This is a genomic window from Micromonospora sp. HUAS YX12, from assembly GCF_040215685.1.
Lineage (GTDB): Bacteria > Actinomycetota > Actinomycetes > Mycobacteriales > Micromonosporaceae > Micromonospora > Micromonospora tulbaghiae.
The window spans coordinates 3,722,906-4,184,278 of the sequence record NZ_CP157974.1 but is presented as its reverse complement, the minus strand read 5'-3'; the positions used below and the strand labels follow the sequence as shown (position 1 = coordinate 4,184,278).

General features: G+C 71.2%; 405 protein-coding genes, 2 tRNA genes and 11 pseudogenes (2 of these 418 only partly in view). 170 read left to right on the top strand and 248 right to left on the bottom strand.

Annotation, left to right across the window (positions count from 1 at the left end; translation table 11 throughout):
- The 4 genes from ABIH81_RS20130 to ABIH81_RS20115 form a co-directional block, all read right to left on the bottom strand.
- Positions 1 to 1,437 carry the 5' portion of an NF041680 family putative transposase gene (locus ABIH81_RS20130; protein ID WP_349876447.1) on the bottom strand. 27 nt of this gene lie to the left of the window's left edge, so the window shows 1,437 of its 1,464 coding nt (coding positions 1-1,437); it begins with the start codon at positions 1,435 to 1,437; its stop codon lies off the left edge, out of view.
- Positions 1,438 to 1,666: 229 nt separating this feature from the next.
- Positions 1,667 to 2,407 (bottom strand): cobalt-precorrin-6A reductase, encoded by a 741-nt coding sequence (locus ABIH81_RS20125; RefSeq protein ID WP_349876446.1) that lies wholly within the window; start codon positions 2,405 to 2,407, stop codon positions 1,667 to 1,669.
- Positions 2,408 to 2,662: 255 nt separating this feature from the next.
- The gene (locus ABIH81_RS20120) at positions 2,663 to 2,995 is read right to left on the bottom strand and encodes a glyoxalase superfamily protein (RefSeq protein ID WP_349876445.1); all 333 of its coding nucleotides are present in this window, start codon (positions 2,993 to 2,995) and stop codon (positions 2,663 to 2,665) included.
- 77 nt (positions 2,996 to 3,072) lie between these two features.
- Entirely contained in the window at positions 3,073 to 3,816 is a 744-nt protein-coding gene (locus ABIH81_RS20115) for a GntR family transcriptional regulator (protein ID WP_349876444.1), read from the bottom strand.
- Positions 3,817 to 4,090: 274 nt separating this feature from the next.
- Between ABIH81_RS20115 and ABIH81_RS20110 the strand changes: the two genes are divergently transcribed.
- From ABIH81_RS20110 to ABIH81_RS20080, 7 genes are read left to right on the top strand one after another with little or no spacing between them, the layout of a single operon-like run.
- Positions 4,091 to 5,191, top strand: coding sequence for an ABC transporter substrate-binding protein (locus ABIH81_RS20110; RefSeq protein WP_349876443.1), 1,101 nt, complete (start codon positions 4,091 to 4,093; stop codon positions 5,189 to 5,191).
- A 48-nt stretch (positions 5,192 to 5,239) separates the two neighbouring features.
- Positions 5,240 to 6,793 carry a sugar ABC transporter ATP-binding protein gene (locus tag ABIH81_RS20105; RefSeq protein ID WP_349876442.1) on the top strand — a complete coding sequence of 518 codons (1,554 nt, stop codon included), beginning with the start codon at positions 5,240 to 5,242 and terminating at the stop codon, positions 6,791 to 6,793.
- Positions 6,790 to 7,746: an ABC transporter permease gene (locus ABIH81_RS20100; RefSeq protein ID WP_349876441.1), complete on the top strand. Its 957-nt coding sequence runs from the start codon at positions 6,790 to 6,792 to the stop codon at positions 7,744 to 7,746. The genes ABIH81_RS20105 and ABIH81_RS20100 overlap by 4 nt, the downstream gene beginning before the upstream one ends.
- Positions 7,743 to 8,759, top strand: a complete 1,017-nt coding sequence (locus ABIH81_RS20095) for an ABC transporter permease (protein ID WP_349876440.1) — start codon at positions 7,743 to 7,745, stop codon at positions 8,757 to 8,759. The genes ABIH81_RS20100 and ABIH81_RS20095 overlap by 4 nt, the downstream gene beginning before the upstream one ends.
- A complete protein-coding gene (lsrF, locus tag ABIH81_RS20090) occupies positions 8,752 to 9,639 on the top strand; it encodes a 3-hydroxy-5-phosphonooxypentane-2,4-dione thiolase (protein WP_349876439.1) in 888 nt (295 codons plus the stop codon). Before ABIH81_RS20095 ends, lsrF begins: the two co-directional genes overlap by 8 nt.
- Positions 9,640 to 9,698: 59 nt before the next feature.
- Positions 9,699 to 11,348, top strand: a complete 1,650-nt coding sequence (locus ABIH81_RS20085) for a glycerol-3-phosphate dehydrogenase/oxidase (RefSeq protein ID WP_349876438.1) — start codon at positions 9,699 to 9,701, stop codon at positions 11,346 to 11,348.
- Positions 11,348 to 12,868: an FGGY family carbohydrate kinase gene (locus ABIH81_RS20080; protein WP_349876437.1), complete on the top strand. Its 1,521-nt coding sequence runs from the start codon at positions 11,348 to 11,350 to the stop codon at positions 12,866 to 12,868. The genes ABIH81_RS20085 and ABIH81_RS20080 overlap by 1 nt, the downstream gene beginning before the upstream one ends.
- A 77-nt stretch (positions 12,869 to 12,945) precedes the next feature.
- Here ABIH81_RS20080 and ABIH81_RS20075 read toward each other — a convergent pair whose 3' ends face one another.
- Complete coding sequence (locus ABIH81_RS20075) at positions 12,946 to 13,959, bottom strand: SDR family oxidoreductase (RefSeq protein WP_349876436.1); 1,014 nt, start codon at positions 13,957 to 13,959, stop codon at positions 12,946 to 12,948.
- A gap of 212 nt (positions 13,960 to 14,171) precedes the next feature.
- Between ABIH81_RS20075 and ABIH81_RS20070 the strand changes: the two genes are divergently transcribed.
- Positions 14,172 to 14,852 carry a hypothetical protein gene (locus ABIH81_RS20070; protein WP_349876435.1) on the top strand — a complete coding sequence of 227 codons (681 nt, stop codon included), beginning with the start codon at positions 14,172 to 14,174 and terminating at the stop codon, positions 14,850 to 14,852.
- 139 nt (positions 14,853 to 14,991) lie between these two features.
- Here the strand turns inward: ABIH81_RS20070 and ABIH81_RS20065 are convergent, their stop codons facing one another.
- Complete coding sequence (locus ABIH81_RS20065; protein WP_349876434.1) at positions 14,992 to 15,837, bottom strand: L,D-transpeptidase family protein; 846 nt, start codon at positions 15,835 to 15,837, stop codon at positions 14,992 to 14,994.
- Positions 15,838 to 15,952: 115 nt separating this feature from the next.
- On the opposite strand from ABIH81_RS20065, the gene ABIH81_RS20060 reads away from it, so the two are divergent.
- Both ABIH81_RS20060 and ABIH81_RS20055 read left to right on the top strand, forming a co-directional pair.
- Positions 15,953 to 17,161 carry a DUF2254 domain-containing protein gene (locus ABIH81_RS20060; RefSeq protein WP_349876433.1) on the top strand — a complete coding sequence of 403 codons (1,209 nt, stop codon included), beginning with the start codon at positions 15,953 to 15,955 and terminating at the stop codon, positions 17,159 to 17,161.
- Positions 17,162 to 17,226: 65 nt separating this feature from the next.
- A complete protein-coding gene (locus ABIH81_RS20055) occupies positions 17,227 to 17,616 on the top strand; it encodes a hypothetical protein (protein ID WP_349876432.1) in 390 nt (129 codons plus the stop codon).
- A 3-nt stretch (positions 17,617 to 17,619) separates the two neighbouring features.
- Here the strand turns inward: ABIH81_RS20055 and ABIH81_RS20050 are convergent, their stop codons facing one another.
- Complete coding sequence (locus ABIH81_RS20050; protein WP_349876431.1) at positions 17,620 to 18,018, bottom strand: hypothetical protein; 399 nt, start codon at positions 18,016 to 18,018, stop codon at positions 17,620 to 17,622.
- A gap of 29 nt (positions 18,019 to 18,047) precedes the next feature.
- Complete coding sequence (locus tag ABIH81_RS20045) at positions 18,048 to 18,419, bottom strand: DUF1330 domain-containing protein (protein WP_349876430.1); 372 nt, start codon at positions 18,417 to 18,419, stop codon at positions 18,048 to 18,050.
- Between the two features lie 609 nt (positions 18,420 to 19,028).
- Between ABIH81_RS20045 and ABIH81_RS20040 the strand changes: the two genes are divergently transcribed.
- Entirely contained in the window at positions 19,029 to 20,213 is a 1,185-nt protein-coding gene (locus ABIH81_RS20040) for an FUSC family protein (RefSeq protein ID WP_349876429.1), read from the top strand.
- 229 nt (positions 20,214 to 20,442) lie between these two features.
- Here the strand turns inward: ABIH81_RS20040 and ABIH81_RS20035 are convergent, their stop codons facing one another.
- Positions 20,443 to 22,077, bottom strand: a complete 1,635-nt coding sequence (locus tag ABIH81_RS20035) for an MFS transporter (RefSeq protein ID WP_349876428.1) — start codon at positions 22,075 to 22,077, stop codon at positions 20,443 to 20,445.
- Positions 22,071 to 22,766 carry an SDR family oxidoreductase gene (locus ABIH81_RS20030; protein ID WP_349876427.1) on the bottom strand — a complete coding sequence of 232 codons (696 nt, stop codon included), beginning with the start codon at positions 22,764 to 22,766 and terminating at the stop codon, positions 22,071 to 22,073. The genes ABIH81_RS20035 and ABIH81_RS20030 overlap by 7 nt, the downstream gene beginning before the upstream one ends.
- Positions 22,767 to 22,856: 90 nt before the next feature.
- Between ABIH81_RS20030 and ABIH81_RS20025 the strand changes: the two genes are divergently transcribed.
- Positions 22,857 to 23,051 carry a hypothetical protein gene (locus ABIH81_RS20025; protein WP_349876426.1) on the top strand — a complete coding sequence of 65 codons (195 nt, stop codon included), beginning with the start codon at positions 22,857 to 22,859 and terminating at the stop codon, positions 23,049 to 23,051.
- Positions 23,052 to 23,131: 80 nt separating this feature from the next.
- Complete coding sequence (locus ABIH81_RS20020; protein ID WP_349876425.1) at positions 23,132 to 23,965, top strand: DUF4352 domain-containing protein; 834 nt, start codon at positions 23,132 to 23,134, stop codon at positions 23,963 to 23,965.
- Between the two features lie 105 nt (positions 23,966 to 24,070).
- On the opposite strand, the gene urtE is transcribed toward ABIH81_RS20020, so the two are convergent.
- The 8 genes and pseudogenes from urtE to ABIH81_RS19980 all read right to left on the bottom strand — a co-directional run bounded on the left by urtE (position 24,071) and on the right by ABIH81_RS19980 (position 30,761).
- Entirely contained in the window at positions 24,071 to 24,766 is a 696-nt protein-coding gene (gene urtE / locus ABIH81_RS20015; RefSeq protein WP_281577389.1) for an urea ABC transporter ATP-binding subunit UrtE, read from the bottom strand.
- Positions 24,763 to 25,596, bottom strand: coding sequence for an urea ABC transporter ATP-binding protein UrtD (gene urtD, locus ABIH81_RS20010; protein WP_349876424.1), 834 nt, complete (start codon positions 25,594 to 25,596; stop codon positions 24,763 to 24,765). The genes urtE and urtD overlap by 4 nt, the downstream gene beginning before the upstream one ends.
- On the bottom strand, positions 25,593 to 26,780 hold the full coding sequence (gene urtC / locus ABIH81_RS20005; protein WP_349876423.1) for an urea ABC transporter permease subunit UrtC: 1,188 nt from the start codon (positions 26,778 to 26,780) through the stop codon (positions 25,593 to 25,595). Before urtC ends, urtD begins: the two co-directional genes overlap by 4 nt.
- On the bottom strand, positions 26,777 to 27,640 hold the full coding sequence (gene urtB, locus ABIH81_RS20000; protein ID WP_349876422.1) for an urea ABC transporter permease subunit UrtB: 864 nt from the start codon (positions 27,638 to 27,640) through the stop codon (positions 26,777 to 26,779). The genes urtC and urtB overlap by 4 nt, the downstream gene beginning before the upstream one ends.
- Before the next feature lie 5 nt (positions 27,641 to 27,645).
- Positions 27,646 to 28,338: an urease accessory UreF family protein gene (locus ABIH81_RS19995; protein ID WP_349876421.1), complete on the bottom strand. Its 693-nt coding sequence runs from the start codon at positions 28,336 to 28,338 to the stop codon at positions 27,646 to 27,648.
- Positions 28,338 to 30,040, bottom strand: a pseudogene (locus ABIH81_RS19990) (urease subunit alpha). Before ABIH81_RS19990 ends, ABIH81_RS19995 begins: the two are co-directional and overlap by 1 nt.
- The gene (locus ABIH81_RS19985; protein ID WP_349876420.1) at positions 30,037 to 30,462 is read right to left on the bottom strand and encodes an urease subunit beta; all 426 of its coding nucleotides are present in this window, start codon (positions 30,460 to 30,462) and stop codon (positions 30,037 to 30,039) included. Before ABIH81_RS19985 ends, ABIH81_RS19990 begins: the two are co-directional and overlap by 4 nt.
- Positions 30,459 to 30,761 (bottom strand): urease subunit gamma, encoded by a 303-nt coding sequence (locus ABIH81_RS19980; protein WP_349876419.1) that lies wholly within the window; start codon positions 30,759 to 30,761, stop codon positions 30,459 to 30,461. The genes ABIH81_RS19985 and ABIH81_RS19980 overlap by 4 nt, the downstream gene beginning before the upstream one ends.
- A gap of 607 nt (positions 30,762 to 31,368) precedes the next feature.
- On the opposite strand from ABIH81_RS19980, the gene ABIH81_RS19975 reads away from it, so the two are divergent.
- Positions 31,369 to 33,186: a hypothetical protein gene (locus ABIH81_RS19975; RefSeq protein WP_349876418.1), complete on the top strand. Its 1,818-nt coding sequence runs from the start codon at positions 31,369 to 31,371 to the stop codon at positions 33,184 to 33,186.
- 59 nt (positions 33,187 to 33,245) lie between these two features.
- Here the strand turns inward: ABIH81_RS19975 and ABIH81_RS19970 are convergent, their stop codons facing one another.
- Genes ABIH81_RS19970 through ABIH81_RS19955 form a run of 4 tightly spaced genes read right to left on the bottom strand, consistent with a single transcriptional unit; the run spans position 33,246 to position 36,776 of the window.
- Complete coding sequence (locus ABIH81_RS19970; protein WP_349876417.1) at positions 33,246 to 33,980, bottom strand: amidohydrolase family protein; 735 nt, start codon at positions 33,978 to 33,980, stop codon at positions 33,246 to 33,248.
- Entirely contained in the window at positions 33,977 to 34,714 is a 738-nt protein-coding gene (locus ABIH81_RS19965; protein ID WP_349876416.1) for a hypothetical protein, read from the bottom strand. The genes ABIH81_RS19970 and ABIH81_RS19965 overlap by 4 nt, the downstream gene beginning before the upstream one ends.
- Positions 34,711 to 35,607 (bottom strand): dihydrodipicolinate synthase family protein, encoded by an 897-nt coding sequence (locus ABIH81_RS19960; RefSeq protein ID WP_349876415.1) that lies wholly within the window; start codon positions 35,605 to 35,607, stop codon positions 34,711 to 34,713. The genes ABIH81_RS19965 and ABIH81_RS19960 overlap by 4 nt, the downstream gene beginning before the upstream one ends.
- Positions 35,604 to 36,776, bottom strand: a complete 1,173-nt coding sequence (locus ABIH81_RS19955; protein WP_349876414.1) for a DegT/DnrJ/EryC1/StrS family aminotransferase — start codon at positions 36,774 to 36,776, stop codon at positions 35,604 to 35,606. Before ABIH81_RS19955 ends, ABIH81_RS19960 begins: the two co-directional genes overlap by 4 nt.
- 82 nt (positions 36,777 to 36,858) lie before the next feature.
- Here ABIH81_RS19955 and ABIH81_RS19950 point away from each other — a divergent pair, with 82 nt between their 5' ends.
- The gene (locus tag ABIH81_RS19950; protein ID WP_349876413.1) at positions 36,859 to 38,079 is read left to right on the top strand and encodes a hypothetical protein; all 1,221 of its coding nucleotides are present in this window, start codon (positions 36,859 to 36,861) and stop codon (positions 38,077 to 38,079) included.
- A 47-nt stretch (positions 38,080 to 38,126) separates the two neighbouring features.
- Here ABIH81_RS19950 and ABIH81_RS19945 read toward each other — a convergent pair whose 3' ends face one another.
- The 8 genes from ABIH81_RS19945 to ABIH81_RS19910 form a co-directional block, all read right to left on the bottom strand.
- A complete protein-coding gene (locus ABIH81_RS19945; RefSeq protein WP_349876412.1) occupies positions 38,127 to 39,182 on the bottom strand; it encodes a dihydrodipicolinate synthase family protein in 1,056 nt (351 codons plus the stop codon).
- 8 nt (positions 39,183 to 39,190) lie between these two features.
- On the bottom strand, positions 39,191 to 40,207 hold the full coding sequence (locus ABIH81_RS19940) for an NAD-dependent epimerase/dehydratase family protein (RefSeq protein WP_349876411.1): 1,017 nt from the start codon (positions 40,205 to 40,207) through the stop codon (positions 39,191 to 39,193).
- A gap of 92 nt (positions 40,208 to 40,299) precedes the next feature.
- Positions 40,300 to 41,190, bottom strand: a complete 891-nt coding sequence (locus tag ABIH81_RS19935; protein WP_349876410.1) for a Gfo/Idh/MocA family oxidoreductase — start codon at positions 41,188 to 41,190, stop codon at positions 40,300 to 40,302.
- 43 nt (positions 41,191 to 41,233) lie between these two features.
- Positions 41,234 to 42,241 (bottom strand): hydroxyacid dehydrogenase, encoded by a 1,008-nt coding sequence (locus tag ABIH81_RS19930; protein WP_349876409.1) that lies wholly within the window; start codon positions 42,239 to 42,241, stop codon positions 41,234 to 41,236.
- Positions 42,238 to 43,137 (bottom strand): carbohydrate ABC transporter permease, encoded by a 900-nt coding sequence (locus tag ABIH81_RS19925; RefSeq protein WP_349876408.1) that lies wholly within the window; start codon positions 43,135 to 43,137, stop codon positions 42,238 to 42,240. Before ABIH81_RS19925 ends, ABIH81_RS19930 begins: the two co-directional genes overlap by 4 nt.
- Positions 43,134 to 44,033, bottom strand: a complete 900-nt coding sequence (locus tag ABIH81_RS19920) for a sugar ABC transporter permease (protein WP_349876407.1) — start codon at positions 44,031 to 44,033, stop codon at positions 43,134 to 43,136. The genes ABIH81_RS19925 and ABIH81_RS19920 overlap by 4 nt, the downstream gene beginning before the upstream one ends.
- 61 nt (positions 44,034 to 44,094) lie before the next feature.
- Positions 44,095 to 45,336 carry a sugar ABC transporter substrate-binding protein gene (locus tag ABIH81_RS19915; protein ID WP_349876406.1) on the bottom strand — a complete coding sequence of 414 codons (1,242 nt, stop codon included), beginning with the start codon at positions 45,334 to 45,336 and terminating at the stop codon, positions 44,095 to 44,097.
- A 216-nt stretch (positions 45,337 to 45,552) separates the two neighbouring features.
- Positions 45,553 to 47,406: a hypothetical protein gene (locus tag ABIH81_RS19910; RefSeq protein WP_349876405.1), complete on the bottom strand. Its 1,854-nt coding sequence runs from the start codon at positions 47,404 to 47,406 to the stop codon at positions 45,553 to 45,555.
- Between the two features lie 282 nt (positions 47,407 to 47,688).
- Here ABIH81_RS19910 and ABIH81_RS19905 point away from each other — a divergent pair, with 282 nt between their 5' ends.
- A complete protein-coding gene (locus tag ABIH81_RS19905) occupies positions 47,689 to 50,094 on the top strand; it encodes a PEP/pyruvate-binding domain-containing protein (RefSeq protein ID WP_349876404.1) in 2,406 nt (801 codons plus the stop codon).
- Between the two features lie 15 nt (positions 50,095 to 50,109).
- On the opposite strand, the gene ABIH81_RS19900 is transcribed toward ABIH81_RS19905, so the two are convergent.
- The 3 genes from ABIH81_RS19900 to ABIH81_RS19890 all read right to left on the bottom strand — a co-directional run bounded on the left by ABIH81_RS19900 (position 50,110) and on the right by ABIH81_RS19890 (position 54,310).
- On the bottom strand, positions 50,110 to 51,834 hold the full coding sequence (locus ABIH81_RS19900; RefSeq protein WP_349876403.1) for a glycerol-3-phosphate dehydrogenase/oxidase: 1,725 nt from the start codon (positions 51,832 to 51,834) through the stop codon (positions 50,110 to 50,112).
- 77 nt (positions 51,835 to 51,911) lie between these two features.
- Entirely contained in the window at positions 51,912 to 53,429 is a 1,518-nt protein-coding gene (glpK, locus tag ABIH81_RS19895; RefSeq protein WP_349876402.1) for a glycerol kinase GlpK, read from the bottom strand.
- Between the two features lie 47 nt (positions 53,430 to 53,476).
- Positions 53,477 to 54,310: an MIP/aquaporin family protein gene (locus tag ABIH81_RS19890; protein WP_349876401.1), complete on the bottom strand. Its 834-nt coding sequence runs from the start codon at positions 54,308 to 54,310 to the stop codon at positions 53,477 to 53,479.
- 189 nt (positions 54,311 to 54,499) lie between these two features.
- On the opposite strand from ABIH81_RS19890, the gene ABIH81_RS19885 reads away from it, so the two are divergent.
- The 5 genes and pseudogenes from ABIH81_RS19885 to ABIH81_RS19865 all read left to right on the top strand — a co-directional run bounded on the left by ABIH81_RS19885 (position 54,500) and on the right by ABIH81_RS19865 (position 60,307).
- Positions 54,500 to 55,267 carry an IclR family transcriptional regulator gene (locus ABIH81_RS19885; protein WP_349876400.1) on the top strand — a complete coding sequence of 256 codons (768 nt, stop codon included), beginning with the start codon at positions 54,500 to 54,502 and terminating at the stop codon, positions 55,265 to 55,267.
- Positions 55,268 to 55,310: 43 nt separating this feature from the next.
- The gene (glpK, locus tag ABIH81_RS19880; RefSeq protein WP_349876399.1) at positions 55,311 to 56,834 is read left to right on the top strand and encodes a glycerol kinase GlpK; all 1,524 of its coding nucleotides are present in this window, start codon (positions 55,311 to 55,313) and stop codon (positions 56,832 to 56,834) included.
- A 150-nt stretch (positions 56,835 to 56,984) separates the two neighbouring features.
- The gene (locus ABIH81_RS19875) at positions 56,985 to 57,857 is read left to right on the top strand and encodes an oxygenase MpaB family protein (RefSeq protein ID WP_349876398.1); all 873 of its coding nucleotides are present in this window, start codon (positions 56,985 to 56,987) and stop codon (positions 57,855 to 57,857) included.
- Between the two features lie 33 nt (positions 57,858 to 57,890).
- A pseudogene (locus tag ABIH81_RS19870) lies at positions 57,891 to 58,025 on the top strand (transposase); the annotation flags it as partial.
- Positions 58,026 to 59,104: 1,079 nt separating this feature from the next.
- A complete protein-coding gene (locus ABIH81_RS19865) occupies positions 59,105 to 60,307 on the top strand; it encodes a hypothetical protein (protein ID WP_349876397.1) in 1,203 nt (400 codons plus the stop codon).
- Between the two features lie 242 nt (positions 60,308 to 60,549).
- On the opposite strand, the gene ABIH81_RS19860 is transcribed toward ABIH81_RS19865, so the two are convergent.
- Positions 60,550 to 61,349, bottom strand: a protein-coding gene (locus ABIH81_RS19860; protein WP_349881094.1) for an IS5 family transposase whose coding sequence is annotated in 2 segments (ribosomal slippage) — positions 60,550 to 61,013 and positions 61,013 to 61,349 — 801 coding nt in all. Because the reading frame shifts where the segments join, the coding sequence is not laid out codon by codon here.
- A 314-nt stretch (positions 61,350 to 61,663) separates the two neighbouring features.
- Between ABIH81_RS19860 and istA the strand changes: the two genes are divergently transcribed.
- The 9 genes from istA to ABIH81_RS19815 all read left to right on the top strand — a co-directional run bounded on the left by istA (position 61,664) and on the right by ABIH81_RS19815 (position 73,035).
- The gene (gene istA, locus ABIH81_RS19855) at positions 61,664 to 63,145 is read left to right on the top strand and encodes an IS21 family transposase (protein WP_349876396.1); all 1,482 of its coding nucleotides are present in this window, start codon (positions 61,664 to 61,666) and stop codon (positions 63,143 to 63,145) included.
- Positions 63,142 to 63,441, top strand: a complete 300-nt coding sequence (locus ABIH81_RS19850) for a hypothetical protein (RefSeq protein ID WP_349876395.1) — start codon at positions 63,142 to 63,144, stop codon at positions 63,439 to 63,441. Before istA ends, ABIH81_RS19850 begins: the two co-directional genes overlap by 4 nt.
- Positions 63,438 to 64,226: an IS21-like element helper ATPase IstB gene (istB, locus tag ABIH81_RS19845; protein ID WP_349876394.1), complete on the top strand. Its 789-nt coding sequence runs from the start codon at positions 63,438 to 63,440 to the stop codon at positions 64,224 to 64,226. The genes ABIH81_RS19850 and istB overlap by 4 nt, the downstream gene beginning before the upstream one ends.
- A gap of 533 nt (positions 64,227 to 64,759) precedes the next feature.
- Complete coding sequence (locus ABIH81_RS19840) at positions 64,760 to 65,848, top strand: LacI family DNA-binding transcriptional regulator (RefSeq protein ID WP_349876393.1); 1,089 nt, start codon at positions 64,760 to 64,762, stop codon at positions 65,846 to 65,848.
- Between the two features lie 690 nt (positions 65,849 to 66,538).
- Positions 66,539 to 67,888 (top strand): DegT/DnrJ/EryC1/StrS family aminotransferase, encoded by a 1,350-nt coding sequence (locus tag ABIH81_RS19835; protein ID WP_349876392.1) that lies wholly within the window; start codon positions 66,539 to 66,541, stop codon positions 67,886 to 67,888.
- Positions 67,889 to 67,960: 72 nt separating this feature from the next.
- Entirely contained in the window at positions 67,961 to 69,046 is a 1,086-nt protein-coding gene (locus ABIH81_RS19830; RefSeq protein WP_349876391.1) for a Gfo/Idh/MocA family oxidoreductase, read from the top strand.
- Complete coding sequence (locus ABIH81_RS19825) at positions 69,043 to 70,383, top strand: DegT/DnrJ/EryC1/StrS family aminotransferase (protein ID WP_349876390.1); 1,341 nt, start codon at positions 69,043 to 69,045, stop codon at positions 70,381 to 70,383. The genes ABIH81_RS19830 and ABIH81_RS19825 overlap by 4 nt, the downstream gene beginning before the upstream one ends.
- A gap of 5 nt (positions 70,384 to 70,388) precedes the next feature.
- Entirely contained in the window at positions 70,389 to 71,534 is a 1,146-nt protein-coding gene (locus ABIH81_RS19820) for an MFS transporter (protein ID WP_349881162.1), read from the top strand.
- A gap of 103 nt (positions 71,535 to 71,637) precedes the next feature.
- Entirely contained in the window at positions 71,638 to 73,035 is a 1,398-nt protein-coding gene (locus tag ABIH81_RS19815; protein ID WP_047894859.1) for an IS1380 family transposase, read from the top strand.
- A 341-nt stretch (positions 73,036 to 73,376) separates the two neighbouring features.
- On the opposite strand, the gene ABIH81_RS19810 is transcribed toward ABIH81_RS19815, so the two are convergent.
- Complete coding sequence (locus ABIH81_RS19810; RefSeq protein WP_349876389.1) at positions 73,377 to 73,961, bottom strand: hypothetical protein; 585 nt, start codon at positions 73,959 to 73,961, stop codon at positions 73,377 to 73,379.
- Between the two features lie 256 nt (positions 73,962 to 74,217).
- On the bottom strand, positions 74,218 to 75,273 hold the full coding sequence (locus ABIH81_RS19805; protein ID WP_349876388.1) for a lytic polysaccharide monooxygenase: 1,056 nt from the start codon (positions 75,271 to 75,273) through the stop codon (positions 74,218 to 74,220).
- A 1,491-nt stretch (positions 75,274 to 76,764) separates the two neighbouring features.
- On the opposite strand from ABIH81_RS19805, the gene ABIH81_RS19800 reads away from it, so the two are divergent.
- From ABIH81_RS19800 to ABIH81_RS19780, 5 genes and pseudogenes are all read left to right on the top strand, one after another.
- Positions 76,765 to 77,649, top strand: a complete 885-nt coding sequence (locus ABIH81_RS19800) for an ABC transporter substrate-binding protein (protein ID WP_349876387.1) — start codon at positions 76,765 to 76,767, stop codon at positions 77,647 to 77,649.
- A 20-nt stretch (positions 77,650 to 77,669) separates the two neighbouring features.
- Positions 77,670 to 78,614 carry an amino acid ABC transporter permease gene (locus ABIH81_RS19795; RefSeq protein ID WP_349876386.1) on the top strand — a complete coding sequence of 315 codons (945 nt, stop codon included), beginning with the start codon at positions 77,670 to 77,672 and terminating at the stop codon, positions 78,612 to 78,614.
- Positions 78,611 to 79,375: an amino acid ABC transporter ATP-binding protein gene (locus ABIH81_RS19790; protein WP_349876385.1), complete on the top strand. Its 765-nt coding sequence runs from the start codon at positions 78,611 to 78,613 to the stop codon at positions 79,373 to 79,375. Before ABIH81_RS19795 ends, ABIH81_RS19790 begins: the two co-directional genes overlap by 4 nt.
- Positions 79,375 to 80,997, top strand: a complete 1,623-nt coding sequence (locus tag ABIH81_RS19785) for a D-aminoacylase (RefSeq protein ID WP_349876384.1) — start codon at positions 79,375 to 79,377, stop codon at positions 80,995 to 80,997. The genes ABIH81_RS19790 and ABIH81_RS19785 overlap by 1 nt, the downstream gene beginning before the upstream one ends.
- A gap of 38 nt (positions 80,998 to 81,035) precedes the next feature.
- A pseudogene (locus ABIH81_RS19780) lies at positions 81,036 to 81,626 on the top strand (serine hydrolase); the annotation flags it as partial.
- A 47-nt stretch (positions 81,627 to 81,673) separates the two neighbouring features.
- Here the strand turns inward: ABIH81_RS19780 and ABIH81_RS19775 are convergent.
- Positions 81,674 to 82,693 (bottom strand): LysR family transcriptional regulator, encoded by a 1,020-nt coding sequence (locus ABIH81_RS19775; protein ID WP_349876383.1) that lies wholly within the window; start codon positions 82,691 to 82,693, stop codon positions 81,674 to 81,676.
- An 829-nt stretch (positions 82,694 to 83,522) separates the two neighbouring features.
- Between ABIH81_RS19775 and ABIH81_RS19770 the strand changes: the two genes are divergently transcribed.
- Both ABIH81_RS19770 and ABIH81_RS19765 read left to right on the top strand, forming a co-directional pair.
- On the top strand, positions 83,523 to 84,074 hold the full coding sequence (locus tag ABIH81_RS19770; RefSeq protein ID WP_349876382.1) for a CopD family protein: 552 nt from the start codon (positions 83,523 to 83,525) through the stop codon (positions 84,072 to 84,074).
- Positions 84,074 to 84,604, top strand: a complete 531-nt coding sequence (locus tag ABIH81_RS19765) for a cytochrome c oxidase assembly protein (protein WP_349876381.1) — start codon at positions 84,074 to 84,076, stop codon at positions 84,602 to 84,604. The genes ABIH81_RS19770 and ABIH81_RS19765 overlap by 1 nt, the downstream gene beginning before the upstream one ends.
- 417 nt (positions 84,605 to 85,021) lie before the next feature.
- Here ABIH81_RS19765 and ABIH81_RS19760 read toward each other — a convergent pair whose 3' ends face one another.
- The 3 genes from ABIH81_RS19760 to ABIH81_RS19750 form a co-directional block, all read right to left on the bottom strand.
- Positions 85,022 to 85,903 carry a glycine betaine ABC transporter substrate-binding protein gene (locus ABIH81_RS19760; RefSeq protein ID WP_349876380.1) on the bottom strand — a complete coding sequence of 294 codons (882 nt, stop codon included), beginning with the start codon at positions 85,901 to 85,903 and terminating at the stop codon, positions 85,022 to 85,024.
- Between the two features lie 79 nt (positions 85,904 to 85,982).
- A complete protein-coding gene (locus tag ABIH81_RS19755) occupies positions 85,983 to 86,876 on the bottom strand; it encodes an ABC transporter permease subunit (protein WP_349876379.1) in 894 nt (297 codons plus the stop codon).
- On the bottom strand, positions 86,873 to 88,180 hold the full coding sequence (locus tag ABIH81_RS19750; RefSeq protein ID WP_349876378.1) for a glycine betaine/L-proline ABC transporter ATP-binding protein: 1,308 nt from the start codon (positions 88,178 to 88,180) through the stop codon (positions 86,873 to 86,875). Before ABIH81_RS19750 ends, ABIH81_RS19755 begins: the two co-directional genes overlap by 4 nt.
- Positions 88,181 to 88,587: 407 nt before the next feature.
- Here ABIH81_RS19750 and ABIH81_RS19745 point away from each other — a divergent pair, with 407 nt between their 5' ends.
- The gene (locus tag ABIH81_RS19745) at positions 88,588 to 88,911 is read left to right on the top strand and encodes a helix-turn-helix domain-containing protein (protein ID WP_349876377.1); all 324 of its coding nucleotides are present in this window, start codon (positions 88,588 to 88,590) and stop codon (positions 88,909 to 88,911) included.
- A gap of 137 nt (positions 88,912 to 89,048) precedes the next feature.
- Positions 89,049 to 89,420 carry a hypothetical protein gene (locus ABIH81_RS19740; protein WP_349881161.1) on the top strand — a complete coding sequence of 124 codons (372 nt, stop codon included), beginning with the start codon at positions 89,049 to 89,051 and terminating at the stop codon, positions 89,418 to 89,420.
- Here the strand turns inward: ABIH81_RS19740 and ABIH81_RS19735 are convergent.
- The 10 genes from ABIH81_RS19735 to ABIH81_RS19690 form a co-directional block, all read right to left on the bottom strand.
- The gene (locus tag ABIH81_RS19735) at positions 89,338 to 89,736 is read right to left on the bottom strand and encodes a hypothetical protein (protein WP_349876376.1); all 399 of its coding nucleotides are present in this window, start codon (positions 89,734 to 89,736) and stop codon (positions 89,338 to 89,340) included. The genes ABIH81_RS19740 and ABIH81_RS19735 overlap by 83 nt on opposite strands.
- 158 nt (positions 89,737 to 89,894) lie before the next feature.
- Positions 89,895 to 90,683, bottom strand: a complete 789-nt coding sequence (locus ABIH81_RS19730; protein WP_349876375.1) for an IclR family transcriptional regulator — start codon at positions 90,681 to 90,683, stop codon at positions 89,895 to 89,897.
- Positions 90,680 to 91,060, bottom strand: coding sequence for a 4-carboxymuconolactone decarboxylase (gene pcaC / locus ABIH81_RS19725; protein ID WP_349876374.1), 381 nt, complete (start codon positions 91,058 to 91,060; stop codon positions 90,680 to 90,682). Before pcaC ends, ABIH81_RS19730 begins: the two co-directional genes overlap by 4 nt.
- 3 nt (positions 91,061 to 91,063) lie before the next feature.
- The gene (gene pcaD, locus ABIH81_RS19720) at positions 91,064 to 91,831 is read right to left on the bottom strand and encodes a 3-oxoadipate enol-lactonase (protein ID WP_349876373.1); all 768 of its coding nucleotides are present in this window, start codon (positions 91,829 to 91,831) and stop codon (positions 91,064 to 91,066) included.
- Positions 91,828 to 93,171 (bottom strand): 3-carboxy-cis,cis-muconate cycloisomerase, encoded by a 1,344-nt coding sequence (gene pcaB / locus ABIH81_RS19715; RefSeq protein WP_349876372.1) that lies wholly within the window; start codon positions 93,169 to 93,171, stop codon positions 91,828 to 91,830. Before pcaB ends, pcaD begins: the two co-directional genes overlap by 4 nt.
- On the bottom strand, positions 93,146 to 93,718 hold the full coding sequence (pcaG, locus tag ABIH81_RS19710) for a protocatechuate 3,4-dioxygenase subunit alpha (protein WP_349876371.1): 573 nt from the start codon (positions 93,716 to 93,718) through the stop codon (positions 93,146 to 93,148). The genes pcaB and pcaG overlap by 26 nt, the downstream gene beginning before the upstream one ends.
- On the bottom strand, positions 93,711 to 94,463 hold the full coding sequence (gene pcaH, locus ABIH81_RS19705) for a protocatechuate 3,4-dioxygenase subunit beta (RefSeq protein WP_349876370.1): 753 nt from the start codon (positions 94,461 to 94,463) through the stop codon (positions 93,711 to 93,713). The genes pcaG and pcaH overlap by 8 nt, the downstream gene beginning before the upstream one ends.
- An 11-nt stretch (positions 94,464 to 94,474) precedes the next feature.
- Positions 94,475 to 95,656, bottom strand: a complete 1,182-nt coding sequence (locus ABIH81_RS19700) for a thiolase family protein (protein ID WP_349876369.1) — start codon at positions 95,654 to 95,656, stop codon at positions 94,475 to 94,477.
- Positions 95,653 to 96,396, bottom strand: a complete 744-nt coding sequence (locus tag ABIH81_RS19695) for a CoA-transferase (protein WP_349881160.1) — start codon at positions 96,394 to 96,396, stop codon at positions 95,653 to 95,655. The genes ABIH81_RS19700 and ABIH81_RS19695 overlap by 4 nt, the downstream gene beginning before the upstream one ends.
- Before the next feature lie 23 nt (positions 96,397 to 96,419).
- Positions 96,420 to 97,238 carry a CoA transferase subunit A gene (locus ABIH81_RS19690; protein ID WP_349876368.1) on the bottom strand — a complete coding sequence of 273 codons (819 nt, stop codon included), beginning with the start codon at positions 97,236 to 97,238 and terminating at the stop codon, positions 96,420 to 96,422.
- Between the two features lie 296 nt (positions 97,239 to 97,534).
- Between ABIH81_RS19690 and ABIH81_RS19685 the strand changes: the two genes are divergently transcribed.
- From ABIH81_RS19685 to pobA, 9 genes are all read left to right on the top strand, one after another.
- Positions 97,535 to 98,500, top strand: a complete 966-nt coding sequence (locus tag ABIH81_RS19685; RefSeq protein ID WP_349876367.1) for an ABC transporter substrate-binding protein — start codon at positions 97,535 to 97,537, stop codon at positions 98,498 to 98,500.
- Positions 98,497 to 99,333 carry an ABC transporter permease gene (locus ABIH81_RS19680; RefSeq protein WP_349876366.1) on the top strand — a complete coding sequence of 279 codons (837 nt, stop codon included), beginning with the start codon at positions 98,497 to 98,499 and terminating at the stop codon, positions 99,331 to 99,333. The genes ABIH81_RS19685 and ABIH81_RS19680 overlap by 4 nt, the downstream gene beginning before the upstream one ends.
- Positions 99,330 to 100,124 (top strand): ABC transporter permease, encoded by a 795-nt coding sequence (locus ABIH81_RS19675; RefSeq protein WP_349876365.1) that lies wholly within the window; start codon positions 99,330 to 99,332, stop codon positions 100,122 to 100,124. The genes ABIH81_RS19680 and ABIH81_RS19675 overlap by 4 nt, the downstream gene beginning before the upstream one ends.
- Positions 100,121 to 100,960, top strand: coding sequence for an ABC transporter ATP-binding protein (locus ABIH81_RS19670; protein WP_349876364.1), 840 nt, complete (start codon positions 100,121 to 100,123; stop codon positions 100,958 to 100,960). Before ABIH81_RS19675 ends, ABIH81_RS19670 begins: the two co-directional genes overlap by 4 nt.
- Positions 100,957 to 102,555, top strand: coding sequence for a thiamine pyrophosphate-dependent enzyme (locus ABIH81_RS19665; RefSeq protein ID WP_349876363.1), 1,599 nt, complete (start codon positions 100,957 to 100,959; stop codon positions 102,553 to 102,555). The genes ABIH81_RS19670 and ABIH81_RS19665 overlap by 4 nt, the downstream gene beginning before the upstream one ends.
- Before the next feature lie 26 nt (positions 102,556 to 102,581).
- On the top strand, positions 102,582 to 104,042 hold the full coding sequence (locus tag ABIH81_RS19660) for a benzaldehyde dehydrogenase (protein ID WP_349876362.1): 1,461 nt from the start codon (positions 102,582 to 102,584) through the stop codon (positions 104,040 to 104,042).
- A gap of 23 nt (positions 104,043 to 104,065) precedes the next feature.
- The gene (locus tag ABIH81_RS19655; RefSeq protein ID WP_349876361.1) at positions 104,066 to 104,896 is read left to right on the top strand and encodes an IclR family transcriptional regulator; all 831 of its coding nucleotides are present in this window, start codon (positions 104,066 to 104,068) and stop codon (positions 104,894 to 104,896) included.
- Positions 104,893 to 106,080 (top strand): MFS transporter, encoded by a 1,188-nt coding sequence (locus ABIH81_RS19650; protein WP_349876360.1) that lies wholly within the window; start codon positions 104,893 to 104,895, stop codon positions 106,078 to 106,080. Before ABIH81_RS19655 ends, ABIH81_RS19650 begins: the two co-directional genes overlap by 4 nt.
- A 173-nt stretch (positions 106,081 to 106,253) precedes the next feature.
- Complete coding sequence (pobA, locus tag ABIH81_RS19645; RefSeq protein ID WP_349876359.1) at positions 106,254 to 107,426, top strand: 4-hydroxybenzoate 3-monooxygenase; 1,173 nt, start codon at positions 106,254 to 106,256, stop codon at positions 107,424 to 107,426.
- A 526-nt stretch (positions 107,427 to 107,952) separates the two neighbouring features.
- Here pobA and ABIH81_RS19640 read toward each other — a convergent pair.
- The 5 genes from ABIH81_RS19640 to ABIH81_RS19620 all read right to left on the bottom strand — a co-directional run bounded on the left by ABIH81_RS19640 (position 107,953) and on the right by ABIH81_RS19620 (position 118,917).
- Positions 107,953 to 109,776, bottom strand: coding sequence for a hypothetical protein (locus ABIH81_RS19640; RefSeq protein ID WP_349876358.1), 1,824 nt, complete (start codon positions 109,774 to 109,776; stop codon positions 107,953 to 107,955).
- 117 nt (positions 109,777 to 109,893) lie between these two features.
- Positions 109,894 to 114,822 (bottom strand): DEAD/DEAH box helicase, encoded by a 4,929-nt coding sequence (locus tag ABIH81_RS19635; RefSeq protein ID WP_349876357.1) that lies wholly within the window; start codon positions 114,820 to 114,822, stop codon positions 109,894 to 109,896.
- Positions 114,819 to 118,124, bottom strand: coding sequence for a hypothetical protein (locus ABIH81_RS19630; protein ID WP_349876356.1), 3,306 nt, complete (start codon positions 118,122 to 118,124; stop codon positions 114,819 to 114,821). The genes ABIH81_RS19635 and ABIH81_RS19630 overlap by 4 nt, the downstream gene beginning before the upstream one ends.
- Positions 118,125 to 118,318: 194 nt before the next feature.
- Entirely contained in the window at positions 118,319 to 118,705 is a 387-nt protein-coding gene (locus tag ABIH81_RS19625; protein WP_349876355.1) for a hypothetical protein, read from the bottom strand.
- A complete protein-coding gene (locus ABIH81_RS19620) occupies positions 118,702 to 118,917 on the bottom strand; it encodes a hypothetical protein (RefSeq protein WP_349876354.1) in 216 nt (71 codons plus the stop codon). The genes ABIH81_RS19625 and ABIH81_RS19620 overlap by 4 nt, the downstream gene beginning before the upstream one ends.
- On the opposite strand from ABIH81_RS19620, the gene ABIH81_RS19615 reads away from it, so the two are divergent.
- On the top strand, positions 118,892 to 119,185 hold the full coding sequence (locus ABIH81_RS19615; RefSeq protein WP_349876353.1) for a hypothetical protein: 294 nt from the start codon (positions 118,892 to 118,894) through the stop codon (positions 119,183 to 119,185). The genes ABIH81_RS19620 and ABIH81_RS19615 overlap by 26 nt on opposite strands.
- A 35-nt stretch (positions 119,186 to 119,220) precedes the next feature.
- Here ABIH81_RS19615 and ABIH81_RS19610 read toward each other — a convergent pair whose 3' ends face one another.
- The 4 genes from ABIH81_RS19610 to ABIH81_RS19595 are packed head-to-tail and all read right to left on the bottom strand — an operon-like array spanning position 119,221 to position 122,508.
- Positions 119,221 to 120,360 carry a tetratricopeptide repeat protein gene (locus ABIH81_RS19610; protein ID WP_349876352.1) on the bottom strand — a complete coding sequence of 380 codons (1,140 nt, stop codon included), beginning with the start codon at positions 120,358 to 120,360 and terminating at the stop codon, positions 119,221 to 119,223.
- A 32-nt stretch (positions 120,361 to 120,392) separates the two neighbouring features.
- A complete protein-coding gene (locus tag ABIH81_RS19605; protein ID WP_349876351.1) occupies positions 120,393 to 121,628 on the bottom strand; it encodes an NB-ARC domain-containing protein in 1,236 nt (411 codons plus the stop codon).
- A gap of 3 nt (positions 121,629 to 121,631) precedes the next feature.
- The gene (locus ABIH81_RS19600) at positions 121,632 to 122,243 is read right to left on the bottom strand and encodes a DUF6879 family protein (RefSeq protein WP_349876350.1); all 612 of its coding nucleotides are present in this window, start codon (positions 122,241 to 122,243) and stop codon (positions 121,632 to 121,634) included.
- On the bottom strand, positions 122,236 to 122,508 hold the full coding sequence (locus ABIH81_RS19595; RefSeq protein WP_349876349.1) for a hypothetical protein: 273 nt from the start codon (positions 122,506 to 122,508) through the stop codon (positions 122,236 to 122,238). Before ABIH81_RS19595 ends, ABIH81_RS19600 begins: the two co-directional genes overlap by 8 nt.
- Positions 122,509 to 122,622: 114 nt before the next feature.
- Here ABIH81_RS19595 and ABIH81_RS19590 point away from each other — a divergent pair, with 114 nt between their 5' ends.
- The 6 genes from ABIH81_RS19590 (at position 122,623) to ABIH81_RS19565 (ending at position 133,744) form a co-directional block, all read left to right on the top strand.
- Positions 122,623 to 123,015: a hypothetical protein gene (locus tag ABIH81_RS19590; protein ID WP_349876348.1), complete on the top strand. Its 393-nt coding sequence runs from the start codon at positions 122,623 to 122,625 to the stop codon at positions 123,013 to 123,015.
- Between the two features lie 1,277 nt (positions 123,016 to 124,292).
- Complete coding sequence (locus ABIH81_RS19585) at positions 124,293 to 127,145, top strand: LysM peptidoglycan-binding domain-containing protein (protein WP_349876347.1); 2,853 nt, start codon at positions 124,293 to 124,295, stop codon at positions 127,143 to 127,145.
- A gap of 65 nt (positions 127,146 to 127,210) precedes the next feature.
- Positions 127,211 to 127,909 carry a prepilin peptidase gene (locus tag ABIH81_RS19580; RefSeq protein ID WP_349876346.1) on the top strand — a complete coding sequence of 233 codons (699 nt, stop codon included), beginning with the start codon at positions 127,211 to 127,213 and terminating at the stop codon, positions 127,907 to 127,909.
- A complete protein-coding gene (locus tag ABIH81_RS19575; protein WP_349876345.1) occupies positions 127,906 to 129,687 on the top strand; it encodes a hypothetical protein in 1,782 nt (593 codons plus the stop codon). Before ABIH81_RS19580 ends, ABIH81_RS19575 begins: the two co-directional genes overlap by 4 nt.
- 413 nt (positions 129,688 to 130,100) lie before the next feature.
- Positions 130,101 to 132,017, top strand: coding sequence for a GTPase (locus ABIH81_RS19570; RefSeq protein WP_349876344.1), 1,917 nt, complete (start codon positions 130,101 to 130,103; stop codon positions 132,015 to 132,017).
- Positions 132,014 to 133,744, top strand: coding sequence for a GTPase (locus ABIH81_RS19565; protein WP_349876343.1), 1,731 nt, complete (start codon positions 132,014 to 132,016; stop codon positions 133,742 to 133,744). The genes ABIH81_RS19570 and ABIH81_RS19565 overlap by 4 nt, the downstream gene beginning before the upstream one ends.
- 19 nt (positions 133,745 to 133,763) lie before the next feature.
- On the opposite strand, the gene ABIH81_RS19560 is transcribed toward ABIH81_RS19565, so the two are convergent.
- The 23 genes from ABIH81_RS19560 to ABIH81_RS19450 all read right to left on the bottom strand — a co-directional run bounded on the left by ABIH81_RS19560 (position 133,764) and on the right by ABIH81_RS19450 (position 158,081).
- Complete coding sequence (locus ABIH81_RS19560; protein WP_349876342.1) at positions 133,764 to 134,864, bottom strand: M23 family metallopeptidase; 1,101 nt, start codon at positions 134,862 to 134,864, stop codon at positions 133,764 to 133,766.
- Entirely contained in the window at positions 134,861 to 136,303 is a 1,443-nt protein-coding gene (locus ABIH81_RS19555; RefSeq protein WP_349876341.1) for a hypothetical protein, read from the bottom strand. The genes ABIH81_RS19560 and ABIH81_RS19555 overlap by 4 nt, the downstream gene beginning before the upstream one ends.
- A 400-nt stretch (positions 136,304 to 136,703) precedes the next feature.
- Positions 136,704 to 138,053: a hypothetical protein gene (locus tag ABIH81_RS19550; protein WP_349876340.1), complete on the bottom strand. Its 1,350-nt coding sequence runs from the start codon at positions 138,051 to 138,053 to the stop codon at positions 136,704 to 136,706.
- Positions 138,054 to 138,187: 134 nt separating this feature from the next.
- Positions 138,188 to 138,709, bottom strand: a complete 522-nt coding sequence (locus ABIH81_RS19545; protein ID WP_349876339.1) for a hypothetical protein — start codon at positions 138,707 to 138,709, stop codon at positions 138,188 to 138,190.
- On the bottom strand, positions 138,693 to 139,628 hold the full coding sequence (locus ABIH81_RS19540; protein WP_349876338.1) for a DNA-processing protein DprA: 936 nt from the start codon (positions 139,626 to 139,628) through the stop codon (positions 138,693 to 138,695). The genes ABIH81_RS19545 and ABIH81_RS19540 overlap by 17 nt, the downstream gene beginning before the upstream one ends.
- Positions 139,628 to 140,758: an ArdC family protein gene (locus tag ABIH81_RS19535; RefSeq protein WP_349876337.1), complete on the bottom strand. Its 1,131-nt coding sequence runs from the start codon at positions 140,756 to 140,758 to the stop codon at positions 139,628 to 139,630. Before ABIH81_RS19535 ends, ABIH81_RS19540 begins: the two co-directional genes overlap by 1 nt.
- Before the next feature lie 277 nt (positions 140,759 to 141,035).
- A complete protein-coding gene (locus ABIH81_RS19530; RefSeq protein WP_349876336.1) occupies positions 141,036 to 141,713 on the bottom strand; it encodes a GGDEF domain-containing protein in 678 nt (225 codons plus the stop codon).
- A 148-nt stretch (positions 141,714 to 141,861) separates the two neighbouring features.
- Entirely contained in the window at positions 141,862 to 142,869 is a 1,008-nt protein-coding gene (locus ABIH81_RS19525) for a DUF4192 domain-containing protein (protein ID WP_349876335.1), read from the bottom strand.
- A gap of 47 nt (positions 142,870 to 142,916) precedes the next feature.
- A complete protein-coding gene (locus tag ABIH81_RS19520; protein WP_349876334.1) occupies positions 142,917 to 143,270 on the bottom strand; it encodes a hypothetical protein in 354 nt (117 codons plus the stop codon).
- 150 nt (positions 143,271 to 143,420) lie between these two features.
- Positions 143,421 to 144,170: a hypothetical protein gene (locus ABIH81_RS19515; protein WP_349876333.1), complete on the bottom strand. Its 750-nt coding sequence runs from the start codon at positions 144,168 to 144,170 to the stop codon at positions 143,421 to 143,423.
- A 74-nt stretch (positions 144,171 to 144,244) separates the two neighbouring features.
- Positions 144,245 to 144,898, bottom strand: coding sequence for a hypothetical protein (locus ABIH81_RS19510; protein WP_349876332.1), 654 nt, complete (start codon positions 144,896 to 144,898; stop codon positions 144,245 to 144,247).
- A 156-nt stretch (positions 144,899 to 145,054) separates the two neighbouring features.
- Positions 145,055 to 145,483, bottom strand: coding sequence for a hypothetical protein (locus ABIH81_RS19505; protein ID WP_349876331.1), 429 nt, complete (start codon positions 145,481 to 145,483; stop codon positions 145,055 to 145,057).
- A 135-nt stretch (positions 145,484 to 145,618) separates the two neighbouring features.
- Complete coding sequence (locus ABIH81_RS19500; RefSeq protein WP_349876330.1) at positions 145,619 to 146,041, bottom strand: hypothetical protein; 423 nt, start codon at positions 146,039 to 146,041, stop codon at positions 145,619 to 145,621.
- 116 nt (positions 146,042 to 146,157) lie between these two features.
- Positions 146,158 to 146,916, bottom strand: coding sequence for a GGDEF domain-containing protein (locus ABIH81_RS19495; RefSeq protein ID WP_349876329.1), 759 nt, complete (start codon positions 146,914 to 146,916; stop codon positions 146,158 to 146,160).
- Positions 146,917 to 147,032: 116 nt separating this feature from the next.
- Complete coding sequence (locus tag ABIH81_RS19490; RefSeq protein ID WP_349876327.1) at positions 147,033 to 147,695, bottom strand: hypothetical protein; 663 nt, start codon at positions 147,693 to 147,695, stop codon at positions 147,033 to 147,035.
- Between the two features lie 783 nt (positions 147,696 to 148,478).
- On the bottom strand, positions 148,479 to 149,456 hold the full coding sequence (locus tag ABIH81_RS19485) for a replication-relaxation family protein (RefSeq protein ID WP_349876326.1): 978 nt from the start codon (positions 149,454 to 149,456) through the stop codon (positions 148,479 to 148,481).
- A 323-nt stretch (positions 149,457 to 149,779) separates the two neighbouring features.
- A complete protein-coding gene (locus tag ABIH81_RS19480) occupies positions 149,780 to 152,320 on the bottom strand; it encodes a type IV secretion system DNA-binding domain-containing protein (RefSeq protein WP_349876324.1) in 2,541 nt (846 codons plus the stop codon).
- 118 nt (positions 152,321 to 152,438) lie between these two features.
- Positions 152,439 to 154,226, bottom strand: coding sequence for a DUF87 domain-containing protein (locus tag ABIH81_RS19475; RefSeq protein WP_349876322.1), 1,788 nt, complete (start codon positions 154,224 to 154,226; stop codon positions 152,439 to 152,441).
- 1 nt (position 154,227) lies between these two features.
- Positions 154,228 to 155,166, bottom strand: a complete 939-nt coding sequence (locus tag ABIH81_RS19470; RefSeq protein ID WP_349876320.1) for a PrgI family protein — start codon at positions 155,164 to 155,166, stop codon at positions 154,228 to 154,230.
- On the bottom strand, positions 155,153 to 155,374 hold the full coding sequence (locus ABIH81_RS19465) for a hypothetical protein (protein ID WP_349876318.1): 222 nt from the start codon (positions 155,372 to 155,374) through the stop codon (positions 155,153 to 155,155). Before ABIH81_RS19465 ends, ABIH81_RS19470 begins: the two co-directional genes overlap by 14 nt.
- A 241-nt stretch (positions 155,375 to 155,615) precedes the next feature.
- Entirely contained in the window at positions 155,616 to 156,632 is a 1,017-nt protein-coding gene (locus tag ABIH81_RS19460) for a hypothetical protein (protein WP_349876316.1), read from the bottom strand.
- Position 156,633: 1 nt separating this feature from the next.
- Complete coding sequence (locus ABIH81_RS19455; protein WP_349876315.1) at positions 156,634 to 156,972, bottom strand: pilin; 339 nt, start codon at positions 156,970 to 156,972, stop codon at positions 156,634 to 156,636.
- Positions 156,973 to 157,097: 125 nt separating this feature from the next.
- Complete coding sequence (locus ABIH81_RS19450) at positions 157,098 to 158,081, bottom strand: hypothetical protein (protein ID WP_349876314.1); 984 nt, start codon at positions 158,079 to 158,081, stop codon at positions 157,098 to 157,100.
- A 953-nt stretch (positions 158,082 to 159,034) separates the two neighbouring features.
- Between ABIH81_RS19450 and ABIH81_RS19445 the strand changes: the two genes are divergently transcribed.
- Positions 159,035 to 159,769 (top strand): hypothetical protein, encoded by a 735-nt coding sequence (locus ABIH81_RS19445; protein ID WP_349876313.1) that lies wholly within the window; start codon positions 159,035 to 159,037, stop codon positions 159,767 to 159,769.
- 439 nt (positions 159,770 to 160,208) lie between these two features.
- On the opposite strand, the gene ABIH81_RS19440 is transcribed toward ABIH81_RS19445, so the two are convergent.
- Positions 160,209 to 162,155, bottom strand: a complete 1,947-nt coding sequence (locus tag ABIH81_RS19440) for a hypothetical protein (protein ID WP_349876311.1) — start codon at positions 162,153 to 162,155, stop codon at positions 160,209 to 160,211.
- Between the two features lie 46 nt (positions 162,156 to 162,201).
- Positions 162,202 to 164,037 carry an Hsp70 family protein gene (locus ABIH81_RS19435; RefSeq protein WP_349876309.1) on the bottom strand — a complete coding sequence of 612 codons (1,836 nt, stop codon included), beginning with the start codon at positions 164,035 to 164,037 and terminating at the stop codon, positions 162,202 to 162,204.
- Positions 164,038 to 164,239: 202 nt separating this feature from the next.
- On the opposite strand from ABIH81_RS19435, the gene ABIH81_RS19430 reads away from it, so the two are divergent.
- Positions 164,240 to 165,190, top strand: a complete 951-nt coding sequence (locus ABIH81_RS19430; protein ID WP_349876308.1) for a DUF6745 domain-containing protein — start codon at positions 164,240 to 164,242, stop codon at positions 165,188 to 165,190.
- A 193-nt stretch (positions 165,191 to 165,383) separates the two neighbouring features.
- On the opposite strand, the gene ABIH81_RS19425 is transcribed toward ABIH81_RS19430, so the two are convergent.
- Positions 165,384 to 166,058, bottom strand: coding sequence for an HNH endonuclease family protein (locus ABIH81_RS19425; protein WP_349876307.1), 675 nt, complete (start codon positions 166,056 to 166,058; stop codon positions 165,384 to 165,386).
- Between the two features lie 273 nt (positions 166,059 to 166,331).
- On the opposite strand from ABIH81_RS19425, the gene ABIH81_RS19420 reads away from it, so the two are divergent.
- From ABIH81_RS19420 to ABIH81_RS19410, 3 genes are all read left to right on the top strand, one after another.
- Positions 166,332 to 167,327, top strand: a complete 996-nt coding sequence (locus ABIH81_RS19420; RefSeq protein ID WP_349876306.1) for an endonuclease/exonuclease/phosphatase family protein — start codon at positions 166,332 to 166,334, stop codon at positions 167,325 to 167,327.
- Positions 167,328 to 167,582: 255 nt separating this feature from the next.
- The gene (locus tag ABIH81_RS19415; RefSeq protein ID WP_349881159.1) at positions 167,583 to 168,938 is read left to right on the top strand and encodes a helix-turn-helix transcriptional regulator; all 1,356 of its coding nucleotides are present in this window, start codon (positions 167,583 to 167,585) and stop codon (positions 168,936 to 168,938) included.
- Positions 168,935 to 169,600 carry a 2'-5' RNA ligase family protein gene (locus ABIH81_RS19410; protein ID WP_013477343.1) on the top strand — a complete coding sequence of 222 codons (666 nt, stop codon included), beginning with the start codon at positions 168,935 to 168,937 and terminating at the stop codon, positions 169,598 to 169,600. Before ABIH81_RS19415 ends, ABIH81_RS19410 begins: the two co-directional genes overlap by 4 nt.
- Positions 169,601 to 169,679: 79 nt before the next feature.
- On the opposite strand, the gene ABIH81_RS19405 is transcribed toward ABIH81_RS19410, so the two are convergent.
- Together ABIH81_RS19405 and ABIH81_RS19400 are read right to left on the bottom strand one after the other, a co-directional pair.
- A complete protein-coding gene (locus ABIH81_RS19405; protein WP_349876305.1) occupies positions 169,680 to 170,621 on the bottom strand; it encodes a phosphotransferase in 942 nt (313 codons plus the stop codon).
- 17 nt (positions 170,622 to 170,638) lie between these two features.
- Positions 170,639 to 171,226 (bottom strand): HD domain-containing protein, encoded by a 588-nt coding sequence (locus ABIH81_RS19400; protein WP_349876304.1) that lies wholly within the window; start codon positions 171,224 to 171,226, stop codon positions 170,639 to 170,641.
- 36 nt (positions 171,227 to 171,262) lie between these two features.
- On the opposite strand from ABIH81_RS19400, the gene ABIH81_RS19395 reads away from it, so the two are divergent.
- Positions 171,263 to 171,709 carry a hypothetical protein gene (locus ABIH81_RS19395; protein ID WP_036347152.1) on the top strand — a complete coding sequence of 149 codons (447 nt, stop codon included), beginning with the start codon at positions 171,263 to 171,265 and terminating at the stop codon, positions 171,707 to 171,709.
- On the opposite strand, the gene ABIH81_RS19390 is transcribed toward ABIH81_RS19395, so the two are convergent.
- Positions 171,699 to 172,310: a hypothetical protein gene (locus ABIH81_RS19390; protein ID WP_013477347.1), complete on the bottom strand. Its 612-nt coding sequence runs from the start codon at positions 172,308 to 172,310 to the stop codon at positions 171,699 to 171,701. The two genes, ABIH81_RS19395 and ABIH81_RS19390, sit on opposite strands and share 11 nt — an antisense overlap.
- Before the next feature lie 463 nt (positions 172,311 to 172,773).
- Between ABIH81_RS19390 and ABIH81_RS19385 the strand changes: the two genes are divergently transcribed.
- From ABIH81_RS19385 to fxlM, 7 genes are all read left to right on the top strand, one after another.
- Positions 172,774 to 174,180: an APC family permease gene (locus tag ABIH81_RS19385; RefSeq protein WP_349876303.1), complete on the top strand. Its 1,407-nt coding sequence runs from the start codon at positions 172,774 to 172,776 to the stop codon at positions 174,178 to 174,180.
- 5 nt (positions 174,181 to 174,185) lie between these two features.
- On the top strand, positions 174,186 to 175,202 hold the full coding sequence (locus ABIH81_RS19380) for an acetamidase/formamidase family protein (protein WP_349881158.1): 1,017 nt from the start codon (positions 174,186 to 174,188) through the stop codon (positions 175,200 to 175,202).
- Positions 175,199 to 175,873, top strand: coding sequence for a GPP34 family phosphoprotein (locus ABIH81_RS19375; protein WP_349876302.1), 675 nt, complete (start codon positions 175,199 to 175,201; stop codon positions 175,871 to 175,873). The genes ABIH81_RS19380 and ABIH81_RS19375 overlap by 4 nt, the downstream gene beginning before the upstream one ends.
- A 930-nt stretch (positions 175,874 to 176,803) precedes the next feature.
- Complete coding sequence (locus ABIH81_RS19370) at positions 176,804 to 177,136, top strand: hypothetical protein (RefSeq protein WP_349881157.1); 333 nt, start codon at positions 176,804 to 176,806, stop codon at positions 177,134 to 177,136.
- Positions 177,137 to 177,287: 151 nt separating this feature from the next.
- A complete protein-coding gene (locus ABIH81_RS19365) occupies positions 177,288 to 177,776 on the top strand; it encodes a hypothetical protein (RefSeq protein WP_349876301.1) in 489 nt (162 codons plus the stop codon).
- Positions 177,777 to 177,788: 12 nt separating this feature from the next.
- Positions 177,789 to 178,688 (top strand): aminoglycoside phosphotransferase, encoded by a 900-nt coding sequence (locus ABIH81_RS19360; protein WP_349876300.1) that lies wholly within the window; start codon positions 177,789 to 177,791, stop codon positions 178,686 to 178,688.
- Positions 178,672 to 179,943, top strand: a complete 1,272-nt coding sequence (gene fxlM, locus ABIH81_RS19355) for a methyltransferase, FxLD system (protein WP_349881156.1) — start codon at positions 178,672 to 178,674, stop codon at positions 179,941 to 179,943. Before ABIH81_RS19360 ends, fxlM begins: the two co-directional genes overlap by 17 nt.
- A 129-nt stretch (positions 179,944 to 180,072) precedes the next feature.
- Here the strand turns inward: fxlM and ABIH81_RS19350 are convergent, their stop codons facing one another.
- Positions 180,073 to 180,354, bottom strand: a complete 282-nt coding sequence (locus ABIH81_RS19350; RefSeq protein ID WP_349876299.1) for a hypothetical protein — start codon at positions 180,352 to 180,354, stop codon at positions 180,073 to 180,075.
- Positions 180,355 to 180,772: 418 nt separating this feature from the next.
- On the opposite strand from ABIH81_RS19350, the gene ABIH81_RS19345 reads away from it, so the two are divergent.
- From ABIH81_RS19345 to ABIH81_RS19335, 3 genes are read left to right on the top strand one after another with little or no spacing between them, the layout of a single operon-like run.
- Positions 180,773 to 181,237, top strand: coding sequence for a hypothetical protein (locus ABIH81_RS19345; RefSeq protein ID WP_349876297.1), 465 nt, complete (start codon positions 180,773 to 180,775; stop codon positions 181,235 to 181,237).
- Positions 181,234 to 181,362, top strand: a complete 129-nt coding sequence (locus ABIH81_RS19340; protein ID WP_349876296.1) for a hypothetical protein — start codon at positions 181,234 to 181,236, stop codon at positions 181,360 to 181,362. Before ABIH81_RS19345 ends, ABIH81_RS19340 begins: the two co-directional genes overlap by 4 nt.
- 58 nt (positions 181,363 to 181,420) lie before the next feature.
- Complete coding sequence (locus tag ABIH81_RS19335; protein ID WP_349876294.1) at positions 181,421 to 181,750, top strand: hypothetical protein; 330 nt, start codon at positions 181,421 to 181,423, stop codon at positions 181,748 to 181,750.
- Between the two features lie 110 nt (positions 181,751 to 181,860).
- Here the strand turns inward: ABIH81_RS19335 and ABIH81_RS19330 are convergent, their stop codons facing one another.
- Complete coding sequence (locus ABIH81_RS19330; protein ID WP_349876293.1) at positions 181,861 to 182,490, bottom strand: hypothetical protein; 630 nt, start codon at positions 182,488 to 182,490, stop codon at positions 181,861 to 181,863.
- Between the two features lie 64 nt (positions 182,491 to 182,554).
- Between ABIH81_RS19330 and ABIH81_RS19325 the strand changes: the two genes are divergently transcribed.
- A complete protein-coding gene (locus ABIH81_RS19325; protein WP_349876292.1) occupies positions 182,555 to 182,812 on the top strand; it encodes a transcriptional regulator in 258 nt (85 codons plus the stop codon).
- Between the two features lie 488 nt (positions 182,813 to 183,300).
- On the opposite strand, the gene ABIH81_RS19320 is transcribed toward ABIH81_RS19325, so the two are convergent.
- From ABIH81_RS19320 to ABIH81_RS19275, 10 genes are all read right to left on the bottom strand, one after another.
- Positions 183,301 to 184,713: an RNA-binding domain-containing protein gene (locus ABIH81_RS19320; protein ID WP_349876291.1), complete on the bottom strand. Its 1,413-nt coding sequence runs from the start codon at positions 184,711 to 184,713 to the stop codon at positions 183,301 to 183,303.
- Positions 184,714 to 184,820: 107 nt separating this feature from the next.
- Positions 184,821 to 185,213, bottom strand: coding sequence for a hypothetical protein (locus tag ABIH81_RS19315; protein ID WP_349876289.1), 393 nt, complete (start codon positions 185,211 to 185,213; stop codon positions 184,821 to 184,823).
- A 6-nt stretch (positions 185,214 to 185,219) separates the two neighbouring features.
- On the bottom strand, positions 185,220 to 185,936 hold the full coding sequence (locus tag ABIH81_RS19310; protein ID WP_349876288.1) for a DUF4062 domain-containing protein: 717 nt from the start codon (positions 185,934 to 185,936) through the stop codon (positions 185,220 to 185,222).
- Between the two features lie 324 nt (positions 185,937 to 186,260).
- On the bottom strand, positions 186,261 to 187,700 hold the full coding sequence (locus ABIH81_RS19305; RefSeq protein WP_349876286.1) for a hypothetical protein: 1,440 nt from the start codon (positions 187,698 to 187,700) through the stop codon (positions 186,261 to 186,263).
- A 416-nt stretch (positions 187,701 to 188,116) separates the two neighbouring features.
- Positions 188,117 to 189,310: a Wadjet anti-phage system protein JetD domain-containing protein gene (locus tag ABIH81_RS19300; protein WP_349876285.1), complete on the bottom strand. Its 1,194-nt coding sequence runs from the start codon at positions 189,308 to 189,310 to the stop codon at positions 188,117 to 188,119.
- Complete coding sequence (locus ABIH81_RS19295) at positions 189,297 to 192,686, bottom strand: SbcC/MukB-like Walker B domain-containing protein (RefSeq protein WP_349876284.1); 3,390 nt, start codon at positions 192,684 to 192,686, stop codon at positions 189,297 to 189,299. Before ABIH81_RS19295 ends, ABIH81_RS19300 begins: the two co-directional genes overlap by 14 nt.
- Positions 192,683 to 193,408: a DUF4194 domain-containing protein gene (locus ABIH81_RS19290; RefSeq protein ID WP_349876283.1), complete on the bottom strand. Its 726-nt coding sequence runs from the start codon at positions 193,406 to 193,408 to the stop codon at positions 192,683 to 192,685. The genes ABIH81_RS19295 and ABIH81_RS19290 overlap by 4 nt, the downstream gene beginning before the upstream one ends.
- Positions 193,401 to 194,915, bottom strand: coding sequence for a DUF3375 domain-containing protein (locus tag ABIH81_RS19285; RefSeq protein WP_349876281.1), 1,515 nt, complete (start codon positions 194,913 to 194,915; stop codon positions 193,401 to 193,403). The genes ABIH81_RS19290 and ABIH81_RS19285 overlap by 8 nt, the downstream gene beginning before the upstream one ends.
- 448 nt (positions 194,916 to 195,363) lie before the next feature.
- Positions 195,364 to 198,378, bottom strand: a complete 3,015-nt coding sequence (locus ABIH81_RS19280; protein ID WP_349876279.1) for an SMC family ATPase — start codon at positions 198,376 to 198,378, stop codon at positions 195,364 to 195,366.
- 5 nt (positions 198,379 to 198,383) lie between these two features.
- Positions 198,384 to 199,634 carry an exonuclease SbcCD subunit D gene (locus ABIH81_RS19275; RefSeq protein ID WP_349876277.1) on the bottom strand — a complete coding sequence of 417 codons (1,251 nt, stop codon included), beginning with the start codon at positions 199,632 to 199,634 and terminating at the stop codon, positions 198,384 to 198,386.
- Between the two features lie 129 nt (positions 199,635 to 199,763).
- On the opposite strand from ABIH81_RS19275, the gene ABIH81_RS19270 reads away from it, so the two are divergent.
- From ABIH81_RS19270 to ABIH81_RS19255, 4 genes are read left to right on the top strand one after another with little or no spacing between them, the layout of a single operon-like run.
- Positions 199,764 to 200,591 (top strand): hypothetical protein, encoded by an 828-nt coding sequence (locus ABIH81_RS19270; RefSeq protein ID WP_349876276.1) that lies wholly within the window; start codon positions 199,764 to 199,766, stop codon positions 200,589 to 200,591.
- Entirely contained in the window at positions 200,588 to 201,760 is a 1,173-nt protein-coding gene (locus ABIH81_RS19265; protein WP_349876275.1) for a hypothetical protein, read from the top strand. The genes ABIH81_RS19270 and ABIH81_RS19265 overlap by 4 nt, the downstream gene beginning before the upstream one ends.
- A complete protein-coding gene (locus tag ABIH81_RS19260; protein WP_349876274.1) occupies positions 201,757 to 203,169 on the top strand; it encodes a hypothetical protein in 1,413 nt (470 codons plus the stop codon). Before ABIH81_RS19265 ends, ABIH81_RS19260 begins: the two co-directional genes overlap by 4 nt.
- On the top strand, positions 203,166 to 204,485 hold the full coding sequence (locus ABIH81_RS19255) for an AAA family ATPase (RefSeq protein ID WP_349876273.1): 1,320 nt from the start codon (positions 203,166 to 203,168) through the stop codon (positions 204,483 to 204,485). Before ABIH81_RS19260 ends, ABIH81_RS19255 begins: the two co-directional genes overlap by 4 nt.
- A gap of 109 nt (positions 204,486 to 204,594) precedes the next feature.
- Here the strand turns inward: ABIH81_RS19255 and ABIH81_RS19250 are convergent.
- A pseudogene (locus ABIH81_RS19250) lies at positions 204,595 to 204,894 on the bottom strand (transposase); the annotation flags it as partial.
- A gap of 1,011 nt (positions 204,895 to 205,905) precedes the next feature.
- Positions 205,906 to 206,685, bottom strand: a complete 780-nt coding sequence (locus tag ABIH81_RS19245) for a TauD/TfdA family dioxygenase (RefSeq protein WP_349876271.1) — start codon at positions 206,683 to 206,685, stop codon at positions 205,906 to 205,908.
- Positions 206,686 to 206,845: 160 nt separating this feature from the next.
- Between ABIH81_RS19245 and ABIH81_RS19240 the strand changes: the two are divergent.
- The 4 genes and pseudogenes from ABIH81_RS19240 to ABIH81_RS19225 all read left to right on the top strand — a co-directional run.
- Positions 206,846 to 207,247 (top strand): annotated as a pseudogene (locus tag ABIH81_RS19240) (NUDIX domain-containing protein); the annotation flags it as partial.
- Positions 207,248 to 207,536: 289 nt separating this feature from the next.
- Entirely contained in the window at positions 207,537 to 208,025 is a 489-nt protein-coding gene (locus ABIH81_RS19235; RefSeq protein ID WP_349876270.1) for a hypothetical protein, read from the top strand.
- Complete coding sequence (locus ABIH81_RS19230) at positions 208,026 to 208,550, top strand: hypothetical protein (RefSeq protein WP_349876269.1); 525 nt, start codon at positions 208,026 to 208,028, stop codon at positions 208,548 to 208,550.
- Positions 208,551 to 209,041: 491 nt separating this feature from the next.
- The gene (locus ABIH81_RS19225; protein WP_349876268.1) at positions 209,042 to 209,986 is read left to right on the top strand and encodes a hypothetical protein; all 945 of its coding nucleotides are present in this window, start codon (positions 209,042 to 209,044) and stop codon (positions 209,984 to 209,986) included.
- Between the two features lie 208 nt (positions 209,987 to 210,194).
- Here the strand turns inward: ABIH81_RS19225 and ABIH81_RS19220 are convergent, their stop codons facing one another.
- The 9 genes from ABIH81_RS19220 to ABIH81_RS19180 all read right to left on the bottom strand — a co-directional run bounded on the left by ABIH81_RS19220 (position 210,195) and on the right by ABIH81_RS19180 (position 219,445).
- Positions 210,195 to 210,590, bottom strand: a complete 396-nt coding sequence (locus ABIH81_RS19220; protein WP_349876267.1) for a hypothetical protein — start codon at positions 210,588 to 210,590, stop codon at positions 210,195 to 210,197.
- The gene (locus ABIH81_RS19215; RefSeq protein WP_349876266.1) at positions 210,587 to 212,446 is read right to left on the bottom strand and encodes a hypothetical protein; all 1,860 of its coding nucleotides are present in this window, start codon (positions 212,444 to 212,446) and stop codon (positions 210,587 to 210,589) included. Before ABIH81_RS19215 ends, ABIH81_RS19220 begins: the two co-directional genes overlap by 4 nt.
- 546 nt (positions 212,447 to 212,992) lie before the next feature.
- Positions 212,993 to 213,229, bottom strand: a complete 237-nt coding sequence (locus ABIH81_RS19210) for a hypothetical protein (protein WP_349876265.1) — start codon at positions 213,227 to 213,229, stop codon at positions 212,993 to 212,995.
- Positions 213,230 to 213,922: 693 nt separating this feature from the next.
- Complete coding sequence (locus ABIH81_RS19205; protein ID WP_318334667.1) at positions 213,923 to 214,114, bottom strand: hypothetical protein; 192 nt, start codon at positions 214,112 to 214,114, stop codon at positions 213,923 to 213,925.
- A gap of 57 nt (positions 214,115 to 214,171) precedes the next feature.
- Complete coding sequence (locus tag ABIH81_RS19200; RefSeq protein WP_128138805.1) at positions 214,172 to 214,930, bottom strand: YwiC-like family protein; 759 nt, start codon at positions 214,928 to 214,930, stop codon at positions 214,172 to 214,174.
- A 5-nt stretch (positions 214,931 to 214,935) separates the two neighbouring features.
- Positions 214,936 to 216,288, bottom strand: a complete 1,353-nt coding sequence (locus tag ABIH81_RS19195) for a multicopper oxidase domain-containing protein (protein ID WP_349876264.1) — start codon at positions 216,286 to 216,288, stop codon at positions 214,936 to 214,938.
- Positions 216,289 to 216,291: 3 nt separating this feature from the next.
- A complete protein-coding gene (locus tag ABIH81_RS19190) occupies positions 216,292 to 217,614 on the bottom strand; it encodes a hypothetical protein (protein ID WP_318334669.1) in 1,323 nt (440 codons plus the stop codon).
- The gene (locus tag ABIH81_RS19185; protein WP_349876263.1) at positions 217,614 to 218,741 is read right to left on the bottom strand and encodes a hypothetical protein; all 1,128 of its coding nucleotides are present in this window, start codon (positions 218,739 to 218,741) and stop codon (positions 217,614 to 217,616) included. The genes ABIH81_RS19190 and ABIH81_RS19185 overlap by 1 nt, the downstream gene beginning before the upstream one ends.
- Positions 218,738 to 219,445, bottom strand: coding sequence for a helix-turn-helix domain-containing protein (locus ABIH81_RS19180; RefSeq protein ID WP_013287107.1), 708 nt, complete (start codon positions 219,443 to 219,445; stop codon positions 218,738 to 218,740). The genes ABIH81_RS19185 and ABIH81_RS19180 overlap by 4 nt, the downstream gene beginning before the upstream one ends.
- 49 nt (positions 219,446 to 219,494) lie before the next feature.
- Between ABIH81_RS19180 and ABIH81_RS19175 the strand changes: the two genes are divergently transcribed.
- Both ABIH81_RS19175 and ABIH81_RS19170 read left to right on the top strand, forming a co-directional pair.
- Positions 219,495 to 220,301 carry a DUF2249 domain-containing protein gene (locus ABIH81_RS19175; RefSeq protein ID WP_013287108.1) on the top strand — a complete coding sequence of 269 codons (807 nt, stop codon included), beginning with the start codon at positions 219,495 to 219,497 and terminating at the stop codon, positions 220,299 to 220,301.
- A 129-nt stretch (positions 220,302 to 220,430) separates the two neighbouring features.
- Entirely contained in the window at positions 220,431 to 220,871 is a 441-nt protein-coding gene (locus tag ABIH81_RS19170) for a hemerythrin domain-containing protein (protein ID WP_013287109.1), read from the top strand.
- Positions 220,872 to 220,920: 49 nt separating this feature from the next.
- Here ABIH81_RS19170 and ABIH81_RS19165 read toward each other — a convergent pair.
- Positions 220,921 to 221,130: pseudogene (locus ABIH81_RS19165) on the bottom strand (hypothetical protein); the annotation flags it as partial.
- A 221-nt stretch (positions 221,131 to 221,351) separates the two neighbouring features.
- Here ABIH81_RS19165 and ABIH81_RS19160 point away from each other — a divergent pair.
- The 7 genes and pseudogenes from ABIH81_RS19160 to ABIH81_RS19130 form a co-directional block, all read left to right on the top strand.
- Positions 221,352 to 225,017 (top strand): nitrate reductase subunit alpha, encoded by a 3,666-nt coding sequence (locus ABIH81_RS19160; protein WP_349876262.1) that lies wholly within the window; start codon positions 221,352 to 221,354, stop codon positions 225,015 to 225,017.
- Positions 225,017 to 226,714 (top strand): nitrate reductase subunit beta, encoded by a 1,698-nt coding sequence (gene narH / locus ABIH81_RS19155; protein ID WP_064447298.1) that lies wholly within the window; start codon positions 225,017 to 225,019, stop codon positions 226,712 to 226,714. The genes ABIH81_RS19160 and narH overlap by 1 nt, the downstream gene beginning before the upstream one ends.
- Positions 226,711 to 227,331, top strand: coding sequence for a nitrate reductase molybdenum cofactor assembly chaperone (gene narJ, locus ABIH81_RS19150; RefSeq protein ID WP_064447297.1), 621 nt, complete (start codon positions 226,711 to 226,713; stop codon positions 227,329 to 227,331). Before narH ends, narJ begins: the two co-directional genes overlap by 4 nt.
- The gene (gene narI, locus ABIH81_RS19145; RefSeq protein WP_135240896.1) at positions 227,328 to 228,089 is read left to right on the top strand and encodes a respiratory nitrate reductase subunit gamma; all 762 of its coding nucleotides are present in this window, start codon (positions 227,328 to 227,330) and stop codon (positions 228,087 to 228,089) included. Before narJ ends, narI begins: the two co-directional genes overlap by 4 nt.
- Positions 228,090 to 228,175: 86 nt before the next feature.
- Complete coding sequence (locus ABIH81_RS19140) at positions 228,176 to 229,369, top strand: molybdopterin molybdotransferase MoeA (RefSeq protein ID WP_349876260.1); 1,194 nt, start codon at positions 228,176 to 228,178, stop codon at positions 229,367 to 229,369.
- 226 nt (positions 229,370 to 229,595) lie between these two features.
- Positions 229,596 to 230,738, top strand: a complete 1,143-nt coding sequence (locus ABIH81_RS19135) for an MFS transporter (RefSeq protein WP_349881155.1) — start codon at positions 229,596 to 229,598, stop codon at positions 230,736 to 230,738.
- 322 nt (positions 230,739 to 231,060) lie between these two features.
- Positions 231,061 to 231,114 (top strand): annotated as a pseudogene (locus ABIH81_RS19130) (hypothetical protein); the annotation flags it as partial.
- Between the two features lie 728 nt (positions 231,115 to 231,842).
- On the opposite strand, the gene ABIH81_RS19125 reads toward ABIH81_RS19130, so the two are convergent.
- Positions 231,843 to 235,136: a DEAD/DEAH box helicase gene (locus tag ABIH81_RS19125; protein ID WP_349876259.1), complete on the bottom strand. Its 3,294-nt coding sequence runs from the start codon at positions 235,134 to 235,136 to the stop codon at positions 231,843 to 231,845.
- Between the two features lie 372 nt (positions 235,137 to 235,508).
- On the opposite strand from ABIH81_RS19125, the gene ABIH81_RS19120 reads away from it, so the two are divergent.
- From ABIH81_RS19120 to ABIH81_RS19080, 9 genes and pseudogenes are all read left to right on the top strand, one after another.
- Positions 235,509 to 235,862, top strand: coding sequence for a hypothetical protein (locus tag ABIH81_RS19120; RefSeq protein ID WP_349876257.1), 354 nt, complete (start codon positions 235,509 to 235,511; stop codon positions 235,860 to 235,862).
- 2 nt (positions 235,863 to 235,864) lie between these two features.
- Positions 235,865 to 236,518, top strand: a complete 654-nt coding sequence (locus tag ABIH81_RS19115; protein WP_349876256.1) for a nucleotidyl transferase AbiEii/AbiGii toxin family protein — start codon at positions 235,865 to 235,867, stop codon at positions 236,516 to 236,518.
- Between the two features lie 32 nt (positions 236,519 to 236,550).
- On the top strand, positions 236,551 to 237,804 hold the full coding sequence (locus ABIH81_RS19110) for a DUF6880 family protein (RefSeq protein WP_349876254.1): 1,254 nt from the start codon (positions 236,551 to 236,553) through the stop codon (positions 237,802 to 237,804).
- Positions 237,805 to 237,815: 11 nt separating this feature from the next.
- Positions 237,816 to 237,980, top strand: a complete 165-nt coding sequence (locus ABIH81_RS19105) for a hypothetical protein (protein ID WP_349876253.1) — start codon at positions 237,816 to 237,818, stop codon at positions 237,978 to 237,980.
- A pseudogene (locus tag ABIH81_RS19100) lies at positions 237,981 to 238,040 on the top strand (hypothetical protein); the annotation flags it as partial.
- Positions 238,041 to 238,163: 123 nt separating this feature from the next.
- Positions 238,164 to 238,709, top strand: a complete 546-nt coding sequence (locus ABIH81_RS19095) for a hypothetical protein (protein WP_349876252.1) — start codon at positions 238,164 to 238,166, stop codon at positions 238,707 to 238,709.
- Positions 238,710 to 239,139: 430 nt separating this feature from the next.
- Entirely contained in the window at positions 239,140 to 240,528 is a 1,389-nt protein-coding gene (locus ABIH81_RS19090) for a recombinase family protein (RefSeq protein ID WP_349876251.1), read from the top strand.
- 231 nt (positions 240,529 to 240,759) lie between these two features.
- Positions 240,760 to 241,526 (top strand): annotated as a pseudogene (locus ABIH81_RS19085) (IS5 family transposase).
- A gap of 193 nt (positions 241,527 to 241,719) precedes the next feature.
- Positions 241,720 to 242,493: a hypothetical protein gene (locus ABIH81_RS19080; RefSeq protein WP_349876250.1), complete on the top strand. Its 774-nt coding sequence runs from the start codon at positions 241,720 to 241,722 to the stop codon at positions 242,491 to 242,493.
- Positions 242,494 to 242,607: 114 nt separating this feature from the next.
- On the opposite strand, the gene ABIH81_RS19075 is transcribed toward ABIH81_RS19080, so the two are convergent.
- Complete coding sequence (locus ABIH81_RS19075) at positions 242,608 to 243,210, bottom strand: hypothetical protein (RefSeq protein ID WP_349876249.1); 603 nt, start codon at positions 243,208 to 243,210, stop codon at positions 242,608 to 242,610.
- A gap of 307 nt (positions 243,211 to 243,517) precedes the next feature.
- On the opposite strand from ABIH81_RS19075, the gene ABIH81_RS19070 reads away from it, so the two are divergent.
- Both ABIH81_RS19070 and ABIH81_RS19065 read left to right on the top strand, forming a co-directional pair.
- Entirely contained in the window at positions 243,518 to 244,765 is a 1,248-nt protein-coding gene (locus ABIH81_RS19070) for an IS701 family transposase (protein WP_349881154.1), read from the top strand.
- Between the two features lie 112 nt (positions 244,766 to 244,877).
- Positions 244,878 to 245,677, top strand: a protein-coding gene (locus tag ABIH81_RS19065) for an IS5 family transposase (protein ID WP_349881153.1) whose coding sequence is annotated in 2 segments (ribosomal slippage) — positions 244,878 to 245,214 and positions 245,214 to 245,677 — 801 coding nt in all. Because the reading frame shifts where the segments join, the coding sequence is not laid out codon by codon here.
- A gap of 174 nt (positions 245,678 to 245,851) precedes the next feature.
- On the opposite strand, the gene ABIH81_RS19060 is transcribed toward ABIH81_RS19065, so the two are convergent.
- Complete coding sequence (locus tag ABIH81_RS19060; RefSeq protein ID WP_349876248.1) at positions 245,852 to 246,907, bottom strand: site-specific integrase; 1,056 nt, start codon at positions 246,905 to 246,907, stop codon at positions 245,852 to 245,854.
- A gap of 544 nt (positions 246,908 to 247,451) precedes the next feature.
- Positions 247,452 to 248,039 (bottom strand): transposase, encoded by a 588-nt coding sequence (locus ABIH81_RS19055; protein ID WP_349876247.1) that lies wholly within the window; start codon positions 248,037 to 248,039, stop codon positions 247,452 to 247,454.
- A 116-nt stretch (positions 248,040 to 248,155) separates the two neighbouring features.
- Here ABIH81_RS19055 and ABIH81_RS19050 point away from each other — a divergent pair, with 116 nt between their 5' ends.
- Positions 248,156 to 248,938 carry a transposase family protein gene (locus ABIH81_RS19050; protein ID WP_349876246.1) on the top strand — a complete coding sequence of 261 codons (783 nt, stop codon included), beginning with the start codon at positions 248,156 to 248,158 and terminating at the stop codon, positions 248,936 to 248,938.
- Positions 248,939 to 248,969: 31 nt separating this feature from the next.
- Positions 248,970 to 250,535: a recombinase family protein gene (locus tag ABIH81_RS19045; RefSeq protein WP_349876244.1), complete on the top strand. Its 1,566-nt coding sequence runs from the start codon at positions 248,970 to 248,972 to the stop codon at positions 250,533 to 250,535.
- Positions 250,536 to 250,717: 182 nt separating this feature from the next.
- Here ABIH81_RS19045 and ABIH81_RS19040 read toward each other — a convergent pair whose 3' ends face one another.
- The 24 genes from ABIH81_RS19040 to ABIH81_RS18925 form a co-directional block, all read right to left on the bottom strand.
- The gene (locus ABIH81_RS19040; RefSeq protein ID WP_349876243.1) at positions 250,718 to 251,209 is read right to left on the bottom strand and encodes a hypothetical protein; all 492 of its coding nucleotides are present in this window, start codon (positions 251,207 to 251,209) and stop codon (positions 250,718 to 250,720) included.
- 16 nt (positions 251,210 to 251,225) lie between these two features.
- Positions 251,226 to 251,648: a hypothetical protein gene (locus tag ABIH81_RS19035; RefSeq protein ID WP_349876242.1), complete on the bottom strand. Its 423-nt coding sequence runs from the start codon at positions 251,646 to 251,648 to the stop codon at positions 251,226 to 251,228.
- A complete protein-coding gene (locus tag ABIH81_RS19030; RefSeq protein WP_349876241.1) occupies positions 251,638 to 251,904 on the bottom strand; it encodes a hypothetical protein in 267 nt (88 codons plus the stop codon). The genes ABIH81_RS19035 and ABIH81_RS19030 overlap by 11 nt, the downstream gene beginning before the upstream one ends.
- On the bottom strand, positions 251,901 to 252,044 hold the full coding sequence (locus ABIH81_RS19025) for a DUF6011 domain-containing protein (protein WP_230650381.1): 144 nt from the start codon (positions 252,042 to 252,044) through the stop codon (positions 251,901 to 251,903). Before ABIH81_RS19025 ends, ABIH81_RS19030 begins: the two co-directional genes overlap by 4 nt.
- A gap of 3 nt (positions 252,045 to 252,047) precedes the next feature.
- Entirely contained in the window at positions 252,048 to 252,317 is a 270-nt protein-coding gene (locus tag ABIH81_RS19020; RefSeq protein WP_349876240.1) for a hypothetical protein, read from the bottom strand.
- A complete protein-coding gene (locus ABIH81_RS19015; protein WP_349876239.1) occupies positions 252,317 to 252,796 on the bottom strand; it encodes a hypothetical protein in 480 nt (159 codons plus the stop codon). The genes ABIH81_RS19020 and ABIH81_RS19015 overlap by 1 nt, the downstream gene beginning before the upstream one ends.
- Positions 252,797 to 253,211: 415 nt before the next feature.
- A complete protein-coding gene (locus ABIH81_RS19010; protein ID WP_349876238.1) occupies positions 253,212 to 253,394 on the bottom strand; it encodes a hypothetical protein in 183 nt (60 codons plus the stop codon).
- 96 nt (positions 253,395 to 253,490) lie between these two features.
- Positions 253,491 to 254,594, bottom strand: a complete 1,104-nt coding sequence (locus tag ABIH81_RS19005) for a ParB/RepB/Spo0J family partition protein (RefSeq protein WP_349876237.1) — start codon at positions 254,592 to 254,594, stop codon at positions 253,491 to 253,493.
- 101 nt (positions 254,595 to 254,695) lie between these two features.
- Positions 254,696 to 254,962: a hypothetical protein gene (locus ABIH81_RS19000; RefSeq protein WP_349876236.1), complete on the bottom strand. Its 267-nt coding sequence runs from the start codon at positions 254,960 to 254,962 to the stop codon at positions 254,696 to 254,698.
- 238 nt (positions 254,963 to 255,200) lie between these two features.
- Positions 255,201 to 256,166 carry a recombinase family protein gene (locus ABIH81_RS18995; RefSeq protein ID WP_349876235.1) on the bottom strand — a complete coding sequence of 322 codons (966 nt, stop codon included), beginning with the start codon at positions 256,164 to 256,166 and terminating at the stop codon, positions 255,201 to 255,203.
- Between the two features lie 334 nt (positions 256,167 to 256,500).
- Entirely contained in the window at positions 256,501 to 256,908 is a 408-nt protein-coding gene (locus ABIH81_RS18990; RefSeq protein WP_349876234.1) for a hypothetical protein, read from the bottom strand.
- A gap of 14 nt (positions 256,909 to 256,922) precedes the next feature.
- Positions 256,923 to 257,891 carry a DUF2637 domain-containing protein gene (locus ABIH81_RS18985; RefSeq protein WP_349876232.1) on the bottom strand — a complete coding sequence of 323 codons (969 nt, stop codon included), beginning with the start codon at positions 257,889 to 257,891 and terminating at the stop codon, positions 256,923 to 256,925.
- Positions 257,892 to 257,906: 15 nt separating this feature from the next.
- Entirely contained in the window at positions 257,907 to 258,041 is a 135-nt protein-coding gene (locus ABIH81_RS18980) for a hypothetical protein (protein ID WP_349876230.1), read from the bottom strand.
- The gene (locus tag ABIH81_RS18975; protein ID WP_349876228.1) at positions 258,038 to 258,328 is read right to left on the bottom strand and encodes a hypothetical protein; all 291 of its coding nucleotides are present in this window, start codon (positions 258,326 to 258,328) and stop codon (positions 258,038 to 258,040) included. Before ABIH81_RS18975 ends, ABIH81_RS18980 begins: the two co-directional genes overlap by 4 nt.
- A gap of 75 nt (positions 258,329 to 258,403) precedes the next feature.
- Complete coding sequence (locus ABIH81_RS18970; protein WP_349876226.1) at positions 258,404 to 258,643, bottom strand: hypothetical protein; 240 nt, start codon at positions 258,641 to 258,643, stop codon at positions 258,404 to 258,406.
- Between the two features lie 106 nt (positions 258,644 to 258,749).
- Positions 258,750 to 259,064 (bottom strand): hypothetical protein, encoded by a 315-nt coding sequence (locus ABIH81_RS18965; RefSeq protein WP_349876225.1) that lies wholly within the window; start codon positions 259,062 to 259,064, stop codon positions 258,750 to 258,752.
- Positions 259,065 to 259,131: 67 nt separating this feature from the next.
- Positions 259,132 to 259,665, bottom strand: a complete 534-nt coding sequence (locus ABIH81_RS18960) for a hypothetical protein (RefSeq protein ID WP_349876224.1) — start codon at positions 259,663 to 259,665, stop codon at positions 259,132 to 259,134.
- On the bottom strand, positions 259,662 to 260,669 hold the full coding sequence (locus ABIH81_RS18955) for an AAA family ATPase (RefSeq protein WP_349876222.1): 1,008 nt from the start codon (positions 260,667 to 260,669) through the stop codon (positions 259,662 to 259,664). Before ABIH81_RS18955 ends, ABIH81_RS18960 begins: the two co-directional genes overlap by 4 nt.
- A 1,142-nt stretch (positions 260,670 to 261,811) precedes the next feature.
- On the bottom strand, positions 261,812 to 262,114 hold the full coding sequence (locus ABIH81_RS18950) for a hypothetical protein (RefSeq protein ID WP_187691940.1): 303 nt from the start codon (positions 262,112 to 262,114) through the stop codon (positions 261,812 to 261,814).
- 62 nt (positions 262,115 to 262,176) lie between these two features.
- The gene (locus tag ABIH81_RS18945) at positions 262,177 to 263,106 is read right to left on the bottom strand and encodes a hypothetical protein (RefSeq protein WP_349876220.1); all 930 of its coding nucleotides are present in this window, start codon (positions 263,104 to 263,106) and stop codon (positions 262,177 to 262,179) included.
- 201 nt (positions 263,107 to 263,307) lie between these two features.
- Positions 263,308 to 264,231 (bottom strand): hypothetical protein, encoded by a 924-nt coding sequence (locus ABIH81_RS18940; protein ID WP_349876219.1) that lies wholly within the window; start codon positions 264,229 to 264,231, stop codon positions 263,308 to 263,310.
- Positions 264,228 to 265,310 carry a hypothetical protein gene (locus ABIH81_RS18935; protein ID WP_349876218.1) on the bottom strand — a complete coding sequence of 361 codons (1,083 nt, stop codon included), beginning with the start codon at positions 265,308 to 265,310 and terminating at the stop codon, positions 264,228 to 264,230. Before ABIH81_RS18935 ends, ABIH81_RS18940 begins: the two co-directional genes overlap by 4 nt.
- A complete protein-coding gene (locus tag ABIH81_RS18930) occupies positions 265,288 to 269,070 on the bottom strand; it encodes a hypothetical protein (RefSeq protein ID WP_349876217.1) in 3,783 nt (1,260 codons plus the stop codon). Before ABIH81_RS18930 ends, ABIH81_RS18935 begins: the two co-directional genes overlap by 23 nt.
- The gene (locus ABIH81_RS18925) at positions 269,071 to 271,806 is read right to left on the bottom strand and encodes a hypothetical protein (protein WP_349876216.1); all 2,736 of its coding nucleotides are present in this window, start codon (positions 271,804 to 271,806) and stop codon (positions 269,071 to 269,073) included.
- 289 nt (positions 271,807 to 272,095) lie between these two features.
- Between ABIH81_RS18925 and ABIH81_RS18920 the strand changes: the two genes are divergently transcribed.
- The 10 genes from ABIH81_RS18920 (at position 272,096) to ABIH81_RS18875 (ending at position 279,560) form a co-directional block, all read left to right on the top strand.
- Positions 272,096 to 272,968 carry a helix-turn-helix transcriptional regulator gene (locus ABIH81_RS18920; protein WP_349876215.1) on the top strand — a complete coding sequence of 291 codons (873 nt, stop codon included), beginning with the start codon at positions 272,096 to 272,098 and terminating at the stop codon, positions 272,966 to 272,968.
- A gap of 15 nt (positions 272,969 to 272,983) precedes the next feature.
- The gene (locus ABIH81_RS18915) at positions 272,984 to 273,190 is read left to right on the top strand and encodes a DUF397 domain-containing protein (RefSeq protein ID WP_349876214.1); all 207 of its coding nucleotides are present in this window, start codon (positions 272,984 to 272,986) and stop codon (positions 273,188 to 273,190) included.
- 212 nt (positions 273,191 to 273,402) lie between these two features.
- Positions 273,403 to 273,738, top strand: a complete 336-nt coding sequence (locus ABIH81_RS18910) for a hypothetical protein (protein ID WP_349876213.1) — start codon at positions 273,403 to 273,405, stop codon at positions 273,736 to 273,738.
- Positions 273,739 to 273,931: 193 nt separating this feature from the next.
- A complete protein-coding gene (locus tag ABIH81_RS18905; protein WP_349876212.1) occupies positions 273,932 to 274,309 on the top strand; it encodes a zinc ribbon domain-containing protein in 378 nt (125 codons plus the stop codon).
- A gap of 53 nt (positions 274,310 to 274,362) precedes the next feature.
- Positions 274,363 to 274,587, top strand: a complete 225-nt coding sequence (locus ABIH81_RS18900; RefSeq protein WP_349876211.1) for a DUF397 domain-containing protein — start codon at positions 274,363 to 274,365, stop codon at positions 274,585 to 274,587.
- Between the two features lie 173 nt (positions 274,588 to 274,760).
- Entirely contained in the window at positions 274,761 to 275,615 is an 855-nt protein-coding gene (locus ABIH81_RS18895; protein WP_349876210.1) for a peptidoglycan-binding domain-containing protein, read from the top strand.
- 95 nt (positions 275,616 to 275,710) lie between these two features.
- On the top strand, positions 275,711 to 275,977 hold the full coding sequence (locus tag ABIH81_RS18890) for a hypothetical protein (protein WP_349876209.1): 267 nt from the start codon (positions 275,711 to 275,713) through the stop codon (positions 275,975 to 275,977).
- Positions 275,961 to 276,530 carry a hypothetical protein gene (locus ABIH81_RS18885; RefSeq protein WP_349876208.1) on the top strand — a complete coding sequence of 190 codons (570 nt, stop codon included), beginning with the start codon at positions 275,961 to 275,963 and terminating at the stop codon, positions 276,528 to 276,530. The genes ABIH81_RS18890 and ABIH81_RS18885 overlap by 17 nt, the downstream gene beginning before the upstream one ends.
- Positions 276,531 to 276,550: 20 nt before the next feature.
- Positions 276,551 to 276,877, top strand: coding sequence for a hypothetical protein (locus tag ABIH81_RS18880; RefSeq protein WP_349876207.1), 327 nt, complete (start codon positions 276,551 to 276,553; stop codon positions 276,875 to 276,877).
- 271 nt (positions 276,878 to 277,148) lie between these two features.
- Positions 277,149 to 279,560 (top strand): DEAD/DEAH box helicase, encoded by a 2,412-nt coding sequence (locus ABIH81_RS18875; protein WP_349876206.1) that lies wholly within the window; start codon positions 277,149 to 277,151, stop codon positions 279,558 to 279,560.
- 38 nt (positions 279,561 to 279,598) lie between these two features.
- Here the strand turns inward: ABIH81_RS18875 and ABIH81_RS18870 are convergent, their stop codons facing one another.
- The 32 genes from ABIH81_RS18870 to ABIH81_RS18715 form a co-directional block, all read right to left on the bottom strand.
- Positions 279,599 to 279,814 carry a hypothetical protein gene (locus tag ABIH81_RS18870; RefSeq protein WP_349876205.1) on the bottom strand — a complete coding sequence of 72 codons (216 nt, stop codon included), beginning with the start codon at positions 279,812 to 279,814 and terminating at the stop codon, positions 279,599 to 279,601.
- Between the two features lie 44 nt (positions 279,815 to 279,858).
- A complete protein-coding gene (locus ABIH81_RS18865) occupies positions 279,859 to 280,209 on the bottom strand; it encodes a hypothetical protein (protein WP_349876204.1) in 351 nt (116 codons plus the stop codon).
- Positions 280,210 to 280,221: 12 nt separating this feature from the next.
- Positions 280,222 to 280,653: a hypothetical protein gene (locus ABIH81_RS18860; RefSeq protein ID WP_349876203.1), complete on the bottom strand. Its 432-nt coding sequence runs from the start codon at positions 280,651 to 280,653 to the stop codon at positions 280,222 to 280,224.
- Positions 280,653 to 280,907 (bottom strand): hypothetical protein, encoded by a 255-nt coding sequence (locus tag ABIH81_RS18855; protein WP_349876202.1) that lies wholly within the window; start codon positions 280,905 to 280,907, stop codon positions 280,653 to 280,655. Before ABIH81_RS18855 ends, ABIH81_RS18860 begins: the two co-directional genes overlap by 1 nt.
- Positions 280,908 to 280,912: 5 nt before the next feature.
- Positions 280,913 to 281,458, bottom strand: a complete 546-nt coding sequence (locus tag ABIH81_RS18850; protein ID WP_349876201.1) for a hypothetical protein — start codon at positions 281,456 to 281,458, stop codon at positions 280,913 to 280,915.
- Positions 281,455 to 282,237 (bottom strand): hypothetical protein, encoded by a 783-nt coding sequence (locus ABIH81_RS18845; protein WP_349876200.1) that lies wholly within the window; start codon positions 282,235 to 282,237, stop codon positions 281,455 to 281,457. The genes ABIH81_RS18850 and ABIH81_RS18845 overlap by 4 nt, the downstream gene beginning before the upstream one ends.
- 8 nt (positions 282,238 to 282,245) lie before the next feature.
- A complete protein-coding gene (locus ABIH81_RS18840) occupies positions 282,246 to 283,190 on the bottom strand; it encodes a PKD domain-containing protein (RefSeq protein ID WP_349876199.1) in 945 nt (314 codons plus the stop codon).
- Between the two features lie 137 nt (positions 283,191 to 283,327).
- Entirely contained in the window at positions 283,328 to 283,615 is a 288-nt protein-coding gene (locus ABIH81_RS18835) for a hypothetical protein (RefSeq protein WP_349876198.1), read from the bottom strand.
- On the bottom strand, positions 283,615 to 284,004 hold the full coding sequence (locus ABIH81_RS18830; protein WP_349876197.1) for a hypothetical protein: 390 nt from the start codon (positions 284,002 to 284,004) through the stop codon (positions 283,615 to 283,617). The genes ABIH81_RS18835 and ABIH81_RS18830 overlap by 1 nt, the downstream gene beginning before the upstream one ends.
- Positions 284,001 to 284,507: a hypothetical protein gene (locus ABIH81_RS18825; protein ID WP_349876196.1), complete on the bottom strand. Its 507-nt coding sequence runs from the start codon at positions 284,505 to 284,507 to the stop codon at positions 284,001 to 284,003. Before ABIH81_RS18825 ends, ABIH81_RS18830 begins: the two co-directional genes overlap by 4 nt.
- The gene (locus ABIH81_RS18820) at positions 284,504 to 285,052 is read right to left on the bottom strand and encodes a hypothetical protein (protein WP_349876195.1); all 549 of its coding nucleotides are present in this window, start codon (positions 285,050 to 285,052) and stop codon (positions 284,504 to 284,506) included. Before ABIH81_RS18820 ends, ABIH81_RS18825 begins: the two co-directional genes overlap by 4 nt.
- A 142-nt stretch (positions 285,053 to 285,194) precedes the next feature.
- Entirely contained in the window at positions 285,195 to 285,386 is a 192-nt protein-coding gene (locus ABIH81_RS18815) for a hypothetical protein (RefSeq protein WP_349876194.1), read from the bottom strand.
- Between the two features lie 29 nt (positions 285,387 to 285,415).
- On the bottom strand, positions 285,416 to 285,592 hold the full coding sequence (locus tag ABIH81_RS18810) for a hypothetical protein (RefSeq protein ID WP_349876193.1): 177 nt from the start codon (positions 285,590 to 285,592) through the stop codon (positions 285,416 to 285,418).
- Positions 285,593 to 285,710: 118 nt separating this feature from the next.
- Positions 285,711 to 286,718, bottom strand: coding sequence for an N-6 DNA methylase (locus ABIH81_RS18805; protein WP_349876192.1), 1,008 nt, complete (start codon positions 286,716 to 286,718; stop codon positions 285,711 to 285,713).
- 93 nt (positions 286,719 to 286,811) lie between these two features.
- Positions 286,812 to 287,093 carry a hypothetical protein gene (locus ABIH81_RS18800; protein ID WP_349876191.1) on the bottom strand — a complete coding sequence of 94 codons (282 nt, stop codon included), beginning with the start codon at positions 287,091 to 287,093 and terminating at the stop codon, positions 286,812 to 286,814.
- 24 nt (positions 287,094 to 287,117) lie between these two features.
- Positions 287,118 to 287,429, bottom strand: coding sequence for a hypothetical protein (locus tag ABIH81_RS18795; RefSeq protein WP_349876190.1), 312 nt, complete (start codon positions 287,427 to 287,429; stop codon positions 287,118 to 287,120).
- 165 nt (positions 287,430 to 287,594) lie between these two features.
- Positions 287,595 to 288,182 carry a hypothetical protein gene (locus ABIH81_RS18790; protein WP_349876189.1) on the bottom strand — a complete coding sequence of 196 codons (588 nt, stop codon included), beginning with the start codon at positions 288,180 to 288,182 and terminating at the stop codon, positions 287,595 to 287,597.
- Between the two features lie 179 nt (positions 288,183 to 288,361).
- A complete protein-coding gene (locus ABIH81_RS18785) occupies positions 288,362 to 288,697 on the bottom strand; it encodes a hypothetical protein (RefSeq protein ID WP_349876188.1) in 336 nt (111 codons plus the stop codon).
- A gap of 9 nt (positions 288,698 to 288,706) precedes the next feature.
- On the bottom strand, positions 288,707 to 289,534 hold the full coding sequence (locus ABIH81_RS18780) for a hypothetical protein (RefSeq protein WP_349876187.1): 828 nt from the start codon (positions 289,532 to 289,534) through the stop codon (positions 288,707 to 288,709).
- 64 nt (positions 289,535 to 289,598) lie between these two features.
- Positions 289,599 to 291,302 (bottom strand): major capsid protein, encoded by a 1,704-nt coding sequence (locus ABIH81_RS18775; RefSeq protein WP_349876186.1) that lies wholly within the window; start codon positions 291,300 to 291,302, stop codon positions 289,599 to 289,601.
- Between the two features lie 845 nt (positions 291,303 to 292,147).
- Positions 292,148 to 294,361 carry a phage minor head protein gene (locus tag ABIH81_RS18770; protein WP_349876185.1) on the bottom strand — a complete coding sequence of 738 codons (2,214 nt, stop codon included), beginning with the start codon at positions 294,359 to 294,361 and terminating at the stop codon, positions 292,148 to 292,150.
- 3 nt (positions 294,362 to 294,364) lie between these two features.
- Entirely contained in the window at positions 294,365 to 294,592 is a 228-nt protein-coding gene (locus ABIH81_RS18765) for a hypothetical protein (RefSeq protein WP_349876184.1), read from the bottom strand.
- Entirely contained in the window at positions 294,585 to 294,815 is a 231-nt protein-coding gene (locus tag ABIH81_RS18760) for a hypothetical protein (RefSeq protein ID WP_349876183.1), read from the bottom strand. The genes ABIH81_RS18765 and ABIH81_RS18760 overlap by 8 nt, the downstream gene beginning before the upstream one ends.
- Positions 294,812 to 296,692, bottom strand: a complete 1,881-nt coding sequence (locus ABIH81_RS18755) for a hypothetical protein (protein ID WP_349876182.1) — start codon at positions 296,690 to 296,692, stop codon at positions 294,812 to 294,814. The genes ABIH81_RS18760 and ABIH81_RS18755 overlap by 4 nt, the downstream gene beginning before the upstream one ends.
- A gap of 3 nt (positions 296,693 to 296,695) precedes the next feature.
- Complete coding sequence (locus tag ABIH81_RS18750) at positions 296,696 to 297,007, bottom strand: hypothetical protein (RefSeq protein ID WP_349876181.1); 312 nt, start codon at positions 297,005 to 297,007, stop codon at positions 296,696 to 296,698.
- 87 nt (positions 297,008 to 297,094) lie between these two features.
- Entirely contained in the window at positions 297,095 to 298,141 is a 1,047-nt protein-coding gene (locus ABIH81_RS18745) for a DUF4238 domain-containing protein (protein ID WP_349876180.1), read from the bottom strand.
- Positions 298,134 to 299,177, bottom strand: a complete 1,044-nt coding sequence (locus tag ABIH81_RS18740; protein ID WP_349876179.1) for a hypothetical protein — start codon at positions 299,175 to 299,177, stop codon at positions 298,134 to 298,136. Before ABIH81_RS18740 ends, ABIH81_RS18745 begins: the two co-directional genes overlap by 8 nt.
- Before the next feature lie 606 nt (positions 299,178 to 299,783).
- Entirely contained in the window at positions 299,784 to 300,434 is a 651-nt protein-coding gene (locus ABIH81_RS18735; RefSeq protein ID WP_349876178.1) for a hypothetical protein, read from the bottom strand.
- A 122-nt stretch (positions 300,435 to 300,556) separates the two neighbouring features.
- Positions 300,557 to 300,826 carry a hypothetical protein gene (locus ABIH81_RS18730; RefSeq protein WP_349876177.1) on the bottom strand — a complete coding sequence of 90 codons (270 nt, stop codon included), beginning with the start codon at positions 300,824 to 300,826 and terminating at the stop codon, positions 300,557 to 300,559.
- Between the two features lie 43 nt (positions 300,827 to 300,869).
- Complete coding sequence (locus ABIH81_RS18725; RefSeq protein WP_349876176.1) at positions 300,870 to 304,256, bottom strand: Swt1 family HEPN domain-containing protein; 3,387 nt, start codon at positions 304,254 to 304,256, stop codon at positions 300,870 to 300,872.
- A 15-nt stretch (positions 304,257 to 304,271) separates the two neighbouring features.
- Positions 304,272 to 307,052, bottom strand: a complete 2,781-nt coding sequence (locus ABIH81_RS18720) for a DUF1156 domain-containing protein (RefSeq protein WP_349876175.1) — start codon at positions 307,050 to 307,052, stop codon at positions 304,272 to 304,274.
- An 84-nt stretch (positions 307,053 to 307,136) separates the two neighbouring features.
- Positions 307,137 to 310,673 carry a helicase-related protein gene (locus tag ABIH81_RS18715; RefSeq protein WP_349876174.1) on the bottom strand — a complete coding sequence of 1,179 codons (3,537 nt, stop codon included), beginning with the start codon at positions 310,671 to 310,673 and terminating at the stop codon, positions 307,137 to 307,139.
- A gap of 217 nt (positions 310,674 to 310,890) precedes the next feature.
- Here ABIH81_RS18715 and ABIH81_RS18710 point away from each other — a divergent pair, with 217 nt between their 5' ends.
- Positions 310,891 to 311,241, top strand: coding sequence for a hypothetical protein (locus ABIH81_RS18710; protein ID WP_349876173.1), 351 nt, complete (start codon positions 310,891 to 310,893; stop codon positions 311,239 to 311,241).
- Positions 311,242 to 311,419: 178 nt separating this feature from the next.
- Here the strand turns inward: ABIH81_RS18710 and ABIH81_RS18705 are convergent, their stop codons facing one another.
- Together ABIH81_RS18705 and ABIH81_RS18700 are read right to left on the bottom strand one after the other, a co-directional pair.
- Complete coding sequence (locus tag ABIH81_RS18705) at positions 311,420 to 312,262, bottom strand: ATP-dependent DNA ligase (protein WP_349876172.1); 843 nt, start codon at positions 312,260 to 312,262, stop codon at positions 311,420 to 311,422.
- Positions 312,263 to 312,750: 488 nt separating this feature from the next.
- Complete coding sequence (locus tag ABIH81_RS18700) at positions 312,751 to 313,230, bottom strand: MarR family transcriptional regulator (protein ID WP_349876171.1); 480 nt, start codon at positions 313,228 to 313,230, stop codon at positions 312,751 to 312,753.
- A gap of 113 nt (positions 313,231 to 313,343) precedes the next feature.
- Between ABIH81_RS18700 and ABIH81_RS18695 the strand changes: the two genes are divergently transcribed.
- Together ABIH81_RS18695 and ABIH81_RS18690 are read left to right on the top strand one after the other, a co-directional pair.
- Positions 313,344 to 314,423 carry an epoxide hydrolase family protein gene (locus tag ABIH81_RS18695; RefSeq protein WP_349876170.1) on the top strand — a complete coding sequence of 360 codons (1,080 nt, stop codon included), beginning with the start codon at positions 313,344 to 313,346 and terminating at the stop codon, positions 314,421 to 314,423.
- Between the two features lie 38 nt (positions 314,424 to 314,461).
- The gene (locus ABIH81_RS18690) at positions 314,462 to 314,896 is read left to right on the top strand and encodes a nuclear transport factor 2 family protein (RefSeq protein WP_349876169.1); all 435 of its coding nucleotides are present in this window, start codon (positions 314,462 to 314,464) and stop codon (positions 314,894 to 314,896) included.
- Between the two features lie 205 nt (positions 314,897 to 315,101).
- On the opposite strand, the gene ABIH81_RS18685 is transcribed toward ABIH81_RS18690, so the two are convergent.
- From ABIH81_RS18685 to ABIH81_RS18675, 3 genes are read right to left on the bottom strand one after another with little or no spacing between them, the layout of a single operon-like run.
- Positions 315,102 to 317,507: a hypothetical protein gene (locus ABIH81_RS18685; protein WP_349876168.1), complete on the bottom strand. Its 2,406-nt coding sequence runs from the start codon at positions 317,505 to 317,507 to the stop codon at positions 315,102 to 315,104.
- Positions 317,504 to 317,839, bottom strand: coding sequence for a helix-turn-helix transcriptional regulator (locus tag ABIH81_RS18680; RefSeq protein ID WP_349876167.1), 336 nt, complete (start codon positions 317,837 to 317,839; stop codon positions 317,504 to 317,506). Before ABIH81_RS18680 ends, ABIH81_RS18685 begins: the two co-directional genes overlap by 4 nt.
- Positions 317,836 to 318,954 (bottom strand): tyrosine-type recombinase/integrase, encoded by a 1,119-nt coding sequence (locus tag ABIH81_RS18675; protein WP_349876166.1) that lies wholly within the window; start codon positions 318,952 to 318,954, stop codon positions 317,836 to 317,838. Before ABIH81_RS18675 ends, ABIH81_RS18680 begins: the two co-directional genes overlap by 4 nt.
- A gap of 627 nt (positions 318,955 to 319,581) precedes the next feature.
- On the opposite strand from ABIH81_RS18675, the gene ABIH81_RS18670 reads away from it, so the two are divergent.
- From ABIH81_RS18670 to ABIH81_RS18650, 5 genes and pseudogenes are all read left to right on the top strand, one after another.
- Positions 319,582 to 319,950: a hypothetical protein gene (locus ABIH81_RS18670; protein WP_349876165.1), complete on the top strand. Its 369-nt coding sequence runs from the start codon at positions 319,582 to 319,584 to the stop codon at positions 319,948 to 319,950.
- Positions 319,951 to 320,082: 132 nt separating this feature from the next.
- Positions 320,083 to 320,454 (top strand): annotated as a pseudogene (locus ABIH81_RS18665) (IS5 family transposase); the annotation flags it as partial.
- A gap of 529 nt (positions 320,455 to 320,983) precedes the next feature.
- Positions 320,984 to 322,192 (top strand): low temperature requirement protein A, encoded by a 1,209-nt coding sequence (locus ABIH81_RS18660; RefSeq protein ID WP_349876164.1) that lies wholly within the window; start codon positions 320,984 to 320,986, stop codon positions 322,190 to 322,192.
- A gap of 818 nt (positions 322,193 to 323,010) precedes the next feature.
- Entirely contained in the window at positions 323,011 to 323,847 is an 837-nt protein-coding gene (locus ABIH81_RS18655; protein WP_349876163.1) for a DUF5994 family protein, read from the top strand.
- A 403-nt stretch (positions 323,848 to 324,250) separates the two neighbouring features.
- Complete coding sequence (locus tag ABIH81_RS18650; RefSeq protein ID WP_349876162.1) at positions 324,251 to 324,439, top strand: hypothetical protein; 189 nt, start codon at positions 324,251 to 324,253, stop codon at positions 324,437 to 324,439.
- Here the strand turns inward: ABIH81_RS18650 and ABIH81_RS18645 are convergent.
- Both ABIH81_RS18645 and ABIH81_RS18640 read right to left on the bottom strand, forming a co-directional pair.
- Positions 324,436 to 324,759 carry an STAS domain-containing protein gene (locus ABIH81_RS18645; protein WP_349876161.1) on the bottom strand — a complete coding sequence of 108 codons (324 nt, stop codon included), beginning with the start codon at positions 324,757 to 324,759 and terminating at the stop codon, positions 324,436 to 324,438. The two genes, ABIH81_RS18650 and ABIH81_RS18645, sit on opposite strands and share 4 nt — an antisense overlap.
- 8 nt (positions 324,760 to 324,767) lie before the next feature.
- Positions 324,768 to 325,220, bottom strand: coding sequence for an ATP-binding protein (locus ABIH81_RS18640; RefSeq protein ID WP_349876160.1), 453 nt, complete (start codon positions 325,218 to 325,220; stop codon positions 324,768 to 324,770).
- Between the two features lie 849 nt (positions 325,221 to 326,069).
- Between ABIH81_RS18640 and ABIH81_RS18635 the strand changes: the two genes are divergently transcribed.
- Positions 326,070 to 326,564 (top strand): hypothetical protein, encoded by a 495-nt coding sequence (locus ABIH81_RS18635; protein ID WP_349876159.1) that lies wholly within the window; start codon positions 326,070 to 326,072, stop codon positions 326,562 to 326,564.
- A gap of 68 nt (positions 326,565 to 326,632) precedes the next feature.
- Here the strand turns inward: ABIH81_RS18635 and ABIH81_RS18630 are convergent, their stop codons facing one another.
- Positions 326,633 to 327,832 (bottom strand): low temperature requirement protein A, encoded by a 1,200-nt coding sequence (locus tag ABIH81_RS18630; protein ID WP_349876158.1) that lies wholly within the window; start codon positions 327,830 to 327,832, stop codon positions 326,633 to 326,635.
- Between the two features lie 703 nt (positions 327,833 to 328,535).
- Between ABIH81_RS18630 and ABIH81_RS18625 the strand changes: the two genes are divergently transcribed.
- Positions 328,536 to 328,901 carry a hypothetical protein gene (locus ABIH81_RS18625; protein ID WP_349876157.1) on the top strand — a complete coding sequence of 122 codons (366 nt, stop codon included), beginning with the start codon at positions 328,536 to 328,538 and terminating at the stop codon, positions 328,899 to 328,901.
- A 50-nt stretch (positions 328,902 to 328,951) separates the two neighbouring features.
- Here the strand turns inward: ABIH81_RS18625 and ABIH81_RS18620 are convergent, their stop codons facing one another.
- Genes ABIH81_RS18620 through ABIH81_RS18610 form a run of 3 tightly spaced genes read right to left on the bottom strand, consistent with a single transcriptional unit; the run spans position 328,952 to position 331,662 of the window.
- Positions 328,952 to 329,245, bottom strand: a complete 294-nt coding sequence (locus ABIH81_RS18620; protein ID WP_349876156.1) for a hypothetical protein — start codon at positions 329,243 to 329,245, stop codon at positions 328,952 to 328,954.
- A 12-nt stretch (positions 329,246 to 329,257) separates the two neighbouring features.
- Positions 329,258 to 330,001, bottom strand: a complete 744-nt coding sequence (locus ABIH81_RS18615) for a recombinase family protein (RefSeq protein WP_349876155.1) — start codon at positions 329,999 to 330,001, stop codon at positions 329,258 to 329,260.
- Positions 329,998 to 331,662, bottom strand: coding sequence for a ParB N-terminal domain-containing protein (locus tag ABIH81_RS18610; RefSeq protein ID WP_349876154.1), 1,665 nt, complete (start codon positions 331,660 to 331,662; stop codon positions 329,998 to 330,000). The genes ABIH81_RS18615 and ABIH81_RS18610 overlap by 4 nt, the downstream gene beginning before the upstream one ends.
- Positions 331,663 to 331,810: 148 nt before the next feature.
- On the opposite strand from ABIH81_RS18610, the gene ABIH81_RS18605 reads away from it, so the two are divergent.
- Complete coding sequence (locus tag ABIH81_RS18605) at positions 331,811 to 333,163, top strand: ATP-binding protein (protein WP_349876153.1); 1,353 nt, start codon at positions 331,811 to 331,813, stop codon at positions 333,161 to 333,163.
- Between the two features lie 8 nt (positions 333,164 to 333,171).
- Here ABIH81_RS18605 and ABIH81_RS18600 read toward each other — a convergent pair whose 3' ends face one another.
- The 9 genes from ABIH81_RS18600 to ABIH81_RS18560 form a co-directional block, all read right to left on the bottom strand.
- The gene (locus tag ABIH81_RS18600; RefSeq protein ID WP_349876152.1) at positions 333,172 to 334,569 is read right to left on the bottom strand and encodes a terminase family protein; all 1,398 of its coding nucleotides are present in this window, start codon (positions 334,567 to 334,569) and stop codon (positions 333,172 to 333,174) included.
- Between the two features lie 3 nt (positions 334,570 to 334,572).
- Positions 334,573 to 334,956 (bottom strand): hypothetical protein, encoded by a 384-nt coding sequence (locus ABIH81_RS18595; protein WP_349876151.1) that lies wholly within the window; start codon positions 334,954 to 334,956, stop codon positions 334,573 to 334,575.
- Entirely contained in the window at positions 334,953 to 335,108 is a 156-nt protein-coding gene (locus tag ABIH81_RS18590) for a hypothetical protein (RefSeq protein ID WP_349876150.1), read from the bottom strand. Before ABIH81_RS18590 ends, ABIH81_RS18595 begins: the two co-directional genes overlap by 4 nt.
- Positions 335,086 to 335,700 carry a hypothetical protein gene (locus ABIH81_RS18585; protein ID WP_349876149.1) on the bottom strand — a complete coding sequence of 205 codons (615 nt, stop codon included), beginning with the start codon at positions 335,698 to 335,700 and terminating at the stop codon, positions 335,086 to 335,088. The genes ABIH81_RS18590 and ABIH81_RS18585 overlap by 23 nt, the downstream gene beginning before the upstream one ends.
- 62 nt (positions 335,701 to 335,762) lie before the next feature.
- The gene (locus ABIH81_RS18580; protein ID WP_349876148.1) at positions 335,763 to 336,053 is read right to left on the bottom strand and encodes a hypothetical protein; all 291 of its coding nucleotides are present in this window, start codon (positions 336,051 to 336,053) and stop codon (positions 335,763 to 335,765) included.
- A gap of 200 nt (positions 336,054 to 336,253) precedes the next feature.
- On the bottom strand, positions 336,254 to 337,174 hold the full coding sequence (locus tag ABIH81_RS18575) for a ParB N-terminal domain-containing protein (protein ID WP_349876147.1): 921 nt from the start codon (positions 337,172 to 337,174) through the stop codon (positions 336,254 to 336,256).
- Positions 337,171 to 337,626, bottom strand: a complete 456-nt coding sequence (locus tag ABIH81_RS18570) for a hypothetical protein (RefSeq protein ID WP_349876146.1) — start codon at positions 337,624 to 337,626, stop codon at positions 337,171 to 337,173. Before ABIH81_RS18570 ends, ABIH81_RS18575 begins: the two co-directional genes overlap by 4 nt.
- Positions 337,623 to 338,975: a hypothetical protein gene (locus tag ABIH81_RS18565; protein ID WP_349876145.1), complete on the bottom strand. Its 1,353-nt coding sequence runs from the start codon at positions 338,973 to 338,975 to the stop codon at positions 337,623 to 337,625. Before ABIH81_RS18565 ends, ABIH81_RS18570 begins: the two co-directional genes overlap by 4 nt.
- Before the next feature lie 25 nt (positions 338,976 to 339,000).
- Positions 339,001 to 339,073, bottom strand: a tRNA-Gly gene (locus tag ABIH81_RS18560).
- Between the two features lie 174 nt (positions 339,074 to 339,247).
- Between ABIH81_RS18560 and ABIH81_RS18555 the strand changes: the two genes are divergently transcribed.
- Positions 339,248 to 339,430 carry a helix-turn-helix domain-containing protein gene (locus ABIH81_RS18555; protein ID WP_349876144.1) on the top strand — a complete coding sequence of 61 codons (183 nt, stop codon included), beginning with the start codon at positions 339,248 to 339,250 and terminating at the stop codon, positions 339,428 to 339,430.
- 199 nt (positions 339,431 to 339,629) lie between these two features.
- On the top strand, positions 339,630 to 343,247 hold the full coding sequence (locus ABIH81_RS18550) for a hypothetical protein (protein ID WP_349876143.1): 3,618 nt from the start codon (positions 339,630 to 339,632) through the stop codon (positions 343,245 to 343,247).
- Between the two features lie 13 nt (positions 343,248 to 343,260).
- On the opposite strand, the gene ABIH81_RS18545 is transcribed toward ABIH81_RS18550, so the two are convergent.
- The 3 genes from ABIH81_RS18545 to ABIH81_RS18535 form a co-directional block, all read right to left on the bottom strand.
- Positions 343,261 to 343,659 (bottom strand): tyrosine-type recombinase/integrase, encoded by a 399-nt coding sequence (locus tag ABIH81_RS18545; RefSeq protein WP_349876142.1) that lies wholly within the window; start codon positions 343,657 to 343,659, stop codon positions 343,261 to 343,263.
- Positions 343,638 to 344,495: a site-specific integrase gene (locus tag ABIH81_RS18540; protein ID WP_349876141.1), complete on the bottom strand. Its 858-nt coding sequence runs from the start codon at positions 344,493 to 344,495 to the stop codon at positions 343,638 to 343,640. The genes ABIH81_RS18545 and ABIH81_RS18540 overlap by 22 nt, the downstream gene beginning before the upstream one ends.
- 256 nt (positions 344,496 to 344,751) lie before the next feature.
- A tRNA-Leu gene (locus ABIH81_RS18535) sits at positions 344,752 to 344,838 on the bottom strand.
- Between the two features lie 158 nt (positions 344,839 to 344,996).
- Here ABIH81_RS18535 and ABIH81_RS18530 point away from each other — a divergent pair.
- The 6 genes and pseudogenes from ABIH81_RS18530 to ABIH81_RS18505 all read left to right on the top strand — a co-directional run.
- Positions 344,997 to 345,212: pseudogene (locus ABIH81_RS18530) on the top strand (hypothetical protein); the annotation flags it as partial.
- A gap of 2,622 nt (positions 345,213 to 347,834) precedes the next feature.
- Positions 347,835 to 348,650 carry a hypothetical protein gene (locus ABIH81_RS18525; RefSeq protein ID WP_349881152.1) on the top strand — a complete coding sequence of 272 codons (816 nt, stop codon included), beginning with the start codon at positions 347,835 to 347,837 and terminating at the stop codon, positions 348,648 to 348,650.
- 207 nt (positions 348,651 to 348,857) lie between these two features.
- Positions 348,858 to 351,422 (top strand): fibronectin type III domain-containing protein, encoded by a 2,565-nt coding sequence (locus tag ABIH81_RS18520; protein ID WP_349881151.1) that lies wholly within the window; start codon positions 348,858 to 348,860, stop codon positions 351,420 to 351,422.
- A 25-nt stretch (positions 351,423 to 351,447) separates the two neighbouring features.
- On the top strand, positions 351,448 to 352,443 hold the full coding sequence (locus ABIH81_RS18515) for a MoxR family ATPase (RefSeq protein WP_013287288.1): 996 nt from the start codon (positions 351,448 to 351,450) through the stop codon (positions 352,441 to 352,443).
- A gap of 2 nt (positions 352,444 to 352,445) precedes the next feature.
- The gene (locus tag ABIH81_RS18510; protein WP_349876140.1) at positions 352,446 to 353,600 is read left to right on the top strand and encodes a DUF58 domain-containing protein; all 1,155 of its coding nucleotides are present in this window, start codon (positions 352,446 to 352,448) and stop codon (positions 353,598 to 353,600) included.
- Positions 353,594 to 355,915 (top strand): DUF3488 and transglutaminase-like domain-containing protein, encoded by a 2,322-nt coding sequence (locus tag ABIH81_RS18505; protein WP_349876139.1) that lies wholly within the window; start codon positions 353,594 to 353,596, stop codon positions 355,913 to 355,915. The genes ABIH81_RS18510 and ABIH81_RS18505 overlap by 7 nt, the downstream gene beginning before the upstream one ends.
- Positions 355,916 to 355,999: 84 nt before the next feature.
- Here the strand turns inward: ABIH81_RS18505 and ABIH81_RS18500 are convergent, their stop codons facing one another.
- Positions 356,000 to 356,800 (bottom strand): SDR family oxidoreductase, encoded by an 801-nt coding sequence (locus ABIH81_RS18500; protein ID WP_349876138.1) that lies wholly within the window; start codon positions 356,798 to 356,800, stop codon positions 356,000 to 356,002.
- 1 nt (position 356,801) lies between these two features.
- Positions 356,802 to 357,776 (bottom strand): LLM class F420-dependent oxidoreductase, encoded by a 975-nt coding sequence (locus ABIH81_RS18495; RefSeq protein ID WP_349881150.1) that lies wholly within the window; start codon positions 357,774 to 357,776, stop codon positions 356,802 to 356,804.
- Positions 357,777 to 357,920: 144 nt separating this feature from the next.
- Here ABIH81_RS18495 and ABIH81_RS18490 point away from each other — a divergent pair, with 144 nt between their 5' ends.
- Positions 357,921 to 359,132, top strand: a complete 1,212-nt coding sequence (locus ABIH81_RS18490; RefSeq protein ID WP_349876137.1) for a low temperature requirement protein A — start codon at positions 357,921 to 357,923, stop codon at positions 359,130 to 359,132.
- Positions 359,133 to 359,178: 46 nt separating this feature from the next.
- Positions 359,179 to 360,018, top strand: coding sequence for a DUF1028 domain-containing protein (locus ABIH81_RS18485; protein ID WP_349876136.1), 840 nt, complete (start codon positions 359,179 to 359,181; stop codon positions 360,016 to 360,018).
- A gap of 7 nt (positions 360,019 to 360,025) precedes the next feature.
- Here the strand turns inward: ABIH81_RS18485 and ABIH81_RS18480 are convergent, their stop codons facing one another.
- Positions 360,026 to 360,715, bottom strand: coding sequence for a maleylpyruvate isomerase N-terminal domain-containing protein (locus ABIH81_RS18480; protein WP_349876135.1), 690 nt, complete (start codon positions 360,713 to 360,715; stop codon positions 360,026 to 360,028).
- A complete protein-coding gene (locus ABIH81_RS18475; RefSeq protein WP_349876134.1) occupies positions 360,703 to 361,584 on the bottom strand; it encodes a phosphatase PAP2 family protein in 882 nt (293 codons plus the stop codon). The genes ABIH81_RS18480 and ABIH81_RS18475 overlap by 13 nt, the downstream gene beginning before the upstream one ends.
- 102 nt (positions 361,585 to 361,686) lie before the next feature.
- On the opposite strand from ABIH81_RS18475, the gene ABIH81_RS18470 reads away from it, so the two are divergent.
- On the top strand, positions 361,687 to 362,367 hold the full coding sequence (locus tag ABIH81_RS18470) for a DUF3159 domain-containing protein (protein ID WP_349881149.1): 681 nt from the start codon (positions 361,687 to 361,689) through the stop codon (positions 362,365 to 362,367).
- A 288-nt stretch (positions 362,368 to 362,655) separates the two neighbouring features.
- On the opposite strand, the gene ABIH81_RS18465 is transcribed toward ABIH81_RS18470, so the two are convergent.
- Positions 362,656 to 365,553 carry a glycoside hydrolase family 48 protein gene (locus ABIH81_RS18465; protein WP_349881148.1) on the bottom strand — a complete coding sequence of 966 codons (2,898 nt, stop codon included), beginning with the start codon at positions 365,551 to 365,553 and terminating at the stop codon, positions 362,656 to 362,658.
- 855 nt (positions 365,554 to 366,408) lie between these two features.
- Between ABIH81_RS18465 and ABIH81_RS18460 the strand changes: the two genes are divergently transcribed.
- Positions 366,409 to 367,902, top strand: a complete 1,494-nt coding sequence (locus ABIH81_RS18460) for a GH1 family beta-glucosidase (protein ID WP_349876133.1) — start codon at positions 366,409 to 366,411, stop codon at positions 367,900 to 367,902.
- Between the two features lie 53 nt (positions 367,903 to 367,955).
- Here ABIH81_RS18460 and ABIH81_RS18455 read toward each other — a convergent pair whose 3' ends face one another.
- The 3 genes from ABIH81_RS18455 to ABIH81_RS18445 all read right to left on the bottom strand — a co-directional run bounded on the left by ABIH81_RS18455 (position 367,956) and on the right by ABIH81_RS18445 (position 372,431).
- Positions 367,956 to 368,369: a roadblock/LC7 domain-containing protein gene (locus tag ABIH81_RS18455; RefSeq protein WP_349881147.1), complete on the bottom strand. Its 414-nt coding sequence runs from the start codon at positions 368,367 to 368,369 to the stop codon at positions 367,956 to 367,958.
- Between the two features lie 5 nt (positions 368,370 to 368,374).
- Positions 368,375 to 370,939, bottom strand: coding sequence for a nitrate- and nitrite sensing domain-containing protein (locus tag ABIH81_RS18450; RefSeq protein WP_349876132.1), 2,565 nt, complete (start codon positions 370,937 to 370,939; stop codon positions 368,375 to 368,377).
- Positions 370,940 to 371,060: 121 nt separating this feature from the next.
- Entirely contained in the window at positions 371,061 to 372,431 is a 1,371-nt protein-coding gene (locus ABIH81_RS18445; RefSeq protein WP_349876131.1) for an FGGY family carbohydrate kinase, read from the bottom strand.
- Between the two features lie 259 nt (positions 372,432 to 372,690).
- Between ABIH81_RS18445 and ABIH81_RS18440 the strand changes: the two genes are divergently transcribed.
- Positions 372,691 to 374,610, top strand: coding sequence for a chorismate-binding protein (locus tag ABIH81_RS18440; RefSeq protein WP_349876130.1), 1,920 nt, complete (start codon positions 372,691 to 372,693; stop codon positions 374,608 to 374,610).
- 66 nt (positions 374,611 to 374,676) lie between these two features.
- Here ABIH81_RS18440 and wrbA read toward each other — a convergent pair whose 3' ends face one another.
- Positions 374,677 to 375,294, bottom strand: coding sequence for an NAD(P)H:quinone oxidoreductase (gene wrbA / locus ABIH81_RS18435; RefSeq protein ID WP_349876129.1), 618 nt, complete (start codon positions 375,292 to 375,294; stop codon positions 374,677 to 374,679).
- Between the two features lie 85 nt (positions 375,295 to 375,379).
- Here wrbA and ABIH81_RS18430 point away from each other — a divergent pair, with 85 nt between their 5' ends.
- Together ABIH81_RS18430 and ABIH81_RS18425 are read left to right on the top strand one after the other, a co-directional pair.
- Positions 375,380 to 375,871, top strand: a complete 492-nt coding sequence (locus tag ABIH81_RS18430; protein ID WP_349876128.1) for a GNAT family N-acetyltransferase — start codon at positions 375,380 to 375,382, stop codon at positions 375,869 to 375,871.
- 224 nt (positions 375,872 to 376,095) lie between these two features.
- The gene (locus ABIH81_RS18425; protein ID WP_349876127.1) at positions 376,096 to 377,199 is read left to right on the top strand and encodes a winged helix DNA-binding domain-containing protein; all 1,104 of its coding nucleotides are present in this window, start codon (positions 376,096 to 376,098) and stop codon (positions 377,197 to 377,199) included.
- A gap of 79 nt (positions 377,200 to 377,278) precedes the next feature.
- Here ABIH81_RS18425 and ugpC read toward each other — a convergent pair whose 3' ends face one another.
- Genes ugpC through ABIH81_RS18405 form a run of 4 tightly spaced genes read right to left on the bottom strand, consistent with a single transcriptional unit; the run spans position 377,279 to position 381,610 of the window.
- On the bottom strand, positions 377,279 to 378,487 hold the full coding sequence (gene ugpC, locus ABIH81_RS18420) for a sn-glycerol-3-phosphate ABC transporter ATP-binding protein UgpC (RefSeq protein WP_128137879.1): 1,209 nt from the start codon (positions 378,485 to 378,487) through the stop codon (positions 377,279 to 377,281).
- Between the two features lie 9 nt (positions 378,488 to 378,496).
- The gene (locus tag ABIH81_RS18415) at positions 378,497 to 379,333 is read right to left on the bottom strand and encodes a carbohydrate ABC transporter permease (protein WP_026268483.1); all 837 of its coding nucleotides are present in this window, start codon (positions 379,331 to 379,333) and stop codon (positions 378,497 to 378,499) included.
- Position 379,334: 1 nt separating this feature from the next.
- Entirely contained in the window at positions 379,335 to 380,330 is a 996-nt protein-coding gene (locus tag ABIH81_RS18410) for a sugar ABC transporter permease (RefSeq protein WP_349876126.1), read from the bottom strand.
- A complete protein-coding gene (locus ABIH81_RS18405; RefSeq protein WP_349876125.1) occupies positions 380,327 to 381,610 on the bottom strand; it encodes an ABC transporter substrate-binding protein in 1,284 nt (427 codons plus the stop codon). Before ABIH81_RS18405 ends, ABIH81_RS18410 begins: the two co-directional genes overlap by 4 nt.
- Positions 381,611 to 382,004: 394 nt before the next feature.
- On the opposite strand from ABIH81_RS18405, the gene ABIH81_RS18400 reads away from it, so the two are divergent.
- From ABIH81_RS18400 to ABIH81_RS18390, 3 genes are all read left to right on the top strand, one after another.
- Positions 382,005 to 382,436 carry a hypothetical protein gene (locus tag ABIH81_RS18400; protein ID WP_091427520.1) on the top strand — a complete coding sequence of 144 codons (432 nt, stop codon included), beginning with the start codon at positions 382,005 to 382,007 and terminating at the stop codon, positions 382,434 to 382,436.
- Positions 382,437 to 382,483: 47 nt separating this feature from the next.
- On the top strand, positions 382,484 to 382,759 hold the full coding sequence (locus tag ABIH81_RS18395; RefSeq protein WP_013287312.1) for a hypothetical protein: 276 nt from the start codon (positions 382,484 to 382,486) through the stop codon (positions 382,757 to 382,759).
- 70 nt (positions 382,760 to 382,829) lie between these two features.
- Positions 382,830 to 383,111 carry a hypothetical protein gene (locus ABIH81_RS18390; RefSeq protein WP_349876124.1) on the top strand — a complete coding sequence of 94 codons (282 nt, stop codon included), beginning with the start codon at positions 382,830 to 382,832 and terminating at the stop codon, positions 383,109 to 383,111.
- Positions 383,112 to 383,123: 12 nt separating this feature from the next.
- Here ABIH81_RS18390 and ABIH81_RS18385 read toward each other — a convergent pair whose 3' ends face one another.
- The 3 genes from ABIH81_RS18385 to ABIH81_RS18375 form a co-directional block, all read right to left on the bottom strand.
- Positions 383,124 to 383,825 carry a hypothetical protein gene (locus tag ABIH81_RS18385; protein ID WP_349876123.1) on the bottom strand — a complete coding sequence of 234 codons (702 nt, stop codon included), beginning with the start codon at positions 383,823 to 383,825 and terminating at the stop codon, positions 383,124 to 383,126.
- 389 nt (positions 383,826 to 384,214) lie between these two features.
- On the bottom strand, positions 384,215 to 385,000 hold the full coding sequence (locus ABIH81_RS18380; protein ID WP_349876122.1) for a DUF4184 family protein: 786 nt from the start codon (positions 384,998 to 385,000) through the stop codon (positions 384,215 to 384,217).
- Between the two features lie 22 nt (positions 385,001 to 385,022).
- The gene (locus tag ABIH81_RS18375; RefSeq protein ID WP_349876121.1) at positions 385,023 to 385,721 is read right to left on the bottom strand and encodes an HAD family hydrolase; all 699 of its coding nucleotides are present in this window, start codon (positions 385,719 to 385,721) and stop codon (positions 385,023 to 385,025) included.
- A 137-nt stretch (positions 385,722 to 385,858) separates the two neighbouring features.
- Between ABIH81_RS18375 and ABIH81_RS18370 the strand changes: the two genes are divergently transcribed.
- Entirely contained in the window at positions 385,859 to 387,178 is a 1,320-nt protein-coding gene (locus ABIH81_RS18370) for a hypothetical protein (RefSeq protein WP_349876120.1), read from the top strand.
- Between the two features lie 42 nt (positions 387,179 to 387,220).
- Here the strand turns inward: ABIH81_RS18370 and ABIH81_RS18365 are convergent, their stop codons facing one another.
- A complete protein-coding gene (locus ABIH81_RS18365; protein ID WP_349876119.1) occupies positions 387,221 to 389,941 on the bottom strand; it encodes a glucosidase in 2,721 nt (906 codons plus the stop codon).
- A 42-nt stretch (positions 389,942 to 389,983) separates the two neighbouring features.
- On the opposite strand from ABIH81_RS18365, the gene ABIH81_RS18360 reads away from it, so the two are divergent.
- The 4 genes from ABIH81_RS18360 to ABIH81_RS18345 all read left to right on the top strand — a co-directional run bounded on the left by ABIH81_RS18360 (position 389,984) and on the right by ABIH81_RS18345 (position 396,876).
- A complete protein-coding gene (locus tag ABIH81_RS18360) occupies positions 389,984 to 391,927 on the top strand; it encodes an amylo-alpha-1,6-glucosidase (RefSeq protein WP_349876118.1) in 1,944 nt (647 codons plus the stop codon).
- Between the two features lie 128 nt (positions 391,928 to 392,055).
- Positions 392,056 to 393,381 (top strand): glycosyltransferase family 4 protein, encoded by a 1,326-nt coding sequence (locus tag ABIH81_RS18355; RefSeq protein WP_349876117.1) that lies wholly within the window; start codon positions 392,056 to 392,058, stop codon positions 393,379 to 393,381.
- A gap of 80 nt (positions 393,382 to 393,461) precedes the next feature.
- Positions 393,462 to 395,948 carry a protein kinase gene (locus ABIH81_RS18350; protein WP_349876116.1) on the top strand — a complete coding sequence of 829 codons (2,487 nt, stop codon included), beginning with the start codon at positions 393,462 to 393,464 and terminating at the stop codon, positions 395,946 to 395,948.
- Between the two features lie 118 nt (positions 395,949 to 396,066).
- A complete protein-coding gene (locus ABIH81_RS18345; protein ID WP_349876115.1) occupies positions 396,067 to 396,876 on the top strand; it encodes a metal-dependent hydrolase in 810 nt (269 codons plus the stop codon).
- 1 nt (position 396,877) lies between these two features.
- On the opposite strand, the gene ABIH81_RS18340 is transcribed toward ABIH81_RS18345, so the two are convergent.
- Positions 396,878 to 397,363, bottom strand: a complete 486-nt coding sequence (locus ABIH81_RS18340) for a hypothetical protein (protein WP_349876114.1) — start codon at positions 397,361 to 397,363, stop codon at positions 396,878 to 396,880.
- Positions 397,364 to 397,797: 434 nt separating this feature from the next.
- Here ABIH81_RS18340 and ABIH81_RS18335 point away from each other — a divergent pair, with 434 nt between their 5' ends.
- The 7 genes from ABIH81_RS18335 to ABIH81_RS18305 are packed head-to-tail and all read left to right on the top strand — an operon-like array spanning position 397,798 to position 405,158.
- A complete protein-coding gene (locus ABIH81_RS18335; RefSeq protein WP_349876113.1) occupies positions 397,798 to 398,799 on the top strand; it encodes a LacI family DNA-binding transcriptional regulator in 1,002 nt (333 codons plus the stop codon).
- Positions 398,800 to 398,839: 40 nt separating this feature from the next.
- Complete coding sequence (locus tag ABIH81_RS18330) at positions 398,840 to 400,435, top strand: FAD-dependent oxidoreductase (protein WP_349876112.1); 1,596 nt, start codon at positions 398,840 to 398,842, stop codon at positions 400,433 to 400,435.
- A 21-nt stretch (positions 400,436 to 400,456) separates the two neighbouring features.
- Complete coding sequence (locus ABIH81_RS18325; RefSeq protein WP_349876111.1) at positions 400,457 to 401,740, top strand: sugar ABC transporter substrate-binding protein; 1,284 nt, start codon at positions 400,457 to 400,459, stop codon at positions 401,738 to 401,740.
- 11 nt (positions 401,741 to 401,751) lie between these two features.
- Positions 401,752 to 402,699 carry a sugar ABC transporter permease gene (locus tag ABIH81_RS18320; RefSeq protein WP_128138132.1) on the top strand — a complete coding sequence of 316 codons (948 nt, stop codon included), beginning with the start codon at positions 401,752 to 401,754 and terminating at the stop codon, positions 402,697 to 402,699.
- Positions 402,689 to 403,531 (top strand): carbohydrate ABC transporter permease, encoded by an 843-nt coding sequence (locus ABIH81_RS18315; RefSeq protein WP_013287328.1) that lies wholly within the window; start codon positions 402,689 to 402,691, stop codon positions 403,529 to 403,531. The genes ABIH81_RS18320 and ABIH81_RS18315 overlap by 11 nt, the downstream gene beginning before the upstream one ends.
- Positions 403,528 to 404,448, top strand: a complete 921-nt coding sequence (locus tag ABIH81_RS18310) for an ROK family protein (RefSeq protein WP_349876110.1) — start codon at positions 403,528 to 403,530, stop codon at positions 404,446 to 404,448. Before ABIH81_RS18315 ends, ABIH81_RS18310 begins: the two co-directional genes overlap by 4 nt.
- Positions 404,445 to 405,158: a putative N-acetylmannosamine-6-phosphate 2-epimerase gene (locus tag ABIH81_RS18305; RefSeq protein WP_349876109.1), complete on the top strand. Its 714-nt coding sequence runs from the start codon at positions 404,445 to 404,447 to the stop codon at positions 405,156 to 405,158. The genes ABIH81_RS18310 and ABIH81_RS18305 overlap by 4 nt, the downstream gene beginning before the upstream one ends.
- A 149-nt stretch (positions 405,159 to 405,307) precedes the next feature.
- On the opposite strand, the gene ABIH81_RS18300 is transcribed toward ABIH81_RS18305, so the two are convergent.
- The 8 genes from ABIH81_RS18300 to ABIH81_RS18265 form a co-directional block, all read right to left on the bottom strand.
- Positions 405,308 to 406,024: a VOC family protein gene (locus ABIH81_RS18300; protein ID WP_349876108.1), complete on the bottom strand. Its 717-nt coding sequence runs from the start codon at positions 406,022 to 406,024 to the stop codon at positions 405,308 to 405,310.
- Between the two features lie 90 nt (positions 406,025 to 406,114).
- Positions 406,115 to 406,708 carry a nucleotidyltransferase family protein gene (locus ABIH81_RS18295; RefSeq protein WP_349876107.1) on the bottom strand — a complete coding sequence of 198 codons (594 nt, stop codon included), beginning with the start codon at positions 406,706 to 406,708 and terminating at the stop codon, positions 406,115 to 406,117.
- A gap of 140 nt (positions 406,709 to 406,848) precedes the next feature.
- On the bottom strand, positions 406,849 to 408,522 hold the full coding sequence (locus ABIH81_RS18290) for a bifunctional 3'-5' exonuclease/DNA polymerase (RefSeq protein ID WP_349876106.1): 1,674 nt from the start codon (positions 408,520 to 408,522) through the stop codon (positions 406,849 to 406,851).
- Positions 408,523 to 408,655: 133 nt separating this feature from the next.
- The gene (locus ABIH81_RS18285) at positions 408,656 to 409,606 is read right to left on the bottom strand and encodes a carbohydrate ABC transporter permease (protein WP_349876105.1); all 951 of its coding nucleotides are present in this window, start codon (positions 409,604 to 409,606) and stop codon (positions 408,656 to 408,658) included.
- Between the two features lie 13 nt (positions 409,607 to 409,619).
- A complete protein-coding gene (locus ABIH81_RS18280) occupies positions 409,620 to 410,561 on the bottom strand; it encodes a sugar ABC transporter permease (RefSeq protein WP_349876104.1) in 942 nt (313 codons plus the stop codon).
- A 22-nt stretch (positions 410,562 to 410,583) separates the two neighbouring features.
- A complete protein-coding gene (ngcE, locus tag ABIH81_RS18275) occupies positions 410,584 to 411,996 on the bottom strand; it encodes an N-acetylglucosamine/diacetylchitobiose ABC transporter substrate-binding protein (protein ID WP_349876103.1) in 1,413 nt (470 codons plus the stop codon).
- Positions 411,997 to 412,019: 23 nt separating this feature from the next.
- Entirely contained in the window at positions 412,020 to 412,769 is a 750-nt protein-coding gene (locus ABIH81_RS18270) for an SIS domain-containing protein (protein WP_120569015.1), read from the bottom strand.
- Positions 412,766 to 413,713, bottom strand: coding sequence for a MurR/RpiR family transcriptional regulator (locus ABIH81_RS18265; RefSeq protein ID WP_349876102.1), 948 nt, complete (start codon positions 413,711 to 413,713; stop codon positions 412,766 to 412,768). Before ABIH81_RS18265 ends, ABIH81_RS18270 begins: the two co-directional genes overlap by 4 nt.
- Positions 413,714 to 413,870: 157 nt before the next feature.
- Here ABIH81_RS18265 and ABIH81_RS18260 point away from each other — a divergent pair, with 157 nt between their 5' ends.
- Complete coding sequence (locus ABIH81_RS18260; protein ID WP_349876101.1) at positions 413,871 to 414,860, top strand: BadF/BadG/BcrA/BcrD ATPase family protein; 990 nt, start codon at positions 413,871 to 413,873, stop codon at positions 414,858 to 414,860.
- Positions 414,861 to 414,979: 119 nt separating this feature from the next.
- On the opposite strand, the gene ABIH81_RS18255 is transcribed toward ABIH81_RS18260, so the two are convergent.
- The 3 genes from ABIH81_RS18255 to ngcE (ABIH81_RS18245) form a co-directional block, all read right to left on the bottom strand.
- Positions 414,980 to 415,753, bottom strand: coding sequence for a carbohydrate ABC transporter permease (locus ABIH81_RS18255; RefSeq protein WP_221488571.1), 774 nt, complete (start codon positions 415,751 to 415,753; stop codon positions 414,980 to 414,982).
- A 128-nt stretch (positions 415,754 to 415,881) separates the two neighbouring features.
- Positions 415,882 to 416,790 carry a sugar ABC transporter permease gene (locus tag ABIH81_RS18250; RefSeq protein WP_013287344.1) on the bottom strand — a complete coding sequence of 303 codons (909 nt, stop codon included), beginning with the start codon at positions 416,788 to 416,790 and terminating at the stop codon, positions 415,882 to 415,884.
- Positions 416,790 to 418,205: an N-acetylglucosamine/diacetylchitobiose ABC transporter substrate-binding protein gene (gene ngcE / locus ABIH81_RS18245; RefSeq protein WP_349876100.1), complete on the bottom strand. Its 1,416-nt coding sequence runs from the start codon at positions 418,203 to 418,205 to the stop codon at positions 416,790 to 416,792. Before ngcE (ABIH81_RS18245) ends, ABIH81_RS18250 begins: the two co-directional genes overlap by 1 nt.
- 163 nt (positions 418,206 to 418,368) lie before the next feature.
- On the opposite strand from ngcE (ABIH81_RS18245), the gene ABIH81_RS18240 reads away from it, so the two are divergent.
- A complete protein-coding gene (locus ABIH81_RS18240) occupies positions 418,369 to 419,736 on the top strand; it encodes an acyltransferase (protein WP_349876099.1) in 1,368 nt (455 codons plus the stop codon).
- A 3-nt stretch (positions 419,737 to 419,739) separates the two neighbouring features.
- On the opposite strand, the gene ABIH81_RS18235 is transcribed toward ABIH81_RS18240, so the two are convergent.
- Positions 419,740 to 421,035 (bottom strand): aminotransferase class III-fold pyridoxal phosphate-dependent enzyme, encoded by a 1,296-nt coding sequence (locus tag ABIH81_RS18235; protein WP_349876098.1) that lies wholly within the window; start codon positions 421,033 to 421,035, stop codon positions 419,740 to 419,742.
- Between the two features lie 129 nt (positions 421,036 to 421,164).
- Entirely contained in the window at positions 421,165 to 421,851 is a 687-nt protein-coding gene (locus ABIH81_RS18230; RefSeq protein ID WP_349876097.1) for a Tat pathway signal sequence domain protein, read from the bottom strand.
- A gap of 352 nt (positions 421,852 to 422,203) precedes the next feature.
- Here ABIH81_RS18230 and ABIH81_RS18225 point away from each other — a divergent pair, with 352 nt between their 5' ends.
- The 3 genes from ABIH81_RS18225 to ABIH81_RS18215 all read left to right on the top strand — a co-directional run bounded on the left by ABIH81_RS18225 (position 422,204) and on the right by ABIH81_RS18215 (position 424,331).
- On the top strand, positions 422,204 to 422,956 hold the full coding sequence (locus tag ABIH81_RS18225) for a TetR/AcrR family transcriptional regulator (RefSeq protein WP_349876096.1): 753 nt from the start codon (positions 422,204 to 422,206) through the stop codon (positions 422,954 to 422,956).
- Between the two features lie 183 nt (positions 422,957 to 423,139).
- The gene (locus tag ABIH81_RS18220) at positions 423,140 to 423,769 is read left to right on the top strand and encodes a DUF6230 family protein (RefSeq protein ID WP_349876095.1); all 630 of its coding nucleotides are present in this window, start codon (positions 423,140 to 423,142) and stop codon (positions 423,767 to 423,769) included.
- Between the two features lies 1 nt (position 423,770).
- Entirely contained in the window at positions 423,771 to 424,331 is a 561-nt protein-coding gene (locus ABIH81_RS18215) for a DUF6114 domain-containing protein (protein ID WP_349876094.1), read from the top strand.
- A 4-nt stretch (positions 424,332 to 424,335) separates the two neighbouring features.
- On the opposite strand, the gene murD is transcribed toward ABIH81_RS18215, so the two are convergent.
- Positions 424,336 to 425,682, bottom strand: coding sequence for a UDP-N-acetylmuramoyl-L-alanine--D-glutamate ligase (murD, locus tag ABIH81_RS18210; RefSeq protein WP_349876093.1), 1,347 nt, complete (start codon positions 425,680 to 425,682; stop codon positions 424,336 to 424,338).
- Between the two features lie 87 nt (positions 425,683 to 425,769).
- Here murD and ABIH81_RS18205 point away from each other — a divergent pair, with 87 nt between their 5' ends.
- Positions 425,770 to 427,119 (top strand): hypothetical protein, encoded by a 1,350-nt coding sequence (locus ABIH81_RS18205; RefSeq protein WP_349876092.1) that lies wholly within the window; start codon positions 425,770 to 425,772, stop codon positions 427,117 to 427,119.
- A 139-nt stretch (positions 427,120 to 427,258) separates the two neighbouring features.
- Here ABIH81_RS18205 and ABIH81_RS18200 read toward each other — a convergent pair whose 3' ends face one another.
- The 3 genes from ABIH81_RS18200 to ABIH81_RS18190 all read right to left on the bottom strand — a co-directional run bounded on the left by ABIH81_RS18200 (position 427,259) and on the right by ABIH81_RS18190 (position 431,532).
- Positions 427,259 to 429,067 carry a PucR family transcriptional regulator ligand-binding domain-containing protein gene (locus tag ABIH81_RS18200; RefSeq protein WP_349881146.1) on the bottom strand — a complete coding sequence of 603 codons (1,809 nt, stop codon included), beginning with the start codon at positions 429,065 to 429,067 and terminating at the stop codon, positions 427,259 to 427,261.
- 146 nt (positions 429,068 to 429,213) lie between these two features.
- Positions 429,214 to 430,665, bottom strand: coding sequence for an argininosuccinate synthase (gene argG / locus ABIH81_RS18195; RefSeq protein WP_349876091.1), 1,452 nt, complete (start codon positions 430,663 to 430,665; stop codon positions 429,214 to 429,216).
- A 57-nt stretch (positions 430,666 to 430,722) separates the two neighbouring features.
- Positions 430,723 to 431,532 (bottom strand): RNA methyltransferase, encoded by an 810-nt coding sequence (locus ABIH81_RS18190; protein WP_349876090.1) that lies wholly within the window; start codon positions 431,530 to 431,532, stop codon positions 430,723 to 430,725.
- 105 nt (positions 431,533 to 431,637) lie between these two features.
- Between ABIH81_RS18190 and ABIH81_RS18185 the strand changes: the two genes are divergently transcribed.
- Entirely contained in the window at positions 431,638 to 433,470 is a 1,833-nt protein-coding gene (locus ABIH81_RS18185) for a thiamine pyrophosphate-requiring protein (protein ID WP_349876089.1), read from the top strand.
- A gap of 4 nt (positions 433,471 to 433,474) precedes the next feature.
- Here the strand turns inward: ABIH81_RS18185 and ABIH81_RS18180 are convergent, their stop codons facing one another.
- Complete coding sequence (locus ABIH81_RS18180; RefSeq protein WP_349876088.1) at positions 433,475 to 434,035, bottom strand: dihydrofolate reductase family protein; 561 nt, start codon at positions 434,033 to 434,035, stop codon at positions 433,475 to 433,477.
- A 130-nt stretch (positions 434,036 to 434,165) separates the two neighbouring features.
- On the opposite strand from ABIH81_RS18180, the gene ABIH81_RS18175 reads away from it, so the two are divergent.
- A complete protein-coding gene (locus ABIH81_RS18175; protein ID WP_349876087.1) occupies positions 434,166 to 434,807 on the top strand; it encodes an AAA family ATPase in 642 nt (213 codons plus the stop codon).
- 14 nt (positions 434,808 to 434,821) lie between these two features.
- Here the strand turns inward: ABIH81_RS18175 and ABIH81_RS18170 are convergent, their stop codons facing one another.
- The 4 genes from ABIH81_RS18170 to ABIH81_RS18155 all read right to left on the bottom strand — a co-directional run bounded on the left by ABIH81_RS18170 (position 434,822) and on the right by ABIH81_RS18155 (position 439,643).
- Entirely contained in the window at positions 434,822 to 437,023 is a 2,202-nt protein-coding gene (locus ABIH81_RS18170; protein ID WP_349876086.1) for a transglycosylase domain-containing protein, read from the bottom strand.
- Positions 437,024 to 437,124: 101 nt separating this feature from the next.
- Entirely contained in the window at positions 437,125 to 437,928 is an 804-nt protein-coding gene (locus tag ABIH81_RS18165) for a hypothetical protein (protein WP_349876085.1), read from the bottom strand.
- 129 nt (positions 437,929 to 438,057) lie between these two features.
- Positions 438,058 to 439,164, bottom strand: coding sequence for an SPFH domain-containing protein (locus tag ABIH81_RS18160; protein ID WP_349876084.1), 1,107 nt, complete (start codon positions 439,162 to 439,164; stop codon positions 438,058 to 438,060).
- A gap of 5 nt (positions 439,165 to 439,169) precedes the next feature.
- The gene (locus ABIH81_RS18155) at positions 439,170 to 439,643 is read right to left on the bottom strand and encodes an NfeD family protein (RefSeq protein WP_128137354.1); all 474 of its coding nucleotides are present in this window, start codon (positions 439,641 to 439,643) and stop codon (positions 439,170 to 439,172) included.
- Between the two features lie 98 nt (positions 439,644 to 439,741).
- Here ABIH81_RS18155 and ABIH81_RS18150 point away from each other — a divergent pair, with 98 nt between their 5' ends.
- Positions 439,742 to 441,052, top strand: coding sequence for a serine hydrolase domain-containing protein (locus ABIH81_RS18150; protein ID WP_349876083.1), 1,311 nt, complete (start codon positions 439,742 to 439,744; stop codon positions 441,050 to 441,052).
- Between the two features lie 361 nt (positions 441,053 to 441,413).
- Here the strand turns inward: ABIH81_RS18150 and ABIH81_RS18145 are convergent, their stop codons facing one another.
- Entirely contained in the window at positions 441,414 to 442,226 is an 813-nt protein-coding gene (locus tag ABIH81_RS18145; RefSeq protein WP_349876082.1) for a DUF3097 domain-containing protein, read from the bottom strand.
- Positions 442,227 to 442,387: 161 nt separating this feature from the next.
- Here ABIH81_RS18145 and ABIH81_RS18140 point away from each other — a divergent pair, with 161 nt between their 5' ends.
- Positions 442,388 to 443,182 (top strand): hypothetical protein, encoded by a 795-nt coding sequence (locus ABIH81_RS18140; protein ID WP_349876081.1) that lies wholly within the window; start codon positions 442,388 to 442,390, stop codon positions 443,180 to 443,182.
- A 30-nt stretch (positions 443,183 to 443,212) separates the two neighbouring features.
- On the opposite strand, the gene ABIH81_RS18135 is transcribed toward ABIH81_RS18140, so the two are convergent.
- The 7 genes from ABIH81_RS18135 to ABIH81_RS18105 form a co-directional block, all read right to left on the bottom strand.
- Positions 443,213 to 443,992 carry an HAD-IIA family hydrolase gene (locus ABIH81_RS18135; protein WP_349876080.1) on the bottom strand — a complete coding sequence of 260 codons (780 nt, stop codon included), beginning with the start codon at positions 443,990 to 443,992 and terminating at the stop codon, positions 443,213 to 443,215.
- Between the two features lie 33 nt (positions 443,993 to 444,025).
- Positions 444,026 to 445,057, bottom strand: coding sequence for a ferrochelatase (locus ABIH81_RS18130; protein ID WP_349876079.1), 1,032 nt, complete (start codon positions 445,055 to 445,057; stop codon positions 444,026 to 444,028).
- 134 nt (positions 445,058 to 445,191) lie between these two features.
- Positions 445,192 to 445,959, bottom strand: a complete 768-nt coding sequence (gene fabI / locus ABIH81_RS18125; RefSeq protein WP_128138316.1) for an enoyl-ACP reductase FabI — start codon at positions 445,957 to 445,959, stop codon at positions 445,192 to 445,194.
- A 23-nt stretch (positions 445,960 to 445,982) separates the two neighbouring features.
- A complete protein-coding gene (locus ABIH81_RS18120; protein WP_349876078.1) occupies positions 445,983 to 446,687 on the bottom strand; it encodes a beta-ketoacyl-ACP reductase in 705 nt (234 codons plus the stop codon).
- Between the two features lie 567 nt (positions 446,688 to 447,254).
- Positions 447,255 to 448,205, bottom strand: coding sequence for a VWA domain-containing protein (locus ABIH81_RS18115; protein ID WP_349876077.1), 951 nt, complete (start codon positions 448,203 to 448,205; stop codon positions 447,255 to 447,257).
- Positions 448,202 to 449,149: a DUF58 domain-containing protein gene (locus ABIH81_RS18110; protein WP_269705125.1), complete on the bottom strand. Its 948-nt coding sequence runs from the start codon at positions 449,147 to 449,149 to the stop codon at positions 448,202 to 448,204. The genes ABIH81_RS18115 and ABIH81_RS18110 overlap by 4 nt, the downstream gene beginning before the upstream one ends.
- On the bottom strand, positions 449,128 to 450,234 hold the full coding sequence (locus tag ABIH81_RS18105; protein ID WP_013287375.1) for a MoxR family ATPase: 1,107 nt from the start codon (positions 450,232 to 450,234) through the stop codon (positions 449,128 to 449,130). Before ABIH81_RS18105 ends, ABIH81_RS18110 begins: the two co-directional genes overlap by 22 nt.
- 254 nt (positions 450,235 to 450,488) lie before the next feature.
- On the opposite strand from ABIH81_RS18105, the gene ABIH81_RS18100 reads away from it, so the two are divergent.
- From ABIH81_RS18100 to ABIH81_RS18090, 3 genes are all read left to right on the top strand, one after another.
- Positions 450,489 to 450,698 carry a hypothetical protein gene (locus ABIH81_RS18100; protein ID WP_018788370.1) on the top strand — a complete coding sequence of 70 codons (210 nt, stop codon included), beginning with the start codon at positions 450,489 to 450,491 and terminating at the stop codon, positions 450,696 to 450,698.
- Between the two features lie 73 nt (positions 450,699 to 450,771).
- The gene (locus ABIH81_RS18095) at positions 450,772 to 451,299 is read left to right on the top strand and encodes a PH domain-containing protein (RefSeq protein WP_349876076.1); all 528 of its coding nucleotides are present in this window, start codon (positions 450,772 to 450,774) and stop codon (positions 451,297 to 451,299) included.
- A 434-nt stretch (positions 451,300 to 451,733) separates the two neighbouring features.
- Positions 451,734 to 453,026: a PH domain-containing protein gene (locus ABIH81_RS18090; RefSeq protein ID WP_349881145.1), complete on the top strand. Its 1,293-nt coding sequence runs from the start codon at positions 451,734 to 451,736 to the stop codon at positions 453,024 to 453,026.
- Between the two features lie 118 nt (positions 453,027 to 453,144).
- On the opposite strand, the gene ABIH81_RS18085 is transcribed toward ABIH81_RS18090, so the two are convergent.
- The gene (locus tag ABIH81_RS18085; RefSeq protein WP_349876075.1) at positions 453,145 to 454,200 is read right to left on the bottom strand and encodes a phosphatase PAP2 family protein; all 1,056 of its coding nucleotides are present in this window, start codon (positions 454,198 to 454,200) and stop codon (positions 453,145 to 453,147) included.
- 115 nt (positions 454,201 to 454,315) lie between these two features.
- Here ABIH81_RS18085 and ABIH81_RS18080 point away from each other — a divergent pair, with 115 nt between their 5' ends.
- On the top strand, positions 454,316 to 454,720 hold the full coding sequence (locus ABIH81_RS18080; RefSeq protein ID WP_349876074.1) for a hotdog domain-containing protein: 405 nt from the start codon (positions 454,316 to 454,318) through the stop codon (positions 454,718 to 454,720).
- Positions 454,717 to 455,544 (top strand): MBL fold metallo-hydrolase, encoded by an 828-nt coding sequence (locus ABIH81_RS18075; RefSeq protein WP_349876073.1) that lies wholly within the window; start codon positions 454,717 to 454,719, stop codon positions 455,542 to 455,544. The genes ABIH81_RS18080 and ABIH81_RS18075 overlap by 4 nt, the downstream gene beginning before the upstream one ends.
- A gap of 13 nt (positions 455,545 to 455,557) precedes the next feature.
- Here ABIH81_RS18075 and ABIH81_RS18070 read toward each other — a convergent pair whose 3' ends face one another.
- Together ABIH81_RS18070 and ABIH81_RS18065 are read right to left on the bottom strand one after the other, a co-directional pair.
- Positions 455,558 to 456,460, bottom strand: a complete 903-nt coding sequence (locus tag ABIH81_RS18070) for an aminoglycoside phosphotransferase family protein (RefSeq protein ID WP_349876072.1) — start codon at positions 456,458 to 456,460, stop codon at positions 455,558 to 455,560.
- Positions 456,461 to 456,467: 7 nt separating this feature from the next.
- Positions 456,468 to 456,962, bottom strand: coding sequence for a MarR family transcriptional regulator (locus ABIH81_RS18065; RefSeq protein WP_349876071.1), 495 nt, complete (start codon positions 456,960 to 456,962; stop codon positions 456,468 to 456,470).
- An 82-nt stretch (positions 456,963 to 457,044) separates the two neighbouring features.
- Here ABIH81_RS18065 and ABIH81_RS18060 point away from each other — a divergent pair, with 82 nt between their 5' ends.
- A complete protein-coding gene (locus ABIH81_RS18060; protein ID WP_349876070.1) occupies positions 457,045 to 458,268 on the top strand; it encodes a multidrug effflux MFS transporter in 1,224 nt (407 codons plus the stop codon).
- Between the two features lie 11 nt (positions 458,269 to 458,279).
- Here ABIH81_RS18060 and ABIH81_RS18055 read toward each other — a convergent pair whose 3' ends face one another.
- Positions 458,280 to 459,209 carry a carbohydrate kinase gene (locus ABIH81_RS18055; RefSeq protein WP_349876069.1) on the bottom strand — a complete coding sequence of 310 codons (930 nt, stop codon included), beginning with the start codon at positions 459,207 to 459,209 and terminating at the stop codon, positions 458,280 to 458,282.
- Between the two features lie 328 nt (positions 459,210 to 459,537).
- On the opposite strand from ABIH81_RS18055, the gene ABIH81_RS18050 reads away from it, so the two are divergent.
- Positions 459,538 to 460,671 carry a lytic polysaccharide monooxygenase gene (locus ABIH81_RS18050; RefSeq protein WP_349881144.1) on the top strand — a complete coding sequence of 378 codons (1,134 nt, stop codon included), beginning with the start codon at positions 459,538 to 459,540 and terminating at the stop codon, positions 460,669 to 460,671.
- A gap of 59 nt (positions 460,672 to 460,730) precedes the next feature.
- Here ABIH81_RS18050 and asnB read toward each other — a convergent pair whose 3' ends face one another.
- A protein-coding gene (gene asnB, locus ABIH81_RS18045) for an asparagine synthase (glutamine-hydrolyzing) (protein WP_349876068.1) crosses the window boundary here: on the bottom strand, positions 460,731 to 461,373 show its 3' end. Its footprint extends 1,319 nt past the window's final position; 643 of the gene's 1,962 nt are visible here — the last part of the coding sequence; its start codon lies off the right edge, out of view; its stop codon occupies positions 460,731 to 460,733.

Here is a 461,373-nt window from a genome sequence, read left to right as displayed (position 1 = left end):
GACGGACTTCGTCTTCGTTGCGGTCGGTGTCTTGGCGTTCGTGGTGGTCGCGGTGTGGACGTCGTAGCGCGGGGTGGGGTGGTTGTTGCGGCGGCCGGGTGGCCGTCCTGGTCCTGGCCGGGCGGGTTTGGGTGCACCGGCCGGGCAGGTGGCCTTCGCGCGCAGGTGCCGAAACCCGCGGCGGACGCGGGCGGGTGACAGACGCTGTGGTGGTGCGGGTTTCTCCCAGGGGCGGCGCAGGTCGGTGGCGAGGGCGCGGGCCAGCCGGAGTTGGGTGTAGGCGGCGAGGATCATCCAGGTCCATCGGTCGGCGGCCTGCGGCGTGCGGATCTTCGGGCAGGTCCAGCCGAGGGTCTGTTTGAACAGGCGGAACGTGTGTTCGATGTCGAAGCGGCGCAGGAACGTCTGCCAGAGCCGGTCGACATCAGCGGTGGTGGCGTCGACGCCGGACCACCACAACCAGACCGGCTTCGGGGTCGCGCCGCTGGGCAGGTGCTCGACTTCCAAACGGATGACGGTTCCCTCGATGACCGGCAGCATCTTCGCCGAGTCGATCCAGGCGGATCGGTGGGTCAACCGTGGGTGCAACCGGTCCCAGGCTCGAGCCCACGCCGTGCCGTAAAGACGGGTGTCGGCAACGGTGGCAGCATTCGGTTCACCCCAGGTGGAGGGATCACCGAAGACGAACTCGTCGCCGTGCCTGCGCGGTCGGCCGATCGTCCCGGGTTGCCGGGCTGGCACTGCCCGGCGTAGTACCCGGTCGGAGCGCATCCGAGCGAGGACTTGCACGGGCAGGTCACGCAGGAGGAACGCAAGGCGGGGCGCGTCGTAGCCGGCGTCGGCCACGACCAGGATCTCCAGGTCCCCGGCCTGCCACTGCCCGGCCGCGATCAGACGCCCCACGATGTCTCGCAACTGCCCAGCGGTGACCGTGGCCGCGTCATCACCAGGCGCCAGCCGCACCGCGTCCAACGGCGCGGTCCACGAACTTCGGCCCGATTCCAGGGCCACGACCATCGAATACGGCCAGCCCGGGATCATGATGGTCTGATCCTTGCCGCGTCCGTAGGTGTGGCACAGGATCCGCTGCGGTGAGGTGTGCGCGTCCGGCCGCAGCCAGCAGGTGATGTCGACCGCCAGGACGAGACGGCCGTCGGCTGCCCGCGGCAACGGCACCCCGGCGAGGGCGGTGCGCAGCCGATCGACGTCCAGCCGCCCGCAGGCGAGGGCGTCATATAACGCCCCATGCCCCCGGCGGTGCTCACCCACCAGCGACAACTCCACCAACGACCGGACCGGCCCGTCGGCGCACAACACCGCGTCCGTCAGGTCGAACAACGCGTCAGCCCGAGCAGTCAAGCAGTCGTAGAACTCTCGCCGGAACCTGCCCAGGTCCCCGACGGCATCAGCCGAACCGCGGTCATGCACACTGATCACCAGAACAGCCCTTGGTCATTGATGCTCTTCCCTAGACAAGAAGATCATCGACCAAGGGCTGTTTCCGTGATCAGTCAGGGTCCCCACAGGCCCCTCGGAGGTTAAAGATCAAGCTAGGGCGCGCAAGAATTCGTCGACAGCAGTGGCAGTCCGGCCCGGCTCCATGAATGGCCGGGCCGGACGTCGCAGAGCCAGGGCGGTGAAACCCGTACCGCCGGCACGGCCCAGCTCAGCGTGCCGGCTGCGCACGAACCCAGGCGTGAGCCTCTTCCACCTCGGCGACGACACCGACCCCCGCGGGGGCCCCGACCCGCCGCACGACAACGACGGGCAGCCCGCGCTCGGCCGCGACGTCCAGTTTGGCCTCCGTGTGGGCACCGCCTGAGTCCTTCGTCACCAGGACGTCCACGCCGGCCATCACGCCACGCTCGTGCTCGACCGGGTACGGCCCGCGGCTCTGCAGGAGCGTCCAACGGGTAGGCAGCATGATCTCGGGCCGGTCGACGACGCGTACCAGGCACCGGTGTTCATGCAGCGGACCGACGAAGCGGTGCAGCGACTGACGGCCGACTGTCAAGAACGGCCGCTCGCCCAGTTGCGCGGTCACGCGCGCGGCCTCATCGTGGTCGTCGGCCCAGTGCCACCTCGCCGCGTCCGGCCGCGTCGACCATCCGGGGCGCTCCAGACGCAGCAGCGGCACCCCCGCCCGGCGGCATGCCACCGCAGCGTTGGCGCTGATCCGCTCGGCGAACGGGTGCGTGGCATCGACCACCACGTCCACCGCCTCGACGTCCAGGTAGCCGACGATCCCGTCCACCCCGCCGAACCCGCCCACACGCACCTCACCGGCGGGGAGCCGCGGACGAGCGACCCGCCCGGCAAGCGACGTCACCACCTCGTCGCAGTCCGACACCAGTCTCTGCGCCAGCGAACGCGCCTCCCGCGTCCCGCCGAGCACCAGCACCCTCACCCGTTGCTCCCATCACCGGAACCGCCCGAGCTCGTCCTCGGCGAGAGCAGACGGCGCCTCGACGTCCAGATGCTGCCGAACCGGCTGGTGGCGGTCACAGACCGACAGCTTAGCCAAGCCGCCGTGCCCGCAGGACTGCTCGTGGCGGCGGCGAGCGGCGGGAGGCGGGAGCAGCCACGGCACCGCGGAAACCTCGTCCGGGGCGTGCTCGCTCAGCCACCAGCACAGCTTCCCTGCCGCGCCGGCCGGCGAGGGTCATTGCAGGGGCGTGCCGATCCGAAGCCGGTTGCCGTCAGGGTCGTGCAGCTCGATCTCACGCGCCCACGGAGCATCCTTCGCCTGCACATCGAACTCGGAGGCGATGGCCTCGACGTCACGGACGCGGAGGTAGACCAGCGTGTCGGGGCGGGCATCTCCCTTGTGCTCCGACAAGAACAACCGCACCGCGCCCCGGGCGACCTCGACGAACGCGGGAAGTCCCGATTCGAAGCGGTGTTCCCACTGCTTGGTGAAGCCCAGACGCTCGTACCAGGCAACCGCCGCCGCAGCGTCCTCGACGCGAAGAATGGGAATGACTTCCTCGTTCATGGCGCCATCGTCGCAGACCACACGATTCTTCCTCCGGCGCGTTCGCGGTCGTAGCAGGCGCGCCGGCGCCGCCGTCGCTACCGGATGCCGACGAAGAACCGGGTCTGGTCACTGCGGTGCAGCGCGTGGTACGCCTCGAAGCGGACGCCGTCGGGCAGCCAGGCGACCGACTCGATGGCGAGCAGGGGCGTCGAGGTGGTGACTTCGAGCAGCTCGGCGTCCTCGGGGTCGGGGAAGACTGCCTCGATCCAGCGGTCGGCCGCGGCGGCCTCCAGCCCGTACCGGCGGCGCAGCACGTCGTAGAGGGACTGGTTCTCCAGCACGGCCCGCTCCAGGCCGGGCACCAACCGGGCCGGTAGCGCGGTGTCGACGAGCAGCCACGGCTGGCCGTCGACGCGGCGGAGCCGGCGCATCCGGACCACGGGCTCGCCGGGCCGGATCTGGAGCAGTTCGGCCTCGTCCTGGTCGGCCTCGGCGAGTTCCTGCCGGATCGTCTGGGTGGTGACCCGGCGCCCCGACTCGCGCAGGTCGTCGGCGGATCCGGAGACCGAGCCGACGAACCGCAGCTCGGTCTTGCGCGGGGCGACGAACGCGCCGCGACCCTTCACCTTGTAGATCATCCGCTGCTGGACGAGCTCGCGCAGGGCTTCCCGGACGACGGTGCGGGACACGCCGTAGCGGACGCTGAGCTCCGCCTCCGAGGGCAGCGGCTGATCCGGCCCGATCTCGCCGGACTCGATCTGACCCCGCAGGGTCCGCATCAGCTGCATCCACAGCGGTTCGGCCCCGTCCCGGCTCAACCGCGGGTACGTCATCGTCATGGGTTCCTCTCCCCGTCGACCGGACACAGCATGCCACGATCCAAACGTCCTGTCATGACAGGCTGCGTAGTGATCCGCAACGCCGAGGCGCAGGTCGTTACCGCAATGTAACCACGATCACTGTGATGTGAAACACGTTCTTAACGCAGGCCTAGCGCACCTGTCACTACAGGTCTGTAATGACTGGCACGCGACGCCGCTCCGGTGGCCGTCCGCGACCAGCGCAATCGCATCCCGCTGCGGCGGGTCCGCTCCTCGTCTGGAGGCCCCACCCATGACCACCACACCCCCACTCCGGCGCCGTAGGGCCGTCGTCGCCGCCTCGCTCGCCGCTGCCATCGCCGCCACGGCCGCCGGCTGCGGCTCCGCCTCCGACGGCTCCGCCGCCGGCGATGGCGACAAGCCGTTCATCGCGCTGAGCAACGGCTTCATCGGCAACGGCTGGCGGCAGACGATGATCGCCAAGTTCGAGGAGGCCGCGACCCAGGCCCAGAAGGACGGGTTGATCGGGAAGTACAAGGTCGTCAACGCGCCCGGTGAGAACTCGGCGACCGAGCAGGTGGCCCAGATCAAGAGCCTGCTGGTGCAGAAGCCCGACGCCCTGCTCATCGACCCGGCCTCGCCGACCGCGCTCAAGCCGGTGATCCAGCAGGCGTGCAACCAGGGCATCAAGGTCGTGGTCTTCGACTCGGCGATCGACGCGCCCTGCGCCCACGTGCTGCTCAACAGCTTCAAGGACTGGGCGACGGCCGCGGCCGAGCCGCTGATCGACGGCATCGGCGGCACGGGCACCGTCATCGTCAGCCGTGGCGTCGTGGGCTCCCAGCCGGAGGCCGAGATGTACCAGACGACCAAGGACATCCTCGCCAAGCATCCCGGCGTCGAGGTCGCCGCGACGGTCAACGGCATGTGCGACGGGGCCAAGGCGCAGAAGGCAGTCCTCGGCGTGCTGTCCAGCGTGCCCAAGGTGGACGGCGTCATCGGTTGTGGCGACGGCTACGGCGTCGCGCAGGCGTTCTCCACCGCCGGCAAGCCGGTCCCGGCGGTGACCTTCGAGACCAACGGCCGCGCCCTGAACTACTGGAAGGACAACAAGATCGACAACGGCTCGGTGGCGGTCATGTCCGACCCCGGCCAGTCGGTCGCGGCGCTCTGGGAGGCCATCGACCTGCTCGACGGCAAGGACATCCCGAAGGAGCTGACCTTCCCGATCATGCTCGTCGAGCAGAAGGACCGCGACGCGTGGGCCGCCGCCCTCAAGCCGGACGAGTACGCCGCCTGGCCGTGGACGCAGGAGCTGTTCCGCAAGCAGGTCGAGGCGGCGAAGAACGGGTCCGAGCCGGTGACCCCGCCGATCCCGTCGGCCGCCAACTGACCTGAGCGAGTCGGCCGCCGGCCGACCGGACGACCAGGAGGAGCGATCATGCACGTCGACAACCTGCCGACGGGGTCGGTCTCGGCCCCGCCGCAGGGCGGCCCGCAACCGGCCGGGCGCCAGCCGGTGGTCACCGCCCGGCGGGTGGCGAAGACGTACGGACGCACCCGGGCCCTCGCCGGCGTGGACCTCGACGTCCGCGCCGGCGAGGTGCTCGGCCTCGTCGGGCACAACGGCGCCGGCAAGAGCACCCTGATGCGGGTCCTCGCCGGGCTGGAGGCCTGCGACGAGGGTGCGGTCGCTGTCGGCGGCCGGGAGGTGCCGCCCGGCGACGTCGGCCCGGGGGCGACCGCCTTCCGCACCGTACGCATGGCGTACCAGGAGACGTCCCTCTGCCCGCACCTGACCGTGGCGGAGAACATCTGGCTCTCCTCCCGCCACGACCTGCCCCGCGCCGGCTGGCGGCGGGCGGCCGCCGCCGCGGTCCGCCGACGGCTCGACGAGATGTTCCCGGGGCACGCGGTGTCCCCGCGGGATCGGGTGGAGGATCTCTCCCTCGCCCGCCGACAGATGGTGGAGATCGCCCGGGCCAGCCTGGTCGACCGTCTCGACCTGCTGATCCTCGACGAGCCCACCGAGTCCCTCGGTCCAGACGCCGCCCGGTCCCTCTACGACCACGTCCGGCGGCTCGCCGCCGAGGGCTCCGCGGTGCTGCTCATCTCGCACCGGATCCGGGAGGTCCTGTCGGTGGCCGACCGGATCGCGGTGATGCGCGACGGAGCCGTCGTCGCCGAACGAACCGCCACGGGCCTCAGTGAGGACGAGGTCCTCACACTGATGGGCGCCGAGGTGGCCGCGCCGACCGAGCCGGTCGCCCCGGCCACCGGCTCGCGGCCGCAGCGGCGGGTCGTCGCCGAGCTGCGCGGCGCCGGTGGTCACGGCCTGCACGACGTGTCGATCCGGGTCGGCGCCGGCGAGGTCGTCGGTCTCGCCGGTCTGGCCGGCCAGGGCCAGCAGGAGGTCCTGGAGCGGCTGTGGCGGCCGGTACGGCGGGACACCACCGTCGAGGGCGCCCGCGCGTACGTCCCGGGCGACCGGCAGCGTTCCGGCGTCCTGCCGTTGTGGTCGGTGGCGGAGAACCTGGTGGTCACCGCCATGCGCGGTCTGTCCCGTTACGGCGTACGCCGCCGGGCCGAGGAGCGCGCCGCCGTCGCGCACTGGGTGGAGCGCCTGGCCGTGCGCGGCGGTGCCGATGCGGCCATGACCGAACTCAGCGGCGGCAACCAGCAGAAGGTGATCGTCGCCCGGGCGTTCGCCTCGACCGCGGACCTCGTCCTGCTCGACGACCCCTTCCGGGGCGTCGACGTGCACACCAAGACCGGCCTGTACGCGCTCATCCGCGAGGAGGCGGCCCGTGGTCGCAGCGTTGTCTGGTACTCGAGCGAGAACGCGGAGATGGCGCACTGCGACCGCGTCTACGTGCTGCGCGCCGGGCGGGTGGTCGCCGAACTGACCGGCGCGGAGATCACCGAGGAGCGGATCATCGCCGTCTCCTTCGCCGAGTCCGGATCCGATCCCGAATCCGAGGGGGCCCCGCGATGACCAATCTGCTCACCACCGCCGCCCCGCCGGCGCTGCTGCGCCGCACGGCGCCCGCCGCGGTGAGCGCGGTCGCACTGGTCGCCATGCTCGCCGTCTGCGCGTCCCTGCAACCGGGGGTGCTGACCGTGCCGGGGCTGACGCTGGTCCTGTCGGCCACGGTACCGCTGGTGATCGCCGCCCAGGCCCAGATGATGCTGATGTCGGTCGGCGACATCGACCTCGGCATCGGCAACTTCGTCGGGCTGGTCACCGTCGTCACGGCCACCCTGCTGGTGGACTCCCCCGGCACCGGCGCGCTCGTCCTGCTGGGCCTGGTCGCCGCGTACGCGGTGCTCGGCGCGCTGATCCACCTGCGCCGGGTGCCCTCGCTGATCGCCACCCTCGGCGCGTCGTTCGTGTGGCTGGGCCTGGGGCTGTTCATCCTGCCCACACCGGGTGGCAGCACCCCGCAGTGGCTGGCCACCTTCGGGTCGTGGCAACCGGCCGGCTTCCCCGCCCCGGTGCTGCCGATCCTGCTCGTCGCCGCGCTGGTCTGGCTGCTCTCGTCGCGCAGCAGCGTGGGCGTGCGTGTGCGCGCCCTGGGCAGCAACCCGGTGGCGCTGCAACGGGCCGGGCTGCGGCCGTTGACCGCACGGGTCGTCGCGTACGCCGCAGCCGGCGCACTCGGCGTCCTGGCCGGCCTGGTGCTGGCCTCGCAGACCGGCGGCGGCGACATCTCGTCGGCCGCCAGCTACACCCTGATCACGGTCGCCGCGGTGATCCTCGGCGGCGGGTCCTTCGCCGGCGGCACCGCCGTGCCCTGGGGGGTCGCCATCGGTGGCGTGACCCTCGGCCTGGTCTCCGTCGTCCTCAGCCTGCTCGACGTGCCGTCGAACATGCAGTCGGCCGTGCAGGGCGGCATCGTGCTGGCCGTGCTCGCCGGCCGCGTCGTGGTCGGAAAGGTGCTCCGATGACCCCCCGTACCCTGACCCGCCCCTGGATCTGGGGTTTCCTCGCCGCCGCACTGGTCTGGACGCTGATCCTGGCCATCTCCGACTCCGGCGGCGGGCAGACCGTCTCCCTGGCCCTCTCGCTCGCGCCCTACCTGGTCATCGTGGGCCTCGGCCAGATGCTCGTGATCACCGCCGGGCCGGGGAACATCGACGTCTCGGTGGCGTCGATCATCTCCCTCGCCGGCTTCGTCTCGGTGCAGGTCGCCACCGCCACCGGCTCGGTCGCGGTCGGGCTCCTGGCCGGCGTCGGCAGCGGCGTCGCGATCGCGGTGATCAGCGTGGTGGCCATCCTCGGGCTCTCCGTACCGCCGATCATCGCCACCCTCGCGGCCGGACTGATCGCGTCCTCCCTGACGCTGTCGCTCGCCGACGGCTTCACCGCCGTACCCGACGAGGGGCTGCGCGCGCTGCTCAACCTGCGCCCGGCGGGGGTGCCGGTGCTGGCGGTCGCCGTCGCCGCGCTGACCGCGGTGGTGGCGGCGGTGCTCAGCCGCACCGTCTACGGACGGTCCCTGCTCGCCCTCGGCCAGAACCGGCCGGCGGCCGAGCGGGCCGGTGTCCCCGTCGCCCGGGTGGTCACCACGACCTACCTGGCCAGCGGCGCCCTGGCCGGCCTGACCGGCGCGCTGCTGGCCGCCTACATCGCCCCGTCACCGGACCTCGGCACCCGCTACCTGCTCGACTCGGTGGCCGTCGTGGTCATCGGCGGAACGTTGATCTCCGGCGGCCGGGCGGTGCCGGTGGGCATCTGGGGCAGCGCGCTCTTCTTCATCCTGCTCGACGGCCTGGTCAACCTCGTGGGCTGGAGCACCGCCGCACAGAACCTGCTCAAGGGCGCGCTGGTGCTCTTCGTGCTCTTCCTGGCCGGCGGGGGGACGCCCCGCGCCTCCACCCGCCGCATCCGCATCCCTCGGCGGTGGCAACCCGCCGCCGCAACCTCCACTGCAACGACGACAGGAGACAACAATGCCTGACACCGACGGCCTGCTCGAGGCCCGTGACTTCGGCGGCGACGAGCGCGGCGCTACCGGGTTCCACGTCAAGGGCGCCCACGCCCAGGACTGGGGACTGCAGAACCGGCTCGCCCGGATCTTCCGCCCGGAGGACGGTCGTACGGTCATGCTGGCCTTCGACCACGGCTACTTCCTCGGCCCGATGGCCGGCCTGGAGCGGATCGACCGCAACATCGCACCCCTGGTTCCGGACGCCGACGCGATCATGATGACCCGCGGCGCGCTGCGCACCAGCATCCCCTCGCACAGCAGCGCCGGGGTGGTGCTGCGGGCCAGCGGCGGGCCGAGCGTGCTCAAGGACCTCTCCGACGAGCACCTCGCCCTGGACATCGAGGACGCCGTACGCCTCAACGCGGCGGCCCTGGCCATCCAGGTGTTCGTCGGTGGCGAGCACGAGTCCCGTTCGGTGGCGAACCTCGCCCGGCTGGTGGACGTCGGGCAGCGGCACGGCATCGCCGTCCTGGGCGTCACCGCCGTGGGCAAGGACATGGTCCGCGACGCCCGCTACTTCCGGCTGGCCACCCGGATCAGCGCGGAGATGGGCGCGCACGTCGTCAAGACGTACTACGTCGAGGAGGGCTTCGAGACGGTGACCGCCAGCTGCCCGGTGCCGATCATCGTTGCCGGCGGCAAGAAACTGCCCGAGCTGGACGCGCTGACCATGGCGTACCGGTCGATGCAGGAAGGCGCCGCCGGCGTCGACATGGGCCGCAACATCTTCCAGAGCGAGCACCCGGCCGCGATGCTGGCCGCGATCCGCGCCGTCGTGCACCACGACGCCAAGCCGGAGGAGGCCTACGAGGTCTTCCGCGAGCGGGCGGCCGGCTCCGCCGCAGCCTGACCCATCCGTCGGGGGTGCGGGTCCGTCCGCGCCCGCACCCCTTCTCCTCGGGAGCCCACATGTCACACCCAGAGACCGATGTCGTCGACCTCGTCGTCATCGGTGCCGGCATCAACGGCCTCGCCACCGCCCGCGATGCCGCCAGTCGAGGGCTGAGCGTCGTCGTGCTCGACCAGGGCGACGTCGGGGCCGGTACCACCGCCACCTCGAGCCGCCTGATTCACGGTGGCCTCAAGTACCTCGAACGGTACGACTTCCGGCTGGTGCACGAGTCGATCCGCGAACGCCACCTGCTGTTCCGTACCGCCCCGCACCTGGTGCAGGACTACCCCATGCTCATCCCCTCCTACGCCGGCGACAGCCGGCCGGGCCCGCTGATCCGGCTCGGCCTGGCCGCCTTCGACGTGCTGGCCGCCAGCCGTGGGCGCGGACGCAGCCGCGGCATGTCCGCCCGGGCCATCGCCCGTCGCTGGCCCGGCCTCTCCCGCACCGGGCTGCGCGGCGGGGTGCTCTTCCACGATGCGCAGGTGCCGTGGGCGGAGCGGCTCTGCGTGGAACTCATGCTCGACGCCGAGCGCCTCGGCGCACGGATCCTCACCTACACCACGGTGACCGGCCTGCTGGTGCAGGAGCAGCGGGTGCACGGCGTACGCACCCGCGACGACCGGACCGGTCAGGTGGCAGAGTTCCGGGGCCGGTTGACGGTCAACGCGGCCGGCCCGTGGATCGACCGGATCCTCGACGGGCAGGTGGACAGCGGGCGGCTCAACGGCGGCACCAAGGGCAGCCACGTCATCGTCGATCCGTTCCCGGGCGCCCCGGACACCTGCATCTTCTTCGAGGCCGCGGCCGACCAGCGCCCGATCTTCGTCTTCCCCTGGGCGGGCCGGTACGTGCTGGGCAGCACCGACCTGACGTACGAGGGCGACCTGGACGAGGTGGTGACCAGCGACGCGGAGATCGAGTACCTGCTCGCCGAGACCAACCGGCTCTTCCCCAGCGCCGACCTCACCCCCGCCGACGTGCTCTACACCGTCGCGGGGGTGCGCCCCCTGCCGTACACGGCGGGGGTGTCGGACAACGCGAAGATCAGCCGGGGGCACACGGTGCACGATCACGGCCCCGCGTACCAGGGTCTGCTCACCGTCATCGGCGGGAAGCTCACCACCCACCGGGCGCTCGCCGAGGACGTCACCGACGCGGCGATGCGGCTGCTGGGCCGCCCCCGCGGCCGGTGCGTCACCCGGACCCGCCCGTTCCCCGGCGCGGACACCCCCGACTGGCCGGCGTTCCGCGCGCAGTTCCTGCGGTCGGCCGCGCCGCTGACGCCGGCCCAGGCCAACCGGTTGCTCGACATCTACGGCGTACGGGCCCGCGCGGTCCTCGACCTGATCCGGGCCGAGCCCGACCTCGCCACGACCGTCGACGAGGACTCCGGCGCCGTCGCCGCCGAACTGGTCCTGGCCTTCCAGTCGGAAGGGGCGGTCACCTTGGCGGACGCGCTGCTGCGCCGTACCCTGATCGGTCTGGGCCCCGACATGGCCGTTTCAACCGCCCTGACCTGCGCAAACGCTGTCGCTTCCCACCTGGGTTGGAACGCCGGACGGGTCCGGGACGAGGTGGCCGGCTACCACGCCGCGCTCCGTCGCTTCCGGCCCCGCGCGCTCGACCGTCCGGTGGTCGCCCCGACCAACGACAGGAGATCGTGATGACCGCTCCGCAGACCTGCTACCTCGGGGTGGACGTCGGTCTGACCGCCACCAAGGCCGCCGCCTTCGACGCCGAGGGGCGCGAGCTGGCCGTCGTGCACGCCCGCACCCCCCGCACCAGCGTCAACGCCCACCGCCACGACGTCGACATGACCGGCCTCGCCGACATCGTGCTGGGGTTGCTCGCCGAGATCACCGGCAAGCTCGCGGCCGACGGCTGGGCCCCGGCCGGCGTCGGGGTGGCCGCCCACGGCAACGGTCTCTACCCGGTGGACGCGGCCCTGCGACCGGTCGGACCGGCCATCGCCTCGTCGGACTCCCGGGCCCAGCACATCGTCGCGGCCATACCACCGCAGGACGCGCGCCGGCTGGCAAGGGAGACCGGCTCGATCCCGTGGGCCGCCCAGCCGGCCGTCCTGCTGCGCTGGCTGCGCGACGCCGAGCCGGCCGCCTACGCCGCCACCCGCTGGGCCCTGTCGTGCAAGGACTGGGTCACCGCCCAGCTCACCGGGATCGCGAGCGCCGACTACAGCGACGCCAGCGCGTTCGGCCTGGTCGCCCTGGACACCCGCGAGTACACGCCGACGGCGCTGGAGCTGGTCGGGCTGCCCGCCGACGACCTGGAGCGGTTCCCGCCGCTGCGGCGCTCCGACGAGGTGGTCGCCGGGCTGAGCGCCGCAGCCGCCGCCCGCACCGGCCTGCCCGAGGGCCTGCCGGTCATCGCCGGCTGCATGGACTGCGTCGCGGCCACCCTCGGCGCGGGCGGCCGGGGCCTCGGCGAGGGAACGATCATCGTGGGCACCTGGGCGATCAACGGCGTCGTCGTGCCGGCGCGCACCCCCGCCCCGGAGGTGACACTCAGCGCGTTCATGCCGGACCCGGACACCATGCTGGCGATGGAGGTCGCTCCGACCTCGGCGGCGAACCTGGAGTGGCTGGCCTGCGCCGGCGTCGCCCACCGGCAGAACGGCGGCGTTCCCGCAGCCGAACTGCTGGCCGAGGCCGCCGAGGTGCCACCCGGTGCCGAAGGGCTGATCTTCCTGCCCTTCGTCAACGGCTCCCCCGAGCACCCGTCGGCCTCCGGTACGTTCCTCGGCCTCGCCAGCAACCATCGGCGCGGCCACCTCACCCGGGCCGTGATCGAAGGCGTCGCCCAGTACCACCGGGTGCAACTCGACCGGGTGCTGGCCAGCGGTGCGGACATCGGGGACCGCCCCTGGCGGCTGGCCGGCGGCGGCGCCCGCTCCACCGTCTGGGCGCAGATCTTCGCCGACGTGCTCGGCCGGCCGGTACGCCGGCAGCTCACCAGCGAACTGGGCGCCCGGGGCGTCGCCTCCCTGCTGCCCGGCGCGGTCGGCCACGACGTACCGGAGTGGAGTGTCAACGACGAGGACGACCTGTGCGTGCAGCCCGGTCCCGACCGGGCGGCGTACCTGCGCCACGCGGAGACCTTCGACCGGTGCCTCGCCGGCATGGCCGGCGTCTGGTCGGAGGTGCAGCGCAACCGCGCGTCGGCGTAGACGGGTCGGTCCACTCGGTGCCGGCGGTGCCGGGGCGATTCGCCCCGGCACCGCCGTCACGAGGGCGCTCCGGCCGATCAGCTTCGGCGCCAGGCGAGGACGCCGGCCGCCGTCCCGAGCACGCCGGCGGCCACCTCCATCCGGTGTCGGGAGAGCCATGCCTGTGGGCTGCGGCGGTGCGCCTGGGAGGAGAAGTCGCCCCGCGCGCCGTAGTCGTGCCCGCCGGAACCGTCGAGGGGATGCCAGAGGTTGTTCGGCCGGTCGTGGTCGGCGGGGCGGCCGGTCTGCTGGGACTCATAGCCGGTACGGGCCAGGTAGCGGTCCAGCAGCCCCGGTGCGACGCGGTTGCCGAGGATGGTCAGGACGGTGGAGGTGCCGACCCAGTATTCGCGCCGACGGGGCCGCTCCGCGGCGGCGACGATCGCGCGGGCGGCCACCTCGGGTTCGTAGATGGGCGGTACCGGCTCGGCGTGCCGGGGCAGCCGGGACAGCAGCCAGTCGAACTGCGGGGTGTTCACCGCCGGCAGGTGCACCATGGTCACCTTGACGTTGCTGTGCTCGTGCAGCAGCTCACAGCGCAGCGACTCGGTGAATCCGACGATGGCGTGCTTCGCCCCGCAGTAGGCCGCCTGCAGGGGAATGCCCCGGTAGGCCAGCGCGGAGCCGACCTGGACGATGGTGCCCCGGTCGCGCGGGGTCATGTGGGACAGCGCGACGCGGGTGCCGTGCACGTAGCCGAGGTAGGTGACCTCCGTAGCACGGCGGAACTCCTCCGGGCGGGTCTGCTGGAACGGCGCGAAGACGGAGTTGAACGCGTCGTTTATCCACAGATCGATGGGGCCCAGCTCCGTCTCGATTCGCCGGCCGGCGTCGACGACCTTGTCGTGGTCGGCCATGTCGACCTCGATCGGCAGGGCCCGGCTTCCGGCGGCGCGTACCTCCTCGGCGGCGGCGTCGAGCCCGGCACGGCCGCGGGCCAGCAGCGCGATGGCGATGCCGCGCCGGGCAAGGAGCCGTACGGTGGCGCGGCCGACGCCCGCGCTGGCCCCGGTCACCACCGCCACCTGGATGTCCTGCCGCCGCCTGCCCATGCCGCCTCCCGTCGTCGTCTCCTGCTGCCCGCACTACCCGTCGCCGGTCGACCCAGTCACGCCGGGGCTTGCACCGCACCCGCTCATGTCGCACCGACCTCTTGTCTTCTCGTACTGCGAGCGCCCTCGTGCCGGTTCGCCGGATTTCACCGGTCGGTGGTCGTGCCGCGAGAGGCGGTTCCCGGGACCGGGCGCGGGTAGGCTGCGGCAGGGTGAGCGACGATCCCGGCCGGCGAGACCGTGAGGACGACGCCCGGCTCAACGGCCTCGCCCGCCGGCTCGACAAGCCGATGGGCGTCCTGGGTCTGCTCTTCCTGCTGCTCGTCCTGGCCCAGGCGATCGTCCACGACGAACCGCTCAGCACCGTGCTCACCGTCACCAGCTGGATCCTGTGGGCCGTCTTCGTCGCCGAGTTCACGCTCCGCGCCTGGATCGCCCGCCGCTGCGCCGGCGAGTTCTGGAAACACAACTGGTGGCAACTGATCTTTCTGGCAGTGCCGTTCCTGCGGTTTCTGCGCGCGGCGAGCGCACTGCGGGCCGCCCGGGGCGGGGGCGTCGTCGCCGCCGCGATCCGCGGATCCCGCTCCGCCGGCCGGCTGCTCACCGACCGGCTGGCCTGGCTCGCCGTGGTGACCCTCGCCGTGATCCTCGCAGCCGGGCAACTGCTCGTGGTCACCGGCTCCTATCGCAGCCTCCCCCGGGCCCTGCACGACGCCGCCTTCACCACCGTCACCGGTGAGCCGCTGCGCGTGGACGACACGTTCGCCCAGATTCTGGAGCTGGTGCTCGCCACGTACTCGGTGGCGGTGTTCGGCACGCTGGCCGGCGCCCTCGGCGCCTTCTTCCTCAGCCGCGAACGCGCCGAGGACGAACGCCGCCAACCGGACGAGTGAGTGCCGTCGTCAGACGCCGACATGGGAAAGGCGAGCGGCCGCGGACGGCCAAGCACGACGCCAGGCGGGCCATGCAACGAGCGCCTCGCCCGTACGACTCCGCGCGGGCGCGTATGACGGATACGGCGGCGGTGAGCGTTCAGTACACCCAGACCCGGGTCTTCTTCGGCAGCACGTCCTGCGTCCACAGCCAGTCCATCGCCGGCAGCGTCACCCGCACACACCCGTGCGACGCCGGATACGGCGGGACGCTGGTGTATCCGTGAATCGCGATCCCCTGCTCCTGGAAGTACTTCGGCCGGTACAGCCGGCCGAGCGGGCCGTCGCGCCAGCCGTCGACCTGCCAGTCGATGGTCCACCTGCCGCGCGGGGTGTCCGCCAGGTAGGTCTCCCCCTGGTAGGTGTAGTGCTCGAACGTGCCGGTCGAGGTGTTGAAGATCCGGCTCACCTCGCCGTCGTCGACGATCATCAGCAGTTGCCGGTTCAGATCCACCTCGGCGAGGTGGCCGTCGGTGCTGCGGGCGTCCGGGCGCCTCCCGTCGTCGAGCGCGGCCCGGGTCTTCGCGCCGACGATCCCGTCCGGGCGCAGGCCGGCGGCCTTCTGGAGCGCGTAGACCGCCTGCTCGGTGAGCAGGCCGAAGGTGCCGTCGGACTCGCCGACCCAGTATCCGAGCCGGTCGAGCCGCTCCTGCAGTGCCCGGACCGTGTCGCCGGTGTCGCCGCGACGCAGGGCGTCCGGCGCGTCGCCGGCGGGTGTGCCCGACGGCGACGGGCTCGACGAGGGCGAGGGGGATGCCGTGGCCGGTGCGGGCGTGGTCGTCTCGCCCGCCGTCGGGGCCGTCGGCGTTCCGGGCGGCGGTGCCGACGTCACCGCACGGCTCTGGCCGGACGAGTTCGGCTCCGGTTCCTGCCCGTCGCCGCAGCCGGCCGCGAGCATCAGCAGGGCGGCGCAGGTGACGGATACCGTGATGTGTCGGCTTTTCATGATCAGCGTGCCGGGATCCCGGCCCACCCCCTTCGTGCGTCCGGTCGGGTTCCCTTTCCAGGTAAACAGACCCTTCGGCAGGTATGCAAAAGGCAGCACCGGGGACTACGGCGGGATGAGCCGCGCTCCGCGTACCCTTCGGTCCCGCCTGGCGGCGGTGTGGTCAGGGTTCTGGCTGGTGCCGGCGGCGTTCGCCGCCGGGGCCGTGCTGCTGGCCCTCGGACTGTCGGTGGCCGAGCTGCGGCTGGGCCTGCCGACCGGCGGGTTCCTGCCCAGCAGCGTGGCCGGCGCCCGGTCGCTGCTGTCGTCGATCATCACCGCGATGATCTCGTTCACCGCGCTGGTCTTCTCGATCACCGTGGTGGCCGTGCAACTCGCCAGCAGCCAGTACTCGCCCCGGGTGCTGCGGACCTTCCTGCAGGACCGGGTCACCCAGGCCGCGCTGGGCACCTTCCTGGCGACCGCGCTGTTCGCCATGGTGGTGCTGGCGGCGCTGCCGGCCGACGCCGAGGCCCGGCTGCCGGAACTCTCGCTCGCCGTGACGATGACGCTCGTGCTGGCCAGCAGCGGGCTGTTCGTCTACTACCTGCACCACGTCACCACGGTCATGCGGGTCTCGCACATCATCGCGGCGGTCGGCGGCCAGTGCCGCCGGGTGATCGAGGAGCAGTATCCGGTCGGCCCGGCCGCCCGGCCCGTCACGCCGCTGCCACCGCCGGTGCAGGTGATCACCACGGTGCAGCCCGGCATGGTCGAGCACGTCGACCTCAGCCGGCTCGCCGCACTCGCCCGCGAGCACGACTGCGCCCTGTCGGTCCTGCCCGCGCCGGGCGACTTCGTGGTGGCCGGGCAACCGCTGATCGCGGTCCATCCGCTGCCCGGCGGCCCCTTCCCGGCGTCCGTACCGGAGGCGCGGGCGTGCGTCGCGGTGAGCCTCGGCGTCGAACGGACCCTCGGCCAGGACGTCGGGTTCGGGTTCCGGCAGCTGACCGACATCGCCGAGCGGGCCCTGTCACCTGGGATCAACGACACCACCACCGCGGTCCGCAGCGTCCAGGAGATGCACGACCTGCTGCGCCGCCTGGCCGGCCGGCCCGGTCACCGCCTGCTCGTCGACGATCCCGACGGCACCCCACGCGTACGGGCGCGGGCGCAGGACTTCGACGGCTTCCTCGCGGTCGCGGTCGACGACGTCCGGCGGGCGGGCCGCGACCAGCCGCGGGTCACCCGCCTCCTGGACGACGTGCTCGCCGACCTGCGTTCCGTGGCGTTGCCGGAACATCTGCCCGACATCGCCCGCAGGACCGTAGACCGGGAGGCATGAGCCGCCGGTGCCGGGGAAGGCGGCGGTACGAGTCCGCGCCGCACGGCGTACCCGGAGGGAGTGCCATGACCGCGTCCAGCGAGCCCGCCCGCGGGGCCGGCGCATCGACCCGCGCCGGCCGAGCCGGTACGGCGGCCAAGACCAGCACGGCGGCCGCTTTCGCGCTCGTGTTCGGCGTGGCCGCCCTGTTCAGCGTGCTCACCGCCATCCTCGCCTGGATCGGCGTGGTGCTCGCCGTCGTCGGCATCGTCCTGGGTATCGCGGGGCTCAAGATGGCCACCCGACCGGGGGTGACCGGCCGAGGGGTGGCCATCGGTGGTCTGGTGCTCAGTGTGATCGCCCTGCTGCTCGGACTGGCGCTCGGCGCGGGCATCACGACGTTCCTCAACAACGAGGGTGCGGTGGACCGGCTCCAGCAGCAGGTCGACGACCTGCGTGACCGACTCGACAGCTAGCCCTCAGTCCCACACGGTCACGTCCTCGGCGGCGAGCGCAGGACCGCCCTCGAAGTCGCGGTACGCGCCCGAGGGCCCGAGCTGGTAGCGGTCGGACAGGTCGCGGTACGAGAAGTCGATGACGGTGCCGACCACGGTCACCAGTTGCGGCGGTTCCGCGGTGGCCTTGCCGGTGGACAGCACCAGCAGCGTCCCGTCGGTGAAGTCGACGTCGCGCACCACGAACGCGGTGCCGGTGATGACGCGGTCGACCGTGGCGGTCACGGTCAGGCGCGCGCCCACCTCGGCGCGGGCGACCGTGCCCAGCCGGACGGTGGAGGTCGGCTCCGGCGTCGGCTGTGGGTCCGCCGGCCGGCCGGCGCAGCCGGTGACGAGCAGCGCCACTGCCGACAGGGCCGCCAACTGCCTCCGCCGTCGCGGCTGGGCCGGGCTCATCCCACGGTCCAGGGGAGCGTGGGATGCAGCACGGCCTCCGTCAGTGCCAGCGTCCGCCACCGGGTCACCTCCTGGTACTCCGGGTCGGCGACCATCCGGCTGAACGCCGACCGGCTCGGATAGCGCACCAGCAGTACCGCGTCCCACGCCTGCCCCTCCTCTGCCACCAGCGCCGGTCCACCGTCACCGGCGTAGAGCACCTCGCCGCCGTAGCGGGGCAGGAACGTCTGCCGCAGGGCGGCGCCGTACCGCTCGTAGGACTCCCGCCCGCCCTCGGCGAAGCGCAGCAGGTTGAGCATGACCACCGGACCGTCGGGGTCGGCGGCGAGGAACGCCTTCACATCCCGACCGATGGGATCGACTGCCATGACCTGTTTCTCCCGTCGTCCCCGCCTGGCGGCGTCACACCACGTGCACCCGGACGTTGACATCGTGCACCCCGGGCACGGCCCAGACGAGAGCGCGCCAACCGGGTGTCGTTCGTGACCGGACCGTCGTGGAACAGCGACGGCAGCCCTCCCGGGAAGAACCACGGGTAGGTCATGACGCGCCTCCTCACGTCTCGATCGGCGTTCTTCAAGCCCTACCCCGAGTGTTCGACCGGCACTACGACAGATCCATGACGATTCGCACCCGCCTTGGTGACAGGTGCAGGTTCGGGCGCCGGTCCCGCACCGGCAAACCGGAAAAAGGGAGGTGCGAGATGCGGACCCTGGCGGGCCGCTACCGCCTGGTGCGACAGGTCGGCCGGGGCGGCTCGGCCGTCGTCCAGCGTCCGTCTGCCGGGAACCCGCAGGATCACCACAAGCATCGGGTGGAGCAGCACCGCGATGCCGAGCAGACGTCGGAGAGCCTCGGTCTTCTTCCAGTCCTTCTCGGGATCTACCCGCCCGGCCGGCTCGTACCGCAATGCCGGCGACCTGCTCCGGGGCACTCGGACGCACGATTCAGCGACGGCCTGACGGGTAGTCGCATTCGTGACTCAACCGCCGCCGCAGCGGGGCAGCTCGGCGCCGCTGGTCGTGCTGGCTCGCCGGGCCCGGAACCTGGTCACCGGAACCCGTAGTCGGGCCAGCCGGGCGGGGCGGTTGCGGCTACGCCAATTGGAGATCATCGCGTTGATCGCGGCGCAGGCCGGTCTGGCGGCGGCGCTGTCCTGGTGGCTGGCGTTCAACCTGTTGGGCAACCCGAATCCGGTCTTCGCACCGACGGCCGCGGTCGGCACGATCGCCGCGTCGATCGGCCAGCGCACGCGCCGTACGGCCGAGCTGCTGTTCGGGGTGGGCCTGGGCATCGCCATCGGCGACGGGCTGGTCCTGCTCATCGGCACCGGCCCGTGGCAGACGGGTGTCATCGTCGCCCTGGCCATCGGGGTGGCCCTGGGACTCACCGCCCGGGGCGGCACCGTGGTCAGCCAGGTGGGTGGTACGGCGGTCCTGATCGCCACGCTCTCCTCCAGCCAGCAGAACCTGGAACTGCCCAGGATCGTCGACGCGGCGACCGGGAGCCTGGTGGGTCTGCTGGTGGTGGCAGTGCTGCTGCCGCTGCACCCCATGCGCGTCATGCGCCGGGCGGCATCACCGGTCTTCGACGCGCTCGCGGCGTACCTCCGGGAGACCGAGGCGGCGATACGGAGGAGGGAGCCGGACCGCGCGGTGCGGGCGATGGACGGCCTGCGTGCCATGGGACCGGACGTGGAGCGGCTCCGCGAGGCGCTCAGCGGCGCGGAGGAGGTGGTCACGGTCGCGCCGGTGAGGTGGCACTGGCGGCAGCACTACGAACGGTACGCCCACGGCGTCGAGCACCTGACCCGCGCCATCGCCGACAGCCAGGATCTCGCCCGACGATCGGCGACGATGGTGGAGTACGGGGAGAAGTTCCCGGACCACCTCCCCGACGCCGTGGGGGCGCTCGCGGACGCCGTACGGCAGTTGCAGCGGGAGGTACGGGCCGACAAGGCTCACGACGGAACCCGACGGCACGCGCTGCGGGCGGCCGACCAGGCGGGCCGGGCCGTCCGTGCCGGATTGCAGAACTTCGCCGCCTCCGTCGCCACACAGGTGCGGGTGATCGCCAGTGACCTGATGCGGGCCACCGGCTGTTCGGTGGACGAGGCGAATCAACAGACACGGCAGGTAGCGCGACGGGGCGAGCGGGAATGACGGGTCCACCCGTCGTGCGGACCGGAGTGGGCGGTGGACCGGGCGAAGCGGGCGGCCAGCGCTCGTCGACGCCCTCAAGACCCCACGTCACACCGAAGCGCCCTCGGCGGGTGTTCAGCCGGGGGCACCGCGAGCCTGCACCGCGTGTGTCAAGGTCATGAGCAGCAGACCGCCAACCAGATTGCCGGCACCGGCGAGCTGCAGTGGCCGAGGGCTGGAACGGCCCCGGTCAGGTCGCCTGCCGGTCGACGCCGGTCGTCCACTCGGCCGTGGCCGGCAGCAGGTGCCGCACCTCCGGTGCGCCGTCGCTCAGGTCCCGCGCCCGATACTCGGCCTGCTCGTCCGCCTCGGTCAGCCGGCCGCCGTGCTGGCGCAGATGCTCGTCCCACGACGGCACCAGGTAGACCTCGGTGTACTGGTCGGGCGTCTCACCCGCCCGGAACAGGCCCCACCGCATCGCCCCGGTGCGCTGCCGCGACCCCCGGACGTGCTCCATCGCCTCGAAGAACTCGGCCTCCCGTTCAGGCCGGATCCGGTAGGTGACGGTCACCAGCACCGGCCCGACCCGGGGGTCCGGCTGCAGCGCCAGGGCGAGCGGCGGCCGGTAGGCGGCCGGATCCCGGCTGGCCCCGCGCAGGTCGGGCAGCGGCCAGATCTGCGAGGTCACGGCCCCGACCAGCATCAGGGCGGCCGCCACACCGAACGCGACGACCAGGCCGCTGACGTCGGCGACCAGACCCCAGAGGAGCGCGCCCGCGGCCTGCCCGCCGCCCTGGACCACCTGGTAGACGGCCAGGCCGCGGGCGCGTACCCAGCCCGGCAGGAAGAGCTGGATCTCCGCGTTGACGTTGGCGAGCACGGTCACCCACGCCAACCCGGCCGGCAGCAGCGCGATCAGCACCACCGGCACCACCTGGACCGAGGCCACCACGATCAGGGCGCCGCCGTACAGGGCGCCGGCCACCAGCAGGAACCGGTTGGCGGTCACCCGGGTGCGGATCCACGGCAGCAGCAGCCCGCCCAGGATGGCGCCCACCCCGAGCGCGGCCAGCAGCAGGCCGTACCCGCTGGAGTCCAGGCCGAGCCGGCGGCTCGCCACCAGCGGCAGCAGCGCCCACAGCGCGCTGGCCGGGATGACGAAGACCAGCGCGCGGCGCAGCAGCCGGCGTACGGTCGGCGAGTGCCGCACGTACCGGCCGCCGGCGCGCAGCGCCGCGGTGAACCGCTCGGGCACCTCCACCGCCCGGGCGTCGCCGGGTCGCCACCGTATCAGCGCCATCGCGAAGACCAGGTACGCGAGCGCATTGAGGCCGAACACCGGCGCCACGCCCACCTTCGCGATGAGCACACCGGCGGTGGCCGGGCCGACGGCCCGGGCCACGTTGACGCTGATCGAGCCGAGCGCGGAGGCCGCCCGCAGCTGTTCGCGCGGCACCAGCTCGGGGATCAGCGCCGCCCAGGCCGGGAGGGTCAGCGCCTGGCCCACGCCGAAGGCGAAGGTGAGCGTGAGCAGCAGGGCCGGCGGCATCCGGCCGGCCGCGGTGAGCAGCGTCAGCGCCGCCGCCACCGCGACCAGGAACAGCTGTACGGAGATGAGCAGGTGCCGGCGGTCGAAGGTGTCCGCGAGCGCGCCGGCCGGCAGAGCCAGCAGCAGCATCGGCAGCAGGCTGGCGGTCTGCACCAGGGCGACCAGGGTGGACGCGTTGGCCTGGTGCACCAGCAGCCACTGGGCGCCGACGGTCTGCATCCAGGTGCCGATGTTCGCGGCGAGCAGGGCCAGCCACAGGCTGCGGTAGACGGCGGTGCGCAGCGGCGCCCATGCCGAGACCGACGGCTCGGCCGTAGCGTCGGTGGCGGTTACCACCGCCCGTCCGCGCGCAGCACGAGCTCGCCGGAGACGTACAGGTCGTCGGGGGCGAGCCGGAGCAGGCGCACGATCTCGGCGGCGACCTTTTCGGGCAGAGCGTAGATCTCGTCGAGGAACGGGTCGCCGGCCCGCTCCTGCAACCGGGTCGGCATCGGCCCCGGATGCACCTGCATCACCTTGACCCGGTTGCTGTGCTGCGCTTCAGCCAGCGACTCCACGAGGCTGCTGCCGAAGCTCTTGGTCGCCCGGTAGACGGGGATACCGGGGCGGGCCTGGGTCACCGCGATCGCGCCGACGTACACCACATTGCCGAAGCCCTGCCGGTGCAGGTGGTCCAACGCCACCTTGAGCACGTACGTGGTGCCGAGCGCGTTGACCTCGATCGCCCGGCGGATGCGTTCCGGGGACAGTTCGGCCAGATCTCCACCGACCCACACCGAGGCGCAGTCGGCGACCCCGCCGATCGTGCCGTACCGGTCGGCCACCTCGGCGAAGGCGTCGCGCACCTGCTCGTAGGAGGAGATGTCGCAGGGGATCCCGCCGCAGCGCAGGTCGTTCGCCGTCGCATCGACCTCGTCGGCCGCGTCGCCGAGCACGACCACCTGGTGCTCGTCGGCGAGCAGCCGGGCGACCTCGAAACCGAGGCCGCTGGTCCCCCCGACCACGATGAAAGTCTTGGCACCCATGCCCTCCCCCAACGCCGGGGCGCACGAGCGGTCTGCCGGTGCGCCGACGGTGGCTTCCCGCTGGCGTTGTTTCCACACCGGGTGTGGTACGTGCGTCCGCGGCTGAACCTGTCGGTGTACGACGTGCCCATGCTGCTCGGCGACGAGGCCGACCCGTTCTGGGACGTTACGGGCCGGGGCGTGGACGAGTGGGTGGCTCAACGGCTGACGGCTGCGTCACGAAGATCGGTGTTTTTCCAGCTGACCGGGCGTGTGGGTCGGGCCGGCCGGAGGACCGTTGCCTGAAGCAAAATGCGTCAGGGTGGAAAGTGTTGCGCTCAACTAACGGGGGCAGCGCGAATCAAGACCTGGGAGAACACCACTCAATGACCACCCCCTACGGCCCTGCGCAGAACCAGCCGCCGACCGGCCAGCAGCCGATGCCGCCCACCGCTCAGTTCCCGCAGGTGCCCGCCGGCCAGGTTCCGCCGCCGGCACCCGGGCAGTTCCCGCAGCAGCCCGGCCAGTTCCCGCCGCCCGGCGCCCCGGCCCCCGCCGCCCGCAAGCGGCCCTGGCTGATCCCCACCCTCATCGGCGTCGGCGCGTTCGTGGTGCTGTGCTGCGGCGGCTCGATGGTGATCGGCCTGGTCAGCGGCGACGACAAGAAGACCGGTGTGTCCGCCAGCAGCGGCATCCCCGCTGCCAGCCCCAGCATTTCCGCCCCCGCGGCCGCCGCCCCGAGCACGTCGGCTCCCGCGCCGGCCAAGCCGGAGCCGGCGAAGACGACCGCGGCACCGGCCCCGGCCAAGCCGAAGACCTTCGGCGTCGGCGACAAGGTGCGCGGCGGTGACTTCGAGTTCACCGTCAACGGCGTGAAGTGTGGAATCTCCCAGGTAGGCAGCCAGTTCCTGAACACCAAGGCGCAGGGCACCTTCTGCAAGGTCAACGTGACCGTCAAGAACGTCACGAAGAGCGCGCACACCTTCCACGCCGACGGCACCCTCTCCGCCCAGGACGCCACCGGCCGGGAGTACGAGGCCGACGGCGAGGCCGGGATCTACGGCAACAGCGACGGGCAGGGTTTCCTCGACGAGATCAACCCGGGCAACTCGGTGAAGGCGAACGTCTACTTCGACGTGCCGAAGGGCACGAAGCTGAAGACGATCACCTTCGACGCCGGCCTGTTCACCTTCGCCGAGGACGCCGTCGTCACCCTCTGACCGGCCGCCGGCAGAGAGGCGTGACCTAGCGAAGACAGCCGGCAGCCCCGGAGATCCTCCGGGGCTGCCGGCTGACAGCCAGAGCCGGGAGCGACCCGGCCCGGGTCAGACCGCGAGGGCCGCGCGCACCTCCCGCTCCGCCGTGACTCCCCCGTCGCCGTGCGAGGTGACCCGGCCGGATTCGAGGACGTGGTAGCGGTTCGCCACCCGCAGCGCGAACCCGAGGTGCTGCTCGACGAGCAGCACGCTGAAGCCGGACTGCCGGGTCAACTCGACGATCCGCTCCTGGATCTCGGCGACCACCGACGGCTGGATGCCCTCGGTCGGCTCGTCGAGCATGAGCAGGCGCGGCCGGGTGATCAACGCGCGGGCGATGGCGAGTTGCTGACGCTGACCACCGGAGAGCAGCCCGGCCCGCCGCCGCAGCAGCGGACGCAACGCCGGGAACAGGTCCAGCACCTCCGCCGTCGCCACCGCGCCGTCGCGCCGGCCGTCGGCGACGAGGCGCAGGTTCTCCGCCGCCGTCAGGTGCGGGAAGCACTGCTGGCCCTGCGGGACGTACGCCATGCCGCGCGCCACCCGCTCGTGCGGCGCGAGACGGGTGACGTCCTCGCCGTCCAGCTCGACGGTGCCGGCGGCCGGGCGCAGCAGGCCCGCCGCGACCCGCAGCAGGGTGCTCTTACCGGCGCCGTTGTGCCCGAGCACCGCGGCCACCCCGTCGGGCGGGACGGCGAGGTCCACGCCGTGCAGCACCCGGGAACGCCCGTATCCGGCGTGCACCCCGCGCAGGGTCAGCATCATGCCTCCAGACCGCTGGGGACCGGCCCGGCGTCGACCGGGTGGCCGAGGTAGACCTCCTGCACGCGCGGGTCCGCCTGGACCTGCGCCACCGTGCCCTCGCTGAGCACCTTCCCCGCGTGCAGCACGGTGACGCTGCGCGCGAAGCGACGCAGGAAGTCCATGTCGTGCTCGATCACCACCACCGTGCGATCCCGGCTCACCGTCTCCAGCAGGGCGCCCGTGGCGTCGCGCTCCTCGTGGCTCATCCCGGCGACCGGCTCGTCGAGCAGCAGCAGCCGCGCGTTCTGCACCAGCAGCATGCCGATCTCCAACCACTGCTTCTGGCCGTGCGCGAGCGTGCCGGCGAGCTGGTCGGCCCGGCCGGTCAGCCCGATGGTCTCCAGCGCGGCGGCCACCTCGTCGGGGATCCCCCGACGACGCCGGGCCAGGGTGGCCCAGCTCCGGCGGGCGCCCGCGGCGATGTCGAGGTTCTGCACGACCGACAGCTCCTCGAAGATCGTCGACGTCTGGAACGTCCGGCCGATGCCGAGCCGGCTGATCCGGTGCACCGGGCGACCCAGCAGCTCCTGGTCGCCGAAGCACACCGAGCCGGTGGCCCGCACCAGACCGGTGATCGCGTCGACCAGGGTGGTCTTGCCGGCACCGTTCGGCCCGATCAGGAACCGGATGTCACCGGCGGGCACCTCCAGCGAGACGCCGTCGACGGCGGTGAAACCGTCGAAGCTGACCCGCACGTCACGGACGGACAGCCCGTCCAGCCGGTCGTCGCTCATGCCGTGCCGGCTGGGCATGCCCTCACGGCCCTCGCTGCGCTCGGTGCGTTCGCTCATGCCGTGGGCACCTCCGCCCGCTCGGCGCGTCGTCGGCCCAGCGCCGGCCAGCCACGCCGGCTCGGCTCCGGGCCGGCGTCGCGGCGGCGGGCCAGCGCCCACAGCGACGCCAGGCCGCCGGGAAGGAACGCCACCACCACCACGAAGAGCAGACCCTGCAGGTACGTCCAGGTGCCCGGGAAACGTTCGGAGAGGGCGGTACGCGCCCAGGCGACCGCCACCGCGCCGAGCACCGGCCCGAGCAGCGTGGCCCGGCCGCCCACCGCCACACCGATGACGAACTCGATCGACGGGACGATGCCGATGAGGGCGGGCGAGATGATGCCCACCGCCGGCACGAACAGCGCGCCGGCGAGGCCCGCCATACCCGCCGCCACCACGTAGGCGACGAGCTTGACCGACGCCGGGTCGTAGCCGAGGAAACGGACCCGCTCCTCGCTGTCGCGCACCGCCACGAGCAGTTCCCCGTAGCGGCTGTGGATGAGCTGGCGGGCCAGCGCGAGCAGCGCGAGCAGGACGCCGGCGATGATGAAGTAGACCATCCGCTGGTTGACCGGGTCGTCCAGGTCGTAACCGAAGAAGCCCTGGATGTCGGTGAGCCCGTTGGTGCCGCCCGTGGTCCCCTGCTGGCCGATCAACAGGATCACCATGGCGGCGGCGAGAGCCTGGCTGAGGATGGCGAAGTACGCGCCCCGCACACGGCGGCGGAACACCAGTGAGCCGAGCCCGAAGGCGACGGCCATCGGCAGCAGCACCGTGGCCGGCAGCGCGAACCACGGGCTGGCGAACGGCCGCCACCAGACGGGCAGTTCGTCGAGCTGCCCGTACAGCTGCATGAAGTCGGGCATCCCGCCGGGACCCGCGTCGGCGAGCTTGAGGTGCATGGCCATCGCGTAGCCGCCCAGGCCGAAGAAGACGCCCTGGCCGAGGGTGAGCATGCCACCGCGCCCCCAGGCGATGCCGATGCCGACGGCCACCATGGCGACGCAGAGGTACTTGGCGAGCAGGGCCAGCCGGAAGTCCGACAGCGCCAGCGGCGCGACGGCGAACAGCAGCGCCGCGCCGAACGCGAACCCCGCCGCCGCGCGCAGCCGGGACCGGCCACCGGACCGGCTTCCAGGCGCGGTGCCGGCCGGGGCCGGTGCGCTGGAGGTGCTCGGCGGTACGGGTGTCACGGCGGTCATGCGAGGCTCCTGGTCCGCAGGGTGAACAGGCCCTGTGGCCGCCACTGGAGGAACGCGACGATCGCCACGAAGACGACCACCTTGGCGACGCTGAGGGTGGTGAGGTACTCCCCGGTGGCCTGGAGGACCCCGAGGGCGAAGGCGACGATCACGCTGCCCTTGAGCTGACCGATCCCGCCGACCACGACGACCAGGAAGGCGTCGATGATCAGGTTGGTGCCCATGGTCGGGCCGATCGGGCCGAGAAGGGTGAGCGCCACCCCGGCGAGCCCGGCCAGGCCCGAGCCGAGAAAGAAGGTCGTCCGGTCGACCCGGGCGGTGGGGATGCCGGACACCGCGGCGAGGTCGCGGTTCTGCACGACCGCGCGGATCCGGCGCCCCAACGGGGTGAGCCGCAGCGCCAGGGTGAGGGCGGCGACGGCGGCCAGGGCCAGGGCCAGGATGAACAGCCGGTTGTTGGCGACCGTCAGCCCGCCGGGCACCGCCACGTTGCCGGTGAGCAGGTCCGGCGCGCGGGTCTGCACGTTCGGACTGCCGAAGATGTCCCGGGCGAGCTGTTGCAGCATCAGGGACACACCCCAGGTGACCAGCAGGGTGTCCAGGGGACGGGCGTAGAGCCGGCGGATCAGCAGGATCTCCAGCAGCACCCCCATCGTGCCGGCGACCACGAACGCCACCGGCAGCGCGACCAGCAGCGACAGGCCGGCGCCGGTGATGCTCTGTTGCAGCACGTACGTGGTGTAGGCACCGGCCATGATGAACTCGCCGTGCGCCATGTTGATGACGTTCATCTGGCCGAAGGTCAGCGCCAGCCCGAGCGCGATGATTCCGGCCGGCAGTGGGCGCAGCGATCGGCACAACGGTGTCAGGACGCAAAGAGACGCACCTCCCAGGTGGCATGAGCTTCGGCATGGATGTCGGCAAGGGGGGCGGCTGCCGCGGGCAGCCGCTCGGGTGGGTCGTCGGCGGCCCGGGCCGCCTCGGCGGCGGTGCCGTCGCACAGGCCGGCGAGACCGACCAGCAGGGCCTGGACCTGGTACGGGTCGAGGCCGAGCAGGCGTACGCCCGCACTGGCCGCACCGGTCACCGTCCCGTGGGCGGCGACCGTGGCGGTCTCGGCGCGGCTCAGGCCGGCGGCGGCGCAGAGCAGCCCGAGCACCAACGGCTGGTGCGCTCCGCCGGGTGTGGAGGGCAGGTCGTCGAAGGACGCCTCCGGCCAGACGGCCCGGCCCGCGCGCAGCAGAGCCCGTCCCTGGCGACGGGACACCGTGCGCAGCGCCGGTGCCGCCGTCCGGGCGTCCAGCTCCGCATCGAGCAACGCCAGCGTGGACCCGCGTACGGCGGAACCGGCCGAGGTCACCGCCCGGTGCGCCGCCGCCGCGAACGCGGCACCGACCAGCCCGGCGGTGGCCAGCCGGCCGGCCAGGAACGCCTCCAACGAGGCCAGGCCGGTGACCCGGCCGGCGGCGACGGCGGCCTCCAGGCCGCCGGAGTGGGCGTGCGCGCCGGCCGGGAAGCGACCGTCGGCCAGCAGCAGGAGCAGGCTCGACGTCGCCATCAGAACAGGAAGTACCGCTGGGCCATCGGCAGGCGTGGCACCGGGTCCGGCTCCACCACCTGACCGTCGATCCGCACGGTGAAGGTGTCCGGGTCCACCTCGATGCGGGGCATCGCGTCGTTCTCCGGCAGGTCGGCCTTGCCCCGCGAGCGCACGTCCGCGACGGGCACCACCCGTCGCCGCACGTCGAGGCGCAGCCCGGCGTCGAGGGCGGCCGGCGCGACGAACGCCAGGCTGGTGGCCGGCGCCGCGGCGCCGTACGCCCCGAACATCGGGCGCGGCAGCATCGGCTGCGGCGTCGGGATGGACGCGTTGGCGTCACCCATCTGGGCGTACGCGATCATGCCGCCCTTGAGCACCAGGTGCGGTCGTACGCCGAAGAACGCCGGATCCCACAGCACCAGGTCGGCCAGCTTGCCCGGCTCGACCGAGCCGATCTCCCGGTCCAGCCCGTTCGCCATCGCCGCGCAGATGGTGTACTTCGCCACGTACCGGCGGGCCCGGTGGTTGTCGGCCGCGCCGTCGCCGAGCAGCGCGCCGACCCGCTCCTTCATGACGTGCGCGCTCTGCCAGGTCCGCAGGATCACCTCGCCCACCCGGCCCATCGCCTGCGCGTCGGAGCCGATGATGGAGATCGCGCCGAGGTCGTGCAGCAGATCCTCGGCGGCCATGGTGGACGGCCGGATGCGGCTCTCGGCGAAGGCCAGGTCCTCCGGCACGGACGGGTTGAGATGGTGGCAGACCATCAGCATGTCCAGGTGCTCGGCGAGGGTGTTGGCGGTGTACGGCCGGGTCGGGTTGGTCGACGACGGCAGCACGTTGGGCTCGCCGGCCACCGTGATGATGTCCGGCGCGTGCCCGCCTCCCGCGCCCTCGGTGTGGTACGAGTGGATGGCCCGGCCGGCGATCGCCCGCAGCGTGTCGGCCACGAAACCGGCCTCGTTGAGGGTGTCGGTGTGGATGGACACCTGTACCCCGGAGGCGTCCGCCACCCGCAGGCAGGCGTCGATCGCCGCCGGTGTGGTGCCCCAGTCCTCGTGCAGCTTGAAACCGCCCGCGCCGGCGCGCAACTGCTCCCACAGCGCCTCTTGCGAGACGGTGTTGCCCTTGCCGAGCAGCAGCACGTTGACCGGCAGCGTGTCCAGCGCCTCGTGCATGCGGGCCAGGTGCCAGGCGTTCGGGGTGACCGTCGTGGCCCGGGTGCCCTCGGCGGGGCCGGTGCCGCCGCCGACGAGTGTGGTGATGCCGCCGGCCAGCGCCTCGGTGACGATCTGCGGGCAGATGAAGTGCACGTGGGTGTCGACGGCGCCGGCCGTGAGGATCCGGCCGTTGCCGGCGATGACCTCGGTGGCCGGGCCGATGACCAGCTCGGGGTGGACGCCGGGCATGGTGTCCGGGTTGCCGGCCCGGCCGAGGGCGACGATCCGCCCGTCGCGCAGACCCACGTCGGCCTTGACCACGCCCCAGTGGTCGAGCACCACCGCGCCGGTGATGACGGTGTCGAGGGCGCCCTCGGCGCGGGTCGCCCGCGACTGGCCCATCGACTCGCGGATCACCTTCCCGCCGCCGAAGACCGCCTCGTCGCCGCCCACGCAGTGGTCGGTCTCCACCTCGATCGCAGGCTCGTGTCGGCCAGCCGGATGCGGTCGCCGGTGGTCGGCCCGTACAGGTCGATGTAGCGGTCCCGCCGCATGGCGCTCACCGAGCCGGCCCGTCGGTCGTCGGCGCCCCGCTCGCCGGCGCGTCTGTTTCCGGCGCGTCTGTTTCCGGCGCGTCTGTTGCAGGCGCGTCTGTTGCAGGCGCGGCCGGTGACGCTTCGTCCAGCGGCCCGGCGCACTCGCCGCGGAGACCGGGCACGACGCGTGCGCCGCCGAGCGGGACCAGCTCGACGTTGCGGCTCACGCCCGGCTCGAACCGGACCGAGGTACCCGCCGGAACGGCGAGACGCTGACCCCAGGCGACGGCCCGGTCGAACATCAGGGCCGGGTTGGCCTCGGCGAAGTGGTAGTGCGAGCCGACCTGCACCGGACGGTCGGCGGTGTTGACCACGACCACTGTGGTCACCGGCCGGCCCACGTTGATCTCGACCGGGCCGGCCGCCGGCAGGATCTCCCCGGGGATCACGGGATCGGGTGGTGCACCGTCACGAGCTTGGTACCGTCCGGGAACGTCGCCTCCACCTGCACCTCCCTCAGCAGTTCGGGGATGCCGTCCTGGACGTCCTCGCGGCTGAGCACCGTCCGGCCGGCGGACATGAGGTCGACCACCGACCGTCCGTCGCGGGCCCCTTCGAGCAGGAAGGCGACGATGATCGCGACGGCTTCGGGATAGTTGAGTCGCAGGCCGCGCTCGCGGCGGCGGCGAGCGACGTCGGCCGCGACGTGGACGAGCAGGCGGTCCTGCTCGTGCGGGCTGAGGAACACGGGATTCTCCGGTGGGGATCGGCGTGGCCCGCTCGCCGTCGGCTCCGCGCGGAGCCGCGCCGGGCAGCACCACCCGGAGAACGAGCTGGATTCACACGACCGCCGCGACGACCGCCGGCGGCGTGGCCCGGGACTCCACCATCCCGGCCCGCGCGACGGGCACCCGACGGTGTCGGTCGGATGCGGACCGCACCGCCCACCGCTTCAGCAGACCGTAGAGGATCGTCACCGGCGGGGGCAACAGTGTGCCCGGGATGAGGGATCGAGCCGTGCCGGCGTCGGGGGCCGGGGTCGCCGACGACGCCAGGCCGCCCCGCGGTCCGCGGCGGCGCGGGTACGAGCGCGTCGATGGGATCACGACCGAGGGCCGGCCCGCTACGCGCTCACCGACCCTTGACGCATAGAACCCCGATTATTAAGGTCCTGACCGTAATGACGTAGACGAACGGAGACCCCCATGCCCTTCAGCCGTCGCACACTGCTCGTAGGTAGCGCAGCCGCCGGAGCATCGCTGGCAGTCGGGCATGGCGGGCTCTCGTCCCCCGCGTCCGCGGCCGAAAAGCCCCTGACGCCGACCAGTTTCGGCCCCGCCTCTTTGACCGCCGCCGTGCGCGGGGCCGCCGTCATCGGCGACAGCGTCTTCATCACCTCACGGTTCAACACACCGGAGGGCCGGATGCGGCTCGGCGAGTTCGACGTGCACACCGGCGAGCAGCGGACGATCGCGGACCTGGCGATCCCGAGCAATGGCGGGCAGAAGCTCGCCGCCGACGGCCGGTACGTCTACATCGGCCCCGCCGGCAGCGCGGACGTGTACCGGTACGACCCGCAGACCGGCGACGTCGTCGCGTGGTCCCGGGCCGGTGCCGCCACCACCTGGTACTACGACATGGTGGTGCACGGCGAGCACCTGTACATCGGCACGTACCCGGACTGCACGGTCAAGCGGATCCGGTTGGCCGACGCCACCGTCGAGACGTACGGTCGCATCTCGACCTCGCAGTACGCGGCGGCCGTCGCGGTCGACGACGAGTACGTCTACGGCGGCTCGGCCGCCCCCGGCACCCTGCTGATGTGGCCGAAGGCCGGCGGCGCGCCGACCAACCTGACGCCCTACCTCAGCGCCTCACCGGTGGGGATCCTCGACCTGGTCGTCAGCGACGGGATGCTCTACGTCGCCTGCGGGCGGCAACTGATCTCCTTCCGCCGGGACGGCTCGGAGCGGGTCTCCCGGGACATTCCCGCCGAGGACCGCTACATCGACCAGGTGACCGTCGGCAGCGACGGCAAGGTGTACGCGTTGTGCCGGCTGACCACCAACCTGTACGAAGTCACCACCGACGGCCTGACGAAGGTGGGCCGGCCCTTGGCCGACGTGGAGAACCAGCTGCTCGCCCCGCTGCCCGGCGGGGCGCTGCTCGGGGTGAGCGGGCTCGGCCACGTGTGGAAGGCGACGCCCGGCGGCACCGCCAGCGTGTGGCAGACCGCCGACCGGGGCTTCGGGTACCCGGAGACCATCCAGTCGATGATGCGGCACAGCCGGAACCGGATCTGGGTGGGCGGGCACTACGCGATGACCGTGCACCAGCCGAAGGCCGGCAGGAGCGACCGCTTCGACATCAACGGCGAGGTCAAGGCGATGGCCGAGGGCCGGCGTGGAGTGGTGTACGCCGGCCTCTACCCGAGCACCCAGATCGTCGCGATCGATCCGAACAGCTATGAGATCACGCCGCTCGGACTGCTCGGCAACGAGCAGCTGCGCACCAAGCGGATCCACCACGACCGGCACCGCAACCAGCTCATCGTGGCGTCCAGCCCGCAGACCACCAAACACACCGGCGCGCTGACCTTCATCGACCTGAGCGACAACACCTTCGACTCGCACCGGGAGTTCCTGCCCGAGCAGAGCGTGATGGACGTGGTGGTGCGGGGCACCACCGCCTACCTCGCCGGTGACACCTACGGTGAGGGCACCAGCGGCCCGATCCGCAAGGTGGCGCAGGTGGCGGCGGTGGACATCGTCACCCGCAAGCTGCTGTGGCGCGAGGAGATCAAGCCGGACTGGCTGTCGTACGAGAGCCTGTTCGTCGTCGGCAACCTCCTCTACGCGATGGGCCGCCGTCCGCGCGGGGCCTGGTTCGCCTACGACCTGCACACCCGGCAGATCGTGATGGAGGGCGACCTCGGCGGGTACGGCCAGTTCAACGGGGTCGACGGCCGGGTCTTCTCCTGGGTCCACTGGACCAACGACATCTCCGAGCTGCCGACCGTCCCCGGTGGCGAGGTGACCACCCTGTACGACAACGTGCCGCGGGGCTGGTACAACAACCCGTCGTTCCACTTCACCCCGGACGGCAAGGCCACCTGGGGGATGCTCGGCAACGACCTGGCGCTGTTCCCGCTGCCGAAGAAGAACCGGAAGTAACCGGCGGGCGTGGGGCCGTCCTCCCGGGCCGGGAGGACGGCCCAACGCCGTGTCCGCGGTCAGCCGGTGACGTCGAGGCGGAACAGCTCGGCGGCGTTGCGCCAGGCGACCCGGTCGGCCAGCGCCGGCGGCAGGTCGGCGGCGAGCACCGCACCGTACGCGGCGGCCGGGTCGATCAGGGTGGCGTCGGTGCCGAACAGCAGCCGTCCGGGGTCGACCGCCGCCGCGACGGCGGCGAAGCGGCCCGCCTCGGTGTGCGAGAAGCACGGTTCGAGCCAGAGCCGGTCCACCGCGTTCGCCGCCTCGACCGCGTGCCGCCAGCCGTTGGCGCCCATGTGCCCGGCGATGGCCCGCAGGCCGGGGATGTCCACACAGGCCTGGGCCAGCTCCAGCGGGGTGGCGTCCCAGGTGTGCACCAGGGCGGGCAGGTCGTGGGCGGCGACCAGTTCCAGGGCGGCCCGGGTCTGCGGCGAGCAGACCGGGGAGGCGGTGTAGTCGGTGTGGATCTTCACCCCGACGAAGCGGCCGGTGGGCAGCAGCTCCCGCAGGTCGCGTTCGGCGTCGTCGAGCCGGCGCGGGTTGACCGTCAGGTAGCCGCGCAGCCGGTCGCTGTGCTCGAGCGTCCGGGCCATGGCCCGGTTTCCGGCGGTCACGTCGTAGATCACCGCCTCGGTGGCCGAGGCGATCGCGAGGTCGATGCCGTACCGGTCCATCACGGCGAGGTTGGTGGCCAGCGCGCCGACCTCCATGCTGAAGAACCAGGGCCCCCAGTGGGCGTGCACGTCGATGATCATTCGGTCGGCTCCAGGATGCGGCGGGCGTTGCCGCCGGCCACGGCGGCCACGTCGGCCGGCGTGAGGCCGCCCCGGGCCAGCCGGAGCCGGGGTACGACGGCCTCGTAGAACGGCGTACGGGAGCCGTAGAGCAGCCGGCCGACACCCACGTGCTCCGCGACGGTCTCTATCGCGTCCGGCGAGTTGAGCAGCCGGGTGGAGGTGTGGAAGCCCGGTTCGTCGCGGGCGGCGACGACGAAGTCGCCCAGGTGATAGAAGTGCGTGTCGAGAAAGACCACGGTCGCCCCGCGAAGTGGGCGCCAGAACCGGCGGACGTCGCCGCCGGTGAGGATGACCAGGCCGGCCGCGGCGGCCCGGCGGGCCACGTGCCGGACGGCCGGGAAGTCCGCCTCCACCCGCTGGTCGTCGGGGAAGAGCCGGATCGCGCGGAAGCCCCGCTCGGCCAGCCGGTCCACCTCCCGCTCGGCCCCGAGCGGGTCACGCAGGTCGACCCCGCCGACCGGGAGCACGCGCGGGCCGGCGAGGGCGGCACACTCGTCGTTGCCGGTGGGCACGTCGAACAGGGCCGCCCGCAGGTCGGCCACCGCCGCCCGGCTGATCCCGTTCGTGGTGAGCGCCTCGACCACCTGGCGCGGGTCACCGGCCGGCCCCGGGCGGTCGGCGTACCGGCCGACCAGCACGTCGACGTCGAACGTGACGGCCGGCAGGTCGCCGGCGGTGAACGGAGAGGTCACCGCGACCCCGCCACCGCGAGTACCCGCGCCCGGTCGTCCGCGGGCAGGGCCGGGCCGTGCCTGTCGTCGGCGTACGACTGCGGGATCCGGCCCTCGGCGGCGGCGATCCAGAGCATCCGGCGGACGTACCCCTCGATCGGTTCGGTGAAGGTCACCTCGGCGAGACGGTCCAGGCGCGCCGAGGCGGTGACGAAGTCGGCGTACCGCCGCTCGGCGAAGGCCCGGAGCACGGCGGCGGTGACCGGAACCGCGGCGGCGGCGAGGCCGACGAGCGCGGCCTGCGCGCCCCACATCAGCGACGGCCCGAACATCCGGTCCTCGCCGGTGACGGCGAGCCGGTCGGCGGCGTGGGCGGCGGCGAGCGCGGCCTGGCAGGCCATCGCGTCGTGCAACCGCGCCACCTTGACCCCGGCCACGCCGGGATGGTCCAGCAGGTCCACGAGCCGCTGCGGTGGATAGGGCCGGACGTAGAGGTCGAAGGCGAGCATCGGCAGGCCCGCGGCCCGCCAGATCGCGTCGTGGTGGGCCGGCGCGTCACCGTCGACCGGGAAGACCAGCACCCCGGCGGCGCCGAGGGCGGCGGCGGCCGTCGCCTGGTCGGCGACCTCGTCGGTCCGTTCCCCTGGCCGGCCACCCACCCCGACGATCACCGGTACGCCGGTGGCGACGGCCCGCCGGACCACCCGGTCCCGCGTGGTGTCGTCGAGGAACGGGCCGCGACCGGTGTGGGCGAGCACCGCCAGGGCGTCGGCGCCGTCGGCGACCAGGCCCCGCAGGTAGCGGTCGAGGATCGCCTCGTCCGTCGCGCCGTCGCCGTCGACCGGGGTGGCGGTGGCCGCGACGAGGGCCCACCGCAGCCGGTCCCGCAGCGCTGCGGCGGCCGGGGCGATCACGCCGTCACCGCGGCCCGGACGGCGCGGGCGATCTCGTCGACGTGGTCGTCGGTGTAGCGCTCGTTCCAGTCGATCACCAGCAGGGTCTCGTCGACGAGCCGCTCCGCCACGGGGCAGGTGCCCGGCCCGTAGGTGGGTTCCCGGTCGGCGGGCGGGACGGTGAGCGGGAAGCGGGAGGTGCCGTAGACCGGGGCGTCGGTGAGCGCGGGTGCGTGGTGCAGCGGCTGGTCGAGGTAGCCGGCGCGGGCCGGGATCCCGGCCGCGGCGAGCGTCGCGGCGACCTGACGGTTGGTCAGGGGTGGGTCCAGCACCACCGGGAAGAGCCACCAGGCGTGCGCGTCGACGTCGGCGGGCAGGCGTACGCCGGGCAGGCCGGCCAGGGCGGCGTGCAGCCGGGCGGCGGTGCGGCGGCGGTCGGCGAGCACGCCGGGCAGCTTGGCGAGCTGGGCGCGGGCGACCGCGCCGGCCAGTTCGGTCATCCGGTAGTTCAGGCCGAGGCCGACGTGCCGGCGGGCCTCGTCGCGCGGCCAGCCCTTGTCGGCGAAGAGCCGCATCCGCCGGGCCAGCGCCGGGTCGTCGGTGACCGCCAGGCCGCCGTCGCCGCAGGTGATGTGCTTCCACTGCTGGAGACTGAAGCAGCCGATGGCGCCGGCCGTGCCGACCAGCCGGCCGTCGGGGTACCGCGCGAGCCAGGCCTGGGCACAGTCCTCGATCAGCGGCACACCGGCGGCGTCGGCCACCGCGCGGAGGTCGACGGCGGCGCCGAACAGGTGCACCGCGAGGATCGCGCGGGTGCGCGGCCCGATCGCGGCGGCGACGGCCGCCGGGTCGAGGTTCCCGGTGTACGGGTCGACGTCGGCGAAGACCGGCACCGCGTTCTGCGCCAGGATCGGTGCGACGGTGCCGAAGTCACTGATCGGGGACGTGATGATCTCGTCTCCCGGGTCGGGTGCGGCGGCGACGACGGCGCAGTGCAGGGCTGCCGTCCCCGAACTGGTGGCCACGGCGTGCGAGACTCCATGCCGGTCGGCCATCTCGCGTTCCAGGGCCCGGACCTCGGTGCCCCACACGGAGCTGAGCATCCCCGAGTGGAGCACCCGGGCGACGGCGTCCAGTTCCTCGGTGCCGAGGGTCCGGCCACCGGCATCGGCCATGCTCGGAAACGACACGTACCCTCCCGGCTTCCAGAAATACCGGGCCTGACCGTAATCTTGAGCTACGGAACATGCAACCCTTCGACCGGAGGCAGCCGTGACCATCGAGATAGGGGTCGTCGGGCCGCACGACCTCGTCGACGACGTGGCGGCCACCTGCGAGGAGCAGCCCGGCGTCACCGCTCGGCGGCTGCACTACGACCACGAGTCCCAGACCCCGGCGCTGGTGGAGGCGCACAGCGCGCAGGTCGAGGCGTGGCTCTTCACCGGCGTGGTGCCGTACACCCTGGCCCGGGAGGCGAACGTGCTGACCCGGCCGGCGACCTTCGTCGACTACACCGGAGCGACACTGCTCCAGGCCACCGTGCGACTGCTGCGCGACGGGCACGACGTCACCCGGATCTCCGTCGACACGATCACCGGTGCCGACGTCGCGGCGACGTTCACCGAGGCCGGCCTGCCGGTCGACCGGGTCCGCACCCTGCCGTACCGGGGCAGCCTCAGCTCCGACGACGTGGTGGCCTTCCACCGGCGGCAGCACAGCTCCGGCGCCCAGGTGGCGGTCACCTGCATCAGGTCGGTCTACGAGGTGCTGCGGCACGAGATGCCGACGTTCCGGCTCGTCCCGTCGATCCACTCGGTGCGCACCGCGCTGCGCCAGGTGCTGCTGTCGGCCAACAGCCAGGCCCAGGAGGACGCACAGATCGCCCTCGGCCTGGCCAACCTCCCCGGCGGCGACGACGGCCTGCTCAAGGAGGTCGCGACGCTCGGCGGGACGCTGGCCCGGTTCGCTCCCGACACGTACCTGATCGTCACCACCCGCGGTCCGCTGCACGACGCGACCGGCGGCTTCACCGCGCTGCCGATGCTGCGTCGCCTGGCCGACCGGCACGGTACCGTCCAGATCGGCTTCGGGCTGGGGCGCAGCGCCGCGGAGGCGGAGAACCTGGCGCGCCGGGCGTTGAGCCGGGCCCGTCGGGTCGGGTCGACGACCGCGGTGCTGTCGCTGCGCGGCGAGACCGACATCGTGCTGGAGTCGACCATACCGACCCCGCCGCCGGCGGAGGCGAACCTGGCGGTGATCGCCCAGCGGGTCGGCCTGTCGGTGCCCACCCTGCTGCGCCTGCGCGAGGTCCGCGCCGCGGCCGGCGACGAGCCGCTGACCAGCCGCGAGGTCGCCGCGCAGCTCCACATCCAGCAGCGCACCGCCCGCCGCATGCTGCACCGCCTGGAACTGGCCGGCCTGGCCGAGCGCCTGGGCAACCTCGCCTCCGGCAGCAGCGGCCGTCCGTTGACCCTCTACCGCCTGACGGTGTGACCCCGCCCGGTCCGTGCCCCCGTGGCACGGACCGGCCCCGTCGGAGGTCAGGCCAACCAGGTGTCGAGGTGCTCGGCGACGAACGCGTCGTCACGCAGGTGCGGGTAGGCGGCGTACACCCGGTCCAGTTCGGCGAGCTGGCCCGGCGACAGTTCCTCGGCCGGGTCCAGGCACCAGCGGCCGGCGAGCAGTCCCTGGCGGCGCAGCACCTCGTGGATCCCGGGGATGCAGCCGTGGTAGCCGTTCGCGGCGTCGAAGATGGCGGCGTTGGCGTCGGTCAGGTGACCGTCGAGGGTGAGCAGCCGGCGCAGCGCGATGTCGTCACCGCCGCGCGCGCCGCGGGCGTCCTTCAGCAGGCCCACGGCGGTACGCGCCCACACCGCCCACTGGCCGAGCAGTCCGCCGACGAACTCGACCTCGACCGGCCGGCCGTCCACGGTGATCCGGTGCGGCGCCACCAGGTCGGCGAGGATGTGGTCGTCGTTGCCGGTGTAGAGGGCGAGGTCTCCGGTGCGGCCGGCGGCGCAGACGCCGTGCAGCACGTCGAGGGTGCGGTAGCGGTCGAACGGCGCGACCTTGATCCCGACCACGGAGTCGAGGCCGGCGAGCCGGGCCCAGAAGTCGCGGGACAGGTGCCGTCCGCCGACGGCCGGCTGGAGGTAGAAGCCGATCACCGGCAGCACCTCGCCCACCGCCCGGGCCCGCTCGATCAGGGCGTCCTCGTCCAGCGGCGCGTACGGCGACAGCAGCACCAGGTGGTAGCCGAGCGACGCGGCGAGTTCCGCCTCGCGGACCGCCTGCGCGGTGTCGCCGCAGACGCCGGCGACCAGGATGGCCTCCGAGCCGGCGGCGGTCTCGGCGGCCAGTTCGAGCACCGGGGCGAGCAGCCCGACCGCCGGGTCGTGGATGGCGAACTGGGTGGTGTGCACGCCGACGGCGATGCCACCGGCACCGGAGGCGAGGTAGTAGCGGGTCAGGGCCCGCTGCCGGCGCTCGTCGAGCCGCCGGTCGGCGTCGAGGGCGAGCGGGTGGGCGGGGATGACGCAGCCCCGCTTGAATCGGGCCAGGGCCGTGGTCTGTCGGGTGTCCGGTGCGGTCAACACGGTATCTCCTAGAAGTTGCCGTCGCGGCGCTGGAATCCGGTCGGCTTGCCGAGCAGGGGAAGCCCGTCGCCGACCCAGTCCGCCGTCAGCTCGATCAGCTCGGCGACCGGCACGTCCGGGTAGCCGAACAGCCGGTGGCAGAGCTGCGCGTTGGACAGCAGCGCGGTCGGCGCCTCGGTGCCGGTGAAACGCGCCTCCCGTCCCAGCCGGTCGGCGAGCGCGGTGGCGACCTGACGGACCGAGACCAGCTCCGGACCCGTCAGGTTCAACACGAACGGCGGTGTCCGTGCGTGGTGCAGGGCGCGCAGGGTCACCTCGTTGGCGTAGCCCTGCCAGACGATGTTGGCGTGCCCCATCGTCAGGTCGACGGGCTGGTCGGCCAGCACTGAGGAGGCGATGTCGACGAGGACGCCGTAGCGCATCTCGACGGCGTAGTTGAGCCGGATCAGCGCCAGCGGGGTGTCGTGGCGCTCCGAGAAGTGGGTGAGCACGCGTTCCCGGCCCAGGCAGGACATCGCGTACTCGCCGACCGGCTGCACCGGGGTCGCCTCGACGCAGCCGCCGGAGGTGACCGGCACCAGCGGGTAGACGTTGCCGGTGCTCAGCGCGACGATCCGCGAGCCGGCGAAGCGCTGCGCCACCCGGCCGGGGAGGTAGGCGTTCGTCGCCCAGGTGGCGTGTTCCCGGCCGCTGGTGCCGAACTTGGCACCGACCAGGAAGACCACATTCGGCGCGTCGGGCAGGGCGGCCAGGGCGGCGTCGTCGGTGATGTCGGCCTCGACCACCACCGCGCCCTCGTCCCGCAGCGCGTCGGCGAGGCCGGCCTCGGAGAAGCGGGACACCGCGATCACCCGCGCGCCGGTGCCCGCCTCGGCGACGCCGCGCAGCGCCAGCCGGACCAGGCTCGGCCCCAGCTTGCCGCCCGCACCGAGGATCAGCAGGTCACCGTCGAGCTTGCGCAGGTCGTCCACCAGGACGCCGCGCGGCCGGGACAGGCGCTCCTCCAGGTCCCCCACGGTACGCATACCACCACACCCCTTCCGGATTAACGGTCATGACCGTAACTTCCGTCCCAGGGGGCGTCAAGGTGTCGAGGCGACCGGATCGGCCGCGGCGGTCAGGTCCGGGCGCGGGCCGAGGCGAGGATCTCCAGCACCGCCCGGGTCTGCTCCCACGGCACCGGGGCCGGCGCGCCGGCCACCATGTCCAGGAAGGCGTCCACAGTGGCCCGGTAGCCCAGTTCGTCGGCCCCGCCGCGCAGCACCACCCGCCGTTCCCCGGCGGTGGTGTACACGGTCACCTCGTACGACTCGCCCTGGCTGACCCCGAGCACCTCGACCGTGCCGGGCACGCCGTCGTCCCACTGCACGGTCAGCAGGCCGGTGTCCTCGGAGCGCAGGCCGTGGTGCCGGCGTACGGTCGCGGCTGCCCCGACCAGCCGGACCGCCGGCCCGAGCAGCGCGACGAGCAGCTCGACTCCGTGCAGGCCCATCATGACCAGGGTGCCGCCGCCCACCCCGGGATCGTCCTGCCAGGGGTTGTAGCCGGTGGCCCAGAGACCGACGTCGTGCCGGACGGTGGCCCGTACGGCGAGCACCTCCTCGCGCGGCACGTCGAACGCGGCGAACGCCGGGGCGAACCGCAGCACGGAGGAGGTGAGCACCAGCTCCGGAGCCCGGGTCACCACCGACTCCAGCCGATCGAGCTGCTCGCGGGTGGCCGCGGCCGGCTTGTTGACGAAGCAGGGCAGCTTCCGGTCGAGGATCCGCGCCAGCGCCTCCGGCACCCCGGAGGTGGGCACGGTGAGCACCACCCCGTCCGGGGCGGTGGCCAGCAGCGCGGCCAGGTCCGGCACCACGACGGCGTCGGGCTGTTCGGCCCGGAACCGCGCCAGCCGCTGCGGATCCGGCTCCCACACCACCAGCTCGGCGGCCGCCGCGTCGGCACGCAGAGTCCGGGCGTCGGTGTACGGGTGACTGGTGGCGAGTCCGGCGATGGCGATGCGCATGACCGCAGAGGCTACTTCTCCCCCGGGCCCCTCGCGACGCAGGTCAGCCGGTGGTGCCGAGCAGTTCCACGGTCACCTCGTGGCGCAGTGGCTCGCCGCGCAGGAACCGGTCGATCTCGGCGCACACGCTCGCGGCGGCCCGCCGCCGCGACTGCACGGTCCCGGCTGACTCGTGCGGTGTCAACAGGACGTTCGGCAGCGCGCGGAACGGGTGGCCGGTGGGCAACGGCTCGGCGTCGAAGACGTCCAGCGCGGCGTCCAGCCGTCCGCCGCGTAGCGCCGCCAGCAGCGCCGCCTCGTCCACCAGCGCCGCCCGTGCGGTATTGACCAGGAGGGCGCCGTCGGGCATCAGGGCCAACTCCCGGGCGGAGATCATCCCGGTCGTCTCCGGCAGCACCGGGGCGTGCAGCGATACCACCAGTGACCGGGTGAGCAGGTCGTCCAGGCCGACCCGCTCGACGCCGAGGGCGGCGGCGTCGCCGGCGTCCAGGTACGGGTCGGCGACCAGCACCCGCGCGCCGAGCGCCCGGACCAGCGCCAGGTACGCCCGGCCGGTGCGGGACGCGCCGACCACCCCGACCGTGGCGCCGCGCAACTCGCGCCGGGGCGGGGCCGCCTTGGCCGCCGCCCAGTCGGCCCCGGTACGCAACGCGTGGTCGAAGCGGTGCAGCCGGTGCAGCAGGGAGAGGGTCAGGGCGAGTGCCTGCTCCCCCACCGCGTACGCCATGGCGTCGCCGGCCTGGGTGACGCGTACGCCCCGGGCGAAGCTCGCCGGGGTGACGAACGGTTTCACGCTGGCCCCGGTGTGCGCGAGCAGCCGCAGCCGGGGCGCGGCGGCCAGCACCCGGGCGGTCAGCGGCGCGGTGCCCCAGCCGGTGACCACCACGTCGGCGTCGGCGAGCAGCCGAGCCAGGACGTCCTCGTCGCCGACGTCGTCCCCGGCGGGCAGCCGCACCTCGCCCAGCCGGCGCAGCGCCGCCCACGCGTCGGCGTCGAAGAAGAGGGACCGGACCTGCGGGGTCACCGCCACCGCGACGATCGGCCCGCTCATCCCTTGATGCCCGTGGTGGAGACGCCCTCCTGGAAGTAGCGCTGGCCGATCAGGTACGCCGCGAAGATCGGCACGAACGCCACCACCGAACCGGCCAGCAGCATGTTCAGCGCCACGTTCTCCTGTTGCAGAGAGGCGATGCCGGTGGTGAGGGTCCGCATGTCGAGGCTCTGGCCGACGATGAGCGGCCAGAGGAAGTCGTTCCAGTGCCAGAGGAAGACGAAGACGCCGAGGGTGGCGAGGATCGGCTTGATCAGCGGCAGCACGATCGACACGTACACCCGCCATTCGGAGCAGCCGTCCAGCCGGGCCGCCTCGAACAGCGAGTCGGGCAGCGAGGCGATGAACTGCCGCATCAGGAAGACGGCCTGCGCGTTGGCCAGGGTGGGCACGATCATGCCCCAGTAGGTGTCCACCCCGCCCAGCTCGGAGATGATGATGAAGGTCGGGATCATCGTGACGTGGTAGGGCACCATCAGCATCGCCAGGAACGACCAGAACATGGCTTCCTTGCCGGGGAAACGCTTCTTGGCGAACGCGTACCCGGCCATCGAGGCGAACAGCAGCACCCCGACGACGGACACGACCGAGTAGACGATCGTGTTCCACATCCACCGCAGCACGCTCTTCGCGCCGACGACCTGGTCGTACGCCTCGGTGGAGAACGGCCAGGGCAGCAGGCTGTCCGGGAAGGTCACCGGTCCGGTCGGCTTGAACGACAGCACGACCATCGCGTAGAAGGGGAACAGCGTGATCGCGGCGCCGACCAGCAGCAGCGCGGTGCGGGTGACGAGCCACCCCCGGCCGGCCTCACCGACCCGGTAGGGCCGCCGCCGGTTCCTCGGCGCGGTCGCCGGCTCGGTGACCGGGGCGACGGGCACCATGGTGTCGGTCATTGTTCCCTCCCGAGGGTGAGCCGCTGGACGAGCGCCACGACGATGGTCATCACGAACAGCGCCACTCCGATGGCGCTGGCGTAGCCCAGGTCGAAGTACTTGAACCCCTGGTCGTACAGCAGGTACACCAGGCTGTAGCTGGCCCGCACCGGGCCACCGCCGGTCATCACGTAGATCATGTCGAAGACCTGGACCGCGACCGTGGTCTCGATGACGGCCACGAAGAACAGCGCGGGCCGCAGTTGCGGCAGCGTGACGAAGCGGAAGCGCTGCCACGCCGAGGCGCCGTCGGTGAGCGCCGCCTCCTCCAACTCGGCGGGGATCTCCTGCAGGCGGGCGAGCAGGATGAGCATCCCGTAGCCGAACCGGGACCAGACGGCGACCAGGACGAGCGCGGGAATGACGAGCACGCTGTCGGCCAGCCACGACTGCTGCGGCAGACCCAGCGCGCCCATCGCCCGCGACCACGGTCCCCCCTCGGCGAAGACCCAGCTGAACACCACACCGGCGAGCACCAGGCTGGTCACGACGGGCAGGAAGAAGACCGACCGGAACAGCTTCGCGCCGCGAAAGGCCCGGCGGGTCAGCAGGGCCATGCCGAGCGACGCCAGCATCGACAGCGGTACGGACAGCACGGTGAAGACGACCGTCACCCGCAACGCCGACCAGAACGTGGGGTCGTCGAGGAGGCGGCGGAAGTTCTCCACGCCGACGAAGCCGGTGTCGCCGCCGATCGTGTAGTCGGTGAAGCCGAGGACCACTCCGGCGATCGCCGGCCCGAAGCGGAACAGGGCGAACAGCACCAGGAACGGCAGGACGAACAGCAGCGCCGTCCCCGCCTCCCGGGCGGACGGACCGCGGACGCGCCGTCGGCGGATCGTCGGTAGGGCAACCATCTGACAACCTTTCCGGCGGCTCGCGGTGGGCGGGGGCCGTCCACCGCGAGCCGCGTGTGAGCTAGCCGAGCAGGGGGTCGGCGGCCTTGGCCGCGTCGTCGAGGGCCTGCTCGACCGACTTCTTGCCGAGCAGGGCGGCCTGGATCTCCGGGGCGAGCACGCCCTGGACCTCACGGGCCTTCTCGTTCAGCGGGCCGACGGTGCTGTTGGCGACCTGCTTCTCCTGCTCGCCGAGGACCGGGTCGTCGGCGTAGAGCGCGCCGACGGACTTCTTGGCCGAGAAGAAGCTCGCGGCGACGTCGTACTTCTTGGCGTTCCCGGCGTCCGAGGCGAAGGCGATCCACTTGCCGGCCGCCTCCTTGTTGTCGGAGTTCTTCAGCATCGACAGCGAGCCGACGGTGCCGTAGCCGATCTGCTTGGTCTCGGTGAGGTGCGGCAGCGCCTGCATGTTCTCCTTGCCCCAGAACTTCTCGATCTCCGCCGGCAGCACGTGCCAGACGCAGCCCACCTTGTTCTGCGCGATGCGGGTCTGCTCGATGGGCGGCAGCGAGGTGAGCAGGCTCTTGTCGACGTAGCCGCCGTCGACGAGCTGCTTGACGAAGGTCAGCGCCTTGCGGCCCTCGGGGCCGTTGAAGGCGACCGATTTGCCGTCGGGGCTGAACACGTCGCCGCCCGCCTGCCAGAGCAGGGGGTAGAAGGTCTGGTTGAGGGTGTGCTTGACGTCGCCGCCGTACGCGGCGACGTCATACCCCTTGGCCTTGAAGGCCGGTGCCATGGCGAGCAGGTCGCTCCAGGTCTTCGGGTAGCTGGTCTGGCCCACCGCGGCGAAGACCTTCTTGTTGCACAGCGGGGTGACGGCGCTGGTCAGCACCGGAGCGCCCATCATCTTGCCGTCGATGGTGACGGATTCGACCACGTTGGGCAGGTAGTCGGCCTTGGCGGCGTCGTCGAGGTACTTGTCGACCGGCTCGATGTTGCGGGCGTACTTGGGCAGCTGGTCGGGGATGAGGTAGACGACGTCCGGTCCCTTGTTGCCGGCGATGGCCGTGGCCAGCGCCTGGTCCCGGTTGGCCCATGGGAAGATCTCGGTCTTGATCTCGATGTCCGGGTTGGCCGCCTGGAACGCCTTGGCGGTCTCGTCCCAGTACGCACGGTGCTTCGCCTCGTCGAAGATCACCGGGTAGATCCACATCGTGACGGTCTTCTTGCCGGAGTCACCGGAGCCGGAACCACCACAGCCCGTGGCCGCGAGCGCGGCGACGAGCGCCACCGCCACAGCCGACAGGCTCTTGCGAACACGCATCTCGCATCCTTCCGGGGGAGGTCAGGTGGGCAGTACAGTAACTTACGGTCCGGGCCGATACTAGAGCCGAACTGGACCGAGGTCACATCGTCACTGTTCGTACGCCCGGACCGAAAAATCAATCCATGCCCGTAATAGTCAAGGAATCCGATGAGGCCGGGGGCGACACCGCACCCCGGCCGGCACCGGTGCCCGGCCGCCGGCCGAGCGGGGCCCTCAGGCCAGGTCGACCCGGATCAGGTTGGTCGCACGGGTGGTGAAGAGAGTGCGTACCCCGTCGGTGACCACCTCCGGAGCGCCGAACCAGGACTGGCCCAGGCCGTCGGCCAGGACGGTGAGCGACGGCTCGTGACGACCGGCGCGCACCGTCCACAACCGCGCGCCGTCGGTCCCGAAGACCCGCTCGTCGATGACGGCGAGCTTGCCACCGACGGCGCCGACGTCGACCCGCCACAGGACCGTCCGGGTACGCGGGTCCAGAGCGAACAGCTCACCCTCGCCGGTCACCCCGACGAGCACCCTGCCGACCAGCTTCAGGTCGACGATCACCCCGTCGGCCGTGGGCTCGACGAGCCAGCTCAGCCGCTGGGTGCGGTAGTCGAAGTACCCGAGCTTGGCGCGCGTCGTCGTCGGGATGGTGCCGTAGCCGTTGATGATGCTGCCGCCGAGGAACACGCCGTGCGGGTCCGGGCAGAGCGACTGGACGGTCTGGTCCGGCAGGATGCCCCGCCAACTGCGCGAGCGCGGCCCGTCGAAGACGGTGAACGCGCCCTCCCACCGGCCGTAGTCCGGCTCGGTGGCCATCAGCACCAGGTTGCGACGCCGGTCGACGACCAGGGACGTCGGGCGGGTCTGTTCCTGGGCGGGGTCGACCCGGGCGACCTCGGTCGCGGTTCGGCCGCCGACCGGCAGAGTGAGGTGGCGGGCCAGGGTGTACACGCCCATGTGCGTCACCCCCTGCCAGGTGTCCATGTCCTTGGCCTCACCGCCGAAGGGCACCCGGTAGGTGTCGAAGGCCGGCGTGGGCTCGGTGGAGACGACCTGGACGCCGAGGGTGCCTCCGACGACGATCCGGTCACCGGCGTGGCAGAGCGACATCGGCCGTTCCGGGGTGGGCGCCAGCTCCGGGGAGCTCATGTCGAGCGCTTCGGTGGTGCGGGTCGTCAGGTCGTAGACGATGCCTCCGGCCCCCTGCACGGCCCAGAGCCGGCCGTCGTCGAGGAAGCCGATCCGCACGTTGGAGGCCTCGGCGACCGGTACGCCGACCAGGGTGGGCGTGGTGTCGCCGAGGGTGAAGCGGTACAGCGATCCGCTGGGACGGGTGGTGTAGAAGATCTCGTCGCCGCGGCTGGTGATGCCGACGACGAACGAGTCGCCGGGCGTGGAGAGGATCTGGTGGCTGCTGTGGTCGCGGGTGTCCACGACCAGGATCTCGGCGGTGGGCGAGATCCCGACCACGAGGTGGTCGCCGGCCAGGTGGCAGACCGCGCCGAAGGTCCGGCCGCGCAGGGCCGCCGGGAGGATGTCGGTGCGCGTACCGGTGCCGCGGTCGTAGGCGACGAGGCCGGCGCGGGAGCCGATGCCGCAGTAGACCGTCGTCTCCGTCGCGACCAGGTCGCGGACGTAGGTGTCGTCGGGGTCCATCCGGCCGTGGTCGGTGGCGTGCCCGGTGGCCGGGTCGTACTCCCAGATCCGGGCCGAGGGGTACGTGCCGACGAAGACCTTGCCGTCCGGCGACGCCTTGACGCTCCAGCCGACCTCCTGGTCGAGGTCGAGCACCTGCGTGACCGCGAGGGTGACGGTGTCCACCTTGAACAGCAGACCCGGGGTGTACGAGCTGACGAACAGGTCGGTGCCGACCGCGTCGATGCCCCACAGGCCGGGCACCCCCGGGATCAGCGCGGTCTTGGTGATCCGGCGTTCGGTCAGGTCGTACGCGGCGACCCGGGTGGGCATGATCTGCCGGGTCGCGAACCAGATCTCGTTGCCGACGCGGAGACCGTTGCCGAAGTTCAGCACCCGGGAGGCAGGTCCGAGGTCGGTGATCACCACGTCGGACGGCTCGGGCACACCGGAGCCCGGGGCGGCGTGGGCAGCTCGTGGAAATACGGCTCCTGCCGTTACCGCACCGATACCGGCGAGCACCGCTCGTCGCGATACAACTCCCGACATGATTTGCCCCTTCCGCAGAGACGGTTGCAGGGCCGCACCATTTACGGTCAGGCCCGATACTGGGCTCGACCCTAAAGTTGGGCATCAACCCCCGTCAACGGGCCGCGCCCGGCCCTTTACATTGCGGTCGTATTGCGAAAGGTATACATTGCAGTCGTATTGAAAACGGAGGTGGTCGGCATGGACGTGCTCGAGCTGACAGCGATCGACCCGGCACAGCGGGATCTGGTGGGCGGCAAGGCCGCCGGCCTCGCCGCGCTGATCCGGCTGGGCGAACGGGTGCCGGACGGCTTCTGCATCACGACCGCGGCGCACCACCGCGGCGAGGTGCCGCGCGAAGAGGTGCTCGCGGCATACGACCGGCTCGGCGGCGGGCCGGTCGCGGTGCGCTCCAGCGCCACCGCCGAAGACCTGCCGGACGCGAGCTTCGCCGGCCAGCAGGACACGTACCTGTCGGTGACGGGCGTCGAGGAGTTGCTCAAGGCGATCCACGCCTGCTGGGACTCGCTGCACAGCCACCGCGCGATCGCCTATCGCGAGGCCGTCGGAGTCGCGCACGAGAGCGCACGCATGGCCGTCGTCGTGCAGCGGATGGTCGACGCCGAGGTCGCCGGCGTGCTCTTCACCGCCAACCCGCTCACCGGCTCGCGAGGTGAGGCCGTGGTCGACGCCGCACCCGGACCGGGCACGGCCGTCGTCGACGGGACGACGGCCGCCGACCACTACGTGCTGAACGGCACGGAACCGGCGGAACACGGCTGCCTCACCCCGGTCCGGCTGAAGGAGCTTCGCGAGGTCGGCAGGCGGCTCCAGCACCGGCTCGGCGCCGAGCAGGACATCGAGTGGGCCTACGACCGCGACGGCACATTGTGGTTGCTGCAGTCGCGGCCGATCACCACGCTGTTCCCGGCGCCTCCCCGGAGCACGAAACCGGGCCCACGCCTGTACGTCGAGTTCGGCCACGTCCAGGGCATGCTCCAGCCGACGACGCCGATGGGCATGTCGACCCTGAAGTCGATGCTCGCCGGCATGCTCGCGTCGTTCGGCCTCACGATCGAGATCGTCGACATCGGCGGGCGGCTGTACGGCGATCTGACTGACGCGTTGCGCGACCCGTCGACCCGGCAGCGACTCGTGAAACTGATGGCTGTCGACTTCGGGCCACGCGCGCAGGCGGTGGTTTCGCACCTGCTCGACGACCCGCGGTTCGCCCCCAAGAAGGGTGACCGTCGCCGGCCCAGCGCGGCCGCTCTGACCACGGCACCGAAGGCGGCGGCCGGGATCCTCCGCGCGCTGGCCCGCCCGGCGGCAGCCCGGGCACGCGTGTCCGGCGAGATCGAACGCCTCCGGACGCACCCGGTAGCCGACCCGTCCTCGGCTGCCGAGCTGCTGGACCTCGTCGAGGAAGCCACGCACGCGAGGACGCGGCTCGACCGGATCATCTGGCCTGTCGTCAGCGGACTCCTCGTGTCCGCGGCGCTGCCGCCGCTGCTCAAGGGGATCGCAAGCGACGACGAGATCCACACGGTGCTCGGCGGCATGCCGTACAACGTCACCATCGAGATGGATCTCGCGCTCTGGCAGGTGGCCCAGCGCGCTACCCCGTACCGCGAGATCCTGCTGCACACGCCGCCGGACGACCTCGCCGCGGCCCACCTGGCAGGCGAACTGCCCGACATCGGCCTGAGCACGTTCCTCGACAGGTACGGCCACAGGTCAGCCGCTGAGGTCGACGTCGGCGTACCGCGCTGGTCCGAGAACCCGGCACCGGTGTTCACGATTCTCGCCAACTACCTGCGGGTCACCGATCCCGAGCAGGCCCCGGATCGGCGGTTCCAGCACGCCGCGGCCAGGGCCGAGGCGATGCTCGCTGAGCTCACCCGGCGGGCACGCCGCAAGCAGGCGGTGCGTGGCCGAGTGACCGGCTTCTTCCTGCGCCGGTCGCGGGAGCTGACCGGACTGCGTGAGGCGGGCAAGTTCGCAGGACTGTACGCGCTGCGCGACCGACGCCGGCGCCTCCTTCTCATCGGTGCCGAGCTGCAGGCGAGCGGTCTCCTCGAGCGTGCGGACGACGTCATGTTCCTCACCCTGCCCGAGCTGCGCGCGGCAGTGCAGCGCGACGACCTGCGCGAGGTGATCGCCGGACGGCGGTCGGCGTACACGCGGGAGCTGCGGCGCCGGACCGTCCCGGTCGCCCTGCTCTCCGACGGCACCGACGTGGAGGCGCTCCTGCCGGCCCGCGCGTCGGACGGTCACACGCTCACCGGCACGGGCGCGGCATCAGGACGCGCCACCGGGCGCGCCCGCGTGGTCCGCAGCCTGGCGAGCGCGTCGATCGAGCCGGGCGAGATCCTCGTCGCGCCGACGACCGATCCGGGGTGGACGCCGCTGTTCCTCACCGCGGGTGGACTCGTCACCGAGACCGGCGCGGTGATGGCGCACGGGCCGACCGTGGCACGGGAGTACGGCATCCCCGCCGTGATCTGCGTCCCGGGCGCCACCGAGCGCATCCGGACCGGGCAGCTGATCACGGTCGACGGTGCCACGGGGACGGTGACGATCGACCGACCTGTCACCACCGACTGACGCGCCGGAGCCCGCTCAGGCCGCCACGGTAGCCGCCGGCACCACGTCGGGCGCGTCCAGCCGGAAGGCGTCGGCCGCCGCGTCGTCGGGCTGATCGTGCGCGGCCCGCTCGGCCCGGACCCGCGCGGCGTAGTGCGCGACCTCCCGGTCGACCCGTTCGTCGCCCCAGCCGAGGACCGGCGCCATCAGCGTCGCCGCCGGCCGGGCGGCCATCAGGCCCCGGTCGAAGCTCTCGATCGAGATGTGGGTGCGCCGGGTCAGCACGTCCTCCAGGTGCAGCGCCCCCTCGGCGGACGCCGCGTAGACGACCTCCACCCGCAGGTAGTCCTCCGCGCCGTCGAGCGGCTCACCGAGCGTGGGATCCTCCCGCAGCAGCGCCAGCACCTCGTCGACGGCGGCGCCGTAGCGCCGCAGCAGGTGCTCCACGCGCTCGGTGTGCAGTCCGGACTGCTGCGCCAGCCGGCGGCGCTGGTTCCACCGGGCGACGTAGCCCTCCGCCCCCAGCAGGGGCACCCGGTCGGTGCACGAGGCGGCCACCGCGCCGCCGAGGCCGCGCACCGCCTCGTCGACCGCGTCTCGCGCCATCACCCGGTACGTCGTGTACTTGCCGCCGGCCACCACCACGAGGCCGGGCGCCGGACTGACCACGCTGTGCTCCCGCGACAGCTTGGCGGTCGCGTCGGACTCTCCGGACAGCAGCGGGCGCAGGCCGGCGTACACGCCCTCGACGTCGTCGCGGGTCAGCGGGGTGGCCAGCACCGCGTTGACGCGCTCCAGCAGGTAGTCGATGTCCCGGCTGGTCGCCGAAGGATGCGTCTTGTCCAGCTCCCAGTCGGTGTCGGTGGTGCCGACCAGCCAGTGCCGGCCCCACGGGATCACGAACAGCACGCTGGACTCGGTGCGCAGGATCAGGCCGGTGCTGGACCGGATCCGGTCGCGCGGCACCACGAGGTGGATGCCCTTGGAGGCGCGCACCTGGAACTGGCCCCGCTCGCCGACGAGGGCCTGGGTGTCGTCGGTCCACACCCCGGTGGCGTTGATGACCTGCCGGGCACGCACCTCGAACACCCGGTCGGTCTCCAGGTCGTGCACCCGCGCGCCGGTGACCCGGGCGCCCTCGCGCAGGAAACCCACGACGCGGGCCCGCGACAGCGGGTGCGCCCCGTGCCCGGCGGCGGTGCGGACGAGGAAGGTCACCAGCCGGGCGTCGTCGACCTGGGCGTCGTAGTACTGCAGAGCGCCGACCAGCGCCGCGGGCCGCAGCGACGGGCAGGCGCGCAGCGCCCCGCGGCGGCTCAGGTGCCGGTGGGCCGGCAGTCCGCGCCCGTGGCTACCGGACAGGCTCATCGTGTCGTAGAGCAGCACGCCGGCGCCGGCGTACAACCGTTCCCAGCCACGGTGGCGCAGCGGGTAGAGGAACGGCACCGGGCGGACCAGGTGCGGGGCGAGCCGCTGCAGGAGCAGGCCCCGCTCGCGCAGTGCCTCGCGGACCAGCCCGAAGTCGAGCATCTCCAGGTAACGCAGGCCACCGTGGATGAGCTTGCTGGACCGGCTCGACGTACCGCTGGCCCAGTCGCCGGCCTCGACGAGCCCGACCGACAGACCCCGGGTGACGGCGTCGAGAGCGCAGCCGGCGCCGGTGACGCCGCCTCCGATCACCAGGACGTCCAGTTCCTGGCCGCTGCCGAGGGCGGCCAGGGACCGCTCGCGGGCGGCCGGTGACAGTGTCGCGGAAAGCATCCGTCTTCTCTCTCCTGAGGAGGGTGGGGGCGGCCGGCGACGGGCGCCGGCCGCCCGGATCCTTGAGGGGTGGGGCGTCAGTCGACGTCGACCCAGTCGAGCGTGCGCCGGACCGCCTTCTTCCACCGGCCGTAGCCGTTCTCGCGCTGCTCCGGTGACCAGCCCGGCTGCCAGCGCCGGCTCTCGTTCCAGTTCTCGCGCAGCTCGTCGGTGTTCTTCCAGAAACCGACGGCGAGGCCGGCGGCGTACGCCGCGCCGAGGGCGGTGGTCTCGGCGACCACCGGCCGGCTGACCGGCACGCCGAGGATGTCCGCCTGCATCTGCATGCACAGGTCGTTGACGGTGACGCCGCCGTCGACCTTGAGGCACTCCAGGTGCACCCCGGAGTCCTGCTCCATGGCGTCGGCCACGTCCCGGCTCTGATAGCAGATGGACTCGAGAGTGGCCCGGGCGATGTGGGCGTCGGTGTTGAACCGGGAGAGGCCGACGATCGCGCCACGGGCGTCCGAGCGCCAGTACGGTGCGAACAGGCCGGAGAACGCGGGCACGAAGTACACCCCGCCGTTGTCCTCCACCTGGCGGGCCAGGATCTCGCTCTGCGCGGCGGTGTTGATGATCTTGAGCTGGTCGCGCAGCCACTGCACGGCCGAGCCGGTGACCGCGATCGAGCCTTCGAGCGCGTACACCGGGGCGTCGTTGCCGAACTGATAGCACACCGTGGTGAGCAGCCCGGCCTTCGACCGCACGATCTCCGTGCCGGTGTTGAGGAGCATGAAGTTGCCCGTGCCGTAGGTGTTCTTCGCCTCACCCGGGGCGAAACAGACCTGCCCGACGGTGGCGGCCTGCTGGTCGCCCAGGTCGCCGGTGATCGCGACCCGGCCGGCGAACGGGCCGTGCTGCCGGGTGCTGCCGTACGAGCGGGGGTCGGACGACGGCCGGATCTCCGGCAGCATGGCGTGCGGGATGCCGAAGAAGGACAGCAGCTCGTCGTCCCAGTCCAGCGTCTCCAGGTTCATCAGCATGGTGCGACTGGCGTTGGTCGGGTCGGTGACGTGCACCCCGCCCTCGACGCCGCCGGTGAGGTTCCACAGCAGCCAGGTGTCGGTGTTGCCGAAGACGGCCTCGCCGCGCTCGGCGGCCTCCCGGACCCCGTCGACGTTCTCGAGGATCCACTGGATCTTCCCGCCGGAGAAGTACGTCGCCGGAGGCAGGCCGGCCTTGCGCCGGATGACGTCGCCGTTGCCGTCGCGTTCCAGGGCCGAGGCGATCCGGTCGGTACGGGTGTCCTGCCAGACGATGGCGTTGTAGTAGGGCCGGCCGGTCCGGCGGTTCCACACGACAGTGGTCTCGCGCTGGTTGGTGATGCCGAGCGCGGCCAGGTCGGAGGCGGTCAGGCCGTGGGCGTTCATCGCGGTCTGGACGACCGTCTGGGTCCGCTCCCAGATCTCGAGTGGGTTGTGCTCCACCCAGCCGGCCTGCGGCAGGATCTGCTGGTGTTCGAGCTGGTGGCGGCCGACCTCGTTGCCGCCGTGGTCGAAGATCATGAAGCGGGTGCTGGTGGTGCCCTGGTCTACCGCGCCGACGAAGTCAGCCATGCGGGTGTCTCCTTCTGTGTCCGTCGAAAGGATTCGGGTCGGCGTTGTCAGATGCGGGCGAGCTCGTCCTCGGCCGGGGTCTTCTCGGTGGCCAGGGTGCCCGGCTCCAGCTCGTCCTCGCTGGGCAGGAAGCGGCCGATGATCAGCTCGTAGAGGCCGGCGCCGATGACGCCACCGACGAGCGGCCCGACGATGGGCACCCAGAAGTACGGGTATCCGCTGGTGTCCTGGAAGGCCGTTTCGTAACCGGTCAGGAACGAGGCGAGGCGGGGGCCGAAGTCGCGGGCGGGGTTGATGGCGTAGCCGGCGTTGGCGGCGAAGGCCATGCCGATCGCCACCACGATCAGGCCGACGATCAGGGGGGCGAGGTTGCCGGCGGGCAGCGAGTTGCGCGCGTCGGTGACCGCCAGGACGAGGAACAGCAGGATGGCCGTACCGATGATCTGGTCGCGCAGCCCGCCCCACTCGGACACACCGGCGCCCGGCATGGTGGAGAAGACGCCCTGGCTCTTGCTGGTCAGGCCCGGGTCGAACCGGGACAGCGCCTCGCTGTAGTTCCAGCGGATGATCAGGGCCGCGACGAACGCGCCGGCGGTCTGGGCCAGCGTGTACGGCAGCACCTTGCGCCAGGAGAAGCCCTTGAAGACCGCCAGGGCGACGGTGACCGCGGGGTTGAGGTGCGCGCCGCTGATGCGGCCCGCCACGTACACGCCGAGCGTGACGCCGAGGCCCCAGGCCCAGGCGATGCTGTCGAACTCTCCGGTTCCCGCCGCGGCTACCTGGGCGACCACGCCCACGCCGAACAGGATGAGGATCGCGGTGCCGGCGAACTCGGCGGCCAACTCGCCGACGAGCCCGGGCGCTTTCGACCGTTGCGCCATCTTGCCTCCAGAAGCGGTGGGGGTGGCAGCCCTCCCGTCGGAGAAATAGAGGGCCGGTCGGTGACGCGGCGGTGCAGTGACGTCACCGTGCGTTGAACCGTAGGAACCCCTCGGGGCCGGGTCAACGAACCCCGGTCGACAATGCCGAACACTGTTGCGGCCGGCGAAACGCGTTTAGCATTCGGCCCCATGCCGGGTCAGGTGCAGTCCATCGCGCGGGCCGCGGCGATCCTCCGCCTGCTGGCCAGCAGCTCCGGCCGCCTCGGCATCGGGGAGATCGCCCGCTCCCTCGACCTGGCCAAAGGCACCGCGCACGGCATCGTCCGCACGCTGCAGGACGTCGGCTTCGTGGAGCAGGACAAGACCTCCGGCAAGTACCAGCTCGGGGCGGCCCTGCTGCACCTGGGCACCAGCTACCTCGACGTCAACGAACTGCGCTCACGCTCCATCAACTGGGCGGACCCGCTGGCCGCGCGCAGCGGCGAGGCCGTCCGCATCGGCACCCTGCTGGACGGCAAGGTGCTGGTGGTCCACCACGTCTTCCGGCCCGACGACACCCTGCAGACCCTCGACGTCGGATCCCTGCTGCCCCCGCACGCCACCGCGCTCGGCAAGGTCCTGCTCGCCTACGACGTCGGCGCCGCCAACGCGGTCGTGCAGGGCGAATCCGAGCCGTACACCCGCCGCACCCTGGTCACCGCCCGGACCCTCAGCCGGGCGCTGACCGAGATCCGGGACAACGGCTGGGGCGCCGAGATCGAGGAGATGACCCTCGGCGAGGCCGGAATCGCCGCGCCCATCCGCGGCTACGGCGGCCTCGTCGTGGGCGCGATCGGGCTCTCCGGCCCGGTCGACCGGGTCTGCGACGCGCAGCGCCGCCCCCGTCCGACGCTCGTCGCGTACGTCCGCGACGCCGCACGCGCGGTGTCCCGGGATCTCGGCGCGGCGCGCTGGTGATCCGTCCACCCTGCCCCGCCATTTGCGCGAGAGAGGACGAGGAATGACTGACAGCTACGTCGTCTCCATCGACCAGGGCACCACCTCGACCCGCTGCATCGTGTTCGACCGCCGCGGCAACCTCGTCTCCGTGGCGCAGCGGGAGCACCAGCAGCACTTCCCCCGGCCCGGCTGGGTGGAACACGACGCGCTGGAGATCTGGCGCAACGTCGGCAAGGTGGTGCCCCGGGCCCTCGCCCAGGCCGGCATCGTCGCGGGCCAGGTCGCCGCGATCGGCATCGCCAACCAGCGGGAGAGCACCGTGGTGTGGGACCGGCGAACCGGCGTCCCGGTGGCGCCGGCGATCATCTGGCAGGACACTCGCACCGACACACTGGTGGAGACGCTGGCCCGGGCGCCCGGCGCCGAGGACCTCCGGCAACACTGTGGACTGCCGCTGGCCACGTACTTCTCCGGCCCCAAGCTGCGCTGGCTGCTCGACCACACGCCCGGGCTGTCCGAGCGGGCCGAGCGCGGCGAGGTGCTCTTCGGGACGATGGAGAGCTGGCTGATCTGGAACCTCACCGGCGGCCCGGACGGCGGTCTGCACCTGACCGACGTCACCAACGCCAGCCGGACCATGCTGATGGACCTGCGCGCGCTCGGCTGGCACCCGGACTCGCTGGCCTTCTTCGGCATCCCGGCCGCCATGCTGCCCGAGATCCGCTCCTCGTCGGAGGTGTACGGCACCGCGACCGCCGTCCTGCCCGGCGTGCGGATCGCAGCGGCGCTCGGCGACCAGCAGGCCGCCCTGTTCGGCCAGACCTGCTTCGCGCCGGGCGACGCCAAGTGCACCTACGGCACGGGCAGCTTTCTGCTGCTCAACACCGGCACGGAGCCGGTGCACTCCAGCCACGGGCTGCTCACCACCGTCGGCTACCAGATCGGCGGCCAGCCGGCCGTCTACGCCCTCGAAGGCTCCATCGCGATCACCGGGTCCCTGGTGCAGTGGTTCCGCGACCGGCTGGAGCTGATCAGTTCGGCGCCGGAGATCGAGACCCTCGCCCGCACGGTGGACGACAACGGCGGCTGCTACATCGTGCCGGCCTTCTCCGGGCTGTTCGCGCCCCACTGGCGCAGCGAGGCGCGGGGCGTGATCGTCGGGCTCACCTCGTACATCACCAAGGGGCACCTGGCCCGCGCGGTGCTGGAAGCCACCGGCTGGCAGACCCGCGAGGTGGTCGACGCGATGAACGCCGACTCCGGCCTGGAGTTGACGGCGCTGCGAGTCGACGGCGGGATGACCGCCAACAACCTGCTGATGCAGTTCGTCACCGACGTGCTGGCGGTGCCGGTGGTGCGGCCGATGGTCGCCGAGACGGTCTCCCTCGGCGCCGCGTACGCCGCCGGGCTGGCGGTCGGCTACTGGCCCGACCTGGAGGGACTGCGCAGCAACTGGCACCTCGCCGCTCGGTGGGTGCCGCAGATGGACGAAGCCTTCCGGGCCGAGGAGCGTGACAACTGGCAGCGCGCGGTCGAGCGCACCTTCGACTGGATCAAGCCTGGGACCCGCACCGGCAACGGATGACCTGCACCGTACCTCCGGAGGTCACGCCGGTGAGATCGCCTGGCCGACGCTCGTGTCCATTACCTACGCCCGGTCGTCCATGGTAGCCAGGACGCTGGCTGCCTCTCGGCACCTGCCCGCCTCGCAGTCCACGCTTGGAGACACCCGCCGATGAAAGCTCGATACGCCAACCTCATTCGTATCCGCGCCCTCGACCCCGAGCATGACTACCTGGCCATCTACCAGACGATGCTGCGGTACGAGTTCCCGTGGGACATGAAGCTCGGGCTCAACCTCGCCTTCAACCGGTCCTTCTCGATCCCGTCGATCTCGGCCGTGCACGTGGCCACCGGCGAGCTGACCGAGCGTACGCGCAAGCGCATCGACGACACCGGGCTCCTCATGTACGAGATGGTGCTCAACGGCTTCGACCAGCCGCGGGGGCGGGAGGCGCTGCGACGGGTCAACCAGATCCACCGCCCGTACGACATCGGCAACGACGACTACCTCTACGTCCTCGGTTGCCTGGTGGTGATCCCGACTCGCTGGCTGCAGCGGTACGGCTGGCGCCACCCGTGCTGCCACGAACGGCAGGCCACCTACCTCTTCTACCGCGAACTCGGCCGGCGGATGGGCATCACCGGCATCCCCGACTCCTACGAAGCGTTCGAGACCTGGTTCGACGCCCACGACTCGGCACACCTCAAGCCCAACGACGACGCGGCCGCCATCGAGCGAGCCACCCGCATGCTGATGCTCACCCGCATCCCCAAGCCCCTCGCCCCGCTGGGCAACGCACTGGTCAGCGCCATGTACGACGCGCCACTCCGACGGGCGACGCGGGTCGACGCCCCGGCGTGGCCGGTCCGGGCCGGCCTGCACCTGGCATTGAAGACGCGCGCGCGGTTCCAGCGTTGGTTCGGAGCGCCCGGGACCACGCCGTTGTTCGCCGACGGGATCAAAGCCGAGAGCTATCCCGACGGGTACGAGATCAGCCAGCTCGGTCCGCACAAAGCCAACGTGCCTGGTCATCCCCACGCATAAGGGAGCGGCCGTCGCTGCCGTCGGAGCGGGCCGCAGTTCGTGCCGTTTCTCGACTACGACCACGAGGTTCGCAAGGTTCTCTGCACCACCGACATCATCGAGTCCGTGAACGCCCGGTTCCGGCAGGCCGCCCGCCGGCGGGGGCACTTCCCGACCGAGCAGCGAGCTGGTGCGACACACCGGGTAGGCGTCGAAGTTCAGGTCTTCCGCGCCGTACGCCGGTTGCCGAACGACTCCATGGTGGTCGCCTTCTTGGCCGGCGCCCTGGTGGCGGACGTGGTGCGGGCCCGGGTCGGCGCGGCCTTCTTCGCCGGTGCCTTCTTCGCCGCGGTCCTCGCTGACGGCGCCTTCTTTGGTGGTGCGTTCTTGGCGGCGACCGCCTTCGCCGTCGGCCTGCGGCTCGGCGAGGCCGTAGTGGCGGAAACGTCCTTCTTCCGGGCGACGCGGGGCGTGGTCGGCGTGGGCTTCTCGCCGGGCGTCTTGGCTGCGCTCGCGCCGGTGGCCCGCTTCGTGGCAGCGGCGACCTTCTTGGCCGCCACCTTCCGGCTCGGCGGCATCTTCGTCGCCCCGGTGGCCTTGGCGGACCCGGGTGGTCTGCGTGCCGGGACCGTTGTCCTGCGTGGGCTCATCCTCGCTCCTCCTCGGGTCTCGCCGGCATCGCCAGCGCTGCCGGACGACAGACATGGCGGGTCGCCTGGGCCCGATTGGCGAGGTGTTCCCGCGCATCCGGCCGCCAAACGCGGGACGGAAGGGCCGCGTCCAGCAGCCCGGACGGGTCAGTGCGGTCGGAACGCGCTGAATTCGCGGCGCACATGCCTGAAACAGAGTTTTGGCACCGTACAGACCGCGTGGAATCGGCTCTGCATAGGGAATCACCCGATTCGGTAACCGCCCCAGCCACCTAGCGTCGAGCCATGACCACCCATGCGCCCCGGACGGAGCGCGGCGCCGGCCGCGGCGGCACGCCTAGCCGCACCCTGGTCCGCCGCGGACTCGGCGGCACCGCAGCACTGGTGTGCCTTGTCGCGGTGACGTCCGGGTGCGGCATGAGCGGCTCCGCAGGCTCGGACCCAACCGGCCGGCAGTACGGGTACGCGCCGAAGCCGGACCGGTCGGTGGCATATCAGCCGGACGTCGTGCTCGTCTCCGGGGGCGGCAGCGCCATCCGTTCGGTGAGCCGGGACGGTTTCACGTACGTGATCGACGGTGACGCCAAGGGCGCCGACGACCTCGCGCCCGGGAAGATCATGTTCGCCACGAGCGAGGCACTCGGCCGGGTGGTGAGAGTGGAGCCGACGGGCGGCGACGTGGCCGTCACCCTGGCCCCCGTCGAGTTGACCGACGTGGTGCGCGACGGTCACTTCACGATCGACCAGACGCTCGATCTCGAGTCGCAGGCCTTCAGCCAACTGCCCGACCTGCTGGGGGAGGTCGTCGACGGGGCCGAGGCCACGCCGGTCCTGCCGGATGCCCGGAAGGCCACCGGGATGGGCACGAATGCCATCGGGGCAGGCGACTTCCGGTTCGCCGTACCCCCGATCCCCCTTCGGCCGGCGCGCGGGCCGGGCCCGGAGGCGGCCAAGAGCGCCCAGCGCAAGATCGGGGACTGGGACGTGACGGCGTACAAGGACAGCGCGAAGCTGGGGCTGACCGCCGAGCACTCGACTGCCGCGCAGGCGGGCCCGGGAGGCCTCAAGGTCGACTTCGACATCCAGCTGCGGGTCCGGAACCTGCGCGTCCACGGCGACATCAGGGTGACGAACGGCATCATCCCGAACCCGTCGTTCCGCATCGACGGGGTCGAGGGACTCGCCGTGACGATCGCCGCCGGCGCCCAGGGCGGGCTCAGCGACAACAAGAAGGCGAAGATCGAGTTCCCGATCGAGGTCAAGCAGCCGATCATCATCGGGGGCTTTCCCGCGACGCTCAAACAGACGTTCAAGTTCCTCGTCGAAACGGCATTCACGGCGAAGAACGGCAACCTGTCGGCGACCGGCCAATGGGGGCTCGCCGGACCGATCGGGTACGCCGGCTCGTCCGTGCTGACGCCCACCTTCTCCGTACAGAAGAGCATCATGCAGTCCCTGCGCGGCGTGTCCATCGGTGTCGAGGCGATCGTCCTGGCGGTGGAGTTCCGATTCGGCTTGATGATCGGCCTGCCGGTGGCGGGCGCCGGGCCGTTCGTCGGGATCGTGGCCTCGGTCGGTCTGACCAACGGTTCGGCGGCCGGCCGGGTGGGACTGCCGCTGGCCGGTCCAGCCGTCAAGTGCCGGGGATCCACGCTCGTGGCGACCGTCCGCGCTGGTGAAGGCATCAACATGTCCGAGCCTTTGGCGAAGGCGATCAAGGAGGTGCTGAAGGTCGACATCCCGAAGGAGGCGGACTTCCTGAAGAAGGACATCGTCAACCGCACCGTCGTCGAGCCGGACGTGCCCCTGTGCCGCGGCTGATCTCGTCACCGCCCTCACCCAACACCAGGGCTGGGGCACCGACCTCGCCGTCGTCCTGCACCGCTGGCACCGCCGCCATCTACCCACCGCCGTCGACGCCGTCCACCAGGGTCCAGTACTCGGCGCCCGGCTCGGCCTCGCCGCGCCCTCACCGCTCACTGACTAACCCGTACCAAACGAGCAACGTGCCGCCGCCGGCTCGCCGTCGTCAGCTCCTGCTCGCCGCCGTGCCCTAAGAGCTCCTAACTCTGGGTGCGTTGGAGTTGGCGCCAGCAGATGAGGGCGCAGGCGAGGCTGAGGAATGCCTGGTGGATGTCGTCGCGGATTTCCCAGCGGATGCGTAGGCGGCGGAACCAGTGCAGCCAGGCGATGGTGCGTTCGACGACCCAGCGTCGGGTGCCGAGGCCGGAGCCATGCGGTGTGCCGCGTCGGGCGATGACGGGGGTGACGCCGCGGGCGCGGATCTGGTGGCGGTGGCTGTCGTAGTCGTAGCCCCGATCGGCATACAGCCGGTCGGGGCGCCGCCTGGGTGGGCCGGGCTTGCCGCCGATCGGCGGGATGGCGTCGAGCAGGGCGGTGGTCTGGGTGGAGTCGTGGCGGTTGCCGCCGGTCAGTGTGACGGCGAGGGGAATGCCGCCGGCGTCGGTGATGACGTGGTGTTTCGAGCCCGGTTTGCGGCGGTCGACCGGGCTCGGACCAGTTTTGGGCCGCCCTTGAGCGCCCGGATGTGCGAGCCGTCGATCACCGCCCTGGACATGTCCAACTGGCCCGCGCCCCGCAGGCGGGCCAGCAGTGTCTCGTGCAGCCGCTGCCACACCCCGGCCTCGTTCCAGTCCCGCAACCTGCGCCAGCAGGTCATCCCCGACCCGAACCCCAACTCCTGAGGCAGGTACTCCCACGGGATCGCGGTGTAGAGCACGAACAAGATCCCGCACAGCACCTTGCGGTCATCCAGCGGCTTACGCCCCGGATACCGACTCCGCCTGGGTGGGCGGGGTGGCAGCAACGGTGCGATCTCGGCCCACAACTCATCCGAGACGATCCACGGCGGCTGCTCACCCCTCCTCACGTTCAGACGAAACGACCCTCACGTCCGTCGGTTACGCCCAACATCATTTCGTTAGGACCTCTAACTGACTGACCGCTACCGCGAGACAACTTGCTAGCGGACACTGAAAAATCCTTGTCGACGGACAGTTGAGTCCCTGCTCGCGGACAGCAGAAATCCTGTTGGGCGGTCAGGTGATCTCCGTCTCGGCCACGTGAAAGTGGATCTCTCCGGCGGTTTCGATGCGGGTTGCTGACCTTGCACATCGAGCCGCCGGAGAGACCGTGACCAAGTCTGCCAGGGAGATCATGGAAATCTTGGAGTCGTACGACCTGACCCGCTGTCCGCATTCGGCGGCGCAGTTGGCGGGGTGTGATCCGAAGACGGTGCGCCGGTACGTGGCGCTGCGCGACGCGGGTGGCGGGGATCCGCTGCGGGTGCGGACGGCGCCGCGGCCGAAGCTGATCGATGCGTTCCTGCCGAAGGTGGAAGAGCTCGTCGACGCATCGAAAGCGAAGATCCGCGCGGACAAGGTGCACGAGCGCCTGGTGTCGATGGGGTTCACCGGCACGGAACGCACGACCCGGCGGGCGGTGCGTGAGGCGAAGATCGCGTGGCGGGCCGGGCGGCGGCGCACGTACCGGCCGTGGGTGCCCGAGCCGGGGCTGTGGCTGCAGTTCGACTGGGGTGACGGGCCCCGCATCGACGGACGTAAGACGTATCTGTTCTGTGCGTGGCTGGCCTGGTCACGGTTCCGGGTGGTGATCCCGGTCTACGACCAGACGATGGGCACCTTGATCGCCTGCCTGGACGCGACGCTGCGCCGGCTGGGTGGGGTGCCGGCGTATCTGCTGGGCGACAACGCCAAGACGGTCACCGTCGAGCACGTCGCCGGCGTCGCGGTCAGGCATCCGACGGTCGTCGCGGCGGGCCGGCATTACGGGGCGACGGTGCACTCGTGTGAGCCGTTCGACCCGGAGTCCAAGGGCGGTGTCGAGGCCACCGTCAGGGTCGCCAAGGCCGATCTGGTGCCCACCGAGACGAACCTGCGCGGGCAGTACGCCACCTTCGCCGAGCTGATGACGGCGTGTGAGCAGTGGTGCGAACACATCAACGCCCGCACGCACCGGGAGACCGGCGCCGCCCCGGTTGACCGGCTCGCGGTCGAACGCGGTCACCTGCATGTCCTGCCCGCGGACCCGCACACCGCCGCGCTCGGGGAAGAACGCCTGGTCAACGACGATCAGACGGTCCGGGTCGGGTCGGTGCGGTACTCGACCCCATCCGGGCACGTCGGCACCCGGGTGTGGTGCCGGACCGTCGGTGAGGAACTGGCCATCGTCGCGATGACCCCGGCGGGCACCGTCGAGATCGCCCGGCACCTGCTGTCCACCCCCGGCAACCCGCGCATCCTCGACGAGCACTACCCGCACCACCCGGGCGGGAACCACCCACGCCCGCCGAGGCCGCGGGCCCGCAGCAAGGCCGAGGCCGATTTCCTGGCCATCGGTGACGGCGCCCACGCGTGGCTGGTCGAGGCCGCCGCGACCGGCACCAGCCGGGTCCGGGCGAAGATGGCCCGCGCGGTCGAGTTCGCCACCATCCTCGACGCGGCTCGCGTCGACCAGGCCCTCGGCCTGGCCGCAGCCGCCGGCCGGTTCGACGACGCGGATCTCGGCGCGATCCTGGACCACCTGGCCACCCGCGGTGAGCCCGGTGACCTGGTCCGCGTCGACGAAACCTACTCGGTGCAGCCCGGCACCGCCTCCTGGGAAAGGTTCGGCCGATGACCTGCACACCCCCGGCCACCCCGGCACCGACCAGCCTGGCCGACCAGACGGTTTCAAAAATGAAACCGGACCTCAAGGGCGTCGTCCTTGACCCCGACGAGGCTGCCGACCTGGCCCGCCTGCTCGACCTGATCGAGGACTGGCTGCGTCACGCCGACCACGACACGCAGGCCGACCTGGCCGGCTTCCTCGACGGCAGCGGCCACGGCCACCTCGCCGCGGCCGGCCTGGCCAGCCTCGTCGAACACAACGCCCTGACCCTGCACCGCCCGCTCAGAAAGGCCACCACCCGATGACCCGCCCCACCCCGACATCCCGGCCGGCACCGCCCCTGCCCGACGACCTGGACAAACTCCTACGCCGGATGCGGCTGCCCTACCTGCGCGCGGCCGCACCCGATGTCATCGCCACCGCCAAGGCCCAACGCTGGGACCCCGCCGAAGTCCTGCGGGTGCTGATCAACGAAGAAGTCATCGGCCGCGACGCCGCGACCCGCCGACTACGCCGCAAGACCGCGAACTTCCCCACCGGCAAGACCCTGGCCACCTGGCGACCCGACGAGTCATCAATCTCGGCGGCCACCCAGCAGGCCCTGGCCGCCCTGGAATGGATCGGCAGGGCCGAGAACCTCGCCGTCGTCGGGCCGTCGGGCACCGGCAAATCCCACTTCGTCGAAGCCCTCGCCCACGCCGCGATCGAAGCCGACCTACGCGTGGCCTGGTTCACCCTCGAAACCCTCACCAGCACGATCAGCCGGGCCAAAGCCGACGGCTCGACCGCCCGCACCATCACCCGGATCTGCCGCAGCGACCTGATCGTCATCGACGACATCGGCATGCTGCCCGCCGGGCAAGACGCCGCCGAAGCCTTCTACCGCATCATCGACGCCGCCTACGAACGCCGATCCATCGCCGTGACCAGCAACATCCACCCGTCCGGCTTCGACACCTTCATGCCCAAGACCCTGGCCACCGCGACGGTCGACCGACTACTGCACCACGCCCACCTGATCACCACCCAGGGCGACTCCCACCGCCTGCAGCAAGCCCTCGCCGGCAAGGGGGTGAAAACCTTGACCTAACCCACCCGGAGATCACCTGACCACCAGCACGGAATTCTGCTGTCCGCCCACGAGGAACTTCAAAGGCCATCGGACAGGACTTCGTCCTGACCCTTGACACAACTGCCCTCTCACGGGCATCCCGTCGCTCAACCGCCACGGCCGGGAGGTGGGACGCCGCCGGGGAGAGGGGCGGCACATGGCGCGGGCTCGACATGGTCTGCCACCCGTCGCAGCAACGAAGCCACCGTGCCGCGCAGGCTAGCTAGGGACGATGTCGAGCGCGGTTCGTCCGGCACGACAGGAGCCCAGGGGCGGGCACTCAGCACCTGCCGCTTGGTCTCCTCGATTGCGCGGATGCCGAATGGGTCCATCGAGCCTCCTTCGGATGGTGATCCGGTCTGTAGCGCCCTGGTTTTCACCGCCGACCGTTGGGGACCAGCCCGAGGACTTGTGCCTGCGAACGGTTGGGTCTGAAGGACGGCGTCTGACCACGAGGTACCCACGTTCTGAACTAGTTAAGTCTGAACTGGTTCAGAGGATACCATCATCAGGTGGTTGATGAGGAACGAAAGCGAGTCGGCGGTGGACGCCCTGGTCGCGGTCTCACGCTGGCCGATGTGGCTAACGCGCTGCAGGTATCGAAGGCGACGGTGTCCAACGCGTACAACCGGCCCGATCAGCTCAGCGCGCAGCTGCGGGAGCGCATCCTCGCTGAGGCTGACCGGCTCGGCTACCGCGGCCCCGATCCGATCGCGGCCACCTTCAGCCGGCGACGAGTCGGCGCCATCGGGCTGGTCTTCGACGATCCGCTCACGTTCGCGCTCACTGACCCGGCCGAGGCGCTCTTCACCACCGGCATCGGCGAAGTCTGCGAACGGATCGGTGTCGGCGTGGTCCTCATCCCGCGCGGCACCGGCACCGAGCTGGTGGAACGGGCGCTGGTCGACGGTTTCGTCTGTCACTGCGACGTGGATGGGGACGTCCGCGTCGACACGGTGATGGGTCGCGGCCTGCCCGCGGTCGTGGTCGACGGCCCGCTGCGGCCCGGAATCAGCCACGTCGGTATCGACGATCGGAAGGGCGCGGCGACCGCTGCGCGCCACCTGGTAGGCCTCGGCCACTGGCGCATCGCCGTGCTGGCGTCGCCGTTGCGGCCTGATGGCCGTGCAGGCCGGGCTGACCTCGCTCGCCAGCAGGCCGCCCAGCATCACGTCATGCGTGAACGCCTGGCGGGATACCGCGAGGGGTTGGCAACAGGCGGTGTTGCCTGGGCCGACGTGCCCGTCGTCGAGTGCGCACCCTACGGCCGGGAATCCGCCTACCGCGCCGCCGCCGACCTGCTCGGCGGCGCCGAACGACCGACAGCCCTGCTCGCGGCGAGCGACGAACTCGCATTAGGCGCGTTGCGGGCTGCCGCCGTCTGCGGCATCAGCGTGCCCGAACAACTCTCCATCGTCGGGTTCGACGACGCACCGCCTGCAGCGTGGTCGGATCCGGGGCTCACCACCGTGCACCAGCCGCACCGCGACAAGGGCCGCGCGGCCGTCGAACAGCTGATCGGACCGACGTCACAGACCACGACCACGTTCCCCACCACGTTGGTCGTACGCGGATCGACGGCACCTCGTGCGGGTTCTTGACCTGATCCGACGGATGTCCGCTGAGGCGGGAGGCGGGCCTGGCTGGCAGAGACCACGGGGAGTCAGTTGCGCCGCCCGCCAGGTGCGGCTGGTGGTGGGTTCGCGCGCACGGCTGTCCGTAGTTCTCCGTACGCGAATAGCAGCATAATTGCCCTAACACAAGATATTTCGCCGTACATGAGGAAGTATTACGGTGTCAAGTGATCCAGGTCACAGTCAGGCGAGAAAAGGCCGCCTGAACAGCGCGATCCCAACTTCTTTTCCGCTGAGTGATTCATAGCCGTCGAGGCTTCATTTGCTGGCCGGTTGCCGCACCGTGATGTCGTTGTTACGGTGGGTTTCAACAAAGAACACGGGGAGATGCGCATGGTCATTCAATCGAGCCGCGCCGGGTAATCGCCTTCCGCGAGATCTGTCGCGCAGCTGGTTGCTCGCGGCACTTCGCGACTTCATGCACCCTGCCGCTTGGCAAACATTAGTCGCACACCGCGGCTCTCAGTCACATCGGTCGTAGCGCAGTCTTTGCGCCTTATCCGGCGCGCGGCATCGTGAAGAAAATGCCTTCTGGTAGATGCTTCGACCGATTCACACTGCCATTCCGCCTATTATTTCGATGGTTTTACCGGCCGCATTGGGAGGCTATGCGGTTGCTGCAACGCGCCACGAGCACGCACGCTTCGGGGAGAGTTGATGGAAGAGTCTGGTGCTATTCCGCCCACGCTCGGGGGAATTCCAATTATAGGCACGAAGTCGGGATCACGGACACCGGTCATTACCGACATGGATCGTGCGCGAGTCGACCTTCATCTGCGGTTGGCCGATTTTCAGCCGTCGTCCGGTGCGCTCAGTGCACCCTGCGCGGCCCCGCAGACAAACTGGCACGGAAATGCGCTCGGTGCTGAGCAAGCCGCGCTTTCGCATGAATTTACCCACGTCCACGGTAGGGGTAAAGGTGGCTTCTACAGCATGCCGGTCAGCAACGGCACAAGAGCCATCTCGTTGACGTTGACCGCCATCGCCGCACACGCGGAGAGACTCGGGCTACGCCGACCCCGTCCGGGCGACAACATCATCGTCCCCGCGCTGACCTGGGCTGCAACCGCCACCGCACCGCTCGATCAGGGATTCGTGCCGCGCCTGGCCGACGTGGACGAAAGGACCCTGTGTTTGGACCCTGCGTCGGTCCGCAATCTCGTCGACGGTCGCACATTCGCGATTATCGCCGTCCATCTTTACAACCGGATGGCCGATCTGGACGCGCTGGCCGCTATCGCCGAAGAGCATCAGATCGCCCTTATCGAGGATTGCGCGCACGCGCACGGAGCCGCTTACCACGGTAGACCGGCCGGCACCACAGGGCATGCCGGTACGTTCAGCCTGCAAGCGAGCAAAACGCTGACCTGCGGCGAGGGTGGATTGTTGACCACACGTGATCGACTGCTCGCCGAGCAAATCGCCTCGCTAGCGAACTGCGGCAGACCCTGCGGCGAGGCGATCCGCATCCCCTCTGGTAACGACCGACTCCCCGGCTTGTCCGCCGCTTTCGCTCGCGCTCAGCTCGCCGCTTTCGAGACCCAGCAGGCGGCACGCACCGCACAATGGGCCCGGCTGAACGAAGTGGCGGTCGACCTGCCCGGGGTGCAGCCGTTTCCGACCCAGTCGAACACGGTTTCACCCACGTACAAATGGGCAGCTCGTTATCCGCCCGAGGAATGGGGTGGCATGGCGTTGGACGAGATCGCCGCCGCCCTCTCAGCCGAGTTGGACGTCCAGATAGCGCGAGTGTACGAGCCACTGACCGATTCATCTCTCTACCAGCCCATGAACCACCCCTTGGCAGCAAACACCCACTGTGCCAACGAACTCGACCCGGCCAAGTACGCCTGCCCGACGGCGTCCGAACTGCACAACACCGTCCTCGTCATTGAGCACGCGGCCGCCCTGCGGCCTGACTTCGCCAACGCCTACACCGCCGCCGTCACAAAAGTGCGCAAGCGCGGAAAAGGCAACGCTAGCCCGATCCGTTTGAATAACCGGTGAGCTGTCACCTCTTAAGAGGGAGTGCCAAGAGGCGTGAAGAATCTTAAGGCTGGAATTATCGGGTGTGGTCAAATGGGCCGCAACCACGCGGCCGCGTACCAGGCCCTGGCGGGTGTCGATCTCGTCGCGGCTCATGACTACGACGATCGCAACGCCGACCGGTTCTGTGAGGACTTTGACATCAGGCGGACCACGCTCCCCGAACTTCTGGAATTGGTCGATATCGTCAGCATCTGCACTTGGCCGTCCTCGCACTCCCCGCTCACCCTGCAGGCACTGGGCGCCGACACGCACGTGCTTTGCGAAAAGCCGCCGGCTGTGAACGCCGAAGAGGCCAACAAGATGCGCGAAATGGCCGAAGAGCAAGGTTTGGTTCTCACCTACGGCCTGCTTTACCGTCATGCCTTTCGAAACATTGTGGATCTCGTGAACGACGTCGGAAAGCCGTACAAGATTACGGCGAAGTGGCTACGACGCTTCGGCTTTCCGAAGTGGAGTCCGACCGGTTACCGAGAGAGTTCGGGCGGCGCCCTGACTGACCTCGGCGTACACATGATCGACCTCGCCTGGTACTTGGTGGGCTGCCCCGAGCCTGAACTCGTCCACGCGGCCGCGTGGAACCATCGAGCACAGGAGCTCTACCGCGAGGTAGGGCTCGCTGATTGCAGCACCGACACGTCGTATCCGCAGCACCCGAACGACAGTGCATTCGTGCTCTTGCAATTGAACAACGGGTGCACTGCCACGGTGGAGGTGGCGTACTCGACGGACATGACCGAAGACGAGCACGTATCGGTCGAGATTCAGGGATCACACGGGACGCTCGTCCTCCCCGTGCCGACGACGCAAACGGCCCTCTCGCCGGGGCTGTTACCGGCATTCCACCGATCGGACGGAAGAGCGTCGAGCTCCGCCGTCATCCAACGCGGACCGAGACTGGTTCGCGAGGCGGTCTACGACCAGCTTGCCAACTTCCGTGACGTCGTATTGGGAGTTCAATCTCCCGTTATCACCGCGGCCCAAGCCGTCACCGTGCAGCGGGTCCTCGATCTCGCCGCCTGGTCGGCACGGACCGGCGACCCGGTGTCCTTGAAAGGACACGACGAAGCAAGCGACCGTTCCCACCTGAAGACCCCGACGACAGGAGTCAGCGCATGAGTGAAACGCCCGCCGTGCTGGGAGGCAATCCCATCGTCAACCCCGACAGCGAACCCGGTTGGCCCCTGTCCGGCGCGATCGAAACCGCCGCCCTCACCGAGGTCACGGAGAGCGGACAGTGGGTAGGGTTCGGGCATATCCCGGCCAAGTGGCGCGCGATCCTGGAGCAGGTGGTCGCCGACACCACCGGCTATCGGTACGGAATCGGGCAGCCCAACGGCACCCTGGCCATCGCAAGCGGCGTCCGATCCCAGCTCCGCGCTCGTGGCCGTGACTGGGCCCAAGGCCGCGACCAGGTGCTCGTCGCCGACCTGACCCATGCCTCCGCCCACCACGGGGTCCGGCTGGGCGTCGCCTCCGAACTCGGGCGCGCACCCGAACTAGTCCCGATCGACGCTCGCAGCGACGCCACCATGGACAGCGACGTGGTCGCCGACTACCTGAGCCGGCACGCCGACCGCGTACTGGCGGTGGTACCCGCCACTATGTACGGGAACTTTGGTGCCATCGAGCAAATCGTGGAACTTGGTGAGCGACACGGTGTGCTCGTCCACCATGACAACGCGCTCGGCGGTGCCGCCCGCTACGACGGCCGGCGCGCCTTGACAGCCTCGATCTCCGCGCACGGCGAGGGCAAGGCGACGCCTTCCTGCGAGGGTGGACTGGTCGTATCGTCCGATCCGCACGTAGCCGCGCTCGTCCGAGCGGACACCGACTGCGGCAACGGGCCCGGACGGTTCGACCCGATCCCCTACGCGGACTTCGGTCCGATCCCCGCCGGCAACCAGCGAATGGGGGAGCAGCCGGCCGTACTGATGCTGGTTCAGTGGCTCCGGGCCATGCACAGCCGATTGCAAGTCCGGGAAAGCCGGCGGCTCGTCACCAACCTGGTACAAGACCCGGGTCTGTTCTCCACGCCGGTGTTGCGGGTGCCACCCACCGACGCCGAGTACCCCCCGTTCTTCAGCCTGCACATGGAATGCACCGACGCGCTGGAGAGCGAACTTGGCCTGACACCGGACGACCTCCGGGTCGCGCTGACGGCGGAGGGCATCTGGGCCGAAGCCGGCTTCGTACCGACCCACCGGGACCCGGCATGGCAAGACATCGTCGCCGGCACCGGCCTCACCTACTCGGGTTCAACGCGGGTGTACGAGCGCGCCATCTTCATCCACAACAAGTTCATGCGCCACCCGGACTTCGCGACCTGGATGGCCGAGATCCTCGAGCGGGTCAAGGACCACGCTGGCGAACTCGCCGGAATCAGCAAGCGCATACCCGGTGCCGGAGAAAAGCGGCACAAGAATCCGATCGTCAGGAGGCACCACCACCGGTGAAGATCATGACACGGCGTCCCGCACTGTTACCGATGGTCGCTCTGTCCGGGCTCTATTTCGTCAACACGTTCCTCTCGGCCGCACTCGCCCCGCGGTACGCGGAGATCGTGTCCTCGCTCGGACTCTCCCCCGACGGCCTCGGCCTCGTCCTTCTGGGTCAGGCGATCGGTCTCACCGCCGTCATCCTCACCCTGGCGCCCCGACTCGCCGACCGATATGGTGCGCGTGCAGTCGCCCGCTTGGGAGCTTTGTCGTTCTGCATCCTGACGCCCCTGATCGGTCTCGCGGGTTCGTGGACCATGCTCTTCGCCGCCTTCCTGGCGACCGGGGCGGTCAATTCGTTTCTGGACCTGGGGATGGCCCGGTCGGCGACCGACGTCGAGAAGAAGACCGGACGCACGCTGATCACATTCCTCGACATCCCGGCCGCGTTGGGCTCGCTGCTCGGAGCCGGCGCGGGCGCGGCGACAGCCGGACGAACCGGGATCGCCCAATACGCCATCGCAGTCGGAGTAGCCGGGTGTTTCATCGTCATCGCAGTGTGGCGGTTCCTGCCCGCCTCGGAGCCGCGCCCCGCCGAGCTGCCAGAGCGGAGCCAGAAAATCCCGGTCGTCGCCTTGTGCCTGCTGGCGGCAGCCGGCCTGGGAATGCAGCTGGCGGTGCTGGACTGGGCCAGCCTGTTATACCGGGAACTGGGGGCGGCACCGACGCTGTACGGAATCGGCAACTTCGCATTTGTCGCGGGAGCGACCGCCATTCTGATCATCTGTGGTCCACTGGCCGACCGATTCGGTCCGACCGTTGTCCTCCGAGTCACGGCCACTGTAGGCATTCTCGGAATGGCCGCCGCGACCCTGTCGAGCTCGATAGTGGTCGTGACGGCTGGGCTTGCCCTCGCCGGGGCCGGCCTACAGCCCGCCCACCCTCTCGCGCTGAGCGCGGCGGGGCTTGGCTCGGTCAAGAACCAGGCACGGGTGATCGGTGCCAGCTATATCGGGATGGCCCTGATGCGGCCGGCTGTGGGCGGGTTGGCCGCTGTCACCGGCATCCAGGTGGCGCTGGGACTGGTGACCATTCTCCTGGGCGTCGTCGTGCTGGTACTGGCGCCGAATGCGCGGAAAAAGCCGTCATTAGCCTCAGCCCTTCATTAAGGGCGGGTCCATATAGTGGATCTTGAAAGGAAGATGCCTTCCGGCCTGGGAAGATAGGACTTGCTGAGGGTCTCATCTATCCCGGACGGAAGGCACCTGTCAGGTGAAGGCTACCGGAACACGCCCGAAGATCATCGTCAGCGGCGACGGACGTGGCGTGGTCGGCCACGCTGGTGCTCGTCTGTTGACTGACGTCGCTGACGCGGCGGGGTTGACCGGGGCGTTCAGCGAAGCCCTGTCGGGGTTACGGCAGCGGCGGGGCGGTCACGATCCGGGGCGGGTCGCGGTGGATCTGGCGGTGACGATCGCCGATGGCGGTGAGGCGATCGGTGACCTGGCGGTGCTGCGGGACCAGAGCGGTCTGTTCGGCGCGGTGGCCTCGGATGCCACCGCGTGGCGGGTGTTGTCCGGGTTGGACAGCGAAGCGTTGGTGTCGCTGCGGATGGCTCGCGCACGGGCACGGGAGGTCGCCTGGGCGCAGATGGGCGAGACCCGCGACGGCATACCGGCCGCGACCGCCGCTGGCCAGCCGGTCCCCGGTCTCGTCCTGGACCTGGACGCCTCGATCGTGATCTGCCACTCGGAGAAGGAATCGGCCACCCGTACCTGGAAGAAGACCTTCGGCTATCACCCGCTGTTCTGCTTCCTGGACAACACCCGTGAGGCGCTGTCGGGGCTGCTGCGCGAGGGTCGGGCCGGGTCGAACACCACCGCCGACCACATCACCGTCCTGAACTCGGCGTTGGAACAGATCCCGGACGCCCACCGCTACGGCACCGAGATCCTCATCCGCTGCGACTCGGCCGGCTGCACCCAAGGATTCCTGGCCCACATTCGCAGCCTGCGCGAGCACGGCATCAACACCTTCTTCTCCGTGGGTGTGGCCATCACCGAACCGATCCGCGACGCGATCCGAGCCGCTACCGGCTGGATCCCCGCCATCGACGCCGACGGCGAGCCGCGTGACGGGGCGCAAGTCTGCGAGATCACGGGTCTGGTACCCGACGACGGCTACCCCGAAGGCACCCGGTTCATCGTGCGCCGCGAACGCCCCCACCCCGGCGCGCAACTGTCGCTGTTCGACACCATCGAAGGGTTCCGCCACCAGGTCACGGCCACCGACACCCCGCCAGGCCGCGGCAGCATCCAGTTCCTGGAGGCCCGACACCGCGCCCACGCCCGCGTGGAAGACCGCATCCGCACCGGCAAGGACACCGGCTTCGGCCGCTTCCCCTCACGGGTCTTCGCGATCAACGCCGCCTGGCTGGAACTCGCCCTCACCGGTATCGACCTGCTCGCCTGGACCCAGCATCTGCTACTCGACGGCGACCTCGCCACAGCCGAACCCAAGAAGCTGCGGTACCGACTGCTGCACGTCCCGGCGCGGATCACCCGCTCGGCACGACGCACGAAGCTACGCGTCGCCGAAGGCTGGCCCTGGGCCGAGCAACTGGTCACCGCGTTCACCCGCCTCGCGGCACTGCCACAGCCGGTCACCTGAACACCACGATCCCGATCCCGACGGACAGCTTCTGGAGGAACCCGACCCCGCGTCGGGCTACCACCACGCCCTGACGTCGATCGACCGACTGATCAAGATCAACAACCCGCCACGCGGCCTTGATCAACAGTTAGTGAAAGACCGAGGTTAGGCCGCGGCCCGGTCGATCACTGCAGGCGCCGAGCCATCCGGCCCTCATCCATACCCTTGGCTCGCCGCCCCCAGGGCACACGGCGCCCCGCACTACGCGCGGTCTCGGCCCGTTGAATGCTGATCGGGCGTGCTCAGCCGGGATGGACGGTGCGGATGGCAGGGCAGCGGGTGTCGGCCGCTCGGCGTGGTCAGAGGCCGGCGGCGGCGTCGTATCGGCGCCGCAGGTCGGCCATCTCCGATGCGGGCAGCGCTTCCCTGAGTGCCAGCTCCTCGTACTTGTCGGGGAACATCTCCCGTAGTCGATCGACGAACCTGACGTCGGCGGTCGCCTCGACCACCTCGATGCCGGGAGGTTGGGTGGTCATGTCCATGATCACCGGGCCGACGAGTTTGACCGCTCCGTCCCAATGGCGCTTCTGTTCGGCGACGCCGCAGAGGTGGAAGCCGTAGATCGTCTGGACGTCGGCCAGTGTGGTGGCCCCGGTGGGCTCGTGGCCGTAGACATGGACTCCGCAGATGACCGCCGGTGCGGCCTGCTCTCCGGCTGGTACCTGTGCGGCGGTGTGCCCGGCGTGATGGTGATGTGCCGGGTCCGCCTGCTCGAGGGTCACACGCATCTTGGTCAGGATCTGCCGGTGGAGATCCGCCGGGTCCGTCCTCGGGGTGGTCAAGGTGACCACGGCGGCCACCCCGATCGACGCGGCCAGCAGGCACACCTCGATCCACACGAAGGCGCTTCGGTACCAGCCGCTGACGCCTACCCGGGAAATCATGATCGTTCTTCACCTCGTCGCGGTTCCTGATGGTGGCGGAGGGCAGCGGACGGACCTCTGCCCGGAGGTCGGGTCCGTCGTGAAGGTGGCCGCGCGGTGAACGCTGTGGAGCGGCGGCTGCGGCCGACGCACTGCCGGCACCGCAATGCCCGGTGCTGGCCGCTCTCAGCGGGGTTGCCACCGCACTGTCACCCCCGGCGCGGGGCCTTACCGACGTTGGGGTGGCGCGTGCCGCGCCACCCCAACGCAGATGCTGTTACCGAGCGGTGCAGGTGAGGTTTGGTGTGGAGTTGGTGCCGTTCCAGGAGGCGTTGAAGCCGAAGCTGGTGGTGGCGTTGGCGCTCAGGGATCCGTTGTAACTGGCGTTCGACGCGGTGACCGACGAACCGCTCGAGGTGACTGTCGCGTTCCAGGAGTTGGTGATGCTCTGGCCGTTGGGCCAGGTCCATGCCACCGTCCATCCGGAGATGGCGGCGTTGCCGGCCCGGACGGTGACCTCGGCGCCGAATCCACCGGACCACTCGCTGGTCTTGCGGAAGGTGGCGGTGCAGGCACCGTTTCCGGCCGGCGGCGGCGTGGTGGGCGGCGGGGTCGTCGGCGGCGGCGTGGTGGTGGGCGGCGGGGTCGTCGGCGGCGGGTTGCCGCCGCCACCGAAGATCACGTCACTGCAGAGGTAGTACGGCTGGTCGAGGTGGGACGCCTGCCAGATGGTGTAGACGACGTGCCGCCCGGTGCGGTTGCCCGCGTTCACCTGCGCCTCGTAGAGCCCGGTGGTCGGGTAGCTGCCGGTGCGGAGTACCAGGTCGAGGCTGTTCCAGGTGAGGGGCTGGGTGGTCGGGTCGAAGCCCTGCTTGGTGATGTAGATCAACATGTAGTCGGCGCCGTGCCGAGCGCCGTCGGTCAGTGTCAGGGTGAAGTTGTTCGGCATCGGCTTCGCGGTCCACGCGCCGACCGCGTCGAGCGAGGCGTACAGGCCGCCCTGGGTGCGACCGCCGCTGCACAGCTGTCCGTCCGGCACGGCGGCCTGGTGGTTGCCGCCGACGTTCTCGCGGTACAGGCCGTTCCAGTTCCACATGGTGTTCGGGTTGGCCTGCCACGCTTGCCAGCACATCGGGTCGGTCTGGGCCATCGTGGGGTTGAGGTGGTCGGAACCCCAGCGCTCCCAACATCCGTAGTTGCGTGACGGCGGGTTGGTGACCGATCCGTGCGCCGAGGCCGGACCGGCCTGGTTGACGACGACCATCGTGAACGAGGCGAGGAGAACTGCGACCGCGCCCAGTCCCAGACGGCGTGCTGTCCGTGAAATTTTCATCGATGCTCCAGTGGATGCGCCGGCGCCCAGTGGCCCTCGCTGGGTGCCCACCCCGGAGAAGGTGACGCCGATCGATTCAAGCCGTCCGAAAGGTGGACGGCACTGCTGCCCAGCAGCGCTTGGCGACTCCCAGCCACGATGTTAGTAAAGACGGCTGTCAATGTAAATCGATACCGATGTACCGGCACGCTCACCCACGGGCACGGCGGGCATGGCGATCCCGACCGCGATGACCACCGCGAGGCCAGACCGCGCGTCGTGGTCGCCGAGGCGAGGTGAGTACGAGTGCGGACGGCCGGCGGCGGCCGGGGCGACAGGACGCGGGGATCTCTACCAGCTCCGCCATGGCAGATCAGCGCCGCACGCCGATGCAGGATCGTTCCGGCGACTGGAGTCGGCGGGCCCAGGACGACAAGCCGGCAGTGGCAGGCGGTGAGCAGCCGGCGCCGACCTCATCGATCTTCCCTGGTTGGGTCGCGCGCCAGCCAGTCGCCTAGGAACAGTGCGACCCACCCGGGGCTCCACGCCAGCAGACCGGGCCGGATGTACCGTGGCCGTAATCGACGCGGATGTCCACCCAGAATGCTCGCCGGCCAACTGCTCCGCGAGGTCGCGCTCCACCCCGGCCAGGAACTGCTGATGATGCGACTGTGGGATTCAGGGCCGCTGCGTCGGACCGACCTCGCCGACGAGTTCGACACCGACTCGGCCAAGCATGACCCGCACCGTGCAGCGCCTCGAACGGGCCGGCTACGTACGCCGCGTCCCCGACCCGACGACCGCCGCGCCACCCGGGTCGAGTCCACCCCGGCCAGCCTCGTCCTCCGCGTCGACGTCCCGCGTGGGACGTGGGCACGTTCTGGCCGCGCGCCACGCATCCACTCGCGCCCCGTGCTACGCCGAGCGGGCGGTCCTGGATCTGGCAAGGCGCATCGAGTACCACGGCTGCGCCTGTGGCGGTCGGGTCGGCTCGCGGCGCGCACTGAGCAGTACCGCGTGCGTCGCAACATCAACCACGTGGTCGGCGAGGCGGTTCTATCGGAGAGCCCGCCCGAGCGGCATCTGTTTCGGGACGTCATCGAGGGGGCGGGCCTACACCAAGTGCTGCGGAGTGGTGAGCGCCGCTTGCTCTGCACATACCACGAGGCCTGCACCCGCCCGTTTGAAAGATGGCTCGCCGGCCCGTCCAGCCGTCAGGGTCTGGGGCTGGGCCGCGCGTGTCGGCCGCTGAAGGCGCCACGGGTGCGGAGCCGCGGCTTGGTCGGCCGGCCCACGGTGAGGTACCCGTCCCTGTCGAGGGTGCGCAGCGGCTGGTGTCTCGGCGGCGGGCATCGGTCCGCGGCGTGTCTGGTGGGTGGAAGCTGCCTTCACTGAGCGTGCCCCACGCTGAGCATCGAACTAACCGATGCTTACCATGCAGAGCGTTCAGGCTGTTCATGCTTGCTGATCCCGGATAGGGTCCCGCCAGTCGCCCAGCCCAGGAGGTTTACCGTGCTCAGGAAGCGTGCGCTCCACGTCGTCATCGGTCTGGTCACCCTGTCGATCGCGGCAACCGGTTGTGGCCGGTCGACGAGCGGGCAGACACCGCAGCCCGGCGCGGCCTCCGTCGCCGCCGACGCCAAGGCGGCCGACCTGGTGCCCGCCGCCCTCAAGGAGAAGGGCGTCCTGCGGGTGGCCACCGCCGAGGGCTACCCGCCGATGGAGATGTACAAGGAGGGCACACAGGATCTGATCGGCGTCGACCCGGAGCTTGCCGCTGCGATCGCCGGGCGGCTCGGCCTGAAGCTGGAGATGACCAACGCCAGCTTCCCTGGTCTCATTCCCGGTCTGCAGGCCGACCGCTGGGACCTGGCGATGTCCTCGATGAGCGACACCGAGGAGCGACGCAAGGCCGTCGACTTCGTCGACTACTTCCAGGCCGGTGGCGCGATCATGGTGGCCAAGGGCAATCCCGCCGGCGTCAAGGACCTGGCCGACCTTTGCGGCCGGGCTGTCGTGCTCGCCAAGGGCAGCTCCAACCTCGCCATCGGCGAGGGGCAGAACGCCAAGTGCGCGAAGAAGATGACGATCTCGCAGAGCGAGGACGCCCCGACCGGCCTGCTGCAGATCGACGCCGGGCGGGCCGTTGCCACCATCGTCGACTACCCGGTGGCCAAGATGCTCGCCAAGGAGAGCGGCAAGTACGAGGTGCTGGAGGCGCAGTACGATGCCGGCCCGTGGGGCATCGCGATCGACAAGAAGGACAGCCAGTTGCGCGACGCGGTGCAGCGGGCACTCCAGGAGCTCATCGACAGCGGTGAGTACACCAAGATCCTGGAGAAGTGGGGTGTGACGGGCAGCGCCATCCAGGCGGCCACCGTCAACAACCAGAAGTGAGCGCGTCGGTGGACCCTACGGTGAAGGAGCAGGAAACCGCCGCTGCGGGCCCAGCGCCGGACGAGCCCGACACACCGCCGAACCGGATCAGCCACCCCCTACGGCCGGGGCGGTGGCTGGCCGCCGGCCTGACCACCCTGGTCCTGGTCTGGCTGGGCTGGACCATCGCCGTCAACCCCAACCTGCACTGGGACATCGTCGTTGCCTACCAGTTCGACCGAGTCATCCTGGAAGGGCTCTGGGTCACCATTCAGCTCACCGTCGCGTCGATGCTGATCGGCGTGGTGCTCGGCGTGGTCGTGGCACTGATGCAGGTCTCCAACAGCCGGATCCTGCGCACCGGCGCGATGGCCTACGTCTGGTTCTTCCGCGGTACCCCACTGCTGGTGCAGCTGATCTTCTGGTTCAACATCGCGCTGATCTTCCCGGAGATCGGCCTCGGCGTGCCGTTCGGCGGCCCGAAGCTGGTGACCTGGGAGACAAACACCCTTGTCACCGGCTTCGTCGCGGCGCTGCTCGGGCTCAGCATCAACGAGGGCGCCTACATGAGCGAGATCGTCCGGGCCGGACTGCGGGCCGTCGATCCCGGCCAGCAGGAGGCCGCGGCGGCGCTGGGCATGTCCCGTCCGAAGATCATGACGAGGGTGGTGCTGCCCCAGGCGATGCGGATCATCGTCCCGCCCACCGGCAACCAGTTCATCTCGATGCTCAAGACCACCTCGCTGGTCTCGGTGATCGCCGGCGCCGACCTGCTCACCGTCGCCCAGCGGCTCTATCTGACCAACTTCGAGGTGATCGCCCTGCTCATCGTCGCGTCCATCTGGTACCTGGTCCTCACCACCGTCGCCAGCATCGGCCAGTACTACCTGGAACGCCGGTTCAGCCGCGGCTTCGGCACCACCGTCCCGGGCACGCTGCGCGGACGGATCGGCCGCAACCTTCGGCTCACCGGGAGCGCACGATGACCGCCCCGATGGTGCAGTGCCGGCAGTTGCGCAAGAGCTTCGGCCGCATCGAGGTGCTGCGCGGCATCGACCTGGTCATCGAGCGCGGCCAGGTGGTCTGCGTGGTCGGCCCCTCCGGCTCCGGCAAGTCCACCCTGCTGCGCTGCCTCAACCATCTCGAGGAGCCCCAGGCGGGTCGGGTCTACGTCGACGGCGAACTGATCGGATACGAGGAGCGCAGCGGGCGGCTGCGACCGTTGCCGGACGCCCGGCTGCGCCGGCAGCGCGAGTCGATCGGCATGGTGTTCCAGCGGTTCCACCTCTTCCCGCATCGCACCGCGCTGGAGAACGTGATGGAGGGCCTGGTCGCCGTGAAGGGCGTCAGGACGGCCGACGCCCGCAGGCACGCCGGTGGCCTGCTCGACCGGGTCGGGCTCGCCGACCGGGCACACCACTACCCGGCGCAACTCTCCGGCGGGCAACAGCAGCGGGTGGCCATCGCGCGGTCCCTGGCGATGTCGCCGAAGCTGATGCTCTTCGACGAGCCGACCTCGGCGCTCGACCCCGAACTGGTCGGCGAGGTGCTGGAGGTGATGAAAGATCTCGCGGCCAGCGGCATGACGATGGTCGTCGTGACCCACGAGATGGGGTTCGCCCGCGAGGTCGGCGACCACCTCGTCTTCATGGACGACGGCCTCATCATCGAACAGGGCCCGCCGCGGGAGATCCTTGCCGCGCCACGGCACGACCGGACCCGCGCGTTCCTGTCCAAGGTCCTCTGATGGCCCAGCTGGACCTGCTGATCACCGGCGGGAACGTCATCGACGGCGCCGGCTCGCCCGCCCGTACCGTCGACGTGGGGGTGCGCGACGGCCGGTTGCTGCTGCTGCCACCCGGCAGCAGCAGCCCAGCCGCCGAGGTGGTGGACGCCGGCGGCCTGGTCGTCACCCCGGGCTTCATCGACGTGCACACCCACTCCGACCTGCTCGCCGGCGACGACGAGCAGCGGGAGATCCTGCGGCTCGCGCCGCTGCGGCAGGGCGTCACCACCGAGATCTGCGGCAACTGCGGGATCAGTCCCTTTCCGGTGCCGACCTTGCGCGCAGAGACGGTGCGAGACCTGGTCGCCGCGACGTTCGGCCCGCCCGCCGCGACGTACCCATCCTTCGCGGAGTTCGCCGCCGCGCAGGGCGTGGGCCGGCGCAACCACCTCGCCGCCCTGGTGGGCCACGGCACGCTCCGCGCCGCCGTCGTCGGCTTCGCGCAGCGGCGCGCCAGACCCGACGAGGTCCAGCGGATGTGCGACCTGCTCGACGAGGCGCTCGCCGCCGGCGCGGCCGGGCTGTCCACCGGCCTGATCTACTCGCCGGGGGTGAATGCGAGCACCGACGAGGTCATCGCGCTCGCCCGGGTGGCCGCGGCGCACGGAAAGCCCTACGTGACGCACCTGCGCGACGAGATGTCGCAGGTGGAGTCGGCGCTGGAGGAGGCGATCGACATCGCCACCTCGGCCGGCGCCGCGCTGCAGGTCTCGCACCACAAGACGGCCGGCCGGCGCTCCTGGGGCGCCACGGTCCGCACCCTGGCCCGACTCGAACGGGCGCGGGCCGATGGACTGGACGTCCTCTGCGACGTCTACCCGTACACCGCCGGCAGCACGGCGCTACACGCCATGCTCCCGCCCTGGGTCATCGCCGACGGCGTGCCTGCGATGCTCGCCGCCCTCGCCGAGGCGAACGTCCGCGACCGCATCCGCGCCGACCTGTCCGCCGGCCTGCCGGGCTGGGAGAACACCGTCGGCAACGGCGGCTGGGACCTGATCCGGGTCGCGTCCGCCCCCACCAGCCCCGATGTCGAGGGGCACAGCATCGCCGACCTCGCCGCCACCCGCGGGGTCGACCCCATCGACTACGTCTGCGACCTGCTCGCCGCGGAGACAGGCAACGTAACCATCCTCAGCCACTCGATGCGGGAGGACGACGTCCGCCGGGTGCTTGCCAGCCCGCTGGCGATGATCTGCTCCGACGGCGTGCCCAAGCCGGGCCGGCCGCACCCCCGATGGGCGGGCAGCTTCGCCCGGGTGCTCGGTCACTACGTCCGCGACGTGGGCCTGCTGAGCCTGACCGAGGCCGTGCACAAGATGACCGGGATGCCCGCCCGGCGCTTCGGCCTGCACGATCGGGGCCTGATCGCCGACGGGTGCGCGGCAGACCTGGTGATCCTCGACCCCGCAGAAGCCGCCGACGGCGCGACCTACGACGACCCGCTGGCTCCGCCACGCGGGATCCGCTGCGTGGTGGTCGACGGCCATGTCGTCGTCGACGGCGACCGGGTCACCGACGCCCGACCAGGGCGGGTGCTGGCCGTACCAGACGGTGGGCGCCCCCCGCGGGGGCAGCCGTGACCAGCGGCGGCCCGGCTGCCCACGTGCGGATCGGGGCGATGGTGCGGCGACTCGACGACGGGCGCACTCTCTCGCTCGACCCGGACCTGGTCCTACCGCTGGCCAGCGTCGGCAAGGTGCTGCTGCTCGGCGAGGTCGCCCGCCGCATCGCCGCCGGGACCCTCGCTCCTGACCAGCCGGTCGACCTGCTCGACGACGACCGGGCACTCGGCGGAACCGGTCTGCTCAACCTGCTCTCGCCGCGCCGGTGGACCGTCGCCGACCTCACCGCCGCAGTGGCCGGGGTCAGCGACAACGCCGCCACGAACGCGCTGCTCCGGTTGGTGACACTGGAGGCCGTTCAGCAACTGGCCCGCACGAGCGGCCTGCGCGCCACCACCGTGCATGACCGGATCCGGCGCACACGCGGCCCGGACGTACCGCCGACCTTCGCGACCGGCACCCCGCACGACCTCTGCACCTTCCTCACCGACGTGGCGACCGGAACCTGGCAGAGCCGGCGGGCGTCGGAGCTGCTGCGCGGGTGGCTCGACCGCAACACCGATCGCACGCTCGTCGCCGACACCATCCGGCATGACCCGTGGTCGACCGGCGGAGTCCGGGTGGCGAACAAGACCGGCACCGACACCGGTGTACGCGCCGACGTCGGCATCGTCGTCGGCCCGCACACCGTCGTCTACGCCGTGGTCGCGGCGTTCGGTCCCGGGGCGGAGCGGGCCGCGGTGGCGGAGCTTCGGCGATGGGGCAAGGCGGTCGACCGGCTCACCGGCGCGGGCGACCACCGTTCGGCCAACTCCTGACTGAGCCTCGCCGCGGCGTCGGTCAGCCGGTCGACGAAGCTGCCGACGACCGGATTCGGGTTGCCGGGACGCAGGGCCACCCCGATCTCACGGTGCAGGTTGGCGTGAGTGAGTGGCCGGACCGCCACTCCGCCGGGGTTCCGCAGGCCCAACGACGGCACCAAGGCGACGCCGACGCCGGCCCGGACCAGGCCCAGCACCACCTCGTAGTGGTCGCTGCGGCAGCGGACCCGGGGCTGGAACCCCTCCGCGCGCGCCGCCAGTTCCAGCACCGACACCTCCCCTTGCACGCCGAGCGTGGTGATCCACGGCTCGTCGGCCAGGTCGGTGAGCCGCAGCCGCCGCCGCCCTGCGAGCGGGTGGTGTGCCGGCAGCACCACCAGTTGCGGGTCCGCCATCAGCGGGGACACCGTCGCGAAGGGCGCCTCCCGGATGGGGCTCAACGGATGGTTGAACACCACCACGAGGTCCAGTTCACCCTGGTTGAGGCGGGGGAGCAGCTCGGGTGGCTGCCCCAGGATCAGGGCCAACTCGACCTGGGGATGCTCGGTGGTGAAACTCGACAGGGCGCGCGGCAGCAACTCCGCGCCGGCGGTGGCGAAGAAGCCGATCCGCAGCAGACCCCGCCGGCCTTCCCCATGGGCGGAGAGCTCGTCGCGGGCGGCCGCCATCAGATCCGCGATCTGCTGGGCGTAGTCGGCCAGGCGCTGGCCCGCCACCGTGAGCCGCAGGCTGCGTGGCCCCCGGTCCACCAGTGCCACGCCGGCTTCCTGCTCCAGGGTCGCGAGCTGGTGGGAGACCGCGGACGGGCTGAGCCGGAGCTGCTCGGCCGCGGCGACGATGGTCCCGTGCCGGGCGATCTCCAGCACGACCTGCAGGCGCGCCGTGTTGAACATACGTGGACCGCCTTCCCCTGCTCCCAGGGGCGCGAGCGGCCCCACCGCCGCCGGACCACCCCGTCGCAGCTCCCGGGGCGAGGCACTGAGATCGGAGGCGGCCGGGTCATGGTCCCCGGCGGCCTGTTGAGAATACGCACGATCACCGGAGCCGAGGGGCTGGCCCGGCGCCAGCGGGCTGTTCCGCGAATCGATCAGCCAATGGATCGGCGCGGCGTTCAGCGCAGCCGGAAGTCGTCGTCAGAGCCCGGCTGGACCTGGTACTGGCCTGCGGGCTCGACAGCCCTCTTCAGCTGCTGTCAGAGCGGACAACCGAGACCGCTGTATCGGCGCCTGACGTCACACTCCGAACTTGCGGCGGGAGGTGACCGGCCACGTTTGCCCAGCGCAACCGGTCACCACGTCAGTGGCAGGGCCCTCTGCGCAGACGTCGATGATCTTTCCGGTGAGCAAGAGCGTTGCCTTCTGCTCCTGCACTCCGGGCTGGGCGCACCGCAGCAGCCATGACCGGAGGCCCATCCACTGCCGAAGTTCGACCACTTCGGGGCCGCGGAAGAGGTCACTGAGCAGGAAGACCTGCCCACAGCTTTGCCGTTGGGATTCGGGTCTCAGCCAGCGGAATCCGCACGGACGACTACGCGACAAGCTCGATGCCCATCGTCGATGCGCCACGACCGCCCAGACTCGGGCCAGCGAGCCCGGCAGGACAGCAGGCGCCAACAAAGGCGGGAGCAGCGACGCCTGACCACTTCGGCTTTCTCCGGGGGAGGTCACGTCGAACGGCCCGACCGCAGCGCCGCAGTTCAGGACCTTCAAGCCTGCGCAGCTGGTGCAGGCCGGCCTCGCCGCGGTAGCGGCGATCCTGGCCCGCGCCGGCGTGTCGCGGACCAGTGCCGCCACGGCCGCCGCGCTCGCCACCGTGGCGGTGGTGCCGCCGGCGTTCACCGGGCACGCCGCCGGTGCGGGCAACCACCAGATCGCGGTCAGCAGTCTCACCCTGCACGTCGTGGGCGCCGCGCTGTGGGTGGGCGGGTTGGCCGCGCTGTTGATGATCCGTCGCGCCACGGTGCTCGCCGACGTTGCCGGCCGGTACAGCCGCCTCGCCCTGGGCTGCTTCGCCGCCGTCATGGCCAGCGGCACGGCCAACGCCGCCGTGCGGCTCGGCTCGCCGGCACCACTGTGGCAGTCCCGCTACGGCTGGCTCATCCTCGGCAAACTCGCCGCGCTGCTGATCCTCGGCGTGTTCGGCGCGGCACACCGGCGGCGCACCCTCCCCCAGCTCCGCGCCGGCCGGCACGGGGCGTTCACCCGGCTGGCCGCCGGGCAACTGGTGGCATCGGCATCGACCCCGGCCGGCCCCGGCTCCCCCACCCCCTCCTGATGCTCATCCACCTGGCCGCCATGATGGCCCACGGCTTCTTCGGCCTGGCCCTCATGCAGACCACCACCGTCATCGCCCCCGACTGGTACACCAGCGTCCACCCCAGCTGGGCGTCCTCCCTCCTAAACGACCAGAAGCTCGGCGCCGGCATCGCCTGGGCCTTCGGCGAAATCCCCGCCGCCGTCGTCATGATCCTCCTCGTCCGCCAATGGATCGACGCCGACCAGCGGGAACAACGCCGCATCGACCGGGCCGCCGACCGCGCCGAGGCCACCGGCGAGGACGACGACCTCGCCCGCTACAACGCCTTCCTCGCGTCATCGGCCCGGCACGACGGACGAGGCCGGTCACCGTCGCGGTTACCCACGCGGGCCAGCCCGATCGGTGGGCATCAGCGGCCGGTAATCGCTGGCGGTGAGTGCGCCGTGGTCAACGATTCGTTCGCACGCGGAACCTCCAACGCCCGGCCGTGCCAGCGGAGGGAGACAGCGTGCACGTCGGCGCGGCTGGTCAGCGTACAGACGATCTGACCGAAGGCCATGATCTCGTCGCTGCGTCCGTTCTCGTCGGTCGCTCCAGCGACCTCCACCTCGGCGACGCCGCCGTGAGCGACAGCGCCACCACCAGCCACATCGCGCGGGCGGCCGGGTGCACCGCGAACAACGCGAGCAAGCCCCAGCCGGCCGCGGCCGCGATCAAGGCGGGTACGACGACCGCGCCGAGTCCGACCCGTAGCGTCCGAAGCCATCAGGCTGGTGAGCTCCCGTGACCTCGCACGAAGACTGGTGTGGTGGGCCGACGCAGACTGGCAAATGGCCGCTGTCGTGCTCACCCTGGTCGTGACCGCGGCCGTGGCCAGTCGGCTCTGGAGTCTGTGGCTGGTGGCGGCATGCGGGATGTCAGCGGGGCCCCGCCGGATGCCGGCGGGGCCCCGTTCACCGGGTCACTCAGGCGAGCGCCTTCAGGTAGTCGGGGTTGGCCTTGAGCCACTCCTCGACGGCCTTCTCCTCGTCACCCTTGTGGGTGTTGAACATCAGGTCCTCCAGGGACCCGAGTTGCTGGCCGTCCATCTTGAACTTCTTCAGCATCTCGGTGGCCTCAGGGAAGTCCTTGCCGAAGCCCTTGCGGGCGAAGGTGTTGATCTGCTCGGCCTGGCCGAGGGTGCCCTTCGGGTCGGCGAGGTCCTTCAGCTCGTACTTGGCGTAGGCCCAGTGCGGGTGCCAGAGGGTGACCACGATCGGCTTCTTGTCGGCGATCGCGCCGTCGAGCGCGGCGAGCATGGCCGGGGTGGACGAAGTCTTCAGCTTCATGGCGCCGTCCAGGCCGTAGCTGGGGAGCACCTTCTCCTGGGTGACCTTGGTGAGACCGGCGCCCGGCTCGATGCCGATCATCTGCCCACCGAAGGTGTCGGCCTTCGCGGCCAGGTCGTCGAGTGAGTCGACGCCCTCGACGTACTTCGGCACTGCGATGCTCAGGCTGGCGTCGTCGTGCCAGACGCCGAGCTTTTCGAGCTTGTCGCCGTACTTCTCCAGGTAGGAGGCGTGGGTCTGGGGCAGCCAGCCGTCCAGGAACAGGTCGATGTCGCCGTTGGCCAGGCCACCGTAGACGAGGCCGGCTTCCAGGTTCTTGAGCTGGACCTGGTAGCCCTTCTCCTCCAGGATGTGCTGCCACAGGTGGGATGCTGCGATCGCCTCGTCCCATGCCATGTAGCCGATGGTGATCTTCTTGCCGTTGCCGGAGCCGTCCGAGTCGCCGGTGCAGGCCGCACCGGTCAACGCCAGGGCGGCGGTCACGGCGAGCGCGAGGACGCGCTTCATGGTCGTGAACACAGGGTTGTCCTTCCGGTTGTGGAACAGGCCGGCGGACCCGCCTACGCGGGAACTGGGGTGCCGGCGCGGAGGGCGACAGTCAGGCGGCTTCCCGCGCGAGGCGCTGTGCCCGCGCGGAGGGGAACCGGTCGCCCACGGAATCGGTGAGCCGGTCGAGCACCACGGCGAGGACCACGACGGCGATCCCGCCCTCGAAGCCGCTGCCTACCTCGACCTGGGAGAGCGCGAACATGATGACGTCGCCGAGGCCGCCGGCGCCGACCATGCCGGCGATCACCACCATGGACAGGGCCAGCATGATCACCTGGTTCACCCCGGTCATGATGGTTGGTAGGGCCAGCGGCAGCTTGGTGCGCAGCAGCACCATCCACGGCGGTGCGCCGAACGCCTCGGCGGCCTGCACGATCTCCTTGTCGACCTGGCGCAGGCCCAGTTCGGTGAGGCGTACGCCGGGCGGCATGCTGAACACCAGCGTGGCCAGCACGCCCGGCACCGTGCCGATGCCGAAGAAGAAGATCGCCGGGATGAGGTAGACGAACGCCGGCATGGTCTGCATGAGGTCCAGCACCGGCCGGGCGACCGCGGAGGCGCGCTTGTTCTCCGCGACGAAGACGCCCAGCGGGATCGCCAGCAGCAGGGCGAGCGTGCTGGCCACGAGCACCTGCGCGAGGGTACTCATGGTCTCCTCCCAGTACGGCATCCCGGCCACTAGACCGAGGCCCACGGCGGCGCCGAGAGCGAATTTCCAGCCGCGTAGCCACCAGCCGAGCGCGGCGAGGACCGCCACGACCGCCACCGCCGGTACGCCGGTGAGCAGGTCGTTGAGCGGGCGCACGAGGGCGTCGACCACGGTGGCGATCGCGTCGAAGGCCGGGTCGAGGGTGGCGGTGGCCCAGTCGACGGCGGACTCGGTCCACGTGCCGAGCGGCACCCGGGGCAGCCAGGAGTCGAGCGGAGACTGCAGCAGGCTCATACCGGTTCTCCCTTCTTGCTGCTGATCAGGTCGAGATCGGTCTGCGTTGCCGCGTCGGCTGGCCCGCTGTTCATGGCGTCGTCCACCCCGGGCTCGGCGTCGTCCGTCGGTGTGCCGTCGGGGGCCGTGCTGGCCAGGGCGGCGAGCAGCGTGATCCGCGGGATGACGCCGGACAGCCGGCCCGTTGCGTCCAGTACGGCTACCGGATGGACGCTCTCCGCGCACTCGGCGAAGAGATCGGCCACGGCGGTGTCCTCGGTGACCGTCCGGACCTGTTCGGTCGAGACGTACCCTTCCAGGCTTCGTCGGCCCTCGCGGAATGCCCGCAGGACCTCGTCCTCGGTGACCGTGCCGAGGAACTGTTTCCTCGGACCGGTCACGTAGACCACGGAGGTCTGGTTCTCCCGGAGCGCGCGGGCGGCCACCCGGGGGCCGACATTGACGTCGAGCACGGTTTGCGCCTTCTCCATGACCGACGAGGCGGTGAGGATGCGGGTGCGGTCGACGTCCGCGACGAACTGCGCGACGTAGTCGTTGGCGGGGTCGGTGAGGATCTCCTCGGCGGTGCCGATCTGCACGATCCGGCCGTCCCGCATCACCGCGATCCGGTCGCCGAGGCGCATCGCCTCGTTCAGGTCGTGGGTGATGAAGATGATGGTCTTGCCCAGCTCGGCCTGGAGTTCCAGGAGCTGGTCCTGGATCTCCCGGCGGATGAGCGGATCGAGAGCCGAGAACGCCTCGTCCATGAGCAGGATGTCCGTACCGGCCGCGAGCGCGCGGGCCAGCCCGACCCGTTGCCGCATGCCGCCGGACAGGTGGTGGGGGAGTTTGTCCGCCCATTCCGTCAGGTCCACCATCCGCAGTGCGTCCATGGCGCGCTCATGCCGTTCGGCCTTGGGGCGGCCGGCGACCTCCAGCGCGTACCCGGCGTTCTCCAGCACCGTCCGGTGCGGCATCAGCGCGAAGTGCTGGAAGACCATGCTGATCTTTTCGCGGCGCAGCTTGCGCAGCGCGGCGGGCTTGAGCGTGGTCACTTCGACCCCGTCGACCCGCACGCTGCCCTTCGTGGGTTGGAGCAGGCCGTTGAGCATCCGGATGAGGGTGGACTTGCCGGAGCCGGACAGGCCCATCACGACGAAGATCTCGCCGGGGCGCACCTCGAAGTTCGCGTCGATCACGGCGGCCGTGGCCGGCAGCCCGTCGAGGGCCTCCGCGCGGGGCGCGCCGTCCGCGAGACGCCTCATCGCCTCGTCGGCTCGGTTACCGAATATTTTGTAGAGCGACTTCACTGCGAGTGCAGACACGATCCCCTCTCCGATGAAAACCTCTGGCGGATCGCGCCATCGGTGGCCATCTTCGCGTCCCGTCGGTCAGTATCAACATCGGTCACAACAGTCGGGCCATGAGGGCCGGGCCGGAAACCTACCGACTTCACTTCCGTGGGTCCAGCCCGGACCGCGGGGAATGTGGAACTACCCACAAAAACTCGCGGTCTCTGCATGTCGAATTCGGTCGACCGTACGCAGCGACGACATGTTGTTTGAGCTACCAGCCCGGGAGGTTGCCTCCCACCTGCACCTTTTGTCGTCCTCCTCGCCGCCCCAGATGGGCAGGCGGTCGATTCCCGTAGCTCGTAGCTGAATTTGTCGGGAGTGATAGAGAACTGTCATGCGTTCGTCATATTCCACCGCAGCTTCGCCGTTTCCCGCGAGTGTGTTCGCCGCTGACACCAATCGAGCGGTGTACGGGTTTCGGGCTGGCCGGCGTTCGTCAGACCGAGCGACGAGTGGCAGTCGGCTGCGACGGTCTGGTGGGCGAGGTGAGGCAGCGAGAAGGCGCGAAAGCAGCCGGCAACGTCCAGCGGCAGGCGACACTGGCAGTGCGGCCGAGGCCCGCCACCAGCTGGCCATGGTCCGGCTGCGCGCCGTCGAGCACGGCCGCGCCGGGCGAGCTCGCCGACGTGGCGCTGCGGCTGTTCGCCGAACGGGGCGTCGACCAGACCACCGTCGACGAGATTGCCAAGCGGCTGGGCTGACCAAGCGGAGCTTCTTTCGCTACTTCCCGGCCAAGGAGGACGCGGTCTTCGGCGGTGTCGAGGTCACCGGCGAGCAGGTCGTCGACGACATCCGCGCCCGTCCGGGCGACGAGGACCCGTGGCGCTCGCTGCACCAGGTGCTGCGCCGGTGGCAGCAGCAGATTCACGCGTCCGAGCAGGCGCTGGCGAGCCTCCGTCTGATCGAGTCGACAACGTCACTGCGCGCACGCCTGCACGAAAAGCGCGCGCACTGGCGGCAGCAGGTCAGCGACGCGCTGCGCGACCGACCCGACGCGGGACTCGACGCGTTCACCGCGGACCTGCTGACGAACGCGGCCACCGCTGCCCTGGACACCGTCTCGCATGAGTGGCTGCGTTCCGGCGGCACCGCCGACCGAGCAGCGTTGCTGGACCGCGCCTTCACCCTCATACGACTGGCCGGGCCCCGCACCGGAACGCCACGACGTCCATCGAGGTCATGGCCACGAGCAGGAGCAGGAGCAGGTTGACGGTCAGGCCCAGCCCCGCCCAGCGGACCACCGCCCGGTGCAGGAGGAACCGCCAGGGGCGCCGCCAGGCGGCCGGGGTGCACATCCAGCCGGCGAGATTGACCAGGGCGAACGGCAGCAGGAGCAGCCACAGGACCCGGCTCGCGCTGCGTGAGGTCAGCCCGCCCCAGGAGTACGCCTCGACGTGCCGGCCCTTCATGTCCGCCGTCCGGTAGAAACCCGCGACCCGGTTGCCGGAGACGAGCTGGGGCGCCACGTCGGCGAGCAGGTTTTCCGGCGTGGTGCCGCCGACCCCGTGCAGTCGGAGCTCGGTCACGCCAGCGAGGTCGACGTCCGGTGGCACCAGGCTGGACGGCCGTTCCACCGGCCGCGGGTCTGGACCGGCATCTCGACGGACCTCACCGGGCATCACTGTGGGTAGGACATCACGGTACGCGCAGGTGCGGGACCGGGGCGCCGGATCGGGCGGATCGCTTACGGGCGGTTCTGGCCGCCGCGCAGGTCCTCCTCGATCCGCTTGGCAGTCTCCAGCAGCGGCGGCAGCAGCTCCCTGCGGATCACCTCCGACGAGCCGCGGCTGGCGTGGGCGGACACGTTCACCGCCGCGATGACCGAGCCGTTCTCGCCGTGGATCGGGGCGGCGAGCGAACGCAGCCCCTCCTCCAGCTCCTGGTCGACGATCGCGTACCCCTGGGCGGCGATCTTCGTCAGCACCGCCCGCAGCTTGGCCGGGTCGGTGGTGGTGCGCCGGGTCAGCGGCTTCAGGTCGGCCTTGGCGAGGTAGTCGTCCAGCCACTCGGCCGGCTGCCCGGCGAGCAGCACCCGCCCCATCGAGGTGGCGTACGCGGGGAAGCGGGTGCCGACGCTGATCCCGACGGTCATGATGCGCTTGGTCGGCACCCGCGCGACGTACACCACCTCGTCACCGTCCAGCACCGACATCGAGCAGGACTCGTGGACCTGTGCGACGAGTGCCTCCATGTGCGGCATGGCGACCTCGGGCAGGCTCAGGCTCGACAGGTACGCGTAGCCGAGTTCGAGGATGCGCGGTCGCAACGAGAAGAGCCGCCCGTCGGTACGCATGTAGCCCAACTCGACCAGGGTGAGCAGGAAGCGGCGCGCGGCCGCGCGAGTCAGCCCGGTCGCCCGGGCCACCTCGCTGAGGGTTAGCTGGGGATGCTCGGCGTCGAAGGCCCGGATGACCGCGAGCCCACGTTCCAGGGACTGGACGAATTCGGGGCTCCGCGCCGCCTCCTCGGTCATCCGGCCTCCTGCCGCAGGGTCTGTTGCGCCACCTTGAACGCCCGGTTCGCCGCTGGAACGCCAGCGTAGACGCCGACGTGGAGCAGAACCTCACCGACCTCCTCCGGGGTCAACCCGTTACGCAGCGCGGCGCGCACGTGCATGGCCAGCTCCTCGTCGTGGTGCAGGGTGGCGAGGATCGCGAGGGTGATGCAGCTGCGGGTCCGCCGGTCGAGGCCGGGTCGGGTCCAGATCTCGCCCCAGGCGTACCGGGTGATGAAGTCCTGGAAGTCGGCGGTGAACTCGTCGATGCCGGCGACCGCCCGGTCGACGTGAGCGTCGCCCAGCACCTGCCGGCGTACGGTCATCCCGGCGTCGTGCCGCTCGCGGTCGTCCATCGTTCACCCCTCGTCGAAGTGGTCCAGGAGCAGTGTGCCCACCTGCTCCGGTTGCTCCACGTTGGCCAGGTGCGCGGCCTGGTCGAGGACGGCCAGCCGGGCCCCGGTGATCCGCTCGACGATCCGCGTCGAGTGTGCGACCGGGGTGGCCGGGTCGTCGGCGCCCGCGATGACCAACGTCGGTGCGCTGATCTGCGCCAGGTCGGCGCTCAGGTCCATCGTGGCCACCGCCTCGCAGCACGAGGCGTAACCGGCGGCGGGGGTGGCGGTCAGCATGGTGCGGTGCTCGGCGACCACCGCCGGCCGGGACTCGGCGAATGCCGGGGTGAACCAGCGGGCCACCACGGCGTCGGCGATCGCCTCCAGGCCATGGGCGCGTACCGTCGCCGCCCGCTGTCGCCAGCCCTCGGGCGGGCCCAGCGAGGCCGAGGTGCAGAGCAGCGCCAGCCGGTCCACCCGCTCGGGGGCGTGCGCGGCGAGCCACATACCGACCATGCCGCCGAGGGAGAGCCCGGCGTAGTGTGCGCGCCGCACGTCGAGGTCGTCGAGCAGCGCCAGCACCTCCCGGCCGAGCAGGTCGATCGTGTACGCCCCGGGCGGCACCGCCGAGCGGCCGTGGCCGAGATGGTCGTACCGGATCACCCGGAAACGGGTGGCGAGGGCCGAGAGCTGCGCCTCCCACATGATGCCGGTGGTGCCGAGGGAGCTGCCGAGCATCAGCACCGGCGCTCCGGTCGGACCGTCGAGGGTGGCGTGCAGACGGGACGTCACGACCACTCCCCCGTCCGGTACGCGGCCAGCGCCCGGTCGACGAACAGCCCCGCCGATCCGAGCCAGCCGTGCGGGTCGAGGGCCTCGCCGAGCTCCGGCTCGCTCAGGTGCGCCCGCACGTCGGGGTCGGCGAGCAGCGCGTCGCGCAGCGGCGGCCGCCGGGTGGCCCGGGCGACGACGTCGTGCGCGCCGCTGCGGCCGAGCGCGCGGGCCAGCCGCGCCGCGACCGCCTCGGCCAGCACCAGACCGCCGGTGGCGTCCAGGTTCGCCCGCATCCGGTCCGGGCGGACCTCCAGCCCGTCCAGCATCCGGGCCGTCCGGGCGGCGGCACCGCCGGCCACGTGCAGCAGGTCGAGCAGCGGCTCCCACTCGGCGTGCCAGGCGCCGGCGGCCCGTTCATGCTCCTGACCGGCGGCGGCGAAGATCGTGCCGACGAGACCGGGCGCGCGCCGGGCGGCGGCGGTGACCAGCACCGAGTCGACCGGGTTGCGCTTGTGCGGCATCGCCGAGGAGCCGCCCCGGTCGGCGCCGCCCTCGGCGACCTCGCCGACCTCGGTCTGGGCGAGCAGCCCCACGTCGAGGGCGACCTTGCCGGTGGCAGCGAGCAGCCCGCCGAGCGCGGCGGCCAGGTCGAGCACGGGCTGGCGGCGGGTGTGCCAGGGCAGCGGGCTGGCGGCCAGGCTCAGCCGCTCGGCGTACCGCTCCGCCACCGCCGGTCCGGCCGGTCCGAGCGCGGCGAGCGTGCCGACCGCGCCGCCGAGCTGCGCGGGCAGCGCCGCCCGGACCTGCCGCAGCCGGCTGCCCGCCTCGACCAGCCCGACCAGCCAACCCGCGGCCTTGAGCCCGAACGTGGTGGGTGCCGCCTGCTGCCCGAGTGTGCGGCCGACCATGACGGTGTCGCGGTACGTGGCGGCGAGCCGCGCCGCCGCCGCGGCGGCCGCGTCGAGGTGGCCCAGCAGCGGCCCGACCGCGCGCACCGTCACCAGGACGAGCGCGGTGTCGAGGATGTCCTGGCTGGTCGCCCCGAGATGCACCCAGGCCCGGGCCTCCTCGGGCACCGCCGCGGTCAGCGAGCGGACCAGCGGGACGACCGGGTTGCCCGCGTTCTCGGCCTCGCGGCCCAGCTCGGCCGCGTCGTACCGGTCGGCGTGGCACTGCGCGGCGATCGCCTCCGCCGCCGGCCGAGGTGTCACGCCGCAGTCGGCGGCGGCGCCGGCGAGCGCGGCTTCGGCGTCGAGCATCGCCTGCAGCAGGGCCCGGTCGGTGAGTTGGGCGTCGACGCCGGGATCGCCGGAGAGGCCACCGAGCAGTCCGTCAGACGGCGAAGAAGACGGTCTCATGATCGCCCTGGAGGTGGATGTCGAAACGCAGCCCGTCCGGGGCCTCGCTCGCGAGCAGCGTGTGCCGGCGGTCGGGATCGACGCTGCGCAGCACGGGATCAGCGTCGTTGGCAGCCGCCTCGTCGGGGAAGTAGAGCCGGGTGACCACGCGGTGCAGCATCCCCCGGGCGAAGACCGACAGGTCGAGGTGCGGGGCCTCGGTGCCGCCGTCCGGGGCGGGCAGCGGGCCGGGCTTGACGGTCAGGATCTCGTACCATCCGTCCGGGTCGGTGGCGCTGCGCCCGAAGCCTCGGAAGCCGGGCACGGACGGCTTCCGCGCGCCGCGCGGGTCGTCCGGGTGGTCGAACCGGCCGTCCGGGTCGGCCTGCCAGGTCTCGACCATCCCGTCCACGACGGGGTCACCGGTCCCGTCGAAGATCTGCCCGCGCACCCGGATCGCGCCCGGCGTGCCCTCGGGCACGACGTACGGGCCGTCGGGCCAGAGCAGACCGATGTGCAGGTACGGCCCGACCGTCTGCGACGGGGTGACGCCCAGGTGCTCACTCATCGTCGTCCTCGTCCTCGAAGGGGGTGCCCTCCCGGCCGCGCAGCACGATGTCGAACTGGTAGGCCAGCGCCCACTCCGGCTGGGTCGCCGCGTGGTCGTAGCGGGCGATCATCCGTTCCCGAGCCTTCGGGTCGCGGACCGCGTTGAAGATCGGATCCTGGAAGAAGAGCGGATCGCCGGGGAAGTACATCTGCGTCACCAGCCGCTGGGTGAAGGCGCGGCCGAAGAGCGAGAAGTGGATGTGCGCCGGCCGCCAGGCGTTGTCGTGGTTGCGCCACGGGTAGGCGCCCGGCTGGATGGTGACGAAGCGGTAGCGCCCGCGGTCGTCGGTCAGCATCCGACCGACGCCGGTGAAGTGGGGGTCCAGCGGCGCCGGCCAGTTGTCGCTCACATGCCGGTACCGGCCGGCGGCGTTGGCCTGCCAGATCTCCACCAGCGTGTGCGGCACGGGGCGGCCGTCACCGTCGAGCACCCGGCCGTGCACGATGATCCGCTGCCCGAGCGGCTCCTCGTCGTGCTGCCGGGTCAGGTCGTGGTCCAGTGGGCCGAGCCGCCCCTCCCCGAGCAGCGGCCCGGTGACCTCGGTGAGTCGGTGCGGCAGGTAGGTCAGCGGCTGCCGCGGCGAGCGCAGCACCGTCGACTTGTAGCCGGGACTGAGCAGGGGCGGGTGGGCGTCGACGTCGTCGCGCCGGTACCGCGGCAGCACCAGACCGCGCTCGGCGCGCCCGGCGATGTCCTGTGTCATCGTCCTCTCCCTCAGGCTTCCAGCACGACGGCCAGTCCCTGGCCGACCCCGATACAGATTGCCGCGAGTCCCCGCCCGCCGCCCCGGCGGTGCAGCTGCCAGGCGAGCGAGCCGAGGATCCGGGACCCGGACGACCCGAGCGGATGCCCGAGGGCGATCGCACCGCCCTGCGGGTTGACGATCTCCGGGTCGAGTTCCGGCCACTCGGTGAGGCAGGCCAGCGACTGCGCGGCGAACGCCTCGTTGAGTTCGACCACGTCGAGGTCGCCCCAGCCTATGCCGGCCCGGCGCAGTGCCTTTTCTGCGGCGGCCACCGGCCCGATGCCGAAGAGCTGCGGCTCGATCGCGGTGACCGCCCGGGAGACGATCCGCGCCAGCGGCGCCCTCCCGATCGTGGCGGCTCCGGCCCGGTCGGCGAGGAGCAGCGCGCTCGCGCCGTCGTTGAGCGGCGACGAGTTGCCGGCGGTGACGGTGCCGTCGGGGCGGAAGACCGGCTTGAGCCGGGCCAGCGCCTCGGGCGTGGTGGACGGCCGGATGCTCTCGTCCCGCTCGACCTCGGTGCCCGGCACGACGCTGACCTCGTCGGCGTACGCACCGGAGTCCCAGGCCCGGGCGGCGAGCCGGTGACTGCGCAGCGCGAAGGCGTCCTGCTCCTCCCGGCTGATCTGGTAGCGGTCGGCGAGGATCTCCGCGCCCTCGCCCAGCGCCACCGTCCACTCCTGCGGCATCCGCGGGTTGGCCATCCGCCAGCCGAGGGTGGTCGAGTGCAGCGTCTCGTGCCCCCGCGGGTAGCCCTGCTCGGGCTTGGGCAGCACCCAGGGCGCACGGCTCATCGACTCCACCCCGCCGGCGACGCAGATCGAGGCGTCGCCGAGCGCGATCGCGCGGGACGCGCCGATCACCGCCTCCAGGCCGGAGCCGCAGAGCCGGTTGACCGTCGCGCCGGGCACCGACGGGGGCAGGCCGGCCAGCAGGACGGCCATCCGGGCCACGTCCCGGTTGTCCTCCCCGGCGCCGTTGGCGTCGCCGAGCAGCACGTCGTCGATCCGGGCCGGGTCGAGGTCGGGACTGCGCCGCACGACCTCCCCCACCACGTGGGCGGCGAGATCGTCGGGGCGGACGCCGGCCAGGCCGCCGCCGTAGCGGCCGATCGGGGTACGCACGGCGTCGAGGATGTAGACCTCGTTGCTCATCGCGCCGCTCCCTTCTTGGTCGCCTCCAGGGCGCGCAGCACGGTCAGCTCGTGCGCGGTCGGCGGCTCGCCGGTCGTGAGGTGCTGCGCGACGGCGAGGTCCCAGCCGGTGGCGGCCCGCGCCTGTTCGACGGTGACCCCGGGGTGCAGGCGGGTCAGGGTCAGCTCGCAGGTCGCGGGGTCGGCCTCCAGCACGCCGAGGTCGGTGATCACCACCCGAGGGCCGCCGCCGCGCAGCCCGAGCCGCTCCCGGTCGCCCGGCCCGCTGCCGTAGCCGACCGAGGTGACGAAGTCGACCCGTTCGATGAACGTCCGTAGGCTCTGTCGTACGGCCACCACGACCTCGCCGCAGGAGGCGGCGATCTCCGGGGCGCCACCGGCACCGGGGAGCCGCACCGTCGGGTCGGCGTAGTCGCCGCCGATCACCGTGGTGTTGATGTTGCCGTACCGGTCGAGCTGGGCGGCGCCGAGGAAGCCGACGTCGATCCGGCCGGGCTGTAGCCAGTAGTTGAACACCTCGGGCACGGAGACCACCGCGTCGGCGGTGTCGGCGAGGATGCCGTCCCCGATCGACAGCGGGAGCCGGTCGGGTTTCGCCCCGAGGCAGCCCGATTCGTAGATGAGCACCAGGTTCGGAGCGTGCGTGGCGCGGGCGAGGTTCGCCGCGGTGCTGGGCAGGCCGATGCCGACGAAGCAGGTGCTGCCGTCCCGCAGCTGCCGGGCGGCGGCGACGGTCATCATCTCGTCGGCGGTGAATTGAACGGTCACGCCGGCACCCCAGCCTTCAGCACGTGCTGCTCCATCCAGGCACGGAAGGTGTCCCGGTCCCGGCTGATCGCGTCCCAGGCGACGTAGAAGTCGTTGTCGCGGACCGAGTAGCCCTGGGCGTACGAAGGGTGCGAGCCGCCGGGCACCTCGGCCACCGCGGTCACCGCCCAGGCGGGCAGGACGACCTGGCTCGGTACGGGTTCGAGGTGGTCGACGACCTCCTCGACGGTGACCAGCGATCGGCGCGCGGCGAGCACGGCCTCCTTCTGCACCCCGGTGATGCCCCACATCTGCACGTTGCCGGCCCGGTCGGCCCGCTGGGCGTGCACGACGGCGACGTCGGGGCGCAGCGCCGGGACGGCGGCGAGCACCTGTCCGGTGAACGGGCAGGTGACGGACCGGATGTTGGCGGTGTGCCGCGGCAGGTCGGTGCCGGCGTATCCGCGCAGCAGGGCGAACGGCAGGCCGGAGGCTCCGGCGACGTACCGGTTGGCCATCCCGGCGTGGCTGTGTTCCTCGAGTTCGAGCGGCACTGGCCAGGAGTTCTGCACCGCGTCGCGGAAGCGGTGCAGCGATCCCACTCCGGGGTTGCCGCCCCAGGAGAAGACAAGGCGACGCGCGCAACCCATGCCGATGAGCTGGTCGTAGATGAGGTCCGGCGTCATCCGGACCAGGGTCAGGTCCTGCCGTCCCTGACGGATGATCTCGTGACCGGCGGCGAACGGGATGAGGTGGGTGAAACCCTCAAGGGCCACCACGTCCCCGTCGCGGACCAGGTCCGCCACACCCTCGGCCAGCGAGACGAGCTTCGCCATGAGCCTCCCCGTCTCCTGCGAATTCCGTGGCCCGTCCGCTGTTCGCTATGCGGACTGCCGTCCTCATGTCGAACGTAATGCCCTCCACTGCGATCCGTCAACGAGCCGCGGTGAGCCGGGTCCGACGTTGCCCGCTCGTTGCAGAAATGTTGCAGCGACCCGTTGACGTGAGCAGAGTCACCGTGAAAACGTTCTAGATGAGAACAGCCGTTCGGCTTGCGAACAGATCCCCCGGCTCCTCCGAACCGGGGCCCACCTTCCCCGGTCCCCAGGACCGCCGGACGCGGGAGTACCTCATGCGTCGTCTCATCGTCAGCGCCATAACCACCGCCGCCCTGCTCACCGCCACCGCCGCCTGCGGTTCCGACGACGGTGGGGCCGCCGGCGGCAAGGCCGGAGGGCCCACGAAGGTCAAGGTCGGGGCCATCCCGATCATCGACGTGGCCCCGCTCTACCTCGGCAGGGAGAAGGGCTTCTTCGCCGAGCAGAACATCGAGGTCGAGGTGGTCAACACGACCGGCGGCGCGGCCGCCGTGCCCGGCGTGGTGAGCGGGGAGTTCGACTTCGCCTTCGGCAACGTCGTGTCGCTCATCGTCGCCCACTCGCAGAACCTCCCGCTGAAGGCGATAGCCGAGGGCAACTCCTCCACTGGCCAGCAGGGCAAGGACTTCGGCGGGGTCGTGGTGCCGAAGGACAGCCCGATCAAGACCGCGGCCGACCTCGCCGGCAAGACCGTCGCGGTCAACAACCTCAAGAACATCGGCGACACCACCGTCCGCGCGTCGATCCGCAAGGCCGGCGGTGACCCGTCCAACGTCAAGTTCGTCGAGCTGCCCTTCCCCGACATGCCGGCCGCCGTCACCAGCAAGCGGGTCGACGCCGCCTGGATCGTCGAGCCGTTCTTCACGGTGACTCAGGACCAGGGCGCCCGGGTGATCGCGTCCAACTTCGTGGACGCGGCGCCGAACCTGACCATCGCCGCGTACTTCACCACCGAGAAGACGATTCAGCAGAAGGCGGACCTCACCAAGCGCTTCACCGCCGCCATCGAGAAGTCCCTGAAGTACGCGCAGGAACACCCGGACGAGGCGCGCAAGGTGCTGTTGACCTACACCAAGATCAGCCCGGAGGCCGCGGAGAAGATCACCCTGCCGGCCTGGCCGACGGAGATCAACCGGGAGTCGGTCCAGACGCTGGCCGACATGATGCTCTCCGACGGCCTGATCAAGGAGAAGGTCGACGTGTCGGAGCTGCTCCCGTGACGTCCACGACCACGATCGCCGCGCCAGCCCGGAAGTCCCGGGCCGGCGCGGCCGCTCGGCTGTCGGGGAGCAATGTCCTGCTGGGCGTCGTCGGCTTCGCCACCTTCCTCGCGCTCCTCGAGGTGGTGCCGCGCGTCGGTCTGGTCTCGCCGAACTACCTGCCGCCGATCAGCCGGACCGGCGTGGCCCTGACAGAACTGGTCGGCGAGCCCGGCTTCTGGACCGCCCTCGGCGACACCGTCCGCGGCTGGTTCATCGGCCTCGCCATCGCGGTGGCGCTCGGAATCATCGTCGGGTTCGTGATCGGCACGGTCCCGGTGCTGCGCGAGTTCACCGCCTCGACCATCGAATTCCTCCGGCCCATCCCGTCGGTGGCGCTCATTCCGCTGGCCGTCCTGGTCTTCGGCACCGATCTGCGGTCCGTACTGCTGCTGGTCGTCTACGCCTCGTTCTGGCAGGTCCTGGTCCAGGTGCTCTACGGCGTGCAGGACGTCGACCCGGTCGCCCAGGAGACGGCCCGTACCTTCGGACTCAACCGCTGGGCCCGCGTCCGGCACGTCACCTGGCCGACCGCTCTGCCGTACGTCCTCACCGGGATCCGCCTCGCCGCGGCCGTGGCGCTGATCCTCGCGATCACCGCGGAGCTCATCATCGGCGCACCCGGTCTGGGCAACGAGATCGGCGTGGCGCAGTCCGGCGGCGCCGTCGCCCGGATGTACGCGTTGGTCATCGTGACCGGGCTGCTCGGCGTGGCAGTCAACGTCCTGGCCCGGCGGCTGGAGCGGTGGCTGCTGTCCTGGCATCCGTCGCTGCGGCGGGAGGTGGCGGCATGAGGCTTGCCGGTCGTATCACCCGCACGGCGGTGGCGGCGATCGCGCTGCCGGTCGCGCTGCTCGCCCTCTGGTGGATCCTCACCGCCGACAGCGAAAGCTACTACCTGCCACCGCTGTCGGACATTCTCGCCGCGGTCGACGACGTGTGGCTGCACTCCAACCGACTGAGCGTGGACGTGCTGCCCAGCCTGCTGCGCCTGTCCGGCGGCTTCCTCCTGGCCGTGGCGCTCGGCGTCTCGCTCGGCGTCGCCATCGGGTCGTTCCGCCGGGTACGGGCGTTCTGCGAGCCGGTACTGGAGTTCCTCCGGGCGATCCCGCCACCGGTGCTGGTGCCGGTGCTGATGCTCTTCGCCGGCATCGGCGACACCATGAAGGTGCTGGTGATCGTCTCCGGATGCCTCTGGCCGATCCTGCTCAACACCGTCGAAGGCGTCCGCGCCATCGACGAGGTGCTGGTGGAGACCTCGCGCTGCTACGGCGTACGCGGCCCGGCCCGGCTCTGGCACCTGATCATCCGGTCGGCGAGCCCGCAGATCGTCGCGGGCATGCGGCAGGGCCTGTCGATCGGGATCATCCTCATGGTCATCAGCGAGATGTTCGCCGCCAGCAACGGGCTGGGGTTCAGCATCATCCAGTTCCAGCGGACGTTCGCGGTGACCGAGATGTGGACCGGCATCCTGCTGCTCGGTCTGCTCGGGTTCCTGCTCGCCATGCTGACGCGGCTGTTCGAGCGGCGAGTCCTCAACTGGTATTACGGCCTGCGCCAGGCGCAGCGAGGTGGGAGTCGATGAGTGTCATGAGCCAGACCCAGACCGAGGCCGGCACCCGGACCGAGGTGCTGCTCGACGTCCGAAGCATGCGCAAGGTGTACGAGGGGCACGGCCGGTCCGTGGAGGCGGTCCGCGACCTGACCTTCGCCGTCGCCAAGGGCGACCTCGTCTGCGTGGTCGGCCCGTCCGGCGCCGGCAAGACCACACTGCTCAAGTGCATCGCGGGCCTGCTGCCGCCGACCTCCGGGGAGGTGGTGCTGGAAGGCGCGGCGGTCAACGGTCCGCCGCCGGGCATGGCCGTCGTCTTCCAGGAGTACGGCCGCAGCCTCTTCCCCTGGATGACCGTGCGGAAGAACGTGGAACTGCCGCTCAAGCAGAAGAAGCTGCCGAAGGCACGCCGCGAGGAGCTGGTCCACCAGGCGCTGGACGCGGTCGGGCTCGGCGACGTGCACGGGGCGTACCCGTGGCAGCTCTCCGGGGGCATGCAGCAGCGGGTCGCCATCGCCCGGGCCATCGCGTACGAGCCGCACATCCTGCTGATGGACGAGCCGTTCGCCGCCGTCGACGCGCAGACCCGGGCGGACCTGGAGGACCTGGTCCGGTCGCTGTGGCGCCGGCTCGGGGTGACCACCCTGTTCGTCACGCACGACATCGACGAGGCGGTCTACCTGGGCCAGCGCGTGCTGGTGCTGTCCTCGTCGCCGACGGTGGTGCTCGACGACGTCACCATCGACCTGCCCGACGAGCGGGACCAGCTCACCACCCGCTCGTCGGCCCGGTTCGCCGAGCTGCGTGGGCACGTCTTCGAGCAGATCCAGCGGGCGAAGACGCACAGTGGCGCGTCGGTGGCCGAATGACGACCGTCCGCGAGGACACCCTCGACGTCCTCCGGCAGTGCGGCATGCACCGCATCTTCGCCAACCCGGGTTCCACCGAGGTGGCCTTCCTCGCCGACCTGCCGGACGACCTCGAGTTCGTCCTCGCCCTGCACGAGGGGTCGGTCGTGGGGATGGCCACCGGGCACGCGATCGCCACCGGGCGGCCGGCGTTCGTCAACCTGCACACCACGGCCGGGCTCGGCAACGCCGTGGGGGCACTCGCCACCGCCCGGGTCAACCGGGCGCCCCTGGTCGTGGTGGTCGGCCAGCAGGACCGCCGCCACCTGGCGCTCGAACCGTTCCTCGCCGGGCAGCTGGAGGGGCTCGCTGGGCCGTACCCGGTCTGGGTGAACCAGCCGGTGCTGCCACAGGACGTGCCGGCGGCGGTGCGGCGGGCGTGGCACGAGGCCGCCCAGCACCGCGGCCCGGCCATCGTCGTGGTGCCGATGGACGACTGGTCCGCGCAGGTCGACCCGGCGCTCGGGCTGGCCGCGCCGACGACCGTCCGGCGCGCCGGCTCGGCGCCCGGACCGGCCGCCGACGAGGTGGCCCAGCTGCTCGACGGCGCGGAGAACCCGGTGGTGGTGGTCGGCGCCGGAGCCGACGACCGCCGCACATGGGACGCGCTGGTGTCGCTGGTGGAGCGGCTCGGCGCGGCGGTCTGGCAGGAGGCGTTCGGCGCGCGCGCCGGCTTCCCGCAGGACCACCCGCAGTTCGCCGGGCACCTGCCGGCCGGCCGGTCCCGCCTGCGGTCCGTGCTCGCCGGACACGATGTCGCGCTCGTCGTCGGCACCGGCGCATTCCGGCAGTATCCGTACGAGCCGGGTCCGCTCGTGCCGGACGGGCTCACCGTCGCGGTGGTCTCCGACGACCCGGACGAGCTGCACCACAGCCGGGCGGATCTCGCCGTGCTCGCCGACCCCGCCGCGGTCTGTGCCGCGCTGGCGGAACGGGTCGCACCCCGTCGGGTCGCGCAACCGGCGCGCCGCGCCGAGACCGTCCAGCCCCCGGCCCCGGGTGAGCCGCTACGGGCGGTGCATCTCTTCACCGCACTGGCCGAGCGACTGCCTCGTGACGTCGTGCTGGTCGAGGAGACCCCGTCGACCCGGCCCGACCTGCACCGGCTGCTGCCGGCGAAGGAGCCGCGCGGCTTCGTCAGCGCCGCGATGGGGGGTCTCGGGTTCGGGCTGCCGGCCGCGGCCGGCCTCCGGATGGGCGACCCGAGCCGCCCGGTGGTCGCCGTGCTCGGCGACGGTTCCTCGCTCTATGGCATCCAGGGGCTCTGGAGCGCCGCCCGGTACGGAAGCGGCGTGCTCTTCGTGGTCCTCTCCAATGGCCGCTACGCGATCATGGACCGGCTGGCCGACAAAGTCGGCGGCAAGGCCCCCTGGCCGGCGTTCGAGGATCTCGACGTGCACGGGCTGGCTACCGCGCTCGGCTGCCCCGCCCGGCGGGTGACCAGCTACCCGGAGCTCCTCGCCGTTCTCGACGAGGTCGTACCGACGCTCGCCGACCGGACCGAGCCGCTGCTGCTCGACGTACCGGTCGTCACCGAACCGCATTTCGAACCCTGACCCCGCACCGCCCCCAGGAGGACGACATGACTCTTCTCGACGCCACCACGTGGCACGGCACGGTCTACAGCGACGGCTGGGTGGAGGCCGCGGGCGGCACGGCTCCCGTCCTGTCCCCCGCCACGCGGGAGGAGCTCGTGCAGATCGGCGTGGCGAACGCCGCCGACGTGGCGCGGGCCTGCGCCCGGGCCGCCGAGGCGCAGCGCGCCTGGGCCGCGACCAGCTACCTCGAACGCGCCGCCGTGCTGCGCCGCGCCGGGCAGCTGTGGGAGCAGCACGCCGCCGAGGTCGGCGACTGGCTGGTCCGGGAGGCCGGCTCGATCCCGCCGAAGGCGGGCGTGGAGACGGACACCGCCGCGCAGGAGTGCTACGAGGCCGCCGCGCTCGCCTCCCACCCGCTGGGCGAGATCATCCCCAGCGCGCAGCCGCGACTCAGCCTCGCCCGCCGGCTGCCGGTCGGCGTGGTCGGCGTCATCGCGCCGTTCAACTTCCCGCTGATCCTGGCGATCCGCTCGGTGGCGCCGGCCCTGGCCCTGGGCAACGCCGTGGTGCTCAAGCCCGACCCCCGCACGGCGGTCTCGGGCGGCCTGACCATCGCCCGCATCTTCGAGGAGGCCGGGCTGCCCGACGGGCTGCTGCACGTCCTGCCCGGCGGTGTGGAGGCCGGCGAGGCGCTGGTCGCCGACCGGAACGTCCGCGTCATCAGCTTCACCGGCTCGACCGCGGCCGGCCGGAAGGTCGGCGAGGCCGCCGCCCGGCACCTCAAGCGGGCCCACCTGGAGCTGGGCGGCAACTCGGCCCTGATCGTCCTCGACGACGCCGACCTCGATCTGGCCGCGTCCGCCGGCGCCTGGGGCTCGTTCCTGCATCAGGGGCAGATCTGCATGACCACCGGGCGCCACCTGGTGCACGAGAGCCTCGCCGAGCGGTACGTCGAGAAGCTCGCCGAGAAGGCGGACCACCTGCCGGTCGGCGACCCGGCCAAGGAGCAGGTGGCGCTCGGACCGATCATCGACGAGCGCCAGCGCGACAAGATCCACTCGCTGGTCGCGCAGAGCGTGGCGGCGGGGGCCCGGCTGGCCGCCGGCGGCACGTACGAGGGCCTCTTCTACCGCCCGACCGTGCTCGCCGACGTCACCCCCGCCACCCCGGCGTACGCGAACGAGGTCTTCGGCCCGGTCGCCCCGGTGATCGCCTTCCGCGATCTGGACGAGGCCGCCGCGCTTGCCCGGGACACCGAGTACGGGCTTTCGCTCGGCATCCTCAGCCGGGACGTGATGAAGGCGATGGAGCTGGCCGACCGCATTCCCAGCGGCAAGGTGCACATCAACGACCAGACGGTCGGCGACGAGGCGGTCGCGCCGTTCGGCGGCGTCGGGGCGTCCGGCACCGGCTCCCGCTTCGGCGGCGCCGCGGCGAACATCGAGGCGTTCACCGAGACGCAGTGGCTGACCATGCAGGGTGCCATCACCCGGTATCCGTTCTGACGCCGACGAGGAGGCAGACGACCGTGGCTGGCGGCATCCGCGACCCGCGCACCTCGGTGACCTCGCGGGTGCTCGCCATCCTGGGTGCCTTCGACGTCGACCATCCGACGCTGACGCTGAGCGACATCGCCCGCCGGGCGAACCTCCCGGTGGCCACGGCCCACCGGTTGGTCGGCGAGCTCGTCACCTGGGGCGCCCTGTCCCGCGGACCCGACGGCGCCTACGCCGTCGGGGTACGGCTCTGGGAGGTGGGTCTGCTGTCGCCGCTGCACACCCGGCTGCGCGAAGTGGCGCTGCCGTACCTACAGGACCTGCACTCCGCGGTGCGGGAGAACGTGCACCTGGCGGTCCGCGACGGCGACGAGGCGCTCTACGTGGAGAAGGTCACCGGGCACCGCTCGGTACCGATCATCTCCCGGGTCGGCGGGCGGCTGCCGTTGCACGCCACCGGCGTGGGCAAGGCGCTGCTCGCCTTCGCCTCGCCCACATCCGTCGCCGCCTTCCTGGGCCGGCCGCTGCCCCGTTGCACCGCGTACACCATCACCGAACCGGGTCGGCTCTCCCGCGAGCTGGCGACCGTGCGCCGGCAGGGCTGGGCCGCGACGAGCGAGGAGATGACCCTCGGGTCGTGCTCGGTGGCCGTACCCGTCCTCGACGCCGACGGCGGCGCGGTGGCGTCGATCGGGATCGTCGCGCACAGCCTCGGCGCCCAGCTGGAGCGACTGGTGCCCGTGCTGCGCGGCGCCGCCGACCAGGTGGCCGCCCGGCTCGCGGCGAGCGCCGACGACCCCTACCCCACCCTGCGGCACACCGTCGCGCCGCGCCGGCGCCCGCTGGGCAGCCTGAGCGCATGATGGAGGTCCGGGTACGGGATCCCGCCGGCGCGCGCCCTCGGTGCGCGGGGCGGCTCGCCCTGCTCGGCGTGGTCCTGCTGGCGCTCAACCTCCGCGCGGCGATCGCCGGGCTCGCCCCGCTCCTGCCCGACGTCCGGCTCGACCTCGGGCTGGGCAGCGGCACGGCGGGACTGCTCACCACCCTGCCGGTGCTCTGCTTCGGCCTGCTGTCGCCGCTGGCGGCGCTGCTCGGGCGGCGGATCGGGATCGAGCAGGCATTGCTGCTGGCGATGCTCGGCATCGTCGCGGGCAGCCTGCTGCGCACGGTGGCCGGCGTCGGCTGGGTGATCGCCGGCACCGTCGTCATCGGCGCCGGCATCACCGTCGGCAACGTGCTGGTGCCGAGCTTCGTCAAGCAGGACTTCCCGGACCGGCAGGGACGGGTGACCGCCCTGACCACCGCGGCGCTCACCGGCGGCGCCGCCGTCGCCGCCGCCGTCACCGCGCCGCTGGCGCACGCCGGACTCGGGTGGCGCGGCGCCCTGCTGGTGGTGGGCGGCCTCGCCGCCGTGGCCGCGGTCGCCTGGCTCCCGCAGCTCCGGCGCCGGCACGTCGCCCCGGTGGTCCGACTGGGTGGCACCACCGTGCTGCGCTCGCCGGTCACCTGGCAGCTCGCCGTGTTCATGGGCATGCAGTCGTTGACCTACTACGCGGTCCTTGCCTGGTTGCCGACGCTGCTGGGGGACGAGGGTGTCCCGGCCGCAGACGCAGGCTGGTCGCTGGCGCTGTTCAACCTGCTCGGCATCGCGACCGCGATGGCGGCGCCTGCCCTGGCCGCCCGCCGCCGCGACCAGCGCGGCCTCGCGCTGGTCACCTGCCTGGCCTGGGCGGTCGGCCTGCTCGGCCTGCTCCTGTTGCCGGCGCTGCACCTGCTCTGGGCCGCCCTGACCGGCCTGGCCCAGGGCGCCGGGATCGGACTGGCGCTCGCGCTGCTCGTGCTCCGGGCCCGTACGCCGGAGTCGGCCCGGGATCTCTCCGGCGCCGTGCAGTCGGTCGGCTACCTGCTCGGCTCGACCGGACCGGTGGTGCTGGGCATGCTGCACGACGCCTCCGCCGGCTGGACGGTCCCGCTCGTCGCGCTCTGCGTCGCGATCGCGGTGATGGCCGTGGCCGCGCTCGGCGCCGGACGGGACCGCCAGGTCTGACTGTGCGGGTCCGCGCCGGCCACCGCGCCCCGCGGACGCCGACAGCCGGGGCCGGCTCGAGGGAGCCTTCCGCTGGGTGGAAAGCGGGAGCGGCGCCGCCCCGCCGGATCAGGCAGGCTACCGGACGAGAGACGGCGCCGGTCCGACGGCGGCAGGCGAGCGAGGAGGCACGGATGCGCACCCAGGTCGGCATCATCGGCGCGGGACCGGCGGGACTCATGCTGTCGCACCTGCTGCACCTGCACGGCATCGAGTCCGTGGTGCTCGAGTGCCGCAGCCGGGAATACGTCGAACACCGGGTGCGTGCGGGAGTCCTCGAACAGGGCTCGGTCGACCTGCTGCGGCGCACCGGGCTCGGCGACCGGCTGGACCGGGAGGGGATGCGGCACGAGGGCATCGAGCTGCGCTTCGACGGCGAGTCGCATCGCGTCCCGATGACCGAGCTGACCGGGCGGGCGATCACCGTCTACGGGCAGCAGGAGGTGGTCAAGGACCTGGTCGCGGCCCGGCTCGCCGCCGGTGGCGAGATCCTCTTCGAGGTCGGCGACGTACGCCCCGAGGACCTCGACACCGACTCTCCGGTCATCCGGTTCCGGCGGGACGGCAAGGAGGAGGAGCTGCGCTGCGACTTCGTGGCCGGCTGCGACGGCTTCCACGGGGTGAGCCGGGGCGCGGTGCCCGACGGCGTGTTGACCACGTACGAGCGGACGTACCCGTTCGCCTGGCTGGGCATCCTCGCCGCCGCGCCGCCGGCGGTGGACGAGCTGATCTACGCCAACCACGAGCGCGGCTTCGCCCTGTACAGCCTGCGGTCGCCGGAGATCTCCCGGCTCTATCTCCAGGTCGCGCCCGACGAGGACATCGACGCCTGGCCGGACGAGCGGATCTGGGCGGAGCTGCGGGCCCGGCTGGAGACGGTGCCTGGCTGGTCGCTCAACGAGGGGCCGATCCTGGAGAAGGGGATCACCCCGATGCGCAGCTTCGTGGTCGAGCCGATGCAGTGGGAACGGCTGTACCTCGCCGGGGATGCCGTTCACATCGTCCCGCCGACCGGCGCGAAGGGCATGAACCTGGCGCTCGCCGACGTGGCGCTGCTCGGCGACGCGTTCGCCGCCTGGTACGGCGAGGGGCGCACCGACCTGCTGGAGAACTACTCCCGTACCGCTCTGCGCCGGGTCTGGCGGGCCCAGCACTTCTCCTGGTGGATGACCTCGATGCTGCACCGGCTCGACGGCGAGGACGCGTACGAGGCGAAGCTGCAGAGCTCGACGCTGCGCTACGTGGCGACGTCCCGCGCGTACGCGACCAGCCTGGCAGAGAACTACGTCGGCCTGCCCGAGGTGTGAGGGACAGCGCAGGCCGGCGGCGACGGTGTCGACGAGCAGCGCGGCGACGCCCGGGCCATGGTCGCCCGGGCCCCCGCCACGCCTCAGACCGATGCGGCGCGGGCACGTCTAGTTTCTTGGCCTGAAATCGCAGCCCGAGCCAGTGCGTGGTGTCGCTTCCTATCCACCATTCAATGTCGGCGCCGTTGTAGGGCTCCTCAGTCTTGTCGAACTTGTAGACCTCGATCGGAGCACCCAGGCAGTGTCTCGAAGTCAGGTGCGGCGTGTCGGTGATCGATAGATGGCGAGGTCTCCGGTAGAGGGTTCATCGACCAAGAAGAACCTTCCCTATCCGCTCAGCCGCGACCAGGCAAGGTTCGACCGAGTCAAAGCCGACCTGGTGAGGTACCGGCCAGCCGCGGCAGGAGGACCTGCTACTCCTCCTGCAACGGCACGCAACGGCGAGGCCGGCGTGCCCAACATCCTGGATCTGCGCCCCAGACCGGAAGCTAACCAGCCGTGAGGACGTGGGCACACCACTCGATCGTCAGGGACGGTAGTCGTCGTGAAGGGCGACGCGGGAGAACTCGTAGCCATCCTGAGTACGCCAATAGTGCAGCCGGCGAGCGGCGGCGGATTCCCGCTGTAACGCCACCCGCCAGCAGATCGCGCCGTCGGAACGGCGGACGTAAGGGCTACCGGCGTCGCCGGTGCGTAGAGGATGCGCGTCGCGCCCGGGAAGGTGCTGCGCCTGGCCCGTGAGCACCTCGACCACGACGGCGACGATCTTTGCCCGGTTGATGCCCTCAAGTTGTTCCACGGAGTCGAGGAAGCCAGTGGCCAGGGTGTACTTGGCGAGGGGCTTGTCGGCTTTCTCGGCGGCGGGAATGCGCTGCGCCCATTCGCAGGTGACCTCGTAGCGGAACTGTTCCTCTGGATCGAGGAACAGCGGCCCCTGTACGCTCGCTGCCTGGTCATCGCGGCCCTGTGCGCTCCTGAGCTGCTTACCCAGGCGCTGTCGAGCCAGGTCGGCGCCGCGGTAGCGGGTCTGGAGCTGTTCTATGGTGCGGGTCGCCTGTACGAGCTCGGCCTCCAATTCGGCAGCCCGAGCTCGTAGACCCGCCAGTTCGCCGGCGAGGGCCTTGCGGGTGGCCCGCTCGGCCGCGAGTTCGTTGCTCAGTTGTAGGACTTGCGCCTGCTGTGCCGCAGGGAGCGCATCGGCACGTCGGGCCATCACGGTCGGTTGCGACGGGGAGAGGCGTTGGGCCAGATCAAACGGCGATGGCTGTCGAGGCATGACGCTGGGCGCGTCCGGTAACGGCGGCGCCATCTTCGGGGGGATTGACGCCGGCAGCGGAGGCGGCGCTACAGCCTGGGGCTGCGGGTCGGGCTCGGGAAGGCGCAGCCACGGAGGCCCGCCCGGCAGCAGGCTCGGCGCTGGCTTCGGCACCTCCTCGTCGTCGACGTCGTCCAACCGCAACCGCAGCGGCTCGGCCGCTATGAGGCGGCAGGTGACGACTTCCCCGACGCTGAACAGGCCAACCAGTGTGTCCTTCTGGTTGCTGGTGACCGCCTCCCGACCGATCTCGACCAACAGGCCGGGCAGTAGCCGCACGGTGACGGCCTCCTCAGCGACGGCCGCAACCTCGGCCAGAACGACATCACCGGCCTGATACGCCCCTTGGACGCCGCCCTTGGCGCTGGCGGCGTCGACGAAACGCAGCGCGGCTCGCAGATCTAGCCGGCGCGAGTCTGGGTCGTAGCGCCCCGATACCGGCTGCCCCCTGACCAATACTTGATCCAGCGCAACGCCCGGCAGGGTCAGTTCCTCCCACACCGTCGCCACGGACATGTCGTCGAACATGACCAGCGCCCGCGACCCGATGATGCCCTGCACTCTCCCGGAGCGCTGCTGTGTTCCTGGACGAGTGCGCGGTTCGACCAGTCCGGCTGCCATGGCTGCTTGCAGCGCGTCGCTGATCAACTGATCGGTGATGCGTTTGCGGTCGTGCGGCGAATAGGCGAACCGCAACCTGCTGCGGCCGGGGTCAGAGACCCAGGCATGATCGACGGGGTACACCCGGCCTGCGCCGCCGTACACCTGGGTCATGGTCGGCATCACCCGCGAGAACGCCCATGAGGTGTCATCCGTGGGCATCAGCACGACCTCGGCAAGGTCACCGACGGCCTGCTTGACCTCGTCCGGATCACCGAACGGCTCGTCGTGCTCCCCCGCAATGGTCAGCACCACGACCGGCCATCGCCGCCCAGGCATCAACAATCGGTGCGCGAGATCGCTGGCCTCAGCCTCGGAGGCGATGCGCCGCACCTCCGATGGTGGCGCGACGGCGCCACCGCCCGACTGTCCCATCAGGGGGACCTCCTCCCGGTCGGATTCGCTTCGGGTGAGCCGACGTCCAGGGTCGCCGCGCACCAGGATCGGCTGCGTTAGGCGGACATTGGTGAGCGAGACGCCGTCGCTCCCGTGTCACAACACCGCAACGCCGATCACAGCGAGACAGTCCGCCTCGCCATCCAGTGGCGCTCCAGCGATCTGCTGCAACCCTGCGCCGACGATGCCGTGCGCGTCGCGACGCAGCCAGAGCCGTCCGACTGCGGCCTTGCCATCGCGGCTGGCAAGGACGACCCGGCCCTCGTAGAGGTCGAGTTGGCCGGAGGCAACCGGTTCGAAGACCTCCCCGGGCGCCTCCGACACCAGGAACCGGCGGGTCGCCGTCAGGGCGGGATGCACGTCGGACAGGGAGATCCGCAAGGCCCCGGCCGGCCCGTGGTCGGTCTTGCCGAGTAGGCGGCCGAGGACGTCCGCCGCGACGCCGCGGCGAAGCTGTTCGTGGTAGCGCTCGTTGCGAAACACTCGCAGGCACCGGTAGCAGCTGGTTTCGGGACCGCACTCGCAGTTGCGGACCCGTCCCAGGGCCCGATCCAGTACGTCAGGCAGTCGCTCCGCGATGCGCTGGACATGGCCGGCGCCGCCGGGCACGGTGTCGTACAGCATGATGACGCTGCGTCCGGACTCCGTCTGGTACATCGTGGCGTCGATGTCGTCGCGGCTGATCTCGAGCGCGAGGACGGCACCCTCCACCAGCGCGTACGCGACTGACCGCCAGGCGCCGTCGTCGAGGCCGTCCGTGGCGGCGCCTTCGATGCTCAACTCGAGGACGTCTGTCTGGTACTTGTGGGCGAGGGACAGATTCTCCATCCGGCCTCGGCAGTCTCGCCCGCTGAGGGGGCTCTGGTGGCTGGCCACTCCGTCGATGGTGGGACGCCCGTAGCCGCAGGTGGCACAGATGAGGAAGCCACGGCCACCTCCTCCGTCGCTGATGGCGATGAGCTCACCTCTGGCACCGGCCCGGATGGTGACCGTGCCGCCGGTGAGGTTCACCTTGTCCTCGTAGAGCTCGGCACCGGGTGAGACGACGTAGGTGGTGCCGTGCCAGGCACGGCGTGGGGCGCTGGTGGGTCGCCTGGCGCTGTCGCGGGCGGCGACGAACCCGAACCCCGGAACGGCGTACTGGCGCGGAGCACCGACCGGTGCGGCACCGCAGGCGGGACAGGCTTGGTCGAGGCGGTCGATGGACTCGCGGTAGTGGCCGCATCCGTCGCAGGTGGCGTAGTAGCGGCGTTCCAGGTCCCGACCTGGAAGCCGGTAGACGCCGGCGGACTTCCAGGTGAGCCCGCCGGCGATGACCTCGGCGCCGGGCGCGTACTCGTAGATCGCTGAGGTGAGGTCGCGGGACAGTTCCAGTTGCTTGGCCTGGTGGGCATCGGCGAATGCCAGCCGTAGTTCCACGGTGTCGACGGGGAAGCCGTACTTGGGCAGGACGTTGCGGTTGGCCAGTAGTCCGAGAAGTTCTCGGGCGGTGATGGTCTTCATGACGCGGCTGTAGCGTGCAGCCTTGTCGTCCTGGCGGGCGACGAAGGCCTCCTGCCGCTTCTCCTCGTAGGTGTCGACGTCCTGTTGTAATTCGGCTCGGACGGATTCCAGAAGGTCGAGGAGGTGCTCGACCCAGGCGGCGGGGTCGACGCCGATGCTGTCCTGCACGTCTTTGGGGAGGACCTGGCGCAGCGATTCCGTGATGCCCGCGGGCACCGGCGTGAGGAAGTCGCGGACCAGCGTGACGGGCACAATCCCACTGTCATCGGCCAAGAGGAACTCGCCTGCCTTCCGCCACACCGTGCCGTGGGTGCGGAACTGGTGACGGAAGAAGGCAGCCAGGGCGACGGAGTGGGCGTGGCGGCGGTCGATCCGCACGTTGTTGAGGGGTACGTAGGGCGCGCGGACCTCGCCGGCGATCATGCGGTGGGGTTCGGCGAAGCGGGAGAGGTCGTGTGACCGCCGTTGGGCGTAGGTGACGACGAGTGCGGCGGCGTCGGTGCGGCGGCCGGCGCGGCCGGCGCGCTGGACGTAGTTGGCGGTGGTGGGTGGCATGTTGCGGAGCATGACGGCCTGGAGTTCGCCGACGTCGACGCCGAGTTCGAAGGTGGTGGAGCAGGACAGGGCGTTGATCTCGCCACGGACGAACTGCTGTTGGATCTCGGCGGCTCGTTCGCTGGTCCACTGCGCGGTGTGTTCGAGAACGCGCAGGGGTACCGGGTTCATGTCCCGGTACACGTTGCGGTAGTGGTCGGTGTCCGTGTCGGCGGTGGGCTGCGTCCAGTGTTCGAGGGTGCCGCCGCAGGCCATGGTCGGGCAGGTGCCCCGGACGTTGAACGGGGTGAGTTTGCGGCAGGTGGAGCACTGCCAGATCGCGGTGTCACCGGTGACCACGGTGCAGGTCATCAGGGCGGGGTCGAGTTGGTGGACCTGACCGATGCCGCGTTCCGTGCTGGCGATCAGCCACTCCGACTGTGGTCCCCTGGTCAGGAGGTGCCATACCCCTTCGAGGATCGTGAGGGGCTCTGCCGGGTGTCCGAGCCGGTCGAGCAGTCGGCGCAGATAGTCGAGTCTGCGGTTGACGCCTTTGGTGGGCAGCCAGCTGAGGACCTTGCGGCGGGCATCGGCGCCGGTGCCTCGTACGTAGATCGGTCCCAGCCTCGGTTGGAATGCCTCGTCGCGGGGGTCGACGCCGTCGAGGGCGGCGACGGCGCCCTGGAGGCGGATCGAGCGGACGAGTTCACCGATGAGCGCCGCGCCTTCGTCGGCGGTGAGGCCGAGGTCGGTCAGGGGCCGGGGTGGGATCCAGGCAGGGTCGCGAGACATGTCCCAGGTGAGGAGCCCACGGCCTTCCAGGGAGTTGCGCTCGTCGACGCCGACGATTTCGACCTGTGCCCAGAGGGCGACCTGGCGTTCGCGTGCCTGTCGTGATTGGCGGCGTTCGAACATGCCGTACCGGTCGGCGGCCCGGCTGGTGTGGTAGACGACGTCCTCCAGCCGGATCTCGTCGCCGGTCCCGGCGGCGGCGTGGGCACCTTCGTGGAGTAGCCGTCGGCGCTGCACCCGCTGGTAGGAGTCTTCGAGGTAGGGGGCGAAGTAGGCTGCGGACTGTCGGCTGTCGCTGAACAGCAGGAGCTTGCGCCCACCTCCTCGCAGGCCCTGCTGGATGGGGTCGGGCGCTACGGGCAGCTTCTGGTAGAGGGAGGTGGCGAGGACCGAGGCGGAGGCTTCGTTTCCGCTCGAGAAAAGGCGGATGAGACCGTCGCCACGCCCGCCGCACGACAGGCACGCGGTGAGTTCATCGGTGCGTTGCCGAAGGAATCGGACCTGGCGCATGGGCGCATCGAGGCATCGGGGACAGGTGGTTGCCGGGCCGGGCTGGAAGACGCCGCATCGGCTGCACATGCCGCCCAGTTCGCCGGCCGAGCGGGCGGTGCTCGAGAGGATCTCTTCGTCCTCGTCGGTGGCGACGGTGTCGACCAGTGCCATCCAGACCTGCTGTTCGTCCCGGGATCGCCGGGAGCGGAAGACGGCGTGGGTTCCGATTCGTTCCAGCGTGCCGGAGAGGTAGACGGTGCCGCAGCGGCGGCAGGTGCCGAATTCGAATGCGGCGTCGCCGCAGTGTTCGCATCGCTCGTGTCGGGTGAGGCTGACGTGGGGGCCGTGGGGTCCGAGGCAGGTGAAAGCGCCTTCGGTGGCCCGGGCGAAGAGGTGGTAGCGGGCGGACAGCACAGGGGCGCCGTCGGTGTCGTGGATGCTGTTGGCCAGGGCGACCAGCGCGGCGCAGGCGGACTGGTCGCCGGTGGTGAACAGGGCTTGTGCCGCCTGCGGCAGGGGCACCGGCCCGTGGGCGAGGAGCGCCTTGAGCCGGCGGACCCGTTGCTCGCGGGCCAAGGCGTCCGCCGGGTCGTCGGTGAGGTATCCATGCTGCCGGGCGCAAGCCAGGACGGCCTCGGCTTGGCCATCGGCATGCAGGAGTTCGGAGTACGCGGCGGCAGGCAGCGGCCCCCATTCCGGTCCGGGTGGGAGTTCCACCCGGTCGGCGGTGACGACGTCCTGCCTGGTCTCGTCGGCTGGGTCGTACTCGAACGGCACCGGGAACAGGGAGGCGGCGAAGCCGGCGACCGCTTTCATGTCGCCGCCGACAGTCGCGCTGGTGGCGATGCACTGCAACGGTCGGCCCGTGCTCACCCGGTCGACCAGGCGGCGCAGCAGCATGGCCAGTTCCGCGCCGCGGGCGCCGTCGTAGACGTGCGCTTCGTCGACGACGATGAACTGCCAATGGCCGGCGTGCTCTCCTTCGAACAGGTCCATGTCGAGGGGGCGTAGCAGCAGGTATTCGAGCATGGCGTAATTGGTCAGCAGAAGGTGTGGCGGCCGCTGTTGCATCTCCTCGCGGCTGAGCAGTTCGTTGGGCAGCGGGCGTTCGCCCGGGTTCTGTCGTTCGAAGATCTCGACGGCTTCCCGGCGCGTCTGCCGGGTCTCCCCCGTGTACCGGCCGAAGGTGACGTCCGGTGCCTCAGCCAGGAGACCGCGTAGCCGCTTCATCTGGTCGTTGGCAAGCGCGTTCATCGGGTAGAGCAGCAGTGCCCTGACACCAGGATTGAGGGTTCCTGCCGAGCGTTCGGCCATGATGCGGTTGAGGATGGGCAGGAGGAAACTTTCGGTCTTGCCGGAGCCGGTACCGGTGGCGACGACGAGATTTCGGCCGGTGGCGGCTTTGCGGATCGCCCGCTCCTGGTGCCGGTACAGCGGTCGGTCGAGGTTGAAGCCGTTGCCGAGGGTGGCGATGCCAGGGTCGAGGATGCCGGTGTCGATGAGCTCGCGTGGGGTGGATGAGGTGACGTAGGGCGGCGTCGCCTCAAGCAGGGGGCCCTTGGTGATTTCCTGGTTGATCGCGTCGCCGATCGCGTTTTCCAGGGCGGTCGCCAGCCGAGGGTCCTTCGGTTCCACCAGGGTGCGCAGGTAGCGCCGGTAGGTGGCGACGACGGCGTCACTGGTGGCGATGGGGTCAAGGATCATCGGGCGTCTCCGGATCCGATCAGGGTGAACTCGGCGAGCAGAAGGTCGACGGTGACGAGGCGAGGTGCGCTTCGAGCGAGGGTGGCGTGATGGGGCAGAGTGCGCGGCAGCAGCCGCTCGCAGCCGGTGTGTCCACGGGCAGCCAGTCGTGCGATGAACGCCAACGCGAGCGACAGGGCTGGGAGGGCCCGCCAGCCCGTCGTGGGTCTGCGCGCTTGAACTGCGTCCGATACGCGTTGTCCGCCGACGGCGTGGATCTGCTGACGCGAGACGAGGAGTAGGTCCTTAGCGGCGCTGGAAACTCTGCCGAGGCCCGGCTGGACCCGAACCTCGAACAGATGCCGGGCTGCCGTCAACCGCTCGTCGGCATCGAGTAGACCGCCCGGCACGATGCGCATCGCTTTCCATAAGCGGTCACGTACCTCGATCGGAAGCTCGGCCAGTCGTAGTGCGGACTCGTCGAAACGGCCAACGGTCCGGTATGGGTCGGTACCACCATCGAGCAGGTGCAGCGCCACCTCGCCACAGACGGCCGAGACTTGCTCGCGTAGCGCTTCATTCCCGTCCTGCTCACCGAGTCGGTGGGCCGTGGCGAGCATGCCGGCCAGAGGGCTGATCCCCCAAAGCCTGTCCTCGTCACGCTCCCCGACGTACGCGTCGGGGGGCGCGGCGATCAGGCCGGAGTGAACGAGCGGAGCGACCAGCCGGTCGGCCGAGGTCCTGGTCCTCGCCGTCGCGGCCAGGGCCTGCGAGGGATAGCGCCGGAGGATGGCGGAGAGCCCACGGACATCACAGGTCACCCTGCCGCGAAGGCCGTCCGCCCGGTGATACAGGTCGATCAGCAGTGGCGCGATGTCCGGGCGGTCGGGCAGATCGCCAGATCCCGCCAGGTAGCCCGACACGGCGTCGTCGGCGGTGTCCTCTCCGCTGGGTTTCCACTCGCGGTCGGCGATGTCGAAGGCATTGTCGGCGGCGGGCCAGTCGGGCCACTCTGCCGGCACCCACGGGTCCTCGATGCGCAGCAGCGCCACCAGAGGCCCGGCGGTGGTGACCTCCTCAGGAAGCGGATCACTGACCAGGTCCTGGTTGAAGGCCACCACGTGCGGAGGTCGCCACGGCGCGTATACCTGGTAGAAACCGGCGACCAGGCCCTCTGCATGCACGCCGTCGACGAGGACCAGCCTGTCTCTGTCAAGGTGGACGGAGCTGGCGAGGCGCCTCGGGGTGCAGCGGGCCACCGGAAAGTCCTGGCCGTCGACGCGGACATCGAGCTGCGCGATGCCGTGGACGCCGACGGTGTCGGCGATGGCGGCGAGAGGAAACCGTGCCAGGGGCTGCCCATACGTAAAGCCAGAGACGACGGTTTGCAGCTCACGACCGGCGGCCTTGACGACGAGTTGGGCGTCCACCACCTCGGGAAGCCGGACCAACAGCTCACCCTCGCCGACCGTCTCGCTGTCCAGGCGCAGCGGCTGCAAGGACCAGGCACCGCGGCCGTTGCCGCCGAGCCGCTGCACCGCCATGTGCGCTGGTGTCACGCGCACGGTGGCTGATCCGGCAGTACTGTCGATCTGCACCTCAGCGGCGGTGTCCTTCGGACCCAGCTGCACCATCGTCGGTGTGACGGTCAGGCCGTGCAGGCTGGCACTGGCCCGCACGGTCGCCGGTTCCAGACCGTCGGCGCGGATCTCCCGCCAAGAGGGGTTGGAGCGGGCGTTCAGGCCCTCGACCAGTTCGAGGGTGCGGGACAGGCCACGGCCGAGGGGCCCGCGGACGATCACCTCGTACGTGCCGACGAGGGGTCGGGGCAGCCGATGCCAAGGGTCGACGGTGGTGTCGCGGACAACGGTGACGACCTCGGTGATCAGTTGATCGGACCCGGGTCTGCGGATGCGGATGGACCACTCGGTCGTGACGCCCGGCTCGGTGGGCAGGGTCAGCTTCGGCGCGGCCGTGACGACCGGGGCGCCGGTGAGGCTGCACACGCCAGGTAGTGGCGGGTCGAGGTGCAGCTGAGCCCGTCGGGCGCCCTTGACTCGTCGGGGCGTGCCGTCGCCGAGACGCAGCTCGGCCACGTGGCGAAGGTCGACACGGCGCAGTGTCCAGCCGAGCCAGCCGTAGGGGGCGGGGACGTCGCCGAGGTCGTGCAGGTCCCCGGTGATGTGAAGCTCGAGCGATTCGCCGGCGCCACTCTCGTGGGGGTAGAGCAGCCAGGCTGGTTCCGGCGGCAGGCTGGCAGTGGCCGGTACGCGTCGACCGTCGTCGGTGAACACCAGCAGCGGATCCCGCGGGTCGACCACCTCGATCTCGTGTTCCTGATCGTAAGCGGCAAGTTCGACGGTGAGTTGTCGCGCGGGACGTGCGATGGGCAGTGCCGTCGCAGGTGCGGTCTCCCGTACGCCCGGCCACATCGACCGGCTGACCACGGTCTGCGCCTCACCGTCGATGCGCACCTGCCATACCACGTGGCCGTCCGCCGCGTCGGGTATCGAGGGCAGCCACAGCAGGAGTCCTCGTCCGAAGGGTTCAAGTTCCAGGTGGGGGCGCGCTTGCGTGATCCGGGTTCCCGACTGGACCCGGTCGGTCGCACCGGTCCAGTCGAGCTGGCCCGACTCGGCAAGGTGCTGCGCCTTGGCGATCAGATGTGGAGGGAGTCCGAGGCCGTCGGCGTGGAACACCGGCTGACGGAGTCGCTCCAGCAGGTCGATGCAGCGGTCGATGAGGTCCTCGGCGTAGTCGCCGCCGTACTGGATGAACCGCTGCACGGGCTTGTCGAGCTCGGACAGGCGGGATTCGCGGCCGGGGGTCAGTGCCCAGGCCAGGAAGTGCTCGGCGGACATGCCCGGATCGCGGGCCAGCCGTTGCAGCAGGAGGTTCAGCAGGTCGCCGATGCAGTAGGCGGGGACGCCGGCGTGCATGAGGATCTCGCCGACGTTGACCTGTGGCAGCCCCGGGAATCGGGCCAGCTTGAAGCGGTCGAGGTTGGCGCGGAACAGCTCGCCCCACAGGCTCTGGTCGATTCGGCCGGGCGCGAGATCGTGCACGGCGCTCCAGTAGTTGCCGTGTTCGTAGCCGACGGCGCCGATGCCGGCGAGGCCGGTAACGAGGCATGCAGGGTACCGATAGGCGAGCAGCCGGCGGCGGTCGTAGGGGTGGGCGTCTCCGCAGACCCTGCCGAGTACGCGGATGACCTCCTTGACGTCCTCTTCCCCGGCGCCGATCTCAGAGACGAGCGAGACGGCGGACAGCGCTGGCGCCCAGGCGCGTTCCCGGTCGCGGAGGAACTCAGATGCTTGTGACACGTTCTTCCCCTCTAGACGGCCGCAGCCGTAGAGCGACTATGCAAGTGAGCGGTGGTCGACACAAGACGAGCAGCAGGTCACCGGCCATGCCCTGTCCGATCGGCCCACCAGTGCCACCAAGATCGTTCGTGGCGTCACCCCGGTCGGGGGAACGACAAGTTGTTTTCGCTGTGCAACGGATTGCCTGCGGCGGCTCACCCGGAGTCGGTGATGGTGTTCGCGACCGTCACGGCACCAAGCCGCGGTAGGAGGCGGGTGACGTCCCGATGCCAGCCCTGAAGTTCCGCCACGGTGGGCGCCAGCTCGTACACGTGGTGGTGCATCGCGCGGGAGAGGCCGTGCCATGCCGTCCTCGCCAGGAGTGCCGTCGAGGCATCGGTGAAGGCCGGCAGGGCCAGCAGTTGATGCCGCATCGGGCACCGGGTGACGCTGGGTGCGATCCGATCCCAGTAGATGCGCAATCCCTGTTCGAGTGCGAGGCGGGTGAGGCAGGCGCAGCCGCGCTGCCAGCAGCGGCGCATACTGCGGCTGGGACTATTCAGCAGGGTGAAGGCTTCGTCGAGAAGCTGCTCGGGGGTCATGGGCGGCTCAGCCTCCTCACCAGGTTCCGTGCTTCCTCGATCAGGACCGGGAGGTCGCTGGTGGCACCGCCGTGCGAGCCGTTGTTCGCCGCCTTGACCACACGAGCGGCGGTGGGACTGAGCTTGCGCAACTCGGCAGGCAGGTCACCGACGCGCTTGCGGTCGCCCAGCAGAGCGAGGGCCAGCGTGGGGCGCAGTCCCTCGGTCACCATCCACCGTTGCGCCACCGACGTCGACGTCTGGCACCGGCTCCCCGCCGAGCACCGGGCCGCTCACCTGGTCGACATCACCCGTGCCCACCTCGACCTCGGCGATGCCCGCGCCGCTGGCCGCGCCCTGGTCACCGCCGACGGCATCGCCCCCGCCGAGGTGCGCATCCGACCCGCCGCCCGTGCCGCGCTGACCGCCGTCCTGCGCGCCAGCCCCAGCCCGGCCGACGTGGCCCGCCTGGCCACCACCGTCGGGCTGATCCGGCAGTAGCCACACCGCAGGCCGAACGCCTCCGCGAGGTTCAGTCAGCCAGCGCTCTCCCCCAACACTGACTCGACGCGCCGTCGCAGTCGCTCCGCGCGCGGGTCCGGAAAGCTGCTCAGCAGCGCGCCCGCCTCGCTCCACCAGCGGTGTGCCTCCTCGGCGCGCCCGACGTCGATCAGCGCCGTTGCCAGGTGGTCCATGGTCAGGGCGAGCTGCCAGTCGTCCCCGAGCTGCCGGTGGACCGCCGCCGCCCGCAGGTGGAAGGCGATCGCCTGATCGGGCTGCCCCAGATCCCGGTACGCCTCGCCGGCCCCGTCCCACGCCATCGCCTCCCGGCTGCGGTCACCCAGCCGGCGCTGGATCGTGGCCGCCCGGTGCGTCGCCTCCAACGCCTCGGCGGGTCGGCCTACGGCGCGCTGCAGGCGCGCGTACTCGACCAGCCAGTGCGCCAACCACACCGGGCTCCCCCGTTCGGCGATGGCCAACGCCCGCTCGATCGCCGTCTGGGCGTCGTCGGTGCGCCCGAGTTCGCGCAGCGTCATGCTGAGGAAGAACAGCGAGTTGCCCTCCTGCCCCCGGTCGTCGATGCCCCGCTGTACCGCGAGCGCCTGATCCAGCAGCGTCACGGCGTCGGCGAGGTCACCCAGTTCGTACCGGGTTTCCGCAAGGTTGCTCAGCAGCAGTGCCCGCCAGCGTTGGTCGTCGCGCCGGGTGAAGATGTCGAGGCTCTCGCCGAAGTGCGCGAGGGCGTCGGTGAGGCGGCGGTGGCGCAGCGCCAGCAGCCCCAGCGCGTTGATGGACACCGCCGTGCCGTGCTCGTCGCCGATGTCCCGCCGGATCGCCAGCGCGGCGTGGTGATACTCCGCCGCCTCCGTGAGCTGGCGGGCCTGGAAGTGGGCCTTGCCGAGGCTCTCCAGCGCCTCCGCCTCAGCGCGCCGGTCGTTCAGTGAACGTGCTGCGCCCAGGCCGATCCGCGCCGTGGCGAACCACGCGTCGAAGGCGTTGCGGTGCATGAAGACGCTGCCCAGCAGAACGGCCAGGTGCCAGGCGAGCCGCGGCAGCGCTGCCTCGGCAGCGGTTCGGGTGGCGGCGACGAGGTTGTCCTGCTCGGCGGTGAACCAGGCGTCCGCCTCTTCCGCGGTGGCGAAGCTCAGCGGCGTGATCTCGGTCGGTGGCGCCAACGGCACTGTCCGGCTGAACGGGAGTGTGCGGGTCAGCGCGGCGTCCGCCGCGTGCAGGTACCAGGTGAGTACGCGACGCAGCGCCGCCTGGCGATCCTCGCCGCTCTCCAGGTGCTTGACCTGGTCGACCGCGTACGCGCGTAACAGGTCGTGCAGTTGGTAGCGGCCGGCGCGCTCTGTTCCAGCAGGTGCGCACCGACGAGAGCGTCGAGCGGCTGCCGGATCTGTGACACCGGCGAGCCGGCGAGCGCGGCGGCAGCCGGGGTGCCGAGGTCCGGGCCGGGATGCAGGCCGAGCAGCCGGAACAGCCGGGCCGCCGGTGTGTTCAGGGCCCGGTAGGACCAGGCGAAGACGGATCGTACGGCGTCGGCCTCCTCGCCGTCCTCCGCGGTGAGGGCGTCCCACAGGGCCGACTCGTCGCGCAGGTCATGAATCAACTCGGAGAGCGGCATGAACGGTCGGCTCGCCGCCCTTTCGGCGGCGATGCGCAGCGCCAGCGGCAGCCTGGCACACAACCGCGCCAGTTCGGCGAGCTCGACCGCGTCATCGCCCGTGCGGTACTCAGCGGTCACGTCCTGCAGCAGCGTCACCGCGTCCTCTTCGGCCAGCATGCGCAGGGTCAGCCGCCGGCCGCCGTCGCGACTGACAAGACCCGACAGCATGCTTCGGCTGGTGACGATCACCAGGCAGCTACTGGTGCCCGGCAGCAGCGGACGCACCTGCCGGACCGTGGCGGCGTTGTCCAGGACCACCAGGACGCGCCGGTCGGCCAGCCGGGAGCGGTATAACGTCTCGCGGTCCTCGAGATCGGCGGGAATCGCGGACGCGGGGACGCCCAGCGCCCGCAGGAAGCGGTCGAGCACCTGCTCCGGTCGGCTGGGCTGGCCCGGGTCGTACCCGCGGAGGTTGGCGTAGAGCTCGCCGTCCGGGAAGCGGTGCCGCACGGCGTGCGCCCAGCGCAGCGCGAGAGCGGTCTTGCCGACGCCGGCGGTGCCGGTGAGGACGACGAGGCTGGCGGCGACGGCGTCATCGCCAAGTAGTCGGTCCAGCGCGCGCAGCTCCTTGACCCGGTTGACGAAGCCGCGTACGTCACCGGGGAGCTGACGGGGAGGCGGGTCGGCGGGGTGGGGGTTGCCGGAATGGAAGTGCACCGCGCCGTACACGTCGCGGGCCTGTACCAGGTCGGCGGGGCCGGACAGCTCTGACCGGTTGACGTGCTCTGGTCGTTGTTGCTCTGGCCGTTGTTGTTCCGCCCCGCCGTCAGCCATCGCTCAGCCCGGGCGGGGAGGCTCCAGTGGCGCCACCGCTCGGGCGAAGAACTCGTCCAACGGCTCACCGCCGTCGTAGAGCGACTCGATGAATTCCTGGCACCGCGTCACCACGTCCGGGTTCCGCCAGCGCCGAGCCGCCTCGAGTACGCCATCTGCGTCGTAGACCGCCTCGTACATGACGTCCGTGCCGAGGGTGTAGATCTCCGGCAGCGGACCATCCGCCTCCGCGGCGACGACCTGGTCCGGCGTCACCACCCGGGTCAGGCCGCCGTACTCGTGGCGTAGCCGCAGCACGTGCAGCTCCCACTGCAGGTAGGGCGTCAGTGGCTCCCGCACCACCCGCACCCGGCGGGTGGCAAACCCGCTGTCGGCGATGCGCCGATAGTAGTCCGCGAACTCGGGACGTCGCGCGTCGAGAATCCGCAGCGACTCGTCCCATCGGCCGGTGGCGAACGCCTGCCAGCCCGCATCCTGCGGCTCCTTGAACGTCTGTTGCCGTTCCAGTTTCCAGAATCCCGGCGGGCCGGTCTTCCAGAACCGTTGTTCGAAGTCGGCCCAGTACTCGTCGAGGGCCAGCAGCTCGCCGGGGTCTCCGCCCAGGAGTTCACGCATCAGGGATGTCCACCTTCGCCGCGATCATGGTCGATCGGGGAATGACGATAAGCCGCTCACCGGGGTCGACGGACACTCCTTCGGGGAGCCGGTCCTGGTAGGTCTCGGTGAGGTCCTGCCCGATCACCGCGACGTCGCCGTTGCTCAGCTCCCAGATGTCGGGACAGCTGCCGTCACCCGAGGTGTTGCCCAATTCGTGCGACGACTTGCCCCAACGACGGTTGAGCTCGGCGGACGGGTCCGCTTCCCACCGGTGTGCACTCATGCGGACCTCCCTGAGTCCGTCATGCTCCGAGTGCGGATAGTAACATCGAGCGATCTGGATTACAGTCACCCGTGCCGGGCTCCGGCACGGGTGATCAGCCAGGGGGTGAGGGTTGTGGACGACCCGCTGGTGCTCGCGGCGACGACGCTGGTCGCCTGGGCGACCACCGAACTCGCACAGGGAGCCCGGTCAGCCGTGTCCGGCCTGACCGAGTTTCTCCGGCACCGATTCCGTCACGAGCAGGCAGCCCAGCAGACCGTGGAGGTCGCGCTACGTCACCCGACGACGGACACAGTTCAGCGTCTGGCCGAACTCCTCGAACAGGAGACGCTTCGTGATCCCCTGTTCGATGCCGAGTTCCGTGCACGCTTCGCGAAGGTCCAGGCGATCGTCGCGGCCAACCAAGGCGATGTGACCAATACCGTCTCCGGCGACGTCAGCGGGTCGGTGGTGCAGGCGCGTGACGTCCACGGCGGCATCTCCTTCGGCGGATGCACCGGCCCCTGAACCAGCCGTCGCCTCGCGAACCGGGCAAGTCGCGATGCCCGCGCCGCCGGCCGCCCCGCTCACTGCCAACGGCATCGCCCCCGCCGAGGTGCACATCCGACCCGCCGCCCCTACCGCGTGTCTGCCGTCCTGCACGCCGGCCCACCCCGGCCGACGTGGCCCGCCTGGCCGCCATCATGGGACTAACCCCGTGCCTGGCCGGATGACCCGCCCGAGTCGATCTTCTGGTGACTGTGCAGGACTATCCCGGTCAGTAGGCTCCAGTGGTGGGTCCGGCTCGACGCCCGGACCGGCGACGTCGTGAACTGCCCGTAGGTGCGCCGCGAGCCGCGCCGGGGCGCCGATCGCAGCCAGCAGGGCCAACACCTGGACTGGTAACGGTCGCAGCGGGAGGTCGTCGTCGTGGTCGTGCAGGGCGTGGGCGAGCGCGTCGGCGGTCACGCCGGGCAAGGGTAGTTACGATCCCGGCTGCCGCCCACAGTGCAGTTCGCCCCGCTTCCGGTGATGCAGGCCGTTCTGCCTGTCGCACAGCGATGGGCGATCGCGACGATCTCAGGGCGCGGGTCAGGTGCCAGAGGGATGCCTGGCGGTTCCGGTGTGCGGGTCGGCGGCCAGCACGGCGCAGCACAGGGCACCTTGCTCAATAACGTCGTCAAGGGCGACATGCGTGTGCGGGGCGTGATCGATCCAGGCGCGGGGCAGCCAACTGCTGCCGGTTGACTGCGGGTTGGTGCACGCACGTAGGCCCCATTGTCCGCCGTCATTCCGTCGCTTGTCTCATCCTTCCTGCGCCGGATCTACCCGGCCCACCCAAGTCCGACATGGAACTGTGCGCACCGCACGGCCTTCGACGCATCCCCGCGTCGCGGTCGGGGCTGTCGCCGACGTTGAGTCACACCCGCCGGTACCGTCGCCGTCCGGCGACGCCCCCTGCTGTCCGGGTTGAGGATGTGGAGGCGCGGCTGGCCATTCCTGGTCGTGGGCGGCTGTAGCCAGATGTCGCGGGTGTGACCTGCTTGCGCTGGCTTCGCCCCGGGGACGGGGCCTGCGGGTGTCAACGGACCCATCGTTCACTGGCCGCGGACAAGCTGGTTGATCCTGCGCCGCGCGAACTCGTGCTGCCGTCTGGCGGGTGACCTGCGGTTGTGAGGTTCTGTCAGGTCGTGTGAGGTGCTGTCAGCCCCGCGCATCACCCCTCGCGGCAGCACCCGCCCGTACCGTCGACTCGCCGCCACCGAATCACCGAGGGGTACGTGCGATGCGACAGGGGGCACGCGATGGGATCTCGTACAGCGTCGGTCGCCGCCGCGCTCGCTAACGCGGCTGTCCTCGCCGCCGTGCCGGCCGCGCTGGTCTATCAGGCCGGCCCGCCGCACCCGGACCTGCCGTCCGCCAGCACCGTGCAGGCGATCATCCGGCAACCGCTGACCAGCGGCTTCATCCTCGCCCTGGCACACGCCGGCGTCTGGTCGATCTGGGCGCTGCTCGCAGCGACTACTGCCGTTCGCGGCTACCGCCGGCTCGCTGGTGCGCTGCGGTGGCTACCGACACTGCACCTACCCGGCCCGCTGCAGCACCTCACCGCAGTCATGCTCGGTGCCACCGCCGTCAGTGCCGCCACCGGCGGTATGCCCGCGCACGCCGCCACGAGCCCGGCCGCGGCCAGCGACGACACCACCCACCCGGCCACAGGTTCCGCCGGTCACGCCAGAAACCTCGCGGTTCAGGCCACCACCTCGTCCCCTGAGGCTCCCGCCACCTACACCGTTGCCCGTGGAGACACCCTGTCAGCGATCGCCCAGCGCTGTCTCGGCGACAACGACCGCTGGCCGGAGATCTGGAAACTGAACAAGGGCCGACACTGGGCCCATGTCTCCGGTCGTACGGCGTTCACCGACCCGGATCGGATCTTCCCCGGGTGGGTGCTGACCCTGCCCCCGAACGCGGAACCGCCGGCCACCACACCGCCCAGCAAGCCACCGACACCGCAGACGCCGCGCCCGCCGACCATCTCCCCCACCGCCGCACCGTCCACGGCCGCGCCGACCACGCCGCCAGCGTCAGGACCGGCAACGACGCCCACCGGTGGGCCTGCGGCCACGACGAGCTCACCGGCCCTCGGCGACGACGGCGTCTTCATCCCGCCGGAAACGACCGCCGCTGCATCACGGTCGAGCGCCTCGGCCCACCCGGCGCTGCCGACGACTTCACCCAGCCCAGCCACCGCCCGCGCCCCCGACACCGCGGCGCCGGATACCGCCGACGACACGTCATCCCACTCGCCTGGATGGGTCGAGGTCGCCGGGGGCGCGATGGGAGCCGGCCTGGCCGCCGCGCTGGTGTACGCCGTGACGACGGTGTGGAAACGACGCCGCCACCGGTACCGACCCACCCCCATCACCAGCCCGGTCCTACGCGATGCGGACCTGACGCCACCGCTGGCGGCGCTGACCCGGCTACGGCAAGGGGTGCGCCGCGCCGCGCCGCACCTGCTAGACCGCAGCCCAGACCGCGAGCCGACCGTCGGCGAGTACATCGCGGCGGACGTCAAGCCGCCCTTGCCACCCATCGGCCCCAACGGCGCCGACCTGGCCGGCGTCGGCGCGCTCCCGGTCACCGCCGGGCTCGGCCTGGACGGCCCCGCCGCCCTGAACGCCGCCCGCGCCCTACTCGTGGCCACCCTCACCACCGGAAGCGCCGACGACCCGGACACGCGAGGCCGCGTCATCATCCCGGCGTCGACGCTGGCCACCCTGCTCGGCGTCTCAGCGGTCGACCTCAACCCGATGCACCGACTCACCATCGCCCCGACCTTCGCCGCGGCGCTGGCCCTGCTCGAAGAGGAAATCATCCGCCGCAGCAGAATCCTCGCCGACCAGGAGGCCGCCACAGTCTTCGCCCTACGCGAGGAATGGACGTTCGGCGAACCGCTGCCGCAGCTGCTGCTCATCGCCGACGTCCCCGACGACAGCTGGCACCCCCGGTTGGCCACCGCGATCCGGCTCGGCAAGAACGTCGACGTCGGTACCGCCCTGATCGGCGTCTGGCCCGAAGGCAGCACCCTCACCGTCGCCGCCGACGGCACCACCGAGGGCGGCGACGGTGAACGCGTCGCCGTGCTCGACACCGCCGCGACCACCGACATCCTGACCATGCTCGCCGAAGTGCACGGCGACGCCGAACCCCCCACTACCGCGCCCGTACCCGCACCCGCGTGGACTGAACCGGCCACGCTCACTCGGCAATGCGGCGATGACCCGTCCGCAGAGCCCGAAAACCTCGCCTCCGCGGCCCACAGCGCCGACGCGCGGCCCGAACCCGACGCCGCGGCCGCGGATGCGGCCGAAGCCGCTACCGACAAGCGGGTACGCGCCCGGGTTCTCGGCGAGCCAGCGATCCTCGGCACCGACGGCAAGCCGGTACGTGGCCTGCGCGCGAAAAGCCTGGAACTGTTCGTGTACCTGGTCGTCCACCGCGCCGGCGCCAGCCTCAACGACATCATGGAGGCGATCTGGCCGGACGTGACCGTCTCCCGCGCCGCGGACCGCCTCTCCACCTGCGTGGCCAACCTCCGCACGACCATCCGCTCCGTGGCCCACACCGGCACCGGATCCAGCAACGACGCCCCAAAGATCGAACCGGTGATCAACACCGGCGGTCACTATCACCTCGACCCGAACCTGCTGCACGTCGACTGGTGGACCGTCCAAGACGCCTACGCCCAGGTCGCCACCGCGGCCGACGACACCGCCCGCCTCGCCCACCTGCGCACCGCGATCGCCGCCACCCGCGGCGGCCTGGCCGACGGCTGCGGCTACGAATGGATCGACACCGACCGCGAGCATGCCCGACGCCGCCTCGTGAAGATCTACGCCCAAGCCGCCAGTCTGCACGCCGAAAGCGACCCGGCCGCCGCGCTCGCCCTCTACGACACTGCCCGCGCGCTCGACCCGCTCTCCGACGAACTGGCCCGCCGGGCGATGCGCACCGCCGCACGGCTCGGCGACGCCGCCGGCGTCCGGGAACGGCTCACCGCGCTGCGCTGCGAACTCGACGACGCCGGCATCGACATCGACCCGGACACCGAGGGGCTCGCCACCCGCCTCCTCCGCGATCTGGCACACCGATGAACGACCCACACGGAACGCACCCGCTGCCCGACCCGCAAGCCGGCGCCCCACCTCAGACAGCGGGCATGAACACCGCGTGGACCATTGCCGCCGCGGCAGCCGCCGTCGGACTGGCCGGCACCGTCCGGACACGGATCCTGGCCCTCGGCGTCCCCGCCGGCCACCCACCAAGACTGGCCTGCCCCGGCTGCGAGAGCTCAGTCATCCCGTCAGGAAGAATGGACGCGCTCGGCTGGTCGTTGCTGACCGGGCGGTGTCGCACCTGCCACGCGCGGAGCGTCCCGCCGCGCGGGACCGTCGAGGTCGTCCTCGCCGTCGCGGCCGGTGTGCTCGTGCACACCAGCGCCGCGCCGGTCGGGGCGCCGGTCCTGGTTTGCCTCGCCGCCGCGGGCGTCACACTCGCGTTCGTCGAGGCTGCCGTTCGGTGTCCCGCCGGCCGGTTCACCGCGGCTGCGGCACGGGCCACCTCGGTGCAGCACGGCCCGCAGGCGGCGGTGACCGCAACCCCGGAGGCGGCCGGGGTCGACCTCGCGGGGGGAGATATCACCTGCGCCGACCTTTCCGTTGTGACTGACCTGAGCCGACGCGGCGGCTCCGTGTCGGTCACCGTCGGCTGCAGCGTCTGCATCGCCAGCCTGGCTTGCATGAGCGGTATCCAGGGCAGCTTCACCGCTCGGGCGACGTGCACCGCGCCGATCGGCACCTTCCGCCACATCCCGCTGGGAGCTGCCGGCGACCGCCGCCCTTCAGGAGTACCGGCATGATCGTCTCGCTGGAACCGGAGCTGCTGCTACGGCTGACCCGGCCCGACGACCCGCGGGCCAGCGCCGAGGCGGAGCAGCTGGACGACAACCTCGCCGCGGCGGTACGGCGCACCGCGCTCATGCGCCGGCTCTTCTACGCCGCGGTCGTGGTCGTCGCGCTCTACGGGACCGCCACCGGCGCGGTGGCCGCCTTCGACCTGCCGTGGTGGATCGCGATCGGCGGCATCTTCGCGCTGGAGCTCGGCGGCGTGACGTTCCTGTCCAACGCCGACGTCCGCCGCCGCCTCGGCGAACACGCCACCGCGTCCCGACTGCTCGGCGGGATCATCGCCGCCGCGGCGGCCACGTTCAACATCGTGACCCACGGCGACCGGCTGCTCGGCGGGTTCTACGCCCTGATGAGCGTGCTCGGCTTCGTCAGCTGGTGGCTCGACGTGGAGAACAAGCGCCGCGACCGGCTACGCGCCCGTGGGCTGCTGCCCGCACCGACACCGAAGTACGAGCTGTGGAGCCACTGGATCCGCCACCCCATGATCACCGCCCAAGCCCGCGGCCTCGCCAAAGCACACCCGCAGCTCGGCCTGTACGGCTCGCTGGAGGCCGCGCTCATCGTCCGCCGCCGCGAACAACGCGACGCCGCCCTCGCCGACGCCCTGCGCACCCGCATCCGGGCCGCGGCCGGCAAGAAGATGGCCGCCATCGCCGTCCTGAGCTACGACATGGACGAGGTCGCCCGCCGACTGCGCGCCAACGCCGACTACGACGGCCTCACTGCGCTGTTGGGCAGCGAGCTGACCGCCGAGCACGTGCTGCACGGCCGCGACGACCAGGCCGCCGTCGCGGCCCGCGCCTTCCTCGCCCAGCAAGCCCAGACCCCGCTGCCGGTCACGGGAACCGCCGCCGGCCACGACGAGCCCGCATCACCTGCGGACTCGGATGAGGCAGCGGTTTCCGACATCCCATCGCCGCAGCACGGCGTGCCTGACGACAGCAGCGCACCTGATGGCGAGTCGCCGCAGCGGGCGGAACTCGCCGTCGATGGCCGCCGTCTTCCAAATGGTGTAGCGGCCAATGGCAAAGCCGCGTTCCCGCGTCCCGGCGCACGGCCGGGCGCGCTGCTGCCGCGGCCGCCGACGGCGGGCATGATGGTCACGCTCACGCAACCGGACGACAGCCGCGCAGCCGAGCAGATGAAGGCCTCGGCGCCACCTGTTCCGCCGGCCAGCACCACGTTCGGGTCGTCCGGAGAGTCCGACCCGTCGCATGGTGGCCGGGTCCGTGTCAACGTCATCGGCGAGCCAGCTGTGCTGGACGCGGCCGGCCAGCCGATCCGTGGCCTGCGTGCCAAGAGCATGGAACTGCTGGTGTTCCTGGTCGTCCGTCGAGACGGCGCCGCGCTGGGCGAGATCCTCGACACCGTCTGGCCGGACGTCACGAGGCAGAAGGCTAATCAGCGGCTGTCGACCTGCCTGAGCAACCTGCGCGGCATCATCCGCTGCGTGCTGGAGGCCACGGACCGCGACAAGACTTCCGACGGCACCCGACCCGAGCCCGTCGTCAACACCGGTGGTCACTACCACCTCGACCCCGCCATCGTCAGTGTCGACTGGTGGCAGCTGCTCGACGAGCAGCAGGCCGGCTCGCCGTCCGCAACCGATGCAGTCGTCAGCGCGGCACGGGCCCGGATCGCCGACGGATACGACTGCCCCTGGCTCGACACCGACCCACACGGGCCACCCCCAGGCGGGCCCGGCACCCAATTCTGGGAGCGCCGATGACCACGCGTCGACTGCGGATGCCACCGCGGACCGCGACCCGCGGGACCGTGGCTTCGCCAGCGCCTTCGAACTGTTCCTGATCCTGGTCGTGCTCGTCCTCGCCAGGGCTGCGAACAACGCTCCGCCAGGGTCCAACGCCACTGGGAGTCGACGTACTCAAGTTCCGGCTTGATCCCGCCAAGCCCTAACATGACGCTGGCACGACACCCTCCGAGGGGGCAGGTGCGCTTCAAGGAGGGCGATTGGCGAGCAAAAACAGGCACGACTGGAGTCCTGCCGCTCGCGACCAGTTGTTCGGTCCCGAACCGGCGTGCGACGACCCCTCGCCCGCGCATGCGAAGGCAGTCGCTGCCTGCCGAGCGACCCTGACAGAGGTTCACCGCCAGTCGCGGAACGCCGCCTCCGCAGAGGAGATGACCAGGCAGTTTCTCGACTTCCTTACGTCGGCGGAGGTCACCGACGCACCGCCGACTGGCGCACCGATGAGAATCGTGCTGATGGGGCGGACGATGGCCGGCAAGAGCACCCTCCTCGCGGCGCTCACCGGCGGCTCTGCGGACCGGATTGGGGACGGCAGGCAGCGGTACTCGCGCGATGTCTTCGCGGCCCCTGCGATGGACCTGCACGACGTTGAGATCGTCGACACTCCCGGAGTGGGTGCCAAGGACGGCGCGGACGACATCGCCCTAGCGTTGGCTGAGGTTCCCGGTGCCGACCTCGTGCTGTGGGTTGCGAGCAACGACTCCTTCCAGAAGGAGACCGCGCAGGCGTTACATGCGGTGGCATTGCGCGGCAAGCCCGTCGTTGTGGCATTGAACTGCCGTGCACCACTCGTGGACGAGCTGGACCGCGAGGACTTCCTGGGGGACCAGGATTCAGTGTTCGCCCAGCACGAGGGTCACTTCAAGACGATCCGTTCCCATTTGTCCGCTGCCGCCGTACGTCCCGTCGCCGAGGTGATGCTCCACGCCGAGGCCGCCCGCCAGGCGCGGGCGGACGGCGACTACGGTGCCGATCTCAGGGAAGCGAGCCGCCTCGGCGCCCTGCTCGCCGTCCTGGAACAGGAAAGCAGCAAACGCCGCACCGCCCGGCGGGTACTGCGCGAGGCCGACGAGGTTCGCTCGCAGGCACAGGGGTTGAGTGAAGCTCTCGCCGCTGTGGAGCAGGAAACCCGAGAGATGGTCAATGTCGGCCGCGGGATGCGCGTAGACCAGGAACGACGGAGCGAACGACTGGCCGATGCCTGCATGCAGAGGATGGAGGACGACGTTGTCCGCCTCGTCCGCCGCCGGCAGGAGTGGCACCAGAAGGTCACGGACTTCGGCCCGCAGGTCGTCGAGCAATGGGACACGGAACAGGCCGCTCTCGTCGCCGAGCTCGACGAGGCGCTGAAAGCACGGCTCACCGAGCTCGCCCGGGCAATCGAGGAAGCGGCTGCCGCCGCCGAGCGCGAATGGACTACGGCTGTCCGCCCACACCTGAAAGTCACCGGAATGCGCGACTTCAGAGGGCTGTGGAAGGGGAAAGCAGCCGGGGTTGCGGTGGGGGCAGGCGGGGCGCTCACCTCCATGGTGCTTGGCGCGTACGTGGGTTCTCTGGCAGGTCCAGCCGGCACCGTCGTCGGCGCCGTCGTCATGGGCTTCGGATCGCTACTCGTCACTCCACTGCGTAAGAAGGTCCAGTCACTCTTCACGAGCAAAGCGAAATTGCTGGAGACGAACCGCGACCTGCTGCGGACCGAGATCAGCAGAATCCTCAATGAGCTGGAGGACCAGGCGCTGGCCGAGGTGTCGGCGACCATCGCGGGGGTTCGGGAGGCGCTCACCACTTCCCACGGGCGACGTGCAAAGGCCGAGGCCGCCGCGTTGGCCGTGGCCGACCTTCTGGCTTGTCAGCAGCAGGTGGTTGACTCCGCGGTCTCCACTCTCGACCAGGAGACCGTCCGCTGCCTGCTGCGGGCAGCCGGCCGACCTCGGCTAGCTGCGTCCGTTGGGAAGGTGACCCGGCTTCCCGGGGTCTGCATCGCGATCGAGGTGCCTGGTGAAGCCCTGGCAGAGGCGTCGCTGTTCCCGCCGTCCTCGCCCGAGATCCTGGCCTTCGGGCGCACACCGTCACCTAACCTGCCGGGGGCGGCAGCGGCGTCATACGTCCTCGGTCTGACGGAAGAGGTGCCGGCCTCCATCCGCTGTGGCCCCGAGGGCACCATCGTCATCACCAATGCTCCAGCGCCGAACCGGGTACTGCAGGCCTGGTCCGCAGCCATGTCTGACCACCTGGGCACCCCGGTGCAAATCGTCGGACCAAACGCACCGAGGAGCGTGCCCGCATGAACGACCTCCTGTACCACTCCGCCCCCGCCATGGCGCGCAACCTCTCGGAGCGGCTCACCGGACTGATCCGGCACCTCCAACCGGATGAGGCGTCGAGACTCCAGCGGATGCTGACAGTAGACGAACACGAACGCCCCCAGATGGTCCTCACCGGGCAGTACAGCAGCGGCAAGTCGACCTTGATCGAGGCACTCACGGACGGCCAGTATCAGGTTCCGATCGACTCGGCGGTCACGACGGACAAGGTCGAGGTCTTCGACTGGGACGGCCTGGTCGACCTGGTCGACACCCCAGGCGTGCAGGCCGGCCGGCGTGAGCACGACGAACGTGCCGAGGAGGCGCTGCGCTCCGCAGATCTTGTGCTGTTCACCGTCACCGTTGACTTGTTCGACGACCGCTTGGTCGAACACCTGCGGCACGTCACCGAGGACCTGCGAAAGGCGCCGCAGTTGCTTGTGGTGATCACCAAGTGCCGTAGCCTTTCCGCGGCCGAAGGAGTGCGGGAGGCCGCGGTCCGTGACGCTCTCGGCAGCTTCGCCGACCACGTGCCGTGGGTCCAGTGCGACGCCAAGACTTACCTGGACGGACTGCAGGAGGTGGACCCCTCGCGAGCCGCACGCCGCATCGCGGCGTCGAGGATGGACGAGGTCAGGGACACGATCAACCGGATCGCGCGGGCCCGCGGTGACTTGGCCCGCTTCCGTGTGCCGCTCCAGCAGGTCGCCCTCGTCGCGGGCGAGGCACTCGCCGCCCTCACGGATGACCCCGACGAGGAAGCAGTCCTGACCGTCCTCGCACGCCAGCGGACCGCGCTCACCACGCGCCGTGGGCTCTTGGACTCGGCCCTCGATCGGCAGGAGACCGAGTTCCGCACAGCGTGTATCCGGGCAGCCGAGCACCTCGCCGACACGGTGGAGTCGACCGACGACTCACCGACCCCCGACTGGTCCAGGGTCGACGCCGCTACCGCGACTCTGAACGACGAGCTGAACTCGGCGAACCAAAGGTTCGTGGACGGGGTGCGCGCCGTCCTGGACTCTCAGCTTGCCGACTTCACCTCTGAGGTGCGGGAGATCGAGGCGTCGCCGTACGCCCGCCAGTTGCTCGCCCTTGACGTCGAAGGAGACATCGAGACACGGAACATCCCGGTAGACCCGGGCCTGGTACGGCAGCCAGGTCAGAAGCAACCACGCGTCCCGGCCTGGGGTGCGAAGTCGATCGAGCATTTGAAGGACTTCCAGAAAGTCTGGGGTGCAGGTGACGGCATCAAGAACTCGGCAGGCAGCGTGGGGCACAAAATCGTCTACAAGCTCGGAAAGCTCGCCGACGTCAAGTTCAAGCCGTACCAGGCCGCGCGGTGGGCGAACAACATCGGGAAAGTCGCCAAGATCGGCGGCGCTGTGCTCCCTGTTGCTCTTGAGGCGTACGCGGTCGTCAACGAGGAGCGTCAGGAGGTGCGGGCTGCGAAAGAAAAGATGCGCCGCCGGAACGCCCTGGTCGGCCGCGTCCTTGCGCAGTGCGATGACATCTCGAGCAAGACGCTCATCCAGGTACGCGGTGAACTCGACGCCGAGTTCGGCAAGGCGCTCCGCGCGATCGACGAGGTGAACCGGTCAGTCCACGACGCCAGGGCCTTCCGTACCGACCTGGACCGCGAAATCAGCGCCATCCAGGTCGAAGCCCAGTCAATGCTCGATCGACTCGGAGTGCCCGCGCTGCAGGCGTGAGAGTGGAAGCGGAGCCTGATCACTGTTCCGGATCGGACGGCCGAGATCCTCGACCGACCTTTACCCCGGACACCGCGCCAGCCGGCTGGCTCAGATCGATGCCACGCACGGCGAAGAACCCGACGGGGTCAACAGCGTTGGGCTCGGTCGCGGGCTGGCCAGTGTGGGTTTCCAGGTGCAGGTGTGGTCCGGAGGAGTGGCCGCTGCTGCCGACCTGGCCGATGATCTGACCAACGGCGACCTGTTGGCCCACGTCGACTGACGGGCGGTGGATCATGTGGCAGTAGCGGGTCACGGTCGAGTCGGGATGCAGCAGCTCGACATACCAGCCACAGCCACGGACAGTGACCGGATCGCCGTCCACGTCGCAGGAGTACGGGTCTCCGTTGATCAGGTGGGCGTTGCAGACCACGCGGATGACTCGGCCGGACGCGGCGGCGTGGATCGGGGTGCCTTTGGGTGCGGCGATGTCGACGCCGTCGTGGCCGGGCCGCTGTGCGGTACGGAAGCCGGACACCAGGGTTCCCTGAACCGGTTTCATCCACCCCGCCACGCTGATGCACTGCTCACCTGGGCCGGCCGTGCCGCCGCCGGGTTGGCCGGATGCAAGCCCGACGAGGACGGTCGCGTCGCCCTCCCACTTGGCGTAGGCGTCAGGGTGGGCCGAAAGCTGCACCCGTTGCGCGGCAACGGTCAGCGGCATCGCCTGCCAGCCGGCGATCGTGACGAGCTTGCGGTAGAACGCGCCCGCCGCGTACTCGGGGTCCATGATCTGCGCGGCGGTGCCCCAGCCTTGGCCGGGGCGTTGCTGGAACAGGCCGAGTGAGTCGTGGTCGTTATCTTCGCCGAGGTGGCCGAGGTTGCGCAGTCCGGATTCCTGCAGCGCGGTGGCGACGGCGATGATCTGTCCGCGGACGAGGATGCCGTCCTCGACGCCGACGGTGACGATGATCTGGGCGTGGTGGAGCTGCTCGGCGTCGTAGCGGGCGGTGGTGCCGGTCGGGGTGGTGATGACCGAGCACGCCGACGCGGCGCCGGTGAGGGTGGCCACGCCGGCGACGCACAGGAACGCGACGGCGAGGACGACAGCCCCGGTGAGGGCGATGGCGCGGCTGGTCATGGCCGGCGCCGGAGCGTGAGTGCGGACATGGCGGCTTCCCTTCGAGGTGATGTGCCGGCGGCGATCTGCCGCGGACGCCGGACGGTTCCGACACGGGCCTCAAAGGGTGCGCCGGCGGCGGGACACGGGTGTGTTCCGCCACCGGCGGCGGACGGGTCTACGAGGCGGATGCCGGGTGGTGCGGTACATGGCCGTTGGTGGTGGCGGCCGGCTGGGCGATCCGGTCGATCAAGGTCAGCGGCGAGTCGAGCAGGCCGCTGTTCCCGGTGCGGCGGATCCACTGGACCTGCCGCAGGGAGATGCCGTACCGCTGTGCGAACTCGGCCGGTTCGATGGCCGGGTCGGCCTTGAGTTCGGCCCACAGTTGCCGCCACCGGTCGTAGGACGCTTGGTCCTGCGGCACGCGGCGCAGCACGTCGGCGGGCGGGCATCGGCCCGGGCACCACGCGCGGCGCCGTAGGTTCCCGCTCTGCGTCTGGGTCGACGTCGCCGTCCGGCGGGGCCGGGGGTAGCAGGTCGGCGCCGATGACGCGGGCCCAGCCGGGCACGTCGGCGTGGGCGGTGAGTTCGGCGGCGACCGCGTCGAGGTCGAGGGTGGTGGCGGCGATGTCGGCGCGGACCGGGTCGTCGTGCCGGGACCGGATCAGCGTCTCGACGTGGGTGGCGAGCGCGGCGCGGCGCTTCTCGTCGCGTAGTTGCTGACGGGCGGCGTCGAGGGACTCGTGCAGCGGGAGGCGGTGTGCGAGAGCGAGGGAGCGGGCGCGGCGGGTGACGGCCGGCTCGCGCCACCATTGGGCGATCCCGTAGACCGGTGCGGTGCCGGCGAGTTTCCCGGCGGCGCGTAGGGCATCGCGGCGGCGGGCGGCGCTGTGCATCAGCCACACCGCATAGGCGAAGACGCCGCGGCCGCCGAAGACGACGGCCAGGTAGCCGTCGAGGTAGCGCAGCTGAATCACGGTGCGCTGGTTGTTGGTCAGGCGGGCCATGCCGGCGACGAACGCCATCCGCCACCCGACGGTAAACGGGTGCGGCGCAGGCGCCGTCGCCGTCGCCGTCGCCGTCGCCGTCGCCGGGGCGATGGTGGCTCGGTCGTGAATCTTGTGGGCGGCGCGCAGGTAGCGGCGGGCGGCCCAGCCGTGGCGGGTGCAGACGCGAGCGGCCAGCTGGAGAAACCAGCCCGTCACGTCCTGCGGTGCGGACGCCAGTTCGGTGAGCGCGTCGGCGAAGGCGTCTTGCACGACGTCGGGGGTCGCGCCGCGGTCACCGTCTCGCAGCCGGATGGCCACGTAGCGGGTGATCAGTTCGAGGTGCTCGGCGTAGAGCCGGGCGAACGCGTCGCGGTCGCCGTTCTGGGCGCGGCGCAGCAGGTCGAGGGTGGCCGGCGAGTCTCGCGGCGGGACCCCGTGGGGCGGCGGGTGTCTGCCATGAGGGAGCTCCATTTCTCACGAAAGTGGGGTCCGGGCACGGCCTGCTGGCCGTGCCCGGAGGTGGTGCCGGTGGCCGGGCGACGGCCAGGTGAAGCGGTGTCGAGATGACGAGATGGTGGGTGCCAGGGGCCCGGCGAGGCGACTGGTCAGGCCCCGGTTAGGTCCACTGGGTGCGGTGGCCCGCATTCAAGCGAGTGCCTGTTCGGCCTCGGCGCAGGTCACCGGCGTTGACGGTGAGGGCCCTCCAGGCGCGTTGCTGGGCCACCGCTGTGCTGACGCTGGGTTGTCGGCGACCGCGACCGGCTGCGGGCTGATCGTTGTGCCCGTGGCGGTGACGGCGTAGCCGTGAGGGCGAGCTGGTCTGCCGATCCGTGGCGAGTTCGGCGTTGGCGCGCCGGACGATGTCAGTGCGTTAGTCCTGTGTCACGGCAGGAAGAGTTGCTGCCAATGCAGCTGTCTTGGTCGCCGTTCGGAAGATCGAGACGGCGTTGGCGGCGATGTCCGCCACGCCGTCCTCTCGCTCACGGCGAGTGAAAGGCAGCCTGGCGTGCGGACCGACGCGGAACGCGGGCAGGTTGTAGTGCTCACGAGCAACGACGTTCCCGTCGGTAGTGGTGTACTCGTCGAAGGATCCGAGGTCGAGCCCGTCGATGTCCGTCTCTCGGTTGCCGGTGCAGACGACGACGAGGTCGTACGTGCGGCCATTGATGAGCGCCGCGCCGGGCAGCGCGACGGGCCGTGCCCGGCGACCCAGCACGTTGAGTCGCCGGACGCCGAACCCGTCCGGCCGCAGGTAGCGACCGATGGCCTGATACCTGCCGCGGATGTCTTCCTGCCACTGGTCGCACGTCGTCGGCAGGTCGTCGGCGTACCAGTCGATCCGGTCCACCCGGTCCAGCGCGGCAGCGGCCATGAACGGTTGCGGCGCGATGCCCAGGCACGACTCGACGGCGCATTTGGCGGAGTCACCGCCACCGACAACCGCGACACGACGCAGACCACGCAGCGGCCACATGCCGGCCATGCGCTGCATGAATTGCGGGAAGGTGAGGATCGTGGTGCCGTTGACGACGTCCTGGTCGTCCGGGTCACCCAGGCCCCGGGCGTCGATGACCCGGCCGGCGAGAAGTGAGGCGTTACCCTCGATCTCGATCTGCACCCCGGTTCCGTCACGTGCGACCGACAGGACTTTGGCGTTGGTCACCACGTCGGCGAACTGCGCCAACGCGAGGCGGATCACGAACGCCATGTCCGTGTTCATCTGGTACTCCGTCATGGACACGTTCGCTGCCTGGAGTGGTGCGCCCGGCAGGTAGTTGAGGCTTGCCCCTTGGTCGCCTGCCAGTCCGGCGCTTCCCGCGCGGTTGCGGGAGTTGAGGTAGAACGTCGGCCGCGCGGTCATGGCGAACGTGCCACCGACGCGCTCGTTGCGTTCCAGCACCAGTGGCTTCGGGTAGCCGCTGAGGACACGAACGGCGGCGTACGCTGCTGCGTGGAATCCGCTGCCGATGATGACCTCACGGTTGATGCTGCTGGAGCTCAGCGTGTCCTGCTGACGCGGCTCGTCGGACCAGTAGGCGTCCAGGATCTGGTCAGCGAGGTCGCGACCCTTGGGGTCCAGGGCAATACCGGTGAGCTTCGCCTGCCACGGGCTCGGGAACTCCGACTCCCGTTGCGTCATCGCCCGCATTCCCTCAGCGGCAGATTGCGTCAAGGCGACGGCGGTGAGAAGGGACTCGATCTGCGCGGATGGCTCGAACATGGCCCCGCATCCTTTCCTCGGTCACCGGGGCATCGCGCCGGGCCGCGTACCCACCCCGGGGCGTCCCCGGGGTTGCGGCACGCGGCCGGCACGATCCCCGGAAGGGTCAAACGGGTGGGTAGCTGGGTCTGGCGTTACCAGTCCCGGGTGGGCAGGGGTCGGATGCGCAGCGGCGGGATCCGCCGCCACGACGCGGCGAGCGTGGCGGGCTGCGCCGGATGCCGGATCACGTCGTAGTCGCGGACCCAGACCGCGTACCAGGGTTCCGCCGGTGCCGCCTGCCGCAGCGTCTGATCGGCGGCGAGCGGAAGCCCGGCCAGGGCCGGGTGTTCGCCGGCCCGGTACCGAGAACGCCGGCCGGCGAGCATCGGGCAGGCCCGGCTGCTGTACGCCGCGCACGGCGGGCAGACCGCCGGCTCGGCCGTGCACTCGCAGACGAGGTCCGACTCCCGGGCGAACAGCACCGCCCGCTCCCCCAGCCGATCGCCGCACACCTGGCACAAGCTGCGGGTCAGGCACCGGTACTGCGACAGGTCGGTGAGCTTGCCGAACAGATACAGCCCAGTTGCGGTGGCCGGGGTGATCCACGGGACGACGAGGCTGCCGGAGCGGGGCCGCCCGAGCAGGTGCACCGGGATGTCAGGCGTCGCCGTCACCGGCACCACCACCTTCGTCCGGCGTGCTTGCGGACTGCGGTGTGAGGTCGGCCAGGACATGGTCAACATGGGCGACCGGTCGGACCCGCGGGTCGGTACGCAACAGCTCGTGGCAGCCGGCCGACACGGCGGACGTGACCGGACCGGGCACAACCATGCCGACGCGGCCCACGTCGACGGCCTGCCGGACCACCTGCAACGCCCGGCTGCGCAGCGACGCCTCGACCACGACCGTGCCGGCCGTGAGCGCAACCAGCAGCATCTGGTTGGCAGCCGTTCGCTGCAGGTTCGGCCGGGCGCCTGGAGGCCAGGCGCTGAGCAGCAGGCCGTCGGCGGCGAGGCGTTCGAACAGCCCACGATGCTGGTGGGGGTGGAGCTGGTCGAGGCCGCATGCCAGGACCGCGACCGCGTCACCATCGACGGCCAGCGCGGCCCGCAGAACTGCGCCGTCGATCCCGAGCGCGCCGGAGGACACCACCGTCCAGTGGTGGACCGTGAGCTGGGCGGCGAGGTCGGCTGCCACGTGGTTGCCGTAGGTGCTGCTGGCCCGCGACCCGACGATGGTGACCGAGGCCGCTTGCCGCGGGATCGGGGCCGGCCCGCGCGCCCACAGGCACACCGGCTCGCCACCGGCCAGGTCACGCAGTCCGGTCGGCCAGTCGGGATCGGCGGGTATCACCACCCGGCCGCCGCCCCGCTGGGCCTTGTCGACGGCGACGGCCGCCTCGCCCCACAGCCGTTTCGCGGGCAGATGCCGGATCTCCGCTCGGGGCGCGAACGGCACACCGCGCACCGACAACATGTCGAACGTGTCGACCGGGCCGTGCTCGGCCAGCAGCTTCCGCAGGCGGGAATCGCCCGGCTCACACAGCCATCCCAGCGTGGCTCGCGCGATCCGCTCGTCGGAGTAGGTGTCCATCACGCGGCCACCTGCTCGACAGTCGGGGCACCAGCGAGGTCGATCATGGCCGGCTCACATTCGTCGGGTGCCTTCGTCGGGTCGGTCTCGTCGGTGGCGCCGTCGGCCGGGGTGAGGTCAGTCAGGATCTGCTTGGCCACCCGCAGCACCGTTTCGGCGCATTCCTTGACCAGGTCCATGTCGCCGTCGGCCCACTCGAACACGTAGGCGTCGCTGTAGGCCGCGCTGTCCATACCGAGGGCCCGCAGCACGATGTGCGCGACGCTCTCGGCCTCGGTCTCGTTCCGGCCGCGGTGCACGTTCTCGCCGGCCGCGGCGGTGTCGAGGTGCCCGCAGCGGATGTGCGCCAGCTCGTGCAGGGTGGTCTTGGTCCGTTGGGCCGGGTCGACATCGTCGCGGACCTGCACGATCTGCACCGCCGGGCCCCGGACCGTGACCCCGTTCGCGCCGCGCAGGTAGCCGGTGCGTGGTGCGGCGAGCTCGAACGTGTACCCCTCGTCTTTGATGAGCTTCACCAGGTCGTCGTAGACACCGGTCGGGTCGTCGCCGACGAGCAACTGCGGGTCGTTGCCGCGCTTGTGGACCCGTCGGCGGACTAACACGGTCGGCGGTTCGAACGGTTCACCGTCGGTCTGCGACAACTCGAAGGTGTTGGCCAGCCCGAAGCCGACCACCTGCACGGCGGGACGCCCGGACGGCTCCCGCTTGACCTTGCGGCCGGCCGTCTCCCACTCGGCGGCCTGTTCCTCGGTCGGTCGCCGCTTGATCGGCGCCCAGATCTTGAAGGCCTTTTCCCCGGCGCGCACGTACCGCTTGTGGGCCTTCCAGCCGGTCGACCCGTCCTTGCGGCCGTACGGCAGGAAGTAGCGGGGTTCGATGCCGCGCTCCTCGGCCTGGACCAGGAGCAGGATCTGGTTGCCCAGGCTGTAGCGGGCGCCGAACGTGGCCACGTGGTCGATGAACTCGACCCACTGCGCCGGTTCGGCAGCCATCCGGGCGAGCCGGTGGTCGAAGTCGGCTTTGATCTTCGCCAGCAGTTCGGCGCGATCGTCGCCGCCGCGGCTTGCCCGCTCGACCGTCGGGCTGTTCTTGGCCTTCGGCTTCTTGGCCCTTGGGTTGTTCTTGGCCATCGGTGTGGCCCTCCTATCCCCGCCTCGTGGCGGCGGACAGGTTGGGACCGGCTGCGGCCCCAACCTGCCCGTAGGCACGAGGTGAGGCCGCCGCCCGGCACGGGCGGTCAGGCTGATGGGAATGCGTTGGGGCTACGCAGTACGGGTGTTGGGATCGGCCAGGAGTTCGGTGTGGCGGGCGAGCCCAGCTCGACGAGGTCGGGGCCGTGGGGTGCCTCGCTGGCCGGGAACTGCTCGGCGTGTCGCCGCACGCGACAGATGATCAACCTGTGGGTCTTCATGGTGTCTCGCCGCAGTCAGCGGCGTCGGAGGGTGCCGTTGCGTCGGAACCGCGCATGGTCGCGGGGTCGAATACGGCGGTTTGCCCGCGGCCAGCCCGTTTCGCCACGCGCATGGCGCGGTCGGCGCGGATGAGCGCTAGCCGCCGATCGCCGTCGGCGTACGGCGAAGAGGAGGTGACGCCGGCGCAGGCGGTCACGGTGACCGTGATGGACAGGCCGGAGAGGTGGATTTCGGTCGGCTCGGCGACGGCCGCGACGAGGCGTGCAGCGTGGTCAGCGGCATCGACGCGGTCGGCGAGGATGACGGCGAACTCGTCGCGCCGCAGCCGGAACGCCGACCCGCCGGCGGCGGACGCGACGTGTCGGAGACGGCCGGCGGTCAGGGCGAGCAGCTGGTCGAGCGCACGGTTGCCGAAGCGACCCACGAACCCCCGAGTGCCGTCGAGGTTGACCAGGATCACGGCGACCGGGCGTCCGGCGACGTCGGCCAGAGCCGCGTGAAAGCCGGTGCGGTTGCCCAGGCCGGTCAGGTCGTCGCGGCGGGCGGCGTGCACGGCGGCGGTCACCGCCGCGCGGTGGTAGGCGGCCGTGCGGCGCCGGGTCAAGTGGTAGGTGATGGCGGCGGTGATCGCTATCGCCACGAGGACTGCGGTGATCTGCGCGGGGGTGGACACTGGTGCCCACACCTCCAATCGATGGGTAGGAGGTGTCGAGGGCGGCCGGGTGCCACCGGCTGCCCTCACCTCAAGCGGTGCGCGAACCCGGTGCGGGGTTCGCGGGGATGCCGGCGGCGCCCTTTGTGGGCACCGGACTTGCGTCGATTTAGTCGGTGGTCTTGCCAGTGGTGGCGGCCTGCCACAGGTGCGGCGGCACACCGGCCTGCAAGGCGTGGCCGAGCAGCTGTGCGAGGTGGTAGTCCGGGTCGGCGCGCAGGGACCGGTCCAGGGCGATGTTCGCCAGCGCGCCGTCACCGGCGAGGTAGGCGGTGATGGCGAGCAGGCAGGCCGGGGCGGCAGTGGTCTCCGGGATGGCGCGGCGGGTGACGTTGATCCATAGCCGCCGGTGCTCGTCGCTGCCGTCGCAGGCCGTCCAGGCGTGGTCGCGGACCTGTGGCAGCAGGAGCACGGCGGCCAGCCACGCCACGTCGTCGTCGGACAGGGTGTCGCCGCGTCCGGCGGTCTCGTACGCCTGCTGCACCGCCGTGATCCCCGCGTGCACGACGTGCGCGGGCGGGGACGGCTGCCCGTCGGCGAGTGGGACGCCGCCGTTGGACAGCATGTCGGTGAGCCGGCGCAGTGCGGTGTCGCCCGCCACGCGCATCCGGCCACGCTCCGCTCCGGTGACTGGCGCGATCAGCTGTTCCAGCGCGGCGCGGTCGCGCAGCGGGGCGATGCCGAGATAGACCGCTTCCGCCGGGATGATGCTGGCCGCGGGGTTGTATACGACTGCGTCGGCGCAGTCCGGGTCACCGCACAGGCACCAGTAGCGGCCGTCGGCGACTCGCAGGACTTCGAGGACGTCGACGGTGGCGGCGCGCAGCGCCGTGGTGAGCACGTCGGCGGCAGGTTCGACGCGATCGGCCGGGCCGTAGCCGAGGAGGATCGCCGCCGAGCCGTACCGTGCGATCAGCGCGGCGGTCTGCGCGGCCGGTGCCGACAGCTCGTGGATCTCGGACGGCTGGGGAAGGTCGAGGCGGGCAACGAACCGTACCCGACGGTCGTCCAGGACGACGCTGACCAGGCTGTCGTGCGGGTGGAAACCGAGAAGGTAGGGCACCGTAACGACGATGTCCTCGCGGGTGGTGAGCCGAAGCGTGCGGGGTGCGACCACAGGTTGGTCCTCCTTGAATGATCAGTTGGCAGAGGGCTGGCTGAGGATTAGCGACAGCCGGTGAGCGCGGCCAGCACCGCGTCGACCTGGTCGGCGGTGAGGCTGATGGCGGTGGTGCCGTGACGGCCGGTGACGATGACCGGTCCGACCAGCGGTGGCCGGCCGCCGCCGAGTCGGGCGATGAGCAGGCTGGCGACGGGGTTGGGGCGGCGGCCCGTCGAGGGGCTGGCCTCGTCGCACCACGCGTACAGGTCCGGGATACCGATCGGGATGGGCTTTAGCCGGCCGCCGACCGCGCGGCGCAGCAGCTCGTCGACGGTGCCGGCGCGCAGCCGGGTGTGGTGTTCGTGGCTGGTGCCGTCCTCGGCGACCACGATGAAGGTCAAGGCGCTGCGGGCCATGGGGACTCCTGTCGGTTGGAGTCGCCGGGCATGGCCGTCTGGCCATGCCCGGCGAAACGGGGTGGCCGGGCGTCGGCCAGGAGCGAGGGGCGCACGGACCGTCAGGCCCGCCCGCGGGCGGGGGTCTATGGGTGGCGCTGGGGGTGGCGGCTAGCCCTCGAACACGGGGTCGCCTTGGACGGTGACCCGCATCGGTACGGTGCCGTCGGGCCGTCGTAGCCACTGCGCGGCCTCGTCGAGGTGCGCGGAGATGCGGAGCACCGCGTGTGTGTCGACGTAGGCGAAGACCCACACGCCGGCCACCTGTATCGACGGGTGCGGCGCGTCGAAGGTCGCGGCAACGAGCCGGGAGTCGAGGTTCGCGGCGATGGCGGTCACCGGCACCGAATCGTGAACCTCCCGGAACCGGGCGGCGCGTTGCCGCCACTCTTCGGGGTCGTTGCCCGGCAGTGGGGTGCCGCCGTGGCGGTCGGCCCACTGCTGGGCGCGGTCGGCCATCACCTCGCACAACCGGGCTGCCTCGCCGTAGAGGGTCGCGTGGGTCAGCTCGGCCACGAGCCGGGGCTGCGGCTCCCCCACCGGTCCGCGTAGCCGGTGGACTCGCAGCAGCACGGCGTTGGAGTCCTCGTGCAGGGTCAGCTGGTATCGGTAGTCGAGGTCCCCGATGTGGGTGTCGTGGGCGGCGGTGGTGCCGGTGACCTCCACGCGCGGCAGCGTGCCGGGGAAGGCGTCGGCGTGGGCGAGCCACGTGGCCACGGTGAGGGGACGCTGGTGCCGGTCGGCCCAGGCGACGAAGTCGGCGACGTGCGGGATCTGGTACTCGGGGCTGCCCCAGCCGGCCCAGAACGAGCGGCTGGCGCCGTGTTGGTCGGTGATGGTGGCGACGGCGCGGACGCCCATCGGATGGTTCTCCTTCACGGTCGGCGGCGGGTCAGCAGACGGTGCTGGGGTGGCGGGGCCATCGATTGGTGTGCTCACTCGTCGGCCTCGATCGCGTCGGCCGTGATGTGGGTGCTGATCGTGTCGGTGTCGACGTTGTCGACTTGATCGGTGTTCAGCCGCAGGTATTCGCGGACGTCGTACTCGGTGTCGTCGGTGTCGCGGTTGACGTCCGCCCGGACGTCGAAGCTGCCGGTGATGGTGAACCGGACGCGGTGCCGCGGCTGGTACTCGTCAAGGTCGAAGTGTCGGAGGAAGGCGTTGAGCCCGTCGCGGCAGATGTCGCCGTCGCGGTGGCGGGCGATGGCGTAGGACCGGATCTCCGCAAGCTGCTGGCCGTGGGCGTGGCGGTGGCGGTCGATCTCCGCGGCCAGGTCACGGACCCGGTCGGTCGCGGCGTGGTGGGTGGCCACGGCCCAGGCCAGGCTCTGCTGCGTCAGCGCCAGCGCGGTCGCGGGGTCGCTGATCGGCACGGCGTCGAGGTCGGCGTGGACCTCGCGGAGCTGCCCGTCGGCCACGATGCGCACCCGGCGGCCACCGTCCGGTGCCAGGATGACGGCGTTGCCGACTGCGTCGGCGTTGAGGATGGTGACCGCCAGGCCCGGTGACGCGGTGGCGAGGTCGGCGATCGGCTGCGGGTGCCGGTGCGGCTCGGCAGTCAGCGCGAGCTGCGGGACGGTGTGGGTCATGGTGACACCTCTCTGGAAAATCGGCCCGGCGGGATGCCGGGCCTAAGGGGGATGGTCGAAGGGGGGTCGGCGTGCCGGCGATGGCCGGTCAGCTCGGCGGGAATCCGGCCGGTGCCGTCGAGCCCTGCCGGCGGTGGCGCCAGGGACTGAGGCAGGTCAGAGCGGGATGCCGTTGACGCTGACTGGCGGCGTCGGGTCGATCAGGCGCAGGATCGCGGTTGGCGGCACGGCGGCACGATGTCCGTTGGTGTAGTCGATGACCCACCAGCGGTCGCGGCCCTGCCAGAGGGCGGCGACTGTGAGCGCCGTGCCGTCGCAGACGACCACGTCGTCGCCGGCGCGCAGTGCGTGCACCGTTTGCAGTCGGACCCCGTCGGCGGGCCGAACCAGCCAGGGGGCGACCGCGTCGGTGAGCGGGCTGCTCGCCTGAAGTGGGGCAGCGTAGGCGACACCGATGCGGGTGTGGGTGATCGACGTGACGGTGGCCGGCAGCCACGCGGCGCGGGCGTTGACGTGCACGGCTTGCCCAAGGTGCAGGTCGGCGGGCGGGACGACGGTGGCGCGGGCAGCGAACAGTTCGGTCATGCCGGACTCCTTTGCGATGGTTGGGAATCCGGGCACGGCGATGCGGCCGTGCCCGGGGTGCGCAAGGGGACGTGGGTGTTCGGGCCGGGCGACGGCCGATGAACGGAAAAGGGTGGACGGCGGGTGAGCGGCCGGTCAGCGATGTGCGGTGTTGGCGATCTCGACGCGCAACGCTCGGATGGCGGCGTCGAGGGCATCGCCGGCGGTGTCGAACGAGGCCGCTCGGGCGCCGCCGTCGTGGTACAGCGGAAAGTCGATCCGGTAGGTGCGGTTGTGGACCCGCACCCGCCATCCGCGGGATCCGCACGTGGGTGGGATCAGGTAGGCGACCGCGTCGATGCCGCCGGCGGCTGGCTCGACCTCGAGGGTGTGGGTGGCGCCGTCGATGTGCTGACGGGCCGCAGCGTGCCAGCCGGTGGGCATCCGCTCGCGCACCGCCGCCATCGCTCGGTGTACCTGGCCGGCGCTGGCGGCGATACGCCGCTGGTTGTCGGCGGCGCGCTGGCGGTGGTCGCATTCGGCGAAGCTGACCCAGTCGCCGTGCTCGGGATCGTGCACCAGGTAGATGCCACACGCGCCGCACCACGGTTGGCTGCCGCGGACCGTGTCGCTGGGCGTCCCGCACCGCTGGCACACCGGCGTCGGTCGTGCGGTGCTGGTTGGAGGTCCACCGGTCACGCGGGCCTGCCCGGGGTCCGCTTGGCCGCGTCGCAGTCGCGGATGTGACGGTCGCGATGCCGGACCGTCGGGCGCACGCCGTGCGAGAGCGGCTCGCCGTCGCGGGCCGGGTCGTAGTGCTCAATTCCGCTGCCGCGGCGCTTCGCGGTGTACATGGCCCGGTCGGCCCGGCCAAGAGCGGTGTGCGGGTCACCGCCGGGAGTGCGGCAGATGCCGATGCTGACGCGCATCGGCCGGGTGAGGGTGTCGATCGTGACCGGCGACGCGACCGCGGCGGCCAGTGACCGGGCGAGGGCCTGCGGGTCTCGCCCGGTGACGACGACGAATTCGTCGCCGCCGAGGCGGGCCACGAGGTCGCCGGCATCGACGGTATCGACGAGACGTTCGGCGACCGCGGCGAGGTACAGGTCGCCGCCTGTGTGGGTGTGAGCTTCGTTGATGTCGTGCATGCCGTCGACGTCGATCAGGGCGACGGTCACGTCGGTGCCGGCGGCGTCGAGGAGGTGCCGTTCCGCGACCCGGCGCACCGCAAGCCCGGTGACGGGATCCAGGTACGCGACCGCCAGCTGCGCCTCCAACTCGGCGATGCGGCACGCAGCCCGTACGGCGTGGTCGTTGTACACGGCCAGCGGAATCGCCTGCAGCGCGATGCCGACCATGGCGATGACGCCCGCCAGCGCTGCGCGGCCGGTGAGCAGTAGGTAGACGACGACGGACCCGACGAGCGCTGGGGTGACGATCGAGATCCAGCGCATGGCGGCAACCGATGGTGCGAGGTGCATGAAGGGTTCTCCTTCCCGGGTGGAGCTGGAAACGCAGACGGGCGAACCGGATCGACCGGTTCGCCTGTGCGGATGTGGTTGCTGTGGGTTCAGCGGGTGCAGAGAGCGACGAGAATGTCGCGGGTGCTGAGTGCGGTGAGGCGTCGGTTGGCTTCGGCGAGGTAGGCCAGGCGAGCGGCGTACTGGTCGCGGGTGGCCGCCAGGTGGGTGCCGTCGAGGCACAGGAGGCTGTCGCCGGGGACGGCGCAGAGCCAGCCGTAGTGGGCGTAGCCGTGTGCGCCGGTCTGGAATGCCTCCAGGTGGCTGGTGGGCAACCCCATGATCCTGTTCGGCAGGGCGTTGTAGGTCAGCATGTTCGCGATGCGGGGCTGGGCGAGGTAGTGCCGCTGCGCCTTCGCGATCGGGTAGCGGCCTGGGTCGGCGCGGTGCCGTTCGAGGAACGTCCAGTAGGGCTGGGCGGGCCGGGTGCCGGCGACGACCTGGTTCCAGATGCGCCAGCGGTACCAGTAGGTCCGCCGGGCGGCGACGCGCATGGCGTCGAGATCCAGGAGGCGGACGGGTCCGCCGGCGGCGGTGCCCTTCCAGGGCTGCAGAAGGCTCCGGCGGCGGAAGCGGGTGTTGACGAGGAAGTGCCTGGCGCTGCCGAGACTGGTCAGCCGCGAGGCTGCTAGGCAGGTTGCGGCGGTGGTGGCCAGCTCACCAGTGGGGATGCCGTTGGGCAGGCACACGATGGTCAGGGACGTGTTGGACACGGATTCCTCCTCGAGGCGCATGCGTGGTGGGGCGGGCATGCCGACGTCGACTCCCCGGCGGGAAGGAAGGTGGGCGGTGACCGCGACGAGGTCAGCAGCGCGCGGGGGAAAACCCACGGTGGGGCGCGTGGAAGGCGCGCTGTGGTGCTGTGGGGTGGGCGGGGCGCCTGCGGGCGGGGCAGGCCGACCGGCCGAATGGCGGGTGGGCGGTTGCGACCGCGGTCGTGGGCGGCGTGGCCCGGATGATGGTGCTGAGGGGGTTTCAATAGATGAGCCTTCACCGTAGCGGCGTCACCCAACAGGCCACCCGATCGCGCGGATCACGCGGAAACCCCTGCTGACCTGGGCTGTTGGGTTCGGCCGCGAACCTGAGGGCGCTGGTGGTCAAGGCCCTGTTGCGTTGGCGCGACGCCTGTTGGCCAACGCCACCGACCACCCGGGCCCTGTTGGGTAACCGACGTGACGTCGCAAGCCCACGTCGCCGCACTCGACGCATTACCTCGCACCCCGCCGTCGCGGTCCGGCGCACCGCGCAGCCTGCGCCTGGCGATCAGGCGGCTGGTTGGCCCGGTTCCTGCGGGTTGGCGCCGCCCTGGACCTTGCCGGCGACCAGCTCGATGATTATGGGGGCTTCCCCGCCGCCTACGCCGGTGTTCGGCCGCCTCGCGGTGTCCCCCGCCGACCTCGGGCCGTCTCCTGCCGTGCACAGCGCTGGGAGACGGGCGTGCGGCCGGTTGAACGCGATGAGAGCAGCCACCGGTCGGCTTGGCCGCTGCCGGGACGTCAGGCGGCGGAGCCGAGGACCAACCGGAGCGGATGGTCGGCGCGCCGCGCCGGCCCAGGAGCGAGTGGACCAGGCTGTCCGTGGCTGCTGGGCAGGTCGGCCAGGGTGAGCCGGTGCCGGCCGTTGCCGGCCAGCCGCCACACCGGGCCAGCCGGATCCGGCCCGGACTCCGGCGAGGTGGTGGCGACGATCAGGGACGGTTCGGGCCGGTCGGCGAGTTTGCGGTGCAGGTTCTGCTCCCGCAGCCGGCCGGGCAGGACGAACAGGATCGGGTACTGCGGGCCGCCTTCGGCTCGCAGCTTCCGGTGGGAGGCCAGCTTGTCGACGAGCCGACCGATCGGTTCGGTGCCGCGGTCGAGTTCGATGAAGAATCCGGTTTCATCGTTGCCGTCGGTCCACACGCCGTGGCCGTCGGGTTTGATCCGGTGGCCGAACGCCGCCGCCGTGGTGCGTTCGGACCACCAGCGGGTCAGGGCCGCGCCGGGATGACGGCGGGCGTGCACGAGCAGGGAGACGAAGACGTCGTTGACCGCGAGGAGGTGTTCCAGTGTTGGGCTGGAGTAGACCCGATCCTGGCGTTCCCGTAGGGCCCTGGCTGTGGGCGGGCTCTCGTCGCGGGCCAGGGCGACGTACCGGGCGGAGAGCAGGCCGGGCAGCCAGCAGACCGGGTTGGGTGCGCCGGGCCGGTTGCGGATGAACCGGTCGATGAAGCCGAGCCGGCGCAGGAGCTGCAGGCGGTGACGGCAGGTGGTGGGGTTGGAGAACAGGATCGAGGTCAGGTGCTCGGTGGTCAGGGTGGTGTGCTCGTCGAGGAGCGTAGCGATGGTGTAGTCGCGAGGCCGGAGGCGGTGGGAGATGTCGATGAGGGTGTGGTTGGAGGTTCGACGCCGGTCGGTCGTGCGGAGCACGACCAGGGATGTGTCCCCCGTCGAGAGTTCCCCCTCGGGGAAGTGTCGGGATTCGGTGTGAGCGGACATGACGGCTCCTAGCTGGGCTGTTGGGTGGACGGGGGCGGCCTGGCCCCGGCAGTACGGCGCCGGGTGCCAGCCGGGTCGGCGGCCGTTGCGACGACCGGATCCTGGCCGGGTGGGCAGACGCTGACCGGACTGATCGACAAGGAGAGGCTTCGATCAGGCGATACGCCAGTCGCAGGCCTACGCTCGCGTTGTCCCTCAGCGGCTCCCCCGTGGCCGCTGAGGGACGTTGGGTTCCGCCATGACCTTGCGTGGAGACCGCACCCCCGAGCAGTTGAGGTTCTCGTCGACTGCCCGCACGTTCGTTGCTTGGCACGTTTGTTGGGTTACGCGTCGTCCTGTGGGGTGGCTGGTGGGTTGCCCGGGTCGGGGTCATGGCCGTCCGGTGGGTCGGCCACGCCGCCGAGTTCGGCGATCGCCGTGCGGTTCCCCGGCGGGCCGGATACGTCCGCGGCGGCCTGCCGGACCGCCGTCGCCTCACCGGCCAGCGCCCGCGGCGGGTTGGTGCGCAGAGTGAACGCGGCGGTTTCGCGGCTGTTGACGACCAGCCGGCACGCCGCCCGGTAGGCGTCCAGATGGGACAGGTCATGCTCGTCGAGCTCAGGCTTCGTGTGCCGAGCCAACTGGTGGGCATCTTCCGGAGCGCAGGAAAAGAACACCTTGTTGCGCGCGTTCGCGGAGATGGCCAGCTGCGTCTCCCGCGGCATCTGCGACAGATTTTGATGGGCCAGGACGAGGCCGAAGTGGTAGCCGCGGGCCTCGGCGAGCATGTCACCGACCGAGCCGGGCAGGTTCAGGAAGTTGTGCGCCTCGTCGATGTAGGCGAAAGAGTCCCGCCGCTGCGGCTCGGGTAGCCGGGCCCGGCCGGTCGCGGTCTGCCAGGCGGAGGCGAGGACGAAGCTGCCCATCAGCCGGGCGGTCTCCTCCCCGATCTGTCCTTTCGGCAGCCGGGCGAGCAGGATCCCGCCGTCGAGGACGCGGCGCATGTCGAAGCTCGACTGTGGTGCGCCGAGGGTGCGGCGGACGAAGTCGCGCAGCAGGAAAGCGCGCAGGCGGGAGAGCACGGGGCCGATGACCTGGGCCCGCAGGGGCGGTGGGGTTGATTCGAACCATTCCCAGTAGCCGCGCAGGCCCTCGGGGTCGTCGAGGTCCTGGGTGAAGGCGTACCGGAACTTCTTGTCGTTGAGCAGCGGCGGGATCAGCGTCAGCGTGGCGTTGGCTTTGCGCATCAGGGTCAAGCACGCCACGCGGAGCGTGTCGTCGATGCGGGGTCCCCAGTGTTTGGCGAAGATCCGCCCGCAAATCGAGACGATGTTGTCGACGACCAGGTCGTGATCGTCGCCCTGCAGGGGGTTGAGGGTGGTGCCTGCGGGCTGGTCGGGGTCGATGATCGTCAGCCGTTTGGCGTGGCTGGTGGGGATCCGGTCGAGCAGGTCGAGGACCAGGTCGCCCTTGGGGTCGATGACGACGACGCCGCGGCGGGCGTGGATGTCGTCGAGGATCATGTTGAGCAGCAGGGTGCTCTTGCCGGAGCCGGTGGAGCCGAGCACGTGCAGGTGCTGGCGGGCGTCGGCGACATTGAGGGCGACGGAGTGGCCACCGACGTCGGCGCGGCCGAGGACTTTCGTGCCGCGTCCGCCGGGGGCGACGGCGACGGGGGCGGGCATCGGCTTGGCGCGGGCCCGGTCCAGGCCCGGCACGGCGATGTCCTGCGGCAGCGCCGCGATCGTGGCCAGCTCGGCGCCGGAGAGCAGGAACCCGCGGCGCAGTATCCGGGCGGCCAGGATCCGGGCCGGATGGTTGATCGACAGCCGGCGTAGGCGGTTGCGGCCGGTCCAGGATCCGAATGCCGACGCGATGCCGTGGGCAAGGGTGACCAGCCGGGCCTCCGGCGGGGTTCCTTCGCGGTGGCCGGCGTGCGCGATGCCGTAGCGGATGGAGACCTCCCACTGGGTGCCGGTGAGCTTGTCGACGCCGGCGCGGCCGTCGCGTTCGCGCTGCGGGTCGCCGCCGGGATGCGGGGTGTGGTGTGCGGCCGGATGCGTGCGCCGGCCCGTGCTGAACAGCTCCACGCCAAGGTCGAGGGCGACCCGCAGCCAGGTGGCGGGGTCGAGCAGGTCGCGCGGCGGCCGGCCGGTGCGCAGGCCCTGCACGCCCCGTCGCAGTCGCCGGATCTGCCGAGCGGTGGCGGGTCGGGCGAGGATCTGCACGCAGGCCGACTCGGCGGCGTGCAGCCCGGACGCGGCGGCGATCAGGGTGCGCATCGGGTCGTTGTCGTGGTCGGTCTGCAGGGGGTACCAGGGCGGCAGGGTGGGGACGAGCGCGCCGCCGACGTCGACCGCGTCTGGCGGGAGCGGCGGGTCGGCGTCGGTGACGGTGCACGCGGCGCCGGGCCAGGCGCCGCGGATCGCGGCCTGGATCGGCCCGGTCCGGGTGGTTCCGGGAACCCAGACGGCGATGGTTAGTTCCCGGCCGCTCCACCGGTACTCGACGGCGATGTGGGCCCGGCCGTCCCGCAGGCGGCGCCGCCAGCCGGTGTGCAGGATTTCGGCGAGGGTGGCCCAGAGGGTGGCGGCGCCGGCGGGGTCGACCTCCGGCGGCGGCGAGACGGTGATCAGCTGCGCGTGCCGGGCCATCCGGCGGTGTCGGCGGCCGGCCAGCACTTTGCGGGCCGCGTAGCCGGCGGCGATGAGCAGGACGGCGACGAGCGCGAGCCAGGGCCGGTCCCGGCACCACCCGCCAGCGGCGGTGACGGTGTCGAGCAGCCATTGCGAGGGGCCGGGCAGCGGCGGCGCCGGCGGTGGGGTCGGGGGTGGTGTGGGCGTGGAAACGAGCGCGGCGTTGAGCGCGACAACGGTGCTGATCACGGCTTTTTTCCCCTCGGAAAGACGAAGGGCCGTGGGCCGCCACTGCTGGCGGCCCACGGCCCTCGGGTGGTGGGCTTAGGTCACGGCCGGTTCAGGCCGTGTCGGTGTGCTGGTGGGTTCACTCGTCGTCGGGCAGTTCCAGGTCTCCGATGCACAGCCGGTGCTCCTTTTTGGAGGCCACGGCCTGGAAACTCACCCTGTGTGTGCCCGACATGAGTAGGCCTTCGCCGCGGCGGGCGCCGAGCAGCGCCCGTGCCTCGCCGGCGGTGAGGCCGAACACGTCGGCGACGATGTCGATCGCCTGGGGCGCCTGGCGTAGCAGGATCTGGGTGGCGGCGTTGGCGATGACGACCTGGCCGAGGTCGGAGCCGAGCAGATCCCCGACGTCCTGGGTGATGACCGCCAGCCCGGCGCGCCGCTTGCGGGCGGACTTCGCGAGGCGGGACAGGAACTTGGCGCCCTCGCCGTCGCGCAGCAGGGTCCAGGCTTCGTCGACGACGACCAGCCGCCTCGGTGTGTGCGCCGACCGGACGGCGGGCGTGTCCACCTCGCGCCAGATCGCGTCCAGCGCGAGGAGCATGCCGGGGGCACGCAGCTCGTCGGCGAGCTGCCTGGTCGACCAGCACACCAGCTGCCCTGACGGGACCGTGGTGGTAGGTCCGTCGAAGAGATCCCGGAAGGAGCCGGTGGTCCACGGCGTCAGCCGCGCGGCGAGGGTGTCGGCGGCTTCGGTGCGCTGGGCGGTGAGCGCGGCGGCGACGTCGCGCAGCAGGGGTGCCTGTCGGCGCCAGGTGTCGGGGTCGTTGGAGATCCCGGCCTGGTCGTAGGCGTCGTTGATCGCCTTATCGAGGGCGGCCCGCTCCGACGGCGGCGGCTGCTGCCCCAAAAGGACGCTGATGAGGGTGTGGAGGAACAGTGCCCGGTAGGTGCGGGCCTGCGGGCGGCGGTCGCCGGGCGGGATGTCGAGGGGGTTGAGCCGTACGCCGCCGGCGCCGAGGGCGATCGTGACGCCGCCGACGGCGTCGGCGAGGCGGATGTACTCGTTGTCGGGGTCGATCACCGCGACGTGCACCGCGTCGGCCAGGCAGCGGAGCACTTCGAGTTTGACAAAGTAGCTCTTGCCGGCGCCGGAGCGGGCGAGAACGACACTGTTGGCGTTGTGTTGCGCCCACCGGTCCCACCAGACGATGCCGTTGCTGTCGGGGTTGAGGCCGTAGAGCATGCCGCCGGTGGCGCCGGGCTCACCGGGCAGCGGCGCCGGCAGATCGGAGGAGGCGAGCGGGAACGCCGACGCGATGGCGTCGGTGTCCATGACCCGGCGCATGCCGAGCCCGTCAGTCGCGAGGGGCAGCGTCGCGGTCCAGCCCTGCATCTGCCGCCAGGTTGCCGGTTGCGTGTCCAGCAGCACGGAGGCGGCGGTGGCCCGCACATGCGCGACCGCCTCGTCGAGCTCGTCGAGGCTGGTGGCGTGCACGCACAGGTACAGGCCGACCCGGAAGAGTTTGCTGTGGCCGCGGGCGATGCGGTCAGCCAGCTCCGCGGCGTCGTCGGCGGCGGCCTCGGTGATCGGGTCGACCAGGCGGCCCTTCTCCGCGTCGGTGCGCCGGTTGGACTCCAACCGCGCTCGCTGCTTGCGCAGCCGGGCGGCGGCGATCTGCGGCGGCAGCGGGTCGATGTAGACGACGACGTCGAGCCGGCCCGGCCAGGCCAGCAGCGGGTCCAACCAGGCCGGTCCGACCTCGGCCGGGTAGCCGGTGACGATCAGCGTGGCCGCGTACCCGTCACCGACCCGCAGGTAGCGGGGCGTGTTCTCGATCGCGGCCGGGCCCACAACGGCCGCGAGCCCGGCCGAATCGGCCGGGCTCGCTTCGGGGCTGGTCGGCTTTCGCCGATTCAGTGGGGGCATGTCAGTCTCCTGGTCCGGTGATGGCCTCGTCGGGCAGGGCACGGGCCCAGGTGACGTCGGCCGGCGTGTACGGGTCGGTGGCGCAGGTCAACACTGCGGCGGCCCGGCCGCCGTCCAGGACGGCGGTCTGCGCCCCGAGCGCGGACAGTGCAGACGCGGCGTGCTCGGCCCGGCGCAGAACCTCGGTGTCGCGGCCCTTGTCGCCGGCGGCGGTGACCGCGACGGTGACGGTGCGCCACAGCGGATCCCGCCGCACCGCGAGGTCGTCGAGAAAGGCGGCGTAGTCGCGGGCGGCGCCGGCCAAGGCCGGGCTGGCGATCGTCTCCGCGCCCTCGGCGATGCGCTGGGCATGGCTGGACAGATCGACCCGCTGGGCGGAGATCACGATCTGCACCGGCCCGGACAGCGAGTTCAACCATCGTCCGTAGCTGCCGATCAGGGCAGCCTGCTCGTCGCCGGTGCGCAGCCAGATGTTCACGGTCGTGCAGGCGACCAGCGCCACCGCGTGAGAGCCGGCATCGATGACACCGGTGTCGCTGATCGCGGTGGCCGGCAGCCGCAGCACCGGCACCGCCGGTGCGGGCGTCTCGGTGGCCGGCGCCCAGGCCGGTGCCGCCGTGGGCCGGCCGGCAGCGGCCGGGGCCATCCGCTTGGGGCTGCGGGTGTGCCGCACCGCCGACAGCAGCCAGGCATCCATGGACAGCCCGTCGCGGCGGCCCAACGCCAACACGATCGCCGCACCGGCAAGCGGGGTGAGGATCGCGATGAGCACCGGCTGCGGCAGCAGCGTCCCCACCGCCCGGAAGATGCCGTAGCCGATCACACCCGCTACGGCGAGGATGGCCAACTGCCGCGCGGTCAACCCGTAGACGATCTTGTCGGGGGTGTCGACGTCGGCAGGAATTCGAGCGTGCGGGGTGACGTCATCACTCGGGCGCATCGTCGTCTCCCCGTGTGGTGCCAGCGGCACGGGCCTTCATCGCCCGGGTGTAGACGTCCACACCGTCGGCGATCTCGGCGGCCGTGTACTGGTGGATCGGCCGACCGGTGGGCCAAGCGACGGCGACGACGGTGGAGGGTTCGTGCGGAGCGTCGAACAGTTCAGTGACCTCGTCGTGAAGGCGCGAGGTGCGGCGATTGGCTGTCATCAGGGTGCCTTTCGAAAGGACGCGCCGGTGCGGGCTTTCATGGCGCGGGTGCAGAGGTCGACGCCGCCCGCGAGTTCGCCGCGGGTGTAGGGGCGTACGGGGCGCCGGTCGGCTAGGCGATGGCGCTCCGGCCGGGACCGGCGCCCGCCGGGCGCGGCAACGGCCGGGACGGTGTATCGGCGGACCGAGGCGTAAGGGACGGCGCGGCGAGCGCGGCGGGGCGAGTGCGGCCCCCGCCGCCTTAGTTCACCGGCCACGGCCGATTGGCCCCACCGGCGCCCGCGCCGCCCACGCCGCCGCCGACGCGGCCGGCTGCCCGAGCGGTGCTGCGGCCGGCGCCGAACGCGCGAGAGATCCCGCGCGTCAACTGCTGCACGAGCACGACCCGCACGATCATGCCCAGCGCGTTCGGCCGGGTCTGCGTGATATAGCGGCGCATCAGTCCGGGGATCGTGACCACGCCCCACAACAGGCAGACGACGATAAGCAGGTTCATGATCGCGGCCGGTTCGCCGCCCGGTATCGGCAGACCCAGCACGCGCAGGTTGCTGTCGGGATTGAGGAAGACTCTCAGCGTGGTGTGCAGGGCGACCGCCTGGATCACGACGATGCCGAGCGTGCCGAGGATCGTGCGCCACCACAGCTTGGCGGCACCTTCGGTCTGCGGCGTGCCGTGCAGAGCCAGGGCGATCGGTGAGATGCCGACGGCAACGACGAGTACACCGAGCCGAATGATCCACTGCACGAGAAGGGTGCCGGTGAGCACCGCGATCAGCAGACCGATGAGCAGCAGCAGGAAGCTGACCGCAGTCGCGCCGGTCTGGCCGCTCAGCGCGCTGACCGTGGTAGCGCGAAGCTGTTGCATCGAACCGGGCGCGGTGATGTCCTGGCTGGTCAACGCGGCCGTCAAGGCGTTGGCCAACCCGATGACGGTGGAGCACAAGGGGATGGCGAAGTTGGCGGCGATCAGGCCGATGACCAGGCGAGGGATCAGCTCGCCTGGCCCGACCTGCGATTGGATAGTGTCGCGGCCCATCACCAGGATGGCCGTCCACAGGAACGCCAGCACGTAGCAGACATTCACGATGCCCAGCGACGTGCTGGCGAACGCGGTAACCTGCGGCAGTTCGGTCACGTCGGGGCTGACGAACGCGGTGACCGACAGCAGCTCCCATAGGGCGTTCAGCGCGCCGATCACGGTCTCGGCGAACCAGGTGAGGATGGGGCCGATGATCTGGTCGGCGAGCCAGCCGCCCATCTCAGCCCCCGATCCAGCCCTGCACGACCGCGAGCAGGATCGGGGCGAGGACCGCCAGGGCGTAGCCGATGAGGGCGTTCTTGAACGCGGAGTTCGCCTTCTCGATCTCGGTCGGGTCGCCACCGGCGGCCAGCCGGCGCAGGCCGCCGATGGTCAGGAACAACGTGGCGACACCGACCAGCAGCCCGATGATCCAGGTTGTGATGTTGCTGATGATGACCGGCAGCGAATTGACGGCCAGGATCTGCGGCCCGGCTGCGTACGCCGGAGCCGCCCCGGTCACGGTCGCCAGGAACACGACCGTGACCGCGGTGATGCGGTAGATGATGCGGCGGAACATGATGGGCACCTCCCGCCCCGCTTGCGGGGCTCGACACGGGTTGAGGTGCGCCACCGGGGGCCGGGGCCGGCCGTGGGAGCGTCGCTCCTTCCAGCCATGAGGTGATCGGGTGCGAACACGGCCACTCAGGCCGGCCGCGCCCCGATCCCCGGGGCGCCGACACCGGCCGCCTCTCGGTCCGATGTCTTGCCCACGAATGCCTGCTGTTGGGTAGCCGACACGACGTCCGCCGTCGCGACGCCACCCAACAGCGACCCAACAGCCCGTCGCTGTTGGGTCGCACCCGCAGCACCGACTCGCTGTTGGGCGGCTGCCAATCGCTGTTGGGTCGCGGCGACCCGTTGTTGGGTCGCGGCACCGCGGCGGCGGCGGGGCCGCAGCGGCACGAACGCAAGGGAACCCTCGCGGATCGCCTCCAACAGGCGACGTTCGGCCTTCAACCGCCACGACGAGGCCAGGCTGGACGTGATGCCGATCCGCGCCGCCGCCTGGGCGAGCGTGGCGTGCTCCAAGCGCGTCGCGGCGATCAGGTTCGCCTCGTCGGCGTCGATGACGCCAGCCGCGACCGCACGCGCGAGTACCAGGTCCGGGTGGTCCCACGGCTGGATCGGCGCGATCGGGCCGGCCGCGTCGGTGTGAATGAGCTGGGCGTCGGAGTCGGCATCGCGTGCCTTGCGGGCGGCGCGCAGGCCAGCGTCGATGAGCCGGCCGACCACCCTGGGCGGCTCCAGGTCGATGCTCTTGAGCCGTTCGACGAACCCGACCAGCAGCTCCGCGTCCAGATCACGGGTGTCGCCGCGCCACCCCGCCGCGAGCATCCCGGCGACGTGCCGCAGGCCCGGCATGGCGATACCCACCGCGGCCACGACCCAGGCCGGACCGTCGCGGCGGGCGCGGGTGACTAGCTCACGCCACACCGCGTCGCGGACCTCGGCACTGGTCTGCGGCGCCAGCAGCAGCGTTCGCAGCCGCTCCAACGGCAAGATCTCATCCGGCAGGCCCTCGAACCCGCGGCCGTCGAATCCGACATGGGTGGGCGGCTGGACCAGCAGAGTGAAGGCACGGCCGGCCGCGGTCAGCGGCGACGACGGCCAGGATCGAGCAGACATGGCATCCCTCGCGAGGCGATCGGCACCGACCCTGACGGCGGTGCGAGACCTCTATCCGCGCACGCCCACCCAACAAGCCAAGATGACGCAAGCTGGGCCGGAACGCTGTTGGGCCTGCTCGGCAGGCATGTCCAGCCAACAGCCAACAGCGGCGCAACTCACGGCGTTGACCGGTCCACGGCCCAACACCGCAGCTCACGGCCCTGTTCGGTGCTGTTGGCCGAGAAGGTCCGCGAGTCGACGAACGTCCCCGGCCCCAGCGCCCACCGGTTCGGTTGCTCCCTCCAACCGGAAGGTGCGGGTGCACCCTGAGCCCGTGCCCCGGGCACGTCTATAGCCCTGACCACACCGCCGGTATCCGAGGCTCAAGCGCATGCCGGCGCGGGCGGGTTTGGCCTGGTCTTCACCGCCTCGACCGGCGGCGTTGTCGTGGTGGTCACGCACGTAGCTCCGCCCGCAGGGCTGATACGAGCGGTCTGGATCGCGGAGTCGCTTCTGCTGGCGATCTCCCTGCTCGACCTGGCAGTCGTCGCGGTCCGCTGGGGCATCTGCCCGATGAACGCGCTGACCTGGACGCGGAGGGCGCCGAAACCGTCGGTGAGTTCAGGGCTCGTGGTGCGAACGCTCGCCGGATCGCTCCTGACGCCGAGCGGGCCCCTGGCCGCCCTACCGTCGCCGCGACGCCCTCGCCGGCCACCGTTCACTACGAGAAGCCGGTTGTTGGCTACCCAACAACGTCGGAACCGCTGTTGGGCAACGTCCAACGCTGTTGGGTCAACGCCGAGAAGCTGTTGGGCGAACCCCTCGAACTGTTGGGCAGTGCCGCCCAACAGAACCGGACGCACTGTTGGGCGCTGTTGGGTACCGGGCTATCGGAATCGGTGGTCTGAGCCGGGCCGCGGAGGCCATTCGTAGGTGCGAACACGGTCAGTCAGCGCGGGAGCTACCCGCACATGGCTGCTCTGCCCAACCTCACGCCGCACGGCGCGGCACGCCCGAACCCCTCCCAGGACGACGCGCCGAAGCATCACGGCGACGCAGTCCTCCTCGGCGGTGATGTCCCGATCGCCGTCTGGCGGCTCGACGACCGCGACGACAACGGACCTGCCCTCACCCCGGGCGGCCGGCTCGCGTCACGCCTGGCACAGCGACTCGTCCTCGTGTACACCCGACGCGGCGACGCGGTCGTCGACTTCGACAGCGACCCACAGCTGGAGCACGCCAGCGCTCACACGTCCCGCTCGTACCTGTCCATCACCAATCCCCGCGAGGTCGCCGACCTCGACGCGCTCACCGACCCCGTCAGCCTCGTCATTCTGCGTTGGCCGCCACGGCAGACAACCCGGACGCCGGTCAGCATCGCCGACCTGTTCGCCGCGTGCCGGCTCATCATGACCGCCGACACCTGCGCGATCGTCGCCGTCAGTTCCGCGGCGCCCGGCGAACCCGGCACGACCTACGCCGAGCGCCTCGGCGAACTCCTGCCTGCTGCCCGCGCCGTCGGCTTGACCCACATCCTGCACATCGTCGCTGTCACGGCCCCCGGCGACGCCGACGGCGACGAGTTCCTCTACTACGCCACCCGGGCCGACGCCGAGGCGGCACGCCAGGGCTGGCCCGCCGGCGACAACGCTCCGAGCTACAGCGCCGACCTCCTGGTCTTCACCAACAGGAGTCGCGATGACTGACCCGCGACACGACACGCGTCAAGCCCGATACCGCTCGCCCCAAACGTCGCCGCCGGCCCGCAGGCGGACGCGTCGGCCACATCGACCCGCTCGCCGTCATCCCGGTAGCTCGCCATGACTGACCGCGACTCGCGACAGGTCGGGGGTGGCGCGTCGCGACCCCCCCCCCCGCCCGCGGCCACAGAGGCGATTCAGCACGAATCGCTGGCTACGTGCCCGCCGCTTCCGGCAAAGGCCGTCCCTCCGCCTGGCGCGACGTCGACGAGCGCCGCTTGAGGTGGGCACCCAGCCGGCCCCGCTGCGACCCCTGCCGGGACTGCCGATCCCCGCGCCGCCGGCGCTTCCTCGATTTCGTCGCCGAGGGCTTCAAGGATTTTGGCCGCCGTCGCCGAGGATTCGTTCGACGTCGCCGTGCCGCGACCGGAGGATCTACCTGGCTCTAGCGAGCAGTGATCATGGGTTGGTCGAGGATGCCGGCGAGGCGCAGGCGTTGCCGGTGGGTGTGGAGAAGGTCGGCGGCTGCGGCGGAGTCGCCGAGGGCGTTCAGTTGGTCGGCGGCGAGCTGCTGGAGCTGCTGGTTGTAGGGGTCGATGCGGATCGCCGCTTGAAGGAGCCGCAGGCGCTCGTGCGGGTCGGTTTGTGCTGCTGCGGCGGTGGTGTGGGCGTCGAGGACCAGGCGGCGTGTTGCCTCACGGGGTGGGTCGATCCACGGCCAGGTGTGGCCGGCGGCGAGGTCGCCGGTGTAGGCGTCCATCACGGTCTGCCAGCTGCCGGGTGCGTCCGTGGTGGCGCTGTGGTGGGCGGCGGCCTGTAGCCGCCACAGGTCCACGGTGGTGCGTGGGTCGAGGTGGTAGCGGTCCTCGGTGTGGACAACCACTTGGTCGGCGCTGGTGGCGCGGATGGTCGAGCGGAGGTCGCTGAGGGTGGTGTAGAGGCGGCCGGTAAGGGTGTGGGCGGGTAGGCCGGGCCAGAGGGCGTGTACGAGTTGCGTGGTGGTGGCGCCGTCGGGGTGCACGGCGAGGAAGACGAGGATTTGCAGGGCGGCGCTGCGGCGGATGGTGACCTCTTTGCTGTCGATGAGCAACGCCGGGCGGCCGAGTACCCGTAGCTGGACCGTGGTCGCTGTGGCCTTGGTGGGCTGCTGCGGTGTGGGCGGTGAGATTCGGCTGGCTTGGCGGGGGATCTTTGCCTGTGCCCGTTCGATCGGTCGGGCTGGCGCGGACGCGGCGGGGTCGGGTGCTGCGGTGGTGGGTTGGACTAGGACGGCGAGTAGGTCGGCTGCGGCGGTGCTGTCGAGGACACACATCCGTGGCCGTGGTTGGCCGGTCTGGTGGTCCACGGTGTGGCCGTGGCGGTCGACGCGCCAGGTGGGTAGTGGTGCTGCGGCGTCGAGGGTGACGACACGGGCGCCCGGGAGGTTCGGCGGTGCTGCCGTCGCGGGGTCGGCGGTCAAGACGAGACTGGGTATAGCGCGGTCGGCTGTGGACGAGGGGCTGGACGCAGGTAGCAGGTCGGCGGCCTGTTCGAGGGTGTCGACGACATGCAGTCCCGGGATGGTGGCGGCAGTCTCGGCGACGCTGGGCAGGAGCCTGGCGAGGGCGTTGCTGGTGACGATCACCGGGGTCGTATCGGTGGGCTCGCGCAGCGCGGTGAGGAGCCGGGTGATGAGGAGACCCCGGGCGGCGTAGTCGGCCCCGTCACCGGCCAGACACACGCCGGCCGGGGGCAGCGGCGCCTGCAGTGCGCCAGTGGTGGCTGCTGGTGGCGACGGTTGGTCGGCGATGGCTGCCTGGACGGCGGTGACGGTGGTGGGCAGGGGTGTCAGCTGGGTGGCGTCGGTGTCGGGTTGGCCGGGTTGGTGGGCGCGACGGCGGCGTAGCCACACCAGGGCCGCGGCGGCGGCGATGTGGTGGGCGGTGTCGTCGGGTAGCCAGCCGCCGGGCACGACCACCCCACCCTGCTCAGTCTGGGCCGGCTCAGACGGGTGCTGCAGTTCGTCGGCGGTGACTGGTGTCGGTGGGTTCGGCGGCTGGGTGGAGGGGGTGTGGGCGGTGGTGAGGGCGGCCGCGCCGGCGATGCTGGTGGCGGCGGCCTGCCATGGGGTGGGTAGCGGCAGGTGGCGTACCCATCGGGCGCCGGCGCGCAGTCGGCGGGCGGCTGTGACGGTGACGGTGTAGGCCATGCCGAGCCACAGCAGCCAGGCCACGGCGATGAGCCCTGTGGTGAGGGTTGCCGGGGTCAGCGGGTCGGTGAGCCAGTCGCGTAGCTGCGCGCTGGTCGGCCAGCCGGGCAGGTGCGCTCGGGTGAGGGTGGCCAGCAGCCACGGCGGTGCCGCCAGGACGGCCAGCACGACGGTAGCGCCTGCGAGTCGCCGGGCCCCGTTCACCGCAGCTCCTCCTCCAGGTCCGTCGGGTGGCATCCGGTTGGTGGGGTCATTGCGGCGGCTGGTGGGGGCGTAGTAGGTGGGTCCACATCTGGCGCAGCCACCAGGTGGTCACGGCGATGGCGTAGATGGCGCCGAGGATCCCGGAGGCGGACCAGGAGACCAGGGCGGCGGTGATGACGGCGAGGGGTGCGCTGAGGATCAGGCGCAGGATCGGCTGGGACACGACGGCCATGACGGTGCCGATGCCCAGGAGCAGGCCTCCGACTCGGCCGGCGAGGTCGATCCAGAGGATCAGGTGGGGCCACCGGTCGGCGGTCAGGCTGTACTGGATGAGCAGCATCCCGGCAGCGGCGGTGAGCACGGATCCGGTGGGGAAGGCGAGCAGTTTCGACCATCCGCCCCCGGGGGTGCGCCATTGCCGGGCGGCGATGAGGGCCATGACGGCGGCGGCGGTGATGGTCGGGGCGATGGGTAGCAGTGTCCAGCGCAGGAAGCCGTTGACGGGGTAGCCGACGTAGAGGCTGCCGACGACGGCGTACATGCCGCTGACGGCGACGCCGAGGGAGGCCGCGGCGAGGATGCCGGTGCCGGTGTGGATGCCGGGGCTGGTCGGGGTGGTGGTGCGGTTGGCGATGGTGGAGGCCAGAACGGTGCCGGCGCTGAGGCAGGCGATGACGGCGAAGACGGCGGCCATTGTCAGCTCGCCCCAGTTGAGGACCGCTTCGCGGTACATGAGGGAGCCGCGCCACTCAGGCGTGAGCAGGAACTGGGAGACCAGGGCGAGGGACGCGAAGCCGGGCAGGGCGATCGCGACGGCACGCCGCACCGGCGGCACCGGCTCCTCGGGCGTGTTGGGTTCGGTGCCGGTGTTGGTGGCGCCTGCGTCGGCGGCGCCTCGGGCTGCGGCCAGGGTGGGCTGGTCGACGAGGCTGGGGGTGATGCCGGCGTCGGTGAGGGTCTGTGCCAGCAGGGGCAGGCGGGCGGTGCCGCCGACGCAGTAGACGCCGGTGAGGTCGCGGGGTGTGAGTTCCGCGGCGGTGATCGCTTCGGTGGTGAGGTGGGCGATCCGGTGCAGGACGGGCTGGGCGGCTTGGTCGAGCAGGCCGGTGTGGAGCACCACGGCCGGCCCGTCGGGGAGGGGCACGGTGACGGCCGGATGGTCGGTCAGGGCGTGTTTGCCGGCGCGGAGGCTGGCCGCCACGGCCCATCGTTGCCCGCCGGTGCCGGGTGCGCTGGTGGTGAGTGTGGTGGTGAGGGCGTCGTCGATGGCGGTGCCGCCGGCGGTCGGGTCGGCGAGGGTGGCGAGGACTTCGAAGCCTGCAGGTCCGCGGCGCAGGACGCTGACTTCGGCGGTGGCGCCGACGTCGCAGACGGCGAGGTAGGCGCCGACGGGCAGCTGCAGGCCGGTGGCGAGCAGGTGCCCGGCGACGGCGATCGGCGCGTCGATCAACTGTGGTGGTGGGAGGCCGGCGCGGTGCGCGGCGTGGCGCATCCAGGTGCGTCGGCGCGGGCCCCAACCTGCCGGGACGACCAGCCGCACGTCGTCGATGCCGGTCCCGGCGACCTGGTGGGCTTGCTCGGCGACGCGGCGCAGGGTCGCGGCGACCAGATCGAGCGGGTCAACGTCGGTGTCGGCGACGGTGAGGCGCTGCTCGGAGGGTTGGCGGGGGTGCGGGATGAACCGGTGCGGTGTGACCGGCGCGGCCCGCCACGCGTGGTGGCCGGTCACGGTGGTGCCGTCCTCGTTCAGGAGGACGGCGCTGGGCAGGGCGGGTTCGCCGTCGAAGAACAGCGGCGTCCAGGTGCCGTCCGGCCATGCCAGTACGGCGGTGGTGTCGGCGCTGCCGTAGTCGATCGCCAGCCGCGCCTGCCCCGATCGCATGGATGTCAGTCAAACATGAAGATCTCATTCACGTCATCCCTGAATCACTCACCGCAACCAACCTTGGCGCCCGGCACGGCACAGTCGTAAACATCGGGACTGACGGTCGACCCTGGTTCCTCTGAGTCGCATGTGGCCACTTGACCTGCAGCGGCATCGTCAACGGCATACCGCACCATCGAACATTCGTTAGGAGGACACCATGCGCGACTCCACCAATCCGATCTCAGCGCACGGACATGCCGTGGCGAGCCGATGGACGCAGGCGGCGTTGTCCTGCGAGCCCGCAGAGCAGGCGCGCGCGGAGGCCGCCGTCCGCCTCGCCTACCGCAGCGCCGGGCATCCCGAGCCGTCGCGGTTCCTGTGGTGCCCCTCTCCCCCGGCCGCACTGCAGCAGGTGCGGCAGCTCCTCGACGACGGGCACCCGTCGCTGGTCGCCTCTGTCCGCCGCGATGCCCTGAACCATGCGCTGACAGCAGCGCGAGCCCCGATCTGGGAGCAGACCAGCGACCACGACCAGTTCACCGCCGTCGGCGAGTTCCACGACTTCATGGAATGGCACGGCTACTACGGCGAGCAGCGCTACGACGGCGTCGAGGCCCGCTACAACCTGATGGAGCACCCGTACCGCTGCAACCCGGTCACCGAGGGCGAGCGGTCCGCGCTCACACCGGTGCTGCAGGCGGTACGGCAGGTGTATCAGCAGGTGCTGGGCCCGATCTGGGCGGCGGTCGACCGCACCCTCACCGGCGGCTACATCATGCAGTCCGCCTGGTTCTGGGGCGACGGGCAGACGATCGTGAAGCGCGACGACGAGGGACGCGCCGTGATCCGTTACTGCCTGAATCCTCGCGACTGGTTCTTCGATCCGGCCTGGAACCTCTTCCCCGACTGGCTTGTGCTCGCTGCGATCGACACCTACCAGCAGGTGCTCGGCACGGCACGCGCCCCGGGGTGGGAGGGGTGCCGTGACGTGGCGGTGGCGGCCGGGCCGTGGTGGCCCTTGTCGGGGGTGGCCGTGATGATGCAACGCCCCACCGTTCTGCGAGTCACCGACGACGGCCTCCTGCACGCCGTCGATGAGCCGGCGGTTGTCTGGCCGGACGGCAGCACCTTGTGTGCCCGTGACGGCGCCGTCGTTCCACCCGGGTGACCGCACAGCCGACGCATCAGCGCCCCGTCCGATTGCGCCTTCGCGCTGGAGGCGGGGTCCCGTGTGGCGACCCCGCCCTCCAGCGCGTCGGCGCCGCCATCCACAGGCGCGCGGGCGGGACGGATGACGAGTGGCTCAGGCGCTGCCGCCCGCCGCTGCTTGTGCGGTCAGGCCCTGAGGCGGTTCCGCGGAGTTAGGAGCTGCAGGTGTTCAGCATGCTCTGCAGGGCGGACTTCTCCGACGACTGCAGGCTCAACCCCCAGTTGTACTTCACGGTGATCCACATCTTGCTGTACGTGCACCGGTACGACGACAGCGGCGGCTGCCACGTCGACGGGTCCTGGTCACCCTTGGCCTGGTTCACGTTGTCCGTCACCGCGATCAGCTGCGGGCGGGTCAGGTCGTTGGCGAAGCTCTGCCGCCGGCTGGTGGTCCAGCCGCTGGCGCCCGAGCGCCACGCCTCGGCCAGGGGCACGACGTGATCGATGTCGACGTCGGAGGCCGCGGACCATGTTGCGCCGTCGTACGGGCTGTACCAGCGGCCCGAGGTCGACGCGCAGCTGCTGTCGGTGACCACGGACGTGCCGTCGCGCTTGAGGACCGTCTCGCGGGTGTTGCAGGCCCCGCTGATGGTGATCCAGTGCGGGAACAGATCCCGGGAGTACCCGCTCGTCGATCCCTCGCTCTTGACCGTCAGAGCGTTGAGCTGCGACTGGGCGCTCGCCTTGGACGGAATACCGGGAGGTGTCGCCGAAGCCACCGAGGCGTCGACGGCGGCCAGGCCGGCGCTGGCGACCATCACGGCCGCTGCGCCGGTCAGGGCACGCCGTGCCACCGCAGATGTGGTGAGTCGTCGGGTGAGTCGCATGAGGGCCTCCTCGGGCATCCGTCGTGGACAGCGACCATCTCGCCCCATCATGTCGATCGACGGTCACCACTGTGAAGAGCAGGGGAGGCTCCCGCGAACACTGATCACAGCCATTCCCTGTCCGCACCACCGGCCCCGGGCGAACTCGCCTGTCCGCTGCCCCGCAGCCGCTCGCGCCTGTCGAGATGGCGACGCACCGGCGATCAGCGACGATCCGACGTCCTAAAGTGCGACTCTCAGGCTGGCACGACACCTGCAATTCCGGGAGCGACGGTGGCCAACAACCTGATCGTCATGACATGGAACGTTGAGAACCTGTTCCCACCCCAGGACACCGACACGTCGGCGGCCGGCACCTACACCGCGAAGCTCACCTACCTCGCCGCTCTGATCGCCGGCACCGGCGCCGACGTCGTCGCCCTTCAAGAGATCGGCAGCCTCCGCGCCGCACAGGACTTGCAAGCTGCCCTCGGTGAGCCCTGGCAGGCCGTCGTGTCCTCCCACCCGGACAGCCGCGGCATCCGCGTCGCCGTCCTCGCCCGCCATCCCCTCACCCAAGAAGCGCAGATCCTCGCACTGCCGCCCTCCGGGCTGCCCGCGGTCCCCGACGTCGACGGCGACACCCTCACCCACATGGGACGCGGAGCGCTTCAAGTACACGTCGACTGCGGCGGCGCCGGGCTGCGCCTGCTGACCGCGCACCTGAAAAGCAAACTGCTCACCTACCCGGGCGGGCGACGCTACCCCCTCAACGAAGACGAACGCGCCCGCGGCGCCGGCTACGCCCTCCTGCGGCGCACCGCCGAAGCCGTCGCCCTCCGCGTACACCTCAACGAAACCCTCGCCGCAGCCGCCGTGAACGGCCAACCCGGCATGCCGACCATCCTCTGCGGCGACCTCAACGACGGCCCCGACGCCATCACCACCGTCCTACTCGAAGGCCCAGCCGACGGAGACGTCAACCGCCCCGACAAAGGCGACGCCGTCCGGCTGTACAACCTCGGACGACGCCTCCCTCCAGCCCGCGCGTACTCCCGCATCTACCAAGGCAACGGCGAGCTCATCGACCACATCCTGGCAACCCGCGACCTCCAACTCCAGCTGAGCAACGTCGACTCCCTCGTCGACGACATCACCTCCATCGGCGCCTCCACCCGCAGCCGACAGAAGACCGTCGTACCAGACCACGCACCGGTTATCGCGCGATTCAACGGACATCGCAACCAGCCGGTTGACCGGCATTCGGCGTTCACGGGATGGCCGACGTGAACCGCTGCCGGTCACGGACAGCCCTCGAGACATTGTCGGTGGACCCCCGACAGCAACTCTGACAAAACTTTGACAAGGTCATCGGACCATAGCCGCCCCCGCTCCCGATAATGAACACCTGGCACTGTTGCTGGTCCCGTAGCGGCCATCGGTCGCACCGCTGCTCGGCGCTGCTCAGTCGGCCGGCGGGTCACAAGCGCGGCTAACGTCGGTACGGACCGTGACAGCGGTGTATGCAGGCATTGGGGGTTGGATGTGTTGGCTAACACCGACGAGAGCAGAAACGCCTGCCACGCGCTCGGCCGTCGGCTCGCCCAGTTAAGGAAGGCTGCCGGTCACACTCAGCATGAACTGGCTCGGCTCGTACAGTACGGGCGCAGTTCGGTGGCGAACACCGAGACCGGCCACCAGCACCCGGACCGCGCCTTCTGGGCGCGCTGCGACAGCGTGCTGCAGGCCGGTGGCATCCTCGTCAGTGAGTACGACCGGATCACGGAGCTAGACCGACGACGACGCCGCTCATCGGCGCTCCAAGAGCTCAAGACCGCGCCGGAGCCCGCGGCGCCGATGGACGCTGGGCACCCCTTCCCTGGAGTGGATAGCGGTGCTGTGCTGTGGGAAGGTGCGGACAGCATCGACGCCCGCCGGCTGGCGCTGAGGTCTTCCACTGATGACAACGTCCGCCTGACGTATTTGGAGAACGAGCTTCGGAAGGCGATCGCTGACAACGAGCGCCTCACCCCTGGAATTCTCGTAGGGCGTCTGCGACCGCTGCGCGCCTATGTCGACCAACTCATGGCCGGCCGGCAGCACCCGCCACAACGGGCCCGTCTCTACGCCGCCGCCGCTCACCTGTCTGGGCTTCTTGGCGCGCTCGCCCTTGACCTCGGCGCGTTCGGTGTGGCGCACGCCTACGCCGCCGAAGCGTTCGACTTGGCCGAAGCTGCCGAGCAGCCCGACGTCCAAGCCTGGGCGCGTGCCACGCAGAGCCTGGTTGCCTTCTACGCCGGTAATTACCATGACGCGCTGGCTTACGCCCAGGATGGCCTGCGTCGTGGCAGCGCCAGCGGGCACCGTATCCGCCTCACGATCAACGGTCTGGCGCGAGCCCTCGCTCATCTCGGCGACCGGTACGGGGTAGACCGCGCTGTCGACGATGCCTTCACCATGCTGTCCAACTACCCGGCTGACTCGCCGGTCAGCGCGAGCCTCACCCTCGGCCCGTACTGTCCGGCAAGAACTGCGGCCAACGCGGCGACTGCTTACCTGGCGCTCGGCCGTACCGCAGGCGTCACCGACCATCTGACCGTCGCTATAACCGCGTTCGACGCCGCAGGCATGGCCGGTCCGCGGGCACTCAGTCGCCTCGATCTGGCCACCGCTCACCTGCACGCCGGCCGTCCCGACCCTGACCAGGCCGCCACGCTCGCGATGGAAGCGCTTACCCTTACCTCGGAGCAGCGTTTCGAATCGGTCCATCAACGCGCCCGGCAGTTCCTCGCCGCCGCCCATCCCTTCGCTCGCCATCCGCGGCTAAGGCAGGTCGCCGACCTGCTGGCCGACCGCCCACGGGCCGGTGTCATCCGAGCCGCCTTACCATCGCTGTCATGAGCAGCCGGGAACTGGCCAACCTGCAACAGCGCTGGACCGCCTACCAGGATCTACCCGAACTCACCGTTCACTGGTACTGGCGCCCAGGCTGGCGAGCCGACCGCCAGTTCTACACCTGGCACCTCACCTTCGAGCACCAACCTGAGCTTCATCGCCTCGTCACCGGCCTGCAACGCCAACTCACTCTGCCCGGGCTGGACTTGGTGCCGCTCGATGGGCTGCACCTGACCATGCAAGGTCTCGGCTTCACCGACGAGGTCACCACTAACGACATCGAGGCGATCGTCGCGGAAACCCAGCAACGCTGCGCCGGCCTGCAGCCGCTAGAGCTGTCACTTGGCCCGGTCGACCCCGATGCCGAAGGGATTGGCTTACTCGTCCGCCCCTGGGACCGCGTCGAACACCTGCGCGCCACCATTCGTGATGCCATCAGCGCGGTATGGCCGGCAGTTCCGGAGGCTGCAGAAGGCTTTCGGCCCCACGTAACTGTCGCTTACAGCGGTTCGCAAGCGCCGACCGGACCAATCTGCGCCCGCCTCGCCGAACTACGTGACCAGCCACCCGCCCGGGTGACTATTCGACAGGCAACGCTGATCGCGCTGCGACGTGAAGACCAGACCTACAACTGGACAACTGTGGCCGTGGCACCCCTCGGCGGATGATGATCATGCTGGGTCTGCGGGGCGTGAGCGCCGAACGGATCGAGCGGGGCGCACGCCCAACCGCTCGACCCGTTGCCTATTAGCCGGCGCTGGTGAGGTGACTGCCGACGGCGGCAGGCGGTGCTGCCCCGAGCAGTTGCGCGGCTGCGTGGAGTTGGCGGTGTATGACCTGGGCGTGGTGGCTGTCGGTATGAGGTTGGTGATGGCCTGCGGCGGCCGTGGTCAGGAACCACCAGGCTGCCCAGAGGCGGTGCCACCCCAAGGCCCACTGTGCGGCCGGTAGGCCACCGCGGTCTGAGTGGGCGTCGGGACTGCCGCCGGTCGCGACGTAGACGCGGATTAGGTGATTGAGCTGGGCCGGGTCTGGGTTTGTGCGGGTGCCGAACCAGGTGGCGAGGTCGAGCAGTCCGGGCCCGGTGAACGCTTTCGCCCAGTCGACCAGGTGGCAGCCGTTGCGGCTGACGTGCAGCGAGGTGGGGTGGAACTCGCCGTGGCACAGCCCGAAGGGCTCTTGTTCGGCGCCGTCGGCGCGCCTGCCCGCCACGGCGGCCAGCCGCCGCAGCAGGTCCTCGATTGTGCTCGTGTTGAGGAAGCGGCCCTGGCGGTGTAGCGCGTCGAGTGCAGCGAGCGCCTGCTCAGGAAGGCGCGCCAGGGTTTGCTGGCCGAACGCGGGCAGCGTGGGCATCGGGGCGATGGCGTGGACCGCGCGGGCGGCGGCTGAGGCCTCGGCCGTGGTGGGTGGGCGGATGGGGTCGCCGAGGTCGTCCATCAGCATGCCCAGCGCCTGCGGACGTAGCGTGTAGCCGTGCAGGTGAGGCACGGCGGCACCGTGCTCGTTGAGGGCTCGCAGCACGGCGGCTTCGCCGGTGAACGGTGATGTGGCGATCTTGCAGATCATGCTGCTGCCGTCGCTCAGGTACAGCCGGTGCACCGTCGACAGCTCCCACTCCTGGATGACCTGCCCACCGACCTTTTCTCGGCCGGCGGCGGTGAGCAGGTCACGGTGAAGCCAGTCGGCCAACGCGGCACCTATAGCGATCATTGTCTGCTCGCCGTCTGGACGCCGGTGGCGGCTCGCTCGAGCAGCGTCAGGGCGGTGTCGAGGCGGGCCGACATCCGGAGCGGCACTCGATGGTGGGCTGCCTGCTGAAAGGCCCGGAAGTGCGGCAGTAGCGCGAGCAGCGCCGGGCGCGTGCGGAGGAAGCGGGTGACATCCCCACTGGCGTGTGCCCGTCGTAGCAGCGACGTCAGCGCGACTGTCTTGTCGGCGGTCGAGGCGAGCAGCACCGGTAGGTCGTCCACGCGGATGGGCGGTTCCGGCATGTCGAGATCCTGGTGCTCGGCCTGCAGAGCGGCGATGATCCGCGGTACCTGCGGGCCGTAGGCGGTGGCGAGGATCTGGTAGATGTCCGGCGTACGGGGCGCGAAGTCGGGGATGTCGTGCAGCAGCGCTGCGGCTATCAGATCAGGGTCCGGGTTTGGTACATGCTCGCCGATGGTTACCGCGACCCGGACGGCGTGGGTCAGTGCGGGGCGGTCGTCGATGGTGTGTCCGGCGCACCATCGTTGGGCGTCGCGTAGGGCGCGGTCGATGGTGGCGGCCCGGGGAGGGGATAAGACGGTCATGGCCTGATACCTCCTGGTTGCCGTAGCATCGGCGTCATGTCGGGGCCGCTACAGCAGTGGTGTGAGCAGACGTGCGTGGTGTGTCCCGCTCAACAGCTCGGGCCCGGCCAGTTCGACGTGGTCGACCGGCCCGGACCCGAGTTTGCCTACGACGCGGACATTGGATGGCGAGTCACCGTCGAGGGTGTCGCGGTGTGTGTACACCCGTATCGCGTCGGGCTTCCGCCGGGCCGCTACGCCTCGCGCGGGGAGCCTGTCCCCGTCCGGGCGTCACGACCGGCGCCGACGCCTGCTTCCCTGGTACTGCCTGCCGACCTGGTGGATCTGGAAGGCTGGCTCGTCGCCGTCCTGCGCGACGCTCCGTCGGAGCAGATCTTCGGTGCCGTCGCCCGCGCCGAGCGCCTCGCCGGCGAAAGGTTCGACCCGAAGCAGGTGGTGGCAGCCATGCGGCGAGTGCTGTCGGTGGAGCTGGCTAACCGGTGACCCCGACGGGCGCGGTCGCGGGGCCTGGCTTCTCGAAGTCGAAGTCGTGGCTGCGTCCGTCGCGCCCCAGGCCTGCGGCCTGGTAGTGAGCGTTGAGTTGGTCCAGCCGGCGGGTCACCTCGGCGGAGTCCAGCCAGTACCGCAGTGGCTGCGGCCCCCAGCCTGCGGCGGCGTAGTACGCGTCGGTCAGGCAGCCGCGCACGTAGGTGAACTCTTCCAACTCCGTGGCGTGCGGGAACGTGACCCCGAGGTCGCGCTGCATCCGGGACATGAGGGTGAACTGGGCCAGCACGGCGTGGATCATCTCGTCGACCGGCGCCGGCACCAGCAGCTCAGCGACTTCCTCGTCGCCACCGGAGAGCTCGAACACCGCGGCCTTGAGCGCCAAGACCCGCATCGCCTCGGTCAGCAGCGGGCCCGCGTCACGGTCCAGGGACCACTGGCTGATCGCCGGGTACCCGGTGAATGTCGCCCAGCAGCTGGAGTACTTCATCGACGAGCTGCGTAGCCGCTCGGACGACGGGTGCTGCGTGATCAGGTCGAGGATCTCGGCGGCTCGGCGACCGACCTCAGCGGGTTCGGGCATGGATTGTGGGGTCATGGCACGTCCTTCCTTGGAGAGCCTTGGGCATAGGCAGGCGTAACCAGCGACGCCGGGACGCCTGTCACCGCTGTCCTCGCGCCAATGGCGCTCACGGTGATGCCTCCATTAATGCAGCGTGCGTGGATGTCGATAACCCACTGCGTCGACCTCTGACAAAGATTCGACATTGCCCGGCCTAGACCACTGTGCGGACGGATGCGGCTTTACGACGCGTCTTCGAGAGGCGCCGGTCGGCGCTGCTCGCTGTTGTAGTCGGCATTCGAATAGGCGCTTGTCGGCGGGTTGTCAGACATGGATGAGGAGGCTTACCGACATTGAGCTCCTTCGCCTTTAGTCACTCTCGTCGCCGGGAACCTCAGCCGTGTCCCGGCCAGGATGCGTCGCGGTCGAGCCGTGACGGCGGGCGCTTTCGTGGGCCGCCGAGGACGGCTCGTCGAGCAGTTTCAGGGAGGAATGCTGGATGTTCGATCAGGGAGAGCTGGAGCGTTACGGCTATCGGCAGGAGTTAAACCGGCAGCTGCGGTTCCGGGACCTGCTGGCCTACGGGCTGGTGTACATGGTGCCGATTGCGCCGATGGCGATCTTTGGCAGCGTGTACGCCGGCTCCGGTGGGATGGTGGCCCTGGCCTACGCGGTCGGTGTGATGGCGTTGGTGTTCACGGCGTATTCCTATGCTCAGATGGTCAAGGCGTTCCCGATGTCGGGCAGCGTCTACAACTACGCGGGTAGGGGCATCAACGCGCCGGTCGGTTTCCTCGCCGGTTGGGTGATCCTGCTCGACTACGTCCTCGTGCCGGGCTTGCTGTATCTGGTGGCGTCGGTGGCGATGCATGCGACGGTGCCGGCGGTGCCGGTGTGGTTGTGGCTGCTGGGGTTCGTCGCGGTGAACACGGTCGTCAACTCGGTCGGCATCCGCATGACCGCGATGGTGACTCGGGTGATGCTCGGCGGCGAATTGATCGTCCTGGCGATCTTCCTGGGCGTCGCCTGCTGGGCTCTCGCCTCGGGCAGGGGCCGGTTCAGCTGGGACGCGTTTTACGACGCCGACACGTTCACCTGGTCGGTGGTGGCGGGGGCGGTGTCGATCGCTGTACTCAGTTTCCTGGGTTTCGACGGCATCAGCATGCTGGCCGAGGAGACCCGGGGCGGCTCTCGGCAGATCGGCCGCGCGATGGCTGCCGTCCTGATCCTGGCGGGGGTGTTGTTCATCGCGCAGACGTGGCTTGCCGCGATGCTCGTCCCCGACCCGGGCGTGCTCCTGGCGCAGGGCGATCCGAAGGGCACTGCCTTCTACGACGCCGCCGCGGTGGCCGGCGGCGGTTGGCTGGCGACGGGGTGCGCGGTGGCGACGGCGATCGCGTGGGGGTTGCCGAACTCGATGGTCGCGCAGGTGGCGACGTCCCGGCTGTTGTACGCGATGGCCCGCGACCGGCAGCTCCCGAGCTTCTTGGCGAAGGTGTCGCTCCGCCGGAACGTGCCGATCAACGCGACCCTGCTCACCGGTGCCGTGTCCCTCACGCTGGGCCTGTACATGGCCACCCGCGCTGACGGGATCACTCTGCTGTCATCGCTGATCAACTTCGGGGCGATGGTCGCGTTCCTGGTCCTGCACGTCTCCGTGGTCGTGCACCACCTCATCCGGCGGCGCAGCGGCAACTGGTGGGCGCACCTGGTCATGCCCGGTATCGGGTTCGTGATCCTGGCCTACGTGGTGGTGAACGCGAACATCGCCGCGCAGCGCCTCGGCCTGGCCTGGCTCGCCCTCGGCGTCGTCATCTTGGCTGGCCTCTACGCCACCGGCCGCCGCCCGTCGCTGTCCGGCCTGGCGCCAGTGCAGCGGTCCGCTCGTGACCTGGAGCGGGTGTGACCACGATGTCTTCCGGAAGTCACTTCACGTATCGGCCAGTGCGGGAAGAGTTGGCCTACACCTTCGGCGGGCGGATTCCGGTAGCGCATGTGCGCTCCGGTGACGTGTTCACCGTGCACACCGAGGACTGCTTCGGCGGCCGGGTGCGCGGTCCGGTGGATCTGCCGTCGCAGGTGTGCGCGATGCCGTATCTGAATCCGGTGTCGGGGCCGTTCTTCGTCGAGGACGCCGAACCCGGCGACACCCTCGCCGTCCACATTGCGGCGATCGTCCCGGCCCGGGACTGGGGTGTGTCCGCGACGTTCCCGTACTTCGGGGCGCTGACCTCCACCGGGCACACCGCGACCCTCCAACCACCCCTCGACGAACGCGTCTGGGTCTACCACATCGACCCCACCGCCGGAACCGTGCGGTACTGCGCCACCACCAGCGACCACAGCGTTGAGCTGCCGCTGGATCCGATGATCGGCACGATCGGCGTCGCCCCCGCCGCGATGGAAACCCGCGCGACGATCGTTCCGGACTACTACGGCGGGAACCTCGACACACCCGAACTGCGCGCCGGCACCACCCTCTACCTCGGCGTCAACGTCCACGGTGCGCTCCTCGCCCTCGGTGACGGACACGCCCGCCAAGGCGAGGGTGAAGCGTGCGGGGTCGCGGTGGAGATCGCCACCGTCACCACCCTCGCCGTCGAGGTCATCAAGGGCGGCCTTCCCACCGCATGGCCGCGGCTGGAAACCGACAGCGGGATCATGTCCGTCGGCTGCGCCCGACCACTCGAGGACGCCTACCGCATCGCCCACCACGACCTCACCACCTGGACCGCCGACCTGTGCCGTCTGGACACCCTCGACGCCTACCAGCTCATCGCCCAAGCCGGCCGGGCGCCGATCGGCAACGTCTGCGACCCCAACTACACAATCCTCGCCGCCATCGACAAAGCCCACCTCCCCCAGCCGCAGCCCGCCTACGCAGACGCCCACGCCCGGCTCCGCAGCCTCACCCAGGGGCAGCCATGACCGCGCCGGTGCCCGGGCTGCCGCTGCGCGACGAGCTGTACCTGCTCGCCCACAACGACGACACCGGCCAACCCCACATCCACCGCCAAGCCCTGGCCCTCGGTCTCGCCGGCGCCGTCCTCATCGACCTCGTCCTCACCGGCCGCACCACCCTCGACGGCCACGGCCAGGTTGGGGAGCAGCGGGTTCGGCTGCACCTCGACCGGCCCGTCGGCGACCTCATCACCGATGCCGCCCTCACCAGCCTGCGCCACACCCGGCCCGCCCCACCGCTGCGCCACTGGCTGCGCGGGTTCGCCGACGACCTCTACGAACGCACTCGCGCCGGCCTGCACGCCGCAGGGATCCTCCGCCACACCAGCCACCGCCGACTCGGCGGGCTGATCCGCGCCGACACTTACCTGCCTACCCATCAGCGGTGGCCCGTCATCGCGCGCGCTCGCCTGCGCTACCTCGCCGACGGCCGCGAGCAACCCGACAACCACACCGCCGCTCTCGCCGGACTCGTCGTCGCTCTCAACCTCACCGGTCACCTCTATCTCCACGACGACACCACCACCGTCGCTGCCCAGCTGCGCGCTATCGCCGAGCAACACCACCGGCCCGTCCGCGACATCACTACCGCCGTCGACGCCGCAGTCGGCGACCTCGCCACCGCCACCTACCGCTAAACACGAGGAAGGAACCCCGACACCGTGATGCTCCGCTCGACGGTCCCCACCGGCTTGGCGGTGAACCTGGTCGGCAGCGTCCTGCTCGCCGACTGCTTCGCCAGCGCCCCCGGCCATCCGAGGCCCGCGTCGACTGCGCCCACGGTCGCCGGTAGCCGATCCGCCACCACGCACCCGAGCGCCACCGGGCCAGGATTGACCCCGTGGCAGCGGCTCACCGCCCTCGCCGACCCCGTCGACATCACACTCGGCGAGGCGCCGAGGAAAACGGACGAGCACCTGCCCGGCGGCCTGCACCCATACCTGCTCGACGCACTCCTGAAAGACGCGGACGTGCTGGCCGGCGCGGTAGCGCCCCGAGAACTGGCCACCGACCTCGCCTATCCCCGGCTGCTCATCAGCGGTGTCGTCGCGCTCGTGAGCAGCCGATACCTCAACCAGGCCCAGCGGGCGACGAGCCTGCGCGTCCTCGCCGACGTTCCCGTCATCACCTACCGCGGCCAGAGCACCGGCCTGACGTTCGCCGTCACCGCCGACGGATCCACCTCGCAGCTCCTGGTCGACCCGCAAAGCGGCGAGGTCTTCGCCGCGCACGAACGGCTGACCGGCCGCCGGGCGGGCCTGTTCTCGTACGTCCTCATCCTCGAACGCGGCCACACCACCTACGCCGGCGCCCCGTCGGACCCTGACCGGCCGGCCACCAACCTCCACCGTCGCAGGCGCGATCAGCAGCAGGGGTCACCCGAGCTGCGACGCGTAGCCACTGCAGCACCAGGCCACCGCATCATCGCCACCGCCTACCGACAGCGGCGAAGGAAAGGGGTACGTCCTCATGGATCTACGCACGTGGGTCGGCTCTGGCCGTCGAACGGGCCCGAGAGAGCAACCCCGCCAGGAGTGGCAGGTGCGAGCATCTGGGAGCCGTCGGTGATGTCGTCGCAGCTGCAGACGCCGGGCGCCGGCCCCACGCCAGATCGGCCGCGCTACAGAACGGAGACGACGCCTCCGCACACCCCGCTGCGGCCGACGTGGGCATGCCGGGCCTGCGGTCAGCCGTGGCCGTGCCCGCAGGCCCGGCTGCTGTTGAAGGTGGAGTACGAATCGGCGCTTGCCGCGCTCTCGATCTACCTCAGCGGGCTGATGTTCGAGGCGATGCGCGACCTGTTCCACCTCAACCCACACGACGGGCCGAGCCCGCAGGAGATGTTCGACCGCTTCGTGGCCTGGGGCCCGTTCCGACGATCGATCCTGGGGCAGCGGTGAGCAAGCACCGCAGCCTGCCAATGGTGAGAGGGCCTCCAGGACCGCCCGGCGGCGTCACCTCTACATCACCGCTCGACAGCCGTTGGCTCGCATCACCGCCTCGACGGCGACGTGATACGCGCTCATCCCCGTTCGCGATCAAGGAGGAATTTTGAGCATCACCGCAGACAGATCCGTCACGACCGTCGCTCAGGATCCGCGCACGCTCGTGTCGGCTGAGTTGTTCGACAAGCTGACCCGCTACTTTGCCGCCCGGCAGGAGGTGAGCCACACCTACGCCGAGCGTGCAGTCGGGCAATTCCTGGTCTTCCTGAAGGCCCACGCCGACCAGGCCGGCAAGCCCGAATTCGGGATGCTCCTGCCGACCGGCGAGTCCTACCGGGTCGTGCCCACCCGACCGGTCGACGCCGTCTGGCACGCCCTCCTGCAGATCAGTGAGCCCTACACCGCCGCCTGCCACCAGATCGCCGGCCACTACGTGCACCACCGGCCGATCCTGACCGAAGCCATGCGAGACGGCACTGCCATCACCTACACCCGCGCGGCGTTGCACGACACCGGCTACCAGGTCGACATGGAATTCTGGGGCGGTGAGGCCGAGTCCTGCTGTCCGCCGAACCCGCCGCAGCCCGGCCGGTAACAGGAGAACCTGATGCGCAGCGACTGGACGACCCTGCCCCGCAGCGTGATCACCAGGATCACCGACCAGGTCGGTGGAGCGTTCGAGGCAACCCCGGCACCCGACGGAAACCACGCACAGATCGCCTCGACCGTCACCGGCCCGTCCGGACCGGTCTTCGTCAAAGCGGCCTACGGCGAACGGGGCGTCCGATCGCTGCGCTACGAGCTGGCCGTCACCCCAGCCGTCGACCGGTACCCGCCAGCGCTGCGGTGGCACTTCGAGGCCGATGGCTGGCTGGTGGTGGGGACCGAGCATCTCGCCGGTCCCCACCCCGACCTGTCCCCCGGCAGCCCTGATCTCGACCTGCTCACCGCCGCCTTGAAAGACCTCCAGCAGACGCCGGCGCCGGGCGATCGGTGGTTTACCCCGGCCGACCGGCTCGGGTTCACGCACCCGGCGATGGACGGCGGGACACTCGTGCACTCCGACCTCAACCCGACCAACCTGATCATCACCCCGCACGGCCTGCGCATCGTCGACTGGGCCTGGGCCACCAAGGCAGCGGCGTGGGTCGAACTCGCACTACTCGTCCAATGGCTGATCGGCAGCGGCCACACCGCCGACCAAGCCGAAGACTGGCTCGGGCAATTCCCGGGCTGGACGGCCACAGGCGCTGACGTGCTAGACCACTTCGCCTCGGCCAACGCCGCGAAGTGGGCGGCCAAGGCCCGGCACAACACCGAGGGCTGGGTACAGGACCTCGCCCGATGGACCGGCGAGTGGGCGATCCGCCGGGCCCACGGGTGCGTCGCTCAAGGCCGTGAGGCACGGCCGAGGGCCCGGCAGTCTTGGCAAGCGGCAGGCTATCAAAGGTCACCCCACGCCACAGGATCTCGGCCCGACCAAGTCAGGGATGAACTCGCGCGCTGAGCGCCCCAACCGCAGGGAGCCAACGATGGCCGATCCGCTCGACACTGTCACGGAGGCGGCTCGCTCTCGACTGGTCGACACGTTGCTCGCCGACGGTGCGATCACCTCACCGGCCGTGGAAGCGGCATTCAGACGGGTCCCGCGCCACCTGTTCACGCCCTCGGGAGTCAGTGTCGTGGCCGCGTACGCCGACGACGTGGTGGTTACCCGCCGCGGCCCGGACGGCTACGCGACCAGTTCGATCTCCGCGCCGTGGCTTCAAGCCGCCATGTTGCACGCCGCTCACCTTCAGCCCGGCGCACGGGTGCTGGAGGTCGGATCCGGCGGCTACAACGCCGCGCTCATCGCGGAGGTCGTCGGTCCGCACGGCATGGTCACCAGCATCGACATCGACCCCGCCGTCATCGCCCACGCCCGCACCGCCCTCGACACCGCCGGCTATCCGCACGTTGCGGCGGTGCACGCCGACGCGGACGAAGGATGGGCGGCGGCCGCCCCGTACGACGCCATCATTGTCACCGTCGAGACCAGCGACATCCCACCCGCCTGGACCGACCAGCTCGCCCCCGACGGCGTCCTCGTCACGCCGCTGCGGATGCGAGGTCACACCCGCTGCCTCACCCTCGTCCGCGACGGCGTACACCTCGTCGCCACCAATGCCCTCGTCTGCGGCTTCGTCCCGATGCAAGGCGCCGGCGCCGCCCCTGTCAGGCAACACCAACTGCGCGGCGACGACGTCACCGTATTCGTCGACGACCCTGTCACCGAGGCCCTGGATCTCCGCGCGCTGCCCGCCGCCCTCGACGGACCGCGTCACGACGCTTGGTCGCCGGTCACTACCCCACCGGGGATCCCGTTCGACACCCTGCACCTGTGGCTGGCCAGCCAACCCCACCCTCACGGTCTGCTCGCCGTCGACCGGCAGCGCGCAGCCGACCTGGCACCGCAGAACTGGGGGGCCTGCCCGGCCCTGCTCACCGCCGACAGCATCGCCTACCTCGCCACCCGCCAACTCGACGACACCACCTGGCAGTTCGGCGCCCACGGCTACGGACCCCGCGCCACCACACTCACCAGCCGCATGCTCGACCTCATCGCCGCGTGGGACCGCCGCCACCGACATCCACCCGGCCCGCACATCGCCGTCTACCCCACCGACACCGCACCCAGCCCCACCAACCACCTGCGGCTACTGATCCCCCGCCCGCACACCACCATCGCGATCACCTGGACCAGCAACGGCCAGCCCGCATAACCAGCAACGACCCCTCCACGCCTGCGCGAACCAGCGTCGCAAACAGAAGCGGCAGACCAGCCCGTGACGGCGTCCTCGCCCAAGTTCTATCCCCGCCTCACGCCGCAGCCCACCCTCTTGCGTGCGCGGTCAAAGGGATCTGCGGACCGCGGCGGCTCCGCAGGCCAGCACGAACGCGAGCGCGACCAACGCGATCCGCAGCCAGGGCACATCCCGCGCCGGCCGGACACCGATCGATGCCGCCAGTCCCAACTGGGCCAGCAACAGCACACACACGGCGAGGCTCAGCGCCCGATACGTGTTCCCGAATTCGAACCAGAACACCCAGGTTCCGGCGATGGCGGGGACGACCATCAGCAGGCTCAGACCGATCAGCGGGACGGCAAGCCTCCACCGCATGCGGGCATCCATCGCCGCTACCTCCGTCTACCGCCGTCGCCGCCGCCGGCAAACACACTGCCACCCTGCGGTCAGCAAGAGCTCCATGCGCAGCGGATCCTCGGCCTCGGCGGCAGACTGCCGCAGGAAGCCGATCACCGTCCCCCATGGGCTCTCGCGTTTCCCGTACGGTGTCCCTGCGCCGTAACGAGCAAATCACCGTGTGCGTTGGCCATCTCGCGGGGGCTGAGACTGATGTTCGGAGACAGAGCCAACGTTCGGCTGTCCTTGGCAAACCTCGACTTCCTCGGCGAGGATGACACGCTGCGCACGAACGCCGGCACACGCTGTCGACGAGTTCGCTTCCCGGTCCGCGCCGAGGCTCCTCTCCGGCCAGGACCGCACAGCGTCCGTGAGCCTGCTCCTCACCAGATCCGGACAGGTGGAGGACGTGACGATCAGCCGCGACTGGCGACGCCAGGCCGGCGTGACCCGTATCGGGGAGGCGGTCTACGAGGCATACACCGGCGCGCTGGGAAGCCTCCTCGAAACCACCGCACTCGAGGAGTTACAGCGAGACCCGCCCGCCCCAGCACGACCAGCACAGCCGCCGGCCACCAGCAAGGAGCCCGAACTCGACCAGGACCTCTGGCTACAGCGCACGTGGGGTGCCCTGCACACCATCGACGCCGAACTCGCCCGGCTGACCCACGCACCCGAGCAGCCCGAGCAACGGACGATCTCCAGTCCGCACGGCTGCCTGACGCTTCACCTGCGCGGCACGGGCATCACCGCGATCACCGCGGACTCCGCGCGCGTCGCCGGCACGGACACCGAACAACTACGGTTCGAGACCCGATTACTCTTCCGGACCTACGAACTTGCCCGCCCCGGCGGAACGGAGGCGCGGCGATGAAGGACCTGGAAGTCATCACCGACGCGCTGCGCGACGAGGGCAAGAAGTGGCTGGCGATGTCCGACAGCATCGCGGAGGTCAAGACAGCCGCCGAACAGCTGCAACATCGCCAAGTGGAGCGGTGACGCGGCGATCGCGTACAACGCCAAGGCCACCAAGCAGAAAGCCGCGATCGACGAGTCGGTGCTGAAGGCCGAGTTCATCAGCCAATGGCTGTTCAAGATTGCCCGCTCGAACGTCGATTACGCCGTCGAGCTGGCCAAGATCGTCACCGGACTCGCCGGCAAGTTGGCGCAGGCCGCCACCGAGGCCAGCACGGTCATCGACATCCCCTGGGCCATCTCCACCCTCGCCAAATCTGTCGGTGACCTCGTCACCGCCGGCCTCAACACCCTGCTCACCGTCGGGCAGCGCTTCATGGACGCCCTCGGCAACATCCGGGACATCGCCACCCAGGTCGGTGACTACTCGAAGCTACCCGGAAGCCAGTGGCCGCAAGCCGTTCGGGACTGACCCAGAATAAGGTGCCCCTCTCCAGAGGCCACAGCGTGCGCTACCCGGCAAGCGTGTGCGTTCACGGCAAATCGGAAAGGCAGTGGCTCGGGGCGACGAGTCAAGGCCTCTCAGGCCGTCGGCACCGCCGCTTGCGTGGCCCGCAGGATCGCCAACAACTTCTCCGCCAACACCGACTTCGCAACGTAAGACTCGCCGCCGACGGCGAGCCACACCTTTACCACCAGGTTGCCGGTACGCGCGTGCACCATGTACTCGGCGTACTTGAACCCCGGTGATGACCGCTTGGTGAAAGCCTCCGCCTCCTCCCCCACGCCCGGCACAGCTCCGGCGGGCGTCATCCCCGTAGCCCGCCGCGTCCCGCGATACAGCTGCCGCGCCTCGTCGGCCGTCGCGAGCGTCGACGCCTCGACCCGAAGATTCGCCTGGTAGCCGCCCTTGGTCCGCAGCTCGAACAGGCAGGCGGTACCGGGTCGAGCCAGCGGCGGCCGCGGATCTTCGCGCGTCACCTCGGGCGCCAGGTCCGCCACGACCTTCACATCGGTCCTCGCGCACAGGTCCAGCCCGTCCGCGGTGTACGCCGAATCGGCGGGTGCTGTCGGGCCGGCTGTGACGCCGGAAGCCGAGGCAGATGGCGGGGTGGGCGCCGCGACGGGACCGTCAGCGCCCTCACAGCCGGCCACCGCTGCGGCGAGCAGGACGGCAGCGGCGACGGCCGGGAGACGGACCGAGGTAGGCACGACCCGAACATACCCGCTGTCACCGAACGCGACTTTCCGTGCAAGCGACGACTAGGGTTCACGTATGGCCGCCCGTGAGACACCGGAGCAGATCGCCCGCACGAGAACGGTCACCACCGAAGCAGTCCTCGGCGGCAGTGTCGACTTGCGCGTCTACCCGTACCGGCTTCTCACCGTCCTGTCGCATCGTGGCGTGGGCGGTGACCAGGTCACGCAGGCCGTCGCCGCCGCGGAGGTGCTGGAACGATTCGGCTGGGAACTGATCACTGTCTCCGAGTTCGCGAGCAGCAGGATGGTCTACGCGATCATGCGCCGACGGTGACGCCAGACTTTCCATGACTACCGCGGGGCGCCGTCGCGGAGGCGGCTGCCGGGCGATGCGTCCACCGAATGAAAATTATGGGCATGCCCCGTGGGCCCCGTGACACTGCCGCGGCATGTGTTTCCTTGCCCTCGGCAAGCATCTGATCCGTAGTCCGAGGCTGCGAGCGCATACTTCTAGGAATACGACTCTACACAAAACGCGTCCGACCGCAACCCTTCCGATCCATTCGAGTCCGGGTACTTCCTCGCAGGTCCACGCCCTGTAGGGGCATCTAATTCGCAGTCGTCGATAAGGAAGCGGGCGTGGCGCTTCCCACTGAGTTCGGTTGGTTAGCGGTACGTTCGTGACAGTTCCCCGACGTCCGAGCAGCCACCGAGCAGCCACGATCGCCGCGAACCCAACCGCCGCCGCCTCCGCCGCCACAGACGTCACGGCGCCGGCCGGATGCCTTGCCCTCACATTCCGATCCAAATCCCTGATCTAGTTCAACCGGAGATCCTGTCTTCACTGACGGGGATTCCCTTGGCAGCGAACCACTCGCCTATCTGCTTCCACATACTCGCTGGCCAGTATCGACGGCGGACCGCGCCGGTGTCGCTGAACTGGCCGAGCTGTTCGACCGCATAGGTGTTGCCGATCTCGTTGAGTAACATCGAGGACGCTTGCACGGTGCCCGGCCCGAGCCGATCGAGCGCGCCAAGGTCCACGACTGCCTCGGCAGGCGCCGAGGATGCCACTGAGGGCATCCGACTCAGGGAATCCGCTCCCCAGTCTGTCCGCCGGCAGATTGCGATGGATCGCTCCGGCGACGCGGCGACGAGCCGCGCATGGAAGGTGGCGTTGCCGCCGGCGTAGCTGCGCGTTGTGGCGTGCTCCGCAAGCGTGGCCACTGCGGAAAACACGGTAAGTGCGAGCTGTACGTCGGCGATCAGGTGCGTTGAAGTGGCCCCGTCGTCCACCGATTCGCCGTCGGCGCCCACCCGTTGCCACTCGCTGGATCGCTGCGACTCGTCGTACAGCTCGAACGCGAAAACACCACTACCGTCGGAGTGCAGCTCAACCACCGCTCGAGTCAGATCAGCTCCGTCCCGCAACGAGGCGTCGGCGCAGAGCCGGCGGCGTCCCACGCGCGTCCGTTGGAACGTCCGACCGTAGAACTGTGGCTGTGTGACTGGACGGTTCAAGAACTCGGCTTCGAAGCGGCGGAATGTCGCGGAGTCGATCTGAAGGTCACCTGGAAGGTCTGGTACGAGCGACACCAACAGCCACGGTCCGGCCGCCGGGGATAGCCGGCCAGCCAACTCTTCCTGGATGTCGGTCGCGTGATTTGCCCGGTCTGAACGGCTGTCGAACCGAGCGCGGTAGGCAGTGGCGACCTCGGCTTCCGAGAGGTAGTGGGTTGTTCGTCCGTGCCGGCGTGGGAACCGCAGGGCGTTATTGACTACCACGGCGTGAGGTGCGGAAGCGCTGCGGGGTACGGCGATCAGGATGTAGCCGCGCTCTTGAGCATCGGTACCGGCGGTGGCTGTCGGGTCCGGTTTGATGGCTCGGATATCCAGTGGCACCAGCGGTGCGCAGTTACTCGCGACCGTTTGGAAGAGTCGGTTGATTTCCTTGTCGGAGAAGTCGACCGGCTCGTCGGCCCGCTTCGCTACACCCTGGCTGTCCTCGTCCAAGCCCACGATGATGACGCCTCCGGCACTGTTGGCCAAGGCGGCGACGTCGGCGGCCAGGTCCCGTTTCGCGCCTTCGCTGTTGCCGTAGGTCTCCCTCTTGAAGTCCAGGTCGAAGTCCTCATGCACCCCGTTGTCGATCAAAGCGTCGATGTGATGGGCGGTCAGCTGATCGACCGGGGCGCCGAGCACAACGTCGAGACGGCGAGAACGCAGAGCAGCCATCCGACGATTGTCCTCTCCGCCATCACTCGTGACGAGTGCGCCCCGCTGTCGCCCGCCTCGGTGCGACCAGTAGCCGGACAAACCAGGGTGGGAGGATCTTCTGCGCGCTACCGGCGGGGCGAGACAGCGTCGATGAGAGTCCGACTCAGGGTGCGGCCCACCTCGGCAGCCCCCGGTCCAAGCGCCGCTAGGGTCATCAGCTCGTCGGGCGGAACGTGGATTGGCTCGTTCGACAGCATCAGGCTGGTGGCCCGCTGACGCGGCTGCCCGCTGACTCGGCCCACCGACATCATCTGCGGGTTGTTGACGCCGACACCGATCGCCACCTGGCCGCCGTCGAGAATCCCCAGACCGCCGATGAGACGCAGCAGTCCGGCGATCTGATCAGGCAAGGCATCCGGGTCAAGAATGGCGCCCATCCCGTCGCCCGGCAGTGACGCCCACGCCGAGGTCTGCCCGTCGGCGGCCGTGCGCACGCCGAGCAACTGCGCCGCGCGCACCTCGTCCTACCGGCTGCTCCGAACCGGAACCGTGACGACCACGGCACCGCCCTGGCGGGTCGCGGTCAGCGGGTCGGCGGCGTGGACCTGACCGCTGGCGCGCAGTCGCGCCGGCAGGAGCTGTTCCAGCTCGGCCATCACCCGGGCCGGCCGGTTCGTCCCCGTGGCAGGAAGGACATGAACCTCGACGGCCGCCGGAAGGCTCGGGGTGCTGCCACGGCGATCCTCGAAGTCCGAGCGCCAGGTCACCGTCATCGGGCGCGGCAGGGGCATGAAGGCCAGCGGATTGCCGGCGCTCTCCAGCTCCCTGAGCTTCGCCGCGACCTTGGTCTGCAGCTCGGCGGTCGTGGCGAACGTCTCGTAGAACACGCCCGTGCCGTAGTCACCGATGGAGCGCACGAACTCCTCCTGGGCGGGCTCGAACGTCACGCCCAGCTTGCGGTACACCAGCCGGGGCATGCCGGCGGTCTTCGCGGCGATCCACTCGTCATGGGTCGGCGACTGCCCGGTGTCGGGCAGCGGGTCGCCATAGCGGGGACCCAGGATCAGCACGTACACCTCGGCCGAGGTGACGCCCTTCAGGCACGCCTCACGGCTTGGCAAGGTCTGGGCGGTGAAGTCCTCGAAGCGCACCGGCGTGTGCCCGAGCGCCGAGATCAAGCCCGGAAGTGCGTCGCGCTCCTCTTCGAGTTCTCGCCGAACACTGCTGATGAAGACCCTCATGCCCTCATTCTCCCCCGCGCCCGCCGTTCCCCACCGGCGGCATGTCTGCAGACGACACCTCGAAGGTCGATGCGACTACGGTGTGCGCGCAGGGCGCCGGCGCCGCTGCGGATCGGACGCTCGCCGGCCTGCTTGTCGACCACGCCGGATAACGCACAGGGTTCGTACGGCGCCCCTGCTCGCAACCCTCGTGCCACCTTATCCTGCGAACGCCAACCCCCTTGGTGGGGTGCAGAAGCGGTCCACCGGCGCTGGTCGACTGCCCCGAACGGGCCGGGCGTCGTCGCCTTTCGGAGGCCGGGCCGCTCCACATCCTGGCTATTGTCAGGCCTTGACTGCGGTGTTGTTGTAGGCGGCGCGGGATGCGGTGATCAGTGAGGCACCGAGTTCCGCCGCCTTCTGGGGGGTGAGCCGGATCGTCGTGCGGTCCCAGCAGCCCGACAGCAACGACGCGGCCAGGCCCCGGACCGTGCCGTGGTCCAGCCCGTCGAGCTTGGTCATGTCGGCGGTGCGCTGTTGCGGGTTGTCGATGGCCAGCGTGACCGATGGCGGCTCGTCGCCGTACCCGTCGGGCGAGTTGAACGCCTCAAGGTCGACCGTAGCCACCTTAGGTTCATTGGCGTCGTCGCTGTGCTGGCCGTACACGGCGGCTACATGCCGGTCGTGCAGGCGGACGCCACCTTCGGAGCGGCAGTCCCCGGCGCACCACACCGGGCACTGCGGCTCGGCCGGCCTCGCCGGGGGAAGCAGGTAGCCGGCGTGCGACCACATCGCGAAGTCCACCACCGCGTCCACCGCCTGTTCCTCGGTGCAGTTCAACCGCGCGGCCTGCTCAGCGGCGCTCAGGCCCTGCTCGGTGAAATGCGCGGCGAGGCCTCCGCGCAGGACGCTGATCTTCTGCCCGGCCATCAGGCCCTCGTCGTGGATCACCCGGTCGACCAGGGTCCGGTCGAGGCTCGGCCGCTCCGGCGTCCGTGCTGGAGCAGACAATGCCGGAGCGGCCCCGATCGGCTGGCTATCTGCATCCCGCGCCATTGCCACAACCTGGCCGACCGCCGTTTGCACCTGTTCGGCCTCGTCGAGGGTGAGGCGCAACGCCGCCGTCGCGCCCTCGATGACAAACGTCACCACCGGCTCGACCGCGTCGGCGTGCTGCTCCAAGTCGACCTCCAGCCGCTGCGGCCGGTACGCCTGATCGCGGCACGACTCGCCGGCGGTACTCACCGAGTTGTGCAGCGACAACAGCACCGGCGGCGAGTCGTCTGGCAAGTGGATTCGATCATCGAGGTGGTCGCCGTCGAGGTGGGTCGCGTTGCACCATGACGGGCACGCCCGCTTCAGCCAGTACGGCCGGTGCGTCTGGCGGGCTAACGTGACCGCTTTCCTGATGGATGTAGCGAGGTAGCCGGCGTCAGCCAGGTTGAGCGGATCCCGGGCGGACACGACCAACTCCGCCGGTGCGCTCTCGTCGGGCTGATCAAGGTGCTCCAGTGAGACGATCACTACCCCTATCCCGCTGACCTCGCCTTCATGGGTTTCCATCACCGTCCGGGAGTGCCGCCGGGACCGGCCGCCCGGACTACACGATGCCTCGCCGGCGTGGACTGTGACGCACCACGGCGGGCACCCGTCGAGGCGCGCCGCCATGTGCGAGCTGGGAATCTGATCCAACATATCGACCATATCGAAATCTTTATGCATGTTCTTCGCCTGAGGACGGACACCGTGTCCATCAGGCTTCGGAGCGACGACAACGGTGATCATCCTTCATGGCTGGCGGTGGCAGCAGCGGTTTCTAGGAGCGATGGCATGGGTCCTTGGTTCACACCCAGACCTGTCGGCCTGGCGCTCGCCGCGGCAAACTGCTGACCATGGCAACGACCGCGAATATCAAGGGCTCGCCGGTCGGCGCGGCCGAGCAGGCGTGGTTGACCCGCGGAGGTGGGAGCATCGGCGCGGCGAGTCTGCTGGCCGATGTCGGCCATGAGATGCCCACCGCGTTGTTGCCGAGTCTGCTGACCTCGACCCTCGGTGCCCCAGCTGCGGCGCCCGCCTGGCCGGTGGCGCCTTGGCGGATGACCCCGTCCGGCGGCGTCGGGTGGCGGTCGGCGGTTACGCCAGCATGTGCCGCGCAGCTCCGATGTCGCTGATCGATCGCTCACGCAGCGGCCCGCTGCGGGTCATGGGAGTTGCAGCTCTCGACGCTCTGGGGAAAGACTGACGGCATTCTGCAGGTGTGCCGTCACGGTCGCGAGTCCTTCCGCCAACGGGATTCGCTCTTGCTCGACGCGTCGCACTCGCGCCCATGTGGGGTCGGTGATTTGCTCGTAAAGGGCGCGTTCAGATGCTGTGAGGGTGGGCAGTGGCTTGCGAGGTGAGCATGGGATCGGTTTGCCCTTCTCGTCGGTCCAGGCGCCGAATCGCTCGTATGCGTCGTAGGCCTGCTGATCCATGAGGATGGTTTGTATATCGACGCCGTTCGTGCGGAGGTTGTTGACGATTTCGAATCCTGCGGCGTCGATGTCGCCCCAGTAGATGATCCGGGGACAGTCACGGATCCAGGAAACTCGGGGCAGCGCTCCCGGTGCCTTGCTTCCTTCGCCTTCGACGGCGATACCGCCGGGAAGAGGTGGGAAGTAGACGGCGGTGTCCTTGTTCTCCAGGACCAGGATGGTGTCCGGGGTGTAGGCCGGCGTGACGGGGTCGCCGATGGTGACGCTCTCGTGCCAGCGGCGACCCAAGGCACGGTAAGTCGGGTCCAGGTAGGTGAAGTGCACGCGGGTTGGTCTACTGATTAGCCCGAGGTCGTCCTTCCCGGATAGGTGACGGATCAGCGCGTGGTGTCGGTTGAGCCATTTGCCGTGCAGGCCCTCGATCGGGACCTGTCGTGGGGTCAGTCCGCGGGCGTCGTGGCGGGAGAACCAGCGGGCCGCGTCGAGCAGCAGCGTGAAGTCGACGTCGGTGAGGGCCCGCACGGCGGGCAGGGTCTTGACCAGGTCAACGTAGGGAAATGCGGTGGTAAGGACCGTTGCACGGTCGTAGGCGGTACGCAGGATGGCTGGCCATTCCTGACCGACCAAGCGGGCAGCGGTGTCCAGGTCGGGGATCTCCAGGTGGGTGGGCAGGGTTTGGCTCGTGCCGATCACGCGGCGGGTCTGCCGAACCAGCACGAGTCCTTGGTGGTCCGCCCACGCGGCCCAGTCCAGGGCCCAGCGGCGGGCAGTGGGGAAGTCTGCCTCCAGCTGGGGCTTGGTCGGCTGGCCGAGGGCGGCGCGGTAGGGCCAGCCGTCGGGGTCGAGGCCGGCGACGCCGAGGTGCCAGCGGTTGCGTAACCGGGTGCCGATCTCGGCCACTACCTGTTCAGGCGACTTCATCGGTGATCACCATGCGTGGTGTCCTGGTGGTGGGGCGGACTGACGAGACGTGTGAGTAGTTGCTGTTGTTCTTGGTCACCTGCAGCAACAGGTCGACGTAGGGTTCGATGGCGGTCACTTTGTCGTTGGGTGCTCCGACGATGAGCTGGAAGCCGAGCCCTTTCCACGCTGCAACCGCCCGCCCGGCGAACTCGGCGTCTGACTTGACGAAACCCTCGTCCAGGAAGACCGGCGCGTAGCGGGGACGGGTCAGACTGGCGTCGCCCAGCTGGTAACGCAGGGCTGCGCCGACGATGAACGCGACGAGTTCTTGGGTCTCCCCGCCGGACTTGCCACCGAGGCTGGCGTAGACGCTCAGCTGCCGACCGGTGGTGTCGCGTCGCTCGGCATCGATGTCGACGTGCTTGCGAACGTCAATCAGGTACTCGCGCTGGCTGCTCTTGTCGGACTTGCGGATACGGTCGATAAACTTGCGCAGTCGCTCGAACCTCGCCTCGATCTCCGCGTCGCTGGCGGTCTCCGTGGTACCGGACGCCAGGACCTTCAGTTCCTTGCGGAACTTGGCGATGTCCTTGGCCTCCCGGCGGCGCAGGTTGATGTGTAGGCGATCTCGTCCGGCGCCGAAGGGTAGACGGGACAGAATGTCGTTCACCGGTTCGAGGCGAGCCTCGATCTCCTCGACGGATTCTTCGTATGCCCCGTGCAGGCGCAGCAGGTCGACGCCGGACCAGTCGCTGACCTGCCGGCTGAACTTGGCGCGTCGCTCGTGGAGGCCTTCCTCGAGCAGGTCCGTGAGGATCTCGCGGTAGCCGTCGTAAGAGTCGACGCCGTCGCCGAGGTTGGGGCGTGGCCACTGTTCCTGGAACCGTTTAAAGGTAGAACACAGCAGCCGCTCGTGACCGGCGGCCTCGCGCCGGGCACGTTCGGAGGCATCCGCGAGCACAGTCTTGATCACCTCGACGGATCTGCGGAATCCATCGAGGGTCTCGTCGAAGCCGGTGCCGTCGCGGGTGGCTTGTAGGCGTGCCGACTGAGGCTCCGTCAACGTGGCGGATGGATCACCCTGCATGTCCTGCAGGTGGGCGCTGACCTTGGCCTGATCCTCCAAGAGCTTCTCGTGCGTCTTGCCTAGCTGCTCTTGTTCCTTCTCGTCGCCGAAGACGTCGCGTTGGACGTTCTCAAGCTGGCCGGCAAGCTCGTTTTCCTGCTGTTTCAGCTCGCGGAGCACGTCACTGGCGGCAAGGAGACGCTGGTAGGCCCGCTCCTTCTCCTTGATCTCTTCCCGGACGCCGCCCACGTCGATGCTGGCCCACGTCGTGATGATGACGTGGTTATGGGCATCGCGTTCGGCATGCAGCCTGTTACTGCGTGCCTCCAGCTCGATCTTCAGCCTTGCCAACTCGCCGAGCTGCTTGTCGATGCCTTTCTGCTCGTCGACGATCTGGGCGAGTCGATGCCGGTTGGAGAAGCCGATCACCCTGCGCGCGCCGTGCCCGCCATGCGCGCCGCGCCTGCGCTCCTTCGTCTGACCGGTGATGGTGAGGCCGAAGTCGGTGTAGTCGAGCAGGTCTGGGTTGTCGATGCAGTCGTAGCCGAACCGGGTCATCAATGTGTTGAGCAGCCAGCCGGTGAGCGGTGTCTCTCGGGTGACGAACCTGCCGGGGAGCGTGTCCGGGCTCGGTGTGCGTCGCGTCGGCTCGTTCAGCCGCACCCCCTCGAAGCGGACCCGTCGGTCGAACCGCAGGGGGTTAACCCGCCGTCGGGCCTCGTCCAGGCGGCGTTCGTCGATGAGCATGGTGACAGCGAAACCGCCCAACGCGAGCTCGGCTGCCTCGCGCCACGCCTCGAACTGCGGTGCCATGTCGATGAGTTCCGCCACGAACGGAAGATCTTCCGCCTGCAGGTTCATCGCCTGGGCGAGGGCGAGTCGCTGTGCGTGAAGGTCATGGGGGACCAGGCCTGTGCGTCCCTTCAGGGAGTCGAACTCCCGCTGGAGTTTGTCGCGCCCGGTCTGCAGCGGGTGGGCATCCTTGAGCGTCTTGTCACGCTGCTGTTGCAGGCTGAGACGATGCTGCTCGAACGTGGCCAGGAAGGTGCCGCTGTCCGCCCGCAGCGCGTCGAACTCCTCCGACGAGGTCACCCCGCGCTCGAGGACCGCAGTGCGCTGGCGGAAGGTGCTCAGCGTTTGCTCGACGGCGGTCACCGTACCGTTGAGAACGCTGATGGAGCGTTCCAAGGCTTCCAGAGCGTCGCCGCCGTTGGCACGTTGTTGTTCCTGCAGGTCGGCGATCTCTGCCTGCAAGGATGTCTGTCTCGCCTGAGCAGCGGTGAGCCGTCCGATAATGGTGCCGTTTCGGGCGCGGTTGTCGATGATCGCCTGGGTCAACAGGGCGGCTTCGACCTGCCGGGCCCACAGCAAGAACGGTGTGTTCGCGTCGGTCGACTCGATCCGCAGGGACTCGATCAGGTCGGCTTCCTCCCGCGCCTCGGTCATGGCCTGGTAGGCCGGGAGGATGCCGTCGAGGACCGCGACCTGCTTCTCCGCGGTCTTCATGGTGTTATAGGAGGCCTGGATGTCGTCGAAGTGCTCGACCGCCCTGTTCGCGGCGGTGAAGGTCTTCGGTTCTTCCAGGACCATGTCCTTGTAGAGCCCATCGACGGTGGTGACCTGTCGGCCGGCCTGGATACGGGCGAGCAGCTTCAGCGCCTTGGCGCCGTCGCCGTTCGCGCCGATACCGAGCCGGGTGTGCAGGGCTGCGGCGAACTGGGTGTAGCCATCATGGAACTTCAGGCCCGGGAATCGCTTGGTGACCTGCTGGTGTATGAAACGATCGCCGGCGAACGGGTCCAGCAGGGACAACTCGAACGGTCCGTTGATGGTGGCCAGGTGTTTGCCGAGGTCGTTGAAGCTGATCGCGGAGACCGCGGCGTAGTACAGCCGCAGGGCGGTGAACCGTTCGTCGGCGTCGTTGCGCCAGGTCATCGCGACGGCGGACCAGGTGCTGGAGTGCTGGCCGCGCAGGACGTCGTCACGCAGTCGGCCGGTCCCGGCCTCACGGCTCGTGTCGACCTTGCCCCGCATGTAGGACAGGATGTTGCGCTGCTCGCTGCTGCGGGCACGTCCGGTCACAGCGTCGTTGGAGGCCCCGTTGAACGGCGTGTTGCTGTCCATCATCAGGGCGACGTAGGCATCGAGCAGCGTGGACTTGCCGGTGCCGCTCGCGCCGCTGATCAGAGTCGCGGTCTCCGCGAATGCGATGGTGTGGTGGCCTTCAAAGCCGCCCCAGTTGACCAACTGGAGCGACTCGACGCGCCACTGCTGGGTACCGATCTCGGCGTCCGGCCTGGCACGCACGGACTGCAGGGGAATACTCACGGCTGCCTGTCCTCCTGGTCCGGGCCACTGTTGTCGCCGGTCCCAGGTCCACCGCTTCGGGTTCGGACGAGGCTTTCGTACAGCTCCTGCACGCGGTTGACGGGCAACAGGACCTCGATGATCGATGAGATGCGGTACCGGTCGTCCTCGCTGCTCTTCAACAGGATGTCGCTGGTGACCAGCGCCTCGACCGCGCGACGGGCAGTTTTCTCGTCGTTGAGGTGGTTGGTGTTACTCGCGGGCCGGTAGTTAGCGATCTCCTGGACAAGATCCTCCGCATCCACGAAAACCACGTCCTCGCCGGACGCCCGTTTGCTGCGGAACACGGCCCGGAGATGGACCATCAGGATGGTCTGCTCCCGGTTGTAGGTGGTGTCGTGCAGCACCGTGGGGAACACGCCGCCACCGTCCGGACTCGCCTGCCGCTTGTACGCCACCTCGTAATCGCCGCTGACGACCAGCTGCAGGAAGATGTCGTTGAACCGTGACTCCAGCAGGCTTCGGTTCTCCATCAACACCCGCCAGTCCTGCGGGTGTCGTTCGGCGGAGATGTACCGCTTCTTGAGTAGCGACACGAACGTGCGCCGCACCTCAAGGGCCAACTGACCGCAGTCGCCCTCGAACAATGCCTGCGGCCCGTCATCGTCCAGCATCCGGTCGAGGTCGTCCCAGGAGCCGTCGTGATCCGCGCTGTCGGCCTCGTCCAGGTCCGGGTCAGTCATCGGCTCCTCCTTGGTTGTCGTCGCCCAAGGCGGCCAGCTGCGCCTGCCCGAATTTCAACCGGGGGCCTTCGAACGTGCGGCGGCTGCCATCGGGGCGGACTGCCTCGAATGTCTCGCTCTCGTCGTCTTGTGCTGGGTCGAGGGCATGCACTGCCGCCGCGATCTGGATCAGACCAAGGACCTCGACCGGGCGGCGCAGTTCGTCGGACACGCCACGGAAGACCTCGCCGGCGGTGACCGAAACAGCGCCGTCTCGCAGACGCTCGTACAGTGCGGCGCGGAACTCGGCCAGGCTGGGACCGCCTTGCTGGCGCAGTTGTTCCATGCTCAGGGGCGGCACCGCGTCGTCACCGTGGCCGCGCAACGGCGGTGGCGGCGCGTAGTCGTCGGGGTTGTAGAAACGCTGCCGCAGATGCGCCAGTTCCAGCGACGGCAGCCCCAACACCATGTCCAGTCGTGATCGGGCTCCGGATACCTGCATCCACGCTGCCAGCTCGGCCTTGACCCGCCGCAGCGCGTCGTCGAGCTCGCGGTCCCGGATGGCGTCGTGTCGGGTGATGTGCGCCCGTAAGGTCGCTGACAGCCGGCGGCGTTGCTCCAGCACGACATCGATGCCGTGCCGGATCCCCACCACCGTGTTACGGAACTCTCGCGCCTCTAACGGCGTGAGCGCCTGCGCGAACGAATGCTGCAAGATCGAGCCCAGGTCGTCGCGCAGCTCCTTGAGCAGCCGGTCGTCACGTAGCAGCTCCACGGCGCCGGTGAACGCGCGCCCTTCCTGAGACTCCGCCATCAGGTCGCTGGACCGCGTCAGGTAGCTGTCCAGCACCTCGCCGGTCCGGCGTGTCTCCTCCCGGAACTCGGCCACGATGCCGCGGTGGATCGCCTTCACCGACTCCGACACGCGCATGAAATCGGCCGGCAGCTGCGCGATCAGGTCCCGCAGGTTCAGGTACTCCTCGATGAGCCGATCGTCCGGCAAAGGATCGATCGCCCCACCAGCAGCGATTCGTTCACGCTCCGCGGTCAGACGCCCGATCTGATCGTCAAGTCGCCGCAGCCGATCCTCCCGATCCGGGTTGGCGTCCATCGCGCAGCGACGTGCCGCCTCGAGGATGGTGCGGATTCGCGATTCGCTGAACATCGACCTGCTCCCGGACAGCCGGTGCACATAGTCGATCGCCTCCTGGGCGTGCGACGTGAGCGAGTACTCCTCCGCGTTGTCGTCGTTGGCCGACAGCACCAGCCACTGCTCGTCCACCCACCGGCGGCACAGCACCCGCGCCGGACCGTCCGGGACCGCCTCACCCGCCGACCGCAACTCGGCCAGATAGATCGCCACCTGGGCGTGGAAACGCTCGGCCGCGATCACGTCCTGATCGCGGCTGAAGGACGCGATGAAGATGGACAACACGACCGGCGCCCACTTCCGCTTGGCGAGCAGCGTCAACGTCGGCTTAGCGAAGGCCACGCGGACGCGCGCAAGCTCACCCGCGATGTCACTCACCGGCCCGGCACCTCCTCGTTCGACCGCCGACCCACCCAAGATCAAGGCGTAGTCGATGCCACACGCAATGTAAGTCAAGGCTGCGACATTTTTGAATTGCTCGATCGATCGACCGGGAGCCGCCGTTTGGTCGGGCCTGGCTACAAAGGGCCGGGCCAGATGGAGCGGCTGGACCGCTCACGTTTACCCGGCCGACACGAGGACCGACCACGCCGTCGAGGGGAACGTGCTGGCCGCGATCGCCGCCGCGGCCCTCGGCGTACAGGAGGCCTTCGGTGCGCTCCGCAAGACCCGTCTGACCGCAGCAGTCCTCCGGTCGAGAAAGTCCTGCAACTCGGGATTCATCGCGTTCCGCATGCTGGCGGAATTTGTGCGATATACCTAGGTGCGACGATCACGTAGCGCACTGTAGTGCGATGATCGAGGCCGGTGAACCCTCCTCGATGGCTCATGGGAGGAGCCCTTCCTGGAGATCCTCGTCAACGAGCGACGCCCGCTCTGCGGCAGTTGCCCACGCAACCTGGCTGCCGCTGGAGGTCCGAGACACGACGAGGACGTTGTCAATTCGCTCAGCGACGGCGCGCATGTGGGTGATCACGGCGACAAGACGGCCGCCGAGGGTTTGCCGGGACAGTGCCTCGATGGCGTCGTCGAGGCTGTCCGCGTCGAGCGTGCCGAATCCCTCGTCGAGGAAGAGCGCATCGACACGGCCTCCAGCGCGGCCCGCCAGCTGGACGACGGCCAGTGCCAACGACAGGCTGGCTTGGAAGGTTTCGCCGCCGGACAGCGTGCGCACGTCCCGTGGTTGGCCGGTGTGCCGGTCGATGATCCGGAAGTCCTCGGCGAACGCGAACCGGCGTCCGCTCATCGCGAGCAGTTGCTCGGTGGCGAGTCCGAGGAAGGCGCGTTGTCGCTTGGCCACGACCAGTGCCGGGAACTGGGCGTTCGCAAGCAAGCTGGCCACTTCCCGGAGGGCTTCCACGACGGGCGTTGCACGGGTGATCCGGTCGTCGAGGTCGGCGGCGATGGGCAGTTCGCGTCGGGCCCGGGTGAGGTCGCTCTCGGCGCGGTTCGCGTCGGAGACCGCCTGTGCCCATGCGTCGTCGAGAGCATTGGCGTCCGGGGCACCTGCAGTGTCCAGCACCGCGGCGGCGGCCCTTTCGTGACGGGTCACTTCACCGGCCGCCTGGGTTGCGGTAGCGGCGAGAGTTTGCGCCGTCTCCTCGACGATGGTTTCGAGGTCCGCGCCCCACTCCGCCACTTCGGAGAGGTGTTCGGTCCAATGCTTGAACGCAGGAAGGGCCGGAATTCGCGCTGTGAGGCCGAGGGTATCTACGGCGTTGCGAAGCGTGCTGTACAGCGTCCGTAGCTGTTGTTCGATCGGTGCGGCAGCTCGCTCGACCTGTTCCAAGTGGCGGGTCGCCAGTTCCGCCTGCTGTTCCCGGAGTTTCCCAAGGCCGGACGAGAGGTCGGTGTGGTGGTTCGCAAGTTTCTCGGCGTCGATGGACCAGACTGCGATCCGACCGAGCATGCGTTCCAACGACTCGTCGTGCAGCGGTACCGCAAGGTGGTAAAGGGCCGGGAGTTCCAGAATGCTGGCGGCCAGCGCGTCGAACTCGTCATTGAGCCGTTTCTGGTCCGTGGCGAGTTCCTCATAACGGCGTTTGAGTGCGACGCCGGTGGCGTCACGCGCGGTCCTGGCGACCGTTGCGGCGTCGCGGGCCGTCTGGGCCTTTTCCGCCGTCACCGTCTTACGTTCGCCGGCGTCCGACAGCTGCTGTACGAGATCTCGGAACAGGTCGTCATCCGCGACGTCGTCAGTCGGCGCGGTGTCCAGCTCCAGCAGCCGTTGCAATTGGGCACGTGTTTCAGCGAGTTCGGTGCGTTTGGTGTTGACTTTCGTTTCCAGCCGATTTGCCTGCTTGTTCTGCTCGCTCAGCGTTGCCTGATGACCGGCGCGACGAAGTTGTACGTCGAGAAGGTCCTGACGCCTGGCCTCGACCGCTTCATCGAGCGGCCCCTGCTCCGGCGCCCTGGGGGCGGCATAGTCCGGCGGGAGGCTTCGCTCGCAGATCGGACATGGGTCGCCGGGCGTGCACGTCGACGCGGCGAACACAGCGGAGCTGGCCCGTACCGCGGCGTTCAGCATCTCCTCCGCCTCGCGCTGCCGCAGCTCCGCAACGCCGATGGCTTCCTCCACATTGAGGATGTCGGCTTGGGTGGCCTCGGCGGTCGTCTTGAGTTCTGTCAGCTCTTTTTCTGCACGATGGAGTGCGGCATGCCGTCGTCGGAGCTGCTGCACGAGTGCGCGAGCGTCGGTGAGGCGTCGCTGAAGATCGCCGACAGTCTCGGCGGCGGTGTTGGCTTCGGTGTCGGCCGCCGTGGCGGCTGCGTCCAGTCCGTCGAGCACGGGTTGCTGCTGTTCGAAGACCGTACGGTCACCGGCCAGCTTCCGCTCGACGTCGGCGAGTCGTCGTTGCTCTTTGATGAGCCCGGGGAGTCGCCGGCGCGCGGCCTGCAGGACCGTGCGGGCGTTGACCAGCGCGGTGGGGCTTCGTCCCGCGCCGTTCGCGATCGCAATCTCCTCCTCCGCCCGCTGTACCTCCTTCTCTTGCACACCAATGGCTTCCATGACCTGCCGTCGTGCGAGGCCGATCTCCTCTGCTCTGGCGGACAATCGATGCAGATCGCCGGTACCGGCGGTGAGCCGGTGCTGCCGAAGTCGATCGGCGTGGGTCGTTGCTGCGGTCGCCAAGGCCCGGGCCTGATCGCGGTTGCGTGACGCGGTCGAGTGTTCCTGGCGCGCCTTCTGCAGGCGGTCACGCCGTCCGGCGGCGACCGCGAGTTGCTTTGCCGCCGTTTCGGCGGCTGCTGCCGGGTCGGGCAGAAGTCGGTCGCGATCGCGGTGGAGTACGTCGAGTTGCGGCCGGAGACGGTCGTGGCATTCGATGGCTTCTGCACGGACGGTGTCGAGCAGGTCGATGCCGAGCAGCCCCTTGAGGATGGCGGTCCGATCCTCCCGGTTGGTGTGGAGTAGTGCTTGGAATCGGCCTTGCGGCAGTACGACGGCCTTGAGGAAGGCGTCGTGGGTCAGTCCGAGGAGCCGTTCGATGGTGGAGTTGACCTGTTGTTTCGTGTCGTACCGTTGTCCGGTGTCTAAGCAGATCAGCTCGTGCCGCGACGCCGGCGATGTCGCACGGAAGGCAGATCGCGTGACCTGCCAGGTCTGGTTGCCGCACACGAAGGTGAGGCGGACCTGCATTGACGGCACGCCGTCGGCGATCAGGACGGCGGCGTTGCGCTTGTCCCAGGTGCATCCGCCGTACAACGCGAAACAGAGCGCTTCGAGGATGGACGACTTCCCGGCGCCGGTATCACCCAGGATCGCCAGCAGCCCGACGTCGCTGAAGTCGATCGTCTGCTCGGCGGTGTAGGACCGCAGTCCACGGATGGTGAGCTGCAATGGCCTCATCGTGTGGCCTCCGCCCCGTCGGCGGGTCCGGTGACCAGAAGAGCCTCTTCGGCGAAGATCGCCTTGGTTCCGGTGTCCACGGCGTCGATCAGTGTTGTGAACGTCTGCATCACGGTGGCCTGGTCCGCTCGACGGGTTCCGCGTTCGCTCAGGTATTCGGCGAACAAGCCGGCCAGGTCGAGGTCCACCTCGGTCGCCGTAGCGTCCGCCGAGACGATCTCGACCTGTTCACCCGCGATGATCGGATCGATCTGCAAGACCGTGGCGCGGGGCAGGAGCTGCCTGACCTGCTCGTTGAGCGTGGGCACGTGGACATCGGTCTCGACCGCCAGAAGGCACAGATCGTCGCCGACCTGTGGTGCCACCGCGGCGAGGTCGGTGAGCGTGCCACGGAATTTCCGTAGTCGGCGCCCGCCGCCGAGCTTCACCGTTTCGATGCGAGCCGGCCTGCCGGGTTCCGCCTCGACGAGGACGACGCTCTTCTCGTCGTAAATCTCCCCGAAGTCCAGCGCGATCGGCGAACCGGCGAACCGGCCGGTGGCCTTCTTGCCCGGCAGCGGCTGAGGCTTATGCAGATGGCCGAACGCGGCGTAGGTAACAGACGGAAGGTGGTCGAGGTCCGTCGCGTACGTCTCGTCGATGTGCATGCCGCGCTCGCTCCCGCAGTACTCGGCACCTCCCACGTGGAGGTGGGCAGCAAACACCGCGAACTCGGTGCGGGGATCGAGGTTGTCCATAAGCACGCTGCCCAGCGAGGCTTCAATGCCGCGGATCTGGGCGTTGTAGTCGGTGCCCCAGCGTGAGGGGTCGCCGAAGCCGTCCGTCATCTGATGTGCGTGCTGGAACGGAAGCGCCGCCAGACGGACCGTTTGTCCGTTGGCGGTCGGGAATCGGAACACAGAGCGGTTCGGATCAAGGCGGTCGACGAAGTGCACCCGGCTGGCGTGACCCGACAGGCGTCCGAGCAGGTTGAACACCGCGAACAGGCTCGGTGAGTCATGGTTGCCGCAAACCACCACGACCGGCGCGATGGCTCCAAGTTCGGCGAGCACCTGGCCGGCCCGAACCATGTCCTCGGTGGCCGGTCGGCCGTGGTCGAACAGATCGCCGCTGTGGCAGATTAAGTCGGGACGGAACGACCGCGCCACACCGACGATCTCGGCCAGCACGGCATCGTGGTCGGTGGCACGTGAGTGGCGGTAGAGCATTTTGCCGAGGTGCCAGTCCGATGTGTGCAAGAGCTTCATCGTCGTCCTTCGCGGAGGAAGGAAGTTCGCATGATGATCAACTTCGCGGCTTGATCACCGAACCTCCTATGTGGCTCTTAAGTTTGGCAGAACATGGAAGTAAGTCAAGTGGCATGGTAGCGTTGCGTCATGCCAAGCATGGCCGAAGTCAAGGCGGCGATGGCGGACGTTGCTGCACTCCAGGAACGGCTGGCCACGGCGGTGAGCACGGACGACCACACCGAGGTCGATCAGCTGCTCGCCGAGTTGTCGGTGGCCGAGAAACGTCGCAACCGACTCCTGCAACGAGCCTCCACAGGGACGGGGGGAACGTTCGACGCCGCTCCACCTGTGCGGGAGCAGGTGGCCGCCGTGCTCGGACTGCTCACGAGGCCGTCCTCGGTGTCTCTCATCCGGGACGTCGCCGCCGGGCGATACGGCGAGAACATCCAGCCGAGCCGCCTCGCGTCACTGCGTCGTGACGAGCAGCGGTCCTGGCGTGCTGCACACCGAGACGACGGCGCGACCACGCGACCGTTGGGCCGTCCGGTGTACGTCGTGCCGGCGCTGACCTATGACCGCTTCGCCCCAGTGCGCGGCATGCTGGCCCTCTCCAGCTGGCCGCTCGACGTTCGCCTCCTCGCGCCAGCGAGCCCTCGCGTTGACATCCTGCATGTCACCATTCGGCTCATCGACGAACTCGATCGCGCCGGCGACGCACCCTGGACACCCAACCTCCGCAGGCTCGTCTGGCGCTTCGCCCGCTCAGTGGCCGGCGCAATGGACACGCGAAGCAGATTCGACTACTCCCATGTCCGCGCTGCCGCAGAACGCGAACTGCAGCAGATCGCGGACACCGATACCGCCGAACGCGAGCAGGCCGCCCGCCGCGCTCGCGCTCAGCTCGACGCGGACTCGCAGCTGTTCGGCACAAACCTGCGCCTGGCCGATCAGCCCTCCACGGAGGCCACTGGATGATCTTCACAGACGCCCGCGAACGTCTTGAGCATTTTCGCGGCGACTTCCCCGCCAAATCAATGGACGCCCGCCGGATCGCTGGCCTCCTTGACGCACCCGGTTGCCCTCGACGCCAGGTTGTCGACGCTGCGTCAGTCCCGTTGAAGGACCTGGCCAAGCTGATCGGGTGCAAACCGCTGGCGCCAAGTCCGTTCGCCCTGCAACGAGGGATCCGGTTCGAGCAGAACGTCATCTCGGACGCCATGACCCCGCTCGTCCCACTCGTGCGGGAGCATCTCGGGCTCGACGTTCGTGACGTCCGTCAGCAACTTCTGTCAACGCCTCAGGCCCGATCGCAGTACCCCGCGATTAGAGGCGTGCAGGCCGTCACCGACCTTCGCTTGAGGCTGACCCGTGAGGCCGTCGCCGCGATGCTCGACGGCGAGCAGCACGCTATCAATCTGTTGCACCATCCGTATCTGGAGCTCTCGCTCGGAGACATGCCCGCGTATCTCGAACCTGACCTCCTGGGCTATGCAGCCGCACAAGCCCTATCTCCGATTGAGATCAAGTCCTTCCCGTGCATCGATGGCGTCGCCGACCCCGTCAAGACGGCCGAAGCAGCTCGACAAACCGCGGTGTACGTCATCGCGCTACGCCGTCTCGTTGCTTCCTTCGGCCACGAACCGGACCGAGTTGCTAGCCGCGGCCTGCTGGTCATGGCGCGCGACTTTGCCCTCACGGCCACGGCAAGCGTTCTCGATCTCCGGCCTCAAGTATTGCGACTCAATCGACTGCTCAACGATTTTCCTCATGTCACCCATCTCGCGCCTCGGGTGCCAACGGCCATCAGTCTGCCGGCACTTCCCGACAAAGACGCAAACGAACAGCAGCAGCTTGACGCCGCGAAGCAGGCGAAGGAGGCTATCGGGGCGCTCGACATGCGCTTCGGCGACGGCTGCCCTAGCTGCGCCATGTTCGACTTCTGCCGCAGTCAGGCACGCAGCGAAAACCAGGTCGCGCAACTGGGCACCGAAGCAGCGAACCTTTGCGGCGACGTCGGGACGGTCAGCCACGCGCTCGCCCTCGCCTCGGGCGAACGGGCGCCGCTCGGCTCGGCCGAGTCAGCCGTTGCCGACGAGCTCCGACGCGCTGCACTCGCGGTGCAATTGGCAGGCGCTCCAGCATGAGCGTCGACACCTATCTCGGACTCAGAGCAGTCGCTCTCGGCCGAGCCGTACCACGCGCAACTCGCCGGCACGTTCACTTGGCCGCCGAACCACTGGTCGTCGTCGGCTATCACATGCCAGGTGACCCCGGCGCTCCCATCGGCCTGATCTACGGCAACCATCGCAACGGCGCGCGCACGGCCGTCGTGGGCGAGCCAAGGAATGGCAAGCTGCGATTCACTCAACTCGCGGACTTCGCCATGGATCTGAACGGCTACTTCGGCCGCTACATCCAAGGGGTGCCCTCACGGTCAGCCCGACGCACTGCCAGCGCTCGCCAGATGCCACCCGCGCCCCAGCTCATTCTGCCGAACGCGGCCACCGCCCAGTGGTTGTGCGACGTGATGGGTCGCAGGCTGCGTACGCTGGACATCGAGGGCGAGTACGCGGTTCACCCCGCGCTGCCGAACATCGGGGCGCACCTCTCCTTTTTCGCCAGTCAACGCGTCCCCGGCTCATCGCTGGTGCTGCCGTTGACCGACCTGCTGTCACAACATTGGACGACAGGGCAGCTGGACGCGCTTGACGCCGACCTGGCCGTGCAACTGGCATGGATCGATAATCCGGCCGGAATCGAGGAAGCCCAGCGTGCCCTGCCCGCCGGACCGGTACCGGATGGCGGCTGGGAGGAGAAGGACCTCAGCGACGCGATCAAGGCGTTCCAGCGCCTCAGCGACAGCGGCAGCAACATCACCCGTGCCAGCGAACCCATGAAGATCACTGTCGAGGCTGCGTTGCATCCAGCTTGGCAGGCTTGCTGGGACGCCGTCGAACTGCTCCACCGGCTTCCGGTCGCTGACAGCGTTCAAGATCGCTGGGAGATGGACCGCTACCAGTGGCATCGGCACGCTGAACGGGTGCGCGCCAACAATGCGTACTTCAGCCGACGTCCACAGGAACTTCAGGTCATGCGACTGCTGACAAGGCTTGAGCGCCTCACCGCCAACCTCACCCGCGACATGGCCCTCGATGACCCTCTGGTCATGGCAAACTACATCGCATCTGGAGACGCCCTATCGGGCGAGATCACCCGACGTGATGCCGCAGGAAACCGACCGTCGTTGTCGCTCCGGCCCGATATGCCATTCCGTCGTCCCGTCGGCACCGAACTGCACTGGTTCGCCGAACCTGTACGAAGGCCCGATGGCCTCACCAGACCCATGGTGACAGTCGAAGTGACCTCGGCCGACGAGACGAACGTTGAACTCCGCGTCGTTCGCGGTGCGGTCCGCCAAGACCGGCGGCGCCTCCTGCCACAGATCGGCGATCGAGTCGTTTTCTCTCAGTTCGGACGTCGAGAATTCCGCCGGGACACACTCCCGGCCGAGCTGCCATGGACGCATGTCGGAGTCGAAGGAACCGGCCGATGAATGCCGCCGTCTCTCCCGCCGTGCAGCACCAACTCGCCACCGATCAAATCTGGCAGCACCTGCAGGACGGCGACCGGGCCGTGGTGGTGAATTCTCCGCCCGGGGCAGGGAAGTCGACTCTTGTACAAGCGACCGCTCAACGCCTCGCCTCGACCGCGCAGGTCCCGGTCATCACTCAAACAAACGATCAAGCCGACGACCTCGTCCGAGGCTTTAGAGCGCGGCTCGCTTCTACCGGCATCCAAGTCGGGCGCCTACACCGGGAAGACTACGACCCGCCTCCGGACTGGCGCGCCTCCAACGACATCCTGGATCTCGAAGACTGCCAAATCATCGTTGCTCCGGCGGACAAATGGGCGTACGTCGAATATGACGAGCCATGGCGGCTCGGCATCATCGACGAGGCATACCAGGTCTCGTCTGTACACCTTGCCAAGATCGGGTCCCGGTTCGACCGTCTACTGCTCGTCGGGGATCCTGGCCAACTGAGCCCGTTCAGCCCAGCCGAAGAAGCAGCGTTGCGGATGACAGGAAGCTGGCCACTCGCCACGGCCGCCGGCACGGTCCTGACCAATCATCCCCAAACACCACGCGTCCAGCTTCCTGTGTCGTGGCGACTCCCCGCGGGTGGAGCGAGCATCGTTGCCGCCAGCTTCTACACCCAACCCTTCCGAGCCGGCGCTGCCGAGGAGGAGCGCGGACTCTGGTTCCCCATACGAACAGCCCGCGACGACCGCCTGGAGCAAGTCATCCAGACTGCCCGACAGCACGGATGGTGTCTAGTCGAGCTTCCGCCAGCCCATCTTCCTCGGACTGACCCCGAATGTGTTCAGGCCATCACCGAGATCGTCCGTCACCTGCTTATCAGCCGAACTCGATTCGTCGACGGCGACCAGCAGCACCCGCTTGCACCCGAGCACATCGCTGTTGGTGTCACCCACAGAGACCAGCGTGCGCTGCTTCGTACTGCCATCGATCAGATGAGCGCCTCCCTCGGCGTTGGACCGGGGACGATCACCGTCGACACAGCCAACAGACTGCAAGGCCGCCAGTTCGAAGTCGTCATCGCCTGGCACCCGCTCTCCGGACGACGGGACGCATCCCAGTTCCACCTTGAGGCAGGCCGCCTCTGCGTCCTCGCATCTCGTCACCGTCAGGCATGCATCGTCGTAACCCGAGGCGGGATCCGAGCACAACTCGACTCATACCCACACAACGAACCGGTATGGCTCGGCACCGTTTCTCCAGAAGTCGATGGGTGGGAAGCCAATCACCGATTTCTCGACCTGCTCACCCCGATGAGAGTCACACTGTGACCAGCTGATCGAGTCTGCGGTGCCAATAGTTTTCATACCTGATCTGTGAGCATGGGCTTCGCGAGTTTGAGGCAGCGTGGTCATGGCCTTCCGACCGGGCTACCTGCTTGCCGGCTGCCTGCAGCTCGGCCAGCAGCAGCTCGTGCAGCCGCTGCCACACCCCGGCCCGGTTCCACTCCTCCAGCCGCCGCCAGCAGGTCATCCCCGAGCCGGACCCCAGCTGTTGGGGCAGGAACTCCCACTGGATGCCGGTGTGCAGCACGAACAAGATCCCGCCCAGCACCTGCCGGTCCGGGATCCGCTTGCGTCCCGGGTGCCGTGGGTTGCGTTCAGGTTTGGGCAGCAGCGGCTCGATGCGCTGCCACAGCCCGTCCGGCACGATCCACGGCGGCTGCTCGCCACGCCTCACGGCCCGACATCGTAGACCACCCTCTACAAGGGACGACAGGCCCGGAGACTATTGTTAGGAACTTTTAGTACGCCGTTGACACGTTCCAGCAGGGCGGTCGCGGGGGCGCGGCGGGGCTGCTGGGGTCACGTGGAGCAGGTCACTAGTGCAGGGTTCGGTCAGCGCAGCCATCCCAGGAACCGGCGATGGAGTAGACCAGCGGGAGCCCAGCCCATGTCCTGGCTCGCAGCAACCATGCAGGAGCCCATGTACAGGGCGAGGGAGATGGGAGCGCGGTCGAACTCGGCTCGCAGCTCGTGGCGTCGTGTGCGGCAGGGCCAGGGGGCGCCGCACCTGGCGCAGGTCCAGATTGGCAGAACCGGTCCGTGCGTGGTCATGACGCCTCGCCGGGCCGGTGCCCTCGCCTAATCGGTACGCGGTGTCTCGACCGGCAGGGGCAGCCGACCGCCGCAGCGGCGGTCTAGCTTGATTTTTCTCCGTGGCCACACCGGCCGGTGTCTACGTTCCGGGGTCAGGGTGTAGGGGACGATCTGCTCAGCCGACATGGTCTCTGATGGCCGCCAGCGGGTCTCCTGAAAGAAGGTCACGTCGCGCTCCTCCTGCTGGTGGTTTCCTGCTTCCGGCTCTTGGCAACGCTCTCGGGGTCGTGCTTGGCTGGCCGTTCGCGCGGACGTCGACAGGCGTGGAATCGCCCGACGGTTATGGACGTGGATTTCCCGGTTCGCGCATCGCGATCTGCTTGGCCGACTGTCTGCCGGGCGGCGGGGTGCATTCGGGGCAGCTGAGGGACGCTCCGCAGGTGCGGCACCATTGCAGCGAGCGCTTGAAGGTGAGCAGCCCGGCGAGGAATCCGAGCACAAGCGCTGCGCTGATGGCCGCGATCGAGGTCAGGTTCATGGCGTGCCTTTCCGGACGCTGGTGTCGGCATCGTTGATTTGGTCCCGTGCTGGGCGGGCGCAGCTGTGCCCCCCGCGTGAGGTGGGCGGGGTAGTGATCGGGTATCGACGGACGTCAGGTGGTCGGCGGGGCTGGTTGCGGAGCCTCTGGTGGACGGAAACCGCTCGGCAGGGCGTAGGTGGGCAGCGGGTCACCGATGATGCGCAGCATCATGCGGTTGCCGTTGAACCGGGTTCTGCCGTGGAGCCAGCGATCATTGAGCAGGATGTAGCCGTGGCCCTCACGTAGGTCAATTGGAATGGTGTGCTGCTGGACGAGTGCGCGAAGTCGGTCGATAGAGGGCATGAGCATCGGCGCGAAGCGCGCAAGCTCGTCGAGGCGCAGCCGGACCGCTATCCGGCCTTCGGTTGTCTGTTCGAAGACCGCGCCAAGGTGGCCGGATCCTCCGCCGAAGTACGCGGATCGGGGCTGGGACAGCGCCGCGAGTATGGCGGGTTCGGTGCGGGCGATCTCGTCGTAGAGGTCGCGTCCGTCGACCAGATGAGTGCGTCCACCGGTCTGCGCCGGTCGAAGACATGCCAGCATCAGGACGCGCGGTGGCCGGCATACGGCCGATCCTTCGGTGTGGGGCCAGAGCGCCCGGTCGGTGAAGCCCGCCACGCTGGTTCTTCCGTCGTTGGGCGATGGCCGCTGGGCCATGGTGGTCACTCCGTCGGAGTCGCTGTCGCGGTGCCTGCGGATTTTGATCAATGCTCGGGCTGTACAGAGCAGATCGTCGCTCTCGGCTCCGCCGTGGAAGATCGTGGTGCCGTGCGTGGTAAGGCCACTCAGGATGCGAGCTGCGCTCCCCGGGTCGCATAGGTCGACATGGGGCAGGTCGTCGACGTCGCGCATCTGGTCACCTCCGGTGGGTCGCGTCGTCGGCGTTCACGATGGCTGCACCTACCGCTTGGTTCAAGTGACGGATTGTCAACCCGAGGCGCCCGATGTTGAGCAATGGCCGTGCTACGTTCCGGACGGTCCAGGTCCTGCGCTAGTGGAGGGAAGCTGGTCGATGAGCTACCAGCCGCATGTGTTCCCTGTCTCCGTCAAGGGCGTCGTGGTTCGCAACGGCCGGGTGCTGTTGCTACGCAACGAGCGCGACGAGTGGGAGCTGCCGGGCGGGAAGCTGGATCTCGGTGAGGAGCCGGCGGAGTGCGTGGCCCGGGAGATCGCTGAGGAGGTCGGCTGGCAGGTCACCGCTGGCCCGCTGCTGGACGCTTGGCAGTATCACATCCGCGACGGCGTCGACGTCCTGATCATCACGTACGGCTGCCACGTCGGCACCGACGCCGATCCGGTCGTCAGCCAGGAGCACAAGGAAGCCGGCCTGTTCACCGAGGCCGAGGTCGCGGCGCTGCGCATGCCAGACGGGTACAAGAGGTCCATCGCGACCTGGTACGCCAAGCTCAGTACCCGAGGTCATGTAGGCGGTCGACGATGCGGTGCGGCGGTTGCGGGGCGACGGTCGGCCGCTGGAGCGCGTCGCCGCTGTGCCCGGCTTGCCATGCCATCGCCGGTGCCGCCCTGCCGGTCCCTGTCCAGCGCCGTGGCGGCTCGGCCTTGTGGTTGTGGACCAGCGATACCGCACGGGCCGCGCTGGCCAGCGGCGATCTCGCGGTCATCATTCGCGCCTACCGGGCCGCGACCGGTGTGAGCCAACGGCGTCTAGCGGAGTTGCTCGGCTAGACCCCACCTACATTTCGATGATCGAAACGGGACGGCGGGAGATCAGCGACGTCGCCACCCGGCTACGTATTGCCCGCCACCTCGGCCTGCCTGCGCACGCGCTCAGGATAAGCGACCCCGACGACGCCGACTTCACCGCGATGCTCCAGTTCGGCGAGTCGACCATCCGCCTCGCCGCGATCGCACGCCAGTCCGGTCATGGCGCCGAAGCCGTCAACGAGCTCTGGCCGCTGGTCACCCGCTTGGGGAGCCGGGTCGCCGACGGGCATGTTGAGCGAGATGTGATGCTCCTGCTTGCACATGCCCGCGCCGAACTCGGCGTCTCACTCGGCCACGTCTTGCCCGAGGAGCGACTGGTCAGTGCCGCCCGATGGACCGGCCGGGCGCTGTGGCTGGCCGAACACCTCCATGACCAGGACCTGCTCGCCTTCACCCTCCGGGTACACGGCAACGAGCTGCGCAAGGTCGAACGGCACACCGCCGCCGTTGCCCGACTTCGACGCTGAGTGGAACTGGCGCCTGATCCCGACCGGGGTGCCGCCCTGGTACAGCTCGCCCGAGCAGCCGGCGAACTCGGGGACCCCGCCCTGTTCGACCACGCCATCACCAGCGCGTGGCGACTGGTCGACGCGAGACCCGGCACAGGGCTCACCAGCCTGCACGCCCTCCATGAAGTGCACTTGCGCGGGCTGGTCCACACACGTCGACCCGACCTGGCCACCGACTTGCTCGATCGCCACCGTATGTCCACCACCGCGATACCACCGCAATGGCAGGCGATCCTCCACGTCACCACCGGCGAGGTGCTCCTGGCCCGCGCCGATGCTTCCCAGGCCGAAGCGGCGTTCCAGGCTGCCATCACCATCGCCGAGGAGCACCGCCTACCTCACCAGATCCAGCGCACCCTCCGGGCCTGCACATCGCACCTTCCCGCTGTTGGAGAACTCGCGCGCCAAGCGCTCGAAAGGCTCCGCATCCCCGAGCCCAACCCGGCCGGCACCCCGGCACCAATAATCGGCACTATGCGCTGAGGTATCGGGCGGCAGGGCCCGTCGTCGGCTCACCACCTGGGGTTTGCGGTGTCGATAGGTGCACCATGTCCGCGTGGCGAAGACGGTGCAGGGCCGACTGACGAAGATCGAACGGGACCTGCTGGGCAACAAGCCCCTGCGCGATTGTCTGCGTCAGTGCGTCTCGCTCGGCGGCGACCTGCGTTCGGTCCGGCTGCGGGACTTGGCGATGAAGGAGTTGATGGGCTATCGGAGGGCGCCGAGATTCTCTCCTACCGCACCGTCAGCCCGATCTTGCTGGACGACGCCCAGACGTTCCGGCACCCCATCTCCGGCGGCGGCGTAAGCTGACGGGTGGCACGGCTACGCGTGCCCGCTCCGAGTCGTGCTGGCCCGCGTCCGGCACGGCGGCGAAGACAAGGTTCCCACCCGAATCGCGTAGCAGCGTTTCGCCAGGTCAGTCATGTACCGACGGCGGGACCGGACGTGGGACGTCCCGCGAGACGGAGCACATGATGACCCGTAACCGCCGCCGCAAGACCGCGATCCGCGCCCACCAGGCCGAGACCGGCAGCCGGTACATGGTGGCCCGCAGGCAGCTTGCCGAACCCACTTCACCGGCGTCAGCGCCCGTCGCTGAGCCACCCGCCGGAGTCGAGATCCTTCCTCCGCTGGCCGCCTGGAACAGGCCGCATGACTGTCGCTGGTGGGCCGAGACGACTGCCGCCCACGGGCCGCTGATGGCATTGACCATCAGCCGCGGCGACCGGTGGTGGGAGCTGGACGACTTGGCCCGGGAGGTCGCCGGAGCGCTGCAGGACCGCCCCACCCAGGAGCGAGGCCTCTGGATCAACCATGGCCGGTACTACGTGACCAAGCGGGAGCACCTTCCCGGCATCGCCGCAGCACTCGATGCCGCCGGCGCGCTGTCGCGGCTGACCGTCCGAGCCGTACCTGACGCAGCCCACTGCGAGCACGCCAACTGCCGCCGTCGCCGGGGAGAGCCGCCCGTTCAGCGCGCCGAATCGGCCGGGCCGGCCGAAGCACCGCCCGCCGTGGTGTTCGGGCCGATGCCGAGCCTTGCCGAGATCATGGAACAGCACCGGCTGCTGAGCTACTTCGGATTCGGTGTCTTCCCGAGCATCGGCCAGACGTATGCGCAGTACCGAGTCGAACTCGCCGCTGAACGCGCCAGGCTGGCTGAGCATGAGGAATCGGTGCAGGAGATCGCTATTTGGCTGCACGACAACGTCAGGCCGATCATGAAGCCCACGATTGGCAGCTACACCATGAAGCATGTGGTGGAGAACGCAATCGGCAGACACGTGTCCAACGGCGAGCTCATCGCCGCAGCCTTGATCGCTGGCTATCCCTACCGAGGCGACCACCCAAACGCCGACTTCGGCATGAGCGCCCGAGACGTCGACCGGCTCCGCAAGGCCGCACGCACTGCGTAAAACCGCGGTAGCCCAGACCCGCGGTCCATACGTAGAGCGGCGGTAGAGGTTCGGGGTCTTGTCGCGTTGTGGACGCTCGGCCAGCATCTGGCGCCCGGCGCCGCCACTGCCGGTGCTGACCCCGGCTCCGGCCGCGGACTGATCGGCCGTTCGGTCGACCAGAGCCCGGCACCCCGATAAGGGTGCCGGGCTATGCCGTCGTTACCGGTCAGGGCCTGCCGCTCAGGGTCGGCAGGCGGTGGTTGTCCATCGGACGCAGGACTCGGCCGATAGCCCCCTCGATCCGGCGGACCCGGTCGACGCTGAGGTCCGCGCGCAGCGGCACGAGCATCAGCCGGGTCCACTCGTCGGCCCGGCCGCAGCGCATGTGCTCGCCGATCCGGTCGCTGACCGGGTCCGAGCCGGAGCGGATGGCGCTGCCGACATACCGGATCCTGTTGTCCCGGTCGGCGGCCAGGTACACCCCGGCGGTGTAGTTGTCCCAGACCCCGACGGTCAGGACGCGCAGGACGGTCTCCGCGGCGGGAAGCCGGCGCAGCAAGCCGGCCCCGGCAAGGTCACAGGCGAGCTGGTAGGAGGGCGCGTCGAGGCGATGGCGGATCACCGGTCACCGTCCTCGGTCATCCGCTGGCGGCGACGGGCGGCCTTGCGGGCAGCCGCGCGCCAGTCGGCGATCATCTCGGTGACCTCGCTGAACAGCTCCATCGCCTGGGTCTGGTCGTAACCGCGGGTCTCGGCGAGCGGCTCGCCGTCAGTGCCCTTGACCTCGGCGACCGCGACCGCGGCGGTGTGCAGCCGGTCCAAGGCCGACTCGAAGCCGGTGAGCGCCATCGCGTACTGCTCCTCGGGCATCAGGACCGCGACGCCGGGGGTCGGCTGGTCGGCGATGTCGCGCAGAATCTGCGGAGTCAGCGGATCTGCGCCCCCGATCGGCTTGTCGACCGGGTCGGTGCGCTCCGGCAGGCGCTGCGGCGCCCGGCCAGCCCGGCCGTCCAGGACAATCTGGCACAGCTGCCGCAGGCCGAGGTCGGTGCGCCCGAGCGCGGCGATAATCTTCGTCGGCTCGGTCGCGCCCTCGGTCGCGCCGTGCTCGGAGCGCTCCAGCAGCTGGTTCTGGCCGGCTACCATGTGGTAGGACGCGAGGGTGGCCAGCTCAGCCCGCGCAGCGCTGCGCTTGTCGGTCCGCTGGACCAGGTCGACCAGCGCCGTCGCGAGCAGCTGCAGCGGGTCTGTGCGGGTGAGGGTGACGGTGCGCAGGTCCGCCAGGCGCCACGCCCGCTCGAGCGCGGACCGGCGGCGGGTCAGGCGCGGGTCGTTCGGCAGGCCGCGCAGGGCGACCTCGGCCGCGATCATGGACCGGTCCTCCAGCCGCGGCGCGACGCCGGTCAGGTCGGTGATCGCCTCGTTGACCGCGCGGGCCTGGCGGGTGTTCTGGTGCGGGTTGAGGGCGGAGCAGGCGAGGACGGCGATCTCGTCGGGTAGCAGGTCGTGAGCACGCCAGGTGCCGTCGAGGATGTCGCGGACCTGCTCGGGACTCAGGCCGGCGACGCTCGGCAGCAGGTCCTTGGCGTGCAGCTTGTCGACAGCGGCGTTCGCCTTGGCGTTCAGGTTCGTCGCCAGGGAGAACGGCATGGGCGGCGCCATGTGTAGGTGCGCGACGAAGTGCCGCCGCGCGAGGTGGAACGGCTCGCTGTTGCAGGCGATGATGATCCGCGCGTTCGGCATGATGGCGCAGCGGACCTTCTCAGCCTCGACGTCGCTGGCGTCGTCGGAGATGGCCCATTTCGCGATTTGATGGTGCAGGGCGGTGGCCTGCCGCGACTTGGGCAGCAGGTTGAACGCGACGTCCTTGAACATCAGCCGCAGGCCGCGGTGGGAGCCGACGCTGCGGCCGTACCCGTCGGTCGTCTCGAACCGGGTGACGTCGCCGAGCTCGGTGGTCAGCCGCAGGAAGCTGAGCCAGCCGGGCGTCTCAATCCCCCGGTCCTTGATCGACTGGATGTGCGGGTTGTGCTCGGCCATGTCGGCGATCTGCGGACCCATCGCCTCGATCAGCGCGGTCGAGTTCATCTCGAACGTCAGCAGCGCCTGGCCGTTGACGGACCCGAACCGGGGCATGTTGATGTCGCCGTGCGCGTGCTCACCCTCGAACCGGATGTTGTCCGGGCTCGACATCACGTGCCACATGAAGATGTCGGTCTCGATGTAGGTGAACACCTCGGTGCCGAAGCGCTGGGTCTTCTTTTCCCGCAGCGCACGGCGCAACTGCTGCACGTCCGGAGAGGCGTACGCGAGCAGCGTCGCGGTCTCGCTGGTCAGGCCGGCCTCGATGCCTGCGGTGATGGCCTTGTCGTACACGGCTTGCGACGCGGGCGGGCGGATCCGCTCACCGATGACGCGGTGGGAGACGGTGGAGGGAGAGTCCCCGAAGTCGTCGGGGTTCGTCAGGTTGACGGACACGCTGAGCTCCTTTTCCGGGCTCCTTCGGTGCACCTGACACCGCCGTGGCGTCAGGCTCGGTAAGGGCCGGGCTCGGTCCGTCCCCACCTGCCCCAACCGGCCGTCTGTGGCCGTCCTGGGTGTGTGGCCCGCGATCATCGCGTGGAGGTCCTTCAGGACACTCGCCGAGCTGGGACGAGTGGAGCCTTGGTCCGGCCGGGTCCCTTGCGGGCAGCGGTCGAACTGGATCAACAGGAGATGATGCGGCTGTTGCGAGAGCTAAGGTACCAGACATGTCGATGCCGCGATAAATGCGACCTTGCGGGCGCCGTCGGTGTGGGGCACCTCGACATCAGGCCCGGACCTCGTTGTTGAACCACCGACTACTTTGCGCCGCCGAGGGGCAAGCACCCCGCCCGGCCGTCCGAGTTCACAGAATCAACGGGCCCACGGCGTAGCGATCCGGCGCGGAAACCCCGAGCGGATCCCGACAACGACGCTCCCGATAGATGGCTTGCCTAGTGAAGGCCTTGTAGCACAGCACCTACCGGTTGGCGATGACCTCGATCAGCCGCAGGACCACCTCGGCTCACCGCGGCGCGTCGGCAACGTCGTCGCCGGTGATGCGTGGATCGCTTGCGCGCCCGGCTGGATCGGCATGCCGGGATTGACCAACGTGTCGAGCAGGGCCGCGCCGGTGTGCGCGGCGATGACGGCGATCTCGATGACCGCGTCGCCGCTTTTTCGGGCGGGTGCCGGGAAGTGCTGCCGCGTTGCCTTGTGGGGCAAGGCGTTGACGGCCAAGGGCGGTGCGCGACATGTCTAGCGCCGGCCCTTGGCGTTCCTCCTCCCCACGCACGTGGGGTGCTCCGCCGTTCGAGCTGCTATGACCGGCGACCCGCACGTCCTCCTCACGCACGTGGGGGCGCTCCGGCCAGCTGCGGGGACTCCAGTCGCTGCGGGCCGCGGCAATGCGTTCAAGCCGGTCGCGAGTGGAGTTCACCAACCGATCGATCCGAGCGAGCGGACGCCGACGAACGCCCGCCGAGGGCCGTATGGGAGCCAGGCAACCATAGGCGGGAGCGCCGTGCTCCCAATCTGCTCCCAATTTAAGGGGCGACAGCGAAGAAGCCCGTTACCAGTGATTCCGGTAACGGGCTCCTGACCTGCATACATCTACGGTGGGCGATACTGGGATCGAACCAGTGACCTCTTCGGTGTGAAGCAGGACGCCGCACGGACTTTGACCTGCGGAAACGAGAAGCCGCAGGCAGGGGTGGGTGCAGTTGCGCACCGTTGGGTGCCGTTCGGTGCGGTTGAGGGCCGTTCAGTGCACCCTGTTGCTCCCAACCTGCTCCCCCAATCCCGGGCCCGTGACCGGGTTGCTGCAGCCAGGCTGGAACGGGCGTCCTACAGGTCGTTCGTCAGACATCGTGGCCGCTTGCCCGAGCGGCCTTGGCTGGCGTCGGCGCCGGTTAGCCGCGCCCCGCGTACCGCTCAGACCACCGCCGGCTGGGCTTCGGTCGCCACCCTGCCGACCAGCACGATCCGCTGCGGGTCGAGCAGGAGGCAGCACGTGACGAGCCAACGGGCCAGTTCATCGACGCGCTGGCGAAACTGCTCGCCGGGCGTCCAGATCGCCTCGGTCGTGACCAGCGAGCCGTACACCGGTAACCGGATCGAGGTCAAGATCCCGTTCAGCGTGCTGCCCGACAACATCTACTCCGGAGGACGGGGGCGCGCCGGTCAGAGCGTCGCAAGCACCCCGGCCAGAACGACCAGGCAGCACCCGATCTCGATCATCCCGACCTGCACAGGGCGCAGTCGGCGTGCCGGCAGCAGCGCGGCCCGGAGCAGGAGCAGCAGGAAGACCGGACCGAGCAGCACATCCAGCAGCCAGACCACGGCGGCCAGGCCGAGCGCGTGGTATCCGATGGAGAGACGGAGGAAGCGACTGTCACCGCGTTGCCGGATCATCGTCTTGACATAGAGGACAGTGCCGAACAAGTAGAGCAGGAGCACTGCGAAGGCCGGGGTGACCCGGGTGACGGACACACCGGCGATGGTCGCCGCGACGAAGACCAGCAGGCAGCTCTGCCCCACCGAGGCCAAGTCGTTGAGCAGTGCCCGTTCCCGGCGATGCCAGGCGTATCCGGCGTTGACCGCCAGCAGCGCGGCGTAGCCCGGGGCGTACCAGAGGACAGCGGGCCGGGCGAGCGCTACAGTCGCCGCGAGCGGCGCCGCCAGCAGGCCGTACACCAGCAGCTGGGGGGTGAAGCGGCTCGGCCGACGGCTCTTGATCGCCTGGAAAGCGTAATACGACAGCAGGTAGCCGGTCAGCCAGGCGCCGAGCAGCGGCAGGTGCGGCCAGCGCGGGCCGGCCAAGGCCACCCCCACGGTGTACGGCAGCAGGAGCATCGCCCACGCGCCGTGCTGGGGTGGGACGAACTGGCGCACGCGGCGGCGGCGCGTTACCGGGCGGTCGGCTACGACAGCGGTGTTCATGGTGGTCACCGGACCTCGAACAGGCCACGGGCGCCGCGCTCGGCGTCGACCATGGCGTGGCTGACGAACGGGTAGTGCCCGGCTGCGGGGAAGACCGTCTCCACGAAGCCGCCGCCGGCCGGGGTGAGGGACAGCACCTGGGCTCCGCCGGGGTCGGTCGGCCGGTTCTCCCAGTGCCCCTCCCGGTAGACGGTGTCGAACTGGGCGCCGACGATGTGGAACGAGCTGTCTCGGTTGGGGCCGGCGTCGAGCAGCCAGACCCGGACCCGTTCACCGGCCCGGGCGGGCAGCGGACGGTGCGCGTACTGGGCGGGGTAGCCGTTGAAGACGACGGCGTCGGGGCGCTCCGCCTGCATCGCGGCCAGGTCGCCGGGCTCGCCGTCCGGGCCGAGGTAGAACTCGGACTGGACGAGCACGTACTCGCGATCGACGCGGGGCAGGTCGGGCGGGTCGACGATGACCGCACCGTACATCCCGTTGCCGATGTGGTGCAGCATCGGCATCGTCGAGCAGTGGTACATCCAGATGCCGGCACGGGTCGCGGTGAACCGGTAGGTCAGCCGCTGCCCGGGGTCGATCGGGCGCATCACCTCGTCCGGGGCGACGGCACCGGCGTGGAAGTCGATGCCGTGGTCCAGGGTGCCGTCGTTGACCAGGGTGATCTCGAAGGTGTCGCCGACCCGGCCGCGCAACACCGGGCCGGGCACGGTTCCGTCGAAGGTCCACAGCCGCTGCCGTACCCCGGGCGCGACCTCCTGGACGACTTCCCGGACGTGCAGCTCACGCCGGTGCAGCCGGCCGGGCGGCACGGGCGGAGCGGTGGCGTCCCGGGCGACGAAGGCCGCGCCAGGGTCGGCCATGGCATCGAGGCGCGGCCTCGCCCCCTCCGTCGCCGCGGCCGTCCCTGTCGGAGCGGCCACCGTGGCCCCCGTCGGGACGATCCGCAGTGTCATGCCGGCCTGCCGGTGGGCGGGCAGGGAGCACCAGCCCTCCACCGTCGCCCCGATCACGCCGGCGTCCAGCCGGGCGTCGCCGCCCCGCGTCAGCAGCGGTGTCCTCGCCCCGGAGGCCAGGACGAGGTCGTGGCGGCGGTTGTCCCGGTTGGTCAGCTCGATGACCAGTCGATCACCCCGGGGCACGTCGATCCGGTCGGGGTGGAAACGCATGCCGTCGGCGACCACGGTGACCGTGGTGGTGTGCCCGGTCGGGGTGACGGCGGTGGCGGCGGCGGGGGCGGGTACGTCACCGGAGACGCGTTGGGCGGCGACCCCGACGAGGACGGCGACGAGGACGAGGGCGAGACCCGCGGCTGCTCCGCCGAGCGGGCGGGGCACGGGGGCGTCGGTGCGCGCGGACACGGGTTACCTCCGGGCGGTGAGCAGGACCCGCACGGCCGGCACGAGGAACTGCACCAGCGCGGCGAGGACCAGCAGTGAGGTGGTGAGGCGGACGAACAGCGGGGTGGGCAGGACGAGGACCAGCAGGGCGGCGTTGGTCATCGCGACGCGCTGCGGGCCGCGCCGCTCCAGCAGGGCGGCGCGGCGGCGCACCGGCGCGGGTCCGCCGCCGAGCACCACGGGCAGCAGGTGGGTCAGGGCTCCGACGAGGACCTGGGCGACGAAGCCGACCAGCAGCGGGAGCAGCACCGCACCGAAGCGGTCGGCCGCGCCGGCCGGGTCCGCAGCGGGCAGCAGCGTCGCGGCGTCCACGGCGAGAGCGACCATCAGCCAGCCGCCGGCCGCGGCGAGCGACCAGGACGCGAACGCGTACGGGGGGCGGGTGCGCGCGACGGCCAGCGCGGGGCGCAGGGCGATCAGCGCGCCGAGGGCGAACAGGCTCAGCCCGGCCGCGGCGACCAGCCGCCACCAGGCGAGCAGGCCGACGCCCAGCAGGACCAGTCCGGTCGTCGCCACCGGCAGCGCGACGGTGGCGGCGCGGACCGCACCGTCGGCCATCCGGGTACGCAGCACGGTGGGCCAGAGTGTCAGCAGCGTCCCGAGGACGGTCAGCGTCACCCAACCGAGCAGGTTCACGTGCGCGTGGAACAGCAGCAGCCGGGGGCGCAGCGGGTCGTCGATCACCAGCATCCCGGCGCCGACCGGCACGCCGGCGAGCAGGGCCACGGTCGCCGCCAGGTAGTAGCGCACCGTGACGGAGAACCGGGCCGGCAGGGCGCGGCGCAGCCGGCGGGTGAGCGCGACGAGGTGGGCGGTCACCGCGACGAAGACCAGCGTAGCGCCCGCCACGCCCAGCCAGGGGCGGTCGGCCGTGCCGCCGGTCAGGACCGCCAGCACGCCCACGTTGAGCGCGGCCAGCCGGGCCGCCTCGGCGCGGCGGCGGTCCGGGGCGGGGGCACGCAGCACGGCGGCGGCGAAGTGGGCGCTCCACACCACGACGGCGTTGCTGACCGCACCGAGCAGCAGCAGGTGGATGGCCGTCCAGCGCCACGCCGGGAGGAACGGATGGACGAAGGCGAGCACGACCAGCCCGGCCAGGTAGGCCAACGGCAGCGCAGCGACCCGACGGTGCCAACCGGCCCGCCCAAGGCCCGCCGCCACGGCCGGAGCGGTCACCGGGCCGAGGGCCGGGGCGGCGGGACCGGCCGACGCGACTGCCGAGACGGTCGGCCCGGCCCCCGGGCCCGAGGACGCGGTCGGGGCGGAGTCGCCGCGGGTGCCGGCCATCACCGCACCGCCGGCACGACCGGCGGGACGACCGCCGTCCGGGTCCGCCGCCGGGCGGCGCGGACCAACGCGGCCACCACTCCGCCGACGAAACCGAGCACCGCCAGGACGTTGCCGACGCCGCCCCAGCGCCACCCGGCCGGCACGCCGAGCACGTCGCCGACCAGGACCCGGATCGTCAGGGTGGTGTGCAGCAGGGCGAGCGGGGCGTACAGCCACGGTCCGTAGGGCAGTGGGCGGCGAAGCACCGCCGGCAGGATCACCGGAGCGTGCGCGAAGATCATCGACATGGTGAAGCCCAGGAAGACCAGGTGCAGGGCGGCGTCGTAACGGGAGCCGCCGGTGACCGGCCCGGCGCCGGCCCACAGCAGGCCGGCCAGCGCCAGCCAGGCGTACCCGGTGAGCAGGCCGACCGCGACGTAGCGGGGCAGGCCGACGGCGCGCACCGTGCGGCGGGCGACGTCGCAGACCACCAGCCAGGCCACCGTCGCGAGCAGGCCGACCCCGAAGAGGTACGCCCCGACGGCCGGCCAGAGCGCGGTGGCGGTGGCGCCGGCGGTCAGCATGCCGAGGGCGGCGAGGAACCAGCCGACGCCGTGCCGGGGCAGCGTGAGGTGAGCGAGTTCCAGACGCTCCCCGGCGATGGTGGCCACCACGAAGGTGGCCAGCCAGGGCACGATCTCCGGCACGCTGAGGCCGGCGAGCCAGAGGAGGGTGGCGGCGTACCAGCTCAGCGCGCCGGTGACCTGGGCCAGCAGCGCCGGGCCGGGCTGCCGCCACCACAGCCGCTGGTAGATCAGCAGCAGCAGCACCGAGGCGAGCACGAGCAGCAGCCGGCCGGGCAGGCTCGGCCCGGTCAGCACCAGCAGCACCGCCCCGGCGCCGGAGCAGGCGGGCGCGAGCAGGGCCCACCGGGTGCCGAGGGCCACCGCGCGTTCCAGCGCCACCAGGGTGCCGACGAAGCCCAGCACCATCAGCGGGCCGTGCACCTGCTCCAGCGGGACGTGAGGCGCGGGCACCGGCAGTCCGAGCAGCAGCAGGGCGGCGTAGAGACCGCTCACCAGGGCGAAGCCGCCCGCCGCGAGGACGGGGAGCCGCCACTGTACGGCGACCGGCCGTGGGTTCATGCCGGCTCTTCGGTGATATTCGGCAGGGCCAGCCGCACCACGCAGGCGTCGGGTGCGCCGAAGGGTTCGAGCACGGCGCCGGCCGGTGAGGCACCGGCGTGTTCGAGCGTGCCGCGGACCACGCCGACGTGCAGGGCGCAGATCGCGTCGGGGTTGCGGTTGACCAGCTCCAGGAAGGGACAGGTGTGCAGGTGGATCTCGGTCGCCCCGTCGGCCGTCCGGTGTCGGCGGGGACTGAAGCCCAGCCCGCGCAGGACGTCGAGCAGCGTATCGACCGGCTCCCTGCCGGGCGGGGTGGCGGCGGCGAGATGGCGTCCCCAGTCCTGGCCGGCGCGGGTGGCCTCCGCCCGGACGTCTCCGTGGCCCCGCCGCGACAGGTGGTCGAGCAGTGCGGCGGCGAGTGCCCGGTACGGCGCGGGGGCCGGGGCCTCCGCGACGGCCACCCGGTAGCGCCACGCCGGCCGTCCGGGCTGGCCCCCACTGGCCCGCGCCTTGACCAGCAGTCCTGCGTCGACCAGGCGGTCGAGGTGGGCGCGGGCGGTGGACAGGTGCAGGCCCGTCCGCTCCCCCACCTCGGCGATCGTCATGCCGGCGCCGGCGGCGCGCACGAGCTCCAGGATCGAGGCCCGGCTGGCGGTGCCGAGAGCCCGGTGGCGCTGCGGGTCGATGGTCTCGCCGACCGGCCCTGTTCTCGGGGTTTCCACGTTAGATAACGTTACAACGTCGTTCAACCGCAAAACCCTGGAGGGTTCCATGTCCGCCTCACGCTCCCCGGCCGACCGCGAGGCCGCGCAGGCCGTCGTCCGGCACCACGCCCAGCTCGCCGCCGACCTCGACCGGCACGTCGGAAACCTGCTGACCGCGGCCGACCAGGGTGACGCCGCCGGGGCGCTCCGGCACCGTGACGAACTGCTCCGATGGCTCCGCGACGAACTGCTGCCGCACGCGCACGCCGAGGAGGATTCCCTCTACGCCGCCGCCGGTGAGCGGGCCGAGGGTGCGCTGCTGGTCCGGGGTATGCTCGACGAGCACCAGGCGATCACCGGCCTGGTCGCCGAGCTGGAGACCGGCAACCGGCCGGTACGCCTCGCCGGCACCGCGCGCGCCCTCGCCGCGCTCTTCGCCGTCCACCTGGCCAAGGAGAACGACCTGGTCGTCCCGCTGCTGGTGGACGCGGCCGACGTCTCGCTGGCGAAGTTGCTGGAGGGGATGCACGATCTGCTCGGCTCCTCGGAAAGCTCGAATGGCGGCGGTTGCGGCGGGGGTGGCTGCGGCTGCGGTGGTGACCGGGCACCGGCCGACGCGCCGGCCCCGACCCTCACCATCGATCCCCGGCTGGACGTCCGGCAGCTCCCGCACGACCAGCGCCACGCGCGGGTGCTGGCGGCGCTGGAGGCGCTGCCGGCCGGTGGAGCGCTGGTGCTGGTCGCCCCGCACGCACCCCGCCCGCTGCTGGCCGAGGTCGCAGCCCGCTACGGCGACGGCATGACCAGCGAGTGGCTGCAGGACGGGCCGGACGTGTGGCAGATCCGGCTCTCCCGCCGGCCGGTGACGGTCTGAGCAGTCTGTCGGTGCCAGGGCGGTGGGGATCAGGGCCCGCCGTCCCGGCGTACCGGGCCGTCCGGCCCTGCTGACGGAGGTTGCCGGTGCGCACGATGGAGTCGCCCACCCTCGTGGTCAGGAGACGAAGTGTGCAACTACTGCGGCTGTCGGGAGTTCCCGCTGATCGGCCGGCTCTCGGCCGAGCACGAGGCGATCGCGAACGCGGCCGGCCGGCTGCGCGGCGCGGTGCGGGCCTCCGGCCCGGACGCCCTGGTGGCGCTGGACGCGCTGCTGGCGCTGCTGATGCCGCACACCTCCACTGAGGAGGACGGCCTCTTCGTGGAGCTGCGGGCCGAGGGCAGCCTGGCCGGGGCGGTGGCGAAGCTCTGCGCGGAGCACGACGACATCCACGGCGTGCTCGGCGGCGTCGACCGGGCCGACCCGGACTGGCCCGCAGTGCTGGCCGCCCTGGACCGGCTCCACCGGCACATCGACAACGAGGAGCACGGTCTCTTCCCGGCCGCGGTGATCGCGCTGCCGATCCCGGCCTGGGACCGGATCACCCCGGCGGAGGCAGCAGCCAGGTGAGGCGGCCCGGATGTCGGCCGCTGCCGACGCCGCCCCGCGGCCACCGGCGGTGCGCCTCGGTGGTCTTGACCGGCACGGTCTCGCCGAGGTCGTAGAGAGCGTCGAGCACGTCCTCGGTCTGCCCGCGTCGCGGCCGCCCAGCGCGGCCCCACCCGGCCGGCACCAGGAAGAGCACGCTCCACAGTGGCCCCCGGTCCCGAACCTGCCCGGCGAGCGCCTCGCGGGTGAGGGTGGGCGTCCCGGACGGTGACACCGAGACGGCCGGGCCCCGCTCCGTGCCGCCGCCGGTGACCGCCCGACCGGGCCCGAAGTCCCGCCACGGACCCGCAGGTACAAAGCCGATGATCTCGGGACCTTCGGCCCGGTTTCCCGAGGTTGTACGTCGGCACCATGGCCAGGACGCCCTCGCTCGGGGTTGCACTCCGGCGCATCTGTCGAGAACGTGGGGCAGTACGGCCATCTATCGAAGGAATGAGGCGTATGTCGCGAGCCACCGATAGTGCGGGGCGGGCGCTGCTGGCCGTGGGCGGCCTCGTACGCCGGGCCGAGGTCTCCGCCGACGGCCGGACATTGCACCAGATCGGCGGCCGGGAGGCGGACGCCTTCTACCGGGACCGCTGGTCCTACGACAAGGTGGTGCGCTCCACGCACGGGGTGAACTGCACCGGCTCGTGCTCCTGGAAGGTGTACGTCAAGGACGGCATCATCACCTGGGAGCAGCAGCAGACCGACTACCCGAGCGTCGGACCGGACCGGCCGGAGTACGAGCCTCGGGGCTGCCCCCGGGGTGCCGCCTTCTCCTGGTACACCTACTCCCCCACCCGGGTGCGCTACCCGTACGCGCGGGGCGTGCTGGTGGAGATGTACCGGGAGGCCAGGGGCCGCCTCGGTGATCCGGTTGCCGCGTGGGCGGACATCCAGGCCGACCCGGAACGACGCCGCCGCTACCAGAAGGCCCGCGGCAAGGGCGGCCTGGTGCGGATCACCTGGGACGAGGCGCAGGAGATGGTCGCCGCCGCGCACGTGCACGCGATCGCCGAGTACGGCCCGGACCGGGTCGCCGGCTTCTCCCCCATCCCGGCCATGTCGATGGTGTCGCACGCCGTCGGCGCCCGGTTCCTGTCCCTGCTCGGCGGCTCGATGCTGTCGTTCTACGACTGGTACGCCGACCTGCCGGTGGCCTCCCCGCAGGTCTTCGGCGACCAGACCGACGTGCCCGAGTCCGGGGACTGGTGGGACGCCTCCTACTTCGTCATGTGGGGCTCCAACGTCCCGGTGACCCGCACGCCGGACGCACACTGGATGGCCGAGGCGCGCTACCGGGGGCAGAAGGTCGTGGTGGTCAGCCCCGACTTCGCCGACAACGTCAAGTTCGCCGACGAGTGGATGCCCGCCCAGCCGGGCACCGACGGCGCCCTGGCGATGGCGATGGGGCACGTCATCCTCAAGGAGTTCTTCGTCGACCGGCGCACCCCACGCTTCGTCGACTACGTCCGCAGGTTCACCGACCTGCCGTTCCTGGTCACCCTGGAGCCGGGTGCCGACGGGGCGTACCGGCCGGGCAAGTTCCTCACCGCCGACGACCTGGGCGAGACGGACAAGGAGGCGGCCTTCCGGACGGTGCTCTGGGACTCGGCCACCGACGCTCCCGCCGTGCCGCGGGGCAGCCTCGGCCACCGTTGGGGCGAGCAGCAGGGCCAGTGGAACCTGGACCTGGGCGACCTGGAGCCGGCGCTGACCTGCCTCGGGGCGGGCGACGCGGTGGAGGTGGAGCTGCCTCGGTTCGACACCGACACCCCGCAGGCGCTGCGCCGGGGCGTGCCGACCCGCACGGTGCGGGGCCAGTTGGTGACCAGCGTCTTCGACCTGGTGCTGGCCCAGTACGGGGTGGGCCGCGACGGCCTGCCGGGCCAGTGGCCGACCGGGTACGACGACGTCGAGGCGCCGTACACGCCGGCATGGCAGGAGCCGGTCACCGGGGTGCCGGCGGCGCAGGTGGCCCGGGTCGCGCGGGAGTTCGCCGACAACGCGGACCGCTCCGGCGGACGGTCGATGATCCTGCTCGGCGCCGGCACGAACCACTGGTTCCACTCCGACGCCACCTACCGGGCGATCCTGGCGCTGGTCACCCTCACCGGCTGCCAGGGGGTCAACGGCGGCGGCTGGGCGCACTACGTGGGGCAGGAGAAGTGCCGCCCGACGACCGGCTGGGCGCAGCTCGCGTTCGGCCTGGACTGGGTCCGCCCGCCCCGGCAGATGATCGGCACCGCCTTCTGGTACGTGCACACCGACCAGTGGCGCTACGACACCTACTCCGCCGACGTGGTCTCCTCCCCCACCGGCACCGGCGCGTTCGCCGGCAAGCACACCATGGACCTGCTGGCCCAGTCGGCCCGCTCGGGGTGGATGCCGTCGATGCCCACCTTCGACCGCAGCCCGCTCGACCTGGCCGACGAGGCCCTCGCCGCCCGGCCGGACGACCCGACGGGCTGGGTGGCCGAGCGGCTCGGCGAGGGCGACGTGAAGTTCGCCTGCACCGACCCGGACGCGCCGGAGAACTGGCCACGGGTGCTGACCGTCTGGCGGGCCAACCTGCTCGGCTCGTCGGCCAAGGGCAACGAGTACTTCCTGCGGCACCTGCTCGGCACCGACGCGAACCTGCGCGCCGAGGAGGCGCCGGAGGAGTTGCGGCCCAAGGACGTGACCTGGCGGGAGGAGGCCCCGGAGGGCAAGCTCGACCTGCTGCTGAGCCTGGACTTCCGGATGACCTCCACGACGCTCTTCTCCGACATCGTGCTGCCCGCCGCCACCTGGTACGAGAAGCACGACCTGAGCAGTACCGACATGCACCCGTTCGTGCACGCCTTCACCCCGGCGATCAACCCGCCGTGGCAGACCCGGACCGACTTCGACGCCTTCCACGGCATCGCGAAGGCGTTCTCCACGCTCGCCGGGCCGCGGCTGGGCGTACGCAAGGACCTGGTCGCGGCGCCGCTGCTGCACGACACCCCGGACGCGATGGCGACCCCGCACGGCCGGGTCCGCGACTGGGCGGCGACCAGGGAGACCCCGGTGCCGGGCCGGACCATGCCGAAACTGGTGGTGGTCGAGAGGGACTACGGCGCGATCGCCGACAAGATGGCCGCGCTCGGGCCGCTGATGGACACCCTCGGCACCACCGGCAAGGGCTTCTCGGTCGACGTGCGGCCGGAGGTCGAGTATCTGCGCCACAAGAACGGTGAGGTGCGCGGCGGCGCCGCGGACGGGCGGCCGTCGCTGGCGAAGGACACGCACGCCTGCGAGGCGATCCTGGCGCTGTCGGGCACCACCAACGGGCGGGTCGCCACCGCGGGCTTCCGGGACGTGGAGAAGCGCACCGGGGTACGCCTGGCGGACCTGGCGGCCGAGCACGAGGGCAAGCAGATCACCTTCGCCGACACCCAGTCCCGCCCGGTGCCGGTGATCACCAGCCCGGAGTGGTCGGGCAGCGAGCACGGCGGCCGCCGCTACTCCCCGTTCACCATCAACACCGAGCGGCTCAAGCCCTGGCACACGCTCACCGGCCGGCAGCACTTCTTCCTCGACCACGACTGGATGCACGAGGCCGGCGAGGCGCTGCCGATCTACCGGCCGCCGTTGGACATGCACAAGCTCTTCGGCGAACCGCGACTCGGCCGCAACGGGGAGCTGGAGATCACCGTCCGCTACCTCACCCCGCACTCGAAATGGTCCATCCACTCCGAGTACCAGGACAACCTGATCATGCTCACGCTGTCCCGGGGCGGACCGACGATGTGGATGAGCGAGGCCGACGCGGCGAAGATCGGCGTCCGGGACAACGAGTGGATCGAGGCGGTCAACCGCAACGGCGTGGTGGTCTGCCGGGCCGTGGTGACGCACAAGATGCCCGAGGGCACGGTCTACATGTACCACGCCCAGGAACGGGTGATCGACGTGCCCAAGTCGGAGACCAACGGCCGGCGCGGCGGCATCCACAACTCGCTGACCCGGCTGCTGGTCAAGCCCACCCACCTCATCGGCGGGTACGCGCAGCTGTCCTTCGCGTTCAACTACCTCGGCCCGACCGGCAACCAACGCGACGAGGTCACCGTGATCCGCCGCCGCTCCCAGGAGGTGCAGTACTGATGCGGGTCATGGCACAGATGGCGATGGTGATGAACCTCGACAAGTGCATCGGCTGCCACACCTGCTCGGTCACCTGCAAGCAGGCGTGGACCAACCGCTCCGGCGTCGAGTACGTCTGGTTCAACAACGTGGAGACCCGCCCCGGGCAGGGCTACCCGCGCACCTACGAGAACCAGGAGCGCTGGCAGGGCGGCTGGGTGCGGACCCGCTCCGGCAAGCTCAAGCCACGCTCCGGTGGCCGGGTGAAGAAGATGTTCAGCATCTTCGCCAACCCGAAGCTGCCATCCATGCAGGACTACTACGAGCCGTGGACGTACGACTACGAGCACCTGATCAACGCGCCGGCCGGCGAGGACACCCCGGTGGCCCGGCCGAAGTCGCTGCTCACCGGCCAGGATACGAAGATCACCTGGAGCGCCAACTGGGACGACTCGCTCGCCGGCGGCAACGAGATCGCCGCCGGTGACCCGGTGCTGGCGAAGGTCTCCGGCCAGGTGAAGCAGGAGTTCGAGAAGACCTTCATGTTCTTCCTGCCGCGCATCTGCGAGCACTGCCTCAACCCGTCCTGCGCGGCCTCCTGCCCGTCGGGGGCGATCTACAAGCGGGCCGAGGACGGCATCGTGCTGGTCGACCAGGACCGCTGCCGGGGCTGGCGGATGTGCGTGACCGGCTGCCCCTACAAGAAGGTCTACTTCAACCACCGCACCGGCAAGGCCGAGAAGTGCACCTTCTGCTTCCCGCGCATCGAGATCGGCCAGCCCACCATCTGCTCCGAGACCTGCGTGGGGCGGCTGCGCTACCTCGGGCTGATGCTCTACGACGCCGACCGCGTCGCCGAGGCCGCCGCCATCGCCGACGAACACGACCTGTACGACGCGCAGCGGTCGGTCTTCCTCGACCCGCACGACCCGGCCGTGGTCGCCGCCGCCCGCGAGGTCGGCATCCCGGACGACTGGATCGACGCCGCGCAGCGCTCGCCGATCTGGGACCTGATCATGCGCTACGAGGTGGCGCTGCCGCTGCACCCGGAGTACCGGACCATGCCGATGGTCTGGTACATCCCGCCGCTGTCGCCGGTGGCCGACGCGCTGCGCGAGACCGGCCACGACGCGGAGGAGGCCGGCAACCTCTTCGGGGCCATCGACGCGCTGCGCATCCCGGTGGAGTACCTCGCCGAGCTCTTCACCGCCGGCGACCCGGAGCCGGTGCGCGGGGTGCTGAACCGGCTCGCCGCGATGCGCGCCTACCAGCGCCGGATCAACCTGGGCGAGGAGCGCGACGAGTCCATCGCCGCCGCGGTCGGCATGACCGGCGCGGAGATGGACGAGATGTACCGGCTGCTCGCCATCGCCAAGTACGAGCAGCGGTACGTCATCCCCGCCGCGCACGCCGAGGACGCGCACCGGCTGGAGAAGATCGCCACCGAGTGCAGCCTCGATTACGAGGGCGGCCCCGGGATGGGCGGCGGCGGCCCGTACGGCCAGGGGCCCTTCGGGGAGTCCTCCGGCACGCCGATGCCGGTCCAGGTGGAGACCTTCCACATGCTGCGCGACCGGCAGACCGCGGAGGGCTTCACCGATCCGGGCGACGAACCCCGCCGGGTCAACCTGCTCAACTGGGACGGCAAGGGCAGCCCGAAGGGTCTCTTCCCGCCCCGCAGCCACGAATCCGCACCCGTCGACGGAGGTAACCGGTGAGCCAGCCGACCTGGCGGGCGGTGGCCGCCCGCGCGGCGTCCCTGCTGCTGCGCTATCCCGAAGAGGAGGTCCTCGCCGCGCTGCCCACCGTGCGGGCCGCGCTCGACGGCCTGCCGGCCGAGGTCGCCCGGCCGCTGCGCGAGGTGGTCGCCCACCGGGAAGCCGACGCGCCGGTCGACCTGCGGACCGCCTACGTGGAGGTGTTCGACTTCCGGCGCCGCTGCTGCCTGCACCTGACCTACTACACCTGCGGCGACACCCGTCGCCGGGGTGAGGCGCTGGTCGACTTCGCCGCCGCGTACAAGGCGGCCGGACTGACCGTCGTCGACGGCGAGCTGCCCGACTTCCTGCCCGCTGTCCTCGACCTGGCCGCCGCCGACGACGACGGGTGGCGGCTGCTGCGGGAGAACCGCGTCGGCCTCGACCTGCTGGTCGAGGCGCTGGCGCGGGAGAAGTCGGTGTACCGGCAGGCCGTCGCCGCCGTCCGGGAGATGCTGCCGCCCGCCCAGCCCGGGGACATCGCCGCCGCCGCCCGGCTGGCCCGCATCGGGCCGCCGGTGGAGCAGGTCGGACTCGAACCATTCGGACTGGTCGACACGACTGGAGGACGCCGATGAACATCCTGCTGTGGGTGGTGTACCCGTACCTGTCGATCGCGATCCTCGTCGGCGGCCTGATCTGGCGCCACCGCTACGACAAGTTCGGCTGGACGACCCGATCCTCCCAGCTCTACGAGAGCAGCATCCTGCGGTGGGGCAGCCCACTGTTCCACTTCGGAGTACTGATGGTCCTGATCGGACACATCGGTGGCCTGTTGGTCCCGAAGTCCTGGACCGAGGCGGTCGGCGTCACCGAGCACACCTACCACCTCATGGCCGTGTTCATCGGCACGGTAGCCGGCTTCTGCACCCTGATCGGGCTGGGCATCCTGATCGCCCGCCGCCGGTTGACCGGGCCGGTCTTCGCCGCCACCACCCGCAACGACAAGGCGATGTACGTGGTGCTGGCGGGGGTGATCGTGCTGGGCCTCTGGGCCACGGTGCGGGCCAACGTCGCCGGCCCCGGCTACGACTACCGGGAGACCATCTCCCCGTGGTTCCGGTCGCTGTTCTACCTCCGCCCGGATCCGGGGATCATGGCCGACGTCCCGGTGGGCTTCCAGATCCACATCCTGGCCGCCTTCGCGCTCTTCGCGTTCTGGCCGTTCACCCGCCTCGTCCATGCGTTCAGCGCCCCGGTCGGCTACGCCACCCGACCCTACGTCGTCTATCGCAGCCGCGACGACCGGCCCGGACTGCGGCCGACCCGCCCCGGATGGGAGGGGCCGCCCCGGCTGCCCACCCCGCGCGGCGGTCGGACCCGCTCGCGCCGGTGACCACCGCCGCCTCGACCGCCCGGAGACCGCCACCGGCTGCCTCCGGCGAACGGGCAGCCCGACGTCCCGGCAGGGAGGAACCACCGGTGACCATCGCACCGCACCACACCGACAGTCACCATTCGTCCCGACCCGCGACGGAGTGGGCCGCGGCGCGGGCGCTGGCCCACCGGCTCCCCGCTCCCCTGCCCGCGGAGTCGGTACCGCTGGCCTCCGCCGCCGGCCGGACCCTCGCGGCGCCACTGGTCGCGGCGGTCCCGGTGCCCGGGTTCGACAACTCCGCGATGGACGGATACGCGGTGCGCGGTCCGGGCCCGTGGCGGGTGGCCGGCCGGATCCTGGCCGGTCGCACCCACGCCGTCGCGCCCCTGGTCGAGGGGACCGCCGTAGAGGTGGCCACCGGCGCTCCCGTCCCGGCCCGGGCGGACCGGGTCGTGCCCTACGAGATCGCCGACCGGATCGGTGACGTCCTGCGGGCGGTGCCGGGCGACCGTCGGCACATCCGGAGCGCGGGCGAGTACGCCGCCCGCGGTCAGGAACTGGTGCCGACGGGTTCGCCGGTCACGCCGGCGGTGCTGGGGCTGGCCGCGAGCGTCGGCCTCGACCACCTCACCGTCCGGGCCCGACCCCGGGCCCGCCTGGTGATCAGCGGCGACGAGGTGATCCACGCCGGCCGTCCCCCGTGGGGCAGGGTCCGGGACGCGATCGGCCCGATGCTGACCCCGCTGCTGTCCGCCTGGGGAGCGGACCTCCTGGGTCCTCGGATGGTCGGCGACCAGCCCGACTGGTTCGCCGAGGCGATCGCGGACAGCACGCGAGAAGCAGACGTGACGGTCGTCTGCGGGGCGTCCTCCGTCGGCCCGGCGGACGGGCTGCACGCGTCGCTGCGGCACCTCGGGGCCGTGGCGCACGTGGACGGGGTGCGGTGCCGGCCCGGGCACCCACAGGTCCTGGCCCAGGCCGGGGCCCAGTGGATCGTCGGCCTGCCGGGCAACCCGTACGCGGCGCTGGTCGCCGCGCTCACCCTGATCGACCCGCTGCTCACCGGGCTGGCCGGACGGCCGCCGGCCGATCTGGACACCGCCGTCCTCACCGATCCGTTGCGCCTCGACGAGCGGAACACCCGGATCGTGCCGGTCCGGCGCGGCGCGCGGGGCGTGCGGCTGGTCGACGGGGCGCACCCGGGATACCTGGGCGCGGCGGCGGACGCCGACGCGCTGGCCGTGGTGCCGCCCGGTTGGCGTCCCGGCACCCCGGTCGGTCTGCTCACCCTGCCGTGACAGGTGGGGACGTCCTCCTGGCCGGGTCTTCCGGCCCTGCCGGGGTGGGTTGGCTCGAGCGAGGCTCGTACCGGTGAAGCGGACCGCCGCATTCCCCTTTGACGCCGCGACAGCAGCACGACAATCCTGACGGAGTTGAACGATGACCAGCATCCGTGACCAAGCCGGGTCCACCGCCCCGGTCGGGCGTCCCGAGGCCACCTCCGGCGCCGCCCTCCAGCTAGCCATGGCCACCCTCGGCTTCCTGGTGAACTTCTGGGCATGGGCCCTGCTCGGTCCGCTGGGCCCCGGCATCAAGGAACGGCTGGGGCTCGGCTTCGCCGCGCAGTCCCTGCTCGTCGCGGTGCCGGTGATCGTGGGCTCGCTGGGCCGCATCCCGGTCGGCGCGCTCACCGACCGGTACGGGGCCCGGGTAGTCTTCCCGCTGGTCACCGTCGTCACCATCGTGCCGGTGCTGACCCTCACCACGGTCTCCTCCTACCCGGCGCTGATCGTGACCGGCTTCTTCCTCGGCATCGGCGGCACCGCCTTCGCCGTCGGCGTCCCGCTGGTGTCCGGCTGGTATCCGCCGGCCCGGCGCGGCTTCGCCATCGGCGTGTTCGGTGTCGGCATGGGTGGCACCGCGATCGCCAACTTCACCACCGTCCGGCTGGCCGACACCTACGGGGAGCGGGCCCCGTTCCTGCTGGTCGCGGCGATCCTGGCGGCGTACGCGGTGCTGTCGTTCTTGCTGCTGCGCGACGCGCCGGGCCCGGCCCGGCCCACCGGGTCGGCCTGGCAGCGGCTCGCCGGCGTCGCCCGGCTGACCGTCACCTGGCAGCTGTGCTTCCTGTACGCGGTCGGGTTCGGCGGGTTCGTGGCCTTCAGCGTGTACCTGCCGGCGTACCTGCGCACCGCCTACGGGCTCGACGCCGCGGACGGTGCGCTGCGGACCGCCGGGTTCGTCGTGCTCGCCGTGCTGGCCCGCCCGGCGGGCGGCTGGCTCTCCGACCGGCTGCACCCCGTGCCGGTGCTGGTGTGGTGCTTCGCCGGGGTGGCCGGGTTCGCCGTCGTGCAGGCCTTCCAGCCGGCCCTGATGCCGGTCGCCACGGTCGCGCTGCTCGGCATGGCGGTGCTGCTCGGCGCAGCCAGCGGCGCGGTGTTCGCCTTGGTCGGCAAGGTCGCCCCCGCCGACCAGGTGGGCGCGGTCACCGGGCTGGTCGGGGCCGCCGGCGGGCTCGGCGGGTTCGTGCCACCTCTGGTCATGGGCTGGGTGTACGGGTCGCAGGGCTCCTACGCCATCGGGCTGATGCTGCTCTCCGACGTGGCGCTGGCCGCCGCGGTGTTCACCGCGGTAAAGATGGGAGGCCTGGCCCGCCTCGCCGGTTGACGGTCTCGGTGCGGGCTGACCGGTGCCGGGTCTGGCCACTGACCGCTTCGTCAGGGCCGGGTCCGTCGAATGAACGGTGTGACCCGGGTCGTCGACGACGTGGCCATGGCCCACACCGGCATCATGCGCTGCAACCCCACGACAAGAGGGTGGTCTCCAAGGACATCACCCACGAACCACTCATCGACGACGCGACCTTCGAGCAGGCCCAAGCCCTCCTGCACAGCAGGGCCGGGAAACCGGTGGACAACACGTGCGGCAGCGCACCCGCAACCCGTACGTCTCTCGCGGCCTCATCTACTGCGCCGCCTGCGACCGTCGCATGCAGGGCCAGTACAACCACGGCGACGCCTACTACCGCTGCCGCTTCCCGCAGGAGTACGCCCTCGCCAACCAGATCCCCCATCCCCGCAACGTGTACCTGCGCGAGGACGCGCTCACCGACCCGCTCGACTCCTGGCTGGCCTCCGCCTTCGCGCCCCACCGCATCGCGCAGACGATCACCGCGATGGCCGACGCCCAACCCCTGGACCATCCGCCTACAACGGGCACCGCAGCCCAAGCGATCATCACCAAGTGCGACGCCAAGCTTGAGCGCTACCGCGCCGCCCTCGACGCCGGCGCTGACCCAGCAGTGGTCACCGACTGGATCGCCCAAACCCAGGCCGAACGCACCCGCGCGGAAGCCGAACTTCGGGCCATCGCGGGAGCCACCCCGCGCCGGCTGAGCCGAGCAGAGATCACGGCCCTGGTGAACGCGCTCGGCGACATCACCACCGTGCTCCGCGACGCCGACCCCGCCGACAAACCCGAGGTCTACCGGCAACTCGGACTCCGGCTGAACTACCAGCCGGAAACGCAAACGGTGCGCGCTGAAGTAGATCTCAACGCGCACCGTGGGGTAATGGTTCGTGTCCGAGGGGGGATTCGTACACAAATTCACGGCACCCATGCTCAGCATGGGTGCTCATGCCGTAATCCTATAGCAGTCAACGGGCACTGTGGAGAAGCAGCCGCTGGCCGGGGTGGTCATCATCGCTGCTCGCTGCGGCCCTCACCCCGGTCGGCCCGCCGCGAGCGGCGTGAGGGCTGCCGCGAGGTGCACTACTCGAGCAGGTCTCGGATGTCGGCGGCGGTCAGCTGCGCGGAGGCGAAATCACCGCCGTCGAGGACGCTTCCGAACAGTTCGGCCTTGCGGGCCTTGAGCGCCATCACTTTCTCCTCGATCGTGTCCTTGGCGACTAGGCGGTACACCATCACGTTGCGGGTCTGCCCGATGCGGTGCACGCGGTCCACGGCCTGCGCCTCGGTGGCGGGGTTCCACCAGGGGTCGAGCAGGATGCAGTAGTCGGCCTCGGTCAGGTTCAGCCCGAAACCGCCGGCCTTGAGGCTGATTAGGAACACCGGTGCCGTACCGTTCTTGAACTCGGCGAGCACTGTCGCCCGGTCGCGGGTGGCGCCGTCGAGGTAGCAGCAGCGGATGCCCGCTGCTTCCATCCGCTGCCTGGCGGCGTCCAGGAAGCGGGTGAACTGGCTGAACACCAGAGTCCGGTGGCCTTCGGCGACGAGATCGCTGACCTGCTCGGCCAGCACGTCCAGTTTTGTTGATGGCACAGCACGGTGTTTCGGGTCGACCAGGGTGACGTCGAGGCTGGCCTGCCGCAGCAGGGTCAGTGACCGGAAGATCTCGAACCGGTGCTGCTGCAGGTCGCCGAGCAGGCCGAGCACCTTCTGCCGCTCCCGCTGCAGGTAGGTCTGGTACACCTTGCGATGTTTCGGGTTGAGGTCCAGCTCGATGACCTGTTCCTGCTTGTCCGGCAGGTCGGCGGCCACGTCGGGTTTGCGGCGGCGCAGCATCAGCGGCCGGATCCGCCGTCGTAGCTGGGCGAGCCGTTCGGGGTCGTGGGCCTTCTCGATCGGGTTGCGGTAGTGATCAGTGAACCGGTCCGCGCGGGGGAACAGGCCAGGCGCGGTGATGGACAGCAGCGACCACAGTTCGAGGAGGTTGTTCTCCATCGGCGTGCCAGTGATGGCGAGCTTGAACGGTGCCGGGAGTTGCTTCGCGCAGCGGTATCCCTGGGAGTGGGGGTTCTTAACGAACTGGGCCTCGTCGAGGATCAGCCCGGCCCAGTCGAGGGCCTCGTAGTCTTCGAACTCGAGTCGGAACAGGGTGTAGGAGGTGACCACCAGATCCGCACCGCGCACCGCGTCGGCGAGGGTCGCGTTGCGACGCGCGCGGGTCTGGGTGATGGTGGCGACCACGAGGTCTGGTGCGAACCGGCTCGCTTCGCTCGCCCAGTTGTGCACGACGCTGGCAGGGGCGACCACCAGGAACGGCGCCCGTGGACCGCCGGTCGCCCGGACGTGACAGATCAGGGCCAATGCCTGCAGGGTCTTGCCCAGGCCCATGTCGTCGGCGAGGACCCCGCCGAGTCGGTGCTCGTGCAGGGCGGCCAGCCACCGGAACCCGTCCTGCTGGTACGGCCGTAGCGTGGCCTTCAGCCCCGATGGGATCGGATGTTCGACGCGGTTGCCCGCGTCGGACAGTGAGCGCACCGCCTCCTGCCAGGCGGCTGCCTGGCCGGTGACCTCGCCGAGCTCGGCCAACTCCTGCCACAGCCCGGCCTGGAAGCGCCCGACCCGCAGCACCCCGGGCGGCGGGTCGTCCAGGGCGCGGGACTCGGCGATCAGGTCGCGCAGTTGGCGGAACTCGGCACGGTCGAGGCTGAAGTACGTGCCGGTGGGCAGGATGAGGTACTGCTGATCTGCGGCGAGCGCGACGAAGAGCTCGTCGAACGGCACCTGCTCACCGCCGACCGTCACCTGTACCGACAGGTCGTACCAGTCCGGCTGCCCGCTGGTGTCTGCGCTGGCGAACGTGATGACCGGGGCCTGCAGCGTCTCCTGGTAGGCGGGGCCCGCGTCGTCGAGCTGCGTGACGATATCGACTCCGTCGATGTCGGTCAGCGGGGGCAGGATGTCGTTCAGGAACCGGATCATCGCGTCGCCGGCCACGTCGGCGGTGGCCGCCAGCTGAGGCCCCGCAGGCGTTGACTCCAGCAGGCCCAGCGCCGGGTCGGCGACCATTTCGGTCACCCGCCGCACCACCTTCTGCCGGTCGGCGGCGTGGGCGACGGGTGCGGGCGCCCACAGCGGCTCCCGATGATGGCGGTCACCGACCGGCAGCACCCACTCCCATCTCAGCGAGAGCCGATGCCCGGCCATGCGGTTCACCGTCAACGTCAACGCAGCCGCCCCGAGATCGGGCAACCGCACCGACGGATCCACCGCGGCCACTTCCGCCTGCCGTAGCAGACTCGGATAGTACTGCTGAAAGAACCGTGCCTCGTCGTCGGCGGGAACCTGGATCGCCGGCTTTGTTAGCATGGCGATGAAGCCCGGCTCCAGCGGCCGCGCCAGCGGCGCGAGCCGCAGCACCCTGTCCCTTGGCCGCGGGGCATCCTGGCCCCGCACGCCCCACCAGGCGACGCCGTGGACCGGCTGGCCCACCAGCAGGGACGAATTCGGGGCGACCAGCATGCCGTCGGCCAGCAAGGTTGGTACGAGTAGCAGGCCGTCACTGGTCCGGTCGACCCGTATTGACACCCGCGCCGGTTCCCGGTACACGACGACAGGCCCGGCGGTCTTTCCGGCCTGCATCATCGGCAACCCGGTCTCCTGAGCCTCGCTGAGCAGGTCCCAGATCCGCCGGCTCGCGAACGCGTCGAGGTAGATCGTCTGCTGGTAGCCGCTGTAGTAGTGCCGGTCCTCGGCTGCCGTGGACAGCGCCAGGATCTCCTTGAGGAGCTGCCAGTGCTGCTGCACCCGCCTCGGCTGCCCGTACCAGGCGTAGCTGAGATTCGACCAGTTAATCCCCGACCGCACCCACCCGCTGCGACCTGGCACCACAGGGCGCAGGGCGATCCGCCACGAGGATACCGCGCCGGCCTGCCCGGCAGCCGCGACGAGATCGAACTGCAGCCCGACGCCGGCCCGGTCCGACTTCGGATCGGCGGAAGGCTCGGGCGCCGTACCGACCAGCGGGGACAGCGCGGTCTCCCACGCCGGCGGTGGCGCCACGGCCCGCGGGCGGGGCACACCTCGGGCCGACAGGACGGCGAGGATCAACGCTGCCGGATGGGCGCAGCCCGGATCGTCACCGCACCTACACGATCCCTGCACCGCCGTGATGTCGCCACTCGGATCGGTGGACGTGATGGCGGTCACCGTGCCAGACGGGTCGCCACGGAGCCGGGCATGAGCGTGCCCGGCCTGCGGATCCCACTGCACGTCGACCAGCTCGCCGCGATTGAGGTGGGCCCGCGCCTGGACGAACAACCGTGTACCCACCGCCACGCGCACGGACTCCTCGTCCTCGGTCAGCAGCAGCCGTGCCAAGGTCACCTCCACACATCTGGCCCGGGCAGCCGCGAGCGTATCCTTCCGCAAGGTGAGCAGTGCCCAGCGCCACCCGGTCCGTCCGCCACGTCGGCTCGGGCACCAACGGGCCGCAGCCCGGGATGGCCGACCGGAGGCTGCCGACGGCCAGCGCGAGAAGTCGAACCCGCGCGGGCGGCAGTCCGGTCCCCGGGTAAGCGGTCATCTGGCAGGCGCCCGGCCGCCCGTGTGGTGATCGGCAGTCGGGCAGTTCGTCCTTGGCGATGACCGTCAGGCCGCAGGCCGAGCCCGGGAGATCAGATGGCCGGCAGGTCGATGTCGTGCCAGCCGGCGACGCCGCTCACACGTACGATCGGGGCAGGAGGTAGAGACATGGCCAGCGGCAATGGTGCACCGCCTGGGTCGCGGTATGTGGACCAGCGGCATTTCGTGGTCGCCGCCTCCCTGTCCGACCTGCGCGGTCCGGTTCGCGGTGTGGTGACGCTCGATCGGTGGCTGGACTGGTCCGGCGACAGCACCTATGACCTGGACGACGCCGGTGATCTGCAGCTGATGTACCAGACGGTGCTGAACCAGGCGAATTCGGTCGACGACTTGCGCCGATGGTTGCACGGCCCGACTTTGCGCCGTTTGTGGCCCACCTTGTGGCTCCCGGCCCGGCTGCGGGCGTTGTGGCAGGCACGCTTTCCCGAGCTGACCACGCCGCCGCAGACGCTGGCCGGGTAGAAGTGGATCAAGTTCACCTTCGCTTGGCCGAGATCGGGCTGCGGGTCGCTGCCCGCTACGGGTTCGCGTTGGCCGGTGGCTACGCCGTACAGGCCCACGGCATCCTCGACCGCCCGAGCGAGGACATCGACCTGTTCACGGCGTGGGAGCGTCGTGGCGAGTTCGCCGCAGCAGTGGACGCGGTAGTCGACGGCTACCGCGCCGGCGGGTATTCCGTCGAGGTGACGCAGCAGTTCGACACCTTCGCCCGGCTCGCGGTCACCGATCCCGCTCAACCTGGGCACCCGTACAAGGTCGAACTGGCGGCCAACTGGCGTGCGTTGCCGCCGGTGATGATGGACGTCGGGCCGGTGCTGCACGCCGACGACGTCGTCGCGGGCAAGATGTCCGCCCTGTACACGCGCGCCGAGCCCCGAGACTTCCTGGACATCGACGCGGCCCTCATGACCGGCCGCTACACCCGGACACGGCTGTGCGAGCTGGCCGAACAATCCGACGCGGGATTCGACCGGCGCATCCTGGCGGACCTGTTCGGCATGCTGGAGCGCTACCCGGACCGACGTTTCGCCGCCTACGGCGCCCACCCCGCCCACATCAGCGAGATGCGCAAACGCTTCGCACAGTGGCGCGAAGAACTCACCGCCGACCTGCCCTAGGTCCTCGCGGGCGTCCTGGTGTGATGTACCCGGTGAGCGCAGGGAACGAGAATGAGCTGACTGTGCTGGTGGACCGGTTGCGGCGGGATCGCCGTCGTGACCCGTACGCGGGCCGGCAGGCCTACTCGCAGGCGGCGCGTGAGGTCGCGGACCGCTGCGCCCGGCTGATCGACACGGGTGACGCGGCGGTCGCGGTGCCGATGCTGCGCAAGGCAGTCGATCGGATGACGACCGCCTTGATGTACATGGACAGCTCCTCCGGAGTCCTCGGCAACGACCTCGCCTATCTGATGGAGCTCTACGCCCGGGCGTGCCGGGCCGCACCGCCACGACCCGCTGGCCTGGCCGCGTGGCTGGTCCGGCTCGTCTGCGACGGCCCTGGCTGGCCAGACGTGATCCTGCGCGAGTGGGTGCCGGCTCTCGGGGCGAAAGGCCTGGCCGAGGTGACGCGCTTGGTCGAGCAGCGTGCCGCGATTGCGGATCCGGACAACTGGCACCAGCAGTGGGCGGTACGGCACCTACGCGAGCAGCTCGCCGAGGTCTCCGGCGACGTGGACCGGTACGTGGCCGTGCTGGCCGAGCACCTGGTAAGCGCCGACCAGTACGAGCGCGTCGTACGGGTGCTGGCCGAGGCGGGACGACCCGCCGACGCAATCGACTGGGCTCGACGCGGACTCGCCGAACACCCCAGCGGCCACCAATCCGCGCGGCTGCGTGACCTGCTGGTGGGGTTGCTGATCGAGACCGGCGAACCGCGCGCCGCGGTGGCCGAGCGTCGGGCTGCGTTCGACAAGCAGCCGACCATCGACAACCTCCGGCCACTGCTGGCGACGGTGGCCGAGACCGACCGCGACGAAACCCAGACCGAGTGGGCGCTGACCGTGGTACGCGACCGCGTCGCCCAGCAGCCCGGCTACCTGCCCCATCTGATCGACGCGCTGCACCATACCGGCCGTGACGATGAGGCCTGGCACACCGGGCTCGCACGCCTGGACGAGTTGCCCACCCGGCAACGCGTCGAACTCCTGCACCGTCGGCAACAGGGCCATCCGGCCGACGTGCGCGAGCCCTACCGGGCACTCGTCAACGCCCACCTGTCGGACTCACATGACAAGCGCCGCTACGACACAGCCATCACGCTGCTCCGCCATCTGCGTGACGCGTACGCGGCCACCGGCGAGACCGACCAGTTCGCCAGGTATCTGGATGAGTTGCGTGGACAGCACCGGCGCCGGCCGTCGTTCCTGGCCAAGCTCGACGTCGCCCGCCTCCACCCTGGCCGGTAGAGTGCCCGCCCGTGGCAGTTCGCATCGACATCGACGCGTCCCGGGAATCCGTCCCCAGCTCGGTGGACGAGTCCGCGGCACGGCTGCTGAGTAACGGCAGCGTCGGCGAACTCGAACCGGCCGGCGGCGGCGTCCAAGCCGTCGTCCACAGCCACGACGGCGTCTTCCAACCCTGAATCGGCATCGTCGGCGGCCTCTTCACCACCGACTGCGACTGCGGAACCTTCGGCGACGATTTCTGCGCCCACGCGGTCGCCGCCGCACTCACCGCATTCCACGCCGGCACCGCCTTCTCGGGCGCGGCGACCCCACCTGGCGCCGCCCCTGGTGAACCCGAACACGCTCACTATCTCGAAGCCGTGCGGCGGCTCTTCCCTCGGCAACTGGCAAACCTCGTCGTGGAACACGCCCTGCGGCACCGCCTCTTCGCCACCCAGCTACTCGGCGAAGCCGGTCTCCTCGACATCACCGACCACACCGGCCTACACGAAGCCCGCGCCGCCATCCGCGACGCCGCTAGTGTGACCACCGGCAGCAGGTGGCAGATCTCCGACGTCGAAGCCGCCGGCCATCAGCTGGCCGCCGAAATTGAGATTCTCTGCGCCCGGCCCGCCACCACCGCCATGCTCGATCTCGTCGAAGAAGCCATCCTCGTCTGGGACGACCTCTCCGGACACCTCCGCGACGCCTATCGCATCACCCGCACCGAACCCGAGGAAATCACCGAGCCACTCTTCAACGCCCGCCATGACCTGTGCGAACGCCTCGACCTCGACGCGGAGGAGATCGGCCATCGATTGACACGGCTCATCGAACGCTGCCACCACGACACCATCGACATCGACACCTATACCGACCTCCTCGGCGAACACGCCAGGACGATCACCCGCCCCAACCACTGGTAACGGCAACCGCTCTCACACCCGGCACGCCACAGCTGCAGCCCGAGTACAGCTGTCGCATCGGGATGCCGGGCACCGTCACCGGCGCTGACCAACACCCTCCAGGTCTGTCACGCGCATCTGCCGCCGCTCCCACCGCGCGACCACCGACCGTTAGCCGGCCTCCATTTGAAGGGCCCGCTGCACGGTTGAGCCAACGGATGGTGCGAGTGGCCGAGTCCCCCAAACCATCGCATCGCTACTCATAGATATCGAGGTGGATGGCTGTAGCACCCTGGGTGCGGGAAGGGTACTGATGCAATACGCACCGGAACTCGACGGCCCCGACCAGCTCGGCATCTGGGCACGGCAGCCGAACCAGCGAGGCCGCCAGCGGGCGCGACGCCCGACAACATCACCTCCACCGTGCATCCGTTTCGCCTTCTATGGTCGGATGTCCACGGTCGACTTCCAGGACCGGGCGTCGTCGTGTCGGTGGCAGCGCAACTATGCCGAGGACCTGGTCGCCGGTCATGGTCGGATAGTGGTCGAGTTCTTCGACGAGGGTGTCTCCCGCAGGGTGGCGTGGCCGGACCGGCCGCAGGCGGCACGGCTACTCGCCGCCCTGGCGGACCCGGCGCGTGGGTTTGACGCGATCGTCGTGGGCGAGTACGAACGTGCCTTCCACGGCCAGCAGCTCGAACAGTTGACCCCCACCTTGCTCAGGCATGGTGTGCAGCTGTGGCTTCCGGAGACCTATGGCCCGGTGGACTTCGACAGCTCGCGACAGCTGGCGTTGCTGGACCTACTGGGCGTGCACTCCCAGCGGGAGGTGGCCCGGGCCCGGCACCGCACTACCGCGGCCATGCGCGCCCAAGCCGAACTCCAAGGCCGGCACCTCGGCGGCCGGCCACCCTACGGCTACCGGTTGGTCGACGCCGGACCTCATCCGAACCGCGCCCACGCCTCCTGGGGACGCCGTCTGCACCGCCTGGAACCCGACCCGGCCACCGCACCCTGGGTGAGGTGGATCTTCGAGCAGCGGCTCGCCGGTCGCAGCGTGGCCAGCATCGCCCGCAAACTCAACGACAACGGTGTGCCGTGCCCGTCCGGCGCCGCCCCGGCACGTAACCGGCACCGCAGCGGCCAACGCTGGATGCTGACCACCGTCGCGGCGATCCTGGCCAACCCCCGCTACACCGGCCGCCAGGTGTGGAACCGGCAACGCACCGACCACGACGACCTCACACCCGACGGGACCGTCGCGCGGCACCGCGACGTCCAGCGCTGGAACGCCGCCCCGCACTGGGTCATCTCCCGCCAGATCGCCCACCCACCGCTGGTCACCGAGGAACAGTTCGTCGCAGCTCAGGCCATCCACACCGCACCCACTCCAGCCGATGGCGCTCCTCGCCACTACCTCCTGGCCGGCCTCGTATGCTGCGCCATCTGCGGGCGCACCATGGACTCCCACTGGGTCCACGGCCGTCCCGGCTACCGATGCCGCCACGGCCACACCAGCAGCCGCACCACGGCCTCTCCCCGAACGAAGACCCTCTACATCCGGGAAGACCACCTCCTCGACCGCATCCGACACGACCGCCGGCTGCACCGCCACCACCCCGCGCTGCGCAGCCCCGACCCGGACAAGGTCGCCACCCACCTCCGCACCAACAACATGATCATCGTGGGCGACCACCACACCTGGACCATCGACGCCGAGACCGCGATCTACCCGCTCAACCCGCAGGGAAGCGGCCTCGCCGCCACAGCAAAAATCCCCGTCCAACGGGACGGGGATCACGCAAAACACGAAGAAAAATCACGCTTCGTGTGGAAATAACGTGTCCGACTATGTAGCATCCGTTATACAAACGGGTGCCCATGCGTTAAGTCTAGCACTTCACGATGCGTAACACTACAGGCATGAGCTGCCGCGTGTGGCAATTTGAGAACCAATTCAATCCGCCTGCGCCTGCCTGCGCCGAAGACAGCGCAGCCGTCAATCCGGCCGCGGAGAAGGGGACTCTGACAGGCAGAGTCTGCACTGAAGTGGGTGCCTGACGAGTTGTAGATCTTGGCCAGCCCGTTGATTCCGCCGCCGCCTCGACGTCCGCAGGGCGGGGGTACACCCCCGATCGAGGCGCGGGCTGTGTTCGCCGCGATCGTGTACGTGCTGACCACTGGCTGCGCCTGGCGGCACCTGCCAGCTGGGTTCGGAGTCTCCAAGGCCACCGCGCACCGCCGGTTCGTCGCCTGGCCCCGGGCCGGGCTGTGGCGCAGGCTGCACGTCGCCGCCCTGGACCAGATCGACGCCAAGGGGTTGATCGACTGGGCCCGGGCCACCGCCGACGCGGCCCGGGCGAAAAGGGGAGCGACCTGACCGGACCGAGCCCGGTCGACCGAGGCAAGCCCGGCAGCAAGATCCACGTCCTGTCCGATCGCAACGGCTTGCCTCTGTCCGTCGGCGTGTCCGCCGCGAACACCCACGACAGCCGCTGCCTGGAGTCCCTGGTCCAGGCCATCCCCGCCATCCGCTCCCGACGCGGACCCCGCCGCCGGCGCCCCGACAAGCTGCACGGCGACAAGGGCTACGACTACCCCCACCTGCGCCGCATGCTCCGTGCCCGCGGCATCCGGCCCCGCATCGCCCGTCGCGGCATAGAGTCGCCGAACCGGCTTGGGCGGCGCCGCTGGGTGATCGAGAGGACGTTCGCCTGGTTCACCGGCTACCGCCGGCTGACCATCCGCTACGAACGCTCAGCCAGCCTCTACTGCGCGTTCGTCATCCTCGCCGCCGCCCTCACCTGCCACAAGCGCTACCTCAAACTCACCACCTGAGATACGCTCTAACGCGTTATATTCCAAGAAGTTGTGTCTGCCGCCGCATCTCGTATGGAGGTAAGATCTTGGGCTTCCAAGTCATCGGGATTTCACGCCAGTTAGGGACCCGTTGTTGATGCAGGTCCGCCTCGCATCGGCCCCCGCACCTGGCCGGCCGGAGAACGAGGACCAAGCATTTCATTCAGGAACGATGGTCGGCGTGCTCGACGGCGTAACAAGCCCCGAGGGCATCGGAACGGGTTGCCGACACAGTCCGTCATGGTATGTCCGCCGGTTGTCGGCTCGCCTCTCAGAGGTCGCTCTCCAAGACACCCCGCCTTCTCTCAGCGAGTGCCTGGCAAAAGCGATTGACATGGTGCGTGATGATCACGGCGGCCATTGCGACCTTGCCAACCCGGCGACTCCAGCAGCAACCGTATGCATCGTTCGGTCAACTGGCAGTCATCTGGAATATCTGATTCTCTCCGACACGACGCTGGTGGTGGAACGGAGCGACGAAGTTCTGGCAGTCACAGATCTCAGATTCTCAACCGCCATCGCCGAGCTTGATCGACTCCGACCGGTGCCGCAAGCACCTGCGGGTACCCCGGATTTTGAAGCTTGGCGACACGATTACTTCGAACACAAGTACCAGCTCACGAATACTGCTGGCGGATATTGGGTGGCTAATAGCGTCTGTGACGCCGCATACCAAGCGGTGACCGGCAATTATCCAATCCACGGCATAAATGGCCTCCGGCGCGCAGCCCTGCTAACCGATGGGGCCTCATGTCTTGTCGATCTCTACGGCCTGATGGACTGGCCCAACCTACTTAACATCATATCTCAGCAGGGGCCAGACGAACTTATCCGCCGAGTCCGACAAGCCGAAGAGGCACGCCACAACCGTGATGGTGTTCTCCGGCGGTGGAAGCGCCAGGACGACGCCACCGCTGTCCTGTGCACCTTCGCGGATCGCCCTTGAGGCTAATCCGTTAGCACCACACGTCCTTTAGTCGCCAAATTCTTCAGGCTGAGCCAGGTGGCTGAGATGTTGGCTAGTCTAGGAGCAAGCTGGGCCGCAGCCCGATCAGCGGCATCAACGTCGTACATCGAGCCCTTTCCAACCTGATCTTGCAGGTCGGGGTGGTAGGCGGAGGCCGCAGATCGATGAGGGCGAGGCTCCAGGTAAGACAGCAAATCGACCAAAACCCGATGCCCCGACCGGGGGCCTCGCCTGTGCTGGCTCAGGCTCGACGTAACCGTCGCCGCGGTCCGGGTCGACCGGGCCGCCGACGAGTTCCTCAAGCTCGGCCAGGGTCAACATCGGCCCCCATCGCACCGGCCGCTCAACCGTGTGCGGGCCGACAACGGTGAATAGGAACTGCTGAAACCCCAGATCAAGTTCACCCAGCAACTGGTGGGCAATGAACAGCGGCGGCTCAATCTCCTCGGGGCAGAACCGCTGCCAGACCTCCTCGACGTACCGCTCGGCCCCGTTCTGCAGACTGCGGCCCTCCCGGTCGGTCTGCGTCACGACGGCGACCGACCGTAACCCCTCAGCAGTAAACACCTGGACCCGCATACTGCCGTGCTGCGTGACGAACGCGTGCTCGTCCACCGTCCGGATACGCGACCCGCCGTGCTCGATCACCACCGCCCGGTTGCGGCGGCCGGCGGCCCCACCGCCTGGTCCATCCACGCCCGCCACCATATGTCGTGGGTACGACACGATCTGAGTTCACCCTCCTCCTAAAACCGGGGACGGGAGATCCGTCAGCCAGGCCAGCGCCCCATATCCCACCGCCCAATGGCGCGAGTGGACTTGCTCCGAGGGCTTAGTACTCCAGCCGGAGATGTTGATCTGAGCGGGGCGGGGGTTCACCCGGGGCCGGAGCGGGAGCAGCCACCGTCGAGCATGGACGGTTGTGTGGACTGACCATGACGCGGCGGTGGCTGCGGCTTACAGGGTAGACGCCCAGCGGTGGCGGGTGTTGTTCGACGAGCTGATGTTGACGATCGGGGTGCGTTTCCGCAGGCCGGAGCCCCGTCGACGGGTGCGGGACTTCGTACGCGGCCTGTTGGCGCCGCTGCCTCGCAAGAACTGCTGGACGATCGCCGAGCACGCCGGGGACGCGTCACCGGACGGGATGCAGGACCTGCTCGCCCGGGCGAAGTGGGACGACGGGCAGGTCCGCGCGGACGTGCGTGGGTTCGTCGCGGAGCACCTGGGTGACCCGGACGCGGTTCTGGTCGTCGACGAGACGGGAGATCTGAAGAAGGGTCGTCACACCGTCGGGGTGCAGCGCCAGTACTCGGGCACCGCCGGGAAGGTCGAGAACTGTCAGCTCGCGGTGCATCTGGTCTACGCCACCGAGGCCGGTCACGCCCTGATCGACGCGGCGCTCTACCTACCCAAGGTGTGGTGTGAGGACCCGCAGCGCAGGGGCGAGGCCGGTGTCCCCGACGACATCAGGTTCGCGACGAAGCCGCAGCTGGCGGCACGGATGATCGACGAGGCTGTCGCCGCCGGGCTGCCGTGTCGGTGGGTGGCCGGCGATGAGGCCTACGGCGGTGACCCGCGGCTGGCCGCCGCGCTACGCGGCCACCGCCTCGGCTACGTCCTGGCGGTGGCCTGCTCCCACCAGGTGCTCACCGGTATCGGCGCCCGGCGGGTCGACCACCTCGCCGCCGATCTGACCCGCGACGCCTGGCACCGCGTCTCGGCCGGTGCCGGCGCGAAGGGACACCGCTACTACGACTGGGCCTGGATGCCGTTGCCCGCGCACGCCGACGCACACGCCGGCCACCACTGGCTGCTGATCCGCCGCCAGCGCCGCACCGGGGAGCTGGCCTTCTACCGCTGCTGGTCACCCGAGGCCGCGCCGTTGGGTGCGCTGGTGTCCGTGGCGGGCCGCCGCTGGAAAATCGAAGAATCGTTCCAGACCGCGAAGACCGCCCTCGGCCTGGACCAGCACCAGAACCGGCGCTGGCGCTCCTGGCACCGGTGGACCACCCTGGCGATCCTCGCCCACGCCTTCCTCGCCGCCGCGACCACCATCGTCCGCGCCGCCAACACAGCCGAGCCCGGGCTGATCCCGCTGACTGTCAACGAACTCCATCGCCTGTTCAACGCCCTGGTCATCGAACCCACCCGACGCCAAGCTGACCAGCTCAAATGGTCGATCTGGAGACGTCGACACCAAGCCCGAGCCCGAGCCAGCCACTACGCCAGACAAGCCCTCACCGAACCGTGATCACGATCTCCGGCTGGAGTATTAGAGCTCCTAACGAAATGATGTTGAGCGTGTCCTCGGGACGTGAGGATCGTTCTGTCTGAACGTGAGGAGGGGTGAGCAGCCGCCATGGATCGTGTCGGACGAGTTGTGGGCCGAGATCGCACCGCTTCTGCCGCCCCGTCCGTCCAGGCGGCATCGGTTCCCGGGCCGTAAGCCTCTCGATGACCGCAAGGTGCTGTGCGGGATCCTGTTCGTGCTCTACACCGCGATCCCGTGGGAGTACCTGCCCCAGGAACTCGGGTTCGGGTCGGGCATGACGTGCTGGCGCCGGTTGCGGGACTGGAACGACGCCGGCGTGTGGCAACGCCTGCACGAAGTACTGCTCGGCAAGTTGAGGGCGGCCGACCAGCTCGACATGTCTCGGGCGGTGATCGACGGCTCCCACATCCGGGCCCTCAAGGGCGGCCCAAAACCGGTCCGAGCCCGGTCGACCGCCGCAAGCCAGGCTCGAAACACCACGTCATCACCGACGCGGGCGGCATCCCCCTCGCCGCGAGCCTGACCGGCGGCAACCGCCACGACGTCACCCAGCTCATGCCCTTGGTCGACAAGGTCCCCCGGATCAAGGGCATCCGCGGCAGACCACGGCAACGACCCGACCGGATCTATGCAGACCGCGGCTACGACTTCGACACCTACCGCCGCGAGCTACGGACCCGCGGCATCACACCCGTCATCGCCCGACGCGGCGTCCCACACGGCTCCGGGCTCGGCACCCGACGCTGGGTCGTCGAGCAGACCATCGCCCTACTGCACTGGTTCCGCCGCCTGCGCATCCGCTGGGAGATCCGCGACGACATCCACGAAGCCTTCCTCACCCTCGCCTGCGCCATCATCTGCTGGCGCCGACTACAGCGCTCAAAGAGTTAGGAGCTCTTAAGCACGGGCCTTCCACGCTCACGGTCCGTGAGGAGCCGTATGGTATGGACAGGGCTGACGTCATCTGGGGTGGGTGCGTCCGCAGTGGGTGCAGCAGGGAGCGCAATCTCGGCCGACCTCGTGGGTGGCGCGGGGCGCTGCCACAGGCGCCGAACGGCTCCAGCGTCACTCATCTGAGAGTGACTGTTCCTCAGCAAGAAGCGGATGCGGCTCGCCCGAAAGCGCGGACAACGCCCGCGCAACGTCGTAAATATCTGCCTTGACGTAGGTACTCGTCACACCGGCGTCCGAACGACCGGTATGGCCGGCATATGCTCTTGCGATGGCGTATCCAAAGTTTCGTTCAACCCACGTCAACGTGGTATGCCGTAGCCAATGTGTCGATACCTGCTGGGCTTGGACCCAAGGGAGGCGACGCCCCAATCGCTGCCAGAGATGATCGTAGCGACGGCTCGTCAATGGAGCGCCCGACCGGTATCTGAGCAGTTGCGTACCGCCACTGATCTTCCCACGCTCTTCGTAGTGCCGGACAAGCATACGCAGCATAGAAGGGGAGACGGGCTGCCAGCGAACTGTCCCGCCCTTCTCGCTGAGCCGAATGCAGCAATTATCGAGGTCCAAGTCCGCTCGGTCCAGGCCCAGTGCCCCACCCCGCCGGCAGGCTGTTTCGATGTGAAGTCGCAGGATGAGGGAGTCTAGGTGCGGATCATTTCCCGTGCGCCCTGCGAGTTCCACTATCCGCGCAAGCTGACGCTCCGCTAGAGCGTGTCGATTGCTCGGCACCCTTCGGGGCTTTGCCACTCGTCGAGCTGGATCTTCCGCCTCGGCAATCAAGCCGTCGGCAACCGCGAATGCATAGAGGCAGCGAAGGGCAGAGACCGTGTGCTCAGCCGCTGAGCGACCGCCGCGTGAGTTGCTACGGACGACTGCACTCGCGCGGATCTGCTCTACAAGCGCCGAGATTTCGGATGGTGTTGGGTCGTTCAGTTTGCGCTCGCCCCAGTACTGCTCGATTCGCTTCCAGTAGCTTTCGTAAAGTCGGCGGGAGCCTGGAGCAACGGCCACCGATACGCGCTGGATGTAGTCGCGGAAGGTAGGGATTCCCGGCGGTTCGCCGATTGCCGACGGTCCACGCAACCCTTCATCGGGAATCCGCGCAAGAATCGACCGCAGGGCGGCTACCTCTTGGTTGGTTAATCCATTCGGCAACGGCCCGGTCATGTAACACCACCTGAGCCACTATCAATGAAGGCCATGAGCGCAGATTCCACAAGATCCATGGCGCAAAGGATGACCACTCCTTCTTTCGTCCGCACCACCACTAAAAGTCGTACGCCCGCGGACAGCTCGGCCAAATGTCTGATGGACGAGAGTATGCGGAGGTGCCCTTGTGCTGTAACTAGACATGTCCGATCCTCGCCGCGCTGAATCGTAATGAAGCCCTCCCCCACTTTGCCGTTCAGCGAGTCGTCCGGACTCCACCCCATTGCGCGAACCGGGGCTCGATCGGCAAGCCGCCCTCGCGCGTCCATGACGGTGAGGCAGTACTGCCACTGGCAACCTTTCGCCGACCTGCGTCTCTGAGCCTCGATCCACCGACGCGGTCGGCGTCGAGCACCAGTTGATCTTTCCCTGGTGTGGCTGGATCGTGGGCGTGCGGGAGTTGCCGATTACGTGATCGGCTTGCTCCGGGTGTGGTTGTTCGGGGCGGGGTGGGGTTGTGGCCTGCGGGTGGGGCCGCCTGGTTTTAGCTGGTATGAGGTGTTCAGCCGGGTGTGGTGTGGACGGCGGTGAACAGGTTGTCGAACGCTGTCTGCCAGGGCCAGTGCTCGGGTAGGTGCAGGCGGATGGTGCGGGCCCGGTGGGCGAGGCGGGCAGCGACGGTGATGATGCGGGTGCGGATTGTGGCGGGTCGGGCGGTGGCGTAGTCGCCGCCGGTGAGATGCCCGGCGGCGCGGGTGAGGTTGTGGGCGATCGCGGCGCAGGCCAGCCACGCATCGTTGGCCGAGAACCGGCCCGAGGGCAGGTGGGCGAGGGGTCCGGCGATCAGGTCCGCGTTGACCTGCTCGATGATCGCGTGGCCGCGGTGCTGAGCCTCGGCCTGCACCAGGGTGTAGGGGCTGTTGGTGAACATCGCGTGATACCGGTACGCCGGCAGGAGTTCTTCCTGTCCGGGATGTTGGGCGGGGTCGTCGCGGCGGATGCGCCGCACGATCAGCCGGGCGGTCACCGCGTGCCGGGTGCCGGCGAACGCGGTGTAGGCGGTTTCGGCGATCTGCGCGTCGGAGATCCACCGCTGCTGGTCTTCGTCCCAGACGGCCTGCGGGTACTTGATGTCGATCCACTGAGCCATTTTCATCGTGACGGTGCAGGTCACGGGCGGCGCGGGAGGCCGGTGTCCATGTAGGACGAGGCTCCCGGTAAGACAGCAATCGACCAAGATCAGATGCCCCAACCGGGAGCCTCGCTGTGCTGTCTTACCCTGCCGCGATTCCGTTGTCCACCCGCAGCCTGAACCACCTCGCTGCCCTCATCCGAACCCGCCGCCAGCAGCGACGGTCCCGGTGGCGACGCCTCGACCCCGGCCGGCAAGCCCTGCTCGCCCTGGCCCACCTGCGCAATGGCGACACCCTGACCCGCCTGGCCGCCGGATTCGAGATCGGCGTCACGACGGCCTGGCGTTATGTCCGCGAGGCCATCGACCTCCTCGCCGCGACCACCGACGACCTGGCCACGGCCATGACCAGGATCCGGCTGCTCGCCTACGCAATCCTCGACGGCACCCTGATCCCGATCGACCGGGTCGCCAACCAGAAGCCGTACTACTCCGGGAAGCACAAGCGTCACGGAGTGAACGTGCAGGTCATCGCCGACGCGGCCGGGCGTCTCGTCTGGGCCTCGGCCGCGCTGCCCGGCTCGACGCATGATCTGACCGCCGCCCGCACCCACGGCATCATCGACGCCCTGACCAGCGCCGACGTGATGACCTTCGCGGACAAGGGATATCAAGGCGCCAGCGGCAGCGTGCGCACCCCGTTCAAGCGGCGCCGCTTCCGGCCGAAGCTGTCACGCCGGCAGAAGGCCGTCAACCGGGCCCACGCGAAGATCCGCGCCCGCGGCGAACGCGCGATCGCCACCCTCAAGACCTGGAAGATCCTGACCAAGCTGCGCTGCTGCCCACACCGAGCGACCGCGATCGTGCAGGCCATCCTCGTGCTGCACCACGTCGAAGCCAACCGCTACGCAGGATGAAAAGGGCTCGTTGATCACCCCTCGGGGCGGCGTGATCAACGAGGAGTTCTTCGATGTTGGCCACAGCCGGTCCTTGCCGTGGCAACGTCGTCCGGAAGCCAGCCGGCTGCTCGCTGCCCTGCGCAACCCTCAGCGCGGCTTCACCGCTGTCGTCATCGGTGAGCCGCACCGCGCCTTCTACGGCAACCAGTTCGGTCTGACCATGCCGCTGTTCACGCACTACGGCGTCCAGTTGTGGGTGCCGGAGGTCGGCGGGTTGATCGATCCGGACAACGAGGCGCATGACCTGGTCATGTCCGTCTTCGGCGGCATGAGCAAGGGCGAGCGGAACCGGGTAAAGGTCCGGGTCCGCACCGCCATGGCCTCCCAGACTCAACTGGAGGGCCGCTTCCTCGGCGGACGGCCACCGTACGGCTACACGCTCAAGGACCTCGGACCGCACCCGAACCCGGCAAAGGCCGCCGACGGCAAACGCCTCCGCGGCCTGACCCCCGACCCGCAGACCGCACCCGTCGTCCAGCGCATCTTCGGCATGTACCTGGCCGGATACGGGATGTTCGCCATCGCCGAGGCGCTCACCCGCGACGACATCCTCTGCCCCTCCGCGTACGACCGTGCCCGCAACCCCCACCGAGACGGGCTCGCCTGGTCCAAGACCGCCGTACGGACGATCCTGACCAACCCCCGTTACACCGGCCGCCAGGTCTGGAACAAGCAACGCACCGACGAAGTGCTGCTCGACGTCGACGACGTCGCCCTCGGCCATACCCCGGTCATGCGGTGGAACCAGCGCGACCGCTGGGTCACCTCCAACGAACTGGTCCACGAGCCCCTGGTCGAGCAGGCAGACTTCGACCGCGTTCAGGACATGCTCGGCCTTCGAGCCCGCACCGCCACCTCACCGAGACGGGCACACCGATCCCGCCACCCCTACGTCTTCAAGAGCCTGGTCCACTGCGGCATCTGCGGCCGCAAGATGCAAGGCCAGCACTCCCACGGCGTCGCCTACTACCGCTGCCGCTTCCCGCAGGAGTACGCCCTCGCCAACAGAGTCGACCACCCCCGAAATGTGATCATGCGGGAAGACGTGCTGATCACACCGCTGGACACCTGGCTCATACAAGGCTTCGGGCCACTGCACCGGCGGAACACCATCACCACACTCCTCGACCAGGCCCACACCGGCACGCCCACCGCCGCCCCGACGGCGCTCGAAGGAACCACAATCGCCGAGTGCGACGCCAAACTGGCCCGCTACCGGGCGGCACTCGACGCCGGCGCCGACCCAGGCGTCGTTGCCGGCTGGATCGCCGAGACCCAAGCAGAACGCGAACACGCCGAACGGCACCAGCACACGCCAGTCGAAGAGAAGACCAACGTCCCTGCCCGCTACAGCGAGGAGCAGATCATCGCCGTCGTCGAGGAACTCGGAGACCTCGTGGCCGCCCTACGGAACGCACAGCCGGAACACAAACTGGAGGTCTACCGCAGCCTCGGGCTGCACCTGTCGTACGACCCGGAAACACAAACGGTGCGGGCAAGTGTTGACCTTGCCGCGCACCGTTGGGATTCAGTTGGTGTCCGAGGGGGGACTTGAACCCCGCACATCCAACGCGTTGACCTGCGACGATCGTATCCGGCCTGCTCAGCTTGTGTCTACTCGTGCCCCGTTGTGGCCGCTTGTAGCCCTCTGTTCCCGGCGGTGCTCCCCCTGGGATCACCGTTGATCTTGCCCGCGCGAAGGGGGCCGGCCCAGCGGACCGGCCCCCAGCTGTACGGCTACGGTCGCTCAGCGACCCCGTGCACCGTGTCGGCCGCGTCGACCGGCACCTCTTCCCACATCCAGTTGCCGCCCATCACAACGTACCGGCCATGCTCGTCCGGCTCGATGCGCAGCTCCCCCTCGTCGAGCGCCCTGCGGTCGACCACGATCACGTCGCCGTCCCAGCGCATCGGCACGACGTCCTGGTCCAGGTAGCGCTCCAGCTTCTCGCCGGCCAGCCCGTTGGCCGCCAGCAGCGCCCGGTTGTGCCGCCGGGACATCTCCTGGTCGGTGACGATCGCCTCGGCCACCTCGCGGGTGCAGGACCACACCGCCCAGCCGTTCCACCGGCGGGCCAGCGTGCCCGCGTACGCCGACTCGAACCGGCGGCCGCCGTCGTACGGGTACTCCAGCCACTCCCCCGAGAAGTACCCGGACTCGCCGGGCTGGAGGTCGTTGTCGAGGTCGAGCGGCACGCCCGCCTCCGGTCGTTCAAGAGTCAGTTCCACGTGAACTCCTTCGTCGTCAGAACAAGGTGGCTGCCGGCGTTTCGCGCCGCCGGTCCAGCTCGCGTACTTCGTGCCCGGTCTGTTCTTCCCACCACGCGGCGAACATGCGCCGGTGGCACCAGTTGTCCGGCGGCGGCACGTTCAGGTCGCAGAAGCACAGCAGGACCAGGCGGTCACTGCCGCCCGCGTCCGCGATCTCCGCCAGCTGCTCGGAGATCAGATCCACCCCGGCGGCCTCCAGCCGCTCCAGGTAGATGTGCCGGTACGGCCCCTGCTGCATCTTCAACATCCCGTACGTCGGCGCCAGGAGCCGGGCGAACCCGGCCAGGTCGTACGGCAACGGGAACCGGGGCTTGCCGACCGTCGTCCGGACCGGCGCGCCCTGGTCGGGCCTGAACCGCTGGTAGCGGTTCGTGAACAGCTGCAACTCAACCTCCATGTTGAGGCCCTTCGTGGTCGTGGTAGAGCTTCCCGATCGTCGGGACCAGCTCGTCCAGGTAGGCGCCCAGCGCGTCCACGGCGGACGCGACGACCGAGGCCGGACCCCGCACGGTCAGCAGCTCCAGCTCGTGGATCCCGTCGCCGTGGGCGACGTCGACGGCCTGCGCGTCCGGCAGCGGCGGCAGCGGCAGGACCGCCCTCGCCTCCACCATCGGCGTGTACACGCCGTCCCCGATCCGCACGATCGCCGTCACGCTGCTGCTCCCATCGCTAGTAGCCGCTTGCGGCGGCACTTCGGTCCGAGCCGTTCGGCACGGGCCCGGGGCGTCCGCAGCGGACGTCCGCAGTCCTCGCACTCCACGATCTCCTCGGCGGCCGCCACCTGGTCGGGCATCGGCTACCTCCTCCCTCGCAGCCGGGCGGCGATCCCCCGGCACCATCCGCGGTCGACCCCGAGCCGTTCGGCCACCTCGTCGGCGCTGTAGCCCTCGACGATGTACGCCGTGGCCAGGGTCGCCACCCGGTCGTCGACCGGCGGGGCGTCCGCCGGCGGCCGGGTCACCATCGGCCGGCCCCGGCGCGACGGCTGCTCGGCCCCCGTCTCGCGCCGGGTGGCGCGGGCCCGGGCCAGTGCCCGGTCCCGCGCCGTCTGCGGCTCGTCGGCCACTACGCCGCCTTGACCCGGTGCTGCCCCTTGTCCGGGGTCGGCATCGGCACCACCGCGACGATCCGCTGCCGCTCGGCGAGCCACTGCCCGCCGACCCGGGCCAGCCGCTCGACCAGCTCGTCACGCAGCCTCTTCGTGCCCTCGACGTGCTGCTCCAGGTCGCGCAGGACCGCGCGGGCCAGCGGGTCGCCGCTCTTGGCCTTCTCCCGCGCGGGGCGCAGCAGGTACCGCTCGTGGGCGGCCATCTCCTGGTCGGCGATGTCGCAGGCGAACGAGATCCCGCGCACCTCCGCGCCCTTGTGGATCGCGTCGACCACGGCCTCGGCCAGGTCCCGGGCGTCGCGCTCGTCGAGCCGCAGCCCAATGTCCTTCCCGGCCGCGAGGAGCACGGCGGCCGCCGTCTCCCGCACCGCCAGGTAGCCCGGCAGGGCCGCCTTCACCTGGCGGGCCTGCTCTTCCTGCTGCGCGGTCAGGCTCATCGCGCCTCACCCCTCGTGAAGCGCTGGCCGCAGTCTCCCATTGCGGCCGTACAGCTTGCGGACACAGTGGTCCCCTCTCCGTTCGGTTTCGGCAGCTGGGCTGCCCTGACTTCCGCGACGAGCGCCGGACCGGCGTGAGTGTCGAACACCGCGCGTCGGGCGACCCGGAAGGTCGCCGGCCCGAGCGGGACCGCGTTCATCATCCGCGCCTGCCGGTACAGCTCGGCCTGCGCTCGTCGCATCGCCTGCCGCAGGCGGGCCGACCCGGACGGCAGCGGCCACGCCCACAGGACCGTGACCACTCGCTCCGCACCGATCGCCTCCAACAGCCGGGGGTCGTACATAAACATTGTATCTAACAGAGCACGCACAGTCAAACTGCGACCGTACAGCCTGCGGACACGACGGGGCCGCCTCACAGGTTCAGAGCCCGCCGCTGGTCGTCGGAGAGCGCCGCGCGGGCCTTGTCCACCAGCGGCCCGCCGTCGCACGCCAGGCACAGCACCACCGGGTCGCGGTCGCCCCGCCGGGCCCGCACCTGGGCACGCCGGCAGACGCCGCACGGCGGCAGCTTGATCGGCCCGATGACCCCGCCCACGCCCGGAGCATACGCACTCCCACTGCGCCCGCACAGGGATCGCCGGCACGCAGACGCCCCGCGGGTCAGCTCGCGGGGCGTCCACTGTCACCGTCCTCAGTGCTGGCACACCGAGCAGAAGCCGTACTCCTCCACCGCGTCGGCGTGGCCCGGCCAGTCGCAGTCCGGGTCCACCTTGATCGACCCGTCGTTGACCGGCACCGTCGGCACCGGCGTCACGTCGACCAGCTCGGCCGGCACCTCCACCACGGCTTCCGGGTCCAGCTCCACCGTCACCGACGCCGCCAGGGCCTGCGCCTTGCGCAGCTTCGCCGACACCTTCCCCGCCGCCGTCCGCAGGTGGTCGACCCGCTGCCGGTACGCCGCCACGCCGCCGTCGGCGCCGGCGAGGACCTTCGCCAGCTCCTCCGCGTCCATCGCCGCCAACTCGGCCAGGATCTCGCCGGCCGCCGCCAGGCGGTCGATCTTGCTCGTCACCTTCTTGCGCTTGGCGACGACCTCCGCCTGCTTCTCCTCGCTGTGCTCTTCCTCGTCGATCTGGAAGAACCCGGCCTGCTCCTCAGCCAACTTGCACGCCTTCGCGAACTCCTCGGCGTCCCGCGCCGACCTGAACTCTCCCCGCGCCCACTTCACCAGGAACCGCCGCTGCTGGTCGGCGGACAGCCGGCACACGTACCAGGCGACGCCCACCTGCAGCTGCCCCTTGGCGACGAGCGCCTTCGCGTCGTCGATCAGCCCGAGCAGGTCGATCCGCCACCCGATGTACGGCTGGCTCTTGCCGAACAGCTCGGCGATCCGCTCCGTCTCCCAGCCGGCCGCCGCGAGGCGCTGGTAGGCGGCGGCCTCCTCCATCGGCGTCATGTCCTGCCGGTTGACGTTCTCCGCCACCTGCGCGATGAACGCCGTCTCGTCGTCCATCTCCCAGATCAGCGCGTGCAGCTCCTCGATGCCGCCCTGCTGGGCGGCCCGCCAGCGCCGCTCGCCGACGACCAGGCGGTACTGGCCCGCCTTCGCCGTCTTGCGCACGGCGACCGGCTGGAGCTGGCCGATGCTCTGCATCGACGCCGCCAGCTCGGCCAGCTCCTCCTCGGTGAACTGCTTGCGCGGCTGGTCCGGGTCCGCCTCGATCTTGGCGACCGGGATGGTCTTGACCACCGGCCCCTTCTTCGCGGTGCGCTTCGCGGTCGCAGTCGCAGTCATCGCTTCCTCCACAGTGAACGGGTACCAAAACGTACACATTCATTGTAGTCGAAAGTCGATCTTGCCGTCAATAATCTATGTACGCCGGACCGTGGAGCGCGTCACGCGACCGCACCGGCAGCCGCCACGGCGGCGGCGAACGCCGGGACCAAGGGGCCGGCCGCCACGTAGACCGCGGTACGGCGCACGCTGCGCGCTGCCCGGCGGGCCAGCTGCGCCAGGTCGGCCGGCGGCGCGGGACGCAGCACCTCCGCGATCTTCTCTGCCTGCTCATCGCTGACGTCCGCGTCGTCCACCCGCCCCGAGGCCAGCTCGGCCTCGATCCGCCCCGCCAACTCCTGGACCTCGATCGTGCGCTTGCGATGCAACCCGCTCAGCTCCCCGCATCCGTCTCGATGCGCACACGCCATCCCACTGCGGCCCCACACCGCAGGGTGGCTACGCTGCGCCTCTGGAAAGACCAATGGGCTGGATCATAGGCACGGCGGCACGCTGAGCAACAGATCAACTATCCGCGATGAAAGATTTCTCCCACGCGAATCCCGAATCGTGGTTACATCTGCCGACCCGCCGCCGATGTCCAATGAGGAGCAGTGTCCACACCGGCTACTTCCAGACGAACTCCAGCCGGTCGGTGTCGAGCTGCGCCGCGCCGGCCCGGGTCGCCGGCTTCACGATGATCCGGTCCAAGACGAGAGCCAGCAGCTCGCGGCGCCGCTCCAGCGGCGCGTCGACCCACCACTCGGCCAGGCCCTCCGGCGTCGTCGCCGGCAGCGACTGCAACCGCTCCGCCTGGGCCAGGCGCTCGCGCACCTGCTTCTGCTCGCGCTTCGCCTCGGACTCGATCGCCGTCAGCGTCACCAGGCTGATCTCGCGCCGCGCGTACGCCTGCCCCGCCTCGGCCAGCCGGTCCTCGATCGCCTGGAGCACCCGCTCCATCGTCGCCCCGCCGTCCTTCGCCGAGCCGATCGCGCGCTCCAGCCGCGCCCGCACCTTCGGCGACGCCAGCCGCGCCAGGGCCCGGGCGGCGACCTCCTCCTCCAGGCTCTCCGCCGCGATCCGGATGCGCCCGCACCCGTAGCTGGGGCTGCCGGCCCGGCACACGTACCCGCGCTTGCCGCTGTTGCTCGGCTGCGTGTAGAGCGGCTTCCCGTCGATGTGCGTGCCGGTCCCGCTCTCGTCGGGCAGCGGGTACCCGCACACCAGGAACCCGCCGGACAGCAGGTACTTCCGCACGTTCGTCGCGTGCGGCTGCTTCCGCTCCGGGGCGTCCAGCAGCGCCAGCAGCGCCTTGTGCGTCGCCCGGTCGATGATCGGCGCCCACTGGCCCGGGCCGACCACCTCGCCGTGATACGTCCGCAGGCCCGCCAGCCGCGGGTTGCGCAGCAGCCGCGACAGCGACTGCTGCGTCCACGGCCGGCCGGCGGACGTGGTTACTCCCCGCGCCCGTAGATCGGCGACCACCGATCGCATACTGTCCCCGTCGAGGACCCGCTTCACGACGTCTCGGATCACCGTCGCCTCGGCGTCGATGATCTCCCTGCCTGTCTCGTCGTACCCGTAGCACCGCATGCCTGACCCCCAACAACCCCAGGCCTGAACTCGACCGGCCTATAAGCTAGCAGTGCCCCATCGCACCGTGCTACGTACAGGTACGTAGGAGTTTCCATCGCGTGACTGTCGCGTTCCGGACACCGTACCCCCACACCCCGACAGCTAATCCCGCGCATGCAAAGAGCCCGGCACCCACTGAGCATGGATGCCGGGCTCTCTTCGCGTCTTCGCCGGTACGGCCCCGGTCAGACCTCGCTGTCCCCCGACTGCTCACCTGACCGGGACCGCGTACCGAACGACTCCCTGGGACAGGGCCGGTCACATTCAACCACTGCGACCGGACAGCGCGCCACTACAGCGAAACCCACTGGCCGCGCTCGTCCCGGTACTGGATCTCGACGCAGCCGTAGTTCGGCGTGCCGAAGTCGTACAGCGGCCCGAAGTCCTGATCGCCGCCCGGCTCGTCCTGGGTCCAGATCAGCCCCTCGTACACCACGCCGCGCTCCGCCTCGTCGACGTCCTTACCGTCCGCAATCGCGCCCTCGTCGATGTCGCCCTCGTCGAGCAGCCGGAACCGGCGGCCCTCGGTCCGGGCCCGCTCCACCATCTCGTCGGTCGCCTGCCGGGGGCCGGTCGTGCCCACCTCCGACTCCGACGTGCCGTGCAGCTCGTGGTCCCGGTCCCGGGTCAGCACCCAGGCGTACGGGCTCGCCGGGAACTCGGCCGCACGCGCGGCCGCGATCATCGCCATCGACACCATCTGTCTCTCCTCCTCTACTCGACCCCGGCGCCGACTGGCACCCGGGCGTCCTGCTGGTCGGTTTCGCCGGCGACGTCGCCGCCGGCCTCCTGCTCTGCCTGGAGCTCCGCCTTCGCCTCCGCGATGCGGTTCCGGCCCCACCGCTCGCTCCGCTTGAAGCGGTCGCCGAGCGCCTTGCCCGTCAGCGGCTCGCCGGCCGCCAGCGAGTCCCGCCACACCTTCCGCGCCGCCGCGTTCTCGTCGGCACCGTCCGGCGGCACCGGGTCCGGCTCCGGGTCCGGCACCGGGTCCGGCGGCGGCACCGGCTGCCGGGCCGGCCACGGCTCCGGCGGCACCACCACGTCCAGCGACGGCAGCGGCACCCGCGCCGACTGCGGCACCGGCTCCGGCTCCGGCACGGGCTCCGGCTCCCGGTCCGGCGGCACCGGCACGGGCTCCGGCACCGGCACCGGCTCCGGTACGGCGTCCGGCGGCACCGGCACCGGCTCGGGCTGCGGCACCGGCACCGGGGGCGGCGGCACCGGCCGCGCCGGCACGGCAGGCGCGAGGGCGTCGGCACGCTCGGCCGCGATCGCCACGCGCCGCTGCTGCGACAGCACCACCAGCCCGATCGACGCCACGACCACCAGGCCGTCAACGGACAGCGGCAGCGTGCTCGCCGTCAGCTGGTCCTCGCCGTACTCCACGGCCAGGCCCCGCATGTGCCGGTAGCTGGCCAGCGCGGCGACCCCGGCGACGATCACCGTGCCGACCACCTGCACCCGCCGCAGCCACCGCTGCCGCGGTGCCGGCACCTTCGTCATCACCTCCGAGCACAGCAGCAGCGCCAGCGGCGCCCACCCAGCGACCGCCTTCGCGCCGCCGCTGGCACCGGCGTGCGCGATGTTCGCCGCCAGCGATGCCGCGATCCCGGCACCGAACGCCAGCCACACCGACGCCCACGCGCCCCTGCCCGGCCGCTCCGGCACATCGACCTTCTCCACGTGAACCACGCCGGCCTACCCGGCCGCCTCGGCGGCACGGCCGCCGCTCAGCAGTGCCGGCACGACCGGCACCGTCTTGCTCTCCATCGGTTTCCCCTCCAACAGGTCGAGGCCGCCCAGGGGTCCCGGGCGGCTCTCCTCAGTCGTCACAGGCGGGTCAGCGTCTCCCCCACCAGCTCGCCCCGCTCGGCCACCGCCCGCTCGTGCTCGTACAGGTGGTCGGCGCACAGCAGGCGCTCCTGCGTCCACGGGTCCAGCTCCAGGCCCTCCTCCGGGTCGAACAGGCACAGCCCGCCGTCCCCGCACTTCTCGCCGTCGTGCTCGATCACCACGCGGGCGACCGCGGTGCCCGCGCACGGACCGTGGTCCTCCTCGGGCGCGAACTCGGCGTTGAAGGTCGGGATCACCAGGCGCTCGGTGCAGATCAGGTCGCTCATCTCTCGCTCCTCAGGTCAGGGTCGGGTCATGTCACGGAAGCGGCGGGCGCGCTCGAGGCGCGCCCGCCGGCTCGGTCAGCGGTACCGCTTGATCTCGACGGTGAACTGGCTGCCGTCGCTCAGCCGCAGCACGATGCCCCGGTCGGTCGTCATGAAGCCGCCGGCCTCCAGGCTCAGCACCTCGTCGATCTCGACCGCCGCGCCGTCGTCCTCGGTCAGCGGCTCCTCGCCCGCCTCCTCGGCGACCGTCTTCAGGTCGATCTCCTCGGCGACGGCCAGCAGGGCGCGCTCCAGGATCTCCTCGTAGCTCAGCATCTTGGCTCCTCCTCAGGGCAGGGTGGGGGCGGAACGTACAACTTCATTGTAGGCAGAAGGCAGTCTCGCGTACAAGTTTTATGTACGCTCCGGGCCGTATAGCGGGTCACACAGCCCGCGAGTCGGGCCGCTCCCCCAGCCGCCGCGCGTCCAGCTCGGCCGCCGCCTCCAGCAGCCACGCCGGCGGGCCCGGCCGCCGGCCAGCGGGGCGCGGCAGCGCCCGGCCGCCAGGCGCGGTCCGCTCCCGCCCGCAGCCCCGGCACCTGGTCGTCAGCCACACCAGGCCGCCGCCCTCGGCCGTCGAGCCGTCGAGCAGCCCCGCACACCCGTCGCACACCCCGACCGGGCCGGCCTCGGCGGCTGCCGCGAACGCCTCCACGTCGACCAGGCCCTCACGGACCAGCCGCGCGTCGATCGCCACCGCTGCCTCCCGGCTCCCATGTGGAGCGGGGCCGGGCGAGGTCACCCCCGCCCGGCCCCGCACCCGCTCACTCCTGCGGACTCGCCGGCAGCGCCAGCAGCTCGGGCAGCGCCAGCCGACCGTCCCGGTAGGCCCGCGCCACCTCCTCCCGGCCGCCCTTCTTGAAGGTCAGCGTCGTCGACGGCGGCGGCGCATCCGCGACCTTCACGAAGTCGAGGACCCGCCCCGTCTCGCCGTCGACCACCGTGCCGTCCGGCTCAACCTTCGTCCGGGCGAGCAGCGCCTTACGCCACGCCGGCCGCACCTGCTCGACCGGCTCCGGAACGGTCACCTGCACCTCGCTCGGGTGCTCCTCCTTGCACCAGGCCAGGAACCCGGCGTCGTCGACCACGAAGCCCGGCTTCGGCTCGGAGAGCGTCACCTGCGCCACCGCGCCCTCGTAGCCCGGCAGCTTCACCTCGATGGTCTTCACGCCCAGCGCGCCGTTCAGCTCGACCAGGCGACCGTCGGCCTCGGCGCGGGCCGCGTCGTAGACCTTCCGCACCTCGTCCATCAGCGCCTTCAACACCGCCGCCCTCATGGCGACCTGCTGCACGGTCACCGGCCCGCTCCCGCCGTCTCCGGCTCCCGGCCGTTGACCGACGCCGCGCCGGCCGCCTCGGTCAGCGCGCTGTCGAGCTGCGTGCCCGGCGCCTCGGCCGCCCGGCGCGCGGCCGCGATCTCCGCGCCCCGCTGGTTGAAGGCTTCCCGCAGCTTCTGCGTCTTGCCGAGGCGCTGCGCCCGCTGCCACAGCACGGACAGGTCCTCCCGCGACGCGCACGCCGCGAGGGCCTTCGGCCAGTCGAGGTCCTTCGGCGGCTCGCCGTTGTCCAGCCAGTCGAGCAGCTGGTGGCCCAGGTCCGCGCCCGGCTTGTGGATCACCTGGTCGGCCAGCGCCTCGCACCGGCTCTTCGTCACCCGCAGGTAGTGGTACTGGTCGATGTCGCCCACCAGGTCGAACTCGAACTCCAGGCCGTCGCGCTGGTCGGGCTGCATGCCCAGCTTGGACACCTGCTTCTTGCCGTCGCTGCCCTCGGTGATCTCGTACTTCTGCTTCGACCGCAGGCACACCACGACGTGCCCGGGGAAGCTCATCAGCGCCTCGATGTACGCCCGCTCGATCGGGCGCACGTCCTTCCAGCCGTCCATCGACCGGCCGCCGTGGTTGCGGGCGAACAGGTCGACCAGCTCCAGGATGCCGCCCGGCCCGAACCAGTAGTGCGACACCGAGTCGAGCATGAAGCCGGTGAACCCGGCCAGCGCCGCCTCGTCGATCAGCTCGACGAGCTGCCGCGGGTCGTACCGCACCGGGCTGATCTTGGAGAAGCCGTAGCCGCCGGCCTCGTCCGGCGTCATGTCGCCGACGCCGGGCAGCTCCGGGTTGACCGCGTACTTGTCCGCCGAGTCCCGCTCGGTGTCGACGAACGCGATCCGCTCGATGCCGTCAGCGACGGTCACCGCGCCGGTCAGCGTGTAGAGCAGCTTCAACCCGGTCAGCGTCTTCCCGGCACCACTCGGCCCGGCGAGGGCGACCCGCGCCTTCGCCTTCTTCCGGCTGGCTGGCATGAACCTCGAAGTCATCTCGTTCCTTTCCACGTGAACGAACGTCCTACATAGACTTTATACGGTCGCCATCGGGGACTGCGACCCGACACCCTCGACCGACGAAAAAGCACCCGCGCAGCCCGCGCAAGCCTCACTCCCGACAGCGGCAGGCATGCCGCAGCCCGGGTGCCAGCAGCTCACCGGGGAGGCCAGCTCGGTGCAACCCGTGCCCTCGCGGTGCCGCCAGTCGTCTCCAGCGGCCACGAGCACGCCGCTGCACGCCGCGCACTGCGCAACGTCGACCGGCGCGAGGTACACCCTCACTCCCCGATCACTCTCCTTCCCTTCTCGGGCACGGCCCGCAGCGCGGGCCCGTGCAGCGGAGCCGACTTCCTACACCCGGGATGGGCACAGGAGCCATTCGGCCCCTCGACGTACCGGTGGTCGACACCGCTCGCGGCGCGGACCCCAACCGGTTCAGGTTCTCTGTATGTCTTGCGTCCGCGTGGCGGACCAACTCGGTCCGCCTGGCGGACTAGTTCTAGTCCGCGACCCGGACTAGAGGCGCCCTTCACTGGTCCGTCCACCGGACTACCAGACCCGGGCGATTCGGACGCGGCTGGTCCGGCACGCGGACCAACTACCCCCAGCTCGGCGAGTCTCACCAACAGATCCGGCGGCACCCCCATGCGGTACACCGTCCGGGCCTTCTTGCGCCGCGCGTCGGCCACAGTCGGCCGATCGCGCCACACCCACTGACCCTCCAGCTTGTTCAGCCACGCCGCGACCGTCGACCGGGCGAGCCCGGTCCCCTTCTCCAGGTCGGTCAGGCTTGGCGTGAACTGCTCGGGGATCGTCGCCGTGGCCGCGTCGGACCACGTGAGCAGCGTCAGGACGAGTTGCCGGCCGGGAGGGTCGAGCGTGCAAAGCTCGTGCCTCACCGCGCGCTCGACCGTCCACCGGTCCACCATGCAGGCGGCCTCTCTGTGCAGCGCCGCCAGCGCACCGTCGCCCGAACTGGCGTACGATGCGCGTGCGACCCGTTCTACTCCGTTCCGGGTTCACCTTCGGCCCCGCCAGATGACCGCCTGGCGGGGTCGACGCGTTTTCCGGCACCCTACACCCGATGTGTAGGGCCGCAATGGGATCGGCGCTGCTCATACTCACGCCGCTTCGTCGTCGGCTTCCAGGACGTCCCACGGGTCCCACACGATCGTCCGGTTCGTGTCCTCCGCCCAGGCGTAGATCGTGGTCAGCTTCCACTGCGGGTTGTCGCTGATCCTGCCGTCCTCTTTGGGCAGCTGGCCCTTGGACCGCCACTGGTACGGCGTGTTGTCCTTCACGCCGAACATGCGGATCAGCTCCTTGAGGCCGACCATGACCGGCAGCTCCACCGGGCCCGGCTTCATCAGGTCGGCCGCGATGCGCCGCGTGACCGCCTTCAGCTTCGCCTGGTTCACCTTCACTGTTCCTCTCCTCCCACGGCCGGATGCCATACAACGTCAATGTACGGCACCGCCGGGGACGGTCAGGCCGCCACCCGGGCCGCGGCGTACGGCGCGGCGCGCAGCAGGTCCCGCGCCAGGTCGAGGAGCGGGCAACGGTCCAGCAGGTGCACCCGGCCGTCGGAGAACACCGACGGCGGCTCCAGCGGCACCTCGTCCAGGAACCGCACCCCGAACTCGCCGGCCAGCTCCTGCCCCGCCTTGTCGTGCATCCACGTCGGCACCAGCGCCCACCGCACGCCCGCCTCCGACAGCTTCGCGGCGACCCACCGGGTCGCCGTCGCGTTGCGCTGCACGTTGGCGACCAGCAGCACCAGGTCGCACTGGCGGGCCACCTCGATCTGGCCGCCCTCCAGCGCCCGGTCCAGGTCGACCACCTTCACCTCGGCCGCAGTCCGCTCGACCGCGCGCAGCGGCCGGAACGGCTCGTCGACCACCCGCAGGCTGTCGGCCGGCGTGCCGAGCCGGTCGTCCACGCCGCCGCGCCCGGTGGCGTCGACGAGCAGCGCCCGCCGCCCGCCCTCGGCCGCCACCAGGCCCAGCGCCACCGCGACGGTCGTCGCGCCCGCGCCGCCGTGGCCGCCGACCACGCCGACGCGCACCTCGGCCGCCTCCCCCTTGGCCGCCTCGGCGACCAGCTGCCGGACGGCCAGCGCGCCGGTCGGAAGGTGGTACACCGGCACCTCCGGGTAGTCGGCCTGCCAGCTGCGGTACGCGGCGACCAGCCGGTCACCGTCCACCTTCTCCGGGGCGACGACCACCATCCGCGGGTGCGCCGGCATCCCGGCCGCCAGCGTCAGCACGCGGGCGTCGATCAGTACCAGCGGCGCCCCGCGCCACTGCGCGACGGTCGGCTTGCCGACCACGACGCCCACCTCCACGTCCGGACCGAGGGCGTCCAGCACCTCGTCCACGTACTCGTGGCCCCAGGCCACGACCAATGACTTGCCCACTCCAAACCTCCTGATAGGGGTGGCGATACGTACAAAGACATTGTATCTAACTCGGCCGCCTGCGTCAATGTTGTATGTACGGCGGCACGGCGCTTTGCTCGCTGTCGGCACGGCCCGCTATGCTGGTGTCTCCACGTGAACCAGCACAGCCCCGGATTTCGCGGTCCGGGGCTGCGCTGTTTCCAAGGCCAGGTCAGGCGGTCAGTAGATGACCTCCACGACCACGAGGCCGCCGCCGCCCTTGCCGCCCGTCCGGCCCGTCGCCTGCGCGATCGCGCCGCCACCGCCGCCGCCGGGGCCGCCCGCGTCGTTCCCGTTGGCGTTGACCGTCACCGGGGCCGCCCCGCCCGCACCGAGCAGCGAGTTGCCGCCGAACGCCGCGAACAGGTGCCGGCCGTCGAGGGTGCGGCCGGGGCCGCCGGCCGCGCCGATCGAGTTCAGCACGTTCCCGCCAGTCGCCGAGCCGCCGCCGCCCCGGCCGCCGCTGGTGTCCGTCGCGTTCGCCACCACCCCACCGGCGCCGGTGCCGCCGCCCGCGACCCACAACCCGCCGAAGCTCGAATTCCCGCCGCTCCCGGCTCCCGCCGCAGAGGCCGCGCCGGCCGCGCCGACCGCGCCGACCATCACGGCCACCTGCGCCGGCAGCTCCGACGCCGCCCACACGCTCTCGCAGTACCCGCCAGCGCCACCGCCGCCGCCCGCGCCGTTGCCGCCGGTCGCGCCGCCCACCCCGCCGCCGCCACCGCCACCGCCGACCCCGTACGCGCGGATCCACCGCGCGCCGGCCGGCACGTTGAACGTGCCGTCCGCGGTGAACGTCTGCACCGGCCCGGTCGGGGCGCCCGCACCCGGCGAGCCGACCAGGCCGACGATGTGGTTCCCGGCCGGCGGCGTCTTGAGCACCATCACCCGGGCGCGCACCGGCACCGCGCCGATCATCGACGTCACCCGGATCGCCTGGGTGTCGCCGTCGTGCAGCGCCCGGATCGTGCCGTCGCCGGCGACGCTCGTCACCGTCGCCGGCCGCAGCCGCCACGTCAGCCCGAGCCGGACCGCCTTCTCCAGCACCGCCTCGGCGAGCGCCTTCACCGGCACCGCCAGGCCCGGCACCTTCCCGTCGCTCACGCCTCCCCGCCTTCCGTCTCCGGGTACGCCCGCCGCAGCGTGTGCCGCATCTCCCCGCCCGGCACCAGTGGCATCGTCCAGCTGGCCTCCAACCACTTCACCCCGTCCCAGCGCACCACCTCGTACGCGTCGTGCCGCGGGTCGACCGGAGTGCTCAGCTCCACCACCTCGTACACCGTCTGCTGGAGGCCCAGCGTCCGCGCGTACAACGTCGCCTGCGCCTGCGAGCGCACCTGCACGTCGACCGTCTTCGGCAGCACGAACCCGCGCTGCGCGATCGAGTGCGGCGCCGACGCCGGCACGTCGTACACCCCAACGACCGGCTCCGTGTCCGAGCCCGGATCGTTGGACACCACCACGAAGCGGTTCGGCGCGGTCAGCAGGTCCGTGCCCCGAGAGATCGATCCCCGGATCACCCGGCGGGACGAGTCCAGGTCGATCGTCACCGCCTGGTCGGCCGGGTCGAACGCCCGCCGCAACCGCAGCCAGCCGCGGTGGTCGAACCACGGCATGAAGTACCCGCCCGACGTGGCCAGGTCCCGCAGCGCGTTCGCCCGCGACGTGCCCGGAGACCAGGCGGCCACCGACGTGAACTCCGTCGCGTCGACCACCAGCGGCCCGATCGGCAGGCCCTCCACCAGCCGCTGCGCCACCTGGTCGACGAGCTGCCCGCCCGCGTCGAAGCCGACATCCAGCTCCTGGTCGACCACGAACATCTCGTCCAGCAGCGTCAGCGGCGCCGTCGACCCGGCGCTGGTCATCAGGTCCGACGAGTCCGACACCAGGTAGCGGCCCAGCCGGTACTCGCTGCCGTCGCCCAGCACCATGCGGGGCGCGATCCGGTCGGTCAGCTGGTTGATCCGCTTCGCGTCCGCCACACCGAGGGTCACCCCGGACAGCCGCCGGGGGATCGTCGACGTGCTGTCGTGGCTCAGACTCGGCGAGCTGTCCCGCAGCGGTGTGAGCTCACCCCGGCGCACGCCGGTCCGCCCGTCGATCAGGTCGAAGCGGAACGACGCCGACCGCTGCCCGCGCCAGGCGGGCAGGTCGAGCAGGTCAGGCGGGGGCGCAGATGCCACGGCCGTCCACCTCCCACACGTTGCCCTGCGCGTCGGCGAACTGCGTCGTGCCGGCCGCCTGCACCTCGAACGCCGGGGCGGCCAGCAGCGGCCCGTCGACGCCCTGCCGCACCTCGGCCCGGGCCACCGTCACGTCGCCGGTCAGTACCAGCGCCAGCTTCCCCGGGTCGAACGTCGGCGCTTCCGGCGACGCCGACACCGTGCCGCCCGCCTGCCACGCCACCCCGTCCTCCGAGGCCCAGAACTGCACCGTGCCCTGGCCGCCGACGTCGTTGCGGTACGTCACCCGCAGCCACCGCCGCTGCCGGGTCACCACCAGCTCCCGCGTCTCGTAGCAGCCGGTGAACCCGGCGCCGCCCCAGATGTTGAGGCAGGTCGACGCCCGGTCGGCGGTCAGCTTCCACCCGGTCGCCGCGGTGTCGTCGGTGCGCCGCAGCTCGGCCGTCCACTGCTCGCCGGTCGGCCGCAGCTCCACCCGCAGGTCGAGGTCGTTCGACACCGGCTGCTGCACCGAGAGGCTGGCGACCTTCACCGTCTGGGCCGCGTTCGTGTTCCCGGCCGTCAGCACGCCCCGCACACCGATCTGCCCGACGCCGGCGATCGCCGTGTCCTTCGCCGACTGCTCCCACCGGGCCATGTTCTGCCCGTCCGCCCACACCGCGACCCGGACCGCCGCGTCGCGGACCTGCAACCGCATCCAATACCAGGGCCCCGCCTGGTAGGCCAGCGCGGTGCCGAAGCGGTCCTTCACCGTCGCCAGGGCCGTGACGGTCGTCAGCACGCCGCCCACGATCCGCTCGATCGATACGCCCAGCTTGCCGTCCGTCTGCGCGGCCAGCCGCGCCCGGTAGTGCGTGTTGCCGTTGATGTGCCGGCCGATCAGGTACGCGTTGATCGGCTGGCCCGTCGCCACGGCGTTGAACTGGAACCGGGCCTCGACGTCGACGTCCTCCCAGCCCGCGCCGACCACCGCGGTGTGCGCGGCGCCGCCGGCCAGGTTGATCGCCGCCGCCTCGGCGGCCACCGAGAAGTCCGCCGCCGGGCCCTCGATGATCGCCCAGCCGTTCCCCAGGCCGCCCGCCACGTTTCGGCCGAACAGGTCCTCGAACGCCAGCGTGGCGAGGCCGGCCGCCGGGACCGGCGTGCTCGCCGTCACCGACGACACCTGCCCCTCCGGCCGCAGGCCCTCGCACGGGGCCGGACCGCCGTCCAGCGGGGCCGGCGTCGCCGTCACCTCCACCACGTGCACCTGCGCCAGCTGGAGCTGCCCGGCGTTGCGACGCTTCACCGACGCCGACGGCACCAGCAGCGTCGACAGCCACCGGTTGTTCAGCTCGTCCCGCACGCACACGTACGGCACCGTGTCCCACGCCAGGTCGCGCAGGTCGCGGAAGCCACGGTCCATCGTCTCCGGCGGCACCGCCGCCTGGTTCACCAGCACCGTCCGGGTGAACTCGACGCCGCCGCGCTCCAGCGGCCGGAACGCCGTGCGGAAGTCCCGGTCGAACATCTCCTGCAGCTCGACCTGGCCCGCCTCGGGGAACGTGAACTCCTCCACCGACGACCGGTCGAAGTTCTCGACGTACGCGAGGTTCCCGGCCGGGTTGTGGTTGCTGGTCAGGATCAGCACGCCCGTGTCGACGTTGCGGCCCTCCACGCCCGGCGCGGCGATCGTCGCCGCCACCGGAGGTGACCACGGCCCGCCGATGCCGAGGCGGTGCACCATCCTGATCCGGTACCGCGACTCGACGCCCACCCGCGCCTCGTAGTCGTCGACCGCCGTCACGGACGGCTCGACCACCCTGGCGATCGTCTCCCACTCGTCGGCGGCCATCGTGTCGTCCTGGCGCTGCACCTCGTAGTGCCCCCAGCCGGCCAGCACCGCCGTGTTAATCGCCAGCCACGACAGCCGGTGGTAGCGGATGCCGGTCGGGATCTTCACCGCCGGCCGGGCGCACTGGTCGTCGACGACGGTCAGCGGCTGCACGGCAGGCTCCACGTCGAGGCCGAGCACGGCGTCCATCTCCTGCGCGAACATCAGCGTCAGATCCGCCGCCTGGTCCCGCTGCCCGTCGTAGGCGGCGTACACCAGCTGGTCGTCGCCGTACGTCGACGCTGCGGCGGGCCCGAGACTGGCGCCGCCGGTGGACCCGTACGTCTCGATGGCCGGGTCGGAGTCCGCGCCCAGCACCTGCCACGGCGACTGCGGGTCCGCGTTGCTCGTCCACGCCCACCAGCTCACGTCGCCGACCCCATCGGACAGGTACGGCGGGTCCAGCCGGACCGTCACCTCCCGCCAGCCGTCCGCGATCTCCGGCAGCTTGTCGAACTCCTCGACCGTGATCCGCCCGACCGGGCCGAGCCGCCTGTTCATGTCCTCCGCGCCGACCAGCGCCAGCTCCAGCGCGTCCCGGGTGCCCTCGACGTGCCGGGCGTAGAAGCGGGCCCACACCCAATCGCCCATGTCCGTCTCGACGACGTGCTGGAAGGTGTCCCACCCCGTCGTCGCCCGGGACACGCTGCCTGCGACCTGCTTCAAGTAGGTGTGGCCGCTCATGTCCACCGTGCCCGGCGCGGGGTCCCCCGCCATCAACTGGATCGCCGGCAGCTCCTCGACCGTCTCCACGGTGGGCGCCTGCGAGGCCCGCAGCGTCTTGCGCAGCAGCAGGCCGCGGTGCGACGGGAACGGCTCGATCGACCCGAGCCGGTCGAGCTTCACCGGCACCGGCGTCGCCACCGACTTCTGCCCCGCGTACGCCTGCCCGATCGTCACGGCGTACTCCCGGCCGGCGACGAGCTGCGCGTCCGCCGCGTCGATGCCCTGCACCGGGATCTCGAAGTACCACCCGGTCACGCTGGTGGACCCGAAGGCGATGATGCCGGTGGGCCCCTGCGAGATGTCCAGGCCGCCGCCGCCGATCCGGTTCTCCACCCCGTACGTGACCTCCAGCGCCATGTAATGCACGCGGAACTGCGCGGCCGCCGCGGCGGCGGCGGCGACCTGGAGCCGCACGTTAACGTTCGTGCCGCCGGACGCCTGGAGCGTGTTCAGCCCGGCCACGCCGTTGCCCGTCTGCCACCGCCACGGTGCCCGGCCCCGCTGCGTCGTCGGCGCCGCCGCCGTGTCCCACCACGGGTTCAGCTCGCCCAGCCGGGCCCGGGCGATCGCCGTGCTCGCGGTGTGGTCGGCGGGCCCGTTCAGCGTCTCGTCCATGATCCAGTTGACGGCGGCCGACGGGCGCTCGAGGCCGAGGGTCACCGCCGGGGCCAGGTCGGCGAACGGGCCCGAGATCACGTACAGCACCGACACGTCGAGGATCCGCCGGCTGTTGATCCCCGGCGGCAGCGGCTTGCCGAACCAGAACCGGGCGGCCGCGTTCGGGCCGGTCAGCGCGACGTACCGCGGGTCCGCCGGGTTGCTCACCGCGTCGGCCGGCGTCGACGAGCCGCCGACCAGCGTCGCCCCGGTCACCAGGGCACCCGACGAGCACGGCAGGACCACCTTGCGGAGCGGTCCGGTGCCGGCCACCCGGTCCACCGGGTACAGGTTGACCAGCAGCTCCTTGCGGTCCGTCAGGCCGGGTGGCGGGCTCGACAGCTGGACCCGGACCCGCCGAATCCCCTGCCCCGGCGCGTGGGTGGCGCGGGCCCGGAACGTGTAGCCCACCTCGCTGCCCGTGTCGAGCTGCACCTGGTCGGCCACCAGCGGCGCAAACTGATTCCCCAGCACGTAGGGCCGGTCAGGGTTGTACTCGCCCACTCAGATCGTCCTCACTGTCGTGGCCACGTCCCTGCGGGCCAGCGTCTCCAACACGCCTTCGCCGACCGCCCGGCCGGTGCCCAGCGCCTCCTGCCTGCTCGGCACGACACCCTCGAAGGTCACGCGGATCGCGTCGCGCCCGAACACCACGGACGCGCCGCCGCCGCCCTCGCCGATCAGGCGCATCAGCCCGGACTGCTCGGCCAGCTCCCGCGCCCGGCGCGGCCGGGTCAGCGGCACCACCACCTCGTCGCCGGCCTCGCCGCCGACGAACAGGGTCGGCCGCCGCAGGATCGCGCCGTTGGCCAGCATCGGGATGCGCGGCAGCGACCCGGGGAGCTTGGCGTCGATCGACGCGATGCCCGAGTTGATCTTGCCGATGACCCGGTTGATGAACCCCGTGATCGCGTGCGTGATCGACCCGGCGACGTCGCCGATGAACCCGCCGACGTTCTTCAACCCGTTCATGAACCCGCTGATGAGGCTCCGGCCCGCCGACACGAACTTCCCGGCCAGGCCCGCCAGCCGCGACGGCACGCTGCTGATGAACGACACCAGGGAGCTCACGCCGCTCGACGCCGCGCTGCGCGCCGCGCTCAGCGCCGACGACAGCGCGCTGGCCATGATCCCCGGCAGCCGCGACAGGCCCGACATGACCCGGCCGGGCAGCCCGGTCACGAACGACACCACCGCGTTGATGCCGACCGTCGTCAGCGCCCTGGCGGAGGCCCACAGCCGGGAGAAGAACCCGGCCAGCAGGCCCGGCAGCGCCGCGATGCCGCGCAGCACCATCCCGGGCAGCTGCGTCACCGAGAAGATCAGCAGGCCGATCCCGACGCCGACGGCCTGGAGCGCCATGCCCAGCGCCGACGTGAACAGGTTCCACAGCATCCCCGGCAGGCTCGCCAGGAACGAGCCGATCTTCCCCGGCAGCTCGGCGAACCAGGTGCCCAGCGACGAGAAGAACCCGACCACCGCGTTCCACGCCGACGAGAACGCCCCGCCGATCGCCGCGCCCACCCCGGCCCAGTCGATCCCGTTCAGCCAGGCCGCGACCTTGCCCAGCCACCCGGCCACGCCCGTCAGCGGCGACAGCAGCCACGTCAGCGCGCTGGCGATCGCAGACACCAGCGGCGCGACGGCCTGCGCGGCGAGGAACTGCAACAGCAGCGCCGCCACCTTGATGAGCGGCGCCGCCAGCGCGACGGCCACGCCGGCGAGCTGCGCCACCAGCTCGATCAGCGGCGTCAGCGCCACCACGATCTCGACCAGCGGCGGCAGCAGCGACACGATCGTCGGGATCAGCGGCATCAGCGCCTGGACCAGCGTCCCGATCAGCGGCCCGATCGCCGTGAGGACCGGCGCGAGGGCGGTGCCCAGGGCGGCGACGATCTGGCCGAGCGGCGGGCCCAGCTGGGTGAACAGCTCGGCGAGCAGCCCGGCGATCGGGGCGAGGACTGCGGTGAGCGTCTGACCGATCTGGAGCAGCACCGGCCCCAGCGCGGACACGATCGGGCCGAGCAGCGGGCCCAGCGCGTTGAGCGCCTGCGCCAGCGGCCCGATCAGCATGGCGATGAGCTGGCCGAGGACCGGCAGGACCGGGGCGATCGCCAGGGCCACCGACGCGATCACCTGACCGATCGGGGCCAGCGCCGGGACGAGGGCCTGCAACGCCGGGACCAGCGCCTGCGCGATCGGCATGAGCGCCGGCACCAGCGTCGAGCCGATCGCGCTGAGCAGCCCCGAGATGACCGGCTTCAAGCCCGACGCGAGCGTGGAGACCGTCTGGAAGATGCCGGTCAGCGCCGCGCTGCCCTCGGCCGACGCGAAGAACTCCCGCAGCGTGCCGGTCAGCGTCGTCAGCGTCCCGAGCAGGCCGCCGCCGCCGGCCGCCGCGCCGGCCGCCTGGAAGACGGAGCTGAGGATCGCGCCGACGTTTCCCGCGATCTGCCCGAGCTGCCGAAGGACGCCCAGCGCCGTCTCGATCGCCGCGGTGGCCGCGCCGCTCTGCGCCATCGACGACAGCCACGCGCCGAACTTCGCGCCCAGCCCGCCGGCCACGGTGGACAGCTGGCTCACCGCCGGGAGCCCCACCACGGCTATGTCGCGGAACCCGGCCAGCACCGGCCCGACCGCCACGCCGAGGTTCGCCACCGCCTCCCGCGCGGACATCAGCACCCCGCGCAGCACCGACACGGTGGCGCCCTCCCGGGCGAACTCCAGCGCCCGCCGCGCCACGTTGCCGTACTCGGCGGCGACGCCGGCGAGGCCGCTGCGCAGCGGCCCCGCCAGCACCCCGGCGGTCGCCTGGATCTGCCCGACCATCGGCGCGGCGAACGCGTCCTGCGTCGCCGTCCGCACGCCCTCGATGGCCGGGCCCACCGCCTTGAACTCGCGGGCCAGCCTCTGCGCCTGCGGCGACAGGTTCTCCAGCGCCTTCTCGAACGCCTTCGCGTCGCCCTCGACGACCGCGCCCATCGCGTCGCCGAGGCCCGACGTGGCGATCCGCAGCGCGCCCATCGCCGCGCCGTAGACGCCGGCCGCGGCGGGAATGGCGAACGCCGCGCCGCCGACCTGCGCCAGGGCGCCGGCCAGGCTGACCAGGCTGCTCGTAGCCTGGACGGCGAGGCCGCCGATCGCGCCGACCTTCAGCGCGGAGTTGAGGCCGCGCTTCAGGTCCGGCGCGAACTTCTTAACGTCGCCGACGATCTCGATGTACGCACGTCCCAGCGCCACGCCCCCAAGCGTAGGCCAGTTTCAGCGGTGGCAATCCTCCACTGCGGCCGTACGCCACTGCGGCAGTGAGCTGCCGACATGACGGAGGGCCCCGGTGACGCAACCGGAGCCCTCCGCCGACAGCTCATCCAGCGAGCCCGACCCGTTCCGCGCCGGATCGCCAATCAGCCTAACGACGACGCCACAAGCACCGGAACCCTCGCGCGTACCGTCTCTCGCCCGGCGCGCGTACCCTCACCACAGGTGCGTGCCAAATCGGCACCGTGCCAACGCTCGGAGGTGCATCCCGTTGGTCAGCCCCCTCGCTCGACGGCTACGGCTCGGCGTCGCCATCCGCGAACTACGCGAAGCCGCCGGCCATACCAGCGCGCAGCTCGCGCGGGAGGCCGGGCTGGACCGCACCGCCGTGTCCAAGGTCGAGAACGGCGAGCGCCGTCCACTCGACACCGTGCTCAAGCTCCTCGACGTCCTGGTCGGCGAGAGCGACCCCCGGTACCTGACCCTCCAGCGGGTCGCCCGCGACGGCCTCGCCCGGGGCTGGTGGACCCAGCCCGACTTCGCCGGCATGGGCGAACGCCAGGCCCGCACCGCCGACATCGAGAGCGGCGCCCGCACCATCCGCGAGTACCAGAACGCGATGCTCCCGGGCCTCCTCCAGACCGAGGCGTACGCCCGCCACCGGGGCCAGGTCGCGCTCGACTTCGACCACGCGGACCTGGACCTCAACGGCACCGTCGCCGGCCGGATGCGCCGGCAGCACCAGGTTTCCGACCCCGGCGGGTCGGAGTACGACGTCGTGCTAGAACCGCAGGCCATCGAGCGGCTGCCTGTGCCGCCCGCTGTCATGCGGGAGCAGCTGCACCACCTGCTCACTCTGGCCACGACGAGGGAGAACATCAGCGTCCGCGTCCTGCCGGTTGACGCCCGGCTCGGACGCGGATACGTCCCACGCTGCACGTTCTCCCTGTACGCCTACCCGGACCCCGAGGACCTGACGCTGGCCGTCGTCGACACCGTGACGGCCGACCTGCTGGTCACCGAAGCCCGGGGGGCGCAGCGGTACGCGCAGCTGTTCGACCAGCTGCGCGACGCCGCGCTGTCCCCGGAGGACAGCGCGGACCTCATCCAGAAGGCGGCCGACGCGTTGGCTGCCGAAGCCTGACCCGAGGAGTCCCCCATGTCCGATCCCCTGTTCCGCCCCTGGCGGAAGTCCACCCGGTCCGACGGCGGCTCGAACTGCGTCGAGGTCTCCGACGCCACCGACGGCAGCGTGATGCGCGTCCGCGACAGCAAGGACAGGACCGGCCCGACGCTCGCCTTCACCGGCGACGAGTGGGCCGCGTTCATCGCCGGGGCGAAGGACGGCGAGTTCGACCTGACCTGACGCGCTCCATCTCCCTGAGGGGCCGGCACCTGCATGGTGCCGGCCCCTCGTTCGTGTCCACCGCCGACAGACACGCCGAGTCAATCCGCGCGTTCCCCTTGTGACATAGACCGGCTCCGTGCCATGCTGGCACAGTGCCAGCCGCACAGTGCCGCGCTGGCACAGTGCGAGACAAGACCATCCGCGAGAGACAGCACCCCTGGGGGCATCTCATGGTCACCACCGGTCTACGTGCACCACTCCCGGCCGTCTCCACGCGGGACGCGCCCAGGCCGCCGCTGCGGCTGGCGGAGGTGCCGCCGCCGCCACCCGGCGAGGTCATCCCCGGCTACGGCTACGTCGTCATCAGCCCCGGCGAGCGGCTGACGATCGCCGGCCACCTGCTCGCCATCCACGAGCCCGACGGCCCAGCCCTCCAGATGCGCCGGTCCTGGCCGTTCCTCGCCGTCAACGACCGCGCCTGCGAGTGGTGCCACAACCCGTGGCCGTGCAGCGCCGCGAGCTGGGCGGAGCAGGTCCAGGTCGACGCCTTCGGGTGGGCGCTGTGACCGGCCCCGGCCGCCACCGCCGGTCGCGGTGGGGCCGCCGCCGCACCACCACCCCAGACCACCGGCCGCCGGGTCCCCCAGCGGCGGCCGGTCCCCCACCTCCGGCCCCGCCGTCCTGGAACGGGCCGACCCTCATCCTCTCCACCACGGTGCTCACCCCAGCGCAGCGGTGGCGCGGCAACGGGGGGCGGCCATGAACGCCACCAGCTCCCGCCGTCTCGTCTCCGGCGGCGCGCTCTACGGGCGGGCCGCCGCCTGGAACCCGCCGCCCATGACCGCCAGCACCGACCCGTACCTGCTGCGCGTCCTGCTGTGGTGCGGCCCGTGCGACGTGCCGATGCACCCGCACCCGCACGGCGGCGAGCGCACCTACAAGTGCCCCCTCGGCTGCCGCAAGGTCCCCTTCTCCGCCGAGGCCGTCGAGGCGGTCACCTGGACCGCCGCCGAGCGCCGCGCCAGCGTCTCGGCGATCGCCCCGCCCTTCCGCAAGTCGGTGCTGGAGCAGCTGCTCGTCAAGGTCGTCGTCCGCGCCAACACCCCCGACGACCTGCGCTTCATCTGGCGCACGTAGACCCGCCCGGCCGCGACGGGAGCGGCCGGCGACCAACACGAAGGAGCACCACCATGGGCATCCAGGCCCGCCCGATCGGCCAGTGGTTCAAGAGCACCAAGTCCGGCCCGAACTGCGACAACTGCGTGGAGGTCCGGTTCGTCGGCGGCGGCAACGTCGAGGTCCGCAACAGCCGGACCCCGGACGGGCCGGTGCTGACCTTCGACGCAGGCGAGTGGGACGCCTTCAACGGCGGTGCCGCCGAGGGCGAGTTCGCGCTGCCCGCGCACGCCCGCTGACCCGGAGGCCGGCCCCAGCGTCGTGGCCGGCCTCCGCACGACCCCCGCCGGTCGCCGCTGTCCGCGCAGCGGCGGCCGGCGGGCCTGCTTCCAGGCCCGCACCCGTCACCCCGGCCCGCTACCGTAGAGCCGCTGTCCCCCGACAGACGATCCACACTGCCGGGAGGACACCAGTGGACATCATCAGCCGCGCCGAATGGGGCGCCCGCCCGCCCGAGTCACGCTCGACCGTGCCCTGGTCGCAGCGGACCGTCTTCATGGGCCACTACTCCGCTGCCAGCGCGACGCAGACCCCGCGCCAGATCCAGGACTACCACATGCGGGTCAAGGGCTGGTCGGACATCGGCTACAACTTCCTCATCAACAGCGTCACCGGCCTGCTCTACGAGGGCCGCGGGTGGAACGTGCTCGGCGCGCACTGCGCCGGCCACAACACCGAGGCCATCGGCGTCTGCATCATCGGCAAGGACCAGGCCGGCAAGCAGGACGTCTCCGACGCCGCCCGCCGCGCCTTCAAGTGGCTATACGAGGAAGCCAACGACCGCAAGGGCAAGCGCCTCCAGCTGCTCGGCCACCGCGACCGCGGGAACACCTCCTGCCCCGGCGACGAAATCTACGCCTGGCTGCACGCCGGCCTGCCCATCGTCGGCGGGTCGACGCCCGCGCCGTCCAAGCCGCCGGCCGGCTCCAAGCCCGCGCCCGGCACGCCGATCGCGTTCCCCTTGCCCGCCGGGTGGTACTTCGGCCCGGCGTCCGGCCCCGCCTACTCGGTGTCCGGCCTCCACGACCGCTACTTCCGCAGCCACACCGACCGCTACTGGCTCCAGCAGTGGGGCACCCAGCTCGGCCGCCGGGGCTGGTCGATCGGCAAGGGCAAGACGTGGCTCGGCGACGCCGGCAACGACGGCATCTACGGCCCCGAGTACCGCGCGCTGGCGATCGCCTTCCAGGCCGACCAGCACCTCACCCAGGACGGGCTGATCGGCAAGAACACCTGGGACGTCGCGTACCACAACCCGGTCCGCTGACCGGGCCACCGCTGCACTGAGGGGGCAGGTAGGTGTGGCTGGCCGGGCAGATAACCAGGGCCTCCGTCGGGGACGTCTCCGGCATCAGCGTGACGATGGGCGTCCTCGCCGTCCTGGCGACGCTCATCACCGCGCTGCTGGCGCTGCTCGGCACACGCCGCACCGCCGACGTGCAGCGGGAAGCCAACTTCGACAAGCGGGTCGACGAGCGGTTGCAGTACCTGGAGCAGCGGGTGCAGTTCCTCGAACAGGAGCTCACCCGCTACCAGGACGTGTACGCCCGGCTGCGGCTCGGCGTCTTCGCCGCAGGCCTCGACCCGGACCAGCTCGACTGGAGGTCGCCCGGTGAGCCACAACGCTGACACCCAGCGGCTCGCCCGGGTGGTGGTCCGCGACCGGCGCCGGGTGGCGCGGCTGCTGGCGCTGTACGCGCTGCTGCCGCTGCTGTGCTCGGCGGCCGCCACGGTCATCGCCTACAACCTGGCCGACAACGCCGTGGACCGCCGGGTCGCCGCGCTGGAGCAGGACCTGGCGCAGCGCCGGGCCGCGGCGGTCGAGGAGCAGCGGCGGCGGGACGCCCGGCTGGAGCAGACCCGCCGGGACTTGTGCGTCGCCCTGGACCGGCTGACACCCCGGGACGCCGACGTGCAGGACCTGCGCCGCCGGTACGGCTGCACCGGCCCGCTCCCCGACCCGTCGACATCGCCGGGCCCGCCCAGCCGGGGCGGGCCACGGCCGACCGGCCCGGCCGCTTCCTCGAGAACGACCGTGCCGCAACCCGCCCCCGCCCCCGCCCCCGCCCCGGCCGGTCCGCCCGGACCGGCCGGCCCCACCGGGCCACCCGGCCCGCCGGCAGCCACGCCGAAGCCCACCCCGGCGATCGCGTGCCTGCCGCTGCTCCGCCTGTGTGTGTGACCAACCCGAGGAGGGACCCCATGACCGACCCCGCAGCCCCGACCACGCAGACCCGCCACCCGTGGCGGGCCACCGCGCGGACCGTCTTCGCGGCCGTCGTCGCGCTGCTGTCGCTGCTGCCGACGATCGCCGCGGTGGCCGGCGTCGACGCCGTGCCGCTCATCGCGCAGGGCCTCACCGTGGCGGCTGCGGTGACCCGCGTCCTCGCCATCCCCGGCGTCGACGACTTCCTCCGGCGGTACCTGCCGTTCCTGGCGTCCGCTCCCTTCCACGAGGAGCCGCCAGCCCCCCTGCCCCGCCGCGAGCCCGGCTCCATCCTGTTCCGGGGTGACGGCTTCCGGCCCTGACCCCGCGCGCCGAGGAGGGTGGCCCCGGTTCGGGGCCATTCTCCTCCCTATCTGGAGCCCACGCCGCCCAATAGACTTGCCGCACCGACGCTGGTGGCTGGAGAGGATGAGGATGGCGTTCAAAGGCGGGGCGAAGAAGGTCGTAACCGCCACCAGCCCCGAGGCCCTGTACCGAGATCTGCCGCGCCGACCGGACGCGGTGCCCGGCCTGTGGACGCATCAGGGGGACCTCCTTCGGGTATACGCCGCGGATCACGCCACGGACCCTGACTTGGCGTTGGAACTGCCCACGGGTACGGGCAAGACTCTGCCGGGTCTGGTGATCGCTAACTGGATAAGGATCACTCGAACGGCTCGGGTGGCCTACGCCTGCCCCACCCAGCAGCTTGCTCAGCAGGTGGCAAAGGTGGCGGCTCGTGAAGGCGTCCCTGCCGTCACCTTGGTCGGCAGCCATAGCCTTTGGTCGACGCTAGACAAGGCCGCGTACGAGGCTGCGGAAGCGGTAGCGGTTACGACCTACAACACAATCTTCAACAGCAACCCTCACCTGGCGGTGCCCGAGCTGCTGCTCTTTGACGACGCCCATGCTGGTGAGCAATACGTCGGCGAGCAGTACGCAATCCACATCAGAAGGTCCAAGAACGAGAAGGCGTACAGCGACCTTCTCGATGTAGTCGCCCCGGCTATTGACGGAATCCCGCTGCAACGCCTGCGGGACTACACGCCAGACCCGGGCATGTACCGCAGCGCTCGCCTGGTGATTCCGCTGCGCCAGCCGGAAATGGTCAGCCGACTCGACGCTGTGTTGGCTCAGCTGCCGGCCCCGTGGACGTTCCGATACTCAATGATCCGGGACGTTATTCCAAGCTGCATGGTCTATGTCTCGTACGGCAGTATCTTGATCCGCCCGGTCATACCGCCGACCAGTGCGAACCCGGTCTTTACTCAGGCCGCCCAGCGGATCTACCTGTCGGCGACCCTGGGTGATGGCGGTGAACTCGAACGGGCTTTCGGTCGGCCAGCAATCACGCGAGTCGCCCTGCCGAGCACCACACCCACCCCTCGGTCAGGCCGGCGATTCTTCGTCTTTCCCGAGCTGGCCGAGGTCACTGACCCCGTTGAGCTAGCCAGATCCATCGTGCTCTCGGCAGGCAAGGCACTCATCCTCGCCCCCGACACGAACACCGCGATTTCTACCGCGAGGGAACTGGCCCAGCCCGGGTGGCCCGTGCTGGGAATCGACGACGTTGAAGGCGGGATGGAGGGGTTCGCCGCCCTGCCGAACGCCGTCTGTGGGCTTGCCGCTCGCTACGACGGGCTCGACTTACCCGGTGATCATTGCCGTGCCGTTGTGCTCGACGGCAAGCCAGATGCTGACAACCTCCAGGAGCGGTTCCTCTCGCAGAACGTTCGTGCTGGCGCGGCCTTGGCTGAGCGCGTACGGACGCGCGTCGTGCAGGGCGCTGGGCGATGCACGCGCGGCCCGAACGACTGGGCTGTAGTCATTGTCATGGGCTCGGACTTGACGACCTACATGGTGCGCCCCGAAACCCGCCAGAACCTCGATCCTGAGCTACAGGCCGAGATCGAGTTCGGCATCCAGAACAGCCGGCGAACGTCGGAGGTCGAGATCCTGGACAACGTTGGGACTTTCCTTCGCCAGGATGATTCGTGGCGGATAGACGCCGAGCCGATCATCACCGAGCTGCGTAACGGCGCGACCGTGACGCCGCCAGCAGGTAGCAAGGCGCTCGCTGCCGCGGTTAAAGATGAGGTTGAGGCATGCGCACTCGCCGGCATGGGCGAGTGGAAGGAGGCCAGCGCGCGTGCCAACGAGGCCGCACTCAAGCTGGGCAAGGGTGGCGACGCGCTGCGCGGGTACCGCTCCTTCTGGTTGTACCTGGCGGCGGTCTGGGCTGACCAGGCCGGAACCGTCACCACCGATCACACCCTGCGTCAGAGCGCGCTTGCGTACCGCGCCCAGGCAGAAGCAGCAGCGAAGCCGTCCATGTGGATCCGGGAGCTAGCCCCGTTGCCCAGCAGTCAGCCCCAGGCGCTCTCCTCGGCATCCGCGGTGGCGGTTGCGGCCGTTGCCGCCCGCCTGCAGAGCACCTCCATCCCGAAGGTGGCGGCGTTGACAGCCGAAACGCTGTCCGCCCTTCGGGAGCGCAAGCCAACCGTGTATGAACCCGCCTTGACCAAGCTCGGTTTCATGCTCGGTGCCGATGCGCAAAAGCCGCCTGGCTCTGGACGCTGCGACTCCACATGGTGTTGGGACCATCAGCTGTGGCTCGCTATCGATGCGAAGAGCGATCACGAGCCGGCCGGGCTGGTTCCGCAGAAGGACATCCGTCAAGCCGGCGACCAGCTGCGTCTACTCAAGGCTGACCGCCAAGCCGCAGATATCCCACCCGACAGCGCGACCGTGATCGTCTCTCCAAAGCCCGCCGTCGATCCTACTGGAGCAGCAGGAGCCGAACCGCACGTCCACGTGATTCACCCCGACGGTGTCCTAGCTCTTGCCGAAGCGGCAGCCCGAGCATGGGATGCGTTGGCATCGAAGCGCGCTGGACTTAAGGAAAGCCAGCTCCGTGAGCTGGTTGCTGACCACTTCAGCCAGGAGGGGTTACTGCCCGAACAGGTACGCGACCGCCTGACCGCAAATCCCGTCGCCTCGCGGTGAACTGCCACGGTGCGCGGTGAAGGTATCCGTGGCGCCTTTCAACGGGAGCCTGACAGCGCCCGGGCGAAACTCAGGTCAGTCTCGTCGTCGGACCACTCGGCGCGGTCCTCCAGCTCCTCCCCGGCCGGCGGGGCTTCCAGCCGCTGCCGGAACTTCGCCACCTCTTTCTCGTCGCCGCCCTCCACCCACCAGGCGTAGATCACGTCCAGCAGCGAGGGCAACGGCAGGTCCAGCGGCTCCCGGCCGGTCCGCATCAGCAGCGTCCCGTGGAACTCGGGCCAGCGCCTGACCGCCAGGGTCAGGAGGCGCTGCCCGATCCAGTAGGGCGGCCGGACCACTCCTCACACACGTGCGTGAAGATCCCCATGGCGTCGGTGAAGTCGAACTCGTCCTCCGTGTTCAGCAGCCGCTTCCGGAACACCCCCAGGCTCGCCTTGTCCAGCGTCTGCTCGAAGAAGTCGAGCACCGCCGCCACCTGGTCCGCCTCCGACCGGCTCGACGACGCCGCCGCCATCAGGTACGCCAGCTGCGCGTCCTTCGGCGCCCGGCACACCATCTCCACCCCGTCCAGCTTGAAGGGCACGTCCGGCAGCTTCTTCTCGCCGCCGTCCTGCTTGGCTACCTTCGCGCTGGTCGTGAACTCTCGCATCCTGCTTCCTCCCTACCTGCGGACGAGCCGGAACCCCTCCCGGCCCGCCACGTCTTCCATCGCTTCCCGCAGCCACGGCTGCGGCCTGGTCCCCGGGTGGCGCACCAGGCTGGTGAACACCACCTGGCCGCCCGTCTCGAACCGCAGCATCCCGCCGGCCCGCCGTGGCCGGATCAGGTGCACCCCCGTGCCGTCGTGCACGGCGGCCGCGTACTCGACCTCGTTCTCGACGAAGCCGTACACGTGGCCCGCCCGCACGCCGACTTCCTCGCGGTGCGCCGACCGCAGCCGGCCGGTGTCCACCGGGCACGTGAGCACCGCCCGGGTCCGTACCTTCCGGGTCACGCTGCGGATGAACGACACCACCTGCCCGGTCGAGCCGGTCAGCAGCTGACGCATCTCGCCGGCGAACAGGTCGAGCCGCGTGTTGACCCGGACCGCCATCAGCGGCGCGTCCTCCGCGTCTTGCCGTCGCCGTCGGCGTCCGTCGTCGGCGCCGGCGTCGGCTGGCTGGCGTCCGGCGGCTCCGGGTCGACGGTCGCCGCCTGCTCGGCCTCCTCACCCTCCAGCACCTCGTACCGGCCGGCCTCCACGAGCGTGGCCAGCCGCGGCCCCCACTCGACGTGCTGCACCGACCCGTCCGGCACGCCCGGCATCGCCGTCAGCGCCCGCACCGTCACCTTCTGGCCCTTGCGCATCGCCCTCACTCCTCGTCGCACACGCACACGTTGGTCATCACCGCGACCAGGACCTCCTGGCCGACGCAGCCGCCGGACGGGCCGACGCTGGACTGCTCCCCGATCCACACCGACTCGACCTGCTGGAGGTTCTTCAGCTCGCACAGCACCGTCCGCCGGATCCGGCCGGCGTCGTCGGCCAGCTCCGCCGCGCTGCGCTCGAGCTGCGCGGCGGTCGGCGGGTTCCCGGCGTCGTCGGGGCTCGGCGCGCACCGGGCGGTGCCCGCGCCCAGCTCCACCGCCCAGAACGCCCCCGGGTCGGCGCCCTCGTCGAGCGGCGTGCCCCGCCCGCCGGGGAACTCCTCCGGCAGCACCGGGTACGTCCGCACGATCCGCACCCACGCCTGGCCCTCGCAGCAGGAGTCGATCGCCACGTCACGGCCGGGCACCACCGCCACCACGGCGGGCGTCCCGCCGAGCGCCCCGTCCAGCGCGCCGCCGATGAGCTCGCGCAGCTTCACCGCCACCGGCCACGCCACGTCGTCCTGCGGCTGGATCACCGGCTCCGTCACGACGTCCTCCTCCGTCCACGATCAAGGTCCGGCGACCACACCACCGTGTCGCGGGGCAGCTGGTGCGGGTTCACCACCCGCAGCCACTGGTCGACCTCCGGCAGCCCGGTCATCCCATCGCGGGCGAGCTGCGCCGGGTCGACGAACGTCTGCTGCACGCCCTGCCGCACCAGCGACGCCACCCGGCGGGGCAGCCGGCAGGTCGAGTCGGCGACCAGCGCCTTCGCCAGCTCGCAGGCGTACGCGCCGGCCGCCACCTTCCCGCCGGCCGGCAGCGGCACCCCCCGCTGGTAGGTGACCGTCCACGCGCCCGGCTGGTCGTCGGCCGCGGTCAGGTCCTGCCGGGCCGGCCAGCTCTCCCCGTCGATCCGCACCAGCCACCGCCGGTCGTAGACCGCGTACGCCTCGGCCGGCAGCTCCTGGCCGTCGATGACAACCCGGGTTACCGCGCTGATCGGGCCGGGCAGGCTCAGCTCCTGCCCGACCGGCCCGCACGCGCACGTCCCCACCGGGCAGCCGCAGTACGTCACCGCGAAGCTGCCGCCGTACGGCAGGTCCAGCCACGACTCCCACCGCCGCCACGCCTCGCTGTCGCCGCGCCGCACCGGCCGCACCGTCGAGTCGCACAGCCCGTACCGGCGGCCGGACAGCGCCCACAGGACCTCCGTCGCGAGATCCGTGGCCGCTTTCCGGACCGCCTCGTCGTACTGGTCCCAGCCCTTGCAGTACGCCGTGTTCAGCTCCCACGCGCACGGGCCGGTCCGCGCCGGCTGCGTCACCGTCTACCTCAGGCGCCGGCCGGGGCGACGAACGACTTGAAGCGCTGCGCGCCGCTCGACGTGTGCGTGACCGTCACCAGGTACGTGCCGGGGGCCGCGTACTTGTGGCTCACCGTCGCGTCCGCCGCCGGACCGGCCGACGACGCCCCGTCGCCCCAATCCACCGAGAACGCCTGGTCCGGCGCGGCCGGCACGTACGTCGCGGTGAACTGCGCGGTCATGTTCGTCGCGTCCGCCGGGTCCGCCACCACGGTGCCGTCCGGCGGCCGCACCGTCAGCCCGCACGTCGGCGCCGGCGGCGGCAGGTACGTCCAGTCGAGGTGCAGCAGGTCCTGGTCGCCCATCGGGTCCATCAGCGCCGCGACGCCCGTCGTGCGCAGGTAGACGTCGTACGGCCCGACGCCCCAGCCCGGGTTCTCGATCGCCTTGCCGGTCAGCGTGAAGCTCGCCGCCCCGTTCTCGATCGTGAAGTCACCGATCTGCCCGTCGATGATCTGCGGGAGCAGGAAGTACCCGAACCTCGGCCGCTGGATCGCCCCGGCCACGCACTTCTTCAGCTGCGTGCCCGACCACACCTCCAGCGCCACCGCCGAGTCGAGGTTCACCGCCGACGTGACCCGCATGCCGGTCGCGTTGCCGTCCTCGTCGAGCACCACCGGCATCCCGGTGAACAGCGTGTACAGCTCCGGGTCGACCCGCCCACAGGTGACCGTCACGTTGTACAGCTTGATCCGCCGCCGGGCCGGCTCGTAGACCAGCGGGTCCCCGTTGGCGTCCTTCTGGTCGATCTCCTCGCCGTCGTCGACCTCGGCCGCGTACTCGACGCTGACGAAGCCCTTCGACGTGACGTGGGTCGGCCATCCTCCGGCGCCCAGGATCGGGTCGCCGCACACCCCGAGCTTCGTGGCCCGGAGCATCTTCCCCTTCACCGGGGTATCGCACACTGCGGTCATCAGGCATCCCTCAACAGCGAAGGTCCATGCCCGGCCCGCAGCCAGCGGCGAATACCCCGTCAGCGTAGCCGAGACGCAGCCCCTCCAAAGCGGAGCGGGGCCGCACCCGATGGGTGCGGCCCCGCCCTCTGCGGCCGTCAGCGCAGCTTCCGGCCGTCGATCACCTCCAGCGTCGCGCCGATCTCCTCGGCCTTCTGCTTCGTCCACTCCTCCATGCGGTCCCAGGCCTCACCGTCGAGCACCCACGCGCCCCGCTTGTCGCCGAGGATCGTCGTCACCATCACGGCCCGGTCGACGTCGAGCACCACGCCCGTCCGCTGGCAGGTGATCTGCCGCTGCACCGCGTACAGCAGCGTCTCCCGGTCGAGGTACTTCTGGCGCTCTTCCTCGCTGTCGGCCATCAGCGCCTTCAACACGTTGTTCATCAGTACCTCCCCGCCGGGACCGGCTGCTGCGTCCACTGCGCCGTGCCCTCGACGATCCGGCCACGGCACCGCCCGCACAGCACGGCGGGCGGCTGCCCGTGCGCCAGGTCGACCGGCAGCTTCACCACGCACTTGCAGCCCTGACAGGCCGTCGGCACCAGCCGGGGCAGCCGCAGCCCGAGCAGCAGCATGTCCCGGGGCACCAGCGTCTCCCTCGGCTGCCCGCCGCCGGTCGGCAGGATCACCAGGTTGACGCACGTCGGGAACTCCCGCACCTGCTGCACGTCGGCGATCTCCACGACCTGCCCGAACAGCAGCACCTGGTCCCGGCGCTGCAACTCCTCGGTCCGGACCGTCGGGTCCGCCTGCTTCCTCGTCTCGACAGTCACGCCGCCGCCTCCCCTCGCTCCAGCCAGCAGAACCTGGCCTCCACATCGATCACCAGCTGCGTCGTCAGTCCGGCCCACACGTCGGCCGGCAACGTCGCCAGGTGGTGCCACCGGCCGCCGTGCGCCCCGTAGACGTGCAGCGCGCCGAACTCGTGCTCCCACAGGTACGCCCAGCCCTCGTCGCTGAACGGCTCGTCGGTGCCCATCAGCCCGACCGCCGCCGGGCTGCACACCTGGTCGCGGTAGCCCCGGCCGACGCCGCACACGTACGTCCACTCGCGCCGCCGCTCGGACACCGCCTGCGGCGGCCAGTCCGTGTTCGCCAGCACCGACCAGTGGCGGCGCAGCAGCTGGGCGACCATCGCCCGGGTGTCCCGCTGGAAGCTGCCCTCCCACATCGCCCGCATCTGCGCGAGCGTCCAGCTGGGCTGGCCCTCTAGCTCGACGAGCCGGGCCCGGTACCACTTGGCCCCCGGGGCGAACTGCCCCACCAGCGCCCTCATCGGCCCGCCTCCATCAGCTGGATCCGGGTCGAGTCGCGGGCCGCCTCGCGGACGGCCTCCATGTAGCCGCGGTAGTCGGACGCCCGCCACTGCGCCGCGTAGCCCGCCTTCTGGACCTCCAGCAGGTCCAGCTGCGACAGGTCGCCCAGCTCGTGCAGCGACCAGCACGCCCACGCCTCCCAGCGCTTCGGGCCGCGCTCGGGGAACACCCCCAGGTAGACGTGCAGCCGGTGGCCGCCGAACAGGTACGCCCACTCGCGGTCGCCCGCGCGGGCCTCGGCGATCCGCCCGGTCTGCACCGGGTAGCTCTCGGACGGCACGCCGACCGTGCGGCCGCTCGGTCCGGTGCCGGGCACCGCGAACAGCCGCGACCAGTCGTTCTGCAGCAGCACCGCCGCCGCCCTCTCCGGACGGTGGCCGCACAGCTCGTGCAGCAGCACCGACAGGGCGGGGACGACCATCGTCGGGCAGCCGTCGTGCTGCACGCCCCGCGCCACGTACACACCGTCGGCACCCTCGGTGCCGACCAGCGCGCGTAGACCCATGGTTTACCTCCACGTGAACCGGGTCCTACTCGGACAGTAACCTTGCCCTGTCCGGCCGCAATCGTCAATGGCGACCGGACAGCCAGAGCCCACTAGGAACTCCGCACCGGGGCCGGGCACCCGCCCAGCCCCGCCTGCGCAGTCACCAGTCGACGCCCGCCGGCCGCGCGTCGCACTCGTCGTCCGGCTCGTCCGCGTGCGGGCAGTCCGGCTGGTGCCCGTCACCGATGTGCTCGCGGCAGTGCACGCAGCGGTCCTCGCCGTCGTAGCAGTGGCCACCCGACCTGCACTGCACCGCAGCGCGCTTGCCGGCCTGGATCGTCCTCTTGCCCATCTCAACCTCTCCTCGTCCTCGGCACCCCGTCAGGCCCGGCGCATCCGCAGCGTCCGGCCCTCGTAGCTCGTCGACTTGTTGGCGTAGACGAAGCCCTCGGGCGCGCGGGCGTCGACGTCCACCCACTCGTCGCGCACGTACCGGGTGCGGTAGACCGCCCCGCCACGCCGCTCCGTCACCTCGAAGAGCTCCACCAGCTTCTCCATCTCCGCCTCCGCTACTCAGGGTGCGCGTGCTGTACAACTTCATTGTATGCGACCGGCTTCCCCGCGTACAGATTTTATGTACGCGGGGGGCCGTGGAGCGCGTCACACAACCGGCCGGTCAGAACAGCCGGCCCTGCCGGAACACCGCCTCCGCGTCGAACGTCGACGAGTCCGGCGCCGGCGCCGGCGGGGGCGGCGGCGGCGGCTTCGGCCGCGCCTTCCGCATGTGCCGCTCCAGGTCGCTCTCCGGCGTCGGCAGCTCCAGCACGTTCCGCACCGCGCGGATCTGCATGGCGAGCTTCCACGCCCGCCGCATCTCGTCGATCGCGATCTGCCGGTGCTCCAGGGCCTCGTGCATCCACACGTCCAGCAGGCCGTCACCGCAGCCGACGACCACCCGCCAGCCCAGCCCCCACAGGTGCAGGTTCACCGCGCACAGCGCCGCCGCCAGCGGGTCCAGGTCGTTCGCCCACCACTCGCATGTCGTCGGGTCGAGGCCGTTCTCCCGCATGGCCCGGGCCGCGCCGAGGAACATCGTGCCCGTGCCGGCGCACGGCTCCAGGATCCGATCGCCCTCCTTCGGCGCGGCCATCCGGCCGAGCAGCTCCGTCACGTCGACCGGCGTCAGGAACTGGCCGATGCCCTTCCGCCCGCCGTGGCTCTTCATCTGCTGGAGCAGCGTCCCCAGCAGGTCGTAGTCGCCCCACCCGTCCGGCCCGAACCGGCCGAGCACCCCGCGCCGCAGCGCCGCCTGGCCGACCGCGTGAATCGCCCTCTGCGTCGTCTCGTCCGGCTCGTCGTCGATCCACGACCACAGGTGCTTCGTCCGCGGGTTCAGGTCCGGCCGCAGCGCCGCGAACTCGCACCACAGCCGCTGGATCAGCAGCGTGAACCCCTCGTGGTCGAGGCGCTCGGCGACCTCGGCCAGCCGGTCCAGCTGCTCCGGGCCCGGCGCCTCCCGGGCCACCAGCGCCAGCGCGGCCACCACGCTCATCGGCACCTCGATCCGCGAGCCGCCGTACCGGCTGTGCCACGCCTCGTCGACCGCCTCGGCGATCGCCCGCGCGTGCTCGCGCGGGTCGGCCGGCACGGCGTTCGCGCGCCGCGCCACCGTCGTTGTCGTCATGCTCTTCCTCCACGTGAACTGCCGGCGGCCTGCCCGCCGGCGGGAACGGCAGCGCCCCCGCAGCCAGCTCGGCTGCGGGGGCGCTCGGGCGGCTCAGACCAGCCGCAACACCTCCATCTCGGGGACGCCCACCACCGTCGGGCAGGCCAGGTCGTAGAAGTCCACCCGCACGCTCTCGCCCAGGTCGTCCGTGCCCGCCACGGCGGCGGCCTCCTCCATCACCCGCGACCAGTCGACGCGCGGCGCGCTCTCGTGCCGCCGCTCGGCCAGCGCCGCCAGGTCGAACGACAGGACGTCGCCGTCCTCCACGTCGGACAGCTTGACGACCTCCCACCGCTCGGCGGTCGCCTCGGTCTCCATCAGCTCGATGCCCACGTCATCTCCCTCTCTCTCGCTCGGTCAGCAGTTGCCGCACACGCCCGACGCCGGCAGCTCGCAGAAGCAGCTGTCGCACAGCCGCTTGCGCACCGCCGCCGCCTCGCGCCGGTTGGCCGCCGCCTGCTTCTCGCGGGCGACCCGCTCGCGCTCGGCCAGCACCCGCGCGTTGTGCTCGCGCACCCGCCGGTTGTGGGCCAGGCGGGCACGCTCCTGCTCCTCCGTCTCGCGCGGGATCAGGCCCTCGCCGGATGCGACGCGCCACCGGATGTGCTCGGTGAACGCCTCCAGGGCGGCGATCGTCCGCTGCATCTCGTAGCTCAGCTCCTTGGCCATCGGGCACTCCTCACGCAGCCGGGGCGGCTTGCTGTACAACTTCATTGTATGCGACCGCCAGGCCAGCGTACAAGTTTTATGTACGCCTCGGGCTGTGGAGCGGGCCACACAACGACGACGCCCCCCGCGCCCACGTAGGGCGCGAGGGGCGTCGGGCCGCTCAGCTCACCAGGGCTGCTCGTACACCTCGTGCGTGTGGCAGTGCCAGTGCTGGTCCTGGCTGTCGAAGCCCCGGCAGTCGGCGTGCTCCGCCAGCTTCGCCGGCTCCACCTTCGTCACCTCGTTCGCCGCCAGCACCCAGGTCACCTCGTTCTCGCGGTCGATCACCCACACCCGGCCGTCGATCACCTGGTCGACCTTGCCGCGGTGCTCGGTGCGGCGGCCCAGCGTCCAGGTCACCTCGTCGCGCTCGGCCAGCTCGGGCGCCGGCTTCGGCCGCGCCGCCTTCACGCTCTCGGCGACGAGCGCCAGGGCCTGCCGCCGCTCGGCCACCTTCATCAGCGCCGCGTCCACCGCCCCCGCCTTGTCGCTCACGGCGGCCAGCAGGTCGCCGCGCACCGACGTCCGCAGGTCGCCCGCCTTCGCGGTCACCACCGCGTCCTCAGTCGCGCCGGTCAGCTCACGCGCGTGGCGCTCCAGCTCCCGCTCGGCCTCCACCACCGCCCGCGCCAGCTGGGCGATCAGGCCCCACTGGTCGGCGGCCTCGGCCTCGACGCCGAACTCCAGAGCCAGCTCCTTGACCCGCTTGTCCATCTCAGACCCTCCTGTAGGGGTAGCGCGTTGCGTACATATTCATTGTATGTGAGTTTCATCCCCGCGCACAATTTTTATGTACGCCTCGGGCCATGTAGCGGGTCACACAAAGGCGCCGCCCCACCTGGCACGGGGAAGAGACCAGGTGAGGCGGCGCGGCCCAGGGCGAGGGGTTCCGGTCAGCTCCGCGAGCTGCGCGACGACCGGGACGCCTTCGCCGGCGGCTGGGAGGAACCGTCCGCCGGCTCGGCGTCCGCCCCGGACCCGTCGGCCCCGGCGTCAGCCGACCTGCCCTGCGCGGCGGCCTCAGCCTCCGCGGGAGCCTCCACACGCTGCCGGCCGTCGCCGGAGCTCAGCACCTTGTCCGCCAGGTCGTCCGGCACGTCGAACGCCAGCCCCACCGGGCCGTCCGTCGTCGTCTGCACCTCGAAGCGACGCTCCTCGCCGGCCGCCGCCAGCAGCTCCTTCGCGAGGACCTGCGCGTCCGCACGGTCCTTCGGGTAGATCACCGTCATGTCACCCTCCTACGCCGGCACGCCCGGCAGCTTGACCTTCACCGCCGCCGTCGTGCAGCTCCACCCCACCGTGTAGAACCGCTCCGCGACGGCGAACACCTCGTTGTCCTTGCGGTCCAAGGCCTCCGGCAGCTTCGGCAGGAACACCGCCGACCGCCGCACCATCACCGGCCCCGTCGCGTACAGCCACGCCTCGTCGCCACCCGGCGCCGCGCCGCCCGGACCGACGCCGGTCGTCTGCGCGAACACGATCGGGTCGCCCAGCGGCGCGACCATGCGCGGACCCTCGATCCGCGTCAGGCCCTTGCCCTGGAACCACCCGGACGTCCACCGCGGCGCCCACAGCGCGCCGAGCACCCCGGCCCGGTCCGCGATGTGCGCCTCCAGCCGGCCGACGCCCTCCTCCAGCGGCACCGGCGCGAGATCCGAACCTGCCAGGACCTCCGTGTCGGCCGCCGCCAGGAACTCGTCGCTCCCCGCCTCGCCGGTCCACACGTAGTGCTCCAGCGACTGCTGCTCGACCTGGCCCATCGCCCGCCGCGCCCGGTCGAGCAGGTCCGGCCGGGCCACCGACCGGCCGGTCAGGCCGGCGTACAGCCGGATCACCGCCGACTTCACCGACGGCACCCCGTCCGGCAGCGCCATCGGCGCGCGGGCCGGGTCCGAGGCCGCCGCCGCGCTCGTCGGCGCGGGCGCGTCGACGCACTGCGGCTCCCACTCCACGCCGGCCTGGAACTCGCGCTGGTCGGCCGGGTCGACCACAGCCGCCGCCGAGAACAGCCCGAAGCGGTACGGCGTCGTCGCCGGGGCGTCCACATACACCAGGGGCTGCGTCACCCGTCATCTCCTCATTGGCTGGGGACCGCGCCCAGCGCGGGCGCGGCCCCGTCAAACGGGTAGCTCAGACCGCCGAGCAGTCGAACGCGACGGTGCTGCCGGTGACGCCGGTCGGGCACAGCGGCACGCTCACCTTGTAGGACACGAAGCACCGCTTCACCAGCAGCGTCGCCTGCTCGGTGAACAGCGCGATGTACTCGTTGTCCTTCAGCTTCGTGCTGTCGTAGACCGCCGAGAGGTCGATGATCGGCTTGCTGCCCTTCACCCACGTGCCCGGCGCGTAGATCAGCAGGTCCGCGTTCGCCGGCCACTGGCCCGGGGCGGCGCTGCCGCCGAAGCCGTTGCCGCCCGCGTCGGCGTACCCGTCCTGCCAGTCGTAGACGAACTGCGGCCGCAGGTGCCGACGGGTGAACCACGCCGTGATCTGCTCGTCGGTCACGTCGAGGTAGTTCACGCCGGCCCGGCGGCTCATGTCCGCCCGGATCCAGTCGATCAGCCACAGCGGCGCCACGCACTCCAGCAGTTGCCGGCGGCTCAGCCGGTACCGGTACCGGTAGTCCGTCGCCGCGAGGGAGATCGCGCCGAGCAGGGCAGTGGTGGTCTCGTCGCCGTCGACGTCGCCACCGAGGGTCAGCGCGAACTGCGTCGACTGCGCCGGGGCGGTGGCCATCCGCTGAATCAGCCGGGCGTTGATCTTGTGCTCGTGGGCGGTCAGCGTGCGCCGCACCACGTCCCGGGTCAGCTCGGGCCACACCGCGTTCTGCACGATGTCCTGCTCGATCTGCACCCCGTCCACCTCGAGGCGCGTCTCGGCCCAGTTCACCGTCGGCACCCGGTACGAGGACTTGTCCACTCCCGCGGTGCTGTCGGCCTCGGTCTGCACGAAGCCGATCCCCGAATACAGGTCGCGGAAGTCCAGGTTGGCCGGCACCTTGATACCGCCGCCGCGGGGGATAGTGATGCCCGGAAGGTCCAGCAGACCCTCGGTCGTCTCCAAGCCCTCGCACAGCTCCCACAGCGTCTCCGACGGCGCGCCCCATCCGCCGGCCGCGACGAGGTTGCCACCCGACAGCCGCGACTCCGACGCAGCCAGCTCCACCAGCTCCATATCGGTCAGGCCCCGGCCCCCGGCGACGAGCGCCTGGTCGACGGGCAGCTCCACCCGGGCCACGTTCTGCTTGATGCGGGTCGCGACGCCCACCCCGCGCGGGAAGCCGGCGAACTTGTCGTCGAACGCCGACGCGACCTCCGACACCGAGGAGAACACGTGCCCGTGCGGCACATTCGGCACGTCGGCCGCCGCCTTGATGACCGCCGACTTACCGGCGCTGGTCACCTTCGGCTTCGGCTGACGGCGGGCCGCGCGGCGCGCCAGCGACGCGACGACCGGCGTGGGCTGCTGCTGCGCCGGCTGCTCCGGCTCCTCCGCCGGTCGCTCCTCCGCCGGCTCTTCCTCGGCCGGCTCCTCCTCGGCTTCGCCGCCGTCGCCCTCGTCACCGTTGCCATCGCCGCCCTCCGGAGCGCCGTGCACCGTCGCGGTCAGGTCGTCCAGCTCGGAGGCGACCTGCTCCGCCGCCTGCTCGATCCGCGCCTGCTCCGTACGCACGGACTGGACGAACGCGGCCAGCTCACGCAGCCGGGCAAGGCCGTCCGCGTCCAGGGCCGGGTCGTCGCGGAGAGCGTCGAACGCCGCAACCGCCTGGCTCTCCAGCTCGGTCAGCGCATCGAGATCGAGCCCGTCCAGGCTCGGAGGGATCTGAAAGTCCACCGTCGGCTCCTCAGCACGGTAGGGATCTCGTCCCGACCGGCCCGCAGCCAGCATCGGCGGTTCAGCGCACAGCGTAACCCACCATGCGACAAGCGCCCGGCTGCGACGATGGTGGTCGACCGGGGGTTCGGCAGCCGCCGTCATCCTCCGTGGCTACAACCTGCGTGAGCCGCCAACGCAGCCCCACTCGAAGGCGGAACGGCAGTGTGTAACTGCCCACCACCACGCCTGAGTCGCAGGCGCCTACACGGGCAGCGACGACAAGAGGAGTTCGAAGCACCGAGCAGGAAAGGTGGGCATGTCATGAAGCCCAGTACCGCCAGGTAGGTACGCAACAGTGGGAGAAGCCGCGAGCTGGATCGCCGCGGTTACTCCCCCATCGACCGCGCTGCTGCTCATCATCTCGGCTCACTATCTTGTGGGGCGGGTCGAGAGGACGGGCGGACACGTCGAGGTCGAGTGGAAAGCCGTTGCGTTCCGCATCAAGTGTTCGTTCTCGCCAGAAAACCCTGGCGATCCACCCATCGGACATCAGCACCAGGCAGTACCGCCTGACGTGAACCCGGAAGGAAGTCCCCCGGAGCTCACCCCAGGCGCCGCTGGCCCCGGGAACGGGGGTGGCGGCCCATGACATAGACGCTGCGGTGCGGCGCCACCAGGGCGCCGCACCGCTGCCTACTTCTGCACCTGGCGGATCGTGCCACCGCCGCCCTTGCGCACATCGGCGATTTCCGCGTCCGTCTTCGACGCGTACTCGCCGCCCTGCCGGCCGTCGCCGTAGGACAGCACGAACACTCTGCTGCCCCGACGCTTGCTGCCGCAGTTGCAACCCACAGCTTCCCTCCCTACTCGGCGTGCACCTGGTCGGACAGCGCCGCCACCAGGGTCCGGCGGTCCCGGCCGATCGACGCGGCGATTCGCTCGGCCTGCGCCGCGGTGGCGGCCCGCTGCCGCTCGGCCGCGAACCCGGCCGCCACGGCGCGGCGCACCGCCGCTTCGAAGGCTGCCGGGGACAGCGCCGCCAGGTCCCGCCGCCGGCCGGCATCCGGGTCGGACGGACGCCAGCCCGCCCACCCGGAGGCGACCATCGCGTACGCCCGCCCGCCCGACGAGCGGCCCCGCACGACGGGGAACCCGCCGACGTTGACGCACAGCGCCGCGACGAGCTGTCGCGCCCCGCCGATCCACCGCCAGTCCCCCGACAGCGGCGACCGGCGCAGCAGCTGCACCTGTTCCTCGGTGGCCTCCGGCACCAGCGATCCGGCGACCCACGTCCCGTGCGCGTCCCGGCCAGCGCGCACCACGGCGACCTGGGTGCCCGTGTCGTCGTAGTGCTCCACGGCGGCCGCCGCGCTCGCGGACAGGTCGGCGTGCCCGGTCGCCGCCGTGATGTGTCCGACCGCCACGAGGTCCCCCTCCGCGGTCTGGATTTCCGGCCGGTGGAACCAGTCGAAGCCGCCCTCGTCGGGCGGCATCACGCACTGCCCGCCGGTCAGGAACGACAGGTGGCAGTCCCGGTCCGCCAGGTGCCCGAACACCCGCCCATCTGCCGTCACCGTGATGGGGGTCAGCTCGGTCAAGCCCGGGTCGTCGAACCACGCCCTCGGCGGGTAAAGCGGCGCGACCTGCTTGCTCTTCGCCGCCGCGCCGGCCGCGGTGACCGGCTCCTCCTCCTCGGAGGGCTCGGCCTCATCAGAGGGCTCGCCGTCGGCCGGCTCGTCGTCGACCAGCTCCAGCTTCGCCTCCATGAACGCCTGCGTCCCGACGAGCGTCACCGCCATCACCCGGCCCTTGGTCACCGTGATGTACGGCTCCTCGCCGGCCTCCATGAAGGCTTCCCACTCCTCGTCGGACATTTCCTCGATCGGCTTGCCGCCAGCGTCGGTGAACACGAACTCGAAGTCGTCGAGGTCCACCGACGGGAACAGCACGCCCTGGCGCAGCAGCTCCAGCGCCTCGCCCAGCTCCGGCACCGCGTCGATGAAGTCGCCCGCGCCGACCAGCTTCGTCTTCTGCACCTCACCGGTCGTGATCCGGCCGATCGTCACCGCGCCCTCGTGCGCGGGGGCGTCCTCGCGCGCCCACCGCAGCGCCAGCGGCAGTTCGCGGAACGACCACTCGCCGTCCGCCGCGAAGATCCGCCGGTCGCCCGACTTGGCACCCAGCGGCGCCAGCGTCCCCTTCCACGTCGCCATCTGCTTGCCACCCTTCGCGGCTGCCGCCGCCGTCACCGTGATGTCCAACCCGGTCGCCCGGTCACGCCGGGGCCACGGGTGCTTCGGGACCGCAGGCAGGGGCTCGTCGGCCTCCACCTCGATCATCGTGCAGCGGCAGTTCACCGTCTGCCCGGGCGGCGCGGCCGGGTCGCCCGGGTACCGCATCGGCACCCCGCCGACCATGAACACGCCATCCAGGGCGACCCGCTGCCCGTCGGCGTCCCGGTGGTCGTCCCGGGTCCGCTCGTCGTGCGTGGCCACCCACACCTTGTCCAGCTTCTCGTCGAGCGCCTGCTCGGCGGTCAGCCAGGCGGTCAACGTCCCCGCGTTGTACGCGCCGATCGTCTCCGTCCGGGCGATCGTCAAGGCCCGGTCCTCCCACGACCGTTCGCCGAGGATCGTCTCGATCGCTTCGCGGATGCGCGGCACGCTCGCGCCCTCGCCGGTCAGCTCGGCGACCGCCGCGACGACCAGCTGCCACGCGCTGTCGGGCACGCCGGCGAGCCGGTTCGGCAGCGCCGCCAGGTACTCGTCCTTCATCTGCGCGACCCGCAGCAGCTCGACGTCGCCGCCCCCGTCGGCCACGCCCGCCAGGAACGTCTTCTCGGCGGCCGGCACCAGGTGCACCGTCATCGCCTCGAACCACGCCTGCCCGGCGCCGGCCAGCGCCGACGGGTCCGGCGGCAGGGCCGCCGCGGTGACCGGCAGCGTGACGGCCCGCGCGTCGCCCAGCCAGACGCGCAGCGCCGCGCGGGCGGCCCGCAGCATCCGCCGCTCGGCGGCCACCACCCGCGCCTCGTGGTCGAGGCGCAGCGGCAGCCACGGGTCCGGCTGGTCGGTCACGGCTCAGCCACCCGCCGGCGGTTCGGCGAGCACGGGGATCTGCACGCCCTGGGTCTGCACACCGCCGTCGGGGCGGGACACCGGCAGCCCGGCCGGGCTGCGGATCAGCCGCTCCACGATCAGCAGGTCGTCGTGCAGCTCCAGCTTCACGAAGTCGGTCCCGAGGTCGATCCCCGCCGCCGTGAAACAGTCGCGCAGCTGGGTCAGGGACACATTCGCCGGGTCAGCCATCGGTTCTCCTCCTCGCCTCGTTGCGCCGCGCCACCGTCTCCGGGTCGCACACGTGGCCGGCGTCGGTCAGCGGCGGCTGGTCGCCCTCCCAGAGGTCGCCCCACCACCCGCAGGTGCGGCAGATCGTCCACCGCAGCCGCTCGCAGCCGTCCTTGCGCCTGAACCGCTGGCAGGCGTACCCGTGGGCGGGCACCAGGTCCGGCGCCAGGATCGTCGCGCTCATGCCGGCACCAGCTCCCCGGCGACCGTGGCCGCCAAGTGCTCGCGCAGCTCGGCGACGTCGTGCCGCGCGCCGGTCACCAGCAGCCCGCCGACGTACGCGGTCAGCGAGGCGGTCAGCCGCTCCGCGTCGATGCCGAGCTTCGTCGCGACCGCCGGCACCGCCGTCCACGCGCCGTCCAGCAGCTTCGGCACGGACGTCGGCGTGGACTGGCGCACCGTGTGGTACTCCCACGCCTTCAACCCCTGGTGCCGGTACCTCTCCCGGCCAAGCACCCGCTTGCCGGCGATCTCCAGCGCCCGCAGCGCCAGGACCTCGCACGCGGCGACGAACGGCGCGCTCATCGGCCCGGCCGCCGCGGCGGCGATCGCGGTCTGCTCGGGCGGGCCGCGGTCCTCGGTGTCGCCGGGCGGCGGCGGCTCCGTCGTCGGCTCCTCGTCGGCGGGCGGCACGCCGCCGCCGGGCAGCTCGGCGGGGGCCGGCTGCGGCTTCAACGCCTCCGCGTCGAGCTGCACACTCACCCCGGCGACCTCCAGCAGCCGGGTCACCAACAGCGGCCCGGCCGCCGGCACCGTACGAATGATCTCCAGCAGCCGCCGCAGCTCCCGCTCCTCGTCGGTCGGCTTATCGCCGTCACCGAAACCCGTCTCCCGGCGCAGCGCATCCCCCGACAGCTCGCCCAGCCCGTACAGGTCCTTCGCGTCGGCACCCTTGTCCGGCGTCTGCGTCAGCTCCGACGTGTCGTACCAGACGATCCACCGGCGCGGGTCGGCCACACCCTGCGCGCCTTCCAGCGCCGGCCACAGCATCTGCTCGGTCAGCGCCGCGCAGAACAGCTCCAGCTTCGACTCGACGTGGTACTTGATCGTCGCCTCGTCGGTCATCCAGGCGCCCCAATGGTTCGCCTGGGTCATGCCCAGCAGCATCTCCGGCGGGGCGTCCAGGCCCAGCGCGAGCCGCCGGATCGCGCCGTCCAGCATCGCCGGCACCGCGCTGCTCAGCTCCGTGGCGAAGCTGAGCAGCCGCGCCTTCTCCAGGTGCTCGGCGGGGCCCTGCACCACGATCGGGACGAGGGCGGCCACGCTGTCGCGGTCCTTCACCGCGGTGGTCATCGCCTCGGTCAGCGTCGACAGGAACGACGACACCCCGTCCTCGGCGTCCTCCTCCTGCTCGGGCGCAACGAAGCTCAGCTCGTTGGGTAGCAGCAGAATGCCCGCCCCGGCCAGCCGGGAGTCGATCTGCGACTGCACGTACTGCGTCAGCCGCTCAATCAGCCGCAGCACCCGCCGGTTGGACTGCACCTGGCTGGACGGCAGCGCGTGCTTGCGGGGACTCGGCACCCAGATCCGCACGATGACCGTCTCGTCGGACTCCAGCTCGCGCGCCCCGTCGCCCTGGTCGAGCACGTACTTCCCGGCCCGCTCGGTCAGCTCCTCAACCGACGCGATGAACCACCGCTCCCGGTCGGTGGCCTTGCCTTCGGCGTCGCGTTCCGGCTCGCCGATCAGGTAGCACTCGCCGGGCACACCGAGCTGAATGCCGGCGTCGCGCAGCAGCTCGGCCTGGGTACTGGGGCCGCCGAGGAACGTCTCGTTGACGCCGGCCGGCGCCTGGTCGGGCGTCTCCATCGGACGGCCCTCGTCGTCGACCTGCGTGATGTACAGCCGGGCGCGGCCCATCGCCTTCGCGATCAGGTCGACCAGGAACGCGAACTCGCCGCACTCCTCGTAGTGCCGCCACGCCTCGTCCTGCCACTGCTGCTTGGTGACCTTGCGCAGGCTGCCGCTGGAGTCGTAGCGCATCTTCGCCGCCGACGCGACGACAGCGGTCGCCTTGCCGACCGCGCTGTCGACGTTGGGCTTCGTGCCCCACCAGCCCATGCGCTACTCCCCCGGCTCGGCGCGCACCAGCAAGCCGGTTGCGTAGGACAGGGCCAATGCGACGGTGGGTACGTCGACCCACCAGTAGCCCGACCAGCGGGAAAGGTCGGACATGTGCCACCAGGCGGTGGCCACCGGCGCGGCGACCCACACGGACAAGCACCAGCGGCAGAGCAGCAGGTAGGCGTAAGGGCTGCCTTCGGGCAGCCGCTTCACGATCGCTTCCCGGGGTCGCCGGGTGATCTCGTCGGCGGTGACCAGCCTGGTCACGCGGGCGACGGCGAAGAGCACCACCACGATCTCGATCAGCCTCATCACGGATATGAGCATAGGCGGAGGCATTGCGACCGGATAGTCGCGCTTCCCTCGTCGGGTCGCCGCCAGTTCACGCCAAGATGCTCGTCAGCCCCTGTCGACCTCGTCGTCGTAGGGGACGTACATGTGAAGGATTTCGCGGCCGGTGGGAACGGATTTGCCGCTTGGGTCCGTCTCGAACAACGGCCCAGTGTTGAACCGCATCGCGGGGCGCACCCGCCGCAGCTTGAAGCGCTCCAAGTCCACTCTCTCGGCAGGGCGGCCGATGACCATCTCGTAGCACGCGGCGGCAAGGTGCCGGTTGACCCCTGCCACTCGGTCGGGCTCCACCACGGTGCGGTGCTCCGGAAATCGCGGCCGCAGCACTAGGAGATGATGCGGTCCGAGCGGAAACCGCACCTCGTCAGCACTCTCCAGCCCAGCACCCATTCGCTTGAGGTTGTGTGGGTCCCGTCTCCACACGGCGACCGGCCGGTCCGTGGTGACGAACGTATGTCGCGGGCTCATCTCGACAGCCCATGCCATTGCTCCCAGCCGGGGCGTCAACTCCTCGTCGGCGATCCGGAAGAGGATCGAGAAGGTCTCCCGTTTGGTCGGCTCGCCCTGCGACAGGAGATAGTTCGCGAAGTCCAGGGCAGCCTGGAGCTCCGGCTCGGCCGGCGGCTCACCGAGGTACTCATCCGTCAGAAACCGGCGCATGCCATCGCGACTGATCGGGCGCTCGCCGGTGAATTCGGCAGCTGCCAGCGGGAACATCCACCTGTCTAGGTGCTCCGGGGTTCGGACGAGCTGCAGCGCGAGCAGGCGGCTAATCTCCGCGCGGATCGCCGTGCGCTTGCGCGGCGTGCGCCCATCTCGCAGATCGGCCAGGTGGCCCCGTAACGGTGCCTCGATCTTCGACAGCGCTACCTCCAGCGCGTCGTCCAACCCGGCTTCGGTCGGAAGCGCGTACAGGTCGGCCTCTACCGCGACGTTGCGAATGCTTGTAGAAAACGGGGCATTCCGATCCCGACGCCGCACCGCGACCTGCCCGCTCTCGTCGGCCCAAGCCTTCAGGTAGGACTCGGGCAGGTAGTGATGCCGCTTGCGACGCGCTTCCGCCCGGCCATTGCCGTTGTCGCGCGGCTTAGTCACGGGCTGCGAGTTGAGCCGCGCAACCCGCCAGGAGGCGGTTGACGGCAGCGCGGGCGGGCATGTCCTCCATGGTCAGAAGACACGGGATCCTCGCGATCTGGCGGTGCATCACGTCATCGGCCTGGTCACGGAAGCCGGCGAGGCGCTTGACGTAGTTGCGATCGGTTCGACCCCACGGGTAGTTGTTGACGAGCTGCGCGAACGACGACTGACCAAACAGCGGTGGAACGTGGTCCAGCAGTGCACGTAACAACGCATGTGCGGCATAGGCATTGCCAGCGCGGTAGTTGTCGTCCAGCTCACGCAGGAGGACGAGCAACTTTGTGCAATCCCATCGCCCTCCGTGAGCCTGCTTGATTAGGTCGAAGACGCGCTCATCGATGTACCTACCCGCTTCCTCCAGCATCGCCGCCGGCGGCTCGTGCCATGGTTCAACAGCGGTGGGCGCCTGGGGCCCGAGCCAGCCCTCTGTCGCCTCGATGAAGTCCTCGACGCTCTTCACGCGCAAGAAATACCTAACGTCCCGGCCGACCTTCACGGCCCAGTCGTCCTTGTCGAGAGCGCGCCAACTACCCTCTCCGCCCCATCGCTCCCAGTAGAGCAGCTCGAAGAGCCGACGGAGCCGGCCAGCCTCACGCAATGGCACGCGGAGACCCTTGGCGAGCATCGCTCGGGTGACTGTCACCGACGTCTCGCCCGACTCCGGGTCATGCCTTTCCTCGTATCGCGCTAACCAACGTAGGGCGCGGAGGAACAGTTCGACATCTTCCTCGCCTCCGTCGCAGCGCTCGATGCCGGCTAGCGTGAGCCGCATCAGGTCGTGGCCTCTGGGCGTGATGCCGCGCGGCGCGTGGGTCACCAGAAGCGCGTCGGGAATGCCGACGGCCACCTGCGCGACGTCAATCCTTGCCGCTCGCCGCAGCTGACGGTCTACGCGGTCAAACTCCGGCCAGACACCATGGCTGCGGAAGTGGTCGAACAGGGCCTGGAGGACCGCCCCCTGCGGATCCTCGGCTGGCGTGGGCACGGAAGCCACTACTGCTTCCTTCCTGTGATCGATCCCAACACCTGCTGCCGTAGCGGGGCGCGACAACGCGCTCCACTTGCCCCGTTGCTTCCCGCGGCGGCATTCGGTCGCTCAGGGCACGTCGGTGTGCGCACCGGCGTGAGAGTACGTCCAACCGGGACGGGCTAGTGATACTTCCGCTGGTGAACCCGCATGCTCTCGGGGGTGCCCTTGTACCAGCAACCAGCGGTTGAGCAGGAAACCCAGGCTCCTACACGGACCGCTTCGTCGATTACCGGCCGCCCAGGACCGTAGCCATGCTTGTGCAGGATCTGAGCCACTTGGCTGCCGTACTCGGCGGAGATGAGGGCAGCCTCCGCGATCTTGTCATGGCCTTGAGCGAAGAACGAGCCGAGGCCGGTCTCCTTGCCGCATCCGCACCAACAGGTGCCCGTAGGGATGAGCCGGGGCAGATCTGTCTTTGTCATGCAACCAAGGTACCAACTCTTGGAGCCGTGTCAAGGCGTGCCTCCAAGAATGGCCGTCTAGGGATGCCACTGAGGACGGACTCATAGTCGCCTTCGCCCATCGCGGAGCCCCCGTGTCAACGCCGCCGCTCGCTCACTACGAAACGTCTCACTCGGCCCTGACGCCGTCGGGCGAGACATGTAGACGCCCGCTCGGGCCAGCCGCTTCGACAGCGCCAACCCAGAACCATCCATCGCGCACTCTCGGGTCGAACTCCCAATCGGGGTCAGATTCGTGCTTCAGGTCAGCCGGCGGCTGGCTCTTGCTGGCGGTTACCGGGAAGCTCACCGGAGACACATGGCGGACCCGTTCCAGATTCCGCGAGCCTTGAAGACGAAGCCAGGGCAGGGTGGCGCCGATCAGGTCCACATGCGGTCTGGCTGTGAACTGGGACCATTCAGCCTCGATGTACTCCTGGGAGGCAATCTCCTCCGTCTCTCCGGAGAGGCGTCGCTTCGGTGGGTCGGTGTTCAACAGGCGCAGGACGTGCCGGAGGGCGCGGGGGCCGATCACCCACAGACCCTCCGGCAAACCAAAGAAGCCGTAACGCCTTACAACACGAAACGACGCACCCCCCGGCAGAGCTGCAGCCCGGACCAGGGGCTCGTACAGACTGTTTCTCTGACTCGTCCATGCTCCGGCCGCAACCAGTGCCACTTCCAGCCTGTCTGCGTCAAGCTGGTCCGTCTCGCGGAGCCGGTACACGCCGGGGCCCATCGTCGACCTGCCGAAAACCTGCGTCCAGGCTGCGCCACTCATCACGACATTCCGCACCTTGGTTGATCAGGACCGCGCTGTGGCCATCCCCTGCGCAACTCTCGCTGATAGCGACAGCTGCGCGCAGGCGACCCCGGCCGCTTTGTCCTGCGGGCCAGGCACGACTACTCCTCCTCGCCCGGCTCGAACACCTCACCGGCCAGGTCTTCAGCGGACCCTTCCCACGGCAGCGGCTGGACACGCCAGTTCTCGCCGTAAGCCCATTGCTCCGTGGGTCCCTTGCCGTAGGCACCGCGCTTAATTTCGAGGGTCGTGTTTCGGCCGACGATCTCAATGTGCCCGTCGTCGTAAACGCGGGCGTACACCTCGGCACTGCCGTTCTCCGCGGCCCAGATCCGTCGTTTGACGAACGCGCCGTGCTTGCCCTTCGGCATGGAGCTCTCCTTCGGGTCGTCAGGACGTTTATCCCGCCGGCTATCAGTTCTCCTCGAAGTCGGCCTGCTCAAACTTCAGTGACTTTGCGTTCTCGCCAACGGTTCGGATCTTGTCCTCAGCGAAGCCTGTCCGCTTGGTAGCGGTGATCTCCACCTCGATGCTCAGTTCGACGTCGGGGTCAGCCGCAAGGTGCTGCAGCACTTCACGGTCGAGGTCGGTGAGCAGTTTCATTCGGCGCACCGGGTTGGGGTCGACCTTGTAGACGCCGAAGAACCGGGTCGGCCGGGCCGGCTCGGCCGGTTTCGAGGGTTGAATTTCGGGCTTGGCTGGCTGGACGGGCGTGATCGTCCTAGGAGCGATCACCTCGACGGGGTGGTCATCCTCGGCCGCCGTCGCTGCCTCGCGTTCCGCGGTTTCCAGGTCGCGCTGCTCCCGGGCCCGTGCAGCGTCGACAACCAGGGTCGTGTCGATGATCTGGCCGAAGCTGTCTTCGTGAGGTAGGGCCAAGCCTTCGTACCGGCCGGTGTCCTCGTTGTAGCCGGTGGCGAGGGCGAACCCGACCACGTTCCATGCAATCTCGTTCATCCCGGCCCGGATGCCCTCATCGAGCACCTGCCGATTCTTCAACCGTGCCAGGTAGGGGTACCGGCAGTACAGGGACCACAGTTCGCCGACGCTGACGTGCCCAGCTGACCACAGCCGGTCGAGCTTCTGCTCCAGGTCACGGCGGATGTTGGCCGGGCCATGTACCACCCGCAGCAAGTCGGACTGGTGCAGTTTCGCGCTGGTCCGTACTCCCAACCGCGCGTCAGAGCCTTCGGCGCGGACGACCTCCCACTCGATGGGCTTCGTCGCATCGGGCTGCACCGGCACGAGCGCCCAGGTGTAGGTCTCCGGGATGCGCAGGTTGACGGCACGGTCGGCGTCATCCCGACGAGTCTTTGCCTGCTTGGCCTGGTCCGGGGTGAGGTTGCGTTCCACCACCGATCCCGCGATAACATCCCAGGCCAGGTACTGGCGGACCGCCTCCTCAAGCTCCTCCAACCGTTTACGGTCCGGTGCCAGGAACACCAGCATGTTGCGGTTGCGGCGCTGGGAGGAACCGCGCGCGTCCAACGTTCGGCGGGCGAAGCCGAACGCCGCCGAATTCTCGTCGCCTCGGGCGTGCGGGTACTGCGGATGCAGGATCACCAGACGCGCTTCCGGGTCATCGCGGACGTCGCCGGTGGACTCAGGCGCGGCATGTACCGCCACGAAGTCACCAGGAGTCTTCGGTTCGGTGGCGCGCACCCGGCGGCTGATCTCGGCCCAGACCTCCTCGGGCCGGTCCCGCAGCCGGTCAGCGTGATCCCGAGCCGAGCGCAGCACCGACTCCTGCAGGTCGTACCACCACCGACCGCCGTCGTTGTAGAGGTAGGTGGCACGGTCGCCGAGCAAGTGCAGGGCGGAACCGAAGTTGCCGACCTGGTCGCCGGGCACGGCTACGCCCAGCCAGACACGCTGCTGCTCGATGCCCTTATGCGCGCTGCCCAGCGTGGGCGCCGACCCCATGAAGATGGTGCGGGCGATCCGCCGGGTCAGCGCCCGCTGCCCGAACACCGACCGGCTGGCGTCGACCGCCGCCGGGCTGGCCCCGGGTCCATCGACGTCGGCGTCGATGATCGCCTTCCACGAGTCTTCCAGGTACTGGGTGATCTCGTCGCGGGCGTCGGTGACGTCCAGTGGGATGCTGCCGGTCATGATCAGCGGGGCAGCATCGCCGGACACCCACAGCGCGTGCACGACCTTGGACAGCAGTCGCAGCACGCCGCGAGTGCGCTGAAACTTCTCCAGAGTCGACCAGTCGTTGTAGAGCCGGTCGAACAGTTCCGGATGCACCGGATAGGCGGCGCGGATCCGGGCCTCGTAGTCGGGCTCAGAACAGCCGCTCGGGAACTCGCCCTTGTGCTGGTGGTAGAACTGCGTGAACTGCCTTGCCACCGCGGCGATGTCACGCACTCCATCACCGCTCGGGGCCTCGAACAGCCGCCGGCGCACAATCTCGAACGACTCCTGCGCGGTGGCCGGCCGCCACTGGTCGGCGACTCGGCGCACGACATGCTGCAGCTGAGCCAGCGCCTGCTGGCCGTTGACTCCACCGACCTCCAGCTCGGCCCCGCCGGTGCCGCCACGCTTCGGGTCGGCGTCGCTGGACGCTGGAATCGACACCACCAGCAGCGCCCCGGGCACCGCCTTGACCGCCTCGGTCAAGGTCTGGGCGAAGGTGAACTGGGTAGAGAACGTTCCCCCGGCTAGATCGTCGCGGCCATACAGCAGCCGGGCGTAGGCGACCCACTCGTCGATGAGAATCACGCACGGGGCGTACTCCCGGATCAGCTTGGTCAACGCCGCGCCTGGATTGGTGCGCTCCACGTCGGCAGCGGCGATCCGGTCGTACGCCTCCCGCCCGCCCAACTGCCAGGCCAGCTCACCCCACATGGTATTGATCTTGGTGCCGTCAGGCTTCGGGTCGAGGCCGTAGGCGTGCAGGTGGTTACCGACGAGCACCACTCGCCGAACCTTCGGGCCCAATGCCGCGAGGTCCGCGCCGGCCAGCAGTTCCTGGACCTCTTGGGGGTACGAGGTGAGCGCTAGTCCGGAGAAGATGTGATAGAGCGCCAGCATAGAGTGGGTCTTGCCGCCGCCGAAGCTGGTCTGCAGGTTGACGACGGGGGATGCGTTGCCGTCGCCGGAGACCCGTCGTACGGCCCGCGACAGCAAATCGCGCAGACCCTCTGTCAGGTAGGTACGACGGAAGAACTCGACCGGTTCGCCATATTCATCCGACTCTGCGTCACCGAGCGCCACGTTGTGCAGGTCCGCAGCGAACTCGGCTGAGTGAAAGTTCCCTTCTCGGACGTCTCGGTGGGGGGTGATGACATCACGCCACGCCTTGAGCCCCATACCCTCGACGAGCTGGGCCGAGCTGCTACGGACGACCCGCTGGGTCTCCTTTTCGTGCACCAGCCGCTGGTGCTCCACCTTCGACTTCCGGACCTCCTCGGCCTCCCCCACCGCGCCCATCGCAGTGAGCAGCCGCCCGATCGTATCCAACGCCCGATAGGTGTCATCGCTGCCGAAATTAGCGTGGTGCGCCCACCGGTTCCGCACATCGCGCAGCTCGCTGGCGTAGCTCTGCTCCGTACGAGACAGGGAGTCCTTGAAGACCCGCCACTCCTCGGTCAGCAGACGCAGCAGCAGCGACGGGTCGCTCTTCGACAGCTCAGGCCGCTTACCGAACTTCTGCTCGTCCCGCCGGGCCAGCAGTTCCAGCCAGTCCACCGGGCTGTCGCCTGCGGCGGCGGCCATGTGACGGTCCACGAACGGGGCCGCGCCGGCCGCAAACATCTCCAAGGCCCGGCCGACCCGGTCCCGGTTGCTGATCGCCATCCGTCCGCTCCCCCGCTACTCGTCTGCGCCGAAGTCAAACGCGCCCTGCACGGGACGCGCTGCGGACACCGTACGGGCCGCCCTGTCTACATCGGACCACGAGGTCACCAGGTTGTTGAACCGCAGCGCCTGCGGCGCCCAGCCCTGCTTGTCGCAGATCGAGTACAGCAGGTAGCCCAGCTCCTTAACCGCGTCCATGTCCACGTATGCCTGGGCTTCAACCATGAACTGTGCGGCAGCATCGACTCCACGGCTCTCCAGCCGTCGGACCAGGTGGGCGACGATCTCCCAGACCGTCACCCGCTCGTCCCCAGCGGGGTCGTAGCTATCGGAGAGATCCTCAGGGGTGATCAACTTCACCTTGCCGGCCCGCGCCCGCAGGACGCCGGCACGTTCCATGCCGGCGACAGAGGTGTTCATCGCCTTGGCGAGCGTTTCGGCGCTTCCATACAGACCCTCGGTCCAACCGTGCTGCTCGAACCACTTCAGGGCGAACCGACTGTCAGCATCGAGGTCACCCTCCTGCTCTGTCAGCACCTCCGCCAGCACCTGGTTGATCAAGGTGAGGGCAGTGCGGACCCGCATCTGCGATCCGTCGGGCTCTGCCACGTGAGCGTAGGAGCTAAAAATTCCCATGCCGGGACCGATCGCCGCTTGGGCCAGGTCAACCGGAGCGATACTTCCTTGCTGCAGCTTTCGCAACGCCTCCGGGAGCTGCCCTCGCAGAGCGGTGATTAGGCCACGCCGATCGGTGGTCACCGCGGTCGCAGCCCGCGGCCTGCAAGCCAACACGATCGACGATGCCAACGCATTACTGTCGATGTTTCGCGTTCGGTTACCGAGCTCGGTCCGTATGGGCCAAGTCCCGGTCACAGACCAACCAGTGCGGATCATACCCTCAAGGAGGGTTTCCCAACCCGTTGATGCCTCACCATGATCGTCACTCTCAGACTGCTTGAAGGCATAGAAGACGGTGATGGGATAGCCCTCGGGTGTTCCTGCACGAACCCGCGCGAAGACCCGTTCGAAGCCATCCTGAAAAAACCGTTCCGCCCTATCTGCATCGCCGTGCCTGAAGGCATCCGCGACCAGCTCGTCGGCCTTCGGCGTCAGCATCGTGTCGACAAGCTTCGGGGTGACGTTGCGAAGCGACCTCCGAAGCCAGACATAAAAGAAATCCGATAGGCCCGAATATCCAATGTTGTCGTAGTAGGGGGGGTCTGTCGACACGAGCGCTCCGCGAGGGTCGATCCTCCCTGCGTCCTGCTGATCAACGCGTCCCCCTTTCGATCCTTGACCGAGTCTGGCTACTGCATTAGCCACCCACGTGGACGCATCTCCCATATTCCCCGACGACGAAGAGAAGGGGTTTCCCTCGCAGTAGTCCCAAACCATCGCGATTGCTTGCCGAGCGAATAGGTGACCCACCCCCTCGTTCTTTGGGTCGCTTCGCCAGGTACACAGAGCATTGTGATAGTCGAGCGCTCTTGAGAGGGCGGCCGCAAGATAGATAGCGATCGAGTCAGCGTAGGCGTGGGCAGCACTGCCACCAGATTCGAGGGATTCGCCGACCGGCATCCGCATCGCCACAGCGTCGGCAACAACCCGCTCGCGTGCCTCTTGTACGAGGTCGCTGAAGGTGGCCAGCGCCATCAGTTGCCTGTTGGTGAACAGCTCGGCGTGACGGGTCATGCCATAGGCCTGGACACGGAAGCCTAGGGCCTGCTCGGGCAATTCCGTGTCCGGTACATCAACAGGGACCGGGACGTCAGCAGCCGCGACGTGCTCGTCGTTAGATGGTAGGTAGAACCGACGCCTGTTGCCCTCGGCTGCGATGGCCATCATCTTCGCCCCGATGCGCCCAGCTTTGCCCTCCGCGCGAACGTAGGTCAGCGGCGCACCGTCGCCGCAGCCAATGCAGACCGCGCCAGTACGCGACAGGGTGCCCTTGGTCGGAGCCTTCGTTATGTCGGTGCTGATATCAAAGACCACCTGACCGTCCTCGACGGCGGGCACGATATACGCTTCCTTGCCCTTCTTTTTGCCCAGCGACCACTTGTTCACCAGGGGCATCTCGATTCCGCAGGCGGGGTTGGGGCAGCGGACGGTGCGGGCCCAGATCCAGGCGATGACGGTGGCCTTGGTGCCGTCGGACAGTTTTACCTTCGGGTACAGGTGGCCGATACGCTTCTCGGCTTCGTCGCGCATCCACTGGCCGTATCGGCGAATGTCCTCGGCAAGCCCCGTCGTGCCGGACCAACTGTGGATCTGGGAGTCCGCGGCGCCGGGGAAGACCGGCGGTCTGCCGGCCCATTTGGGTGGGATCTCGATGAGCGCCTTGTTGATGAGCACGGCGACAGGGTTGAGGTCGGATGCGTGCGCTTCAAGGCCGAGGCGCTGCGCTTCGAGGGGGATGGAGCCGCCGCCTGCGAACGGGTCGAGGATGGGTGGCGGGTTGCCATCGCAAGATTTCCAGATCTCGGCCCGGGCCTTCTGGAGCACCTTCTCGTCCTTGGTGTTCTCCCATACCACGAGCTCTTCGATGATGTCGAAGAGGCGCTTGCGTTCGGCGGCCTGCGCCTCCTCGTCGGGAAACCGGTCGGTGTGGGCTGACGGATCGTCGACGAGCTGGGCAAAGAGCATGGCCCGCGCCGCGGCGAGAGGCTTCCGTGACCACCAGAGGTGCAGCGTCGAGGGGTGACCGTGGCGGATCGCCTTCTCCCGCGCAGACTCGCGGTTGATCACCTCCAGTGGCAGCGCCACCTCGATCAACTTGCGTTTACGCACCTCAGTCATCGCACACTCCCCCATCGGCCGGACGCCCCGACATTGTCCCGGCAAGCGCCTGGGCATCGGCATCGGCCTAGCCGTCATTCCGCTTCACCACGGTTCATTACCTTTCGTCCACATGTCGGCCCACTTGCCCGTGAGCCCAGTGGACTCGAAGTCTCCGAACTCAGTGCGAAGAAAGGGATTGGGCAGGTAGCGCACCTGGTCGTGGTCGGGGCCGTTGTCCAGGTCGACCTCGACCAGGGCGAGGCGGTAGGCGTTGCCGACGTTCTTCGCGTGGAAGACCTCGGTGCGAGTGACGAAGAAGTCAACCGCGCCGGTCACCCGGCCCTTCACTTCGATGTCGATGCGGCCATCGGTGTCCGGGGACCGGGATTGGATGTCGTATCCGGGGTTGTTGTGGGGCATCTCTCGCGGGGCACGGCGGAGGGCGCGTTCGGCGGCGAGCACGGCGTCGACGGCGCGGCGTTCAACGATGGTGGTGTCAGTCGCCTTCGATGGGACCGCCGCCGCGGCCCCGGCGAGCTTGTTGAGGAGGCCTTGCGGGACGACGAAGGCCGCGCCGGCCAGCAGCGGCGGCTGGGGTGCGAGGGCTTCCTCGCGGTCGAGCTCGGTCAAGCGGCGTTCCAGCCGGCGTTCGAGGTCTTCGGCCCGGCGCCGAGCCGTTTCGGGTCGCATCCTGACGGGCTTGCCAGCCTGTACGACGGCGGCGAGTGCTGCTTCCTCCCCATACCAGTAGTTGATCTCCTGAATTAGTCGCTGCTTGACCTGGCTTCTGGTGCGTTTGACCAGGAGTCCGACGCGGTCACGGACCTCAGCGAGGTGAGTGGCCATGCCATGCTCGACCGCCCACGCGGTGGCCAGGTCTTCCGCGCCGGCGGCCAGCCACTCTGCCGATAGAAGGTCGGCGACCAGAGCCTGCTCCGCGCCCCGTAGACCCCGGTAGTCCAGGTACGGGGCGGGTCCGGCCGATCGGGCGGTGCCGTCGGGGGTGAGTTCAACGAACTCGAAGCGTTCCGAGACGGGCACGGGTGGGGTGTGCCCGTCGACGATCTGCTGGGTCAGCGCTACGAGCAGCCGTGGCTGGTCGTTCGGGTCGCGCTCGTCGACCAGGACGGCGCCGCGGCGCAGCAGGTCGCCATGCCGGTCGATCGTCGCTTCGACGACCGCGTCGAGCAGCGGATGACCAGGGGCGAGCAGGTCGGCTCGGGGCTTGCCATCGACGCGGGTCTGATCGCGGTCGAAGCAGACCCGCTCATAGCGGCGCAGTACCGGCCCGCCAAGGCCGCCGCGGGGGCTGCGGTCCCGCAGCATCGCCGGCACGTTCGTGATTTCAAACCGGCCGGCCTCGCGCCGGTTGATTCGCCCTCCCAGCTCGGCGAACGCGCGGGTGAAGAAGGCTTCGATGAAGTGCGGTTGGAGCCGGCGAGCCTGTGCTTCCTCCATCTGCCGGCGTACGGCTTCCAGGTCGGCTTTGCCGAACAGGTCGTGGTGCAGCGCCCGCTCGGCGAGCAGGTCTTTGAGCCCCTCCCCGACTCGTGAGTCGATGACGGTGTGCAGCCACTGCCGCGTGTTGGGCTGGTCGCCGAAGCGGATGGCGTCGACCAGCAGCTCGCGTAGCGGCTGGCCGACGAAGGCCTCCCCCAGGACGTCGAAGACCTTGTCGCTGCCCAGCGCCTTGCGCTGCTCCTCGAGCTTGGCGAACAGGCGCAGAAACACATCGCCCTCGCGGGTGTCCTGGGCGATGAGGTTCCACAGGTGGCAGGCCTCCGTCTGGCCAATGCGGTGGATCCGACCGAAGCGCTGCTCGATGCGGTTGGGGTTCCACGGCAGGTCGTAGTTCACCATCAGATGGGCGCGCTGCAGGTTCAGCCCTTCGCCGGCGGCGTCGGTGGCCACCAGGACCAGGCTGTCTTTGTCCTGCGTGAAGACCTCGCGGATGCGGCGGCGTTCCTCGCGTCGCGTGCCGCCGTGGATCGCGACCACTGCATCGGGTTGACCGAGCAGCGTGCCGATCTGGTCGACGAGGTAGGTGAGGGTGTCGCGGTGCTCGGTAAAGATGATCAGCTTCCGGAGCCTGCCGGCTTTGTCGCGCATCGCGGTTGGGTCGAGCAGTAGGTCGCGCAGCTCGGCCCACTTGCGGTCGTCGCCGGAGTGGCGAACCTTGCGCGCCAACACTTCGAGGTCGGCAAGGACGCCGATCTCGTGGTCCAACTCGGCGGCAGTTCGGGCGGCGCTGGCTGCGTCCACCACGTCCTCTTCGAGGCTTTCCAGCTCTTGGGCGTCGAGTTCGTCGAGCTCGGTGTCCAGATCCTCGGCCCGGTCGGTCTCCAGCAGGGAGGAGAACCGCCGGGCCACAAGCGGCTCCGGCGTGGGCCCGTACTGGAGTTCCTGCTTGCGGTCTTCTAGCCGCTTGCGGCGGCGCTCCAACGACCGGAGAATCGCCTCCGGGCTGGACGCCAACCTGCGCTGCAACACCGTCAGGGCGAATCCGACCGTGTTGCCGCGGCGGCCCTCACCGGCCTGCTTGAGCGCGTCCGCGCGGCTCCACTCGTGACGTACGTAGGCGGTGACCGCCTCGTACAGCTCCTGCTCTATGCCCGACAGCGGGTAGGCGACCGTCTCGGCGCGTCGCCGCGGAAACAGCGGCTTGCCATCGAAGGTGAGCAACTCCTCCTTCACCATCCGGCGCATCAACCCTGTCGTGTCCAGGTTGTGTGCCCCCGCGCGGTAGCGGCCCTCGAATCGGTCGGCGTCCAGCAATGCCATGAACAGCTGGAAATCCTCCTCCTTACCAGCGTGCGGGGTCGCGGTCATGAGCAGGAGGTGCCGCGTGATCCGGCCCAGCAGTCGGCCCAACTCGTAGCGGCGGGTCGTCTTCAACTCCCGGCCGAAGTAGTGCGCCGACATGCGATGCGCCTCGTCAACCACCACGAGGTCCCACTCGCTGCGCTCGAGGATGGCGGTCAGCTCCTCAGATCGAGACAGCTGATCCATCCGGGCTATCAACAGCGGATGCCGATCGAAGACCGTGCCACCCAGATTCGCCTCGGCCAGGTCCCGAGTCAGTAGGTCAAACCGAAGACCGAACTTGTCGAGCAGCTCCTCCTGCCACTGCTCGACCAGGCCCCCCGGTGCGACCACCAAACAGCGAGCCAGGTCGCCCCGCAGCATCAGCTCCTTGATGTAGAGCCCAGCCATGATGGTCTTCCCGGCGCCCGGGTCATCAGCCAGCAGGAACCGCAACGGTGTTCGCGGCAGTAGGTCGCCGTAGACGGCCTTGATCTGATGTGGCAGCGGCTCCAACTCGCTCGTGTGCACCGCCAGCATCGGATCGAACTGGCCAGCCATCCGTATCCGCAACGCCTCAGCAGCAAGCCGGAACAGCGACCCATCCCCGTCGAACATCCGGCGGGCCGTGTGCGACTCCTCCACCGTCAGGGCAGCCGCATCGGCCGGGTAGACCAGCCGCTGGCCAGTCAGGCCATCCCCGTACTCGTAGGTGACCTTCACCGCCGCAGAGCCGATCGGCTGCACGGCCAGCACCGTCACCGTCATGCCTTGGACGACGCCAACGACACGCGCACCGGGCGTGATCGCATGAAACGCGGGGTTCTCGCTGATCATCGACATCCTCGGGCTGAACGGGACCAGATGCCGGTCACTCTACGTCGCTCAGGCGACACCAGCTGCCGACCACCGAGGGCGATCGGTCCTCACTCTGCATGCGGCGACAGGTAGCAGAGCAACCAGATGGCGGTCCATAGTGAAAGCTCGGCCGGTGGGCAAAGACCGAGGCTGCCGCTGCCTACCCCCTCCAGTCGCCGAGCGAAGGGACCGCCACGTGAGCACCGACCGGGAAGAGCTGGCACGACGATTCACTGCGGAGCTACACCAAGGCGTCGACACCCTGGCCGCGCTGGGCTATCCAGCAAGACGGTTCGAGCTCATGCTGCGTGAGTACAAGGGCGTGGAGACAGCCCGCAAACTGGTCCTCAGTGACAACGCTTCCGACGGCCTGTGGCGCCTCAAGCAAATGGGCAAGCTCGACATGAGCGTCGAGATGTGGGTCTTGCTCCCCTGGTATGAAGAACTCTTCGACGAGGCCGTACGCGACCGCGCGTACCGCAAGCTCCGCGCGATGGACTTCGACGTGGATGCTGAGATACGCCGCCGCACCAACACGGCACCCTGACGCAGCCACCCCTGCCATCACCGCTGAGAACTCCCTGACCAGCTGGGCCAACTCCTGCCCCAACGTCACCGTCACCGTCGTCCGCCCTTCTGACGGCATCCGAAGGGCGTTGCGCCTGCCGGGTCCGCTGCTTGCCCGGTTGGTTGCGGCACCTTCCCTATATCGGCTGCGAGGTCGATCAGGCGGTCCTGGCGTAGCCCGAGAAGGGGTCCTCGCCTTCGCCGAGTATCAGTGGCACGTCGTATACGGACAGGTCCAGCCTGGGGCGTGCGTACCGCACCCGGTGACGCCACCGGCGGTGCTCGTAGGCCGTGTCCACCTGAATCTCAGCCACCACGGTCGGCTCGACCTGGACGTAACGCAAAGGCTCGGGCCGCTCGAACTGGCCGGACCAGGCAGCCGGTAGCGGATCGGGCCACGGGTGAATGACCGCGCGCCGCTCGGTCGGACGCGGCGGAGACAGCAGCCCCGCCAGCTCCTCGCGCTGGGGCGTTGCCAACGGGTGTGTGCGGCCGGTGTACCGGAGCCGACCGCGCCGGTCGAAGCGGCCGAGGAGAGCGGTGTCGGGGTTGCGGATGCTGCCGGTGACGCCGCCGATGATCGCCTCCGTGGTGGCACGGGCCCGGAACTTCGCCCATCCTCGCCGGCCAGGCTCATACCGGCTGTCGAGCCGTTTGATCACCACACCCTCGACGCCAGCCGCGGTCCAGGTAGTCAGCCACTCGCTGACCTCGGACAGGTCGGCGCTTTGCGGCGTGACCGCCAGCTGCGGCGGGGCGCCGGCGAGCAGCCGCATCAGCCGGGCACGACGCTCGACCAGCGGCGCGTCGAGCACCGGCTCCCCGCCAGCGTCGACGAGAACGTCAAAGGTCACGTAGTAGGCCGGGTGCTCACGGGCTTCCCGTAGCAACTGTCGGCCGGCGGTGACCCGCCGCTGCAACAGGGCGAAGTTCGTCCGCCCGCGCTCCCAGACCACCAGTTCCCCGTCGAGGACCACACCGGGCGGGACGAACGCCCGCACCGCCCGCGTGATGTCTGCTGGCGATGTGGGATATCAGAACCGTCCGAATGCTGGCCTTCGTGGCGCCTGGCGATGCTCGACGAAGAGGTGTCGAGGCGGCGTGCTCGTGGAGGTGCGTATGCAGGAAAACCCCACGTACGGATTGAAAGAGGGATGGGGACGGGCTCCCACGAGCACCGCGCCTCTGACTACCAATGGCCGATGAAGGCACGGGCGGCCGACTTCTGGCGCGACCTGACCAAGGACCACGGGCCCTTTGCGCCGCTCGGAACGGTTCTTAGCGTGTTGTAAGGCTCAGGCCCAAGCTGAACGGGCCTACCTGCGAGAGCCGCTGCCTGCGCTCGCCTACGACCCTGTCCTTCCCTCGTCGAGGGCGCGGCGGCCAGCGGTCGGCGTAGGCCCGGTGGAGCGGACCGGGGTGTCCAGAACTCTGACAACGGCTTCGCGGACCGCGCGGGCCTTCGAGGAGTTCTTGGGCGCGTTCCCTGTCAGCGCCACGGCTCTTCGGGGGTGGCGGTTCGCCGGTTGTGGTGGTCCGACAGCCTGGACAGCAGCTCGGTCAGCCGCTGTCGCTCCTCGGGTGACAGCGGAGCCAGCAGTTCGTCCTGGGTTTCGGCCAGCCGCTTCTCCAGTCGCCGCAGCTGCCGCTTGCCCGCGGCGGTTAGCGTGATGATGTTGCGCCGCCGATCGGCGGGGTCCGGGGTGCGCTCGACCAGTTTGCGATCGGCGAGCTCGTTGATCGTTGCGACCATGTCGCTGAGGTGGATGCCGCTACGGCGGCCCAGCGCGGCCTGGCTGGCCGGGCCGAACTCCTCCAGCGTCGCCAGCAGGCGGTAGTGGTAGCCGCGGGCGCCGACGGACGAGAACCCCTCGGCCACCAGGCGGTGCGCATGGCTGGCGGTCTGGGTGAGCAGCCAGCTGGGCAGGCTCTCCCAGGTGGCGGGCGTCTTCTCGGGTGGGTTCTCCATGTGACAAGTCTAACGAACCGTTCGGAGCACCAATGATCGTGATATCGTTCGGACAACAAACGTTGATCGTCCGAACGTTTAGGCGCCGAATGAGCCCCTCTGGAGTCAAGACCATGATCAAGCCGTTCCGCATCGACATCCCCCAGGCCGACCTCGACGACCTGACCGACCGGCTCACCCGCACCCGTTGGCCCAACGAGGTCGCCGACGCCGGGTGGGACTACGGCTTCCCGCTGGCGCGGCTCAAGGAACTGGCCGAATACTGGCGCACCGGCTACGACTGGCGCGAGCACGAGGCCAAGCTCAACGAGCTTCCGCACTTCACCACCGAGATCGACGGCCAGAACATCCACTTCGTCCACGTCCGGTCTTCGAAACCGGACGCGCTCGCGCTGATCCTCACCCACGGCTGGCCCGGTTCGTTCCTGGAGTTCCTCGACGTGATCGAGCCGCTGTCGCGCGACTTCCACCTGGTGATTCCGTCCATCCCCGGCTTCGGGTTCTCCGGGCCGACCCACGAGCGCGGCTGGGACGCCGTCCGGGTCGCCCGGGCCTGGGCCGAGCTGATGCGCCGCCTGGGGTACGAGCGCTATGGCGCGCAGGGCGGCGACTTCGGCGCGGGCATCTCCACGGCGCTCGGCGCGGTGGCACCCGAGCAGGTCGTCGGGGTGCACGTCAACTACCTGCCGACCCGGCCGGACCCCGACGTCGAGGTGTCCGAAGCGGATGAGGCCCGACTGGACAAGGTCAGGCAGCTGATGGCGAACCGCCCGCCGTACCAGGCTCTGCAGGCGCTCACCCCGCAGACCATCGGCTACGCGCTGACCGACTCGCCGGTCGGCCAGCTGGTCTGGATCGCCGAGCGATTCGCACAGTGGACTGACCCCGCCACGCCGGTCAGCGACGATCGGATGCTCACCGACATCTCGCTGTACTGGCTGACCGCGACCGCGGCCTCCTCGGGCCGGTTCCACCACGACGCCCCGCGGGGGAGCCAGCAGCCGTGCCGGGTGCCGCTCGGCGTGGCGGTGTTCGCGCACGACATCACGCTGTCGGTGCGACCGCTGGCCGAGCGGCTGTACGACATCAGGCACTGGTCGGAGTTCGAGCGCGGCGGCCACTTCGCCGCGATGGAGGTGCCGGACCTGCTCGCCGAGGACATCCGGGACTTCTTCCTCACCGACATCAAGTGACACGAACGTTCACTAGTCGAACTACTTGAGAGGCCATCATGACCAGCACCGAAACCCTGATCCGCGCACTCGCCGACCGCGCCGAACTTGCCGACCTGGTCGCCCGCCACAGCTTGTGGATCGATGAGGGTCGCTACGGCGAGACCGACCGGCTCTTCACCGAGGATGTCGTCGTCAAGTCCCCGCGCGGGGAGGCCCGCGGCATCGGGGCGCTCATCGAACTCGTGCGCTCGGGCCACGACACGTATGTCCGCACCCTGCACAGCAAGTCCAACCTCGTCATCGAGGTCGACGCCGAGACCGCCACGGTGCGGGCCCACGACATCGCTGTGTTCGTCATCGACGACAAGACCGAGGCCGTCGCGGCCGGCATCGCCCGCTACGGGGCGCGCCGCACCGAGGACGGCTGGCGCTTCGACCGCCTCGAAATCACCCCGGTCGCACTGACCGAAGCCCTCGGCCGGGCCCTCTAGAAGACACTGCTGGCCGTGGACTCCCGGGCATCCCGGGAGTTCGCGGGCCAACAGGCCGTTCGCCTTCGCCGAGTCCAGCCGCACCCCTGCTCCTGGGTATCGTCTCGGACGCCATCTTGGTGCCGGTGCTGGCCGGGCTGTTGGTCCTGTCTTCGATCGAGGTGTGGCGCCAAGCGGCATCGCATTGACCTCGGCGTTTCCGAGGTCAGCGTCGGCGGCTGACGTCGGCTGCGTAGGTGGTCCAGTCTCCGGCGCAGGCTTGTTGCCATCTGACTGCGCCTTTGATGTCGATGCCGAGTACGCGTGCCAGGATCGCGGCGGGCAGTTCGGTGGCGAGCTGGAAAAGTGCCGCGGTTCGTGCTTTCGTGACGTGAATGTCGATCCGTGCCAGGCGGTCACGGAGCGCGCCGTCGGTGATGGGGCGCCCGGCGAGCCGGCCGGGGAACAGCCACGTCTGGCTGCCCATGTGGGTGTGGGAGAAGGTTCTGGCGGTGACGAGTTCGCGGGTCAGCGTGGCGAGCGGTTCGGGTATCTCGATGGGCCGGTCGCCGAGTCGTATCCGTACGCTGTCGTCGGTGACCTGCACGTGGCCGAGGGTGAGCCGGCTGACGTCGGCGGCGTTCTGGGCGTAGAGGATCACGAGCAGCCCGGCGACGCGGTCGGCCAGGTCGGTGGTGTGGTCATGAAGGAGCCGGCGGGCGGTCTCCCACCGGCGATCACTGTCGATGGGTGCACCTGGCCCGCCCCACTGTTGGACGGGTAGATAGACCGTTGTCAGCTTGTTGGCGTTCGCCCAGCGGAGGAAGGCGCCGACTGCCTTGCTGTTGCGGATCTGTCCGCCGGCGAGCCACCGGTCGACGTGGCTGTGGGTGCAGGCGGCCAAGGTCAGGTGGTCGGCTCTGAGCAGGCCGAGGAAGCTGATGACAGCGCGGGTCTGGTCCCGCACCGCGCCGCACTGATTGGTGTTGGCCCGGGTGCCGGCGACGCGACGGCGGAGCCGTCTGAGCAGGTGCCATACCGTGTACTGCTGCACGAGGTGCCGCTGCGCCGGGTCGGGGATGGCGTCGATGGTGGCGTGCAGCCACCGTTCCAGCCGGGCCAGGAGCTCGTCGCGGGGCGGCAGCACTCCCGCGCCGACGAGTAGTTCTCGCAGGTATCGCCCGGCTTTGTCGGGCTCCAGCGCGTCGAAGGTGTCGTGAGTGAGGGGGATGCGGCCGGTGGCGAGGTCGGACAGCAGGGAGCGGGCGCGGGGCTGGCGATTCAGCCAGGCCGACACGTTCTGGGGCTGGTCGCCGGCCACGAGGAAGTTACGTAGTGCTTGCATCGGGGCGGGGATCGCGCCGGTGTGGTCGGCCAGGAGTTGGTCAAGCCGGTCGCTGAGCGCGCAGCGCTTGCACACGGCGGCCGTGAGCTGGCCGGACACGCCGCAGCGGGGACAGCACAGCCAGAACCCAGGTTCGGCCCGGGTGCAGGCAGCGCACAACGGCTGGTCGATCGTGCCGCTGCGTACGAGTCGGACGTGGCTGCAGCCGGCGCACCTCATCCGCCTGCTTCGGCAGGGCACGCACCACGGCAAGCCCGTGGCTTTCGAGGTTTCGCAGTGCGCGAGCCGGCCGCAGATGGAGCACGCCTGCGCCGGTGACGGTGTACGGCACGCCTCGCAGACCGGCCCGTCGTCGGTCCGGGCGTGAACGCGACGGCGCCGGCCGCAGCGCACGCACGGCTTCAGGTTCGCCGGGTCGGTCGCGTTGCAGTACCGACACAGCGGACGTCCCTGCAGGTCGCGGGCGGACGGTTCGCGAACCTTGCCGCAGCGGCTGCATTCCACTTCACGGGACTTGCCGGCGCAGGTGTGGCAGACCCGCGCTCCGTCGCGGTACTCGACCAATGCAACAGTGCGCCGGCAACCGGGGCACGCGGGCAGGCGGATGAGGGTGGCGCCCCGTGCGCGGAGGTGGTCGATGAGCAGCAGCACCGTGTGGGTCGGAGCGTCGTGCCCTGATCCGGTGAGTAGGTCTGGGCGTTCTGTTATGGCCCAGGCGAGCCGTCGCAGCTGCTGGGGCTTGGGCGCCGACGCACGAACGGCTTCCTCGATCAGGTGAGCGGGTATGCCGGGGTCCGCCGTGGCGACGGCCGTGGCGACGGTCTGCAGGCACGCGGCGCGGTCTGCCGGCGTGCAGCGGGCACACAACGCGCGCCCGTCTCGGTCCCGGCTGTGCGCCTTCGTGATCCGATCGCAGGAAGCACAGGGCTCCCGTCGCTCGCCGCACACGGAGCAGTACCACTGCCCGCCGCGTCGCCACATGTTCCTCACCAGGCCCTTGCCGCAGCCCGCGCAGCGCGGCGCCGACACCTGCGCCAGGCCCGCCTGGCGTAACGCCAGGAGGAGTTGGCCTACGACCGAAGGAGCCGGTGATTGGCCGTCGACGAGCACCTGCGGCCGCTCGAAGATCGCCTGGGCCAGGCGACGGCGCTTGGCGGCGTGGCCGCCCACCACCGCGGCGACCGTGGCCCGCACCAGCGCGGGGTCGACCGTTTGATCAACCCGGGTGATGGCCTCCACGACGGGAAGCAGCAGGTCAAGCTCGGTTCTGCTGTCCGCAGCGGTCACTTCTCGACACCCGTGATGCGGGCCCGTTTGGGCCGCAGATCCCCGACCCCCGCCTGCCCGGAGGCGGCCGCCTTGCGTGGCCGGGCGGCCGCCTGGGCTGCGACGGGCTCGACCAGGTCGTCCATCCGGCAGTCGAGGATGTCCAGCAACGCCATCAAGACCTTCAGGCTCAAGCGCTCCGGCCGCTCGACGGCCAGCCGGTAGACCTGACTGGAGGACAGCCGGATACCTCGCTCGGCCAAGGGCCCGAGCAGGTCGGTGGTGGAGAACATGCCGCGGCTGGCCATCACCTGGCGTAGATGCCACCGGTAATCCAGCTTGGCGCCGCTCAACGTCGCTCCTCGGCTCCGATGCCGCCGCCGGTGAAGGCCGGCGACAGCGCCCTACGCAACGCCGTACTCATGAAGTCGTCGCTGACATGGGTATACACCGCTGTTGAGCTGTCGCGCTCATGCCCAACCTGCTGCTGAATGAATCGCCGGTCCACGCCGTCCTCGGTCAGGTGCGTCACATACGAGTGGCGCAGCGAGTGCACCGTCAGTCCCTTCGACATCCCCAACGCCTCACGATAGGCACCGAAGCGGGCGTTGATCTCGGCCGGCTTGATGCGGCCACCCCGCTCAGTGACCCACATGGCCGGGTGCTCCTCTGAGCCGAACCGCGGCCGGACGTTGTGCACGTAGTCGGCAACCGCCTCCACCGCCCATCCCATCACCGAGGCGACGTTCCGCCGGCGCGGCTGCTGGCCCCGTTTGGCCTTGCCGTAGCGCACATGCAGCATCCCGAACCGGTCGAACTCCGGAGCCGCCGGGTTGCGGCCCCAGTCGAGCAGGTCCAGCTTCGCGGTCTCTGTGCGCCGCAGCCCCCACCCGTAGATCACCTTGAACAAGGTGGCATCGCGATACGCCGCCAGCGCCCCCTTGCGCCCGGCCCGAACCGCCCGGCCGACCTGATCATCGGCATAGTCCAGGAACCGCTGTAGCTCCTCCCGAGTGAAAGCACGTGCCTCGGGATCGCCCTCGTAGTCGTCCAGGTGCGACAGTGTGTTCCACTCATGGCAAACCGGGACAGGATGCGTTCCAAACGCCTCCTGACACGCCGCTACCCAGCCATACCGGCCATCGGTCAAGAACTCGGTGAACAACCGCAACTGGCCCTGGTAGCTGCGGATCGTCGAGGGCCGTAGATGCTTCTCGCTGGTCAACGACAGCGACCATTCGTCCACATGAGAGGCCGACCACGCCCAGGGAAACTCATTCGTGAAGGCCAGAAAACCCCGGACCAGATGCTCCCGCTGCGCGATCGTCTCCTCTCGCAGCCCCCGCGCCGTCTGCTGCGCCCGCCAGCCCCGCAGCATCGCCTCCACCATCGCCTCCTGAGGCCGCAGCTGCACCACACCGGCGACCAGCTCCAGACCCGCCGAACCTGCCAGGTTAGCCCGCCCCACTCGCCCTCCCCGAGCTCGCATGACGGGTGAATCATGCATCAGACGGGATCGACAGTCCAAAAGCCCAGCTCACTGCCCCTCTGACCGAGGGCGTAATCGGTCACAGGTAGGCTCCAGAGCTAGCAGCTCACGAGGGAACGAGCCCATCCGATGCAATTCCCGAGGGTTCGGGAAGTACGGCGTCAGATTCCTGCCGGCGCGGGACTGCAGGTAGACGTCGGCGGATCCCCGGAAGGCGAGCGCCCGCCACCCATCCCACTTCGGTTCATAGATCAAATTTGGACCCTCAGGCACCGAGTCGACCGGCGCGGCCAGCATCGGGGCGACAGGCCGGCGTAGCACCAGCCCACCTGGCGACGTCTCCCACCGCCAGGCCGGGCTCACCCCCTCCAGCCCCATCCGTCCGGATAGTGAGCGCCACTCATATTTGCCCCTCCCCCGCCATCGTCGGGGAGCGGGAGCAGGCCCCGGGTGCAGATCAGGCACAACGAATGCATGGGGGGAGCGCCTCACATCGGTGCTTCTGCTACCCGGCCCGCTCGGCATACCGGATCTCGTCCGGACATCCAGCCAGTCTTCCTGGCGGGCCTGACGCAATCGAACAAGTGTTCTAGTAGCCTTCTCTCCGTGGAGTGGCGTACCCGATGGCACATCACGATCCGGTGGGACCGGGCCGGCAACTCGCCCGCCGGCGTGACCATGGTCCAGCACGTCGTGGACTCCCCCGCCGAGCTGCGGCATCTGGTCGCGCGGGCCCGCGCCGACCGGCACGTCGTCGCCTTCCCGTATCGGCAGGTGCGCGAGTTGGTCGGCGCCGAGCCGGACCGCTGCCGGCGCGGGCACAGCTACGTCGGCGGGTCGGCGACCCGGGCGGTGCGCGACTGGCTGCCCTGCTCGTGCGGCGGCCACCTTTTGCTGCGCTGCCGCATGTGCCCCGACGTCCGGGTGGACCCGGTCGTCAGCGCCGACTGCACCCCGCGCCGCACCGACAGCTAGTCCGCCTGACGGACTAAGGCGTGTTCCGTAAGTCGAGCGATCCGCGACGTTGCGCGTGGCGGTGATCGATAACTGAAGAGGTCTCCGGTATCTGGTTCTGCGACCAAGCAAGAACTTCATACCGGAGACCTCGTGCCCAGCGTCGCGGTGACGAGGCGGCATGACCTGACCGACAGGCAGTGGGCTGTTCTCGCCCCGCTGTTGCCTGCCGCGCCGACGACAGGTCGTCCGCCGAAGTGGGAGAAACGACAGCTCATCGACGGGATCCGGTGGCGGATCCGGATCGGTGCCGCATGGCGTGACGTCCCAGCCGAGTACGCGCCCTGGCCCACCGTCTATGGCCTGTTTCGCCGCTGGCAGCGTGACGGGACCTGGGACAAGATCCTGTCCGCGTTGCAAGCTGCCGGCGACGCGCAGGGCCGGATCGCCTGGGCGGTGAGCGTGGACTCGATGACCAGCCGCGCCCACCAGCACGCCGCAGGCGCGCGCACCGACGGGCATCTGAGTCGTCTCGGAGGCCAGCACCTCGAAGCCGGGGTTGACCTGGAGTGTTGGGTTTGGGTGTGTGTCGGGATCGACACGGACCGATAACCAACGCGGCCTGCGTCTACTGGGCGCCATCAAACTCGGTGAGTAACCACTTCGGTTGGATCAGCGGATCCCGAGCTGGCCGCCGGGGCCCGCTGGTGCCGGAGTTCCTTCAGCTGACTTGCCGATCGACCAAACAACCCGGGCACGGTCAGCCGGGCTGGTTGCGGTACGCGTCGCCCTGTCGGTTCGCCTCTCCTCCATGGCCGGCATGGCAACGGCGGCGAGAAGGCATGCGGTGGTGACGGCGGCGAATAGGAGGTGGTAGCGGCGTCGGCGAAGCGTCGACCTCACCGTAGTAGCCACCGGCTCTGCACCGGCAACCTGGCCATCCGTCTACAACGCGTGCGGCAGGAGCGTGGCGGCAAGCAGGGGTGCGGCTGCACGCTAGCAGCGGACCCGCATTCGGCAGCCCGTCTCAGGAGATCACAAGTAGCGTCGCCCCATGGCTATGGAGAGTAGGGCGGGTGAGCAGCCGGGGACGTACAAGCAGTCCGAGCGGGCCGGCTTCGTGGAACTGCTGTTCGACGTGGTGTTCGTGTTCGCGTTCACCCGGCTCTCCGACAGGATGGTTTCGGACCTCAGTTGGCGAACGGGCTACGCGACGTTGGTGCTCACGTTGGCGCTGTGGTGGGTGTGGTACCGGCTGGTATGGGCGACCAACAGGTACGACTCCACTCGGCCAGGGATCCAGTTGCTGGTCATCGGCACCACGCTCGGCAGCCTGCTGATGGCCATCGCGGTACCGGGGGCATACGACGAAAGGGGTTCGCTCTTCGCAGGGGTCTACGTCGCGATCCAGCTAATCCGCCCGCTGTGGATCATCGTGATTGGCACAAACAGTGAGATACGGCTGGTCTGTGTTCGAAACCTGTTCTGGGCCCTCATCTCAGCGGTGCCGTGGATCGCCGGCGCCTATGCAGAAAGCGGTGCGCGGCTGGCCTGGTGGAGCGTGGCCGTCGCTCTGGACTACGTCGCGGGGGTCCTCGACTACCCAACGCCGCGACTCGGCCGGGCCGGGTTCCGGGCCCATCCGATCCAAGAAGACCATCTCACCGAGCGCTACCGGCAGCTTCTAATCGTTGCGTTGGGCGAGGCGATCCTGATCTCCGGCATCCAGATCAGCCCGTACGGCCTCGAGCGGGACCGAGCGGTGGCGCTGCTGGTGTCGTTTGCTATCACGGTTCTGCTGTGGCAGGTCTACTTCTACCGGGCGGGTGAGCTGCTGGCCGTCGCCATCGCATCGGCACAGTCCCCGGCATACATCGGCAGACTTGCCTCATTCGCACATCTCATAATGATCGCCGGCGTCGGCCTCACCGCCGTGGGCGACGAGCTGATCATCTCGCACCCGCTCGGTCAAAACGAGCGACCTTGGGTCCTGGTGATCCTCGGCGGTCCTGCGGTGTTCCTGCTCGGGCGGGCCCTGCTCGACTACGTGACCTTCAGCCACGTCTCCTGGTCCCGACCGATCGGACTGTTGGCGCTTGTCGTGCTGGCGCCGGTGACGCTCGCGCTTCCCCCGGTCCTGGTCGCCGTCGCGGCCACCGCCGTACTCACCGGAGTCGCCATCTCCAACGTGATCTCGTGGCGACTGTTCCCCCGGGTACCGAAGCCAGCCGCACCCGGCAGAATGGCTTCGTATCGACCCTGACCTGCACTGGCCAGCAACCTTCTGGACCCGTCCTTATCCTGGCTGACCCGGCGTTATTACCAGCGCTGCATTCCGCCGGCCGCGTCGCTGACTGGAACGACCTTTCAAGACGGCGCAGGCTGCAGAGTCTCGGCTCGTTCCGTGAGTTCCCCGGGGCTGTCGACGAGTACGCGGACGTCGAGCTAAGAAGCCCGATCATGCAGCTGGCCGCGACCGACAACCAAGCCGTCGTCCCCCCGGGGCCGTACAGACGTCGGATCGGCGTTGTGGTTCGGCGGCCGACTCGGTCACCTCAGTGTTCGGGTCCTGGCGGCTCCGGCCATCCCGCGTGGCTGAGCGTCGTCGGGCAGGCGCCGACCACGGCCCGTTCGGGACGAGCCCGGGCCCTAATGCGGCGCCACCGACCTGACTGCCCGGACAGGTGTAGGCTGGGGCTGTCCCGGAATCGACGACATCCCGTTCTTGAGGTGCCCGCCACGCCGGCTCCGCCCGAGGGGATGCCATGTTCGTACCCGAAGCACCCGATCCGCAGCGACCTGACCGACCTCCCGCCGTCGGAGGATGGGGAACCAGCACCCCCCTCCCACCGTGCGGGTGCCGTTGACCCGCGCCGGCGCGACCCGCATCGACGTCCGCACCCCGGCGCACCGCTCGCGATCGTCGCCATGGTGATCCGCACACCCCAGCTGCAGCGCGACTCAGTCGGGGAACCGACGACCCGGCCGGACGGGTGGCCGAACCGGTCCCCGCCCGGCGGATGGCGCGCCTCCGCGCACGGCCCCACCGCTACGCCGCGGTCACGGCGATAAGGATCCAACATGACGCCATCGACCGGCCCCCTCACTCCCCCACTGCCGCCATCGACGCCGCGCCTGCGGATCGAACCGACCCGGTCCGCGCGCACGCTGCTCGACGGCGGCTGGTGGCCCCGCTCCACAGATCCGGTCGCGGAGCTGCCCGACCTCGTCCTCGCCATCGACCTGCTGCACGGGCCGATCGTCCGGCTGCTTCTCCACACCGCGGCATGGGACGGCAATCCACGCCGCCTGACCATCGGCGGCAGGGTCCTGCGGTTGGGCTACTTCACCAGTCAGCCCGCCAGCCTGCTGACCGCCATCTGCCTCAACGATGATCGGGTCGACCTGCTGGTCGTCCCGCCGGATACCCCGGTCGACCTGGCCGAGGCGGCGATGGCGCGCGCCGCTACCGCCGGCAACGTGGTCCATGCTCCGCAGCTGCTCGCCCTCGCCGCGCGAGAGGTCCGAGGCGATGGCCGACAGCCCGGGCAGGCACACCTGGGAGGGGGTGGCGGCCGTCTCCGCACCGCCCCCGGCGACCCTGCCGCGGTCGCTTCCCGCACCGCCGACGCTGGACCCGCCGGACAGCCTGCGCCAACGGAACCGGCGCCCGCGCCGACAGCACCTCCGCCGAGGCAGCGAAGGACCGGCAATCCTCCCAACATCGCCACTGAGGAGCAGATCATGACAATCGCCCGGCACACGATCGTTTCCGCGCTGCGTCGGCGCGGCCAGCACACGAGGGCCGACTGGGTCGAGCGGGAGCTCCCGGAGCAGGTCGACCCCGCCCAGCACGCCGGGCTGCTCGCGACCCTGCGTCTCGACACCGGCGAGCTCGGCGAGCCGACAGCTCGGTAAGCGTGGCCCTGCTGGGATCGGTGGCGCGGCGGATGCCGCCGCGCCACTACGGCCCGCGGGAACCGGGGACCAGCCTCCGGGCCCGAGGGACCCGTCGCGCGGGCGACGCCCGTGGCCCAGCCTGTCCGGCTCCTGCCGGCACGACCCGGCCTGTCACGACCTCGGACACACAGGAAGGCAACACTGACGTCCTTGTTCGCCGCAACGTTGACCCGGTTCCACGCCTGGCACACCGACCCGCACCGATCGTCGCCATTGCCATCCTCGTCGGCGAGATCCAGCGCACGTCTGGAGCGGCGTCCGCCGCATCGGTCGGTTTCCGACGAGCAGACGTCATCCCGGTCGCAGGGACTGAACTGCACTCATGTCGATTCGAGCAGCAAGACCTATGGAGACAACCCCCATGCGCTACCTCAGCGATGTCAACCTGCGCGCCGTACTCAACGTCCTCATCAGCAGGTCCGGTGGCCACGTGGAGATCAGCAACGAAGAACTCTACGACGCGATGCTGCCCGACCGCAGCCACGGTGATCGTGTGCTCATCGAGGAGACAGAGAACGGCCTGCGACTGTCCATCGTTGCTCGCCCCTAGTCGCCGGCGTCGGGCGAGCTGAGCGCTGGCAGGATCCCGGTCATCGCCAGCACCCGGCGGACATGGCCGGTGGGATTGACCAGGGCGAGGCTGACGCCAGTGTCGGTGGCACGGCCGTGGGCGTTGACGAATGCGCTCAGCACGGTGGAGTCGATGAAGCTGACCCGTGCCAGGTCGACCTGGACGCGGGGCGCGCGGGCGATCGCGGCCTGCAGCACCTCCCCCAGCTGGCTGGCTGCGGCGATGTCGAGTTCGCCGAAAAGTGTCACGACTGCGGTCCCGTCGCTCACGGTCGTCTCCGACAGCCACGTCTGGTCCACGCCGCACCTCACCCGCTCGACTGTACGCCGGGGAGGCGGGCGGTGACGGTGGCTGTCGTGCCGTGCGGCCCGCTGTCGAAGGCGAGACTGTCGGTGAGTTGCTGGGCCAGCCACAGGCCGCGGTGGCCGGGGGTTCGGGGTTGCGGCAGCGCCATCGGAACATGCTCTGTTCCGGGACCGTCGTCGGTGACCTGGCACGACAGGGATACGGCGTCGCGCAGCAGGCGGAGGCGCCCGCTGCCGCCACCGTGGCGCATGACATTGGTGACCAGCTCGTGCACGGCCAAGACGAAGTCCTCCAACGCGTCACCAGCGAGACCGGCCGCGCCGGCGGCCGCGGCGACGGCGTGCCGCAGCCGCGTCACCGCGACCTCGGTGATCGAGTCCGACAGTAGAGTCGCGCCGGCCCGGACATCGTCCGGATCGCCCCCACCGGCCCCGACGTGGCCACCCCTGCTCACCTGGGCACCGCACAACTGGTGGAGGACCACCGCATGCGATGGGACGTCGGGGTGGGGCGCTTCATGGCTTGGTCACGGCATGCCTCAAACGGGTACCCGCTCTGTAGGTGCCGCGAGCCCTGCCTAGTATGTTCCCTCGATGCGCCGGTGACCGGTTTGAGAGGTCGGGGTGCGCGGCCACCCATCCGGAGCGGGGATGCCCATCGCCCCCCGGGGTTCCCGCATGGCGCTCAGGAAGGCCCCGTTCCCCCCAGAACGGGGCCTTCCGCGCGATGAGCAGCCAGCCAGCACCAGGCATGCGGCAGCTCGGGCGAGCGGACAGCTGACTATCTGCGCTGCTGATGGCGCCGGATCTGCTCCTCGAGCGCTGCAAGGCGCGCATGAATATCGGCCAGCTGTGCGCTGCCGCGTGCCTAGCGCGAACGTGCAGTTCTGCCAGCTCCCGGTTGAGTTGGTCCTCGGCGTGATCCGCGACTGGCGCAGGCACCGTCGTCATCCCTGATCTCCCCATGCTTGAGCAACCCGCAGAGGGGCAGCGAGTTGCCCAGTCCGTACCCCGATCGCAGAGCAGGAAAACCATCGGCACGGCGTCGATAGAGCACGTCAGGCCCGGACGCCGACAAGATCAGGAAGCAAGGTCGGTGCTGTGGGGCGGCCCCTGCGCCGCCGACGGCAGGACGACGTTCCTGAGGGGACGATGTAACGAGCAAGCGGTTGGTTGCGCTGATGTTGGCGGCAGGGATGGCAATCGGACCGGCGCCTGGCAGCCGGTGGCGAAACCGGCGATATCCGGACGACTCATCCTTGGATATTCGAGCCGCCGGCGACGGCGAGCTGGGTGGGGGCCTCATGGTGATGGATCTTTCCGCGGTCGCGCGGGAGCGGGCGGTGCTCGCGACCATCGCCGATGCGATGGTGACAGCGTCAGTCGGCAGAGGCCTGCGTGTAGCGGTCGCCTGCCCGGATTCACACCTAGCCCTCGTCGATCACCTCGCTCAGGCGCTGCACGTCCGCGGCCGGCCATGCCGCAGCCTTGTCTCAACGCCGAACCCGTCAAGCACCGTCAGCTTGCCGTCACGCCCGGATGAGAACCGCTCGACCGTCCTCGTGGTCAGCAGCGGCCCGTCCGGGAAGACGGACGATGACGTGGAGCGCGTCGACATCAATGTGACTGTCGGCGCCCCACGGGACCACCGAGGGGGTCTTAGCCACCAGAGGCCGGACGAGGGCCACACAGACGCCGACCATGAGCCGGACATCATCCTCGCCTATCACGAATCCGGCGGGCCGACGATCCGCCACATGGCATCCCACCTGTCGCCGCCACCACTCACCCCGCAGTAGCAGCGGCGGAGGCACCGACGCGGCACGGGGAGTGGATCACGAGTAGCGGCTGGGGCCGTTCAGATTGTCTAGCGGGGTGGTGACGCCAGTTCGGGTGGACGTCCCTTGGCGCGGAGCCCGTCGGAGGTGACGATGCCGGCTAGGACGACAGCAGCGGTGATGGCAACGGCCAGTGGCGGCAGCAGGATCATCGCTGGTGAGATGCCGGCGAGCACGAGCGCCCCGATCAGCCGGGAGCGGGACACCCGGGCGAATACCGCGTACTCGAAGAAGGCGCGTCCGGCTAGGAACAGGACGGGCCCGCCGAGGATGACGCCGATCCAGGCCGAGTCGGTATGCCCTGACGGATGCTCGATGACCAGCTCATAGCCGACGGCGGCGGCGACGATGCCGGCCACCATGAGCAGGTGAGCGAGCATCGCCCGTCGGACGAGTCGGCCTGGCTGGGGAGCCGCCGCGATGGCATCGGGCAGCAGCTCGCCGGCTCGGTACATGTAGATCCGCCAGAGCAGGGCGGTGGTGACGAACGCCACTCCGAACGCGGCGGCGTGGCCTCCTGCAACGTATTTGCCGCTGTAGGTGATACCGGTGACCAGGATCAACTCGCCGAGGGCGATGATGAAGAACTGCCGGTAGCGCTCGGACAGGTACTCGGCCACGACGGGCCACTCGGATGTCATGCGGCCAACCCACGGTGTGTGCCAGAGCAGCATGGCTCCCGCGAGGTCGATGGCTATCGCCAGCGTCCACAACACCCCACGTGTTGGACTCCCGGGAAGGGTCGCCCCGACTATCCACGGCACGGCGGATACCGCGAACCATAGGAGAACCGACGCCGATCGGCGCTGCGCCTTGTGGCCGCGTAGGGCCGGCACGAGGACGAGGTGACGGCCGATGTGGATCGCGACGTACGCGCCGGCGAAGCCCAGGGCCCGAGCGCCGAACGCGTCGGGCACCGCGACCGCCATCACCAGGGCGCCGAACATGGTCCCGATGACCACCAGCTGGATCTCCGGCCGCGTCGGGTCGTACAGATCCGTTACCCACGCTGTGACGAACCAGACGATCAACAGGGCCAGCAGCAACAGCACCGTGTGGCCGACTTCGGTGAGGACAACCCACCGCTGAGAAGTAACGTCCGTGAGTAGCCGCTGTGAGACCCGGGTGAGCGCGAAGACGAACACCAGGTCGAAGAAGAGGTCCAGGAAGGTCGCCCGCTTCGGTTGCCCCGGTTTCCGCAGCAGCGCAGCCGCCCTGCTTGTCGTCATCGGCCCGCCCTTTCCGCCAGCCTTGTTTATCTTTGAGGCAGTGGTACCACGTCGGGGCGTTTGTCGATGCCGATAGCGGACCGGTAGGCGAGCGAGTCCCGCGAGCCCTGCTAGGCAGTGCATCAAGCATTGGTGTGCCGCTGGTGGAACGGGAAGTCGGGTCGGATGGCCCGACGGGACATCTGCCTGCTGTCCGACGGTCGGCTCTGGCGGGTGCGTGACCGCCTCGGCGATGACGGAGGGCAGGAAGTCTCCTACGACTTCACCCAGCAGCGATCCGCGCAACAGATGGTCGACCGGATGATCAAGACCTCAGCCGGTAGCTGGCGTGATCTCACTGAGAGGGTCCGGCAGGAGTCCAGCCGCCGCAGTGAGTAGCTTGGCCCGGCGCAGCCGACGCCTGGCGGCAGCAGCTCAACGGGCAGGCATTTCCCCGGACGCGCACACCACAAAACGGCGACAGGTCCGCCGCCGACCTCAGAGTGCAAAACGGTCCGAGCATGCGCATCGACGGTACGGGCTACGCGGCGTCACCGACGGCAAGTACCGCGACAACGACTCCCACTCGACGTCAGACAACACGTAGCGACGACCCACGCGCTACATCATCCGACACCAAGATCCTTTGAAGACATTGGGCGGGGCATCTGGAGCCTCTGCGCGGCCCGATGAGCGGGTAGTGTCGGGGGCCTAGCCAGGTTGAGTGACGCAGGCCTGGCACATCACCATCCGCTGGGACTGGGCCGAGGACAGCCCGGCCGGCGTGACTGTCGTCGACCGCGTTGTCGACAACCCGGCCGACCTGGGCCGCCTGGTCAACGCCGCCCGCGCCGACCCGCACGTGGTCGCCTTCTCCTATCGCCAGGTCCGCGAGCTGACCGGCGACGAGCCGCAGCACTGCCGCGCCGGCCACGCCGCCGGCGGATCCGCCACCCGGCCGGTCCGCGACTGGTGGCCCTGCTCCTGCGGCGGGCACCTGGTGCTGCGCTGCCGCCGCTGCCCCGACGTGCTCGCGGACCCGCCCGTCGGCGCAGACTGCGACACGAAGGGGCGGGCCACGTCTCCGTGACCCGCCCCGGTTGGTCCGCTAAGCGGACTAGCCTCGCGTCGCTGGTCCGCTCAGCGGACTAGCCGCGGTCGGCCGTCGCCGCCGCCGAGGTGCCCGACGATCCCGCCGCCGCGCTTGTGCTGCTCGACGATCGCGCACTCCATGCACAGCACCAGCGTGGCCCGCGGCGCGCGGCCGGCCGCCTCCCGCTGCCTCGGCCCGATCCACACGTCCGTCGAGCAGTCCGCGCACTTCGCCAGGCTGTGGTCGACGGTAGGCGTGAACGGCGGGACGCCCATTCCCTCCAGCAGCTCGTTGATGTTCATCGGCGGGCACGCCAGCATGATCCGCTTCTCTCGCTCCAACGTGAACCCTCCTTACATCTCCGCGGTGGCCGTCGCCACGATCGTGCCGTCCTTGTCGATCCGCAGGCCCGGGCCGGCCACCGTGCCGCCCGCCCGCCGCACCGCGTCGACCCGCTCGAACACCTGCTTGCCGAAGCCCAGCCGGTCCAGCGACGGCACCACCACCACGTCGGCCTTGCCCTCGTCGACGTCGGCCACGGCCTCCCGCCAGCCGCGGGTGCCGACGTGCTCGCCGACCACCTCGTAGCCCTGCTCCCCGCAGTACCGCTGCGCCCGCTTCGTCAGCTCCTCCAGCGTGGCCCGGCCGCGCACCGCCCGCGAGAACAGCACCGCCCGCTTCCGCAGCCACCGCCGCGCCTCCCGGTCCCACCGCGCGTGCTCGTACAGCCGCGACAGGTCCGGCCCGGAGCCGTGCACGTCGGGGGTGCAGCGCACGAACTTCCGCGCCTCGGTGTCCCAGCGCACGTGCCAGCCGAACGCGCGGGCCTCCGCGTGCGCCGGCCACCAGCCCGTCCAGTCCGCGCGGCCGCAGTCGTGGCCCGCGGTGTCCGGCTGGGCCCGGCACCACATGCGCTTGCGGCCGGTGGCCAGGCACTCGGCCACGTCGCAGTCGTCGCGGTGCGCCTCGCCGATCGCCGCCTGGCAGGCCGGGCAGGTGCCGCGCGGCAGCTCCTCCATGCTGTCGGTCGGGCCGGCGCCGGAGGCGCGCACCAGGTCGGTACGCGCCTCCGGCTGACCCGCTGGGGTCACGCTCACTCGCTGTCCTTCGCGTCAGGCTCGGCCGCGTCCAGGTCGGCCTCCGGGCACGGGTCCGGCTCGGCGTCGGCCTCGGCGGCCTCGGGCTCCTCGGCCTCAGCGTCCGGCTCGGCCGCCGGCTCGACGTCGCCCTCGGGCAGGTGCACGTCCTCGGTCGGCCGCACGCCCTCGGCGTCCTCGACGTAGCCCTCGGCCTCGTCGTACTCCAGCGCCTGCTCGGCCTCTTCCTCCTCCATCGCCCGGCGCCGCTCTTCCTCCTCCTCGACCAGCTCGGCGCGCCAGGTCTGCTCGGCCTCCGACAGCTCGTAGCCCTCGGCCACCAGGCGGTCCAGCCACGGCAGCACCAGGTGCTCCCGGTTGGAGTACCGCCCGGCCGCCACGGTCGCCGTGTTGCCCTCGTGCGCGGCGACGAACCGGGCGACCAGCAGCCGGTTCAGCCGGTCGATGCCGGCCGTCTGCCCGTCGCGCGGGTCACCGCCGGCCAGGGCGGCGACCAGCTCGTCCTCGCACCGGTCGAAGAAGCCGGGCATCACCACGGCGGCGCGCATCGCGTCGACCAGCAGCGCCTTCGCCGCCTTCGCGCTGCCCCACCGCTCGACGAGGAACCGCCGCCGCACCTCACCGGCGTCCAGCAGCTTCTGCCGCCGCTCCTCGGCCTCCCGCTTCGCCAGCTCCTCGGCGACCTTCTGCGCGGGGCTCTTGTACTGCGTCCACTTCGTGCGCTTGTACCCGTGGGCCTCGGGGTCCTCGCACACGATGACGGCCCGCATGTTCCCGTACGAGCCCTCGATGATCGCGCCGAAGCCCTCGACCGTCTTCAACGCCTCCACGTCGAGCGGCTGGTCGTCGGCGTCGGCCAGCTCCTCGACCTTCGCCATCTGGCAGTTCCACGGCCAGTCCTTCGGCTTCTTCAACACCCGGACGCCGGCCGCCGTCAGCTCCTCGGTCAGCGTCTCGGTGGCGCTCTTGTCGTCGCGCTTGCGCTTCTCCTCCTGGACCCGGTGGCGCACACCCCAGCCGGACTCGACGCCCTTGAGGATCCGCTCCATCGCCTTCGGGTCGTCCTCGAACTGCTCCAGCGAGGCGACGTCCTCCAGCGTCAGCTTGCCCGCGTCGGCCGCCTCGGTGGCCACGTCGCCGAGCGTCTTCAACTTCAACGCCGACTTGACGTGCACCTGCGTCCGGCCGGTGCGCCGCGCGATCTCGGCGACGTCCAGGCCGAACAGCTCCAGCTGCGCGTACCCGTTCGCCCGCTCGCTCTCGGTCAGGTCGGCGCGCTGGTCGTTCTCGATCAGCATGGCCACGACCTGGGCGGGGGCCAGCCCCTCCATGTCGGGCCGCACCAGGCACGGCACGGTCTGCGGCGTGCCGTCCGGCCACTCGCCGGCCTCGATCGCCTCGGCGGCCGCCGCCGCGCGCCGGTGCCCGGCGACGATCCGCATTCCGCCGTCCTCGGGGACGACGGTCAGCGCCTGCAGAACGCCGCTCGCGGCGATCGAGGCGCGTAGCTCGGTCAGGTCGCCGAGCTGGGTGCGCAGGTTGGTCGGGTGCGCGACCAGCTCCCGCGGGTCGAGCTGGGCGAGGTACGGCGCATTGTTCGCGGTCTTGGCCGCCGCCTTCGCCGCCGCCCTCGGGCGGCGGGTCTTCGTGGGTGCTGTCACCTCTCGGTCCTTCCTACTCCACGTGAACTCGCGTACGGTCTTGGCCGTACATATTCATTGTATAGGACAAGATCCACTACCGTCCAATCAGGAACCTCGCTGACCTGCCGATTTGCTCGGAACTGCGGGGCGGTCCACGATCGAACGCATGCCACCTCTGCGAAACCGAAGGCTCGAACAGCTCCTCGGCGGGCCGATCGACGAAACCCTGACCTACGCCCAGGTCAAGGGGCTCATCCCGAACACCACGGAAGGCCCCGACCTGGACTTCAAGCGCGACACGTACGGCCGAAACGACCCGGAGCGGAAGAAGCTGTGCGGCGACGTCGGCGCGCTCGCCAACGCCAACGGCGGCCTCCTCATCCTCGGCATGGAAGAGGACGACCAGGGCCGCGCCAAGAAGGACTTCGGCGTCGACATCAGCGACGGCGAGCGCATCCGGCTCCGGCAGACCGTCATCACCAACGTGCAGCCGCCGCCGACCTTCGAGATCATCCCGGTCGAGGACCCCGACCGGGATGGCACCGGCTTCCTCGTCATCTCGGTCGCTCGGACGGCGACAGCCCCGCACGCCTATATCCAGAACAAGGCGCTGCTCTACCCGAAGCGGATCGGCACCGAGACCGCCTGGTTGTCCGAGGCAGAGGTGGCCGAGGCATACCGGGCGCGGTTCGCCGGATTCAAGGACCGCATCGATGAGGCCGCCCGCATCGAAGTCGACCTCCTCCGACGTCTCGCGAGCGACGAGATGTTCCTGGTCGTCACCCTGGTCCCAGACCTGCCAGGCCGCTTCACCGTCGACAGCGCCGCGCTGAGCGCCTTTCAGCTGAGCAATGCCGGACAGCCGCCAGCCGCATTCGGGATGCCGGTACGTAGCTTCGTGCGGTCCACCGTGCGGCATCGCCGCCTGGTCGGTGCCGCCACCTATGAAGCAAACAAGCCGTACTCGCGTGGGGCGTGCGAGCTGCACGAGAACGGGAGTGGCGTCTTCGCTACGGCAGTCGGTGGTCCGCGGTCGGGACACCCGAACGGGCGCCAGAACCTCGTTGACGGCCCGTCGCTCACCGTCGGCATCTGCGCGGCACTGCGGTTTCTTGCCCGGCACGCATGCGACCGCGCGGCCGCCGGTGGCCTCGCGACCATCCGAGCCACCCTTTGGCCGGTCACGTCCGACTTCCCGGGCGGCCCGGTCGTCCCGGTCAAGTTGGTCTCCAGCGTTGGGGAGCCAAACGAGGAACTCGGCACCGACGCCGTGACCGAGTCGCCGGTCGCTGACATGGTCGCCGACGTCGACGATCTCTGCGACGACGGTCCGGCGCTGGTCGCGGCGACGTACCGGCTCGCCAGCGAGCTGTTCCAGGCGTTCGGTGCCCCCGAGGTGCCTGCAATCACGCCGGACGGAGCCGTCCGCCTCGACTTCTGGTATCAGCACCAGCGGGCCCATATCGTCGAGTGGACCAAAGAGGCCGGCGTCGAGCTGCGCACGCGGGAGCTGAGCTGATCTCCACCTCATCTCGGGCCCGCATTCGGTCGGAGTCGTTGGCTGAGAGGTGACGCCACCACCGCCCGCCGGGACTCCTTCGACCGCAGGTACGTCACCCCGTGCACCAGGGCGTCCAGCCGGTCCGGGGAGTCCCCCGACTCCGGCGTCCACGTCGTCAGCTGGTCCTCCAGCGCCGGGAACGTGCCGACGTGGTGCACCCGGGGCGGGTCGACCTCGTACCGGGCGGCGACCGGCTCGGCGCGCACCCGCTTCGACTGGCGGGCCTGCACCACATCGATCGGCGGGTCACCGCCGCCGATCAGGCCCTCCTTCTGCATGGCCGCCCAGGCGTCGACGAGGATGTCCCGCAGCCACGCCGAGGAGCCCTCGTACACCACCACGTCCGCGTCGACGTCCAGGTAGCACTGCCAGATCCGGCGGGCCGCCGCCATGCCGGCGATCTTCATGCTCCGGTCCGCCAGCACGTAGTGCTCGCCGTCCTCGCCCCGGCCGACCGCGACGATGCCCGTCTCGTCGCTCGTCTCCGACACCGTGTCCGCCGGGTCGACGCTGACCACCGTGCGCATCAGCGGCGGCACGTCCTCCTTGTCGACCCGGCCGGCCTCGATCCACGCCGACTTCCACAGCGCGCCGTCGACGTCGGACAGCAGCTCGGCGTCCAGCTCCTGCCGGCCCAGCCGGGTGCCGCCGTACTGCTCCAGCAGCTCCTCCAGCGCCTCCGCGCTGAGGTTCGCCGCGTTGTCCAGCGTCCGCCCACGGGTGATCACCACCCGGGGCCGGCGGGACCGGGCCCGCTGCTTCTTCGCCCGCGCCAGCAGCTTCTTCACGTGCGGCAGCGGCTTCGGGGTCGTGCTGACCACCATGCGCGGGTCGGGCGCCTCACGCATGCAGAACCACAGCATGTCGAACACGCCCTGCGCCGTCTGCAACGGCCAGGCCGCGTACTCGTCGAGCCAGCAGCCGTCGAAGTCGTAGCCGCGCAGCGTGTCCGGGTCCTGCGCGCCGAACCCGCGGATGATCGCCCCGTTGGTCAGCTCCAGGTACGGCTCGCTCTTGTTGAACGTCCGCACCTCCTTCGGCGGGATCACCGCCAGCAGGCCGGCACGCCGCGCCGTGAAGCAGACGTTGAACACCTCGCGGTGCGTCTTCGCGATCACCGCGTAGTGCCCGCCCGGCCGGGCGCCCGCCCAGCCGCGCACCGTCTCCGCCCCCGTGCGGGTCTTGCCGAAGCCACGACCGGCCAGCAGCATCCAGATCCGGTAGTACGCCGGCTCCATCTGCTCGGGCCGGGCGTGCCGCCGCCAGTCGTACCGGACGAGGCCCTGGACCTCCGACACCTCGCGCAGGTACGCGGCCAGCTCGGCGTCGGTCATCAGCGCCGGGTCCGGGTACGCCAGCAGCATCGGTCAGTCCCCGGCCCGCATCTCGGCTTCGCGCTGCCGCAGGTCGACGCACGCGACCCAGGCCAGCACCAGCAGCGCCGCCAGCATCAGCGCCGGGCAGGCGACGGCGGCCGGGCCGACCCACCGCAGCCCGGCCCACGCCGCCAGCACCATCAGGGCGAACCACGCGCCGAGCAGCAGTCGCCACGTCCAGGCGCGGAACCGCAGTGCCCGCCGCTGCACCCGGGTCAGCCGCCGCGGCGGCAGCGCGAGGCGCACTGGCGGCGGCCGCTTCGCGTCCAGCTCCGCCCAGCCGCGCACCACCCCGCCCGGCTGGTACGCCGGCCGGGCGGCGACCGGCGCCCGGTGGTCGAGCAGCAGCCTGCCCGAGCGGGGGCCGCGCCTCACCGCGCGACCGCCCACGCCACGACGGTCACGCCGCCGAGGGCCGCCGCGCCCATCAGCAGCAGCCCGCCGGCCGCGCACCACGCCGCCCACCGGGGCATCCGCAGCTCCACCGCGATCCACGCGTCGCCGTCATTCCTGCTCCGTCGCCCCACCGGGCTCCTCCTCGTCCTCGTCGTCGCCGCCCGGGTCGTCCGGCTCGGCGGTCGGGTTGGTCTGGCCGGCGCGGGCGGCGGCCTCGGCCATCAGCGCGCGGAAGAAGTCGGCGCGCTGCCGCTCGCTCATCGACTCGACCTCGGCGCGGATCGGCCCGCCGTCCGGCCCGGTGTGCGCCGTCGTGGAGTCGGGCAGGCCCAGCGCCAGCCGCTCGACGCGGGTCGACACCTCCAGCCACCGGGCGATGTCGCCGGGGGTCAGCTTCGATGCGTCGAGGTTCTGCAATCGGGTGACGAGCTTCCCCTGCAGCGCCGACGCGATCCGGGCGTGCCGCCGGGCCATGTCGCGCCGCTGCTCGGCCAGGCCCTCGGCGTACAGCCGGTCCTCTTCCCGGTCCCACGCCGACGCCCGCTGCACCCACTTCCAGCGGGTCGCCAGCTTGTGGAGGTAATCCCGGCTTTTGTTGACCTGCTCGGCGACCTTCGCGACGGTGCGGGTGCGGCCCAGCTCGCGGTACAGGGCGAAGTACCCGTACGCCTTCTCGGGCTCGTTGCGCTGCCGGTCCCACGCCAGGATCTCCGGCTCGCTCATGGTCACCTCCTCGTGGTGCTGGGCGGGCGGCCCGGCGGGTGCAGCGCCGGGCCGCCCACGTCTCAGTGCCCCGGCCTGCGCCCTCCGCTCATGGGCGGCCGGGCGATCGCCGCGTTGCCGTACATCAGGGCGTCGTCCAGGCTGGTCAGCACCATCGACGTCTCGCGGCCGGACGGCAGGCTGCGCATCGCCTCGGCCATCAGCGCCTTGACCGCGGTACGCCACCGCTGGTGCCGCTCGGCCTGCTCCAGGTTCACCGGCGGGTGGTGGTCGCAGCGCCGGTCCAGCTCGTGCCGCTGGCGCTCGTCGAGGCCGGCGTACAGGTCCTCGCCGCTCTGGGCGGGTCCGGTCATCTCTTCCTCCATGGGGTCGGGCCGCGGTCGGGTACTGCGGCCGCATCTCCGGTCGGCGGGCTGCCGGCCGGGGGGCTCGGGGTGCCCGGGTCAGCCGGGCCAGTGGGCGATGCAGCCGGCCGCGAGTCCGCCGACGATCACCACCAGGTAGACCGCGAGGATCACCTTCGTGCCGCGGGGCACCTTGCCGCCGGGCACGGCTACCCGGCCAGGTAGTCGGCGGCCAGCAGCTCCAGCGCCCGCCACCGCTGGTCGGCGGGCACCTCGCCCGAGCGGACCAGCTTGTCCACGGCGCGGTGCAGCACCGCCGCCGCGTCGGCCGGCATCGAGCGCGTCTCCAGCACCGTCTCGATCGGCACCAGGCGGTGCGCGTGGCCGATCGGCTCCCCGGACTCCGGGTCGAGCCACACGCCGTCGCGCAGCTCGCCGAGGTGCCGCTCGAACACCGCCAGGATGAGGCCGAGGGCGGTGGCCACGTTGCCGACGTTGTGGGCGCCGTGGGCCGTCGCGAGCGCGTCCAGGGTGGACTCGTAGTCGCCGTACCCGGCGAGCCAGCGGGCGTCCGCCTGGGTGAGCTTGCGGGCCTCGTCGAAGCTGGCGCGGGCCGCCTCGAGTTCGTGCGGCAGGAACACCAGCTGCACGGTGGCGAAGTCCAGGTTGGCCTCGGACAGGCCCTCCAGGTCGACCTGCGCGAGCAGGTCGAGCTGCTTGTCGTCCAGGCCCGAGTAGGCCCGCCAGTCCACGTCGTCCAGCTCCTCGTACAGCTGCTTCAACGTGGCCGGGTCGTCCTCGCCGGCGATCGCGTTGTGCGACAGCTGCAACGCGACCTGTCGGGCACGCGACAGCTTCTGCTGCACCACCATCACCGTGATCTCGGTGAGGCCGGCGTCGATCGAGGCGGTGACCCGGTGGTTGCCGGACAGCACCACCTTCCGGTCGTTCTCGACGTCGTGCCACACCAGCGGCACGCTCGTCAGGCAGCCGTCCCGCTTGATGTTCGCCACCAGTCGGTCGTACTGCTCCTTGCGCATGTACCGCGCGTTGACCTCCAGCAGCGTCAGGTCCTGCGGCCGGACGGTCATCAGCCGCGGGTCCAGGGGCAGCTCGTCGACGTCGCTCACCGGCCGCCTCCCGCCCCGTACTGGATGGCGAACCCGGGGATGCCGAGGCCGAAGTCCGGGTCCGCGCTCGCCGGCCGGATCGGCGCGTGCAGCACGAACTCGTCGGGCGAGCAGGCCGGCCGGTTCGGCATCAGCCCGGCGGGCACGCCCGACCAGCGGAACCGCTCCTGGCAGCCCAGGCAGCGGATCGAGAGCTCCACGATGTACGCCACCACCGTGGGGTCGTCGTCGGAGGCGGTCAGCCGCTGCACGTCGGCGTCCAGGTGCATGTCGGGGTGCCCGCACGGCCTGTCCGGGTCGGCCGGCTCGTGCCGGAACTTCCCGTGCGTCGGGCACACGCCCGTCTCGGCGCCCTCGTCGCACTGGTAGGGCGTCATCCCGTCCCACAGCGTCTTCGGGCACCCGGTCTGCTCGGCGGCGGGCGGCTCGCCGCCGCGGTGCTTGTCGCTCATCGCTCGTCCTTCCCGTGGCGGCGCTTCCACTCCGCCAGCGCCTCTTGCAGGGTCCAGTCACCCAGCGGGCCGCCGTACTGGAGCTGGTAGCGGTGGATGCCGTCGGCGGCCGGCTCGCTGCGCTTCTGCAGCTTCACGCCGGGGATGCCCCGGCCGTACTTGGCGCTGTTCGGCCGGTCGGTGAACGCCGTGGTCGACCAGCCGGTCAGCCGCTTCGACAGGGACCGCTGCAACAGCAGCTGCGCCTCGCGGCTGGCGGCCGCCATCACGATCAGCTTCGCCAGCCGCCGGTACCGGGTCCAGGACACCGGGAAGTCGCTCATCAGGTACGCGGTGCTCGGGTCGAACTTCGGCGGCAGGTACGCGAACGCGCCGATCAGCTTCCGGTCGACGCTGACCGCGCAGGCGAGCAGCGGCGACCCGGGCAGGATCGTCTTGCTCATGAACTGGCTGCGTACCGCCGAGAACTGCCCGCCGGTCAGCACGTGGATCGCCATGCGGTCGCCCAGATCCTCGCCGGGGCCGATCTTCGGCAGCAGGATCGGCGCGACCTGCTGGGCGGGCGCGACAACCCGCCGCGCGCCCGAGCTGGCGTACACGTAGATCGGCATGCCGCGGTTGGACGTCTGGACGACGCCGCGCAGCCAGCGGCGCAGCTCGTCGCGGGCGATGTGCAGGCCGAGGATCCAGTGCGGCCGGTCGAGCACCGCCCCGATGATCTCCTCCTTGCCGTCCTCGTCGAGCAGGTCGTAGCTCGGCGCCGGCCAGTCGAAGAACTCGTCAATGCCGGCGAACTGCGCCTCGTAGTCCCCGGCGAAGAACGGCGGGAACATCGCCACCGGCGCCTCGGCGGGCACGACGTCGCGCAGGTAGTCCCGCACGTCCCCGCAGTAGTACGAGGCGAGGCGCAGCGTCAGCGCGTTCAGCTTCGCCACCGTCTTGGCGTGCATCGTCGGGAACTGCCCGACGGTCGCCCGGACCATCCGCTCGTAGTAGACGCCCTGGCGGCCGACGTACTGGAGGAACCGGGTGCCGAGCATCAGCGTCGCCAGGGTGTCCGTCGACGTGGCCAGGTACGGCTCCAGCCAGGCCAGCTCCTCGGCGTGCTCGTCCTTCAGCCGGTAGTCCAGCTCCCGGCCGGCCAGCCACCAGCCGAGCGCGGAGCTGTACGCCTGCACGTCGTTGCCGTGAATCGCGCGCCGCTCGCCGGGCCGGCTGTGCAGCGTCCGCTCGATCGTGAAGTTCCCCGAGCAGCCGACGTACAGGTCGGTGTCCGGCCAGGACTCCGCGTGCTCGTAGATGATCGAGCGCAGGTCCGCCGGGATGCTGCCGTGGAACACGCCGCTCACCACCTTCCCCCGTGGCCGGGCGTCGAGCGCCGGCCAGGACTCGAACCTGGGCCTCCACCGTGGAACGGCGGCGTGCCAGCCATCAGCACTTCCAGCGCACCGCGTGCCATGCACGCGCAGTGCCAGATCGTAGCCGTACACCCGTCGACCCGCGAGAGGCGCGGGCGTCTTTCGACCTCGCCGTGGCTTGGCGTAGCCCACCGTAGACCTATCGGGCCGCAATGGTCTACAGTGGCCCCACAGCCAGCGCCGGGGGGCAGGAGGAGGACGAGGTGGCCAGGGACTACACCTACGCCGAGGCCGCGGCGAAGCTTCGCATCGCGGAAACCACCCTCCGGCGCTGGGTGTCAAAGGGCCGCGTCCCGTGCCACCGGCTCGGACGCAAGGTCCGCTTTACGGACGCGGACCTGGAAGCCGCCTACCAGGCGTGCCCGGCGCTGGCCGGGCGCCGATGAGGTGGGGCACATTCCCTAGACCGTCCTAGGAGGATGCGCACCAGCGGTCGGTACGCTCACTCCCACTGGCACGCCGGCCGATCTTCTCCACGTCATCGGCAACGGCAACGGCAACTGATGCCGTGCTCCCTCACCCTGAACCACAAGCCTGCCGGATGTGCGGCACGCAGATGTCGGCGCCTCGTGAGAGCATGCCGGGGTGCGCTACCGGTACGAGGACCTCGGCGACCGTGAGTTCCAGCAACTCATTCAGGCGCTGCTGGCTCACTCGCTGGGGTCGACCCTGCAGGCGATGCCCATCGGCAAGGCTGACGGCGGGCGAGATGCCCTGCACGGTACTAGCGTCTACCAGGTCAAGTTCACCATCGCCCCGCACAAGGTCAAAGACCCAGTCACCTGGCTGATCGATGCACTCGACGGCGAAACAGAGAAAATCATCGCCCTCGTGGAGCGGGGCGCAAGGACCTACTACCTGATCACCAACATCGAGGGCACAGGGAACCTCGACACCGGCACCATCGATCGGCTGAGCCAAGCCTTGGCGGAACGGTCGAAGGCGTGGTCGATCGAGATCCTGCCATGGTGGCGGGAAACCATTGATGCTCAGGTGAGCGCGGCTCCCAACCATCTTCTTCGCCCGTTCATCCGGATTCTTCCACCCGACCAGATCCTGGCGCTGACGAAGCTCGACGGATCCCCGGACGCTCGCCGCCGGGACCGGATCCTCCTCGCCTACCTGCGCGACCGGTACGCCTTCGATGACCCGATTCGGTTCGGCGAAGTGGACCTGATCGGCCCGACAGTCGACAAGCTATTCGTCGACGTACCCGTGGCAAGCCGGGAAGCCGGCAGCGCCCCATATCGGCTGATGGAACAGCTGGGTGCCGCCGATGTCGAAGAGGTGGGTCGTAAGGCCGGCCGCGGGCCTGGCCAATGGCAGACCGGGGCCTCCTTCCTGCTGCTACACCCTGCGTGGCGCGGCAACGCCTTGATCGTCGGTGGCCCCGGACAGGGCAAGACGACCCTGTTGCAATTCGTCTGCCAGGTCTATCGGTCCCTGCATCTCGACGACGGCAGGTACCTCAGGTCCGCCAAGGGCATTCAGCCGCACGTGGTCCGGGTTCCGTTTCGAGTAGAGCTGCGCGAGTACGGCGAGTGGCTGACCAAGGTGGCGAAGCGGCGGAAGAAGGACCCTGCCGCCAGCGAAGCCTTGGAGGAGTACCTCGCCTGGCACGTCGGCGAACATAGCGGCCGCCGGTTCACCACCGACGACCTCGCCGAGCTGTTAGCCGAGCATCCAGTCCTACTAGCTCTCGATGGGCTGGACGAGGTCGCTGACCTCAAGACACGCGAGCGGGTCGCCGAGCAGATCGGACGCACCGCGACACGGCTCGCCGGGCCAGACTTTGACGTCGTCATCGTTGTCACCACCCGGCCGGGTGCTAGCGGCGCCCCAGAGCAACTAGGCCCACGGTTTCCACACCTGCTTATGCAGCGACTCACCAAGCGGCTGCAACTTGCCTACCTACGCCACTGGGCGGAGCAGAGCGAGCTAGATACCGCCGCGACCGACGCGCTACGGAGCCAGTTCATCGCCAACCTGCACCTGCCGCACGTGGCAGAGCTGGCGTCCAGCCCGATGCAGATGGCGATCCTGCTGCACCTGCTGCAGCGCCGCCGGATTCTTCCAGAACAGCGCACCGAGCTGTACGCCGATTACGTCAAGGTGTTCTTCGATCGGGAAAGCCCCAAAGAACCGATCGTGGACGCGCACCGCAAGCTGGTGCTGGCCCTGCACCGGTTCCTCGCCTGGCATTTGCAGTCCGCAGCCGAGCGCGGTGCGAGTAGCGGCGGCATCCCCCTTGCCGATCTCAGGAGGCTAATCGGCGAGTTCCTGACCGAGTACGACGAAACTAGCCCAGACCTAGCGGCCCTGTTCACCTCGGTGACCTCTCGCGTGGTGTGCCTGGTGCAGCGAGCATCCGGCGTCATCGAGTTCGAGGTGCAGCCACTACGGGAGTACTTTGCCGCCAGCTACCTTGCAGAGCGGGCGCAACCACGTGGAAGAGGGACGAAAGATGCTCGCCTCAGCGAGCTGATCAAGCGGCCCTACTGGTCTAACGTCCTGCGGTTCTTCGTTGGCATGTGGAGCGAGGCAGAGCTCAAGGGCTTGCCAACGATAGTCCGGGAGGTACGCGCGGAGACACCGTTCGACGTACTGCCGCTCACCGGTGCAGTCCTGTTGCAGCTGTTGCGTGATCAGGTCTACCAAGGCCTGACGACCGTCGCGGTGCGGGGCGCGGTCGAGGCCGCCCTTGAGGGCCCGCAATGTCTCCTCGCCACCGACGGCCTGATCGACGACACCGGTGAACCGGTACGTCTCTCTCAGGGCCCTGCCTCGCAAGTGGTCGCTTATACCCGCGCACGTCTGCTCAAAGAGCGCGTCCCGGCGCTCCGCGATGCCCTGGCCATCCTGCTGCGCACCCACGACACACTCGATGCTGCTCGCCAGTGGTGGTGGAGCGCGGAGGTGCGGCAGCCCACCATGGCATGGCTTAGAACTGCGGCCCACCTCGGCGCCCTGAGCCAGCTCACCACAGCAGAGGCCGAGCATGTCATCGCCTGTGCCGAGCAAGAGCAGGGCTCCGGGCTGCGCGCGGTGGTGCTCCCGCTGCTGATTGCCGCCAACAGCGACATCAGCTCGGGTCCGCTGATACGCCTGTGTCTCGACGACCTGGCCGACCGCTACCAGTTCGATTCGGCACGCTCCCGCAACGACCAGCCGGAGCGGCCACTGTCCGAGCTGGTGCGCCACGCCCACCCCGAGCACTTCTATGACCACCGACGTGCCGGTCTACGCCCCGGTGCCGCCAGAGGCGCCACGGCCCGACAACAGCGCCATCGCCCGATCGCTGGGCCGACGAACTGTGCAGACATCGTTGCGGGCCTCGCCGCGGCTAACCAGAACGGGGACTGGCGCGCCGAGGACTCGTGGCGGCAGCTATTTCAGGTTCTCACTGCCGCGTTCGGTGACAGCTGGCTGCTGCGCGAGGCCATTATCGCCACGCCGGACAGCATCAGCTTCCTTCCGAGCAAACCACAGATAGGGGCAGGGGCGACCGTCAACGGTGTCGCAGCCTGGCTACGACAGGCAGGTCATCACAATGCCGATGTCGGCTGGTGGACTCGCCAGCGTCCGCCAGCCACCGACCCCCTCGCCGCCCGAACCTGGCTCTGCACTCTGACGTTGCGCGCGAAGGCTCCGGTGGTCGCCGCCTGCATCCCTACCGCCGACGAACTCCTTTCAGCAATGTCGCCGGACCACACCGCAAGCGTCCTCGCGACCGTGCACCGATTCTGCTCGCAGACCGCGCCACGACGACTTGACCTCTACGCGCAGCTTCACAGCCGCAGCGTCCGACCAAGCCCCATTGCCGCCCTGCTGCTTTACGAGGTCGCGTTCGACACCACACGACCCGAGCTCGCCCGCATCGTTCTGGATGATCTACCCGCAGTGCTCAGGCTGCGCGAGGACGTAACACGACTAGCGCTCGAACTCATGGGCGAGCACCAAAGCCGGCCGCCGAAGCAGAGCGTGTTCGCCGGCACGCGACCCTTCATCCCACCAGGCACGCTGTACCCCAGCCACAGGCTCGGCACCGTGACCGGGGGGTTCGCCCGCAGGGTCCTGGCCAGTCCCGAGCAGTGGCCGGTTGACATCGTCGGGGGGGCCGCGCGAATACTGGCTTCGGCGCTATCCTCTCAGCCGCCGCTTGCCGAGATCGCGGCCGCCGACGGTTGGTTCGACGCCGACTGACCCTGCCGCCCCGCTACCCTGCCGATGCCAGGGGCTTTATGGCGTCAACTCCCAGAAAATCGGCGACGATCTGCCGGACCGGTTCGTGGTGCCGGCGCGTAGCGTGCACGTAGACGTTCATCGTCGTCGTCACGCTGGCATGCCCGGCCATCGTCCGCAGCGCCGCCAAGTCGACGCCCTCCGTCGCCAGCAGGGTCAGCAGCGAGTGCCGCAGCCCATGCATTGTCATCCGGCGCGGCAGGCCCTTCTCGCGGGCCAGGTCGCGGATCTTCACCCACCGGTCCGTGTAGAAGTCCTCGTACCGCCAGTGGTTGCCGCGCGGCGCCACAAACACGAACTGCCGCCCCGCCTCCCTGCTGGCCGCTGCAACCCGGTCAGCGACCATCCGCATCACCGACGCCGGCAGCGGCACCTCCCGGTAGCCTGCTTCGTCTTCGGCTTGGGCTCGACCACCCACCGCCGGTTCACCTTCCGCAACACCTGCACGATGGACACCGTCCCCCGCGCGACGTTCACCGCCCGGGGCGGCAGCGCAGACACCTCACCCCAGCGCAGCCCCGTCGACAGCTTGCACAGCAGCAAGTCCGCAGCCTCCGGGTCGACCTGGTACGCCGCCTCGAGGAACAGCCGGGCCTCGTCCGGGCTCTCCAGGATGTCCCGCTCGGCGCGCGGGCCCTCGGGCAGCGGCAGCCCGTCCATCGGGTTCGACGTCCGCACGGCGGGCTCGCCGTCCTCGCCGGGCCGGCACGCCGCCTTGAAGATCGGCACCACGCTCTCACCCCGGATGTTGGCGATCGTCTTCGCCGACAGGCCGGCGTCGCGCAGGCCCTGCTGCCACTCGCGCATCTCCCGCCGGGTGATCTCGGCGATCGGCCGGTCACCGAGCCGCGGGAAGACGTGCTTCTCCAGCCGCTCCCGGTACTTGCGCACCGTCTCCGGGTGCGGCTTCACCAGCTGGCGCAGCCACTCCTCGGCGTACGCCCGGAACGTCAGCTGCCCCTCGGCCGGCTCCGGCGTCAGGACCACACCCGCCGGCACGAGCTGGGCGAAGCCGCGCTCGGCCAGCTGCTCCGGCGTCGGCATCCGCTCGCCGGCCGCCTCGACCAGCGTCTTGAACCGCCTCGCATCCGTCTGGTAGTCGAACGTGCGGCTGCTCCAGGGGTTCTCGCGGCGGCCGCCGTCCCGCCACTTCACCCGCCACCGGCTGCTCTTGCCGTCCTTCGTCGTCCTCTTCTCGACTGACGCCACCGTTCCTCCACGTGAACGTAGGCGGCCTCGACCCGGTGTCCTGCGGGCTCCGCCGCCGACGCACCTATATGCGCAACAGTGGGACGGTAACCGTCGTGCTCGCCGAGCACAAGATCGCGCCGGCCGCTGGCGCGGACAGGGCGACTCAGAGCCGGTGTTCCCACGGTGTTCCCACGGCGGATCTTGCCCGAGAAACGATCAAGGCCGCTGACCTGAATAACGCCTGGTCAGCGGCCTTCTGTATGCGGAGTCTTGCTGGTGTCCGAGGGGGGACTTGAACCCCCACGCCCTATACGGGCACTAGCACCTCAAGCTAGCGCGTCTGCCATTCCGCCACCCGGACCTGCACGTACCAGCCTACCCGGTCGACCAATGTGAGCTACTCACCGCATCGGTCGGCCCGGCGGGCCGCACGGGGCATTACTGTACACGGCCCGGAACGATCATGCACATCAGCTCCAGCGCGGCACGTTTGCGCAGGTCAGCGGCCACAAAGATCGGGTGGGTAGCGCGCAACAGGCGATTCCGGGCAGCATTGCTCACGTGTCCCACCCCTCCCCGTTGATCGCCACTCAACACCAGGCCCTCGCCCTGCGCGCCGCGGGTGACCTGACAAGCGCCCGCCGCCTGCTCGCCGACGCGATCATCGCGGCCCGCCCGGCATACGGCGAGGACCACCAGGACGTCCTGGCCACCGGTCACCTGCTGGCCCGGCTGCACCGCGAGGCCGACGACCCGGCCGCCGCCCGGCGCGTACTCGAGGAGGCCTACGCGGCCGGCGAGCGCCGCCGCGGTGAGGCCGACCCGCTGATGCTCGCGCTCAGCTTCGACCTCGCCGGGGTGGCCGAGGAGTTGGGCAACCGGCACGAGGCACGCCGCAACTACAGCCGCGTCGCGACCGCCGGGTCCGCCGTGCTCGGTCCCGACCACCCCGCGGTACGCGCAGCCCGCCAGTACCTCGGCGGCTCCGCCGCCGCTCCCGCGGGCTATGGCCCCTCCCCCGGCGACTCCCCCGGCGGCTCCGCCGCCGCTGCCGGAACGCACCCCGCTCCGCCCCTGCCCGGCTACCCGAATCCGGGCCGACCCGGGCACCCCCATCCGTCCCTGCCCGGACATGCCGATCCGGCAGGCCCCGGGAGGCCTGCCCCCGCCCGGCCCGGTCACCCCGGTCCCGCCTCCTCCGGGTACCCCGGGCACGGAGTGTCCGAGCCCACCGTGTCGCTGGGGGCGATCACACCGCCGCACCCGCCCGCGCCGCCTGGACCCGTCGCACCGGGAACGCCCGCCCCGAATCCGCCGGTACCCGGTTCACAGTGGGCTCCCCGCCCGGGCCCGGCTCCGCAGCCGCCCCACGCCGGGCAGCCGCCTCAGTCGATGCCGAACCCGCGGATCGTTCCTCCGCCCCCGGTTGCGCCCGCCCCGCCGCACCATCCTCCCGCCGCCGGGCCCGCGAGTCCGTGGGCGCCGCCCTCGCCGCGGTCCGCGGAGGCGACGACCCGGTTCGCGCCGATCGCCGAGGAAGCCACCGCCCGGTTCCCGGTAGCGCCCGTCGAACCCACGGCACCAGCGACGCCGCCGGCTACCGGGGCCGCCCCGCGGATTTCCGGTGTCCGCCCGGTGCCCCCGGCCCACGGCGTCACCCCGATTCCGCCGGCTCAGGGCATGACCGCGGTTCCACCGGCCCAAGGTGCTACCCCGCTTCCGCCGGGAACGTACGGTCGACCGGCCGCCGCTCCCGGGGTGACGCCGGTGCCGCCCCGCGCCCCGGTTGCCGCACCCCCACCACCGGCGCCGAGCGCGGTCGGCGCGCTTCCGGTCCCGCCTCCGCCGGCGCCGAGCACCGTTGGTACGCCGCTACGGTCTCCGCAAACGCCTAGCGCTGTCGATGCCCCGCTTCCGCCCCCGCAGATGCCCGGCACCGCCGGTACATCCCCGCTACCGCCTCCGCCGGTCATCCCGTCCCCGCCCGCAACGCCGGTCGCCGAGTCGCCCTCCACCGCGATAACCCCGCCACCGTCGCGGCTGCCCTCAGCGCGAGCCGTGCCACCACCGCCGCCTCCAGCAGTCCTACCGCCGGCGCCACGCGTCCCGTCGCCGGCGAGCGGTGTTCTACCATCACCGCCGGCCGTCCCGGTCGCCCCGCCGGTCCCCGCACCGGCGTCGACCCCGTCCGCCCCGCCACCGGTCACCACCGCGGGCTCGACAGCGCCTCCGGCGCCGGTTTCCCAGCCGGTGGCGGAGTCCGCGCCGATCGCTGCCACCCCAGCGGCACCCACGTCGGCCCCCGTGACGCCCGGACCGGCGCCCGCCCAGAGGGCGACGCCGACGACTAAGGCCGTCCCCGCTCCCCCGGGGCGCGATGCGGACCGGGCGGCCGATACCGAAGCGAGCAGGCCCAGCGCCGCTACCGCGCCGCCTGTTCCCGGTGGACCGGGCTGGGACAAGCCGACGATCCAGGTGCAGCAGATCGGCCCGCTGTTGGAAGAGGAGGCGGAGCGCAACGCCGCGAAGGCGGCCCGCGACGCTTCGGCGAAGCCCGCAGCGACCGGCTCCGCCGGCGAATTCCCGGTCAGCGCACCATCCGTCAGCCCTTCCTCCGCCAACTCCTCCGGGATGATCACGCCCGCAGCAAGCACAGCGCCGGTGAGCACGTCTCCGGTCAGCGGGCCGCCGGTGGGCTCGGGTACGAGTGAAGGCGACGCTGCCTGGCGCGTGACTCAGCCCGGCGCTCCCTCGGCAGGCGCGTCGGGCACCCTCGGCGCGTCCGGCGCCGGTGCGCCTCCGGCAGGCGGAGCACCGCTACCCCCCGCACCCCGCATCAGCGCGCCACCCACCAGCGCCGCGCCCGTCGATGCAGCACCCACAAGCGCACCACCCGTCAGCGCGCCGCCCATCGAATCGCCCTCGACGTCTCCGGTCAGCGCGCCCCCCACGCACCCGGTCAGCGGACCTCCCGGACGGCCGGTCAGCGGACCGGCCGGCTACCCGGTCAGCGGGGTTCCGGTGAGCGGCTACCCGCCGCCGGTCAGTGGACCGCCTGTCACACCGGTCAGCGCCGCACCAGCCGTGGGCTACCCACCGTCCGTCAGCGGACCACCCGGACCCGGTTACCCACCGCCGGTCAGCGGACCACCCGCGCCCGGCTATCCGTCGCCGACCGGCGGGCCACCCGCCCCACCCGTCAGCGGGCCTCCAGGGCCGCCGATCAGCGGGCCACCCGGACCTGGCTACCCACCGCCGATCAGCGCGCCGCCCGGACCCGGCGACCCGCCGCCGGTCAGCGGACCGCCCGGTGGACAACCACCGGTGAGCGGTCCCCCCGGCGCCTATCCGCCGCCCGTGAGCGGACCACCCGCGACACCGGTCAGCGCGGCACCGGTCAGCGGCTCCTCCGTACCGCCCTGGGGCATGGTCGCGCCGCCGTGGAGCAGCGCCGCCCCGTCCCAGCCGGTCGACCGGCCCGCCGACCCCGATCCTGAGCCGGACACGGACGAGCCGGCGCCCGCCGACGCGGCAGGCGAACCGGAGCCGGACGCGCCGGAGCCGAACCGGCCGATGACGATCTACGAGGATCTGCTGGACTTCCCCGAGTCCACGCGACCGGAGCCGCCTGCCCAGCCGGAGCAGAGCGCCTGGCCGGCGACCCCGCCGATGTTCCACCAGCAGCCGGTCGAGCAGCAGCAGGGCGCGTACCCGATGGAGCCGGAGCGGTCGGGCCGCAACCGGACGGTGCTGGCCCTGGTGGTCGGGGGTGCGGTGCTCGCGCTGGTGGCCGTCGTCGGCGTCGGCGCGGTGTGGCTGAACCGGGAGGCGGCGCCGCCGCCGGCTCCCGCGCCCGCGTCCGGCGCCGCGTCGCCGAAGGTGGCCGGTCCGCCGCCGGGTGACCTGAAGCTGCGCGACGACGCCACGACCGTGACGGTGACCTGGACCGATCCGACGAACGGCGGGGTGCCGTTCGTGGTGGCCGGGGGCCGGGCCGGGCAGAAGCTCGGGGTGATGGCGACTGTGGACGCCGGGCAGACCCGCTACACGGTGAACGGGCTGAGCGCGAAGCTGGACTACTGCTTCACGGTGCTGGCGGTCTATTCGACCGATTCGTACGCCACCTCGGGCCAGGTCTGCACGGACCGGGAGGGCGCCGGTACGCCGAACTGAGCGTCCACGGACGACACGCTCGGTGTCCACAGGAGGACGGTGCGGGTTTCACCGGCTCCGGACGGCACCTATGATGGCTCCCGGCTCTGGGGAGGGTCGGCCGCGCTCGGCGTCGCTCCCCGCACCGACACGGGGAGGCAGCCGGCAGTGACCACCATCGAGGACGTCACGGGCACCGGGCCGGAGCCGGCCCGTCCACGGTCGCGGATGCGCGGCGGGCTGGTGACCATCGGCACGGTGGCCGCGCTGCTGGCCGCGATGGGTCTGACGGTGCTCGGGCTGGGCGCGGCCGACAACGCGGTGGCGAGCTTCGACGCGTCCTCCTGGTTGTGGAGCACCACCCGCAGCGAGCTGGCCCGGGTCAACGGCGTCACCGCCCGGGTGGACACCCGGATGGAGGTGCCGGGTGGGCGGCGGCACCAGATGCAGGTGGTCCAGACCGACCGGCTGCTGATCCTGCGCGACCTCAACACCGGCCGGGTCAGTTCGCTGGACCTGGCGACGTTGCAGATCACCGCCACCACGCCGACCGCGCCCGGGCTCGGGGTGAGTGTGGCGCTGCACGAGGACGCGGCGTTCGTGGTGGACGCGGTGCAGGGCATCGTCCGGCAGCTCGACCCGCGGGCGCTGACACCGGTGGGCGAGCCGGTCCGCTACCCGCCGGGCATCACCGGCGGCACGTTCGACGGTGCCGGCAAGCTGTGGATCGCGGTGCCCAGCGAGGGCACCGTCTCGGCGGTCACCGCCGCCGAGCTGCCGGAGACGCCCGGTGACGCGCCGCCGGCCGGGCTCAGCCCGAAGCGGGTCGAGACGTACGACGTGGCCGAGCCGGCGCACGAGCTGGTGGTGTCGGCGCTGGACGAGGGCGTCGCGGTGCTGGACCGCACTTCGGCGTCGCTGGTCACGGTGGTCGGCGGGCAGACCCGGCGGGCGGAGCTGAGCATGACCGCGCCCGGGAACCTGCCGACGCGTACCAGCGGGCCGCAGGTGCCGGTCACGGTCCCCGGTGACCGGTCGGTGCACGTGGTCCGGGACAGCCGCGAGGTGAAGCGGTTCACGGTGCCCGGCACCGGCGCCCGGCTGAGCCCGGCGGTGGCCTGGGCGGGCCGGTTCTACTGCGCCGACGAGAACACCGGCACGGTGTACGCGTTCGACGCCGAGGGTCAGCTCGTGCAGACCGTGAAGGGCTCCGGCCGCCCCGGCCCGGTCGAGCTGGAGGTGCGCGAGAACCACCTGTTCATCAACCCGCCGGACTCGTCCACCGCGCAGGTGGTCGACGACCGCAACCAGGTCCGTGAGGTCGACAAGTACGCCAACGACGTGCTCGGCGGCGACCCGCCGCCGGTGGCTCCGCCGCCGCCCCCGCCGAAGAAGCCGAAGGTGTCCAAGCCGGGTGCGCCGAAGTCGGTCACGGCCGCCGCTGGTGACGCGTCGGCGCGGGTGAGCTGGCAGGCCGCCGCGTCCAACGGCGCCGAGATCACCCGGTACGTGGTGGAGGGCGCCGGTCAGACCCACCAGGTCGGCGCGAACCAGCGTGCGCTGGAGATCACCGGTCTGACCAACGGTGAGACGTACACGTTCTCGGTGCACGCGGTGAACGCCAAGGGTGAGGGGCCGGCGCGGCGCAGCAACCCGGTGGTGCCGACCGCCGAGGTGCCGGACCCGCCGGCGTCGGTGACCGCCGAGGCGCGGCCGGACGGCACGGTGCGGGTGAGCTGGCCCGAGGCCGACGGTCAGGGCAACACGATCGCGACGTACGCGGTGACGGCGACCTCGGCCGGCGCGAGCGCACCGGCCGGCGAGTCGGCGAAGACGGAGCTGGTGGTGCCGGCCGGGCAACTGGAGTACGGCACCCAGTACGCGTTCACGGTGACCGCGGTGAGCGACAAGGGCGCCGGGTCGAAGGCGTCGCCGGTGAGCAACACGGTGGTGCCGTTCAGCACGCCGAAGGCGCCGACCGAGCTGCGCGCGTCCACTGTCGCCGACCAGCCGGGCACGATCGCGGTGCAGTGGTCCCCGGCGGTGGACAACGGCCGCCCGGTGACGAAGTACGTGGTGGAGGCCGCCGGGAAGTCCGTCGAGGTGACCGACGTGCAGGCCACCGTGGGTGGGCTGGGCAACGGCCAGAACGTGACGGTGAAGGTCAAGGCGGTGAACGAGGCCGGGCCGGGACCGGAGGCGAGCACCACCGCACGGACCGTGGCCGAGCCGCGGATCACGGTGACCGGCTCGTCGGCGGACGCCACGTCGGTGACCGTCACGTTCACTGTGGACGCGGGCGGCGGGCGCGCCACCTGCACGGCGGCGACCGGCGGGAAGTCGGCGAGCGGCAGTTGTTCCAGCCTGCGGGTGACCGGGCTGACGCCGGGTACCGCGTACACGGTGACGCTGACCGCGTCGAACGCCGCCGGCAAGGGCACGGCTTCCCGCGCGCAGACCACCGACCCGGTGTACGGCATCGCCACGTGCAAGAACGGTCCGGACGGCGACCAGCGGACGTACTGCGACAGGGACGTGCCGGGCCGCAACGGCAACGAGATCTTCGAGGTGCCGCGGCAGGACAACGACCGTCAGGCGGGCTGGGTGCCGGACGGCCGGCGGCTGCGCACGTACTGCAAGGTCAGGGGCGAGGACGTGGACGCCTGGATCTACAACAACAACAAGCAGAGCACCTGGTGGGTCCAGGTGGAGTACAAGGGCAAGACGTACATCCCGTGGGCCTGGCTCAACCTGGAGGGCGGCGACGACCTCGACGTCCTGCCCGCCTGCTGACCGCACCGTCCGAGAGGCACACCCCGTGAACACGCACGAACCGCTGAGCCAGCCGGAGGTGCAGGGCTTCGCCGCCCTGGCCGCCCGGCTGGCCGACAACGTCAACGCGGTCGTGCTGGGCAAGCCGCAGGTGGTGCGGCTCGCCCTCACCGCGCTGTTCGCGCAGGGGCACGTGCTGCTGGAGGACGTGCCGGGCGTCGGCAAGACCACGCTGGCCCGGGCCGTCGCGGCCACGGTGAAGGGGCAGTGGCGGCGGATCCAGTTCACGCCGGACCTGCTCCCCTCCGACGTGTCCGGGGTGACCATCTTCAACCAGGCCAGCCGGGGCTTCGAGTTCCACCCGGGGCCGGTGTTCGCCAACATCGTGATCGCCGACGAGATCAACCGGGCGTCGCCGAAGACGCAGTCGGCGCTGCTGGAGGTGATGGAGGAGCGGACCGTCACGGTGGACGGCGTACGGCACCCGGTGCCGCAGCCGTTCCTGGTGGTGGCCACGCAGAACCCGGTGGAGATGGACGGCACCTACCGGCTGCCCGAGGCCCAGCTCGACCGGTTCCTGGTGAAGCTGTCCGTCGGCTACCCGGACGAGGCGGTCGAGGTGGAGGTGCTGCGCGGCGCCACGGTCCGCTCCCCCGACTCGCTGACCGCGGTCACCGACACCGCCACGGTGGGTGAGATGGTGAAGATGGCCCGGCGGGTGCACATCGCCGAGCCGCTCTACGCGTACGCGGTGCGGCTGGCCGCGGCGACGCGTACCCACCCGCAGGTGCGGGTCGGGGTGAGCCCGCGCGGGGTGATCGCGCTGACCCGGGCGGCGTGCGCGTACGCGCTGATCGACGGCCGGGGCTGGATCATGCCGGAGGACCTGAAGGCGCTCGTCGAGCCGGTGTTCGCGCACCGGCTGCTGCTCACCCCCGACGCGCAGGTGCGGGGTGTGACGCCCGCCGAGGTGCTGCGCCAGGCGGTCGCGTCGGTGCCGGTGCCGCTGCCGTCGGGCCAGGCCACAGCGGTGCACGGCTGAGCGTGGGGATCACCGCCCGTGGGGTCGGGTTGCTCGTCGCCGCCCTGCTGCTGCTCGGCGTGGGGTTCCGGTACGCGTACCCGGAGCTGACAGTGCTCGGCGCGGCGGCCGGCGTGGCGGTCGGCTACGCCGTGGTGAACGCGGCCTGGCGGCCCCGGCTGAGCGTGGACCGGCGGGCCGACCCGGACCGGGTGGCCCGGGGTGAGCCGGCGGCGATGGAGCTGACCGTGCGCAACACCGGCCGGTTGCGGGCGGCGAACCTGGTGGCCGAGGACCGCTGCGCCGGCGCGCTGGTGCCGGTGCCGCTGCTGCGGTTGCGCCCGGGCCGGGACACGGTGGTGCGGTACGAGGTGCCGACGCACCGGCGCGGGGTGGTTCCGGTGGGGCCGCTGCGGGTGGTGCGCCGGGATCCGCTGGGGCTGGTGGCGCTGGCGCGCGGATACGGCGGCAGCGTGCCGGTGTGGGTGCACCCGCGCATCCACCCGCTGTCCGCGGTGCCGACCGGCGCGGGGCGCAGCCTGGACGGGCGTACCGACAGCGTGCCGCACGGGTCGATCACCTTCGACTCGCTGCGGGAGTACGTGGTGGGCGACGAGTTGCGCCGCGTGCACTGGCGCACCAGCGCCCGGGTGGGTGAGCTGATGGTGCGGGAGAACGTGGACACCAGCCTGCCGCGCCTGGTGGTGGTGCTGGACAACCGCGCGCTCGCGCACCCGGACCGGGTCGGTGGTGTCGCCGAGTCGTTCGAGTCGGCGTGTGAGGCGGCGGCGTCGGTGGTGGCCGCCGCCGTGCGGGAGGACCTGCCGGCGCAGCTGCTGCTCGTCGTACCGGCCGAGGTGGAGCCCGCCGGTGCGGCCGGGCCGCTGGACCGGCTGGCCGCGGTGGAGCTGACGGACGCCGGCCCGGAGGTGCTGCCCGCCGCGACGAGCAGGCTGCGCCGGGACCGGCTCGGCGACACGCTCATCTTCCTGACCGGGCCGGGTGGCCGCGACGACCTGGGGCACGTCGGCGCGCTGCGCGGCGCGTACCCGTCGGTGGTGGTCGGGATGTTCGGCGCGGACGGGCCGACGGCGGCCGGCGCGGCGGGTCTCACGGTGCTGGACGCGGCCGACGGCGCGGCGTTCGCCGCCGAGTGGGACGGGGTCCGCCGATGGTGACGCCACCGCAGGTCGAACCGGCGGACGGCCGCCCGGCCCGGTTGCTGCGGGCCGCGCCGGTCCCGGCCGCGCTGGTCGTGCTGGTCGCGCTCTCCGGCGTGGTGCTGGGCCGGGTGTACGCGGACCCGCTGCTGACCCGGCTCATGGCCGGCGCGGCGGTCGGGTCGGTGCTGGTCAGCGTGGCCGCCCGGCGGCTGCCGTCCTGGCTGGTCGCGCCGCTGTCGGTGGCCGCGCTGACCGGGTGGACGCTGCTGTCGCTGCGGCTGGCCGCCGCGCACGCGGCGCTGCCCGGCGGGCTCGGCGAGGTGACTGCCGACGCGGCCCGCAACGCGATCCCCCGGCTGCTCACCGCGATGATCCCGGTCGAACCGGCGCCGGACACGGTGCTGGTCCCGATGGTCGCGGCCTGGCTGGCCGGGCTGACCGCCGCCGAGGTGGCGCTGCGGGCCGGGCGGGTGCTGCTGGGCTACCTGCCACCGGCGCTGCTCTACGCCGGCGCGCTCTACGTGGTCGGGCCGAACGCGGATCCGGCGATCGGCCCGACGGTGCTGTTCGCGGCCGTCGCCGCGGCCGGCCTGGCGACGCCCGGGCGCCGCGACGGCCCGGCGTCCGATCCGGTCGCCGGTCTCACCCCTGTGGTACGCGCGGCGGTGCGGCTGCGGCTGGTGGCGGCCAGCGCGGCCGGGCTGGCAGTGGTGGTGGCGCTGGCGGCGCTGCTCGCCCCGGTGGTGGCCGCCCAGGTCGACGAGCGGCCGGTCGACCCGCGCCGCTACGTGGAGCCGCCCCGGGTGGAGTCGCTCGACGAGAACCCGCTGATCCGGATCTCCGGGTGGGCGCTGAACCCGGACCAGCGGCTGCTCGACGTCCGCACCACCGGGGGCGCGGCCGGGGACGGGGCGCCGCGGATCCGGCTGGCGGTGCTCAGCGACTACGACGGGGTGACCTGGCGGGTCGGCGCCACGTACCGCAACGCGGGGCGGATCCTGCCCGCCACCGAGCCGGCCCCGGGCGCGGCCACCGACGAGGTGCGCCAGGAGATCACGGTCGGCGACCTGACCGGACGGCTGCTGCCGGCGGTGCCCACGCCGCGCGAGGTGACCGGCGCGCGGGTGGCGTACGACCCGGCGACCGGGACGCTGATCCGGCCGGAGGGACTCGCGCCGGGGCTGCGGTACGAGGTGTCCTCGGTGCGGGAGCGCCCGGACGCGAACCTGCTGCCCACGGCGAACGTGCCCGCCGGTGACGAGGTGGCCCGGGTGCTGCGGGTGGCCGACGGCGCGCCGGAGCCGTTGCGGAGGCTCGCCACCCAGCTCGCCGAGTCCAACGGTGCCCCGTACGCGCGTGCCGACGCGATCGCCACGTTCCTGGCCGAGCACTACCGGGTGACCGCCGACGCGCCCAGCGGGCACGCGTACCCGAACCTGACGTTCTTCCTGTTCGGACCGCGAAACGGCGGAGGGCAGCGGGGCACCTCGGAGCAGTTCGCCGCCGCGTTCGCGGTGCTCGGCCGCCTCGCCGGCCTGCCGACCCGGGTGGTGGTCGGGTTCGAACCCGAGGGTGACGGTCCGGTGCGGGCCGCCGACGCGTACGCCTGGCCGGAGGTGCTGTTCGACGGTGTCGGCTGGGTGCCGTTCGACCCGATGCCGCGTCCGGACTCCGAGCCCCGCCCGGTGGAGGAGGACTTCCGGCCGCAGCCGGAGGATCCGCCGCCGTCGGAGGTGCCGGCGCCCACCGAGGAGCCGAGCGCCACTGCCCCGGCCGCCGCGCCCGCACCCGGCCGGAACGAGGGCGGGCTCGGCACGCCGGTGCTGGTCGGCGTCGGCGTCGGCGGCCTGCTGCTGGTGGTCGGGGCGGCGCTGGCGGCCCTGTACGCGATGCGCCGCCGGCTGACCCGCTCCCGGCTGGACGCCGGTGACCCGGGCGAGCGGGTCGCGGGCGCGTGGCGGGAGCTGACCGACGCGCTGCGGCTTGCTGGGCACCCGGCCGGGCCGGACCTGGCGGCGGCGGAGGTCGCCGAGCGGGCCCGCTGGACGCTCGCCGAGGCCCGCGCGGCGCGGTCCGGAGACGGCGCGGCCGGGCTCACGGACCGGACCGGGGACGGCGCGGCGGCCGGTGGCCCGGACGATGCGGCGGTCGACGAGCTGGCCGCTCTGCTCAACCAGGCGGGCTTCGCGCCGGGCAGCGTCACGCCGGAACAGGCTGAGCGGGCCGCACGGCTGAGCGCCGGCTTCGCCGGCGCGCTGCGGGCGGCGCGGTCCCGGTGGGGGCGGCTGCGGTGGACGATCCACCCGGGTCCGCTGCGGTGGCGCCGCTGACGGACCGGCTGGGCGTCGGCGCGCGGCTGGCTGCCCGCTGTGCTGCCGGCCGGCCCGGCAGGGAGCTGCCGCGACGTGCCGGGCTCAGCGGTCGGCGGCGCGCAGCTTCCGGACGAGCTTGCGCAGCCCGGCCTGCCAGCCGTCCGGGTCCTCGGCGCGGCGGCGGGCGTAGTCGGCGACCTCCGGGTGCGGCAGGATCAGGAACCGCTCCTCGGCCAGCCCGGCGACGACCGCGTCGGCGACCTGGTCCGGGGTGAGGATCGCCCCGGACGCGGCGATCACCCGCGCGCCCAGGTGCCCCTCGGCGAGACCGTCGGCGAGCATCGGGGTGTCCACGCCCTGCGGGCACAGCGCGCTGACCCGGATGCCGGCGTCCCGGTAGGTGATCGCCAGCCACTCGGCGAAACCGACGGCGGCGTGCTTGGTGGCGGTGTACGGGGCGTCGCCGACAGCCGTGAGCACACCCGCCGCCGAGCAGGTGAGCAGCAGGTGTCCCTGGCCCCGGCGGAGCATCCCGGGCAGTACGGCGCGGGCGCTGTGCAGGTGCCCGAGCACGTTCACCCGCCACGCCCGGTCCCAGTCCGCGTCGGGCGCGTCGATGCCACCGCCGGTGGCCACGCCGGCGTTGGCGCAGAACAGATCGATCCGGCCGTGACGGCGCTCGGTCTCCTCGACGAGGGCGCGTACGGCCGCCTCGTCGGTGACGTCGAGCCCGGCACCGCTGGCCACCGGGCCGATCGCCCCGGCCGTGGCGCGGGCCGCGTCGGCGGCCAGGTCGGCCAGGACGACGGCGGCGGCGCCCTCGGCGGCGAACCGGTGGCCCAGTGCCGCGCCGATCCCGCCGGCCCCGCCGGTGATCACCACCACCCGGTCGGTCAGGTTCATCTCAGGCCACCTTCCCGGGGGCGAGCCGCGGCAGCAGGTCCATCCAGGCCGCCGCGCCGCCCTCGGTGATCTCGGGCGTGGGCAGCACCGCGAGCACCGGCACGTCGACGCCGTTGTCGGCGTACCGGCGGACGGCGGCCACGCACTGCTCGGGCGAGCCGTGCAGCACCAGCGCGTCGACCACCTCGTCCGGTACGGCGGCGGAGGCGCCCCGCCGGTCCCCCGCGGCCCACGCCTGCCACATCGGGCCGAGCGAGTCCGCGCGGCCCAGCCACCTGTGGAAGGCGGCGTACGCGGGCACCGTCAGGTAGCCGGTGATCATGCGGCGGCCCAGCGCGCGGGCGTAGGCGGTGTCCTCGGTGGGGCAGACGAAGATGCGGGCGGCGACGTCGAAGCCGGGCCGGCGCTCGCCCACCTCGGCGAGCGCGGTCGGCACGTCGTCGGCGGCCAGCCAGTTGAGGATCACCCCGTCGGCCTCGGCGGCGGCCAGGCGCAGCATGCCGGGGCGCAGCGCGGCCAGCAGGACCGGCGGCGGCACGCTGGGCGGGCGCTCCAGCGCGAACCGCCGGACGGCGAACGTGTCGAACGCGCCGTCGACGGTCTCGCCGCGCAACGCGGCCCGCAGGAAGCGCAGCACGTCCCGGGTGCGTTTGAACGGCTCGTCGAATCCGATCGCGTTCCAGTCCCGCACCAGCACCGGCGACGAGGCGCCGACGCCGAGCGCGAAGCGGCCCGGCGCGGCCTCGGCGAGCGCGGCGGCGCTCATCGCGAGCAGTCCCGGCCCCCGGGTGAACACCGGCGTGATCGCGGTGCCGAGCCGCAGCCGCGGCGACCAGGCGGCGGCCAGGGCCAGCGGGGTGAACGCGTCCGCGCCGGCCACCTCCGACGACCAGACGTCGGTGAACCCGGCGTCGTCCAGAGCCGCGTAGACCGCGGCGTGGTCGGCGAGCGGAATACCGCCCAGCGGCACGGTCATGCCCCATCGGTTCGTCACCCGTCGATGGTGCCCGTCCGGCACCGCCGGGAGCAAGATCCAGGCGGATATGGGTGATCCGCACCGTGTCGCCGGGAAAGAGTGTTACGACTGCCGCATGAGTCGGACCGGGGACGGGGCCCGGCGGTGAGGACCGCCGAGCCGGCCGCGCTGCGCACGTCCGGCGGCGGGCCCGACCGGGCCACGTTCCTGGAGCTCTTCTTCGACCTGGTGTACGTGTTCGCGCTGACCCGGGTCTCGGCGCGCGCCTTCGAGGATCTGGCGCTGGAGGGCGGGCAGACCGGCTGGGCGGCGGTGACCGGCGGCGGCAAGACGCTGCTGTTGCTGCTCGCGCTCTGGGCCGTCTGGCAGGGCACGGCGTGGACCACCAGCCGCTACGACCCGCACCACCTGTGGTTGCAGGTCATCGTGATCACCGCGTTGATCTCGGCGATGGTGATGGGAGTGGCGATCCCCCGCGCGTTCAGCCACAGCGGCCTGATGTTCGCCACCGCGTACGTGGTGGCGCAGGTGACCCGGCCGGCGATCCTCGTGCTGGTGCTGCACAAGCAGCAGTACCGGCGGCTCAAGCTGCGCATGCTGATCACGTTCTGCGCCACGGGCGTGCTCTGGCTGACCGGCGCGGTGCTGCCGGGCAGCGCCCGGGTGGTGCTGTGGACGACGGCGCTGCTGATCGAGTACCTCGCCGCCCGGTTCGGCTGGCCGGTGCCCGGCCTGGGCCGCTCGACGGTGTCCCGGTGGGACATCCACGGCGAGCACCTGGCCGAGCGCTACCAGCAGATCTTCCTGGTCGCGCTCGGCGAGACGATCCTGCTCGCCGGCCTGTCGTTCACCCGCTCCCCCACCAGCCCCGGCATGGTCACCGCGTTCGCCGTCGCGCTGGCCACCTCGGTGCTGCTGTGGCGGATCTACGTGCAGCGGGCCGGGAAGATCCTGGGCGAGGCGGTGACCCGGGCCGCTCATCCCGCCACCATCGGCCGGTCCGCCGCCGACACCCACCTGGTCATGGTGATCGGGGTGGTCGCCACCGCGATCGGCTACGAACTGGTCATCGAGCACCCGGCCGGGCACAACGAGCTGCCCTGGCTGGCCGTGATCCTCGGCGGACCGGCGCTGTTCCTGGCCGGCCGGGCCCGCTTCGAGTACGAGGTGTTCGGCCGCGTCTCCCCGTCCCGGCTGGTGGGGATCGCCGCGCTGCTGCTGCCCGTACCGCTGCTGGTGCGCCTCGCGCCGCTCGTCGCGGCGGTCCTCGCCGCGGTGGTCCTCACGGCGGTGGCGGTGGCCGACGCGCGCCGCGCCTGGGGCCGCCCGCCCGAGGAGGCGGCGACGCCGTTCTGAGCAGCGACGCCGGTGCGGCGCACCGCGCCCGGGCTACGATCCGCGCGTGACCTTCTCGCTCGTCGCCCGCTCCGCCGACGGGCACCTGTACGGGGTGGCGGTGGCCAGCCGCTTCCTCGCCGCCGGGGCGCTGGTGCCGGCCGCCGAGGCACTGGTGGGCGCGGTCGCCACCCAGGCGCACGCCAACCTCGCCTACCGGGCGCAGGCGCTCGCGCTGCTGCGTACCGGCGTCAGCGCCGGCGACGCGGTGGCCGGGCTGGTCGCCGCCGACCCCGGCCGCGACGACCGGCAGCTCGCCGTGGTGGGGGCGACCGGCGACGGGGCCACCTGGACCGGGCCGCGCTGCCATCCGTGGGCCGGCGGGCAGGCCGGCGACGGCTGGTCCGCGCAGGGCAACATCCTGACCGGCCCGCAGGTGATCGACGCGCTGCGCGACGCCTGGCTGGCCCGCCACGACCTGCCGTTCCCGCAGCGCATGCTGGCGGCGCTCACCGCCGGTGACGCGGCCGGCGGTGACCGGCGCGGCCGGCAGAGCGCCGCGATACTCGTGGTGCAGCGCCACGGCGGCTACGCGGGCACCGGCGACGAACTGGTGGACCTGCGTGTGGACGACCACGCCGACCCGGTCGCCGAGCTGCGCCGCCTCCTCGGCATCCACCACATGCTGTTCGGCCGCCCCGACCCGGCCACGCTGCGGGATCTCACCGGCCCGCTCGCGGCCGAGGTGGCGGAACTGCTCGCCGCCACCGGAAACCCGGTCGGCCCGGCCGGCCTGGACGACGCGCTGGCCGCCTGGACCGGTCTGGAGAACCTGGAGGAACGCTTCGTGCCCGGCCGGATCGACCCGATCGTGCTCGAGCACCTGCGGCGGTGCGCCGGGCGCTGAGCGGAGGTCAGCCGCCGAAGGCGAGCCGGCCGATGCCGGCGCGGGCCAGCTCGGCGCGCTCGTCGCCGGTCAGCGGCAGCCGCCCGGTGGCCTTGCGCAGCACGGTGAGCGCGTCCCAGCGCAGGCCCGGCGGCACCGGCACGCCGCCGGTGAGCACGCCGGCCACCACGGCCGCCGCGGGCGGGGTCAGCCACGGCGGCCGGTCCAGCGCGTCGGCCAGGTCCAGGCCGTGCACCGCGACCTCCACCACCCGGGTACGCAGGAACTCCGGCAGCGCCATCGCGTCACCGTGCCGGGTGCGTACCACCCGGCCGGGCGGCGCGGCGGCGACCGCCTCGTCGGTGGCGCGCCAGGCCCGGCCGAACTCCCCCGCCACCTCGGCCGCGCCCGGGTGCTCCCGGGCCGCCCGGCGTGCCGAGTCGACGCGGTCCCGGTCGACCGGCGGGCTGAACTTGGCCGCGCCGAAGTAGGCGGCGGCGTCGACCTCGGCCCGGGGCGGCGCGGGTTCGGCGAGCATCCCGGCCAGGCGCCCGGCTCCGGTGCTCACATGCGCGACCAGGTCGCGTACCCGCCAGGGCGGGCACGGGGTGGGCCGGTCCAGGGCCGCGTCGTCCAGGTCACGCAGCACCCGTTCCAGGCGTTCGCACTCGGCCCGGAACGCCACCCGTACGGTCTGCACCGGCGTCAGCCCTTCCATCGGGGCACCAGCCGGTGCACCACGGCCAGCACCAGCGCGGCCACCACGGCGATCGTGCCGGCGATGCCGGCCGCGCTGCCCGCGTACCCGATGAACAGCGGACGGCGGCCGAGCGCCTCGACCGGGATGGTGGAACGGTCGACGAGCCAGGACAGCGCCACCGCGGAGGCCAGCAGGGCCACCACGCCGGCGCCGCCGAGCACGGCGCCGGCCACCCGGTGCGCGTCGCCCGGCTCCACCACCGCCTGCTCCCGCTGGAAGAACAGCAGCACCAGCCCGGCGACCGCGGCCCACGCGCCGACCACCAGGTACGCGGCGACCGCGTCGCTGGGCCGGTGCCAGCCGGCGGAGAGCGTGGCGACGCCCGCCGCGGCGGCGTACCCGGCGCCGAGGAACGCACCGGCGACCCGCAGCTTGCGCGGCAGCACCAGGATCAGCGCGACCGCCACCGAGGCGGCCACTGTGGTGTGCCCGCTGGGCAGGCTGTTGCCGGCGGCGGCCCGTTCCGGGTCGATGCCGAAGTCCGGACGGACCAGGTAGTACTTGAGCAGCTGCGTGGTCACGTTGGCCCCGGCGATCAGCAGCGTCGCGGTGACGGCGAGCGCCTTGCGCCCCCGGATCAGCGCGATGAAGCCGATCACCGCGGTCGCGGCCAGCAGCGACACCACCGACATGGCGTTGAGGATCGTGTTCACCGGATCGTCGATGCGGTCCTGGCCGATCCGGTTGCCGGTGAGCGCCACCGTGTCCAGCCACTGGCCCAGTTCGGTGTGTACGGCGAAGCGCCACACCAGCCCGAACGCGGCTGTCTGGATCAGGGCCAGTACGACCAACCAGACCGCCGTCCAACCCCTCGCCGTCTCCCGCACCCGGACAACTTAGCGGTAGGCGCGCTCCGGCGCGCGGCGGAGCGCCATCGGCGGCGGCGTACGGTGAGGCGGGCGATTTCGAGGAGGTGGCGAGTGACCGGCATGCCGCAGCGGCAACCGGAGGACGGGCCGCGGCCGGAGTCGCTGGCCGACCTGCTCGGCGGCCGGCGCGGGGCGGTGGACGCGACGCTTCCTCCGCTGGCGTTCGGGCTCGGCTGGGTGCTCGGCGGCCTGGGCGGCGGCGTGCTCGCGGCGGTGCTGACCGGCACGGCGGTGGCCGGCTGGCGGTGGCGGCGCGGCGACCGTCCCCGCTCGGTGCTGGTCGGGCTGCTCGCGGTCTGCGTGGCCGCGCTCATCGCGTTGCGCACCGGCCGGGCCGCCGACTTCTTCCTGCTCCAGATCGCCGCCAACACGGCGAGCGCGCTGGCCTGGGTGGTGAGCATCGTGGTGCGGTGGCCGCTGCTGGGTGTGGTGGTCGGCACGGCGCTGGGCCAGCGGACCCGGTGGCGGCGCGACCCGGCGCTGCTGCGGGCGTACGGCCGGGCCAGCTGGGTGTGGGCCGCCACCTACGTGCTGCGGGTCGCGGTGTTCGTCCCGCTGTGGCTGTACGGGCAGGTGGTCGCGCTGACCGTGGCGCGGGCGGCGCTGACCTGGCCGCTGATCGCGGCGGCGCTGGCGGGGAGCTGGGTGGTGATCCGGCGCTCGCTGCCGGCCGGTCATCCGGGGCTGCGGCACCCGGTGGACCCGGCGGACGCGGACGGTGTGGTGGCGCGCACAGAATAATGGAGAGGCCGCCACGGGGGGAGCGGCCTCTCCGTCAAATACGGTACTCCGTCCCGGGCCCGGATGTGATCCCGTGGACCGCTGAATTTTCCGTGCCTTTTCGCGCCATGGGTCGTCGCCGGGCGGAGTGGTGGGCCGGCCGGTCCGCTGCGTCGGCCGGACGGCCGGCCCACCCGGCCTGACCGTGGGCGTCAGGCCGTTCGCCGACCCGGCCGCTCCGTTCCCCCATCGGCCGGGTCGGCCTCCTCCGCAGGCGGGCTCTGATCCGCCTGCGGAGGAGGGGTCACCTCACCCCTGCGGGAAGTAGGTGCCGTAGTCGGCGTACGCCATGGCGATGTCCGCCTGCGCCCAGAACCGGTGGTAGTTGAAGACCGGCTCGGGACCGCCGTCCAGGTACGCCTGCACCTTCGGCCAGTCCGGGTCGTTCTTGTAGAACGACCGGATGTCCAGGAAGCTCTTGCCCGGGGCGATCACGTCGCCGTTGGGCATCTTCCCGGTCCAGCCGTTGGGGACGTAGAGACCCTGGCCGTCGGCGGCGTTGTAGACGTCGTCGAAGCGCTTGTAGTCGCCGCGCTTCTCCGGCGTCGAGACGCCCTTGCTGTCGGCGGACGCCGAGAGCGCGTCCAGCAGGCCCTTGGCGGTGTCCTTCGCCGCGGTGTTGCCGGACTTGGCCGCGTACGCGATGAGCGTGCGGGCGTAGGCGCCGGCCACGCCGACGTCCTGGCCCTTGACCGTCACCTCGACGTGCAGGTTGGTGTTCGGCTGCGGGCTGCTCGGGTTCCAGTTGGCCGGCTGGCCCGTCCACTTCATGTCCGACGGGATCGACCAGTTGGTGCCGAGCGTGGTGTTGGCGATCGCCCACGGCACCCACTTGTCCAGCAGCGCCTTGGCCTTCGCGTTGCCGGTCTCCAGGTACAGCTCGGCGATGCGCTGCATCGACCAGGCCTGCATGCCGAACCACTGGTTCGACGGCGGGTCGTTGTAGACCGGGTCGACGTCGTAGAACATGCCGTAGAAGGTGGCGGTGCCGGCCGGCGGCTGGGCGTAGCTGCCGTCCCAGCTGTTGGTGGCGCCACCAGCGATGCCGCCCTCGGCGGACTGGAGCCAGGTGTAGAACTCCAGCTGCCGGTCGAGGCTCTTCTGCCAGTCGGAGGCCGCGGTCGGCGACTTCGGCTTCAGCTCCGCGACGTTGGTCATGATCCAGGCCGCGAACGGGTTCTGGTAGCCGAAGTGGCTGTGGCTGGAGCCGATCCGCCACGACCAGTTCTGCGAGGCGTCGTACGCGCCACCCCAGGCGTAGTACCAGGAGAGCAGGTAGTGCGCCGAGTCACGGCCGCTGGCGGCCGGGCAGGTGGACGCCCCGACGCAGTTGCCGATCTTCTTGAAGTACTTGTCGAACAGCGCGTAGCGCAGGTAGTCGCCCATCTTGGCGGCCTTGGCCACGGTGGCCGCCACGTCGGCCTGCTTGCCCTGCGCCTTGGCCCAGGTCAGCGCCCAGTAGGCGGCCTGGACGGCACGCGCGTCGGCGTCCGGGGCGTTGGTGTACTTCCACTGCTTGGCCGGGGCGCTGGACTCCTTGACGAACAGGTCCAGGTAGCCGTTCGGGCCGCCGTGCTTGAACGTGTCGCAGGACGGCTGCGGCACGGTCTCCCACACCGACTCCTGGGTGCCCCGCTGGAAGGTGTTGATGTAGGCGGGCCGGGTGGTGCCGTCGCCGCAGCGGCCGTAGCCGTAGGTGTTGTCCACGTCGAGCAGCCAGTGCATGCCGTAGATGTCACCGGTGCCGTAGGTGGACTGCAGCTCCGAGCGCAGCGGGTCCTGGCCGACCGGGACGTTGGCGTCCAGTGTCGACGGGTACTGGCTGGGCAGGTTGTGCTCGGCGGCGTACTGCGGGGTGCCGGGCGAGCCGGCGGTGGCCTGGTCGGCGTGCGACGGGATGATGTACTTCTCCATTACCGTCCAGGCGTTGTTGAACGGGGCCCAGTTCTGGGTGACGCGGCCGTACTGCGCCTCCAGCCAGAGCCAGAAGCTGAACGCCTCCGAGGTGGTCTCGTGGCCGTGGTCGGGCGCCTCGACGATGAGCGTCTCGATCGAGTGGTACGGCACGCCCTCGGGGCTGAAGTAGCCCGAGTTCTTGATCTTGCCGTACTGGTCGAGGAACTTCGTGATGTAGGCGTTGTCGCCGCCGGGGGTGTCGTTGTCCGCCTCGGTGGCGACGACGGAGATCGGGGCGTAGCCGGTGGCCGACGCGGTGATCGTGGCGGTGCCGCCGACCGTGTCGGAGTCCTCCGCGGCCGACACCGTGGCGGTGACGCCGGTGCTCCAGTTGCTCGAGGTGAGCGTCAGCGTGGACGGCGAGACCGTGATGTCGCTGTCACCGGTGACGGCGAGGGTCACCGGCACGTTGGCGGTGGGCGCCGCGCTGAGCGTGTACCGGACCGTGGCGCTGCCGCCCTCGGCGACGGTGACCGCGGACGGGCTGGCGACCAGCCTCGGCCCGCTCGCCGCGGTGACCGTGAACGACTTCTCCGAGACGGCGGTGCCGCCCGCGTTGTCGTACGCCTTGGCCTGCACGGTGTAGCTGCCGGCCGGCAGGTCGAGCAGGTCGTAGCCGTACGGCGCGGTGGTGTCGGTGTTGACCAGCAGGCCGTTGCGGTAGAACTCGACCTTGCTGATGGTGCCGTCGGCGTCGCTCGCGGTCGCGGTCAGCGGCACGTCCGCCGGCGCCTCGAACGGGCCGGACGGCACGCTCAGGGAGACCGTCGGCGGCTGGTTGGTCTGCGCGCCGTTGCAGGCGACCCCGTTGAGGGTGAACGCGGTGGGCTTCGGGTTGCTGCCGCTGTAGCTGCCGTTGAAGCCGATGCTGGTGGACGCGCCGGTGGGCAGGCTGCCGTTCCACGACTCGTTCGTGGCGGTGACCTCGCTGCCGGACTGGCTCCACCGGGCCGACCAGCCCTGGGTCACGCGCTGGCTGCTGTTCGGGAAGGCGAACTTCAGCGACCAGTTGTTCAGCGCGTCGCCCAGGTTCTTGATGGTGACGTTGGCGGTGAACCCGTTGTTCCAGTCGTTCGTCGCATAGGTCACGTCGCAGGCGGGTGCGGCCTGTGCGGCGCCCGCGGGCAGGGCCACCCCGCCTATGACGAGGGCGGTGGCGGCGACCATCGCCGTACGGCGACGTCTGGCCAGAAGTCTCATGTGGGCGGTGTCTCCTCGGACCGGGCCGGGACCGTGGGCCCCGGCGGGGCGCCTCCACGCGCCGACGGGGCGTACGCGGGGGGACGGAGGCGTCCGGAAAGGTGGTCGTCCCGGCCGTGCCGGGGATCGGGGCGCCGCACCGGTTCGTCACCGGGTGCCCTCGGCGGCCCGCGCTCGCGTTCACTGGCTCCGCGTGGCGTGACGAGAGTGTGACATGGAAGCGCTCCCACCACAACGGCCAGCGTAGATACGCGCTTCCATGTTTCGATCTCGTTTAGGGGCTTTTCCAAACCCGTGACGGGCGTTACAGTCGCAGCATCGCCGATGGGAGCGCTTCCATCGACGGAGATGCAAGTACTGGATCGCCGGGTACACCCGTGCCCGGCGCATCGGCCCAGAGGCCGACGGCGGACCAGCCCGGACGCCGCCGCCGGCCGCCACCCGCCAGACGGAGGGAGGTGGAACCAGAGCCACTCGCGTGGCCCGGCTCCCGCGCGACGCGCACGACGGACGCCAATTCCACTTCGTGCGTGTGTGCACCATCGGTGGGGACGGGGGTTGCCCTCCCCCGTCCCCACACTAAACCCCCGTTGTCGACGGCAAAAGAGGCCGACGGGACAGGCGTGCCACGCCACCCGGACGGCCTTTCTCGCTATCTGCCCCACCCCTCGCCGCTCACGCCGCCGCGAGCGACGTTCCCGAGCGACGCCCCCGCCCACCCACTTTCCGGCCGCCCGCCGGCCGCGCCGCACCTCGCCGCGACCGCCGGATCGGGGCCGGCCGCTCCCTGGCTATGATGGGAGCGCTCCCGGCCCAGGGCGGCCCGTCACTCCGAGGAGAAACCTCATGTCGTTACTCACCCGACGGCGCCTGCTCCGCCGCGCCGCCCTGTCCGCGACCGCGGCCGGCGCGGCCCGGACCGGGCTCGCCGGCACCACCGCGGCCGGGATCGCCGCGCCGACCGTCGCGCTCGGCGGCTGCGACAGCCCGCCCGAGCGCACCACCGACCCGGAGCCGGACCGCGGGCTGCGTTTCCCGGACGGCTTCGTCTGGGGAGCGGCGACCTCGGCGTACCAGATCGAGGGGGCCGCGAAGGAGGACGGGCGGGGTGAGTCCGTCTGGGACACCTTCAGCCACACGCCGGGCCGGATCCGCAACGGCGACACCGGCGACGTCGCGGCCGACCACTACCACCGGTACGCGCAGGATCTGGACCTGATGCGCGACCTGGGGCTGCACAGCTACCGCTTCTCCATCTCCTGGCCCCGCATCCAGGCCGACGGCTCCGGCCGTCCCAACCAGCGCGGGCTCGACTTCTACCGCCGCCTGGTGGACGGGCTGCACGAGCGCGACATCGCGCCGATGGCCACCCTGTTCCACTGGGATCTCCCCCAGGCCCTCCAGGACGCCGGCGGCTGGGAGAACCGGGACACCGCCGAGCGCTTCGCCGAGTACGCCGACGTGGTGTTCCGCGCCCTCGGCGACCGGGTGCCGGTCTGGCTGACCATCAACGAGCCGAAGACGGTGGTGCAGAACGGCTACATCTGGGGCCACCACGCGCCGGGCATCCGCGACGAAGGCGCGGCGTACCTGGTCGCCCACCACCTCCAGCTCGCCCACGGCCTCGCCGTGCAGGCGCTGCGCGCCTCCGGCGGCACCGGCCGGATCGGCCCGGCGCTCAACCTGCACCCCTGCTACCCGGCCGACGACTCGCCCGAGTCGGCCGCCGCGACCCGCCTCTACGACGGCTACGAGAACCGCCTCTACCTCGACTCGACCTTCAAGGGCGCGTACCCGCAGGACGTGCTGGACGACCTCGGCCCGGACAGCCGGATGGTCCGCGGCGTCCGCGACGGCGATCTGAAGATCATCTCCAGCCCGGTCGACCTGCTCGCCGTGCAGTACTACACGCCGATCTACGTCACCGGCGACGGCGGCATGGTCCGCAAGTGGCCCACCTCCGAGGCGGAGTGGCAGCAGATCTACCCGGAGGGGATGTACGACATCCTGACCCGGGTCACCCGCGACTACGGCCGGGTGCCGATCACCATCACCGAGAACGGCCTGCCCTGCCCGGACGTGCCCGGCCCGGACGGCAACGTCGACGACGCGGGGCGCGTCACCTTCCTGCGCGACCACTTCGCCGCCGCCCACCGGGCCATCGGCGACGGGGTGCCGCTGGAGAGCTACCACGTCTGGTCGCTGCTGGACAACTTCGAGTGGGCCGAGGGGTACGAGCAGCGCTGGGGCCTGGTCTACGTGGACTACGCCAGCCAGCGGCGGGTGCTCAAGCGCAGCGCCCACTGGTACCGCGACGTGATCCGCCGCAACGGCCTGTGAACCGGCGCGCGCCCCGGCCGGCGGTGTGCCGGCCGGGGCGCACACCGGCTGGATCAGCGCGGCAGCGCCTGCTGGAGTTCGGCGCGCAGCGCCGGGGTGAGCATCTCGCCCGCCTGCTTGGCCAGCCGCGCCATCTCGTAGCCGACCACGCCGATGTCGGCGTCCGCCGCAGCCAGCGTGGCCAGGATCGAGCCGTCCCGGATCTGCATCACCAGGAAGTAGCCACGCCCCATCTCGACCACCGTCTGCTTGACGACGTCACCGTCGAACATCTGGGCCGCACCGGCGGTGATGCTCATCAGGCCGGAGGTCACCGCGGCGAGCTTGTCCGCGTGGTCGCGCGGCAGGTGCGCCGAGATCGCCACCAGGAGCCCGTCGGAGGACACCACCACCGCGTGCGCCACCCCGGGAACGCGCTCCGCGAACGCGGTCACCAGCCAGCTCAGGTCGCGTGCCTCCTGGCTCAACGTCGTCACTGTCGTCGTCCTCCTTCATCGCGCGGCAGGTACATCTCGGTGGTCTCCTCGGCCTCGGCCCGCCGTACCCCGCCGTAGAGGCGCGACAGCATGCCGCCGACCGCCTCCGGGTCCGGCTCGTGCCGCACCACCGGACGGTCGGCCGGGGCGGCCGAGGTGAGCTGGGCCATCGGCACGCGTACCGGCAGGCCCCGCTCGTTCGTCCCTCCGGTCACCGGCGTCGCCGCCGGTGCCGGCGTCACACCCAGCGCCGACGCGGCCGGCCCCTGCCGGCTGAACCACCCGCCGCCCGCCGCCCCGGCGTCCGGCATGAGCACGTCCTCGGCCCGTCCCGGGCGGGGACGTGGCGCGGTCACCGGCGCGGCGGCCGGCGCCGGCGCACCGGCCCCGGCATCGGTCCCGTCACCCAGCGGCAGCCCGGTCAGCGGGGACACCGGCAGCGCCGCGGGCTGGCCCGGCGCCGGACGCCATCCGGCCACCGGCAGTTCGGCGGTCGCCGCGGCGAGCGCACCGGACGCGGTGACCGGGCCGGTGAGCATCGGCGGCACCGTCCCGCGTACGAGCCGATCCGGCGCCGGCCGGCCCGGCTCCGGCGCGGGCGCCTCGGCCAGCAGCTCGACCGGGATCCGCACCCGGGCCACCAGGCCCTCCCGGCCCGAGCTCAACCACACCTGTACGCCGTGCCGGGCGCTGAGGTGGCTCACCACGAACAGGCCCATCCGTTCCGAGGCCGACACGTCGGCGGCCGGCGGCTCGGCGAGCACCGTGTTCGCCTCGGCCAGCGCCGACGGGCTCATGCCCAGCCCTTCGTCGACGATCTGCACGAGCGCGCCCCGGCCGTCCGGCTCGACGACCACCCGCACCGCTGTCTCCGGGCGGGAGAAGGCGGTGGCGTTCTCCAGCAGCTCCGCGAACAGGTGCACCAGGTCGCCCACCGCGTGCCCGACGACGTGCAGGTCGGTCCGGTTCTCGTGGCGCACCCGCTGGTACTGCTCGATCTCCGCGCTCGCGGCCAGCAGCACCGCGCCCAGACCCACCGGGCGGTTCCACCGCCGGGTCGACTCGCTGCCGGCCAGCACCAGCAGGCTCTCGTCGTTGCGGCGCATACGGGCGGCGAGGTGGTCGAGCTTGAACAGGTTCTCCAGCTGTTCCGGGTCGCTCTCCTCGCGTTCGAGCTCGTCGAGCAGCTCCAGCTGCCGCTCGACGAGCACCTGGCTGCGCCGGGCCAGGTTGACGAACATGGCGTTGACGTTGCGCCGCATCATCGCCTGCTCGACCGCCACGTCGACGGCGCTGCGGTGCACCGCCACGAACGCCTCCGCCAGCTCGCCGATCTCGTCGTGCGAGTCGATCACCGAGGGCGGCACGTCGATCGCGCCGACCGGACGGTCCACAGTGCGCAGCCGTTGCAGTGTCAGCGGCAGGTCCACCTGCGCGATCCGCAGTGCCTGGCCGCGCAGCTGCCGCATGGCGCGGGCCACCGACCGGCCGACCAGCAGCGAGATCAGCACCGCCACCAGGAGCACCGTGGCGATCGCGCCGGCCACCAGCAGCGTGTCGCGCAGCTGGCGGGCGCTGGCGTCGTCGGCCTGGCGTACCGCGTCGCCGACGATCTCGCTCTCCAGCTGGCGGAACAGCTCCTGCCGCTGCTCGCTGGCCGCCCACCACTGGGTCGCGTCGAGCAGGGCCGGCTTCGCGTCGCCGCCGCCGGGCAGCGTCCGCTCCTCCATCCGGGTGGCGGCGACGAAGGCCGGATCGACCGAGGTGCGGTCGTAGCGGCTGATCTGGTCGGCGGTCGCCGCGACCCGGAACGCGCCGAGCGCGGTGAGCTGCTGGGCCCGCAGGTCGCTGAGTGTCACCTGGTCGTCGGGCTCGTACCGGCCGGACCGGGCGGCGGCGTAGAGCTCCGCGCGGATGCGCGAGGACAGCTCCTTGACCCGGGACAGCTGCACGTACCGCAGCACCGCCTCGGTCAGCTCCTGCCGGCCGCCGCCGGGCGACGGCTCGGCCAGCAGGCTCAGCAGCGCCGCGATCGACCGGTGGTAGTTGCTCAGCACGGTGTCGCTGGAGAGCACCGCCGGCGCCACCGCCGCCCGGATGTTCACCACCTGGTCGTACGCCTCGAGCGCCTCGGAGTAGGAGACCCGCCAGGCGGCGTCCGCGTCGGCCAGCGGCGCGGCCGCGACGCGCAGCTCGGCCATCGCCCGGTCGGTGGCCTCCTGAAGCGGTCTGAGCGCGGCGACCGCGGCGTCCCGGTCGGTGCCGCCACGGCGCAGCGCGGCCAGTTCGCCCGCCGTGCGGTCCCGCTCGTGCTGGAGCCGGTCGACGGCGGTGGAGATCTGCCGGCCGATGCCGACCTGCTCGGCGAAGGCGCTCAGCGTGGTGGCCTGCCCGACCAGCCCCCGGGTCTGGATGCCGGCCAGGACGAGGAACGCCAGTGACGGGATCACCAGCACCGTGGCGAGCTTGGTGCCCATCCGCCAGTCCCGCAGCCGGAACCCGGAGCGCCGCCGGTGCGGTGCAGGGGCCGCGCCGCGAACCGGGTCGGGACCTGCGCCCACGGTTGCCTCCTCGTCCCGCCCCACCACGTCGGGGAGCGGAGTCCATCCAATCAGGCCGTCGGTCGGTGTCAACGGCCGCCCGGACGGCATGACCAGGACGGTCAGCGCCGCGGGTGGACGGTCACGCGTGCGAGGCGGCCTCGTCCGTCCGGACGATCCCGGCGATCCCGTCCGCCTCCGCGAGCCGGCCGAGCGCGACGAGCGCCGCGCCCGTCGCACCGATCTCCGGGTTGCGTTGCCAGCACACCCGGCGGGGCGCGAGCACGTCGAGGAACGCCCCGCGCCACCACGGCGAGGCGGTCAGCGCCCCACCGCCGAGGATCACCTCCATCGGCTCGCCGATACCGGCCTCCAGCACCGTCAGGTCGTCGGCGACGAGCCGGCACAGGCCGCTCATCAGCCCGGCCAGGATGTCCACGGCGGTGGTGCCGAAGCTGAGTCCGCGCAGCTCCCCCGAGCCCGCCGGGGCGACACCCGGTGGCCGGTCGCCGCCGAAGCGGGGGTTGGCCCGCGCCGGACCGGCGACGCGGTCCAGCGCCGCCTCCAGCTCCGGGCCCTCCGGCAGCCGCAGCTCGCGCGCCGCCCAGGCGAACAGGTTGCCGCCGCTGGAGTACGCCGCGCCGGTCACCACATGGTTGTGGTCGACCCGGTACCGCCAGAGCTGCTCGGGCAGCGGCGGGGGCTCCGTGCCGGCCGGCACGGACTGGATCATGCGGACCGCCGCGGAGGTGCCGACGGTCACCGCCGCGCGGGTCGGGTCGACGCAGCCCGAGCCGACGTTGGCGGCCGCGCCGTCGCCGACCGGCGACGCCCACCGCGCGCCGGCCAGCTGCGGCCAGCGCCGCGCGTACGCCGCGTTCAGCCGGCCGTACCAGCCCTCCGGGGCCAGCGGCAGCAACCGGTCCGGGCGTACGCCGGCCAGCTCGCACGCCTCCGGATCCCAGTCCAGGCGGCGCAGGTCGAGCAGCCCGGTACCGGAGGCCAGCGAGATCGACATCGGCGCGTCGTCGAGCAGCGTGCCGAGCGCGTACTCGGCGAGCCCGGTGAAGCGTGCGCACCGATCGACGCGCTCGCGCAGCCAGGGCAGCCGCACCGACCAGTAGCAGCGGTGCCACCAGGTGCCGGTACGCCGGTGGAAGTCCGCCGGGTCGGCCGGGCCGGTCGCCCCGGCCGCCGGCTCCGGCCGGGTGTCCAGCCAGGTCAGCACCGGCCCCGCCGGTGTGCCGTCGGGCGCCAACGGCAGCACCGAGTGCCACTGCGCGGAGGTGGCCACGAGGTCCACGTCCCGCAGGTGCCCACCGGCGGCCAGCTCGTCCAGGCACTCCACCAGGCACGCGAGGTAGGCCGGGCCGTCGAGCGTCCCGCTGCCGTCGTCCCCGGTGACCAGGTGCACCCGGCGCCGGGCCAGCGCGCCCGGGCGCGGCACGGCGTCCGCGTCGAGCACCAGGCCGCGCACCGAGGAGGTGCCCAGATCCAGAGCGAGAATGTCCATCGCCGGTCAACCTACCCGGCGGGACCGGCGGCTACGCCAAGATCCGTACCCGGTGCCGCGCGATCGGGTTCCACGGCGCCTGTCGATCGCGTACAGTGACCGTCATGCCCGCGCACCTGTCCTGCTGGTGGCCCGCCGACCCGGCGGCCCACCCCCGCGCGTAGCTTCCCCACGCGGCCGCCCGACGAGGCGGCCGCCGGTCTCCCCCGGCATCCCGGGTCGCCTTCACCGGCGGCCACCGGCCCACCGAGGAGACCCGATGACCCGCCTGTCCGACCCGCTCGCCGCCGTCGCGGCCGGCCGCGACCCCGGCCCGTTCGCGCTCGTCCGCCGCGAGGGCGCCGACCACGTCGACCTGTTCACCGGCCCGGTACGCACCGCCGGCGAGCTCGCCGACCTGCCGCTGCCCGAGGACGGCGCCGGTCCGCACACGCTGGCCCTGGTGCCGTTCCGGCAGGTCACCGAACGCGGTTTCGAGTGCGTCGACGACGGGCTGCCGCTGGAGTTCCTGGCGGTCGAGACGCACCGGCGGATACCGCTGGCCGACCTGCTCGACGACCTGCCCGACGCCGAGGTACGCACCCGCGACGCCGGCTTCGACATCGCCGACGACGAGTACGCGGCGATCGTGGAACGGGTGCTGACCGACGAGATCGGCCGGGGCGAGGGGGCGAACTTCGTCATCCACCGCACCATGCGCGCCACCGTGCAGGGCGACCCGCTGGCCGCGGCCCTGGCCGCGCTGCGCCGGCTGCTGCTGCGCGAGCGGGGCGCGTACTGGACGTTCCTGGTGCACACCGGCGCCCGGATCCTGGTCGGCGCCAGCCCGGAGCGGCACGTCAGCGTCGCCGACGGGCTGGTCGAGATGAACCCGATCAGCGGCACGTTCCGGCACCGGGGCGAGACCGTCGACCGGGCTGAGCTGCTGCGCTTCCTGCACGAGGAGAAGGAGGTGGAGGAGCTGTACATGGTGCTGGACGAGGAACTGAAGATGATGGCCGTGGTCGCCGAGCACGGCGGCCAGGTGGTCGGGCCGTACCTGAAGGAGATGGCGCACCTGGCGCACACCGAGTACCTGCTGGCCGGACGCTGTTCCCGGGACGTGCGCGACGTGCTGCGGGAGACCATGTTCGCGCCCACGGTCACCGGCAGCCCGATGGAGAACGCCTGCCGGGTGATCGCCCGGCACGAGCGCACCGGCCGGCGCTACTACGCCGGGGTGCTCGCCCTGCTGGGCCGCGACGAGCAGGGCCGGCAGACGCTGGACGCGCCGATCCTGATCCGTACCGCCGAGATCTCCCCCGAGGGCGCGCTGCGGGTGCCGGTCGGCGCGACGCTGGTCCGGCACTCGACCACCGCCGGGGAGGTGGCCGAGACCCACGCGAAGGCGGCCGGTGTGCTGGCCGCGCTCGGTCTCGGCCCGGACGCGCCGCGCTCCGCCACCGAGCCGGCCGTCCGGTACGCCGACGACCCCGAGGTACGCGCCGCGCTGGCCGCCCGCAACGCCCCGCTGGCCCGGTTCTGGCTGGAGCAGCGGGAACCGGGCGCGATCGCGCTGCGCGGGCTGGCCGGGCGCCGGGCGCTGATCGTCGACGGTGAGGACACGTTCACCGGCATGCTCGCCCACCAGCTCGGCGCGCTGGGCCTGGCGGTGACCCGGCGGGACTGGCCGGACCCGGGCCCGCTGGACGGCTACGACCTGGTGGTGGTCGGCCCCGGCCCGGGTGACCCGCGGGACGCGACCGCGCCGAAGATGGTGGCGCTGCGGGCGCTGCTGACCGAGCTGCTCGCGTCCGGCCGGCCGACGCTCGCGGTGTGCCTGGGCCACCAGTTGCTCGCCGGGCTGCTGGGCCTGCCGCTGCACCGCCGCGACGCGCCGTACCAGGGGTTGCCGCGGGACGTGCCGGTGTTCGGGACGACCCGCCGGGTCGGGTTCTACGCCAGCTTCACCGCGCTCGCCGACGCCGACCGGGTGGCCGGACCGTACGGCCCGGTCGAGGTGTCCCGCGACCCGGCCGACGGCGCGGTGCACGCGCTGCGCGGCGCGGGCTTCGCCGGGGTGCAGTTCCACCCGGAGTCGGTGCTGAGCCAGGACGGCACGAGGGTTCTGGCGGACCTGCTCGGGCATCTGCTCGACCGGCCGGCGCTGAGCGCGCATGGAGCGGCCGATCGCGGGTAGGGCACTGGCGACCGGTGGTCCGGACGGGTTCGAGAGCCCCCGTCCGGCCACCGGTCGCCAGCCGGGTCACCCGGCCATGCCCCGCTTCAGCGCGGCGCCCATCAGCACGGCCCGCTTGGCGGTGAGCGCGGTCGCGGACAGTGCCACGTGGTCCGGGGCGACCTCGCCGTTGTTGCTGGTGTGCGAAGCGCCGTACGGGTTGCCGGCGACGAACTGGCTCGGGTCGGTGTAGCCGGGGGTCACCACGATGCCGCCCCAGTGGTAGAAGACCGTGTACATCGACAGCAGCGTCGCCTCCTGGCCGCCGTGCGACGTGGCGGTCGAGGTGAACCCGCTGTAGACCTTGTCCGCGAGCGCGCCGGCGGCCCAGAGCGGGCCGGTGGTGTCGATGAACTGCTTGAGCTGAGCGGCGATCATGCCGTACCGGGTCGGCGAACCCATGATGATCACGTCGGCCCACGCCAGGTCGTCCGGCTGCGCCTCCATCACGTCCTGGGTCTCCAGCTGGTGCGCCTGCCAGCCGGAGTTGGAGCGGATCGCCTCGTCGGGCGCCAGCTCACGTACCTTGCGCAGACGCACCTCGGCGCCGGCCTCCCCCGCCGCCTCGACCGCCGCCTGCGCCATCTGGTAAGTGATGCCGGTCGCGCTGTAATAGATCACCGCGACCTTGACCTGGCCATCCATCAGACGTTCCCTCCTCGTCTCGGGTCAGCTCCCGCGACTACCCGTTGCTTCTTCCGTCAAACTCAGCCCGTGGCATGCTCTCCGGGTGGAGATCCGCGTTGCCACATCGGCCGACTGGCCGCTGATCTGGCCGTTCCTGCGTGAGATCGTGGCGGCCGGCGAGACGTACACCTGGCCCCGCGACGTCACGGAGCAACAGGCCCGCAAGCTCTGGATGCCGCCGGCGCCGGCACGGACGGTGGTCGCGGTGGCGCCGGACGGCGCGGTGCTCGGCTCGGCCAAGCTGGCACCCAACCAGGGCGGCCCCGGCGACCACGTCGCGAACGCCTCGTTCATGGTCGCCCCGGCCGCCGCCGGGCGCGGCGTCGGCCGGGCGCTCGCCGCGCACGTGCTCGACGCGGCCCGGGCCGACGGCTACCGGGCCATGCAGTTCAACGCCGTGGTGGCCACCAACACGCGGGCCGTCGAGCTGTGGCGGTCGCTGGGCTTCGAGGTGATCGGCCGGGTGCCGGAGGGCTTCCGGCACCCGGCCCGGGGGTACGTCGATCTGCTGGTCATGCACCGGCGCCTGGACTGAGCGTGCCTCAAGATTTGCGCAAGTTCCGCCGGCAACCGCTGTCCCCGCCCAGCTCGCACGGGATGCTGGTCGAACCGGCGCCGGCCGCAGCGGCCGCCCCCGCGCCGGGATCCTGAACGGGGGATCGCGCTGGTGTCGGCAGCGCCGCCGGCGCAGCGCGATCAGGGGCTCCGGCGCAGCGCGATCAGGGGGGGCTGTCATACCCCCGGCCTACCCTGACACCCGTGACCGTACGCCTCAACCGCGCCGAGGCGCTCGCGCTGCGGATGACCGGCCTGCTGCTGCGCCCGCACCCCACCGCCCGCCCGCGGGGCGTCGCCGACGTGGTCGAGTGGTTCGGCGCCATGCAGGCGCAGGACGCGGCGAGCGGGCTGTGGTCGCTCGGCGTACGCCTGCCCGGCGCCACCCAGGACGACGTCCGCGCGGCGCTGGAGCGGCGCGAGGCGCTGCGCACCTGGCCCATGCGCGGCACCGTGCACCTGGTCCCGGCGCGCGACGCGCGGTGGATGCTTGAGCTGACCGGGGTACGGACGCTGGCCGGCGTCGCCGGGCGGTGGCGGCAGCTCGGGCTCACCGTCGCCGACGGCGAGCGGGCCTGTGACGTGCTGGGCGCGGCGCTGACCGGCGGTGGCCGGCGCGCCCGCGCCGGGTGCGTGGCGGCGCTGCGCGCCGCCGGGCTGGACACGGACGGTCAGCGCGGCTACCACCTGCTCTGGTACGCCAGCCAGCGCGGCGTCACCTGCATCGCCCCGCACGTCGGCACCGAGCAGACGTTCGCCCTGCTCGACGAGTGGGCGCCCGACCCGCACCGCCCGGAGCACGACGAGGCGCTGGCGCTGCTGGCGCACCGCTACGTGCGCGGCCACGGCCCGGTGACCCGGCACGAGCTGGCCCGGTGGACCGGCCTGACCCTCACCGACGCGACCCGGGCGATCACCCTGGCCGGTGACCTGCTCGCCCCGGCCGAGGTCGACGGCGAGCCGGCCGTGGTCGACGCCGCGCTGCTCGACGCGCCGCGCGCGCCGGTCGACGACCTGCACACGCTGCCCGGCTTCGACGAATACCTGCTCGGCTTCAAGGACCGGTCGCTGATGCTCGACCCGGCGCACACCGCCGCGGTGGTCCCCGGCAACAACGGGGTGTTCCGGTCCACAGTGGTGCGGGGCGGGCGCGTGGTCGGCACCTGGACGCGGACGCTGGGCGCGAAGGCGGTGACCGTGAAGGTGCACCAGCTCGTGCCGTTCGACGCCGAGCTGCGCACCCGGGTGGACGCCGCGCTCACCGGTTACGCCCGCTTCCTGGGCCTGGAGCTGCGCCACTCCTGGTGACCGCGCGGGCACCCGGGACGCGAGCAGACCGAAGGGCCGGCGGCGCGCACGCCACCGGCCCTTCGCACGCATCCAGGGATCAGTCGGCGAGCGCTCCGGCCGACCGGCCCTCGTGCAGCGTCAGGTTGCGGCCGCTGCCCGGGTCGAACAGGTGGATCTTCTCCAGGTTGAACCACACCCGGCGCGACTCGCCCTCACGTACCGGCGACTCCGCCGACAGCCGGGTGACCAGGTTCGACCCGGCGCCGGCGAAGTCCGCGGCGCCCGCGTCAGCGGCCAGCTCCTCCAGCTCGGCGGCGGTGGCCCGCTCCCCCTCGACGGTGAAGTAGACGTACTTGTCCGAGCCCATCGACTCGACGATGTCCACCGGCGCCTCGAACTCCATGCCCCGGCGGCGGGTCTCGTCGTCGATCAGCGCCGCGTCCTCGAAGTGCTCCGGGCGGATGCCCAGGATCAGCTCCCGGGGCGCGTCGCCGCCTTCCAGCTCGCGGCGGATCCGGTCGCCGACCGGCACGTCACCGAGCGCGGTCCGCAGCCGGCCGTCCTCCACGACGGCGTGCACGAAGTTCATCGAGGGCGAGCCGATGAACCCGGCGACGAAGAGGTTGCGCGGGTGGTCGTACAGCTCCTGCGGCGGCCCGACCTGCTGCACCGCGCCGCCCCGCATGATGACCACCCGGTCGCCGAGCGTCATCGCCTCGGTCTGGTCGTGGGTGACGTAGACGGTGGTGGTGCCGAGCTGCTTCTGCAGCCGGGACACCACTGTGCGCATCTGCACCCGCAGCTTCGCGTCCAGGTTCGACAGCGGCTCGTCCATCAGGAACGCCTTGGGTTGGCGGACGATGGCCCGTCCCATCGCCACCCGCTGCCGCTGGCCGCCGGAGAGGTTGGCCGGTCTGCGGTCCAGCAGCGCGGTCAGCTCCAGCACCTTCGCCGCCTCGTCGACCTTCTGGTTGATGGTCTCCTTGTCCATCTTCGCCAGCCGCAGCGGGAACGCCATGTTCTCCCGCACGGTCATGTTCGGGTAGAGCGCGTACGACTGGAAGACCATCGCGATGTCGCGGTCCCGGGGCGCCTTGTCGTTGACCCGCTCGCCGCCGATGCGCAGCTCACCGGAGCTGATGTCCTCCAGCCCGGCGATCATGTTGAGCGTGGTGGACTTCCCGCAGCCGGACGGCCCGACCAGGATCACGAACTCGCCGTCGGCGATCTCCAGGTCGACGTCCCGCACCGCGGTGGTCCCGTCCGGGAACCGCTTGCTCACCTTGTCCAGCACGATGTCGGCCATTGCTACCACCTATCCCTTGACTGCGCCGGAGGTCAGACCGGAGACGATGCGGCGCTGGAAGAAGAGCACGAACAGGATGATCGGCACGGTGATCACCACGGCGGCGGCGCAGATCGCCCCGGTCGGGTCCTCGAACTGCGACTCGCCGGTGAAGAACTGCAGGGCCACCGGGACCGTGCGGGACCGCTCGGTCGAGGTGAGCGTGATCGCGAACAGGAAGTCGTTCCAGCAGAAGATGAAGACCAGGATGGCCGTGGTGAACACGCCGGGCGCGGCCAGCGGCGCGATCACCCGCCGGAACGCCTGTGCCTGGGTGGCGCCGTCCATCTTCGCCGCCTTCTCCAGGTCCCACGGGATCTGCTTGAAGAACGCCGACAGCGTGTAGATCGCCAGCGGCAGCGCGAACGTGATGTACGGCAGGATCAGTCCGGGCCAGGTGTCGAACAGCCCGAGCTGCCGCTCGATCTCGAACAACGGCGACACCAGCGACACCTGCGGGAACATCGCGATCAGCAGCGAGACGCCGACCAGCAGCTTCTTGCCGGGGAAGTCGAGCCGGGAGATCGCGTACGCGGCCATCGCCCCGAGCACCACGGCGATCGTGGTGGCGATCAGCGCGATGCCGATGGAGTTGACCAGGGCGCGGACGAACTGGTCGGTGTCGAAGATGGTCCGGTAGTTGTCCAGCGTCCACTCCCGCGGCCAGAACTTGCCGTCGGTGAGCGTGGCCGGGGTCTTGAACGACAGCGAGGCGATCCAGAGCACGGGGACCAGCGCGAAGACGACGACCACGACGTCCAGCAGGCCCCAGCGCACCTTCGCCCGCGTGGTGGTTTCCACTGCCATGTCAGCGCCTCTCCCCATCGTCGCTGCCCGGGGCAGCGGTGCCGAACAGCTTCACGAACACGAAGGCGATGATCGCCACGGTGATGAAGATCAGCACCGACATCGTGGAGCCGATGCCGAGGTTCAGGCCCCGGATCAGGTTGTTGTAGGCGAGCATCGACACCGACGACGTCTCGTTGCCGCCGCTGGTGAGCACGAAGATGTTGTCGAAGACCCGGAACGCGTCGAGCGTGCGGAACAGCAGCGCGACCAGGATGGCCGGCTTCATCACCGGCAGCATCACCTTGGTGAACCGCTGCCACGCCGTCGCGCCGTCGGTGGAGGCCGCCTTGAGCAGGTCCTCCGGAACCAGCGCCAGCCCGGCCATCAGCAGCAGCGCCATGAACGGGGTGGTCTTCCAGATCTCCGCCAGCATGATGATCGCCAGCGAGCTGGCCCGCTCGGTCAGCGGGGCGCTGCCGTCGAACAGGTTCGCCAGGTAGCCGGTGCCCGGCGTCCAGGCGTACCGCCAGGAGAACGCCGCGACCACAGTGACGATGCCGTACGGGATCAGCGCCGCGGTGCGCACGATGCCCCGGCCGACGAGCGTCCGGTGCATGATCAGCGCCAGGCCCATGCCGAGCGCCAGCTCGACCGCGACGGTGACCACGGTGATCAGCGCGGTCACCCCGAACGCGGTCCACCAGAAGTCGTTCGTCAGCACGGTGACGTAGTTCTCCAGGCCGACGAACTCCCGCTCGTCGGGGAAGCGCAGGTCGAAGCGCTGCAGCGACAGCCAGACCGAGTACAGGATCGGGTACGCGGTGACCAGCACCATGACCAGCGCGGCCGGCGCGCACAGCAGCAGGCCGAGGCGCCGCTCGGCGCGCTTGTTCTCGCTCAGCGGGGCTCGGGAGCCGCGCCGGGACCGCTGTTCGGGTACGGCGGCGTGCCGGCCGCCGGGCTGCTCGGCCTCGGCGGCGGCCTGCGCGCCGGCCGGGGTGGCGTTCACGCTCATGGCAGAACCCCCTTGGACTCCAGCGCGTCCGAGATCGCCTCGCGCAGCTCGTCAGCGGTCTGCTCGGGCCGGATCGCCGACGGCGGCGACAGGATCGCCGACATCACCGTGGAGATGCTCTGGTACGCCGGGGTCAGCGGCCGGACCGCCGGGTCCTTCAGCTCCTCCAGGATGGTCTCCTTCATCGGGTACGCCTCGGTCATCTCCGGGTCGTCGTAGACGGCCTCGATGGTGGGCGGCACGCCGTCGTTGACGGCGGAGAACTTCTGGTTCTCGGCGTTGCGCAGGCAGCGGGCCACCTCGAACGCCTCCTCCGGGTGCTTGGAGTAGGTGCTGACCGCGAGGTTGACGCCGCCGATGGTGACCTTGCTCGGGGTGCCCGGGTCGATGCCCGGCACCCGGGCCCACTTCACGTTCTTCGCCAGTTCGGGGTTGGCCTCCTGGAGCGCCGGATACACGAACGGCCAGTTCACCTGGAACGCGCCCTTGCCGGACTGGAACTCCAGCCGCACCGGGTCCTCCAGCGCGTTGCTGAACGACGGCGAGGTCACGCCCGACGTGGCGAACTTCTTGAGCTGGTCGAGCGCGCGTACCGCGCCGGCGTCCATCTCCGCCTTCTTGCCGTCGTCACTGAGGATCTTGCCGCCGGCGCTCTCGGCGAGCGTGTTGTAGAGGACCACGAGGCCCTCGTACTGGGCGCCCATGGTGAGCACCTGGTACGGCTTGCCCTGCTCCTTGAGCTGCTGGGCGGCGGAGATCATCTCGTCCCAGGTCTCCGGCGCCTGCGACACCAGGTCGGACCGGTACCACAGCAGCTGCACGTTGGTGTTCTTGGGCGCGGCGTAGAGCCGGTCCTCGTACCGGGCGGTGTCCAGCGGGCCGGCCAGCGTGCCCTGCTCGACCTCGGCCTTGTCCTGGCCGGTCCACTCCCGGATCCACTTCGCGCTGGCGAACTCCTGCGTCCAGGTGACGTCCAGGCCGAGCACGTCCATCCCGCTGTCCTGCGCGGCGAGCCGCCGCACCATCTGCACCCGCTGCTCGTCGGCCTCGCGCGGCAGCACCCGGTAGTCGATCCGGTAGCGCCCCTGCGCCTGCGTGTTGCAGGTGTCGACCACCTTCTGCAGGTTCTGCTCCGGCGGGTAGTACAGGTTGATCGTGGGGACGCCGCCGTCGCCGCCCGATCCGCAGGCGGCCAGCGGGGCCACCAACGCGAGCGCGGCGGCCGCCGCCGCCGCGCGTCCGGCCGGCCGCCGTGCGGCCGTGTCGGGGACTGTCGTCATCACCCTCCCCCTCTCTTCGGCGAAGAACCGGGGAGTGACCCGCGCCCCGGCGCACGGCGAGACGACCGGGGCATCGGCCCGATCGCCCGACGCCCCGGGCGTGTCGTGCGGCTGAACGTGCCCGACCTGCGACGGAGCGAAACATCACGGACATGTGACGGCGACGGCACGAACCGGGCCGGGACCGACAACTCGTCCCACGTAGTGAAACGGCGAGGCTACCCAGCGTCAGCGGTCTGCACTAGCGTGGGGCTGGCTCCGTAGCCGGCGCGTCGCCGTCGACGCCGATGCGCCTCCGGCCGTCCCCCATCGCCCGCCCGATCGGTTGGTTCTGACGGGAAGTGCCGTGCGCGCGTTCCCCGATTGGGCAGGATTCCCCCGAGGAGGTGCCGTCGTGCAGGACACCCGCGCTCTCGCCCTGACGTTCGAGGTGAGCGGCCTGCCCCCGGTCAAGACCGAGGCCCTGTCCATCTTCGCCGCCGGGCACCGGCAGGCGACGAGGGTCCGTACCCTGCTCCAGGCCGCCTGCACGGCGGCCCAGCGCACCGGGTGGACCCCGCTGACCGGGCCGGTCGAGGTGGACCTGACCCTGCGCTGTCCGCCCGGGCACCGCACCTCCGACGCCAGCACGCTGCTGGGCGGCGTGTGCGCGGTGCTCCAGGACAAGAAGCGGGTCTCCACCATCGGTCTGGCCCACCTCGGGGTGCTGGTCGACGTCGCGCTCTGGGCCGACGACCGGCAGATCCGCCGGCTGTCGTACGTCGAGGAGCCGGCGGAGGAGTTCTCGTATCTGGTCCGGGTGTCGGCCGTACCGACGCTGGTTTGACCGGCGTCCGCGGTGGGGTACCGCGGACGCCGAGGAAGGGAGTGCCGATGTCGGAGCCACATGTCACGCTCGATCCGAGCGGGCTCGACCCTGTGCAGCAGAAGCTGCGCGGCCCGCTGGAGGATCAGCTGACCTCGGCCCTGCAGGCGGCCGCCGACCGGGTCCGCGCCGGCTACGCGGGCGAGCCGGTGGAGGACGTCTGCCGTCGGTTGCTCGACGAGACCCGCTCCGGTCTGCACCCGGACATCGCGGCCGGGTTCCAGCCGGACATGGACGAGTTCTGCCGGGTGGCGGTGGCGATCGTGCGGGGCGAGCTGACCTGAGGCGGCGACGGCACGGGAATTGAGTACGCGTACCGATGGCGGGCCCGCCCGCGGCGGCGAGAATTCTCCCGTGCGAACTCGACTCATGATCGTTCTTGCCGTGCTCGGGCTGGCCGGGCTGATGGCGACCACCGGCTGTTCTCTGCGGCAGAGCATCTGCGGCAGCGACGAGTACCCGGTGATCGCGGTCGGCCCGCAGGGCGGCAGCGCGTGCGTGCCGGACGGGGAGGAACCGGCGCCGCCGTACGTGCGCTACCCGGAGGGCAAGGAGCCGAAGCACGTCGACGACGAGTGGGACGTCTACTGGCGCACCCACGGCATCGACGAGAACAACAACATCATCGACCGCTGACGCGGGGCCGCGTCAGCTCCGCCGCACGTCGACCGAGACGACGTGGGTGCCGTCCGGGCGGTCGCCCTCCCCCAGCCGCACCGGCAGCCTGCCGCCCTCGGGCGGTCGCAGGCCGAGCCCGAAGCTGAGGTGTCCCTCGAAGTCGCCGGCCACGGCCCATCCGCGCAGCGTGGGGAAGCGGATCGCCGCCGGCGGCAGGTCCGCCGTCCCGCCACCGCGGGCGTCGTGCGCCTGGGCCGGATCGAACCGCACCGACAGGTACGCCGTGCCGGGCAGCGCGACCGGCGCCCCGCGCCCCTCGGTCACCACCTGCGGCACGTAGGCCACCTCGTAGGACGGGGTGGGTCCGCGGAAGGCGAACGTGATCCGGCTACACCCCTCCGCCGGATGGTCCCCGACGTCGACCGCCACCAGGACGGGCAGCGGTTCCCCGGGCGGCGGGGTGACCGGCACCCGTACCCGGTGGGCCACCCGGACCGGCCCGCCGGGCACCGCCCAGCCCCAGGTGACGCGCCAGGATCCGGCGGTCGACGCGGCCTCGGTCGGTACGGGCGGGGTGGGCGTGGCCTCCGGCGACTCGGTCGCGGCCGGCGGCGACGCCGCCGCGACCGTCGGGGTGGGCGCCGGGGACGCGCCGTCGTGGCCGGTCGCCGTGCAGGCCGCCGCGAGCAGCACGACCAGGCCGGCGAGCAGCGGTACGCGCTGAGGAGTCATGACTCAGTGTCGCTCCGTGTCCGGCCCGCGCACCAGAGGCGTCCCACCCGGAATCGGTCAGGCGGAAAAGGGTGCCGGACGGGTCAGGACCGGGTCCGCAACTCCCCGGTCCTGACCCCGGCCGTCCGGTTGGGTAGCGGTCTGCGCCGCGGGAACGCGGCAGGCGTGGCACGACGCCTTTCCCCGGGCTCCGCACGGCGAGCCGGTCTGCCCGCACTCAGCTCCACGGTGCTCTTACCACCGGACTCCGGTGCGCCCCCGTCTCACCCCGACGAGGCGTGGACGCCGGCTCAGGTTAGGCGCGTCCGCGCAGGCCGGACAAGCGATCACCGGCGGCTGCGGTTGTGATTGATGTCTATGCGGAATTGCGGCATGTCGGCGTAACGGGGTCAGCCGGTTTCGCGCTGTTCGACTTCGAGACGCGGACTGCGCCCGGCGGGTCGCGGCGGGACGGTCCGGGCCGCGACGGCCCCGGCGACGAGCGCCAGCGCGGCCACGTGCAGCGCCCGTACGCCCGCCGGGGCGGGGACGCCGGCTGCCGGCAGCGCGGGCATCAGCAGCGCACCGAGCCCGGTGACCGCCAGCGCCACCCGCCAGAACACGTTCGGGTTCGCCTCCGGCGCGGGCACGTGCACGCCGTCGGTCCGCAGGCCGCGGCGGGCCTCGGAGACGGCCAGGACGACCACCAGCAGCCCGCCGGCGAGACCGGCCACCACGTCCACGAACTGGTACCAGTACACGCCGGTCACGGCGTGGAAGTCGGTGACGCCGAGCAGCCGGGGCAGCCGCTCGCTGTCGCTGACCCGGTCCCATGCCACGTGGCTGAACGCGCCGATGAGCGCCGAGCAGACGGTGACCTGCCAGGGGTGGCGCACCCGGGCCAGCGTCGCGTACCAGGGCCAGCCGAACAACCGCTGCGCGGGCAGGTGCACCGCGATGCCGGCGACCACGCGGCGCACCACCCAGGCGTACACGAGGGCGACCGGCAGGCACCACCAGAGCAGGCCGCCGAGCGTGTGCGTGCGCAGGTCCCGGGCCAGCGACGTGCCGGCGAACAGGTACGCGACGTCCGGCGCCACGGCGCCGGTGCACAGCGCCACCCCGTCGAACCAGCCCGGCCGCCACAGTTTCAGCGGCAGCACCGGCGCCAGGTGCGACGGGAAGGTCAGCGGCACCTCCCGGACGTTACCGGCCCGCTCAGAAGTGCTGGACCAGGTCGGGGAACGCGGCCAGCCGGATCACCCGGTGGTCGGACGGGTCCAGCTCGTCGTGCTCCAGGACCCAGGTGTTCTCGTTCGGGATGAAGACCGCGTTCATCCCGGCGGCCCGCGCGGGCAGGATGTCCGAGCGCGGCGAGTTGCCGATCATCCAGGCGGCGGCCGGGTCGAAGGCGTGCCGGCGGGCCAGCCAGCGGTACGTGTCCGCGTCCTTCTCCGGCACGATGTGCGCGGCGCGGAAGTGGTGCAGCAGCCCGCAAGCGTCCAGCTTGCGCTGCTGCTCCTCGTGCTCACCCTTGGTCAGCAGCAGCAGGTCGTGCCGCCCGGCCAGGTCGTCGAGCGTCTCGGCCACGCCCGGCATCAGCTCGACCTGGTGGCCGACCAGCGCGGCGGCGAGCTGCTCGATCTCGGCGCGCTCCCGGGCGGTGGCCGGACGCTCGCGCAGCTTCTCCAGGCACTCGCCGAGGCTGCGCAGGAACACCTTGCTGCCGTAGCCGTGCGCGACGGCGTTCGCGCGCTCGATGTCGTCGAGCACCGCGCGGATCCGGGCCCGGTCCAGCGTGGGGTGGTCGAGCCAGGTGAGGAAGTCGTCGATGACGCGCTCGAACAGGACGTTGTTCTCCCAGAGCGTGTCGTCGGCGTCGAAGACCAGCACGGCGGCGTCCCGGCGCGACGGCATCGCGTCCCCCTCCCCTCGCGGACCTCGCACACCGTACTGCCCAGTCGCCGGACGTACCACGCGGATCATCCGGTCGGCGGCCGGTTACCGGCGGCTACCCGACTGCGGAATCCCTGGTCGGACGGCAGGCTTCGGCCATGACGATCTCACCCGATCATCCACCCGGACGCCGGCGCCGCACGGCCGTCGCGGTGGCCGCGACGCTCGCCGTCGCGGGCGCGGCGCTGCCGGGATCCCCGGCGCTCGCGGTCAACGCCGCACACACCACAGTGGTCGGCACGAACCCGGTCGACTGGACGCCGCACGCGCTGGACGGCACCGTCCACCGCATCCTCCAGATCGGCAACCGCGTGTACGTGGCCGGCACGTTCACCAAGGTGCGCAACGCCGGTCAGTCGGCCCAGCTGGCGATGCCCCGGCTGGTGGCCCTCGACGCGACCACCGGCCGGATCGACACCACGTTCCGGCCACAGGTCAACGGCGCGGTCAAGGCGCTCGCCGCCGCGCCGGACGGCCGTTCGCTCTACATCGGCGGCGCGTTCACCACAGTCAACGGCACGGCGGCGTCCCGGCTGGCCCGGATCGACGCGGCCACCGGCGCCCGGGTCGCCGGTTTCACCACGCCGGCGCTGAACAACCAGGTCAACGACATGCGCCTGGTCGGCAACCGGCTGATCCTCGGCGGCGCGTTCCAGACCGTCGGCGGGGTGACCCGGCGCGCCCTGGCGGCGGTGAACGCCACCACCGGTGCGGCCGACGCGTCGGTCAACCTGAACCTGGCCGGTCCGCGCAAGACCACCTCCGGCGCCACCGCGCCGGTGAAGGTCGAGGCGCTGGACGTCTCCGCCGACGGCACCCGGCTGGTGTTCGCCGGCAACTTCAGCACCGTGGCGGGGGTGGCCCGGCACCAGCTCGCGGTCGCGAACCTGTCCACCACGGGCGCCACGCTCTCGGGCTGGGCCACCGAGCGCTACCAGCCGCAGTGCGCGAAGTCGATGCCGTCGTACCTCCGCGGGGTGGACATCTCCCCGGACGGCGCCTGGTTCGCGGTGGTCACCACCGGCGCGGCGTTCCCGGGCACGCTCTGCGACACCGCGGCGCGCTTCGAGTTCGGTACGGCCACCGGCGGCAAGCAGCCGACCTGGGCCAACTACACCGGCGGCGACACGCTGCTGTCGGTGGCGGTGACCGGCGCGGCGGTCTACGTCGGGGGCCACCAGCGCTGGCTGGACAACCCGCAGGGCCGCAACTCGGCCGGTCCGGGCGCGGTGTCCCGGCCGGGCATCGGGGCGATCCACCCGGCCACCGGCAAGGCGCTGCCGTGGAACCCGACCAAGGACCGGGGTGTCGGCACCCAGGAGCTGTACGCCACCGACAGCGGCCTGTGGGTCGGCAGCGACACCGTGACGGTGGCCGGGGAGTACCACGCCCGGCTGGCGTTCCTGCCGCTGCCGTGAGCGTGCGGGGCGCGGCGGGCAGTCCGTCGCGCCCCGCAGGCGTCAGCGGCGCAACGTGAGGATCAGGTCGGCGACCAGCGCGGTCCAGCCGGTCTGGTGCCAGGCGCCCAGGCCGGCGCCGTTGTCGCCGTGGAAGTACTCCGGGAAACAGATCAGGTCGCGCCAGTCCGGGTGGGTCTGGAACAGTTGCGCGGCCCCGTAGATCGGCCGCCGCCCCCAGCCGTCGCGGGTGAACAGCGAGATCAGCCGCGCGGACAGGTCGTCGGCGATCTCGTCGAGCGTGCGCTTCACCCCGGACCGGGTCGGGTACTCGACCTGGAGGTCGTCGCCGAAGAACGCGGCGTAGTCGCGCAGCGCGCTGATCAGCAGGAAGTTCGTTGGCATCCAGATCGGGCCGCGCCAGTTGGAGTTGCCGCCGAACAGGCCGCTGGTCGACTCGGCCGGCTCGTAGCCGACGCTGAACTCCTGCCCGCCGAGTGTGACCGTGAACGGCTTGTCCAGGTGGGCCCGGGACAGCGTGCGCAGCCCGTACTCGGAGAGGAACTCGTCGGTGTCGAGCATCCGGGCCAGCAGCCGTACCACCTGGTCCGGTGCGACCATCGACAGCAGCCGCTGCTGGCGGCCGTCCGGCCCGAGCCGGCGGGCGCCGATCACCTCCGCGTACTCCGGGCGGTTGGTGAGGAACCAGCGCAGCCGCGCGCCCAGCTCGGGCAGGCGGCGCATGGTCCGGGCGGTCAGCCGGGTGACCGCGGCGAGCGGCAGCAGCCCGACCACCGAGCGGACCTTCAGCGGCACCTTCGTCCCGTCGGCCAGCCGCAGCACGTCGTAGAAGAACGCGTCCTCGGCGTCCCAGAGGCCCTGGTGGTACGCCGCCGCGGCGATGTACGCGAAGTGCTCGAAGAACTTGGTGGCGGTGTCCACGTACGCGCGGTCGTGCTCGGCCAGCACGATCGCCATGTCGAGCAGGTTGAGCGCGTACATGGCCATCCAGCCGGTGCCGTCGGACTGCTCCAGCGTCCCGGCGACCGGCAGCGCGGCCGAGCGGTCGAACGGGCCGACGTTGTCCAGCCCGAGGAAGCCGCCCTCGAAGACGTTGTTGCCGCCGGTGTCCTTGCGGTTGACCCACCAGGTGAAGTTGAGCAGCAGCTTGTGCATGACCCGGGCGAGGAACTCGTGGTCGCGGGAGCCGTCGATCTCGAAGACCTTCAGCGCCGCCCAGGCGTGCACCGGCGGGTTCACGTCCCCGAACGCCCACTCGTACGCCGGGATCTGCCCGTTGGGGTGCAGGTACCACTCGCGCAGCAGCAGCAGGATCTGCTCCTTGGCGAAACCCGGGTCGACCCGGGCGATGGTGACGCAGTGGAAGGCCAGGTCCCAGGCCGCGTACCAGGGGTACTCCCACGGGTCCGGCATGGAGATCACGTCGAAGCTGTTCATGTGCCACCAGGCGCTGTTGCGCCCGTGCCGGCGGCCGGCCGGCGGCGGCGCGGAGCCGGGGTCGCCGGCCAGCCAGCGCTCGACGTCGAAGTGGTAGAACTGCTTGCCCCACATCAGCCCGGCGATCGCCTGGCGCGCCACCAGGGCCTCGTCGGCGGTGGCGGCGGCCGGGATGACGCTGTCGAAGAACCGGTTCGCCTCGGCCCGGCGCGCCCAGAGCACCGTGTCGAAACCGTCGCCCAGGTCGGCCGGGGCGGGCGGCGCGGCGGCCGGCGGCGGCGCGGTACGGGTCAGCCGCAGCCGGATCTGCCGCTGCTCACCGGCCGGCACGTCGAGCACGTAGTGCAGCGCGCCCTTGGTGCCGGTGCGGTCCGGGTTGACGGTGGCCGCGCCGGTCACGACGTGGTCGTTGATGCCGTCCTTCGGGTACGCCGACCGCCCGGGCAGCCCCCACAGCCGCTCGGCGTTCGTCTCGTTGTCGCACAGCAGCGGCACCGGGTCACCGTCGCCCTCCAGCAGCAGCTGGCCGAGCACCCAGTGCTCGCCGACGAGCCGGGCGCCGGCCTGCGCCCCGGCCGCCTCGCCGGTCAGCTTCGGCATCCGGTCGGCGCCGGGCAGGCCCCACGCCCAGGTGTTGCGGAACCACAGCGTGGGCAGCACGTGCAGCGTCGCGTCCTCGTCGCCCCGGTTCGCCACGGTGACCAGCACGCACATGTCCGTCGGGGACGCCTTGGCGTAGTCGACGGTGACCGCCCAGTACCTGTCCTCGTCGAAGATGCCGGTGTCGACCAGCTCGTACTCGGTGTCGTCCCGGCCGCGCAGCGCGTTCACCGCGACCAGTTCGTCGTACGGGAACGCGGCCTGCGGGTAGTGGTAGCGCCAGCGCATGAAGGAGTGCGTCGGGGTGCTGTCGAGGTACCACCAGTACTCCTTGACGTCCTCCCCGTGGTTGCCGCCGTCGCCGCCGAGGCCGAACATCCGCTCCTTGAGGATCGGGTCGCGCCCGTTCCACAGCGCGAGCGCGAAGCAGAACGTCTGCCGGTCGTCGCAGACGCCCGCCATGCCGTCCTCGTTCCACCGGTACGCTCGGGACCGCGCGTGGTCGTGGGGGAAGTAGTCCCACGCCGTGCCGTGCTCGCTGTAGTCCTCCCGTACCGTCCCCCACGCCCGCTCGGACAGATAGGGGCCCCATGCGCGCCAGTCCTGCTCCCCGGCGTCGGCCTGGGCGAGCCGGTGCCGTTCGGGGTCGGGGGACACGGAGGTCGACCGGTCGGTGATCACTGGCACATCTTCGACGCCGCCGGGGTACTTCTCCACAGCGGCCATTGTCGCCGTGGCATGTCACACCTCGCTGCCGGTGGAGGAAACTTGATCGACATCCGTTTCGGGCCGCGGGTCTGCGGCGAGCTGTCCGCCGCCGCCGCGCGGGAATGGCTGGTCACGGACGGGCGCGGCGGGTACGCCATGGGCACCGTCGCCGGACTGCGCACCCGCCGGTACCACGGACTGCTCGTGGTGGCCGGGGACACGCCGGCGTCCCGCAAGGTGGGACTCGTGAGCCTCGACCCGGCGGTGACGCTGCCCTCGGGGCGGCAGGTCCGCCTGGGCGCACACGAGTGGTCCTCGGGCGTGGTCGACCCGCGTGGCTTCGAGCTGCTGGAGCACTTCGACCTGGCCGACGGGGTGCCGCGCTGGCGGTGGCGCGTCGGCGACGTGGTGATCGAACGGGAGATCGCCATGACGTACGGCCGCTCCTGCGTGGCGGTGGTGCACCGGCTGATCTCCGGCGGCCCGGTGCGGCTGGACCTGGCCGCGGCCTGCACCTGGCGCGACGCGCACGGCGAGCGGCGCGCCGACGGCCCGGCGCCCCGGCTGGAACCGGCGGCCGGCGGCGCGGTGGTCGACGGCGCGTACCGCCTGGCCGGGCCGGACTGGACCCCGGAGGGGCAGTGGTGGCACGGGGTGCGCCACCGCACGGAGGCCGAGCGCGGCCTGCACCCGGACGAGGACCTCTGGTACGCGGGCCGGTTCACCGGCGCGCTCGCCGAGCCGGGCGCGACCGTGTCGGTGCTGGCCTGGGCGGACGACCTGGCCGAGGAGCCGCCACCGGCGACCGCCGTGGTCGAGGCGGCCCGGCGGCGCAGCCGGGCCGTGGTGACCGCGGCGAAACCCGGCGACGCGGTCGAGGCGACGCTCGCGCTGGCCGCCGACGCGTTCGTGGTACGCACCGCCACCGGCCCGGACGTGGTCGCCGGATACCCCTGGTTCGGGGCCTGGTCGCGGGACACGATGATCTCCTACGAGGGCCTGTTCCTGTGCACGAACCGGGCCGACGAGGGCCGGGACCTGCTGCGGGCGTACGCGGCTACGCTGAACGAGGGCATGCTGGCGAACACGGCCGACACCGGCCGGGTCGAGTACAACACCGTCGACGCGACGCTGTGGTTCCTGCACGCCGTCCACCGGCACGTCACCGTCACGGGCGACACCGACCTGGGCGACGAGCTGCTGTCCGCGCTGCACGGCGTGGTCGAGGCGCACGTGGCGGGCACCCGGTACGGCATCGGCGTCGACCCGGCCGACGGGCTGCTGGCCCAGGGCGGCCCGCCGGACGTGGCGCTCACCTGGATGGACGCCCGGGTGTACGGGGTTCCGGTGACCCCGCGTACCGGCAAACCGGTCGAGGTCAACGCGCTGTGGATCAACGGGCTGGCCGGGCTCGCCGAGCTGACCGAGCTGGCCGGACGCGACGCCGCCGCGCTGCACGCCCTGCACCGCCGGGCCACCACCGCGTTCCGGGAGCGCTTCCCCGCCCCGGCCGGCTGGCTGTACGACGTGGTCGACGCCCCGGCGCCCGCGTACCCGCTGGGCGGGGCCGCGCACCACGACGACGACCTGCTGCGCCCCAACCAGCTACTCGCCTGGTCCTTGCCGCACGCGCCGCTGGAACCGGACGAGGCCACGCTGCGCCGGATCACCGAGGCGCTGTTCACCCCGCTCGGCCCGCGCAGCCTCGCCCCGGACTCCCCCGGCTTCACCGGGCGGCACCGGGGCGGACCCGCCGAGCGGGACTCCGCGTACCACCAGGGCACCGTCTGGCCGTGGCTGACCGGGCCGCTGCTCGACGCGTACCGCCGGGCCGGGCTGCCCACCGACGACCTGCTGGTGGGGCTGGCGGGCCACCTCGCCGAGGACGGCCTGGGCTCGGTGAGCGAGACCGCCGACGGCGCGCCCCCGCACGCGACCACCGGCTGTCCGTTCCAGGCGTGGTCGGTGGCCGAACTGCTGCGCGCGCGGCGCGCCCGCCGGTAACGCGTTACAGACCGGCAACCGGCGTGTCGCCGCCGGTTATCGACCCCTCGGCAGGATGGGTGGCGACCCCACCGGACACCGCGGTGACGCCGCCTCAGGTGGGGACGCCACAACTCAAAGGGGGCCGCGTGTCAGCTGACGCCGAAGTGATCGACATCCAGCCCGCCCGGCGCCTGCGGGTGCTGCTGCTCTCCTGGGAGTACCCGCCGGTGCTCGTCGGCGGCCTCGGCCGCCACGTCCACGCGCTCTCCGTGGCGCTGGCCGCCGCCGGGCACGAGGTCACAGTCGTCACCCGCCACGCCGAGGGCGCACCCCTGGAGGAGTACGCCGACGGCGTCCGCATCGTCCGCGCCGCCGAGGACCCGGTCCGCTTCCCCCTGGCCACCGGCTCGCTGCTGGCCTGGACCATGGCGTTCAACCACACCCTGACCCGGGCCGCGCTGCGCGCCGCCTCCGCCGGCTCCTACGACGTCATCCACGCCCACGACTGGCTCGTCGCACACACCGCGATGACGCTGCGCGAACACCTCGACGTCCCGCTGGTCACCACCATCCACGCCACCGAGGCGGGCCGGCACCAGGGCTGGCTGCCCGAGGAGATGAACCGCACCATCCACGGCGTCGAACACTGGCTCGCCGGCGAGTCCGGCCGGGTGATCGCCTGCTCCGGATACATGCGCGACCAGGTGGCCCGGCTGTTCGGCGTACCGTCCGGGCGCATCGACGTGGTCGCCAACGGCGTCGACGACCGGGCCTGGCGGGCCCGGCCGCACGCGGTCGCCTCCGCCCGGGCCCGCTTCGCCGCGGGCGGTCCGCTCGTCGGGTACGCCGGCCGGCTGGTCTACGAGAAGGGCGTGCAGCACCTGGTGCACGCCGTGCCGCACCTGGCGAAGCGGCACCCCGGCCTGCGGGTGGTGATCGCCGGGGACGGGCCGTACAAGGACGAACTGGTCGACCAGGCACGGCGGCTGCACCTCGGGGACACGGTCCGGTTCGCCGGTTTCATGGACGCCACCCAGCTGCCCGCGGTGCTCGCCGCCACCGACGCCACGGTCATCCCCAGCCTCTACGAGCCGTTCGGCATGATCGCGCTGGAGGCGGCCGCCGCCGGCGCGCCGCTGGCGGTGGCGCGTACCGGCGGGCTGGCCGAGATCGTCGAGCCCGGCGTCACCGGCGTGACGTTCCCGCACGGCGACCCGGACGCCCTGGCCGGTGCCGTCGACCGGCTGCTCGCCGACGAGGTCTTCGCCCGGCGGGTCGCACGCAAGGCCCGGACCATGGTCAGCCGGCGGTACACCTGGTCCGCGATCGCCGCCCGGACCGCCGGCAGCTACGCCGCCGCCCGCCGCGACCACGACGCGTTCCAGGCCCGCCGGGCCACCGCCCTGCTGGCCGGCGACCGGTCCCCGATCGCCGTCCCGGAGGGGAACCTGCTCGCCGGCGCGGCGAGTTAGGGGAATGACGCACTGACATGCGATAGGTACCGTCCGATCCGTTGGCTATTGTGGACCACTGACCAGCGGTGAGGAGTGCGGTGCGGGAGGTAGTGATCGCCGGGCGGTACCGCCTGCTCGAACTGGTCGGCCGCGGCGGGATGGGCCAGGTCTGGCGGGCACGCGACGAGGAGCTGCAACGCGAGGTCGCGGTGAAGCAGGTCGTGCCGCCGAACTGGCTCGCCGAGAACGAGCGGGACGAGCTGCGCGCCCGTACGCTGCGCGAGGCGCGGACGTCCGCGCGGCTCAACCACCCCAACGTGGTGCGCGTCTACGACGTGGTCCGGGTCCAGGGCGAGCCCTGGCTGATCATGGAGTACGTCCCGTCCCGCTCGCTCCAGGAGATCATCGAGAGCGACGGGCCGCTGCCGCCCGGACGGGCCGCCGAGATCGGCCTGTCCGTGCTCGCCGCGCTGCGCGCCGCGCACGACGCGGGGGTGCTGCACCGGGACGTCAAGCCCGCGAACGTGCTGCTGGCCCGGGACGGGCGGGTGCTGCTCACCGACTTCGGGCTGGCCGTGTTCGAGGGCGGCGACGGCGCGATGACCCGGCCCGGCCTGGTCCTCGGTTCCCCCCAGTACGTGGCCCCGGAGCGGGCCGCCGAAGGCGTGTCGAGCGTCGAGGCGGACATGTGGTCGCTGGGCGCCACGCTGCACGCCGCGGTCGAGGGCCGCTCCCCGTACGCCCGCAGCACCGCGATGGCCACGCTCGCCGCGCTCGCCACCCGGCCGCCCGACCCGGCCCCGCACGCCGGTCCGCTGACGCCGGTGCTGGCCGGGCTGCTGCGGCGCGATCCGCGTACCCGCCTCGGGCACCGCGAGACGGCCCGCCTGCTCGGCGTCGCCGCGGTTTCGGAGGCCGACGCGGAGGCCGCCGGGTCCCCGGGCCGCGCCACCGCCGGGTCGTCCGACCGGCCGGCCGGCGGCCGCGATGCCGACGTTCCGGCGGGTGACGAGCCGGGGTCACCGGGGAACCCGGCGGCTCCGGGCGGCATCTACCCGGACCTGATGCCGCCGGCCGCCGCCGCCCGCGCGTGGAGCCGGGCGGCGAAGCGCAGCGAATGGGCCCCGCCCACCGAGGGCGACAGCGCGCCACCACCGGGCGACGCGGCCGGCGTCCCCGGCCCGGCCAGCCCCTCCGGTACGGCCGGCCGTTCGATCCCGGCCGCCCGCGCGGACGCAGGAAGTCAGTCGTCCCCGGCCGGCCGTTCGGAGGCAGCCGGGCGCGTGGACGCAGGCGATTCCTCGTCCCCGGCCGGCCGGCCGGATGCGAACGGCCGTCCGGTCGCCAACGGCGGCTCGGGTGCGGTCGCAGGCTCGGGTGTGGGCGGCGGCTCGGGTGTCATCGGCGGCCCGGCCCCGGGCGGCGGCCCGAAGGCGGACGGCGGCCCGCCCGCGGCCGGTGGTTCGGCCGGGTTCGGCGGCTCGGGTGTGGTCGGTGGTGCATCGGCTGCGATGGGCCGGGCGGCGCCACCCGGTCGCGCCCGGGACGGTGACCCGGAGCGGAGCCGGGCCGGTGAGCCGGAGCAGGGCGCCTCCGACGCGACCCCGGAGCCGCCCCGCAGCGCGCCGGCCCGCCCGGCTCCGATCAGCCTCGGTCCGACGGTCCTCACCAGCTTCGTCGACCCGGGCAGCCCGGCCGGCCCCGAGTCGGCGCCCCGCGCCGACGCCCTCAGCCCGGTGCACATCGTCGGCCCCGGCGCCGCGCCGGTCACCAAGCCTCCCCCGGTCGCCCACAGCGGGCCGGTCGACAGCGGCGCGGTGCATCCCGCCCCGCCCCGGCCCGCCGGTGTCCCCCGCCCCGCCGATCCCCCGCTCACCGCGGGCGGCGGGAACCCGCTGCACCGCTGGGGACTGGTGCTGGGAGCGGTGCTGCTGGCCGTGGCGACGGGTGTGGGCACCGCGCTGGCGATCACCGGCGGCCGCGACGACCCGCCGCAGGCGGGCAGCTCCACCGAGGCCGTCGCCCGCCCCTGGGAACGCCCGCCCGGGCCGGGCGTGCCACCTCCGCCGTTCCCCTGCGTCCGGCCCGACGTGGCCGGCACACCGGTCCGCAAGGGGCCGCCCCCGGACGACCCGCCGGTGACCGTTCCGGCCGGCTGGGTCTGGCCCGCCGACACCGGCGGCTTCCGTATCGCCCTGCCCGCCGGCTGGCTGCAACTGCGCTCCGGCGACACCACCTGCTTCCAGGACCCGGCGACACGGCGCATCCTGGGCGTCGAGCCGTACCCGGGCGGTGACCCGGTGGGCCGGTTGAAGTCGTCCGAGCGGGATCTCACCTCGGCCGGCCGGCTGCCGCACTACCTGCGGGTCCGGCTGGAGTCCGACGGCCCGGGGGCAGCCTGGGAGTGCCTCTGGACCGCACCGTACGGGGAGCGGATGCGCGCGTTGCGCGTCCTGCCCGGCGAACGGGCCGGCTGGACGCTCGGCTGGACCACCTCCGAGGCCGACTGGCCCGCCGCATCGAAGCAGTTCGCCGTCATCCGCGCGAGCCTCGGCACGGTCCGGCCCACCCGTACGGCAGGCTGAGGCTGGTCCCGCGGCACCCCTTCCTCAGTGGACCGTCCGGCTGATGCCCCGCTGTCGCACGGGCTGACTACAGTGGCGTAGTTTTGTGGATCAAGATCTTCGGGAAGGGCGAGCCGAGATGATGGGACCGTCCCACGCGCTCTCGGGCGCGGCGGCGTGGCTGACCGGCTCCTGGGCGATGGCTCAGTTCGCGGACTACCACCAGACACCGCTGGCCCTGGCGGTGGGCACCGCGGTCTGCGCCGGTGGGGCGCTCTTCCCCGACCTCGACCTGTCCGGGAAGGTCACCCGCAACCAGGGCGGCGCCACGGTGGCCCGCACCTTCGGTGTGGTCAGCCTCTTCGTCGCCGAGGTGATGGAGAAGATCTCGCTCGGCGTCTACTACGCCACCAAGCTCAGCAAGGATCCGCGCCGCAACAACGGGCACCGCACGCTGACCCACACCATCCCGTTCACCGTGCTCGTCGGCTGGGGCACCACCGCGCTCTGCGCCCACTACGGCAAGTGGGCGGTCGTCGGCATCCTCTTCTTCATGATCGGCCTGGCGCTGCGCGGGCTCTTCGACCAGTGGGCCGAGCGCGCCGGCTGGGTGGTGGTCACGCTGGTGTCCGCCGCCGCTGCCTGGTTCACGTTCGCCAACCTGCCCGGCGACCGCGGCTATCCGATGATCGGGCTCGCGGTCGGGGTGGGCTGTTTCGTGCACATCCTCGGCGACATGATCACCCGGGCCGGGGTGCCGATCCTCTGGCCCATCCCGATCAGACGCCGGATGTGGACGATGATCGGCCTGCCCAACAAGATCGCCCTGCGCACCGGCAGCAAGGCCGAGACGGTAGTGCTGCGCACCGCGATGACGATCCTGGCCGTGCTGGCCGCGGTGGGCCTGGTCGCCCCCTCGGTGCTGCAACGCTTCGACATCCAGGTGTAGGTCAGCCCACCTCGGCGCGCACCGCACGAGGCGTGGCCGCCCGGCGCCGGATCAACCGGGCCGCCCACCCCGCACCGTGGGCGGTGAGCGCGTACGCCGCCGTGGGCGGGAGGACCAGCAGCGCGGCGATCCCGGCCACCAAAGGCACCCGGGCGCCGGGCACGTCCGTGGCGACGGCCGCCGCGGCGGCGTACCCGGCGGCCAGCACGACCGCGACGAGCCCGGCGAACGCGAGCGCCGGACCGGCCCGCCGCCGGCCCCCGGCCTCGCCGAGCGCGACCGCCGGCGCGAACAGCAGCGGCAGCGCGGCCACGCCGAGCAACGCCGCGATCAGCACCAGCAGCGGTCCGGCCAGCGGGCCGCCCGGGTCGGCGCCGGTGACCAGCGCGTACGCCAGCAGCCCGAGGTAGCCGACGACCGCCTCCGTGACGACGACGAGCCACGCCGCCGCGGCTCCCGCGAGATGACGAGCGACAGTGGTGCCCATGTCCCCTCCCCGTGTGGACGGCGCCACGACCGTCCTATCGGAACGGTAGCGCCTCGCCTCGTCGGGGCGGCAGCAGGTGGAGCCCGGCACCGGGCATCACTCTCGGTAGGGGTGCAGGGGTCATCGCTCGTCCGCACGGGCGGGCGATGCCGCACTAATGCGCATTAGCGCCGAGGTCCGCCTACTGTCGCGCGCCCGGCTGACTCTTGTCAAGATTCCCGCTCGAACGACTGCCTGAGGGCGGTGAGCACGGCGGCTAATGCGCATTACTCCAGGGAGTTCATCGGGCGGAAATCTTCTGACCACCCCTTGACAGGAGGTCCGGACAGCAGAGAGGCTCCATCCCGACCCGATCGCTAATACGCATTAGCGGCAGCGGAAGGACCGACGTGACTCCTCCCCCCAGGCGTGTCACCCAGCGTGACATCGCGCGAATGGCCGGCGTCAGCCAGGCGACCGTGTCCCTGGTGCTCAACAACCGCACCGACGCCGACGTCCGGATCGCGCCGGAGACACGGGACCGGGTGTTGCAGGTCATCGCCGAGACGGGGTACGCCGCCGACCCGGCCGCCCGCCGCCTCGCCTCCGGGTTCAACCGGATCATCGGCGTCTTCACCTACGAGCCGGCCTTCCCCAGCGGCAGCCGGGACTTCTTCCACCCGTTCCTGCTCGGCATCGAGGAGTACGCCGAACGGGTCGGCTGCGACCTGCTGCTGTTCACCAGCGCCCCGGTGGTGGACGGCCGGCGGCGCATCTTCCACCAGGACAACCGGCTGCGCCTGGCCGACGGATGCATCCTGCTCGGCCGGGAGATCGACGGCGCGGAGCTGCTCCGGCTCAACCGCGACGGGTTCCCCTACGTCGCCGTCGGGCGCCGCGACGACGCCGGCGGACCGGTGCCCTACGTCGGCGCCGACTACGCCAGCGCGGTCCACCGGCTGGCGGAGCGGGCGCTGGACCTGGGGCACCGGCGCCTGACGTACGTGGGCATGGGCACCGCGGCCGAGTCCTCGCACGACCGGCGCCGTGGTTTCCACGCCGGCGCGGCCGGCGCGGAGAGCGCCCGCCAGATCACCGCGACGGCGGAGACCGCCGGCGCCACCGTGGACGACCTGCGGGCCGACGGCAGCACCGTCGCCTTCGTCGAGGACTTCGCCACCGCTGTCGCGCTGGAGTCGGCCGCCCGCCGAGAAGGGCTGACGGTGCCCGGCGGCCTGTCCGTCGTGACCCTCGGCGACCCGACCGTCCCGGTGCCCACCGACATCACGTTCACCGGGTTCCGCATCCCGCGCGAGGAGATGGGCCGCCAGGCCGTCGAGGTGCTGACCGGCGTCATCGACGGCAGCGCCGACGGCCTCCAGCAACGGCTCCTGCCCTGCGAACTCGTCGAGGGCGACACCCTCGGCGTCCCTGGATCGGCGGCCGACCGGCGCTGACACGCCCGGCCGCGCAACTGGAAGGAAGCAAGTGGTACTAATGCGTGCGGACGTCCTCGTCGTCGGGGGCGGACTGGGCGGTGTCGCCGCGGCGCTGGCCGCGGCCCGTGCCGGGCGGTCCGTCATCCTGACCGAGGAGTTCGACTGGCTCGGCGGGCAGCTCACCAGCCAGGCGGTCCCGCCGGACGAGCACTCCTGGATCGAGCAGTTCGGCGCCACCGCGAGCTACCGGGAGTTGCGCGACGGCATCCGCGACTACTACCGCCGCCACTACCCGCTGACCGAGCGGTCCCGGGCGTGGACCGACCTGAACCCGGGCGCCGGCTGGGTGAGCCGGCTCTGCCACGAGCCCCGGGTGGCGGTCGCCGTCCTGGAGCAGATGCTCGCGCCGTACCGGGGGTCCGGGCGGCTGACGGTGCTCCAGCCGTACCGGCCGGTCGCGGCCGAGACCGACGGCGACCGGGTCACCGGCGTCACGCTCGCCCACCGGGACCGCGACGAGCGGATCGAGGTGGAGGCGCCGTACGTGCTGGACGCCACCGAGACCGGTGAGCTGCTGCCGCTGACCGGCACCGAGTACGTCACCGGGTTCGAGTCGCAGGCGCAGACCGGTGAGCCGAGCGCACCCGCCGAGGCGCAGCCGCTGAACATGCAGGCGGTGTCCGTCTGCTTCGCGCTGGACCACGTCGACGGCGACCACACCATCGACCGTCCCGCCGGCTACGACTTCTGGCGCGACTACAAGCCCGACTTCTGGGGCGACCGGCTGCTGTCCTGGCGGTCGCCGCACCCGCGCACGCTGGAGATCGTGGAGCGCAGCTTCACGCCGAACCCGGACGACGACCCGCTGGGCGTCAACGCCGACCAGCGCCTCAACCCGGGCGACGGCAACCTGTGGACGTTCCGGCGCATCGCGGCGCGGCGCAACTTCGTCGACGGGACGTACGGCAGCGACATCACGCTCGTCAACTGGCCGATGATCGACTACTTCGAGGGCCCGGTCATCGACGTGCCCAACGCGTCCTGGCACCTGTCCCAGGCGCGCGAGCTGTCGTACTCCGTCCTGTACTGGCTCCAGACCGAGGCGCCCCGCCCCGACGGCGGCACCGGCTTCCCCGGGCTGCGGCTGCGCGGCGACGTGACCGGCAGCCCCGACGGGCTGGCACAGGCGCCCTACATCCGGGAGTCGCGCCGCATCCGCGCCGAGTACACGGTGGTCGAGCAGGACCTCTCCCTCGCGGTACGCGGCGAGCACGGCGCGGTGAGCTACCCCGACTCCGTCGGCGTCGGCATGTACCGCATCGACCTGCACCCGTCGACCGGCGGCGACAACTACATCGACGTCGGCTCCTGCCCGTTCGAGATCCCGCTCGGCGCGCTCATCCCGCAGCGGATGGAGAACCTGCTGCCGGCCGGCAAGAACATCGGCACCACGCACATCACCAACGGCAGCTACCGGCTGCACCCGGTCGAGTGGAACGTCGGTGAGGTCGCCGGCCTGCTGGCCGACTTCTGCCTTGCGCGGGGCGAGTCCCCGCGCGCGGTCCGCGGCACCCCCCGCCTGCTGGCCGAATTCACGGACCGCATCTCGGCCGCCGGCGTGGAACGCCGCTGGCCGCGGATCGCGGGCTACTGAACCCCCGGTGAGGAGAAGAAAGTGAGATACGGAAGACTGTCCGGCCTGGTCGCGGCGACCATGACCGGTGTGCTCGCCCTGACCGCCTGCGGCGGTGGCGGCGATGCCAAGGACGACGGCCCGGCCAGCCTGCGGATGACCGTCTGGTCGGCGAACGAGGCGCACCTGAAGCTGTTCAACGAGATCGCGGACGAGTACCGCAGGAACAACCCGGACGTCGCGGAGATCAAGTTCGATCCGCTGCCGTTCGAGAACTACACCACGACGCTGACCACGCAGATCGCCGGCGGCAACGCGCCGGACCTCGCGTGGATCTTCGAGAACTCGGCTCCGGACTTCGTCGCCTCCGGCGCGCTGCGCCCGCTCGACGACACGCTGAAGAAGGCCGACGGCTACCAGTACGACGACCTCTCCCCCGCCACGCTGAAGCTCTGGCGCAACGACGGGAAGCTCTTCGCGTACCCGTTCTCGACCTCGCCGTTCGGCGTGTTCGTCAACAACGACATGCTCAAGAAGGCCGGGCAGAAGACCCCGGCCGAGCTGATCGCGGCCGGGCAGTGGAACTGGGACACCGCGCTCGCCGCGGCCGGCGCCACAGCGGCGAAGTCGGGCAAGGCCGGGCTCGTGGTCCGCGACTTCGACTACAAGGGCTGGGACAACCTGGCCACGTTCTGGACCGGCTGGGGCGCCCAGGCGTGGAGCGAGGACGGCCGCAGCTGCGGCTTCAACAGCCCCGAGATGGTCGAGGCGATGACCACGCTGCACAAGGCGATCTTCACCGGCAAGGCGCTGCCCGGGCCCGGCACGACGGCCGACTTCTTCGCCGGTGACGCGGCCATGACCGTCACCCAGATCTCCCGCGCCTCGCTGCTGAAGGAGAACGGCTTCGACTGGGACCTGGTCCCGCTGCCGGCCGGCCCGAAGGGCCCGTACGCGGTGGTCGGCCAGGCCGGCATCGGCGTGCTGAAGAAGAGCCCGCACGCCGAGCAGGCCGCCGACTTCCTGGCCTTCTTCACCAACCCCACCAACTCGGCGAAGCTGGCCCAGTTCTTCCCGCCGCCGCGGCAGTCCCAGCTGACCGCCGAGACGCTGGCCAAGACGAACCCGAAGCTCAAGCCGGAGCAGCTGCAGAAGGTCGTCATCGACGGCATCACGAACGGCACGGTCAAGCCCAGCCACTCCGGGCAGGCCGAGCTGAGCCAGCAGGTGCGCGCCGCGCTCGACCCGCTGTGGAAGGCGGACGCCGACGTCAAGGGCGTACTCGACGGCGTCTGCTCCAAGATCCAGCCGCTGCTGGCGAAGTAGGGCCGAGGATCATGACCCAGACGGACACCAGGGTGGGCCCGGCTGCTGCCGGGCCCGCCCCGGGCCGGGCCCGGCCGTTCTGGACCACCCGCCGCCGGGACCAGCTCACCGGATACCTGTTCATCACCCCGCAGCTGCTCGGCAGCGTGGTCTTCGTGATCCTGCCCCTGGTCCTCGTGGTCTGGTACAGCCTGCACGAGTGGAACGTGCTGGCCGGCAGCTTCGACTACATCGGCACCGACAACTACGCCGCGCTGGCCGACGACCCCAACCTCGGCCCGGTGCTGCGGTCGACCGGCCTGTTCTCGGTCGGCCTGGTCGTACTGAACCTCGGCCTGGCGTTGCTGCTGGCCGTCCTGCTCAACCAGAAGCTGCGCGGGACCATCGTGTTCCGCACCCTGTTCTTCTCCCCCGTGGTGGTCTCGCTGGTCGCGTGGACCATCGTCTGGGGCTTCCTGCTGCAGGACAACGGCGGCGTCAACGGCCTGCTCGACACGCTCGGCGTCGACGGCCCCAACTGGCTGCGCGGCGAGGGCACCGCGATGCTGTCGGTGATCGTCGTGCAGGTGTTCAAGAACGTCGGCCTGAACATGGTGCTGTTCCTGGCCGCCCTGCAGGGCGTGCCGGCCGAGCTGTACGAGGCCGCCGAGGTGGACGGCGCGAGCCGGATGCGCCAGTTCTGGCGCATCACGGTCCCCCTGATCAGCCCGACGATCATGCTCACGTCGATCATCACGGTGGTCGGCTCGTTGCAGGTCTTCGCGCAGATCGCGGTGCTGACCCAGGGTGGGCCCGGCACCTCGACCACGGTGCTCGTCTACTACCTCTACCAGCAGGCCTTCCAGTTCCATCACTTCGGCTACGGCGCCACGCTGTCGATCCTGCTGTTCGTCATCGTGCTCGCGCTGACCGTGCTGCAGTGGCAGATGCGCAAGAGGTGGGTCTTCCATGAATCGTGACCTGTCCCGGCGGACCAAGCTGGTGCTCTACGGGGTGCTGATGGTCCTGGCCGTTCCGTTCGTGTTCCCCACCTGGTGGATGGTCACCTCGTCGCTCAAGCCGGTGGCGGACATCTTCTCCTTCCCGCCACAGCTGCTGCCGACCGATCCGCGGCTGGACGCGTACCAGCGGGTGTTCGAGCTGCAGCCGTTCGGGCAGCAGTACCTCAACAGCCTCTACATCGCGCTGCTGGTCACCGTCGGCACACTGGCCGTGGCGTCGCTGGCCGGGTACGCGTTCGCGCGGATCCGGTTCCGGGGGCAGAACGTGCTGTTCCTGGTCGTCCTCGCCGGCCTGCTCATCCCGAGCGAGGTGACGATCGTGCCGCTGTTCCAGATGTTCTTCAAGCTCGACCTGATCGACACCCACTGGCCGCTGATCCTGGTGCCGATCTTCGGGGCGCCGAGCGTGCTGGCGACGTTCATCATGCGGCAGTTCTTCATCAGCCTCCCCGGGGAGCTGGAGGAGGCGGCCCGGGTCGACGGACTGGGACGCTTCGCCACGTTCTGGAAGATCGCGCTGCCGCTGTCCCGGCCCGCGCTCGGCGCGGTGGCCATCTTCACGTTCCTGCACAGCTGGAACCTGTATCTGGAACCGATCGTGTTCCTGTCCTCGCCGGACAAGTTCACCCTGCCGCAGGCGCTCACCCAGTTCGTCGACGCGTACGGCGGTCCGATGTGGGACGTCCAGCTCGCGGCGGCGTCGATGACCGCGCTGCCGGTGCTGGCGGTGTTCGTCATCGCGCAGAAGCAGTTCGTCGAGGGCCTCGCGCACACCGGTCTGAAGGGATGACCGAGCCGGTCGTCGGGATCGACATCGGCGGCACCAAGACCGCCGCCGCCCTGGTCGATCCCGGTGCGCGGGTGCTCGGCCGCCGCGAGGCGCCCACCCCCGCGCACGGCGGGCCGGCCGCGGTGCTGGACACCGCCGCCGGCCTGGCCGCGGACCTGCTCACCGCCGCCGGCCACGGGCCGGTCGGGGTGGGCACCGCGGGCACCGTCGACCCGGCGACCGGCACCATCCGGTACGCGACCGACAGCCTGCCCGGGTGGGCCGGCACCCCGGTGGCCGACGAGCTGGCCGCGCGGCTGGGCCGGCCGGTGCGCGTCACCAACGACGTCGGCGCGGCGGCGCTCGGCGAGTGCTGGGCCGGTGCCGGACGGGGCCGGGGGCACGTGCTGCTGGCCGCCGTCGGCACCGGGCTGGGCGGCGCGATCGTCCGCGGCGGGCGGGTCGAGGGCGGCGCCCGGGGCGCGGCCGGTCAGCTCGGGCACCTGCCCGTCCCGGGCGCGCACCGGCTGCGCTGCGGCTGCGGCCGGTACGGGCACCTGGAGGCGATCGCCTCCGGCACCGGCCTGGCCGCCGCGTACGCGCTCACCGGCGGTGACCCGGTCACCGGCCGGGAGGTGGCGCGACGCGCGGCGGCCGGCGACGAGACCGCCCGGCAGGTCGTCGACCGGGCCGGCGCCGCGCTGGGCGCGGCACTGGCCGGGCTGGTCGCCCTGCTCGACCCCGAGACGGTCCTGGTCGCCGGCGGCGCCGCCGCCACCCTGCTGCCCGCCGCGACGGCCGCCTACCGGGCGGAGCTGCCCGGCGGCTGGGCGCACGTGCCACTGCTTCCGGCGGCGCTGGGCGCCGACGCGGTGGTGGTGGGCGCCGCCCGGCTCGCCACCGCACCGATCCACCACGACGGAGGAACCATCTCGTGAGTGTCCTGGACGAACTGGCCGGCGGGCTGGTCGTGTCCTGCCAGCCCCTTCCCGACGACCCGGACGACCCGATGCGCGACCCGTACGTCCAGGCCCGTGTCGCGGCCGCCGTGGTGCGTGGCGGCGCGGTGGCGGTCCGGGTCAACGGCCCCGACGACGTGCGGGCGGTACGCGCCGCCGTCGACGTGCCGGTGATCGGGCTGTACAAGCACGGCACGGGAGGCGTGTTCATCACCCCGACCGCCGGGCACGCGCTGGAGGCGGCGCGGGCCGGGTCGCACGTCGTCGCGGTGGACGCCACCGACCGTCCCCGGCCCGACGGCCGGGCCTTCGCCGACACCGTCCGCGCGGTGCACGAGCAGAGCGACGCGCTGGTCCTGGCCGACGTGTCCACGGTGGCCGAGGGCGTCGCCGCCGTCGAGGCCGGCGCGGACGCGGTCGCCACCACGCTGTCCGGCTACACCCCGGCCGGCCCACCGATCGACGGGCCCGACCTCGGGCTCGTGGCGCGACTCGCCGCGCTGCTGCCCGTGCCGGTGATCGCCGAAGGGCGCTACCGCACCACGGAGCAGATCAGCCGGGCCTTCGAGGCGGGGGCCCACGCGGTGGTGATGGGCAACGCCGTCACCTCACCGCTGTGGATCACCCGCCGGCTGGTACCGGCCACCCCCCGGGCGGCGAGCGCGCCGGAGAAGAGGGAGCATCGATGAGGAGAAGAACGCTTCTTGCGACGCTGGACCGGGTCACGGCGGTGCGGGTCGAGCTGCCGTGGGACCGGCTGTTCGAGGTCACGCTGAAGCCGAGCCTGCGGCTGCGCTGACCGGACGATGCGGGTGCGGTCCCCGGGGCCGCACCCGCCTCACCGGGGCGTCAGCAGGCAGAACTCGGTGCCGTCCGGGTCGGCCAGTACCACGTCGCCGGCCGTGTGCCGGCCCGTACCGACCCGCCTCGCGCCGAGCGCGAGCAGCCGGTCGATCTCCGCGTCCCGGTCACCGGCCGCGACCAGGTCCAGGTGTACGCGGTCCCGGCCGTCGCGCTCCATCAGCGGCGGGCCGCTCCAGGTGACCTTCGCGCCTCCGCGCGGCGACTGGATCGCGGTCTCCTCGTCCTGGTCCCAGACCAGCGGCCAGCCCAGCGCCGCGCTCCAGAAGAGGCCGGCGGCCCGCGTACCGTCGCAGTTCACCGCGCCGACCGGGCCGCAGCCGGCGAGGAAGGTGTTGCCCGCCCCGATGACGCAGAGCTCGTTGCCCTCGGGGTCGGCGAGCACCACCTGGTCGTCGTCCGGGCCCTGGCCGATGTCGATGTGCCGCCCGCCCAGTGCCAGCGCCCGGTCGACCGTGTCCCGCTGGGCCTGCGGCGACGCGCTGGTCAGGTCGAAGTGCACCCGGTTCTGCACGGTCTTCGGCGCACCGCTGGGCAGGAACCGGATGCGGAAGTCGCTGTGGGCGTCGGGGCCCAGCGCCACGCCCTCGCGCGGGTCGTCGACGATCTCCCGGCCCAGCACCCCGGACCAGAACCGCGCGAGCCGCCGTGGGTCGCCCGCGTCGAGGCTGACCGCGTACAGGTGAACCGCCATCTGCCCGTCTCCGATCCGCCGCCGTCGTCGTCGGCGACAGGCCGGAGCGTAGGACGGACGGGCCCGGCCGCGCAGCCGGATTTCGGGCCGTCAGGCGCCGACGCGCTGTTCGGGGATGGACAGGCCGTAGAGCGCCATCAGTTCGGGACTGTCGATCCGGCTGCCGTCGGCCACCGAGTCGCACGCGATGTCGACGATCTGGTCCTTGTGCGCCAGCAGGTACGGCCGCGCCCCCACGTCGGCGCTGGCGAGCGTGGCGATGCCGGACCAGTGCCGGCGGCCGAACAGCATCGGGTAGCCGCGCAGCCCGTCGTAGGTGGCGCAGACCAGCACGTCCGGGTACGGCAACGCGGTGACCCGGCGGACCGCGGCGGCGGTGAGCCCGGGCATGTCCACCGGCACCACGACCACCGCCTCGATGTCGTCGTCGGTGAGCGCGGCGAGCCCGGCCCGGATCGAGGAGCCCACGCCGGTGCCCCAGGCGCGGTTGACCACGACGGTGGCGCCGCTCAGGTCGGTGGTCTGCCGCACCTGCTCGGCCGCCGCGCCCAGGACGACCACGACCTGTGCGCAGCCCGCCTCGGTCATCGTGTCGATCATCTGCCTGACCAGGGGCTTCTCGCCCTGGTGCAGCAGCGCTTCGGGTCCGCCGATGCGACGGCCGCCACCGGCGGCGATGATCATTGCAGCGATCCGGTTCAGCGGTGCCCCCTCGATCAGGGGACGGACCGGGCACAGCCGCCCGGTCCGTCCCGTCGTACGCACACCGGGCCCAACGAGCGCGGCCGGGGGCGAGTAGCGGGGCAAAACGGAAAATTGCGTGACTATGCCGCATCCGCGTAGCAGTCCACTGAAGACAGGTCGAGCGGGAACCGGACCGGGGTGTCGCCGAACAGCAGCCTGGTGGCCCGTGCGCCGGCGGCGGTGACCGCCTCGGCGACCGCCGCCGCCTGCCCGGCCGGGCAGTGCACCATCACCTCGTCGTGCTGGAAGAAGACCAGCTCCGCCTCCGTGCCGGCCAGCTCGGTGCGCAGCGTGGCCAGCAGCGTGGAGGCCCACTCGGCGGCGGTGGCCTGGATGACGAAGTTGCGGGTGAAACGCCCCCGCGAGCGGGCCGCCCGGGCCGACGGGCTGTGCGGATCGGCCCCGCCGTCCGGCATCGGCTCCTCCCCCTCGGCGAACCCCGCCGACCCGGGCGGGCAGGTACGCCCCAGCCAGGACCGGACCAGCCCGCCCGCCTCACCGGTGCGCGCCGCCGCCTCGACGTAGCCGAACGCGGTCGGATAGTTCTTCCGCAGCACCGCCAGGGCCGGCACGGCCGCCCCGCCGGTCTGCCCGTACATCGCCCCGAGCAGGGCCACCTTGGCCTTCGCCCGGTCACCGGCGAACGCGTCCCGGGCCAGGGCGGCGTACAGGTCACCGGCGCCGCCCGCCGCGGCCAGCCGCTCGTCGCCGGAGACCGCCGCGAGCACGCGCGGTTCGAGCTGGCCCGCGTCCGCCACCACGAACGTCCAGCCCGGGTCCGCCACCACCGCCTGCCGGATCACCTTCGGGATCTGCAACGCCCCGCCGCCCCGGGTCGCCCACCGGCCGGAGACCACGCCGCCGGGCACGTACTCCGGATGGAACCGGCCGCCGGAGACCCAGGCGTCGCGCCAGGCCCAGCCGTGCGCCGTCCAGATCCGGTACAGCTCCTTGTATTCCAGGACCAGCGGTACCGCCGGGTGCTCCACCCCGCGCAGCACCCAGGCGCGCGTGTTGGGCAGGTCCACGCCCGCGCGGGCGAACGCCCGCAACAGCTCCGCGGGCGAGTCGGCGTGCACCTGGCGTACGCCGAACGCGTCCGCGATCCGGGCCTGCAACTCGGCCAGCCGGCGCGGCGGCCCGCCGACCGGTGACGGCTCGCCGAGCAGGTCGGCCAGGATCGCGTCGTGCACGTCGGCGCGCCAGGGCAGGCCGGCCGCGCCCATCTCGGCGGCCACCAGCGCGCCCGCCGACTCGGCAGCCACCAGGAGCCGGAACCGGCCGGGGTGGGTGGTCGCGGCGATCCGGGCGAGCTGGTCGGCGTACACCCGGGTCAACGCCGTGATGCCCGGGCCCGGCGGGCCCGACGGCGGCTCGAACAGCGCGGCCTGGGCGTGGCCGGGCGGCTCGGGCGGGCGGGGCGCCGGGTCCGGCGGGACCGGCGCGCCGGTGACCCGGGCCCAGGCGGCGGGCAGCGCGCGGGGCTCGCCCCACCGGCCCGCGTGCCCGAGCAGCAGCGCCTCGGTCAGCTCGACGTCGTGGCAGCGGTCGAGCCGCACCCCGGCGCGCAGCAGCGCCGGGTAGACGCCCGCCCAGGCGGCCCAGAGCCAGCGGGGGTGCCCGGCGGCCTCCCGGGCGGCCACGGCGGCGGCCAGGCCGGTCACCTCCTCGGCCGGGCCGGCCGGGGTGCCGTCGGCGTGCAGCGGTTGCAGCACGCCGCCGCCCCGCTCGTCCGCCACCACCGCCACCAGCACGGACGCATTCTGCCCGGTGCCACCGACACGCTCCGCGGGGTAAGGAAGGGCCCCCTATTAACGCCTGCGGTAGCGGAAGGGCCCCTTGTTAACGCTGAGCGTTAACAAGGGGCCCTTCCTTGCACCCGGGGCGCTACTTGCCGACGCCGGCGGTGAGGCCGGACTGCACCTGGCGCTGGAAGACGATGTACACGATCAGCACCGGAAGCATCGCCATCGTGACGCCGGCGAACAGTCCGGACCAGTCGGACTTGTAGCCCTGGTTGACCGACAGCTCGATCAACCCCTGGGCGATCACCTGGTTCTTCGGCTCGCCGGAAACCGACTGCATGAGCAGCGTCGGCAGGTACCACTGGTTCCACTGGCCGAGCACGTTGAAGATGCCGATGCTGATCAGGCCCGGCTTGGCCATCGGCAGCATCACGCTGAAGAACGTACGGGTGTGCGAGGCCCCGTCGACCTGGGCCGCCTCGGCGATCGAGTCGGGCAGCGTCCGGAAGAACGAGTGCATGAAGAAGATCGTGAACGACAGCGACCAGGCCACGTAGACCAGGATCAGCATGAGGTGCTTGTTCGGGCCGAGCAGCGGGAGGCTGACCCCGGTGTTGTAGACGCCCTTGAACAGCGGCACCGCGGCCAGGTAGATCGGCAGCGTCAGCCCGGACAGGAACATCCAGTAGATCAGCCGGTTGCCGCGGAACTCGTACCGCGCCAGGGCGTACGCGGCCATCGAGCCCAGCAGCATCGTCAGCGTCACGCTGAACACGAGCACGAGCAGCGTGTTCAGGAAGAAGCTGTCGATCCCGGCGGTCCAGGCGCGGGCGAAGTTGTCCCACTGCAACGCGTCGGGGATCAGCGACAGCGGTTCGCGGATCACCTCCGAGTCGGTCTTGAGCGCCGACATCACCACCCACAGCAGCGGGTAGACCACCATGATCGCCCAGACCGCGAGGAACAGGTGGGAGAAGCCGTTGAAGATCCGGCCGCCGAAGCCGTCTCCGGCGCCGCGCCGGTCCGCCGGTGGCCGGTCCGGCGGCGCCGTGTCGGACCGGGCCGGGCCGGAGGTGTGGGTCACAGTGCTCATCGTCCAGACCTCCTCAGAACTCGATCCGCTCACGGCGGGTGATCCTCAGCTGGAGCGCGGCCAGCAGGATGGTGAAGATGGCCAGCGCGACGGCGATCGCGCAGGCGTAACCGAACTGACCCTTCTGGAACGCGTTGAACTGGATCACCGAGGCGAAGATCTCGCTGGCGTGGTTCGGCCCGCCCTGGCTCGGCGTCATGACGAAGACCAGCGCGTACATGTCCAGCGCGATGAAGCCCAGATAGACCCAGGCGACCGAGATGCTGTCCCGCAGCAGCGGCAGCGTCACCTTGAAGAACGTGTGGAACCGGCCCGCGCCGTCGAGGATCGCGGCCTCGTAGATGTCCTTCGGGATCGACTGCATCGCGGCGGAGAACAGCACCATGTAGAAGCCGGCGCCGCTCCACACCGCGATGAACAGCAGCCACCAGAGCACCGCCGGCACGCCGAGGAACGGCTCCGGGTCGGCGGTGAAGGCGATCGGGTTGTCCGCGTCGACCAGCCCGACCTTGATGAGCAGGCCGTTGATCAGGCCCTGCCCGTCGGTGCGGTAGATCTGCTGCCACATGACGGCGATGACCACCAGCGACAGCACCTGCGGGAAGAAGAAGATGACCTTGTAGATCCCGGAGCCGAACACCCCGCGGATGCCGGCCCTGTCCTCGCGTCCGCCCACGTTGAGCAGGAACGCGAGGAACAGGGCCAGCGCGATCGTGAACAGCGGCACGGTGACCAGGAAGAACACGTTGTGCCAGAACGCCTTCCGGATCAGCTCGTCGGAGAACAGCCGGACGTAGTTGTCCAGCCCGACGAAGCGCTGAGAATCGGAGTACCCACCCCAGTCGGTGAGCGAGTACCCCGCCGCCTGGGCGAACGGCCACACCACGTAGAACAGGTACAGCGCGACGGGCAGGGCCAGGAAACCCGTGACGAAACGCGCGACTCCGTGCCGCATTGGACTCACTTCCTCGCGGTGATCAGGCGGTGCGGGTCTGCTTCTTGATCGACGAGTCCTTGGCGACCTTGTCGGCGGCCACCTGCATCTTGTCGACGAACTGCTGCGCGGTCAGGCGCCCGGCCATCAGCTCCTCGGAGAGGTTCTGGCTCTCCTTGTCCAGGTCGGCGTAGAAGTCCGGGAACTTCACCGAGATCAGGTCCGAGCTGCCGTTCTTCATCAGCGAGTTCGCCGACGCCAGCGCGGTGTCCTGGACGTTGTCGCCGGAGCCCTTGGTGGAGGCCAGCGACTTGGTCAGCTCGGCGAACTTCGCCGAACCGGCCTTGGAGAGGATGGCCCGCAGGAACTCCTTCGCGGCCTCCTTGTTCGGCGCCTTGCTCGGCACCACGAAGCCCTCGCCGGAGGAGGCGAAGACGTCCTTGGCGGCCTTGTCCCCGCTCTTGCTCCAGTAGTCGGAGATGGTCATCTCGAAGCCCGGCGGGATGGTCGCGGCCATCTCGTTCTTCAGCCAGGTGCCGACCTGGATGAAGGCCGCCTTGCCGTCCAGGAACGCCTGCTGCGACTGGGTGTGGTCGAGCTTGCCCGGCAGCAGCAGCTTGTCCTTGACCAGCTTCTCCCACGGCTCCAGCGCCGCGACGATGCCGTCGGCCTTCCAGGCACCGTCCTTCAGGTTGTCGATGTCGACGACGGCCTGCTTGCCGACCGCCTTCCAGATGCTGGCGAACAGCGCCCAGCGCGGGTAGTAGCCGTGCACCGCGTCGTGCACGTACGGCGCCATGCCCTTGGCCTTGATCTTCGGCGCGAGCGCGAAGAACTCGTCCCAGGTGGTCGGCGCCGTCCACCCCTCCTTCTTGAACAGGGCGGCGTTGTACCAGTTGCCCCAGACCGTGTACGCGACGTTGACCACGTAGAACTTGCCGTTCTGCGTACCGTCGGCGACGGTGCCCGGCAGCAGGCTGTCGGCCACAGTCCCCTCGCTGTCCCAGGCCGGCGCGGTGAGCAGGTCGTCCAGCGGCTCGATCGCGCCCTCGTTGATCAGCGTGCTGCGGTCCATCATGTCGGCGCCCGAGTTCATCACCAGATCGCTCGGCTGCGTCGCCATCTTGGGCTGCTCTTCGGTCTTGATCTTCTGCGTCGAAGACATGTTGACCGTGACGTTCGGGTGCTTGGCGTTGAAGATGACCTTGTCTTCCTTGGCCCACTGGTCGCCCAGGCCACCGTTGAAGACGACCACCTTGACCGCGCTGCCGTCCTTGACGCCGAACGGGTTGTCCTTGCTCTTGGCCGCGCCGCCGCCGTCGGACTTGCTCGGCTCGCTGCCGGCGCACGCGCTCAGCAGACCCGCCGCCGGTACGGCCAGCAGACCGGCCGCCGCGGCGCGCCGCAGCAGGGTCCGCCGGCTGACGTCGCCGAACTTCTCGGGGGAAACCGACATCTTGTCTCTCCTTGTGGGTCGGGTCAGGCGGTCCGCCGGAGACGCCCGGCGTACCGCGACTCGAGGGCGAGGTTGTGCTCGTCCCCACCGGGGACGTTGGCGGAGAGGTAGACAGGGGGTACCTCTCCGGCCTGGTGGAACCGTCGTACGACCTCGGCGGTCAGCAGCTGCGCCAGCAGCGCCGCGGTGACCGAGGAGACCGCACAGACCGCGCCGCCGCCCTCGAGCGGCAGCAGTGCGTCGCCGTACGGCGCGCCGTTGTCCAGCACGACGTCGGCGAGGTCGGCGAGCCGGTGCCCGGAGGGGTGCCGAGGAGCTACCCGGGCGGTGTGCTCGACCGAGGTGACAGCGATCAGCGGATGGCCGCCGCGCTTGACGAGCGTCGCCAGCTCGACCACCGAGCCGTTGATGCCGGACTGCGAGGCGACCACGAACACGTCCCCCGGCTGCGGCGCCGCCAGGGCGTAGAGCTGGTGCGCCACGGCCGGGTCGCGTTCCAGCTTCGGGTCGGCGAGCACGTCGCGGGGCGCGTCGCCGTGCAGCACGAGGTCGTGCAGGGAGAGCCGGTTGGCGGGGACCAGGCCGCCGGCCCGGGCGACCAGTTCGGCGGCGAACGCCTCCGAGTGGCCGGCGCCGAACGCCTGGAGGACGCCGCCCGCACGCAGCCCGGAGGCGATCAGGTCGGCCGCCCGGTCCACCGCCACGGCCTGGCTGTCCACCAGCCGGTCGAGCACCGGGCGGACCGCGTCGGCGTACCGCTGGGCACTGATCATGAGGGGGCCCCCTTCGCGGCCTTGTGCCCGTCGACGGCCTGGGCGGTACGCCGGAAGGCCGCGTGGGCGCGGTCGTGGGTGCGCTGCGCCACCGCGATGTAGAGCAGGTCGAGCACGACGAGCTGCGGGTGCCGGGCGGAGAGCGCGTCCGGCCGGAACGTGGTGGCCTGGCTGGCGGTGACCAGCACGATGTCGGCCAGCTCGGCCAGCGGCGAGCGGGGGAAGCCGGTGAGCGCGACGGTGGTGGCGCCGCGGCTGCCGGCCTCGGCGAGCAGCTCGATCGTCTCCCGGGTCTGCCCGGTGTGCGAGATGCCCAGCGCCACGTCCCCGGCGCCCAGCAGCGCGGCGCTGGCCAGTCCCTCGTGCACGTCGCTCCAGGCCCACGCGGCGACCCCGATGCGGTGCAGGCTGAACTGCATCTCCTCGCCGACGAGCGCGCTGCCGCTGGCGCCGAAGATGTTCACCCGGCTGGCCCCGGCGATGGCCACCGCCGCGCGTTCCACCTCGGCCAGGTCGAGCAGCGCGGCGGTGTCGTGCATGGCCCGCGTGTCGGCGGCCATGATCTGGTCGAGCACCCGGGACAGCGGGTCGCCGGGCTGGATCTCCCGTCCGATGTCGACGGTCCAGCCCGCCGAGCGCGCCCGCCCGGTCTCGGCGGCGATGCCGAGCCGCAGGTCGGCGTAGCCCTCGAAGCCCATCGCCCGGCAGAACCGGGTGATGGTCGCCGGTGACGTGCCGCTGCGCTCGGCCAGCTCGACGATGGTGGCCCGGGCCGCCGCCTCCGGGTCACTGAGCACGTGCTCGGCGACCCGGCGCAGCGCCCCGGTCAGCTCCCCCGTACCGGCCCGGACCCTGGCCAGCACCCCGTCGGCGCCCAGCCGGTCGGCCGGACCGGCATCGACCACCGCGGTCGCCGCGGAAGTCTCCACCTCGTGCTCGGCCATCGGCGGAAGCCTTTCGGAAAAGAGTGTTAACTGTTAGTGGTAAAAGTTCTTACTGAAGGCCCCTCCCTGTCAAGGGCGTGGGCGAAGTTTTCAAACTGTTACCTGGCGCACCGCCGCGATCTTGCGTCCGGCGACGGGGCCGACCAGCATGAGGACCATGTCGGACACCGTCGTGGTCGGCCTCGACGTCGGGGGCACATCCACCCGCGCGACAGCGCTGAGCCTCGACGGCACACGTCTGGGCGCCGGCCGGGCCGGCGGCGGCAACCCCACCAGCCACGGCGCCGAGCGGGCCGCCGCCGAGCTGCTCGCCGCCCTGCGCGCGGCGCTCGCCGACATCGACCCGCTTCGGGTACGCGCCGGCGTGATCGGCCTCGCCGGGGCCGGCCGCCTCCTGGCCGACCCGCACGGGCGGGACGCGTTCGACCACGCGTGGGTCGAGGCGGGGCTGCGCTGCCCGTACGCGGTGCACGGCGACGCCCTGGTCGCCTACGCCTCCGGCACCGCCGCCCCGGACGGCACCGTGCTCGTCGCCGGCACCGGCGCGATCGCCGCCCAGGTACGCGGCCTGCGGCTGGACCGCACCGCCGACGGCCACGGCTGGCTTCTCGGCGACGCGGGCTCGGGGTTCTGGCTCGGCCGCGAGGCGGTCCGTCGGCTGCTGACCGGCCTGGACCGTGCCGACGCCCCCGGCGACCTGGCCCGGCAGGTGCTGACGGAGCTGACCGGCACGGCCGAGGTGGACGATCAGCCGCGCGCCACCGCCGGAGCCGTGGTGCAGGCGGTGACCCGGCGGCCACCGGTGGAACTGGCCCGGCTCGCGCCGCTCGTGGTGTCGTCGGCCCGCGACGGGGAGCCGACGGCGGTCGCGCTGATCGCCGAGGCGGCGGCGCTGCTGGCGGAGAGCGTCTCGCGGATCCGCCCGGCGGACGCGACCGATCCGGTGGTGCTCGGCGGCGGGCTGCTCACCGGCGACACCCCGCTGGCCGGTGCGGTCCGCGCCGAGCTGGCCGGACGGTGGCCGGGCGCACCGCTGCACAGCGCCGGGGACGGGGCCGCCGCCGCGGCCTGGCTCGCCGCCCGCGACCTGCCCGAGGTGACCGACCCGGCGGCACTGCACGCCCGCCTGGTCCCCCCGCCCGCCTGACCCGACCGACCCGCCCGGCCGTCCTGGCCGCCCCGCCGCGTGGTTCGGCGGCGTTCGGTGCGAGCCGGGTTCTCCGGCTGATCAGTATCGGTCTTGCGGGGTACTGCCCGGCAACCTCCTCACTTGAGCTGCCCGGCGGTCAGTCCGGACTGGACCTGGCGCTGGAACGCCACGTACACCACGAGCACCGGCAGCACCGCGATGGTCAGGCCGGCGAACAACTGGGCGTAGTCACCGGCGTAGCCCTGGCTCACCGCGAGTGAACTCAGCCCCTGGGCGAGCATCCGGTCCTGCCCGTCGCCGGGCAGGAGCACCTGCGGCAGCAGGAACTGGTTCCAGTGGCTCAGGAAGTTGAAGATCCCGACACTGATCAGTCCCGGTCGAGCCATCGGCAGCATCACCCGGAAGAACAGCCGGAAGTGCCCGCAGCCGTCGATCAGCGCGGCCTCCGCCACCGACGTCGGCAGCGTCCGGAAGAACGCGGTCAGGAAGAACACGGTGAACGGCAGCGAGTACGCCGTGTAGACCAGGATCAGGCCCGGCCAGGTGCCGAGCAGGCCGACGCTGCGGACCACGAAGAACAGCGGCACCAGCGCCAGGAAGACCGGGAACATCATGCCGCCGACGAACAGGTAGTAGACCACCTGCCGGCCGCGGAACTCGTAGCGCGCGAAGACGTACGCGGCGGTGGCGCCGAGCAGCATGGTCAGGCTCAGCGAGCCGGCCACCACGACCAGGCTGTTGAAGAAGAACCGGCCGATGTGGGCGCTGGTCCAGGCGCGCGACCAGTTGTCGAACCGCAGCGCCTCGGGCAGCCCCCACGGCTCGGCGATGATCTCGCCGTTGCTCTTGAGCGAGCTGAGCACCATCCAGGCCAGCGGCAGGACCGTCATGGCCGCCCAGAGCAGCAGGAATCCGTGCGAGAAGACGTTCGCCACGCCCAGCTCGCGCCGCGGCGGCCGGTCGGCAGGGGCGGCCGCGCGGGTCGCGTCGGCGGCCGGGGCGCCGGTGTCCACCGTGGTCACGAGTACTCGATCCGATCACGCCGGGCGGTGCGCAGCGCCAGCACCGCCACCGAGAGGGTCAGGAAGAACATCGCCACACCGATCGCCGAGGCGTACCCGAACTTGTTCTCGCTGCCGAACGACGTGTCGTACATTCGCAGCCCGATCACGTCGGAGGAGAAGTTCGGCCCGCCGTTGGTCATGAGCTGGACCAGGATGAAGCCGTCCAGCGCCGCGATGGCGAGGTAGATCCACGCGACCTGGATGGTGTCCCAGAGCAGCGGAATCGTGATCTTCCGCAGCATCGTGGTGCGGGACGCGCCGTCGAGCAGCACCGCCTCGTAGATGTCACGCGGGATCGCCTGCATGGCGGCGCCGAAGAGCACCACGTAGAAGCCGACGTTGCTCCACACCATCACCGCCAGCACGCACCAGAACGCGAAGCGCGGGTCGCCGAGCCAGGCCGGGGTGGCCAGCCCGACGGCGCGCAGGGCGCCGTTGAGCAGGCCACTGGTCGGGCTGTAGATCTCCTTCCAGAGCAGCGCGATGATCACCACCGAGAGCACCTGCGGGAAGAAGTAGACGAGCCGGTAGACCGAGGTGCCCCGCACCCCAGTCACCCCGGCCCGGCCCTTGCGTCCGCCCATGGTGAGCATGCTGGCGAAGAACAGGCCCAGCCCGATCGTCACCACCGGCACCACGGCGAGCAGGATCGCGTTGTTCTTCAACGCGTTCCACACGTACCCGTCGTGCAGCAGCGTGCGGAAGTTCGCCATGCCGACCGGGTCGGCCTGCGCGGAGTAGCCCATCCAGTCGGTGGTGGAGATCTGAAAGGCCTGGAGGTACGGCGAGAGCACGAAGATGCCGTACAGCGCCAGTGGGGGCAGCAGGAACGTGAGGATCAGGGGGAGGCGGCCCTGTCGCATCACGCCGACCGCTTGTACTTCTTGACCGAGCTGTCCTGGGCGATCGAGTCGGCGCCCTTCTGGCACTGGTCGAGAAACTCGGCCGGGGAGATCCGGCCGCTGAAGAACTCGCCGCAGGCCGCGTCGACCAGGTTGCGCTCCAGCTTGCGGTAGTAGTTGTTGTAGACCCAGTTGAAGCCGTTGGACCCGGACGCGTCGAGCGCCTCGACCACGGTGCTGAGCCCGTACGGCAGGTCGATGCCCTCGGTGGCGCCGGCGACCACGGGCAGGCTGGCGACCTTCCGGGTGAAGTCCTGGGCGCCCTTGCGGGACAGCATGGTCCGGAAGTACTCCAGGCCACCGGCGACGTTGCGCGCCTTCGCCGGCACCATGAACGGCTCGCCCGCGGTGCCGCGGATCGCCTCGTACGGCAGCTTGTCGCCGCTGCCCAGGCTCGGCGTCGGCGCGACGGTCATGTTGAAGCCGGGCGGCGTGACGTCCTTCTGCTCGCTCTCCAGCCAGGAGCCGCAGGAGATGAACGCTGCCTTGCCCTGGCACCACGCGGTCTGCGACTGCTTGTGGTCCAGGCCCGGGGAGCCGTCGAGGATGAACTTGTCCTTGACGATCTGGTGCCAGGCGTCGGCGGCGGTCTTCATGGCGTCCGACTTCCAGGCATTGGGCTCCAGGTTGTCGATGGCGAGCGCGACGGACGGGCCGCCGAGCTTGATCGCGGTGGAGATCAGCGGCCAGCTCATGTAGCGGGGGTGCACACCGGCGTACGTCCAGGGTGCGATGCCCGCGGCCTTGATCCGGCGGCAGAGCGCGATGTGGTCGTCCCAGGTCTTGGCGTCCTCCCAGCCGCGGTCGGCGAACAGCTTGGTGGAGTGCCAGATGCCGTAAACCGTGTAGGTGTAGTTGAGCACCAGGAACCGGCCGTCGTAGGAGCCGACCTCGACGGTGCCGGGCAGCAGCGTGTCCTTGACCGTCTTGCCGGGCGTGTCGAGGCTCGGCGCGGCGAGCAGCTCGCCCAGGTCGGCGAGCGCGTTCTGGGAGACCAGGCCGTTGAAGTCGATCTGACCGGCGCCGGAGTTGTTCACCACGTCCGGCGGGCTGCCGTCGACGAAGCGGGGCTGCAGCGTCTTGCTGATCTCCGCGGTGGCCGAGTGCTTGATCTCCGCCTTCGGGTAGCGCTCCTTGTACATGGCCTCGTGGGCCTTGGCGTAGTCCTCCCCGAAGCCGCCGTTGAAGATCACCACCTCCAGCGGGGCGTCCTCGGCCACGCCGAGCGGGTTCTGCTCGCTCTTGGTGCCCTTGTACGCGCCCTTGTCGCCCTCGTCGCCGCCACCCGAGGTGGCGCAGCCGGCGAGCAGCCCGGCGGCGGGGGTGGCCAGCAGACCGGCGGCGGCGCTGCGCCGTAGGATCTCACGCCTGTTCATCGCATCTCCTCGGTCCGGGTGCGCGCGGTGAGCACCCTGTCGCTTGTCTTCACAAGACGCATTTCCAATGAAGAATTTCTACGACAGTGCGACGGGGACCACAAGACCTCTCGACCGATCCGTTATCCGTACCGGTCGGTGCCGGCTGGCCTAGCCTGACCTCATGCGCCGCCTGCGGCAGCTCGCGCAACGCACGCCGCCGGGGCGCGAGCGCTACATCGACCTGCTCCGGGCGCTGGCCATCACCATGGTCGTGCTCGGCCACTGGGGCGTCACCGCCATCGGGTACGACGACGGCCGCCCCGCCGGCCACTCGGCGCTGGCCGACCTGCGCTGGGCCTGGCCGCTGACCTGGGTGGCCCAGGTGATGCCGGTGTTCTTCCTGGTCGGCGGCTACGCCAACGCCGCCTCACTGGCCTCCTACCGGCGCCGGGGCGGATCGGCGGCCGGATGGCTGGTGGACCGCAGCGCCCGGCTGGTGCGGCCCACCACCGTGTTGCTGCTGGTCCTGGCCGCGGGCGCGGGGATCGCCACGCTGCGCGGCGCCGACCCGGCGCAGGTGCGCACAGTGGTCTGGTTCGCCACCATCCCGCTGTGGTTCCTGGTCGCCTACGTCGCGGTGGTCGCGCTGACCCCGCCGATGTACGCGCTGCACCGCCGGTTCGGGCTCGCCGTGCCGGTGGCGCTCGTGGTCCTCGTGGCGCTCGGCGACCTCGCCCGGCTCCTCGGCCCGGCCGCACTCGCGAACGGCAACTACCTGTTCGGCTGGCTGGCCGTACACCAGCTCGGTTTCGCCTGGTACGACGCGGGGCGCACCGGCACGCGGGGCCTGTTCCGCCGCGGGCTGCCGCTGTCCGGCCGGGCCGGCGCGCTCCTGCTCGGCGGCGGCCTGGTCGCGCTGGTGCTGCTCACGGCGGTCGGGCCGTACCCGGTGGCGATGCTCCACGTGCCCGGCGAGCGGCTGGACAACGCGGCGCCGCCGAGCCTGGCGCTGATGGCCGCGGCCGCCGCCCAGCTCGGCCTGATCCTGCTGCTGCGGCGCCCGGCGGGGCGCCGGCTGCGCCGGTCCGGCCCCTGGCAGGCGGTGCTCGCGGTCAACGCGGTGGTGCTCACCCTCTTCCTCTGGCACCTGACCGCCGCGGTGCTGCTCGTCGGCCTGCTGGACGCGCTCGGCGCGCTGCCCACTCCCCCGGTCGGCTCGGCGGCCTGGTGGGCGTGGCGCGTACCGTGGCTGCTCGCGCTGGCCGCGGTGCTGGCCGTGCTGGTCGCCGTCTTCGGCCCGGTCGAGGCCCGCACCCGCCGCCCGCCCGCGACCGGGCCGGCCGGGGCGGGTGGCCGGCGGCTGCGCGCCGGCCTGGCCGTGGCCGGGTACGCGGGCGTGCTCGCCGGCCTGCTGCTGAACAGCCTCGCGCCCAAGACCGCGCCGGAGCCGCTGGGCCTGCCCGCCCCGGCGCTCGTGGCGTACCTGGCCGGGGCGGGTCTGCTGCGGCTGCTCAGGTCCGGACGGGCGGGACGGCACCGGCCGGGATGACGATCACTCCCCGATCGAGGTACGGATGCCCTCGACCATGATCGCCAGGCCCTCCCGGGCCTCGTCCTCGGTGAGCGTCAGCGGCGGGCCCATCCGGATCACGTTGCCGTACAGCCCGCCCTTGCCCACCAGCAGGCCGCCGGCCCGGCACGCCTCGAAGACGCGGGTGGTCAGCGCCGCGTCCGGCTCGACGGTGCCCGGATGGACGAACTCCACGGCGAGCATCAGGCCCTTGCCGCGTACCTCGGCGACCTGGTCCAGCCCGGCGGTGGCCGCGCGCAGGCCGTCGCCCAGGATCGCGCCGACCCGGGCGGCGTTGCCCTGCAGGTCGTGGTCGAGCAGGTAGTCGAGCACCGCGTTGCCGGCGGCGGTGGAGATCGGGTTGCCGCCGAACGTGGAGAAGCTGATCGCCGGCACCGACTCCAGCACCTCGGCCCGGCCGACCACCCCGGCGAGCGCGAAGCCGTTGCCGATGCCCTTGGCGAAGGTGAGCAGGTCCGGCGTCACCCCGTGCGCCTGGTAGCCCCAGAGGTGCTCGCCGGTACGGCCCCACCCGGTCTGCACCTCGTCGCTGATCAGCAGGATGCCGTGCTCGTCGAGCACCTTCTTCCAGGCGGCGAAGAGCCCGTCCGGGCCGTGCACGAAGCCGCCCACGCCCTGCACCGGCTCGGCGATCAGGCAGGCCACGTCGCCGGCGGTCTGGGTGGCGAGCACCTCGCGCAGGTCCTCGACCGCCGCGTCGGCCCGGTCGGCGGCGTCGAGCCGGGCCAGCAGCCCGCGCAGCCGTTCACCGGAGTGCAGCCAGGCCACCTGCAACGGGTTCAGCGGGCTGGCCGACCAGCCGCGGTTGCCGGTGACGCCCATCGTCGCGTACGACCGGCCGTGGTAGCTGTTGCGCACCGCGAGGATCTGATGTGAGCGCCGGTGGTTCGTGGCGACCAGCAGCGCGGCCTCGTTCGCCTCGGTGCCGGAGTTGGTGAAGAAGACGCGGGCGTCCGGGATCCCGGAGAGCCGGGCGATCTTCTCGGCCAGCTCCACCTGCTGACGAATCAGGTAGAGCGTCGAGGTGTGCACGAGGCCGGTACGCAACTGCCGTTCGACCGCCTCCCGGATCTCCGGGATGTCGTGACCGACCATCGTGGTCAGCACGCCGCCGAAGAAGTCCAGATAGGTCCGGCCGGCCGCGTCGGTGACCCGGCGGCCGGAACCGGCGACGAGTTCCAGCGGTTCGGCGTAGTAGAGCGGCATCCAGGACGGGAGCACGGCCCGGTGCCGGGCCAGCAGGTCGTCGGAGGTCATCGGCGCACCCTTCAGCGGCGGTAGGTCTCCGCACGCTGCCACCACGGTGAGGCGGGGACAAGTGCCACAGCCGCGCGACCGCGGGCCGGCGCCCGGCGAATCGCCGCGCACCGGCCCGAGAGCCGGGTGTCAGTTGACGTAGACCGCCGGGCTGCCGGTCTTGCTGGTGTCCTTCACCGGCGAGTACGTCGCGGTGAAGTACGCGGTGCCGAAGCAGAGCGACGGGCCGGAGAACTTGGTGAGCGGCTGGTTGGTGAAGCTGATCGAGTTGGTGGCGTTGGACGCCGTTCCGGTGAGCGAGTTCGTGCTCGTCCGGTAGACGCAGGTGATCGTGCCGAGCAGCGAGTTGAGCACGACGGTGCTCTGGATCGGCGCCGCCGCCGTCCCGGAGATGGTGACCACGCCGGCGCTGGTCACCGAGGTGGTGTAGGGCAGGTTGTTGACCGTCACGCTCTGCACGCCGGTGGTGCCGAAGACGTTCGTCGTGCAGCTGGAGAACGACTGCGCGGTCAGGCTCTCGGTCGCGGTGCCGGGGGCGGCCGGGTTGGTCAGCACCTTGGCGCTGAAGCTGGACGCCGCGCACTTGATGCCGGTGGTGCCGCTGGTCGAGGAGTAGAACGTGGCGTTCGTACCGCTGCGCAGGCTGGCCTGGATGACGTCGCCCACCGACACGGCGGTGCCGGCGACGGTCGGGTAGGTCAGCACGGCGCTGGCGAGCGCGGTGGTGCGTGCGGCGGTGGCGGGGGCGGCGCCGACCAGACCGGTCAGCAGCGCCAGGGCGGCGAGGCCCGCGCCGATACGTCCGTACCTGGGCATGGTTGTTCCTTCCGGCGGTGGGACGGGAATCGGTGCCGGCGGCGTCCGGGGTGGACGGAGCCGGTGGGTACGGCGGCCGGGACGGGGCCGCCGGTGGTGGTGGTGGTGCGCCGCTTCGGCCTCAGCGGGCCGGGCGGCGTGGCGCAGTGCGGCGTCGCCGCGTCACCTCGGTCTCTCCGGCCTTGGGGGGACCGGTACGCGCGGCGATAATGGCAGCCATCCGGCCCTCCTTCGACGCGTTCGGGTGACCGATGAGGAGAGATCACCAGCGGTGACGGGACGTGAACTGAGCGTGTCGAAAGTTATAAACCCCGGAGGGTCGTAAAGTCAACGCATCAAGAAAGGTCGATGAGTGACAGTCCCGAGCCCGCCGTCGCCGGCGCCCGTGCCCCTGCCGGGCGCCCGCCACGGCCGCGACCCGGACCGCGCCATCAAGCGCGGCCCGCGCCGCGTGCCGGCCGAGGAGGTGGCGGCGACCCAGCGCGACCGCCTCTTCGACGGGCTGGTCCGGGAGGTCGCCACCCGGGGGTACGACAACGCCCGGGTCAGCGACATCTGCCATGCCGCCGGGGTCACCCGGCCCGCGTTCTACGCGCTGTTCAGCGGCAAGCAGGACGCGTTCCTGGCCGCGTACCGGCACGGCATCACCGTGGTGTCGCACCTGATGGAGGACGCCTACCGCGACGCCGGACCGGACTGGCCGGAGGCCGCCCGGGCGGCGCTGCGCACGCTGCTCGACGTGCTGGCGAGCGTGCCCGCCTTCGCCCGGATGGCGCTCGTCGAGGTGGACGCGGCCGGCCCGGACGCCCGCCGGGAACGCGACGCGCTGCTGCGCAGCTTCCGCCGGTTCTTCGCCGGCGCCGGGCCGGATCCGGCCGACGTGGACCGGGACGCCCTGTTGTGCACTGTGGTCGGGGGCATCCACGCCACCATCCGTGAGCGGGTGGCGCAGGGGCGGGCCGAGGAGCTGCCGCTGCTGCTGCCGGCGCTCACGTACGCGGCCACCGCCCCGTTCCTCGGTACGCGGGAGGCGGGCCGCGTCGCCCGGGCGGCCCGGGACGACGGCCCGGCCGCCACCGCGCCCTGCGCGCCCGGCCAGCCCTGAGCGGTGGAAAACCGCAGCGGTTTTTCACTTTGGCCGCTTTTGGCAAATGCCGCCCAACGTTCTGCCACAGGCAGTTGACCGCCCCTTTACTCAGCGGTAACTTCGGCCTGCGTCCCTCGGCGCGCACATCCTGCGAAGCCAATTCACATCGTCGCAGATGAATTGATCTCGAAAGGGGCCGGCATGCCGGAGCAGATCGAGCAGATCGAGACCGATCAACCGAGAAGCGGCGTGCGCTGGCGCCGGTTCGCCGTCACGCTCGGCGCCGTGACGGCCGGCGCGGCCGGCATGGTGGTGCTGACCGCGCAGGGTGTGCTCGGCGCGCAGTTCGCCATCTCGGGCATGCCGTTCACGGTCACCGCCGACAAACTGGAGGGCACCGGGTTCGAGCAGTTCGCCACGCTCGACCAGATGATCCCGGACAGCCCCAACCAGGGCGACACCGGCGGGCAGGTACTCGTGATCGTCTCGGCCATCGACAAGGCCGAGCTGACCAATCTCTGCCAGAGCATCAATCTGGGCGGGACCAACCTGCGGATCACCGCCGGCAATTCCGGTAAGCCGGTGACCGCCCGCACGCTCGTGGTCGACGGCGACGAGATCGCCGGTAACGCCTCCTTCAAGAACATCGACGTCGGGCAGGACGCCAGCACCGTCGACAAGGTCCCCGGGGTCAAGGGCAACCCGGGCGTGTTCGCCCAGCAGGCCGACACCGTGACCATCACCAACCTGCGGCAGAACAACTACGCCACCACCGCCGCCGTCTTCACGCTGCCCAACCTGCGCATGGGCTTCAGCTCCGAAGGGTGCTGACGTGACCGCAGGACAGCACCCGGCGCCCGCCGCCGGCGTCCGTGCACGCTGGCGGCGCTGGCGCCGGGCGCGGCCGTTCACCGCCGGGCTGCTCATCGCGCTCGGCGGCGCGGAGATGCTCGTGACGCTGCGCGCGCCGCTCGGGGTGCTGCTGCACGTCGGGCCGCAGGGGCTGGCCGCGTACCTGGTCCCGGCCGTCCTGGTCATCTGCGGCGTGCTGCTGATCACCACGCCGCAGCAACGCGTCTTCTACGCGGTGCTCTCCCTCGTGCTCGGGCTGGTCTCCTGGCTCACCTCGAACCTGGGCGGGTTCCTGATCGGCATGCTGCTGGCGCTCGTCGGCGGCGCGCTCGCGTTCGCCTGGACGCCGGTCAAGCGGCGCCCGGCCCACGCCGGACCGCAGGCGACTCCCGCCGAGACGGCGCCCGCTGGTCCGGCGCCCGCTGGTCCGGCGCCCGCGCCGCGCAAGCCGGCCGACAGCTCGGCGCCCACGGAGTCCCTCGACGCGATCCTGTCGGGCGAGCCGGGGCCGCCGGGGAACGCCCGGATGGAACGCGGCTGACCGCTCAGCGGGCGGTGTCGGCCACCGCCTGCGCGAACACCTCGGAGCGGTGCTCGAAGTTGCGGAACCGGCCGTAGCTCGGCGCCGCCGGGGACAGCAGCACCACCCCGCCGGCCGGGGTCAGCTTGCGGGCCAGCCCGACGGCGGCGACCAGGTCGTCGGCCAGCTCGGTACGCACCGACGGCAGCCCGGACAGCGCCTCCACGATGCGGGGGCCGCTGTCCGGTACGCCGATCACGGTGATCTCCCGGTCGGCCAGGTGCGCGCGCAGCGGGCTGTAGTCCAGCCCCCGGTCGGCGCCGCCGACGATCACGGTCAGCGGCCGGCCCTCGTACGCGTCGATCGCGTGCATGGCCGCGTACGGGCTGGTGGCGAGCGTGTCGTCGACGAACGTGAGCCCGGACGGATCGGCGATCTCGGTGAGCCGGTGCGCCAGGCCCTGGAACTCCGCGACCGCCACGGCGAGGCTGTCCTTGCGCGCCACCACGTCGACGCCGAGCGCGTCCAGCACGGCCAGCGCGACGCAGAGGTTGCCCTCGTTGTGCCGGCCGACCAGCGGCAGCACCGCGCGCGGGAACAGCGGCGTGTCCCGCAGGTGGAACCACTGCGTGCCGTCCGGTCCGCTGGCCACGTGCGTGGTGTCCGGCGAGCCGGCCCGGACCACCGCCCGGTCGCCCAGTTCCGCCGCCAGGCGCGGGTCGGCGCCGTTGACCACCACGGCGTGCGGGCCGTGCGCGATCAGGTTCAGCTTGTCCCGGTAGTACTCCCGCTCGCCGCCGTGCGCGTCCAGGTGCTCGGGGAACAGCGCGGTCACCACCGCCACCCGCGGCGAGTCGGTCAGGTCGGAGCACTGGTAGCTGGACAGCTCCAGCACGTACAGCTCCGCCTCGGGCAGGTCCAGCAGCGGCACCCCGATGTTGCCGCCGAACACGTTCGGCCGGTCCATCGCGGTGAGCAGGTGGCTGATCAGGCTGGACGTGGTGCTCTTGCCCTTGCTGCCGGTCACCCCGACGGTCCGGTCCGCGTGGTCGGCCATCCACAGCGCGCTGCCCTGCGTGACGGGCACGGACCGGCGGCGCAGCTCCACCATCCACGGGTGGGTGTTCGGCACGCCCGGCGAGCGGACCACCACGTCGGCGGCGGCCAGGCGCTCGAAGCCCTCCTCGCCGGTGACGAGCGGCGCCGCCGCGGCGAGCGGGCCGTCCCAGGGCAGCGTGAGGAAGTTCGCGCTGTCGTCGACGACGACCAGGCCGGCCGGCCCGTGCGCGGCGATCGCGGTCACCGCGGCCCGGCCCTCGCGGCCGGCGCCCCAGACGGCGACATGACGTCCGCGCAGATCAGACAGGCGCACGGGCTCTCCTCGGACTCGGTCGACGCACGGCGGGCAGGGTCCGGCCCAGCCGGACACGGACGGACGAACCAGGGCCTAGTATGGCGTGTGCCCAACGAGCAGCTGCGGCGGATGGACGCCTTCACCTTCCCGTCCTACTCGATCGACTTCGCGACCGGCGAGGTCCTGTTCGACTACGCCCTGACCGGTCCCCGCGGCGAGCAGCGGTTCACCGAGGTGATCACGCTTCCGCTGCCGGCCGAGCCGGTCTCCGACGCCACAGCGGCCACCCTGGCCCGGGTGCTGGAGCTGCTGCACGTGGTCGCCGGCGTCAGCTACTACAAGGCCGCCGCGCCGCGCCGGCTGGTGCTGCCCGCGCCGCTGGGCGCCGCCGCCGTCGAGCTGGTCACCGCCGTCTACACCAAGGGCCTCGCCGAGTACGCGTACCGCAACGAGCTGCCGCACGTGCTGGAACTGCGTCCCGAGGTGCCGTCCGGCACCGTGGACCCGGCCGTGCCGGTGGACAACTCCGACCGCCGTCCGCTGTCGGCGGTGGGCGGTGGCAAGGACTCCATCGTCACCCTGGAGGCGCTGCGCCGCGCCGGCCTCGACCCGGTGCCGTTCTCGGTCAACCCGAACCACGTGATCGTGTCGGTGAACGAGGCGTCGGACCTGGTGCCGCTGGCCGCCCGGCGGCGGCTGGACCCGGTGCTGTTCGAGCTGAACGCCGCCGGCGCGCGCAACGGGCACATCCCGGTCACCGCGATCAACTCGCTGATCGCCGTGGCCACCGCCGTCCTGCACGGCCTCGGGCCGGTGGTGATGTCGAACGAGCGCTCCGCGTCCGACCCGAACCTGATCTGGAACGGCCACGAGATCAACCACCAGTGGTCCAAGGGCGTCGAGGCGGAAGGGCTGCTTCGCGCGGCGCTGGCCGAGCACGCCGGGCTCACCGAGCCGTACTTCTCGCTGCTGCGCTCGCTGTCCGAGCTGCACATCGCCCGCCTGTTCGCCGAGATCCACCGGTACGACGCGGTGGTGACCAGCTGCAACGCGGCGTTCAAGCTGCGGGACGCTAGCGAGCGCTGGTGCCGCGACTGCCCGAAGTGCCGGTTCGTGTTCCTGGCCATGGCGCCGTTCATGCCCCGGGAGCGGCTGACCGGCATCTTCGGTGGTGACCTGCTGGCCGACGAGTCCCAGATCCCCGGCTACCGGGAGCTGCTCGGCATCGACGGGCACAAGCCGTTCGAGTGCGTGGGCGAGGTGGAGGAGTCGGTGGTCGCGCTGAGCCTGCTCGCCCAGCAGGAGCAGTGGCGCGACGCCCCGGTGGTACGCGCCCTGGTGGCGGCGCTGCCCGACACCGCCTGGCAGGCGGCCGCGACCTCCGACGTGTTCACCCCCGCCGGTGAGAACTTCGTCCCCGCCCCCTACGCCAAGACCCTGACCGCCCTGACCTGACCGCCCCCTTCCTCCCGCCCCTCCCCCCGCCCCGCCCTCGCCGCCCCGCCCCGCCGATCATGAACTTGACGGTGCGAATTCGGGCGAATCACCGGCTCAACCTCATGATCAACGCTTGGGCAGGCGTGACGGAGCGGGGTCAGGGGGTGCGGATGGCGTCCAGGGCCAGCAGGGCCACGTGCAGGGACAGGCACCTGTCGACCGAGTCGAGGTCGGCGTCGAGGATCCGGCCGATACGGGCCAGCCGCTCGTAGAACGCCGGCCGGGACAGGTGCGCGGCGGCCGCGCCGGCCGACTTGTTCCGCCCCTGCTCCAGGTACGCCCGCAGGGTGCCGAGCAACTGCTCCCGCGGGTGCTGGGCGTCGTAGGCGAGCAGCGGCCCGAGTTCGCGCTCGACGAACGTCTGCAACCGGGGCTCGTCGCGCAGCAGGTGCAGCAGCCCGGCCAGCCCGACGTGCGGCAGCCGGTAGCAGGGCAGATCCCGGGGATCCCGCCGGGCCGCCTCGGCGACCTGCCGCGCCTCGATCAGTGACCGGCGTGCCTCGCGCAGGCTGCCCACGCCGGACCCGGCCGCCACCACGATCGCCGCCCGGGGCGGGACGTCGACCGGTCGTGCGCTCCCCGACGCCACGGCCCGTCCGGCGGGACGGTCAGGCGACTCCGACGGGCGGGACGCCGGAGGGCGCGCGGGGGCGGCGTCGAGGCGTACCCGACGCAACGCCGCGGCGAACGCGGACAGTGCCTTCTCCTCGGCGGCCGGGTCGGGAAGCGCCAGCAGCGCGCCCACGGCCTGGTCGTCGAGCGGGCTGGTCAGCGCGGTGAGCTTGGCGTCCCGGACGGCCTGGCTGACCGCCTCGGCGAGATCGCGCAGGCGGGCCGGGCCGGCTTCCGGACCCTCGGCGTCGCCGTCACGGCGCCCGCCGCGCCGGGCGGGGGCGGGCTCGTCGTCGGGGGCGCCCGCCTCACCGGCGGGCTCGTCGGCGCGGTGGCGGACCACGACGCCGACCAGGTGCCGGCGGTCCAGGACGACGCCGAGCGCCTTGGCGCGCAGCGCCACCTCGTCCACCGGGCGGGTGTGGTCGATCAGCGCGGTCAGCAGCGTGCGGTGGATCTGCCGTTCCAGGCCCTCGGCGTCACGGCGGATCAGCCGGCCCAGGGCCAGCGTGGAGGCGGCCCGTTCGATCAGGATGGTCAGCCGGGTCGGCGGGGTGGACTCGGTCGCCGGCCAGCGCAGCAGCAGCCGTCCCCAGTCCTGTCCCCGCGCGCCCACCGTGGTGACGAGCCAGCCGCTGTCCGGGTCGTACGCGGTGCGCCCAGGCGGGCGGATCTGCCGCGAGTGCCGTTCCCAGCCGTCCAGCAGCAGTTGGGCGTTCTCCCCCGCCGGGTCGTACGCGAGCACCTGCCGGGACAGGTTCTCCAGCACCATCGGGCAGCCGGCCAGCTCGGCGGCCTGCCGCAGCACCTCCGCCGGTTCGGCGCCCTCCACCGACAGTTCGGTGAACCGCTGGTGGATCTCCTCGGTGGCGCGCAGCTCGGTGAGCTGGGCGTCCACGATCAGCGCGTGCACCGCCTCGGTGATCCGGACGAACGGGGTGCCCCGGCGCAGCTCGATCAGGGGCAGGCCGCGTCGTTCCGCGGCGGCGGCCATCACGCGTGGTACTCCGCTGACGTAGCGGCGGCCCAGCTCGACCACCAGGCCGGAGACGCCGACGTCGGCCAGGGCGCCGATGAACTCGCGGAGCCCGGCGTCGTCACCCGGCAGGCCGATCCCGGTGGTGAGGACCAGTTCCCCGCCGCCGAGCAGGGTGGCGATGTCCGGCACCTCGGCGATGTGCACCCAGCGCACCGACCGGTCCAGTCCGGCGTTCCCGGCGACCAGGCGCGGCGCGCCGTGGCGCACGGGCACCAGGTCCAGCACCTCACGCACGGTAGGGAACACGGGCGACACGCTACCCTGCGTCACCACCGTTACCGAAAGCCACACCGCCCGCCGGCCCGCCGGGAGGCGGGACCGGCGGGCGGTCAGGCGAAACGAGCCGCGGACCGCTGCCCGGAAGGCCAGCGGTCCGCGTACGTCCACGCGGGGAACGGCGGTCAGTCGACGCCGAACTCCATCGCGGCCCGGTCGAGCGCCTCGTCCTCGGCGGTGGGAACGCCCCGGGACGCGATGGCCTCCGCGCCGCCCTGCGGCATGGCGCCGATCAGCCCGGTCGAGGCCGCCTGGGCGGCGCCGACGACCCGCTGCGGGGTGCCGCCGCCGACCATGCCGACGGAGGCGTACTGCTCCAGCTTGGCCCGCGAGTCGGCGATGTCGAGGTTGCGCATGGTGAGCTGGCCGATCCGGTCGGCCGGGCCGAACGCCGAGTCCTGGGTGCGCTCCATCGACAGCTTGTCCGGGTGGTAGCTGAACGCCGGCCCGGTGGTGTCCAGGATCGAGTAGTCCTCGCCCCGGCGCAGCCGCAGCGTCACCTCGCCGGTGACCGCCGTGCCGACCCAGCGCTGCAACGACTCGCGCAGCATCAGCGCCTGCGGGTCCAGCCAGCGGCCCTCGTACATGAGGCGGCCGAGGCGGCGGCCCTCGTTGTGGTAGTTCGCGAGCGTGTCCTCGTTGTGGATGGCGTTGACCAGCCGCTCGTAGGCGGCGTGCAGCAGCGCCATGCCGGGGGCCTCGTAGATGCCCCGGCTCTTGGCCTCGATGATCCGGTTCTCGATCTGGTCGGACATGCCCAGGCCGTGCCGGCCGCCGATGGCGTTGGCCTCCAGCACCAGGTCGACGGCGCTGCCGAACTCCTTGCCGTTGATCGTCACCGGGCGGCCCTGGTCGAAGCCGATGGTGACGTCCTCGGCAGGGATCTCCACGGACGGATCCCAGAACTTGACGCCCATGATCGGCTCGACCGTCTCGATGCCGGTGTCCAGGTGTTCGAGCGTCTTGGCCTCGTGGGTGGCGCCCCAGATGTTGGCGTCGGTGGAGTACGCCTTCTCGGTGCTGTCCCGGTAGGGCAGGCCGCGCTCCAGCAGCCACTCCGACATCTCGGTGCGCCCGCCCAGCTCGGTGACGAAGTCGGTGTCCAGCCACGGCTTGTAGATCCGCAGCTGCGGGTTGGCCAGCAGGCCGTACCGGTAGAACCGCTCGATGTCGTTGCCCTTGAACGTCGAGCCGTCGCCCCAGATCTGCACGTCGTCGGCGATCATCGCCCGGACCAGCAGCGTGCCGGTCACGGCCCGGCCCAGCGGCGTGGTGTTGAAGTAGGCCCGCCCGCCGGAGCGGATGTGGAAGGCGCCGCAGGTCAGCGCCGCCAGCCCCTCCTCGACCAGTGCGGCGCGGCAGTCGACGAGCCGGGCGACCTCGGCGCCGTAGCTGAGCGCGCGGCCGGGCACCGAGGCGATGTCGGGCTCGTCGTACTGGCCGATGTCAGCGGTGTAGGCGCAGGGGACGGCGCCCTTGTCGCGCATCCACGCGACGGCTACCGAGGTGTCGAGGCCGCCGGAGAAGGCGATGCCGACACGTTCGCCGATGGGCAGGGAGGTGAGAACCTTGGACACAAGGAAGATTATGCACGGCGTCGCATGGTCATGCAAGCCGGTCGGGGGAGCCGGTCGTCAGAGCGCGTCCTCGCGCCCCAGCTCCCAGAACGCCACCGCCGCGGCTGCGGCCACGTTCAGCGAGTCCACGCCGCGCCGCATCGGGATCACCACCCGCACGTCGCTGGCCGCCTGCGCCGACGCGGTCAGTCCCGGCCCCTCGGCACCCAGCAGCAACGCCGCCCGCTCACGCTGCGCCGGGGTCAGCCGCTGCATCGGTACGGCATCAGGCGCGGGCGTCATCGCGAGCACCGTGAACCCGGCCGCCCGGACCTGGTCCAGCCCCTCGGGCCAGCGGTCGAGCTTGGCGTACGGCACCGCGAACACCTCCCCCATGCTGACCCGTACGCTGCGCCGGTAGAGCGGGTCGGCGCAGGTCGGCGACAGCAGCACCGCGTCGACGCCGAGCGCGGCGGCGCCCCGGAAGATCGCGCCCAGGTTGGTGTGGTTGTTGACGTCCTCTAGGATCACCACCCGCCGGGCGGCGGCCAGCACCTCGCCGGCCGAGCGCAGCGGCTTGCGGTGGAACGACGCGAGCACGCCCCGGTGCACGTGGAATCCGGTGGCGCGCTGGAGCACGTCCGGCGTGGCCGCGTACACCGGCGCGTCACCGGTGTCCAGGTCGGCGAGCTGGTCGACCCGCTTGGCGTCGACCAGGTACGACCGGGCCGGGTAGCCGGCCCGCAGCGCCCGCCGCAGCACCAGCTCCCCCTCGGCGATGAACAGCCCGTGCGGCGGTTCCCAGCGGGTGCGCAGCTCCACGTCGGTGAGCGCGCGGTAGTCGGCGATCCGGTCGTCGTCGGGGTCGGTGATCTCGTGGACGGGCACCCGACGATTCTGCCCGGCCCGCCCGGCCGCTCCGGCGCGGGCCGGGTTTCCGTCGTCCCGCCCGGGGAACGGAGCCGGAAGGCCGACGGCGACGGAGGGAACACGATGGGCGCGGATCACGACGGCAACCTCCCCCGCGACGCCACCGTCGCCGACTTCCTGGTGGCCCGGCTCGCCGAGTGGGGCGTGCACCGCTACTACGGCTACCCGGGCGACGGGATCAACGGCATGACCTCGGCGTTGCAGCGGGCCGACGGGCGGGCCCGGTTCATCCAGGTCCGGCACGAGGAGACGGCCGGTTTCGCGGCCGGCGCGCACGTCAAGTACGGCGGCGGCCCGCTCGGCTGCGTGGTGGTGACCAGCGGTCCGGGCGCGATCCACGCCCTCAACGGCCTGTACGACGCGAAGCTCGACCACCAGCCGGTGGTGGCGCTGCTCGGGCACACCGCGCTGCCCGCCGAGGGCGGCGGCTACTACCAGGAGGTGGACCTGCTCGCGCTCTACAAGGACGTGGCGTCGGCCTTCCTGGCCCAGCTCGACGACCCGTCGCAGGCCCGGCACCTGGTCGACCGCGCCTGCCGCACGGCGCTGGCCCGGCGTACCGTGACCGCCCTGGTCCTGCCCTCCGACGTGCAGGACCTGCCGGCGGTGCCGCACCCGCCGCACGCCCACGGCTACTACCACACCAGCGCGGTGCCGAGCAGCGAGCCGACCGCGCCGCCGGAGGCCGACGTGCGCCGCGCCGCCGAGGTGCTGCGCGGCGGTGAGCGGGTGGCGATGCTGGTCGGGCAGGGCGCGCTGGGCGCCGAGGACGAGGTACGCCGGATCGCCGACCGGCTCGGCGCCGGGGTCGCCACCGCGCTGCTCGGCTTCACCGCCGTCGACCACCGGCAGCCCTGGGTGACGGGCGCGATCGGCCTGCTCGGCAGCCGCCCGAGCTGGCAGCTCATGCGCGAGTGCGACCGGCTGCTGATCGTCGGCAGCCAGATGCCGTACTCGGAGTTCTACCCGCCGGAGGGCCAGGCCCGGGCGGTGCAGATCGACATCGACGGCACCCGGATGGGGTTGCGCTACCCGACCGAGGTGAACCTGACCGGCGACGCCGGGCCGACGCTGCGCGCCCTGCTCAAGGAGCTGGGCCCGGGGCCGGGCCCGACCGCCTGGCGGGCCACCATCGCCGACGCCAACGGCAGGTGGCGGGCCTCGCAACGCGAGGTCGCCGCCCAGCCCGCCGACCCGGTCAACCCGCAGTCGCTGTTCGCCACGCTCGACGACGCGCTGCCAGACGACGCCGTGCTCGCCGTGGACTGCGGTACCGCCACCGCCTGGTATGCCCGGCACGTCCGGGTCCGCCCCGGCATGCTGGCCAGCCTCTCCGGCACCCTGCTGTCCATGGGCGGCGGGATGCCGTACGCGCTGGCGGCGAAGTTCGCCCACCCGGACCGGCCGGTGATCGCGCTGCTCGGCGACGGGGCGATGCAGATGAACGGCGTCAACGAGCTGATCACGGTGGCGAAGTACTGGCGGGAGTGGTCCGACCCCCGGTTCGTGGTGCTGGTGCTCAACAACCGGGAGCTCGCGTTCGTCAGCTGGGAACAGCGGTCCGGCGAGGGCACGCCGATGTTCCCGGACAGCCAGGACCTGCCGGACGTGGCGTACCACAGGTGGGCGGAGGTGCTGGGCCTCGGCGGTGAGCTGGTCGACTCCCCCGACCGGGTGGACGGCCTGTGGCAGCGGGTGCTCGACGCGGACCGCCCGGTGGTGGTCAACGCGGTGGTGGACCCGGCCGAGCTGATGCTGCCGCCGCACTTCACCGTCGAGCAGGCCCGCAAGACCGCCGCCGCGGTGCTGCGCGGGGACAGCGACCGGGCCGGCATCGTGCGGCGGGGCGTACCGGCGGCGCTCGCCACGTACCGGCCCCGCCGCCGGGGCCGCTGAGGCGTCAGGCCCGCGCGTAGCGCAGCAGCACCGACCGCCCGTCGAAGGTGCGCGTCTCGACCAGCCGCTGGTTCTGGCGGGCCAGGCCGGGCAGCACCTGCCGCCCGCCGCCGAGCACCACCGGGTGCACGATCACCTCGTAGGTGTCGACGAGCCCGAGCGCGGCCAGCGCCGTCGCCGCGCCGGTGCCGCCGGTGACCAGCAGGTCGCCGGGGAACCGCTCGCGAACCTCCGCGAACTCCTTCGCCAGGTCGCCGCCGCCGACCACCACGGCGCCGTGGGAAGCCTCGGCGAGCGTGCGGGACACCACGACCTTCGGGGTACGCCGCCAGATCGGCGCGAACGCCAGGTCGTGCGGGTGGTCGGAGATCGACTCGGCCTGCGGCCAGTAGGAGGACATCATCTCCCACACCCGCCGCCCGTAGACGAAGGCGGCGGCCCGCTCCGACAACCCGATCGAGTACGCGGACAGCTCCTCCCCCATCTCCGGCCAGTCGAACTCGCCGTTCGGCCCCTCGATGAAACCGTCGACCGACGTGTGCACCCCGTAGACGACCTTGCCCATGACGTGTTCCTCCGCGTCGCACGGCGCCCTCGGAACGGGCGCGCTCGCCGGTGGGTCGGAGCCGGCCGCGCGGATCCGACAGCCCGGCGTCGTCGATCTCCGGCTTGCCCGGGGCGGCTAGCCTCCGGGCGTGGCCCGTCCCGTGATGATCGCGCTGATCGGGGTCGACGGCTCCGGGAAGACGACCCAGGCCAAGGCACTGGCGGCACGGCTGCGCGAGCAAGGTGTCCGGGCCCGGTACTTCGAGAACGCCGGTGGGCGGCCGCTGTGGAACCAGCTGGCCCGGGCGCTCGGCCGCGCCGACGGGGTGGCGCTGTTCGGCCGTACCCTCTATCCGGCGCTGGAGGCGACGGTGCGCGCGGCGGCGATGGCCCGGACCGTGGCGGTGGCCCGCCTGACCGGACGGGTGGCGGTGCTGGACCGGTGGACCTGGTGCCAGGACGTGATCATGGCGGCCCGGGGCGACCGGGGACGGCGCGTGGTGCGCGCCGCGTACGCCGTCTTCCCGCGCCCGACCGTGGTGTGCTTCCTGGCCACCTCGCCCGAGGTGGCGCGGCGGCGGGTGGCCGCGCGGGGCCTCGACACCGAGGAGCCGGCGCACCTGCGGGCGCTGGACGGCGCGTACCGGGCGCTGCCGGAGTTCGGCTCGTTCGTCACGCTCGACGGCGACGGCACCCCGGACGAGGTGGCCGCCGCCCTCGACGCGGTCGTGGGCGCGGTCGTTGCCGCAGCGCGTGTTAAGAAGGGGCCCTTTCTCTACCGGAGGCGTTAAGAAGGGGCCCTTCCTTACCCGCGTTCGCGCAGCCAGCGCAGCACGTCGGAGGGCAGCTCACTCTCCTGGCGCTGCTCGCGGCGGTCCGGCTCGGTCCGGCGGGGCGGCTGCGGGCGCTGCGGGTCGCCGGCCAGCGCCCGGCTCGGCGCGGTGAAGTCGGCCACCGGCTTGCCGGTGAGCGCCGTCTTGATGGTCCGGGCCACCGCGTCGATCACCTTCGCCTGCACGGCGGAGCCGACCAGGTCGGTGACGTCGTCCGGGTTGGCGGCGATGCCGGCCACCGCGACCTGCGGGGTGTACCCGACGAACGTCTCGGTGGCGTTGCGCTCCGAGCTGCCGGTCTTGCCGGCCACCGGGCGGCCGACGATCCGGTCGACGGCGGTGGCGGTGCCGCCGTTGCACTGGCCGAACGCGGACTGCTGGCCGACCGGGCACCGGGCGGCGTCGGTGGCGGCGCGGGCCACGTCCGGTTCGAGCACCCGCTTGCAGGACGGCTGCGCCACGTCGACGGCGCCGCCGTCGGGCGTGGTCACCGAGACCACCGGCAGCGGCGTGCAGTACGTGCCCTCGGCGGCGACCGTCGCGTACGCGTTCGCCAGGTCCAGCGGAGTGGTGGCGGCCACGCCGAGGGTGAACGCGCCCCAGTTCGCGGCGTCGTCGCGGGCGAACGCGGCGTCGGAGTCGGCGCGGAAGGTGATGCCGAGGCGCTGGGCCATCTCCACCACCTTGTCCTCGCCGACCTGCTCGGCCAGCCAGACGAAGTACGTGTTCACGGACCGGCCGAAGCCGTCCCACATCATCCGGTAGCCGTCCATCCACTGCGGGTTGGCGTTCGCCGGGCACCACGTGCCGTCGCAGTTGCCCTCGTCGTCCGAGGCGTACCGGGTGGGCAGCCTGCTGGGGGCGTCGAAGCCGGTGGACAGCGGCTTGCCGGCCTCCAGCGCGGCCAGCATGGTGAACATCTTGAACGTCGAGCCGGCCTGGTAGCCGTCGACGCTGGCGCCGCCGGAGATCAGCGGGTTGACCGTGTTCGGGTGGTTGGCCTGCCCGTCCGGGTTGTCGTCGAGGCTGTAGTGCCGGTTCACCGCCATGGCGAGGACCCGGCCGGTGCCGGGCTCGACCGCCGCGATCGGCAGCGCCCGCTTGTTGCCGTACCCGTAGACCTTCGTGGCCTGCTCCTGCGCGGTCTCCTGGATCTTCGCATCGAGCGTGGTGACGACGCGGTAGCCGCCTCGGCGCAGCGCCTGCTCCCGCTCCTCAGGAGTGCTGCCGAAGGCCGGCTGGGTGAGCCACCAGCGGCGCAGGTAGTCGCAGAAGAAGCCCCAGTCGTCGTGGCCCTGGGCGGTGGCGGTGCAGCCGTTGGGCTGGGCGGTCGGGCGCAGCGTCAGCGCCTCGGCCTTCGCCGCCGCGGCCTGCTGGGCGGTGATCGCGCCGGTCTCGGCCATCGCGTCGAGCACGTACCCCCGGCGCGCGAGCGCCTGGTCCTTGTCGCCGTCGATCGGGCTGTACGCGTCGGGCGACTGGACCAGGCCGGCGAGCAGCGACGCCTCGCCCAGCGTCAGGTCGGCCGGGGCCTTGCCGAAGTAGCGCTGGCTCGCGGCGGCGACGCCGTACGCGCCGGAGCCGAAGTACGCGATGTTGAGGTAGCGGTTGAGGATCTCGTCCTTGGACAGCGACTGCTCCAGCGCGTTGGCGTACCGGATCTCCTGGAGCTTGCGCCCGACTGTCTGCTCGGTGGCGGCCTGCCGCTCCTCCGGGGTGCGGTTCGGGTCGGTCTTGAGCACGTTGCGGACGTACTGCATGGTCAGCGTGGAGCCGCCCTGCTCGGTGCCGCCGCCCTTGACGTTCGCCACCAGCGCGCGGGCGATGCCGCGCAGGTCCGCGCCGCCGTGCGAGTAGAACCGCCGGTCCTCGGCCGCGATGATCGCCTGCCGCATCACCGGGGCGATCTCGTCCAGCGACACGTCGGTGCGGTTCACGTCGTAGAACGTGGTGATCAGCGTCTTGCCGTCGTTGGCGTAGAGGTAGGAGCGCTGCGGCTGCACCGGGGTGCGCAGCGCGTCGGGCAGGTCCGCGTACGCGCCGAGCGCCGCCCGGGCGGCGAACCCGCCGAGCAGGCCGCCGGGAAGCGCGGCGAGCGCGAGGACGAGCCCGGCGAGCAGGCCGGCCAGCAGCACGGTGAACAGCCGCGACAGCGGCGACCTGGGAGACGGCATGGACGCAAGGATTGCCACGAAAGCCGCCTACCGGCCACCTCGCCAGGCAACTGTCAGTTACCTCACGGCAACCGTTCAGCTCGCGGCCCCGGACGAACCGGTCATCCGGCGCCGAGCGGGCCCTTCGGTGACGCGGGCGGCGCCGGTGCGGCGGCGACGCTGGCGGCGGCCGCGTCCCGGGCGATCGTCTCGGGCACCAGGCGACCGCTGCGGTAGCCGATGCCGATGCCGGCGATCAGCACGAAGATCGCGCCGAACGTCTGGAGCGAGCCGATCAGCGCGCCACCCAGGCCGAGCAGCGGGGCGGCGATCATCAGCATCGTCCCGTCGCCGTAGGAGAACATCCCGGACCGGGCGACCGACCAGCCGGTGAGGAACCAGCCCACGCTGTAGAGGGTGGCGCCGAACAGCACGATGCCGCGCGCGGTCACGCCGAACACCGGCGTCTGCTCGGCCAGCCCGGCGAACGGCAGCATCAGCACCATCCCGCCGATGCTGCACAGCAGCCCGGCCAGCGCGACGCGGCGGCAGCGGGTGGCGACGAGCAGCCCGGTGAGCGCGAGCAGGGCGAGCAGCCCGAGCCACACCGCCGCGACCCAGCCGACCAGGTAGAGCGGCCGCCCGTCGGCCGGGTACGGGTCGTTGCCCACACCGCCGTCGCTGGCCGTCGCCACCAGGCCGTAGAGCACCGCGTACGCCGGCAGCAGCCAGACCGCCGCGCGGGCGAACCGGCGGATCGACCAGGCCCAGGTCGCGTCGGTGGCCGGCGCCCCCGGGCCGGGCTCGGAGACGAACGGCAGGACCCCGAAACCCCCTCCGGTACGCCGGGAGCCGATCGGCCCGGCGGGGTCGTGCGCGCCGGGCACCGGGGTACGGGAGAACAGCTGGTTCGCCGGATCCTTCATGCCTCACCTCGTTCGCGCCACGGGCGGCCCGGGACGCGCAACGGCGCTCCGGCCCTGCTCACCACCCGTCCTCAAGACCGATGGTGGCAGCCGCCGGAGCGCCGTATGAGGGATTCTCGGATTTGCCGGTCAGCCCCGCTCGCGCTGGTCCGCCGGGTCGTTCACCAGGCTGGCCGGGTCCACCGGCTCCGGTGCCGGGAGGCCCTTCGGCGCGTTGCCGCCGGTGGCCTGCGCCTCGGCCACGCGTACCTCGTCGTGGATCTCCTGGGCCGCGATGGCCGCGGCCTCAGCGGCCTCGGCGGCCTCCCGCTCGACCTCGCCGGCGCTCTTGGCGGCCTCCGGCGACGGCTGGTCGCCGACCATGTTGGCCAGCCCGCCCAGCGCGCCACCCATGCCCTCCAGGGCCTTGGTCAGCTCGGTCGGGACGATCCAAACCTTGTTCGCCGTGCCGTTGGCGATCTGCGGCAGCGCCTGGAGGTACTGGTAGGCCAGCACCTTCTGGCTCGGGTTGGCGGTGTGGATCGCGTCGAAGACGGTACGGATCGCCTTGGCCTGGCCCTCCGCCTGGAGGATCCGGGCCTGCCGGTCACCGTCGGCGCGCAGCACCGCGGCCTGCTTCTCACCCTCGGCGGTGAGGATCTGCGACTGCTTGTGCCCCTCGGCGTTGAGGATCGCGGCACGGCGGTCCCGCTCGGCGCGCATCTGCTTCTCCATCGAGTCGCGGATGCTCGGCGGCGGCTCGATCGCCTTGATCTCGACCCGGGTCACCTTGATGCCCCAGCGGCCGGTGGTCTCGTCCAGCACGCCGGACAGGTGCCGGTTGATCTCCTCGCGGCTGGTCAGCGCGCGCTCCAGGTCGAGCGAGCCGATCACGTTACGCAGCGTAGTGACGGTGAGCTGCTCGATGGCCTGGAGGAAGTTGGAGATCTCGTAGGTGGCGCGGACCGAGTCGACCACCTTGAAGTAGAGGACCGTGTCGATCGAGACGACCAGGTTGTCGGAGGTGATCACCGGCTGGGGCGGGAAGCTGACCACCTGCTCGCGCATGTCGACCTTGGTGCGCACCGCGTCGACGAACGGCACCAGCAGGTTGAGGCCCGGGTTCAGCGTGCGCTTGTACTTACCGAGCCGCTCCACCACGTCCTGGCGCTGCTGCGGCACGATCCGTACCGCCTTGAACAGCGTCACCACACCGATCAACGCCACCGCGATCATCAGGATCGCCAGAAACTCCATACCGTTCACCTTTTCGCTTCGGGCAGCTCGCCCGGGGTGGAAATGTCGTCCTGCCAGACCAGAGCGGTCGCGCCCCGGACCTTGATCACCTGCACCCGCTCACCCTCGGCGTACGTGCGCGTCGCGTCGTACGAGCGGGCCGTCCACAGCTCACCATCGATCTTGACCATGCCACGGTCGGCGTCGACCGGCTCCAGGACCACAGCCGTGGCCCCCTCCAGCGCCTCGACCCCGAACGGCTGCTCCCCGGTCTCCAGCGACGGCCGGGCGTGCCGCCGGACCACCGGACGGACCACCGCCACCGACAGCGCCGACACCACCGCGAAGATCACCGCCTGGAGCGCCACCGGCGCACCGAGCGCCGCGGCGCCGGCTGCGGCGAACGCCCCGACCCCGAACATGATCAGGAAGAGCGTCGTCGTGAAGATCTCGGCGACCGCTAGTACCACACCCAGAACGATCCAGAACACGGCGTCCACGAGAACAATCGTGACACGTCGGCGCACGTGTCATCGAACTGTCATGATCGCTAGGCTTCGCACGGCGTACCGCGCCGCCGGCCGACGAGGAGGACGACATGGCCCTGCTGCCCGAGACCGCGCGTCAGGTGGACCTGCTGGTCGCCCGGGCCCAGGCCGAGGGACGTGGCCCGTCGCTCGCGCTCGGCGTGATCCGCGACGGCCGGCTGGCGCACCTGTCGGTCGCCGGCGAGACGCCCCGCCCCGACGGCGACCTGCAGTACCGGATCGGCTCGATCACCAAGACCATGACCGCGGTGCTGGTGATGCAGCAGCGCGACGCCGGACGGCTCGCGCTGGACGACCCGCTGGACGCCCACCTGCCCGGCACCCCGGTCGGCTCGGTGACCGTACGCCGGCTGCTCGGCCACGTCAGCGGCCTGCAACGCGAGCCGGACGGCGAGTGGTGGGAGCGCGCCGAGGGCGTGGACCTGGACACGCTGCTGGCCGGGCTGACGGCGGACAAGATCGCCCACCCGCCGCACTTCGTCTACCACTACTCGAACCTGGCGTACGGGCTGCTCGGCGGCGTGCTGGAACGGATCACCGGCACGCCGTGGGCGCAACTGCTGACCGAGCGGCTGCTGGCGCCGCTGGGCATGCGCCGCACCACGTACCACCCCGCCGAGCCGTACGCCCCCGGCTACGTCGTCCACCCCTGGCACGAGACGCTGCGGGAGGAGCCGCGTACCGACACCGGCGCGATGGCCCCGGCCGGGCAGCTCTGGTCGACCGTCGAGGATCTGGGCCGGTGGGCGGCGTTCCTGGCCGACCCGGACCCGGCGGTGCTCGCCCCCGCCACGCTCACCGAGATGTGCGCCCCCGTGGTGATCAACGACCTGGACTCGTGGACCGGCGGCCACGGCCTCGGCGTGGAGCTCTACCGGGTCGGCGACCGGGTGTACGTCGGGCACGGCGGCTCCATGCCCGGCTACGTCGCCGGCCTGGCCGTGCACCGGCCCACCCGCACCGCCGTGGTCGACTTCGCCAACTCGTACGGGCTGCGCGGCCACCACATCGGCGCGCTCGGCCGGGAGGCGCTCACGCTGGTGCTGGACGCCGAACCGGCCGTGCCCGCCCCCTGGCGCCCGGCCGGCCCGCCCGCCGCCGACGTGGCCGCGCTGACCGGCCGCTGGTGGTGGATGGGCGGCGAGTACGAGTTCCGCGTCGACGCCGCCGGGGACCTGGTCGGCGGCCTGGTGGGCAAGCCGCTGCTCCGGTTCACTCCCGAGGGACCGGACCGGTGGCGGGGCCGCTCCGGCTCCCAGGACGGCGAGATCCTCACGGTGATCCGCGACGAAACAGGCACCCCGGTAGCCCTCGACATAGCCACCTTCGTCCTGACCCGCACCCCGGACGAAACCCCGTAACCCCCGCCCCCGCCCCCGCCCCCGCCGATCTTGCACTCGCGGCCCTCATTTCGCCCCGCTATGCCCGATCCACCGGGACCACAACTCCATGATCGACGCGCAACCGCACCGCTCACCGCGGTGATCAAGGAGTTTGTGTCGGCGTTGATCTCCAAGACGCCCACGAACTCCTTGATCAACCAGGCGAGGGGCGCAGGGGACGGGGCCTGGAAGGGGGGCCGGGGCGGGGACGGGGCGGGGACGGGGGTCCGGGGACGGGCGGAGCCGGCACACGGCGGGTCCGGGGGCGACCGTGGCGCAGGGATCAAGCCTGACCGCCCGGAGCCGGGCGCGGTCGCCCCCGGACCCTGACCGCAACCACTCACCCGGGCTCGGTGACGAAATCGATCAGGCGCTCCATCGCGTTGATCAGCGGCGTCTCCACGTCGGCGAAACTGTCCACCCGGGACAGGATGCGCCGCCACATGTCCGCCGGCTCGGCCACCCCGAGCGCCGCGCAGACGCCCTCCTTCCAGGGCTGCCCCGGAGGCACCACGGGCCACGCCGGGATACCGAGCGCCGCCGGGCGTACCGCCTGCCACACGTCGACGTACGGGTGCCCGGTGACCAGCACGTGCGGCGAGCCGACCCGGGCCACGATGCGGCTCTCCTTCGAGCCGGGTACGAGGTGGTCGACGAGCACGCCGAGCCGGCGGCCGGGGCCGGGCGCGAACGCGCGTACCTCGTCGGCGAGCGCGTCGATGCCGTCCAGCGGTTCCACCACCACGCCCTCGATGCGCAGGTCGTCGCCCCAGATCCGCTCGACCAGCGCGGCGTCGTGCACGCCCTCGACCCAGATCCGGCTGGCCTTGGCGATCTGGGCCCGTACGCCGTCCACGGCGATCGAGCCGGACGCGGTACGCCGGCGCGCGGCGGGCACCGGGGCGCGGGCCGGCCGCCGCAGCGTGACCGGCCTGCCGTCGAGCAGGAACGCGGCGGGCAGCAGCGGGAAGTTGCGCCGCCGCCCGTGCCGGTCCTCCAGCACCACCGCGCCGGAGTCGAAGCCGACCACCGCGCCGCAGAACCCGGAGTCGGCGTCCTCGACCACCAGGTCGGGTTCGGCGTCGACCTCGGGGGTCACCTTCCGTCGCCGCCAGTCGCCGGCCAGCACGTCCCCGTCGTATCGCCCCGCCATGCCGCAGACGCTAACCAGCACCCCGGCGTGTCGCTCGGCGACGCGCCGACCGGGCCGCCATCCGTCGGCACGAACCGGTGCGAAGGGGGTAGTTGGGGCCAGGTCGCGCCGCCGGAGCGGCAGCCGAGACAGCAGCGGCGCGGAGCACGTACCCTTTCCGCATGTCCTCCCCCGCAACGGGCGCGGCCACGCTGGCTCCGCGCCGGTCGAGCCGGTTCGTCGCCTGGGTGCGTGCCTGGCGAGCCGGCCTGGTGCCGTTCGACGAGGTGGCCGACGCCATCGCCGGCGACGAGGAGCACCTCGTCGCCGACTCCCCCGGCACCTGGACCGACGTGTCGCTGCGGGAGGCGCTGCCCAGCCTCGCCAAGCACTCACCCGACGACATCCGCCTGGTGCTGCCCGCGCCCGGCGACCCGCGCGGCCTGCCTGGTCCGGGCGCGTTCGCCGGGGCGGCGCTGGTCGCGGGCGAGGCGGTGGTGGCGAGCGGGATGGGGCTGGTGCCCGAGATCCGTACGCACACCTCCGGCTCGGGGATGACCTGGGAGACGGTGCTCTGGCGGGTCCATCCGCTGCCGGCCGACGCGCCGAAGGCGTCGCTCGCCACGCCGGGCGCGGCGGAGGCCGAGGCCGAACTGGCCGCCGTGCTGGCCGAGACCACCGCCACGCTGACCCGGCTGGACGTCGCGCAGTGGCGCCCCGAGCTGGCCGGCGCGCTCGCCGCGCTGCGCCGCCCGGACGGCGCGACCGACCTGCCGCCCGGCTTCGACCCGCGGGCCCGCCGCCTGTTCGCCCGCGCGGCGGTGCTGGACCGGGTGCTCGCGCTGGCCGGGGAGAGCGCACCGGGCGGCGCGGTGAACACCTACGAGGCGCAACAGCGGGACGCGGCGCTGCGGCCACTCACGACCGCGTGCCGGCAGGCCCTGGTGGCCGCCTGCAACGCGCCGCTGCGGCTCTAGCGCCGCGAGCGACCCCGACCGCGCCCGCGCTCAGACCTCGTCGATCAGGTCGGCCACCGAGTCGACGATCCGCGACGGCCGGTACGGGTACCGCTCCGCCTCGGTCCGGCTGCTGATGCCGGTGAGCACCAGGATCGTCTCCAGCCCGGCCTCCAGGCCACACAGGATGTCGGTGTCCATCCGGTCGCCGATCATCGCGGTCGACTCGGAGTGCGCGTCGATGGTGTTCAGCGCCGAGCGCATCATCATCGGGTTGGGCTTGCCGACGAAGTACGGGTCGACGCCGGTCGCCTTCGAGATCATCGCCGCCACCGAGCCGGCCGCCGGCAGCGCGCCCTCCATCGACGGGCCGGTGGCGTCGGGGTTGGTGCAGATGAACCGGGCGCCGTCGTCGATCAGCCGGATCGCCTTGGTTATCGCCTCGAAGCTGTAGGTGCGCGTCTCCCCCAGCACCACGTAGTCCGGGGCGAAGTCGCTGAGCACGTACCCCACCGCGTGCAGCGCCGTGGTCAGGCCGGCCTCACCGATCACGTACGCGGTCCCGCCCGGCCGCTGGTCGGCCAGGAACTGGGCGGTGGCCAGCGCCGAGGACCAGATCGCCTCCTCCGGCACGTCCAGCCCCATCCGGGCCAGCCGGGCCTGGAGGTCGCGCGGGGTGTAGATCGAGTTGTTCGTCAGCACCAGGAACGGCTTGCCGGAGGCACGCAGCTTCTTGACGAACTCCGGGGCGCCGGGCACCGGCTGCCCCTCGTGCACCAGCACGCCGTCCATGTCGGTGAGCCAGCTCTGCACCGGCTTGCGGTCAAGCATCGTGTCGTCCCCAGGGGTGTCGTCGGGTCGGGCTCAGGGCCGGCGGGCCGGAGGCACGCAGCACAACGCCGGGCAGGTGTCCCAGGCCGGCAGCTCGCCGAGGCGGCGGCGCAGCCGCTCGCCGTCCGGGGCGGTGCGCTCCAGGACCAGTTCGCGAACCATCGCCACGAACCGCGGGTCGACGCCCGGCGTGCCGGCGCGGACGAAGTCCAGGCCGAGCTGCTTGGCCGTCTCCAGCGCCTCGGTGTCCAGATCCCACACCACCTCCAGGTGGTCGGAGACGAAGCCGATCGGGCTGACCACCACGCTCGTCACACCCTGCTCGGGCAGCGTGGCCAGGTGGTCGTTGACGTCCGGCTCCAGCCACGGCACCTGCGGCGGCCCGGACCGGCTCTGCCACACCAGGTCGTACGCCAGGTCGGGCGCGGCCGCGGCGTGCACCAGCCGGGCGACCTCCTCGAGCTGGGCGGTGTAGCGGCCGCCGTGCGGGCCGGCGGTGACCGCCGCCGACATCGGGACCGAGTGCGCGGTGAAGACCAGCCGGGTGCTGTCCCGCTTCGCCGGGTCGAGCTGGGCCAGCGCGGCACGGACCGCGTCGGCGTGCGGCTCGATGAAGCCGGGGTGGTCCCAGAACTGGCGCAGCTTCTCGATCAGCGGGGCGTCCGGGCCGACCGAGGCGCGGGCCGAGGCGATGTCCTCCTGGTACTGCCGGCAGGACGAGTAGCCGCCGTACGCGCTGGTGACGAACGCCAGCGCCCGGGTGATCCCGTCGTCGCGCATCCGCGCGACGGTGTCGGCGAGCATCGGATCCCAGTTGCGGTTGCCCCAGTAGACCGGCAGGTCGACGCCGTTGGCGGCGAAGTCCTCGCGAATCGCCGCCAGCAGGTCGCGGCACTGCTGGTTGATCGGCGACACCCCGCCGAAGTGCAGGTAGTGCTCGGCGACCTCGGCCAGCCGCTCCGGCGGCACCCCCCGCCCCCGGGTCACGTTCTGCAGGAACGGGAGAACGTCCTCGGGCCGCTCCGGGCCGCCGAAGGAGACCAGCACCAACGCGTCGTACGCCATGGGGACATTGTTCCTCGCCCGCCGTGACGACGTGGCGACGCCCCCTGGTCGGCGCGGTGACCAAGGGGGCGTGGCGTGTTAAGAAGGGCCCCTTCCTCTGCACGAGGCGTTAAGAAGGGGCCCTTCCTTCAACCTCAGGCGCCGATGGCGTGGTAGCCGCCGTCGACGTGGACGATCTCGCCGGTGGTGGCCGGGAACCAGTCGGACAGCAGCGCCAGGCAGGCCCGGGCCGCGGGCTCGGAGTCGGTGAGGCTCCAGCCCAGCGGGGCCCGCTCGGTCCAGGCGTCCTCGAACTGGTCGAAGCCGGGGATGGACTTGGCCGCGATGGTGCGCAGCGGGCCGGCCGCGACGAGGTTGCTGCGGATGCCCTGCTTGCCCAGATGCAGCGCCAGGTAGCGGGAGGCGGACTCCAGCCCGGCCTTGGCCACGCCCATCCAGTCGTAGACCGGCCACGCCTTGGTGGCGTCGAACGTGAGACCCACGACGGCGCCGCCGGCGGACATCAGCGGCAGCGCGGCCATGGCGAGGGACTTGTACGAGTAGGTGGAGACCTGCAGCGCGGTCGCCACGTCCGCCCAGGGGGCGTCGAGGAATCCGCCACCGAGGCAGCTCTGCGGGGCGAACCCGATCGAGTGCACGACGCCGTCCAGGCCGTCGACGTGCTCGCGTACCTTGTCGGCCAGCCCGGCCAGGTGTTCCTCGTTCGAGACGTCCAGCTCGATCACGGGCGCCGGCTCGGGCAGCCGCTTGGCGATCCGCTCCACCAGGGAAAGCCGGCCGTAGCCGGTGAGCACGACCTGGGCGCCGTTCTCCTGGGCGAGCTTCGCCACCGAGAAGGCGATCGACGCGTCGGTGATGACGCCGGTGACCAGCAGCCGCTTACCGGCGAGAAGTCCGGACATTGCGTGTCTCCTCCGTGCTCTGCTCAGTGACCCATGCCGAGGCCGCCGTCGACCGGGATGACGGCGCCGGTGACGTATCCGGCCGCGTCCGAGGCGAGCCAGGTGACGACGCCCGCGACCTCGTCCGGGGTGGCCATCCGGCCGGCCGGGATCGACTTGCGGATCTCCGCCTTGCGCTCCTCGGGCAGGCCCGCGGTCATGTCGGTGTCGATGAAGCCGGGCGCCACCACGTTCGCGGTGATGTTGCGGGTGCCCAGCTCGCGGGTGATCGAGCGGGCCACACCGACCAGGCCGGCCTTGCTGGCCGCGTAGTTGACCTGGCCCGCGCCGCCGGACAGACCGACCACCGAGGAAATGAAGACCATCCGCCCCCAGCGGCCGCGGAGCATCTTGGTCGAGGCCCGCTTGGCGACCCGGAACGAGCCGGTCAGGTTGGTGTCGAGGACGCGGGCGAACTGCTCCTCGGACATCCGCATGATCAGCGTGTCGTCGGTGATGCCGGCGTTGGCGACCAGCACCTCCACCGGGCCCAGCTCGGCCTCGATCGCGGTGAACGCGGCGTCGACCGACTCGGCGTCGGTCACGTCACACCGCACCCCGAACAGGCCGTCGGGAGCCTCGCCGCTCCGGTACGTCACCGCCACCCGGTCGCCCTGCTTGGCGAACGCCTGCGCGATGGCCAGGCCGATCCCCCGGTTCCCGCCGGTCACCAGCACGGTTCGGGCCACGGATCCCCCTCTGCTCCAGTGATCTCTCGGTCGGTCGGAGCCTAGGGGTTACCGACAGGTAAGCGCTAACCCGCGCAGGTCACCGGGCCCACCCCGGCCGTCGTCAGCCGGGGTCCGCGGGACCGGCGGCCGCGCGCGCGGCGCACCCATCCCCCGGTGTACGATGATCGCGTCTGCGGGCCGCTCCGTGCCCGCTCCGGGCTCCGCCGACCGCAGGAGGTGATCGCTGTGCGAGATAGCGATCCTCCCAGTCGTGGCCGGGCCCACCGTCAGCCCCGCTGAGCCACGGCTCCGTCGACGCGGCTGACCCGCTTCCCGCCCTCCGCACCGCATCCGCTCTCCGGCCGACACACCGGGGCGTGCCTGCCGCGCGGCGGAGCACCCGGTCACGACTTCGTGCGCGTACGCCCCGACCCCCCACGGCCCGCACCGGGCCGACCGTCGCCACGGAGCACACTCATGAGCCGTTACGTCGCCCCGCTGGGCTTCACCCTCGCCGCCGTCTGGGTGGCCGTCCTGTTCGTACTGGCCGGCGGCGGTCACTGACCACCGCCGGCCGGTTCCGGCTCAGAGCAGCCGGGACGTCCAGAGCAGACTCAGCCCGCCCGCGCACAGGGCCAGCAGCAGCGCGATCCCCGCGTACCACTGGGTGATCTCGCGCGGCTCGGTCCGGTAGCCGATCGAGCTGCCCATGTCCTGGTAGACCTGCTTCAGCTCGCTGGCCGACGCGGCCTCGTAGAAGAAGCCCTGTGTGGTCTCCGCGAGCTGGGACAGCGCGGTACGGTCCACCGGCACCCGCTGGAGCTGCCCGCCGATGTCGACCTGCCCCGAGTCGGTGCCGAACGCGATGGTGGACACCGGCACGTTCGCCGCCTGCGCCGCCGCGGCGGCCTCCTCGACCGAGCGGCCCGACGTGCGGTAGCCGTCGGACAGCAGCACGATCCGGGCCGGCGGGATGCCGGCGGCGCCGTCGGCCGGCACCGAGCGGATCGCCTCCAGGCAGGTGAAGACCGCCTCGCCGGTGGCGGTCGCCTCGGCCAGCACCAGCCCGTCGATCGCGGCGGTGACGGCGGCCCGGTCCTTGGTCGGCGGCACCAGTACGTTCGCCGACTTGGCGAACGAGACGAGCCCCAGGTTGTAGCTCTCCGGCAGCTCGCCGACGAACTGCTTGGCCGCCTCCTGCGCCGCCTCCAGGCGGTTCGGCGACACGTCGTCGGCCTGCATCGACAACGACACGTCGATGGCGAGCATCACGGTGGCCCGTTCCAGCGGCTCCCGGGTGTCGATCGCCGGCCGGGCCAGCCCGGTCGCCAGCACCAGCAGGCAGAGCAGGAACGCGGTGGCCGCGACGTGCCGCCGCCAGCCCAGTCCCTTGGGCGCGACGGTACGCAGCAGGTCGACGTTGGTGAACCGCAGCGCGTACTGCCGGCGGTGCAGTTGCCGCCAGACGTACGCGGCGGCGAGGGCGAGCACCGGCAGCACGGCCAGCAGCCACCACGGTTGCAGAAAACGGATCATCGAGTCGTCCCCCGGGTGCGGGCGTGCCGCTGCGCGGCGACGAAACGCACCATGTCCAGCAGCCAGTCTCGGTCGGTACGCAGGCGCAGGTGGGCCGCGCCCGCGGCGCGCAGCTCGGCGGCGATCGCCCCACGCTGGGCGGCCGCCGCCTCGGCGTACCGGCGGCGCAGGCCCGGGTCGGCGGTCTGCACCTCGTGCAGTTCCCCGCTCTCCGGGTCCACCACCGGCAGCACCCCCACGTCGGGCAGTTCCAGTTCCCGCGGATCGACCACCTCGACGGCCAGCACGTCGTGGCGGACCCGCAGCTTACGCAGCGGCCGGCCCCACTGCTGCGGCGGCGCGAGGAAGTCGGAGATCACCACCGCCACGCCGCGCCGCCGGGGCGGCCGGTTGAGCATGTCGACGAGCGCGCCGAGGTCGCTGCGGCCCGGCCGGATCTCGGCACCGGCGACCGCCCGGAGCAGCCCCTGGGCCTCCTTGCGGCCGGAGCGGGCGGGCAGCCGCAGCATCGTCCCCGGCCCGCCGGTGCCGACCACCGCGCCGATCCGGTTGCCGCCCCGCACGGTGAGGTGGGCCAGCGCGGCGACGGCGGCCACCGCCACGTCCCGCTTGAGCCACCGCCCGGTGCCGAAGTCCAGGCTGGCCGACATGTCGACGGCCAGCCAGGTCTCCAGTTCGCGGTCGGCCACCGTACGCCGCACGTGCGGCATCGTGGTGCGGGCGGTGACCGGCCAGTCCATCCGGCGCACGTCGTCGCCGGGCCGGTACTCCCGGGACTCCCCCGCCTCGCTGCCCGGACCGGGCAGCAGCCCGGCGTAGTCGCCCTGGAGCAGCCCGTCCAGCTTGCGGGTGACCATGAGCTGGAGCCGGGCCAGCGCGGCCCCCGAGCGGTCGCCGGTGGCGCTCAGCGGGGTGGGCGGGGTCACGGCCGCTGCCCGGGCCATCCGTTGTGCGGTACGGCCGGCGGCGGCGGTGTGGCCTGCTGGCGGGGCGCGACGGCGGGCAGCGGGATGGTCGACATCACCCGGTGCACGATGTGGTCGGCCGGTACGTCGTCGGCGAGCGCGTCGTAGCTGAGCACCAGCCGGTGGCGCAGGATGTCCGGCGCGATGTCCTGCACGTCCTGCGGCAGCGCGTAGTCCCGGCCGCGCAGCAGCGCCAGCGCGCGGGTGGCCCGGACCAGGCCGAGCGAGGCGCGCGGGCTGGCGCCGTACTGGATGAGCTGGGCCACGTCGGGCATGCCGTGCTCGGCCGGCGCCCGGGTGGCGAGCACCAGCCGGACCGCGTAGTCGACGAGCGCGTTGTGCACGAACACCTGGTCGGCCTTGTGCTGGAGGGCGACCAGGTCCGGGGTGTCGAACACCCGGGCCGGCTCGGGCGGGGCGACGCCCATCCGGTAGACGATCTCGCGCTCCTCGGCGTCCGTCGGGTACCCCACGACGATCTTCATGAGGAACCGGTCCCGCTGCGCCTCCGGCAGCGGGTAGACGCCCTCCTGCTCGATCGGGTTCTGGGTGGCCATGACCAGGAACGGGTCGGGCACCCGGTGGCTCTCGCCGCCGATGGAGACCTGCCGCTCGCTCATCACCTCCAGCAGCGCCGACTGCACCTTGGCCGGCGCGCGGTTGATCTCGTCGGCGAGCAGGAAGTTGACGAAGACCGGGCCCAGCTCGACGTCGAACTTCTCGCTGGACTGCCGGTAGATCCGGGTACCCATGATGTCGGCGGGCACCAGGTCGGGGGTGAACTGAACCCGGGCGAACGAGCCGCCGACGACCCGGGCCAGGGTCTCCACGGCGAGCGTCTTGGCCACGCCCGGCACGCCCTCCAGCAGGCAGTGACCCCGGGCCAGCAGCGCGACGAACATCCGCTCGACCATCCGGTCCTGGCCGACGATCACCCGCTTGGTCTCGAACAGCGCCCGCTCCAGCAGCGTGGCGTCCTGCGCCGGGGTGGTGCCCGCCGGGGGCGGCGCGTCCGGCGCCACCTCGGTCGGGTTCGGCACGTCGGGTGTGGTCGGCTGGGCCACCGGTCCTCCACAGCAGGGTCGTCGTCGCGGCGTGGTGCGTATCAAGACTGTCATGCCTCGCTGAGAGCCGAGGGTGGGAGAGGCACGATTCTCGCCGTGCCGTCCGGCCACGCCGTCCCGCCGCGCGAGAAACGCTGAACACGGGTGGACAACAAGGGGTCCGCAGTGTGTACGATTCACCCCGTCGCCGGGCGGCTCCCCCCGTGGCCGCCCGGCGCTAAAACTCCCGGCGTGCGGCCTCTAGACTCGCCCCGGTGACGACTCCCACCACCCCGGACGAGACGCTGATCTGCTCGGCGCGGGGGTGTCGCGCACCCGCCGCGTACCAGCTCCGCTGGCACAATCCCCGCCTGCACGCGCCCGACCGGCGCAAGACCTGGCTGGCCTGCCCGGACCACCGGGGCTCCCTCGGTGACTTCCTCGACGCACGCGGCTTCCTCCGCGAGGTCGTCCCGCTTCCCTGATCGCCTACGCTCGAAGCGTGAGCGAGCAGATGATCCGAGCCCGTACCGGCGGCGAGCACGGCAGGTCCTCCCGGTGAGCGGTGACGGCCCCGCCGGCCCTCCCCCCGCCTCGCGCAGCGCGTTGGAGCCCTGGCCGGACACGGTCCGCTGGCAGCCGATCTCACGCGACCTGATCTGGGTGGAGCTGATCCGGCTCGGCATCGGGCTGGCGGTGGCGCTCGTGGTGCTCGGCGTGGCCTGGGCGCTGGCCGGGCACTGGCTGCTCGGCGCCGCCGTCGGCGGGGCGCTGCTGCTCGGCGTCTGGCGGTCGGTCACCATCGTGCGCGCCGTCCGCGCCTGGGGGTACGCCGAGCGCGACGACGACCTGCTCGTGCGGCACGGCCTGCTGGTGCGGCGGCTGTCCATCGTGCCGTACTCGCGGATGCAGTTCGTCGATGTGAGCGCGGGTCCGCTGGAGCGCGCCTTCGACCTCGCCACCGTGCAGTTGCACACCGCCGCCGCCGCGAGCGACGCCCGCGTGCCCGGGCTGCGCCCGGCCGAGGCGTCCCGGCTGCGCGACCGGCTCACCGCGCTGGGCGAGGACCGGGCGGAGGGCCTGTGAGCGAACGGAGCGACTCCGGCGCCCCGCCGCCCCGCGACGACCGGCCCGAGCCGACGCCCGGCCCGCCCGCGCCGCCCGACCCGCCTGAGCCGGCCGGGCCGGCGCAGCCACCTGCTCCGGGACAGCCGCCCGCGCCGGGGCAGCCTGCCAACGGGTATCCCTGGCCGCCCGCGCCGGGTTACGGCCCGCCCGTCCCCGGACCGCCCGGATACGGGCCACCGCCCGTCCCCGGACCGCCGTCCGGATACGGGCCGTCCGGATACGGGCCACCTCCCGGGTACGGACCACCTCCCGGATACGCACCGCCACCCGGCCATGGACCGCCCGGCACCGACGCGGCGCCCGGGCCGTGGCCCGCGCCGCTTCCGCCGTACCCCGGACCGTGGGGTCCGGCCGCCGGGCCGCCCGCCGGTGGCGAGGAGCCGCGGCAGCGGCTGCATCCGCTCAGCCCGGCGCTGCACGGCGCGAAGTCGCTGGTCGTGGTGATCGCCGGGCTCTCCTGGTCGACGCTGTCGCGCGTCGGGTTCGGCTGGTTCGCGGTGCTGGTCACCGTCTTCGTGCTCGGCGCCACTGTGCTGTCGGTGGTGAGCTGGTGGAACACCGGCTACCACCTGGTGGGCCGCGAGCTGCGGGTCTACGAGGGCCTGCTGTGGCGGCGTACCCGGGCCATCCCGCTGGAGCGGTTGCAGGCGGTGGAGGTGGTCCGGCCCCTGCTGGCCCAGCTCACCGGCCTGGCCGAGCTGCGGCTGGAGGTGGTCGGCGGGGGCAAGACCGAGGCGCCGCTGGCCTACCTCAGCGTGGCCGAGGCCACCGCGCTGCGGCAGCGGCTGCTCGCGGTGGCCGGTCGGTCCGCCCCGGCACCGGTTCCGGCGGCCGAGCCCGGCGCGCCGGTCGCGCCCGTGCCGGAGGGGCGCCGGCTGCACGCCGTACGCAACCAGGACCTGCTGATCAGCCAGTTGCTCACGCCGCAGGCGTTCCTGCTGCCGCTGGGCCTGGTGTTCGTCGGCGCCCAGTTCCTCTCCGAGGGCTCGTGGTCGTTCATCGCGGTGGCGAGCACGCTCACCGCGATGGCCGGCGTGGTGCTGCAACCGATCCGCCGGGTGCTCGACGACTGGAGCTTCCGGCTCGACCGGGACGACGGCACGCTGCGCGTGCACAACGGGCTGCTGGAGACGCGGGTGCAGACCGTGCCGCTGCACCGGGTGCAGACCGTACGGGCGACCTGGCCGCTGCTCTGGCGGATGAAGGGATGGCTGCGGCTGCGGCTGGAGGTGGCCGGCTACTCGGCCGGTGAGCCGGACGACCGCAACCGCCCGGACCGGCTGCTGCCGGTCGGCGACGCCGGCACCGGCGCGATGATCGTGGCGGAGGTGCTGCCCGGCGTACGGCTGGACGCGCTGCCCGCCACGCCGCCCCCGTCGCGGGCCCGGTGGCTGCGCCCGCTGAGCCGCAAGGTGGTCGGCGCCGGTCTCGACGAGCAGGTCTTCGTGGCCCGCTCCGGGCTGGTGACCAGGCAGTTGACCCTGGTGCCGTACGCCCGGATCCAGAGCGTGCGCGTCACCCGCGGTCCGGTGCAGCGGCTGCTGCGGCTGGCCACCGTGCACGCGGACACCGCCGGTGGGGCCGGGGCGGCGGCCGTCGACCGGGATCTGGCCGACGCGTGGGAGCTGGCCGCGGAGCTGACCGAGCGGTCGCGCGCCGCCCGCCGGACCGACGGCGACCGCTGACCCGCCGGCGGCCCGGCGGCGGTGGTGGGTGCGGCGGCCGGTCCGCTGTCACGGCAGCCGACCGGCCGCCGTGACAGCGGTGGCGTGGTCCCCCGGGACGGCGGACCGCGCCGACGGTCTACCGGCGCTCGGCGGGCACCGCGTCCCGGTCGCCGGCCACCCGGTCCGGGACGTCGTCGGCGGGCGGGGCGACTGCCGCGACGGCGGGTTCGCCGGCGTGCCGGGCCCGCCGCGCCGCCCACCAGCGCTCGGCCAGGCCGACCACCAGGAACGTCATGCCCACGTACGCCCAGCCGACGAGCACGTCGATCAGGTAGTGCTCGCCGCTGTACATCAGCGTGAACGTCATGGCCAGCGGATACGCGAGCATCAGCGGCCACCAGCGCTTCCGCACCGAGCGCATGAAGAACAACACCACGAACAGCGCGAACGCGGTGTGCAGCGACGGCATCGCGGCCACCGGGTTGGAGGCGATCTGCCCGGCGTTGAGCAGGTTGCCCGCGCCGTGCATGCCGATCTCCTTCCAGCCCCGGGTGGAGATCCGCGCGACCTCGGTCAGCAGCCCGTTCTGCGCCGCCCACCACGGCGGCGCGGCCGGGTAGGCGAAGTAGGTGACCAGTCCGGCCGCGCACAGGAAGCCCCAGCGGGACATGTACGCGATCCAGCGCTGCCGGTTACGCATCCACAGCACGGCCGCGGCGGCGAACGTCGCCACGAAGTGCGAGAAGTAGATCCAGCTCACCAGCACGTCCCACCAGCGCACCTCGGACGCGTCGTACAGGCGCTCCTGGAGCCAGATCGTCGGCACCTCGCCGCCGGTGAGCCATCCGGTGAGGAAGCGGTCGGCGACGATCAGCTCCATCGCGTGCGGGGTGGCGCCGTTGTCGGCGAACCCCCGGGACAGGTTGTACGCGGCGAGCAGCAGCACCACCGGGATCCAGTCCCGGGCGAACCGCAGGTGGCTGCGCCACGGGCGGGCCGAGTTCCACGCGATCGTGCCGGCCCAGATCCACAGGAACGCGTACGCCGGGTCGGTGGGCAGGCCGATGGCGAGCCAGGCGACGACGAAGGCGACGCCCCAGACGGTCATCGCGATCACACGGCGGCGCCCACCGTCGGGCGACTCGGTGGTCGCGTCGGGGGCGGGGGTCGGAGATTGGGTCAGCTCGGCCATCGCGGACAAGGTTAACGGCGGGCGACCGGCGGGCCTGCGGGCGGGCGGTGCCGACCGGGCCGGCGGCGGCTCGGACGCCGTACGGCCACGGGTCGGCTGCACTAGGCTCGGCCGCATGCAGGAGCAGCCGGAGTCGCCCTTCACGCCGGGCCTGACCGCCCGGGTCGAGCTGACAGTGACCGACGCCGACACCGCGCAGGCGGTCGGCTCCGGGGACGTGCCGGTGCTCGGCACACCCCGGGTGCTGGCGCTGGCCGAGGCGGCGACGGTGGCCGCCACCGCGACCCGGATGCCGTCCGGGTCCACCACTGTCGGCGTACGGGTGGAGCTGGAGCACCGCGCGGCCACACCGGTGGGGCGTACCGTGGCCGCCCACGCCGAGCTGGTCAAGGTCGACGGCAAGCGGCTCGTCTTCGACGTGACCGTCACCGACGGGCCCACGGTGGCGGCGCGGGGGCGCGTCGAGCGGGCGCTGGTCGACCGGCAGCGTTTCGTCGAGCGGGCCCTCGGACCGTCATGACCGCCGGTTTCTCCGAGGTCGCCGCCGGGGTGCACGTGAGACGTGAGCCGGTGCTCGCGGTGAACGTCGTGCTGGTGGTCGGTGACGGCGCGGCGCTGCTGGTGGACACGCTCTCCACCGCCGGGCAGGCCCGGGAGCTGGCGGAGGCGGCGCGGGCGGTGACGCCGTACCCGTGGACGATCGTGAACACGCACCACCACTTCGACCACTGCTTCGGCAACGCCACGCTGGCCGGTCCGGAGACCTCGATCTACGCGCAGGCCCAGGCCGCGGCGGCGCTGCGGGACCGGTCCGACGCGGTGCGCCGCGCCGCGTACGAGGAGATGCGCGCCGGGCATCCGGCGCTGGCCGAGGAGCTGGCGCGTACCGAGCTGCTGGCGCCGACGCACGAGGTGCACGAGGAGACGGTGCTCGACGTGGGCGGCCGGCGGGTGGTGCTGCGCCATCCCGGGCACGGGCACACCGACGCCGATCTGGTGGTGCACGTGCCGGACGCGGACGTGCTGGTCGCGGGCGACCTGGTGGAGCAGAGCGGGCCACCGGCGTTCGAGGAGTCGTACCCCCTGAAGTGGCCGGACGCGCTGGCCGACCTGCTGCGGATGACCACGCCCGCGACGGTGGTGGTGCCCGGTCACGGCGAGCTGGTCGGCGTGGACTTCGTCCGCGACCAGCACGCGCAGCTCGCGCGGCAGGCGTGGCTGATCCGCGCCGGGCACACCGGCAGCGCCCCGCCGGAGCGGGTGGCGGCCGAGTCGCCGTTCGGCGCCCGGCCGGGCCTGGTCGCTGCCCGCCGCGGCTACGCGGAGCTGGACGGCACGGCCTGACCGGCGGCCGGGCTCATCCGGCGTCGGCCAGGATCTCGCGGAGGCGGTTGCGGCACTCGGCGACGAACGCCGGGAACGTGTCCCAGTAGTAGGAGACGCCGCCGGCCGCCACCCCGAGCGCCCAGGCGCGGGCCCGCGCCCAGGTCACGTCGTCCACGCCGAGCGCCTCCCGGTAGGCGTGCCGGGCCTGCGGCGGGAGGTCCCAGATCGGCGCGTGTTCGGCGTCGGGGTGCCCGACGGTCAGGCCGCCGAAGTCGATGACCGCCCGCAGCCGGCCGTCGTGCACGAGCAGGTTGGTGGGCTTGAGGTCGCTGTGCAGCCAGACGTGCGGGCCGGCCGGTTCGGGCAGGGTGAGGGCGTCCCGCCAGAGCCGGACCAGGGTGTCGACGTCCGTCTCGTCGCCGATCCGGCGCCGGCAGTCGTCGAGCGCCGCCGAGATCCAGGTGTCGCAGGGGCGGAGGCTGCCGCCGCGGTATCCGCTCAGCGGGCCCGCGCGGGTCGCGCCGAGCAGGTCGGCCGCGTGCAGGCGCCGGACGAACACGGCCAGGTCGGCGCCGAGCGCGGCCCAGTCGCCGACGGTGCCGGGCCGGACCTCGTCGCCCGGTATCCACCGTTGCACCGACCACGGCAGCGGGAAGGCGCCGGCCGGGACGCCGGCGTACACCGGTTCGGGCACCCGGTACGGCAGCAGCGGCGCGAGCCGGGGCAGCCACCGCTGTTCCTTGCGCAGGGCACCGGCCTTGTCCGCGGTCCGGGGCAGCCGGACGAGCAGATCGGTGCCGAGGCGGTACATCGTGTTGTCGGTCCCGGCGCCGGCCGGCGTCAGCGGCAGCGCGGCCCACTCGGGGCGCTGTTCGGTCAGCAGTGCCCGGACGATCTGTTCGTCCACGGGTATCTCGTCCTGGTGCAGCGCCATCCGGTGATCATGCGGGGCGGGCCGGTGCGACGGCCACCGGGTTTCCGGGGGCCGGCCGGACATGTCCCCGCAGGGCGCCGAGCAGCGCGTCGAGGTGCGGGGCGGCGGCCAGGATCGCCGCCCGCGCCGCCGGATCCAGCTCGGCCAGGGCCTCGTCGAGCAGCGCGGCGCGGTTGGTCTCGTAGTCGGCCATCCGCGCCCGGGCGGCCTCGGTCACGCGCAGGCGCAGCACGCGGCGGTCGCCGGGGTCGCGGTCACGGGCCAGCAGCCCGGCGTCGGTGAGGTCGCGGACCAGTGTGCTCACCGTGTTGGGCGCGGTGCAGAGGCGGCGGGCCACCTCCTTGCCGCTGATCCCCGGCGTCTCCCGGACCAGCAGGAGCAACTCCACCTGCGCCTCGGGCAGCGGGTCTCGTCCCACGCGCGCCCCGGTCCGCCGGCGCAGGAGCCGGTGCAGCTCCCCCACGACCGCGCCGACGCGCGCGACCTGCTCGTTCGTCGCCACGGGGTCACCCGCCTCACATCGCAATAGTTCTGACTACAGATGTAAGGTACCCCGGACGCACCGATCCAGGGGGTACCCACTCGTGAGCAACGCCGCGCCGGCCGCCGCGCGCCCGACCGCCGACCGCACCACCGCCTCCACCGGGGTGACGCTGCTGGTGCTGCTCGGCTCGCTCACCGCGATCGGCCCGCTGTCGCTGGACATGTACCTGCCGGCGTTCCCGGCCATGACCCGCGACCTCGGCGCCGACCAGGCCGGCATCCAGCTCTCGCTGACCACCTGCCTGATCGGTCTCGCCCTGGGTCAGCTCGTCACCGGCCCGCTCAGCGACCGCTGGGGGCGCCGCCGTCCGGTGCTGGTCGGCGTGGTCGCGTACACAGTGCTGGCCCTGGCGTGCGCCGCCGCGCCGAACGCCCCGCTGCTGGCCGCCGCGCGGTTCGCCCAGGGCGTCGCCGGCGGCATGGGCGTGGTGGTCGCCCGCGCGGTGGTCCGCGACCTCTACTCGGGACGGGACGCCGCGAAGTACTTCTCCCGGCTCACCCTGGTCTTCGGGGTGGCGCCGGTGGCGGCGCCGGGCGTGGGCAGCCTGGTGCTGCGGTTCGGCTCGTGGCGGGCCGTCTTCGTGACGCTCGCCGTCATCGGGGCGGTGCTCGCCGTCGCGGTCGCGCTGCGCCTGCCGGAGACGCTGCCGGCGCAGCGCCGCAGCACCGGCGGGCTGGGGGCCACCCTCCGGACCATGCGGTCGCTGCTCGCCGACCGGGTCTACCTCGGGTACGCGCTGACGCAGGGCTTCGCGTTCGCCGGGCTGTTCGCGTACATCTCCGGGTCGTCGTTCGTGTTCCAGGACGTCTTCGGCGTCTCCGCGGCGGTGTTCAGCGTCGTCTTCGGCGTCAACGCGCTCGCCCTGGTCGCGGTCGGGCAGGCGAACGCCCGGCTGCTCGACCGGTTCACGCCGCGCCGGCTGCTGGTCACCACGCTCGTGGCCGGCCTGGTCACGGCGGCCGGGGTGCTGACCGGCGCGCTGGCCGGCAGCCTGGCCGTGACGGCGGTGGCGCTGTTCGCCTTCGTCGGCTCGCTCGGCATGGTGATGCCGAACAGCACCGCGCTGGCGCTGGACGCGCACGCCCGGCACGCGGGCACCGCCGCCGCGCTGATGGGTGGCATCCAGTCGGTCGTGGGCGCGCTGGCCGCCCCGCTGGCCGGGCTCGGCGGCGAGGGCAGCGCGCTGCCGATGGCGGTGGTCCTGGCCGGTGCCGCGTTCCTGTCCCTGACCGCCGTCCTGACGATGGCCCGCTCCCGCCCCTGAGGGCGGGCGGGTCACGGGAAGCGGGCGGCCACCCGGGTACGGGTGGGCATGGCGGTGGCGCCACCCGGGGACTCGCAGACCACCGCCGCCACCCGCAGCGCGAACGCGACCCGCTCCCGCCAGCCGATCGGGTCGACCGGCTCACCGGCGGCGAGCAGCTCGGCCACCAGCGCACCCATCACCGAGTCACCGGCGCCGGTGGCGTCCACCGCCGTCACCTTCGGCGCGGGTACGCGTACCACGTCGTCGGCGGCGGCGACCAGGGCGCCGTCCGCGCCGAGCGTGACCACGACGGCGCTCGCGCCCAGTTCCCGCAGGTACGCGGCCACGCCCGCGACCGGCTCGTGCGGGTAGAGCACCCGCGCGTCGGCGGCGCTGAGCTTGACCAGATGCGCGGCGGCGGCGAACTCGGCGACCACCGCGCGCAGACGGTCGAGCGCGTCCGGCGCGGTGAGCAGGCTGGGCCGGACGTTCGGGTCGAACACGCGCAGCCCGCCGGCGATCGACCAGGCGCGGCGGGCGGCGGCCAGCACCGGCGGCTCGAGCAGCACGATCGAGCCGCAGTAGAGCACGTCCGCGCCCTCGATCAGCGCCACGTCCAGGTCGTCCGGGCCGAGCAGCGCGTACGAGCGGGGCTCGCCGTAGAAGCGGAAGTCGGGCTCGGGGCCGGCGAACGTGGCCACCGCGAGCGCGGTCGGCGCCGGCACCGTCACCGTCCCGCTCACGTCCACCCCGGCGCCGGTGAGGAAGGCGCGGATCCGCCCGGCCAGCGCGTCGTCGCCGAGTGACCCGACGAACCGCGCGTCCCCGCCGAGCCGGGCGACCGCCACCGCCACGTTGAGCGGCCCGCCGCCGATCGCCTGCCGGTAGACGGGCTCCCCGTCGTGTGCGGCTTCCAGCAGATCCACGAGCGCCTCGCCGAGCACCACCGCGTAACCCATCCTGGCTCCCCTCGTCGTCCTCCCCCGATCCTGGCGCATGCCGGGGTCGCCGCGCGCCGCGACCCGGACATCGAGCAGCACCTATTGCGGGCCGCGCCCCGACATGGTGGGATGGCGGTGCCGGGTGACGACGCGGGGGGCTGCCGCGTCGCCGGCCGCCGGGTCGAGCCGACGCGAGGGCATCCACGGTCCGTGGCAACGGACCGCAGGCGGTGCGCGCCCGCCGACGGCCCCGGCCGCACGCCGACCGGGCGCGGGCACCGCGATCGTCGCATCCGCTCGTCGCAGCGGGGCGGGCCGAACCGGGCCACGCTCCGCGAGTCAGGAGATCCCCGTGCACCGATCCCGTACGGCCGCGTTGCTCACCGCGGCCGCCACCCTGGCCCTGGGCGCGTTCGCCCTGGCCACCAACTCCGGACCGGCGGCCGCGCACGGCGCGGCCATGACGCCGGGCGCCCGCACCTACCTGTGCTGGAAGGACGGCCTCACCGGAACCGGTGAGATCCGGCCGAACAACCCCGCCTGCTCGTCGGCGGTGGCCGCGAACGGGGCGAACTCGCTCTACAACTGGTTCAGCGTGCTGCGCTCCGACGCCGGCGGGCGCACCGTCGGGTTCATCCCGGACGGCAAGCTGTGCAGCGGCGGCAACCCCGGCTTCAGCGGGTACGACGCGGCGCGCAACGACTGGCCGATCACCCACCTGACGGCGGGCCGGTCGATCGAGTTCCGGTACAGCAACTGGGCCCACCACCCGGGCACGTTCTACTTCTACGTGACCAAGGACAGCTGGAGCCCGAACCGGCCGCTGGCCTGGAGCGACCTGGAGGAGCAGCCGTTCCTCCAGGTGACCAACCCGCCGCAGCGCGGCGCTGTGGGCACCAACGACGGCCACTACTACTTCAGCGGCAACCTGCCGTCGAACAAGAGCGGCCGGCACATCATCTACTCGCGCTGGGTCCGCTCGGACAGCCAGGAGAACTTCTTCGGCTGCTCGGACGTGACGTTCGACGGCGGTAACGGCGAGGTGACCGGGATCGGCTCGGGCGGCAGCCCCGGCCCGACCACCCCGGCGCCCACCACGCCCGCCCCGACGACGCCCGCGCCGACCACCCCGGCGCCGACCACGCCCGCGCCGACCACGAGCCCGAGCATGCCGTCCGGCTCCTGCATGGCGGTGTACAAGGTGGTCAGCGCCTGGAACGGCGGCTTCCAGGGCGAAGTGATGATCATGAACCACAGCACCCGGACGTACTCCGGATGGACCGCGAACTGGACCTGGCCCAGCGGCCAGACCATCAACCAGGTGTGGAACGGCACGTTGAGCGGCAGCGGGGCGTCGGTGAGCGTCTCCAACGCCGCCTACAACGGCAGCGTCCCGCCGGAGGGCACCACCACGTTCGGCTTCACCGCGAACTTCTCCGGCACCAACTCCCTGCCGACCGTCACCTGCACCGGCAGGTGATCCCGCAGTGAGAAGGGCCCCCGGGGGCGTACCCCGGGGGCCCTGTCACGTCTGCCGGCTCAGCGGACCATGCTGCCGACGACCGGCTTGGTGAGCAGCGCGGACTGGTTGCGCTGGATGCCCGGGTCGAGCGTCTTGGCCACGAAGATGGCGTGCCAGATGCAGAAGATCAGCACGGTCCACACCTTGCGGGAGTGGTCGGCCTCCTCCCGCTTGTGCTCGTCCAGCAGGCGCATCGCGTACGACAGGTCGATCAGGTCACCGGCGCCCGAGGTGGCCAGCACGTGCCGCGCCCACTCGTACATCTCGCCGCGCAGCCAGACGCGGGTCGGGGTCGGGAAGCCCAGCTTCTTGCGGTTGACGATGGCCGGCGGCACGACGCCCTGGAGGGCCTGGCGCATCGCGTACTTGGTGGCCTCGGAGCGGGGCGGCAGCTTCAGGTCGACCGGGATGCCGGCGGCGACGTTGAACACCTCCCGGTCCAGGAACGGCACCCGCACCTCCAGCGAGTGCGCCATCGAGATCCGGTCGGCCTTGACCAGGATGTCGCCGCGCAGCCAGGTGTAGAGGTCGACGTACTGCATCTTGGTGACGTCGTCCAGCTCGGTGCACTCGGCGTAGATCGGCGCGGTCACGTCGGTGTAGCGCACCGAGGGGTCGTAGCGGCGCAGCAGGTGCTGCTTCTCCTCCTCGGTGAACATC

Bases quoted from the DNA above. Each gene is read 5' to 3' on its own strand.
- ABIH81_RS20120 (WP_349876445.1), bottom strand. From the start codon at position 2,995: ATGAACGAGGAAGTCATTCCCATTCTTCGCGTCGAGGACGCTGCGGCG.
- ABIH81_RS20115 (WP_349876444.1), bottom strand. From the start codon at position 3,816: ATGACGATGACGTACCCGCGGTTGAGCCGGGACGGGGCCGAACCGCTG.
- ABIH81_RS20110 (WP_349876443.1), top strand. From the start codon at position 4,091: ATGACCACCACACCCCCACTCCGGCGCCGTAGGGCCGTCGTCGCCGCC.
- ABIH81_RS20105 (WP_349876442.1), top strand. From the start codon at position 5,240: ATGCACGTCGACAACCTGCCGACGGGGTCGGTCTCGGCCCCGCCGCAG.
- ABIH81_RS20100 (WP_349876441.1), top strand. From the start codon at position 6,790: ATGACCAATCTGCTCACCACCGCCGCCCCGCCGGCGCTGCTGCGCCGC.
- ABIH81_RS20095 (WP_349876440.1), top strand. From the start codon at position 7,743: ATGACCCCCCGTACCCTGACCCGCCCCTGGATCTGGGGTTTCCTCGCC.
- lsrF (WP_349876439.1), top strand. From the start codon at position 8,752: ATGCCTGACACCGACGGCCTGCTCGAGGCCCGTGACTTCGGCGGCGAC.
- ABIH81_RS20085 (WP_349876438.1), top strand. From the start codon at position 9,699: ATGTCACACCCAGAGACCGATGTCGTCGACCTCGTCGTCATCGGTGCC.
- ABIH81_RS20080 (WP_349876437.1), top strand. From the start codon at position 11,348: ATGACCGCTCCGCAGACCTGCTACCTCGGGGTGGACGTCGGTCTGACC.
- ABIH81_RS20075 (WP_349876436.1), bottom strand. From the start codon at position 13,959: ATGGGCAGGCGGCGGCAGGACATCCAGGTGGCGGTGGTGACCGGGGCC.
- ABIH81_RS20065 (WP_349876434.1), bottom strand. From the start codon at position 15,837: ATGAAAAGCCGACACATCACGGTATCCGTCACCTGCGCCGCCCTGCTG.
- ABIH81_RS20060 (WP_349876433.1), top strand. From the start codon at position 15,953: ATGAGCCGCGCTCCGCGTACCCTTCGGTCCCGCCTGGCGGCGGTGTGG.
- ABIH81_RS20055 (WP_349876432.1), top strand. From the start codon at position 17,227: ATGACCGCGTCCAGCGAGCCCGCCCGCGGGGCCGGCGCATCGACCCGC.
- ABIH81_RS20045 (WP_349876430.1), bottom strand. From the start codon at position 18,419: ATGGCAGTCGATCCCATCGGTCGGGATGTGAAGGCGTTCCTCGCCGCC.
- ABIH81_RS20030 (WP_349876427.1), bottom strand. From the start codon at position 22,766: ATGGGTGCCAAGACTTTCATCGTGGTCGGGGGGACCAGCGGCCTCGGT.
- ABIH81_RS20020 (WP_349876425.1), top strand. From the start codon at position 23,132: ATGACCACCCCCTACGGCCCTGCGCAGAACCAGCCGCCGACCGGCCAG.
- urtE (WP_281577389.1), bottom strand. From the start codon at position 24,766: ATGATGCTGACCCTGCGCGGGGTGCACGCCGGATACGGGCGTTCCCGG.
- urtD (WP_349876424.1), bottom strand. From the start codon at position 25,596: ATGAGCGAACGCACCGAGCGCAGCGAGGGCCGTGAGGGCATGCCCAGC.
- urtC (WP_349876423.1), bottom strand. From the start codon at position 26,780: ATGACCGCCGTGACACCCGTACCGCCGAGCACCTCCAGCGCACCGGCC.
- ABIH81_RS19995 (WP_349876421.1), bottom strand. From the start codon at position 28,338: ATGGCGACGTCGAGCCTGCTCCTGCTGCTGGCCGACGGTCGCTTCCCG.
- ABIH81_RS19970 (WP_349876417.1), bottom strand. From the start codon at position 33,980: ATGATCATCGACGTGCACGCCCACTGGGGGCCCTGGTTCTTCAGCATG.
- ABIH81_RS19940 (WP_349876411.1), bottom strand. From the start codon at position 40,207: ATGCGTACCGTGGGGGACCTGGAGGAGCGCCTGTCCCGGCCGCGCGGC.
- ABIH81_RS19935 (WP_349876410.1), bottom strand. From the start codon at position 41,190: ATGCGCATCGCCATCGCCGGACTCGCCACCAGTCACCCGTACACCGAC.
- ABIH81_RS19930 (WP_349876409.1), bottom strand. From the start codon at position 42,241: ATGAGCGGGCCGATCGTCGCGGTGGCGGTGACCCCGCAGGTCCGGTCC.
- ABIH81_RS19925 (WP_349876408.1), bottom strand. From the start codon at position 43,137: ATGACCGACACCATGGTGCCCGTCGCCCCGGTCACCGAGCCGGCGACC.
- ABIH81_RS19920 (WP_349876407.1), bottom strand. From the start codon at position 44,033: ATGGTTGCCCTACCGACGATCCGCCGACGGCGCGTCCGCGGTCCGTCC.
- ABIH81_RS19915 (WP_349876406.1), bottom strand. From the start codon at position 45,336: ATGCGTGTTCGCAAGAGCCTGTCGGCTGTGGCGGTGGCGCTCGTCGCC.
- ABIH81_RS19905 (WP_349876404.1), top strand. From the start codon at position 47,689: ATGGACGTGCTCGAGCTGACAGCGATCGACCCGGCACAGCGGGATCTG.
- ABIH81_RS19900 (WP_349876403.1), bottom strand. From the start codon at position 51,834: ATGCTTTCCGCGACACTGTCACCGGCCGCCCGCGAGCGGTCCCTGGCC.
- glpK (WP_349876402.1), bottom strand. From the start codon at position 53,429: ATGGCTGACTTCGTCGGCGCGGTAGACCAGGGCACCACCAGCACCCGC.
- ABIH81_RS19890 (WP_349876401.1), bottom strand. From the start codon at position 54,310: ATGGCGCAACGGTCGAAAGCGCCCGGGCTCGTCGGCGAGTTGGCCGCC.
- ABIH81_RS19885 (WP_349876400.1), top strand. From the start codon at position 54,500: ATGCCGGGTCAGGTGCAGTCCATCGCGCGGGCCGCGGCGATCCTCCGC.
- glpK (WP_349876399.1), top strand. From the start codon at position 55,311: ATGACTGACAGCTACGTCGTCTCCATCGACCAGGGCACCACCTCGACC.
- ABIH81_RS19875 (WP_349876398.1), top strand. From the start codon at position 56,985: ATGAAAGCTCGATACGCCAACCTCATTCGTATCCGCGCCCTCGACCCC.
- ABIH81_RS19865 (WP_349876397.1), top strand. From the start codon at position 59,105: ATGTTCGCCACGAGCGAGGCACTCGGCCGGGTGGTGAGAGTGGAGCCG.
- istA (WP_349876396.1), top strand. From the start codon at position 61,664: ATGGAAATCTTGGAGTCGTACGACCTGACCCGCTGTCCGCATTCGGCG.
- ABIH81_RS19850 (WP_349876395.1), top strand. From the start codon at position 63,142: ATGACCTGCACACCCCCGGCCACCCCGGCACCGACCAGCCTGGCCGAC.
- istB (WP_349876394.1), top strand. From the start codon at position 63,438: ATGACCCGCCCCACCCCGACATCCCGGCCGGCACCGCCCCTGCCCGAC.
- ABIH81_RS19835 (WP_349876392.1), top strand. From the start codon at position 66,539: ATGGAAGAGTCTGGTGCTATTCCGCCCACGCTCGGGGGAATTCCAATT.
- ABIH81_RS19830 (WP_349876391.1), top strand. From the start codon at position 67,961: ATGGGCCGCAACCACGCGGCCGCGTACCAGGCCCTGGCGGGTGTCGAT.
- ABIH81_RS19825 (WP_349876390.1), top strand. From the start codon at position 69,043: ATGAGTGAAACGCCCGCCGTGCTGGGAGGCAATCCCATCGTCAACCCC.
- ABIH81_RS19820 (WP_349881162.1), top strand. From the start codon at position 70,389: ATGACACGGCGTCCCGCACTGTTACCGATGGTCGCTCTGTCCGGGCTC.
- ABIH81_RS19810 (WP_349876389.1), bottom strand. From the start codon at position 73,961: ATGATTTCCCGGGTAGGCGTCAGCGGCTGGTACCGAAGCGCCTTCGTG.
- ABIH81_RS19805 (WP_349876388.1), bottom strand. From the start codon at position 75,273: ATGAAAATTTCACGGACAGCACGCCGTCTGGGACTGGGCGCGGTCGCA.
- ABIH81_RS19790 (WP_349876385.1), top strand. From the start codon at position 78,611: ATGACCGCCCCGATGGTGCAGTGCCGGCAGTTGCGCAAGAGCTTCGGC.
- ABIH81_RS19785 (WP_349876384.1), top strand. From the start codon at position 79,375: ATGGCCCAGCTGGACCTGCTGATCACCGGCGGGAACGTCATCGACGGC.
- ABIH81_RS19775 (WP_349876383.1), bottom strand. From the start codon at position 82,693: ATGTTCAACACGGCGCGCCTGCAGGTCGTGCTGGAGATCGCCCGGCAC.
- ABIH81_RS19765 (WP_349876381.1), top strand. From the start codon at position 84,074: ATGCTCATCCACCTGGCCGCCATGATGGCCCACGGCTTCTTCGGCCTG.
- ABIH81_RS19755 (WP_349876379.1), bottom strand. From the start codon at position 86,876: ATGAGCCTGCTGCAGTCTCCGCTCGACTCCTGGCTGCCCCGGGTGCCG.
- ABIH81_RS19730 (WP_349876375.1), bottom strand. From the start codon at position 90,683: ATGACCGAGGAGGCGGCGCGGAGCCCCGAATTCGTCCAGTCCCTGGAA.
- pcaC (WP_349876374.1), bottom strand. From the start codon at position 91,060: ATGGACGACCGCGAGCGGCACGACGCCGGGATGACCGTACGCCGGCAG.
- pcaB (WP_349876372.1), bottom strand. From the start codon at position 93,171: ATGAGACCGTCTTCTTCGCCGTCTGACGGACTGCTCGGTGGCCTCTCC.
- pcaG (WP_349876371.1), bottom strand. From the start codon at position 93,718: ATGAGTGAGCACCTGGGCGTCACCCCGTCGCAGACGGTCGGGCCGTAC.
- pcaH (WP_349876370.1), bottom strand. From the start codon at position 94,463: ATGACACAGGACATCGCCGGGCGCGCCGAGCGCGGTCTGGTGCTGCCG.
- ABIH81_RS19700 (WP_349876369.1), bottom strand. From the start codon at position 95,656: ATGAGCAACGAGGTCTACATCCTCGACGCCGTGCGTACCCCGATCGGC.
- ABIH81_RS19695 (WP_349881160.1), bottom strand. From the start codon at position 96,396: ATGATGACCGTCGCCGCCGCCCGGCAGCTGCGGGACGGCAGCACCTGC.
- ABIH81_RS19690 (WP_349876368.1), bottom strand. From the start codon at position 97,238: ATGGCGAAGCTCGTCTCGCTGGCCGAGGGTGTGGCGGACCTGGTCCGC.
- ABIH81_RS19685 (WP_349876367.1), top strand. From the start codon at position 97,535: ATGCGTCGTCTCATCGTCAGCGCCATAACCACCGCCGCCCTGCTCACC.
- ABIH81_RS19675 (WP_349876365.1), top strand. From the start codon at position 99,330: ATGAGGCTTGCCGGTCGTATCACCCGCACGGCGGTGGCGGCGATCGCG.
- ABIH81_RS19670 (WP_349876364.1), top strand. From the start codon at position 100,121: ATGAGTGTCATGAGCCAGACCCAGACCGAGGCCGGCACCCGGACCGAG.
- ABIH81_RS19665 (WP_349876363.1), top strand. From the start codon at position 100,957: ATGACGACCGTCCGCGAGGACACCCTCGACGTCCTCCGGCAGTGCGGC.
- ABIH81_RS19660 (WP_349876362.1), top strand. From the start codon at position 102,582: ATGACTCTTCTCGACGCCACCACGTGGCACGGCACGGTCTACAGCGAC.
- ABIH81_RS19650 (WP_349876360.1), top strand. From the start codon at position 104,893: ATGATGGAGGTCCGGGTACGGGATCCCGCCGGCGCGCGCCCTCGGTGC.
- pobA (WP_349876359.1), top strand. From the start codon at position 106,254: ATGCGCACCCAGGTCGGCATCATCGGCGCGGGACCGGCGGGACTCATG.
- ABIH81_RS19640 (WP_349876358.1), bottom strand. From the start codon at position 109,776: ATGGGACAGTCGGGCGGTGGCGCCGTCGCGCCACCATCGGAGGTGCGG.
- ABIH81_RS19635 (WP_349876357.1), bottom strand. From the start codon at position 114,822: ATGATCCTTGACCCCATCGCCACCAGTGACGCCGTCGTCGCCACCTAC.
- ABIH81_RS19625 (WP_349876355.1), bottom strand. From the start codon at position 118,705: ATGACCCCCGAGCAGCTTCTCGACGAAGCCTTCACCCTGCTGAATAGT.
- ABIH81_RS19620 (WP_349876354.1), bottom strand. From the start codon at position 118,917: ATGGTGACCGAGGGACTGCGCCCCACGCTGGCCCTCGCTCTGCTGGGC.
- ABIH81_RS19605 (WP_349876351.1), bottom strand. From the start codon at position 121,628: ATGGCTGACGGCGGGGCGGAACAACAACGGCCAGAGCAACAACGACCA.
- ABIH81_RS19600 (WP_349876350.1), bottom strand. From the start codon at position 122,243: ATGCGTGAACTCCTGGGCGGAGACCCCGGCGAGCTGCTGGCCCTCGAC.
- ABIH81_RS19595 (WP_349876349.1), bottom strand. From the start codon at position 122,508: ATGAGTGCACACCGGTGGGAAGCGGACCCGTCCGCCGAGCTCAACCGT.
- ABIH81_RS19585 (WP_349876347.1), top strand. From the start codon at position 124,293: ATGGGATCTCGTACAGCGTCGGTCGCCGCCGCGCTCGCTAACGCGGCT.
- ABIH81_RS19580 (WP_349876346.1), top strand. From the start codon at position 127,211: ATGAACACCGCGTGGACCATTGCCGCCGCGGCAGCCGCCGTCGGACTG.
- ABIH81_RS19575 (WP_349876345.1), top strand. From the start codon at position 127,906: ATGATCGTCTCGCTGGAACCGGAGCTGCTGCTACGGCTGACCCGGCCC.
- ABIH81_RS19570 (WP_349876344.1), top strand. From the start codon at position 130,101: ATGACCAGGCAGTTTCTCGACTTCCTTACGTCGGCGGAGGTCACCGAC.
- ABIH81_RS19565 (WP_349876343.1), top strand. From the start codon at position 132,014: ATGAACGACCTCCTGTACCACTCCGCCCCCGCCATGGCGCGCAACCTC.
- ABIH81_RS19560 (WP_349876342.1), bottom strand. From the start codon at position 134,864: ATGACCAGCCGCGCCATCGCCCTCACCGGGGCTGTCGTCCTCGCCGTC.
- ABIH81_RS19555 (WP_349876341.1), bottom strand. From the start codon at position 136,303: ATGGAGCTCCCTCATGGCAGACACCCGCCGCCCCACGGGGTCCCGCCG.
- ABIH81_RS19550 (WP_349876340.1), bottom strand. From the start codon at position 138,053: ATGTTCGAGCCATCCGCGCAGATCGAGTCCCTTCTCACCGCCGTCGCC.
- ABIH81_RS19540 (WP_349876338.1), bottom strand. From the start codon at position 139,628: ATGGACACCTACTCCGACGAGCGGATCGCGCGAGCCACGCTGGGATGG.
- ABIH81_RS19535 (WP_349876337.1), bottom strand. From the start codon at position 140,758: ATGGCCAAGAACAACCCAAGGGCCAAGAAGCCGAAGGCCAAGAACAGC.
- ABIH81_RS19520 (WP_349876334.1), bottom strand. From the start codon at position 143,270: ATGGCCCGCAGCGCCTTGACCTTCATCGTGGTCGCCGAGGACGGCACC.
- ABIH81_RS19515 (WP_349876333.1), bottom strand. From the start codon at position 144,170: ATGGGCGTCCGCGCCGTCGCCACCATCACCGACCAACACGGCGCCAGC.
- ABIH81_RS19510 (WP_349876332.1), bottom strand. From the start codon at position 144,898: ATGACCCACACCGTCCCGCAGCTCGCGCTGACTGCCGAGCCGCACCGG.
- ABIH81_RS19505 (WP_349876331.1), bottom strand. From the start codon at position 145,483: ATGACCGAACTGTTCGCTGCCCGCGCCACCGTCGTCCCGCCCGCCGAC.
- ABIH81_RS19495 (WP_349876329.1), bottom strand. From the start codon at position 146,916: ATGCGCTGGATCTCGATCGTCACCCCAGCGCTCGTCGGGTCCGTCGTC.
- ABIH81_RS19485 (WP_349876326.1), bottom strand. From the start codon at position 149,456: ATGTCCGCTCACACCGAATCCCGACACTTCCCCGAGGGGGAACTCTCG.
- ABIH81_RS19475 (WP_349876322.1), bottom strand. From the start codon at position 154,226: ATGCCCCCACTGAATCGGCGAAAGCCGACCAGCCCCGAAGCGAGCCCG.
- ABIH81_RS19470 (WP_349876320.1), bottom strand. From the start codon at position 155,166: ATGCGCCCGAGTGATGACGTCACCCCGCACGCTCGAATTCCTGCCGAC.
- ABIH81_RS19465 (WP_349876318.1), bottom strand. From the start codon at position 155,374: ATGACAGCCAATCGCCGCACCTCGCGCCTTCACGACGAGGTCACTGAA.
- ABIH81_RS19460 (WP_349876316.1), bottom strand. From the start codon at position 156,632: ATGGGCGGCTGGCTCGCCGACCAGATCATCGGCCCCATCCTCACCTGG.
- ABIH81_RS19455 (WP_349876315.1), bottom strand. From the start codon at position 156,972: ATGTTCCGCCGCATCATCTACCGCATCACCGCGGTCACGGTCGTGTTC.
- ABIH81_RS19450 (WP_349876314.1), bottom strand. From the start codon at position 158,081: ATGTCTGCTCGATCCTGGCCGTCGTCGCCGCTGACCGCGGCCGGCCGT.
- ABIH81_RS19445 (WP_349876313.1), top strand. From the start codon at position 159,035: ATGGCTGCTCTGCCCAACCTCACGCCGCACGGCGCGGCACGCCCGAAC.
- ABIH81_RS19435 (WP_349876309.1), bottom strand. From the start codon at position 164,037: ATGCGATCGGGGCAGGCGCGGCTGGCGATCGACTACGGCAGCGCCGAC.
- ABIH81_RS19430 (WP_349876308.1), top strand. From the start codon at position 164,240: ATGCGCGACTCCACCAATCCGATCTCAGCGCACGGACATGCCGTGGCG.
- ABIH81_RS19425 (WP_349876307.1), bottom strand. From the start codon at position 166,058: ATGCGACTCACCCGACGACTCACCACATCTGCGGTGGCACGGCGTGCC.
- ABIH81_RS19410 (WP_013477343.1), top strand. From the start codon at position 168,935: ATGAGCAGCCGGGAACTGGCCAACCTGCAACAGCGCTGGACCGCCTAC.
- ABIH81_RS19400 (WP_349876304.1), bottom strand. From the start codon at position 171,226: ATGACCGTCTTATCCCCTCCCCGGGCCGCCACCATCGACCGCGCCCTA.
- ABIH81_RS19395 (WP_036347152.1), top strand. From the start codon at position 171,263: ATGTCGGGGCCGCTACAGCAGTGGTGTGAGCAGACGTGCGTGGTGTGT.
- ABIH81_RS19390 (WP_013477347.1), bottom strand. From the start codon at position 172,310: ATGACCCCACAATCCATGCCCGAACCCGCTGAGGTCGGTCGCCGAGCC.
- ABIH81_RS19385 (WP_349876303.1), top strand. From the start codon at position 172,774: ATGTTCGATCAGGGAGAGCTGGAGCGTTACGGCTATCGGCAGGAGTTA.
- ABIH81_RS19380 (WP_349881158.1), top strand. From the start codon at position 174,186: ATGTCTTCCGGAAGTCACTTCACGTATCGGCCAGTGCGGGAAGAGTTG.
- ABIH81_RS19375 (WP_349876302.1), top strand. From the start codon at position 175,199: ATGACCGCGCCGGTGCCCGGGCTGCCGCTGCGCGACGAGCTGTACCTG.
- ABIH81_RS19370 (WP_349881157.1), top strand. From the start codon at position 176,804: ATGTCGTCGCAGCTGCAGACGCCGGGCGCCGGCCCCACGCCAGATCGG.
- ABIH81_RS19360 (WP_349876300.1), top strand. From the start codon at position 177,789: ATGCGCAGCGACTGGACGACCCTGCCCCGCAGCGTGATCACCAGGATC.
- fxlM (WP_349881156.1), top strand. From the start codon at position 178,672: ATGAACTCGCGCGCTGAGCGCCCCAACCGCAGGGAGCCAACGATGGCC.
- ABIH81_RS19350 (WP_349876299.1), bottom strand. From the start codon at position 180,354: ATGGATGCCCGCATGCGGTGGAGGCTTGCCGTCCCGCTGATCGGTCTG.
- ABIH81_RS19340 (WP_349876296.1), top strand. From the start codon at position 181,234: ATGAAGGACCTGGAAGTCATCACCGACGCGCTGCGCGACGAGGGCAAG.
- ABIH81_RS19325 (WP_349876292.1), top strand. From the start codon at position 182,555: ATGGCCGCCCGTGAGACACCGGAGCAGATCGCCCGCACGAGAACGGTC.
- ABIH81_RS19320 (WP_349876291.1), bottom strand. From the start codon at position 184,713: ATGGCTGCTCTGCGTTCTCGCCGTCTCGACGTTGTGCTCGGCGCCCCG.
- ABIH81_RS19310 (WP_349876288.1), bottom strand. From the start codon at position 185,936: ATGAGGGTCTTCATCAGCAGTGTTCGGCGAGAACTCGAAGAGGAGCGC.
- ABIH81_RS19305 (WP_349876286.1), bottom strand. From the start codon at position 187,700: ATGATCACCGTTGTCGTCGCTCCGAAGCCTGATGGACACGGTGTCCGT.
- ABIH81_RS19300 (WP_349876285.1), bottom strand. From the start codon at position 189,310: ATGAAGTCGCCTGAACAGGTAGTGGCCGAGATCGGCACCCGGTTACGC.
- ABIH81_RS19290 (WP_349876283.1), bottom strand. From the start codon at position 193,408: ATGACTGACCCGGACCTGGACGAGGCCGACAGCGCGGATCACGACGGC.
- ABIH81_RS19275 (WP_349876277.1), bottom strand. From the start codon at position 199,634: ATGAAGCTCTTGCACACATCGGACTGGCACCTCGGCAAAATGCTCTAC.
- ABIH81_RS19270 (WP_349876276.1), top strand. From the start codon at position 199,764: ATGCCAAGCATGGCCGAAGTCAAGGCGGCGATGGCGGACGTTGCTGCA.
- ABIH81_RS19265 (WP_349876275.1), top strand. From the start codon at position 200,588: ATGATCTTCACAGACGCCCGCGAACGTCTTGAGCATTTTCGCGGCGAC.
- ABIH81_RS19260 (WP_349876274.1), top strand. From the start codon at position 201,757: ATGAGCGTCGACACCTATCTCGGACTCAGAGCAGTCGCTCTCGGCCGA.
- ABIH81_RS19255 (WP_349876273.1), top strand. From the start codon at position 203,166: ATGAATGCCGCCGTCTCTCCCGCCGTGCAGCACCAACTCGCCACCGAT.
- ABIH81_RS19245 (WP_349876271.1), bottom strand. From the start codon at position 206,685: ATGCGCGACGTCGACGACCTGCCCCATGTCGACCTATGCGACCCGGGG.
- ABIH81_RS19235 (WP_349876270.1), top strand. From the start codon at position 207,537: ATGATCGAAACGGGACGGCGGGAGATCAGCGACGTCGCCACCCGGCTA.
- ABIH81_RS19225 (WP_349876268.1), top strand. From the start codon at position 209,042: ATGATGACCCGTAACCGCCGCCGCAAGACCGCGATCCGCGCCCACCAG.
- ABIH81_RS19200 (WP_128138805.1), bottom strand. From the start codon at position 214,930: ATGAACACCGCTGTCGTAGCCGACCGCCCGGTAACGCGCCGCCGCCGC.
- ABIH81_RS19190 (WP_318334669.1), bottom strand. From the start codon at position 217,614: ATGGCCGGCACCCGCGGCGACTCCGCCCCGACCGCGTCCTCGGGCCCG.
- ABIH81_RS19185 (WP_349876263.1), bottom strand. From the start codon at position 218,741: ATGAACCCACGGCCGGTCGCCGTACAGTGGCGGCTCCCCGTCCTCGCG.
- ABIH81_RS19175 (WP_013287108.1), top strand. From the start codon at position 219,495: ATGTCCGCCTCACGCTCCCCGGCCGACCGCGAGGCCGCGCAGGCCGTC.
- ABIH81_RS19160 (WP_349876262.1), top strand. From the start codon at position 221,352: ATGTCGCGAGCCACCGATAGTGCGGGGCGGGCGCTGCTGGCCGTGGGC.
- narH (WP_064447298.1), top strand. From the start codon at position 225,017: ATGCGGGTCATGGCACAGATGGCGATGGTGATGAACCTCGACAAGTGC.
- narI (WP_135240896.1), top strand. From the start codon at position 227,328: ATGAACATCCTGCTGTGGGTGGTGTACCCGTACCTGTCGATCGCGATC.
- ABIH81_RS19135 (WP_349881155.1), top strand. From the start codon at position 229,596: ATGGCCACCCTCGGCTTCCTGGTGAACTTCTGGGCATGGGCCCTGCTC.
- ABIH81_RS19120 (WP_349876257.1), top strand. From the start codon at position 235,509: ATGGCCAGCGGCAATGGTGCACCGCCTGGGTCGCGGTATGTGGACCAG.
- ABIH81_RS19090 (WP_349876251.1), top strand. From the start codon at position 239,140: ATGTCCACGGTCGACTTCCAGGACCGGGCGTCGTCGTGTCGGTGGCAG.
- ABIH81_RS19080 (WP_349876250.1), top strand. From the start codon at position 241,720: ATGGTCGGCGTGCTCGACGGCGTAACAAGCCCCGAGGGCATCGGAACG.
- ABIH81_RS19070 (WP_349881154.1), top strand. From the start codon at position 243,518: ATGTTGACGATCGGGGTGCGTTTCCGCAGGCCGGAGCCCCGTCGACGG.
- ABIH81_RS19060 (WP_349876248.1), bottom strand. From the start codon at position 246,907: ATGACCGGGCCGTTGCCGAATGGATTAACCAACCAAGAGGTAGCCGCC.
- ABIH81_RS19055 (WP_349876247.1), bottom strand. From the start codon at position 248,039: ATGGCTCAGTGGATCGACATCAAGTACCCGCAGGCCGTCTGGGACGAA.
- ABIH81_RS19035 (WP_349876242.1), bottom strand. From the start codon at position 251,648: ATGGAGGTTGAGTTGCAGCTGTTCACGAACCGCTACCAGCGGTTCAGG.
- ABIH81_RS19025 (WP_230650381.1), bottom strand. From the start codon at position 252,044: ATGCCCGACCAGGTGGCGGCCGCCGAGGAGATCGTGGAGTGCGAGGAC.
- ABIH81_RS19015 (WP_349876239.1), bottom strand. From the start codon at position 252,796: ATGAGCCTGACCGCGCAGCAGGAAGAGCAGGCCCGCCAGGTGAAGGCG.
- ABIH81_RS19005 (WP_349876237.1), bottom strand. From the start codon at position 254,594: ATGACTGCGACTGCGACCGCGAAGCGCACCGCGAAGAAGGGGCCGGTG.
- ABIH81_RS18995 (WP_349876235.1), bottom strand. From the start codon at position 256,166: ATGCGGTGCTACGGGTACGACGAGACAGGCAGGGAGATCATCGACGCC.
- ABIH81_RS18990 (WP_349876234.1), bottom strand. From the start codon at position 256,908: ATGGTGTCGATGGCGATGATCGCGGCCGCGCGTGCGGCCGAGTTCCCG.
- ABIH81_RS18975 (WP_349876228.1), bottom strand. From the start codon at position 258,328: ATGAGCGACCTGATCTGCACCGAGCGCCTGGTGATCCCGACCTTCAAC.
- ABIH81_RS18970 (WP_349876226.1), bottom strand. From the start codon at position 258,643: ATGCTGAGCTACGAGGAGATCCTGGAGCGCGCCCTGCTGGCCGTCGCC.
- ABIH81_RS18955 (WP_349876222.1), bottom strand. From the start codon at position 260,669: ATGCCAGCCAGCCGGAAGAAGGCGAAGGCGCGGGTCGCCCTCGCCGGG.
- ABIH81_RS18915 (WP_349876214.1), top strand. From the start codon at position 272,984: ATGTCCGATCCCCTGTTCCGCCCCTGGCGGAAGTCCACCCGGTCCGAC.
- ABIH81_RS18910 (WP_349876213.1), top strand. From the start codon at position 273,403: ATGGTCACCACCGGTCTACGTGCACCACTCCCGGCCGTCTCCACGCGG.
- ABIH81_RS18905 (WP_349876212.1), top strand. From the start codon at position 273,932: ATGAACGCCACCAGCTCCCGCCGTCTCGTCTCCGGCGGCGCGCTCTAC.
- ABIH81_RS18900 (WP_349876211.1), top strand. From the start codon at position 274,363: ATGGGCATCCAGGCCCGCCCGATCGGCCAGTGGTTCAAGAGCACCAAG.
- ABIH81_RS18890 (WP_349876209.1), top strand. From the start codon at position 275,711: ATGGGCGTCCTCGCCGTCCTGGCGACGCTCATCACCGCGCTGCTGGCG.
- ABIH81_RS18880 (WP_349876207.1), top strand. From the start codon at position 276,551: ATGACCGACCCCGCAGCCCCGACCACGCAGACCCGCCACCCGTGGCGG.
- ABIH81_RS18870 (WP_349876205.1), bottom strand. From the start codon at position 279,814: ATGCGGACCGGCCGGGAGCCGCTGGACCTGCCGTTGCCCTCGCTGCTG.
- ABIH81_RS18865 (WP_349876204.1), bottom strand. From the start codon at position 280,209: ATGCGAGAGTTCACGACCAGCGCGAAGGTAGCCAAGCAGGACGGCGGC.
- ABIH81_RS18860 (WP_349876203.1), bottom strand. From the start codon at position 280,653: ATGGCGGTCCGGGTCAACACGCGGCTCGACCTGTTCGCCGGCGAGATG.
- ABIH81_RS18855 (WP_349876202.1), bottom strand. From the start codon at position 280,907: ATGCGCAAGGGCCAGAAGGTGACGGTGCGGGCGCTGACGGCGATGCCG.
- ABIH81_RS18840 (WP_349876199.1), bottom strand. From the start codon at position 283,190: ATGACCGCAGTGTGCGATACCCCGGTGAAGGGGAAGATGCTCCGGGCC.
- ABIH81_RS18835 (WP_349876198.1), bottom strand. From the start codon at position 283,615: ATGAACAACGTGTTGAAGGCGCTGATGGCCGACAGCGAGGAAGAGCGC.
- ABIH81_RS18825 (WP_349876196.1), bottom strand. From the start codon at position 284,507: ATGAGGGCGCTGGTGGGGCAGTTCGCCCCGGGGGCCAAGTGGTACCGG.
- ABIH81_RS18820 (WP_349876195.1), bottom strand. From the start codon at position 285,052: ATGGGTCTACGCGCGCTGGTCGGCACCGAGGGTGCCGACGGTGTGTAC.
- ABIH81_RS18815 (WP_349876194.1), bottom strand. From the start codon at position 285,386: ATGGGCAAGAGGACGATCCAGGCCGGCAAGCGCGCTGCGGTGCAGTGC.
- ABIH81_RS18810 (WP_349876193.1), bottom strand. From the start codon at position 285,592: ATGGAGAAGCTGGTGGAGCTCTTCGAGGTGACGGAGCGGCGTGGCGGG.
- ABIH81_RS18805 (WP_349876192.1), bottom strand. From the start codon at position 286,718: ATGACGACAACGACGGTGGCGCGGCGCGCGAACGCCGTGCCGGCCGAC.
- ABIH81_RS18795 (WP_349876190.1), bottom strand. From the start codon at position 287,429: ATGGCCAAGGAGCTGAGCTACGAGATGCAGCGGACGATCGCCGCCCTG.
- ABIH81_RS18790 (WP_349876189.1), bottom strand. From the start codon at position 288,182: ATGGACAAGCGGGTCAAGGAGCTGGCTCTGGAGTTCGGCGTCGAGGCC.
- ABIH81_RS18785 (WP_349876188.1), bottom strand. From the start codon at position 288,697: ATGACGGTGATCTACCCGAAGGACCGTGCGGACGCGCAGGTCCTCGCG.
- ABIH81_RS18765 (WP_349876184.1), bottom strand. From the start codon at position 294,592: ATGGCTGACCCGGCGAATGTGTCCCTGACCCAGCTGCGCGACTGTTTC.
- ABIH81_RS18760 (WP_349876183.1), bottom strand. From the start codon at position 294,815: ATGAGCGCGACGATCCTGGCGCCGGACCTGGTGCCCGCCCACGGGTAC.
- ABIH81_RS18755 (WP_349876182.1), bottom strand. From the start codon at position 296,692: ATGGGCTGGTGGGGCACGAAGCCCAACGTCGACAGCGCGGTCGGCAAG.
- ABIH81_RS18750 (WP_349876181.1), bottom strand. From the start codon at position 297,007: ATGAGGCTGATCGAGATCGTGGTGGTGCTCTTCGCCGTCGCCCGCGTG.
- ABIH81_RS18735 (WP_349876178.1), bottom strand. From the start codon at position 300,434: ATGAGTGGCGCAGCCTGGACGCAGGTTTTCGGCAGGTCGACGATGGGC.
- ABIH81_RS18730 (WP_349876177.1), bottom strand. From the start codon at position 300,826: ATGCCGAAGGGCAAGCACGGCGCGTTCGTCAAACGACGGATCTGGGCC.
- ABIH81_RS18725 (WP_349876176.1), bottom strand. From the start codon at position 304,256: ATGGCGATCAGCAACCGGGACCGGGTCGGCCGGGCCTTGGAGATGTTT.
- ABIH81_RS18720 (WP_349876175.1), bottom strand. From the start codon at position 307,052: ATGACTGAGGTGCGTAAACGCAAGTTGATCGAGGTGGCGCTGCCACTG.
- ABIH81_RS18715 (WP_349876174.1), bottom strand. From the start codon at position 310,673: ATGATCAGCGAGAACCCCGCGTTTCATGCGATCACGCCCGGTGCGCGT.
- ABIH81_RS18700 (WP_349876171.1), bottom strand. From the start codon at position 313,230: ATGGAGAACCCACCCGAGAAGACGCCCGCCACCTGGGAGAGCCTGCCC.
- ABIH81_RS18695 (WP_349876170.1), top strand. From the start codon at position 313,344: ATGATCAAGCCGTTCCGCATCGACATCCCCCAGGCCGACCTCGACGAC.
- ABIH81_RS18690 (WP_349876169.1), top strand. From the start codon at position 314,462: ATGACCAGCACCGAAACCCTGATCCGCGCACTCGCCGACCGCGCCGAA.
- ABIH81_RS18660 (WP_349876164.1), top strand. From the start codon at position 320,984: ATGGCTATGGAGAGTAGGGCGGGTGAGCAGCCGGGGACGTACAAGCAG.
- ABIH81_RS18655 (WP_349876163.1), top strand. From the start codon at position 323,011: ATGACGCCATCGACCGGCCCCCTCACTCCCCCACTGCCGCCATCGACG.
- ABIH81_RS18650 (WP_349876162.1), top strand. From the start codon at position 324,251: ATGCGCTACCTCAGCGATGTCAACCTGCGCGCCGTACTCAACGTCCTC.
- ABIH81_RS18635 (WP_349876159.1), top strand. From the start codon at position 326,070: ATGGTGATGGATCTTTCCGCGGTCGCGCGGGAGCGGGCGGTGCTCGCG.
- ABIH81_RS18630 (WP_349876158.1), bottom strand. From the start codon at position 327,832: ATGACGACAAGCAGGGCGGCTGCGCTGCTGCGGAAACCGGGGCAACCG.
- ABIH81_RS18605 (WP_349876153.1), top strand. From the start codon at position 331,811: ATGCCACCTCTGCGAAACCGAAGGCTCGAACAGCTCCTCGGCGGGCCG.
- ABIH81_RS18600 (WP_349876152.1), bottom strand. From the start codon at position 334,569: ATGCTGCTGGCGTACCCGGACCCGGCGCTGATGACCGACGCCGAGCTG.
- ABIH81_RS18585 (WP_349876149.1), bottom strand. From the start codon at position 335,700: ATGAGCGAGCCGGAGATCCTGGCGTGGGACCGGCAGCGCAACGAGCCC.
- ABIH81_RS18580 (WP_349876148.1), bottom strand. From the start codon at position 336,053: ATGACCGGACCCGCCCAGAGCGGCGAGGACCTGTACGCCGGCCTCGAC.
- ABIH81_RS18570 (WP_349876146.1), bottom strand. From the start codon at position 337,626: ATGAGCGACAAGCACCGCGGCGGCGAGCCGCCCGCCGCCGAGCAGACC.
- ABIH81_RS18520 (WP_349881151.1), top strand. From the start codon at position 348,858: ATGCGCGGCGGGCTGGTGACCATCGGCACGGTGGCCGCGCTGCTGGCC.
- ABIH81_RS18505 (WP_349876139.1), top strand. From the start codon at position 353,594: ATGGTGACGCCACCGCAGGTCGAACCGGCGGACGGCCGCCCGGCCCGG.
- ABIH81_RS18500 (WP_349876138.1), bottom strand. From the start codon at position 356,800: ATGAACCTGACCGACCGGGTGGTGGTGATCACCGGCGGGGCCGGCGGG.
- ABIH81_RS18495 (WP_349881150.1), bottom strand. From the start codon at position 357,776: ATGACCGTGCCGCTGGGCGGTATTCCGCTCGCCGACCACGCCGCGGTC.
- ABIH81_RS18480 (WP_349876135.1), bottom strand. From the start codon at position 360,715: ATGGAAGGGCTGACGCCGGTGCAGACCGTACGGGTGGCGTTCCGGGCC.
- ABIH81_RS18470 (WP_349881149.1), top strand. From the start codon at position 361,687: ATGCCGCAGCGGCAACCGGAGGACGGGCCGCGGCCGGAGTCGCTGGCC.
- ABIH81_RS18460 (WP_349876133.1), top strand. From the start codon at position 366,409: ATGTCGTTACTCACCCGACGGCGCCTGCTCCGCCGCGCCGCCCTGTCC.
- ABIH81_RS18445 (WP_349876131.1), bottom strand. From the start codon at position 372,431: ATGGACATTCTCGCTCTGGATCTGGGCACCTCCTCGGTGCGCGGCCTG.
- ABIH81_RS18440 (WP_349876130.1), top strand. From the start codon at position 372,691: ATGACCCGCCTGTCCGACCCGCTCGCCGCCGTCGCGGCCGGCCGCGAC.
- wrbA (WP_349876129.1), bottom strand. From the start codon at position 375,294: ATGGATGGCCAGGTCAAGGTCGCGGTGATCTATTACAGCGCGACCGGC.
- ugpC (WP_128137879.1), bottom strand. From the start codon at position 378,487: ATGGCCGACATCGTGCTGGACAAGGTGAGCAAGCGGTTCCCGGACGGG.
- ABIH81_RS18415 (WP_026268483.1), bottom strand. From the start codon at position 379,333: ATGGCAGTGGAAACCACCACGCGGGCGAAGGTGCGCTGGGGCCTGCTG.
- ABIH81_RS18410 (WP_349876126.1), bottom strand. From the start codon at position 380,330: ATGAGCGTGAACGCCACCCCGGCCGGCGCGCAGGCCGCCGCCGAGGCC.
- ABIH81_RS18405 (WP_349876125.1), bottom strand. From the start codon at position 381,610: ATGACGACAGTCCCCGACACGGCCGCACGGCGGCCGGCCGGACGCGCG.
- ABIH81_RS18395 (WP_013287312.1), top strand. From the start codon at position 382,484: ATGTCGGAGCCACATGTCACGCTCGATCCGAGCGGGCTCGACCCTGTG.
- ABIH81_RS18385 (WP_349876123.1), bottom strand. From the start codon at position 383,825: ATGACTCCTCAGCGCGTACCGCTGCTCGCCGGCCTGGTCGTGCTGCTC.
- ABIH81_RS18375 (WP_349876121.1), bottom strand. From the start codon at position 385,721: ATGCCGTCGCGCCGGGACGCCGCCGTGCTGGTCTTCGACGCCGACGAC.
- ABIH81_RS18370 (WP_349876120.1), top strand. From the start codon at position 385,859: ATGACGATCTCACCCGATCATCCACCCGGACGCCGGCGCCGCACGGCC.
- ABIH81_RS18365 (WP_349876119.1), bottom strand. From the start codon at position 389,941: ATGGCCGCTGTGGAGAAGTACCCCGGCGGCGTCGAAGATGTGCCAGTG.
- ABIH81_RS18345 (WP_349876115.1), top strand. From the start codon at position 396,067: ATGATGGGACCGTCCCACGCGCTCTCGGGCGCGGCGGCGTGGCTGACC.
- ABIH81_RS18340 (WP_349876114.1), bottom strand. From the start codon at position 397,363: ATGGGCACCACTGTCGCTCGTCATCTCGCGGGAGCCGCGGCGGCGTGG.
- ABIH81_RS18335 (WP_349876113.1), top strand. From the start codon at position 397,798: ATGGCCGGCGTCAGCCAGGCGACCGTGTCCCTGGTGCTCAACAACCGC.
- ABIH81_RS18330 (WP_349876112.1), top strand. From the start codon at position 398,840: ATGCGTGCGGACGTCCTCGTCGTCGGGGGCGGACTGGGCGGTGTCGCC.
- ABIH81_RS18320 (WP_128138132.1), top strand. From the start codon at position 401,752: ATGACCCAGACGGACACCAGGGTGGGCCCGGCTGCTGCCGGGCCCGCC.
- ABIH81_RS18315 (WP_013287328.1), top strand. From the start codon at position 402,689: ATGAATCGTGACCTGTCCCGGCGGACCAAGCTGGTGCTCTACGGGGTG.
- ABIH81_RS18310 (WP_349876110.1), top strand. From the start codon at position 403,528: ATGACCGAGCCGGTCGTCGGGATCGACATCGGCGGCACCAAGACCGCC.
- ABIH81_RS18300 (WP_349876108.1), bottom strand. From the start codon at position 406,024: ATGGCGGTTCACCTGTACGCGGTCAGCCTCGACGCGGGCGACCCACGG.
- ABIH81_RS18295 (WP_349876107.1), bottom strand. From the start codon at position 406,708: ATGATCATCGCCGCCGGTGGCGGCCGTCGCATCGGCGGACCCGAAGCG.
- ABIH81_RS18285 (WP_349876105.1), bottom strand. From the start codon at position 409,606: ATGAGCACTGTGACCCACACCTCCGGCCCGGCCCGGTCCGACACGGCG.
- ABIH81_RS18280 (WP_349876104.1), bottom strand. From the start codon at position 410,561: ATGCGGCACGGAGTCGCGCGTTTCGTCACGGGTTTCCTGGCCCTGCCC.
- ngcE (WP_349876103.1), bottom strand. From the start codon at position 411,996: ATGTCGGTTTCCCCCGAGAAGTTCGGCGACGTCAGCCGGCGGACCCTG.
- ABIH81_RS18270 (WP_120569015.1), bottom strand. From the start codon at position 412,769: ATGATCAGTGCCCAGCGGTACGCCGACGCGGTCCGCCCGGTGCTCGAC.
- ABIH81_RS18265 (WP_349876102.1), bottom strand. From the start codon at position 413,713: ATGGCCGAGCACGAGGTGGAGACTTCCGCGGCGACCGCGGTGGTCGAT.
- ABIH81_RS18260 (WP_349876101.1), top strand. From the start codon at position 413,871: ATGTCGGACACCGTCGTGGTCGGCCTCGACGTCGGGGGCACATCCACC.
- ABIH81_RS18255 (WP_221488571.1), bottom strand. From the start codon at position 415,753: ATGACGGTCCTGCCGCTGGCCTGGATGGTGCTCAGCTCGCTCAAGAGC.
- ABIH81_RS18250 (WP_013287344.1), bottom strand. From the start codon at position 416,790: ATGCGACAGGGCCGCCTCCCCCTGATCCTCACGTTCCTGCTGCCCCCA.
- ngcE (WP_349876100.1), bottom strand. From the start codon at position 418,205: ATGAACAGGCGTGAGATCCTACGGCGCAGCGCCGCCGCCGGTCTGCTG.
- ABIH81_RS18240 (WP_349876099.1), top strand. From the start codon at position 418,369: ATGCGCCGCCTGCGGCAGCTCGCGCAACGCACGCCGCCGGGGCGCGAG.
- ABIH81_RS18235 (WP_349876098.1), bottom strand. From the start codon at position 421,035: ATGACCTCCGACGACCTGCTGGCCCGGCACCGGGCCGTGCTCCCGTCC.
- ABIH81_RS18230 (WP_349876097.1), bottom strand. From the start codon at position 421,851: ATGCCCAGGTACGGACGTATCGGCGCGGGCCTCGCCGCCCTGGCGCTG.
- ABIH81_RS18220 (WP_349876095.1), top strand. From the start codon at position 423,140: ATGCCGGAGCAGATCGAGCAGATCGAGACCGATCAACCGAGAAGCGGC.
- ABIH81_RS18185 (WP_349876089.1), top strand. From the start codon at position 431,638: ATGGGCGCGGATCACGACGGCAACCTCCCCCGCGACGCCACCGTCGCC.
- ABIH81_RS18180 (WP_349876088.1), bottom strand. From the start codon at position 434,035: ATGGGCAAGGTCGTCTACGGGGTGCACACGTCGGTCGACGGTTTCATC.
- ABIH81_RS18170 (WP_349876086.1), bottom strand. From the start codon at position 437,023: ATGCCGTCTCCCAGGTCGCCGCTGTCGCGGCTGTTCACCGTGCTGCTG.
- ABIH81_RS18165 (WP_349876085.1), bottom strand. From the start codon at position 437,928: ATGAAGGATCCGGCGAACCAGCTGTTCTCCCGTACCCCGGTGCCCGGC.
- ABIH81_RS18160 (WP_349876084.1), bottom strand. From the start codon at position 439,164: ATGGAGTTTCTGGCGATCCTGATGATCGCGGTGGCGTTGATCGGTGTG.
- ABIH81_RS18150 (WP_349876083.1), top strand. From the start codon at position 439,742: ATGGCCCTGCTGCCCGAGACCGCGCGTCAGGTGGACCTGCTGGTCGCC.
- ABIH81_RS18145 (WP_349876082.1), bottom strand. From the start codon at position 442,226: ATGGCGGGGCGATACGACGGGGACGTGCTGGCCGGCGACTGGCGGCGA.
- ABIH81_RS18140 (WP_349876081.1), top strand. From the start codon at position 442,388: ATGTCCTCCCCCGCAACGGGCGCGGCCACGCTGGCTCCGCGCCGGTCG.
- ABIH81_RS18135 (WP_349876080.1), bottom strand. From the start codon at position 443,992: ATGCTTGACCGCAAGCCGGTGCAGAGCTGGCTCACCGACATGGACGGC.
- ABIH81_RS18130 (WP_349876079.1), bottom strand. From the start codon at position 445,057: ATGGCGTACGACGCGTTGGTGCTGGTCTCCTTCGGCGGCCCGGAGCGG.
- fabI (WP_128138316.1), bottom strand. From the start codon at position 445,959: ATGTCCGGACTTCTCGCCGGTAAGCGGCTGCTGGTCACCGGCGTCATC.
- ABIH81_RS18115 (WP_349876077.1), bottom strand. From the start codon at position 448,205: ATGATCCGTTTTCTGCAACCGTGGTGGCTGCTGGCCGTGCTGCCGGTG.
- ABIH81_RS18110 (WP_269705125.1), bottom strand. From the start codon at position 449,149: ATGGCCCGGGCAGCGGCCGTGACCCCGCCCACCCCGCTGAGCGCCACC.
- ABIH81_RS18085 (WP_349876075.1), bottom strand. From the start codon at position 454,200: ATGGCCGAGCTGACCCAATCTCCGACCCCCGCCCCCGACGCGACCACC.
- ABIH81_RS18080 (WP_349876074.1), top strand. From the start codon at position 454,316: ATGCAGGAGCAGCCGGAGTCGCCCTTCACGCCGGGCCTGACCGCCCGG.
- ABIH81_RS18075 (WP_349876073.1), top strand. From the start codon at position 454,717: ATGACCGCCGGTTTCTCCGAGGTCGCCGCCGGGGTGCACGTGAGACGT.
- ABIH81_RS18070 (WP_349876072.1), bottom strand. From the start codon at position 456,460: ATGGCGCTGCACCAGGACGAGATACCCGTGGACGAACAGATCGTCCGG.
- ABIH81_RS18055 (WP_349876069.1), bottom strand. From the start codon at position 459,209: ATGGGTTACGCGGTGGTGCTCGGCGAGGCGCTCGTGGATCTGCTGGAA.